Here is a 461373-nt window from a genome sequence, read left to right on the forward strand (position 1 = left end):
TCCCGGCGAGGGTGTGATCCGGGAAGGCGATCCCGGCCATTCGATCTTCGCCGTGGTGAGCGGCAGCCTAATGGTCGTTAAGGTGGCCGAGCGCCACGAACCCTACACGGGGCTGTACTGGGACACCATCGCCACCCTCGGGCCCGGCGCCTGGTTCGGGGAGGCGAGCCTGCTCACCGGAGCACCCCGCAACGCCACCGTGGTGGCCCAGACCGCCTGCGAAATCCTGGAAGTTCCCAAGATCGCCTTCGAGGCTTCGCTTAAGCGCGAGCCGGAGCTGGTGCATCGGCTCGTGGACCTCATGGAATCCCGGGCCAGGGAATCCGGCGATCCCGCCACGCCTTCCCGGAAATCGCTGCTGCGGGAGATCTGGCTCAAACAAATCAAGACCTGGTTCAGCCTGGAATAGCCACGGCGATTACAATCACCCAGGGAGGAAGCCATGGAAATTCCAGAAGAGCTGCGCGGCCTCGTGGATGAATTGGGTGAAGCCTTGGTCAGCGCCATGGTGCTGGATGACCGTTGCCGGGACCTGACCACCCGTATCCAGGCAGCCGGATTCGATCTTTCCCTCTCGCTCGAAGCCATGGTGACCCGGCATTCCACCGAGGACCATGAAGACGGCCATCGGCCCCTTGCGCCGGAGTTCACGGCGGGCTTTTCGCCCGAAGACAAAGCCCTGCTGCGGAACCTCCGGATCACGTTGGATTGATGGCGACCCCCAGCCTGGCACCCACGCTCCGGGCCTGGGACGCTCCTGCGCCTGAGCTTCCCATCGCCCAGGCGCTCCCCACCGAAATGGACCGAAAAGAGCTTCGGGCCTGGCTGGCGGTTTTGGGCGAACCCGCTTTCCGGGGCGATCAAGTCTTCGAGGGGCTGCACCGCCACCGCTTCGCAAGCTGGAACCAGTTCACGAGTCTGTCCACCGCCCTGCGGGCGAAACTGGAATCAGCCGCGCAGCTTCAGTGGCCTGAAATCACTGAGTCCATCGACAGCGAGGACGGCTCCACGAAACACGTTTTCCGCCTGTCCGATGGCAGACAGGTGGAGGGCGTCCACATGCCCTTGGCAAAGCGCCGGACACTCTGCCTGTCCAGCCAGGTGGGCTGCGCCATGGGGTGCACCTTCTGCGCTACCGGGCTCATGGGCATCGTGCGAAACCTTTCCGCCGGGGAAATCGTCGGCCAAGTGGTGGCCATGCTCACCGCCCACCACCACTCTGGCGATGAACCGGTGAACCTGGTGTTCATGGGCATGGGCGAGCCCCTGCACAACCTGGAAAACGTGATGAAAGCCTTCCGGATCCTCACGGATGCGGGAGGACTGGGCCTTTCGCCCCGGCGCATCACGGTTTCCACATCGGGCCTCGCGAGCGGCATTGAACGCATGGCCGCCTACGCGAAACGGCCGAGGCTGGCCTTGAGCTTGAATGCCACCACGGACGAGTACCGCTCGCGGATCATGCCGGTGAACCGCGCGTGGAATCTCGCCGCGCTGGCCGAGGTGTTGGCGCGGTTTCCGCTCGAGAAGCGGGAACGGATCACGTTGGAATACGTGCTTCTGAGCGGCGTGACCGACAGCCTGGAGGATGGCCGCCGGCTGGCCCGCTTCGCCCAGGGCTTCCCCTCCAAAATCAATTTGATTCCGTTCAACCCGCACGAAGGTTCAGGCTTCGAACCGCCCTCGGAAGAACGCATCGGCCAGCTCTGCCAGATCCTGTCCAAAGCCGGGCTCACGGTCAGCGTCCGCCGCTCAAGGGGACAGGATGTGGCAGGGGCCTGCGGACAGTTGATCCGGAAGCGCGGGGATTCCTAACGGGGCCTAGCGGCTTTCGACCGCGAGTTTCTGTTTCAGCAGGCGCAGCGCTTCGTGGACTTCGGCGTTGCCGGGCTCGAGTTGCAGGGTGCGTTCGAACATCTCCACGGCTTCCACCGGCCGGCCCAGGGATTGCAGGAACATCCCTGCGTTCATGTAGGCGGGAGCGAACTTGGGATTCAGCTTCATGGCCACCTGGGCCATCTGGAAGGCTCCCTCGTAATCCCCTTTCTGCGCCAGCACCACGGAAGCATTGGAGTGGAAACGCGGGTTCCTGGGATCGAGCTTGGACGCGGTTTCATAGATTTCCAGCGCCTCATCCAAGCGGCCAAGGGACTGCAGCGCGATGCCCAAATGCGTGGAAACCGTTTCATGGGTGTAGCCCGTGGCCCAGGCCTGGCGGAAGAGCGCCACGGCATTGGCCGTGTCGCCACGATCCAGCGCGATGCTGCCCAGGGCATAGAGCGAGAAGGGATTCCCGGGTTCGGCCATCAATACTTTTTGATAGAGCAGTTCCGCTTGTTGCAGGCTCCCTGCTTTCTGGAGTTTATACGCGGCATCCAAGGTCCTGAGGGTGTTCGGATCCTTGCTGGCCGGCCGGGGGGAGGCATTGCGAGGAGCGGGTTTTTTAGCGGCCATGCGGACTCTCCTGGGCATTGAGCCCAACCCTCCACTTTAGCGTGAAGGCGCACCTAGCCCAAGTGCCCAATGTGCCAACCGGCCTTGCGGACACTTGGTTCCGGCCTTGGAATTGGCCGATTCCTCCGGCTCAATGAAAAGCCCCCGCCGAAACGGGGGCTTTTCATCATTTTATATTACGAACAGGTTGATCAATTAGTGAGGATCAACATCAGCCGCGGGGCCGCCAGGAGCAATGGGGGCGTAAACCGGAGCTGTGGCGCCGTAGTTCACCACGAAGACTCCAGATACGCAATCCGCCCAGGCCATGGGGAAGCGGGTGGCGAAGGGCTCCTTGGCAAGATCAAAGCCCTTGCTGTCCGGACCTTCGTTGCCGTTCATCCAGAGGTTGCGGACTTTCACCGCAAAGGCCTGGTTTCCGCTGAGGATCGTGGCCGTATTGAGGGGGCTCGTGGGGACCAAGGCCCTGAAACTGGGCAGGTTCAGGGTCTGGATGGCCCCGATGCCGCCCTTGTGGCCCATGGTGATCTTGTGGACCGGATAGGCCTCGGCAACACCGTTCATGCGGTAAATCGTGACTTCATATCCGCTGGGATTCCGCAGGTCGTTCACGGCGGGCTGCCAGGTGAGCTGAATGTTCGAGTCGCCGTGGATACGGTAATCCGATGCGGGAACCGAGGGGGCATTCCCGCTTGCCAGCTTGTAGCTGGGGATGCCGCCAAGAGGCGTGCCGAAGGTCAGACCCGTGCCCGCAGGATTCGGATCGGCGGTGCCGTTGAAGATGTCCAGCTTGGTGCCGATGACGGTGCTGCCTGTGGCCGTGTTGATCTTCATGTCATTGATGGCCAACTGGCGGACCGGCGTGACCACCGGGATCGCGTTGGTCAGCAGCGCATCACCCTTGGGCGCGATGATGCCCGTGGAAACCACAACCTTCTGAACAGCGGTGCCCGCAACATTGCCGCCGGCTGGGTGCATCAACTTGGCGATGAAGTTGTGCTTGAGCTCGACCACTTCCTGGTACCCGGAGGGCAGGAAGCTGGATGTGTAGCTCAGCAGGACCTCGGGGAAGTCGGCCGTGGCTGCATCCGCGTGGGTCAGGTTGTTCCACCACTGCGCCAGCACCGGGGCGCCGGGCTCGATGCCCGCCTCGCCCAGGAGCGAGTTGCCGTAGGCGTCCGTGCCGCGATTCTGGATGGCATACACGATCAGGCTGTTGGAAACGATGCCGTCGAAGGTGGGCGCGGTGGCCGTGTCGAAGGTGCCGAGGGTGTTGTCGGAACCAGTGGTGGCCATGGCTGGATCCACCAGGCGCGCCCTGGGGGCATTGCCATACTGGGCGGGCGCGGCGACCAGGGACCGGAGTTGTTCGAACTGGGTGATGTTCCAGCCCGTCATGCCGATGCCGCTGTTGATGGACTGGTTCACGCCGCCGAGCTGGGTGCCGATTTCCGAGAAGGAGATCTGGGACTGGGTGTCCGTCAGGCCGTAGGAGCCGCCCTGCAACATGTCGAAAGAAGGCGCTGCGGTATGGCCGCCCACAGCCAATGTCGTGGAAACGCCGCCGCTGAGGTAGGAACCCGCGTAGGTGCCATAGGCATCCACGATGGTGGGATCCTGCTTCATCCACAGGAAGAAGCTGTTATCGCCTGTCCCAGTGTCGATGAGGGCGGGGTTTACATTCTCATCATTGAAGTTGTTGACGGGAGTGATCCGGCTGCCTACCTGGGAATTCAGTCCCATGAAATCGCTTACCCGCGCTTGCGCCCAGACCTGGGCATCGGGAAGGATGGCCTGTTGGCCTGCCGCGCCATTGATTCCCTGGTAGCTGATGCCGGTATCCACGTACCCGCGGATCGCCGCGAAGGGGATATCGGTGTAGCCCGATCCGCCCGCTGGCGTGGTGAGGGTGTTCAACAGGTTGAAGTGGCCATTCGTCAACGCCGGGACCCACAAGGAGTTGGTGACCGCCTGGATGGGTTGGCTCGGGGCCGCTGTCACACCTGTGCCCGTGAAGGTGAGGCCGGTGGACTGGGCAAAACCCAGCTTCCAGAAGTTGGTGGCATCCGATTCAGAGGTGCCGATGTAGTTCCCCGTGAAGAAGAACCGCGCGCGGCCGCTCATGTTGGGCGTGGCCACCTGCATAACATCGGTGGTGCCCCAGGTATTGGCGCTGCCCGAGGCCGGGTAGCCGGCGGCCGAGTTGGTCACGAGAGTAGGCCAAGTGAAGCTCAGGCGCAGGTAGGCGTTAGCCCCGGAAACGGCGTTGTTGTCGATGTTGCTGCTATCCGTGGCATCTGCAAGGAAAACCGGACGTCCAGCAAGCACACGCTGGACGTTCACTTCGCTCTGGGCGCAACCCGACACCCATGCGAACGGCAGGCCGCGAACATAAGCGGAATTGAGGCTGTGGTTGATCGAGTGCTGGCGATCAATGGTTCCCGGATGGGGCAGGTCCATATAACGAGGCGCATCAAATCCGTCATAGCCACCACCGCTGGCATGATTCTGGTCGCCGGCGTAGGGATAGTCGCTCTCGGTGACATTGAAGAGATACGGGGAATTGGAGGGAATGACGCGCGCGTCGGCTTCGTTGTTGGAGTATGGCTCGGCCGGAATGGAAATGGTGATCGGGGCGGCATTGGAACCCACGAACTGCGTGTAGGTGTTGGCCGCGCCGGAGCCCGTGCCCACCACCGCCGCCGCCTTGGAAGCCGCATTGAAGAGGCTGTTCAGGGGGTTGCCGGGAGACAGGAACAGCGTGGCATTGGAACCCGCACCTGCGTTGGTGTTCAAGCCGTCCAGCGTATGCCAGTTGCCCGCCGTCAGCAGGGAACCCGTGCCCCACTGCCCCGGAGCGAAATAGCCGCCCGCGTAGCTGCCGTAGCCCGACGCCGGGGCGCCGGACACGGTGGGATTGGCCCGGCCGAACAGGTTGGAACCGTAGGTCGACGTCCCGCTGCTGGTCAGGGCTTCCGCATTGCCCGCCGCCGCGCTCACGCCGATGGGCAGGTAGTTGAACGTGTAGCGCGGAGCGCGAGTGGTCGCCACATCGGAGTAGCTTGAGACAAAATTGCCGCTGGTATTGAACGCGCCGTAAGGCGCAGCCCAGCCTTCATCGGATCCATCATCCAACCGGAAGCGGAAGCGGCTGTTGAAGAACTTCACCGTGCCAAAGATCGGGAAGATGTTCACCGCGGCGGTGTTCGACAGCGTGTACTGGTCCTCCACCTTCAACGGGAAGTTGTAGGCGTTCGGCTGGCCGGTGAAGCAATAGAGGTAGCGGCCCAACTGGTACTGGATCCGGATCGGCGCCCAGGCCACGGTGTAGGTCGCGGGGCTCGGCACCGCGCCCAGCCACGGATTGTAGAAGCCGTTCGGAATCGTTCCGGAGGTCAGCACCGCGGGTAGTTCCCGGTCGTGTCGAAGGTCGGGTAGTTCCCCACCGTCAGCACGCCGATGCCGTTCACCGTGTTGTACGGCGCGCTTCCGAAGAACACCTGGATCGCGTCCTGGTGCCCATGGAATCCGTTCGTGTTCGGATCCCCGATGGTGGTGTCCGTACTCGCCGCTCCCGGCGTGTTGATGGCCCAGATCCACTTGCTCGGCGTTCCCGGCGTGCTCGTGTCGCTCGCCACGGGCTCCTGGATCGCAGGACGGCCCACGTTCGGCACCACTGCCGTTCCCGCGCCCACATTCACGCCCGCCGTGATGGCCGGCACGTTGATCGTCGTCAACGCTCCGATGTAGGGCTGGTGGTTCGGCTGCACCTTGATGGTCAGTGTCGTCTCGTTGAACTGGCCCGGCGTCGCCGTCGTCCCGATCAACTGCTGCGCCACCACTGTGAACGACCAGTTCGCCGGATCATGCGTCGGCGTCCCGTCCACGGAGCCCGTCAGCGCGTCCGTGTTGATGCCCGTGTTCAGCACCGTTCCGACCGACCCGGGGTTCCCCAGGTTGCGGCCCGGACGCCACACGATCTCGCCCGGATTCCGCACCACGCCCGTTCCGGACGTGTCCGCGGCCGGCCCCGGCACTACATAGGGATACCGCCCGCCCGCCGGCGACGCATTCGAATCCGTCGTCGCCACGTACGGCGAGCCGAAACGGAACACCGAATTCGTCTTCACGCTGTACACCACCACGTCGTTCTCGGCGTCCGTCGCCGTCACGCCCGCGCGCCACCCCTTGATCGAGCTGCTCGGATCCGCGTAGTACTCCCGGTCCGCCGCATTCGTGTCCAGGAAATTGAAGAAACTATAGCCCGTGATCTTCTGACGCAGGTTCGAAGGATCGTGGAACTGCACGTTCGTCACGGTCTCCGTGTACGTCTGCGTCGTGAAGTTCGGCTTCGTGTCCGACACGATGTTGATCTGCAGCGTCTTCGTGTCCGACAGCCCGCCCGCGTCCGTCACCTTCACCGTGATCGTCCGCACCGCGAAATCCGATCCCGTCGCGAAATTCGAACTCCACGTCAACACGCCGCCCGACGTCAGCGAGAAGCCCGCCGGCGCGCTCACCAACGACCACGTCAGGGGATCCCCCGCCGTGTCCGATGCGCTGAACTGGTACGGCGGCACGCTCGAATTCACCGGAATGCCATGGTTCTGCGGCACTCCCGGAATCGACGTGCTCGTGATGATCGGAGCCGTGTTCCCGCTGAAGTACGTCGCCGTCACCGCGCGCTCCGAAGGATCGCTCCCCCCGAACGCCACCACGTCGCTCGCCACCACCGTGAATCCCACCGTCACCGACGTCTTGCCCACCGGCACTGACAGGTTCGGGAACGACACCACGCCCGCCGCGATCGGGGGCAGTCCGCCGGTCCACGTCGAAGGCACCGCCACCGGCGATCCCGCGTTGTCCACGATCGACACCGAACCCGCCTTCACCGCGTAGGTCACCGTATCCGTATCAGGATCCACCGCCGATGCCGCGTACGTGAACGTCCCCGGCACCGCAGCCCCGTTCCCGATCGTCTGGATGCTGTTCCCGCTCGAGAACACCGGCGCCCGGTTCGGAATCACATTCACCGTCACCGAACCCGAAGGCGACGTGTTGTTGTGCGTGTCCTTGGCCACCACCGACAGCGTCACGTTCACCGGAGCCCCGCCGAAGGCCGGCGCGCTGGGCTTGTAGGTCAGAACGCTGCCCGTGATGCTCACATCGGCATTGGCCGTCGACAGCGAATACGTGATCGCATCGCCCTCGGGATCCACCGAAGAAAGGTTGTACGTGTACTGGTGCTTGGTCACCGCCGAGGTCGGGCCCGTGGTGATCAACGGAGCGCTGGGGCTCGCATTGGTTGCCACCGCCGGAGCCGAAGAGGACGATCCGCCGCAGCCGATCATCACCAGCGAAAACGCCGTGAGTGCCGAAATGCCTAGCGCATTCCGAAGTGAAGTTTGGTTCATAGAACCTCCACAGAGAGAGTTGGACCGGAACTGAAACCGGACATATTGATGCAGTTAAGCAAAAAGCACTCCATAAGGATACGGAGCCCATATAGATTCCTGAAGTATCGGAGATACCACTCATCTGGGCAAGAACAAATCGTATTATCTGTAGTTTTGAAATTAATTTTGTTATTAATCACATTATTGAATATATTTTATTAATGATTTCCGGTTTGTGTGAATTTGATTGTTATGCGATCCCATACGGAGATTGATGACCGCCCAGATGAGGCCGCTGAGATGACAGCCCGCGTCAGCCTACCGGCCGAAATCAAAAAAGCCCCCGCCGAGGCGGGGGCTTTTGGGGTTTGGAGTGGCCCGATGAAACTGGCCGCTCAGTCCTAAGGCCTGTAGGCCGATGGATCAGGGAAGCGTGATCAGTGATCCGCCGCCAACCGGCACAATGGGCGCATAGGCTGGGCCAGTGGTGCCGTAGTTCACCACAAAGACGCCGGACAGGCAGTCCGCCCAGGCCATGGGATAACGCATGGCGAAGGGTTCCTTGGCCATGTCGAAGCCCTTGCCGTCGGGACCTTCGTTGCCGTTCATCCACACGTTCCGCACCTTCAGCGCCATGGGGAAACTACCCGATGAAACCAGCGGCAACAAGGAGCGGAGGCTGGGCATGTTGAGGGTCTGGATGGCGCCGATGCCTCCCTTATGGCCCATGTAGACGGTATGCATGGGTACGAACTGGCTGATGCTGTTCTGGAGGTAGAAGGTCACGATGTAGCCGCTGGGGTTGCGCAGGTCATTGACGCCCGGCTGCCAGGTGATCTGGATATTGGAATCCCCGTGCAGACGGTTGTCCGATCCCCGGCCGTTGCCATCCACCAGCTTGTAGCTGGGAATGCCGCCCTGCGGCGTGCCGAAATTCAGGCCATTGGCCGTTGCGGGATCCGCCGTCCCGTTGAAGATGTCCAGCTTCGTGCCGATGGCCGTCGTGCCCGTGGCCGTGTTGATCTTCATGTCGTTGATGGCCAGCTGGCGGACCGGCGTGACCACCGGGATCGCATTGTCCAACAGCGCATGGCCCTTGGGCGCGATGATGCCCGTGGACAGCACGACCTTTTGGACGTTGGCGCCGGGAGCGTTGGGGCTCATCAGCTTGCCAATGAAGTTGTGCTTCAGCTCCACCACTTCCTGGTAGCTCGACGGCAGGAAGCTGGAGGTATAGCTCAGCAAGACCTCGGGGAAGTCGGCTGTTGCTGCATCCGCGTGGGTCAGGTTGTTCCACCACTGCGCCAGCACCGGCGCGCCGGGCTCGATGCCCGCCTCGCCCAGGAGCGAGTTGCCGTAGGCATCCGTGCCGCGGGCCTGGAGCGCGTACACGATCAGGCTGTTGCTCGTGATGCCATCGAAGGTGGCGATGGTGGCGTTATCGAAGGTCGCCATCGTATTGTCCGTACCCGTGGCCACAATGGCCGGATCCACCAGGCGCGCCCGGGGGGCGTTGCCGTACTGGGCAGGCGCCGCCACCAGGGAACGGAGTTGTTCGAATTGCGTGATGTTCCAGCCCGTCATGCCGATGCCGCTGTTGATGGCCTGGTTCAGGCCGCCGAGCTGGGTGCCGATCTCCGAGAAGGAAATCTGCGACTGGGTGTCCGTCAAGCCTGCGCCCATGGTGAAACTCGGCGCGGCGGTATGGCCGCCCACCGCGAGCACCGCGGAGGCCCCGCCATTGAGGTAGGAGCCCGCGTAGGTTCCGTAGGCATCCACAATGGTCGGATCCTGCTTCATCCACAGGAAGAACGCGCTGTCATTGGACCCCGTGTCCAGCAAGGCCGGGTTCACATTCTTGTCGTCGCCAACATTCGCCAGACCAAACAAGGTCTGAGGGAGGTTGTTCGTGTTGGACGCAACGGACAACCCTGAGTAGTACCGCGTGAAATCAGCGAAATGGGTCTGGGCGTCGGGTGTAGCTGTGAGATTGTTAGCCGAAGCAGCCAGATACCCACGGATGCCGCTGAAGGGCAGATCCGTGTAGCCCGAGCCGCCTGCCGGCGTGGTGAGCGTGTTCAGCAGGTTGAAGTGGCCATTGGCTTCCGCCGGCACCCACAGGGAGTTGGTCACCGTGTGGATGGGCTGGCTGGGGGCGACCGTGGCTCCCGTGGCCGTGAAGGTCAGGCCCGTGGCCTGGGCGTAGCCCAGCTTCCAATGGTTGGTGGCATCCGATTCGGAGGTGCCGATGTAGTTCCCCGTGAAGAAGAACCGCGCGCGCCCGCCCATATTGGGCGTGGCCACCTGCATGACGTCCGTGAGGCCCCAGGTGTTGGCGCTGCCCGTGGCCGGATAGCCCGAGGCGGTATTGGTCACCAGGGTCGGCCAGGTGAAGCTTAGCCGCAGGCGCGAGGTGGGCGCGACCGTGGCCAGCTGGTCCACGTCAACCGCACCCGCCGTGGTGGTTCCACTGTAGAAGACGGGACGGCCCGCCAGCACGCGCTGGGCGTTCACTTCGCTCTGTGCGCATCCATAAGCCCAGTGGTAGGGCAACGCGAATTGAGCAACGGTAATAAAGCCACCAATGCCACCGCCGGCAAAGGCATACAGGTCGGCATCCATGCCGCCCTGGTGGGGGAAGTCGGGGTAGCGCGGCGCATCGAAGCCGTCATTGCCCGGGACGGCCGCCGGAACGCTGCCCACGCTGCCGTAGGCATAGGTCAACCCCGTAGCGTTGAAGAGGTACGGCGAGTTGGAGGGAATGACGCGGGCGTCCGCCTCGTTGTTGGAGTAAGGATCAGCCGCAATCGCCACCGAGATCGGAGCCGCGGAGGAACCCACGAACTGCGTGTAGGTGTTGGCCGCGCCGGAGCCCGTGCCCACCACCGCCGCAGCCTTGGGGGCCGCGTTGAAGAGGGTGTTCAGGGGATTGCCGGGAGAGGTGAACCAGATGCCCAAGGAACCAGGACCCGAGTTAGCATCCAAGCCGTCCAGCGTATGCCAGTTGCCGGCCGTCAGCAGGGAACCCGTGCCCCACTGCCCCGGAGCGAAATAGCCGCCCGCGTAGCTGCCGTAGCCCGACGCCGGGGCGCCGGATACGGTGGGGTTGGCCCGGCCGAACAGGTTCGAACCGTAGGTCGACGTCCCGCTGCTGGTCAGGGCTTCCGCATTGCCCGCCGCCGCGCTCACGCCGATGGGCAGGTAGTTGAACGTGTAGCGCGGAAGGTCCGTGGCGAGCGCGTAGTCCGTGTTGTAGTTGCCGCTGGTGGTGAAATTACCCCTGCGGGCCGCGTAGGATTCATCGGATCCGTCATCCAGGCGGAAGCGGAAGCGGCTGTTGAAGAACTTCACCGTCCCGAAGATCGGGAAGATGTTCACCGCGGCGGTGTTCGACAGCGTGTACTGGTCTTCCACCTTCAGCGGGAAGTTGTAGGCGTTCGGGGTTCCCGTGAAGCAATAGAGGTAGCGGCCCAGCTGGTACTGGATCCGGATCGGCGCCCAGGCCACGGTGTAGGTCGCGGGGCTCGGCACCGCGCCCAGCCACGGATTGTAGAAGCCGTTCGGAATCGTTCCGGAGGTCAGCACCGCGGGGTAGTTCCCGGTCGTGTCGAAGGTCGGGTAGTTCCCCACCGTCAGCACGCCGATGCCGTTCACCGTGTTGTACGGCGCGCTTCCGAAGAACACCTGGATCGCGTCCTGGTGCCCATGGAATCCGTTCGTGTTCGGATCCCCGATGGTGGTGTCCGTACTCGCCGCTCCCGGCGTGTTGATGGCCCAGATCCACTTGCTCGGCGTTCCCGGCGTGCTCGTGTCGCTCGCCACGGGCTCCTGGATCGCAGGACGGCCCACGTTCGGCACCACTGCCGTTCCCGCGCCCACATTCACGCCCGCCGTGATGGCCGGCACGTTGATCGTCGTCAACGCTCCGATGTAGGGCTGGTGGTTCGGCTGCACCTTGATGGTCAGCGTCGTCTCGTTGAACTGGCCCGGCGTCGCCGTCGTCCCGATCAACTGCTGCGCCACCACCGTGAACGACCAGTTCGCCGGATCATGCGTCGGCGTTCCGTCCACGGAGCCCGTCAGCGCGTCCGTGTTGATGCCCGTGTTCAGCACCGTTCCGACCGACCCGGGGTTCCCCAGGTTGCGGCCCGGACGCCACACGATCTCGCCCGGATTCCGCACCACGCCCGTTCCGGACGTGTCCGCGGTCGGCCCCGGCACCACATAGGGATACCGCCCGCCCGCCGGCGACGCATTCGAATCCGTCGTCGCCACGTACGGCGAGCCGAACCGGAACACCGAATTCGTCTTCACGCTGTACACCACCACGTCGTTCTCGGCGTCCGTCGCCGTCACGCCCGCGCGCCACCCCTTGATCGAGCTGCTCGGATCCGCGTAGTACTCCCGGTCCGCCGCATTCGTGTCCAGGAAATTGAAGAAACTATAGCCCGTGATCTTCTGACGCAGGTTCGAAGGATCGTGGAACTGCACGTTCGTCACGGTCTCCGTGTACGTCTGCGTCGTGAAGTTCGGCTTCGTGTCCGACACGATGTTGATCTGCAGCGTCTTCGTGTCCGACAGCCCGCCCGCGTCCGTCACCTTCACCGTGATCGTCCGCACCGCGAAATCCGATCCCGTCGCGAAATTCGAACTCCACGTCAACACGCCGGCCGACGTCAGCGAGAAGCCCGCCGGCGCGCTCACCAACGACCACGTCAGGGGATCCCCGCCGTGTCCGATGCGCTGAACTGGTACGGCGGCACGCTCGAATTCACCGGAATGCCATGGTTCTGCGGCACTCCCGGAATCGACGTGCTCGTGATGATCGGAGCCGTGTTCCCGCTGAAGTACGTCGCCGTCACCGCACGCTCCGAAGGATCACTCCCCCCGAACGCCACCACGTCGCTCGCCACCACCGTGAATCCCACCGTCACCGACGTCTTGCCCACCGGCACCGACAGGTTCGGGAACGACACCACGCCCGCCGCGATCGGGGGCAGTCCGCCGGTCCAGGTCGAAGGCACCGCCACCGGCGATCCCGCGTTGTCCACGATCGACACCGACCCCGCCTTCACCGCGTAGGTCACCGTATCCGTATCAGGATCCACCGCCGACGCCGCGTACGTGAACGTCCCCGGCACCGCGGCTCCATTCCCGATCGTCTGGATGCTGTTCCCGCTCGAGAACACCGGCGCCCGGTTCGGAATCACATTCACCGTCACCGAACCCGAAGGCGACGTGTTGTTGTGCGTGTCCTTGGCCACCACCGACAGCGTCACGTTCACCGGAGCCCCGCCGAAGGCCGGCGCGCTGGGCTTGTAGGTCAGAACGCTGCCCGTGATGCTCACATCGGCATTGGCCGTCGACAGCGAATACGTGATCGCATCGCCCTCGGGATCCACCGACGAAAGGTTGTACGTGTACTGGTGCTTGGTCACCGCCGAGGTCGGGCCCGTGGTGATCAACGGAGCGCTGGGGCTCGCATTGGTTGCCACCGCCGGAGCCGAAGAGGACGATCCGCCGCAGCCGATCATCACCAGCGAAAACGCCGTGAGTGCCGAAATGCCTAGCGCATTCCGAAGGGAAGATTGGTTCATGGAACCTCCACAGAGAGAGTTAGACCGGAACTGAAACCGGACATATTGATGCAGTTAAGCAAAAAGCACTCCATAAAGGATATGGAGCCCATATAGACCTGCTCAGTATATAAGGACCTCCTTGCCTTTCGGCAAGAATAAATCTCAAGTTCCGAGAGATTGAATGCAGGATATTGGTATGATGAAATGATAATTTGTTTATTATCAATATCTAAAAATTTATTCATGCCTCCCCAACCGCCGCCGAACAAAGCCCGTGTTCCAGGGGTGGCGGGCATACCTGAATAAAACAAACCCCCGCCGAAGCGGGGGTTTATGGTTAAAAACTTATTACAGTAGACTTAAAAAGTGAGTCCTTGCTCCACAGGCGCTACGACCGGAGGAGGAAGAAGGCTCTTGCCGGGAGGCAGCGGTGTCGCGGTGGTGTAATCCACCACGAAGACGCCGGACAGGCAGTCGGCCCAAGCCATGGGGAAGCGGCTGGCATTGGGTTCCTTGGCCATGTCGAAGGAATGGCCGGCTGCGCCCTCGGTTCCATCCATCCAGATGTTGCGGACCTTGACGGCGTAGGGGCGGATGCCCGCATCAGGCGTCATATCCCACAGATCCGGGAAGTTCAGGGTCTGGATGGCGCCGATACCGCCCCGGTGGCCCATGCGGATGATGTGGCGTGGGGTGGCAAGGGTGCCGGCGCCGCTGGTGTTCACGGTGTACAACGTCACTTCGTAGCCAGAGGGCTGGCGAAGATCATTGACGGCGGGCTGGAAGGTCAACTGCAGGGTGGAATTGCCGTGCAGGCGGTAGTCGCTGGCCGGAAGGGCGTTCCCGTTGAACAACTTGTAGCTGGGAATGCCGCCGGCGGGAACGCCGTAGTTGGCGCCATTGGCGCTCAGCTCGGCGGTGCCGTTGAAGATATCCAGCTTGGTGCCCACGGACGTGGTGCCCGTGGCCGTGTTGATCTTCAGGTCGTTGATGGCCAGCTGGCGGACCGGCGTGACCACCGGGATCGCGTTGGTCAGCAGGGAGTTGCCATTGGGCGCGATGATGCCTGTGGAGAGCACAACCTTCTGTACGCCTGTGGTCGTGGCTGCGGGTGCGGCGAGCTTGCCGATGAAGTTGTGCTTCAGCTCGACCACTTCGGTGAACTCGCCAACCGGCAGGAAGCTGGAGGTGTAGTTCGTCATGACACCCGGGAAGCTCGCGGCATCGATATCCGCGTGGCCCGTGTTCCACCACTGAGCCAGCACCGGCGAGCTGGGTTCGATGCCCGCCTCGCCCAGGATGCCGCGGTTGCGCACTGCGTACACGACCAGGCTGTTGCTGGTGATGCCGTCGAAGGTGCCGATGGTGGCGTTGTCAAAGGTCGCAACCGTGTTGTCGGAGCCCGTGGAAACCATGGCGGGATCCACCAAGCGGGCCCGGGGGGCCTGGCCATACTGGGCAGGCGCCGCAACCAGGGAGCGGAGCTGTTCGAACTGGGTGATGGCCCAGCCGGTCATGCTGATGCCGCTGTTGATGGCCTGGTTCACGCCACCCAACTGGGTGCCGATCTCCGAGAAGGAGATCTGGGCCTGGGTGTCGGTGAGGCCGATAGCAGGCATCGAGAAGGCGGTTGCCTTGGTGTGGCCACCCACTGCCAGTGTGCCGGTGGAACCGTCCGAGTTCAGGTAGGAACCGGCGAAGGTGCCATAGGCATCGACATCGGGAGCTTCCTGCTTCATCCACAGGAAGAAGGTCCGGTCACCAATGCTGGTATCCAGCAAGGCCGGATTCGAGAAGGCCTCGGGGAGATAGCCCGTGGTGGTGACACCTGAATACCAATTGGCCGTCGTGATGGCGCTGTAGACCCCGGTGGTGCTCCGTGCCCAGATCTTGGTGTCGGGCAGTGCGCTCATGGAAGTAAGCAAGGTGGGGCTAAGGTAGCCGTGGGCGCCCGCGAAGGGGAGATCCGTGTAACCGGAACCACCCGCGGGTGTGGAGAAGGTGTTCAGCAGGTTGAAGTGGCCATCGGCGGCGGCGGGCACCCACAAGGAATTGGTGACCACTTGGATGGGCTGGCTAAGGGACGCCGTCACACCGCGGCTGTAACCCGTGGTGGTTGCAAGGCCGGTGGCGCTGGCGAAGCCAACCTTCCAGAAGTTGGCGGGATCGGTCTCGGAGACGCCGACATAGTTGCCCGTGAAGAAGAAGCGCGCACGGCCGCTGATGTTGGGCGTGGCAACCTGCATGATGTCCGTGGTGCCCCAGGTGTTCGCGCTGCCGGCGGCTGGGAAGGAACCGGCAGTGTTGGTCACCAGGGTCGGCCAGGTGAAGCTCAGGCGCAGCGTTGCGCCCGGAACGGTCATCGCATTGGCCATGTTGTCGACGCCGATGCCGCCGAAGGGGCCGGCGGCGTGCTGGAAGTTGCTGAAGAACATCGGGCGGCCCGGCAGAACGGCCTGGACGTTCACCTCACTCTGTGCGCAACCATAGATCTGCTCGCGGGGGTAGAGCTGCGCGCGGCCGAAATTGTCCGTCGGCTGGTTCGGCATGTCGGGAATGCGCGCAACGGTGAATCCATCGGTGCCGTTGCCGCCGAAGTATTCATTGACCCAAAGCAGGGAGAACAGGTACGGGGAATTGGAAGGAATCTTGCGAGCATCCGCTTCGTTGTCCGCGTAGGGACCGCTCACGGTCACAGGCACTCCCACGGGAGCAGTGGAAGAACCCGTGAACTGGGTGTAGGTCTTTGTCGCACCCGCCAGCGTTCCGGGAACGGCGGCGGCGTTGGAGGCCGTATTGAAGAGGGGGTTCAGAGGATTGCCCGTGCTGAACGGCCAGTCGCCACTCGTGCTGTTCGCGTCCAGGGTGTGCCAGTTGCCCGCGGTGAAATCACCGGTCGGGTCGTTCGGCACGATGTAGCCGCCCGCGGCGCTACCGAAACCGGAAGCAGGGGCCCCCACTGGAGCGGTTGGTTGGCCGAAGAGCTTGGAACCGTAGGTGCTGACACCAGGAGCCAGGATCTCAGCGTTGCCCGCGCCTGCACTCACACCTAAAGGCAGGTAGGCGAAGGTGTAAGTGTAAGTATCCGTCCAGTAGTTGCCGGCTGCGGCAAATTCACCGCGCGGGGCCTCATAGCCATCATTACCGTCGTCCAAACGCAGGCGATAGCGGCTGTTGAAGAGCTTCACCGTGCCGAAGATCGGGAAGATGCTCACTTCGTTGGTGCTGGACAGCGTGTACTGGTCCTCCACCTTCAGCGGGAAATTGTAGCCGTTGGTGATGCCATAGGCGCAGGCCAGGTAGCGGCCCAACTGGTACTGGATCCGGATCGGCGCCCAGGCCACGGTGTAGGTCGCGGGGCTCGGCACCGCGCCCAGCCACGGATTGTAGAAGCCGTTCGGAATCGTCCCGGTCGTATCCACCGCGGGGTAGTTCCCCGTCGTGTCGAAGGTCGGGTAGTTGCCGGCCGTGGCCGACAATACGCCGATGCCGTTCGCGGTGTTGAACGGCGCGCTTCCGAAGAACACCTGGATCGCGTCCTGGTGCCCGTGGAATCCGTTCGTGTTCGGATCCGCGATCACCGTGTCCGCGCCCGCCGTTCCCGGCGTCCCGATCGTCCAGATCCACTTGCTCGGCGTTCCCGGCGTGCTCGTGTCGCTCGCCACGGGCTCCTGGATCGCAGGACGGCCCACGTTCGGCACCACTGCCGTTCCCGCGCCCGTGTTCACGCCCGCCGTGATGGTCGGCACGTTGATCGTCGTCAGGGCTCCGATCGAAGGCTGGTGGTTCGGCTGCACCTTGATGGTCAGCGTCGTCTCGTTGAACTGGCCCGGCGTCGCCGTCGTCCCGATCAACTGCTGCGCCACCACCGTGAACGACCAGTTCGCCGGATCATGCGTCGGCGTCCCGTCCACGGAGCCCGTCAGCGCGTCCGTGTTGATGCCCGTGTTCAGCACCGTTCCGACCGACCCGGGGTTCCCCAGGTTGCGGCCCGGACGCCACACGATCTCGCCCGGATTCCGCACCACGCCCGTTCCGGACGTGTCCGCGGCCGGCCCCGGCACCACATAGGGATACCGCCCGCCCGCCGGCGACGCATTCGAATCCGTCGTCGCCACGTACGGCGAGCCGAACCGGAACACCGAATTCGTCTTCACGCTGTACACCACCACGTCGTTCTCGGCGTCCGTCGCCGTCACGCCCGCGCGCCAACCCTTGATCGAGCTGCTCGGATCCGCGTAGTACTCCCGGTCCGCCGCATTCGTGTCCAGGAAATTGAAGAAACTGTATCCCGTGATCTTCTGACGCAGGTTCGAAGGATCGTGGAACTGCACGTTCGTCACGGTCTCCGTGTACGTCTGCGTCGTGAAGTTCGGCTTCGTGTCCGACACGATGTTGATCTGCAGCGTCTTCGTGTCCGACAGCCCGCCCGCGTCCGTCACCTTCACCGTGATCGTCCGCACCGCGAAATCCGATCCCGTCGCGAAATTCGAACTCCACGTCAACACGCCGCCCGACGTCAGCGAGAAGCCCGCCGGCGCGCTCACCAACGACCACGTCAGGGGATCCCCGCCGTGTCCGATGCGCTGAACTGGTACGGCGGCACGCTCGAATTCACCGGAATGCCATGGTTCTGCGGCACTCCCGGAATCGACGTGCTCGTGATGATCGGAGCCGTGTTCCCGCTGAAGTACGTCGCGGTCACTGCGCGCTCTGAAGGATCGCTCCCCCCGAACGCCACCACGTCGCTCGCCACCACCGTGAATCCCACCGTCACCGACGTCTTGCCCACCGGCACCGACAGGTTCGGGAACGACACCACGCCCGCCGCGATCGGGGGCAGTCCGCCGGTCCAGGTCGAAGGCACCGCCACCGGCGATCCCGCGTTGTCCACGATCGACACCGAACCCGCCTTCACCGCGTAGGTCACCGTATCCGTATCAGGATCTACCGCCGACGCCGCGTACGTGAACGTCCCCGGCACCGCAGCCCCGTTCCCGATCGTCTGGATGCTGTTCCCGCTCGAGAACACCGGCGCCCGGTTCGGAATCACATTCACCGTCACCGAACCCGAAGGCGACGTGTTGTTGTGCGTGTCCTTGGCCACCACCGACAGCGTCACGTTCACCGGAGCCCCGCCGAAGGCCGGCGCGCTGGGCTTGTAGGTCAGAACGCTGCCCGTGATGCTCACATCGGCATTGGCCGTCGACAGCGAATACGTGATCGCATCGCCCTCGGGATCCACCGAAGAAAGGTTGTACGTGTACTGGTGCTTGGTCACCGCCGAGGTCGGGCCCGTGGTGATCAACGGAGCGCTGGGGCTCGCATTGGTTGCCACCGCCGGAGCCGACGATGACGACCCGCCGCAGCCGATCATCACCAGCGAAAACGCCGTGAGAGCCGAAATGCCTAACGCATTCCGAAGTGAAGTTTGGTTCATGGAACCTCCATAAAAAGAGTTAGGCCGGAAATGAAACCGGACGGATTGAAACATTGAACTGAAGCACCAAAGCGAAATCGACTCCATGCGAACACGGAAACCTAATAGCCTACTTTAAGTATTAAGAGCATCTTGCCCTCTGGGCAAGAACAAATCGCGCAATGTTCACTGGTTTACAAGTTGTCGATTCATCTGTTGAATTCATTACGTTTATTATATTATCTCTTCCGATTCCAACGAGGGCCCAGGCTAAGAGTCGACTTATCACAAAAAGAGCGGGGACAGCCGTATTGTCTGGATATAAAAAAGCCCCCGCCGAAGCGGGGGCTCATTTGTGATCTTTTTTCAGTGATCAGCGATCAATTGGACGCGCTGTTCCTGACGCTGGCAGGTCCCTTGCCCGGAGAGGCGGGACGCATTCCCTTTTGGAATGGAGAGGGAAGCTCGGTACCCATCACACCCTGGGGAGGCGCAATCGGCGTCGCGGAGGTGAAGTCCACCACGAAAACGCCAGACAGGCAGTCCGCCCAAGCCATGGGGAAGCGGCTGGCATTGGGTTCCTTGGCCATGTCGAAGGAATGGCCGGCGGCGCCTTCCGTTCCATCCATCCATATGTTACGGACCTTGATGGCGTAGGGCTGGATGCCAAAATCAGGGGTCCAGTCCCAAAGGTTCGGGAAGTTCAGGGTCTGGATGGCGCCGATGCCGCCCCTGTGGCCCATGCGGATCACATGGACAGGAACCGCAACCGACGGACCACCGAACGCGTAGACCGAATAGAGGGTCACTTCGTAGCCGGAGGGCTGGCGAAGATCATTGACGGCGGGCTGGAAGGTCAATTGCAGGGTGGAATTGCCGTGCAGACGATAATCGCTGGCCGGAAGGGCGTTCCCGTTGAACAACTTGTAGCTGGGAATGCCGCCTGCGGGAACGCCGTAGGTCGCGCCATTGGCGCTCAGCTCGGCGGTGCCGTTGAAGATGTCCAGCTTGGTGCCCACGGACGTGGTGCCCGTGGCCGTGTTGATCTTCAGGTCATTGATAGCCAACTGGCGGACCGGCGTGACCACCGGGATCGCGTTGGTCAGCAGGGAGTTGCCATTGGGCGCGATGATGCCCGTGGAGAGAATGACCTTCTGAACTTCGGTGGTGGTGGCATCAGGCGCGGCGAGCTTGCCGATGAAGTTGTGCTTGAGCTCGACGACTTCGGTGAACTCGCCGGCCGGCAGGAAGCTGGAGGTGTAGTTCGTCATGACGCCCGGGAAGCTGGCGGTATCGATATCCGCATGGCCCGTGTTCCACCACTGAGCCAGCACCGGCGAGCTGGCCTCGATGCCCGCCTCGCCCAGGATCCCGCGGTTGCGCACCGCGTACACGATCAGGCTGTTGCTGGTGATGCCGTCGAAAGTGCCAATGGTGGCGTTGTCAAAGGTCGCCACCGTGTTGTCGGAGCCCGTGGGAACCATGGCGGGATCCACCAGGCGGGCCCGGGGGGCCTGGCCGTACTGGGCGGGGGCCGCAACCAGGGAACGGAGCTGTTCGAACTGGGTGATGGCCCAGCCGGTCATGCTGATGCCGCTGTTGATGGCCTGGTTCACGCCGCCGAGCTGGGTGCCGATCTCCGAGAAGGAGATCTGGGACTGGGTGTCCGTCAGGCCGGTGGAGCCCATGGTGAAGGCAGTGGCGGTGGTGTGGCCACCAACGGCCAGTGTGCCGGTGGAACCGTCCGCGTTCAGGTAGGAACCGGCGAAGGTGCCATAGGCATCGACATCGGGAGCTTCCTGCTTCATCCACAGGAAGAAGGCGCGGTCGCCAGTTGCTGTATCGATCCTGGCCGGATTCATCCAGCGATCAGGGTCGTACCCGGTGTTGGTGACGTTACCCCAGAACCAAGCCCAAGGACCCATGACAAAGGCGCTCATATTCCAAGTTGGCATCTGAGCCCAAATTGGAGTGTCAGCCAGGGCGCTCATGGTGGGGATGATGAAACCGCCCTGAAGGTAGCCGTGGACGCCGGCGAAGGGGATGTCCGTGTAGCCGGAGCCACCCGCTGGTGTGGAGAAGGTGTTCAACAGGTTGAAGTGGCCATTGGTGGCCGCCGGGACCCACAGCGAATCAGTGGGCACATGGATGGGCTGGCTGAGGGCCGAGTCCACACCCTGGCTGAAGCCCGTGGTGGTGGTCAGGCCGGTGGCGCTGGCGAAGCCAACCTTCCAGAAGTTGAGGGGGTCGGTCTCGGAGGCGCCGACATAGTTGCCTGTGAAGAAGAAGCGGCCGCGGCCACCGATATTGGGGGTAGCCACCTGCATGACGTCGGTGGTTCCCCAGGTGTTGGCGGTGCCAGCGGCAGGGAAGGAACCGGCGGTGTTGGTCACCAGGGTCGGCCAGGTGAAGCTCAGGCGGAGCATGGAACCCAGCACGACGCTGTTGGCGAATCCATCCACGCCAAAGGCGCCGGAACTATAAGCGCTCATGTAGGCCGGACGACCCGGCAGAACGGCCTGGACATTCACCTCGCTCTGCGCGCAGCCATAGCTCTGCTCACGTGGAAGCGTCTGTACTGGGCCATAGACCGGCTGGTTCGGGAGGTCGTAATAACGCGGGGCGGTAAATCCATCGTTGCCCGCGCCGCCGTAAGGAATGGTCGTTTGAACCAAGGAGAAGTGGTATGGGGAATTGGAAGGAATCTTGCGCGCATCCGCTTCGTTGTTCGCGTAGGGGCCGCTCACGGTCACCGACACGCCCGTGGGCGCGGTGGAAGAACCCGTGAATTGCGTATAGGTCAGCGTGGCCCCGGCCAAAGTTCCCGGCACCGCGGCGGCGTTGGCCGCAGGATTGAAGAGCGGGTTCAGCGGGTTGCCCGTCGAGAGCGGGAAGAAAGCTCCCGTGTTGACAGCATCCAGGGTATGCCAGTTGCCTGCGGTGGGACCGCCAGTATTGGGGGCGGTGTAGCCGCCGGCCGCAGTGCCGTAACCGGAAGCAGGGGATCCCACAGGAGAGTTGGCTTGGCCGAAGAGCTTCGAGCCATAGGTGCTGACACCCGCAGCCAGGATCTCGGCGTTGCCCGCGCCCGCGCTCACGCCGATGGGCAGGTAGGCGAAGGTGTAGGCACCGGAGGTGGTGCGGTAGTTGCCGGCCGCGGTGAAATTGCCGCGGGGCAGCTCGTAGCCGTCGGTCCCATCATCCTCCAGGAAACGGAAGCGGCTGTTGAAGAGCTTCACCGTGCCGAAGATCGGGAAGATGCTCACTTCGTTGGTGCTGGACAGCGTGTACTGGTCCTCCACCTTCAGCGGGAAATTGTAGCCGTTGGTGATGCCATAGGCGCAGGCCAGGTAGCGGCCCAGCTGGTACTGGATCCGGATCGGAGCCCAGGCCACCGTGTAGGTCGCGGGACTCGGGACCGCGCCCAGCCACGGATTGTAGAAGCCGTTCGGGATCGTCCCGGTCGTATCCACCGCAGGGTAGTTCCCCGTCGTGTCGAAGGTCGGGTAGTTGCCGGCCGTGGCCGACAATACGCCGATGCCGTTCGCGGTGTTGAACGGCGCGCTTCCGAAGAACACCTGGATCGCGTCCTGGTGCCCATGGAATCCGTTCGTGTTCGGATCCGCGATCACCGTGTCCGCACCCGCCGTTCCCGGCGTCCCGATCGTCCAGATCCACTTGCTCGGCGTTCCCGGCGTGCTCGTGTCGCTCGCCACGGGCTCCTGGATCGCAGGACGGCCCACGTTCGGCACCACTGCCGTTCCCGCGCCCGTGTTCACGCCCGCCGTGATGGTCGGCACGTTGATCGTCGTCAGGGCTCCGATCGAAGGCTGGTGGTTCGGCTGCACCTTGATGGTCAGCGTCGTCTCGTTGAACTGGCCCGGCGTCGCCGTCGTCCCGATCAACTGCTGCGCCACCACCGTGAACGACCAGTTCGCCGGATCATGCGTCGGCGTCCCGTCCACGGAGCCCGTCAGCGCGTCCGTGTTGATGCCCGTGTTCAGCACCGCTCCGTTCGTCCCGGGGTTCCCCAGGTTGCGGCCCGGACGCCACACGATCTCGCCCGGATTCCGCACCACGCCCGTTCCGGACGTGTCCGCGGCCGGCCCCGGCACCACATAGGGATACCGCCCGCCCGCCGGCGACGCATTCGAATCCGTCGTCGCCACATACGGCGAGCCGAACCGGAACACCGAATTCGTCTTCACGCTGTACACCACCACGTCGTTCTCGGCGTCCGTCGCCGTCACGCCCGCGCGCCACCCCTTGATCGAGCTGCTCGGATCCGCGTAGTACTCCCGGTCCGCCGCATTCGTGTCCAGGAAATTGAAGAAACTGTATCCCGTGATCTTCTGACGCAGGTTCGAAGGATCGTGGAACTGCACGTTCGTCACGGTCTCCGTGTACGTCTGCGTCGTGAAGTTCGGCTTCGTGTCCGACACGATGTTGATCTGCAGCGTCTTCGTGTCCGACAGCCCGCCCGCGTCCGTCACCTTCACCGTGATCGTCCGCACCGCGAAATCCGATCCCGTCGCGAAATTCGAACTCCACGTCAACACGCCGCCCGACGTCAGCGAGAAGCCCGCCGGCGCGCTCACCAACGACCACGTCAGGGGATCCCCCGCCGTGTCCGATGCGCTGAACTGGTACGGCGGCACGCCTGAATTCACCGGAATGCCATGGTTCTGCGGCACTCCCGGAATCGACGTGCTCGTGATGATCGGAGCCGTGTTCCCGCTGAAGTACGTCGCGGTCACTGCGCGCTCTGAAGGATCGCTCCCCCGAACGCCACCACGTCGCTCGCCACCACCGTGAATCCCACCGTCACCGACGTCTTGCCCACCGGCACCGACAGGTTCGGGAACGACACCACGCCCGCCGCGATCGGGGGCAGTCCGCCGGTCCACGTCGAAGGCACCGCCACCGGCGATCCCGCGTTGTCCACGATCGACACCGAACCCGCCTTCACCGCGTAGGTCACCGTATCCGTATCAGGATCCACCGCCGATGCCGCGTACGTGAACGTCCCCGGCACCGCAGCCCCGTTCCCGATCGTCTGGATGCTGTTCCCGCTCGAGAACACCGGCGCCCGGTTCGGAATCACATTCACCGTCACCGAACCCGAAGGCGACGTGTTGTTGTGCGTCCTTGGCCACCACCGACAGCGTCACGTTCACCGGAGCCCCGCCGAAGGCCGGCGCGCTGGGCTTGTAGGTCAGAACGCTGCCCGTGATGCTCACATCGGCATTGGCCGTCGACAGCGAATACGTGATCGCATCGCCCTCGGGATCCACCGACGAAAGGTTGTACGTGTACTGGTGCTTGGTCACCGCCGAGGTCGGGCCCGTGGTGATCAACGGAGCGCTGGGGCTCGCATTGGTTGCCACCGCCGGAGCCGAAGAGGACGATCCGCCGCAGCCGATCATCACCAGCGAAAACGCCGTGAGTGCCGAAATGCCTAACGCATTCCGAAGTTTCGGATTGGGGTTGCTCATAGAGCCTCCTGGTTGAAGGGATTTTGGGAAGGGGTTATTGGAGATAGATAAAACCGAGGAAAGACGACACTAGATCAACTCTAGAGAAAAACCAAAATCCGAGCCCAGGTCAATGTTATTTTTACCTAATAGAAAAAGTTGATACCCGCATGAATGCTTATGCGGCACCGCTGAGAACGTGTTTCCAGGAATTCATAAGTCACTTTGACGGGAACCTCAAGGAGCATTATGACATTTAGCCCCCTCAATCAGGAACAGGCCATTCAATCTAAATGGTTCAAAAATGGCGCCTTCCGTATTTCTGCCACAGATGCTGAAGTGAAACAGCCCTATTATGTTTTAGTGATGTTGCCCTATCCAAGCGGCCGGATTCATATGGGGCACGTCCGGAATTACACCCTTGGGGACGTGGCCGCTCGATTTCAACGGATGAGGGGCAAGGCGGTGATGCACCCCCTTGGCTGGGATTCCTTCGGCCTGCCTGCGGAGAACGCCGCCATCAAGAATGGAATCCACCCGGCGATCTGGACCCGGCAGAACATCGCCGACATGAAAGCCCAGATCCAGAAGATCGGTATCAGCTATGACTGGGACCGGGAAATCGCCAGCTATCTGCCGGAGTACTACCGATGGAACCAGTGGCTGTTCCTGCAGATGTGGAAGCGCGGCGACGTGTTCCGCGCCATGCGAAACGTCAACTGGTGCGAAGCTCTCGGCACGGTGCTGGCCAACGAACAGGTGGTGGACGGCAAGGACGAGCGCACCGGGCATCCGGTCGTCCAGAAATCCCTGGAACAGTATTTCTTCGCCATCACCAAATACGCCGATGAGCTGCTGGCAGGCCTCGACAAGCTGGACTGGCCGGACAATGTCAAGGCCATGCAGCGGCATTGGATCGGGAAGAGCGAAGGCGCCAGATTGCGTTTCGATGTGGCGGAACACGGGCAGGTCGAGGTTTTCACAACGCGCCTGGACACGCTTTACGGCGTCAGCTTCCTGGCCCTTTCCACCGACCACCCGCTCATCGAATCCCAGGCGGTCGAGGACGCCGGCCTGCGGGCCTTCTGCGCGCGGATCAAAGGGCAGAGCCGGGAAGAGCGGCTGGTGGCGGATGTCAAGGAGGGCCACCGCACGAAACTCCACGCGGTGCATCCGTTCACGGGTGAATTGGTTCCGGTGTTCGCCGCGAACTACGTGCTGATGGATTACGGCACCGGCGCGGTGATGGGCGTCCCAGCCCACGATGAGCGCGACCACGAATTTGCGCGGAAATACGGACTTCCGATCCCCCAGGTCATCGAAGCGATCGGGAGCGCAGGTCCATGGGAGCCTGGCATCCTGATCAATAGCGGTGAATTCAACGGCCTTAGAAGCGAGGATGCAACAGCGGCCATGATCGCCAAACTGGGCGGCCGCGCGGAAGGAGCGGTCACCTTCAAGTTGAAGGATTGGGGCCTTTCCCGGCAACGCTACTGGGGCACGCCCATCCCCACCGTCCACTGCCCTGACCATGGGGTCCAACCGGTCCCGGAAGACGAGCTGCCGGTGCGGCTTCCCGAGGATGTGGAATTCATCGGCCACGGGCCTTCGCCCCTGACGACGTCGAAATCGTTTCTTGATGCCAAGTGCCCGGTCTGCGGCGGCGCAGCGCGGAGGGAAACCGACACCATGGACACCTTCGTGGATTCCAGCTGGTATTTCCTGCGCTACCTGGACCCTAAGAATGAGCGCCTGCCCTTCGAGAGGGCCGCCGTGGATCCCTGGATGCCCGTGGACCTCTACATTGGCGGCATCGAGCACGCGACCATGCACCTGATCTATGCGCGCTACTTCCACAAAGTCCTGCGGGATCTGGGCATGGTGGGCTGCGATGAGCCGTTCCAGAAGCTCATCTGCCAGGGGATGGTGCTGAAGGACGGTTTCAAGATGTCCAAGTCCAAGGGCAACGTGGTGGATCCGGACGATGTGCTGGCGCGCTACGGCGCCGATGCGCTGCGCCTCTTCATGATCTTCGCCGCGCCCATCGAAAAGGAACTGGACTGGACCGGTTTCGATGGCATCGAAGGTTCCACGCGGTTCCTCAAACGTGTGGCGCGCCTGGTGGATGACCACACCATCGATACGGAGCCTTTACCCGCCAAGGATCTGTTGACCCGCGAGGAAAAGGATCTGATGCACAAGCTGCACCTGACGATCCACCGCATCACCGAGGATCTAGCGGTGCGCCATCAGTTCAACACCGTCGTGTCGGGCCTCATGGAATTGATCAACGCCATCAGCGACCTGCCCCTCAGTTCGCCGCACCGCGGCCAGGTGATGCAGCACGCCCTGGACGCCTTTGTCCGGATGTTGTCGCCGGTGGCGCCCCACCTCGCGGAGCAACTGTTCGAGCAGCTCGGCGGTTCGGGTTTCGTGATGCATGCCCCATGGCCCGAGGCTTCCGCTGGATGGATGCAGGCGGACGAAATCCTGGTGGTGGTCCAGGTCAATGGCAAGGTCCGCGGCCGGGTCACCCTGCCCGCCAGCGCCACGGAGGAAGAACGCCGCGGGGCGGCCATGGCTTGCTCAGAAGTGCGTCCGCACCTCGACGGGAAGGAAATCCTCAAGGTGGTCCTGCCGCCGAATGGCAAGCTGGTGAACATCGTCGTCAAGGGTTGAGCCGTCAGTGATTTAAAGCCGGAATGACAGGAGAATGCATGCCTGATGCCATGAAATTAGTCGAATGCGTCCCCAACTTCTCCGAAGGCCGGGACCTCGCCAAGATCAAACAGATCACCGACGCCATCGAGTCGGTCCCAGGCGTGGAGCTCAAGGACGTGGATCCCGGCGCGGCCACGAACCGCACCGTCGTGACGTTCGTGGGGGATCCGGAGGCAGCCTTGGAAGCCGCTTTCCAGGCCATCAAGACCGCGTCGCATGCCATCGACATGAGCGCCCACCACGGCGCCCACCCCCGCATGGGCGCCACGGACGTATGCCCCTTCGTGCCCGTTTCGGGCCTCACGCTGGGCGATTGCGCGGAACTGGCCGCGCGGCTGGGAGAGCGTGTGGGCCGTGAACTGGGCATTCCCGTCTACCTCTATGAATCCGCCGCCAGATCCGAGGAGCGCAGGAACCTTGCGGTGGTCCGAAAGGGTGAGTACGAAGCGCTGCCCCAGAAGCTGAAGGATCCGGCCTGGGCGCCGGATTTCGGTCCCGCCGAATTCAACCCCAGGACCGGCGCCACCATCATCGGCGCGCGGGAATTCCTGATCGCCTTCAACATCACCCTCAACAGCCGCGTCAAGGACCACGCGACGGACCTGGCCTTCGAACTGCGCGAGAAGGGCCGCGTCGCGCGCCGGAACCAGACCAGCGCCTACTACTCCAGCGGCGAGGTGCTGTTCTACCAGAAAGGCCATTTCCCCTGCGGCAACTGCGATCACGACGCCCTGGACTTCGAAGCTCTCGAAACCCACTGCCGGCAGGTGCACAGCTACGAGCTGCGCCATTTGCTGATGCTCAATGACATCGACACCGGCTCAACCGAGGCTGTCGAAGCCCTTCCTGGCAAGAAAGCCTATCGGGCAGGCTATTTCACGGAGTGCAAGGCCATCGGATGGGTGGTCCAGGAATATGGCCGCGCCCAGCTTTCCATCAACCTGACCGATTACCACGCCACACCGCCGCATACGGTGCTGGACGCCACGCGGAAACTGGCCCTGGATCGGGGTCTCGTGGTTACCGGCAGCGAAATCGTGGGTCTGGTCCCCTTTCAAGCGCTCCACCAAGCTGGGCAGCACTACCTGAGCGCCATGGGCAAATCGCCCTATGTGCCAGTCGAAGATGTCCTGAAAATGGCCATTTTCTCCATGGGGCTCTCGGATGTATCGCCCTTCGACATCGAGAAGAAAGTGATCGGCCTGCCGAAGAGATTCGGCCAGGGCCTGATGGCCATGTCCGCGGCCGCCTTCACCGAGGAAGTCAGCCGCGACACGCCGGCCCCCGGCGGCGGCTCCATCGCGGCATTCGCTGGATCCTTGGGGGCCGCGCTGGCCTCCATGGTGGCCAATCTCACCCAGGGAAAGGCCCCCAGCAGGGCGATCGACCGTGAACTCCTGGACATCGCCAAAGATGCCCAGAAAGTGAAGGATGCCTTGATCCTGGCCGTGGATGAGGACACCAACGCTTTCAATGGCTACATGGAAGCACTGCGCCTGCCGAAAACCACGGACGCTGAAAAGAAAGCCCGCGGCGCGGCCATGCAGGCCGGATTGAAGGAGGCCGTGGCCGTGCCTTTGGGCACCGCGGAACTCAGCCTGGAAGCGATGAAACTCGCGGACCGGGTGGCCCAGGCGGGCAACCCCAATTCGCTGACCGATGCCCTGGTTGGCTGCGCCGCCGCCTACACGGGCGTCCGCGGGGGGCTCTGGAACGTGATGATCAATTTGAAGGACATCAAGGATGGCCCCTTCGTGGATGGGATGAGGAACCGCTGCGCCTTGATCCTGGCAGAAGCTAAAGCATTGATGGCCAAGGTTGGAGATGAAGGTGATGCAAGGCTCGACAGCATGATCGAGGCCAAACGGAAGTGACGGTGCGGCCAGCTCAGATGACCGGTCCCCAACGAGGCCTCGTCCAGCCGGGAGTTAAGTCCTAGAATGAAAAGTTCGGAGAAACCATGTCCCACACAGCGATCCGCCAACTGACCCCCGTGGTCGATTCAATTCTCGATCTGGTGGGCCACACGCCCATGCTGCGTTTAAAGCGTTTCTGCCCCGAACGGGAGGTCTTCGCCAAGCTTGAATACCTGAATCCAGGGGGCAGCGTGAAGGACCGCATCGGCGTCGGCATGATCACGGCCGCTGAGGCAGCCGGCCTGATCAAACCTGGCGTCTCCACCATCATCGAACCCACCGCGGGCAACACCGGCGTGGGTCTGGCGATCGCCGCGAAGGCCCTGGGCTACAAATGCATCCTCTGCGTCCCCACGAAGTACAGCCGCGAAAAGATGATGCTCATGAAGGCCCTGGGCGCAGAGCTGGTGCTTATTCCGAAGGAGCAAGGCATGAAAGGCGCCATCGCCAAGTGCGCGGAGCTCGCCGCGGCGATCCCCGATGCATACGTGCCCCAGCAATTCGAGAACCCCAGCAACCCGAACACCCACTACCGCACAACCGCTGAAGAGATCTGGGAACAGCTGGAAGGCCGCGTGGATGCAGTGGTCATCGGCGCGGGCAGCGGCGGCACGTTCACGGGCACCGTGCGGCGGCTGAAGGAATTGAATCCGAGGATCCTCGCTGTCTGCGTGCAGCCCGTTGGCTCCATTTTCTGCGGCGCTCCTTTATCCGAGTGGGCCGTGGAGGGCATCGGCAACGGTTTCATACCCGGGAGCCTGGATCTCAAGCTCGCGGACAGGATCCTGGATGTGGCGGACGCCGACAGCCTTGCGACCGCGCGGGAACTCATCGCGAAGGAAGGCTGCCTGGTGGGCGCCAGCTCTGGCGCCAACGCCTGGGCGGCGCGCAAAACAGCCTTGGACCTCCCGGCCGGGAGCCGCATCGTCACGCTGTTCCCCGATGGCGCCGAGCGCTACATGAGCAAGCAACCAGTGGCGGAACTGGACCTTCCGTGAGCGAATTGAATGTCTCCAAGGCTCTTCTGGATGCAGGCGCCGTGCGCCTTTCACCCAAGGCTCCGTTCACCTGGGCCAGCGGCCTGAAGTCGCCGATCTATTGCGACAACCGCCAACTGCTGGGCCATCCGGGATTGCGAGGCGCCATCGCGGATGCGCTGGCGGTGCGGACCGCCAAGCTCTCCCCGACCCTGGTGGCCGGAACCAGCACCGCCGGAATTCCCTGGGCGGTCCTGGTCGCCGACCGCCTGAACCTGCCCATGGCGTATGTCCGCCCGGAGCCCAAGAAGCATGGCATGGGCCGCCAGGTGGAAGGTCCCCACGCCGATGGCCACCGCGTGGCGCTCATCGAGGATCTGATCTCCACCGGCGGGTCCAGCCTGCATTGCGTGGCGGCGCTGCAACGTGAAGATGCCGTCGTGGTCCAGGTCTTGGCGCTCTTCAGCTACGGGCTTCCCCAGGCCGAGGAGGCCTTCCTCAAGGCCGGCGTGGATCTGCAGGTGCTTTCGACTTTTGAAGCGCTTTCACAGGAAGCCGCGGTGAACGGACTCCTGGATTCCGAAGATGCCGCCGCCCTCCTGGAGTGGCGCCGCGATACCGTTGCCTGGAGCAAGAGACACGAATAATCGGATGCGGCCCGCCTGGCCATCGCCATGGCGCACTGGAACCTGCGGCGGAATACGGGAGGAACCGAGTGAAAATCTATACCCGCACTGGAGATGAAGGCATGACAGGGCTTTTCGGCGGCAGCCGGGTCACGAAAAGCCACCATCGCATCCGGGCCTACGGCACCCTCGATGAACTCAACAGCGTCATTGGCCTGCTGTGCCTGCACGTGAGCGAGAAGGCCACAGCGCGCGAGGCCCTGCGGCGGATCCAACATGACCTGTTCGTCCTGGGCGCCATCCTGGCCACGCCCAGCAGCCACCTCGATCGACTCGGGGAAAAAATGACCACGCCGACCTGGAAGGTGTCCGAAATCGAGGCGGACATCGACCGTCTGACCCAGCTCGCCCCGCCCATGAAACACTTCGTCTTGCCCGGCGGAACCCTGCCTGGCGCCTATGCCCACCTGGCCCGGACGGTCTGCCGCCGCGCCGAACGCGATGCGGTGGCGCTGGGCAATGAAGAGGGCCTGCCCCCTGGAGTGCTCGTCTACCTCAACCGGCTCAGCGATTGGCTCTTCGCCCTGGCCCGCGCCGAAAACGCTTTGGCGGGCGTGGCAGATGTGGAGTGGATACCGGGCTGACCCCGGTCAGGAAGAGGCACCGGCCGTTTCGTCACCATTCTCCTTCCAGAGGCGCTTCTCCGCGATGCGCATCCAGTTCTCCGTGGCCAGCACACCTTCCCCATGGTTGATGCGCCGGAAGTGGGATCTCAGGTGCTTCAAGGTGCGCGGGATGGCCGGGGCGAAATGCGCCTTCCTGCGCTTCATGAGCTGATATCCGAAGGTGCCCAGGGCCTTGAAATTACGCTGGAGGGCCGAGAGGTTCAGTTCTTCCCAGAGCGTGGCATCCGACCATCCCAGTTCTTCCCTCACATGGCGCAGCAGGAGTCCGCCCGCTTCCTTGGACCAGTCCCAGTAGCCGTCGAAAAGGATGGAAGCCAGGTCGTAGGTCGCGGCTCCCCGCCGGGCGTCCTGGAAGTCGATCGCCACGAGATGATCGCCCTGCACCATCAGGTTTCGGACGTGGAAATCTCGGTGGGCCAGGAACTGCGCCCGAGGCGCGAGGTTTTCATGGATCTCCAGCATGAGCCGGTCGAGCCAGCGCGGCGGATCCTTCCGCAGGAATTCCTGGAAAAAATTCGCCTGGCAGTAGCCCCATTCGAATTCCAGCTTCTCTTCATCGAAAGAGCGGGCCATGAAAAAGCTGTTGGGCGGCGCGCCGACGGTGAGCGGTCCCAAGAGCGTGGCCAGGAGCCAGCCTGCGCGGTCCGCCCAGACCCTTTCTTCTTCGGGATGCTGGGAGAGCCTCTGCTCGAGCGACACATCGCCCAGGTCCTCGACGAGCAGCACCCGTTCTTCGTCCCAGGTCTGGATGATGGTGGGAATCCGCATCACCGGGTCGAGATAGGCGTGCATGGCACGGAATTCATAGTAGGCGGGGTCGTTCCTTCCGGGCTCATCGAGAGGGTAGAGCACCACCAGCGCCGTGCCCAATTGGGGATGCGCCACGCGCACATACTGGCGCGCGCCCGCATCCCCGCTCAAGGGGCGGGGATGCGTGCAAGCCCATCGTTCCAGGGCGCGGGGGAGGCGGGGGTCCATCACTAGAGTCCTAGCTTAAGCCAAGACGCACCTGCCGACCCGATTCCTCGAACCAGAGGGCGTCCCTGTCCACCATGGCCGGGTGCGGCCGGGCGCCGGGGCCCAGCACGCAATGCTGCAATCGTCCCTGGGGCACCGCGTCCGGATGGACATAGCACCCGGGAATGCGGCCTTCCTGGCCGGGCGCCAATTCCTGGGCCGCCACCAGCAGCGCCTCCGGGGTGCCGATCTCCCGCCATGTGAACGGCGGGACGACCACGCCGCCATGGTGGGCCAGCCTGGGAACCAGGTCGTGGGTGTCGGAGGGTCCTTCCGGCAACAGCGCCAGCGCTCTTGAAGACCACAAACTCGCGCCGGTGAAAAGAAAGGGTCCTTGAGCCGCCACGGACCGGACGGTCTTGCCCTTGGCAAGTACACGGCCTGCTTCATCCACCCACACCTGGGTCCAGGGCCCGCCGGGATGGGGGAACAGCAGCCAACTCAGGTCCGCGCCGCTCCGCCGATGGGCATCCCGGAAGGCCTCCCAGGGAACCTCGGCCAGCGCATCACCATTCCATACGGCAAGCGGATCGGCGGCCCTTCCTCGAACGTGGAGCAGGCCCCCCGCGGAACCCATCAGCAGGGGTTCCCGGAATATCTCGAGCCCCGGGAAACCGGCCATCGAACGTTCCAGTTTTTCTGGGTGCAGGTGGGCATTGCAGGCCAGATGCTCCAGTCCTGCGCTACGCATGGATTCCGCGCCCCACCCCAGCAGGGGTTTCCCTTGGAGGGTCCACGCGGGCTTGGGGAGGACGGCGGACAGCGGGCCCATGCGGGTCCCCAGTCCGGCGGCCAGGATGAAGCCATCAATCGTGGCGGGGTTCGGCATGGCCTTCCGTTCCTCCGTCGGCCCGTCCTCCCTTTAAGGGTTTAAGGAGGAACTGGCTGGGGGCCAGGCCCCGCATCGCCAGCACACGGATGCGCCAGCCATGGATCTTCAGCTCGTCGCCCACCCTGAGGACCCGGCCCAGCTGCTCCTGGAAATAGCCCCCGAGGCTGATGGAGCCTTCCTCGACCGCGAGGTCCAGGCCGAGGTGGTCCACCAATTGCTCGAGGGACACCAGCCCCTGAGCCAGCCAGGCGCCGCTGCGCGTCTTCCTCAGCTGGATGGTTTCAAGATCGAATTCGTCCTGGATCTCGCCGACCAGTTCCTCCAACACGTCTTCCAGGGTCACCAGGCCGTCCACTCCGCCATGCTCGTTCACCATCAGGGCGAGGTGCTGCTTCTGCTGCTGGAATTCGAGCAGCAGGTCCTGGATGAGCTTCATCTCCGGAACCAGGAAAGCCGGCCGCGCGAAGTCCCGGATGTCCACCTCGCCGCCGCGCTCGTGCAGCGCCCAGAGGAGCTCCTTCAGGTGCACGATCCCGACCACCTGGTCGAGGTCGCCGTCCACAAGGGGAATGCGGGTGTGGGGCGAACTGCGGGCCAGGACCAGGTTCTCTTCAAGGCTGTGGTTCAGATCGAAACACACGACCTGGGTCCGGGGGATGGCGATTTCCTTGATGGTGCGTCTTGAAAATCCGAAGAGGTTGTCGATGAGCTCGACCTTGGAAAGGCCTAATTGCCCGCTTTCCTGGCTGCGCTCGAGCATGCGCCTCAGCTCTTCTTCAGAAGGCAGGTTCGCATCTCCTGGTTCGTCGGTGAGCTTCATGCCGAGGAGCCACACCACGGCGCGGCTCAGCTTCTGCAATATCCAGGTGAAAGGTTTGACGATGCTGGACCAGAGCAACAGGGGCGCTGCGGTGCGCAGGGCCCAGGTGGTGGCCTGACGGATGGCGATGCCGCGGGGCACCAGCTCCGCAAGCACCACCTGCATCACCGTGATGAGCAGGAAGCCGGAAACGCTGCCCAGCAGCCACCCGACGCGGGGCCAAGGGAAGGCCGCGCCGAAAAGGCCGTGGAACCATCGCACCATGGCCTCTTCGCCCGTGGCGCCCACAGCGATGGTCAGCAGGGTGATGGCCACCTGGATGCTGCTGAGGTGGCGGCCGAGTTCGTGGTGGACCTTCAGCGCCAGGGAGGCCCGGGGGTCGCTCTTCTCAATGGCCTCGAGCTGGGTCGGCCGCACCCGCACCGCCGAAAACTCGGCCAGCACGAAAAAGGCGGTGAGCCCAATGAGGATGGGCGTGATGACAAGGGCGCCGCCGGTCATCGGATCATCAGCGCCGGCCTACGGCCGGCATAGAGGCTCCGGCTCTGCGAGCGCAGCGAGCAGGAGGGCGCCTTGCGCCCGATAGCTGGAGGGGCCGTAACGCAGTGGCCAGAAAAGCGCTGGCCACGTTTTGGTGACCCCTGCGTCGGCCTGCGGCCGACATAGAGGCTCCAGCTCTGCAGGCGCAGCGAGCAGGAGGGGGGCGGGGCCCGGGGGGAGGGGGCGCAGTGGCCAGAAAAGCGCTGGCCACGTTTTGGTGACCCCTGCGTCGGCCTGCGGCCGACATAAGGGGCCGTAACGCAGTGGCCAGAAAAGCGCTGGCCACTCCGCAACGGCCCCTAATCATCCCTGGGCCAGATCCGCTCCCTTGCGCATTTTGTCGGCGGCTTCGGCCAGCATCGTGGCAAGGGATTGCAACCGTTCCTGGCGTTCAGCCAGTTGTCCCTGGAGAACCTGCTTGTCCCGTTCAAGGGTTTCCTGGACCTGCTGGACGCTGGCCACCGTAGCCTTGAGGGCCTCGATCTTGTCATCTTTCTGCTGGGCCTGCTCCTGGAGTTTGCCCACCTGCGCTTCGATCTCGGCGGATTTCGTCCCCCAGGCGGCTTGGGCCTGCTCAAATCCGGTTTGAATCTCCTGCTTCGCGGTTTCCAGGCTGGCGAGGGCCGCTTCCTTGGCCTTCAATTCATCACGGCTTGCCTGCACGTCCGCATCCAGCGCAGAAACTTTGGCATTCAGGGATTCGATTTCCTTGTCCTTGGCGGCGACCCGGTTGCCCAGCTCGACCAGTTCGCGGCCCTGGCCGCGGACGGTCACCTCCAGGGCAGGGAGTTCGCTCAGCGCGACCTTGAGTTTGGATTCTGCCTCGGCGAAGGCCTCGAGGGTGGTCTTGTGCTTGGATTCCAGTTCCGCATGGGTGGAGGAAAGCAATTCGAGTTCCTTGGCCTTGGCGGCAAGGCCCTCGTTCAGGGCGGACTCAAGTTCCTGGATCCGGCTCGCGTGGGTTTCCAGCTTTCCTTTGAAATCATCTCGTTCCGCCTCGACGGCAGCCATGGCCTCCAGCTTTGTCTGATCGTCCAGGGACTGCTGCTGGAGATGGTCCTTCTCCTTCATCAAGGTCATGATCCGGGTGGTCTTTTCGGCCATCTGGTTGTTCAAGGCCTCAACCTGCAGCAACAATTCCGTGCGCTCGCCCATGGCGCCGCGCAGCTGGGTTTTGAGGCTGTCCGCATTTTCCTCTTTCGGCGTTTCCTCCAGCTTCTTTAGCGCCGCTTCGGTATCGGCCAACCGCTGTTTGAGGGTTTCGGCTTCCGCTTGGCGGCGTTCCAGATCCTCCATGTTCTGGGTCACGGAATCGTGGCTGTGCCGGAGCTGGTCGAACTCCGCCTGCAGGCGGCGCAATTCCGCATCCTTGAATTCCACGGTCGATTCGAGCCCGCTGACCTGGGCTTCCAAGGCTGCCACCCTGCCCTGGCTCATGGCGAGGCTGGCATTGTCCTGGCTCGTAGGAGCCGCCATCTGCGCCTGGATCATTGCCATCGGAATGGCCATGGTCTGGCTGGTGGGGGGTTCGGGGACCGTCGGCCGCTCCACTTCGGAAACAATGTCGGACTTCAGCCCATCCAGCCAGTCCTCGCCGAGATCGGAATCCGCCAGGTCGCCCAAGGGATTGTCCGGGTCCACGCTCCGCATTGGGACGAAAGGATTGAGGGAAGCGACCAGCGCGCTTGGGGCGATGGGTTTTTGGAGGTAGAGATCCGCCTTGCCTTTAAGGCTCTGGTGGCGCCGGTATTCCTCCTCGGTGGCTTTGGCGCTGATGAGCGCGACTTTGACATCCGCGAGCCCCGGATTCTTCCGGATGGCCGTGCAGAGCGCATAACCCTTGTTATCAGATACCTCCACGCAGATGAGAACCGCTGCGTAGGCGCCGCTTTCCAATTTCCCGATCACCCCGTCGGGGCTGGAAGCCACTTCGGTCTCGAAGGCAGCTTCCAGACTGACCTGCTGCTCCTTCAAGAAGGCGCGGTCGCTGTCCACGATCAGAAGGCGCTGACCCATGGTGGGATCCTCAGGTTGTGAGCTTCCAACTGTAACCGAAGCGGGGAAAGCCGTTGTAACGAAATGCGCAGCGGTGCAATCCACCGGGCGAACCGTCCCGCGAAATAGCATGCGCCACCGGGTGGCTGCCCGGCGGCGCATGGATTAATTCGTTATTGAGGCGCCGTCAGCGCGGGAGGATGGCGACGGTCCCCTTGCCCGGACCCGAAGGGCCTTGAATCAACAGCAGCATCGCCTTCCCGTTGGCCTTGGCGGCCTCGGCATTGAATTCCTGGACGCTTGAAACGCTCCGCGTGCCCACCGCATTGATGACGATTCCAGCGGAAAGCCCTTTCTCGGCCGCGTCTGAACGCGCGGCCACGAAGGTCACCACCACGCCCCTGCGGTCCTCGGCAATGGCAAAGGCCTGCCGATTCACCGGCGTGAGGTTTTCCACCGTGAAGCCGTAGATTTTTTCGGAATTGAACGTCTTTCCCTCTTTCGAATCGCCCTGGGAGGACCCGTCCTTCTCTTCCTCCGGCTGGTCCGGGGAGCCAAGGTTTTTCCGGTCCCCCAGCGTGACCAGGAGATCCCTCGTTTTCCGGTCCCGCACCAGGGAGAGCTTCACCACATCACCGGCCTTATGGGCCGCAATGGTTTCCACCAATTCATTCGGCCGAGAGATGGCCTTGCCATCCACCGCCGTGATGACATCCAGCCGCTGGACACCAGCTTTCTCCGCGGCTTGTCCCTTGGTGACATCGCTCACCACCACGCCTTCTTTCACGCCCAACGCCTCCTGGAATCCTTTTTCCAGCTCAGCGGGCTGCAAGCCGAGGAACCCGCGGCTCACCGCGCGGCCCGCGCGCAGATCCTTCAGCGCCCGCTGGATCATGGTGGAGGGCACCGCAAAGCCGATGTTCTGCCCGTCAGCCCGGATCATGGTGTTGATGCCGATGATTTCGCCGCGCAGATTTAAGAGCGGCCCACCCGAGTTGCCACGATTGATGGCGGCATCGGTTTGCAGGAAGGAGCTGATCCCGGTGGTCACGGTGCGCCCCTTGGCGCTGATGATACCTGCCGTGACCGTGTGGTCCAAACCCAGCGGATTGCCGATGGCCACGACCCATTCCCCGATCCGCATGGCATCGGAATCGCCAAGTTTTGCGAAGGGAAGGTGGCTGGCTTCGATCTTCACCAGGGCGATATCCAGTTCTTTGTCCCGCCCCAGCACCTTGGCCTTGTAGGACTTGCCATCAGAGGTTTTCACCTCCAACGTATTGTCCAAGGCACCGCGAAAGCCTTCGATCACGTGGTTGTTCGTCAGGATCTCGCCATCCGCCGAGATCAGGACTCCGCTGCCGCCGCTTTCCGCCCTTCGTTCATCCTCCTGCTGCCCTCTCGGTCCGGGCCGAGGCTGCCCTTGGCCGTGGCCAGGCCCGAAAAAGAAATTGAAAAAGTCATCCCCACCCCCAAAGGGGTCCACCATGCGCGGCGACTTCACAAAACTCGTGCTGGTGATGGCCACCACGGTGGGGTTCAACTTGCCCGCCACTTCCGCCACGGGCGGCAGGTGGTCCAGACCGGTGGGATTCACCGTCACCGGGCGCTCCTCCTGGGCGGTGGCCACCCAGCGGTGGCTGAGGCCCATGCCCACGCCCATGCAGGCGGCCGCGAAGGTCGAAAGCAACAGGACCTGTTTGACTTGGCGATTCATTTAATAACTCCCTGGTTCAAAGCCCGCTAGGGCAACTCTCTTGGGTGGCGGCAGCCTACGGAAAGTTTCGTCGACCCCGTCGCCGCCCCACCCTGGCATTTTCCCACCTGTCGAGCTAATCTGAAAGGTCCACGGCGGCTGTAGCTCAGTTGGTTAGAGTGCTGGATTGTGATTCCAGATGTCGTGGGTTCAAGTCCCATCAGCCGCCCCATTAACCCCGCGAAGCGGGGTTTTTTTGTGGGGCGGCTGATGGGACTTGAATCACAGAAGTCTTAGGCCGCGTTTTGGAGGCTGGAGGGCGCGCGAGCGACCGCAGGCCGGAAGCGGTCTTAGACTTCGTGCGGCGGGCACCGAAGTCCCATCAGCCGCCCCATTAGCCCCGCGCAGCGGGTTTTTGTGCCTGAACTCCGCGTGTGGTTCGCTGCAGAAAGGTACTTTGGGGGCTCTTAAATTATTATCGAGATCCCATTGACAGCGCCCGAATAGGGTTTAATTTGGCAAAACTAGACCGATTGGTCTAGCCTGAAAACAACCACCCCACAAGGAGGAACGAGCATGCGTGTAGCGAAAGACAACGTGGACGTCAGGATGGAGATCCCAGGTGCCGTGATCCGCCAGCGAATGGATTTCGGCGACGTGACCGGATTCGACAAGATCAGCGGTGAGTATTTCACGCTCGCGGCGGGCGTCGATACCACCCCGCTCTTCCAGGGCTTGGATGGCAACCTCTGCCAGTGTCCCCACTGGGGCTTCGTCTTGCGCGGCCAGCTGACGACGACCGATGCGAAGGGCACGCGGGAGACCGTGAATGCGAACGACCTGTTCCACTGGCCGCCGGGGCACAACGTCAAAGTCGACGCTGACGCGGAAATCGTCATGTTCAGTCCCCAGCGTGAGCACAGCCACGTGATCAATCACATGATCGAGATGGTCAAGGGCTAGCTCTTTCCCGGGACCAAGGGCCTGGGGGAAAATAAGCAGATGACGCATCCAACCAAGCAGCGATTGCTCGATGTGGGGATAGCCATGCTCCTGAAGCATGGCTACCACGACCTGGGCATCCAGGCCCTGCTCACGGCATCAAGTACTCCGAAGGGTTCTTTTTACCATCATTTCATGGACAAAGAGGACTTCGCGCTGCAAGTCATCGACCAGTACATGCAAGGCGCGCATGCAGGTCTTGACGTTTGCCTCGGAGACATGGAAAGTCCCCCGCTCGATCGGGTGCGCCGCTTCTTCGAGTTGACACAGCAGAACTACCTGAAGGAGGGTTACATGGGCTGCCTGCTGGGCGGGCTCGGGCAGGAATTGTCGGGCGTGAGCGATGTGTTCCGGCACAAGATCGAGGCATGCTTTTCTGAAATCGCCAAGCGGATCGCTGTTTGCCTGGAAGAAGCTCGGATGAGAGGCGACATCCCAGCCGCTTCCGATACACGGCACATGGCAAGTTTGCTGGTGGACTGCTGGGAGGGGGCGGCACTTCGTAGCCGACTGCGGGGCAATGCCGCGCCGCTGACCGCCATGCTCGACTTCTATTTCCAGTCGGCAATCATTCGCTGACTTACCGCCAGCCTTGAGCGAAGCGAGCAGGCGGTCCCCCGGAGTGCATTGCTCCTACATCCCGACTTTGAACTCCACCGTGGCCATCTCCATGTCCCACCACAACGTGAGCGAACCGCCCGCTTGGGTCATGTTCACGAAGCCAATGGTGAACTGGTCGAAGGAGACCGGCGACTTGGCCAACTTCATGGGTGTCTTCACCAGATCGAACTTGGGATCGTAGTTGTCCGAGCCCCAGGTCGCTGATTTGTCCTTGGGGTCGTACTTTTGGAGGTGCGGCTGGGTGGACAGGATGAAATTCCAGGCGCCTTCTTTCAGCTCGATGAAGAGGCTGTACTCGCCCGCCGGGACCGTCTTCCCGCCAATGACCAGAGGCGCTTCGGTTTTGAATCGGGTGGTCTGGTTGGCTCCTGCCCGCCAGACGGGAGAACCCGAATTGACCTTTTTCCCATACTCCGCGCCGCTGCCGAAAATCCCCTGCCTTCCCCTCAGGATCGGCCGTGAGTAGGTGACCGTGATCCACTTGCCATCCTTGTAGCGCGGTTCAGCGCCTGGCTTTTCTGCCACCCACTTTCCGGAAACCTGGGTCGCGGCGGTCCCGGCGGGACTGGGCTGCACGCGGGGTGCCGGAGCTGGGGTTGCCGCGGGAGTTGGAGTGGGTGGAGCCTGCTGCGCGAAACCCGCACAGGCCATCGCGAATCCAGCTGCCAGCGCTAGAGCTTTCTTTTTCATGTGACCTCCTTATTCATGGAACGGTGAAAATGCCATCCAGCCTGGCCTCCAGAAGTTGCCTGTCCGGCTGGATCCGGTCCCCATCATCCACCAGAAACCGGAATTTCATCCCTCTTGGGTCTGAAAAGATTGAACAGGAGCGAGAAGCCCACCACCAGCACGCAGCCCACGACGTTGTACCAAAGGAAGGATAGTCGAGTGAAGAAGAAGCATGCCAGTACGCCGATTTCAGCGATCAATGCCGCGTAGAACGCCGCACCTCCCTTGACTCCTTTGAAGTAGAAGGCCACCAGGAAGATGCCCAGGATCGTGCCATAGAAAAGGGATCCCAGGATGTTGACGGCCTCGACCAGGGTTCCCAGGCGGCTGGCATATTCGGCAAAGGCGATGGCGAAGCAGCCCCAACCGAAGGTCGCGAGCCGTCCCACCCAGACTTCCTTCTTTCCGCCGCTTCCTCCGAATAGCCGCCGATAGACATCCACGACCGTCGTCGCGCCCAGGGCATTGATCTCGGCGGACATGGAGGACATGGACGCCGCGAAGACCGCCGCCAGGACCAGCCCGATCAGCCCCGCCGGAAGGCTGTGCAGGACATAGGACAGGAAGACGTAGTTCGTGTCGTTGGGATTGGCCGATGGATCCGCCCGCTTGATCACCTTGATGGCGTCGGTGCGGATGGACGCAGCCTGGGCTTGGGCCGCGTCCAACTCCCGGCGGGATGCCTCCACCCGGGCCGGATCCCCTCCATGGCGGGCTTCCAGAAAGGCCTGGACCTTCAGCGTTCGGTCCTGGCAGGCCTGGCGATAGGCGGATTCCGCATCACGGTAGGCGCCTGCTTCGGGGCCGGCCAGGACTTTAGTGACAGCCGCAGGATTGAAGAACACCGGCGGAGCCACGAACTGGTAGTACACGAAAACCAGCGCACCCAGCAGCAGGATGAGGAATTGCATGGGCACCTTGAAAAGCCCATTGGCCAGCAGGCCCATCCGGCTCTGGGTCACCGAACTGCCGGTGAGGTAACGCTGCACCTGGGATTGGTCGGTGCCGAAGTAGGAGAGCGCCAGGAAGAAACCTCCAATCAGGCCCGACCACAGGTTGTAGCGGTTGGTCAAATCGAAGGAGAAATCGATGGTGTTGAGGCGCCCGGCGCTCCCGGCCACGTGGAGGGCATCCCCGAAGGTGACCCCTGGAGGCAATTGCCGGATCACCATCACGCCGGCGACCAGCATCCCGACCGTGATGATGAGCATCTGGTAGCTCTGGGCCCAGGACACGGCGCGGGTGCCGCCGGTCACGGTGTAGATCATCACGAGCACACCCACCAGCACGATGTTGACGTGGATGTTCCAGCCCAGCAGCACCGACAGCACCAGGGCCGGCGCGAAGACCGTCAGCCCCACCGCCAGGCCCCGCTGGATCAGGAACAGCGTGGCGGCCAGGGTGCGGGTTTTCAGATCGAAGCGCCCTTCCAAGTATTCGTAGGCGGTGTACACCTTGAGGCGGTGGAAGATGGGCACCACGGTGATGGAAAGCACGACCATGGCCAGCGGCAGGCCCAGGTAGAACTGGATGAAGCGCATGCCATCGGCATAGGCCTGGCCCGGCGTGGACAGGAAGGTGATGGCGCTGGCCTGGGTGGCCATGATGGAAAGGCAGATGGTGAACCAGCGCGCATCCCGATTGGACAGGATGTAGCCCTCGGAATCCTTGCTGCCACGCCCCTTCCATAACCCGTACAGAACGATGAAGGCCAGCGAGGTGCCCAGGATCGCCCAGTCCAGGCGGCTCAAGAAAACACCCGCTCGAAGAGATAGAACAGCAGGATGCAAAGCGCCAGTTCGATCAGCACCAGGGCATAAAGACGGCTCCAGCGCCCGAGTACCGGCGGAGCCTCATCGAGGGGAGGCTTCTCCGCCTCAATCATGGTTCGAGCCCAGGGCGAGGAGGTTCGTGAACAGCCGATAGGCTCCCGGGACGCCTTCCGGAAGCTGGCGGAAAAAGGCCAGACCGGTGTACACGAAATGCCCCTTACCGTGGTCGGCCACCAGCAGGGCGCCTTCCAGCGGCTTTTCCCCGGGATCGCCCATGGCCAGGATCGGCGTGTACTTCGGGTCCCAGCTTTCGGCGAAATACAAGCCCCGTTCCTGCACCCAGCCTTGGAAGTCCTCCGCCGTGATCTTGTTCGGCACATTCAGCACCGGGTGGCCCGGAACCAGGAATTTCACAGGCGCGGATTCATCCGTGACGCGATCCCGTCCGATTTTGAATGGGAAGGGGCCGATGGAATCCGTCGTCAATCCGGCATTGGTGCCCGGGAAGGCCCCGTTCACATTGTAGAGGACGATTTCAGTGCCGCCCTTGGCCACATAGTCCAGCAACCGGGCATTGAGCTGAGCCAGACGCGGCCGGGTGTTGAAGGCGCGGATCCCGACCACGATGGCGTGGTACCGGGAGAGATCAGCGGTGCCAAGGGCCTCGTCCGACAACAGATCCACCTCGAAACCCAGCGGGCGGAGGCGTTGGGGGATCTCATCCCCCGCGCCCATGATGTAGCCGATGCGATGGCCGTCGTGGCGCAGATCCAATTTGACGAGCCGGGCCGACGCACCCGGGAAGAGGGTCTGAAGGGGTATGTGGGGGTAGTCGATCACCACGCGCCCGCGGGCTGGCTGGATCCGCCCGCCGATTTCCAAAGCCACCTTCAGCTCCCCGGTCTGGGGCGCCTCCGGCGCCGATATCCGCGCGCTGGCTTTGAGCTCGTCCAAGGGTTTGGCGAGGGTGAAGGGGATCTCCGCGGGCTCAACCCGCCATCCGGCGGGCGCCTGCAGCAGGATCCTGCCCGCCACCTGGGACCTTCCCGCGACGATGGATAGGCTGATCTCCCGCGCGTTCCGGTCACCCATGACCTGCACCTGATCCGCGAGGTTCACCATGGCTGCGGGCATGATCACCAGAGGCTGATGGATCTCACCCAGCACCGGGTCCCGGAATCGGTATTGGACGGGCACCGTGAGGTCGAAAGGCACGCCCTCCGCGAACAATCGGAAGGTCACGGACAGGGCGGGCGGTCCCTCCGGCAAGCCGGCCAGTTGGTGGGACCCCGCGGCGTGCAAAGCGGAGTGCCTTCCGTCCCCGAGCCAGTAGGGCTGCGTGCAGGGCGCACCGTCTGGAATCGTGAGGGTAAAAGTTTCCTTCACGGCCTGGTTGATGGGAAGCAGCCGTGGCCGGTCCCGGGTCTCCAAGGATGGATGCACCGCGAAGCCGCGTAGCATGACGGGGGTTCCCGCCCGGGCGAGGACGGAGGCCACCACGGTGATTTTGTCTAGGGGCGCCACGGCCTGGCGGTCGGCGAGGGCTTCCACCCAGATTCCCGCCGCGCACCGGATGGCTTCCAGAAGCTCGATTCGTTTGACCTCCACCCACGGATCGGGTTGGAGCCGGTCCATGGCCGCCAAGGCCTGGAGCAGCATCGGAAGGATCTTCGCGGGTTGTTCAGGCAGAAAGGACCGCCTCGCCTGGGCCAACAGCTCGCCCACTTCGTCGCCGCCGGCGACGCGCCGCCAGGACAGCTCCACATCCTCGAAGAGATCGAGCCTGGCCGGTTTGCCGGCAGTTATTTCGAAGTACTGCAGGCTGGATCCCCGCTGCGCCACGGCGCCGAACCCCTGGCTGCGGTGCATGCTTCGGCCCTCGGCCGCCAGCTCGGCGTAGGACATCCCGAGCAGCGGGTCGAAGGCGCCGATATCCACGGACAAAGCGCTGGCCGGCAGGGGAGCCCCCTGCTCGAACTGCGGCCGGAAACTGTTCCAGGCGATGCGGGTGGCCTGCCAGGGCTTCACGAACTTCAACTGTTCGGGAAAGCGCTCCGGATCGGCCGCCGCCTTGAAGGCTTCCTGGGCCAGGACCGCAGAGGACAGGTGGTGGCCATGGCCTCCGGCCGTGGGCGTAAAGCGGGTGATGATGACATCCGGGCGGAAATTGCGGACCACCCACACCACATCCGCAAGCACGGCTTCATGCCCCCAGGCTTCAAGGGTTTCTTTCGACGTCTTCGAGTACCCGAAATCCACGGCGCGGGTGAAAAATTGCTCGGCGCCATCCACCCGGCGGGCCGCCAGGAGTTCCTGGGTGCGGATGGCCGCCAAGGAATCCCCCAGCTCGGGGCCGATCAGATCCTGGCCTCCCCCTCCCCTCGTCATGGAGAGGTAGGCGGACCGGAGCTTCCGGCCTTTGGAAAAATAGGCCAGGGCAGACGTATTCTCATCATCGGGGTGGGCTGCGATGTACAGCACGCTTCCCAGCACCTGGAGCTTGTCCAGGGCCAGTTGCAGCTCTGCGGCATCCTTCGCGGGGGAGGCTGCCCAGGCCCCGCCCCCAAAACCAAGCAGGGCCAGGAGGAAGGCGATGGTCCAAGTTTTACGGCAGTCACGGCTCAGGGTCATGGGCATCCCGGGATCGAATCAAGCAGTCATTATTAAGATTTGCTTAAAATGGAACCACGAGATCATCTCTTTTGGATGCAGATTTACCAAAAGGAGCAGTGCATTTGTTCTTCAACTCCGGGCCCAAGCCTCCGCCCCCAGTCTCCTTCTTCCCCTGGATCGAGGACGAATACACGGTCGGCATCCCAAGATTCGACCGGGCCCACCAGCGATTGGCCGCTCGGATCAATGATCTCCACGAGGCGATGGTCGTCCGGAGAGACCGGACGCTCTCCATGGCCGTATTCGCCAAGCTCATCCAGGAAACCCGGAACCATTTTGTGGATGAGGAATCCATCCTCACCCAGTTCAATTTCCCCGACACGGAGACCCACTTCGCGGAGCATTCGGATCTGATCCAGGAAGCCACGGAGTTTCTGAGGCACTACGAATCCGGCAATCTTAGCGCCCTGGTTTTATTGAATTCCTTGAAAGGGTGGTTGATCAACCACATCAAGAATTCAGACCGCAAGTACACCAGCTTCCTGCGCCGCCAGCGCTGGTCCGGCTAGGGGCCGGACCGCCGTCCTCATGGCCAGATCGTTCAGCGCGGCGGCTTAGGCGGCCTCCGCCCGGTCACTTGACCTGCAGGCTCTCGATGTATTTCGAGAGATTGGACACGCGCATGTGGACCGCGGCCTCCTGCCGGTTGTTCAGGTTGAGGAATACAGGTCCCCACACGGGCATGTCCTGGAGGCCATGGGTCCTGGCCCCCACCTCGCCCCGGATGATCTGGGACACATGCACCGACGGGAAGGCGCCCTTGTTCTGCTTCGAAAGGGTGGTCAGATCAGGCACGGGAATCTTCAGGTGCTCCGCGACCGGACCGTTTCCCAGGCCCTTGGATCCGTGGCAGCTGGCGCAGTAGGCTATGTACATCTCGGCCCCGGAGGCTGGCGATGTGTAGCGGGCGGGGACTTTTTTGACTTCGGATTTCTGGGCCGTGGCCGGGAGCGCCAGCGCGGCTGCGAGGATGAGTAGGGCGGCATGTTTGGACATGGCGTTCTCCTTTGGATTTGGTGAGAAAGACAGCTCTCCCGCCCCTGCGGGATTGGGCCGGAAAAAAGGGCGACCGGATCCGTTCAGGGTCCGGCGATAGGAGCGACAGCCAACCCGGGAAGTCCCCGGACAAACCTTCGGCTCCAACTTGGGTCCGCCTGGCCATTTTGGCCAGTGATCAACCGCACAGATCAGGCGGAAATGTTGCCTGACTTCAGGTAAGCCACGCGGACCGACCAGCGCGGCCATCTCCGCCAACAGACGCAACCTACCCACGACAATCCGGGAAGAGATCCTATTTACCCTGTGATGCTCGCCACAATTGTCTGCCCACCCAACTTTCGTGACTGCGGCCCAGGCGCCCAGGCTTCATTCTGGTGAGATCAGGAGTGCACAAATGCCCACAGGTTCATCGGCGGAAATCGAAGCGGTGCTTCCATCTCAAAGTTGGCACCTCACCCACGAAGAAGCTCAACAACGCCTCACCCATCTCGCCGAAGCCCTGGTGGCGGGCGATTGGAACGCCGTGGATGAGGGCTCCCGCTGGATCTATGAAGTGCTCCGCCCCCACAACGAAGCCGAGGAACGGGAACTCTTCCCGATCCTTGCGGAGATAGGGGCCGATGCCCTGTACGACAGGCTCCAGGAAGACCACCGCCTGATGTGGGACATGACGCTCCAGCTCCTGATCCAGATCGTCGACGGCCAGGTGGCCCATGCGGACCAGGCCGTCCTCTTAGGGCAGCGGCTCGTGGACCTGATCCGCGACCATATCGAGGCCGAGGAGCACCTGATGTTGCCCCTCCTGAAAGGCAAATCGCTGTACTGGTCCGATGATGAAACCGCCGAGGGCTATCTGATCCTGGAGAAAAAGCTGGTGGCTCCGGAGACCTGGTCCTTCATCGTGCAGGCGCCCATGGTGGCCCGCGGTCGGAAACCCGGCCAATTCTTCATGGTGGCGCCCTTCCCCGAGAGCGAGCGCATCCCCCTCACCCTGGCCGGCGGCGATGCCCGGCGCGGCTACATCCACTTCATCATGGTGGAGGTCGGCGCCACCACCAAGGCCATGGGCCGCCTCAGCGCGGGAGACCGCCTTTACGCCGTGGCGGGCCCCATGGGCAAGCCCACCGAACTGATGGAAGAAGGCACCATCATTCTGATGGCCGGGGGCTACGGATCCGCCGCCATCCTGCCGGCCGCGGAGCTGCTCCACACCGAAGGCAGGCGGGTCATCACGATCCTCGGCGGCCGCACCGAGGAACGGGTGCTGCTGGCGGAGGAGCTGGGGGCGGTCAGCTCCGAATTGATCATCACCACCGACGACGGCACCCTGGGCCGAAAGGGCCTGGTCACTGATGTCTTGAAGGAAATCATCGAACGTGAGCCCATCGCGGAAGTCGTTGCCGTGGGTCCCATGCCCATGATGCGGGCCGTATCGGATCTCACCAGACCCAAGGGAATCTTCACCCTGGTGAGCCTCAACGCGCTCATGGTGGACGGCACCGGCATGTGCGGCGGATGCCGCGTCTCCGTGGGCGGCGAGACCAAATTCGCCTGCTTCGACGGTCCAGATTTCGACGGCCACAAAGTGGACTTCGAGATGCTGCGCAATCGGCAGAGCTGGTACAAGGATGCCGAGCAGACCGTCTGCGATCCGGAAGAATGCAAGATCGGCCGCAGGCCGGCCAGCGGTCCCGTGGATTACGAGTCCATGCTGAACGAACCGGTGACGGAACTGGATTGGCGGAATCTGGATCTCCGGACCATCAAACCCAGCCAGAAGATGAAAATCCCGCGCCAGGAGATGGCCTGCCAGCCGCCCGAGATGCGCGTGTGCAACTTTGATGAAGTAAGCCTTGGTCTGAGCGCTGAGCAGGCGCAGCTCGAAGCCGCCCGCTGCATCATGTGCAAGCATCCCGCCTGCATTGAAGGCTGCCCCGTCAGCATCAACATCCCCGCCTTCCTTCAGGAGATCGTCAACGGCTCGCCCCAGGACGCAGCGCGGATCATCAAGGAATCCTCAAGCCTGGGCTCCGTCTGCGGCCGCGTGTGCCCCCAGGAGAAGCAGTGCGAGATCAAGTGCGTGGTGGGCATCAAGGGCAAGCCAGTTTCCATCGGGCGCCTGGAGCGCTTCGCGGCGGATTCCATGCTGGGTTCCGACGAGCTGCCGCCGGTCGAACCGCCCACCGGCAAGAAAGTCGCGGTGGTCGGCGCGGGCCCCTCGGGCCTGACGGTCGCCGGAGAACTGGCCAAGAAAGGCCACCAGGTCACGGTCTATGACGCCTTCCACAAACCCGGCGGCGTGCTGCTCTACGGCATCCCCGAATTCCGCCTGCCCAATGCCATCGTGGACCAGGAAGTGGGAACGCTGCGGCGCATCGGTGTGAAATTCGTCATGAACACGCTGGTGGGACGAAGCATTACCCTCTCCGAACTGCGGGACGAGAACGATGCCGTGTTCATGGGCACCGGCGCGGGGCTGCCCAGCATGATGGGCATCCCGGGCGAGGAGTTCAAAGGGGTGTACACCGCCAATGAATTTCTGACCCGCATCAACCTGATGCGCGCGGACCTGTTCCCCACCCACACCACGCCCGTCACCGTGGGCAAGGACGTGATCATCGTCGGCTGCGGCAACACCGCCATGGATGCGGCCCGAGCCGCCCGGCGCATGGGCGCGGAGCATGTCCATGTCGTGTACCGCCGCACCATCAAGGAATCCACCGCCCGGGTGGAGGAACTGGAACATGCGCAGGAAGAAGGCATCGAATTCCACTGGCTCACCACGCCGGTGCAGCTCACCGGCGATGATAAAGGCTGGCTCACCCACGCGGTCTGCGCCGTCATGGAGCTCACGGAGCCCGGTCCTGACGGGCGCCGCGGTGTAAAAATGACCGATGAGCGCATCACCATTCCCTGCGACACGTTGATTGTCGCCTTGGGCTTCGCGGTGAACCCTCTGCTGGCACGCACCGAAACCGGTCTGCGCACCCTCAAGGGCGGCGTTGTGGTGGTGGACGAAATGACTGGTGAAACCACCGTTCCAGGTGTCTATGCCGGCGGCGATGTCATCACCGGCGGCGCCACGGTGATCCTAGCCATGGGCCAGGGCCGCCGCGCCGCCGCCGCCATCCACGAAAGAATCATGGCGGTTTGAAGGGGACTAGGCCTTGGCTTGGGCCAGGTAGCGGCGAAGGGCTTTCTCGGTCTCCGGCCGGACCATGCCTGCCTGCCTAGCCATGGCGAGCGCCTCCTCGGCTTCCATATTCAAGTCCAGAACCATATAGGCACAAGCCGCCGCTGCCGCCCGGTTGCCGTTGCTGCAATGGATCAAGACCCTGGAATCCTTGGGCAGATCCTTCCGCACCATGCGGAACAGGTCGAAATCATCCTTGGTTGGAGCCCGGCCCATGGCCACGCGGCAGTAACTGATGCCGGACTCGCTGAATGAGGAGCATTCGGCCTGCGCGTCAAAGCCGGCCTCGCCGTCCTCGCGAAGATTGAAGACATGGGTGATTTTCGCCGCTTTCATTTCCTCGATGACCGCGGTCGTCATGGGCCCATTCAGGACAAATGTCCCAGGGCTGACCTCCACCGCCCCTGAAATGCCAGTACTGGGAGCCGCCACCACGATGGCTGGAATCAGAAGGAGGTTGTACATAGGCACCTCCGCGCTTTGTCGCGGGTTTCATACAACCCCGACATGTATAAACATCGGTCCCAGGCGGAAATTTGATAGAGGACCCGCCAGGGAATTGCCCAATGTCACAAACCGCGGTTGTTCGGCTACCCCTCTGCCCGGGCCATCAGCAGCTTCCGCGTGTAGGGAATCAATCCTCCAGCATCCATGATGCCTTTGCGGGCGGCCGGGAGCTTCACCTGGTCGAAGGCCCGGCCGGTGGTCATATTGAGCACCCGATCTTCGGTGATCTGCAGGTCGTCGCCTTCGCTGGCTTCGATACCAGGGCAAAGCACCACCTTCAGGCCCAGGTTGATGCTGTTCTGCAGGAAGATGCGCGCGATGGACTTTGCCACCACGGCCACCTCATAGCCCTTCAGGGTCGAGCAGGCCTGCTCGCGGCTGGACCCGCAACCGAAGTTTTCGCCGCCGACGATGATGCTGCCCGCAGGAAACTCTTTGGCTCGCAGGCAGGCATTGAAATCCGTCCGGTCGGCGAAAGCGAACTGCGGCGTTTCCGAGGGCAGCACCGTGGCCATGTAGCGACCCGGGTAGATGTCGTCGGTGCTGATGTCATTTTCGAGCTTGATGATGACCTTGGCCATGGGGGCTCCTGGTTCGCGGTTTCAGTTTTTTCTCGGGTCGGTGATGACACCCGTGATGGCCGAGGCGGCCGCAACGCTGGGGCTGCACAGATAGACCTGGGATTTCGGATTGCCCATGCGGCCCTTGAAATTGCGGTTGGTGGTGCTGAGGGCGGTCTCGCCATCCCCCAGCGCCCCTTCGTGGACGCCCAGGCAGGGACCGCAGCCGGAATTCATCACCACGGCCCCGGCCTTCATGAAATCGTGCAGATAGCCCTTGTCGAGGGCCTGCGCGAAGATTTTTCCCGAAGCCGGGAACACCAGCATCCGCGTGCCCTCAGCCACCTTCTTACCCCGGAGGATATCGGCGGCGGCGGCCAGATCGTCCAGGCGCCCGTTGGTGCAGCTGCCGATGACGATCTGCTGGATCTTGGTTCCAGCCACGTCAAGGACCGGTTTCACGTTGTCCACCGTGTGGGGGCAGGCGATTTGCGGCTCCAGCCGGGACACATCAATTTCAACGACGCGTTCATATACAGCATCGGCATCGGGAACCACGCAGGGAATGGCTTCCAGCACGCCGGATTCATCCCGCAGGTAGCGCACGGTTTCTTCATCCCCCGGAACGATGCCGGAGGTCGCGCCCGCCTCCACGCTCATGTTGCAGATGGCGATGCGGCCGCTGGTGCCCATCTTCCGGATGGTCTCGCCGTGGAATTCCAGCACCTTGTAGTTGGCGCCCTGGGCGGTGAGGGTGCCGATGAGGTTCAGGATCAAGTCCTTAGGCCCCACGAACGGGGGGAATTCACCGGTCACCACCACTTTGATGGTCGCCGGGACCTCGATGTTCACCGCATACCCCAGACTCCACACGGAAGCCATTTCGGTCGCGCCGATGCCGAAGCTGAAAGCCCCCAGGGCGCCGTGGGTCGTGGTGTGGGAATCGGTGCCCACCACCACAAAGCCGGGACGCACGTAGCCGTACTCCGGGAGGATCTGATGGCAGATGCCGCCCACGTCGCCGCGGATGTCGTGGAATTTCGCGATGCCGTTGGCCGCCACGAACCCGCGGATTTTCTTCTGGTTCGTGGCCGTCTTGGGAGATTCAGCCGGAACCCGGTGGTCGAAGATGATGGCGATGCGCGAGGGATCCCAGATTTTGGGCTCCAGGCCGGTGCCCTCGAACACTTCCTGGAATTGGTTGATCACCAGCGCAGCGTTCTCGTGGGACATGGCGAGATCCACTTTCGGTTCCACCACGTCCCCGACGCTGACGGTAGCCAGTCCCGCGGCGCGGGCGAGAATTTTTTCGACGACGGTCATGCCCATGTCGGCTCCTGTCAGATCACGCCCTTGTCCCTCAATTCCGCTTGCTCGGTTCCAGAGATGCCGAAGGCCGAGTAGATCTCCGCATTGTGTTCCCCCAGGGTCGGCGGCGGGGTTTCCACGGTTCCCGGCGTTTTCCCGAACTGCGCCGTGAGGCCGAAGACTTCGACTTCGCCGAATCCTTCCAATGGAATTTTCCTCAATACTTCCCGGTGGCCCATCTGCGGCTGGCGCAGGGCCTGTTCCAGGCTCAGGATTTCACCGCTCGGAACATCCCTGGCATTGAGCGCCGCCACCCAAGCGGCTGTGGACTTGGCCGCCAGCTTTTCTTCCAGAAGCGGTGTGAGCAGCTTCCGATTCCGCTTGCGCGTGTCCCGCTCCTGGAAGCGGGGGTCGCCCATCAGCTCGGGGCAGCCCAGCACGTCGCAAACCGCCTCCCACTGCTCCTGCTTGTTGGCGGCGATATTGATGTGGCCATCCAGGGTCCTGAAGGTGCCGCTGGGGGCGGCGGTGAAGTTGTCGTTCCCCATGAGGGCGGGCTGCTGCTGGCCGATCAGCAGATTGGCCGCCACCCAGCCCATGAGGGGCATGATGCTGTCCAGCAGGGCGATGTCGATGAACTGGCCCTCGCCTGTGCGCTCCCGGTGGAACAGCGCGGCCATTACCGCGAAGGCCGCGTTCAGCCCGCCCACGGTGTCACAGACTGGAAAACCGGCGCGCAGGGGGTTCAGGCGCTCATCGCCGTTCACCGACATTTCACCGGACAGGCCTTGGATGATCTGGTCGTAGGCGGGTTTCAACGCATCGGGCCCGGTCTGCCCGAAGCCTGAAATGGCGCAATAGATCAGCTTGGGATTGAGCGCGGAAAGCACCTCGTAGCCGATCCCCAGACGGTCCATGACGCCAGGCCTGAAATTTTCCACCACCACATCCGCATCCTTGGCCATCCGCAGGAAGATCGCTTTGCCCTCGGCGGATTTGGTGTTCAGCGTGATGGATTTCTTGTTGCAGTTCTGCGCGATGAAACTGGTTCCCATCAGTTTCTTGTTCAACTCCGGCAGGATCCCCAGGCAGCGCGCGAGATCGCCGCCCTTGGGGTTTTCGACCTTGATGACCTGGGCGCCGAGCAGGGCCAGGTGCAAGGTCGTGAAAGGTCCCGAAAGCACATTGGTGAGGTCCAGGACCTTGATGCCTTCCAGGATTTTCGGGCTCATCCCCGCTCCCCGGCCAAGGGCCCGGTCTTGTAGACGCAGCCCGGCAGGTCCCGCCCGAAGAAAGCCGCGACATCCCGCGCCAGGCCGATCAGGGTTTCCAGGTTGATATCAGGACATAGTCCCATCCGCTGTAGGCCATGCACCAGATCCTCGGTGGCCACGTTTCCCGCGGCCACTTTGGTGAAGGGGCAGCCTCCGAGGCCGCCGAAACTCGTCTCGATCGAGGTGGCGCCGGCGTCCATGGCCGCATAGACATTGGCCATCCCAAGGCCGTAGGTGTTGTGGATGTGGGCGGTGATCTCGACACCGGAATCCATCCCGAGGATCCGCTGGATGTACCCGGATACCTGCGTTGGATGGGCGTGCCCGGCGGTATCGGCGAGGCTGATGGCTTTCAGTCCCGCAGCCAGGTATTCCTCCACGATGCGCATCACGCGCCCCTCCGTGACCAGGCCTTCAAAACCGCAGCCGAAGGCGCTCTGGACGCTGACCTGCACTTTCTTCCCGGCCGCTTTCGCCTCCAGCGCCATGGCGACAATGCGGCTCGTGGCATCGTCGCTGGACATGCCTGTGTTCTTGCGGCTGTGGGTCTCCGATGCGGAAACGCCCATGCAGAACATCTCCACGCCGCAGCCCAAGCCTCGTTCCAGACCTTTTTCGTTGAGCACCAATCCAGATAGGATCGTGCCTGGGTGGCGCTTCCGGCCGGACAGGCTGCGGAACAGCTCATCCGTGTCCGCCATCTGGGGCACTTTTCCCGGATGCATGAAGGAGCCCACCTGGATGATGTCGAGGCCCGAATCCATCAGCCGTCCCAGCCATTCGAGCTTGATTTCTGTCGGGACGACCAGCTTTTCGACCTGAAGCCCGTCGCGGGGGCCGACTTCGTGGATGAGGATCCTGTTCATAGCTTTTTCGCGATGGCTTCGCCCATTTCGAGCGTGGTGGCGCTGCCGCCCATGTCGTAGGTGCGCACTTTCCCTTCGAGGATGACTGCGGCCACAGCGGCTTCGAGCTTCGCGCCTTTTTGGGTCTCCCCCAGCCAATCCAGCATCATCTTCGCGGCCAGGATGGTGGCGATGGGGTTCACTTTGTACTGGCCCGCGTATTTCGGCGCGCTGCCATGGCTGGGTTCGAAGACGGCCAGTTTGTCGCCGATGTTCCCCGAACAGCCGAAGCCGAGCCCGCCGACCATCTGGGCGGCGAGATCGCTCACGATGTCGCCGAACAGGTTGGTGGCCACCATGACGCCGTAGTTCTTTGGGTTCTTCAGCATCCACATGGTGATGGCATCCACGTTGGCGTCGTCCATCTGGATGCCGGGATAGTCCTTCGCGATGCGCTTGCCGGTCTCCAGGAACATGCCTTCGGTGGCGCGCACGACGTTGGCTTTGTGGATGACCGTGACCTTCGGGTAGCCGAATTGCTTCGCATATTCGAAAGCCGCGCGGATGATCCGGTCGCAGCCCTTCTGGGTGTTGATCTTGCAGGTGATGGCGAACTCATTGCCGGGAATATCCGCGAAATGGGCAAAGGGCTTGCTCAACGATTTCAGCAATGTCTTCAGTTCGTCCGGAACCGGGCTGAATTCCACGCCGGAGTAGAGATCCTCGGTGTTCTCGCGGAAGATCACCATGTCGATGCCTTCCTTGAAGTTCAACGCATTGCCCGGATAGGCCTTGCAGGGCCGCAGGCAGGTGTAGAGATCGAACATCTGCCGCATGCGGACGATGGGGCTGCGGTAGACGAAGCCCTTGCCCTTGAGGCCGGGCACCAGCTCGGCTTCGGCATCCTTCACGGGTTTCGAGGTGATGGCCCCGAACATGGCGGCATCGCTGGCTTTCAACAGATCGATGGTCCGCTGGGGAAAGGATTCCCCTTCCGTCCGCCAGTACTCCCAACCAATGTCTCCATGGGTATAGGCGGCATCGAACTTCAGCGCATCCAGGCAGATCCTGGCCGCCTCCATGACCTCGACACCGACGCCATCCCCGGGCAACCATGCGATCTTGAACTGGCTCATCCGGATCTCCTGGTTGTTCAATGCCCGCCGCAGGGCTGCGAATAAGTCAGGCAGACGGACCAGCCATCAGTTTCCACCTTGCCCCGGGTGGAGAAGAATTCCATCAACTGGTCGAAATCGAATCTGCCCCCATGGCAATTGCAGTAGACCGCGTCGGGGCCGAAGGTCTCAGCGGCGGCGCTCCGGAGGGTGTCGATGGTGGCGGCCCCGCCCAACTCTAAAAGCAGGTTCAGGACGTCATGGCCGAGTACCGCCTGCGCTGCCGTATCTTGCATTCCTTCGTGCATGGCATCCCCCATGGCCTTTCCTGGCCCCGGTCACCGCTTGATGAAGAGTTCCAGGATCCGTTCCTTGGGCAAGGCGCCCTTGGCGAGTTCCGCCTGCCTTTCCTTCACCATGGACTCGTAGGTGGGCGGCGGATCAGGATTCCGGTACAGCACGCCGGTATGGAGTTTCTGTCCGTAATATTGAGCGATATCCATGGCCTTCATGCGATCGGACGGATCATGGCCGATGGAGTCCAGGGGCTCCATGATGGCCTTCAGGCCCTTGATCTGCTGGCATTCCTCGCCGTAGGTCACACAGGGCGATTGAAGGTTGACGAAGGCGAAGCCAGGGAAACGGATGGCTTCCTCGATGATGGCGGCCATGCCGGGCAGATCCGCCGGCGAGCCCTGGGCCACGAAGTTCGCACCGTATCCGAGCACGTACTGCAGCGGATTCACCGGCTCTTCGAGGCTGCCGTACTTCGAGGTGCAGGAGATGCGGCCCTTGGGAGAGGTCGGGGAAAGCTGCCCCTTGGTCAGCCCGTAGATCTGGTTGTCCATCACGATGTAGGTGATGTCCATGTTGCGGCGGACCAGGTGCGCGACGTGGCCCCCGCCGATGGAAAAGCCGTCCCCGTCCCCGCCCGCCGCGAGCACCAGCAGGTCCGGATTGGCAAGCTTGATGCCCTGCGCGATGGGCAGGGCGCGGCCGTGCACCGAATTGAATCCGTAGGCGGTCGTGTAGCCCGGAATGCGGCTGGAACAGCCGATACCGGACACGAAGGCCGTCTCGTGGGGAGCGCGGCCGATGGCCGCTAGGGCCCGGTAGATCGCCTGGACCACGCTGAAATCGCCGCATCCGGGACACCAGATGGGTTTCAGGTCGCTCTTGTAGTCCTTGGGCAGGTAGATGTTTTCGGGCGTCGCTGCAGCAGTCGTTTCGCTCATGTTCGACCTCACTCCTGGGGCTGAAGGTTGCCTGCCTGGCTGCGCTGCAGCTCGGCGAGGAGACGGTGCAGGACCGCGACGACCTCGCGGGGCCGGAAGGGATTGGCGCCGCTCCGGGCCATGGATTCGACACCCTTCGGAAGATCCACGTACATCCGCAGGACGCGGTAGAACTGCCCGAGGTGGGACTGCTCCACCACCAGGCCGCGCTGCACGGACGCGAAGAAATTCCGGTAGACGCCTTCCGCGACCGGATAGACGAGGTAGGGGACCAGCAGCTTCACATTCAGGCCCTCTTCCCGGGCGATGGAGACCGCCTCCGAGCAGACCCCGGCGATGCTCCCCCAGGCCACCAGGGCCAAGGGCGCGTCGGGATCGCCTTCGATGTTGAAAAGATCCCGGCGGTTGTGCAGGGGATCGAATTTCCGGATCCGTTTCTCGTTCATGCGCTGGTGCACCTCGCCGCTGGCGGTGGGGGCGCCGCTGGCGTTGTGCTCGATGCCCGAGGCCAGGTAGGTTCCACCCAGCATTCCCGGATGGCTGATGGGGCTGATGCCCGATTCGGTGATCTTGAAACGGTGGTAGTCCTGCAGCTCCGTATGGCTGGGTTTCAGTCGGTCCACGATGCGGAATTGCGCGGTATCGATGGGATCGAGCGTCTCTTTGCGCTGGGCGATCTCCTGGTCGGAAAGGATCAGGACCGGTGTCTGGAACTCTTCAGCAAGATTGAAGGCTTCCACCGTGACGCGGAAGGTGTCGGCCACGCAGGTGGGGGCCAGAACCGGCCGCACCACATCGCCATGGGCCGAGAAGGCCGCGGCGAAGAGGTCGGACTGCTCGGGCTTGGTGGGCATCCCGGTGGATGGGCCGCCCCGCTGGACATCCACGACGACCAGTGGAAGTTCCGCGATGCTGGCCAGGCCCATCATCTCCGTCTTCAATGAAAGACCGGGACCGGACGTGGCGGTCATGGATTTCTTCCCCGCGAAGGACGCGCCGATGGCTGCGCCGACGCCCGCGATCTCGTCTTCGGCCTGGAGCACGGCCCCGCCGTATTTCCAGACATGTTCCGTGAAGAACTGCATGATTTCCGTGGAGGGCGTGATGGGATAGCCGCTGAAGAACTGGCACCCCGCGAAAATCGCCGCCGCGGCGCACATGTCGTTGCCATCGGTCATGAGCTTGCCCGACACGGCGCCTTTGGAGAGGGCGATGGTCATGGGTGCGACCAGAGGATGTTCCTGCGCGAATTTGATGCCCTCGTTGAAGGCGCGCTCGTTGGCCAGCAGCACGTCTTCGCCCTTGCTGGCGAGCTTCTTGCGGAAACCCTTCAGGACGGCTTCCCTGCCGATGCCGAACCAGCCGGCGATGAGGCCCAGCACCACCGTGTTTTTCGCGCGCTCGGTGCCGGCGGTGGTTTTGGCCATTTCCGCAATGGGAACCGGGATCACCTGAAGCGGCGTCACCCCCTGCAGGGGGATCTTCTCCGGCTCCACCTTGGTGGCCGCTTCGTAGATCACCACCGTGGAGCCGCTGACGGGCAGTTCGCCGCCGAATTTGAGGAAATCCTCCCAATTCAACGCCACGGCCACATCCAGATCCCCTCCGGGATTCAGCAGATGCTCGGTCGAAATGCGCACCCGGCAGGACGACTCGCCGCCGCGGATCTGGGACCCGAAGCTCTTGGTCATCATCCCGTGGTAGCCCTCCGCCGCGGCGGCGGAAAGCAGGGACTCGCCCGCGGAAACGATGCCGTCGCCGCCCGAGCCGGCCATACCAAACACGAGGTCTTTGCGCATGGGTGCCTCTTGAGGAGGAATGTAGGGTTTCTGGCCGAACCACAACCTCCCCGTGCGGCAGCTCGGGCAGGGCGTCCAATCCACCCTAGCCCCGAACTGCTGTAGTTTTCGTCACACCTTGCCGCGATCCCGCTTGCCGTGGCCAGGCCTGGTCACTTTGCCTTGTGCGCGTGGACCAAAGGCAGCAGCGAAGCATCGCCCTTGACATGGCATTTCTTGCAAAAGGCCAGGCCCGGGAGGATGAGCCCCGCCTTCACCGCCGCGGCCCGGTCCTTCATCACGGAGATGGACTTGTAGTCGGCGCCATTGCCGTGGCAGCCCTCGCAATCGAGCCCCTTGCCCTTGTGCTTGGATTGATTCCAGGACGCATATTGGACCTTGTGGCACATCATGCACTTCTCGGCGCCCAGCTTCGCGTGGGGCGAGGCCGCAGGCGTCTCGGTGCCTTTGCTGGGTTCGACCGGAGTGGCGGCGGCAGGAGGCGTTGCGGGCGGCTTGGAGGGCGCTGCGACGGGTGCGGGCGCGGACTCCTTGGCCACAACGGGGACCGGCGGCGCGGCGACCGGCTTGGCGGGCTCGGCTGAGGCAGTTCCCATCGGCGTCTTGGGAGCGGTTTTGGCTGCTGGAACGGCAGCGGGTCCAGTGGCCGGCGCGGATTCCTTCGCGGGCGGTGCGACGGCGGCCGGCGCTGCGCTTGGCGGAGGCGGAGCCGTGGGTTCTTGGGGAGCTTGGGGGGCCGGGGGCGGCTTGGTGGTGCCGCAGCCGAGGGTGGCCAGGCTGATCCAACCCGAGATCACTGAGACAAGCATGATGGAACGGCGCACTTGAGCCTCCCGGAAGTCCGGTCCGAGCATAGTCCCATGCGGGTGATGAGGCCAAATGCTTAAAACCCGCGGGCCCGGTTCTATCCCAGCGCTTCCAGGAGCTTTTCCCTTCGCGCATCGAAATAGGCCTCGAACGTCGGCAGCAGGTGTCGGTAGACCAGGGCGCAGGTAGATAGCAGGAGGGCCATCACCGGCAGCAGGAGGCCGGGCGCCTTCCACGCGCAGAGCATGAAGGTGCCGCCGAAGAAGCCGAAATTCACGATGCCCATTCCGATGCCGATAAACACCACCGGCATGGGCATCGTCCCGCTTTTCAGGCTGTCCCTGGGCATGGCCCTGGGCAGCCAGGAAGAAGTCCAGTGGCCCAGGCCCATCTGCACGAAAAAGAGGCAGCCGCCCAGGCACAGCGCGGCCAGCAGTTCGATCGGCGAAGGCCGCATCAGCAGGGCGACGAGCAGGAGCAGCAGCCCAGCCTGCAAGCCCTGGTACATGGCCAGTCCGCCGAGTTTCCCCAGCAGGATGTCTCGGGCGCGGATGGGCAGGAGCAGCAGGGACTTCACCCCATGGCCGTCGAGTCCGAACTGGTTGTACTGCATCTGGTTCCCGGCCAGGGCAAGGTAGGCGAAGGCGCCCGGAATGGCCCACATGGCCTGGCCGCGGATCTGCGAGAAGGGCCCCTTCAGGAGCACCACGGTCATCAACGGCATCAACAGGCCGAAACGGCCAAGATGGCTGCCCATCAAGGTTTTCCAATGCAATTTCGCGACACCTGCCGCGGGGCTTTGGAAACTCCAGAGTTTTTCCGCTCCCTGCGGCGAAGCCTTCACCGCCAGCGCCTGGGGATCCGCTTCCCGTTCCATTTGCCGGGCTTGCAGCGCCAGCGCGATCAGCAGCAACAGGATGGGCGTGAGCTGGTGCAGCAGCGCGGGGAGCCAGGCGCCCTGAAGGGTATCGCTGAGGCTTCGGGCCGCGTGGGTGCTGGGCAGCATGCCCAGGCCGGCGAGGACCACCTGGCCCGCCTGCTTTACTAGGGCGATGCGTTCGGGTGTGAGGACCGTGCCCAGGTGCGCGCCTGGATTGGGCGCCGAATACTTGGGGAGCATGGACGCCATCACAGACAGCATCCAGACGAAAACCCCGAAGACCACCAGCGCGAGCTTCATCCGCTTCATCAGAGCAGCCGCGAGGCTCCCCACGAAATGCTGGATGAGCAGCATCCACAGCAAGGTCTGGAGCCAGAGCAGCAGCGCGATGGGAAGCAGGGCCGGATGCGCGGCGGAGAGGCCCAGGAACATCGCCAGCGCACTGAGGCCCGCCAGGGTCGGCCACGGGTCGCCGATGCCCGCCACCAATTCAGCGGCGAAAATCTGCCGCAGCGACAGCGGGTAGACGCGGTAGCTCTCCCACTGGAGCGCTTTGGTGCCGCCCATGATTCCGCTAATGGCTCCTACCATGGCCGCGCCGAGGGCCAACACCGCGCCAAGAATCAGCGGCGCGCGGGTGGAATCAAAGTGAGCGCCGAGCGCGTAACCCGCCACAGCGGAGATCCCCATGGCCGGCAAGCCCCCGAACAGCACCACCAGGCCCATCATTACCAGCATGGCCCATCGGCCGCTTTTGCCCATCTCCTTGGCAGAGCGGTTCCAGGTGGCCTGGAAGTGGGCGGCGAGGACGGCGCGGAAGGGCGAGACAAATCCTAGAGCCATGACAGCTCGCCTGTCTGCGCGCCGCCGACGAGTTCCACGAAAAGGCTTTCCAGGCTCTCGCCGTTGGCCCTTCCCCGGATCTCATCGAGCGTGCCGTACCCCTTGAGCCTGCCTTCATCGAGGATCGCGATGAGGGGGCAGAGCTTCTCCACCACGTCCAGGATGTGGGTGGTGAGGATCAAGGTCACGCCGCGCTGCTGCAGGGTCAGCAGGATGTCCTTGATGGTGCGGCTGGTGACCGCGTCGATGCCCTCGAAGGGCTCGTCCAGGAACAGGATCCGCGGCCCATGGATGAGCGCTGCGCAGAGCGCGATTTTCTTCTTCATGCCGAAGCTGTATTCCGCCACCAGCGTGCCTGGGGCCGGCGCGAGATCCAGCTTCCCGAAGAGCTCCTCGCGCCGCGCATCGATGGTGGCCTCATCCAACCCATACATGCGCCCCACGAACCGCAGATACTGCGGCCCGCTCAAGTATTCCAGCAAGGCCATGTCCTCGGGCATGACGCCGATCTGCCGTTTCACGGAAATGGGATCGGCTTCGAGCTCCATGCCCAGGACGCGGACGCTGCCCGAGGTGGGCTTGAGCAATCCCGTCACCATCTTCAGGGTGGTGCTCTTTCCCGCGCCGTTGCGCCCCAGCAATCCTAAAAAAGTCCCAGCCTCGAGCGAGAAGGACAGATCGTCCACGGCGGTCAACTCGCCAAACTTCTTGGTCAAATGGATGAGTTCCAAAGCAAGGCTCATGGGCGCTTTCGGATGGGTCTACTAGATGATGCCTTCGTTTCACGCCCTCTATTGCGCAGGGCCTCCCGCAACAGGAATTCGATCTGCCCGTTGAGGGAGCGCAGCTCCTCGTCGGCCATGCGTTGCAGGGCCGCGAGCAGCTCCGGGTCCATCCGGAGCAAGAAAGCTTTCCGTTCAGCCACAGGGTCAGTTGTAGAGCGTGCCGGCGTTCACCACAGGCTGGACCGCCCGCTCGCCGCACAGCACCACCAGCAGGTTGGACACCATCGCGGCTTTGCGCTCTTCATCAAGATGCACCGCGCCGTGTTCGTCCAGCCGCGCCAGCGCCATTTCCACCATGCCCACCGCGCCCTCCACAATGAGCTTGCGGGCGGCGATGATGGCACCGGCCTGCTGGCGTTGCAGCATAGCCTGGGCGATCTCCGGCGCATAGGCCAGGTGGCTGATGCGCGCGTCCATGATCTCCACGCCAGCCTGGTTCAGCACCGCCTGGACTTCATCCTTCAAGTGGCCCGCCACGGCTTCGGTGTGGCCCCGAAGGGAGATCTTCTGGTCATCGTGCTGGTCGTAGGGAAAGCGCATGGCCAGATTCCGCAAGGCCGCCTCGCTCTGCACCTGCACGAATTTCTCGTAGTCCTGGACCTGGAAGCTGGCCTCGGCGGTATCCACCACCTTCCAGACGATGATGGCCGCGATCTCCACGGGGTTGCCGTCCAGATCGTTCACCTTGAGCTTTTGGCTCTCGAAGCTGCGGACCTTGGTGCTGACTTTGCGCTTGGTCAGGAAGGGATTGGCCCAGGCCATGCCCTCGCGGCGCACGGTTCCCCTGTAGTCGCCGAAGAGCTGCAACACCGCAGCCTCGTTGGGATTCACAATGAAGAGCCCGGATAGCGTGAAGATCGCTGAAATCAGGCAGACGGCCCCAGCGACCGCGAGCAGCGGCATCCCTGTGTTCGCAGCAGCGATGATGCAGGCGGGGACGGCGAGTACCAGGGCGATGCCCAGCACCAGCATGGGCAGGCCGACCAAGGCCGGATAGGAACGTTCTTGATACATGGGGTCCTCCAAGAGCGATCAATATGATATCATTTTGATTGCTTGTCAAGGAGCTCCGCCAGGTTCACTGATCCTGAGCAGCTGCCGGTCATGGGCGCGGGAGAGCAACGCCAGCGAGACCGCGGCGCCGATCCCGGCGCAGGCCATGTCCCACTGCGTGTCCCATGCATCCCCTTGGGTACCCAGGAAGGCATCCGCCGCGCTCCCGGTCCATACCGCGGTCTGCCACTCCAGCAGTTCGTAGGCCGCCGAGAGGCCCAGGACCATGAGCAGCAGCACGAAGACGGACCAGGGCCCGGTCTTCAGCACACCCTTGCGGAAGAGCACTTCTCGAAAGAGCAGGACTGGAACGAAACCCTGCATGAGGTGGCCGAGACGGTCATAGGGATTGCGCGCCAGGTGCATGGCCTTCTGCGCCCAGAAGCCCGCGGGGACTTCCGCATAGGTCCAATGCCCGCCGACCATCAGCACCACTGCATGCAGCGCCAATAGAACACAGAGCAGGATGGTGAGAGGGAAGCGCCGCCAGGCGAGGATGATCGCGGGGACACCCAGAACCACCGGAAAATTCTCCATGAACCAGGTGAACCGATCTGCCTTGGGTGCGATCCCGAGCAGGATAAAAACCGTGGCTACGAATGCAAGATTGATGGTGGGCAGAGCGGTGCGGAGGCTCGACATTCCTGAAGGGTAGTGGATCCCGAATCAGATGCGAAGAGGCAGGGCCGAGGATCAACCCTCCTTGATTCCGCTCACGGTTTGGAAGTAGTGCGCAAAGGCAGCCATGCCGCCCCCGGCCTGCTCCCAGTCGTAGTTCTCGTTGGGGGCGTGGTACCCATGCTCAGGGAGGCTCAGGCCCAGGAAGAAGACCTGGCAGCCCAGGATGTCCTCCATGGTCTTCACGGCGCCGATGCTGCCGCCTTCGCGGGTGAATGTGCAGGGCGCGCCGAACGCGAACTGGTAGGCATCCCGGATGGCCTCGGCGTAGGGGCCAGTGACGTGGCCCTTGAAGGGGGCGAGGCCGTGCTCTTCATGCACGACTACATCAGGATTGTGCTTCTTCACGAATTTCTTGATGCGGTCCATGGTCTTGTGCTCGTCCATGTCCGGTACGAGACGGCAGCTCAGCTTGACTTCGGCCCGGGGCGGCACGGCGCTCTTGATGCCGGGCCCCGTGTAGCCGCCCACCACGCCGTGGACTTCCATGGTGGGCCTTCCCCACACGCGCTTGAGGATCCCGATGGGATCCATGGTGCGCAGGCCCTTGATCATGTGGTCCTTCATGAAGGTCTCGGTCGTGAAGCCGCTGGCGGCCCAGCCCGCGAGCTCCTTCTTCGAAGGCTTGGCCACTTCCTTGTAGAAGCCGGGGATCTTCACCTTGCCGGTGTCGCCATCCATCATCTTGCTCACCAGTTCGATGAGCTCCGCGAGCGGATTGCGCGCGGCGCCGCCCACCACGCCGCTGTGCAGGTCGTGGTCCGCGGTTTCCAGGGTCAGCAGGAATCCTTTGAGGCCCCGGAGCCCCGCCGGGGTGCTGGGCTTGCCACGGGTGAGCCAGACCGTGTCGCTCACGACGATAGCATCGGTCCTGAACCGGTCCTTGTGCTTGTCCAGCCCGCTGGCGAAGTTCGGCGAACCGATTTCTTCTTCCAGCTCCCATAGGAAGTGGATGTTCAAGGGAACGCCCGCCTTTTTCGCGGCCAGGGCGCCGAACAGGGCCGTCACCGCTGGGCCTTTGTCATCGGTGCTGCCGCGGCCGCGGTAGGTGTCTCCGTCCACGACGAAATTGAATGGTTCGGCAGTCCACTCTGGTTCGTTGGCGGGTTGCACGTCCATGTGGTTGTAGACGGTGATGGTGGAGCACTCGGGGTCATCCCCGAGCCACCCGTGGATGAAAGGATTGCCATCGGTCTCCAGGATTTCGGCCTGGCCGCCGTGGCGTTCGAACAGGTTCCGGGCGGCCTCGGCGCAGCGGCGCACATCGCCCGCGCGGGTCGGATCGGCGCTGATGGAGGGAATCTCGACGAGCAGGCGCAACTCCGCCTCGAACGCTTCGCGGTGTTCGGCGGCAAAGGCCGCGAGGGCTTCACGGGTCAGCAGGTCGGGGTTCATGGGAGCTCCTGTTGCGGAACCTCTACCTTAAGCCGCTGCACCCAATTCACCAAGCCGTCCGGCCCATCGGGCCGGGCCAAGCTAAACTGGTGGATTCCCGGAGTCTCCATGGACCGTTTTGGCAGTTCCCGTCTGCGCATCGTGTGGGCCTGCGTGTTTCTGCTGCTCACGGGCCTAGTGCTCGCCGGCATCCGCTCGGACGGAACGAACCTCCTGGTCTTCGGCGGGATCCTGCCCAAGGGCGATGAAACCATCAACACTTACGCCACTGCCAATCTCGGCGTGCTGGTGTATTGGATCGTGCCATCCGTGATCCTCATGGGCGGGTTCATGGGCGTGGCGGGCGCCCTGGGCGCTTCGACGTTCGGGGAGCGGATCAAGGGCCTGTTCATCGCCACGGGCCTGGCTTTCCTCCATGGCCTGTTCCTGAGCCAGGTCGCGCTCCTCCCCTTCTGGGCGGCGGCCTGGAAGCTGCTCGGCACACCCTTCCCCGCGGCCCTGCTCCAGGCCGATCTGCTGGGCCTGCTCCTGGGCCTGCAACTGCTCCTCTGGTCCGCGATCCTGATGCGCCTCCTGCAGAGCAACGCGGGGCTGGCCGTGCTGCTGGCGCTGCTTTTGAAGGAGATCGGAACGAAACTCGTCTACGTGGTGGATTTCGGGGAGCAGATGGGATTCAGCGCCGCGGGGGTGAAAGCCGTCGGCGCGATCGTCAGCCTCCTGCCTTCGGGCCAGCTCCCCAGCGATCCCTTCGCGCCGTCAGCCCTGCCCCTTTCCATCGGCGGCCCCCTGGTGCTCGCGGCGCTGCTCTGCGCCATTCCGGCCCGGAAAGGCAAGAAGACTTGAGGATTCCGGCGGCTTCCCTGCTGTGGATCCTCGCTGCGTCGAACGTGATGGGCGACTCCCAGGCCCCGGCGGGTGCCACGGATTCCACGCAGCTCAAGCAGCGCCTGGCGGCCCTGCAATCCCGCATGGCCCAGGTGGATCAGCAGGTGGAATCGCTGAAGAAACGGCGGAAAGGCGTGATGGTCGAGCTGCAGGGCATCTCGTTGCAGCGAGACCGGGTGCGGGCCCAGCTTGATGGCGCCAGGCTCAAACAGGACCAGGCCCAGCTGGAAGCGCAGCAGATCACCTCGGACCAGGCCAAGATCCGCACTGAAATCGACCGGTTGCGCAAGGACCTCCGCAAGCAGATCCGCCTCATCCAGGCCCGGGGAGAACTGGGCGACCTGGCCTTCCTGCCCGATGCCTCCGGGTTCGAATCCTACCTCACGCAGACCCGCCACCTGTCCTGGTGGCGGCTGCAGGAACGCAAGCGCATCAACCAGATCCAGCGGCTGCAAGGGGATCTCGCCCAGCGGGAGAATGAATTGAAGGCCGTGCTCGCCCGCCTCGCCTCCGAACAGCAGGAAGCGGCCCAGTTTCAAGGGGGGCTGACCCTGAGCGAGGAAAAGCTCCAGTCCTTCCTGGGCGCGCTGCAGCAGGATGAACAGGCCCAAAAGCAGGTGCAGGCGGAGCTGGCGGAGGAAGCCATCCAGCTGGAGCGAATGCTCAGCGGCCTGATCGGGAAATCCAAGGCCGAAACCTTCGAGGCCCCCGTGAGCTTCACGAGCCTGCGCGGCGATCTGCCGGGTCCCGTGGAGGGCACCCTGGCCCAAGGATTCGGGGAACACCTGCATCCCCGCTTCCACACCAAGACCTTCCAGAGCGGGCTGCTCATCGAGGCCTACATCGGCTCGCGCGTGGCGGCCGTGGCCGACGGCAAGGTGATCCTGGCCGAGCCCTACCAGAGCTACGGCCCCATCGTCATCGTGGACCACGGCAACGGCTGGTACACCCTTTACACGCACCTGCAGGCCACCGCCGTATCCAAGGGCCAGACCCTCCGCCAGGGCGACACGGTGGGAACCGTCGGCGAGACCCTGGACGGACCGCGCCTGGGCTTCGAGATCCGCTACCAGACCAAGCCCGAGGACCCGAACAAGTGGCTGAAGAAGAAGTATCGGTGACCGGGGCGGTGGGTTATCAGCTATCGGCTATCAGCTATCAGCTATCAGCTATCAGCAAATTGGATGCGCCTTCGGCGCGTCATCTTTAGCTCATAGCTCATGGCTCATAGCTCATAGCTCTTAACTCACTGCACCGCGTTGCCGGCGTTGAACAACGGCACGTAGACGGCCAGCAGGAGGCCCAGCACCGTCACGCCCATGAAGAGGATGAGGATGGGGCCGATGAGGCTGGTCACGGCGGTGGTTGCCTTCTCGACTTCCTGGTCGAAGAAGTCCGCCACATGGTTGAGCATCTCTGGGAGGGCGGAAGCGCTTTCGCCGACCCGGCACATTTCCACCGCGAGAGGATCCAGCAGCTTCGCCTGGTCCAGGGCCAGATGCAGGCTGGAGCCGGCGCGGACCTGCTCGGCGACGATGTTGAGCCGCAGCTTCATGCGCTCCGAGGCGGTGGTCTTCTGGATGACCTCGATGGACTGCAGCACGGGCATGCCGCCTGCGATCAGGACTCCCAGGGTGCGCGAGAACACCGAAGAGTGGTACATGCGGTAGAGGGTGCCCATGCGCGGGATCGAGAGCAGGATCCGCTCGTTGACCCGGCGGCCCGCATCGGTGCTGACCATCCAGCGGATGACAAAGATCAGCACCACCAGCAGGATGGCCTGGATCCAGACCGTGGACCGCATGAATTCGCCCATGCCCAGCAGGATTCTGGTGGCGGCGGGCATCTCGATCTTGCCCCCCTTGTAGATCTCGTTGAAGCGCGGCAGCACCACATTGAACAGGATCATCAGGCTCGAGAAAAGCACCACCACCAGGAAGGCCGGATAGATCAGGGCTTCGGTGATGCGGCGGCGGCTGGTCTGCGCGAATTTCTGGAAGGAAAGCCAGCGGGAGATCACTTCGGGAAGGGTGCCGCTGCGCTCGCCCGCCACCACGTTGGCGCGGTACACCGCCGGGAAGGTTCCGGTCTGCTCCAGGGCCTCGGAGAAGGCCATGCCCTCCTTGACCAGCTCCACCACCCGCTCCAGGCTGCTCCGGAGCAAGGCATCCTTGCCATGGCCCTTCAGCAGCTCGAGGGATTGCAGGAGCGGGATGCCCGCCTTCAGCAGGGCCAGGAATTCCTGGTTGAAGAGGATGAGCGTCTCGGCCTTGAGTTGCCTGGTGCTCCTGAAGGTGCTGGAGGATTTGGCGATCTCGATGGGGAAGCCGCCTTCGGACATCACGCGGGCGCGCACGTCTTCGGTGGATGCGGCTTCGAAATCCTTGGTCAGGATGTCGCCGTTGGGGGTAGTCAATTTCACCGTGAAACGCATGGGCCTCGCTCGCTTGAATGCATGAACTCTCTCAAGAATACCCACATGCCAGGTCCCTTCCGCAGAATGCGGCAACGGGGCAGAATCAAGATTTCCTCGTCTGCCAATTGGAGTCCCTGTGGCGCATTGCGGCAAAGCCGTTCCGGCCCTGTTTGTCCCCTGTTTGACAGGGGCCCTGACGACACCCCTGCTCCTTGCCCAGGCGCCCATCCAGGTGGGGGTGCCCGAACCCATGCTGCTCGATTTGAGGGATGCGGACGCGCGCACTCTGGTTCCCGTGGATGCTCGCGATCCCGCCCAGGTGGAATCAGCCGGCAGGGCCTGGCTCTCCCGCATCGAACCGTTCCGTGGCGCCCCCTCGATCCGGATCCTGCTGCCGAGGACAGGGCCGCGGCTGCCGCTGCTGCTGGCCGCAAGCCAGGCGCTTCGCGCCCAGGACCCCGTCAAAAAGCTGTTCATCGCCTTCGACGCGGAAGGCCCGTCGCTGGTGGACGAAACCGCCTGGGGCGCCGTGGACGGAGGTGCCCTCCTGGGATCGGAATTAGGCGGCAATCCCGGGCTCTGGAGGGATCGTCTGGCCAAGGCCCAGGAAAGCTTCCCGGGACGTCCCTGGTTCCTTTGGCTTCCTGCGGACCCTGGGGCCGAGGCATCCACGATCCTGGGGGACGGAGGCCACATCATCGTGCCCCGCGGCGGTCCTGCGGCCCGGCTCGCCGCGGTACTGCCTCCGGAGTTCACCGAAGTGGAAGGGGGCAACGGAGACCTGATGCTGCGCAAGCGTGGGGGCCAGGGGGCCCGGCGCTGGCGATTCCTCAATGGGGAATGGGCTTCGGCGGAATTGCCCAAGGAGCGCACGGAGGTGGCGGTGTCGGCGGCGGATGCCTACGACGTGGGCGCCCTCCTGGCGAAGATGAGGGCGGAGCAATTGCGAAGCCGGGCCGCGCAGCGCAGCCTCAAGGCCAGGCTGGATGTGGATCTGCACATGCAAGGCACGCGGAGCATGGGCGCGGACCTGGGTTTCACCTTCAAATACTTCGAACGCGCGGGAGAAACGCCGGAACTGCTGCAGGAGCAGGTGCGTTTCAACGGGGTGACGGCCAACCTCAAAGGCGAGGTGCAACTGCCCATCGTTGAAAGCCGCACCAGCCTCGCGGCTCCGGTGGCGCTGAGCCTCACGGAGCGTTACCGGTACCGGGATGGCGGGCCCGAGGGGCCGAATCTCCGCAACATCCGTTTCGACCCCGTGGACCAGGACGCCACGCTGTTCCGCGGCGAGGTAGTCGTGGAGGAAAGCACCGGCCGCGTCATCGAGGAGCGGAGCGAGCGCGCCAATCTGCCAGGCACCGTGAAATCCGAGCGGCGCATCCTGAGCTACGGCGAAGCCGCGCCTGGCGTCTGGCGCGTCCTGAGGACCCAGACCTTCGAACGCTGGGTGAGTCCTGGGGGCGTGGCCCAGGTCCAGCGCAAGCTCGTCCTCACCAACCTGGACATCAATGGCCCGGGCTTCGATGCGGAGCGCGAAGCGGCCCGCAGGTCCACGCAGACCATGCTGAAGGAGAGCCCCGAAGGCATCCGCTATTTCACGCGGCAGGCCGATGGCACCCGGAAGATGGAGGAAAAGCCCCGCAGCTCCGGCCGCGCCATCGCCGGCGTCATCGTGGTGGACCCCGGCCTCAAGCCGCCGGTCCTGCCCCTGGCGGGCCTGGTCTACTACGATTTCAACGCCTTCGACCGCGGCATCCAGATCAACGCGCTTACCGCCCTGCTCTTCAACACCGCCGCGGTGGCCATTCCCCGCCTGCCCGGCGGCTTCAACCTGAATCTGGATTCAACGGCGCTCCTCTATCCCGCGGGCGAGCGGCCGGTCATCAACGGCAAGCTCTCGGGCAAGGACGAGGTGGCCCGCCGCTTCGCCACGCTCAATCTGAATCTGGGCCACGATCTGGGGAAAGGCTTCCGCTTCGAGGCCATGGCCCGGTTCGAATACGACCGCTACTCGGAGACCAGCGATGATGGGGCCAGGACTCCCGGATTCGCGCTGCCCCCATCGGGCCTCACCAAAGAGCTCCGGGGCGAGTTGGGCTGGCTTTACCGGGGTTTCCAAATCCAGGGTTTCTACGGAAAGGGACAGCGCCCGGAAGGCGTTTACGGCACTCCCGATGATCCGCAATCAGTCCCCGATGAAGGCCGTTTCACTAGGTGGGGCGGGAACGTCGGCTATGACCATCAACTCGGAAACGGCCTCTGGCTGCACGGCAGCGGCGGCCTGGTCGGCGGCCGGGGCTTCGACCGCTTCATGGCCTTGAATTTCAACGGCATCGTCAGCGGGATGCGCAGCAATTCCATCACGGCCGACCGCATCGCCTACGCCCGCCTGGGGGCCGTGCTCCCTGCGGGACCCAATCTGCGTCTTTCGGTCTTCCTGGACCACGGCCGGGCCCGCAGCCTGGACGACCAGAAGACCTACGGCCTTACCGGCCTCGGCATCGCCGGCGACCTGCCCGGCTTCTGGTGGTTCACCGCCCTGCGCCTGAACCTGGGCATCGGCCTGAAAAGCGATATCGAAGGCGTGAAGACCGTGAACGGCTTCATCGCGCTGCTGCGCGTGTTCTGATCCGTTTCAGAAGCGATTACTTCCTGGCTTCGGGCTTGTTCCAGGTCTCCTGAAAAAGACACGGTAGATGAATCGGGAAGGTCTCTTGACACCCGCTACCGTTGCAGGTTCAAAGGTGCATGCGGTAGCGAAGCGCAGAACTTCCGGAGCGAAGAAGGCAAGCGCATGGCCGGGCAACGGCCTGGCAGCCTTCACCTCACCCTTGGTCCCGATGAGGATCTGAACCCGGACCGAACCCCAAAATTGCCGCTCGCGGGCTTCGCCGGGATAGCGCAGCACACTACGCTGTTTTTCTTGGACTTCATCCATGGACAGTTCGATGAGATTCTGGCGCGTCACACCCCATTCAGCCAGGCAAGCATCTGGAGCTTTCCAAAAAGCATCTTCGCTTGTGCCTTCGCAGAACATTCCTTGAAAGCGGGGCGAGACTTTCCAATAGGCTGGGATTGGTTCCAACGATTTTTGAAGGGTTGCCAGTCCCTCTGACCACCGTTTCTTGGAGTCCAGGACCGAAGCGAAAAGCTGCCAATCTGCTGGCTCCCCGTAACAAAGCAACCAGTCCACTCCCAGCCAGAATGGCGCTTCGTCCCAGGGGTCGGTCTCCTTGGAGAGGATGGCCCCTTGCTTAAAGCAGGGCAGAATCCAAGACCGGTCTTCAGCAACCAGTTGGGGAGCCATCAGCGCGTACAGGTCTGTGGAGATCGCTCGCGGGGCCGCCTTCAACCGAGAGCGCAAGATTGTCCAGCATGGGGCGTTCGAGGCAATGTATTGCCCGTTCTCGAGTTCCGCCTCCACTTGGTCGCCGTTGGTGGACTGGATTGCATTGGTACCGCTCAACTCCCTTATCATTTTTTCGCCAGCCATTCGCAGGACCAAGTGAAAGGGATTTGGCTCTCCCGAGAGATAGCTGGCATTCGCTTCCACGAGCCGCGAGGCCGCAAATCCCTTGATTTTCATGTCCGATGACTTCAGCAATCCGACCAGCATTCCTCTATAGGGTTCCATGGCAGCTGTGTAGTCCTGCTTCGCCTTAGGGCCCAAGACAAACTTGATGAACAGGTCCGGGTCAACAATGTCTGGGTACCTTGCTTTTAGCTGGCTGGGTGTGGGAATGGTCTGAGGATCGAGGCTCTCAGCATTGCGACGCAGGAGGAACTCGAATGTCTTGCCCCAAGACAGCGCTTCCTTCCCGGAGCGAAAAACGCTGGGTTCAGATTTGAAGGGGGCCCGAAACAAGAAGATGGCCGGAAGCTCCTGGATACCTTGTTTTTCGATAAGCCGTTGGGTGTCCTGGCTACCCGGCTCCAGAATGCAGAGTTCCATATCACTACGAACCTTGGCGCCCTCTAGGGAATCCAGGAAGTCCATCACCTGCTTCCTCCCCGTTGTGTCCGAGGCGATCACTACGCACAAAGAGCGGTGTCGCGACTTGGCAGCCTTCCGGGCCTCTTTGAGATCCGAATGCAAATGGGCCAAGGCCGGGGGCTGGGCTTGAGTGGGTGGCAGGAATAAGAGCATGAATCACCAATTGAAAGTTCGATTGTGGCCAGGGTGAAGGATTTTTCCTATACACATCAACTGGTGCAAACCATGCCAATCGCACTGCCCTCACCGCCCTGATCACCAAAGCTGGCTTACATATGCTCAGACCTAAGAACGAATGTTGAAGCCGGTACCAATAGCAATTTTGGCCACAGATAGGATCAGCGGCCACAGGCACCGAATTTGACGGACCTTACGCGTAGAACCCGCGGTAGTGCATGGCCTGGCTCACGCGGTCCAGCGCGAGGATGTAGGCGCCGAGGCGGGGGTTCGTCTTGTACTTGTCCGTGGTGGCGAAGACGGAGTGGAAGGCGTGGGTCATGTACTCCACCAGCCGCTCGTTCACTTCCCGCTCGCGCCAGTAGAAGCCGAGGCGGTTCTGCACCCATTCGAAATAGGAGACCGTCACGCCGCCGGCGTTGGCCAGGATGTCCGGCACCACCAGAATGCCATTCTCCAGGAGGATGGGATCCGCTTCGGGCGTCGTGGGGCCGTTGGCGCCCTCCACCACGATCTTGGCGCGGATCTGCGCGGCGTTTTCCTGGGTGATCTGGTTTTCCATGGCGGCGGGCACCAGGATGTCCACCGGCAAGGTCAGCAGTTCTGCGCGGTCCATGGCCTCGCCGCCCTTGAAGCCGGCCACGGATTTGGTTTCGGCGACGTGCTTGACCAGCGCGTGGATGTCCAGGCCCCGGTCGTTCTTGATGGCGCCGTTGAGGTCGCTGACGGCGACGATGCGCGCGCCAGCCTCGTGCAGCAGCCGCGCGCTCTGGGATCCCACATTGCCGAACCCTTGCACTGCGACCCTGGCGCCGGTGAGGGGCTTGCCCAGGCGCTGCATGGCTTCCCGCGCCACGATGAGCACGCCGCGCCCCGTGGCCTCGTTGCGGCCCAGGGAGCCGCCGAGCCCCACAGGTTTGCCCGTCACGACGGCGTTTTCGGTACGCCGCACGTGCATGGAATAGGTGTCCATCACCCAGGCCATGGTCTGCGCATCGGTGCCCATGTCGGGAGCGGGCACGTCGCGGTCCGGCCCGATGACATCCATGATCTCGGCGACGTAGCGCCGCGTGAGGCGCTCCAGTTCCGCCTTGCTCAGTTTTTTCGGGTCGCAGATGATGCCGCCTTTGCCACCGCCGAAGGGCACGTCCACCACGGCGCATTTCCAGGTCATCCAGGCGGCCAGGGCCTTCACCTCGTCCAGGTTCACGCCCAGGTCGTAGCGGATGCCTCCCTTGGCCGGCCCGCGCGCGATGTTGTGCTGGACTCTATAGCCGGTGAAGACCTCCCAGCGACCATCGTCCATGCAGACCGGCAGGCTCACGATCATGGAGCGGGTGGGCGCCATGAACACCTGGAACAAGGTGTCGCCCAGGCCGTAAATCTGGGCCGCAGCGCGGAGCCGCGCCTGCATAGCCTCGAAAGGATTGTGGCTATGGATGTCTGACATGGAATTCTCCAACATTGATGGATGGACTAGTTGGCGGACGAGGATTCCGCGGGCAGTTCCAGCTCCGCGCCCTCTTTCCAAAGCCCTTCGAGGTTGTAGTGCCGGCGGGTCTCCTCGTCCATGACATGGATGATGAAATCGCCGAAGTCCAGCAGGATCCAGGTGCCGGTCTGCTCGCCTTCCCGCGAGATCACCCGGGTCCCCTTCGCTCGGAGCTGCGCCTCCACTTCATCGGCGATGGCGCGGTTCTGCCGGTCGCTGCCGCCGCTCATGAAGGCGAAGGTGTCCGTGAAACTCGCCAAGCCCGACACGTCCAAGAGTCGGATTTGAAAAGCCTTCTTGGACCGGGCAGCTTCCACCACAGTCAAAAGGCGATCCGTCAATGTCATCCAAGGCTCCCGTGCGTTAATTACCATAATAGTTTTCGGTGTCGATGGCAGCCATTACTTGCGGTTGCAGCCCTTCGACCGCCGTGGTCCGGTCCGGCCGGTCGCCCAGCCGCTGCCGCAGGGCGGAGGATGCATAGGGCAGTTCCGTGCCCGGCAGCCAGACGATTTCGCCGGGAGCGCCGGACCAGCGCTGCCTCTCGCGGTCTTTCAAGGTGTCCGGCAGCGCGCCTGGGAAACCCGGCCTGGGCGCGACCGCCACGGAGGCCAGCCCCATGATCCGGGCGAAGCGACGCCATTCCGGCAGCCCCGGCAATTGATCGCTGCCCAGCACAAGAATCCATTCGCCCTCAGGCTCGCGTGCGGACAGGGCCTCCAATGTATCCACGCAATAGCTCGTGCCGCCGCGTTCCAGCTCGGCCATCTCGATTCCAACGGCGCCCGGAAAGCCCTCCAGCGCGGCTCTCAGCAGGGCCAGGCGGGCGCCGGCATCGGGCCCCTCGACTTCAGGCTTGTGGGGTGAGACGGCGGTAGGCACAAATCGAAGCTGATCCAGGTCAAGGCATTGAAGCGCCAGCTCGGCAAGTTTCAGGTGCCCCAGGTGGGGAGGATTGAAGGCGCCACCCAGGAGTCCGATCCGCATCAGCCCACGGACTCTTTGGGCAGGACGGCGAGTGCGGCGCCGAGCTTGAACACCAGGGGCCTCAAGCCTTCGCCGGTGACGCCTGAAATCACGATGGGCTCCTGGCCCCGGGCGCGGCAAAGCGCTTCGAAACGCGCCAAGCGGTCCTCGTCCTGCAATGCGTCCAGTTTGGTGCCCACCAGCCATCTTGGCTTCTGGAAAAGCACTTCTGAAAAAGCGTTCAACTCGCCTTCAATGACTCGGATGGAATCCTCAGGCTCGCTCATGGGATCCGTGAGGTCCACGAGATGCAGCAGCATCCGAGTGCGCTCCACGTGGCGCAGGAACTGGATGCCGAGCCCCGCGCCCTTCGATGCGCCCTCGATCAGGCCCGGAATGTCGGCGATGACGAAACTGACCAGTTCGTCCACCTCCACCACGCCCAGCTGGGGTTCCAGCGTGGTGAACGGGTAGTTGGCGATCTTGGGCCGCGCGGCGCTGATGCGGCTTACGAGGGTGCTCTTGCCCGCATTTGGAAAGCCCGCCAGGCCCACATCCGCGATCATCTTCAGTTCGAGAGCCAGCGTGCGGGACTCGCCCTCCTCGCCCGGCTGGTGGTGCATGGGCACACGGTTGGTGCTGCTCTTGAAATTGTTGTTGCCGAGACCCCCGCGGCCGCCCCGGGCCACGCAGATGCGATCTTCAGGACTCAGCACCTCCGCCAGAACCTCGCCGCTGTCCGCATCCTTCAAGACCGTTCCCAGAGGCACGTCCAGGATGACGTCCACGCCGTCCCTGCCCTGGCGCCGGCCGCCCTCGCCGCTGGCCCCGCGTTCCGCCACGTATTCCCGCACGCTCCGGTAGAGGTTCAGGGTATTGAGGGACGGGTTCGCCACCACGAAGACCGAGCCTCCGCGTCCTCCATCCCCCCCGTCGGGGCCGCCCTTCTCCGCGAATTTCTCCCGTCTGAAGTGCGTGGACCCCGCCCCGCCGTGGCCGGCTTCAACCTTGAGCTGGACTTGATCTAGAAACATGGCGCCAGTCTTTGAAAAGCGAAAAAATGCGCGCGATCAAGAACTTGATCGCGCGCTGAGGATTTGATCACTGGACCGCGGAGGGCGGCTCCGGCTTCGTGGCCATCAATCCGTCAATCCATCAATCCTCGATGGGATCCACATGGATGAAACGGCCGTGCTGGCCGCGGTCCTGGAAGCGGACTTTGCCTTCGATGGTGGCGAAGATCGTGTGGTCCACGCCGATGCCCACCCCTTTGCCGGGATGGAACTGGGTGCCGCGCTGGCGCACGATGATGGCGCCCGCGGTGGCGAGCTGGCCGCCGAAGAGCTTGGTGCCGAGGCGCTGGGAATGGGAATCACGGCCGTTGCGGGAAGAGCCGACGCCTTTTTTATGTGCCATGGAAATACCTCGTGATCAATCTGCGGGACTTGAGACTTAGGACTTGAGACTTGAGACTTGAGACTTTTAGGCCTTGATGCCCTTGATGCGGACTTCGGTGAAGCCCTGGCGGTGGCCCTGGGTGCGCTGGTAGGTGGTGGTGCGCTTCTTCTTGAAGATGATCACCTTCTTGGCGCGGTCATGGCGGATCACCTCGGCCTCGACGGTGGCGCCCTTTACGGTGGGCTGGCCCACGGTGATCGAATCGCCCATCGCCACCAGCAGGACCTTGTCGAAGCTGACGGCCTGCTTGGGTTCCTTCTCCAGCAATTCCACGCGGAGGACATCGCCCTCGGCCACGCGGTATTGCTTGCCACCGGTCTGGATGACTGCGTACATGAAAACCTCGAAATATGACTGGCTTGCGGGCGGCGATCCGTCGGATGCACTTGTTGAGCCCGGTACCTAGCAGGTCAACCAGAATGCCAAAGAATGGCTGATGGGGCAAGGGAAAATCTGGTTCGCCACACCCGATTGGGTTGCTTGGAACCGCCCAGATGGGATGATGGCCCCATGGCAAACGACTTCCAGAACTTTCTCCAGCAGCTCGAAGCCAGGGGGGAATTGCAGCGGATCGCAGTGGAAGTGGATCCCTACCTCGAGATGGGCGCCATCGCCGACCGCGTTTCAAAGCAACCCGGCGGCGGCAAGGCGCTGCTCTTCGAGAACCCCAAGGGCCATGCCATGCCCGTGGTGATGAATGCGTACGGCTCCACCATGCGCATGGCCGTGGCCCTCGGAGTCGAAAAGGAGGCCCGCGGCCTGGACGCCATCGCGGACCGGATTGAAAAACTGATCCAGGAGGCCATGCCCAAGCCGGGGCTCGGGTTTTTCGACAAGCTTGCGAAGCTCCCCATGCTCGCCGAAGTGGGCAATTGGATGCCGAAGACCGTCCGCAAGGGAATCTGCCAGGAAATCGTCTGGCAGGGAGCAGAGGTGCAGCTTTCCAAGCTACCCGTGCTCACCACCTGGCCTGAAGACGGCGGCCCTTTCATCACCCTGGGCTTGAGCCACACCCGCAACAAGGAGACGGGCCATCGCAACATGGGCCTCTACCGCCTGCAGGTGTTCGATGACCGGACCCTGGGCTTCCACACCCAGCTTCATCACGATGGCGCCCGGAACCGCCACGGGTACGACGACACGGAAAAAATGCCGGTGGCCGTGAGCTTCGGCGGCGACCCGAACCTGACCTACTGCGCCACCGCGCCCTTGCCGCCTTTCCTCTCCGAGCTGATGTTCGCGGGGTTTCTGCGGGGAAGCGGCATCGAGATGGTGAAGTGCATCACCAATGATCTGGAAGTCCCTGCGGATTCCGAGATCGTCATCGAAGGTTACGTGAATCCCCGCGAACTGCGCAACGAAGGCCCTTTTGGCGACCACACGGGCTACTACTCCCTGGCGGACGATTATCCCGTGCTGCACGTGGAAGCCATCACCATGCGCAGGAACGCCGTCTACCCCGCCACGATTGTGGGCCGCCCGCCCCAGGAAGACGCCTACCTGGGATTGGCCACCGAGCGCATCTTCCTGCCTCTGCTGCGCATGGTCCTGCCCGAGATCCGCGATATGCATCTGCCTGCTGCCGGCGGCTTCCACAATCTGGTGATCGTCTCGCTGAAAAAGGAGTATCCCGGCCACGCGCAAAAGGTCATGAGCGCCATCTGGGGCACGGGCCAGATCATGTTCAGCAAGTGCGTGGTGGTGGTGGACGAGGACATCGACCCCCACGATATGAATGAAATCCTGTTCCGCATCACCAGCAACGTGGATCCCCGCCGGGACCTGCTCTTCACCGAGGGGCCGCTGGATGTGCTGGACCATTCCTCGGACCGCTTCGCCTTCGGCAGCAAGGTGGGCATCGATGCCACGCGCAAGAACAAATCCTTCGATGACTTCAAACGCGAATGGCCGAAAGATCTGGTTTTCCCCGCCGAAATCTTGGAGAAGATCACCGCGCGCTGGAAAGACTACGGGCTATGAGAAAAGGCCCCTTGCGGGGCCTTTTGCTGGTGCCACCTGGATCAGAAGCGGTACAAGGCCGCCACCTGCACGGCGCCGGCGGTCCGGTCCTCGTTTCCCTGCTGGAATTTCGTGGCCACGTACCGGGCTTCCACGCCAAAGGTGGGATTGAAGTTGAATCCCATCCCGGCGGCCGCGCCCGCCTTGCTGCTGGTGCTGGTGGAGCGCTCGCTCACGGTGGTGCCAGCAACCTGCACGGCGAAGTCGTACTCGGCCTTCCATCGGTGCCAGGCGAGGCCGGCGGTGAGGTAGAAGCCGCCTTCCTTTCCCCCGAAATCGTAAATGTAATCAAGGCCGAGGGAGGCGTCGCTGACTTTGGACTTTCCTGAAGCAGAGCTGCCAAAGCCGATATCCGCGAAGGCGCTGTTCTCCGGGTAGACCACGTAGTCCAAGCGGGGCCGCAGCCGATGGCCGTCCCCGAAATCGATGGTCATGTGGGCGCCGCCCCCGAAGCCTACTTTGCTGTCGGCGGCCTCCTTCAAGTCCCCCATGGGGACGTTCCCGTGGATCTGGAGGCCATAGCGCACCTCCTGGGCCCGGAGCGCCGAGGCGGCGCCAGAAAGGGCCAACAAACCGCAAAATATCCGCATGGAAGAGGGCGTCATGGCTGCTCCAAAGATCAAGGCCGCATCAGACGGCCGTTCTCTAAGGAATGGCCGAAATCCAGCAAGAGTTCAAATAAAAAACGCCCCGCAGGGCGGGGCGTTCAGCGCAGAAGAGAAATTGCCTAGATGGCCGCGTGGTGCTGGCGCTCCTTGAGGCGCCCGGCCTTGCCGAGCTTGGCGCGCAGGAAGTAGAGCTTGGCGCGGCGGACTTTGCCGCTGCGGACCACTTCGAGCTTGTCGACGGTGGGGCTGTTCAACGGGAAGACGCGCTCGACGCCCACTCCGCCGGAGATCTTTCGCACCGTGAAGCTGGTGCGCATGCCGCCGCCTTTGATCCCGATGACGAGTCCCTGGAAGATCTGGATGCGCTCTTTCTCGCCTTCCTTCACCTTCACGTGGACCTTCACCGTATCGCCCGGGGCGATCTTCGGGAGGTCTTTCCGGACCAAGCCTGCTTCGAGTTTGTCGATGATGTTCATGGATGCTCCAAAGGGCTCAGCGGTCCAGTTCCTTCTTGGAATCAGCGGACATGAGACACGAAAGCTCCGCGTTGCGGAGTCCACCAGTGTATCGAAACCCATGGGGAATGAAAGCCCTAATTGGTCCAATTCCCCTTCCAACCCTTGGGTTTGGGCTGGTCCCAGGTTTCGGGATGCTCCACTTGCCACGCGCACCACTGCTCTGCCCGGCCCAGGTGTCCCAAGCGTTCCGCGATGTAATGGCTCCAAAGGTCCGGCCTCAGCGCCTTGGTCCGCGCCATGGCTTCGCGCAAGCGCCAAAGGCGGATGGCTTCGTGGTTGCCGCCCTGCAGGATTGCCGGGACCTCCCGCCCCTCGAATTCCGCGGGCCGCGTGAAATGCGGGTGGTCCAGAAGGCCCTGGGCGAAGCTGTCTTCCGAGGCGGATCCATCGTTTCCCAGGACTCCAGGCAGCCAGCGGCAGACGGCATCAATGAGGAACAGCGCGGGGAGTTCGCCGCCGCTGAGCACCGCTTCCCCGATGCGCAGTTCCTCATCCACGTAGAGGTCCACCGCCCGTTGATCCAAGCCTTCAAACCGGGTGCACACCAGGATCAATTGATCGAATCGGGTCAATTCGAGCACCTTCGAATGGTCCAGGGACGGCGCCGCCGGGCTGAAGTGGATGACCCGGCTCGAAGCCCGGCGCGGCACCGAGGCGAGGGTGTCCCGCAGCACGTCCGGGCGAAGCACCATCCCCGGCCCGCCCCCGAAAGGCGCTGAATCCACGTGCCCGAAGGTGTTGCCGGAATAGGGCCGATAGCTATGGGTATGCAGCTCATGGCCCAGGTCCCGGAAGGCCCGGCCCGTCACCCCGAGCCGGGCCAATTCGAAACATTCAGGGAGGAGGGTGAGGGCGTCGATGAGCATCAGCCAAGCCTGCCCGCGATCCAATGCCAGATGCCCTGGATGGCTTGGATGGCCTCCCGGATGAAGAAGGCGAAATAGATGGTGGCGAACAGGGAGCCGCCGAGTCCAAGCCACAGCAGGAAGAGCCACTCCTCCACGAGGGCCAACCCGAGCAGCACGAGGCTGATGGCGGGGAGCACGTTGGCCATGGGCAAGGGCAGCGGCAGGAGGGCCAGGAAGGCTGTCCACGCCACGGCGAGGCCAAGCAGCCTCTGGTTCGGTCGACGGCGGGGGGCTGTACGCTTGCCCAAACGGAGCATTCCAGCCTCGACCTTGGCCAGGAACTCCTTGATCCGGCCTCGTCTCATTTCATGCTTCTGGGCCCATCTCGGCAGCCAGGGGTGGGGCGATCCCCAGGCCATCTGGAGGCCGATGCCCAGGGTCGCGAAAGAGATCCCATTGGCCACCCCCGGGATGAAGGTCACCAGGGCCAGCAGGAGCAGCGTGAGGCCATAGACTTGTTCGCCCGCCTGGTCCAGCAATTCGCCGATGGAAACCGTACCGTCTTCCTGGAGAAGGCGATCCAGGGCCTGGAAGAGGGGGCTGCGGCCGTCCACGGATCCAGTGTGTGTCATTGCTCCTCTGGATCGGACCAGGATTCGCCATCCTCCAACTCGGGTTTCGCGGGAACCCGATAACTCTCGGAGCTCCAGGCGCCCAGATCCAGGGTGCGACAGCGTTCAGAGCAGAATGGCTTCCAGGCGTTGCCCTCCCAGGCGGTGGGTTTCCGGCACAGAGGACAGGGGCGGAGCGTCGTCATGGCGTTCAGTTTAGCCGGGACTGAAAAGCCAAAGATTTTTGCCTGATCTGTGATCAAACCTTCGTCCCTGGTCGGGGTTTTTATGACCACGGATTGATGTCTGAAGGTCGATCGTTGAGTGAACACAAAAAATAATTGAACGAAAACAATTTATAAAATATGCATCAATTATTGAAGATTTCGTTGACAATTTTCTTGCTTTTCTTAGACTGGTTGCTACGGGTGCTGGCACCCGCCGTCCAATCATCCAAAAGGAGAACCCATGGGAAAGATCATTGGCATTGACCTAGGCACCACCAATAGCTGCGTCGCCGTGATGGAGGGCGGGATGCCCAAAGTCATCCCGAACGCCGAGGGCTCCCAGACCACGCCCAGCACGGTTGGCTACAACCCCAAGACCACCGAGCGGCTGGTGGGCGCCGCGGCCAAACGGCAGGCTGTGGCCCAGCCCAAAAACACGGTCTACTCCATCAAGCGGTTCATGGGCCTGCCCTACGCCGATTCCGACAAGGAACAGAAACTCGTGCCCTACGACGTGGAGCGCACCGACAAGGGCGCCTGCGCGGTCAACATCATGGGCAAGCACTTGAGCCCCGAGGAAATCAGCGCGGTCATCCTCGGCAAGATGAAGGAGAGCGCCGAGGCCTACCTGGGCGAAAAGGTCACGCAGGCCGTCATCACGGTGCCCGCCTACTTCAATGACGCCCAGCGCCAGGCCACCAAGGACGCCGGCGCCATCGCGGGCCTCGAAGTCATGCGCATCATCAACGAGCCCACCGCCGCAGCCCTGGCCTATGGCATGGACAAGAAGAAGGACGGCACCATCGCCGTCTTCGATTTCGGCGGCGGCACCTTCGATATCTCGATCCTCGAAGTGAGCGAGGGCGTCGTCGAAGTGAAATCCACCAACGGCGACACCCACCTGGGTGGCGACAACGTGGACCAGGTGGTCATGGATTGGCTGGTGGAGGAGTTCCAGAAGGCCGAAGGCATCGATCTGCGCAAACAGCCCGACGCCATGCAGCGGCTGAAGGAAGCTGCCGAAAAAGCCAAAGTGGAGCTTTCCGCCACCACGCAGACCGACATCTCCCTGCCCTATATCACCGCGGATGCCTCCGGTCCCAAGCACCTGACCCAGACCCTCACCCGGTCCCGGTTCGAGGCCATGATCGAGCCCATCCTGCAGAAGCTCCGACCCCCCTGCGAGAACGCCATCAAGGATGCGAAACTCCGCCACCACGAAATTGACGAAGTCATCCTGGTGGGCGGTTCCACCCGCACGCCGAAGGTGCAGGAACTCGTGAAGTCCGTCTTCGGCAAGGAACCCAACAAGAGCGTGAATCCCGACGAGGTGGTGGCGCTCGGCGCCGCGGTCCAGGGCGGCGTGCTGGCGGGCGACGTCAAAGGCGTACTGCTGCTCGACGTGACGCCGCTCAGCCTTGGCATCAATGCCAACGGCGGCCAGATGAGCGTGATCATCCAGCGCAACACCACGATCCCCACCAAGAAATCCGAGATCTACACCACCGCCGTGGACAACCAGCCCGGCGTGGACATCGAGGTGTTCCAGGGCGAGCGTCCGCTGGTCGAAGGCAATAAGCTCCTGGGCCATTTCCACCTGGGCGGCCTGCCCCCGGCGCCCCGTGGCATGCCCCAGATCGAAGTGGTCTTCGACATCGACGCCAATGGCATCGTGCACGTCACCGCCAAGGACAAGGCCACCGGCAAGGACGCCAGCATCACGTTGACCGGCAGCACCGGCCTGTCCAAGGACGACATTGAAGCCAAGGTCAAGGAAGCCGAGGCCCACAAGGCCGAAGACGAAGAGCGGAAGAAGCTGCTCGAAGACAAGAACACGCTGGATCAAACCGTCTACCAGGTGGAAAAACTGCTCAAGGAAAGCGGCGACAAGCTCCCCGATGCCGACAAGAAGGAAGTCGAGGATTCCGTGGCCGAAGCGAAGGCCGCCCTCAGCAGCCTGGATGCCGCCCGCATCAAGAAGGCCCTCGACGATCTCAACGCCAAGTCCCACAAGATGGCCGAGCACCTCTACCAGCAGGGCGCGCCGGCGCCGGGCCAGGCTCCATCGGCAGAGGAGCCGAAAAAGGAAGACAACGTCATCGATGCTGAAGTCGTCAACTAGGCGCAGTTGCGTCTTCTGCCGACCCTCCGCCGGCGCGATGGAGGATGCTCCGAGGCGGGCCGGAGAACAGCTTCACCGATGAATCCAGAAGAGGCCGGAGCCCATCCGGCCTCTCTCTTTGGACACCTATAACCTGAGTGCCCAACACGCAAATCATGCTAGCGTGAAGCCATGGCCCATCCCGATTACTATGCGCTGCTTGGGATTTCCAAGAATGCCTCGACCGAGGAGATCAAGAAGGCGTATCGGAAGCTCGCGCGGAAATTCCACCCGGATCTGAATCCCAACAACCAGGAGGCCGAGGCCAAGTTCAAGGACTTGACCGCGGCCAACGACGTGTTGTCCGATCCCGAAAAGCGCCGCAATTACGATCAGTTCGGGGATCCGAGCGGGATGCCTTCCGGCGCGGGTTTCAGCCCGGGGGCCGGGTCCCAATCCTTTGATTTCGGGAACATGTTCGGCGATCTGTTCGGAGGCGGGGACCGCCGCCAGCCAGGCCCCATGAAGGGCGAAAGCCTTTCGCACACCGTGCGCATTCCCTTCAAGGATGCCTTCGCCGGCACCAAGGTCAGCTTGAATCTCCATCGTACGGAGACCTGCAAAACCTGCCACGGCAGCGGCGAGAGCGGCGGCTCGAAAAGCACCTGCCCGGCCTGCGGCGGCCGGGGACACTTCGAACAGGGTTCAGGTTTTTTCAAGACCCGCCAAGCCTGTCCGGAATGCGGCGGCACCGGTAAAAAGGCGCCAGCCTGCCCCGCCTGCGAAGGCCGGGGCCGCAATCCGAAGCATGAATCGGTGACCGTGGCCATCCCGGCGGGTGTAGAAGACGGGACCCGCCTGCGGGTGAAAGGAAAAGGGGAGGCGGGCCGGCGAGGAGGCGGCCCCGGCGACTTCTTCCTGGAAGTGCAGGTGGATTCCGATCCCCATTTCGAACGGCGCGGCGCCAACCTGTACTTGCGCCTGCCCATCAGCTTCAGCGAAGCGGCCCTGGGAGCCAAGGTGGAGATCCCCACGCCTGAATCCACCGCCACGATCAAAGTCCCGCCGGGCACCCAGAGCGGCGGGAAGCTGCGGCTCAAGGGCCGCGGGATGCCCATCCCCAACAGCGACCAGCGCGGCGACCTCATCGCGGAAATCCAGGTGGTCACGCCGGACATCCATGATGAGCGCAGCAAGGAACTGCTCCGGGAGCTGGGCGAAATCAACGATGGCGCGATCCGCGCAAAGCCCTGGAGAACCTGATGCGCCGTGATCCGAAGCAAGGCGTGTACATGATCGGCGTCGTCGCCGCGCGCTACAACATCCATCCCCAGACCCTGCGGCTCTACGAGCGGGAGGGACTGCTCCGTCCGAGCCGGACGGAAGGCAAGACCCGGCTCTACAGCGATGAGAACCTGGAGCGGCTGGAATTCATCCTGAGCCTGGTCCGCGACCTGGGCGTGAACCTCGCAGGCGTGGAGGTGGTGCTCGACCTGCGGAGCCGCATGCAGCAGATGCAGGATGAAATGAGCGGCGCCCTTGAATCCATGAAGCAGCGGATGCGCGAAGCCGGACTCGATCCCGGCGAATTCCGGGCGCCGTCTAAATCCACTGGGCTGGTCAAGCTGTCGCACCAGGGGCTCGTCAAGCGCTGACAATCGCCGATCGAAATTTGCGACGCTCATCTTGTATGCTGGAATCTCCCCGTCAGGAATCCCTGTGCCCATTCGGCATCTCGAAGAGCGCGCGCTCGACAAATATTTTGATTCGATCCGCCACCTGCCCCTGCTCACGGCACAGGAAGAGCGGATCTACGGGCACATGTGGCAGGACGAACGCAATGCCGAAGGCCTCCGGAAGCTGGTGGAAGGCAATCTCCGTTTCGTGGTGAAGGAGGCCCGGAAATTCGAAGGCATGGGCCTCGACCTGCTGGACCTCATCAGCGAAGGCAACCTCGGCCTCATCGAAGCCGCCAAGCGGTTCGATCCGATGCGCGAGAACAAGTTCCTGACCTATGCATCGTGGTGGGTGCGCCAGGCCATCTTCCACGCGCTGGCCGAGCACGGCACCAAGATCCGCCTGCCCCAGAAGGTCGCCGGCCACCTGGTGCAGCTCAACCGACATACCGGCAAGCTGGCCCAATCCCTCGGACGCCAGCCCACGGTGGCGGAGATATCCGAAGCGAGCCATTTCTCGGCGGAGGAAGTGACCCGGCTCCAGGTGCTGCAGCAGACTACGAACACCATCTCCACCGAACAAGGCATGGGCGACACGGACCTCACGGTCGGCGACAGCCTCGAGCAGGAGGTCCAACCCAGCGCCATGCGGTCCCTGGACCACGAGGCCTTCCTGTCGCAGCTGCAGAAGTGCCTGGACAGCCTTTCCGAGAAAGAGCGGCGGATCCTGAGCCTCCACTTCGGGCTCAACAACCATGAGCCCATGACGCTGGAGCAGATCGGCCGCAGCTTTGTTCCGCCCATCTCGAGGGAGCGGGTGCGCCAGATCGAAGAACGGGCCTTCAATAAGATCCGCGAGCGGAGGCGGGAAGTGCTGGGCGATTTCCTGCGGGGGGAACTGCCGTGAAGCCGGATCCCGCTTGCCCCAAGTGCGGCGGCAAGGGCTTCATCCTGGACCGCGATCCCATGAAGCCGGCCATCGCCTGCGGATGCGCGGATGCCGCAGCCTCCCCGGGAAGCGATCTGGGTATTCCCGAACGCTATGCGTCCTCCACGTTTGAAAATTTCTGGGAGTGGTGGAAGGACCGCCATCCCCGCGTGTCGGTGCTGTTGAGCCTCGGCAAAGCCCAGGAACTCCTGGAACATCCCGCAGGCCGGGAATCGCTCGGATCGGAACTCGTCTCCAAGCTGGACCACATCGTCCACAAGTGCGGATTGCAGAGCCAGCAAGGCGGCGAAAAATCCTCCGACACCACCTGGAAGACCATCCGCCCGGCCCAGGAGCCTTCCGGCTTCCAGCCCTTCCAGGCCTGGGCCCAGAAGGACCGCACCAATACGGATCTCTGGTGGATCGACGGCCCCTCCGGCAGCGGCCGGTCCAGCCTGGCATCCGCGGCCCTGCGCGCCTGGTGCGAGCGCACCGGTAGACCCGGCCTCTTTGTCTCGGTGCGGACCTTCAGCCAGGAATTGAAGGACACCTATTACGATGTGCGCAGCTTCCAGAACCAGGGCTTCCAATCCGAACGGGACCGCATGGCGCCCTTGCTGGACGCGCCCTGCCTGGTGCTGGATGATCTCGACCGCCTGGACACCGACCTCCGCGTGGCCAGGGCCGCGGCCCAGTTGCTGGATTTCCGCTACGCGGCCCAGCGGCCCACAATCATCACCGCATCCCGCTGGGCCGAGACCCTGGAGAATGATGACGGTTATGCGCTCGGCCGCCTCAATGATCCAAGCCTGCTGCGGCGCCTGGGCCAAAGCCATCGCGTGCTGCTGCAGCCCACCCTGGACCGCCTCCTGAGCCACCTGTGAGCCGCGCGAGGAACCGATGCTGAACCGCCTGCTGCGCGCCCTGCTGCGGCTGCATCTAGCGCACCCCAGGCGCATCGTGGCCTTCGCGGCCCTGCTCACGGCGGTCCTGGGCTGGGGCGCGTTGCGGGTCGAACGGCGCCTGGACCTCATGAGCCTGCTGCCCACCAGCCACCCCATCGTCCGCGCCAGCCTCGAAGCCGGCGTGGGCCAGCAGGAATTGCTGTGGCTCGTGGCCGAAGGCGATTCGACGACCATCGAGGCCCGCGGTGAGTGGGCGGAAAACCTGGTGGGCCGCCTGCTCGATCAAGGCACGCTTCCGCTCAATGGCCTCAGCGGCGAGGGCCGCCTCTCGGGGCCGCAGCCGGTTCCAGGCCCCCAGGGCGTATCGCTCTGGCCGCCGCTGCTGGCCGCCGGGAGCCTCCTGGATGGCGATGCAGCCGTGGGCCGCCTGATCACCGAACAGATGTATGCGCTGGCGCCCGCGCTCCTTGGCGATCGCCTGGCGCCGCTCAGGAATCCAGCCGAAGTGGAACGGCGGTTGAAGGAGACCGCTGCTACCTTGGCGTCCCCGAATCCGATCCAGGCCCGGTTCGCGCAACTGGACCCCTTGAACCTCCGGAACCTGGTTCCCCCTGACCAGGAATCCATGCTCCGCGCCACCTCGGCCGGCAAGAATTTTCCCCTCCGCATGAAGACCGGCTACCTGGAAACCAAGGATGACCGCTATGTCCTGGTGCCGCTCGTGGTGGATTTCCCCAGCGCCGATGCCAAGGCCACGGGGCGCATCATCCGCTGGTTGGGGGATGGCGCCAAGGATGGGCTGCCCTCCCGCGCCTCGCTCGGCACGGTCGAGGCGGCGCTGGCGGCGCACGGCGGCCGCGCCTTTCCCCTGCAGATCACGGGCGCCCATGCGGTGGCCTTCTGGGAATCCCAACGGCTCACCAAGGAAATCCTGCTCAGCCTCTCGCTCAGTTTTCTGCTCATCGGGATCGTCTATTGGATCGGCTTCCGGACTCTCTCGGGGTTCGGCTACGTGGTGGGCCCGCTGCTGGTCGGAATGGTGTGGGCCCTGGGCCTGGTCGGATGGTCCCTGGGCGAAATGAACATGATGAGCGCCGGATTCGGCGCCGTGCTGCTGGGCATCGGCGACGATGTGGGGATCCTGCTCTTCAGCCGCTACCGGGATGAACGCCGCGCAGGGCGGAGGAAGCAGGCCGCGTTGCGCTCGGCCATGCTGAGCACCGGCCCCGGTGTGGTGGTGGGCTGTGTGGCCACCGCGCTCGCCTTCCTTTCCGCCATCGTGACGCCTTTCCCGGGCTTCCGCGACCTCGGCATCACCGCCGGGCTCGGCCTGTTGGCCTGCCTCTTCGCCAGTTTCCTTCTGCTGCCTCAACTGCTGTTGGCTTTGGACAAGGGCCGCGGCACCTTCGCCCAGACCTCGGCCCCGGTAGTCCCGCAATCCCGGATCGCTCCCTGGAAACCCTGGCTGGCCCTGGGCCTGCTGGCCTTCGCGCTGCTCGGAACCCACCGCCTGCGCTGGGAGGAAGATCTTCGCCGCTTCCGGATCGGAGGCAATCCAGCCCTCGCACTGCAGGAAAAACTCGGGAAAGTGCTGGGTTCCAGCCTTCAGCCCCTCGCCTTGCAGCTCGCTTTGGACGATGCGGCGCAGTTGCCAAGGAGGTGGAACCGCGTGGCAGAGCAGGTGCGGAGCGAAGGCATGCCGCTGCCCGCCTGGGAGCAGGCCGCTCCCGGACTGAGGCTCGTGCTGTCATCGGAAACCTGGCGCCACCGCACCCTGAATGCCGCCTCTGCCGCGGGCCTTGATCCCACGGCCCTGGAGCATCCCCTGGCGGCCCTCAGCCGCAGCCTGGTGGATCCACTCGCGGTGCCTGCGTCCTTGCAACAGCTCTTCCCGCCCACCCAAAAGGCCGTGCTCCCCCAACGCTGGACCCTGGCCGGGATGCTGAAATCCAAAACGCCCGCGGCCGATATCCCAACCGTCACCATTCCCATCCGGCTGCCGGAGGAAGCCCAACTCCGGATCGCGCCATTGTTGGAAGGCGATGGCGCGCGGCTGGTGGGCACACGCCCGCTCTTCTCCGCCATCAAGGATGTGGCCCGGCAGTCCACCCGCGACTGCGCGGCCGTAGGCCTCGCGCTGGTGCTTTGCATCGTGGCCTTTTTCGGCCGCCGCTGGCGCTTCGTGGCGCTGGCCCTGGTGCCCATCGCGGCCGGCCAGATCGGCCTGCTGGGCATCCTCGCCTGGACGAACGAGCCCTTCAGCTTCCTGTCGCTCATGGCCATCCCCATCTCGCTTGGAGTCAGCGTGGACACGGCCCTGAACCTGCTGCACCGGGCCCGCCTGGAATCAGGCGCCGCTGCGAAAGTGGCCAGGGTGAACGCGGTTTGCGCAGGCACCACACTGGCGGGATTCGGAGGCCTCATCTTCAGCAGCTACCGCGGCCTCCGGAGCCTGGGCATCGCCTGCGTCGGGGGTGTGGCCCTCGCCTTGCTCATCACCCAATGGGTGCTGCCCTGGCTGCTGGAGAAGTGGCCCCTGCAAAAGGAACGGCTTTGAATCCGCTGAAGGCTGGCCTGGACGCCCGGCTGGCGGCGGGTCCAGTTCCCGCGGCCGAGGTGATGGCCTTGGCCCTCTATCATCCGCAGCACGGGTACTACCGCCGGGCGGTCGGACCCTGGGGGTTCGAAGGCAAGGACTACTACACCGCGCTTGACCTGGGCCCCTTGCTGGGACAAGCGCTGGCGTTGCGCCTGGAGCAGGCCTGGGAACGGCTTGGCCGCCCCCCGGAATTCACGGTGCTGGAACCTGGCGCGGGCCGTGGCTGGCTGGGCAGGGACATTCTCGACGCGGCCACGGGGCCCTTCGCGGCTTCGCTGCGGTACATCCATCGCGATGACAACCAGGCGGCCCGGACAGCCGCGGCAGAGGCGTTGGCGCCTTTTCTCGCCACGGGCCGCGCGGCGTTCATGGCTGAAGCGGAATGCCTCAAACCCTTCCATGGCGCGGTCCTCAGCAACGAGTTGTTCGATGCCCTCCCCGCGCAGCCCTGGCGCTGGGACGGAACCCGCTGGGTCCGGGAAGTGCTCACGCAGAACGGGCCGGAATGGCACGCCCACGAAGAGCCCGCCAGCGCCGCCTGGTTCGAATCCCAGGGAGATGGGCTCGAGCCAGGTGATGGAAATGTGTGGTGCGAAGCGCTTCCCCAGGTGGCCTCGGCCCTTGCGGCGGGTCTGCGGGCGGGGCTGTTCATCACCATCGACTATGGCGACCGGGCCTCCCATTTGCTGGCCAAGGGCGCAGATCTCCGCCGTTTCAAGGGCCATGCGGTGGATGGCAGGTGGTGGGAGGGCCTCGGCGAGTGCGACCTCACCGCGGACGTCGATTTCACAAGGCTCTCAAGGATCCTCGATGAGCTCGGGCTGACGGAGGTCGCCCACGAATCCCTGAGCCGCTGGATCCGCGCCCACGCGCCTCTCGCGCAATGGGAGGCTCAATGGCAGGAGCTGGCGGCTCCCGCCCGGATCAAGCGCATGGAGAACCTGCTGCAGCTCACCATGCCCGGCATGATGGGGGAGCGGTTCCGCGTGCTCGAAGCCTGGCGGCCGGAGGATCCGCGGCGCTAGAGCGTGGCCTTCTCCCGCAGGCTTGAACTCCAATGTCCTGTGAGGCCGGAAAGGTCCGCGGCCAAAAGCGCCTCTTCCGGATGCTGCTTCGCGTGGCGGAAGGCGTTCAACACCCTTGCCACGGACCATCCGGGATTCGGGCGTTCCAGCAGCGCCAAGCCATCGCCTGCCTGCACCTGCCCCTCTTGCAGAACGCGCAGATACCACCCGCCCCTCGCGGTTTCCCAGACTAGAAGCACCACGTCATTCCGCTGGAACCGCCGTGCCAGCGTGGCGCAGGGTTGGCGCGGGTGGGAGATTTGCACGACCGCTCCGCCAGGCTTCCCGATGGCGAACACATCCCCGATGCAGGCCTCCTGGTCCGTAAGGCCCGCCAGCAGGAAATTTTCTCCGAAGGCGCCGGGATCCGCATCGAGGCCAGAGGCCTGCCAGAGCGGGTAGTGTTCCGACGCATAGGCCAGCACCGCCTGGTCCGGCCCGCCATGGTGGCGTGTGTCCGCAACTTCATCGCCGGCCAGGCCCAGGCGGGTGAGCTGCCGCGGACACGCGACCGGCGTTTTGAAAATGGCCGAACGCCAAGGGCGCCACGGGCCGCCGAGAGGATCCTCCGCGCCCATGGAGCCGCTGGCGTCCAGATTCATCGCTTTCCCCACCCGGATCTGGACCAGGTCCGCTGCGGGCCCCTGCATGGGTCTATTTCTTCTTGGTTGGCGTTGCCTGGCCGGGGGCCAGCTTCTTGCCCAGGTTCTCCATGTAGAGCTGGAGGATGCGGCCGCTCTCCAGATCCACGGTCGTCTGCTTGGCCAAGTAGGCCTGGCCTTCCTTGGAGGAGAAGAACTTGTTGAGGGCCTTCACGTCGCCGAGAGAATAGTAGTGGTCGTAGACATGGACCAGCAGGTTGCCCACCACGTTGGGCGTGGCCCCTTTTTCCAATTCATCGAACACCCTCGGATCCACCTTCGGGTTGGCCTTTTTCGTTTCCGCCAGGCTTTGTTTGATGGCGTCGACGTTCTTGGCCACGACGCCGGTGGTGTTCAACAACTTCGCGATGGCCTCGCCCTTGGCCTTGTCGACGACTTTTTCGGTGGGGGCGGGTTTCGGGGCGGCGGCGGATTTGGCGGTGGCCTGCTTGGTGTCGGCGGAAAGGCCGGCCGCGGAGAACAGAGCCGCGGCGGCAAGGGCAGTGGCGCAAAGGGATTTAACAGACATTCCTGAACTCCTTGAGAGGTGAAGTGAATTTAACCCAACCGATGATTGTCCCACCAAGCCTGGCCTTCCGCCACATCAGAGGCGATCTGGGCCCGCAGGGTTTCGATGCTGCCGAAGCGCCGCTCGCCGCGGATGCGGTGCAGGAAGCGCAGTTCCATGGAAGCGCCGTACAGGTCCCCATCGAACCCGGGCAGGTAGGTTTCCACCGAAAGGACCTGCCCGGAGAAAGTGGGCTTCTCGCCAATGTTCGTCAAACCCAGGCGGGGAGATTCCCAGTACCGGCTCCGCACTTCGACCACGTAGACACCGAAGGCCGGCAGTTGTTCTTGTTCCCAGCGCAGGTTCGCCGTGGGATACCCGAGATGGCGGCCCCGCCGCTCTCCTTCGATGACGATTCCCGTCAGGGCATAGGGATGGCCGAGCAGCACCGCCGCCTGGGCCACATCCCCGGCATTCAACGCCTGGCGGATGCGCGTGCTGGACAGGCGCCCGCCATCGGGAGCTTTGAGGGCATGGGCGAAGACCGTGCAGCGGGCCTGCCTGCCCCAGGCCTCCAGCGTATGGAAATCCCCCGCGCGGTTCCGCCCAAAGGCGAAGGCGCGGCCCACATGCAGTTCCACTGGGGACAAGGCGCGTTTGATCTCATGCAGGAAGGCGCTGGGGCTCAATTCGGAGAAGGACCGGGAAAAAGGCACCACCCAGGCCAGGTCCATGCCGGCGGCGGCGAATTCGGCGAGACGCTGCTGGAGGGTCATGAGCAGCAGAGGCTTGCGTTCCGGCGCCACCACGACCGTGGGATGGGGGTCGAAGGTGACGACGGCGGCGGGCAGCTTCTGCTCCCTCGCCCGGGAAGCGGCATGTTCCAGCAATTCGCGGTGGCCCCGATGGACGCCATCGAAATTCCCGAGCGTCACCACATGCGGACCCGCCGCGGGCGCAGCTTCCAGCTTGTGGTGCCAGACCTCCATCACTCTCCTTCTTCGGAGACGGCGGGCCAGGCCAAGCTGATCGCCACACTCAGGACCAGAACCGCGAGGATCACCAGGAGCGAGACCATCGTCGGGATTTTGATCCACTCGGCGATGCACATTTTGACGCCCACGAAAGCCAGGATGACCGCAAGCCCCGTCTTGAGCCGGTGGAAGCGGTCCATCATCTTCGCCAGCAGGAAGTACAGGCTCCTAAGGCCCAGGATGGCAAATACGTTCGAGGTGTAGACGACGAAGGGATCGCGCGTGACGGCCAGCACGGCGGGAATGGAATCCACGGCGAACACCACGTCGGTGATCTCCACGCTCAGGAGCACCAGGAGCATGGGCGTGGCGAAACGGCGGCCCTCCTTGAAGGTGAAGAAGTGTTCAAGGCCCCCCTTCTCATCAAAGGGAATCATCCGCTTGAACAACCGCACCGCCGGGTGCTCGGAAGGATCCCGCTCCTCATCCTCGGTGACCAGCATCTTGATCCCGGTGAACACCAGGAAGCCGCCAAAGACGTAGATCATCCATTCGAACCGGTGCAGGAGCGCGGTTCCCGCCAGGATCATGCCCGCGCGCATCAACAGCGCGCCCAGCACGCCCCAGAAGAGGACCCGGTGTTGATGCCTCAATTCCACCCGGAAACTGGCAAAAATCAGCACGAAGACAAACAGGTTGTCCACGCTCAGGGACTTCTCCAGCAGATAGGCCGTGAGCCATTCCAGGCCCTCCTGGGGGCCCTTCGCCTTGAATATCAGCAGGTTGAAGACCAGGGCCAGCGTGATCCAGACGCTGCTCCAGACCGCGGCCTCCTTCACGCTTGGGGCATGGACCTTCCGGTTGAACACCCCCAGATCCAATGCGAGCATCGCGAACACGAAAACATGGAATCCCAGCCAAGCCCACCAAGGTGCCGCATTTAATAAGATTTCGACCAAGAATCCTCCCATTCCAGTCTACAGGCCTTGAGAATGGGGTATGAGCTTGCCGCGGCTGATCGTCTCCACTCCGGGCCCCAATCACGAAGGCCGGCTGCTAGTCCTGGCTCCCGACCAGGCTCGGCATCTGCATGCGCTCCGGATGAAGCCCGGGGCCGCCTTGGAGCTGTTGCTGGAGGATGGCCCCTGGCAGGCGGATCTCACGGGAATAGCCCGGGATGCGGCCCAGGTCCGGCTCATATCGCCCCTGCAGGAAGTCCGGGAAGCGCCGGTCGACATCCATGCCTGCCTGCCCATCACGACCCACCTGGCCACCTGGGAGGATTGGCTGCCCCCGCTCGTGGAGCTGGGCGCGACGCACATCCACCCCATCATTTACGCCCGGAGCGAATTCGATGCCCGCCGGACGCTGGGCAAGGCGGAGCGGTGGTCCCGGCTTATTTCCTCTGCGGTGGAACAGAGCCATCGGAGCCGGATTCCCAAGTTGTTTCCCGCGCAACCCTTCGAGTTCCTGCTGGAATGCAACATTCCCCAACGCTGGGTCGCTTATGAAGCCGCCACGGACACCGCCAATCCGGCCCTGGGCCTGGAGGCCCTGGCCTTCACCTGCGGACCCGAAGGCGGGATCGCCGATCGGGAAATCGCGGCGCTGAGAGGCGCCGGTTGGCAGCCTGTCTGCCTGGGGCGCAGCATCCTCCGGGCGGCCACCGCCCCCATCGCCATGCTAGGCGCCATCCAATTCCAGTTGAACCGCTAGGCGCCGAAAAAGCGGAGCGCGAAGCAAGAGCCGCAGGCTCCCTCATCGGAACCTAGTCAGGCCATTCAGCCCTTCACCACGACCCAGATTCCCACGGCGATGAAGGCTCCGCCCGCGATGTAGCGGATCAGGTGCTCGGGAACCACGCGGAACAGGGCCTCCCCCACGGTGACGCCGATGGCCGTGGCGACGATGAGGGCGGCGCTGGCGGCCAGGAAGACCGTGAGCATCGCGCCGCTCTTGGCGGTGGCGGTCATGGCCGCAAGCTGGGTCTTGTCCCCCAGCTCCGCCAAAAAAACCGTCGCGAAGGTGGACCAGAATAGCGATCGCGTCATAGGGCCTCCGCGACCATGTTAAATCAGAAACGGCGCGCGACTGACCCAGCGCGGCAGTCTTTCAGACGCCCAATGACAGCTCAGGAGGCGACCAGGGCCTTCAATTCGTCGTTTCCGTATTCAGACGCGCAACTCACCACGATGGCGCAATGTCCGGGCTGGCTGGGGGGGAGCTCCACATGCCCATGGAAGATGCCCTCGTCGTCGGTCTTGCCATTGAGCAGCGGCGCGGCTTTCTTTAGGCTCGAGATGAGCCGGATGGCCACGTCGGCGCCACGCACGGGATTCTGGCTGTTGGTCAGGCGGGCGCGCATCTGAACGTCGAAGAGCTTGCCGAAGACCGGCGCCAGGGGTTTCTCGAGCACCAGTTCCAGGGTGTCCACCTCGCCCTCCTGCTGCAGGAACTCGAGGATGGCCTGGTCGAGGCTGCGCTCATTGAAGACCTGCTGCTCCTGGAGATCAGGCGGCGTGCTGTCGTACTTGCCGTTCTTGATATCCCGGATGATGGCTTTGTGCTGCTCGTCCATCCGGAGCTGGATCGCGGCATCGGATACCGGGGGATTGGCCAGCATGTCTTCGTAGGAAGACCTGTAGCTGTCGAGGATCTCGCCGCCCACATAGATCAGGGTTTCAATCTTCGGATTGGAGAATCCTTTATCCTCGGTCTGGATATGGTAGATCCGATTGCCGTGCCGGACGTCGGTGTTGTAGCCAGTGATCATTCCGTTGAGCCTATGCGCGAATTCAATGGGAAACCGGGGCCGGTTCCAGGGTGTGGGTATGAGCGGTGCCGTTGACTGGAACTAACGTGGCAATTTCTCGGCCAACTCCGGCATCAACTCCCATGCTATCTCACGAAGGGCCTGATCACCCAGCCTGGCCACCACGGCTTTTGCCAAGGCATCCATCAAGACTGGATCTGACATGAGCACTTGCACCAGGGCGCCCGCATCGCGCGGGAGTTCCCCGCCGGAAGCTGCGACAGGGAGCCCGGGCGTGGGCATGGCGATGGCGGGAGCGGGCATTGGAACCGCGGTGGGGCCAGGCGCAGGCTCAGACACGGCTGGGAGGGCATAGGCGGAAACAGACGGGAAGGCCGAATCCTCATGGAATTCAGCCTGCGGCAAGGCCTCCTCGAACACGGGTTGCGCAGGCCTTTCGTAATCCGGCATCTCGGTGGCGATGGTTTCGAAATCCGGTGCCTCGCCAAGATCTGCCAACGCATGCGCAGGGATGTCCTCGGAGAGGACTTCATGGGGGGGGAAGCCTGGCGCCTCGGGTGCACGAGCGGCGATGGCCTGGGCGTAGGTCGCCAAGCCCGGGATGGCCAACGTGTCCTCTTCAAGCATTTCGTCCGTGAAAGCAGGGGCTTGGGCCGCCAGGGGAGGTTCCGCATGAAGGCCGGCTCCGGCTTCGTCCACCGCGGGGAGTTCCCCGGCTGGGGGCGCCTGGAAGTCCATCTCGGCCTCCCCAACTTCGGGCAGGGTCGGAGCCGCTTCGCTGGGCAGGTCCTTGAGAGCCTCCAGGTCCAGCTCCTCCAAGTCCAAGGTCGCGTCCATGGCGCCCACCGGAGGCGTGGGCGCTTCGTGTTCGACCTGCGCCATGGCTTCGGCCGCGGCCTGGGCTTGCAGGAAATCCGGAGAGCCGGGTTCGAGCGGCGCATCTTCGAACCAGAAATCCTCAGGCGTGAGGAGCAGCAGATCATCCTGCTCGTCAGGGCCGCTTTCGACATCGTCGAATGCTGCCACGCCTCGCTGGACCTCCGGCGGCGGAGGGCCGTCTACCACGCCCCGGAACTCCGGCAGGCTTTTTATTTTTGTGCCCGGCACGGTGGAGAAAGGCGAGAGGACGGTGGGGTCCGCTTCGGCTTCAGCTGGTTCCGCAAGGGTCACGGGCGTGGCGAGCAGGTGCTGGACCCGCTCGGCCAATTCACGCAACTCGATCGGTTTTTTGATGAAACCCTGGATCGGCGCATGCTTGAGTTTTTCTGGATCCACCGTGTCCAGCACCCCCGCCATCATCGCGATGGGGATGTAGGCGGAATCCGGATGCTTGCGCATCCGCGACAGCAATTCCCAGCCATCCATCACGGGCATCGCCGTATCCAGCAAGGCCACATCGAACCGTTCGCCGGAATCCAGCAACATCAATGCTTCGCTGGCCGAACCCACGCAATATAATTCAATGGAACTCGAGCCGAGAAGCGTTTCCGCGATCTTGTGAATGCTGGGGTTGTCGTCCACAAGGAGAAGGCGGGGCATGGTTTCCTCGGGCGGATCACTGCATGAGTTACTGCGATCACGCTACCAGAATCAAGGGGAAGTCTGTGAATGAATTAGGGGGCGCTGCGAAATAACCAGCGCCTTCCCGGCCCGCCGATCCACCGCCTTGACTGGGTCCGGGACCGGAGAGATCGCAGACCCTTTTGCCGGACCGCACGCGCGCCCGGGCCACCCCAGCAGCGGCCTGATTTCAATCCGCGGCCCCCTTGAGTTTGCGCAACCGCTCGGTGCCCACCAGATGCACCAGCAGAATGCGGTCCCCCACCCACACCCAAGCCACGCCCTCCAATTCCCGCAGCGCCACCTGCGGCCCATGGGGAAGCCAGCCACGGACAGAAGCGCGCAGGTTCGAAGCCGCCCGCCACTCGGCCCGGTAGGCGCCGGTCAAGGAGCCCCGCTGACGTTCCCTGGGCAGTGGCGATCCACCCTCGTTCCAGCGCAAATCCCAGGCGGTCAGGGCCCCCTGGGCCTCATCCTTCCGCCACAACCAGGCGGCATCGTAGGCCGGCCAGGGCGCAAGATCCTCTGGGACCACCTGCCATTCCGAGGCTCCCACCTCGCTGCGGGACCGCACGGCACCGTCGGGGGAGGGCGTCACGAGCCCCATCCACCGGGGCGGCTGGGCGGACAGGATGCCAGGGCCGCTGGCATCCCGGCGCCAAACGCCATCCCGCAGCCGCCATAGGGTCCAGACACTTTCGGTCGAGACCCACAGGCGGTCCCGCCGAGGCATCCACACCTGGCTGCCCAGATGCCAGGGGAGGAGCAATTTGGGGCCCGGCAAATCCTTTCCGTCATCCCAGAGCTGTTCAAGCCGCACGGCCAATCCGCGGGGCGCCCCCGGCAGGCCATCCTCATTCCAGGGAGCCAAGCTGGAATCGGGCCAATCCCCCTCCACCGGAAGGCTGGTGAGCAACAACCGAGGGGCCTGGGAGGGATCGGGCAGCCCCAGCAATACCGCCTTCCCGTCCCAGCTGAAGCGGCTCCAGGGGCCGCTTTCCACCGCCCAGAGAACCCGGCCTTCGGGCACTTCCAGGAGCCTTGTCTGGAAGTGCCCGCGGCCAAGGCTGAGGGTCACCAGCAGCCGATTGTGCTTGCCTGGGTCCATGCGTGCGGAGGCCAAAGGCGCGTCGAACCGGTAATGGCGCCATTCCAGACCATGCCACAACGCCACTTCGCTCCGCCCGGCGGGTCCATTGAGCGCCACGGCTTGATCGGACAGAAAGGGCGAGGCAGGCTCCCAAGCGGTTCCGAAACCGCCTTCGGGAGGCCAGGATTCCCATTGATCCGGATCTTGCGCCGCCGTGAAGCGCGGAGCCCATCCATCTTCCAGACGCAGGTCCGCGATGGCCTCGAAGCTGTCCAGATTCAAGCTGAGCACCGCCGAATCCGGAGCCACCCCGCCTTCCCGCGGGGGCTTGAATGCCTGGACCACCGCCACCAGCAAAAGCATGCCGGCGATGAATAGCGTGGCAATGAGGTAGCGTTTCTGTGGCACCGATGACAGATTAACGGGATGGCACAGAGCAACCCGTTAGAAACCGAAGTGAAACTGCGCATTCCCTCCGCAGAAGCCCTGGGTCCCCTGCTGGCCGCCTTGAGTTTCACCCCGCTGGAACCCATGCAGGACGAGGAAAGCGTCCTCTGGGACCGGGATGGGGAACTCTTCGCCCAAGGCAGCGCCTTGCGCCTTCGCCGCTACGCCGGCAAGTCGCTGCTCACCTGGAAGGGGCCGCAGCAGCCGGACCCAGAGCTGAAGATCCGTCCTGAGATCCAGACGGTGGTAGTGGATCACGAAGCCATGGAAGGCCTCCTTTCGGCCCTGGGATATACCCCGGTGCTGCGAATGATCAAGCGCCGGGCGACTTTCAAGCGGGAAGAACTCGAAGCCTGTCTGGATGAAACCTCCTTCGGCAGCTATCTGGAACTGGAAGGCGATCCCCGGGCCATCCGGCTGGCCATGGAGCATCTGGGCCTGGATGCCTCCCACATCGAGCCCCGAAGCTACGCCGCGCTGTTTAAGGAACAGGGCCTCGCCTAAGCAAGGCCAGTGTTGTGTCGAATATGTCGTCTTACTAAATGATGGAATTCCATCTCGCGCCGCCGGTGATCCGGAGGCCACATAGGCCTCCAGACTCTACAAACCGGGTCTCGATTTATTCAGGCAGATGCGGGACCGTCTCTCCGGGCTTGCCAACCCAGGCGTAGAAGCTCGGAAGGGCCAGGAGGGTGAACAACGTGGAAGTGATCAGGCCTCCAACCATCACGATGGCGAGGGGCCGTTCCAACTCGCTGCCGCCGATGCCGAAGAGCATGGGCATCAGGCCGAGGATGGCAGCGCCTGCGGTCATGAGCTTGGGGCGCACCCGGCCGATGGAGGCTTCCCGGATGGCCTCGGCGAAGGGCATGCCTTCGGCCATCAAGTTTTTGGCCTGGATGATGAGCACCAGGCTGTTCTGCACAGCCACGCCGAAAAGCCCGATCACGCCGACGATGGAACTGATGTTCCAGGTCTCGCCCGCCAACCACAGGGCGATCAGCCCGCCTGCGAAAGCGTTCGGCAGTGTGGCGACCACCGCCAGCACTTCCCGCCAGCGTCCCAAAGCCAAGTAAAGGAGCCCCACCACCAGGACCAGGGCGACGGCGATGGCCACGCTCATCCTCCGCTCCGTTTCCCGGGCTTCCTCGATCTGGCCGCCGATCTTGACGACGGTGCCCTTGGGCAGTGACATCTCCGCCATGGCCTTCTCGACGCGGGCAGCGGTGCCACCCAGATCCCCCTTGGTCCTGATGTTGATGGCGAGGCGGCGCTGGGCGGCTTCCCGACGGATGAGGCTGGGGGTTGTCGTTTCGTCGAACCGCGCGACCTGACCCAGTTCCACGATGCGGCCGTCCTCCAGAACGATGGGCAGCCGTTTGAGCTTTTCAGGACTCACGCGGCCATCGTTGGGGAAGCGCAGGATCCGATCAATGCGTTGAGGCCCGTCGAAGCGGGAGTCCACCTCCAGTCCCTGGAGGCTGGCTTTCAAAGTCTGGGCCACCATGGTGCGCGGCACATTGAGCCGCCGTAGCGCATCCTCGTCCGGCACGATGCGCCACTTGGGCAGAGGGCCGCTGTCATCCGGGCTCACGGAGGCAACTCCGTCGACCTTGCTAAGGTGTTCCTGGATCTCCGGGAGTTTGGCCTGGAGGGCATCCAAATCCGGATTGAAGAGCTTCACCTGAATATCCGCAGGTGTGCCACCCGTGCTTTCTGACAACCGCATCTGCATGGGTGTGGTCAGCTCGACGGAATAGGGAAGGTCCTCGATGGCTTCCGTCACATCCCGTTCGACGGCCTTCGTCCCCCGCTTGCCGTCCAGCACCACCAAAACGTCGCTGATGGTGTGGGGCATGGGGTCCTCGGTCAGCTCGGCACGGCCGGTGCGGCGGTATACCGAAGCAACCCCAGGCACCTTGGCTAGTTTTTCTTCCAATTGGATATTCGCTTCGTCCACGGAGGCCAAGCTCGTTTCTGCGGGCAGGCGGGAATTGAGCATCAACGCTCCCTCATCCAGCTTGGGGAGGAAGTTACTGCCAAGATTGAAAGCCAATACCAGGCTTGGGATGGTGATGGCCAAGGCGATCAATTGGACCATGGCCCCATGGCGCATGGCCCATTCCAGGCGGGGTTTGTAGAACCGCTTGATGGCCACAACGAAGCGCGGCTCCTCCAGCGATATACCAGGCGGCAGGAACCGCTCCACCAGGGCCGGGACCAGGGTGAAGCTGAGGATCAGGCTGAGGGTCATGGCCGAAGCCACGGCCACGGCCAAAGGCGCATAGAGGCGGCCCGCCAGGCCACCGATGGCCAGCAGTGGAATGAACACCGCCAAAATCACCAGTACCGCCGTGAGGATGGGGACGCCCACTTCGGCGGCGGCCCGGATCAGGGCCACGCGCCGGGGTTCGATGTGTTCCTTGTGTTGGTGCAGCCGGTGGGCGAGATTCTCCACCATGATCACGGCGGCATCTACCAAAAGTCCTACCGAGATGGCGAGCCCGCCCAAAGTCATGGCATTGAGGCCCATGCCCATTGCCTTCAGGGGAATTGCCGCACCGAAAGTGGCAAGGGGCAGTACGGCAATGACCAGTAGCGCTCCACGGAAGTTTCCCAGCAGTAGAACAAGCACTGCGGCCACGAACAACCCGCCCAGGAGCAGCGCCATGGTGACGCCGTTGAGAGCGCTCGTGACAAGGGCGCCCTGGTCGTACATAAGGGTGAGAGACATGCCTTCAGGTAGTCCTTTGCGGAGTTCTTCCAGGGCCTTGCGGACTTCGACGGCCGTGCCCAACACGTCTGCCGTAGGCTGCTTCACCACGCGCAGGCTTACGTCCTCATGGCCTTCATGACGGGCCAGGCCGCGCCGGAAGGCGGGACCTTCCCGCACGTCGGCCACATCGCCGAGCTGCACCATGCCGCGGTGGGCTCGGAGGGGGAGGTGACGGATGTCTTCGGTGGTAGCCGCGAGGCTGCCCACGGTCATGAACCAGCCTTTGTCCTGGATTTCCATGACGCCTGCGGCCGTGTCCTGGGCGCTGCCTTTCATGGCATCCGCCACCTGATCTAGGCTGACCCCCTGAAGTCGCATCCGCTCGGGATCGAGGGTGACTTGTAGCTGGCGTTCTTCACCTCCCAGGCGTTCCACCCGGGCCACGCCCGGCACAGCCTGGAGTCGCGGGACCAGGACTTTTTCGGTGAGGTCCCGCAAACGCATGAGATCTACCGAAGGTCCCTCCAGCACGATTTCCTGGATCTCCTGGAGACGCCCCGCAGCGCTGGACATCAGGGGTGGTCGGGTCCCTTCAGGGAAATTGCCGACGATGCCTGACAGGCGTTCGGCCACAAGCTGACGCGCCCGCCAAGGGTCGGTGTCACCCTCGAAAGCCACCACCACCTGGACAACTTCGGCCTGAATGGTAGTGACCACACGCTTGACGCCCGGAAGGCCGCCCACGGCCTGTTCCACGGGCTGGGCGACCGTGAGTTCCAATTCCGTAGCTGCCCGGCCTGGACTTTGGATGAGCAGATTCAGAGACGGCAAAGTGAGATCAGGAAACAGGTCCCGCTTCAGGTTCAAGAAGGTCGCGATGCCCGCGACCAACCATACCAAGGCCAGCGCAAACACCCAACCCTTGCGGGGCAGCAGCCAGTCGAACCAGCGGCGGATGAGGGTCCGGTGCTGAGGTGTATAGACGGCGTAGGGATCGTGCGCCATGTGCGGATCAAGAGGGATTTCCTCATCGTTCGGCAAGTTGGGCTCAGTGGTCATGGTCCTCACCTCCGCTCTTGCGCTTGATTTGGAGTGATTTCAAGAGGTAGGCCCCTTCGCCCACCACGGTCTCGCCGGTCTTCACGCCCTCCAGCACCATCACGTCGCCGCCGAGTTCCACACCGCGTTTGACGGGACGGAATACAGCCTCTTCACCCTCCTTCACAAAGACGCCCCAGGTTCCTTCCACTTGCTGCAAGGCGCTTTGAGGCAGCACGATGGCCTTGGTGAGAGGCACATGCACTTCGAGCGGTGTGCCGGGAATGGGTAAGGGACCTCCCGACAGCCGGAGGCGATAGCTCAGCCGCCGGGTGTCTCCCGTCAGCGCTGCGGGCATTCCTTCCAGCCGGGCTTTCCAGTGGTGTCCATCGGCCCGCCGGACCTCTGTGATCGTTCCTGGAGACCAGTTCTGGGGTGCCGGAAGGGTCAGTTCCAGACGCGCCAAGGAAGCGGCACCAGATTGAAAACCACCCAGTTCCTGGCCCGCTTCAACGCCCTGGCTGAGCTGCACTTTGTAAACAGCAACGGTTCCGGCACTGGGAGCTTTCATCGTGAACGTGGCTCCAGCAGACTCGGGGCGCAGGCCCCGGGCCTCCAGGGCCAGACGGGAAGCTTCCTCGTCAGCCTGGGCCGTCGCGGCCTCGCTACGGGCCGCCTCCAAGTCGCGGCGGGAACCGGCCTGGGCCTCGAACAAGCGCTGCTCACGCGCCAACTCAGCTTCAGCCCTTTGCTGTTTGGCTTTCGCGGCAAGCCAATCACCCTTCAGTCGCGCCAGTTCTGGGCTCTGGAGGGTGAGCAGGGCCACGCCGGAACCCACATGTTTTCCAGGCGGGACCAAGATCGCCGAGATGATGCCCTTTACGGGTGTGGTGAGCATGGCCTGGGCGGATTCATCTCCGATGGCCTCCGCGGGATACCACGCACCCTCCGCTTTGGGCTCGGGTACCTGCATGAAGTGCAGGCCGCGAACAGATTTCAGCGGCAAACGATTCAAGTCCTCGTTCGCGATCGTCTGTGCGGGAGGCTCAGCGGTTGGCGCAGCTGCTTCCTTCTTGGGATCGCAGGCAGTGAAGGCGATAAGCGCAAGGCTCAAGGCAGAAATTCGAAGCAAATTGTTCATGGGTTGTTCCCATCGGTGAGGGCCTGGAGTTCGGCGGTAAGAAGATGGGCGGCGTGCAGGCGGCGTAGCGAGGCCACCTGGGCTTCCAAGAGCTGGCGGCGGATGGGCAGCGCTTCAGAAGGCCGCTCCTTCCCTTCGCTAAGACGCATGCCCACGGCGCGGAGCGCGGTATCGAAGGATGCGAAGGGCGTTGGCGCGGATGTGTTCACAAGCCGGGTCAGAGCCGATTGGAAACGCGCATCCAGCTCAATCCTGGCAATCTCCAGTTCCTGTTTGGCCGCGGAGAGATTGGCCTCGGTTTCCCGATGGATCGCCCGTGTCTCCCCGGGTCTCGGGAAGCGGTAGGCGAAGCCCAGCTTGGTAATGCGCTCCTCGCCTTCCCGGCTGGTGCTGCCACGCAGGCTCCACCGGCTCGTAGACAAAGCCTCCTGCTGGCGAAGGGTTTGCTCCTCCAGCTCCAACCTCGCGTCGATGGCGCGTCGAAGCGAGCTGCGATCGAACCGGGCTGGTAGATCCTGGGCAGGCAAGAAGACGGGATCTCCGGAATCTGCCAGAGGAACCGGCGCAGCAGGCACGGCTGAAACCGTGCGCAGGTTCGCCCATGCCTGCAGGCGATTCCGCCGGGCCTCATCCAAATCTAATTGAGCCTTCAGCGCCTCTCCTTCGACAAGGCTGACTTGGAAGGCTGGATCAGCCCCAGCCTCCAGCCGGACCCTCGCAGCTTGAAGCCAGGTCTGCACGGTGGTGAGGTCCGCCTCGCGCAGCACCAGCAAGCGTTCCGCGAGCCAGGCCTCCAGGTAGGCTTGGCGCAAGCGGAACCGGGCCTCGATGCGGGCGGACTCCCGCAGCGCGGGATCTGCTTTACCGAGTGCTTTCTCCAGGCGCCGTTGGGTGCTCTGGGATAGAAAAAGTGGCAGGTCGATTTCCACTGTGCGGTCGGTTGTGGTTGGGGTCAGCGGCGAACTGCGCGGACCCGCGGAGAATCCAATGGATGGACCCTCCCGCAGCAGTCCGCTGGATCCACGGAGCTGTCGCTCCCGGCCAGCCAGCAGTGCTTCAGTTCGAAGCTGTTCAGGGCTGGTTCGCGCGCGCTGAAGAATTTCATCATATGAAAGGGGTGCAGATGCCTGCGCAACCAACACGCAGGGCAAGGCCCCCAGGAAAAGGATTCTCATTCAGACCTCGGAAGAAGGACGGATAGCCAGGCAGGGCTAGGCCCGGCGACGCTCGAATTCAGCGGTTCCTCACGCCTTCGGCGGGTCCTTCTCTGGCTCGATGTTGAGGCTGATCAACGCAGGCGCCTGCTCATGTTCATAACGGTTCCGCGGAAGCGGATCGGGTGGCGGCGGTGTCGGGGTGGTAGGAAGGGGCGCCACCGAGCAGCCATCGGAGCAAAGGAGCTGGCAGATTTGAACACACTCGGTGTTGCCGTCTTCACAGCGGTCGAGACCCGCCGCACCCACGTAGAATGCGGTGAGCACCAGGAATAGAGCCGCGATCCAGCGCCTCAACGAGCCCTCCCGGGGCGGTGGCTTTGGGTCGCATGGTGCAGGCACAGGCCGTAGAACATGGATTTGCCGATGCAATTGTAGACGATGTGGTAGTGGACATTGTTTTCAAGCGGGACCTTCAGAGCACAGGCTGGAATGCCTTGGCGCGACATGGGGGGCCCTTTCAATACACGAGCAGTGTAACGGTCTTGCACAATGTCCCAGGCCAAGGTCTTCGAAAGCCTGAGAATGGGCTGTCGTGGCTCAGAAATGCTTGGATTCCAAGATGACAAGGGACTCTGACCGAGAAACTCAGGCCCGGTTCACAGGCCCGTTCCATAAAATCCTCGAACTAGCGACGCAGAAGACACTCCGCCTTCACAGGCAACTCGGATGCTTAGGTTCCAGAGGTGTACCCATGGACCCCGCTCCGCTCGAAATCCAATCGCCCCGCTACGTAGTCCGTCCCCTGGAAAGCGAAGATTTCTGGCATCTGCGCCGCCTCGAAGGCGAAATCTGGGGCGGGGATGCCACCGGCCAGCTCTGTCCTTATTACCTGCGGCTCTGCACGGAACTCTACCCCGAGTGGTGCTTCATCGCGCTGGATGGCGACCGGCCTGTGGGGTATGTGCTGAACTTTCCGAATGGCAAGGTGGCCTACTGCGCCACGCTTGCGGTGCATCCCGACTACCAGAAGGGCAAGGTCAACTACCTGCTGATCCGCGCCATGCTGGGCAAACTTTTTCAGGAAGAGATGAGCGAGTGCCGCTTCCTGGTGGAACCGGAGAACCGGGATGCCCGCAGCGTCCACAACGCCCTTGGCGCCCGCGTCGTGCGCGAAGTGGACGACTACTACCAACGGGGGGACCGCCGCCTCTGGTCCGCCATCACCAAGGCGGATCTCGACCGCGCCCGGGCCCGGTACACCCGGTTGCGGCTGGTGTCGTGAGCTCTGGCCAGAGCCTGCCCGTCACCGGCTGGAAGTACCCATACCTGCCGGCCGAACCGGATGCACCCAGGGGAGCCTGGCATCCCCGGACACTCTGGGCCTGGGGAACGGCGCTCGCCGCCACCGGCTACATCCTGCCCAGGCTCGGCAGGGCCCAGGAACCCGCCCAGGCGCTGAGCCGCTGGTCGCGGAACCTGTTGCGCGCGCTCCAGGTGGAAGTGGAATTATCCGCGCCGGTTCCGGAAGGAGCCCAGCTCTGGGTGGCCAACCACCTCAGCTGGCTGGATCCGGCGGTGCTCATGGCCCAACGGTCCATGGGAACCCTGGCCAAGGCCGAGGTCGCCGCCTATCCCCTGCTGGGCCGCCATGCGCGCCGCGCGGGCCTGCTGTTTGTGGATCGGGAGGACCCGGGATCCCGTGCCGCCGCTCTGCTTGAACTTGTCCGCCATTGGCGGGCGGGCGCGCCCTTCCTGCTCTTCCCCGAAGGCACCACCACCAGCGGAAAGAGGCTGGCTCCGTTCTATGAAGGCGGTTTGAGGGCCGCTTTCCGCTTGGGGCTCACTGTGCTGCCCATGCGCCTGGACAGCCCCGACCCCCATTACCCTTGGATCGGCGAAGCCTCCCTGGCCCCGCACCTCCAGGCCCTCTGCCGTTCACGGCGGACCCGGGTGAGGCTCCGGCCGGGCCCAGTGATGACCGCCACCGGCGATGAAGAGGCCTGGCTGCGGTCCCTCCGGTCGCATCTTGAGCCGCCCCCGCATTGAGGTATCTGCGCCCATGACCCCTGATTTGCTGCTCCAAGGCCTCCGCACGGGCCTTACTCCCTTCCTCGGCCTGCCCCTCCAGCTCGAGCCTTCGGAGGTTCCGGGCGTGGTGCTCGGCGCGCCCTTCGATGGCGGAGTGCTCAACCGCCCCGGCGCGCGCCTGGGCCCGTGGGCGCTGCGCGCCGCGAGTCTGGGCATGGGAAGGCTGCCCATGCCCCTGCGGCTCCAGGGCAGCGGTTCGGATGAGGTTGCCCGGGGCTTCGCAGCCCTGGATTGGGTGGACGGCGGCAACATCCCCACCCGGCCCTTCGGCATCGAGGAGGCGCTCACGGCCGTGCAGGAAACCGTGACGGCGTGGATCGGCCTGGGTGCACGGACACTCATGCTGGGCGGCGACCACCTGATGACCCTGGGCGCCCTGCGGGCTCATTGGCGGAAGCACGGAAAACTGGGCCTGCTCCACTTCGACGCCCATCCGGACGCGGGAAACGGCGAGGCCTGGGGCACCGTCCACCACCACGGGACTTGGGTCCGGGCCGCCATCGAAGAAGGCCTGGTAGACCCCCGGCGCACGGTGCAGATCGGCCTGCGGGCTCCACGTTTCGAGAGCGAGGAACTGGCCTTCCTCGCCAACGCCGGCGTGCGGATGTGGACGCCCTGGGATCTCCGCGATGGCCGCCTGGCGGCGCAGCTGCAGGGCGACATCGCCCGGGTGGCCCAAGGGCCGGCTTACGTGTCCTTGGATCTCGATGTGCTCGATCCCGCCCATTGCCCGGCGGTGGCGGAACCCGTTCCGGGCGGCCTGAGCGTGGTGGAGCTCATCGCGCTGCTGCAGCCCATCCACCGCTGGCCCGCCCCCTGGGTGGGGGCCGACGTGATGGAGCTGGCGCCGACCCTGGGGGGCGCCGGGGACAGCGCGCGGGTGGCTGCCCACCTCGCGTTACAGCTATTTCCCTGAACCGTCCCGCGGAAATCCAGGAACCTTCACGGGGCTTTCACACCTGGAAACCATCCTGGTGGTCATGAACCGAGCGAGGTGTTCCATGCCCATCAGCAACTGGATGTTCCTCCTGCAGCGCCAGTCCGGGGCCAACGAACCCATCACCTGGAATGAGATGGTGGTCGGCTATGATTTCGGCCTCCTGAAACCCGCGGACATCCAGTCCTGGGTCCAAAGCCACGGCTTCCGCGGCGAGGCCTGCGAGCGGCTCGTGGGCCTGGAGGGCGGAGGCCTGGACCGTTTTGAGGAAACGCTTTGGGAGGCCTGCCGCGAATGCACCGGCAAGCTGCCGCGTCCCGGCGGCACGCGCTGGTCCGCGGCCCAGGACCGCTGGCGGCTGGCCCTCATCCGGGACGCCCTGCAGGCGGACCTCACGAGCGAGGCGCTGGCGATCATCCTCGAAAACATCTGGGAGCGCGTGGGCTGCCCCGAGGACATGGTCGGCCTTTGGCACGCCGGCGCGCCCTGGGAAAAACGCAAGGCCACCGTGGACTATGAAGCGCTGCACGATTTCCTGCGCAAGCGGCAGAAGGACGACGGGGATCTGGTTCCGGCCTAGGCCTTTCGCCCACAGTCAAGCTATCAGCCAACAGCTATGAGCCATGAGCCATGAGCCATGAGCCAACATGAATGAGCAAAGCTGATAGCTGATAGCTGAAAGCTGAAAGCTGATAGCCCACTAGGCCTTCAAGGCGCGATCCAGGTCCTCGATGAGATCGCGGACATCCTCGACGCCCACGCTCAGGCGCAACAGGGAATCGGTGATGCCGAGCCTGGCGCGGTCGCCTTCCGGGACGCTGCCGTGGGTCATGGACACGGGATGGCAGATCAGGCTCTCCACGCCGCCCAGGGATTCCGCGAGCGCAAAAATCTTGAAGGCCGCGGCCATCCGGCGCGTGCGTTCGGCATCGCCGGTGTCGAAGCTGACGATGCCCGAAAAACCGGACATCTGGCGCTTGGCGAGTCCATGCTGGGGATGCGATTCCAGGCCCGGGTAGTAGACCGCCTTCAAATCCTTGCGCGCTTCCAGCCAGCGTGCGATCTCAAGCGCGTTGGCGTTGTGGCGTTCCATGCGCAGGTGCAGGGTCTTGGTGCCCCGCAGGATGAGCCAGCTTTCCATGGGCGAGAGGATGGCGCCCGCCGCGTTCTGGATGAAATGCAGCCGCTCGCTCAGTTCACGCGAATTCGTGACCGCCACGCCGCCGATGCTGTCGCTATGCCCATTCAAGTATTTGGTCGTGGAATGGAAGACGAGGTCGGCGCCGAAATCCAGGGGCCGCTGGTTGAAGGGGGTGGCGAAGGTGTTGTCCACGGCCAACAGCGCCGAGGTGCCCAGCTCCTTGAGCAGGCCCCGCACCGCCGCGATATCCGTGATCCCCAGCATCGGATTGGTGGGCGTCTCCAGCATCACGAGTTTCGTGTTGGGCCGGATGGCCCCGCGCAGCGCCTTCAAATCCGAGGTATCCACCTGGGTGTAGGCCAGCCCGAAGCGGGCCATGACCTTGTCCACCAGGCGGAAGGTGCCGCCGTAGACGTTGTCGCCGAGCACCAGATGGTCGCCGCTGGAGAGCAGTTCCAGGATGGCCTGGGTCGCGGCCAGGCCCGACGCGAAGGCGACGCCGAAGTCCGCCCCTTCCAAAGCGGCCAGGTTGCCTTCCACCGCATCCCGGGTGGGGTTGCGGGTGCGGGCGTACTCGAAGCCGCGGTGCTGGTTCAGGCCTTCCTGGATGTAGGTCGATGTGAAATAGACCGGCGTCATGATGGCGCCGCTGTAGGGATCCGGCTGCTGGCCCGCGTGGATGCAGGTGGTGGCGAAGCGCTGCGTGGTGGTCATGAAAATCCCTGGGCCGGACATCGGCCAAAGCTCTAGCATAGAACCCATGCGCCCGATCGCCCTTACGGCTTTGACACTTTGTAGCCTCCTGGGCTGCAAGCAGGGCAGCCCCGAGGACCAGGTGCGGGAAGCCTTCGCCTCCACGGTCGAAGCCCTGGAGAAGAGCGACGCGGGCGCGGCCTCGGACATGCTGTCCCAGGATTTCCAGGGCCCTGAAGGCATGGACCGCGGCGCGGCGCGGCTCTATCTGATGGGCGTGTTCCGGCATCAGAAAGTGGGCGTGGCCGTGCTGGCCAACAAGGTGCAGATCAACCGGGACGGGGCTACGCAGGCGGTGGAGCTGGTGCTCACGGCCAAAGGCGGCGGCCTGATTCCCGAGGACATGGGGCGGCGGAGTTTTGTCATCCGATGGAGAAAGATTGGGAGCCACTGGAAGATCCGGAGCGTCGAATCCATGGGGCCGAATCCATAAATCGGAAAGTTTGGCGGCTACTCGCCTGAATTGAAATCGTGCCCCGCGGCCTTCATGCGTTCCGCGAGCGGCCGGGGAATGCGATGGGCGCGGGCCTCTTCCTTCATCATCATCCGGAACCGCGGATAGGCGTTGAAAGCCCGCGGGTTGACGCCGCTGGCCTTGGCCTTGTGCAGGAGCGCGGCCATTTCGCCATACTGGCCCATGTGGTAGAGCGCCACCAGATCCAGCGCGTAGGCCCTGGCATTCTGGGGATCCTTCCGCTGCATCATTTGAAAAAGCTGATGGGCCCTCTGGGGATGGCTCTCGACGTCTCCGGATGCCTCGTTGATGCCCGCTGTTCCGCCGCTCTCCTGCACGGGTTGGGGCCGCTCTGGACTCATGGGAGGTTCAGGCGCCTTTTCGGCGTCGAAAGGGAGCGGCCTGGGAAGGATCCTGTCCTTCGGCTCCACCGGAATCGCCTTGGGGACCTCGATCTTTGGAGCCGGCGTCCTGGGGGGCACCGCCGCCGGACTCATCGCGCTGCCGGCCGGGTTGGCCTGGGCGAGGGAGGTTGGAGGATTCGCCGGTTCCCGCAGCCAGAACCAGGCTCCGGCAGCCGCGAGACCCGCGGCGACGATGAGCCCCGCTGCCCAGATCCCAGCGTTGGATGGGGTCTTGGTGGCGGGCCGGGCCGCGGCGACCGGGGACGATGTCGCCGTCCTGGCGCTGTTCGCCGCCACCGTGGGTGCCGCCTGGGCCTCCCGGCTGGAGGACTTCATCGACGCGGTGGTGCCCATGGCCACGCCTCCCAGCCAGTGCGGATCCTTGGCCGAGCGCAGGGCCGCGGACATGACCTCCGCCCGCTGGTAGCGCAGGCTGGGATCCTTCTCGAGGGCCTGGTCGAGGATGCTCTGCACCGCTGGGCTGATGCCATGGAGATGGGCGGGATCCATGGGTTTTGGTTGTTCGTGGACGATGCGGTAGAGCACCGTGGCGGTGGTGTCGCCGAGGAAGGGCCGTTCCCCGGCCAGGGCTTCATAGAGGATCACGCCGCACGCGAAGATGTCCGCCCGCGGATCGGGTATGCCTGACGAGATGTATTCCGGCGCCATGTAGCCGAAGGTTCCGAGGATCGTTCCGGAGCCCGTCATGTCCGACCCCGCGATGCGCGCGATGCCGAAATCCATGACCTTCACGAAGGGCCGCCCCTGGTGCCAGTCCACGCGGATGTTGGAGGGCTTGATGTCGCGGTGCATGACGCCCCGGGCGTGGGCGTAGGCCAGCCCATCGCAGATCTGCGCCACGATCTCCAGGATCTGCGGCCGGGTCAGGCTGTGGTCCAGCAGCAGCGTTTGCAGATCCTGGCCCGGCACATATTCCATGGCCAGGAAAAGCGTTCCGTCGTCTTCCCCGAATTCATGCACCGTGACCAGGTTCGGATGGTTCAAGGTCCCCGCCGCCCTGGCCTCGCGGTAGAAGCGTTCGCGGGCTTCCTCTCCCGTGGCGATCTGGGGGCGGATGGTCTTGATGGCCACCTCCCGGCCGATGATCGGATCCCGCCCCAGGAAAACCTCGCCCATGGCCCCTTCGCCCAAGCGACGCTGGATTTCAAACTTGCCGATGCGGGTTCTCATGGGTTCTCGATCTTGGGATAGACGCCCCAGCATAGCCGAGGGTTGACCGGACCTTTCGGATTATCAGCCGGTGGCGGCGGAGCGATCCCCTCTCCTCGTTCCAAGACTCAAGGCCCTTGGCGTTAAGGTTTGGGTTCCAGGTCCAGCAGCCAGGTTTCATCCTGCACAGGGATGCCCAGTTCCTGGGCCTTGGCGAGCTTCGAACCGGCCTTCTCCCCGGCGACCAGCAACGTGGTTTTCGCGCTGACGGAGCCGGTGACCTTGGCGCCGAGCTGTTTGAGAAGGGCCTCCGCGGCTTCGCGGCTGAGGGTCGGCAGCGTGCCCGTGACCACGGCCACCTGCCCTTTCAACGGCAGCGCGCTCAGATCCCTTGGCACCGGAGGCGCCGGATGGATGCCCATGGCCTGGAGGTGGGAGGGCAGGTCAGGGTGCAGGGCCGCGAAGGCCCGGATGGCCGAGGCCACCTTCGGGCCCACCTCCTCCACCGCCTGAAGCCGCTCCTCGGTGGCGGACCAAAGGCCTTCTAGGCTTGGATGGGCTTCGGCCAGCAATTCGGACGTCTTCGCCCCCACGAAGGGAATGCCCAGGGCATGGATCCAGCGGGACAAAGGCCTGGTGCGCGCGGTTTTCAGGGCCTCGATGAAGTTCTGTCCGGATTTCTCAGCCATGCGATCCAGGCCCGCGACGAAAGGCAGGCCTTCACCCTCGAAGCCCAAGATGGTGAAGGCATCCCAGGGTTGCGCGAAGCGGCCGGAGGCCACCAGTTGTTCCGCCATGGCATCGCCCAGGCCCTCGATGTCCAAGGCGCTGCGGCCTCCCAGGTGCAGCAGGCGCGCTTCGAGTTTCGCGGGGCATTCGGGATTGAGGCAACGAATGGCCACTTCGCCTTCGTCATCCTTGCCCACTTCACCGCCGCACATGGGGCAGCATTCTGGAATGGCCGACGGCGGCAGTGAACCTGCATCCTGGCCGGGCACCACCGCCACGACTTTCGGAATCACGTCGCCGCCTTTTTCGATGAAGACCCTCATCCCGGGCCGCAACCCGAGGCGCTCCACCTCGTCCGCGTTATGCAGGGTGGCCCGCCGGACCGTGGAACCCGCCACGAAGACCGGCTCCAGTTCCGCCACGGGCGTGAGCTTGCCCGTGCGCCCCACTTGCCAGGTGATGGCCACCACCAGGGTCGTCGCCTGCGTGGCCGGGTACTTGTACGCGATGGCCCAGCGGGGAACGCGATCGGTGTTGCCGAGCCGCTGCTGGAGCGCGGCATCACGGACCTTGATCACCACGCCGTCCGTGTCGAAAGGCAGCCGCAAACGGGCTTCCGCCTGTTCCTGGATGAACGCCAGCACGGCCTCCAGATCCCCTTCGACCTTCCCGGGCATGGCGGTGAAGCCCCATTCCGCAAGCTGGCGCATCGCGGCGCAATGATCCTCGGCGCCCAGCCATTGCCAGGGCAGGAACTGCAACCTCCGCTTCGCCACGATGCGGCTGTCCAGCAGCTTCATGGTCCCGCTGGCCGCGTTCCGGGGATTCGCGAAGCGCGCCTCGCCGGCAAGATCCCGCTCCGCGTTGATTTCCGCCCAGCGGCGCCGAGAAAGGAAAACCTCGCCTCGCACCTCGACCAGGTCCGGGGCCTCGGGCGCGAGGCGGAGAGGAATGTCGGCGATGGCGCGCGCGTTGGCCGTGACGTTTTCCCCGACTTCGCCATCGCCCCGGGTCAGGGCCTCCACCAGCGCACGGTCCTCGTAGTGCAGGCTCAGGGAAAGGCCATCCACTTTCAGTTCCGCGGCGAAATCCAGGTGCGTGTCCGGCGGAAGCAGCCGCTGCATCCGGGCGGACCAATCTTGAAGCTCGGCTTCGGCGTAGGCATTGTCCAGGCTGAGCATGGGTGTGCGATGCCGGATTTTTTCGAAGCTCTCCACGGGCGGCGCCCCGACCCGGAGCGTCGGACTGTTGGGATCCGCCCATTCCGGATGGTCCGTTTCAAGTCCTCGCAGTTCCCGCTCGAGCGCGTCGTACTCCGCATCCGAGATGGCCGGCGCATCCTGGACGTAATAGCGCCGGCGGTGCTCCAGCACCTGATCGGCGAGTTGCTTCATGCGGGCGCGGAGATCCATGCACCTAGGCTAGCGGGCTGCGGCCATCCGCCATAGCTCCCGATGCGGCCTTGAAATCGGTATTCTTGGAAATGGAGTTCCGATGATCCAAACCCCGCTCACACCCGAAGCCAAAGCCGCCCTGGAAGCCGGAATCAAGGAATTCCCGTTCTGGTACCACCGCATCGAGCTGGCGGAGGGCGTGGTGACCCCCGGCTGGGCGCCCCTGGAGGCCAAGGCCTACCAGTTGCCAGATCGCCTGGATGGATTGCGGGTCCTGGATGTCGGCGCCTGGGACGGCTACTGGAGCTTCGAGGCGCTGCGGAGGGGCGCGCGGGAGGTCGTGGCCATCGATGATTTCTCCGACTTCCTCGGAAAACTTGAGACCCGCCAGCGGAAAGGCTGGGAGACCTTCGATTTTTGCCGGGAGGCCCTTGGCTACGGCGAGGACCGCTGCAAGCGCATCGAGATGAGCGTCTACGACGTGACCGAGGATAAGCTCGGCCGCTTCGACGTGGTCTTCTGCTTCGGCACGCTGTACCACCTGCGGCACCCCCTGCTGGCCCTGGATCGCCTGGGGGCGGTCTGCGACCGCGAAATCTATATCGAAAGCGCCATCTGCGACGACTACAGCCCCCACCAGGGCGGTTTCGGCCGCGGCTACGCCGGCCACATGGTGATGGAGTTCTACCCGAAGAAGGAATACGGCAACAACGAGACGAACTGGTGGGCGCCTTCCCTCAACTGTCTGGCTTCCATGGTCTACGCAGCGGGTTTTCACAAGGTGGAGTATTGGAAATTGATTCCCAGGGCCGGCCAGCTCGCCTATTGCCGCGGCTTCTCCAAGGGGACCAAACAGGAGCCGGAGGCGTAGTTCAGCCCTTCTCCCGGCATTTCTCCCGCCAGATCCGTCGGAGCAGCGCCTCCAATTCCCTGGCCAGTCCAGCACCATCGCAGAGGCTGGAGGCCGCCATGGCAACCCTCAAGCCCTCCCGCATCCGGTTGCGGCGCGGCTCATCCACCGCCAATTCCAGGGCGATGCGCTGGTAGGACTGTTCATCCGCAGCCACCAGCTCGCCGTGCCCCACGGCGTTCAGCAGGCTCACGCCCACCCGGCCCGCGTGCCGGGAGCCTTCCAGCGTGACCACCGGGACTCCCATCCAGAGGGCCTCGCAGGTCGTGGTGGTGCCCGCGTAGGGGAACGGGTCCAGGGCGATATCGACCTCCTGGTAGGGCAGGAGCGGCGATCCCTCGAAACTCCAGCCCCTCAGATCCAGCCGCTCCGAGTCGATCCCATGGCGCCCGAAACGCTCGCACAGCCCTTCGCGCACGCTGCCGTCCGCCAGGGTATGGGACTTGAGCAGAAGGCGGGAGCCGGCGCAGTCGCGCAGTATCGAGGCCCAGAGGGCCACTACGCGGTCGTTCGCCTTGGCGAGGTTGTTGAAACTGCCGAAGGTGATGAATCCATTTTTATCCGCCGGAGAGGGACCTGGCGCTGGGGCATCCGGAGGGGGCGCATAGGCCAGGAAGGTCCGGCCCAGCCGCAGGAGCGGCTCGGTGCCATGGGCTTCGGAACCAGCGGGGTCGGTGAGGGTGTCCACGATGCGGCCATCGAAGCAATCCATGCCGGTCGTGGCGGGGTAGCCGAGATAGCTGAGCTGGATCGGCGCCGGCCTCACGGCGAAAACGGGCAGCCGATTGGAGGCGCTGTGGCCCGCTAGGTCGAGGGCCGCATGGATGCCATCCGCGCGGATCATTTCAGCGACCGCCGCGTGGGACTTGCCCGTCACATCGCGCCACTCATCGCAAAGCTGCTTCAGCCGCTCCGTGTCCCCATCGGGCTTCAGCGTGTCGCTGTAGCCGAAGACCCGCACCTGTCCACGATCAAGGTTGCGCAGGAGGCCTTCCAGGAAGAAGGCGCAGGAGTGCCGCCGGAAGTCCGGCGACAGGAAGGCGACCTTCAGCCGCGCGTCCGGATCCTTCCCGGCGAATGCGGGACCCGGCCGCGTGGGCGCGAAACGGCGCACCCATTCCCGGTGGGCGGCCACGAGATCCCGGACTTCCAACGCTGGGTCGAAAAGCCGGGCGTACAGCAGATACTCCTGGGCCACCGGGTCGTTGGGCGTGAGCGCCACCGCCCGCTCCAGCAAGGGCATCGCTTCCCCGGGCCGTCCCGTAGCCAGGGCCGATTCCCCCAGGGCCATCCAGGCGTCGCGGTTGCTGGGCTCCACCTGGGCCACGAACTCGAAGTGGGCTTTCGCTTCCTGGAGCCGCCCCTCGTGGCGCAGCAGCTGGCCGAGTTTGAGGCGGCCCGGGATGAACGCTGGATGGGCCCGGGCGACGGGCTCCAAGGCCTCCACGGCTTCGCGCAGGCGCCCCGCCAGGCCGAGGGCGTGGGCCAGGTTGATCGCGAAGCCGGGATTCAGGGGACGAAGTTCAAGGGAGCGCGCGAGCAGCGGCAGCCCCTCCTCCAGCCGCCCGGATCCGCTCAGCAGCATCCCCAGCAGATGAAGCGCGTCGCTGTGCTCCGGTTCCCGTTCCAGCAGGGCGCGGCACTCCGCTTCGGCCGCGACGGATTGGCTCCCTGCGCTGAAACGCAAGGCCGCATCGAAGGAGCCTCCCCCGGCGCTCATCGGGAATTCGCGCAGGCTTCGACCCAGGCGCTCCGGATCAGGGCTTCGAATTTGCGCGCGAAGCCTTTGCGATCGCAGAGGCTCGACTCCACCAGCCGGGCCCGCAGGGAGGCGCGCAGATCCGCGAGGCGCGTGGCATCCATCGCAAGCTCCAGAGCGATGCGGACGTAGGCGTCCTCGTCCGAGGCGATGAGACGGGCCAGGCCCACCTGGTTCAGGAGGCTCGCGCCGACGCGGGCCGCGTGGCGGTCCCCGGCCAGCGTGACCACCGGGACGCCCATCCACATGGCTTCGCAGGTGGTGGTGGTGCCGTTGTAGGGAACCGGGTCCAGCGCGATGTCCACGTCGCCATAGCGTTCGAGGTGGAATTCCGGGCTGCTGTCCCATCCTCTGAGGTCCAGCCGGTCCGGCGGGATCCCCGCTTCGGCGGCCCGCTTCCGGGTCAGCGCTTGGACGCCGGGATCCGCCAGCTGGTGGGCCTTCAGCAGGAGCCGAGCTTCGGGCGCGGCTGCCAGGACCCGTCCCCAGAGCCTCAAGGTCCGGCCGTTCTGCTTGTGCAGCGCATTGAAACTGCCGAAGGTGGTGAACCCCTTGCGGACCGAGGGCGGCGCCGCGGGTTTGGGCGCGGTGATCAACGGCTTATAGGCCAGGAAACCGCCGGGGAGGCGCACCAGGGGCTCCGTGTGGTGCGCCTCGGAGCCAGGCGGATCGGCCCATTCATCGGTGATGCGGCCATCAAAACAGGTGAGTCCGGTCGTATTGGGATAACCCAGCCAGGTGAACTGCACGGGGGCGGGGCGGTTCACGAACACCGGCAGGCGGTTGCGGGCGCTGTGGCCCGATAGATCGATCAGGACATCCACGGCCTCCCGGCGGATCAGCGCTTCGGATTCTCCGAGCGACCGGGCCCCCAGCTCATGCCAGGCCCCCGCGCCCCGCTTCAACCCCTCGGTCACCAGATCCTTTTCCGAACCCGTGGAGAACACCCACAACTCGAAGGCTTCCCGGTCCAGGTGCTCGAACAGGCATTCATAGAAATACCAGCAGGAGTGCCGGTGGAAATCGCCTGACACCAAGCCCACGCGCAATTTCCGGCCGGGGACCGGATCAGTGATCGGCGCCCGGGCTTCAGCGGTTTCCACCCCGAATTCCCGGCCATAGGCTTTGTGGGCCTCGAACAGTGCATCCGGGCTCCAGTCCTCCAGATCGTTGAGGGCGAAGAGATAGTTGCTGTGGGTTTCCCATTGCCCGGTGTGCAGGGCCTTGGCTTGGGCGAGCACCTTGGCGGCCTCGGAGGCCAGGCCCATCGCCTTCAACAGGTTGCCGTAATTGTTGAGGGTGAGGATGTCCGTGGCGTCGCGGGCCAGCGCCTTCTCATAGTGGAGTTTGGCCTCGGTGAACCGTGCCTGGCGGTAGCGCATGAGCGCCAGGGATTGATGGGCGCCCTTGGAGGTCGGGTCCAGGACCAAAGCTCCTTTCAAGGCGGTCTCTGCATCCTCCCGGCGGCCCAGTCCCACCAGCTCGTCGCCCAGCCCTTCCAGCATCCGAGCGAACTCCGCCGCACCCGCGGGACGCAGCGCCGCGGCCCGGCGCAACGCCTCCTGCGCGCCCAGGGCATCGCGTTGCCGGATGAGGGCCTGGCCGAGGTTCAGGTGAGCGGCCAGCAGGCCTGGCGCCACTTCCGAGGCCCGGCGGAAGCAGGGGATGGCTGCATCGAGCTGATTCGATGAAGCCAGGATCAGCCCAAGGTTGTTCCAGGCTTCTCCGCTGCCCGGAAAACGCTGCGTAGCCTCCCGTAGAAGCGCCATGGCGCGCTGGGGATCGTCTCCATGGAGCTGGGCCAGGCCGAGGTAGGCCTGGGGATGGGGAGCACCGAGCTGGATGCAGGCCTCCATCTGCTCCCGGGCCTCCGCCTGCCTGCCTGCTTCCTGGAACAGGGCGCCGAGCTGGAGTTTCAGGGCGGCCATCGTGGGCGCGGTCCCCACCGCCCGGCTGAGGAATTCGACCGCCTTGGGCAGGCTCCCCAATTCGCGGTGGACCAGGGCGCTGAGCTGCAAGGCTTCGGTGTGGCCGGGGTCGATCTCGAGGACCTGGGCGGCGGCGGCCAGCGCATCGGCGAACCTGCGGCCCTCGAAGGCCGTCCTCGCCGCATTCCAGAAGGTTGATGGATCGATCGCCATGGGATCAGCCCACCGTCCCGCAGCGTTCCACCCAGGCGGAGCGCAGCGCCCTTCCAAATTTGTCCGCGAAGGCCGGCCCGTCGCAAAGGGGAGAGCCCATCATCCGCGCGCGAAGGCTGCCCCGCAGCGCCTTCAGGCGCTCTCCATCCCCGCCGAGCAGCACGGCCCTCTCCACGTACTCCGATTCAGAGGCAGCGATGCATTCCCGGAGCCCCACCTGGTTCAGAAGGCTCGAGCCCACCCGCGCCGAATGGCGATCGCCCTCCAGGGTGATGACCGGCACGCCCATCCACATGGCTTCGCAGGTGGTGGTGGTGCCGTTGTAAGGAAAGGGATCCAGCGCGATGTCGATCTGGCCGTAAAGGCTCAGGTGCTCGCGGTCGCCCTCGACCCAGGAGGAGAGCATCAGCCTTTCCTCCGGCAATCCGGCATCCAGGAGGCGCTGCACCACCAGCCGCTTCGCGGCTTCATCCCCGAACGCCCAAGTCTTGAGGTAAAGCCTGGCTTCCGGCACGCGCCGCATCACCTCCGCCCACACCCGCAGCGTGGAATCACTGAGCTTTGCCAGAGCATTGAAGCATCCGAAGGTCGGGTAGCCCCTCCTTGCCATGGGCGTTTCCGCGATCTCCGGCGACTCGGAGGGTGGCTGGTAGCAGAGGAACCCTCCCGGCAGCCGCACGACCTTCTCCGAGTGCCAGGTGGTGCCTTCCTCGGGATCGGCCCAGGCATCGCTGATCCGCAAATCCATGCGCGAGAGGCCGGTGGTGTTCGGGTAGCCCAACCAGGTCACTTGCAGCGGCGCGGGCTTGAACGCGAAAGCCCCGAGCCGGTTCCCGCCGGTATGTCCTCCCAGGTCCACCAGGATGTCGACGCCATCCCGCCGGATCAGCTCCGCCAGCGGCTTGTCCTCCAGATCCTTCACGTCCCTCCAAAGGTCCACTAGGCCGCGGAACCGGTCCGTCACCGCGTCCTCCACCTCCACCGATGCGTAGGCGACGGCTTCCATGGCCTTCCGGTCATAGTGGCTGAGCAGCGGTTCCAGGAAGAACGCGCAGGAGTGGCGATGGAAATTCGCGGAGACGAATCCAACGCGGAGCCGCTTTTCCGGGTCCCGCACGGGGAGTTCCGCCAATGGCTCCGTAGGCGCTTCGTGGACCGCCGACCAGGTCCGATGGGCCTCCGCGATCATCTCGTTGGAAGGTCCATCCGGGAAATGGAGTCCGTAGATGTAATTGCTGCGCATCAGGGCTGAATCAGGTTCGAGCTCGACCGCCCGCTTCACCCTCGGGAGCGCTTCATCCAACCGTCCCAAGTCCTTGAGCAGCCGCGCGTGGTTGTTCAAAGTGGGTGGATCCGGCCTGAGCCGCTCAGCCTGTTCGAAGACCGCCAGGGCTTCCTGGATGCGCCATTCCCAGCGCAGCAGCGTCCCCAGGTTATGCAGGGCCGCGCTGTGCGCGGGATCCAGATCCACCGCGCGCTGGAAGGCTGAAATGGCTTCCGCGGGATGGCCCATGCGCCGGTTGATCTCGCCCAGGTTGAAGTGGGCCCCGGCGTCCCCGGGCAGAAGCGCGGCCGCCTTCTGGAAATGCCATCGGGCCTCGGCCGTCCGGTTCGCGCTGTCCAGCAGGGCGCCCAGGCGCGCGTGGGCATCCGCAAGATCGGGGGACTGGGCCAGGGCCTTCCGGAGGTGATCCACTGCCGTGGCGCCCTCGTTGCGATCATAGGCCATCAGGCCCAAAAAGTAGTGGGCCTCGAAATTCATCGGCTCCTGTTCGAGCACGGCTTCGAAGGCGCGCCTCGCGGCTTCGGCCTCACCCGTCTCCCGCAGCATCAGCGCCCTGTGGAGCAGGGGAACCGGCGAGCCGGGGTTCAGCGCTATGGCTTTGCCGATCCACTCGAGCGCCTCCTCCAGCTGGCCTGATCCATGAAGGATCACGCTTCCGAGATGCCAGGCCTCGCCATGTCCCGGAATGGCTTCCACCACCGCCCGGCAATGGGCCAGGGCGCCCGCCCCATCGCCGTTGAAATAGTCTTGCTGGGCCGAGGCCCACCGGATTTCTGGACCCTGCACCTTCACCTCGACTTGGCCTGGTGGTGGATGTTCATGATGATGCCCAGGGCCAGGAAGAAGGCCAAGGTGCTGGAGCCGCCGTAGGTGAAGAAGGGCAAGGGAATGCCCGTGGTGGGAAGGGCACCGCTCACCATGCCGATGTTGATCAGGATATGGAAGCCGAAGATCCCCGCCGCCCCCACGCAGAAATAGGTTCCGATCGCCGTGGTCGCCTCCCCCGCGATGGCGAGGATCCGGTGCAGGAGCACGCCGAACAGCGCAAGCGCGATCAGGATGCCGACGAACCCCCGTTCCTCGGCCCACACGGAGAACACGAAATCCGTGGTCTTCACGGGAAGGAAGTTCAACTGGGTCTGGGAGCCGCTCATGAAGCCCTTGCCCCACAGCCCCCCGGCGCCGATGGCGATGCGGCTCTGGTTCACCTGGTAGCCCTTCCCTTTCAAGTCGCGGGAAGGATCGATGAAGGTGAGGATGCGCTCCTTCTGGTAGGTCTTCAGCTTATAGTTCCAGACCACCGTGGAGAGCAGCGTGAAGCCCAGGACCCCCGCCACGACCCATCTCCAGCGGATTCCCCGCAGAAGGGGGAAGAGCAGGAGGATCGGCGAATAGGTCATCGCCACGCCCAGATCTGGCTGCTTGAGCACCAGGAACATGGGGAAGAACAACAGTCCCGCGGCCCCCACCAGATCCCAGTTCGTGAGGCCCTCCGGCGACTTGGTGCCCAGCCGGTGGGCCACGAAGAGCAGGACGATCCACTTCACGAATTCGGACGGTTGGAGGCTGATGCCGCCCCAGGTCAGCCAGCTCTTCGAACCGGAAACCGTATGCCCGATGACCAGCACCACGAGCAGGCCCAGAAGGCCCGTGATGTAGATGGACAAACTGCTTTGCGCCAGGCGCCGGTAGTCGAAGCGCGATAACAGCAGCATCGCCAGCAGGCCCAGTCCGTTCCAAACGCTCTGCCGGAGCCACAAAGCCTGGTGCGCTGTGCCCTTCCCGGCGGAGTAGAGGGTGAGCGTGCCGAGGGTGCTGAGGACCAGCACCAGGAACAGCAGGACCGGATCCAGGTTCCGGGTGGATTTGTTCAATGCGCCCGGCGTCATCGGCAGGTTCATCACCGGGCACCGTCCGCTTGGGGCTTGGGCGGGGCGGCCGGCTCCTGGTCCTGCTCGGCCTCATCGCTTTGGGGTTCTTCAAAAGCGTCCGGCAGTTTTCCGCCGGGAGGCGGCAGCGGTTTCTTCAAGCGGTCGAGGAACCAGTACTGGCACAATTTCCGGGCGATGGGCGCGGCGGCATCGGCGCCAAACCCAGCGTTCTCCACGACGACCGCCCAGGCGATCTGCGGATTCTCGCGCGGCGCGTAGCCGGCGAACAGCGCATTGTCCCGGAACTGCTTGGCCAGGGTCCGATAGTGCGCCTTGTCCACGAAGGTCGTGACCTGGCTGGTCCCGGTCTTGCCGCACATGGTGACGCCCGGAAGGGCTGATTTGTGGGCGGTGCCGCTGCGCACCACTTCATACAGGCCTTCATCCAGGACGGCCCAGACCTTCGGATCCAGCCCCGCGTCCCTCGGCTTCTGGGGAGGGATGATCTTCATCTGCCCCGATTCGTCGCGCTGGCCGTAGAGCAGGTGCGGCGTGAGCACCTTCCCCTTGGCGCCGAGCATCGCGTAGAAGCGCGCCAGCGCGATGGGCGTGACGCCATTCTGGCCCTGGCCGATGGCCACGCTGATGGTTTCGCCGGCGTACCACTTCTTTTCCTTGCGCCCGTGCCTGGCCTTCCAGTCGCGGCTGGGAATGCGCGAAGGCAGCTCATTGGGGAGGTCCACCTGGGTGAGCTCCGTAAGCCCGTATTTGGCGGCGGTCGCGTGGATTTCATCCACGTCCAGCCGCGCTCCCAGCTCATAGAAATAGACATCGCAGCTCCGGGCGATGGCCTGCACCAGATTCAGGGTCCCGTGGACGCCGTCGCACCGGAATTCGCGGCCGTAGTAGGTCTTCCTGCCATGGCAGGTGAACGTGGATTCCGGAGAGATGATGCCCTTTTCCAGGGCGCAAAGCGCGATCAGCAATTTGTAGGTGGAACCCGGCGGATAAAGCCCCTGGGTGGCCCGGTCGAGCATGGGCTGGGTGGGGTTGCGCACGTACAGGTCCACGTCCTCCTGGCTCATGTGGCCCAGGAATGCGTTGGGATCGAAGGACGGGCTGGAGTAGAGCGCGAGGATGCCGCCATCCCGCAGATCGATCACCACGCCCGCGCCCCGCTCTTCGCCAAAGGCATCCTGCATGGTCTTTTGGAGCCCTGAGTCCAACGTGAGATACACGCTTTGGCCCGGTGTGGAATTCTCCAGCCCGTAGAGCGCGACTTCGCGGCCGAGGTGGTCCACCAGGCTCTTCCGCTGGCCATCCTGGCCCTTCAGCAGATCGTTCCGGGCAGCTTCGAATCCGCTGCGGCCGACGATCTCGCCCAATTGGTAGCGGCCCGGCTCCTTCGACATGAGCTGTGGATTCACCTCGCCCACGTAGCCGAGCACGTGGGCGGCCAGCTCGTCGCCCTGGTACACCCGCCGCGGCGCCACTTCGATGCTGAGAAAAGGAAACCGGGCCCGCAGGTTCTCCGCCCTCGCCAGGCCGGAGTCATCCAGGTTGTCCTGCACGATCAGGGAGCGTTTCATCCCGGCGCTCCGCGCCATCTGCACCCGCCGAGCCAATTGGGCCGGGTCCTGCTCCAGCGCCTGGGCCAGGGATTCCACCTGCGAGGCTTCCTTCGGGAGGTCCTCCTGCTGGATCACCAGGTGCAAGGCCCTGCGGTTGTCCACGAGGCGATGCCCGTTCCGGTCGAAGATGATGCCCCGCGGCGCGGGCGTGGTGCGCACCTTCACCGCCTGGCTCAGGGCCAGCTGCTGCAATTCGCTCCGCCTCACCACCTGCAGCCATGCGTAGACCAGGCCGAGGCCCAGCACCATCAGCCATGCGGCGGCCTGGAGCGTGGCGAGCCGTTTGCGCAGGAGGTTGCGTTGGCGGAGGTCCACGGCTACCTCAGATAGGCGGTGGGTTTGAGCCGCCAGGCCAACATCGCCCACAGGGGCGACGTGAGCAAGGCCCAGAGCCAGCCCCGGCCCCAGGCGTGGGGTCCGGAGGCCAGAGCGGTCGCAAGATGCAGCAGCAGCGCGTGCAGCAGGGTGAATCCGGCCAGCCTCGCCCACCAGATCAGGCGCCGGTCCGCGGGCCAGAACCGGTTCAGGAAAAACACGACCAGAGTGGCGGTCAGGTCCACCCAGGCGGCGGCGCCGGGGTGGGGCACCATGCGCAGGGTGCCCTCGGCGACCCAGCCCGCGGCCACCGCCCAGAGTCCCGCCACCAGGGGCAGCGGTTCCAAAGGCGCAAGGCCCAGCACCAGCGCCACATGGAAAACCGCCTGGAGCGACGGCCATGGCGCCGCGAAAAAGATGCCGACCAACGCCAAGAGGCAGACCAGCGAGGATCGGACCCTGGATGGAGCATTGCGGGCGGTCATTGCGGCCCCTTTCCAGGACCGGCCTGCGGCGCCGCGGGAGGACCCACCTCGATCGGGGGCTTGGGCGGCAGCACCAGCAGCAGGTGCAGCCGGTCCAAGGGCGCCGAAAGGGCCACTTCCACCTTCAATTCGCTATCCCGCGGCCGCACCTGGCTCACGAAGCCGACCAGGAGCCCTCGCGGGAACACCCGGTCCAGGCCGGAGGTGTACACCGCTTCACCCGGCTGGACGCCTTCCTGGCTGCTGATGTAGCGGATCTCGGCTTTGCCGGGGCCCGTGCCTTGCAACACCCCGGTGGCGCGGCTCCGCGCCAGCATCACGCCCGTGGAGGCATTGTAGGCATCCAAGGGAAGCACGCTCGCCTGCCGGCGGCCGACGCTCCAGATCCGCCCCACCACCCCTTCGGGGACGATGACGCCTTGGTCGGGCTGGAGGCCGGGTTCGGGGCCCTGATCGATCACCAGTCCTCCGAAGGGCGTGTTCCGGGTGTTGGCGATGACCCTGGCGGCCCGGGCTTCCAGGGGCAGCTCCTGCTTGAGCCCCAGGAGCCGGATGGCCTCTTCAGCCTCGGCGCGGCGGGGGGCTTCCCTGGCTTCCTGGAGTTCGAAGGAGGCCACCCTGCTCCTGAGGTTGGCGATTTCTCCCTGGGCGATTCCGAGATTCCGGACTTTTTCGTCCTTGGCCTCGCGGCGGGCCTCCCATTTGGCGGAAGCCCTTAGCACCGGCCCCGAAACCAGGTCCAGCGCTTTCGAGATGCCCAGGCCGGGCCAGCGCCCGCTCATCACCCAAAGCCCGTGCCCGAGCCAGAGCAGGCCCAGGATCCAAGCCTGCCAGCCCGCGGAGCGCCATCCGCCTCGGGTGGTGGCCATCAGTCGAGGATCTGAATGCGCCTCAGGAAGGGGATGTCCTCAAGCAGCATGGCGGTGCCACGCACCACCGCGGTCTGCGGATCCTCCGACCGATAGCACGGGAGATGGGTTTCCTTGCGGAGCCGGTCATCCATGCCCTGGATCTTGGAGCCGCCGCCGGTGATGCAGATGCCGCGCTCGATGAGATCCGCCGCCAACTGGGGCGGGGTTTCATTGAGCGCCTTGCGCACCAGATCGATGATGGCGTTGATGGGTTCCGAGAGGGCTTCGCGGATTTCCGAATCATTCAGCGTCAAGGTCTTGGGCAGGCCCTCGAACTGGTCCCGGCCGCTGATCTCCATGGTGCGGACCTGTTCGGAAGGGTAGGCCGAGCCCAGCTCCCACTTCACCCGCTCCGCGCTGGTTTCGGAAATCAGCACGTTGTACTTCTCGCGGATGAACTTGATGATCGCCTCGTCCATTTCGTCCCCGGCCACGGTGATCGAGTCCGAGAACACCTTGCCGTTGTAGGAGATCACCGCGACATCGGTGGTCCCGCCGCCGATATCCACGATCATGCAGCCACGTTTTTCATTGATGGACAGGCCTGCCCCGATGGCCGCCACCATGGTCTGGTCCACCAGGAAGACCTCGCCGGCCTTGGCGTCGTAGCAGACCTGCTTCACCGCGCGGCGCGCCACCTGGTGGGCCCTGGGCGGCACGCTCACGACAATGCGCGTGCGGGCCAGCCCCTTGTTGGGGCGGGCCTTCAGGATGAACATGGCCAGCATCTTCTCGGCGGCGTCCACCTCGAAAATCATGCCGTCCTTCATGGGGCGGACGGTTTTCACCCCCTGGGGGGCCCGGCCCAGGAGCTGCTTGGCCTCGTCGCCCACGGCTTCCACATCCCCCGTCTGGGTGTTGATGGCCACGATGGAGGGTTCATAGACGACGATGCGTCCCGCTTGTTTGGTGTGGATCAGAACCGAAGCCGTGCCCAGGTCGATCGCAAGGTCGGACGTGAACAGATTGGACCAGAATCCGGCTGATAAAATGGACGCCACAGCTCAACTCCAAAGGAACCCCTTAGGATGCCATGGAGGCTAGGCGCTTCCTAGTAAAAGCCTCAAAACACTCAGGCTTTCGCGGCTTCCAGGAGTTCCCGGATGAGGAGGTCCGTGTCCAGGCGTTGCGGAAGCTCCTTGTGGTAGCCCCGGACCCAGCGTTTCCCTCCCACCAGGAAATACGGGATTCCGCGTTTGCCAGTGCCCGCCTCCAACCGCTCGGCGGCGCCTTCCTCTGATTCGATGTCCACCTTTGGGATTTGGAGGCCCTGCTCCGCCAGCCACCTGTCCAGGCGGCGGCAGTCGCCGCACCAGGGGGCCGAGTAGATTTGCAGGTCCAGTCCTGCGAGGGGGGAGGCATTAACCATGGGTCGATCCTATATGCTCAATTGGCTATAAAAGCATGTTTTTGGAAATTCCGCAATACCTTTCGTGCGCCAAGGCATCCATTGGAGCCGTCCGGGCTCAAGGCTGCGTCGGACCGACGCGGACTTGTGGCCAGCTCGCATGCGTAAGCGGCATAAATCAATCGTCTTAGATTCTGTCAGCCGGTTTCGAACGGACCACTGCGTCCGGCGTCGGCCATTGCGGCGCCCGCGTTCCTCCCTCAATCTAGAACATTCGCGGAGAAAACACATGAAGCAGGCGACCTCGAGCAGCAAAGCCATCCCACAGCACCTGGCCCCTTTCGCTCTTGCCCCCATCCTGGCGCTGGCCCTTGGCTGCGGAATCGGTTCCCGCGATTCCAGCCCCGTGGTGGCGAATGTGGCTGGGCAGAAGATCACCCAAAAGGAATTCGAAGGGATTGTCCGCGCCTTGGCCCCTAAGCAATCGGACGCCGACATGCTGCTCACGGATCCCAAATTGAAGGAACGCCGCAATCAGTGGGTCGGCAGCCTGGCCGAACAGAGGGCCTTGATCGAGCTGGGCAGGCTGGAAGGCCTGGACAAGGATGTGAAGGTCCGCCTCCAGGCGGAATCGGCCATGGCCGATGTCTACAAGCGCGCCCTTATCGAAAAACGTGCGGCGGCCACCGCCGCGCCGGAAGCGGAACTGCGCAAGATCTACGATGAGGCGGTCGCTAAGCAGAAGGCGGCGGGCGGCACCCAGCCACTCCCGCCCTTCGAGGCCGTGCAGGCGGAGCTCACCCAAGCCTGGCAGCAAAAACAGCAGGCCCAGGCCCAGGAAAGGTTGGTCAAGGATATGAAGGAGCGTGTGCCAGTGTCCTACGGCGAGGGGTACCAACCCAACCAGATGGGCGGGAACTGACAGGCGCTTCCGCCAGATGGAAAGGATCCTCGAAAGGGGGCCTTTCCATCCGGTATTTGGGGATGGAATTTCGGCGAGCAGGCAGTCTTGAAGGAGTCCAAACTGACGCTGCCTGCCTGCAGTGGATCCCCATGATGAGCAAGTCCCTCGAAATGCCCCGCCAAGTCCAGGGACCAGCTGCCTCCGGGCAGGCCCGGCGTACCGGCCGGCGATCCCGATGAGCTCGATCCAAGGATGGTACGCCCGCCTGGAACAAGCCTGGGGCGGGTCCATCCGCCGCAGGCTGGTGTGGTCCTTTTCGCTGGTTTCCATGGCCATCATCCTCGGCAGCGGCCTGCTCCTGTATTCGTTGCAGAGGGATTTCCTTTACGCCCAGGGCAACAGAAGCGCCATCGACCTGGCGCGGACCCTCTCCTTCAGCGGCGCCTCATGGGTGCTGGCGAACGATTCAGCGGGTTTGCAGGAGGTGTTGAAGGGCGCCTCGGAGGCCACAGACCTCAAGTTCGCCATCGTGCTCTCGCCGCAGGGCGAAATCCTGGCCTCCACCAGACCGGCCTACATCGGCCAGTTCTTCAGCGATGCGCCCAGCCAGCGTCTGCTGGGATTGCCTCCGAAACCTCAAATCCTCCTGGACCAGTCCGATCTGATCGATGTGGCCGTGCCCATCCAATCCGGCGATCGCCACATCGGCTGGGTGCGGGTGGAGCTGACCCGGGACACCGCAAATGCCAATTTGCGCCGGAATGCCGCTGTCGGCGCCGGCATCGCAACATGCCTCCTGCTGATGATCGCAGTCATCGCCACGAAGTTGGCGCGCGGCTTGACAACCGGGCTCCACCGCTTGGCGCGGGTCGCGGACGATGCGGAGCATGGGCGCGCGTTCCAGCGCGAGGATACCGAGCGTGCGGACGAAATCGGAGTGCTCGCGCGCCATCTGTACCGGTCCCTGGATTCGATCGACGAGGAGAAACGAGCGAAGATCGAGAGCGAGACGCGCTTCCGCAGGCTCGTGCAGGTCGCCCCGATTCCGCTGGCCTACCTTTCGAAAAGCGGTGTGATCGAACATTTCAATGACCGGTTCGCAACGCTTTTCGGCTACACGCACGAGGATATCCCGACCATCGAAGCCTGGTGGCGGCACGCCTACCCCGACGAAGCCTATCGCCAGTGGGTCATCGCCACCTGGAGCGCAGCGGTCCAAGCCGCTTCGGAGTCCGGCCAGGACATCCAGCCTAGCGAGTACCGGGTGGCCCGCAAGAATGGCGAAGTCCGGATCATGGAGATTTCGGGCGTCCTGCTCGGAGACGACGTGCTGGCGACGTTCATCGATCTGACTGCCCGCAAACAGGCCGAAGAGGCGCTGCGCGCCTCATTGCGGGAAAAGGAATCCCTGCTCAAAGAAGTCCACCACCGGGTGAAGAACAATCTGCAGGTGATCACCAGCCTGCTGCGCCTCGAAGCGGGACGGAGCACCCAGCCCGATACGAAATCCGTTCTCAAGGACATGCAGAACCGCATCCGGTCCATGGCCTTGTTGCACGAATCCCTGTACCGCGCTGAGAACCTGGAGCAGGTGAACCTTCCCGACTACATCACTCAAGTCACCACCCATCTTTACCGATCGATGGCTGTGGAGCGCGGGAAAATCCAGCTTCATCTGGATCTGGCTCCGATGAGCATCGCGCTCGAACAAGCGGTCCCCTGCGGCCTCCTGGTCAATGAATTGGTCTCCAATTGCCTGAAGCACGGGTTCCCCGATGGCCGCTCCGGAGAAATCCGCATCGAGCTCCAGGCCGGAAGCGGCGGACCGCAGGTCCGGCTGCGGGTAAGCGACACCGGCGTGGGCCTGCCGCCAGATTTTGAAGAAAAACGCGCCTGCTCGCTGGGCATGCAACTGGTGGCGGATCTGGCCAGGCAGCTGAAGGGCCAGCTCGAAATCGGCGGCGGCCCTGGTGTCGGCGCCGTCTTCGAAGTGGCCTTCACCCCGAAAGGATGGACCGGCATCGAGAATTGAACGCCACAAGCAGGAGGAAGTCAGTGCGGCAATTTCCCGGTTTGGATGAATGGCCGGAATTCGGACTATTTGGAGCCGATGCGAGGCGAGCCCCGGTTTCAACCGCATTGCTTTTGAAATAACCAAGTCATTTTATCGCAACGGTTTATTCGTTAACGGCTCATAATCACGCATCAGCCTTCCTCCCTACCGCCTGCCCCCAGGTGCTCCCATGAGCAAGCCCCGGATTCTCATCGTTGAAGACGAGCCCTTCGTCGCCCGGGATATCCGCAAGCAGCTTGAGGAACTGGGCTATGATCCTGTGGCCGATACGCCGCGGGCCGAGGACGCCATCACGCTGGCCGAGCGATTGAGGCCTGATCTGGTGCTGATGGACATCCGCCTCGAAGGAGAGATGGACGGCATTGCCGCCGCGCAGGTCATCCACGAGCGCTTCAACCGCCCGGTGGTGTTCCTGACGGCCTACGCGAGCGAAGAGACGCTGGACCGCGCCAAGAAGAGCAATCCTTTCGGGTACATCATCAAGCCATTCGAGGAGCGTGAACTGCGCACGGTCATCGAGATGGCCCTTTACAAGCATCGGGCTGAAACCTTGCTGCGGGAGGGCCGGGAGGAACAGGCCGCCATCCTACGCACGGCCCTGGACGGCTTCTGGCTGGTGGACCTGCAGGGCCGCATCATGGATGTCAATGAAGCCTGCTGCCGCATGCTTGGGTACACCCGCGATGAAATGCTGGGGAAAACCATCGCCGATTTCGAAGCGGATGAATCCGCAGAGGAAATCGCGGAGATGATCGGACGGATCGCCCAAACCGGATCGGCCTTGCTGGTGCGGAGGCACCGCTGCAAGGACGGGCGTCTGATCCATGTTGAATTGAGCATCACCCAACTTCCGGGCGTGGCCGGTAGGTTTTCCGCGTTTCTAAGGGACATCACCGAACGCAGGAAGTCGGAGGATGAACTCCGGATCGCGACCCAGCGCATCACCCTGGCCACCGACGCCGCTTCGATCGGCGTCTGGGATTGGGATATCCTGGCCGACCAGTGGTACGCGACGCCCAACTATTACACGATGCTGGGCTATGAACCGGAAACCGGATTCGGCGACCGGAGCGTCTGGATCGAGCGCCTCCATCCCGACGACAGGGAGGCCGTGGTCGGGAAGATCAGCGAGATGCTGGCCGGAAGCGGCAAGCCTTACCAGTACGAGGCACGCATCCGCCATGCTGATGGCTCCTACCGCTGGGTCCAGGTCATCGGGCGCGTCGTTGAGAAAAGCCCCCAAGGCCAGGCGATCCGCATGCTCGGCGTGCGGATGGACATTTCCGAGCAGAAGCGCGCGGAACAAGCCCTGCGGGAGAACGAGGACCGCTACCGCGACCTGGTGGACAACAGCCCGGAACTGATCTCCACGTACGACCTCGATGGGAATTTCATCTCCGTGAACGACACGACCGTCCGCCTCACCGGCTATTCCCGCGAAACCCTTTTGAAGATGAACCTGGGGGATCTGCTGGTGCCCGGAACGCGGCACCTGTTCCCTGAATACCTGCGGACCATCCGGGAGTTCGGAAAAGCCGACGGGATCATGCAAATCCAAACCATCAAGGGCGAGCGACGGTTTTGGGAATACACCACCACCATGCGGACCGAGGGTGTGGTCGAGCCCATCGTGCGGGGCCTAGCGCTGGACATCACCGAGCGCAGGCAGGCGGAAAAGGCGTTACGGGCGAGTGAATCCCAGCTCCAGGTGATCCTGGAATCCACGGGCGACGGGATCCTGGCCGTAGACCTCAAGGGCAAGGTCCTCAAGACAAACCAGCGCTTCGCCCAGCTCTGGCAGATCCCGCAAGTTCTCCTGGAGGGCGGCGACGACCGGGCCCTGCTGGACCACGTGCTGGCCCAATTGTCCGATCCGGATGCGTTCCTGAAGAAGGTGCATTCGCTTTATGCCTCGGATGCCGCGGACCTGGACCTGATCCAATTCAAGGACGGCCGTTGTTTCGAGCGGTTCTCATCGCCCATGCTGGATGGCCCGACCGTCACCGGCCGGGTCTGGTCCTTCCGCGACATCACGGAGCGCAGGCGGGCGGAAGAGCGGCTTCGCCTCTCCGATCAGACCTACCGGGGGATCCTGGATAGCGTCACCGAAGCGGTCTATATACAGGACGAGAACGGAGTGTTCCTGGATGTGAATCTGGCCGTGGAAAAAATGTACGGCTATGCCAAGGAGGAATTCCTCGGGCGGGCTCCTGAATTCCTGTCGGCCCCCGGAAAAAACGACCTCTCCAAGATCGGCAACCATATCGGCAAAGCGTTCGCTGGCGAACCGCAAACCTTCGAGTTTTGGGGACTGCGCAAGGACGGAGCCGTCTTCCCGAAGGATGTGAGCGTCTCGCTCGGGCAGTACTTCGGGGAAAAGGTGATCATCGCCGTCGCGCGGGACATCACTGAGCGCAAGCAGGCAGAACGGGAGCTGGTTGAAAGCCATGAACGCTTCGAATTGGCGAACCGCGCCACCTTCGACGTCATCTGGGACTGGGACCTGGACGCCCATTCCATTTGGCGGAATGACAATTTCGAAAAATTGTTCGGCTACTCGAGGGAGGAAGTGGAGACGGACTACGGATCCGTGGACGACCTCATCCATCCCGAGGACTTGGACAGCGTGCGGGCGGGCATCCAGGTGGCCCTGGAAAACAGGGCGAGCGAATTCTGGGCGGACCAATACCGCCTCCGGCGGAAGGACGGCAGCTACGCCTTTGTCGAGGATCAGGGCTTCATCACCCGGGATGCGGATGGCCGGGCGGTCCGGATGCTGGGCGCCATGCAGGACATTTCCGAGCGGAAGCAGGCGGAAAGGGCCCTCCGCGAGAACGAAGAAAAGTTGCGGCTGATCATCGAGCACAGCAAGCAGCTCTACTATTCGCATCGGCCCGACAACGTGATGACCTATGTCAGCCCCCAGGTCCGGGAGTTCTTTGACGCCGGCCCGGAGGACACCTTCCGGCCGTGGACTGATTTCATGACGGACAATCCAGTCAACGCCATCGGTGTGGGGATTTCAAACAAGGCCGTGGAGACGGGCGTGGCCCAGGGCCCCTATGAACTGGAGCTGGTGACGCCCCGCGGGCGGACGATCTGGGTCCAGGTGAATGAATCACCGGTGGTCGAGCATGGCAAAACGGTCGCGATGGTCGGGGCGCTCACGGACATCACGGAGAGCAAGCGCGCCCACGACCAGTTGCGGCTGCAGGGCGGCGCGCTGGAGGCCGCGGCCAATGCGATCCTCATCACCGACCGGCAGGGCCTGATCCAATGGACCAATCCAGCTTTCTCCGCCCTCACTGGATATAGCGCCGCCGAAGCCATCGGTAGGGAACCTGGAGACCTGGTCAAGTCCGGCAAGCACGATGACACCTTCTATAAGGCCCTGTGGGACACAATCCTGGGCGGGAAGGTCTGGCGGGGAGAACTGATCAACAAACGCAAGGACGGCAGCCTCTACATCGGGGAAAAGATCATCACTCCCTTGAAAAACGAGGCCGGCGAGATCACGAACTTCATCGCCGTGGAACAGGACATCTCCGAGCGCAAAAAGGCCGAGGCCAGCCTGCGGCTGCAGGGGGGCGCGCTGGAAGCCGCGGCCAACGCCATCGTCATCACCGACCGCGAAGGCGTGATCCAATGGGCCAATGCGGCCTTCACCACCTTCACCGGCTACACCGTGGCCGAGGCCGTCGGCAGGCTGCCCGCAGACCTGATCAAGTCCGGAAAACATGACCGGGCCTTTTACAAGGCCATGTGGGACACCCTCATCCTTGGCGAAGTCTGGCGGGGCGAAGTCATCAATAAACGCAAAAACGGCAGCCTCTACACCGAGGAAATGACCATCACGCCCCTGAAGGACGACAAGGGCGAAATCACCCACTTCGTGGCCGTCAAGCAGGACATCACCGCCCGGAAGCAGGCCGAACTGGAGCGCCAGGCCACCGAAGCCCGCGTCCGCGAACAGGCTTCCCTGCTGGACAAGGCCCACGACGCCATTAGCGTGCGGGACATGGGCCACCGGATCCTGTTCTGGAACAAAGGCGCTGAGCGGCTGTATGGATGGAACTCCGAGGAACTGATCGGCCGGTCGACCGTGGATCTTTTCTATGACGATCCCGCCGCCTTCCACCAGGCCAACGCCATGCTGCTCCACGACGGCGAATGGAGCGGCCGGATCCAGCACCGGCGCAAGGATGGCAACCTTCTGACCGTCGAAGGCCATTGGACCCTGGTCCGGGACGAACTGGACCAACCCCGATCCGTCCTCGCCATCAACACCGACATCACCGAGCGGGTGGAGGCCGAGCAGGAGCTGTACCAGTACACCGAACGGTTGAAGGCTCTGCGGGAAATCGACGCGGCGCTGCTCGGCGCGCGCTCCACCCCGGAGCTGACGCGGAGCGCGCTGAGCCGGCTCAGGCATATCGTGCCCTTCGAGCGGGCCTCAGTGGTGCTGTTCGATCAGGGGCTCGCCCAGGGCACCATCATCGCGGTGGATCAGGACAATCCCTGGCTGCCCCTTGCCGGCGAGGTCCGGCCCATCGGCGATTTCCACGATCTGAAGGATCTGCTTTCGGCGCCCTTCCTCGACTTGAGGGATTTGAGCGATATCCACGGCTGCGCCATGGAGGAGCTGATGCTCTCCCAGGGCCTGCGCAATCTGGTCTACGTCCCCATGGAAAGCGAGGGCGCCGTCATGGGCTTCGTGGCCCTGTCCACCACCACTCCCGGAAGCCTGACACCCCAGCATGCGGAAATCGCCCTGGACATGACCGACCAGCTCGTGGTGGCCATCCAGCATACGCGGCTGAAGGAGGAACTCGAACGCTCCAACCAGCAGCTCGAATCCAAGGTGGACCAACGCACGGCCGACCTGCTCACCACCGTGGCCACCATGAAGGTCCTGGAAGGGGAGCTGAGGAAGCAGGAAGCCGAGGCCCGGGCCGCCAGCGAGGCGAAATCCAGGTTCCTGGCCTCCATGAGCCATGAGCTCCGCACGCCGCTCATCGGCGTGACCGGCATGCTGGAGATCCTCACCCAAAGCGGGCTCAGCGCCGAGCAGCGCCAAGTGGCGGCCATCATCCACGAATCGTCCGAAAGCCTGCTGCAGATCATCGGCGACATCCTCGATTTCTCGAAGATCGAAGCCAACAAACTGGATCTGGCCGTCCAAACCTTCTCGTTGCGGGCCCTGGTAAATTCCGTATCCCAGACCTTCAGTTCCGCCATTTCCACGAAGGGGTTGAAGTTCATCGTGGAAGTGGACCCGAGGATCGCCCAGGCCCATGTGGGCGATATGCACCGCCTCCGGCAGATCCTGAACAATTTCATGAGCAACGCGGTGAGATTCACCGAACGGGGTTCCATCACGCTGAGGGTGTGGCGGCTCGATCGGCGGGATGGCGCCGAATTCGTGGCTTTGCAAGTGCAGGACACGGGCATCGGCATATCCCAGGAGACCCAGGCGCACCTCTTCGAGCCCTTCACCCAGGCCGAAGCCAGCACCACGCGGCGCTTCGGAGGAACGGGCCTGGGCCTGGCCATTTCAAGGCGGCTGGCAGATCTCATGGGCGGTAGCCTGGACATGCAAAGCGCTTTGGAACAAGGCACCACCCTGACGCTATCGGTGGAACTCCCCCTCGGCGACGAACGGGATATCGTGAACCCAAGCGCGCCGGACGAAGCCAAGGCCGTGCCCGCTCGGCCCGCGCCAAGCACGGAGGAGGCCGAGCGGGAAGGCAGCCTGATCCTGATGGCCGAGGACCATCCCACCAACCGGATCGTGCTCACCCAGCAGGTGAACCGGGCGGGCTATGCGCTGGAAATCGCCGTGGACGGCCAGGAAGCTTTCGAGAAATGGCAGAGCGGACGCTATGCCCTGCTCCTCACCGACCTGCACATGCCCCGCATGGACGGATACCAACTGACCAAGGCCGTGCGAGACCTGGAGCAGGCCCACGGAAGGCCCCGAACGCCAATCCTGGCCCTCACCGCCAATGCCCTGCGCGGCGAGGCGGAGCGCTGCGTCGAGCTGGGCATGGACGACTACCTGGTCAAGCCCGTGACCATTCCTTTGCTGGCATCCAAGCTGCGCGAATGGCTGCCCCATGTGAAGGTTGGCCTGGCTCCGGAACCCCCTGGAAAATCAGCACCGCCTCCACCCGGGGTAGCGGATTGGGTGCCCCCCGGGCTGGACGCCAAGACCCTGCTGGACCTATGCCGCGGCGATGACACCGCGGCGCGGGAGATCCTGGAAAAATTCATCTCGGCCACCAAAACCGATCTGTTGGCGCTGGAACAGGGACTGCGGCAGAAAGACAATCCCTGCATCGTGCGCCAATCCCACCGCATCAAGGGTTCCGCCGCCATGATCGGCGCCCGCGATATCGCAGGCAGGGCCGAAAGGCTGGAACTCTACGCCCAGACCAAGGCCCCCGCATGGGAAGCGATCGAGGAACAGATCTCGGGCCTGCAAACGGCCTTGGCCCGGCTGGAGGGCCCTGCGGAATAGTTTTCCCGGCTCAGGCGGCGCCCTACCACCTTCCGCCGCCGACGCTCGCGAACCGCGCGTTCACGGCATTGTTGAACATGGAACCGAAGGTGTAGCTGATGCCGATGCTCGCGAAGTAGGTATAGGAAGTCTGCAACTGCTTCAGGCGGAGGAGGATCTCTTCATCGGTCGCGCCCTGAGCGGAAAGGGACACCTGGTTTTTCACGCGGGAATAGATTCCGGTGAGATTCAGGGAAAAGCCCTTCCCCAGGCGCACGGTCATCGTGTTCGAAAGCGCCACGCTGTGCTTGGACCAGTCGTCAAGGTAGGCGGATCCCGTCAGGGACGTGGTGACGGTGCCCCAGGGCTGGTTCAGGCTGAGGGTCGCCGCCAGGGAGTTGTCCCACAGGGTCTCTGAGGTCTTCCGGTAGATGGTCTCCTCGATGTACCGGTTCCTTCCCGCGCCGATCTGGTAGAGGAACGTGAATTGGCGCTGGGTGGACTGGGCGTATTTCCAGACATTGAACTCCACCGCCGCCGCGCCGCGGACCGCAGATTCAAGGTTGGACAGGTTCGAGCGGTCCGCGGAGGCGATCAGCCCCCAGGTCCAGTGATCGGACAAGCCATGGGCCCACAACAGGTTCGCCGCGTATGACTCGGTATTGGTGCGGAGGGTTTCATCCGAAAGCACATAGCGCGACGCATTCCAATTCCCGCTGGAATTGAACCGGAAAAGCTCGTTTTCGGTGACCCGGCTCGCACTGAGGTTCACCGAGGTGGTGGAGGCCGAATACTGGGTTTCCCCGTTGAAGAACCCATTCAGACCGACCTGGTAGACCCAGGCATTCCACGGATCTTTGGCGCCTTGGATCGGCGGAGCCAGGCTGGAACCACCCTTCACCACGACACCCATCCGCTCCGGCCCGGGCCGGCGCGCCAGGTACCGGGCCAGCCCCAAGGTCAAGTGATCCGCGAGTCCGCGGCGGATCTCATCCGAGGTGGCCGTTCCCGGAGCGTGATAGCTGGTCTCGTCTCCGATTCCTTGAAAGGCTCCCCGGCCGATGAAGCGCAGTGTGTGCGCGGTCCCCCCGGCCAGGTTCCGCTGCACGGTCAGGATCAGGTGCACCTCCGCGTCCTTGGGGTCGCGCACCCAATCCACCCAGGGGATCTCGGACTTCAAGAAAACCTCGTCCACCGTCGCCTGCTGGACATCCAGGAAAAGGCGGATCAGTTGAGGGGCGGGCGTCTCCGCTCGCGGCGCGACGGGCCCCTGCGCCAACCCTAGCCGCGGAATCATTCCTAGAAGAGCCCAGGATACGCTGCGTAATCGAACCATGGCGACGTCCTTAGTCAATGACACAGGCAGATTGAAGGGACACCCAAACAGAAAGGCCGGCCGAATTCCCCGAAGGCCTGCATGCGCAGCAGTCGGCGGCTCCCTAGGACTCAGGGGCCTGCCACATTTGGATCCAATCCGGCAGCTGGTGGCCAGGCATGGGACGCGCGATGAAAAAGCCCTGGGCCTGCTCGCACCCCAGGGACTTCAGCAAATCCCACTCGCCGCGGGTTTCGACGCCCTCCGCCACGGTCTTCAATTTGAGTTTCTGGGCCAGGTCCAGGCTGGTCTCGATGATCGTCCGGTGCCGGGGCTGGGTGGGAGAATCCTTCACGAAGGATTGATCGATCTTCAGCTCCGTGAAGGGCACGTTGCTGAGCTGTTGCAGCGAGGAGTATCCGGTCCCGAAATCATCGATGGACAGCCCGAATCCCTTCATGCGCAGCCGGGCCAGCACATTCAGCACCTTGGCGACATCGGTCATCACTTCGGTTTCGGTCACCTCCAGGATGATCTGCTTGGGATCGCAATCGGATTCCGTGACCAGGTCATGCAGCCGGTCCGCAATGCTCACGTCTGCAAGGCAAAGCATCGAGACGTTCACCGAGGCCGTGAGGGCGTAGCCCCGCTCAGCCCAGGCTTTCAGGTATTTGCAGGTCTGGGACAGCAAAGCCTCGGTCAAGGGGGTCACCAGGCCCTCAAGCTCCATCTGATGGATGAAATACAGCGGCGACACGACGCCGTTCCCCGGCCGGAACCAGCGCACCAGCGCCTCCACGCCCTGTACCTCGCCCGTCGAGAAGGATACTTTGGGCTGGAAGAAGGCGATGAACTCCCTTTCCTTCAGTCCGCGCTTCAGATCCTCCGAGTTGAATTCGGTGCGGGTGACGTAGGCCTCCCGGATGATTTCCTTCGGCTGGTAGTTGGCGATGCATTTCGTGAGCTCATCGCGGTTGAGGGGTTTGGAGATCACGCCCAGCACCTGCAAGCCATAGGCTTTGGCCATGGTCTCCACGGTGTTCAGGATGGAGACCTCCATGGCGCTGATCACGGCGACGGCCTGGGCCAATTGGCCTTCGGCCACATGGCTGATGAATTCAACCCCATCCATTTCCGGCATGTTCAGGTCGCACAAGATGATGTCCACGGGATCGCCCCGCTCAGCCAGCAAGGCCAGGGCTTCGCGTCCATTCGCCGCCTCCAGCAGTTCCCCTGCCCCCAGATCCTTCAACAGTTGAAGCGTCATCCAGCGTTGGAAATCCTGGTCCTCCACAACCATGATCTTGCGATGGCTCAAATCCATGTCCCCGCCTCCACTGGCCTTCCGGCACTTGGAAAAACACTAGGCCCAACTCCACCCAGCCGCAACAGTAGAGGAAGGAGCCATCAGCCGCCGCCGCTTCCTAGAAGTGCGCGTTTCAGCGATGACCGGGAGTGGAGAAGATTCGTTCCACCGGGCCAAGACTATTCGAAGCCGAGGCCGTCCCGGACCGGGATGGGATGTCCTGCAGGTCCACGACCGCGAAAAATCCATTCTTTGGAATTCGTCCAATAAATAGATTCAAAATCGAGGAACGGGCCGCCTCCAATGTTCCAACATGCAATTTCAGATCAATCGCTAATATTAATAATAAAACACTTAATAAATAACACCGATTCGATTCGGCCTGATTTCAGAACTGGCACCGTTGATGCCCTAGACCTGTGGAATCAAGTTTCTGGTTCCACCTAGGGAGGATCCCATGAGCAAGTACGCCGTTCTTATTCCCGCTGCCCTCGTGATGTTTGCCTCCCCCACGCAAGCGAGCAATCCAGCCGTTCCGCAGGCTCCGAAGCTGATGGTGAAATCGAGCATCGGACGCATCGCCTGGTCGGCCCAGGGTTCCTACTACGTGAAGATCTCAGGATGCGTGGGCGAATTTTCCACCTCCGGTTCCATCACGCTGCCGGCCGGCACCTATTGCGTGGCCGCCGTCGGCGCGCAGAACCGCCAGGCTTGCAAGACGGTGGTGGTCTACTGATCCAGTCCACCGTCTCCGAGGCTGCTGGTCCGGTACATTCTCAGACCTCCGCGGTCCCACGCATGGATTCCATCCGCAGCCGCCAGCTTTTGGCCCATTCCGGGACTTGATGCCCCGGGATGGGCCTGCTGATGAAGAAGCCCTGGGCTTCATCCCATCCGAACTTTTTCACCATCTCCCAGTCGTCGCGGGTTTCGATCCGTTCCGCTACGGTCCGTAGATTGAGCTTCCGCGCCAATTCAAGATTCGTCTCGACCAGCGTGCGGTTCCATTCATGCTTCTGGGCTTCCCGCATCGCAGCCTGGTCGATCTTCAAGCCGGTGAACGGCAGGTTGCTCAACCGGTTCGGCTCCGTGAACCCGCCCCCGAAGCAGTCCATGGAGAGGCCGAACCCCTTGAGCCGGAGCCGGGCGAGGACTTTCAGCACCGGCGCCAGGTCGGATCCCAACCCCGTCTCGATGATCTCGAAGATGATCTGGCGGGGTTCGCAGCCCTGGGCCCGGACCAGGTCATCCAGGCGGTCGGCCAAGGGAAGCTCCGACAAGGAGAGGGTGGAGACATTGAGCGCCGCGCTCAAGGCCAGCCCGCGTTCGTTCCAGGCCTTCAAGTGCGCGCAGGCCTGGAGCAGCATCGTCTCAAGGAGCTCCGCCATCAACCCGGCCCGTTCGATGGCCGGGAGGAAATCCTGGGGCAGCAGGACTCCGTGGGAAGGGCGGAACCAACGGCCCAGGACTTCTACTCCAACCAGGTCCCCCGTGGACAGGGAGACCTTGGGCTGGAACAGGGGGATGAATTCCCCGTGTTCCAGGCCGGACTTCAGATCCTCAGGCGCGGCCTCGGCTACCGGCGGCACGAAACCGTTGACGGTTCCCGGCTGGTTGAACCGGGACAAGCAGGCCGAGAGCTGTTCATGGGTCAAGGGCTTGTGGATCGCGCCGAGAACCTGCATGCGATAGGCCCTCGCCATGGTTTCCACCGTGTGGAGGATCGCGGGCTCCAGGCCGCTCACGACGATCACCGCTGTGGCCAGATGGTTCAGGGCCACATGGCTGATGAATTCCACGCCATCCATCTCGGGCATGTCCAGGTCGCACAAGATCAGGTCCACAGGCCGGTCGAGGACCAGGAGCTGGTTCAAGGCATCGCGGCCGTTCTCAGCTTCCATGGCGCCCTGGATCCCCAGGTCTCCCAGGCATCGGAGCGCCAGTTGACGCTGGAATTCGTGATCCTCGACCACCAATGCCGTCAGTCCACCGAAGTCCATCGTTCAGCCTCCTGACCCCATTCAGGCCGGTCCCGCCTGCAACCTACTGTAGTCGAGCCCGCCGGGCCGTTGCGGCAAAATAACTGGGCCATCCGCGCAGCGTTCAAGCAGAAGGGGCCTTGCTGAAACACCTGAACCGCACAGGCGCATTAGCATGGCCCCAAAACCCCCAAGCGCCGTCCAGCGGCCTGGGGGATCGTGGAAGCGGATGGAATCGTGGCGTGCAATTTGGTCCCTCCGATCAGCGGTGCACAGCCACCTGGCACGCCACGCCCACCTCTCTTCCCGTGATCTTGTTGAACAAGGCTTTGATCTGCTGGCCAAGATCCCTGAGACCCTGGCTATCCGGAGCCTTGGCCGCTTTTGCCTTTGCCGGAGTGGGAGCGGCATCCAAGCGCTTCAACAATTTATGGTTGGGTGAAAGCTCCCGGGCCTTTTGAAAGAGCACAGCGGCGCGGACCTGCATTCCCGCGGCCTGGAAATGCTGGGCAAGCCGAAGCAGGATTTCAACATTCCTCGGTTCCAGGTTCAGCGCCGCTTCATAGCACTTGATCACGGCCCGGCGGTCGCTCCCGTTCGATTCAAAAATTTTGGCCTTGAAGAGGTGGTAATCCACCCTGTTCGGATCTTGGCGGATCGCGAATTGAATGAGGCCCGTAGCCCGCTCCACGTCCAGATGCTGAAAAGCTTCCACGGCATCCAGATACCAATCCTCCGGAGTCCGTCCTGATGGGCTCAATGCCAGGCTTGTGCTTTCCACGGGAAGCCACCTTTCTTGTTGCCGCCACGAGGCGGTGGAGATTCGGGGTTCCTCATCCGCCGCGGTCCCTTACAGAAAAGCGATCGCGGAGAACGGGTTGGCCGAAATGCAAGGCCGAGAGAAAACAGCAGGCTTCGTACCAATTGGATGGACACGCGCAACTGTTTAATTAGAGATATGTTGTTAAACAATTGCCGATGCCCGGTTCTCGTGGTATTCCAGGAATCGAAATCCGGATTCCACAATATGGATGCCTCGACCCTCATGCAGCTTGGCTGGCTCGTCATCGTCTTCGGACCACCGTTGCGTCCCGCCTGGGCCGGCCGCCGCGGCCGTCCATGAAGGCCCCCGCCCCACCGCAGCTTCCGCCTTCACGGAATCCCATGGTTTTGCCTCCGCGCCCATTCGTGTTGTCATGGTCGGGGGGGTCATGACCGCCGGGAAAATCCTTGTCGTCGAGAGCAATCCAGCGAATCCGCTGACCCGGAAGACCCAGGCGCTGGGCTTCGAGGTCCACCAGGTCAGTCGGTTGATCGCCGCGGAGTCCGCCTACGTCCTCGACCAACCCGGGCTCGTGCTCATCGACCAGGATCTTCAGGACGGACAAGCCCTCAGCTTCGTCGCCCGGATCCGCGAGCTGGATAGGCAGGTGCCGATCGTCCTGCTCCTGGACGCGGTTTCCATCGATGAGACGGCCCAGGCCGCCCGCGCCGGCGCCGACAAATTCCTGAGCAAGCCTGTGGATCCTGGCGTGTTGGGGATCGTCATCGCCAAGGCCCTGGAGCTCGGGGAGGAAAGGCGGCGCAAATCCGCCAAGGATGGAAAAGCTTCGGCGTCTGTCAGCCCCTTCTTCGGATCGAGCCGCGCGATCAGCCGGCTTGAACAGCAGGTGAAACGCGTCCTGGCCCTGGATCGTCCGGTGCTCATCCAGGGTGAGACCGGGGTCGGCAAGAGCATGCTTGCCCGGTGGATCCACAGCCACGGGCCGAGGAGCGAACGGGCCTTCGTGGAATTGAATTGCGCGGGCCTTAGCAAGGAACTCCTCGAGAGCGACCTGTTCGGGCATGAGAAGGGCTCCTTCACCGGCGCCGCTGGATCCAAGCCCGGGATGATGGAAGTCGCGAATCTGGGCACGCTCTTCCTGGACGAGATCGGCGACATGGACCTGGCGGTCCAGCCGAAGATCCTGAAAGCGGTGGAAGAGCAGACCTACAGGCGGGTGGGCGGCACCCAGGACAAGTCCGTGGACCTCCGGCTCATCGGCGCCAGCCACCGCGACCTGGGCCAGCTCGTGGCGGAAGGCAAGTTCCGCAGCGATCTGTTCTACCGCGTCGCGGGGCTCCCGATCCTCGTCCCCCCGCTGCGGGAGCGGCAGGAGGACATCGCCCTCCTGGCGGCCTACTTCATGGAGAAATCCGCCCTGGAGTGGGGATGCGGAGAGCTGGAGCTTTCCCCCGCGGCGGTCGCGATGCTGGAAAAACACCCCTGGAATGGCAATATCCGCGAGTTGAAGAACGCCGTCGAGAGGGCCGTCATCTACCGGCAGGACGCAGTCCTGCAGCCTCTGGATTTCGAGTTGGGCGCGGGCGAGCCCGTGGATCCCGCGAACCCCGGCACCAAGCTCACGCTGGCGGAGGTGGAGGAGCAGCATATCCGCAAGGTGCTCGAGGCCTGCGACGGAAGGGTGGACGAGGCCGCCCGTTGGCTCGACATCTCCCGGAGTTCGCTGTATCAGAGGATCCGGCGGCAAGGAAGCCTAGAGGACCAATCCTGACGGCTGTGCGCCATCCCGGGACGGAATTCCTCACCTAGCCGCTCCCGCGGCTGGCTCGGCCGCCCGCTGTCTAGGGCCGCCTCCGGCCTCCGAACCGCGGCCCAAGACTGCTGGGATTCAATTCCGTCTCCGCCAACCAGAAAAAGGCCCCGAAAAGCGGGGCCTTTTTCTGGTTGGTGCCTGGAGACGGAATTGAACCGCCGACACATGGATTTTCAATCCATTGCTCTACCAACTGAGCTACCCAGGCAGGATGAATCAGGCTACCAGAGGGGCGCTGGATTTCAAGTGGGAAGTCCGGCGGGGATGAGGCAAACTGAAGGTTTGGAGGCCGGCATCATGGCGACGCCGAAGGCGAAAGAAATTCAGGTCCAGAAACCCGCGCAGAGCCTTGCCCATTTTCAAAAAAAGATGGCCCAAGGACAGGATTTGCAGACGGGCATGCTCAAACCATTGCTCATCGGCGCAAGCACGGTGGTGCTGCTCGTGGCGGGTTTTTTCGGCTTCAACTCATGGCGGGACAGCAAGCTGGAGGCCTTCGAATCCAACCTGGCGGAGATCACCCAGGGCTTTGATGGCGCTGGACCGGCGCCGCTTGGCGTCGATCAGATCGAAAAGACCATGCGGGACCGATTGCCCAAATTGGAAGCCCTAACCAAGACGGCACCGGGTTCGCGCAAGGCTTCCGCGGAAGGCCTGCTGGCCGCCTGGAAATTTTCCCTGGACGGCAAGGGTTCTGCCGCCGCCGCGGCTCCCGCCAAAGCACCTTGGGCCCGCATCGCACAGGCCGAGCGGGCCATCGCGCTTGGCCAGGGTCAGGAGGCCCTCGCGCTGTTGTCCCCCTTGCGTAAAAGCGCCTCCCCCAACGAAGACTGGGCGAACCTCTACTGGAACACCCTGGTGGAAGCGGACCGCCTGGCGGGAAACCGGGACCAGGCCTGGAAGGACTTCGCGGAATACAAAAACCGCTTCAAGGACCGCGCCGTCACGGTGCTGATGGAACGCACCCTGCAAGGGATTTGATTGGAAATCCTGTAAGCTGGACTGTTGCCAAGAGGGCGACATAAGGGGCCGGCCATGGAATCCATGCGGATGTACGATTTGATCCACGCTAAAAAATCAGGCCGTGCCCTGAGTGCGGATCAAATTGCCTTCTGGGTCAAGGGTGTCACCGACGGCATCATCCCCGACGAACAGAGCTCCGCCTTGCTCATGGCCATCTGCTGGCGGGGCATGAATACCGAGGAAACCCTGGCCCTCACATTGAACATGCGCGATTCCGGGCATCGCGCGGACCTTTCCTCGGTGCCCGGCATCAAGGTGGATAAGCACAGCACCGGCGGCGTGGGCGACAAGACCACGCTGATCCTGGGGCCCATCGTGGCCGCTTGCGGACTCAAATGCGCCATGTTCAGCGGACGGGGACTTGGGCACACCGGCGGCACCGTGGATAAGTTCGCCGCCATCCCCGGCATGAAAGTGGAGTTGGCCGAAGCAGAATTCATCGCGAGCCTGGCCCAGCTGGGCTTTGTCAATTCCGCCCCCACGGGCGATTTCTGCCCCGCGGACCGGAAGCTCTACGCCCTGCGGGACGTGACGGCCACCGTGGAATCCATCCCTTTGATCACCGCCAGCATCATGTCGAAGAAGCTGGCCGGCGGGGCCGATGCGCTGGTCCTGGATGTGAAATGCGGGAGCGGTGCCTTCATGGCCACCCTGGACGATGCGAGGATCCTCGCCCGCAGCATGGTGGACGTGGGCAAAGCCCACGGCATGAAGATCAAGGCCCTCATCACCCGCATGGATGAGCCCCTGGGCTGGGCCATCGGCAATGCCCTCGAAGTCATGGAATCCGTCGAAATCCTTCGCGGACAGCACGGTGACTCGGTCCTGGCCCTGGAAAGCTTCAGGCTGGCTGCGGAAATGCTGTTGCTGGGGGGCCTCGCGAGCAACCTGGATTCGGCCTCGGCGAAGGTCCAAAAAGTCGTGGCCGACGGCTCGGCCTTCGACCTGCTCAAACGATTTGTGGCCCTGCACGGGGGGGACGCATCCTCCCTGGACGATTTCAGCCGCCTGCCCCAGGCGGGGCAACGGGTCGAGATCAAGGCCACCCAGGCGGGTTACGTCCATTCCATTGATAGCCGGTCCTTGGGCATTCTGGCGATGGAGCTGGGCGCCGGCCGCAAGAGCAAGGATGATGTGCTGGACTTCGGCGTAGGCCTCCGGGTGCATGTGCATACCGGGGACCGTGTTACCCCAGGTCAGACGCTGCTCACCTTATATAAGCAGATGGAACGCCCCCAGCCCACGATCCCGGACTGGATTTCCATCGGCTCAGAAAAACCGGATCACGTCGATTGGCTGCTGGAGACCGCGGAGTGAAATTCAGTCTGAGGGGTTTTCCTGGACAAGGACTGGAGCCTCGGGCACTATGGGGCTGGCTCTTCAGGCAGAATCGTTCCCAATGATACGGTTTACCTCGGAAGACGATATAGGTCGCCTCACGGGAGGCACTTGGTGCTTCAGAAAGTAGATAGGTTCCCCAAAAAGGAGGCCTGGAAAACTTTTACTTGCCTGAACGTCATCCGAAGGTCATAACAGTGGTGCTAGCTTTGGACTCATCTTGATCTTTTCCAATGGTGTTGTTTCGCTTTCTTGGTGTGACGATGCCGTAAATTCTCCCTTCACCCTTCGGCCGGTTCCTGGCCAAAGCTGTTCCTTCTTACCTTCCACTGCGGTTCTCACCGCACAACTTGAGGAGTTCGTTTATGAATCGAACCATATCCCGTTTGGGTTTGACTGGCTTGGCCCTCGTGGCCGGTGCGACAGTCATGTATGCCCAGGAAACGGGCACCCTGGTGGTGACCGTCAAGGATCAAGCAGGAAAGCCCGTAGAGGGCGCCACGCTCAGCGCCTCCAGCCCCACCCAGATCGGTGGCGCGCGCGTTGTTAAAACTGATGCGCAGGGCCGTGCGCGCTTCGGCCTCCTCTATCCCGGCGATTTCACGGTGCAGGTGAGCGCTAGCGGCTTCAATGCCGCCACCATGCGAAACCTCCGTGTGGGCATTTCGAGCACCGCCACCGCCGAAGTGAAGCTGGCCCCCATCAGCCAGGTCGTCGTCGAAGTGGTCTCCTCCTCGGCCGCTGTGGACCCCGTCGCCGCCACCACCGCGACCCGTCTGGGCCTCGATACCGTGGACAGCCTCCCCACAGCCCGTACCTACACCGATTACATCAAGCTGGTCCCCGGCGTCATCGCCTCGCCTGATTCGGGTCGGGATCCCGTGGTGGCAGGCTCCGTCGGCCGCGACAACACGGGCGTCGGCGGCGCCAAGAACAACACCTACATCTTGGACGGCATGGACTCCACCGACCCCTACACCGGGAAGGCCGGCCAGAAATTCAACTCCGAGATCATCCAGGAGCAGGAAATCAAGACCGGCGGCATCACCGCTGAAGTGGCCGCCCGCGGCGGCGGTCTGGTCTCGAACGTGGTGACCAAGTCCGGATCCAATAACTGGTCTGGATCCCTGAACTACTACTTCCAGAACGCCAGCCTGAGATCCTCGAACAAACCTCACGTTAAAACCGTGGTGCGGGATTTCTCGACCTATGATGCGGCTTTCACCTTTGGCGGCCCCATCATCAAGGACCGCCTCTGGTTCTTCTCCTCGGTCCAGCTCATCAACCAAGAGACCAAAGGTGACTACAACCCAACCGCTGTCACCACCCCCACCGCCAAGAATACGAAGTCGGACACAGTGGCATCCTTCTTCAAGTTGACCTGGGCGCCCACCGCCTCGGATCAGGTGGAGCTGTCCTACAATGGCGATCCCACCAAGGACAAGAGCGTGGGATCAGCCTCCAGCATCCCTTCCTTCGATTTCGACCGTGAAACGGGCGGATCGCGTTTTGCCATCAAGTATGACCGGGACTTCGGTTCAGTCTTCCACCTCACCGCCAAGGCCTACAAGACCGAGAACAAGACTGATATCACCCCTGCCAGCGCCGCCCGCAGGGTCGACCTAATCTTCCCGGATGATGGCGCCGCCTACGGCGTCCGAAGCGCGGATGAAGTTCCCAACTACGATAAACAATTCGGCGGCATCGGCTGGTACACCAACACCACCCGGTCCAAGGAAGGCTTTGATATCGACGGTAGCTGGCTCATGACCAACATGGCCGGTGAACATGCCTTCAAGGTCGGCATCTCCATGTTCACGGAAGGGCGCAAACAGAAGCTCAACAACGGCTACGGCGGCGATTACGAGAACCTCGTCTTTGGCGCAGGCCACCATCCTACCCTGGGCGATGTGGAAAACGACTTCACCGGCGCTTCCTGGGCGGATGGCTATGCCCCGGATTCCGTCCTCGGACCCGGTTATGATGCCCACACCCTTCCCGCAGACCTGATGGCCTACCTCACCTCCCTGCCCGGCGCCGATGGCGCGGAGAAGGTCCGTAACATTCCGATGATCACACCGGATCCCCTTGGACCCGCCGGTTCCTACCTCCAGTACCGGATCCAGGGCCTCCGCACAGGCACCGCCACCGTCAAGCGCAAGGCCCAGGAAGCCTTCCTCCAGGATGTCTGGTCCATCAATTCCCATTGGTCCACCACCCTGGGCGTCCGGTTCAACAAGGACAGCTACTACGCCGATGACGGCGCCAAGCTGCACACCACCGAGTTGAACGTCGCCCCGCGCGTCGCCATCACCTATACCCCGTCCGGCACCACCAAGCTCTTCGCGACCTACGGCCGGTACTTCGAGCCCATCAAGCTGGACATGGTCAACTTCGCCGGCTCCTTCGCCAACGCCCGCACCGAGCAGCTCTGGGTGGGCGGAAGCCTGAACCGCTGGGTGGATGTTCGTCAGCGCGGCGGCCGGGAGACCGTCGACGCCATGATGGCCCCCACCCTCCAGAGCCCCTACACCGATGAAGCCCGCCTTGGCTTCGAAAAGGACCTGGGCAAGGGCTGGGCCTTTGAAGCCACCTACACGCACCGCAAGGATATGCGGATCGTGGAAGATTTCGACATGCTCTACACCAATTCCGCGACGGTGCCCAATGCCGGTGGTCTCACGCCGGCTCGTCTTTCTGCGGTGCTAGGTAATACGCCCGCCTACTGGGAAGCCTACCTGCGCACCCTGGCCATTCCTTTGAGCCATTTCGGATTCACAGTGGCGCCTTCCAACGTGAACTACGTCCTCGCGAACCTTCCTGGCGGCCAGCGTGAATTCCACATCATCGACCTCACCCTCCGCCGCAACTTCACCAATGGGTGGCAGGGCATGTTCTCCACCACCTTCACCAATGCCAACGGCAACTCCCTGTCCAGCGGCGACGCGGACTTCCAGGGTGATTCGGTTCGTGTGGATCCCCGCACTCCCTGGATGAATGGCACCCTCATCGGCTCCATCGACCACCAGTTCAAGGGCTACCTGTCCTACACCATCCAGGACGGCACCTTCAAGGGCCTGAACTTCGGCGCCACGGGCGTCTACCTCAGCGGGCAGCACTACACCCGCGGTCTTGGCGCCTACGGCCGCATTCTCCAGGGACCCTTCATCAGCGATTTCGATCCGGCCCCCGGCACGCGCGTCGGCCCCGCCTACGCCAACCTCGACATGCGCGTCAAGTACGAGTGGAAGTTCGCGACCAAGTACAAAGCTGAAGTCTTCGTTGATATCTTCAACTTGACTAACCGGCAGGCCACGACTGCCCTTGAAGAATCTTCCAATGGCGTCAGCGGCTACCGTTTCGGTGAGCCCATCGCTTGGCAGGCGCCTCGCCGCTTCTACCTCGGCGCGCGCATCAGCTTCTAGAACGTTTGCAAGCGCACGAAAAAAGGGGGAGCTTCGGCTCCCCCTTTTTCATCCGCCTTGGCCAGCTCACAAGCCGAGCATTTCCTTCAACCGTGGCGTGACGCTGCGGCTGACTTCCAGGTCCTGCCCCTCGGCTACGCGGACGCTGGCACGGCCGCCTTCCAGGGGCTTGAGGCCCAGGACGGCTTCGGGGCGGAGCAGCAGGTGGCGCTGGATGCGCAAGAGGCCCGCGGCGGGGAAGGCAGCTTCCACTTCCGCCAGGCTGGTCCAGGTGGTGCGGTGGCGCTGGCCCGCGGCCACGGCGTAAACCACTTCCTCCTCCACCTCGAAGTGCGTGGTTTTGCGCAGATCCAGGAAGACCACGCCCTCGCCGGCCTTGACCGGGAACCGCGTGTTGCCAGGCAGGAGCTGTTGCAGTTCGCCGCCGCTGCGCCGGGGCACGCGGCCTTCGCGCAGGCGGACCAGCGCGCGCTCCAGCCGGTCGGCGGCGATGGGTTTCAGGATGTAGTCGATGGCGGCGGTATCGAAGGCCCGCACGGCATGTTCGCTGTATGCGGTGACGAAGACCACGGGCAGCGGCACAGGGATTTCGGCGACCACTTCAAGTCCCGTGGCCCCCGGCATCTGGATATCCAGGAACAGCGCGTCCAGCGCGGGCGCGGTCTTCAGCCACTCCAGCAGGGCCAGGCCATCCGGCAGTTCCGCCAGCACCTCGCATCCGGCTTCCTTGAGCAGCCTGGAAAGGCGCGACCGCGCCAATGGTTCATCGTCCGCCAAGGCGACCTTCAGCCCGTTCATTGAGATACCCCCAAAGCTTTTGCGTTCACACGGAACCCGGCGCGGGTGTAGCCACCCTCGGATTCCAGGAAAACCGAATTCATGCCGGGAAAATGGAGCTTCAAGCGCTCCGTCAAATTTTCAAGTCCCACGCCCTGGCGCCCCGGGCGTCCGGGTTTGGCTTCCATCTCGCCTTGGTTGTCCACGCGCACTTCCACTTCTCCGAGCACCAGCCGGGCCACGATGTACACGGTGGTGGTGCCCACCCGCTGGGACAGGCCGTGCTTGATGGCATTCTCCACGAGCGGCTGCAGCACCAGCGGCGGCACCATCAGGCCGTTCAGTTCGTCATCCCATTCCCAGATCACGTGCAGGCGGTCCCCGAGCCGGAGTTTTTCCACCGCCAGGAAGCGCTCCACCAACCGGGCCTCCTCCTTCAAGGGCACCCACTGGAGCCGCCCGTTGTCCAGCACCATGCGGTAGAGCTCCGCCAGGTCAAGCAAGCCCTGCTCGGCGGCGGCGGGATCCTGCCGCACCAGTTCCGCCAGTCCATTCAACGCGTTGAACAGCACATGCGGCGATAGTTGATGCTGGAGGGCCCGGTCCTGGGCGGATTTGGACTGGGCATCCGCCAGGCGCCGCTCTTCCTCCTGCACATCCCCCATGGCGATGAAATAGCCCACCAGGGTCATGAGGGGGATCAGCATCGCCGCGTTCCAGGCCGCGGCGGTCCAGAACGCCGATTGGCTCACCGGTTTGCTCATCGCGATGACCGGAATATCCATTTCCACAAAGAGCAGCGCGGCGATGCTGTTGGCCAGCAGGGATTGGAATGCGCCGCGGAAGAGCCCCGCCCGGGGCCGCTCGTCGCCGGTGTAGCGCCAAGCCAGGGGCGCGATCCAGGCAAATCCGATGGAGACGAAGATGGGCACCAGCGCGGCGCCCACAAGCGTCACGGGGTGGTTCATCCCTTCTTTCCAAAAAATGAAAAACCGGATGAAGATGAAGGGGGTGGCGAAGGCGAGAATGGTCAGCCAGCCAAAAGACCGGCCCATTTTCGCCCACAGGATGGTTTCCAGGCCGCTCTTCCTCACAGCCGCCGCCCCATCCACCGCCCTTGGTCCTGCATCCGTTCCCCGCTGGAAATCCAGACTTCACCATACCCAAGGGGGAACACAACTGGCGCCTCCGCCGCTCAATGGATCTGGCGGCCCGCCCATCGGCGATAATGGGCTCTGGAGCGGCCATGACTTTTTTCAATCGACTCTTTGGACCCAAGCAAGCACCTGCCCTGGAACCGGACTTCGATGCCTCCGTGGCCCAACGCCTGGCGGCCGCGGGCAAGGATCCCAACCGGGTGGAGGCCACCCCGGCCGAATTGCTTGAGATGCCGCAAAAGCCAACCTTGGCGGACTTCAAGGGGATGGTGCGCCTGGAGCTGACCCTGGACGAGGCCGGCAAGGTGGTAGCAGTGCAGATGGATGGTGCGCCCTTCGTCCACGTCTCGGCCCTGGAGACCTGGGCGGAGCGGTGGACCTTCAGCCCTGCGAAGATGGAGGGCAAGGCCCATCCCTGCCGGATGGTTTTCGAAGTGACCTGGTCCTGAGGGCTCCCATGAAACGATTCCTGTTCCCACTCGCCGCCGTGTCTTTGGTCGCCGCGCCGCCTCCCGAAAGGAAGAAATCCATGTCCCTGTTTGAATTGACCGTCCACACCCTGGATGGCAAACCCGAGTCCCTGGCGAAGTTCAAAGGCAAGGCCGTCCTGGCGGTGAATGTTGCCTCTGAATGCGGTTACACCCCTCAATACGAAGGCCTGCAAAAGCTGTTTGCCGAGTACAAGGATCGGGGGCTGGTGGTGCTGGGCTTCCCCTGCAACCAGTTCGGCGGCCAGGAACCTGGCAGCGCCGCGCAGATCCAGGCCTTCTGCTCGACCAAATTCCATGTGAGCTTTCCCCTGTTCGAGAAGCTCGATGTGAAGGGCCCGAATCAGGCGCCCATCTACGCCTTCCTGACCGCCAAGCACGGCGAACCCGCCTGGAATTTCCATAAATACCTCGTCGGGAAAGATGGCCAGGTCATCGCCGCCTTCAAAAGCGGTGTGGCGCCGGATAGCACCGAACTGCGCGGTGCCATCGAGGCCGCACTGAAATAGATCGGCATGGCTCCTGCTTTTTGGGATTGGACCTTCTTCGGGGAAGAACATGAAACTGCGCTGGATCGCCCTTGGCCTTGCCGTACCCTTGCTCGCCCAAAGCCCTGAACCGGGCTTGCGGGACGCTTCACCCTGGAGCCTCGGCTTCGGCCTCCACATGGGTTTCCCTTCAGGCGAGCTGGCCAAGGCGGTGAATAACCACACGGGCTACGGCATCGCGGTGCATTTTCCCATCCACGTCGGCGGCGGCCTGGTTCTGAGGCCCCAACTCGAGGGCACCGGCTACCGCGTCACCCGCTACGACACCCTGGCCTGGCTGTTCAACTACGATGACCGAGAGGTGCTGCGCACCTATCGGGCCGGTGTGGATATGTTGATCCACTTCACAGGCAACCCACACAAGACCGGCCCGTATCTCATCGGCGGCGTCGCCATGCAGAATTCCTCCTACGATTGGCTCGAGCAGAACGCCGAGGGGGACAGCATCACCACGGCAACGCGCCTCTCCATGTGGGGTCCAGCCTGGACCGTGGGGGCCGGAATGCAGGTCAGCCCGCATGTCGCCGCGGAACTGCGCTACTACCGCTTCGATTATCAAGAACCTGGGACCCTACTGAATTCCGTGGCCACCAAGCAGTCCGGCCAAAGCATCTTGATGGGGCTTGTGGTCCGGTATTGATCCCCAACCCGGGGACGATCTCCACTCGGGGATTATCCCGGGGATTATTTGGATCCGGCGCGCGCCCCCGCGGTGGTGGCCCGGCCGGAGGTCCCTTGATGGTGGCTGGCGCCTGGCCTGTTGAAAGCTACAACGCCAGCAACTTCAAGGGTTGCAAAACACTTTTCCGGCCAGGTTCAACCTTTTGCCAATCCTTCGCTTCAAACCTGCTTGCAAACTGGCACGGCCAGTGACTCTATCCATCAAGCAATCCAACCACCCCGCCGCCCAGCCGGCCACCCCAAGGAGAACCACCATGAGTTTCACGGCCAAACGCCTGGCCATGATCGTGGCCGCCACCTTCATCGGCGCGGCTGCGCTCCCGGCCCAGGAAACCGCCACTCCCAAGCGCGAGGCCCAGGTTGAACGCCGGGCGGACCGTCAGCAGAAACGGATCGCCAAGGGGGTGAAAACTGGCCAATTGACGCCCAGGGAAGCGGCCCATTTGGAAAAGCGGGAAGCCAAGCTCGGCAGGGATATCGCCAGGGCCGAAGCTGATGGCAAGATCACCAAAAAAGAACAGGCGAAGCTGAACGCGGAGGAGAACAGAGACTCCCGCAAGGTGTTCCGCAAGAAGCACAACGCGCGCACCCAGAACTAGCTCCGCAGCGAAACGCGGGAGGTCACCCCCCTTCCTCCCGCCCGGGCGGGGCAGCGCGGCCGCTTCCCCGCCCTTTTTCTATTTCCATTTCATCCAGGAGGTCCCATGCGATCCCTTCTGCTCTTGGCTTTCGCCGCGCTCGCGGCGCCCTCCCTGTCCGCCCACGGCTGGCGCCATCAAGGGTGAAGCAGCTGCGGCCTCGGCACGGGCGGGAAGGCTATGGCTTTCTGCCTTCGTCCAGCGCCAGCACCCTGCCGTCCAGCTTCTCCGAAGGCGTGATGCCCAGGGCATGGGCCAGAGTCGGCGCGATATCCACCGTCCGCACGGGCTCCATGACCGCCTTCGGCTTCCACGGTCCCATGAAGATGATCGGGACGCGCCGGTCATAGTCCCAGGGACTGCCATGGTTGGCCACCCAGGTGGGGTCATGGAAGATCGCCAATGGCTTGAAGGCCACCAGCACATCGCCGCTGCGGCCCGCCATGAAACTGTGTTTGAGGCGCGCCAGAAGGCTTGAATGCCGCGGATTGCCAAGTTCCGGTTCCCGGAACTGTTCCAGGGCTTCGGAGGTGGCGGATTCGGCCACTTCCGGCTGGGTCTTCAACTGCGCCTGGAGGGCCTCCAGCACCTGGGTCCGCGCCAACCCAGCGGACCTGATGGCCGCGTCGTCCAGATAGATCTGGTTCGGAACGCTGGAGACCCGCACCAGGTCCGCTCCAGCTTTCAGCCGCTCCCGCAGGGCCGCATTGAGCCTGACGTACCAGGCCCGCGGTTCCGGAAGCCGTTCGGCGGGCAGGCCATCATCTTTCAACCCTTCCGGCAGATCCATCCCTCCGTGGTCCGAACTGAGCACCACCCAGGTGTCCGGGATCCGGTGGCGGAGCCAGGCGAGGAACTTGCCGAGATCGCGATCCAGCCGATGGATCTGATCCCACATTTCCACGCCGCCGGTGCCATAGCTATGCCCGATGTAATCCGTCGCAGAAAGGCTCAGGGTGAATAGATCCGTGCCAGGTCCGCGCCCTACCTGCTCCCGTTCCACGAGGACCCTCGCGGCTTCAAGCGTCACCTGGTCGAAAAAAGGCGATCGCCGGAAGCGTCCGGCGAAGCCCTTGTCCAGGGGCATCCCAATGCCCTGGACCAGCCTGGGAAGGCCGTTGCGCACGACCACTCCCCCCGGCAGCGTCCACGCGGCGGTGCGGGCGCCGCCATGCCAGGGCCCGACGGCAGTCCAGGTCCAATCATCGAGGATGAACCGCTCCTGAAGGCTGGCGTTGAAAGAGACGAGCCATTGGGGCTGCTTTTCCGCATAGGCCGTCGAGGTGTTGAACCCCGTCGTGCCTTCGAACCAGAACACGCCGTTGGGGTTGCGGCCCGCCATCAGCACCGCTCCGCGATCCTTCCCGGAAAGGGAAAACGTCCGGCTGCCCTTCACCTGGGTTTGAAGCCAGTCCCCGAGGCTGGTGCCGATGAACCGGGACGGGGAAGCCCCGGCCTTTTCAAGCTGGCCGATGGGGTGGACTTTTTCGTCCTGGACGCAATAGACCGTACGGCCCAAACCTCGGTCGTACCAATGGTTCTCAATGATCCCGGTGTGCCCAGGGAAACGCCCGCTCAGGAGCACCGAATGGCCTGGCCCCGTCTCCGTAAAAGCATGGTCGTGGTAGGCCTCCGTGAAGACCACACCCTGCTTTTTCAGCAGGCCCAGGCCTCCCGGCAGCCCATTGACATGGCGCTGGAACAGGTCGGCGCTGAATTGATCCACGCTGATGACGAGCAGGAGCTTGGGGCGACGGGCCGCCTTTGGCGCCGCCGGGGCGAAGGTCGCCGCGGCCAGCGCGCAAGCCAACATCAGGCGGGACGGTCTCGGCATGGGCACCTCACCTTCCAGGATGCCCCGGTCGGCAAGGCTTGGGAAATCTCCTTCCGGTGAAATCGGTGCACACTTGAAGGAGGTCCCGGAGGCGCCATGCTCAGGCGAGCCCTCAAACTTCTGCGTCGCGCCGTGCCCTGCGCGATGGCAACGCTGTTCGCCCTTGCCTTCACGGCTGCGCCGGCGCTGCGCGCGGACTGCCGCCCCAAGCGCGTGGCGCCCTCGGCCATTCCGGCCCAGGCCTGGAGCACGCTGGCCTACGTGCGCGCCCATCGCACGGCCCCGCCCGGATTCCAGGGCGGGCGCTATTTCGGCAACTATGGGCGCGATGGCGAAACGAAGCTGCCGGTGGAGGCCAACGGACGGCGCATCTCGTACCAGGAATGGGATGTGCGCCCGAAGCGGGAGCGCCAGAGCCGCGGCCCCGAGCGCATCGTCACAGGGGACGATAACCGCGCCTGGTACACCGCGGACCACTACTGCACATTCACCGAAATGAAGTGAGGACGCCATGAATTGGGAATTCCTGCTGGAGACCGATGAGCCCCACGTCCACGTGGTCGCCGGGAGCGCTGAACGCTTGTGCGCGGCGGTCATGGGCATGGAAGACCTGCGCCAGCAGGGCCTCGAAACCCGTTGGCTGCGGGCCTCCAAGATGCGCACGCCCAGCGCCCTGTTCGACGAATTCGCTGCCGCGCTGCAGTTTCCTCCCTACTTCGGCGAGAACTGGGATGCCCTGGACGAATGCCTGAACGATCTCGAATGGCTCGAGGGCAGTGGCGCCGCCCTCTTCATCCTGGACGCGGATCAGCTCCTCCAGGACGCGCCGCCGGAGGATGGCCGCGTCCTTTTCGAGATCCTGCAGGAGGCCGAATCGAACCTGCCCTTCCACATCGTGATGCAGACCCAGGACACCACCACGGTCCTGGAAGGCCTCCTGGCCCTGGGCGTGGAATCGAGGCTGCTGCAACCGCTGGAGTGATCAGCTCTGCCGTTCCATGAAGGCGTCCAGCGATTTGCGCGCTTCCCGGCGGACCTTGTTCTGGATGAGCGGCGACCAGCCCAGCACCACACCTGGGATGCCCAGGGCCTGCCGGGTCCAGGCATAGAAATTGAAGCGGTCGCGGTGGGCCAGGATCAGGCCATCCAGGAACCCGAACTGCGCGTCGATCCTGTTGTGAACTTTGCGCCCGGTCTTGGTGAAGGTGTATACGGCCTCCCAATGGGCGCTGCCGGAACCGTCGTCGGCCTCCACCTTGTCGAAGGTGACCGCCAGGTCCTTGCTGCGGCCGTTCAGCATCCGCCACATGGCGCAGACCTCGTCGTGGTTCAGCCGTCCGAAGACTGGATCCATGAACATGCAGTCCGGGTGGTAGCAGGCCGCCATCGTCTCTGCATCCCTGGCGGCGAAGGCAGTGTAGAAGCGGGTGATGAGGTCAGCGTGGGGATTGGTGGTCATGACTACTGTTCCTCTTCCATTCGCCGAAGTGCTTCTATATCCGCTAAGTCTTGCAGACGCCCAGTTGCTGCTTTGTTTGCGATGCACTGCCAATGCGTGCGCGCCGATGACAAGGTATTCAGCGCCCGCGCCATTCAATGTGGCAAACAGATCTCTGAAGTCGGGGTTCACCGCCATGGGGAGCCGTCCAAGCGAGGTATTCCAGGGTTAGATCCCACACGGCCTCCAACCTTTGATCGACGGTCGTATTACGCCAGAATTCTCGATCAAACGCGCCATCATCCTCATGGAGGCCAATGACCCGTGAAGCACCGCGCTGACGTTGTTGACGGGGATCCATGGATAAAGTGTGTCACTTCCCCACCACCCCCGCCAGCGGGCTGCTGGCTGAGGCATAGAGCCGCTTGGCCATCCGCCCGGCTTCGAAGGCGAGCCTTCCCGCCTGCACGGCATGGTCCATGGCGGAGGCCATCTTCACGGGATCCGTGGCTTCGGCCACGGCGGTGTTGAGCAGCACCGCGTCGGCGCCCAGCTCCATGGCGAGCGTCGCGTCGCTGGCGGTGCCCACGCCGGCATCCACGATCATGGGCAGGCCGTAGGGCTCCAGGACTTCCTTCACGAGCATCAAGGTCATGGGGTTCTGCACGCCCAGCCCGGAGCCGATGGCGCTTCCCAAAGGCATCACGGCGGCGCAGCCGGCATCGGCCAGCTTCTTGGCGAGGATGGGATCGGCGATGACGTAGGGCAGCACCACGAAGCCTTCCTTCACCAGAACCTGTGCGGCCTTGAGGGTTTCTTCATTGTCCGGGTACAGGGATTTGGGATCGCCGATGACTTCCAGCTTGATCCAATCGGTCTGGAGGGCTTCCCGCGCAAGGCGGGCCACGCGCAGGGCATCCTCGGTGGTGTAGCACCCGGCGGTGTTGGGCAGCAGCGCCAGCGATTTCGGTATCCAGTTGAGGATGTTCTCCTCGCCCTTGGCGTTGAGATCGAAGCGCCGCACCGCGAGGGTCACCATCTCCGTTCCGGAGGCTTCGTAGCAAGCCTTCATGGTGGCGAAGTCCTTGTACTTGCCCGTGCCCAGGATCAGGCGGTTGGTGAAGGCGCGGCCGTGGATGGTGAGCATGGATACCTCAAAATCCAGTCTACCGTGGGCGCCAGGCTGTCGGCTGTGGGCTCTCGACCCTTAACTCTCGACCCTCGACTCTCGACTTTTCAACTTTTCAACTATTAGACTCCCCCCCCGCCAGTCCACACTATTGCGCGGATCACCACCATCACCCGCGAGGTGCCCATGAACCGCCCCGTCATCATCATCCCCGGCTACCAGAATTCGGGACCGGGCCACTGGCAGAGCCTTTGGGAATCCAATGTGCGGGGCGCCATCCGCGTGGAGATGCCCAATTGGGATTTCCCGCGCAAGGAGGAATGGGTCGAAGCTTTGGATGCGACCCTCGGCACCGCCTGGCAGGAAACCGAAACCCCCGCGGTGCTGGTGGGACACTCCATCGGCTGCCTGACCATCCTCCACTGGGCGGCGGACCCTTTCTTCGCGGCCCGCTGGCCCGTGAAGGCCGCGCTGCTGGTGGCGCCGGCGGACGTGGAGCGGAAGGACTGCCCCGAGGTGCTGCGCTCCTTCGGCCCCATCCCCATGGGCCACCTGCCCTTCCCCAGCCGCGTGGTGGCCTCCAGCGACGATCCGCTTCTCTCCCTGGAGCGCGCCAAACGCTTCGCCGAAAGCTGGGGATCCACCTTCACGGATGTGGGCAATTGCGGACACATCAACACCGCCTCGGGCTTCGGTGAATGGCCGAGGGGCGAAGCCATGCTGCAGGAACTGATGTAATCCATTCATCAGCGGCCTACAGCCATTCATCCAGCGAATCGCCGAACCCGGCCATGGGAGCGGGGTCTTAACAAAGCTTCATGCCCTGGGATCGAGTCCCTGGGCCTATTTTTGCATTTACCTGCATCGCAGTCTCATCATGCCCGGTAGACCGATCCCAGAGGTGCCCCATGGCGACCTTCGACACCCAGAAAACCTCGTGGACCCTTGAGGATGCGCTGCATTTCGGGCGCCGAGCGGGGTTCGGCCTGAAGCCTGAAGCGGCAGCGCAGGTGGTTTCCAGCCCCGTGGCTTCGACGGTGGATGCCTGGGTGGATGGCGCCGCCAGCGAAACGGCCTTCACCGGGGCGTTGCCGCTGGCCAACGTGGTGGATTATCCAGGCTATGGCAACGAGCCGGACCAGTGGGCCCCGCACCCCTTCAACCTGCGCCTGGAACACCCCGCGAACCTCACGGAAGCCCAGAGCTATTGGGCCTGGCGCATGCAGTATTCGCCCAACCCCTTCCAGGAAAAGCTGGCGCTGTTCTGGCACCAGCACTTCGCCACCGGGGCCAAGAAGGTGGACAACATTCCGCTGATGCTGAAGCAGATCCAGCTATTCCGGGACCTCGGGCGGGGCGCGTTCGGCGATCTGCTGCTGGCCATCAGCCAGGATCCGGCCATGATGATCTGGCTCGATACGATCCAGAACAAAGTCGAAAAGCCCGGGGACGTGCCCAACGAAAATTACGCCCGGGAAATCCTGGAGCTGTATTCGCTGGGCATCGACAACGGGTACAACCAGAAGGACATCACCGAGCTTGCCAAGGCCATGACCGGCTGGGATTACCTCGGCCGGGACTTCCCGGTGGCGGACAACCCCTATTACTTCAACGACGCGGAATTCATCGTTTACCACGGGCAGGCCAATCCCTACCCGGATCATCCCTGGCTGCAGGGGTACACAAGCCTGCCCAACCAGCGCCTGAGCGGGACCTTCACGCTATTCGGCGTGACCATGGACCTTGGAGCCGGAAGCCGGTTCGGAGCTGACGCAATCCAGCTCATCCTGACGCAGCGCGCCCAGGCCTGCGCCACGTTCCTGGCCCAGCGCCTGCTGCGCTTCTTCCTGAGTCCGGAGCTACCCGCCAGCGCCGTCAATGATTTCCGGGATGTGATCCTGGCCAACCATTTCCACATCGGCAAGAGCCTGAAGGCGCTTTTCAAGTCCGCCTACTTCTACGACCCCGCGCACCGCTTCGCGCTGGTGGAAGGCCCCGTGGCCTGGACCGTGCGCGCGGCGCGCCTGCTCTCCCCGGACCTGGCTGCGGCGCTCCTGCCGCATCAGCAGAATCCCGCCAATCTGCCCCGTTTCGCGGCCTGGGCGGGTTTCGTGAACTGGGACACATCCGGGTTCTTCAACATGGGCCAGGATCTGCTGAACCCGAAGGGGCCCAACGGCTGGAAGGAGCACGTCGCCTGGCTCAACAGCGACACCTACCGGCACCGCACCCGCACGGCCTACGCCCTGGCTGTGAAGGAGGGCCGCGGCGAGGATCACCTGCACGTGGAACGGTTCCTGTTCGACACGGACTACCGCGAGTGGTTCCCCACCGCGCCCGCTTCCGCCCTCGAAGCCTTCAACCGCTTGGCGGCCCTCCTGCAGCCCGCGCCCATACCCGCGGGATTGAGGGACGCGTGGCTTGGCCTGATGTGGACCAAGCCCTTCGCCTGGGACGGCAGCGCCGACACCGAAGCAGCCGTGCGGCGCCTGGCCTTCCTCATCCTCTGCTCGCCCCAGGCCCAACAGCATTAGGCGCATTAGGAGCCATCATGTCCAACCGGCGCGAATTCCTTCAAACCCTTGCGGCGGGCGGCGCGGTCGCCTCCGGCCTCGCCTGCGGCGGGGGCGGAACCAAGCAGAACGCCACCGATAACGGCGGCGGCCCGCCACCCCCGCCGCCGCCCTCGGCGCCCACCTCGCCGATCCTGGTGATCGTCACCGCCGAAGGGGGCATGGACCTCCTGGACACGCTGGTGCCCATCAACGGCGCCAACGCGGGCGCGTACCAGAGCCACCGGCCCTCGTTGAAAGTGAACCCGGCGGACACCACCGACATCGGATCGAACCTCGGCTTGAACAAGGCCTTCGCGGGCATGGCCGCCCTGCACCAGCAGGGCCGGGTGGCCTGGCTGCCCGGCATCGGGATGCCGAACCCGACCCTGTCGCATTTCCTAGCGGCGGATCTCTGGTCCCAGGGCTCCGCCATCCCCGGAGGCAACGGCTGGCTGGGCCGCTATGCGGATCTGGCGTTCCAGAAAGGGGGCGACCCGCTGCGCGGCATCAGCACCGACGGCCTGCCCCTCGCGGTCCAGGGAGCGGACCGGAATTTCGTCAACATCTCCAGCCCCGACACCTACCGCTTCCCAGCGACCCGTTCGGAATGGGGCTCCGTGGAGGACCCAAGCCCGTTGCGCCTGGGTTTCAGCGATGGCTTTTCCTTGAGCGGGGCATCGGCCTCCTCAGGCCTGAAGGCCGCCCTGGATTCCGGCCATCTCTACGACCAGGCCCAGTCCCTGTTTTCGAGCCTGCTCGGAACCAGCCGCCGCACGCCCAGCGTGCCCTACCCTGGCGATGCGAATTATCCCGATGCGACGCTACGCAACGACTACTTCCATCTGTCCTCGCAATTGAAATTCATCGCGGAGATGATCGCCAAAGATCTGCCTTCCCAGGTCTTCGTCACGGCCACCGGAGGCTTCGACACCCACAGCAACCACGCCCGGGACTTCCCGCTCCTGCTGAACGAAATGGGCGCCTCGCTGAACGCTTTCTACGCCGATCTCGCCAGCATCAGCACCTCGAAGGGCAATGCCCAGGACCGCGTGGTCATCATGGGCTGGAGCGAGTTCGGGCGCCGCGTCCGGGAGAACAACGGCGGCCTGGACCACGGCACCGCAGGGCTGGGCTATGTCATCGGCAAGGCCGTGAAAGGCGGCCTTTATTCCAACTACCCCGATCTGGGCAACCTGGATGACAACGGGAATCTCAAATTCACGACCGATTTCAGGAGCCTCTATGCCACCTTGCTCGACAGGTGGATGGGCGTGAGCAGCCGAACCGTGCTGGGCGCGAGCTACCCGAACCTCGGCTTCCTGTGAAATGCGCAATGGCCCTTGAGTCCGGCGCCCGGACCTGAGAGGCTGGAGGCTCCGATGGAGGAGCGGTCCCCATCAGTAGCGCGGCGGAGGAGTTGCATCCTGTGATGCCCCGCGAAAGGGGAGGATCGCCGAAGGGCAAGCGCCGCAACAGCGTGAACCCTGGACGCATGGGCTAAAACCCTGCGGCTGTCATGGCGGTCCCCCGCCGTGAAGCGCCAGATGGAATGCGGGCTTTGACTCTGCCAACGGGCAGTGTTGGGCATCTCGTTTCGGTGGCACCATCATTATCCCGGTCCTTCCGGTAGCCGATGCCCCAGATGAACAAGGCCAACCCAAAGAAAGCCCCCGCCGCTTCTGGTCCCCTCTGGATGCAGTACTGGCTGTTGCGGCTTTGCGAGCTGGATTCCACGTCCGGGCGTGAAGACGCGCTGCTGCCCTCGCTCCACCAGCTGCTGCAGGAGATGGGCGCGGAAGTGTACGAGCAGCCCGTGGCGCAAGGGCGCACGAACGTCCTGGCGCTGTGGGGAAGGCCCCGCGTCCTGTTCTCCACGCACCTCGACACGGTGCCGCCGTTCATCCCGCCCCGGAAGCAGGTGAATGCCATCTATGGCCGCGGCACCTGCGACGCCAAGGGCCAGATCATGGCCCAACTCGAAGCCATCCGGCAGATGCTGAGGGAGGGCATCACGGGCTTCGCCTGGCTGGGCGTGGTGGGCGAGGAGACCGACAGCATCGGCGCCGCCGCGGCCCTGGGCCTCTCGGACCGGGTGCGGGATTGCCGGGCCCTCATCAACGGCGAGCCCACGGACCTGAAGCTCGCGACGGGCCAGCGCGGCGTGTCGCATCTTCGCCTGGTGTGCAAGGGGAAGGCCGCCCACAGCGGCTCGCCAGAGCTGGGGCTGGATGCCAACTGGATGCTCATCGACTGGCTCCAGCGCGTGCGGGAACTGCCCAGGCCCCAGGACCCGGATCTCGGGCCGGAAGTCTGGAACCTGGGCCGTCTCGAAGGCGGGCAGGCCATCAACTCCGTTTCCGACCATGCGGAGGCCCACGTGCTGGTGCGCACGCTGCCCCATTCCATCTTCGCCCTGCAGGCCGGCGACCTGAAGCCCGAGAACGGGGACATCGAGGTGCTGCTGTCGGAGCCGGCGGACCGCTATCCGGCGCTGCCAGGCTTCGACCATGCCCCCATGCCCTTCGGCAGCGATGTGCCCCGGCTCCGGGAGCTCATTCCCGACCGCACGGCGGTGCTCGCGGGCCCCGGATCGATTTCCCTGGCCCACGCGGAAAATGAGCACATCACACTGGCGGCTCTGGCTTTGGGCGTAGACCTGAACAAGCGGTTGGCTGTTCATTTCCTGAAGGACTGACCCATGACCCAGTACATCAAGATTCCCGTCACTGTGCTTGGCGCCACCGGCGTGGTGGGCCAGCGCTTCGTGCGGCGCCTGGCCAACCATCCGCTCTTCATCATCCAGCACCTGGCCGCCAGCGAGCGGAGTTCAGGCAAGCGCTACCGCGAGGCCTGCGCCTGGCGGCTGGATGGGGAGCCCTATGGGGGCCTGTCGGAACACATCCTGGTGGACGGGGACACGGACCACGCCATGTCGCCCATCGTGTTCAGCGCTCTGGATACGGGACCCGCCAACGACCTGGAGCCGAAATTCGCTGAAAAAGGCGCCCTGGTCTTCTCCAATGCCTCGGCCTTCCGCATGGCCAAGGAAGTCCCCCTGCTGGTGCCGGAGGTGAATCCCGACCACCTGAGGCTGATCGAACTGCAGCACCGCCACCACGGCTGGAAGGGGGCCATCCTCTGCAATCCCAACTGCACGGCCACGGTGCTGGTCATGGCCCTCGCGCCGCTGCACCAGGCCTTCGGCGTCGAACAAGTCTTCATGACCTCCATGCAGGCGGTGAGCGGCGCGGGCTATCCCGGCGTGGCCAGCCTCGACATCCTGGGCAATGTGGTGCCCTTCATCCGCAATGAGGAAGAAAAAATCGAAGAGGAGATCCCCAAGATGCTCGGCCATTTCGCCCCGGAGGGCGTGGAAATGGCCGCCATCGCCGTGTCTGCGCTGTGCCACCGGGTGCCCGTGCTGGAGGGCCACACCGAAGCTGTGAGCGTGAAACTAAAAGGCAGCCCCACGCCCGCCCAGGTGCGCGAAGTGCTGCGCGCCTGGAGGCCCGAACCGCAGCAGCTTGGCCTGCCCTCCGCGCCCCCTGTGCCCATCCGTATCCATGATGCTGAGGACCGGCCCCAGGTGCGCCGGGATGTGGAATGCGATGGCGGCATGAGCGTGCACGTGGGCCGCATCCGGAACTGCCCGCTGCTGGGCATCAAGTTCTCCCTCATGGGCCACAACACGGAGCGGGGCGCCGCCGGCGGCAGCGTCCTCAACGCCGAATTGGCCCACGCCAAAGGCCTGCTGTGACACACCCGGTCCCGCCCACCAGCGTGGTGATGAAATTCGGCGGCAGCAGTGTCGCCGATGCGGCCTGCATGCGGCAGGCCGCGGGCCTCGTCCGGGATGCCCTTCCCGGAGCCCCGCTGGTGGTGCTTTCCGCCATGGGCAAGACCACAAACGCGCTGTTCACCGCCGCCACGGATGCGGAGCGGGGCGATCTGCCCGCCGCGCTGGACCGATTGAAGGAACTCATCCAGAACCACCGCCGGGCCGCCGAAAACCTGTTCGACGAAGCGGTGCCCGAAGTTCTGGACCAGGCGCTCACCGATGCCTTCGGCCAGATCGAACTGCTGCTCCGCGGCGTGGCGCTCCTGCGCGAGCTGAGCCCCCGGAGCCAGGATGCCATCGCCTCCTTCGGAGAACAGCTCTCCACGCGAATTTTCGAAGCCTTCCTGCGGCACCAGGGTGTGGAGGCGGCTTGGGTCGACGCCCGAACGGTCATGAGGACCGACGGCACCTTCGGCGAGGGCCAGCCGGACGCCGCGGCCATCCGGGGACTGGCCAGGGTCCATCTGGCGCCGCTCCTCGGCCCGGGTCGGGCCGTGGTCACGCAGGGCTACATCGGAGCCACGGAGGAGGGCCTCACCACCACGCTGGGGCGCGGTGGCAGCGACTATTCCGCGGCCCTGTTCGGCGCGGCCCTGCGGGCCGCCGAGGTGCAGATCTGGACGGATGTGGAGGGCGTCCTCACCTGCGATCCGCGCATCGTGCCCGGTGCGCTCCCCATCCCGGAACTCAGTTTCGCGGAAGCCGCGGAACTGGCGGCCTTCGGAGCCAAGGTGCTCCATCCCGCCACCATCCAGCCGGCGGTGGAAGCCCGGATCCCCGTCACCGTGCGCCACACCCAGAAACCGAAGGGCCGCTTCACGACCATCACCGGCGAGGTCCACACGGGCCGCTCGGTCACAGCGCTGGCCAGCCGCGGTCCCATCACGGTGCTGACGGTGAGCAGTTCCCGGATGCTCGCCCAGAGCGGCTTCCTGGCGCGGCTCTTCGAGGTCTTCGGCCGCCTGAACATCAGCGTGGATCTGGTGGCCACGGCGGAAATCAGCGTGTCGCTGACTGTTGAATCGGACGCGCCGCTGAAGGCGCTCATCAAGGAGCTGTCCTCCTTCGCCACCATCCAGGTCGCCGAAGACCGGGCCATCGTGGCCGTGGTGGGCGAACGCTTGAAACACACGGCTGGACTGGGTTCCCGACTTTTCGGCGCCCTGGCGGACATCAATATCGAGATGATCTCGATGGGGGCCAACGAGATCAACCTGAGCATCGTCATCCAGCGCGAAAAGGTGGATGAAACCCTGCGCCGGCTCCACGCGGCGCTGATCGAATCCAAGGACGACGGGAGGGGGGCCGCATGAAGATCGGTGTGTTCGGGAGAGGCCGCCTGGGATCGGCCATCGCGGAATTGGCCGGGCCGGACCTGGCCTGGTGCATCGGGCGGAATGAAATCCCCCTGGACGATGTGGATGTCGCCATCGACGCCAGTTCCGGCGCCGCGGTTTCCCCGCACCTGGACTGGTGCCTCGAACAGGGCGCGGATTTCCTGATCGGCACCACCGGATGGGAAATCCCCAATCTGTCCGATCGCATCGGCCAGAAAATCGCGGTCCTCACCGCGCCGAATTTTTCGCTGACCGTCGCGCTCTACGCGCGGTTGAGCCTGATCCTCGCGCGCTTCGCGGCCCAGGACGAAAGCAAGGATCCCTACCTGGTGGAACACCACCACGCACGGAAGCACGATGCCCCCAGCGGCACCGCGAAGCTGCTGGCGGCCACGCTCATGAAGGGCTGTCCGCGCAAGACCGAATGGGCCATCCCGGCCGCTGGCCAGGACGTCAAGCCGTTCCAGCTCAACGTCTCCAGCATCCGCGCGGGCTACACCTACAGCTCCCATATCGTGGGCCTGGACTCGCCCGGGGAAGTGCTCGAGCTGCATCATTCGGCCCGGTCCGCCATGCCCTATGCCGAAGGCGCGCTCCAGGCCGCCCGGTGGATCCGGGGTCGGAAAGGCGTGTTCACCATGGCCGAAGTCGCCAAGGAATTGCTAGATCCGCTGTTTCTGGAGGTGAATCCATGAGCGCGATTTTCAAAGGACTCGGGGTGGCGCTGGCCACGCCCTTCACCCCCGGCGGCGCCGTGGACCTGCCGGCCTTCAAACGCCTGGTGAAGCATGTGGTCCATGGGGGCGTGGACTTCCTGGTGGTGCTGGGCTCCACCGGCGAGGCAGCCACCCTGAACGATTCGGAACGGGACGCGTTGATCATCGCCTGCCGCGACATGGCCAACGGAAAACCGGTGGTGGTGGGCGCGGGCAGCAGCTCCACGGCCCAGGCGGCGGGGTGGTGCGCCCGGGCCCAGAACCTTGGCGCCGACGGCGTCCTGGTGGTCACCCCGCCCTACAACAAGCCCACGGCCTCAGGCCTGGTCGCCCACTACCAGGCCGCAGCCGACGCCGCGCCGGGCCTGCCGATCATCGTCTACAACGTGCCCGGCCGCACAGGACAAAACCTGGTGCCTTCGACCCTGGCGCTGCTTTGGGAAAACCCGCAGGTGGTCGCAGTGAAAGAATCCAGCGGCAACCTCGGGCAGATTGTCGAAGAGATCAGCAGCCTTCCGCCAGGAAAGACACTGTTGTCGGGCGATGACAATCTGGCGCTGCCCAGCATCGCCGCGGGCGCCAAGGGCTTGATCTCCGTGCTCGGAAACCTGCTGCCCCGGGAGACCAAGGCCCTGGTCGATGCAGCGCTGGCCGGCGACCTGGAGGAGGCCCAAGCCCATCAGACCCGGCTGCTGCCGCTCATCAATGCGCTGTTCGCGGAGAGCAATCCCATCCCGTTGAAGGCGGGCCTCAAGCTCCTGGGCATGGGCGGGGACATGCTGCGCCTGCCCCTCACGCCGCCTGAAGCCTCCACACGCCAGCGCCTCGCCGAAGCGCTCTGCCTCGCGGCCGAGGGCACCCTTCCGGGAATATCGTTATGAATCTTGACGATCTGAAAAGCTTCTACAGCCAAAGCGCGGATGCCATCGCTTCGGATCCGCGCCGGCCTGAAGCCCACGAAGGCCTGCTGGCGGCGTTGGAATCCGGATCGCTGCGCGCCGCGGAGCCGGACGGGAAGGGTGGCTGGCGCGTCAACGCCTGGGTGAAGCAGGCCATCCTGTCCGGCTTCCGGAATTCTTCCATGCAGGATCTTTCGGTGCCGGGCTTCGCCTTCTTCGACAAGGGCGCCTACCCGGCCCGGAGCTTCACTCTGGAAGATGGTGTGCGCATCGTGCCCGGCGGCAGCACCCTGCGCCGCGGGGCCTTCATTGCGAAAGGCGTGGTGGTGATGCCCCCGGCCTACGTGAACGTGGGCGCCTATGTGGATGAAGGCACGCTGGTGGACAGCCACGCGCTCGTGGGCTCCTGCGCCCAGGTGGGCAAGCGCGTCCACGTGAGCGCCGCGGCTCAAGTAGGCGGCGTGCTGGAACCCGCCGGCGCCAGCCCTGTGATCATCGAGGATGATGTCTTCGTGGGCGGCCTGGTGGGCCTGTTCGAAGGCATCCATGTGCGGGCCCGCGCCGTACTGGCCAGCGGCGTCATCATCACCGGCTCCACTACTATTTACGATTTGATAAAGGGCAGGGAATGGCGCAAGGAAGTCCCCGAAGGCGCCGTGGTGGTGCAGGGTTCCAGGCCCGCCAGCGGCGGCTTTGCCAAGGAAAATGGCCTTCAGGTCTCAGCGCCCATGATCGTGAAATACCGTGACGCGCGAACCGATGCCGCTACGACCCTCGAAGACGCATTGCGATGAGCCGCGCGACAGGCGACGATCAAGTCATGCTGCAGCCCGCCCTCCGCCTCGCCCAACTCAAGCCGTCGCCCATCCGCATGCTCAGCGAAGGCGCAGCGCCCTCGGTCATCCCCCTGGGCCTCGGGGAACCCACCTGGGATATGCCGGCTGCCGGATTGAAGGCCCTGAGGGAGACCTCCGGCCCCTGCCCCTACGGCCCCAATTTCGGCCTGCCGGAACTGCGCGACGCCGTGGCCAAGTTCCACGGCGCCACCCGGGATGAAGTGCTCATCACCTGCGGCAGCGAAGGCGCCCTCTTCTCCCTGTTCCTCGCCTTCCTCAATCCAGGCGACGAGGTCCTGGTGCCGGATCCGTTCTTCCCGGCCTACACCTCGCTGGCCCACCTGGCCGGGGCCGAAGCCGTGTTCTACCCGTTGGATGCCTCGGACCGGTTCCGCCTGAAAGCGGACCCCGTCATTGCGGCACTCCGCTCCAATCCAAACATCAAGGCGGTGGTGGTGAATTCGCCCTCGAACCCCACCGGCGGCGCCACCACGCCGGATGAACTGCGGCGCATCGCGGAGGCCTGCGAAGCCCGCCGTGTAATGCTCGTGAGCGACGAGGTGTACCTGGATCTCCACTTCGGGACGCGACCGCCGAGCTTGCGCGATGTCTCCGGCTATGCTCTGGTCATCACCTCCGTAAGCAAGGCCTGGGGCTCGCCGGGCCTCCGCGTGGGCTGGATCCTGGGCGACCCTGGCTGGCTTGGCCCCGCCCGCACCGTGCACGGATACGCCGTCACCGGCGCCACGCATCCGGCCCAGCGCGCAGCGCAGGCGCTGGTGGAGGATTCCCAGAACATATTCATCGCCGCCCAGCACGAGATCCGCGTGCGCTGGGAGGCGCTGCGGGCCGCCCTGAACACCCATTTAGGCCAGGACGCCGCGCCGCCGGATGGGGCGTTCTATCACTGGATGGAGCTACCCGACGCCGCCCTGGCCGATCCATGGGCCTTCTGCATCCGCCTGCGTGACGAGGGCGGTGTCGTGCTGGTGCCGGGTTCCACCTTCGGGGAGCAGGGAAAGCGCTTCGCACGCTTGAGTTTCGCCGCGTCTCCCGAGCAGATCACCGAGGGAGTCAGGCGCATGGCGCCCTTCTGGAAGGCCTGATGAGCCTCTTCCCCTTCGCTGACGACGCCTGCTCTGCCCTCGCGGAAGCCCACGGGACGCCCCTCTTCGCCTACCACGGCCCCACCGCCGGGGCCCAGTTCAAGCGCCTTCGCGCAGCCTTGCCGGAAAACGTCCGCCTGGCCTACGCGGTGAAGGCCAACCCCCATCCGGAATTGCTGCAACAGTTCGCGGCCCTGGGCGCCAGCTTCGACTGCGCCTCGATCGGGGAATTGCGCCGCGTGAAGGAATTGTCCTTGCCACCTGGACGCATCTTTTTCGCAGGCCCTGGGAAACGCCGAGAAGAACTGGAGCTCGCGCTAAAGATGAAAGTGCGGATCCAGGCCGAAGGCTGGGAGGATCTGGCCCGCCTTGATGAAATAAGCGGAACAGAATTAGCCGTGAATCTGCGTGTCCACCCCTCGACCGGCGCCGAGGAGGGCAACCGCATCATCGGCGGCGTCGGGCCTTCGGCCTTTGGGGTCGATGAAGAACAACTGCCTGGCATTCTTGAACGAGCGAAAGCCTTGAGCCATGTCCGCATCCGCGGTCTCCACGTGTTCGCCGCCAGCAATCAGCGTGATGTGCGGAAACTGCTCGCCACGCACCGCATGGTGCTGGAGATGGCCGCCCGCTTGCATCGCGAACACGGACTGGATCTCGAACAGATCGATCTCGGCGGCGGCCTGGGCGTGGCCTACTCGGCCGATCAACCGGAGCTGGATGTGGAGGCGCTGGGCCGGGGCCTCAGCCAATTGCAGCGCGAACATTCCTGGTTCAAGGGCGAACTGATCCTGGAACCTGGCCGTTTCCTCGCAGCGCCCTGCGGCCTCTACCTGGCCCGCGTGGTCCGCATCAAGGAAAGCCGCGGCACGCGCTTCGCGATTCTCGAAGGCGGCATCAACCACCTGCTGCGGCCGCTCCTCACGGGCGAATCCTTTCCCGTGCGGGCGGTGGGGAAGTCGGGGCCAATGGCGCGTACCACGTTGGCGGGCCCGCTCTGCACCAGCCTGGATCGCGTGGGTGAAGCGGACCTGCCAGCGGACCTCGCTCCCGGCGATCTCCTGGCTTTCGGCCGCACCGGCGCCTACGGATTCAGCGAGGGCATGACCCACTTCCTGAGCCATCCAGTCCCACCGGAGATCTGGGTGGCGTGATCGGGCTCTGGGGTGCTCTCGACCCGCGCTCAGTGGTTTTCTGACGGCCTACAGCCGGATGACCTTGGTGGCGAGCAGCAGCAGGAACACCAGCAGCAGAAGCATGGGCAAGAACAGCAGTCCGCACAGCGCCAGCGCCACCACGGCCATGCCCCGGCCCTCCCGGGCGCCCGCGTGCCGTAGGGATCGCAGCGAGGCGATACCAAGCAGAAGCGAGGTCAGCCACGCTGCCAAAGGCCGGATCCACTGGGCGGCCAAGTCGAATCCACCATGGCCGAAACGGCCTGAGACCACCATCAGAAGCGCCAGGAGCGGAGCGCTCAGGATGAATGCGAGGGCCATCTGGCCGAGGCTGCGGCCCCGCAATGCCTCGTCGCCCCCATCGGACCATTCGCCTCTCATGGCTTCGGTAGGCCGGCGCAAGGCATCCCAGGCCGCTGCCAGCAGCGGATGTCCGCCGACCAGCGCTCCGAAGCCCAGCAGGAAGGGCCCCAGGAACCCAAGCCCGCCCAGCATCGCCAGGACCGCGGCGGCAGCGTCGAAGGTGCCGCCGCTCTGCTCCTCGCGGGAGGCCATGAGCAGAATCAGGGGCACGGCGGCGATGAAGGGCGCTACCAGCGGGTCGAGGCGCAGGTAGGCGTAGCCGAGCCCGCCGAGCTCCGCATGCCGGAAACGAAGGACCAGCCCGATGGCCACGTGCGCGAGCCAGATCACCAGGGACGCCATGAAGGCGGCACGCCTCAGCGGCCCTGGATTTTCATCCTGCTGGCCCTTCAAACCCAGCAGGATGGCCCCGCCGCCCAGGACCCAAAACACGGCCGTGAAGCCCCAGGAAAGGACCGCGGCTCCCGGGCCGAGCAGCCGCATGGCCGGGCCGAACACCAGGCCCGATGCCACGGGCCAGACCAGCGCCGCCCAAAACAACAGATGCGCGTGCCCCAGCGGGATCCAAGGCGAAGGCCCTTCCGCTTCCTGGGCAGCCGTGGTTGAAGGTGTTTCGGGTTCGGGAGGCATGGAAAAGTCTATCGCTTCGCCGAAGTCCTCGAACCGCTCCTACAGAAGAGAAATGGATTTCTACTCCAGCTTCAGGCGATAGCCAACCCCCGGCTCGGTGATGAGATGCTTGGGCCTCGCGGAGTCCTCCTCCAGCTTCTGCCGGAGTTGCGCCATGTAGACGCGGAGGTAGTGGGGCTGGGCCCCCGCAGAGGCGCCCCAGACTTCCTTCAGCAGCATGTGATGGGTGAGCACCTTGCCAGCGTGCCGGATCAGTGTGGTGAGCAGCTTGTATTCGTTGGGTGTGAGATGGACTTCAACGCCCTCCACCCGCACTTCGCGTTTCGCCAGGTCCACCCGCCAGCGTCCCAGCTCGAAAATCGGATCCTCCGCTTCCCCGCGGCGCTGGGTGTGGCGCAGCGCCACGCGGATGCGCGCCAGCAGCTCGCCGACGCCGAAAGGTTTCGTCAGGTAATCATCCGCTCCGGCATCCAGAGCCTTCACTTTGTCCTCTTCCTGCCCCCGGGCCGAGATGACGAGGATGGGGCGGTCCGTCCACCCGCGCAGGCGCCGGGTCAGTTCCAGGCCGTCCAAGTCTGGCAGCCCCAGGTCTGTGAGGATGACATCGGGCTGATGAAGCGTGGCCAGACGCATGCCCTCCTCGGCGGTGGCGGCTTCCAACATCCGGTAGCCGTGGCTTTGCAGCGAGGCCCTCAAGAACCGCAGCATCTGGGGTTCGTCCTCCACCACCAGGAGCGTGATTTCTCCGGTCATGCCACCTCCGAGGGTGGACTTGGGGGGACACCTTCCAACGGCAGGCTCACGAGGATCTGCGCGCCGCCCATGGGCCGGTTGGCCGCCTGGATGCGGCCCCCATGGGCCTGGACGATGCCCCGGCAGATGGCGAGGCCGAGTCCGGCTCCGGGGGCGCTGGTGCCCGGAAGCCGCACGAGCTTCTCGAAGATGCGTTCTTCATGGCCCTCGGGGATGCCCGGCCCATTGTCCTGCACCACCAAGGTGAGGTTGCGCTCCGTGGCCCAGGCTTTGATGGTGATGGGCCGGTCCGCTGGCGAAAACTTGACGGCATTCTCCACCAGATTGATGACGACCTGTTCGAAGAGCACTGGATCCAACGGCACGAGCGGCAGATCAGGCGGCAGTTCCACGCGGACATCCCGGTTGAGGATCTGGGATTCGATGCGGTTCAAAGCCGCGCCGACCACCTCTTCCATGGGAGTCCATTCCTTGCGCACCGCCAAGGCACCGGATTCCAACCGCGTCAGGTCCAACAGATTCGTGACCAGGCGATGGAGGCGATGGGCTTCCTCCTGGATGGTCTGCAGCATCTCCCGCCGGGTTCCCTCGGCCATCTGCGCAGACTCATCCAGCAAGGCGGATGCCGCGCCAGTGATAGTGCCCAGCGGCGTGCGGAGGTCATGGCTCACAGAACTGAGCAAGGCATTGCGCATCTGCTCGCGTTCCATCTGGACCTGGGTCCGGCTGCGCTGCTCAGACAGCTGCGTCCGCTCCAGCGCCAAGGCGGTTTGGTTGGCGAAGGCCTCCATCAGATGCTTCTGGCCAGGCTCCAATAAGGCTACGGAACCCTCCGGCTGGATGCCCAACACCCCGATGGGACCTCCGGCACCCAGCATGGGCAGGTACATGGCCTTGGCGCCTGGGAGCGTGTCGGTCCCGAGCCCCGCAGGTTCGCCGTGTTCGAACACCCAGCGGGCGACGCCCAGTTCCTGGTCATGGATGGGGTAGGCCGGTTCGAGTTCGGAAGGCTTGAGCCGCCCGTCGTCATCCGGCAGCAGCACCACGACCTTGCTGTGGAATTGCGAGGCAAGGTTGCGGATGGCGGAAGCCACGAGCGGCGCTGAATCCGCGCCTCTGGCCAGTTCCCGGCTCAAGCGGTACAAAGCCTGGGTGCGTTCTTCCCGGCTGCGGGCCAGGATCGCCTGCTCCCGGATCTGCGCGGTGAGATTGCCGATGACCAGGCCCACCGAAAGCATCACTCCAAAGGTGCCCAGATGCCGGAAATCCGAGACAGTGAAAGTGAGGTAGGGCGGCACGAAGAAAAAGTCGAAGGCTAAAACGCTGAGCAACGACGCAGTGAGCGATGGCCCGCGGCCGAAGCGCACGGCCACCACCACGATGCCCAGCAGGTACACCATGACCACGTCTTCCAGATTCACGAGCCGGAAGATCAGGTGGGAAATCCCCGAGGAGAGGGCCACGGCCGCCGCCGCCCATAGGTAATGGTGGAAGGGGCTGTGTTCACGCGGGCGGAGGCTGGGTTTCGCCGCATCGCCGCTGGATTCCCCGGTGATGACATAGACATCGATGTCCCCGCTGCCTCTCACCAGCTCGTCCACCAGGGAACCCGTCAACAACTCCAGCCAACGGGACCGGGTGGGCTTGCCCACCACGATCTTGGTGACATTCCGGGAGCGGGCCAGGTTGAGGATGTCCTCGGCGAGCGCCTGGCCGCCCTGCAACACGACGGTTTCGGCCCCCAACCGCTCGGCGAGCCTCAGGTTTTCGTCGATCCGCGCGCGGTCCTGGTCGCCATAACGCACATGCCGGGTGGTCTCCACGTAGACCGCCATCCACTCGGCGCCGCCAAGCGCCTCCGCCATGCGGCGGGTGGCGCGCACCACCCGCCGGGACATTTCGTTGGGTCCCACGCAGACCAGCAGGCGGTCGCCTGCGGCCCAGGTCTTGACGATGCCCTCGGACGCCATGTAGCGGCGCATCTCCGCATCCACGCGATCCGCCGTCCGGCGCAGGGCCAGCTCCCGGAGGGCCAGCAGGTTGCCCTTGCGGAAGAAGCGGTCCAGCGCGGCCCGCGCCTGGTCCGGCACATAGACCTTGCCCTCCTTCAGGCGCTGCTGCAGCTCTTCGGGCTGGAGGTCCACTAGCTCGACCTCGTCCGCCCGTTCCAGCACCGTGTCCGGCACGGATTCGCGCACGATGATGCCCGTGATCTGGGCCACCACGTCCCGCAGGCTTTCCATATGCTGCACGTTGATGGTGGTATAGACGTCGATTCCCGCATCCAGCAGGTCCATGACGTCCTGCCACCGCTTATCGTGGAGGGCGCCCATGATGTTCGTGTGGGCCAGCTCATCCATGAGGATGAGCCCCGGACGGCGCTTCAAGGCGGCATCGAGGTCGAATTCAGGATAGAAAACACCCCGGTACGCGAGGTCCCGCTTGGGGATTTCCTCCAGGCCTTCCGCCAGGGCGGCGGTCTCGGAGCGCCCGTGGGTCTCCACCACGCCGATGACCACATCCACGCCTTCCGCCTGCAACACGCGGGCTTCCGTCAGCATGGCGTAGGTCTTCCCCACCCCCGGCGCAGCGCCAAAGAAGACTTTCAGCTGCGCTCGCTGCTTCCTCGCTTCCTCGTCCTGCACCTGGCGGAGCAGCGCATCGGGATCGGGGCGTTGGACATCCATGGGGATAGCTTATTCCCCGGATCCGGGCACGGTCCTTAAAAGCTTCTGCATCCGAAGGAAGTGGAGCTCGTCGAGAAAACCATCCAAGGTCTGCCGAGGGCCGATGGGCCCATGCGGCCTCCTTCGTCCAGCGCAGCGGGGGGTCAACGCAATCCATCCAAATCCATGTTCAGCTTCAGAACATTCACACGGACGTCCCCCAACACCCCGAACTGAGGTTGTTCCGTGTGGGCCGCCACCAAAGCTTGCACTCGGGATTGATCAAGCGCGCGGGCCTTGGCCACGCGATGAATCTGGTACGCGGCGGCGGCGGGGCTTATGTGGGGATCCAGACCACTTCCGGAGGCCGTCACCAGATCCACGGGCACCAAACCCTGCTGTTCTGGATCGGCCGCCTTCAAAGCTGCGATGCGTTCTTCCACGGCTTTCTTCAGACCGGGATTGCTTGGCGCCAGGTTGCTGCCGCCGCTGTTGCCGCCGTTGTAGGGCAGCGGCTTGCCATCGGGACCTGAGGTGGATGAAGGACGCCCCCAGAAATGGCCGGGATCCGTGAAGGATTGGCCGATGAGTTCGGAACCGATCACCTTGTTGTCTTTGTGAACAAGGCTCCCGGCGGCCTGCCGGGGAAAGACGACCTTGGCCAGGCCCGCGACGAGGGCGGGATAGGCGAGGCCCGTGAGCACGCTGAGCGCGGCGAAGGAGACAAGCGCGGGGCGGAGTTGGAGGTTCATGGGAGCTCCTTAGATCAAGTGCGTTGCGACGAGCAGCCAATCGATGGCCTTGATGCCCGCGAAGGGCACCACCAGGCCGCCCAATCCATAGATCAGCAGATTGCGCTTGAGCAGTTGAGCCGCGCCCACGGCGCGGTACTTCACGCCTCGCAGGGCCAGGGGGATGAGCACCACGATGATGAGGGCATTGAAGATCACCGCCGAGAGGATAGCGCTCTCCGGACTGTGGAGCCCCATGATGTTCAGCGCTCCAAGGGCCGGGTAAGTGGCGGCGAAGGCCGCGGGCAGGATCGCGAAATACTTGGCGACGTCGTTGCTGATGCTGAACGTCGTCAGGCTGCCCCGGGTCATCAGCAACTGCTTGCCGATTTCTACGATCTCGATGAGTTTGGTGGGATTGGAGTCCAGGTCCACCATGTTTCCGGCCTCTTTGGCAGCCTGGGTGCCGGAGTTCATGGCCACGGCCACGTCGGCCTGGGCCAAGGCTGGCGCGTCATTCGTGCCGTCTCCGGTCATGGCGACGAGTCGCCCGCCCGCCTGGTATTCGCGGATGAGCTTGAGCTTGTCTTCGGGCGTAGCCTGGGCCAGGAAGTCATCCACGCCTGCTTCGGCGGCGATGGCCGCGGCGGTGAGCGGATTGTCGCCGGTGATCATCACGGTCTTGATGCCCATGCTGCGCAGCTCGGCGAAACGCTCCTTGATGCCGCCCTTCACGATGTCCTTGAGATGAATGACGCCCAACGGGTGGGGACCTTCCGCCACGGCCAGGGGCGTGCCCCCGGCTTTGGAGATGGCGTCCACGGCCTCCCTCAATTCCTTGGGAAAGCGCCCGCCTTTGGACTCCACAAATGTCTCGATGGACGAAGCGGCGCCTTTCCGGATTTCCCGCGCGCCCAGGTTCACGCCGCTCATGCGGGTCTGGGCGGTGAAGGGCACGAAATGGGCGTCCAGCGCGTGGATGTCGCGTTCGCGAAGGCCGTACTTCTCCTTGGCCAGCACGACGATGCTGCGGCCTTCCGGCGTCTCGTCAGCTAACGAAGAGAGCTGCGCCGCATCCGCCAGCGCTTCGGCACTCACGCCATTGGCCGGGATGAATGCCACGGCTTCCCGGTTGCCCAGCGTGATGGTCCCGGTCTTGTCGAGCAGGAGGACGTCCACATCTCCGGCGGCTTCCACCGCGCGGCCCGAAGTGGCGATGACATTGGCCTGGATCATGCGGTCCATGCCCGCGATGCCGATGGCGGAAAGCAGGCCGCCGATGGTGGTGGGGATGAGGCAGACCAGCAGCGCCACCAGCACGGTGAGTGTCACCGGTGCCCCTTGGCCCGCCGCTTTCACGCTGAAGATCGAATAGGGCAGCAGTGTGGCTGTGGCCAGAAGGAAGACGATGGTGAGGCCGGCCAGCAGGATGTCCAGGGCGATCTCGTTGGGCGTTTTCTGACGCTTGGCGCCCTCCACCATGGCGATCATGCGATCCAGAAAGGTCTCGCCTGGATTGGTGGTGATCCGCACCACCAGCCAGTCCGAAAGCACCACGGTGCCTCCGGTGACGGCGCTGCGGTCGCCGCCGGATTCCCGGATGACCGGTGCGCTCTCCCCGGTGATGGCGCTCTCATTCACGGACGCCACGCCTTCGATGACTTCGCCATCGCCGGGAATCTGGTCGCCAGCTTCCACCAGGACGATGTCGCCCAGCCGCAAGGACGAGGCCGCCACCAATTCCGCGTGTCCGTTCTTATCAGTGTCCTGGAGCTTCTTGGCCTGCACGTCCTTCCTGGATTTTCGCAGGCTATCCGCCTGGGCCTTGCCCCGGCCCTCGGCCATGGCTTCGGCGAAATTGGCGAACAGGAGCGTGAACCAGAGCCACAGCGCGATGGCCAGGATGAAGGTGGGGCGGGCCTCTCCATGTCCACTAAGGGATTGAATCCACAGACCCGTTGTGGCGGCGCTACAGACCCAAACCGTGAACATCACGGGGTTGCGGAGCTGGTGCAGGGGATTCAATTTCCGGAAAGCGTCGCCCACCGCGCGGCGCACGATGCGGGGTTCGAAAAGGGGGCGGGCTTGGCTGTCCTGCCGGGAGTGGGACGTCATCGGATATCTCCGTGAAACGACAAATGTTCAGCAATGGGCCCCAGCGCCAAGGCCGGCAGGTAGGTGAGCGCGCCCACCAGCAGCACCACGCTGACCAGCACGCCCACGAAAAGCGGTGTGTGCGTGGGCAGTGTGCCCAAGCTTTCGGGCGTGTATTTCTTGCGTCCCAGGGAACCCGCGATGGCGAGCACCGGGAAGATCACACCGAAACGCCCCACGATCATGGCCAGCGCCAGGCCGTAGTTGTAGAAGGGGATGTTGACACTAAGGCCGCCGAAGGCGCTGCCGTTGTTCTGGGTGGCGCTGCTGAAGGCATAGAGGATCTGCGAGAAGCCATGGGGCCCGGGATTCGAGATGGAGGCGGTGGCCACGGGCAGAAGCACCGCAACGGCCGTCCCGATGAGGATCGCCGCGGAGGGCAGGAGGATGGCGATGGAGGCCATCTTCATCTCGAAAGCTTCGATCTTCTTCCCCAGGTACTCAGGCGTGCGCCCCACCATGAGGCCGCCGATGAAGACACCCACCAGGGCGAACATCAGCATGCCGTACAGGCCCGAGCCCACGCCGCCGAAGACGACCTCGCCCAGCTCCATCAACCAAAGCGGAACCAAACCGCCCAAGGGCGTGAAGGAATCGTGCCATCCATTGATCGCCCCGCAGGAAGCAGAGGTCGTGATGGTGGCGAAAAGGCTGGTGGCCCCGGTGCCGAAGCGGATTTCCTTCCCCTCCATGTTGCCCCCGCCCTGCTGGATGGAAACAATCTGGTCCACCGGCAAGGCCTTCAAGCCCGGGTTGCCATTGGCTTCAGCCCAGGTGGTGACCGCCAGAGCGCCCACAAAGATGACGGTCATGGCGGCGAGAATCGCCCAGCCCTGGCGCTTGTCCTTCACCATCCGGCCGAAGGTGAAACAAAGGGCCGCCGGGATCACAAATATGGCGAGCATGTGGATCAGGTTGCTGAAGGCGGTCGGGTTCTCGAAGGGGTGGGCGGAATTCGCATTGAAGAAGCCGCCACCGTTGGTGCCAAGCATCTTGATGGCCACCTGGGAAGCGGCCGGTCCCATGGCGATGATCTGCCCTGAGGCGGTGCGCACGTAGGCCGAGAAGTTCTGGATGGCACCCTGGGAAACCAACAGGAGGGCGATGACCAGGCTCAGGGGCAGGAGCACGTAGAGCGTGCTGCGGATCAGGTCCGCCCAGGCATTGCCGATGCCATCCGCCGTGCGCCGGACCAGGCCCCGGATCAGCGCCACCAGCACCGCGATGGCGGTAGCCGCCGATAGAAAGTTCTGCACCGTGAGGCCCAGCATCTGGGTGAGGTAGCTCATGGCGGTCTCGCCGCCATAGGCCTGCCAATTGGTGTTGGTGGCAAAGCTCACCGCGGTGTTCAAGGCCAGGTCCGTGGGCACCTTGACCATGGCTTCGGGGTTCAGCACCGGAAGCGCCTGGATTTTTTGCAGCAGGAAGACGGCCGCGATGCCCAGCAGGTTGAACAGGGCGATGGCCCAGGCATAGCTTTTCCAGCCCATGTCCTCCTGCCCGGTGATGCCCATGAGGCGGTAGAAACCCCGCTCCACGGGGCCCAGCACGGGATGGAGGAAGGTGCGCTCCCCTTCCATGACCTTGGCGATGAATGGCCCCAAAGGAACGGCCAAGGCCAAGAGCAAAACCAGAAAGAGGATGTTTTGGATCCAGGCGTGGGTCATTGGAACTTCTCCGGCTTTAGGAGCGCAAAGATCAGGTAGCCCAGCAGGGCCAGCGTCAGGATGGCTGCGATCAGCATCGTGGTGGACATGCCTACTCCTGGGGAAAGAATTGAATGAATATCCAGATGGCCAGCGGAAGCCAGGTCAGGGCGAGCATCACCAGCACATCCCCCCGGCTACATTTCTCTTTCCACATCCGCAGAGCGGTCCTGCAGCCAACCCAAGCCACCAAGAGGCCAAAAGGGAGGTAGATAGGAAGAGAAGGGTGCATGGCATCACGCAGGCCTAAAACTTGACGAGCAGGGCGAAGGTCAAGCGGCTTTCGAGCTTGCGGAGATCCGGCGCCCAATCCTGCACCATCGAACCCGGAGCCCCCTGGTTGCCGCCGGGAGGCGTCACGCCGCCAGAGCCCGCGAAGTAAGGCACGTTCGCCCCGCGGCGGTTGAACTCGCCCCGGAAGGTGATCCACTGGTTCGGCATGTAGTCGTAGGTCGCTGACCAGTCCCAGGCGTGGTAGGGATCGCCAGGATTGGCCGTGAAGTAGGGCGTCCCGGAGGCGGCGGTGGCGCCGTTGATGGGCGGCACCAGCACGAGGTAGCGGCCGGGATTGGTGATGGCGCCGCCGCCAAGGGTGACGGCATGGCGGTCGTGAGCGAACCAGAAGCGGTTGTAGAACATCCAACCTGCAAAATACTGTTTCGGCTCTGTTGCCGTGCCCGAGCGGCTCACGCCGCCACCCTGTTCATCCCCCAGATCGAAGGTGAAGGAGGTGGCCATCTTGGAAAGGAAGTGGTCGGGTTTGTCCCAGTACTTCACCTCGATGCTGTTGTCCGTGTGGCGGCGGGTGCGCTTCTGGTTGCCAAGGGTGTCGGCACCGATGAAGTAGTTGTTCGAGATGACCCGGACATTGCCATTCGGGGACCAGGTGAAGTTGCCGCCGATGCCCGGCGTGTTGTTGAACATGTTGTAGGACTGCCAGCCGTTGGTGACCCACAACTCGAACTTCAGTTTGTCGGTGGGGAAGACCTGGAGCCGCAGGCCGTTGAAGAACCAGGGTGTGTTCGAAGAAACATAGGAAGGCTGGTAGGCCCAGTTGTCGAAGTTGTAATAACTGAACAGGCCGACATAGGACATGAAAATGCCCGCATCGAGGTTGATGCCATTCATCACATCCCAGTGGTACCCGCCATAGGCTTCGGAGATGTAGCGGTAGGCGTTGTCGGTCTGCCACTGTCCCTTGGTGGGACTCGCGTCGTTGCGGGGCGTCATGGTGGAGTAGAGGCCGAACTGGGTCATGATGCGGCCGCGGACGTTCTCCCAATGGAAATCACCGCCGATGCCCAGCTGTTGGACATGGATCTCGTTGGTGCGGCCCAGCTCGCTGGAGCCCACCAGAGTGTGGTCCTTGGGATGGTTGAAGTCGTAGACATAGTTCACATCGGCCCGGAATTCGCCGGTGAAGTATTTCGTGTCGAGGATCGCCTCCTTCTGGCGGCCGCCACCGTTGAGCCAGGTGAAGTCCGCGAAGGCGAAGGGTGCCGGTGCCACGGATGGAGGCGGGAGCGCCACTGCTGGGCCTGCGGGATCGGTCCCTTGAGCCCAGATGATTCCCGGCATCAACAATGCCATTCCCAGGATCGTATTTCGACGCATTCCGTCCTCCAAGCCCCATTCGGGCCAGGGATCAGACTGTGGCGGTTCCGATCAGGACGGCGTCAAGACAGGGCAAGCGGACATCAAGATTTCATCAGGATTCCAGCGCCTCCCATTCATGGAGGCTGGCCATTCCCCTGGGGAAAACTTGATCCAAGGCACTGACGGTTGCGGTCAATCTTGCTCCAGGCTCAATCCGGACTCCAGTCCAAGGAGGCACGGAGCCAACAGGTCCACAGTCTAGCGGTACTTCGCACGTTCACACAGGAGGAGTTCCCATGCCACGTTCAGCCGATGCCATCTCTGCGGTCTCCGGAATCCGTTCAGGCCAGCGGGTCTTCGTCCATGGCGGCTGCGCGACGCCCCTGGTGCTGCTGAATGCGCTGTTGGAGCGGGCTCCCGAAGTGCGCAACGTGGAACTCATGCATCTGCACACCGCCGGACCGGGGGCTCCAGCCGAAGATCGCTACACGGATTCCTTTCGCGTCACCAATTTGTTCGTGGGCCACAACATGCGGGGAAAGGTGGGCAGCGAACGCATCGATTACCTGCCCTGCTTCCTTTCAGAGATCCCGGCGCTGTTCCGGTCCGGCCGACGCACTCCCGATGTCGCCCTGCTCCACGTGAGCCCGCCGGATGCGCACGGATACTGTTCCTTGGGCACATCTGTCGACGTGGCGCGGGCCGCATCGGAAACCGCCAAGGTGATCATCGCCCAGGTCAATCCGCGGATGCCGCGGGTCCATGGGGACGGTTTCATCCACATCGACCGGATCCACCATTGGGTCGACGTGGATGAGGAAATCCCGGAGTCGCCGGCCACGCCCTTGACTGACATCGAATTGGCCATCGGACGGCATGCCAGTTCGCTCATCGAGGACGGCGCCACACTCCAGATGGGGATCGGCGCGGTGCCCGACGCCGTGCTCGCGGCCCTGCACCACCACAAGCATCTGGGGATCCACACCGAGATGTGGAGCGAGGGCGCCTTCGCCCTGATCCAATCCGGCGCCGTGGACAACAGCATGAAAAAGATCCACCCCGGAAAGATCGTGGGCGGTTTCGTCATGGGATCGCGGGCGCTCTTCGATTTCATCGACGACAACCCCGCCGCGGTGCTGTTGGATATCGCCTACATCAACAACCCGACCAACATCGCCCGCAACCAGAAGGCCACCGCCATCAATTCAGCGGTCGAGATCGACCTCACGGGCCAGGTCTGCGCCGACTCCATCGGCAGCCGCATCATCTCGGGCGTCGGCGGCCAGATGGATTTCATCCGCGGCGCCTCCCTGTCTGTGGGCGGCAAGCCCATCATCGCCCTCTCCAGCCGCACCCTGAAGGGGATGCCCCGCATCGTCCCGCAGCTCAAATCCGGCGCCGGCGTCGTGACCACCCGGGCCCATGTCCACTACATCGTGACGGAATACGGTGTGGCGGATCTCGCGGGCAAGACGTTGCACGAAAGGGCCAAGGCGCTCATCAAGCTGGCGCATCCCGATGATCGGGAGGCTCTTGAAATCGCCAGGCGGGAGCTCTGGCAGTAGCGATCAAATGCACTGCCCGGCATCCACCCTGATCACTTCGCCCGTGATCATCCGGGCTGCATCGGAAAGCAGGAACAGCACCGCATGGGCGATATCTTCGGGCTCGGCCAGCCCGGGTAGCACGCATTCATCCATGGCCTGTTCGCGCATCTCTTCCGGAAGCGCCAAAGCCATGGCGGTCAAGACCATGCCCGGCGCCACCGCGTTGACCGTGATCCCTTTCGGCCCGAATTCCCGGGCCCAGGTCTTGGTCAAGCCGATGAGTCCTGCCTTGGAGGCACTGTAGTTCGCCTGGCCGAATTTCCCCCGGATTCCGTTGATGGAACTGATGTTGACGATGCGGCCGTACCGTGCCCGCACCATTCCGGGCGCCAGGGCCCGCACCAGGTTGAAGGCTCCCGTCAGGTTCACCGAGAGCACCGAGGCCCATTCCTCATCGCTCATCTTGAGGGTGCTGCGGTCTCGGGTGATGCCCGCGTTGTTGACAAGCAGATTGACGGGCTCGGAAATCTGCCCGGCAGCCTTGGCCACTGCCATGGGATCGGTGATATCCACCGAATGGAACCGGCTCGGGGGTTTCAGCGCCTGTCCCCCGGCGGAAACGTCAAACACATGCACATGGGCACCTTGCGCAATCAGGGCGCGGGTGATGGCCAGCCCGATCCCGCTGGCGCCTCCGGTGACCACCGCGACCCGTCCATCCAGGTTTAGAAAACGAGACATTGGTCACTCAATGAGGTCCCTCGATTCAAGCGGGTTGATGGCATGTTACTACAGGTAAACATCATCGCTCATCGCTCATCGGTCTAGGCATCGGGGGAAGGGAAAGGCAATGTCCGAACTGGCTATTCGCTCGCTCCGCATGGATGACCTGGACCGTGTTTCCGGAATCGAGAACCGCATCGGCGGACATCCCCGGAAGGGCTTCCTGGAAAAACGGTTTTCCGCCGCCACCAGGAGCCCCGACGGCTTCATCGCCTGCGGAGCGATGGATCACGGAAACTTGGCGGGCTACGCCTTCGCCCGAATCCAGACCGGGGAATTCGGAAGCCGGGATGCGGCTGCGGTCCTGGACGTCATCGGCGTGGATTCCGGGGCCCAAAGGCATGGGATCGGCAAGGCCCTGATGCGTGAAATCGAAGCGCGGCTATCTGAAAAAAAAGTAGGCGTGCTCAAGACCCAGGTGAACTGGTCCGACCATCCCATGGTCATGTTCTTTTCTTCCGCCGGTTTCCACCTGTCTTCCCACCAGGTTATCGAGCGCGACACGTCGCCTCTGGAGGAGAAGCTGAGTGAACCGGCCCAAGGCCAACGCCGGGGGTCGGAGGATCCGAACGATCTATCCCGGGACCGCTTTTTGATCCGTTCCCTTGAGGAGGCGGATCTGTCGGAGGTCGTCCGCATCGACCACAGCCTCACGGGCCGGGACCGTTCGGCCTACTTTTCCGCCAAGATCCAGGAGATGCTGAACGAATCAGGGATCCGGATCTCCCTGGTAGCCGAAGAGGATGGGGTCCTCACGGGCTACGTCATGGCGAGCGTCGATTTCGGTGAATTCGGCAAGGTGGACAAAGCGGCGGTGATCGATGCCATCGGCGTCCACTCGGCCTACGCGGGATCGGGCATCGGACATGCGCTCCTCTCCCAGTTGCTGCTGAACCTCTCGACCCTCCAGGTCGAATACGTGCGGACCCAGGTGTCGCCGGAGGACTTCGAGCTGAACCGTTTCCTCCACGCCTGCGGTTTCCACCAATCCCAACGGCTGGTCCTGACCAAGCCCCTAACCCACTGACCAATGGATCGGGACCTCCGCTGGCGGGGCCTCGAACGCGAAACACGGAGACACCATGGCCACCACCAAAGAGATCGCCGCCAGAACGGCCCCCGCCACCTTGAATGACCACAATCTGGTCGCAACCAAGGTCGAGGACCTTTGCGGCGGCCTGGTTCAGTACGAAAAACGCCCCGCCAGGCGCCGTGACGGTTCCCCTGCCGAAGGGCTCTTCAACGCCTGGATCATCCTGAACAATCCGAAGCAATTCAATTCCTACACCACGGACATGGTCAAGGCCCTGATCCTGGCCTTCCGCCGGGCCTCCGTGGACCGGGAAGTCAATGCGGTGGTGTTCACCGGCGTGGGCGACAAGGCCTTCTGCACCGGCGGCAACACCAAGGAATATGCGGAATACTACGCGGGCAACCCGCAGGAATACCGGCAGTACATGCGGCTGTTCAACGACATGGTCTCCAGCATCCTGGGCTGCGACAAGCCCGTGATCTGCCGGGTCAACGGCATGCGCATCGGCGGCGGCCAGGAGATCGGCATGGCCTGCGACTTCACCCTCGCCCAGGATCTTGCCAATTTCGGACAGGCCGGCCCCAAGCACGGCTCCGCGGCCATCGGCGGCGCGACGGATTTCCTGCCGGTCATGATCGGCTGCGAGCAGGCCATGGTGTCCGGCACGCTCTGCGAGCCCTTTTCGGCCCACAAGGCCGCGCGCCTCGGCATCGTCTCCGGCCTGGTCCCGGCCCTGAAAGTGGATGGCCGCTTCCTGGCCAACCCCACCGTGACCACCGACCGCATGATCGATGAATTCGGCCGGATCGTGCATGGCGAGTTCAAGACCGGCGAAGACCTGAAAGCCGGGCAAGCCACCATCAAGGGCGGCCAGATCGATCTCAGCCTGCTGGATGAGAAGGTCGAGGAATTGTGCGGCAAACTGCTCGAAACCTTCCCGGAATGCATGACCAAGAGCCTGGAGGAACTGCGCAAGCCCAAACTGGACGCCTGGAACCGCAACAAGGAGAATTCCCGCGCCTGGCTGGCCCTCAACATGATGAACGAGGCCCGCGCCGGCTTCCGCGCCTTCAACGAGGGCACCAAGGAAACGGGCCGCGAGATCGATTTCGTCGCGCTGCGCCAGGGCCTGGCCAAGGGCATTCCCTGGACCGAGGAACTGATCGAAAGCCTGATGCCCGCTGTCCAGGAGCGGGAGCAATGAGCCATCGCTCCGTCCACGACCTCGTCGCCTTCTGCCAGGCGATCTTCGACGACCTCGACTTTACCCGTGCCCGCGAGTGGAAGGCCGCCCAGCCAGGACGCGGCGTCATCGGGTACATGCCGGTCTACGTCCCCCGCGAAATCATCCATGCGGCAGGGATGCTGGCCCTCGGAATCCTGGGCGGGGGCTCGGATCTGGAAGTGATCCACGGCGACGCCTATTACCAGAGCTACATCTGCCGCATTCCAAGGTCCACTCTCGAATTGGCGGTCACAGGGCGGCTCGACTTCGTGGACGGCATGATGTTCCCGTCCACCTGCGATGTCATCCGCAACATGAGCGGCATCTGGAAGCTCATGTTCAAGGACAAATACGTACGCTACTTCGACGTTCCGCAGAACTTCAAGGATGAGGTCGGCGGCGTCTTCTACGAGAACGAGCTGCGGGAACTGAAGGAAGGCCTTGAGCGGATCTCGGGGCGGAAAATCACCGATGAACAGCTCAACCATTCCATCGCTATCTACAACGAGAACCGCGCCTGGGTGAACAAGGTCTACGACTATCGATCCGCATTCCCCTGGAAGGCGCCTTCCGCAGAAGTCTACCTATTGATGCGGGCGGGCATGGTGTTGCCGCCGGAAGAGCACACGCTGCTGATGCAGGAATACATCGCCGCCGCCGAAGCCGAGAACCGGCCCATGCGGGACAACTGCCGCGTGGTCCTGACGGGCGGCTTCTGCGAACAGCCGCCGCTTCCCTTGATCAAGTCGCTGGAAATCTCCGGCTGCTACATCGTGGACGACGACTTCATGCTGGTGAACCGCTGGATCCAGGGGGATGTGGAAACCACCGGCGACCCGCTGCGGAACCTTTCCAGGGCCTTCCTCCACCATTCCGGCCAGACCGCCGCGAAGTACGAACCCGACATGGACGTGAAGGGCAAGTACCTGCTCGACATCATCCGCAAGCGCAGTGCCGACGGCGTCATCTTCTCCGCGGCGAGCTTCTGCGATCCCGCGCTGCTGGACCAGCCGATGATGATCAGCCGCGTCGAAGCCAAAGGAATCCCCTACATCACCCTGCAGTACGCGGAGAATTCCGGCCAGATGCAGCCCATCCGGGAACAGTCCGGCACCTTCGCGGATTCCATCAAACTCTGGAGTGGCGTATGAGCGGAGCCGAAGTCACCAAGTCGAATTCCCAGCTCATCCAGAAGGCGATGATCAGCCGGAACTACGACCGCATCACCAGCGGCGAGTGCAAGGTGTCGTCAACCTTCGTGCCGGGCAACCTCAACGAGCTGCTCATGTGCTTCGACATCGCGAACAATCTGCCTGAGATCAACGCGATCCAGAACGCCATGCGCAAGAAATCCGGCGACATGATCCAGGAGGCCGAGCGCTCGGGCCATTCCGAGGATGTCTGCACCTACGTGAAGGCGGACATCGGCATGATGGCCAAGGGCAACATCGCGCCCAACGGCAAGCCTTTCCGTGATCCGGACATGCTGCTGTTGAGCTATTCCGGCTGCTTCACGTTCATGAAGTGGTTCGAGCTGCTGCGCGAGCAGTACAAATGCCCGACGGTGATGCTGCACGTCCCCTACGCCGCGGACGGCCAGCCCACCCAGAACATGCGCGACTACATCGTCAAGCAACTGAAGGATGAAGTCATCCCGACGATGGAGAAGGTCTCCGGCATCAAGTTCGATATCGACCGGCTGCGCGAATACCTGCGCAAATCTGCCCAAGCCGAGAACAATCTCGTCTGGATGCTGGAGCAGTCCAAACGCAGGCCATCGCCCATCGATTGTTATTTCGGCGGCGTGTACTACATGGGGCCGATCTTCACGGCCTTCCGCGGCACCGATGAAGCCATCCAGTACTACGACCTGCTGCGCCTGGAGATCGAAGAGCGCATCGCCAAAGGCCTTTGCGCCCAGACCCTGGACGGGGACATGCCCGAAGAAAAATACCGCCTGGTGGTGGAAGGTCCGCCCAATTGGACCTCGTTCCGGGAGTTCTGGCAGATGTTCGCCGAGGCCGGCGCCGTGGTGGTGGCCAGCTCCTATACCAAGGTCGGAGGCGTCTACGATTACGACGGCTTCCGCCATGATCCGGACCACCCGCTGGAAAGCCTCGCGGACTACTGCCTGGGCGTCTACACCAACCGCAATCTCCCGACCCGGGTGGACATGCTGGCCCGCAACCTCAAGGAATACGATGCCGACGGCCTGCTGATCAACTCCATCAAGAGCTGCAACAGCTTTTCCGCGGGCCAGTTGGTGATGCTCCGCGAGATCGAGAAACTCACCGGCAAACCAGGCGCCTTCATCGAGACCGATCTGGTGGATCCCCGCTATTTTTCCGCGGCCAACGTCAAGAACCGGCTCGAGAGCTATTTCCAGATGATCGACCAGAAGCGCCGGGCTGGAGGCTTCATCACCGGCAACGCCGCCGCCAGCGCGTAAAGGAAATTCATGCGAACGTTCATCGGCATCGATCTGGGCTCCACCACCACCAAGGCGCTGGTCCTGGACGAGAACCAGAAAATCCTCGGCCGGGGCATCACGAATTCCCGATCCAACTACGATGTGGCCGCTTCGGTTTCCAAACAGGAAGCCAAGATCGGCGCGCGTTTCACCCTGTTCCACCAGGCCTTGGGGGATGACGGCAGTGTCGATGTGCTGCTGGCGAACCTGGAGCGCAATTTCAGGCTGGAGCAGTTCCTCGCGGAGCTGGTCCAACTGGAAACCTCCTGCGACATGTATCTCGACCATCCCCGCTTCGCAGACACCAAGAATGCCCTACGGGAGGCCCTGGCAGCGGTATTCCGGCAGATCGAACTCGAAGCCCCGGCGATCTATGCGCCCGGCGCCAACCGCAAATCGGATTTCTTCCGCGACATCGCCGGCTCGCGCTTTATGAGCCTCTCCGAAAAGGTGAGCAAGGAATCGGGCGTCAGTTTCGACGCCCTGCTGAACATCTACGACAAGTCCATCCTCGATATCGAGGCCATGGTCTCCACCGATGAGATGGTGGCCAAGCAATTGCTGAACGGCCTGTCCAGGGCCTACCGCGACATGGGCGGCGTGAACGTCAGCGAGGCCGAGGCCATGGTCACGCTTCAGAAAGTGCTGGCCCTGGAACTCGAAGAAACCTACGTGGTCGGAACGGGCTACGGCCGGGTCCGGCTTCCGTTCCCCAAGGAGCACATCCGATCAGAGATCCTATGCCACGGCCTTGGCGCCCACATGATGTTCCCCGGCACGCGCACGGTCCTGGATATCGGTGGCCAGGACACCAAGGGCATTCAGGTGGATGAGCACGGCATCGTCACGAATTTCCAGATGAACGACCGCTGCGCCGCCGGATGCGGGCGCTACCTGGGCTACATCGCCGACGAGATGAAGATCGGATTGCACGAGCTTGGGCCCATCGCCATGACCGCCACCAAGACCACGCGCATCAATTCCACCTGCACCGTATTCGCCGGGGCGGAACTGCGCGATCGCCTTTCCCTGGGCGAAAAACGGCCCGACATCCTGGCGGGACTGCACCGGGCGATCATGCTGCGCGCCATGTCCATCATCGCCCGTTCGGGCGGCGTGACCGACCAGTTCACCTTCACCGGAGGCGTCGCCAAGAACGAGGCCGCGGTCAAGGAACTCCGGCAGCTGATCAAGGAGAACTACGGGGAAAAGACCATCAACATCAGCGCCGAATCCATCTACACCGGCGCCCTGGGTGGAGCGAGCTTCGCCCACCGTTCTGTGAACAACTGACGGGAGATCGGGACCATGACCACAGCCATTGGAGTGGACGTCGGATCCGGCGTCATCAAGACCGTCCTTTTCCGTTCCGAAGGCGAGGAAAGTGCATCTTACGAATGGCTGGCGCGCTGGGACGCCCGCATCCGCCAGCGGGATTCCTTCAAGCTCGTCGAGGAATCCATCCAAGATGTTCTGGAGAAATCAGGTTTGAAGCGGAGCGATGTGGATTACGTGGCCACCACCGGCGAAGGCGAAAGCTTCCAGGGAGCCACCGGCCATTTCTATTCCATGACCACCCACGCCCGCGGAGCCCTCCACCTTAATCCCGAGGCCCGCGCGGTGCTCGACATCGGCGCGCTGCACGGCCGGGCCATCTGCATGGATGAACGGGGCAAGGTGCTCAACTACCGCATGACCAGCCAATGCGCGTCGGGCTCGGGCCAGTTCCTGGAAAACATCTCCCGCTACCTCGGCATCGCCCAGGATGAGATCCCGGGGCTGTCGCTTTCTTCCAGCAATCCTGAGAAGGTCAGCAGCATCTGCGCCGTGCTCGCGGAAACCGATGTCATCAACATGGTGTCCCGTTCGATCCCGCCCGCCGACATCCTGCGCGGCATCCACGAATCCATGGCCGACCGCCTGCTCAAGCTGCTCAAGTCCATCGACGCCAAGGAGGGTGTGGTGATGATGACCGGCGGACTGGCGCTGGATGCTGGCCTGGTCAAAGCCATGCAGGACGGGATGGAAAAGCAGAAGATGTCCACCCGCATCGATTCCCATCCCGATTCCCTGTTCGCGGGCGCCATCGGCGCGGCCCTGTGGGGGATCTTTAGGCATCGGCGCTTGAAAGCCCGAGGGCTGCTGCCTCAGGGGTCGTTTGTCTCATGACTTCGCCAAAGGATTATCCTTATGGCTTGCGGGGGAAGACATGAACCGCGCAACGGGCATGGGGTGGTGCCGGGCGGAAGTCTGGTGTGGGGGCCCGTGGGGCGGGGCGGGCTTTTGGGGGCGGTCGGCGCGCCCCTAAAGCCGGGGGGGGGGGCCCTGCGGGGGGGGGGGGGTGGCCTCCGCGGCCCCGCCAGCGCCTTCGGGCCCTTCGCGGGATTAGCATCTCGATGGACCAGCAATCCCCACGCAATGGATCCCAGGTGAAGAAGATCCTCCGGCTCTGGGTCAACGGGAAGCCCCGGGAAGACGCGGTGGCCGAGAACGCGCTGCTCCTCGACTACCTGCGCGACACCCTGGGCCTGACCGGCACCAAGCAGGGCTGCGACGGCGGCGAATGCGGCGCCTGCACCGTGCTGGTGGACAGCCAGCCGCGCCTGGCCTGCAGCACCCTCGCCCACAGCCTGGCGGGCCGCAGGATCGAGACCGTCGAAAGCCTGAGCCATGAAGGCAATCTGTCGCACCTGCAGCGAGCCTTCCACGAACACCTGGGCACCCAGTGCGGCTTCTGCACGCCGGGCATGATCATGGCGGCCGAAGCCCTGTTGCGCACCAACCCGCACCCAGATCGCACGGCCATCCGCGCCGCGCTGGCTGGCAATCTCTGCCGCTGCACCGGCTACGTCAAGATCATCGAATCGGTGGAAGCCGCAGCCCAGGAGCAGTCGGTATGACCGCCCCGCGTGGCGTCGGCGCCCGCCTGCCCTTCGTGGACGGTATCGAAAAGGTGACCGGCGCGGCCCGCTACACCGCCGACCTGCCCTCGATGGGCGCCTTGGTCGGCATGATCCTCCGCAGCCCCTATGCCCACGCCGAACTGCTCGATGTGGATATTTCCGAGGCATTGAAGTTGCCGGGCGTTCGGGCCGTGGTCACCGGCGCGGATTGCGATCTGCCCTACGGCGTGATTCCCATCGCGCAAAACGAGTTTCCCCTGGCCCGGGGCCGCGTCCGCTACTACGGCGATCCGGTGGCTGCCGTCGCCGCCGTGGATGAAGCAACCGCACGCGAAGCGCTATCCCGAATCAAACTCCGTGTCCGGGAACTCCCCGCCTATTTCAGTTCCGCCGATGCGCGCCAACCCGGCACCATCCTCCTGCACGACACCAAGCCCGGCAACATCGAACGGGAAGTCCATAACGAGTTTGGTGATACGGATGCAGGTTTCGCCTCTGCGGTCCTCGTTCGTGAAGAGAACTACGAATGCGCCGAAGTCCATCACGCCATGATGGAGCCCGACGCGGCGCTGGCCGTCTTTGATGCTGAACGTGGCCACCTGACGCTTTACTCCGTGTCACAGGTGCCCTACTACGTTCATCTGACGCTGGCCCGGTGCCTGAAGATGGAGATGGCGCACATCCGCGTCATCAAGCCCTTCGTCGGCGGCGGTTTCGGCCATCGCACCGAGGTCCTGAACTTCGAGGTGATCTGCGCCCTGCTCGCCCGTGCCGCCCGCGGAACGGTGCGCCTGGTGCTCAGCCGGGAGGAGACTTTCCTCACGCACCGGGGCCGTCCCGAAAGCCAGATCCGCATGAAACTCGGCCTGGCCAAGGATGGCCGCATCACCGCCTGCCAGGCCGAAGTCATCCAGCGGGGCGGCGCCTACGGCGGGTACGGATTGGTGACGATCCTCTATTCGGGCGCCCTGCTCCACGGCCTCTACGACCTCCCGGCCGTCAAGTACGACGGCTACCGCGTCTACACCAACACACCGCCCTGCGGCGCCATGCGCGGCCACGGCACCGTGAACATCCGCTTCGCCTTCGAATCGCTGCTCGATTCCATGGCCAAGGAACTTGGTCTGGACTCTTTCGAAGTGCGGAGGCGCAACCTGCTGGAAGCGCCGACAGAAACGATCAACGGCCTGAAGGTGCTGTCCTACGGCTTGCCGGAATGCCTGGATTGGGTCGAGAAAGCCAGCGGTTGGCGTGAACGTCGCGGGCAATTGGACCAAAAAGGTCCCATCCGCCGCGGCCTAGGCATGGGTTGTTCGCATTTCGTGAGCGGGTCGGCCAAACCGGTGCATTGGTCCGGCGAACCCCACGCGGTGATCATCCTGAAGCTCGATTTCGATGCGAGCGTCACCATCCTCACCGGCGCCGCGGACATCGGACAGGGCTCGTCCACGATCCTCATGCAGATCGTCGCCGAAGTCCTGGGCCTCGGCTACGACCGTCTGCGCATCGTCGCCAACGATTCCGCCATCACACCCAAGGACAACGGCTCCTATTCCTCGCGCGTCACCTTCATGGTCGGCAACGCGGCATTGGATGCAGCAGAGAATCTCAAACGCCTGCTGGTGACGGCCGCAGCCAGACGCCTCAAGGTGAGCGTCGCTGAGATCGAATGGCTGGGCGAGGCCGCCATCGTCGCCGCGGACCCTGAACGGCGCATCTCCTTCACCGAGGTCGTCGAGGAAGCCCTGGTCGGAACCGGCACGCTCCTGATCAAGGGCACCTTCACCTGCCCACCGGAATTCCAGGGCGGCAAGCATCGCGGCGGCGCGGTGGGCTCGACCATGGGTTTCTCGTACACGGCCCAAGTAGTCGAGGTGAGCGTCGATATGGACCTGGGCAAGGTGGCGGTCGAGAAGGTCTGGGCAGCCATCGATTGCGGCTTAGCCATCAATCCCATGTCGGTGGAAGGTCAGGTCCAGGGCGCCATCTGGATGGGCATGGGCCAGGCGATTTCCGAAGAAACGGTCTACGAGCAGGGCCGCCATCAGGCCGCGAATCTCCTGGATTACCGCGTGCCCACCATCGTGGAATCGCCAGATATCGACGTTCATATCGTGGAAAGCCTCGACCCGAACGGCCCTTTTGGCGCCAAGGAGGCGAGCGAAGGGCCCTTGTCCGGCTTCCCCTCGGCGCTGGCGGCGGCAGTGGAAGATGCCATCGGCATCCGCTTTACAGCGCTACCGATCACGCAGATGCGCGTGTTCGACGCGCTCCAGAAGAAGCCTCGAACCACTCCGCCAGAATCAGTTTCAACTGCCTCGGCCAGAGGAGACACCTGATGGCCGCCCTGCCTGATTTCCAATTGCTTCATCCGGCCACGGCCTCCGATGCGATCCGCATGCGCGCCCTGCACCCCGGCAGCCGCTACCTCGCTGGCGGCACGGATCTCCTGCCGAACATGCGGCGGGGCCTGGTGGCGACGGAAGTCGTGATTGACCTCGGCGGTGTGGACGAACTCACCGATTTGCGCGAAGAAGCTGGGGCGCTTTACATCGGCGCTGGCGTCACGCTAGCGGTTCTCGCCGCCAACAGGACGGTCCAGGACCGGCTGCCGGCGCTGGCCCAGGCCGCTTCCGGCGTCGCGGGCCCGACCCACCGGGTATCGGCGACGTTGGGTGGCAACCTCTGCCTTGAAACGCGCTGCCGCTTCTACAACCAGAGCGAATCCTGGCGGGAGGCGAACGATTTCTGCCTGAAGCTGGGCAGCGACACCTGCCGCGTCGCAACGAAATCCCCGCGCTGCTACGCGGCCTTCAGCGGCGATCTCGCGCCGGCCTTGATGGCGCTCGACGCCAACGTGGAACTCCTGGGCCCCCTGGGCACCCGGGTGCTGCCCGTGGCGGAGTTCTACCGCGATGACGGTCTGGCCTGGCTGGCCCTGGCGCCCGATGAATTGCTCGTCGCGGTGCGCGTGCCGTTGACGGGTGGCTGGCGCAGCGCCTACGAAAAAGTCCGCGTGCGGGGTTCCATGGATTTCCCCTTGGCCGGCGTGGCCGTGGCCCTGCGGCGGGATGGCGATGCCATCGCCGATCTGCGCATCGCCCTGACCGGCGTGTCCTCGCGCCCGGAACTCATCCACGGACTGGAATCCCTTGCGGGCCAAACGCTGGATGAAACCGCCCTGGCCATCATCACCCGCCAGATCAAGCTCGGCACCAAGGCCATGGAGACGACCCTCGTCGACGTCCCCTTCCGCCGCCGCATCACGCCCGTGCTGGCGAAAAGGCTGGTGGAGCGGCTGTGGTCGGAGGATGACGGCAATTAGAACCAACGAACCGCCCCTGCTCCTTAATCTCTTTCCAATTTCATTTCACCCAGGTGAAAGCCATCGCCGCGTTCAATAAAAACGGACCGCCTTCTTCGGCGGTCCGTTCCTCTTGATGTTGGTTGATTCAAATGCTTGGATCGCCGGACGCTACTGCCCGAAGGCGGACAGGAAACGGCTGACGTAGACCGCGTAGGTGCCGCGGGTGATCTTCTTGCTGGGCTCCAGCTTGGCGTGGATGGTGGGCTGGAGGTCGAAGGGTCCTTGGGTGGAATAGAAGGTGGCGTTCAGGATGTTGAGATCCAGCGCCAACTGGGCGTAACCGCGAAGATCGGAGGGAACGTCCGAGGAATCTTCCACGGCGATGCGCTGCGTCCCATACCGCACCGTGAGGTCGGCGCCAGCCCCGGCCTTGGCATTGGATTCCAGCCCCAGGCTCTGGACAAGGGAATAGGCGATGTCGAGGCGGCTGACGGAACCACCGGGATTGAAGCTGCTGCCGCTGGTCCGCATGACTCCCTGCTGGAGATAGCTGAGGTCGCGCAGGGAGGCGCCACGGGCTGCGACGGCTTCGGCAAATGGCCTCGTAGCGGCCGAGACGTCCGAGAAGGTCGAACCGCCATTCAAGGGCAGGCTCTGGCGGACGGCGGACCCCATGGTGAGGTAATTGGCCAGCTCGGCGCGGCAGAGCAACTGGTCCGGCTTGAAGTACCCGGTGGAATAGCCATCCATCAGCCGCTCGCCAACGCAGACCTTGATGGCGGCTTCGGCCGGGTGCCCGGACACATCGGCCAGGCCCGTGATGGCCCCGACTTTCTTGAAGCGGATGGTGCCATCCACCGTTGCGGGAAGCGCAGCTCCATTCGTCGGATTGGCTTCGTCGTACCGGAGGCCGCGGATCTCGGCGGTCCAGACGCCGGGAATGGGCGAGGTCACGGATACGCTCCGGCCGCCGCCGATGGCGAAGAGGAGGTCGATGCCGGAGGACGTTTCAGTGCCATCCGGAGCGATGAGGACCAGGTTGATGCCGCTGGGGCTCGCCCCGAACAGGGCGGAGGAATCCACCTTCACCACCAGTTCCGTGTATCCGGGCGCGACGGGGAAGGTATGGCGGTTTGAAGACGTCAGCTCGGTCGGATCGTAGTCAAGCGTGAACGTGGAACTAGTGACATTGAGCGCCGCGTTGGAATTGAAGGTGCGCGCCTGGTTCACGGTCTTGCCATAGCTTGCGGAAGCACGGTAGGCGCGGTCCACGGCGGCATAGGCATTCACGTATCCCGCGCCCGCCTCCCAGGCTTCGCGTCCCGGCATGTTGGTGGCGGTCTGCTGGAGGATCTGCTTGACCTCGGCCGGGCTGAGGCGGGGGTTGGCTTCCAGCAGGAGGGCGACGATGCCCGACGTATGCGGAGTGGCCATGGAAGTGCCGCTCATGTGGGCGTAGTAGGGAACTTCGCTCGGAGCCAGGAAGGTCGCATCCTGCTCCGCGGAAAGGCTCGACACCGGGGCGATGGCCCGGGTCGAGATGATGTCCACGCCGGGCGCGGTGATCGTCGGGCGATCTTCCCAGGTCCAGGAACGTTCATCGGGCGTGCTGAAGGTGCCTCCCTTGCCTTTTGTGCCCCTGGAGGAGAAGTCCGCGAGCTTGCCGTCCTTGGTGCCTGCGGCAACCGAGATCACCCAGGGGGCTTTGGCGTAGGGATTGTGGGTGTCCTCGCCAGGGCCGTCATTCCCGGCCGCGAATGTCACCACGATGCCCCGGTCGTAGGCCTTCAGGCTGGCCACGTTCACCGGGTTGTCCGGATCGAATTCGCCGCTGGAACCCCAGGAATTCGAGATGACGCGGATGTTGTACTGGAACTGCTTCACAAGGGCATAGTTGAAGCCGCCGATGCTATCCAGGACCAGCAGCGCGGCACCGCTGCCGTAGCCGAGCAGATTCGCGCCGGGGGCGACGCCCGCGAACTTGCCGTTGGCTGCGGAGCCATCGCCGCCCACGGAACCCGCGCAATGCGTTCCATGGCCCGAATTGGTATCGGTGTTGGGAACGCCCTCGATGTAGGTCACGGGCAGCATGCCGTCCAGGTTGTTCAGGTTCGTGCTGCCCAGCGTGTTCTGGACCAGATGGGCGCCGAACTTCAGGTCCGGGTGCGTGCCATCGACTCCGCTGTCGTTGATGAGGACGCCGATTCCGCGCCCGCTCACCGGAAGCCCATTGTTCCGCGCGGTCATGGTCGCATCCGTCCGAACCTTCACGGCGCCGGTGAGCCGGGTCGCGTCCACATTCATGAAGGTCAGCTTCTCATTCAGCCAGATCGAGCGGACGCCAGCGAGCTGGGCGAGGGCCTGGGCCTGGGCCGGGGTGGCCAGCACGCCCATGATGGGGAGCTCCGAGAAGGTCACGCCCTGCCCGATGCCAAGGCTGCGCACGGCGTCGAGCTGGGTCTGTCCGATGGTGTCGCCTTGGAAGGTGACCACGAGGGTGATCTTGTCGGCGGGGGACAAGCTCGCGAGGGTGCTCTGCACATTCGGGCCGAGTTTGGCCGGAGCGGCGACCAGCGCTACTGCGAGCAGGCTCAGGGCAAGGGGTCTCGCCGAGCGGATCAGGGATTGAAGTGGCGAGTGGCCTTGAAGCGGCATCATGCCTCCTAGGGATGAAATGGGTGGGGACTCCGGCGCGGCTCCTCCTCCGGTCCAGACCACAGGATCTGGATCGGTTCCCGTTGACACCGCGGGGCGCAGGAAGGAGTCGAGACAAAGATCGGGGGAAAACTCATCAAAGGTATTGCCCCGCCGAACCGCCCGAAATGAGGGGAACTCCTCAGGAGCGCACGGGACGATTCCCCAGGTCTGCGCCTGGAACCCGTTCCGAGGTCCCCTTCGGACATGCGGGGATCACCGGGCGCTCAGGCGTCTTCGGTGGATGCAGCCTTTCGCCCTCCGGGCCGGAAATCCTCCGATGGCCGCGATCTTGTTGCCGGAAATCAGAAGAGCAGCCCGCGCTGGGCCGCGTAGCGCACCAGTTCGGCGGTGTTGTGGACTCCCAGTTTCTGCATGACCCGGGTGCGGTGGTTCTCCGCGGTCTTCGGGCTGATGTCCAGCAGGCTTGCGATCTCTTTGGTGGAGTGGCCCTCGGTGACCAGGTGGAGCACTTCCCGCTCCCTCGGGGTCAAGGAACCCAGCCCTTCCTCTCCGGGCTTCGGGCTTCGGTACACCTCGGCGAGCGCCTTGGCGGCGTGGGGATCAAAACAGACCTCTCCCCGCGCCAACTTGCGGACCGCGTTCAGCAATTCTGAGGCTGCCGTGTCCTTGACCAGGTAGCCGGAGGCTCCGGCCCGCACGACCGGAAGCACGAATTCCTCCTCCTTGTGCATGGTGAGCACGAGGATCCGGATCCGGGGCGATTCCTTGTGGATCCGCCGCACGGCTTCCAGGCCGCTCAGCCTGGGCATGCTGAGATCCATCACCACCACGTCCGGGACGAGCTCCAGCGCTCGATCAACCGCCTCCTGGCCATCGGACGCCTCGGCGATGATGCGGCAATCGCCCCCTGCCATGAGCAGGCTGACCAATCCCTGCCGCACGATGGTGTGGTCGTCCGCGACGAGGACACGGATCGGGCTCATCGGGTCTCGTCCTCGGGCGCATTCGCCACGGCTTCGCCTTCCAGCGGAAGCCGCACTTCGATCCGGGTGCCCTTGCCCGGGGCCGTCCGGACCGAAAGCCTCCCGCCGGAAATCTCGACCCGGTCCCTGATGTTGCCCAGGCCGGACCCCTTCGGGTCTTTGCCGCTGGCCATGACCACCGAGGAATCGAAGCCCGTCCCCTGGTCCTCCACACGCAAGTGGACCCAGGCGCCACGCCGGAATACCTCGACCTCGATGGCTCCCTTGTCTCCGATTCCCGAATGCTTGACGGCGTTCGTCAGCGCTTCCTGGACGACCCGGAAGATCACGGTCTCCAGTTCGGGTTCCAGCCGATCTTCGAGCCCAGGACAGGAAACCTGGATCTGAATGCCAGTGCGCTCGGCGAGCGTCCGCCCCATCCATCGGAGGGCAGGCTCGAGCCCCAGGTCATCCAGGATCCTGGGCCTCAGGAGATGGGACAGCTCCCGGGCCTCTTCCAAGGCGCGGGCGGCGAAACCCAGGGTCTCGCTGATTTTGGGAACAAGCTTCGAATGGGAAGCCAGCGCCTCTCTTTCCAAAACCTCAAGCTGGATTTTCAGCGCAGTGAGATTTTGCCCCAGCCCGTCGTGCAGTTCCCGGGCGATGCGCTTGCGCTCCTCTTCCTGGACCGCCCAGATCGCCTTGGCCAGCCGCCTGATCCGGCGCTCCCCGGCCGCCAATTCCCGGAATAGCCGCGCGTTCTCCTGCGCGACCTGCTCCACCCGCCGTGTGACTTCATCCATGGAATCCGGTTTCTGGGCTTCACTCACGGTTGGGCTCCGGGGCGGCCGACGAAGGTCGCGCCATGTTTTCCAGTTTGCGCGCCTCTGGGGTCCGGCCGAAGGAGGCGAGCTGAGCTTCGTTCAGATCCTCGCGCACTTTCGCGTAGAGAACCTGCGCCTGGCCAAGAGCCTGAGCCGACTCCTTCCGGTTGCCCCGGCGTTCAAGAATCCTGGCCAGAAGGAGATGCAGCCGGAATGCCCCACCGTAGGCGCCCGCCGAAGCAAGCACTCTCAAGCCGCTTCGGAGGCTTGCTTCGGCGGCGGCCGGGTCATTCCGGGCCAACTCGACTCCCGCCAGGGCCTCGGAGCATCGCAATCGAAGCAGCAGCTCCCCCAAGCGGTCCGCCTCCTGGCGCACGGTCCGGAGCTCCCGAAGCGCCCCCGCCAGATCGCCCCCGGCTGCCATAGCCTTTCCATTGCCGAGGCGGGCCGCCAGGGCCCGGTTGGTCCCATGGGCGGCTTCCGCTTCCTGGATCGCCCCGGTGAAGGCCGCCTTGGCCTCCCGGGCGCGGCCGCCTTGGAGCCGCATCTCCCCGCGGACAATCAGGAGGGTGGCCTTCTGCTCATGGTTCATCCTGGGTCCGAGCCTTCGTTCGGTCTCCGAAAGCAGCGCTTCGGCTTCCGGCAGCATCCCCAACTCCACAAGGGCGCCGGCCTTCAGCAGGGAGAACTCCGCGACTCCACGCTCATCGCGCAGCTTTTCGAGCACGCCCAGGGCCTGGTCGAACGACCTGACCGCCGCTCCATACCTGCCCTGGCACTGCTCCGCGAGTCCCAGGTAGCCCTGGGACATCGCGATGGCGCTCTTGGAATCCTCGTTCCGGCTCTCCCCGAGCGCTTCGACGAAGGATTTCACGGCGCCGTCCCAGGGTCCCTGGGCCAGTTGGACGAGGCCGATGCTCTGCGTGACCAGCATGCCGCCGGTGTGGTCCCCGCCGGCCCGGTAGAGGCGCAAGGCCTCCTGGAAATAGACCAGGGCATTCCCGTAATCCGCCAGCAGGTAATAGGCATATCCGACATTGTTGTGGCTCTTCGCGAGGGATCTCTGGTCCCCGAGCGTGCGACGGACCTGGAGCGCGGCGCGGTAATGGGTCAAGGCTTCTGAATAGCGGCCCTGCTCCTCCTCCAGGCTGCCGAAGGCGTCCTGGAGTTCGGCGATTCCAGACCGGTTTCCGATCTCCTCCAGAATCAAAAGCGCGGAGCGAAGGCTGGCGAGGGCCATTTTGTATTCCCCGCGGATCATGCGGACGGTCGCGAGATTCTTCAGGCTCGTGGCCGTGCCCCGTGCATCTCCGATGCGTTTGCGCAGCGCGGCGGCCTTCTCGTAGTTTTCGATGGCGAGATCCAGGTCGCCCATCTGCTGGTAGGCCACGCCGAAGGCATTGAAGATATCGGCCTGCCCTTGCTCATTGCGGAGCTTGCTCTGGATGACCAGGGCCCGGACCAGGTAGTCCTCCACCGCGCGCCTGGGATCGCCCGCCATGACGGTGTACTTGGCCAGATGGAACCAGGCCCGCGGGTGGTTGGGGTCCGCCTTCAGGACCTCCTGGAGCGTGGTGGCCGCAGGCCCCATTTTTCCTTGGTCGGCGAAGGCCTGGGCCAGGGCGATCCGGCCTTCCATGTCATTGGGATACTGGCGGACCAGTTCTTGAAGGACCTTGCTCGCACCTTCCGGGTCTCCTACCAGCATCGCCTTGCGCGCTTTCGCCTCGAACGCGATCCGTCCCGAGTCCGTCCCGAGCGTCGCCACCGCACGCTGGGCTGCTTCCAGCGCCTTGTCGTCGAGGCCCTGGCTTTCATAGGCCTCCGTCAGCCTGACCCAGGCGGCGGTGAAGGACGGCGCTTCGGCGGCGGCCTTCTCAAGCAAAGGAGTCGCAAGCAGGGAATCGCCCCTGAGGAGCTGGGCCACGCCGGCGGAATAGTTCTGAAGGGCCGCGGCCGGAACTTGGGGCTGCCTGGCGGCCCTCCTGGGAGCGGCCACTTCGAGGCCGCGGCGGATCTCCGCGCTCAGGGAGGCTACCAGCCCGGTCAATCCGTCCGTGCCTTTGGATTCTGCCTGGGCGCTGACCGTCCGGGTTCCGGCCGCATCGGCGCCCGGAACCGTGAGGCTCAGATCCACGCGGAGCCGTCCATCCAGAATCCTGATGCGCCCGCTGATGAGGCGATCCGCGTCCAGCAGTTCCCCCAGTTGTTTCAGCTCCCGGGGACCCAGGGAATTGGGCTGGAGCTGCAGATCGTCGATGGTCCTGAACACGCGCATGCTGTCCACCACGCCCAAGGCCGGATTCTCCGCCAAGGAGGCCGAGACCAGTTCGGGAACGCCCCGGGCGGTCCAGGCCAAGTCAGATTGGTTCGTCTCTTCCACAAACGGGAGGACCGCCACATTCATCCGCTGCGAGGCTGCCGCTGCGCCGGACCTGGATCGGTAGGCAAGGACTCCGGCCCATCCCACCGCCAAACCCGCTGCCACGGAAGCCCCCAGAAGGATTTTTTTCGCGAGGGATCTTTTCGCTGCGGGCCGGCCTAGATCCTCCAGCAGGGCCTGAGCGCTCGGGTAGCGCCGGTTCCGGTTCCGTTCGAGGCAGCGGGAGATGATCGCCTGGACCTGGCGCGGCGCTTCGAAGCCGACCTCCTTGAGCGTCCTCGGGCTGCCCGTGATCCGCTGTCCGATCGTTTCCGAATAGGTTCCTCCCGGGAAGGGCAGGTGGCCGCTGAGCATCTCGAAGTAGATGATGCCGAGCGCGAATAGGTCGCTCCGCGCGTCCACCGCTTCTCCCCTCGCCTGCTCCGGGGAGAGGTAGTCGGGTGTGCCCATGATGGGACCACGGCGGTCCGGATCGGCGAGGCCTGGTCCCACCGAACCAAGGGACTGCGCGATTCCGAAATCCGTGATGAACGCCTCGCCCGATTCATTCACCAGGATGTTCGCGGGCTTGAGGTCCTGGTGGAGCACACCCTTGTGGTGCGCTTCCCCCACCGCTCCGGCGAGCTGTTTGAAAATCGCCGTCGCCCTGCTCAATTCGATCGGCCCGTCCTGTTCAAGGATTTCCCGAAGGGACCGGCCCGGCACGTAATCCATGGTGATGAATGCGATTCCTTCATGCACGCCGATATCGTGGATCCGCACCACATTCCGGTGGGTGACCTGCCGGGCGAGGACCAGCTCGTTCCTGAACCGCTCCAGCAGGCGAGGGTCCGCGGCTGATTCCGGGCGCATGGTCTTGAGGGCGATTTCGATATCAAGCTCTTCGTCCTTGGCCCGGAAGACGACCCCCATTCCCCCGATGCCCAGCATCCCGAGGATGCGGTACCGGCCTGCGAGGAGGGTTCCCTGGGGCAGTACGCGCAAGGCGTCCGTGCTCGTCCGGGTCTCGCCCGGCCTGGACGGATCCCCGGCGGGACCGGCCTGCCTCGGACTGCCTTCATCCATCATGGGCGGCCCTTCCCCCAAAACGCCTGGACCATTTCGTGCCACGCATTTTTCAAGATATGCCTTCCCTCGCCTGCCGCATCGTTTTGCGCCGGTCCATAGGATGCCTCCATCCGCGCGCAGGAATCAGAAAGCTCCTGGTGGATGGCCGCCGCATCCGCCTCACCCGCCTTCGCATGTTCGGCCAGGCTTCCCATCAAGCCATGGATCTCGTGATTCAAGCGCGCCGCCCAGAGCGCGATCGCGGCTTGAGACACCACGACTTCAAGCAGCTCGACATCGAAGTCCGTGAAGGTGGCCCCGGATTTGGGACTGTCCGCATAGACCACTCCGATGACCCGGCCGAAGACCTTGAGCGGCACGCAGACCACGGTCTGGATCGAGCCGGCCACGATGCTCGCCCGGTCCTTGAGGAACTCATCGGATTGGACGTCTGAGACCACCACGGAAACGGCCAGGTCCATGGCCCGTTCCACCGCTCCCAGGCTGCCCGAAAAGCTGGCGGAATCCAGGTCCGAGGCTGATATGCCTGACGCCTGGGCCAATTCGAGGCCGCCCTCCGGACCCAGGAGCAGAATGAATCCCCGCTCCGTGCCGCTCGCCGCGATGGCGGACGCCATCAAGGACTGTAGAAGGGCATCCAACCCATCAGCGGGATTCAGGCTCTCGGCCCACCGCACGGAAGTCTGCCAGCGCAGCGACTGCTCGGCGTTCCGGGCGCCCTCGGCGGCCTTCCCCACCGCATCGAACTTGCCGACCACCCCTCCAAAGCTCAACCAGGCCGATTCTCCTTCCCGGGCCGCCAGGATGGCCTGGGCATTCTGCAGGGCCTTGGCTCCGTTGAGCAGCGTCCCGTTTTTACTGCCTAGTTCATCGAGAACCCACCCTGCCGCCCCATGCGCGATGCGGGCATGGCGGCGGGAGATCCGGTCATCCTCCACCACCAGCTCGCACTCGGGATCCCGCCCCAGGACGTAGGCCTTCTGGTCATCCAGAAAAAAAACCTTGGCGGGTTGGAACGGAAGATGGACGGTCAGGCGGGCGGGCATCCCTCAAACCCGCGGCCCCATTCAACCCACCTTGAGGTTGAGGCTGAAGGTCAACGTGCTCGCGGCGGACCGGAGCAGCCCCGCAACATTCACCAGATTGCTGTTGGCGCGCCAGACGTCTGGAATATCGGTGCCGCTATGCCCGGCCACCATGTCCATGAAATCGCGGATCTTCTGTTTCGAAGTGGCGATGCTCCCCGAAGCGTAGGCTGTCCGGGCCTCCGTGAGGCGGTTCCGCAGGACCGAGAGCACGGCGGGGTCGATGGCCTGGGCGTTCCAGTCCAGGATCGCCTGGAGGTCATTGAACTTTTGGTTGATCACGGAATCCAGGTTGCGGAGGTCGGTCAGGATCAGGAATTCGGAAAAAGTTCCGCCCGCGCCGCGGACCCGGTAGCTCCCGGGGGCCGTGGCCTCCGTGATGTCATTGAAGGTCCCTCCGTCGGGAGCCTTGAAAAGGCGCAAGGGCGTGGTGGCCGAGTAGGGAAGATTCTCGGTGTGCAGACTGATGGAATAGACGCCATGGAAGGCGAGGGTGCTGGTTCCCGTCGGCGAGACGCGGAGCAGGACTGGAAAGGCGGAAGGAAGGGAGACCAATCCACTGCCGGGCAACCGGCCCTGGGTCGCGAGCAGATCAGGATTGGCCAGCGTCGCCGACAGCCCCAGGGTATTCAGGTCGAGGCCCGTGGGCTGTTCGAAGGTCAGACTGAGGTCGGCACTGAGGCCGCCCGGCAACTGGATTTGGGCCGTCACGACGTTGCCGGAGATGGCCGGATTGATGATGCCCTGGCCCCTGGCCGCGATCGGGCACAAGGACAGGACCACCAAGAATGAGGTCAATCGGATTGGCCATCGCACCGTCGCCCCCCGCGTACCTTGATAACTATACGCCCTAAAGGTAGGCCTGAATCACTCTGAGAACAGATGCAGCTTGACCGAATTGTTCAGCACCGCTCGATGATCAGCGCAATGCCTTGGCCCACACCGATGCACATGGTGCAAAGCGCATAGCGGCCATTCGTGCGTTGCAATTGATGGACCGCGGTGGTGACCAGGCGCGCGCCGGTCATCCCCAGTGGATGGCCCAGGGCGATGGCGCCGCCGTTGGGATTGACCCGGTCATCGCCGGACGCCAGCCCCAGTTCCCGCATGCAGGCGATCCCCTGGGCGGCGAAGGCCTCGTTCAGCTCGATGACATCCATCTGATCGAGGGCGAGGCCCGCCAGCGCCAGCGCCTTGCGGGTAGCCGGCACCGGAGCCATGCCCATGATGCGCGGAGCCACGCCGGCCACGGCCATGGCCACGATGCGGGCCTTGGGCACCAGGCCTTGGGTTCGCGCCGAGGACTCGGATGCGATCAAGAGCGCGCAGGATCCATCGTTCAGCCCCGAGGAATTCCCGGCCGTGACCGAGCCCCCGGCCCGGGCGAAGGGCTTCAGCTTGGCCAGCCCTTCCAGCGTTGATTCCGGGCGCGGATGTTCATCCCGTTCCACCACCCGGGCGGGGCCGCTCCGATCCGGGACCAGGATGGGAACGATCTCCTGGGCGAAGATGCCCGCTGCGGCCGCACGCGCCACACGCTGCTGGCTGTCCAACGCGAAGGCATCCTGGTCTTCGCGCGAGACTTTGAACTGCTCCGCCACGTTTTCGGCGGTCTCGCCCATGGAGTCGGTGCCGTACCGCTCCTTCATGAGGCGGTTGACGAAGCGCCAGCCGATGGTGGTATCGAACATGGCGACATTCCGGTCGAAGGGGGCCGCGCTCTTGCTCATGACGTAGGGCGCCCGGGACATGCTCTCGACGCCGCCTGCGATGATCAGCTCCGCTTCGCCCGCCTTGATGGCGCGTGCCGCGGTGCCGATGGCGTCCATGCCGGAACCGCAAAGCCGGTTGAAGGTCACGCCCGGCACTTCGACGGGAAGGCCCGAAAGCAGCCCAGCCATCCTCGCCACGTTGCGGTTGTCCTCGCCCGCCTGGTTGGCGCAGCCGAACATCACGTCGTCCACCTGTCCCCAATCCACGGAAGGATTCCGTTCCATCAAAGCCTGGATGGGGCGGGCCGCCAGGTCATCGGTCCGGATCCCGGAGAGCCCGCCTCCGTAGGCACCGATGGGCGTGCGCACGGCATCGCAGATGAAGGCATCCGGCATCGGGCGCACCTCACACTCCCGGGGCCATGCGCAGCACGGCGATCTCGTCGCCGTTATGCACCGGATAGGCCTTTTCGTTCGCCATGACCACCGTGCCGCCCACGGCCATGATCAGGGACGTGTCGGAGAGCTGCTTGGCGGCCAGGGGAAACCGCTTTTTCAGGGCAAGCCGCAGTTCTGCGACGGTGCCCACTGGATGGTCCAGGATGATGGCGCCCCCGGAGACGCCCGGGATGCCTTCGGGCAGGGTGACTTTGACCATGAACCCCGTGGTCACGGCGGCGAGGCTGCGATGCCGTTCCAGGGAAGGGAAATCCGGAGCCGTTCAGGCCCAGGAAGGCGTCATAGCCATCCTTCAACGCCTCAAACTTGGCTTTGTCCATCCGCTCCCCGGCGAAGGGCCCTTCGGGAACCTTCTCGTCGATCCACTGGTCCAGCAGCGTTCCATCCCGCTCGACCAGGCTGAGGCGGGAATTGATGAGGCGCTCCATCCCCGAGATGTTCAGGCCGACTTCCTCCAGTTCCTTGGTGGAGAAGTCCTCCTGGGTCAATTCCTTCATCTGGAGGGCGAAGTCGTCCAATCCGGCGGGGGCTGCGGCATGGGTCTGCCTCGCGGCGAACCGGCACATCCCCACCGCATCCCCGATGGCGCCGGTCCCTCCGCCATCCTGGGCCGCCTTGGAGAAGCCCAGCGCGAAGCCTTCCAGGATGCTTTCGTCATGGGGATCGGATTGGAACAGCGCGTCCATGGCCGTCCGGTATTGGAGCGCTGCTTCGGGATACTTGCCGCGTTCCACCGCCTGGGTCGAATCCGCGATGACATCGCCAAAGCCTTCCCGCCGGGCCGCCATGAAGAGCAGCTTCTCCACGGTTTCGAAATTCCCCGGGCTCAATTCCAGCCCCCCGGTGTCCGCCTTGGTGAGGATGCCCTGCCGGTAGAGTTCCATGGCCCAAGCGATGGCGCCCCCGGTGCTGGCCGGGTCCAGGCCGAGATCATTGAGGAGGTTGTCCAGTCGGGAGATCTGGTCCGGGTCCTGGAGGCCGACCATCGGGCCCAGCCCCGCGGCCGGTGCGAGGTCGGCCTCCTGATGCTGGTCGAGGGGCCTCCGCTGCTCCCTGGGATCCAGATTGTTGCAGCGGATCGGGCAATGCCGGCAGCCTTCCAGCCCGGAGTGGTACCCCGCCAAGTGCTCCGCGTCCAGGCGGTCGGTCCACGGCGTCGCATGGCTGCTCCACTGGGCAGCCGCGGAGAGCACGGGCACGGGCTCGCGCCCCAGGACCACCACTGCCTTGAGTTTCAGCCCGCCCATCTTGGCGCCGGTGCCGCCCCGGGCGTACATGGTGCTGGTCCCGCCCATGATCGCGGAACAGAGAACCTGGTTTTCGCCGGCGCGGGTGATGCGGGCCATGGCCATGTCTGTGCGTTCGGAGCAGGAGAAATCCTTCTCGATGACCTGGGTGAAATCGGCGTTGTCCATCCCCAGGTAGAGCGCCGCGTCATGGAACCGGACGCCGTCCGTGGACAATTCCAGCAAGGTCCAGGCGGAGGCCTGGCCGTAGAGCACCAGGTGCTCGTAGCCCTGCATCTTCAGGAAAGCCGGGAAGGCGTCCACGCAATTGCTGTCCAGGATGGCGTGGGTATCGGGGGACACGCTGGCCACATGGCCGCGCGCGGTGCTGGGCGCCGGTTCGGTGAGGATTCCGCTGCCGAAGATCAGGGGAACTTGCGGGTCCAGGGCCTCCCGGCCCTCCAGGAGCAGGTTGTAGAGGAGGTACATGTTCCCTCCCCGGTTGGAGAGGAAGGTCCGGAAGACTTCCTTGGGCAGGAACTTGGAGAAGGATTTGCGGCGCTCCAGATCCACGAACAATACTGCGCCCTGGGTCGGGTACTGGGGTGTGTCGAACATCCGGGCCGACAGGCTCGCGACCCGGGTCCTGATGTCGATTTCCACCTTCTCCAGTCCGTTCCCCTTGCCCTTCGATTCCATGGCCTTGACCAGGCCCCGGATCATGGTGTTGTAGGGCGTGGGCACCTCGGCCTGGGCGCCGTACTCCGCGATCTTGCCATTGATGAAATCCACCTCGGTGCGCCTTCCGGCTTCGATGTCCTGGAGCATGGAAGGCTTGTGGTGGCCGGCACTCTTGATGTAGTCGATGCAGTACGGGTAGAAGCCCGAACCCAGGGCGTATTCGTTGGCCCTGGCCACGGCGACACCTTCTTTAATGAGGGCGCCCACCAGATGGAACAGAATCGGATCCTCGATGAGTTCGGCCATGGTCTTGCCCGTCACGGCGCAGATGGGATTCATGCAGCCGTTCAGGATGGCCTTGCGCCAGACCAGATCGCGGATCTCCTCGGAGTGCAGGGTGTCCATGCCGCATTCCGTGAAGACTTTGCAGATGGCGATGGCGGCGTCGCGCGAGCGGGGATCCAGCTCCTGGATGTGGTGCGGCCGGATGTGGAAGCCGATCCGGACCCGGCCCGGTTCGATGGGGACGCAGCCCAGATTCACCACGCCCCGCATGACGGGCCGGTTCCCCAGTTGCTGGGCGAGCAGGATTTCGGTGTCGATGCCGTTCTGCCAACTGATGACGTAGGGCCCGCCGGTCCTGCTCTTGGAATCGGCGAAACCCCGGAGCGCGGAAGCCACCGCCGGAAGGGCGATGGCTTTGACGGCCACCACGATCACATCGGGCGGATCATTAAGCAGATCCTCGATCCGGGTGGTGATCCGCGAAACCTTGGCCTGGAGCGTGTCGGTGCCTTCGATGATGATGCCCGGATCCAGGGCCGGTTCCAGGAGCTTCAGGTCGATGTCGCACAGGGTGACGTCGTAGCCCCCCTTGGCCAGGAAGGCCGCCACGATGCTGCCCACCGGGCCGGCGCCGATGACCGCGAATTTTTTAGGCTCGAAGGTCGCATTCCCCATGGCCCGCTCCTTATTGCTTGGTGCGTGAAGCGCGGATTTATTTGGCGGGGTACTCGTAGAAGCCCCTGCCGGTCTTGCGGCCCAGGTAGCCCGCCTTCACCATGTTCCGGAGCAGCCCCGGAGGCGCGAAGCGGGGTTCCTTGGTGGCCTCGAAGAAGATGTCCCCCACGAACTGGGAGATCTCGACGCCCGTGAAATCCATCAGCTCGAAGGGCCCCATGGGCATGCCCGCGCCCAGCTTCATGGCCGTGTCGATGTCATCGCGAGAGGCCACCCCCTGCTCCAGCAGCCGGACGGCGTCGAGCATATAGGGCACCAGAAGCCGGTTCAGGACGAAGCCCGGCGTGTCTTTGCAGGTGATGGAGGTCTTGCCGAGCTGCTTCGCCATCTCCAAGGCCGTGTCGACCGTAGCCTTGTCTGTCTGCAAAGCGGGGATGACTTCCACCAGCTTCATCATCGGGACCGGATTGAAGAAATGCATTCCGATGAACTGGCCTGGGCGCTTCACCAGCGAGGCCATTTCGGTGATGGAAAGCGAGGACGTGTTGCTCGCGTAGATCACGTCCTCCCGGGAAATGGCGTCCAATTTCTGATAGAAGTCCTTCTTGACCTCCAGGTTCTCGAAGATCGCCTCGAAAACGAAAGGCACATCCTTGAGCGATTCGAGGTCGGTGGAGAAACTGATCCGCGCCAGCGTCTCCTTCATCTCCGCTTCGGTGATCTTTTCCTTGGCGAGCATCCGCTCCAGGCTCTTGGTGATGGTCTTCAGGGCCCTGTCCCAGGCCGTCGCGCTCACGTCCACGGCCCTGACCTGGAAGCCCGCCTGGGCGGCGACCTGCATGATCCCCACGCCCATGCTGCCGGTGCCCGCGACGCCAACTGCCTTGATGTCTCCGCTGTTCATTGCATCCTCCACTTGGGTTGAAATTGGTTCATTTATTCGTGAAATTCGGCTTCCGCTTCTCCGCGAAGGCCTTGAGGCCCTCTTTGGCGTCGCGGGTCTTGAGGTTTTCAAGTCCGTGCTTGCGTTCGATCTCCAGGGCCTGCTCCATGGGCAGTTCAAGTCCATCCTGGACCGAGGCCTTGATGAAACCGAGGGCCTTGCCTGCCCCGGATGCCAGCGCCGTCGCGAATTCCATGACCTCGGCGGAAAAGGTCTCCGCATCCAGGACCCGGTCCACGAGGCCGATCTCCAAGGCTTCCTCCGGTCCCAGGACCCTTCCGCGCAGCAGGATGTCCAGCGCCTTGGAAAGGCCCACCAATCGCGGCAGCCGCTGGGTTCCCCCCGCGCCCGGAACGATGCCCAGGCCCGCTTCCGGCAGGCCGATGAGCGCCTTCCCCCGCGTCATGAAGCGGTAGTCGCAGGCCAGGGCCAATTCGCAGCCCCCGCCCAGCGCGTGGCCGTTGATGGCCGCGATCACGACCTTCTTCATGCGCGGAAGCATGGAATAGGCCTCCTGCAACAGCTTTGAAAAGGCCTCGGATTCAACGAGGTCCATGGCGGCCATTTCCTTGATGTCCGCCCCGGCGATGAACGCCTTGTCCAAGGCGCTGGTGATGACCACCACTGTCACCTCCTCCATGCGCTCCACCTCGCCGAAGGCCCCGAAAAGCTCTTCGCCGAAGGCCCGGTTGAGGGCGTTCGTGGAGGGCCGGTGCAGGCTCAGCTTCAGGACCCGGCCCATGGTTTCCATGGTGATGAATTGATAGTCCACGGATTCACCCGACCTTGAGAATGAGGGAGGCCGCCGTATCGCCCGCGGCGCAGCCCGAGAAGAGCAGGTAGCCGCCCCCCTTGAGGGCAAGTTCCTCGATCCCCTCGATGACGAGGCGGGCGCCGGTGGGGGCCTGGGGATGGCCGAAGATCAGGGAGGACCCGAAGTTGTTCATGGCATTCGCATCCAGCCCCAGCGCCTTGGCCATGGCCAGGTCATTGGACGCGAAGGGGTTGTGGGTCTTGATGGCGCCGATATCCGCGACTTTGAGACCAGCCTTTTGGAGGGCCATCTGGGCCGATGGCGCCACCGCGGCGCCCATGAAGCCCTTCTTGGTCCGGGCAAAGCCGAAGGAAAGGATCTGGATTTCCAGATTCGGATCCGCGCTCAGTTCCTGGGCTTTTTCACGGGTGGTCACGGCGATGCCGCAGTTGCCATCGGCGGGATAGGTCTGGGTGCCATAGGTGTGGACGCCATCGGGGAGGACCGGCTTGAGCGCAGCAAGTCCCTCCGCGGTGCTCGGAAAGACGCCTTCATCCGCTTCGACCGTGATGATCTTCTTTTTGGAAACCTGGATTTCGACTGGAAACAGGTAGCGCTTCTGGAATTCCCGGTCCTTGGCCAGGGCCATCTGGTATTGCTCCTGCCGCCGGAGGGTCAGGGCATCGCATTCGTCCCGGGTCAGCGCGAATTCCTTCGCCACGTTCTCGGCGGTCTGGATCATGGCCCCGCCCGCCCAGGGATCCAGGCCAAAGTTGTCCATGACCCAGTCCTCGGCGATGACCTGGCCGCCGGGTCCGTTGGGATTCGGCCAGGTGGCGTGGGGACCGTTGGAGCAGCGGTCCGCCAGCAGGCACCAGCTGTGGTCGAACATCTCGGTCTCAAGACCCATGCCCGCTTGGTAGATGGTGAAGGCCGAGGTGGAGCAGGCCTGGTTGATGAGGACGCCCGGCGCCTCCGTGGCGCCCATGAGCGCTGCCGCCCAGGGGCCGCTGTAGAACCACTGCTTCTGATAGACGGTGCTGCCCACCAGGACGTATTGGATCTCAAGGGGATTCCAGCCCTTCGATTCGAAAAAGCGCTTGGAGGTCCTGGCCCCCAGCTGGATGGAATGCTCATTGGCCAGGCTGCCCTGCCAGCGCGCGAAGGGCGTGCTGTAGTAGCCGCGGTAGGGGATGAAGGCTTTGGTTAACATGGGTGGTCCTGGATTAATGGTTCAAGTGAAATAGATTGCATTTTTAGATCCTTATTCTTCCGTCCACTGCAAAAACCCCCTTCTCGAACGCCATGACCGGGTTCAGGTCCATCTCGCGGATCATCGGAAAATCGGTGACCAATTGCGAGACCCGCTGGATGAGTTCGATGACCGCCCGCTTGTCCACGCCCTTTTCGCCGCGCAGCCCGTCCAGCAGGGCCGAGGCCTTGATGGACCCGAGCATCTCCGCGGCTTCCACGCGGGTGACGGGCGCGATCTTGAAGCTGACATCCTTCAGGACTTCGACATAGATGCCGCCGAGGCCGAACATCACCAGGTGCCCCAGCCCCCGCGAAGCGCTGGCGCCGAGGATCAGCTCCCGTCCGCCCGGAAGGAATTTCTGGACAAGGAAGTTCAGGGTCCTGGAACCGCCCAGGCGCGCCTGCATATCCGCCACCGCCGCGCGCACCGCCTCGGCGTCCCGGAGGTTGATGGCCACGCCTCCCGCATCGCTCTTGTGGTCCAGATCCGCCGAATCCACTTTGACCACCACGGGATACCCGATCATCTTCGCCGCCGCCGCGGCCTGGTCCGCGCCAGCCACCACCTGCCACGGGGCCACGGGAATGCCATAGGCTTCGAAGATCGTATAGACCTCGGTTGCGGATAGGACCGTGCGGCCAGCCTGCTCCGCCTGCTGGAGGATCGACGCGGCTTTGGGAGCCTCGATGCCGGAAAAGGCTTCGGGTTCGCCGATCCGGCGCCGCTGGATCCGGCCGAACTTGGCGAGGGCCGCCAGGGCTTTGGCCGCGGCGGTGGGATTCGCATAGCAGGGAATCCCGCCCTCTTTCAGGATGCGCAGGGTTTCCCGGTAGCGCTCCTGGGTGAGATCCGTCATGAAATTGCAGATGATGGGCTTGCGGCCCAACGCCCCCACCGCCGCGATCTCCCGGGCCACCGCATGGGTATCCGTGAACGGGGCGGTGACGAAATTGATGAAGATGCTGTCGACCAGTTCCTCGTCCAGCAGGATGTCCAGGGCCGCGCGGAACTGCTCTCCTCCGGCCGTGGCCACCACGTCGATGGGATTCTCCAGGGCCGCTTCGGGGAGCTGGGTCTCCCGCAGTCTCCGGATGGTTTTTTCGGAAAACTTGGGCACGTCCATGCCCGAGGCCCCGAACACGTCCGTGGCGATGACGGCGGGACCGCCGGTGTTCGTGATGATGCCCACGCGGTTCCCGGCGGGAATGGGTTGCGTGGCGAAGGCCATGGCCGCCCGCACCATCTCCTCCTCGTCATGGAAGGACAGGATGCCCGTCTTTTCAAAGATCAGCTCCGTGGCGATGTCCACGCCCGCCAGGGATCCCGTGTGGGAGGAAGCCGCCTTGGCGCCCTGCTCGGTGCGGGCCGCCTTCATGGCCAGCACCGGTTTCCGGGCCGCGACTTCCCGCGCCACCTGCAGGAATTCCTTCGGGTCCGCAAAGCCCTCCGTGTAGAGGATGATGGCCCGGCACCCGTCATCCTTTTCCCAATAGCGGAGGATTTCCGGAATGGAGATGTCGCTCGCATTGCCATTGGAAGCGTACATGCGCAGGCCGACGCCCAGGTCGAAGAGCGCCTGCATGATCACGGCGCCCACGCCCCCGCTGAGGGCCACCACCGAAATGGCACCGGGCTCCGGGAAGGTGAAGGTGAAATTGCAGTAGGCCTTCAAGGCCGGATCGGTGTTGATGATGCCTTGGCAGTTGGGGCCGAAAATCCGCACACCGTATTTTTTTGCATTGGCCAGGAAGGCTTCCTGGAGCAGGGCGCCCTCGGGCCCGAGTTCGCTGAACCCTGCGGAATTGATCACCGCGGCCCCGATCCCCTTCTGTCCGCACTCTTCGATGATCTGAGGCACCATTTTCGAAGGGATGATGATGTGGGCCAGATCCACGTCGCCAGGGACTTCCGCAAGGGATTTATAGGCCTTGAGGCCGCGGATCTCCGGCGCGCTCGGATGGATGGGATAGATCTTCCCCTGGTAGCCGAACGTTTGAAGGTTCTTGATGATCACGTTGCCGATGGACAGTTCCTTGGTGCTGGCGCCGACGATGGCCACGGCCCGGGGCTTGAAGAGGGTGTCCAGCATCTTATTTCCCCTCCACGATCTGCTCGATGAAGGCCTCGATGTTCGTCTTGGTCTGTTCATCTGAAATGCAACGCAGATCGTTCAGATCGCCGGACAGGACGAGGCTGGGAACACCGGTCGCCGTCTCCAGGCGCTTGGGCAGTCCATAGTGGCTGTTGGAGTTGTTCGGGCAGGTCTTCGCGTCGTGGTAGATGATCCCGTCGATGCGGAATTCCTCGATCATCCGCTTCATGTACCTTTCCTTGTATTCATCGGAGCGCACGATGAACAGCTCCAGGTAGGCCTGGGCCATGCTCCGGAATGGATCCTTCTCGTCAAAGGCCGGAAAGATCCAGCTGCTGCAATAGGTGGATGCCACCACGTTGGCTTTGAGTTGGAGGAAATGCTCGGAATGCTGCCGGAGTCGCCCCCACACCGGCATCCCGTCCCAATAAAGACGGACCTTCTCGCCTTCGACGGCTCCCGCCCCATCCTTGACGTTCTGCTGGAGTTCGGCCAGAAGGACTTTGTAGTAGTCCACGGCCACTTGCGTTCCCCTCAGCACAACGGCGGGACCCATGTGGATGGTGCCGTCGAAGAAGGTCAGCGGAGCCGGAATGGCCTTGGCCGTTTCCAGGACCTGCTTCCAGAGTTCCGTGCACTCGCGGGAAAGGGCCACGGTTTCCCGCAGCCGGTCCAGATCCAATTTATTTCCCGAAACCGCTTCGAGCTGCGGCACCAGGGCCTGGATTTGCCGGGACACATCCTCGATGGGCGCATCGCCGACATCGTTGAGATTGCGGGGGGACTTGATGCCGATTGCGGGAATCCCCAATTCCCGCGAATACCAGCCGAACCAGTCCTGCACGTCCCGGCATTGGTTGGTGCTGTAGACCAGCACATCCGGCTTGGGCACCGACTGGATTCCGGGATAGGCCTTGGACAAGGGCGTGACGCCCTTCAGGTAGGCGCCGATATCGGCGGTCAGGTAGGAGCAGATATCCGGGGAGTAGCCGATGGCATTGGCTTCGGGGATCAGGTCCGTGGCCATGCGCGTGGCGCCCAGCAGGGCGCCGTGGTTCTCCGGGAAGTGGACGGCGAAGCCCAAGGCCCGAAGCACTTCCGCCGGTCCGACGCTGGTGCACCAGGCGACCTTCTGCTTGCCCGTGGTGGCAGCCTCATTGACCCCATAGAAATAATCCGACATGACCTTGTTCATCAGGTCGCCGGCCTCGATCTTCTTCCGCTTGACCGTTGGCTTGGTTTGCTCGATCACAGCATTTCTCCCTCGGAATTCGGGTCCGCGCTACCGGCTTCGCCTTTTTCGTTGATGGCGTAGATGGCGGCGCCCATGGCCCCCGCCAATTGCGGATAGTCCGGACGCAGCACCGGGCGGCCGAGCATCTCTTCGGCCATCTCCACGATGTAGGCGTTGTGGGCCACCACGCCGCCGGTCATGACGACTTTTTCGGTGGGCTGGTCCATCTCCAGGACCCGCTTGATCACCGAATAGAACAGTCCTTTGACGATATCGGTCACGTTCTTCCCGTTGCGGATGTTTTCCAGGACTTCCGTAGCGGAGAAGACCGTGCAGTAGCTGCCGAGTTTCACCATTTCCTTGGACGCCCGCGCCAGGCCGTCCATATCCTCGAGCGGGACGTCCAGCCGGTAGGACATCTCTTCGAGAAAAGCCCCGGTTCCGGCTGCGCATTTGCGGTTCATCTTGAAGCTGCTGCGGCGCCCGTTCTGGTCCAGCTTGACGATCTTGTTGTCCTGGCCGCCGATGTCGATGAGGGTGATGACTCCCTGGCTGTCATGCCGGCACCAGTTGGCCAGGCAGCCGATCTCGGTCTTGTTTTCCGTGGTGACGAAGCTGACGTTGGCCTTGCCGTAGCCCGTGGAGACGGCGTTGACGATGTCGGCGCGCGTGGCTCCGGCCATCTCCAACGAAGCGTCCAGGCAGATCCCCGCGGTGACCGAAAAATCGGTTCCGGATTTTTTCACCGCATGGCCAAGCAGCCGCCGATCGGCATCCAGAACCGCCACCTTGGTCCTGGATGACCCGATATCGAGACCGACATAGACAGGCTTGGACATGCTCTCCTCGTTAACTTTTCAACTCTTCAACTCTTCAACTCTTCAACTCCCATCGGTCTTCCCACACCGCCGCCCGTTTGCCAATGAAGGCAGCCAGCCCCTCCACCGCATCGTGGCTGGCCATCAGCCCTTCGAGATACAAGCGCTCGACCGCAGCCAGCTTCGTGCGGATGCGCTCGTTGACGCCGGTCCTGGCGGCGCGGACGGCGAAGCGCAGGGAGCTGGCGCTACGGCCCGCCAGGTGTTCATCGAAGTAGGCCAGGGCGGCCTGCTCGGGATCTTCCGCCAGCACATCCACCAGACCCATGCGATGGGCCTCCTCGGCGCCGATGCTGCGTCCCGAAAACAGCAGATCCTCCGCATGGGCCTGGCCGATGCGCTCCGGCAGCAGGCAGGAAGCCGCCGGCGCGAAGACCGCCAGCTTGATTTCGGGTTGGCCCAGCGAGGTGACGGGCGCGGCGAACATCAGATGCCCGGCCGCTGCGACCTCCAGCCCGCCGCCCAGGCATTGGCCCTTCACCGCCACCATGAACGGCACGGGACATTCGAGGATCTGAAGGATCAGGGCGTGGAGCTGCCGGAGCATCGCGGCGCAAGATTCCGGCAAGTGTTCCTCCACGCTGGCGCCAAAGCTGAAATGCGGACCTTCGGCATCCAGGAGCACCGCGCGGAGATGGGGGTTCGGCAGGTGTTCGGTGAGCGCGCCTTGCAGCGCGCCGATCATGGCGGCATCCACGATGTTCGCCTTGGGGCGGGCCAGGCGCAGGCGCAACAGGCAATCGTCTTTCTCCAGCCAGATATTAAGAGGACCTTCACTCATGGGCGGCCCCCGGGGACAAGAATGGCCCGCCCACACAGCTTGTGGGCATGGGCAGCCGCAAACACCTCGTTGATCCCGCTCAAGGGATGGCGTTCGATGAAGGGGGCGAGATTGATCCTTCCATCGAGCACGAGATCCAGGGCCTGGGGATACAACTCGGCCAGGCACCCCCAGTTCCCCAAGGCCCGGGCGTGGAAGGCCATCAGATTGGAGAGGCGCAGTTCGATCTTGTCCATGGTGAACCCCACCACCGAGAGGGTCGCGCCATGGTTCAGCAGGCCGTAGGCGGTTTCCTGGCCGGCGGCGGTCCCGGAACATTCGAAAATCTTCCATTGCGTGTCGGGCAGCTCGTTCTTCTTTGCGAATTCCTGGATCGCTTTTTTCAGGTCGCGGCCCTGCAGGCTCCGGACATTGAAGGTCTGCGCAGCTCCGTGTTTGGCGATCTGGTCCAGCTTCTCCTGATCCACATCGAGCGCGACCACGGTGGCGCCGAAGGCATGCGCGATCTGCACCGCGTAGCCGCCCACCCCGCCGACGCCCACCACGACCGCGAAATCACCGGGCTTGACCCCGGCCTGCGTGACCGCTTGGAACGGGGTGGTCACCGCGTCGGCCACCACGGACACATCCGCAAGTTGCAGGCCGACGGCTGCGAGGCGTGTTTCGTCCACGGGGCACAGCCCCCGCGCCGGAACGCAAATATGGCTGGCAAAGCCCCCCTGGATGTCGTTGCCCGGCATCCGCTGGCTGCGGCAGATGGTGCCGTGGCCCGATTGGCATAAGGCGCATTCTCCGCACGGGATCACCGCCGGGACGATCACGGCCTTGCCCAGCCATGCCTCGGCGCCGGCGCCCACAGCCACGACGCGCCCGCTGATCTCGTGGCCGAGGGCCAGCGGCAGTTCGTGGTTCACCCGCACGCCGTCGTAGAAAAATCCAAGATCCGTATGACAGACGCCGCAACCGGCGATCTCGATCACCACTTCCCCGCCCTGCGGAGGGAAAGGATCGAAAACGGTCTTCCGCAACGGCTCGCCGGGGGCAGCCATCATCCAGCGGTGCGGTGCTTCGATTGGATCGCTCAATGGGCATCTCCCAGCGTTCGCGGTTAAGTTCGTGCTATTTCATGTAATTAGATGTCCGAACCCGAGACCTACCCGAAGTCAAAAATATCGATTGAAACAAGGCTTTATAATTGAAAATAAATTCAATGATTCATATGTATCATAAGCTTTTAATGAATATCTAAAATTGGTATTATGAACAATACCGCAATCCCTTTTAGGTGTCAACGTTGGATCGCATTATTAAGTCTCAAAAAGGATAAGATGTGATATCCGTCATAAGCTTTTCCCTGGAGGCCCTCCCATGATCTTCCGCTGCCAGAAACTGATCCGCTTCGCCCACTGCGATCCAGCCGGGATCGTCTTCTATCCGCGGTACATCGAGCTGTGTGTCGAGGCGGTCGAAGACTGGTTCAACCAGGGGCTCGGGATCAGCTTCTGGGCCCTCCACGAGGAGCACCGGCTCGGAATCCCGGCCGTCCACCTGGACGTCAACTTCATTTCGCCCAGCCGCCACGGCGACTCGCTGGATTTCCTGCTTTCGGTCGCCCGCATCGGCAAAAGCTCCATGACCCTCGATGTGATCGTGGAATGCGAGGGCCAAAGGCGGTTCCGGGAGCAGATCGTGGTGGTGATGGTTTCCCTGGATACCATGCGCTCCGTGCCAATAACCGAGGCTTGGCGTCTTAAATTCTCGGCTTTCATGGAACATGAGCGGATTTAAACCGATTCTAAGGACTTAATCTCTAGTGGTTCACATAATTATTTTGAAATACTGATTGGTGCGGACCGACCCCTGGGGCTTGGCATGGACTTCCGATTCGAGATCAGCAAGCGATTGTCCAGGGAACACGAGGACGTGGCGGCGCTGCTGGCCCGTCTGGAGGCCTTCCTGCGGACCTCTGGCATCGACCGCCAACCCGATTGGCGGGACGCGGAGGCCCGGCGGATCATGGGCGACTTGAGGGGAGCGCTCCGCACTGAAATCCCCAATCATTTCGCCATCGAGGAACAGGAATTGTTCCCGGTCTATGCCGAGGCGGGCGGCGCGGACATGGTCGAGCTCCTGCTGGCGGACCATCAGGTCATCCTCGATCTGGCCGCGGAGATCAGGCCGATGGTGGAGAAAATCCTCGGCTCCCCGGAGGGCCTGGACCAGGCCGAGTGGGAGATCTTCCGGGCCCGGTGCGCTGTCTTCGTGACCGAGCTGGGCTCCCATGCGGAGAAGGAGGAATTCGGCTTCATCCCAGAAGTGGACGAACTGCTGGACCCGGCCGCGGCCAGGCATATTTTCGATCGCTACCTTCAGATGTAGCAGAGCCCGCGGCTGGTCATCAGCCCATCATCAGTCCAGCGCCTTCAGCCCTTCCAGCGCGGCTTCCATGCGCGTGAAGACCGGGAGCCCGCCCGCCGCGAGGGCCTTGCGCATGGGATCGTAGGCAGCACCCGCGTCCACCACCAAAGCCACGGCCTTGCCCAGCCGCTCCGCCTGAGTTTTCAGGTCCTGGGCGAAAGCCGTGGCTTTTTTTGCATCCTCCAGCTCCAGTTTGCGGGTGAAGGGCACCAGGCCCACCACCACAACTCTGGCCTCGCTTTGCAGCATCAGCTCCAGAATGGCGCGATAGGCGGCCTCGTCGGCCATGGGCGTGATGTCCAAGGGCAGTTGCGCCGACACCAGGTTCTCCAGCTTATGGTCCCGCAGGATTTCACGGAGAGACTGGACCTCAGCTCCACTCAAGACGGCCGGTGGAAAGGCGCCGCCCATCAGGTCTCCGGCGGCCACGCTTTCGAAACCTGCATTGGTGAGCACCGCCACGGGGCCTGGCTTCAAACCGGGGAAAGAGCCCAGCCACGCCAGCCCCGCGTCGAAGGCCGCGATGGTGGGCGCGATCCTGGCGCCCGCCCGGGTGAGCAGCGCCTGCTCCAGATCCCGATCCCCGGCCAGAGCCCCGGTGTGGCTGGCGGCGGCCGCCAGCCCCGCCTCGGTGCGGCCCGCCCGGTAGATCCACAGGGGCCGGCCCGCCGCCTTCATGCGGGCGGCGATGAAGGCGGTGGCTTCCAGATCTCCGGGCGCGAAGCCTTCCACATAGGCCGCCACCGACCGGATTTCCGGATCGGCTTCCAGGGCCTGGAGCAGGTCCGGCAGGCGCAGATCCAACTGGTTTCCCAGGGCGACCGCCAGGGCCAGCGGCAATTGCGGCGTTCCGGATAGCCGGCTCAACAGAAAGGCCCCGCTTTGGCTCAGAAGCGCCAGGGATCCGCCGCCCGGCGGCGGGGTCCATTTGTCCGCGGGGATGAAGGTAGTGTTGATTCCCTCAACCGGCACCACATGTCCCAGGAAGTTCGGACCGAGCAGGGCCGGGGTCCACCGGCCTTCGCGCCGGGCCTCATTCAGAGCTTCCATGAGCCGTCCGCCCAAACCGTCGGTGTCCGCGCCATCGCCCAATCCCCCGGCCACAAGCGCCACCACCGATGCGCCGCCGCCCTGCGAGATGAGCGCTTCCACGGACTCCACCGCCGAAGCGGCGGGCAGGGCCAGCACCAGGAGATCCACGGGCGCCTTCAGCAAGGCCCCGGCATCCGGCAGGCAGGGGAGATCCAAAAATCGCGTTTCGCCGGGGCGCAGGATGAGGAGATCGCCTTCGGGCAGCCGGGCCTTCCGCAAATTCTCGATGATGATGCGGCCCGCGCCATCGGGTTTGCCGGAGACACCGGCCACGGCGATGCGCTTGGGGGCTTTCAGAGCCTCCAGGAAATCCCGGGGCGGAGATGGCCGCGCGGATCTGGGCGCAGCGCCCCGGCCCACACCGTCCAGGGGGCGCGGATCGCCGCTCAGGTCCAGGGCCACGGGATTGAGTTCGAGCAGGTCCAGACCTTCCGACTCCGCCAATTCGGCGGCCGTCCAGAGCCCTTCAAGGAAAGCCAGGAGTTGGGGACGGGTGGTGAGGGGTTTGGTGCCCCGAAGCGTCCCCAGCCAGACCTGGCCCAACAGATGCGCTTCCAGCTCCCGCAGGGCCGACTGCGGATCCACGAAGGCCATGGGCCAACGCAGGGGCGGAGCCAGGGCGCCCAGAGCATCTGCCTGCATGCCCCCGAGGCCGAGCACCAAAGTCCAACCGCCCTCGCCCTTGGTCAGGGCCGCGAAACCTTCGGCGGGCAAACCTGGCGACGAGGCCATCTGGATGCGTTCGCACACCAGAGCCCCGATCCAGGGATAGCCTTCGGCCTCCACCCGGATCCGCATCTCCTCCCAGGCCGAGGCCAGGGCATCGCTCTCGAACCGGAGGAACCGCACGGCGCCCAGCTCGCTCTTGTGCCACAGACCTTCCGCGATGCCCTTCACCACCACGGATTCTCCAGGCGCGAAGGGAAGGTGTTTCCCCAACCACCCATGCCGGGGGGGATGCAGACCCGCCCTGGCCAGCAGGCCATAACAGGCTCCCTCGTGAAGGAAGCCCGTGCCGCAAGCCGCTGTGTTCATGCGGGGATCGGAGCTGCGTGCCGCAGGCCCGCGGCGAAGGCCGCCTCGTTCAGCGGCAGGAGGGCCGGCTTGTCCTTCAGCACCATGCGGATGGTGGAAAGGAAGGTCTCCGCTGGAAAGAGTTGGGTCACGGCCTGGATGGCGCCGAGCGCCACGATGTTCTTCACCATGGGCCGTTCCAGCCCGAGGGCCAGTTGGGTGAGCGGCACACCGACCATCCGGATGCCGGGGGCCATGGGCGGCAGGGATGAAACATCCTCGATGACGGTGGAATCATAGATGATCACGCCGCCTGCGCGCACGGTAGGCGCGAACTTCGTCAGGCTGGGCATATTGAAGGCCACCAGGACCATCGGATCGGGCGCTGCGGGATTCAACACTTCGTGCTCGGCGATGTGCACATCTGCGTAGGAAGTGCCGCCGCGGCTTTCCGGGCCATAGCTCGGAATGTTGGTCGCGTCGAAACCTTCATTGATGGCGGTTCGGGCCAGCAGCAGGGCGGCGGTCTGCGCGCCGTCGCCACCGGACCCCGCCAGCTTGAAGCTGATGTCCTGGCCGCCCAGGTGAAGCGGAAAACCCTTGGCGTGGCGCGTGGGCGCATCCTTGCTGGCGCCCACGAGCGCCAGGACCTTATCTGGGTCGAAACTGGGAGTCTGGGCCGCATCCCACCAGGGCTCCACCACGGTGTCCTTTTTGACGCCGAGCGGGAACACGGGCTCCATGCACTCCTTGACCCACTTTTCGGTTTCCTCTGGAGTCATCTTCAGATGGGTGGGGCACTCCGAAAGGACTTCGATGAAGGCATAACCCCTGCCTTCGGCCTGGATGCGCAGCGCTTTCTCGATCGCCTTCCGGGCCTTGATCCGGTTCTTCGCATCATAGAGCGCCACGCGCTCCACGTAGACAGGACCATCCAACTGGGCGATCAGTTCCGCCATCCTCAGGGGCATGCCCATGCCCTGGGTGCGTCCTTCGGGACTGGTGCTGGTCTTCTGTCCCATGAGCGTGGTGGGGGCCAGTTGCCCGCCGGTCATGCCGTAGATGGCGTTGTTGATGAAGATGACCGTGATGGGAATGCCCATCTGGGCCGTGGAGACGGTTTCCGCCAGGCCGATGGAGGCCAGGTCGCCGTCGCCCTGGTAGCTGATGACGATGCTGTTGGGATTGGCGCGCTTGTGGCCGATGGCCACGGCGGGAGCCCGGCCATGGGCGGCCTGGGTGTTGCCCACATCGAAGTAGTAGTAGGCGAAGACCGAGCAGCCCACCGGACTCACCAGCACGGTCCGATCCTGGATGCCCAGGGTTTCGATGACCTCGGCGAGATCGCGGTGGACCAGCCCATGGCCGCAGCCGGGGCAGTAGTGGGTGGTGCGGCCCTTGAGGCCCTCGCCGTGGGAATGGCGTTCGAAATGACCGTAGATGACGCTCATGCCTTCACCTCTTCCATCATCCGGGCATCCTTGATGAGCTGGTGGTCCTTCTGGATCCTGGCCTCGATCTCCACCTGCTCCGGCAGCTTGCCGCCATAGCGCTGCACGGACGAGATGGGCGGATGGTCCAGTTCGGCCTTGCTGAGGGCGAGGCGAAGCTCGTCCTGCAATTGTCCGGGGCTGGCCTCCACGACGATGACCCGCTTCGCATGGGACAGCAGCGGCTTGAACGCGTCGATGGGGAAGGGCCACAGGGTGATGGGGCGGAACAACCCGGCCTTCACGCCCTGTTCGCGCATGGCTTCCACCGCGCCCTTGGCCATGCGGGCCGGCGTGTTGCAGGCCACCACGATGATCTCCGCATCGTCGCAGCGGTACAGCTCGGCCAGCTGTTCCTTCGCTTCGATCTCCGCGTATTTTTCATTCAGGTGGATGTTGTGGGCCTCGAGGTCCACTTCGGTAATGAGGATGGAGCTGATGAGGTTGCGGCGATGTTCCCTGTCGCCCCATACCGCCCAGGCCGGCAGGCCCGGCTGGGTCAGGGTGTCGGGCAGCCGCACCACGCCGGTCATCTGGCCCAGGTAGCCGTCGCCCAGGATCACCACCGGATTGCGGTACCGGAAGCTCAGCTCGAAGGCGAGGCGGGTCAGATCCAGCATTTCCTGGGGTGTCGACGGCGCCAGCACGATGCCATGGGTATTCCCATGGCCGAGGCCGCGGCAGGCCAGCTTGATGTCGGCCTGTTCCGGCGCGATGTTCCCGAGTCCGGGGCCGCCCCGCATGATGTTGATGAACACGCCAGGGAGCTCGGCGCCGATCATGTAGCTGATGCCTTCCAGCATCAAGCTGAAGCCGGGGCTGCTGGTGAAGGTCGCGCAGGGCAATCCGGCACCCGCGCAGCCGTACATCATGTTCACCGCTGCGACCTCGCTGACGGCTTGCACGAAGGCGCCATCGAGCTTGGGCAGGATCTTGGCCATGAGCTCGGCGCCTTCGGTGGACGGGGTGATGGGATAGCCGAAGACGTGGCGGCAGCCCGCCAGCAGCGCGCCGATGGCGGACGCGTAGGTGCCCTTCAGCATCAGGGGTTCGCGGGCCGAAATCGGCACTTCGACCCCCGGGTGGTCCACGGGCTCCTGGAGATGCGCAGCCCTGGGGCCGAACAAGGCCGCCGGATCCTCCAACTCGAACTCCGCGCTGCCGACTTCATCCGAAGGCTGCGGCCTCAGGCCGTAGGGTTCCGGACAGGCCTGGATGCAGAGCTGGCAACCGTTGCAGTTTTCCAGATTTAGCACCACCGGGATCATCCCCGTTCCAGGATGGACATGCTGCCCCTGGGTGATGCAGTCCTTGGCGCAGGCGTCGATGCACCGCAGGCAGCCCTTGCAATATTCAGCTTCCAAGAGGGGTTTGGGTCGAGTCGTTGTGGGCGTCGCCATGGCGGTTCTCCCTTGCTCCTCAAGGGTCAGGCTTTGGGTCTGTGCAGGGAGTCACAAAGCCTTATAGGTCCAGCGTTGGCGCCGTCATAGCTCCGTCATGGCCCCACTTGGGCGCCGCTTTCCGGACACAGGAAATCCTGTTCTAGCGGCCCAAGGCCACAAAGGTGGCCACCAGGTCATGGCAGTGCTCGCAGGTGTCCTGGGGGTACATGCAGGGGAATCCATCCACACCGATGCCAGGGCAGTTCTCGTGATGGGCCGTGAGCGTCAACAGCTCGATGCAGGACCGGGCCAGCGCTTCCTGCCGCTCCGGCGGCAAGCCACGCAGCGCATCCAGCAGGAGGGCTTCATGGGGCACCAGCATCTCAACCTCCCAATAGAGTGACCCAAGGATGGGTCGGGATCCTTGTGCCCGGCGTCACGAAGCTGCAGTGCTCGGCGCCGGACCGGAAACCCCAAGATCGATGGATCATTGGAGGATGAGCATAACCCCCTTCGACCCCGTTCTGGCCGCGCGATTCAGGGCCTTGGCCCTGGAGGCGTTGAAGCGTCCGGCTTCGCCGTTCAGCGAATTGCCGGATCCCCTGGTGGTGGTGGATCCCTTCCGGCAATGCCTGGGCCTCCTGAAGGAAGGCGGGTTGCGCGCCATGTTCAGGATCTCCACCGCAGCCAACGGTCTAGGCTGCGAAGAGGATTCTTTCCGCACGCCCGCAGGCTGGCACTCGATCCATGGGCGCTTCGGTGAAGGCGCCGAGCCGGGCACGGTCTTCCGGAGCCGGGTTCCCACGGGCGACGTGTGGCGTGGAAATGCCCGTGATGAAGATCTCATCCTCACCCGGGTGCTCACACTGGAGGGTCTGGAACCGGGTGTGAACCAGGGGCCGGGGCGGGATTCCCGGGACCGCTTCATCTACATGCACGGCACCAATCAGGAGGGCCTGCTGGGACAACCGGTTTCCCACGGCTGCATCCGCCTCTCGAACCGGGACGTGGCGGAGCTTTTCGATCTGCTCCGGGTTGGCGATGCCCTGGTGGTGGCGGACCAGGATCTCTCGGAGGAAATGGGCCTGGGCCGACTGCATTTCGCGGGTGTGGCCGGAAGCGGCATGAGCGCCCTCGCGCAGTTCGTGGCGATGAAGGGCGGCCGGGCCAGCGGCAGCGACCGGGCTTTCGACCGGGACCAGCAGGAAAACACCCGCCGGAAGCTCGAATCCCTCGGCGTGCGAGTGCATCCCCAAGACGGCAGCGGCCTGGAAGGCGATTGCGCCGCGCTGGTGGTCTCCACCGCCGTGGAGGATAAGGTGCCGGACATGGCCGCCGCCCGCGCGCTGGGCGTGCCCGTGCTGCACCGCTCGGAACTGCTGGCCCATTTCACCGCTGCCCACCGCACCGTGGCGATCACCGGCACCAGCGGCAAGTCCACAACCACCGCCATGGTGTTCGAGCTGCTCCGGGGCGCGGGCCGGGATCCCAGCGTGATCACCGGCGGAGATCTCCGCGTCCTGCAGGCCGAAGGCCTGATCGGCAATGCCTGGGCGGGAAAGTCCGATCTCCTGGTCATCGAAGCCGATGAAAGCGATGGCAGCGTGGTGAGCTACCGCCCCGAATTGGGCGTGGTGCTGAACCTCCAGAAGGACCACAAGGACGAGGCCGTGGTGGCCGGGATGTTCCGGGAATTCGCGCGCAACGTCCACGGAGCCCTGGTGCTGGGCGAGGCCGGCAATCTTTCGGAATTCCGCGCGGGGGCCACGGTCTTCGGTTTCGGCCCTGGGGTCCAGGTGCGGGCGGAACAGGTGGAGCATGGCCCCGAAATGTCCCGGTTCACGATCGAAGGCGTAGCCTTCGAGTTGAATCTTCCGGGCCGGCACAACGTGGAAAATGCGTTGGCCGCCCTCGCCGCCTGCCGCGCGCTCGGCGTCCCCCTGGGCGACATGGTGGCGCCGCTGCGCGATTTCAAGGGGGTCGGCCGGCGTTTCCAGGTCCTGGGGGAGGCCGGAGGGGTCACGGTGGTGGACGATTTCGGCCACAACCCCGCCAAGATCGCCGCATCCTTGCGCACGGCGCATCTGCGGGGCGGGCGGATCCTGGCGGTCTTCCAGCCCCACGGCTTCGGCCCCTTGCGCTTCCTCCGCGCTGACCTGGTCGCGACCTTCGCGGTGGAATTGCATTCCGGCGACCGGCTCTGGATGCTGGAGGCCTTCTACGCCGGAGGCACCACCATCAGGGACATCTCCAGCGCGGATCTCGTGGCGGACTTGCAGGCGAAAGGATGCGCCGCGGCGTTTGCGGAAAGCCGCGAGGCCTTGGTGGAAGCATTGATAGGCGAGGCGCGCAACGGAGACCTGGTGCTCATCATGGGCGCCCGGGATCCCAGCCTCACGGAGTTGGCGAACACCATTCTGGCTAGGCTCTGACGATCGATGCGAACTCAAGTCTCATCGGGTTCCACGAACAGGTGCTGGATCTGGGGAAAACGGGTTTTCAGGCGGACTTCCAGCGCGTTGATCGCTTCCACCAGGGCATGGCCGCTGGGCTGGTCTTTGAACCGCACCTGCAGGGCGACCATGAGCCGCCCGCTGCCGATGACCACGGCGATGAGGTTCAGGGTGGCTTCGACTTCCTGGTCCTCGTTCACCGCGCCGCGGATGGCGGCGCGAAGACCCAGGGGCGGCGCCTCGTTCATGAGCAGGCTGGTCACCTCGGTGCCCACGAAAAGCGCCACCGCCACGAGAAGCAATCCGATGAGGAGGCTGCCGATGCCATCCCACACCGGGTTGCCCGTGGCCAGGGTGAGCAGCACGGAACCGAGCGCCAGGCCCAGGCCCGCGAGCGCCGCGGCATCCTCGGCGAGCACCACGATCAGCTCGGTGGCGCTGCTTTCCTGCATGTAGCGCCACAGGGACTTCCGGCCGCGCTCCGCTTTGGCCGCCTGGAGCGCCCCCCGCATGGAAATGCCTTCGAGCGCCAGCGCGAAGACCAGCAGGCCGATGGCCCAGCCAAGATCATGGGGCACTTCGGGATGCCGGATCTTGTGGATGCCCTCAACAATTGAATACACGCCGCCCACGGAGAAAAGCAGCAGTGCCACCAGGAAGCTGGCTATGAAGGCGGCCTGCCCTTGGCCCAGGGGATGCTTGGCGGTGGCCGGTTTCTGGCCCTTCTTCATGCCGATGAACAGCAGGAGCTGGTTGCCGCAGTCGGCCACGCTGTGGATGGCCTCCGTGAGCATGGCGCTGGAATGGGTCAGGCCGAACACCACGAATTTGGAGATGGCGATGCCGAGGTTCGCGGCCAGGGACAGGGTGAGGGCTTTGGAGGAATTGGCGCTCATGGTTTCGGGTAGATGCGCAACGCGCCAAGGAGGCCGCCCAGGAGGTAGAGCGATCCCGTCACCAGCCTCGTGCCTTCGCCTTTTTCCCTCAGCCGGTCCGCCAGCTGCGGGATGTCGAGGACGGGCAGCTCTTCGCCGAACACCGAACGAAGCTGCTCCGCGTTCGCCCAGCGATCCCCGTGGCCCACGATGCCGGTCAGGGAACGGGGCGCCATCCGCTGCAATTGCGCTTTCATGGCCGACAGATCCTTATCTTTCATGGCGCCGAAGTAGAGGGCGGGCCGCACGCCGCAGGTGACGGCGTGATCGGCCAGCACCTTGGCGCCATCGGGGTTGTGGGCGCCATCCATCCAGACGTCTTCGAGGCCGGGGACCTTCCAAAGACGGCCTGGCCATTGGGTTTCCTCGATGCCTTTCCACAGCGCCGCATCCGGAATGGGAAACCCCAGGCAGCGGAGGTGGCGCATGACTTCGAGGGCGGTGGCCAGGTTCTTCACCTGGTGCGCCCCGGCAAGGTTCAGGCGATGGCCGTTCACCACGGAATGGTCCCAGGCGATGGACGAAGGCGACAGGGCGGGCGCCGGAAAGATGGCGGGACGGCACTCCATCAGCGGCCAGAGCCAATCGGATTCCAGATCCTGGCCCACCACCAGGGTGTGGCCGTCCCGCGCGATCCGGAGCTTTTCCCGGGCGATGGCCTCAAGGGTGGCGCCCAGGTATTGCTGATGTTCCAGGCCCACGTTGGTGAGCACCGAAACCATGGGCTCGCAGGCATTGGTGGCGTCCCACCGGCCGCCCAAGCCCACTTCCACGATGGCCAGCTCCACGCCGGTCATGCGGAAAGCCGAGAAGGCCGCGACGGTCATCATCTCGAAATAGGTGGCTTCCACGCCTTCATCGCGTTCGGCTTCGAAGGCCTCGTTCAGCAGCAGATCCAAGGCGCCCGCGCCGATGTGGTGGCCATCGATCCAGATCCGCTCCAGGGGGGAGACCAGGTGCGGCGAGGTGTACCAGCCCACCACGCTGCCCGCGGACCTCATCGCATTCGCCAGGAGCGCGCCGACGCTGCCCTTGCCGTTGGTCCCGGCGATCAGGACGATGGGGTAGCTGCGGTCGGGGCGTCCTAAGGCATTCAGCAGGGCATTCGTGTTGCCAAGGCCCTTCTTGATGCCCCAGTGGCTGCGCTTGTCCAGCCGCTCGAGGTGGGGCCAGTCCGCGGCCCGCCGCCAGTGGGCGTCATCGGGACCCTGGCGCCCTGGTTCCACGCGCTCTGGTTCCGGGAGTTCCGGTTCCGGGCTGGAATCGGCGTTCAGGCGCCGGTCGGGAGCATCCATGAGAGACATGAGGCCACAAACTCCTTGAGTTGATCCCGTGAAACGACCTTGTCCACCATGCCGTGGGCCTGCAGGAACTCAGAGCGCTGGAACCCTTCCGGCAGGCTCTGCTTGATGGTCTGCTCGATGACCCGGGGGCCGGCGAATCCGATCAGGGCCTTGGGCTCGGCGATGTTCAGGTCTCCGAGCATGGCGTAGCTCGCCGACACGCCGCCGGTGGTGGGATCCGTGAGGATGGAGAAATAAGGAAGGCCCGCTTTGTCCAGCTTGGCGAGGGCCGCGCTGACCTTCGCCATCTGCATCAGGGACAACGTTCCTTCCTGCATGCGCGCGCCGCCGGAGCAGCTGACGATGATGTAGGCGCATTTTTTCGCGAGGGCGCGCTCCGCGCCAAGCTTCAGTTTCTCGCCCACCACGCTGCCCATGGAAGCCGCCAGGAAATCGAAATTCATGACGCCCATCACCACGGGATGGCCGGAAATCGTCCCTTCCACGATCACGACCGCGTCTTCGGTCTGGCCCGCGGCCTCCAGCTTCTTGAGCTGGTCGGCGTAGGCCTTCGAGGCCACAAAATTCAGCGGATCGGCGGAACGCAGCTCCGAGAAGAGCCTTGTCCAACCTTCGTCCATGAGGTTCGCCAGCCGTTCCTCAACGCCAATGCGGAAGTGGTATCCGCACTTGGGGCAGACATTGTGGGTGTTCACCAGCTCGGCGCGGTAGATGAGCTCCCGGCAGTTGTCGCACTTGATCCAGAGGCCCTCGGGCACCCGGACGGTCTTGGCCTCCACAGCGGTCTTTTGTTGGCGTTTCTTGATGAACCAGGACATGACCCGACCTCGACTGTGGCTGATGCGGCTACTTCTTCCGCGGCCCTTGTTTCATGGCTTCGAACAGCCTGTCCAGCTCGCTTTCGCTGCCGTAGTGGAGCAGGACGACGCCGCCTTTGCCCTTGGCCTTGATCTCGACCTTCGTGGACCAGGCCAGGGTCAGCTCCTCCGCGGCGGCCTTGATGAAGACCGTGTTCGGGTGCTTCTTCCGGCCCTTGGGGCTGGTTTTCTTCTCGAGGTGCTGGAGCTTGGATTCCAGAGCCCGGACGCTGAGCTGTTCCTGGATGACGACCTGGGCCATCTGCTCCATGAACGCTGGATCCGGCAGGCCCATCAGCACTTTCGCGTGGCCCGTGGTGATCTTGCCCACGGCCACGAACTCCTGGATGGCCGAAGGCAGGCGGAGCAGGCGGAGCGTGTTGGCCACCTGGGAACGGCTCTTGGCGACGCGGTCGGCCACCTGCTCCTGGGTCAGCCTCAGGTGCTCTCCGAGCTGCCAGAAGGCCTTGGCCTCTTCAATAGGGTTGAGTTCCTGCCGCTGGATGTTTTCGACCAGGGCGAACTCCAGCAGCCGGTCATCCGGGACTTCCTTCAGAACCACCGGCACCATGGGGATGCCGGCCTTGCGGGCCGCCCTCCACCGGCGTTCGCCCGCGATGATCTCGAACTTCTCGCCGACCTTGCGGGCGATGATGGGCTGGACCATGCCGTGCATCTTGAGGCTGGCGGCCAGCTCGTCCAGGGACGCTTCGTCGAAATGCGTGCGGGGCTGCTGGCGGTTGGGGAACAGGGAACCCACCGGCACTTCCCTTTGGGGGGCGTCATCCGCCGCATGCTGGCTCATCAAGGACGTAAGCCCCCGCCCCAGAGCCTGGCGCTTGAGGTTCATTCCGCCTCCCTATTCAAGGCTGGGCTTGGTGTCGCGAGTTCGAGGCCCAGCCACTCCCGGGCGAGATTCAGGTAGGCCTGGGCCCCTTTGGATTTGAGGTCGTAGAAGGCCACGGGCTTGCCGTGGCTGGGGGCCTCCGCCAGGCGGATGTTGCGCGGAATCGTGGTGCCGAAAACTTTGCCGGGAAAGGCCTGGCGCACTTCATTGGCCACGGCGGAACCCAGATTGGTGCGCTCCTCGGCCATGGTCAGCAGGATGCCGCCGAGCTCCAGGTTCGGGTTCGGCCCCGCCTGGATCCGCCGGATGGTCTCCATCAGTTCGGCGAGTCCATCCATCGCCAGGAATTCGCAGGGCATGGGAATGATGACTTCGTCGGCGGCCGTGAGCGCATTGAGCGTGATCATGCCGAGGGCCGGAGGGGAATCGATCAGGATGAAATCGAAATTCTCGATCACCGGCTCCAGGGCCCTGCGGAGCTCCTGCAGCTGGGGCAGCTCGAAGAGCTCGAATTCCAGTTGGGCGAGATCCTTGCCCGCCGGGATCACCTGGAGCATGGAGACTTCGGTGTGGAGGGTCAGCCCTTTGGCGGGCGCGCCTTTCATGAGCGCGTAGGATCCGGCCCGGTGGTCGGGCTTGGGGAATCCGAGGCCCGTGGTGCTGTGGCCCTGCGGATCGTAATCCACCAGCAACACCAGCTTTTCCATCATCGCCAGAGAAGCCGCGAGATTGATGGCGGTCGTGGTCTTGCCGACGCCGCCTTTCTGATTGGCCAATACGACGATGCGCGCAGTCATCCTAGGCTCCGCCCCGGAGGCCCAGAGGGGCAGCAGAGCGCTGAATGACTTCTCGGATCACGGGCATCCTCGGGTGTGGAACACGCCAGGATAGCACGTTCCACGCCGGTGCCGGACCGGCGGGGAGCAAGGTTTCAAGCTAAGAGCGTGTTTTAAAATTCCCCCGTCCCTTCGGGCTGGGGCGGTGGGGGGGAATTATAAAACACGCTCTAGGCCCAGCGAGGCGTCGGGCGCCACCGTGGCGATGATGCGCACCCGCCCGGTGAGCCAAAGTTCCCGCCAGGATCCGTCCGCCATGAGCACCACGGATACTTCCACCGGATCCACGCCTCTGGGTTGCAGCCGCCACGACGGACGGCCGGTCCGCTGGGCCATCCAGGCCGCAGCCACCGCGCACCCGGTTCCGCAGCAGAGCGTCTCGCCCTCGACTCCCCGCTCCCAGGACCTGATGCGCGCGGTCCCCGGGCCGGTGGGCTGGAGGATGTTCACGTTGACGCCTTCGGGAAAAGCCGGGTGATGCCGCAGCGGCGGCGCGAACATGGCCAGGTCCACCGAGTCCACGTCTTCCACTTCGACGACCAGTTGGGGATTCCCGACGAGCCCGAAGGCCGCGGGTCCCTGGAGCTGGACCGGCAGCGCCCTGAGGCCGGACTCCGGGCCCTCGGGCATGCGGATGCCGATGTGGAGGTCCGGTCCGTCGGCGCTCCGGCGCAAGCGGATCGATTCGCCACTGGAGATGGCCTCCACGGATTCCGCCGCAGGCGCTCCTGGAAGCGCCAGGGCCGCGCGGCTTCCGTTGGAGCAAAAAGAAAAGGCGCCATCCGTGTCCCAATGGTCCATCCGCCATGGCTTTCCAGGTTCCACCGCATGGAGCCGGAAGAGTCCGTCGAGCCCAAGCCCCGAGCCCCTGGCGCAGAGGATCCTGGCCCACCTTGGGCCGTCGAAGGATGCGGGCAGGTCGCGAGCCCACGCGAAGGCGAAGACATTGCCCGAGGCGGCCGCGAGGGTCAGCAAAGCGCCATTCCTACCGCTTCCCGCCATGGTCCCGGAAGGTGTAGACCGTCTCGCCGGGTTTGGCGTAGCCACGCTGCCGCGCGAGGGATTCCATCAGCTCCGGATCCTTGTCCAGCAGCCGCTTGACCTCCAGCGCCAGCTCCCGGTTCTTCCGGTTCAGGTCCATGAGCATCTGCTGCTGCCTTTGGAACTCCTGCTGGCGCTTATGGAGGGCCGGCAATCCGTAGGGAGACCAGAGGATCGCCACCGACAGGAATCCCGAGATGCCTAGGACGGCCATGATGACCCTGGACTCCAGCAGCGAGTTGGCGTTCATCGCAGCCTGGCTCCGAAGGCCTCCTTGCCGGCGTAGCGGGCCGCCGCGCCCAGCTCCCATTCGATCTGGAGCAGGCGGTTGTATTTGGCCACGCGGTCCGTCCGGGTCGGCGCGCCTGTCTTGATCTGCCCTGCCCCGGTGGCGACGGCCAGGTCCGCGATGAAGGTATCCTCGGTCTCGCCGCTGCGGTGGCTGATGATCGCGCGGTAGCCCGCTTTGTGGGCCATGTCCACGGCCCTCAGGGTCTCGGTGACGGTGCCGATCTGGTTCAGTTTGATGAGGATGGCGTTGGCGATGCCCTGCTCGATCCCATCCGCGAAGATCGCCGGATTGGTGACGAACACATCGTCGCCCACCAACTGGGTTTTCGCGCCCAGTTTGTCCGTGAGGTCCTTCCAGCCCTTCCAGTCGTCCTCGCTCATCCCGTCCTCGATGGTGAGGATCGGATGGCGCTTCACCAGTCCAGCGAAGTAGTCCACCAATTGGGCCGAGGACTTCTTGGCGCCTTCGAGGTGATAACCGTCCTTTTGGTGGAACTCCGAGGCCGCCACGTCCAAACCGAGGTAGAGATCCTTGCCGGGCTTGAATCCGGCCTTTTTAATCGCTTCTTCGATCAGATCCAAGGCGTTTTCGTTGCTCTCAAGGTTCGGGGCGAAGCCGCCTTCGTCGCCGACGCCGGTGGAAAGCTTCCGGGCCTTCAGGACCGCCTTCAGGGAATGGTAGACCTCCGCCCCCCATCTCAGGGCCTCCGCGAAGGTGCTGGCACCCACGGGCAGCACCATGAACTCCTGGATGTCCATGTTGTTGTCGGCATGGGCCCCGCCATTCAGGATGTTCATCTGGGGAACCGGCAGCGACCGGGCCGAGGCTCCGCCCAGGTAGCGGTAAAGGGGCTGGCCGGTGGCCTTCGCCGCGGCGTCCGCCAATGCCATGGACACGGCGAGAATCGCATTGGCTCCCAGTTCCGCCTTGTTCTCGGTGCCATCGAGATCGCACAGGAGTTCGTCCAGTTCCGCCTGCTGGAGCCCGTCCAGGCCTTCGAGGGCCTCGTTGATTTCGGTGTTGATGGCCTGGACGGCTCCCAGCACGCCCTTCCCCTGGTAGCGCTTTTTATCGCCGTCCCGCTTTTCCAGGGCTTCGCGGGTGCCCGTGGAAGCGCCCGAAGGGACCATGGCCTGGCCAAGGAAAGACGGCCCCGCGCTGCTCTTCAGCTCCACCCGGGCGAGGACCGTGGGGTTCCCCCGGCTATCCAGGACTTCCAAGGCCGAGACACGCTCGATGAGATTCATATCAACCACCAATTCAAGAGACCGAGCGTGAGGCCCGCTCGAAAGTGGGCCATCACGCTCGGTCGGTTAGGGTCTAAAAAAGCCCCGTTACTTCTTTGCGGCCTTCTTCGGCGCGGCCTTCTTGGCGGCCGGCTTCTTGGCGGCGGCCTTCTTCGGCGCGGCCTTCTTGGCGGCCGGCTTCTTGGCGGCGGCCTTCTTCGGCGCGGCCTTCTTGGCGGCCGGCTTCTTGGCGGCGGCCTTCTTCGGCGCTGCCTTCTTCTTCGGGGCTGCCTTCTTGGCGGCGGCTTTCTTCGGCGCTGCCTTCTTCTTCGGGGCTGCCTTCTTGGCGGCGGCTTTCTTCGGGGCTGCCTTCTTGGCGGCGGCTTTCTTCGGCGCGGCCTTCTTCACGGCGGCCTTCTTCGGGGCTGCCTTCTTGGCGGCGGCTTTCTTCGGCGCGGCCTTCTTCGGCGCGGCCTTCTTGGCGGCCGGTTTCTTGGCGGCGGCCTTCTTCGGCGCGGCCTTCTTGGCGGCTGGCTTCTTCGCTGCAGCAGCGGGCGCAGCTGGCATGCCAGCGGTCATGGGTTCGGTTTGTGCCATTTTTGGCTCCTTAGGGCCCTTGCGGGCAAGGTTTGAGGTGGAGCTTGGTGATGTTGCTTTGAGTGTAGGCAATTTTGCGGATTGCGCACCCTTCTCTTTGATTTTTATTTCAGAATCTTTTTTCGCGGCCGCCGCGGGCGCTTCGGCCGCCTTCGCTTTCGGCTTCGACGGTTTCTTCGTAGACTCAACGCCAGCAAGGATCTGCGCGAGCCGCTTACCCGGATAGAACTCGTCGAGAAGCGCGTCGCCGATGATCACGCCATGGACGCCCATGGCCTCGAGTTGTTTGATCTGGGCGAGCGTGCCGACCCCGCATTCGATCATCCGGAGGCATTTTTTCGCCGGCACTTTCTTGATCAGGGCGATGGCGGCATCCCAGGAGGGCTCCCAGGTGTCGAGATTCCGGCCCACAACGCAGATGAGGTCGGCGCCCGCTTCTATGGCCTTCTGGAGTTCCTTCTCGCTGCTCACTTCGACCACCACGTCGAGCGATTTCAACGCCGCCAGCTTCAAAAGCGCCTGCATCCGCTCGACCGTGAGGAGGGCGGCGACGAGGCTGATGGCATCGGCGCCGAGGATCTTGCTCTCCTCCACCTGGTACTCCTCCAGGATGAAGTCGCGGCGGAGCAGGGGATTCTTCACCTGCCCCCGGACCTCCGATAGATGCTTGTCCTCGCCGAAATAGAGGAAGCGGTCCGTGGCGACCGAGACCGCGCGCGCGCCATTGTCGACCAAGCTCTTCGCGTGGGTGGCCGCGCGGTAGGTTTCGCGGACCTGCCCGCGCAGCGGATTGCCGCCTGCGACTTCGGCGATCACGGTGATTCCAGGCTGGCTCAATTCTTCTTTCAGGGAGTGGTGTCCCCGGTATGCTTCCTTCACCGCCGCAGGTCCCCGTTGCTTCTTGATCTCGACATCGAGGGCCTTGAAGATGGCGATTTTCCTTAGCATTCTCCTGCCCCCATGATCGCTGACCCTGTTGCACCTGGCATCCATACTCCGGATAAAAAATCAGATGATCCGAACGCGAAATGATTGGCCTGCTGAAATTCAATCAAAGCATCGATTCCTTTCGGGTCAACTAAAATATCAATCATTTCAAACTAATCTTGAGTCCGCGGTGGCATTCGCGCAACCCTTCAATGTGATTTTCCGCTGTCCGTAAACCCGCTGCTGGAGCCGAAATGCAGATCCTAGTGCTCGACCATCCACTCGCGCATCACAAGCTCGCGCTCCTGCGGGACCGGCGCACGCCCGTGATCCACTTCCGTTCCCTCACTGAGGAACTGGGGCTCCTGCTGGCTGTGGAGGCCACGCGGAACCTGGCCACCGAAACCGCGGAGGTGGAAACCCCGCTCGAGAAGACGAGCGGCCGGATGCTCGCCAACCACGACCCGGCCCTCGTGCCGGTGCTCCGGGCGGGGCTCGGGTTGGTTCCACCATTTCTAAAGTTGCTGCCCACCGCCAAGGTCGGGCACATCGGCATGTACCGGGACCACGCGACGCTCAAGCCCGTGCCCTACTACCGGAACTTTCCGCCCATGCTCGAGTCCCGCGCGGTCTACCTGCTGGATCCCATGCTGGCGACCGGAGGCAGCGCCTCCGAGGCCATCCAGGAAGTGAAGGATGCCGGCGCGAAGAACATCACCCTGGTCGCCGTCATCGCAGCTCCCGAAGGCCTCGCGAGGCTGGAGAAGGACCACCCGGACCTCCGCGTCGTGGTCGGCGCCGTGGACCGGGGACTCAACGAGCACGGGTACATCCTTCCGGGCCTGGGCGATTCCGGCGACCGGACCTATGGGACGATCTAAGGATTCTTGGCCGGATCCCACCACGTCATCAGGCGTTGCATGAACCCCGGCTTCGGCTTCGGGGCCTCGGGCTCTTCATCCGCGGCCGTCATGTCGACCTCGTGCGGAACGGGGAGCAGCGGATTCAGCTCGATGGCTTTCCGGTAATTCTGCGCGGCTTCCCGTTTGAAGCCTTTGCGATGGTACAGCTCGCCCATGAGCGCGAAGGGCTCGCCCGCCTTGGGCCTCAGTTGGTTGGCGGCGTGCAAGGCGTCCATGGCCCGCACGAGCCAAGCCGGGTTGGCCATCCGGAGCCTTCCCAGCAGCAGCCATGAATCGTAGGCGACCGCCCCCCCGGGATCCAGCTTCACGGACTCCTCCAGCAGCCGCACCGTTTCGCTGGTGCGGTCCTGGATCAGCAGGTACTTCGCCCGCTTGTAGAGTTTCAACGCGGTCTGCTCGGGACTGAGGTTTTCTTCCGGGGGTTCAGGGACGCTTGCCCCTTCGCTCGGAGCAGCTTCGGCCTTCATGCTCGGAGCAGGAACAGCCGCGGGTGGCGGGAATTCGATGCGGAATGGTTTTTCGGCGGGCTTCGCTTCGGCCTTCGCGACTGGTTCAGGCGCGGGAACCCGCGGGGCAGGCGCGGCTTGTGCCGGCGCGGCGAGCCGCGGGGGCGGCGCGGGGGACGCCGGGGGCAGGACCGGCATCATCGGCGGCGTGATGGGCTGGTTGGGCTTCCGGGGCCTCGCGGGAGACGGCATCTCTCCTTTGGACAAGTTCAACCCGGAGAGCGCCCAAAGGGCCACGATGAGACGCGCCGTCTCCTCCTCCTCCATGCCCGTGAGGGAGGCCAGGGTTTCAAAACCCAAGGGCTCCTTGCCGAGGAAGGTCAGCACGTAGGCCATCTGGGGCGTGAGCGGAAGATCCTTCAAGGTATCCAACAACTCCGGCGGGGCCTCCCACCGCCAGTCAGGAGAGGATCGGAACAGGTCGCAGACATCGGAAAGCGTCGCCAGATCCTGGAAGGTTTCCCAGACGATGCGCCTGTAGTCGATGGGGAAGTAGAGATCGAGGTCGAGATGCCCGCCCAATGGGGCGTCATTCCACTTCATCTCCAGGATGGGATGCTCCATGGCGTTGAGCAGGATCTGGCGCATCAGCGTGTAGAGATGCTCGTCGCGCTCCTTTTCGTTCAGCAGCCCCCATTTCACCAACCGGTCTCCGAACCGGATCCCTGATTTGTCCGCCAGCAATTCCTGGAGCGCATCCCAGTCCAGCACGCCCTGGCGGATGAGGTAGTTCCCGAACTGTTCCCCCGCGACTTCGCTCTTCAGATAGACGAGGTTGCCGTTGACCCAATACAAAAAGCGGATGCCGTCGCTCTGATCGAGCACCAACACCCCGTCCTGGGCTTCCTGGCGGAGGCTTCCCATGAGCGCCGGCAGGAATTGGCGGGTGCGGGCTTCCGTCATGATTCCTCCGGGTTGGTGGAAAAAATCTTTGCACAACCTGGGCGTAAATTGCCTAAAAAGAACTGGTCTTTACCTGGGCCTCCATTTAGGAACGTCTTATGCTTGGTGTGCAACATGGCAATGAGCCTTAAGGGGGAATGGATCATGTTTGAAAAACTTGGCAAGTTTCACATCAAAAAGGTTTTGGGCCAAGGGGCCATGGGGGAAGTTTACCTTGGCGAGGATCCATCCATCGGCCGCGAAGTCGCCATCAAAACCATCCTTCCGAGCGCTGCCCAAGGGGAAGAGGCCAATGAGCGGTTCGCCCGCGAAGCCAAGGCCGCCGGCGCTCTGAACCACCCGAACCTGGTGACCATCTATGAATTCGGCGAGGACCAGGGCGTGATGTACATCGCCATGGAACTGGTGCCGGGCCACGACCTGCAGGAATTGCTGCTGGATCAATCCCTGTCGCGGACCGAGGTGCTGGAAGTCCTCGCCCAGGTTTGCGACGGATTGGATTTCGCCCACCGCCAGGGCATCGTGCACCGCGATATCAAGCCGACGAACATCCGCGTCCAGCGCGACGGCAAGAAATTGCGGGCGAAGGTGATGGATTTCGGTGTGGCGCGCGTTGCGAATTCCGACATGACGGCCACGGGAATGGTCATGGGCACCGTGAGCTACATGGCTCCGGAGTACATCCGCAGCGGCAAACCGGACCCCCGGAGCGACCTCTTCGCCGTGGGCGTCATGCTCTACGAGGCCCTGAGCGGACGCAAACCCTTCAGCGGCGACACCACCCCGACCATCCTCTATAAAATCGTCAACGAGCCGCCGGAACCCATCGACCTGAGCATGCTGCAAGGCATCAGCCCCCTCGTCCGGAGCGTGCTCGACCAGGGCCTCTCCAAGGATCCGGAGACCCGGTACCAGACCGGTGAAGCTTTCGCCAAGGCGCTCCGCGCCGTGAAAGATCCGACCTGGCAGGGCGTGGTCCCCGAAGCCACTGCGGTGCTGCCAAGCGGTGCCCTGGCCGCTCCCGTTTCCGTCTCTGCGAGCCCCACAGCCGTGCTCCCGACGGGTTCCGCGCTGCCCCCGACCGAAGTCATGGCGGCCGGGCCCGTCACGCCACCTGCCCTGCCCTCGCGGCCAAGTCCGCACACTCCGGCCAAATCGGGATCCGGCGCCCTGGTGGCCGTCCTCGTGGCGGGGGCCGTGGTGGTGGCTCTTCTGGGAGGAGGCGGATTCTTTGGATGGCGCTGGTGGCAGGCAAGGCAGGGCCAGTCCAACCCGACCACCGCCGCCCAGGATGCGGGTTCACCGGATCTCAGCGCAACGGCGGCTTCGGGTGCGAACCCAACCCCTGACGGCAATCCGATCATGCCCGTTTCTCCCGAATCCAAAGCCGTTGCGAATGACCAAGCTGGACGGATGGCTGCGGGGGTCAAGGCCCCCCAGCAGCCGCAATCCCCCCTGAAGCCCGGAGAACCCTTCCAGCCCGCCACGCGTTCGGAACCCGCGCAGCAGGCCCCCAGTGAAGTTGTTCCCAGCGGGCCCTTCTCACCGGAACGCCTGAGCACCCTGAGCGCCGCGGAGCACATGAGCCTGAGCAATTCCACCATGAGCGAAGCCACCGCCATGGCGAACAGCAATCCCGTCAAGGCCCTGGAAGGCCTACGCAATGCGATAGCGGCGAACCCCTACAATTCCCGGGCCTATGGCTGGGCCCTGGTCATCTCGTACAAGACCGGGCGCTATGGAGAAATGAAGACCTTCTACCGCCAAGCGAAAAGCAAGGGGATTTCCATGTCCCAACTCGAAGGCGGCAACGCCCAGTTGAAGACGATCCTCGACAACGAGGCCTTCAACCACCGCATCCCCGGAGGACTTGAGGGCAACGAATGAAGCGGTCGAAGGGGCCGCAGGACCATGTCCGGAAGGATGTGGAAGCCTCGCTTCAATACCGGTTCCGCGACCCCAGCCTGCTGGACCTGGCCCTGACCCATGGTTCCGCGGGCCGGGGCTTGGACAACCAGCGGTTGGAATACCTGGGCGATGCGTTGATGAATTTTTGCGTGGCGCGCCTCATCTACCAGGAGCAGCCCGATTGGCCCGAAGGTGCCATGTCGAAGTTGCGGGGCCTGCTGGTCTGCACGGACGCCTTGCATGATTGGGCCCAGGAGCTGGGCCTCGCATTGACCACAGGGGTCCGGGCGCCCAGGCAGCCGGGCGCGTTGAGAAAACCCCTGGCTGATGCCGTCGAAGCCCTGCTGGCCGCCGTCTACCTGGATGCGGAAGATTCAAAAAACGGGGGGCTGGATGCGGTGATGGCCCTCGTCGCGCGCCGGCATCTGGAGGCCATCCGCTCGGCGCAGCCCGGAATGTGGGAGCATCGCGACAGCAAGACGACCTTGCAGGAAAAGGCCGCAGCCATGGGCTTTCAGGCCCCCAGCTATGAACAGATCTCCAGGTCGGGGCCCGACCACCAGCCCACCTTCAGAGTGCGGGCCTCTGTCGGTGAACTCCAAGCGGAGGCCAACGCGGGCAGCCTTAAACAGGCGGAGATACTCGCCGCAAGGGAACTCGTGGAGCAACTGGACCGAGCCGCGTCCGGGGAAGCCTCCTGATAGGATTTAACCGCCCTCGCTTGCCAAGCGTGAGGATTGTTGGGTAAATGGCCAAGGCTCCGGGGTAAACTCCAAGCGGGCCTAGACGCTGCGAGGAACGACTCCGTGAAGGTTTTCCCAACTCTCAACCTCCAACAGGGCCGCGTGGTACCCACCTTGGGCGCACACCCGCACGACATCGCGCCGATGGATCTCGTGGCGAGCTTGCTGGGGCACGGACTCTCCCGCCTGGCGCTTGTGGATGTGGACGCCGCCCACAACACGGGCAACAACCGCGAACTCATCGGGCGCATCCTGAAGGCCTGCTCGACCCCGGCCTCCCCCGTCTGCGTGCAAGTGGCGGGCGGCATCCGGAGTTCCGACCAGGCCCAGTTCTTCGTGGACCAGGGGGCGTCCTGGCTGGTGGTGGGCACGATCCTGCACAAGAGCCCCTTGATGGTCGAGAGCCTGGTGGCCCGTTTCCAGCGCCACCTCACCGCCGCCATCGATGCCCGGGGCGGCGAAGTGCATTGTTCCGGCTGGGTGGACCAGGCAGGCCTCCAGGCCCACAGCCTCGCCGCGAAGATACGGGCCTATGGTTTCAAGCGGCTTCTCTTCGTGGATATCCCTTCGGATGCCAGCGCCAGCCCGGATTTCGAGACCGCCAGACAGCTCGGGGAATCCACCAAGCTGCCGGTGCTGATGGGCGGCAGCATCCTCACCCGGGAGCACCTCCAGCAGGCTGCCGCTTTGGGCGGACTCAACGGCGTGCTAGTGGATGCGTTGCTGTTTCTAGAAGATGCCCGGCTGCTGGACCACCTCCCGTCGGGCATGTGCTTAGATGAGCACTGAGCCCCAGGAGGAGCTGTCATTCCTGAACCTGCTCTCCAGGCAGGAGCAGTTGCATTTCCGGAATCTCGCGCTCATCCGCCCTCAGCTGCCCACCGACAAGCAGTTGCAGCTCATCGAAGGCTTGGCGCGGAACTTGTCGACCCCGCGCTTGTTGACCCTGATCGCGCGGACGCCGCACTGGCTCATCCACGGACCGATCCTTCAGGCCCTGGCCGAAAACGAACACACGCCCGAGGCGATCCGGCGCGACCTTGAGATGGCGGTCTCGCTCTTCGACATGATGCGGGAGCTGGACCAGGCGCCCGCCTCCGAGAAAGAAGAGCGGTCCGAAACCGTCAAGACCATCTACCAGCAGCTCCGGCCCGACCTGAAGCCCATCGTGAAGGCCCAGGCCAAGCAGATGGCCAGGCAGGTCCACTCGACGGGCACCACAGCGGAGCTGCCGCCGCTCCCCAGCGCGGAGCAGGATTGGGAAGCCCTCATGGCTCCGCCGCAGGAGCCCGCCCAGGCCGAGGCGTTCCGCCCGCCCGCGCTTCCAAAATCGGAAATGCTGTTGCGCGCGGCCAGCACGCATCAAGTGGAGGAGCTGTGCACCCTGCTGACGGATCCGGACCCCGAGATCCGCTCCTCCGCGCTGCACAACCCCATCGTCACCGAGGAGATCCTCGCCTCCTCCCTGCAGCAATGCCAGGTCCAGGAATTCTTCGATGAAGTCTATGCGGAGGCCCGATGGTATTTCCGGGATGCCGTCCGCAGCGCCATCCGCCACGCGCCTTCCAGCCCCAGCGACCTCTGCCGCAAGCTCGGGATTTCCGAACACCTGCTCTACAGGCTGGACCAGGGTTCCCACGGCCGCGCCGACATCCACCGCATCGTGAGCCTGTTCACCCAGTTGGATGAATCCGAATACCAGTACGTCACCCTGTGGGCCAAGCGGTCCGCCCCCAACATGCTCCGGGTCGTGAAGTATTTCTACGACCGGCTGCAGCGGCGCCGGTCCAGCCAGGCGAGCGGCTTCACAGCCCCCCTGGCCGAAGGCCGCTGGACCTCGCTCGAGGACCGGGTCTTCTCGGCGAACCAGGCCACGGCGCCGGAGCAGTTGCTGAGCGCCCTGGTCGATCCAGATTTCAGCGTCTTTCTCGTGGTGCTCGAAAATCCCGGGCTGTCCCCGAAGGAACTGCTGGCCTCCATCCCTTCCCTGGACCAACTGCGCGGGGAGCGGCTGGCCAACCACCATACCTGGGGACAGAACCCGGCGGTCCAGGAAGCCCTGGTCCACAACACCCATCTTTCGGAACACACGGCCCTGCGCCTGCTCGCCAATCTCCAGACCCCCCGCGCCCTGCTGGACGTGCTGAGGGATCCGCGCATCCCGCACATGGAGGTCAAGAGCCAGGCCCAGGCCACCCTCCGGGCCATGTACCTCGCCATGGACATCTCCCACCGCATCATCGCGCTGCGCTCCACGGGTGGAGAGCTTATCCGGTACCTGCCCGCTGAAATCCTCCAGGATGAAGCCACGCTGACCCAACTCGTGTCGGACCGGCAGCTGGATCCGAGCATCCTGCTGCGTCTGGCCCGGAACAAGCAGACGCCGCGCAATGTGCTGGCCATCATCGCCCAACACCCCATCATGATGGCCCACCCGCCGATCATGTCCGAACTCCTGCTGAATCCGAAGACCCCGAGGGACTCGGCCATCCGGATCTGGAGCCTCCTGTCGGAGAGCGAGCAGCAACAGTTGCTCAAGAGCCCCCACCTGCCCGCCACGCTCCGGAACCTGGCCTAAGCAGTTGGGCCAACCGGCCGTAACCCAAACCACTGGAGTTGAAGATGCGTATGGGGAGAGCAGCGGGAGGCGCCTTAAAGACCTGGATCGGCTTGACCGTCGCAGCCATGGTGCTGGTCGTGGTTCCCGGTTGCAGGGCCAAAGGCTCCAAGGCTCCATCCTGGCTGCAATCGGCGCCTGTGGGTTGCTCCATGGCCATCTCGGGCCAGGTCGGCTGGCTGCTTGAGAATCCTGATTTCCAATCGGCCATCACGCGCATCCCCGTGGCCGAGCAGACGCTGGATCTCTTCCTGAAAAAGGCCAAGATCCATCCTGAAGGTGAAACCGGACGCATCACGCTCTTCCTGTTCGATATTCCCAAAGGCAAGACGAACCCAGAGGATATGGCTGCGGATTTCCTGCTTCAGTTCGACGGGTTCAAGGATCCTCGCGCCTTGCAGATGGCCCTCGCCGAGTCCTTCCCGCCTGAAGGCAGCTTGATCCTGGATAAAAAGGACTGCCCCCTGTTCGTGATGATGGATATCAACAAGGTGAAGATCCGCGCCTTGGTGGACCCCCAGGAACGTATCGTCGTGGGGGACCTGCGGGCTCTGGGCCGGCGGGCCGCCCAGGGCACGCTATCCCAAGGGCCCAAAGCCGCCCATGCCCTGGGTGCCGGAGAATGGATCGACGCCACCGCCCCCATCGCCGGTTACGTGAATCCCGATGCGCTCATGGCCGGGGTCGGCGGCAAATTGCCTGGCGAACTGACCAAAGAATTCCCCAAAGGCCTGGAGTCCCTGGTCTGGAGCGTGACCCCCGCCAAAAACGCCGAAGATCCCAAGGGGATACATCGATTGGAACTGGCCATCGGAGGTTCGCCCGAAGGCATCAACCAGGCCTCGCATTGGGTCCAGCGCCTGGTGGCCGCCGCGAGCCAATTGGGAGCCCAGCAACAACTGGCGCCGGTATTGATGCAGGAAAAAACCCGTGTCGGCGTCCGGTACAGCGCCTCCAACGAGCAAATCAAGGCGATTCTCGGGAGCTTCGGCCAATCATGGGTTTCCATGGACTCCAAGAGGAAACCTCCCAAAGCATGAGATCCGCGCCCTCCGCAGCAAACCTGGAACCGCCGGCCAGTCCAGAATTCTGGATGGCCCGCCTGAAGGCGGGCCACGAAGAGGCCTTGGCCCACCTCATGACTCGTTTTGAAAAACCGGTATTCGCCTTCATCTACCGTCGCCTGGGCGGGGAAACCGGAGTGGTCCAGGAGCTCACCCAGGAGGTATTTCTCAAATGCCTCCAGCATTGCCAGCGTTTCGAGGAGGGCCGTCCCGTGGCGGCATGGATTTTTACATTGGCGGCTAATGCGGCGACCGACCATCTGCGTAAAAGAGGTAGGGAGGTGGCCCCCCCTGAGTTCTTTGACGCACCCGACCCGCATCAGCCTTCACCCTGGATGCAAGTCGACCAGGGCCGGAAGCTAGGGGCTTTGCAGGAAGCCATCGACGGCCTGACGCCCCGACAGAAGGCCATGATCCTGGCCTACTACGTCCACGAACACCCGGTGAAACGCATCGCTGAAGACCTCGGCTGTGCCGAGGGCACCGTGAAGGCCACTTTGTTCCAAAGTCTCGCCAAACTCCGCAAGATCCTTACTCCATCCTTCCAGGATGTGCCCCATGAAGCCTGAACTCGACCCAAAAAACCTCCAAGACGCCGCAGCGTTCGACCTGCTGATGCAGCCGGAGGCCTGGCCCGACGATCCCGCCGCCCAAGCGGAATTCGCCGAACTGCTGGAACTCCACCTGGCGCTGCAAGCCCACAGGCACGCCATCGACCAGGACCTGAAACCCCGGCACACGGCGGGCTCCTGGTGGCTGGCAGCCGCAGCCGCCGCGGCGGTGCTGCTCCCTTCACTCTATGCCGTGAAACACGTGCAGACCCTCAACGAGCGGAGCCGCAACGTCGCCCGCATCGACCAGGAAGCCAGCAAGCGGGCCCAGGACCGTCTCTGGGCCGGCTTCTTCCAGCAGACGTCCGACCTGCTCAAGAATTTCGAGAAACATCCCGAGCTTTGCGCCCTGGACAAGGAAAACCGCGAAAGGGAGCGCGAGGCGGCGGTTTCCCTGCTGCTGGCGAGCCACCAACTGGCCTCCCAGGGCGCGCCCGTGCCCGAGGCAGAAGCCATCCGCACGGATCTCCACGCCTGGCTTTCGGAGCTGGCTCTGGAGGATGGCTGCCTGAACCCCGAACGGGCGAGTGAACTCCGCCGCTGGGCCAAGGCCAACAATCTTGAAGGCCAGGCCGAGCGCATGGGCAAGCTGCTCCGCAAGGAGACGGCCTGATGTTTCCATGCTTCCTGTGGGTGGTGGAACCGCCGGCGCCAGCGGCGCCCATGGTCCTGGCCGCGCCCGCCAAGGATGGTCCCGCCGACCTGCTTTTCCGGCAGGCCAAGAACCTCCGCTACGGACAGCGCTGGTATGAGGCTGCGGCCGTCTACCGCCAGATCCTCCGGGAGCATCCGACCTACTCGCGGCTTCCGGAGGTACGCTTCTGGCTTGCCTCCACGCTCGAATCAGACCAGCGCTGGGACAGCGCCGCGGATGCCTACACAGAATTCCTGGACCTCCATCCGGACCAGAAGCTGCTGGGCCGCGAGGCCAAGCTCAATCGCATCCACTGCTGGGGCCTTCGCCAGGGCCAGAGCCTACAAGCGACGCCTGGGCTCATCTCCGCCCTGGGCGATCCTTCCGATGAAATCCAGGTGGCCGCGGCCCTGCAACTCTCCAAGAAGGGCGATCAGCGCGCGGTGGAAGCCTTGCAGAAGGGCCTGAGGACCGCATCCTGTTCGGAGCCCTGCCGCCTCGCCCTGCTGGGGATGGGCGTGGAACCAAAGACGGCGGCATCCGCTTCGAATGGACGCTACCTCGTGCTGCGCATCCAGGAAAAGGGAAAGCCCGACGCCGTGACGATCCGGCTGGCCATGGGCCTCGCCAAGGCGGTGGCTGGCTACATGAGCGACGCCCAAATCCAGCAGGCGAGGCATAAGGGCATCGATCCGGACCGGTTGATGGATATGGCGCTGAACGCTCCCAAGGGCACGGTCCTGCTGTCCGTGGATGACAAGGACAGCAGCATCACCATCCTCACCGAGTAGCCCTGCCGCCCATCATCTCGGCAATGAGGAAGGCCATCTCCAGGCTCTGGGTCTGGTTGAGCCTCGGGTCGCATCCGGTTTCGTAGGCCCGGTGGAGGTCCACTTCCGAGAGCTGTTGGCTGCCGCCCAGGCATTCCGTCACTTCCTGCCCGGTGAGCTCGAAATGCACCGCGCCGAGGTTGGAACCCAGCTCGCGATGGATCTCCAGGGATTGGCGCAGCTCCGAAAGGATCTGCTCGAAGTCCCGCGTCTTGAGCCCGCGCGCGGTCACCAGGCCGTTGCCATGCATGGGATCGCAGCTCCACAGCACCGGGTGGCCGGAAGCCTGCACGGTCCGGATGAGCCCCGGCAGCGCATCGCACACGCGATCCGCGCCCAGCCGCGGTATGAGCACCAGGCGTCCCGCCTCCTTCCCGGGATCCAGCGCGGCCAGCAGCCCGCGGACTTCGCCGCCGGAGGCGCCCGGTCCGAGTTTGACGCCGATGGGATTCCGGATGCCCCGCAAGTACTCGATGTGCGCGCCATCCAGGGCGCGGGTCCGCTCGCCCACCCACAGCATGTGCGCACCCAGATTGTAGTGGTCTCCACCACCTGGAGCCCCGCACGTCAGAGCCTCTTCGTAGGGGAGGAGCAGGGCCTCGTGGCTGGTGAAGAATTCCCCGGTCCGCAGGTAGGTGCCTTTGGTCCCGGCAATGGCATCGATGAAGTCGATGGACTCCCTCACCTGTTCCAGGATGCGGGGGTAGGCTTCGATGCTCCTGGTCGAGCCCGGCAGCTCCCAGCGCTCGGGGTGGTGCAGATCGGCGAAGCCCCCCACCACGAGCGCCCGCAGGTGATTCAGCGTGGCGGAGGCGTGGAAGTACGCTTCCACCATGCGCCGCGGATCCGGACGCCGTGCGGCTTCCGTGGCTTCCGCAGAATTGATGAGGTCCCCCCGGTAGCTTGGAAGCTCCACCCCATCCACCAGCTCCGAATCCTTCGAGCGCGGTTTGGCGTATTGGCCCGCGATGCGGCCCACCTGGAACACCGAACGGCGGCCGCCGTGGGTGATGACCACGGACATCTGGAGGAGGATGCGCAGCTTGTCGGAGATGGCGGCCGGAGTGCAATCCGCGAATTGCTCCGCGCAATCCCCGCCCTGCAGCATGAAGCGCTTGCCGGCCCCCGCTTCCGCGATCTGGCAGCGGAGGTCTTCCACTTCCTCGGGCACCACCAGGGGCGGCAGGCGGCGAAGCTGGCGCAGGTTCGCCTCAAGCAATTCCTCATCTTGATAGCGAGGCTGTTGCGCAGCGGCTTTGCGCCGCCAACTGCCCGGTGTCCAGGCCGAGGGCCTGGAGCCGGTTTCGGGAAGAGATGCGATGGCTTGCATGGATGCTCCTGAAAAGGAAAACCCCCGATCCGCTGGAAGCGAATCGGGGGTTCAGGTCTGGTTCTGATCTGGGTTAGTTCAGGCCTCCTCCGACTCGCGCCAAGGTGCGAAAGCCAAAGCAATAAAAGGAGGTCCGGAGGTTGTTCATGGGTCCTGCTGCGCCTGATGCGTTCATCCACCATGCCTGAAACGGCCTTCGGGATCAAGGTGGCCGCCCGCACGGGTCCGGTCCCGATAAGCTAGGGGTTCATGTCCGTCTTCCGCCGGTTCTTCAAGGACCACCTGCTGAAATACCTGCCCCTGAACCTCGGGGGCTTCCTGCTGCTCATGCTGGCCGGACTCTGCCAGGTCCTGCTCATCCAGACCTTGAACTTCGTTTTCAAGGACAACCTGCAGATGGGGGGGGCGCCGGGATTGAGTTCCATGGCGAAGATGGCCGAGTTCAAGGCCTGGCTCATGTCCTTGATGCCCCAAGGCTCGATGCTCCAGCACAGCACCTACTTCGTCCCGGCCCTGCTCGTGTCCATCTTCGTGCTGAAGGGCGCCTTCAGCTACAGCGGCACGCTGCTCATGGTCCGCAGCGGGATCAAGGCCACCCAGGCGCTGCGGGAGCGCCTCTTCGCCCATTTCATGCGCATGGAGCCGGCCTTCTTCCAGAAGCACCCGGTGGGGGAACTGCTCACGCGCAGCATCGCCGATGTGGGCGCGGTCCAAAGCATCGCCAGCAACCAGATGGCCGAGGCCATGCGGGAGATCACCATCGCGGCGGGCATGTTCGCCTACCTGCTCTACATGAATTGGAAGCTGACCTTGCTGCTCCTCGTCGCGGGGCCCCTGGTGGTGCTGCCCGTGAAGAACCTGAGCCGGCGCATCCGGCGCGTGAACCACCGCAACCAGGAAGCTTCCAGCCGCCTCCTCCAGCGCCTCAAGGAAGTCTTTTCCAACATCCGCGTCGTGCTGGGATTCGCACGGGAGCCCTATGAACTGGACCGTTTCCGCCTTCAAAACGAGGAGCTCTACCGCCTGGGGATGAAGAGCGCGCGGGCCTCGGCCCTCAGCACGCCCATCATGGAGATCGTCGGAGGCTGCCTGCTCGCGGGGCTGGTGCTCTACGCCGCGAAGGGCATCCAGGCCGGAACCCTCAATGGCGCGGACTTCTTCACCTACCTGCTGGCGGTCTACGCGCTCTACGATCCCCTGCGCCGCCTCACGAAGCTCAACAACGACGCGCAGGTGGCCAGCGCCAGCCTGGACCGCGTCTATTCCATGCTGGACCGGGAACCCCAACTGCCCAGGGCCGCGGATCCCAAGCCCATCCCTGCCCAACCGCAGCGGCTTGCCTTCGAAGAGGTGGGCTTCTCCTACGACGGGAAGCACCAGGTGCTGCGCAGCATCACCCTGGAGGTGAACCGGGGGGAGACCGTGGCGCTGGTGGGCGGCAGCGGGGGCGGCAAGACCACGCTGGTGAACCTGGTGCCGCGTTTCTTCGATCCCACCTCCGGGCGGATCACCTTGGACGGCACGGACATCCGTGAGTTCGATGTCCGCGCCCTGCGCCAAATCATCGGCTTCGTGAACCAGGAGACCCTGCTCTTCATGGACACGGTCCACGACAACATCGCCTATGGCAAAAGCGCCGATCGCAAGGCCGTGGAAGCCGCCGCGAAGAAAGCCCATGCCCACGATTTCATTTCAATGCTGCCCAAGGGCTATGACACCTCCCTGGCGGAAACCGGCTCAAGCCTGAGCGGCGGCCAGCGCCAGCGCATCGCCATCGCCCGGGCCCTGCTCCAGGACCCGCCCATCCTCATTCTGGACGAGGCCACCTCCGCGCTCGACACCGAGAGCGAGCGGGCGGTGCAGGATGCGCTCGAAGCGCTCATGCAGGACCGCACCACCCTGGTGATCGCGCACCGCCTGAGCACCATCCAGAAAGCCACGCGCATCGTGGTTCTGAAAGCGGGCCACGTCGCCGAGACCGGCACCCATGGCGAGCTGCTCCTCCTGGGGGGCGAATACGCACGGCTGCATGGAATGCAGTTCCACGAATGAAACGTTCAGACTTCCATTTCGATCTGCCGGAGGAACTCATCGCCCAGCATCCGGCGCCGGAACGGGATGGCGCGCGCCTGCTGGTGGTGGATGCCCGGACGCGGACCCTCTCGCACAGCGCGATCCGGGACTTGCGGGAACTCATTCCCGCCGGATCGGTCCTGGTGCCTAACGATGTGAAGGTGCGCCATGCGCGGCTGATCCTGCGGCGCAAGGGTGGGGGAGCCGGTGAAGCCCTTCTGTTGCAGGCCTTCGGCGACGGCTCGTTCGAAGCCATGGTGCGGCCTGGCGCGCGGCTGAAACCCGGCGCCATCGTGAAGGTGGTCTCGCCGGCCGATGGCGCGGAGCAGGCTGAATTGCACATCGGCGACACTCTGGATGAAGGCCTTCGAAGAGTCCACGTGGTGCGGGATGGGCACCTGCTGGACTGGGACGCGGTCGACCGCATCGGCCGCCTTCCCCTGCCGCCCTACATCACGCACCTGGCCGATGAAACGGACGAGAGCCGCTACCAGACGGCGTTCCATGCGAGCCAGGGTGAAGCCGTGGCGGCCCCCACGGCAGGGCTGCACTTCACCCAGGCCCTGATCGCCGCGCTGAAATCGAAGGGTTGCGATTGGATGCCCGTGAGGCTCCACGTGGGGCTCGGCACCTTCCGCCCCATGACCGTCGGAGACATCGAGGACCATCCCATGCATGAGGAGCGCTTCGAGATCCCTGGATCCACGTCTTCGGCGCTGACTCCAATATTGAAAGACCGCAGCCGGCCCCTGGTTTGCATCGGCACCACCAGCCTGCGGACCCTGGAAGCGGCGTGGGACGGCCACGGGCTCAAGGCCTCGGGCGCCACGCGGATTTTCATCAAGCCTGGGTACAGGCTCCGCACCGCGGACCATCTGCTCACCAATTTCCACCTGCCGGAAAGCACGCTCTTCGTGCTGGTTGCCGCGCTGCTGGGGTTGGACTTCGCCAAAGCGGCCTATGCGGAGGCCGTGGCCCGGAGGTACCGGTTTTTCAGCTACGGCGACGCCATGCTCATTTTAAATGCGCGCCGTCCTGACTACCCCCCGATCGAACAGGACATCTAGTCCTGTCCTCCCCCCCCAACCTCCCCCGGGGGCGGGGTTCGGGGGGGGGGGCGGGGGGGGGGGGGCCCCCCTTTTTGTGTGGGGGGGGGGGGCCTGATCCCATGGGATGAAGCGCCGACTCTATAAATATTCGATGAACTGGTGGACCACGGGAATCTTGTGCCGCTTGCCTTTGGATGCCTGCAGGACAGAGGTGACGGACATGCCCAGGCACCAGAGCAGCCAGATGGGGAGCAGCACCCGCAGGGCGAGGATTCCGAAGATCGGGAACAGTCCAGAGAACACGAGCGCAAGGCCGATGATGATCTCCGTGAGGGCCAGCAGCACGCCCTGCCGGGCGTTCCAGAGCATCTCCTCGTCTTCGCGGTTGCGCAGGTAGGGGACGAAGGCCCATGGCCCGGCGTAGCAAAGTATGAGATCCCTCAGGCGTTCGCCCTCGTAGAGCGGACCTTGTGCTTCCAGCTGCACGAAAACCTCCCCTTGGAGATTATGCCGCCGTTCAAAAATCGCCAAGCCGTCAAAAGGGCCTTGAGAACCCTTCGCAAAGATTTCTAAACCTTTCGGCGGCTCGTGGGTCCATCCATGAACCTGCCCTTGCCCTGCCCGTTCTCCTCCAAGATCCTGGGACTGACATCGAGGATCCATGCGCCCGCACCGTTTCATCTATCCAATTCTGGCGTTGCTCTCCGGCTGCGGCGGCGGCGGTTCCAGCAGCGGCGGGGGGACCACGCCGCCCCCTTCCAACCAGGTCTGTCCCATGCCCGCGGTTATCCCAGCGCCCAAATTCAGCGCCGACATCCTGCCGGCCCTTCAATCCTCGTGCGGATCCGCGACGAGCACCTGCCACGGCACCGGGGTCCTGCGCATCGTTTTTTCACCCAACCGCACCGCCACAGAGATCTACTCGGATCTGACCAATCCCAATGCGGGCCGGGCCCCGGCAGGCTGGGTCGAAATCAAGCCCGGCGACCCAGCCCATTCCTGGCTCATTGAGAAAATATCCCCCGCGGACGGCAGCAAGCCCCGGGATTCGTCCGGCCAGGTTTCGGGCGATGTGATGCCGCTGGGTTCTGTGCTCTGCGCCAATTCCATCGCCAACATCCGCGCCTGGGTCCAGGCCGGCGCCCCTAACAATTAGCTCCATCCCACCCCTTCCCGCCAAGGAGGACCCATGGCCACGTTTGATGCCCAACAAGGTTCATGGGCCGCGCCGGATGTGATGCATTTCGCGCGGCGCGCGGGTTTTGGTGTGACGCCGGAAGCGGCGGCCACCCTGGCTGCGCAACCGATCGGCGCCACCATCGACGCGTGGATCGACCAGAACGCGGATATGGCCGCGTTCAATGCCGCGCTGCCCAAGGCCGACGTCATCAACGACCCCGTCCGGGGCGCGATACCGGCGGATCCGGCCCCGCACCCATTCCGCCTGGAAGGTTGGCGGAGGCAGAGCGGCATTCCCAACGCCCAGAGCCATTTCGCCTGGCGGATGCAGTTCAACCCGAATCCCCTCCAGGAAAAACTGGCCCTTTTTTTCCATCAGCTCTTCGCGACAGGCGCTGAAAAAGTCGACAACACCGCCTTCACGGTGAAACAGATCGATCTGTTCCGCGCCATGGGCACCGCCAAGTTCGGAGACCTGCTCCTGGCGGTGAGCAAGGATCCGGCGATGATGATCTGGCTGGACACGGTGCTGAACCGCGTGCGGCCCGGCTCGATCGACATTCCCAATGAGAACTACGCCCGGGAGATCCTGGAGCTGTATTCCCTGGGCGTCGACAACGGCTATAACCAGCAGGACATCACGAACCTCGCCAAGGCGCTGTCTGGCTGGACCTACACGCCGCTGGACCTCCAGCCGGATCCCAACAACCCCCAGCTCCTGCGCCCCAACGATGCGGCCTTCCGCGTGAACACAAACGTCCACGCGACGGGCTCGGTGGCTTTCCTCGGCACGACCTTCGACATCGGGGCTCCCAGCAATTTCGGGGATGCCTGCGTCGCCGCCATCCTCACCCAGCGGGGCACCAACTGCGCGGCCTTCCTCGCCAAGCGTCTGCTCACCTTCTTCGTGAATCCGAATGCCAGCTCCGCGGCGCTTTCGGATCTCCAGTCCCTGATTTTGGCCCAGGATTTCGACCTGAAGGCCATTCTCAAGCTCCTGTTCAAATCAGCGTATTTCTTCGATGCCGGCAATCGCTACAACCTCTATGAGGGGCCTGTGGCTTGGACCGTCCGGATGAGCCGCATGCTCTGCCCAGGCCTCGCCGCGGCCGTCGTCCCCACCCTTCCCAGCTTCCCCGCGTGGCGGGCCGTGGTCCCGTTCTTCGAAAATGCCGGCCAGGCTGTGCTGGATCCCGCCGGCCCCAACGGCTGGGCCGAACATGCGGGGTGGATCAACAGCAACACGGCCCGCTACCGCGGAAAGCTCGCGGCCTCCCTGGCCCTGGGGGAAATCCTGTTCGGCAGCCAGATGATCTTCCCCTCCACCGTGGCGAGCTGGTTCCCCGCCGCGCCCGCCTCGCCCCAGGCCGTCTACGACCGCTTGGCGGCCCTGCTCCAACCCGCGCCCGTCCCGGCCCCGGTGCAGGCCAACTGGCTGAACGGGCTCTGGACCTCGGGCTTCACCTGGGACAGCTCCGCCGCCACGCAGGCCAAGGTGCGGGAGCTGGCCTTCTTGATCCTGTGCTCTCCTCACGCCCAATTGCACTGATCGCCAACCGGAGGGGTCCATGTCTTCACGCCGTCAATTCATCCAGACCACCCTGGCCGGGAGCGCAGCCCTGGCGGGCTTCACCGCCTGCAGCGGCGGCAGCAGCACTTCCTCGGACACCGGCGGGGGACCTCCGCCTCCTCCGCCGCCGCCTGCCATCGCAGGCCCCATCCTGGTGCTGGTGCAGATCCAGGGGGGCAACGATTGGCTCAGCATGACCCCGCCCACCAGCGGAGCCAACGCGGGCGCCTATGCCACCAACCGCCCGGCCCTCGCCATACCCGCCAGCAATCTCACGGACCTCGGCAGCGGCATCGGCTTGATCAAGGACTGCACCGGATTTGATCTGGTGCACGCCGCGGGCAAGATCGCCTGGATTCCCGGTGTCGGGATGCCCAATCCCAATCTCTCGCACTTCACCGCCACGGACTACTGGGGGCAGGGCGCCGCGGTTCCGGACGGCACGGGTTGGCTGGGACGCTGGGGGGATGCTGCCTTCGCCGCCACGGATGTCCTGCGCGGCATCACCACGACCTCGGACATCATTCTGATGAACCATGGCCGGAAGCGGGATTTCGTGGCCATCACGACTTCCGCGGGCTTCAACTATCCGACCTACCTGCGCAGCGGCGCCCAGGTGCCGGATTCCAATTTCCTGAAGAGCGGCTACGCCTTCAGCCTGAACAATCCCGGAACGGCCATCGATGTCTCCACCGCCGCCTCCGAGGGCAAGCTCTTCTACGACGCGGCCAGCCAGTTCAGCACTGCGATCGCCACCCGCACGCCTTCGGTGCCCTATCCCGGCGACGCAGGCTACGCCATCGCGAATGTCAGCAGCCAGCTCAGCACCCAGTTGAAACTGGTGGCCCAGATGATCGCCAGCGGCATTCCCGGCCAGGTCTACACGGTCCGCCTCGGGGGCTTCGACACCCATAGCAACCAGGCGAACGACTATCCACGCCTCATGCGGGCCCTGGGCGGCAGCATCAAGGCCTTCTACGACGACCTGGCCAGCATCAACACGACCGTGAACAGCCAGGCCGTGAAGGCCCAGGACCGCGTCATGGTCGTGGGCTGGAGCGAATTCGGGCGCCGCATCAAGGAGAACAACGGCGGCACGGACCATGGCACTGCCATCCTGGCCTTCGCGTTGGGCAACATGGTGAAGGGCGGATTCTACGGCCAGGGCTATCCGGATCTCACCAAGCCCGACGCCAACGGGAACATGGTGTTCACCACGGATTTCCGCAGCGTCTACGCCACCATCCTGGAGCGGTTCCTGGGCTACAGCGATAGCAAGGGGATCCTGGGTTCCACCTATTCAACCTTGGGATTCCTGTAGTCCTAGTCCTTCTCCATGAAATCCAGATCCCGGCCATGGGTGTCCTCGAGGCCTGAAAGACTGAACGCCGCCAGGGCGAAGCAGACCAGCCCCACGACCCAGGCCGCGCCGAGCAGTCCGAGCGGAGCCTTCAGCATCAGGAAACCGCTGGTGATGAGCACCACCGAGCCCCGGAGGAAATTGGGCACCGTTGTGGCGACGGTGGCCCGCAGGTTGGTGCCGAACTGCTCCGCGGCGATGGTGACGTAGACCGCCCAGTAGCCCGCCGCCAGCCCCATATAGGCCATCAGGACGTACATCCAGAAGGTGCTGAAGCCGCGGCTCAGGAGAAACACCGCCACGCCCACGAAGGCCGCGGACATGAAGATGCCGACCACCTTGGTGCGGCTGCCCCAGGCCTGGCTCAGGAAGCCCGAGACCAGGCTGCCGACCGTGACGCCGCTGTAGCAGCAGGCGATGGCCACGCCAGGATCCAGTTTTCCCGCCACGCGCAGGCTGGGTCCGAATTCCGGCGAGAAGATGATCAGGATGCCCATGATGAACCACAGGGGCAGGCCGATGAGGATGCACCGCAAGTAGCGTCCAAAGCGGCTCCAGGCCGTGAACAGACTTAAGAAATCCCCCCGTTTCACCGAAATGCCTTCGGACTTCTGGAACATCAGGCTCTCGCGCATGCCCAGCCTCAGGCAAAGCAGCAGGATCCCAAGGCCGCCGCCCGCCAGATAGGCATGCTGCCAATTCAGGTAACGCCCCACCAAGGCCGCGGTCACGGTGCCGAAGACACCCACCGATGCCACCACCGCCGTGCCGTAGCCGCGCAATTCCTTGGGCAGGACTTCGGAAACCAGTGTGACGGCCGCGCCCAGCTCGCCGGCAAGGCCGAGTCCCGCCATGAACCGCCAGAAGGCGTAGCTGGGAATGCCCGTCACAAAGGCGTTGGCGATATTCGCGACCGAGTACAGCGCGATGCTGCCGAAGAGCGTGGACAGGCGGCCCTTGCGATCCCCCAGCACGCCCCAGAAAATGCCGCCCAGCAGCATGCCCGCCATCTGGGCGTTCAGCAGGAAAGCGCCCATGGTGATCTGGGCTTCGCCCGGCGCGATGCCAAGGGCCGTCAGGCTGGGCTGGCGCACGATGGGAAACAGCAACAGATCGAACATGTCCACGAAGTAGCCGAGGGCCGCGACGAACACAGTCAGGTTGAAGATGCTTCGAATGGGTGGGCGGCTCATTGGGACAAGGTAGCCGATTGGACGAGGCAAAGAAACGTGCGGGATGCCAACCTTGATGAACCTGTTTTTTTTCCTACACGCCCTAAGAGCGTGTCTTAACATTCCCCCGCGCCGCGCTGGGAGCGCCGGGCGAGCAGGGCAAGGCAGCCGACCACGGCGTATTGGCCATACGCCACGGGAGGGTAACGCAGCCCAGCGAAGCCCGCCGCCCCAGCCCGAAGGGACGGGGCCAGCCGCGCGCATCGCGGCGTCACGGGCCTTGAGCGTATGACCGATACGCCGCTGCGGCCCCTTCCTTGCGCTGCATCGCGGCTGACCTCCGTCGCGGCACGGGGGAATGTTAAGACACGCTCTAGCGCTTGGTCGCCAACAGCACCGCTGTCACCAGAACCAGGCCCACGAAGGCCAGGCGAAGGGAGGAGCCATCCATGCGCGTGGCGCCCCGAGCGCCCACGTAGGCCCCCGCCGCGAAACCCAATCCCACCCCGCCCATGAGCGCCCAAGGAAAACCCGCTTGGGCCTGGGCGTAGATCAGCACGCCCGGCAGGCCGATGGGCGGCAGCATCACCGCAAGGCTCGTGACCTGGGCCTCGGTTTGGGAAAACCCGAGCCACCATACCAGAAGCGGAATCATGACGATGCCGCCGCCGATGCCCAGCAGGCCCGAGGCCATGCCGCCCGCGAATCCGATGGCCAGGCCCGGAACCCAGTACTCCGTGGTGGGGCGGTCCATGGCGCCCGCCCGGCCTGCGCCGCCGCTTCGCTGCGTGAGCATCCGGAGGGCCACCAGGAGCAGGAAGAGGACGAAGCCCCAGCGCATGGGCCGCTCAGGGATGGCATTGGCAAGCCAGCTCCCGGCCAAAACACCGAACAGGAACCCGAGGATGAGCATCCCGACCAGCGACCATAGAATCCGCACGCCGCTGCGGTGATAGTGCAGCACCGCCGGAAACCCGATGGGCAGCAGCATCACCGAAAGCGTCACTCCTTGAGCCCGATGCTGGTCCAGGCCCAGCGCCAGCGCCAGCAGGGGCACCAGCACGATCCCGCCGCCGATCCCGAAAAGCCCCGATAGCGCGCCTCCGGCCAGGCCCGCCCCCAGCCCCGCCAGAACCTGCGTCCCTGGGCTCACCGAGCGCCCGGGCCGCTGAGCGGAAGGATGGGATGCTGCGGGTCGAAGGTAAGGCCGCGTCTCTCTCCGCCCTGTTCAACCGTGATGAAATTCTGCTGGCGCCGGCTCCGCTCGAAGAGCACTTCATTCCGCAGCTTCCAACCTCCAGGATCCGCGATCGACGCGCCGGGCTCCCGCTCCGCTTCCATGTCGAGAACGATTTCCTCGACGCCGATCTCCTGGCCCACGACCTTGAAACACACCGCCTTCCCCGCAGGCGGCACCATTTCCAGCCGTCCTTTGAAGTAGGCATTTAGCAGCCCCGGATCATAGCCCCCATCCTTCATTTCCAGATGGCCACCCCGGAAAGCTTCCAGGGCCGGATGCAGGTTGTGCACGGAGATGCGCAGGCGTAAGCGGGCTTGGCCTTCGGCCAGCGCGAGCGTTCCGTAGCTGATGGGGAAGACGTGGGCCGGAAGCGCCGCCGGCGCCAGGCTGGCAAGCACCAGGACGGTCCGTCGAAACAATGGCCGCATGGTCCTCCCGGGCAATCTACTTGTCGCCCATTTTGCCTGCATCCTTGGCAGCGGATTTCTTGGATTCCGCCGCCCGCTGCTGCATCGGGTTGGGGGGATTGGGTGGGTTCTTGATGAGGTTGAGCGGCAGAGGGGTTCCGATGGCGCGCGGGAAGCTGTTGTTGTTCGGATCCACGTCCGGCAATTCATGGAGCGGGTCCAGTTCCACCGATACCAACCGTTTGTCCGTAATGACCAGCTTCGCGAAGCGCTCTTCATTCTGCAGCCAGGCCTGGACCGGAATCCGCAGCATTTCGCTGCTCCCGTCGGCATAGCTCAGCCTGGCCAAGATGGGCATCGGGAACTTGCCTGCATTCCGGAAGGAGATGCGGTAGAGGGTCTGCTTGAAATCCAGCGCCTCCCGTTCCTCCGGTTTCAGGCCCTTCAGCATGGCTTCCAGCTTCTGCTGATCGCCCGCGCCCACCGCATAGGGATCGAAGCTCCCATTGCTGTAGAAGTCCTGAAGACCCAGGCGTTTTTCTTCCCCCCCAGCGGGGATGGATTCCTTGTCGTGGATCCTTGAGATGTTCGCGTCCTTTTTCGCGTCCTCTTCTTTCGCCCGCTGCTTCTGCTTGGCGGGATCCAGATCGGAAACATGGAAGGCTTCGACATTTTCTACCGCCAGGTCCGGCGCCAGGGTCGTGTAGAACCAGCCCCGCCAGAACCAGTCCAGATCCATTCCGGAAGCGTCGCCCATGGTGCGGAAGAAATCCGCGGGCTGGGGCCGCTTGAACCGCCAGCGGCGGGCGTATTCCTTGAAGGCGAAATCGAACAGGTCACGGCCCATCAGGGTTTCACGGAGCATGTCCAGGCCAGCCGCGGGCTTGGCATAGGCATTGAGCCCGCCATGCCGCACCGCTTCGCTCTGGGTCATGATGGGCGTCGCGTCCGGGAACTTGAGATAGTCCGCGATGCGCTGCTGCTGGCCCGTGGCGCCGGGGAAGGCCGGATCCCATTCCCGTTCCGCGAGGTGCTGCAGGAACGTGTTGAAGCCCTCATCCATCCAGGTCCACTGGCGCTCGTCCACGTTCACGATCATCGGGAAGAAGTTGTGGCCCACTTCGTGGATGATGACGCCCACCAGGCCGAGTTTCGTGCGTTGGCTGTAGGTCCCGTCCTTTTCGGGCCGGGGTCCGTTGAAGCAGAGCATCGGATATTCCATGCCCCCGCCGCCGCCCAGGCCCAGGCAGCTCGCCGCCGCCGGATAGGGGTAGTCGAAGGTATAGCGGCCGTAGACTCGCAGCGTGTGGGCCACCGCGGCGGTGCTGTACTTGTCCCAGAGGGGCATCCCCTCCCGGGTGTAGCCGCTCTGCGCGATGACCACGCGGTCGTTGATCTTCACGCACTGGGCGTCCCAGATCAGACGCTTGCAGGCGTTCCAGGCGAAATCGCGGACGTTCGCCGCCTTGAAGCGCCACGTCAGGTCGCCGGTTCCGGATGGCCTGGATTCGGGTTTCCCGGCTTCCTCGGGCGATGCGACCATGACCGGGCTGTCGCTGCGCCGGGCTTTCTCCAGGCGGTCCCGTTGGGACGCGGTGAGCACCTCGTTGGGATTCTGCAGCTCGCCGGTGGCCAACATCACGAAGTCGTGGGGAAGCGTGATCTCCACATCCCAATCGCCGAACTCCAGCGTGAATTCGCCCTGGCCCAGGTACTGCTCCAGCTGCCAGCCTGAATCATCCGTGTAGGCCGCGGCCCTGGGCTGCCATTGGGCGATGTTGTAGAGCCGCGCGCCATCCTCAAGCTGTTCGAACCCGCTGCGGCCGCGCGCCGCCTTGTAGTTGTTCACCGTGTAGTCCCAGCCCATGGACAGCTTCACGGATTCGCCGGGCTTGAGCGGCTGCGGAAGATCCACGCGCATCATCGTGTCGTTGATGGTCCTGCGGAGCGGCGCGCCGGCCGCATCTTTCACGAACAGGATCCGGAAGCCATCGGGCCGGTCCTTCCGCGTGATGGCATCGAAACTCGAAAAGGAAAGGCCTTTGCCGGCGTCCCCGGCCAGGGCCCCCAGGTCCGAGGCGCTGCGGCTGTTGCGTCCGACGCTTCCGGCCTTCTGGATGTTCTGGTCCAGTTGGAACCAGAGGTAGCGCAGCTCATCCGGGGAATCATTGTGGTAGGTGATGTCCTGGGTGCCGCTGATTTTCTGCGCGGCGTCATCCAGGGCGGCCCTGATCTTGTAATCCACGCGCTGCTGCCAGTACCTGTGTCCGGGGGCGCCGCTGGCAGCGCGGTAGACATTGGGCGTCGGCAGCGCCTCGAGCTTGCGGAAGAAGCTTTCGTTGGTCTTCGAGGCATTAGCCGGTTGCTGCGGGGTTTGGGCCGCCAGGCAGAGCGCCAAGACGGAAAAGAACTGGGCCGGGATACGCATGGGGCCTCGCCGAAAAGTTGTCCATCGTAACACGAGGGCTTTGCCCAGGACAGATCGCTGGCCGCGTGTTCCAATGGAGGATTGCGCCGCTACGGCTCCCGGGTGATTGCCAAATCCATGCAAATCCAGCTTTCCGATGATGTCTACCTTGATAGCCGACGCGCCATCTGGCTGCCCCGCCAGGGGACCCTGGTCCTCTCGGATTTTTTCCTGGGCCTTGGCGCCGCCCGCCGCAAACGTCCGGACGCCATGCCGTTCGGGGGCCAGCAGGACCTCTGGGAGCGGCTCTTCGGCCTGCTCGATGATCTGCAGCCCAAGCGCGTGGCTCTGCTGGGCGACGTGAAACCCAACCAGGGCACCCTGGAAGGGGAGGAAGCCGAGGAACTCCGGCTCGCGTTCCGGAAGATCGCCAAGCAGGGCCGCGAAGTCGTCCAGGTGGTCGGCCATCCCGAGCGAGCCTGGGGCCCGGCCATGGAGGGCACGGGCGTTCAGCCCGCCGAAACCTACCGGGTAGGCCCGCACACGCTCATGCACCGCCGCCGCATCTTCGTCTACCCGCGCCACGACCAGCCCGGCGGTTTCTGGATCAATGGCGGAGTCCATCCCCTGTTCGCCGTGCCCATGGACACGGTGGACAACCAGGCCATCTGGCATCGCCACCCCGCCTTCCTCTACACCGGTTTCGCGCTCATCATGCCGCCCTTTGTGGGCTATGCCCAAGGCTGGGAAGTCATGCAGCCGGAGCGCCTGCCCCGGCAGGCCAGGGCCTGGAAGGTACTCAGCGAGCACATCAGCCCGCTGGACATCACCGCCCTGCCCCCTTCTCCCGAAGGCATTCGGACGCTGCACCGCCCCGTCAAAGGAAAGCATCGGGAAGCCGTGAAGGGCGAGCAGGGCTCCTAGGATCCGGCTTTTATTTGGGTTTCCGCCTGGATTTCGCCGGAGCCTTTTCCCGGGGAATGCTGGCGCCCCCCACAACGGGCGTGCCGTCATCGAGCTTCAGATCCCAGCCGATGCGGTCGCCCTTTTTCAAGCCGAGGCGCTTGATGGTGCCCGCCGCGAATTCGATGAAATGGCGCGCGGGCACCGTTCCCCCGTAGGCTGGGCAGCCGTCTCGGCGGGCGGGCGGACAGGGCGGCACTTTTTCTGCCATCTCAACCACATGGCCGTCCACCGAGATCCACACGACGTCCAGGGCGATGAGGCAATTCTTCATGATGATCCTGCGGACGCCGTCTTCGTCAAAAACGAAAATCATGCAGCGGTCCTTGGCCAGGAATTGACGAAACATGAGGCCCTTCTGCTGCTCCTGGGGCGTGGCGGCGATTTCCGCCATGAAGCGATGGCCCTTCGCCGCCACGGTGCCGCCGCCCGCGCCGTGGGCTGCGATTGAACCAATGGTGCCCAGGAGGACGGGTCGCATGAATCGGCGCATCAAGACTCCAAGCTCTTTCACCATCCTAATCCCTGCCGTTTCATGAAAAAGTGATTTCGAAATGCACTAGAATTCGACTCTATGCGAATCCTGAAGCCCCGGTGGACCCTCCTTTTCCTCCTTCCCCAACTTATCCACGGCGCCTCAGCCAAGGCCCAGGGATTCCAGGGCGCGCGGGCCTTTGACCACGTGAAGCGGGTGGTGGACCTGGGGCCCCGTCCTCCGGCTTCCCCGGCGCTGGAGGATTGCCGCCGGTACATCAGGAGCCAGGTGGCGGCCCTGGGGCTCAAGGCCGAGGACCGCCCATTCCAGGCAGGGACGCCGCTGGGAAGCGCTCCCATGTCGAACATCGTCGTCCGGCTGCCCGGCAAGGTCCCCGGCAAGATCGTGGTGGGCGGGCACTACGACACCAAGCGCATGGGGTTCCGCTTCGTGGGGGCCAATGACGGCGGTTCGAGCACCGGCTTTCTCCTCGAGCTGCTGAGGGCAGTGAAGAACCGTCCGCGCCGGCTTGGCCTCGAAGTGGTTTTCTTCGATGGCGAGGAGTCCATCGTGGCCTGGCAAGGTTCCGATCACACCTATGGCAGCCGGGAATATGTGGCGGCCGCCAGACGGGATGGCACCCTGAAAGATATCCGGGCGATGGTTCTGGTGGACATGATCGGAGACAAGGCCTTGGGCATCCGCCGCGAGGAGGCCTCGACCCGCTGGCTCACCGACCTGGTGTGGTCCTCGGCGAAACGCCTGGGCCACGGCAAGATCTTCCAGGATGAATCCACGTCGATCGCAGACGACCACATCCCCTTCATCGATGCGGGCATTCCTGCGGTGGACATCATCGACCTGGACTACCCCGCCTGGCATACCGCCGAAGATACCCTCGATCAGGTGAGCCCGAAAAGCCTCCAGATCGTGGGGGATGTCCTGCTGGATGCTTTGCCGAAGATCGAACAGCGCCTCCTTCGCAAGTGATGATTCAACGATTTGCTGGACGTTGATGGATCGATTGAAAATGGATCTTGATCCATCGCGTCATGAGGCATAGCCTTGAACACTTGAATCAAGGATGGTCTTTGAAGCCTCATTCTCTATCAGTGCTCTGCCTTGTCGGCTGTGCTTCCCTGGTGGCGGGCCAGGGTAGCAATCACGCGCCCTTGCGGGCGGTCCGGACCACGGAACCCATCCACCTGGACGGGAAACTGGAGGAACCCGTTTGGGCATCCGCCCCCGCAGCCAGCGGCTTCACGGAGACCTGGCCCGTCTACGGCAGCCCTGCCAAGGTGCCCACAGACGTGAAGATCCTTTACGACGACCGCTTTCTCTATGTGGGCGCGAGGATGCGCCATATCGCAGGGCAAGGGCCGGTGGTCCGCCGCATCCATCGCCGGGACCAGGACAGCGCCAGCGACTGGTTCACGGTGTACATCGACAGCCTGCACGACCGCCGCACGGCCTTCGCCTTCGGCGTGAACGCTTCGAACGTCCAATCGGACTCCGTCTATTTCAGCGACACCAATTCCGACCGGTCCTGGGATGGGGTGTGGGAGAGCGAAGTCCTGGTCGATGCGGAGGGTTGGACCGCCGAGCTCAAGATCCCGCTGGCCCTGCTGCGCATCCAGCCCAGCGGTCCGGGCGGATCCCAGATCTGGGGCGTCAATTTTTCGCGGAGCGACCAGGGCACGGTCCGCCAGTTCAGCAATTGGCAGGTGCCGCCGCGAGGAGAGAACGCCTTCGTCAGCCGCTTCCCGGATCTCACGGGAATCGAAGGCATCCGTCCCCAGCTCCGCCGGGAATTCATTCCCTATTTGAGCGCCCAGCGGAAATTCGAGACCGCCCAGGGATTCGACGACCGGAAATTCGAAGGCCGCGCCGGCCTCGACGCCCATTGGGGCTTGAGCACCCAATCGCAATTGGATCTCACCGTGCGGCCCGATTTCGGCCAGGTGGAGGTGGACCAGGCGGTGCTGAACCTCAGCACCGTGGAGACCTTCTTCCCGGAAAAGCGGGCTTTCTTTCTAGAGGGCGCCGAGATCTTCCACACCATGGGCGGGCAGCTTTTCTACAGCCGCCGCATCGGGAAAGCCGCGCCATCAGCGGACCTCGGCGCCGGGGAAACCCTGGTAGACCAGCCCCTGGCCACGGACATCACCGCCGCCGCCAAGTACACAACGAAAATCGACGGCATCAACCTCGGCCTGCTCGGAGCCAGCGTGGAACCCACCCGCGCCAGGTTCCTGGATGCAGACGGGAGGAGCCGGAAACGCGAGATTTCGCCGCTGACGAATTACGGTGTGGCGCGGCTCCAGAAAAAAACCTGGATGAGGCCGGCAGTTTCGTCGGCGGTTTCATGTCCTACGCCCACGAAGCCGGTCCTTCAGGACGCGGGGCTGTGGTCGGGGCCGTGGACGGTTCCCTGAAATCCAAGGACCGCAGCGAGGTTCTCGATTTCGCCCTGGTCCGCAGCGCGGCTGGTCCGGATGGAGAGAAAGCCTCCGGCTGGTATGGCTATCTGCGCGCCGTCAAGACCTGGTCCAACGGATGGCATGTGGGGGTCCAATCCTTCAATGCGGGCCGCGATTTCGATCCGAACGACCTCGGCTATTTCTCCGAAGCGGACAACAAGCGCTTCTTCTGGAGCGCCTCGCACCAATGGGACCGGACCTGGGGACCCTTGCGCAATTGGCAGGTTTTCATGGAGGAGGGCTACGACACCGACCAGGCCGGGCAAAAGGTCCACCACCACCTCTACGCCAGCGGCCGCACGGACTTCACGAATTTCTGGGCCGTATGGGCAGGGCTGGGACGCAATTTCCAGATCCAGGACAATCGCGAATTGCGCACCTTCGGCCAACCCCATCGCCAATATCTGCAACGCCCGGGCACCACCTTTGCGAATGCCGGGTTCGACACGGCGGGAAACAAACCCTGGTATGTGCGGATGGAAGTGAACCGCGAGTGGTTCCCAGGCGGTCCGAGCACGGACACGAACTTGTTCCAGAACATCAAGCTCGGAGCCCAGATGGAATTGCAGTTGCAGACCGCATTCGCGCGCAGCGAGGGCGAATTGCGCTGGCTCGAAACACTTCCAGTCGATGGAGCCGGTGGATATGCCGGGTCCCCGGTGGTGGGCCTGCGGCGGTTGAGCCAATTCAACCAGACCCTGCGCCTGGCCTACGCCTTCACGCCCCGGCTCACGGTGCAGCTCTTCAGCCAATGGCTGGCGGTCGCCTGGAATTTCAGGGACCTCCAGGCCTACCTGGACGACCACCGGCTCCAGCCGGTCGCGGTGTCCGATGCCACCGCTTTCAGCTACCGGCTCTGGAATGTGAATCTCATCACCCGGTGGGAATTCCGTCCGGGCTCGACCGTCTACCTGGTCTACACCCACGGCGCCACGACGGATGGCCTCCTGAACGACCACGCGAGCCTCAGCCCCCGCGCGGACCTGGCCCAGCTAAGACACCTGCCGTCGGACGACGCCGTGCAGATCAAATTCAGCTGGCTGTTCCGCTGAGCCGTAATTCAATAATCATTTTTTCTTTTCCAACGGCAAGAACGGCATAAGCGCCCCTAATGAACTACCCAGAAAAGCACTGGGTAGTTCTTAATGGTCGCTAATAGCGATGCCTTCCATCCCGCTCACCTCGTGGGCATTGAAGCTGCTGCGCACCAGCGGGCCCGCGTAGACGGTCTTGAAGCCGATCGCCTTGGCTTTGCGCCCCAGTTCGGCGAATTCGTCCGGGGGCACGTACCGTTTCACCGGGAGCTGGAAGCGGGTGGGGCGCAGGTATTGGCCGAGCGTGAGGATGTCCACGCCGCTGGCGGCCAGGGCTTCGAACACCTCCAGGAGCTCGCCTTCGGTTTCGCCCAGCCCCAGCATGAGTCCGCTCTTGGTGCGGAAGCTGCTGCCGAAAAGGGCGGACCCGAGGCGCTTGGCCTCCCGCAGCACGGCGAGGCTGCGGTCGAATCGGCCTGCAGGGCGCACCTCTTTGTAAAGGCTTGGCACGGTTTCCGTGTTGTGGTTGAAGACCACCGGACCCGCGGCGACGACTTTCGCCACGGCCTCTGGATCGCCCATGAAATCCGGCGTCAGGACTTCCACAAGGGTGCTGGGGCAGCGGCGGCGGATGGCGGAGACCGTGGCGGCGAAATGCGTGGCCCCACCGTCCGGCAGATCATCCCGGTTGACGCTGGTGAGCACCGCATAGCGGAGGCCCAAGGCTTCTACCCGCGACGCGGTTTCCTCGGGCTCGCGCGGGTCCAGCAGCTCCGGCTTGCCGTTCCGGATGTCGCAGAATCCACAAGCCCGGGTACAGATGCCGCCCATGAGCAGGAAGGTCGCCGTGCCATGGCTAAAACAGTGGGCCCGGTTGGGACATCGGGCCTCTTCGCAGACCGTGTTCAGGCCGCTGTCCCGCAGTCCCACCTTCATCGCATGCAATTCACGCAGATTCACCCGTTCCCGGGCGATCCACTCAGGCAAGCGCACATGGCCGTTCAGTGCCTCGCGGCCGGTTCGTTTGGGAAAGCGGGGCATGGGTGTTCAGACCTCCGTTCCCAAGATTAACGGAAACCCGAGATGGCCCCTTTCCGACGCAGGCTGTTGAGCAGGTCCAGGACTTCGTCCACCTCCAGACCCGTGGTGGAGGCCGCTTCGCGAACCGATTCGCCGTCGAGGCAACGGGCCAGGAAGGCCGAGGCGTGGGGGCTCAGCTCCGAATAGCCGAAATCGCCGTCCGCATCGCGGTAGCCCATGAGGAACGCTTCGCCTTCCGGAGGTTCCGGCGTTTCCTTGGTGGCCTCGTGCACCCGGTAGGCATAGGCGAGGTTCCGCGCCGCGCCATCGAAGACCACGCAGGAATCCGCCGTGGGCGCATCCTGGAGGTCCCCTTCGGGGGCTTCGTCCGGCCAGCGCAGGATCTCCACTTCGATGTACTCGAAGTGGGCGAGCTGGAGCAGGAAGGGCCACCGCTCCAGGCCCCAGCCGCTGTCGGCGAGCCAACCCACGAAGGCCGGGCTCACATCGCGGTAGTAGGGGCTCTGGATGGTCCGGCTGGCGAGGAAGGCATCCAGGCACTGGTCCCATTCATCCGCCTCCCCGAGCAGCGCGTGGAGGATGGGGAAGCAGTCCGGCAACGGATCTTCAAGGGCGTTGCGGGCGAGGTCGCGGTAGGTGAGGAGGCGGGCCTTGAAGGTCTCGAGCGCCGACTGGTCGGCCTGTCCGAGGCCGCGGGCCGCGCCGAAGGACCGGGGATCGGCTGTGAAGGATTCGGCGCCATCCGCATCCAGGATCAAATCCGCCATGCAGCGCAGAAGATCCCGGGTCGGGGCGGTCTGTTCAGCCATGACGGACCCCCACCACCGGCGCGAGGGCTTCGTCATAGGCCTTCTGCAAGGACGCCCGCTCCGCCAGCAGGACCTCCAGCTCCGGAATCTCGTTATCCCGTTCCAGCAGCACCGGCACAGGCCGGCCGATGCGCGGAAGCACCCATTGCATCAGCTCGATGACGGGGTCCACCACCGGCGCGCCGTGGGTGTCGATGATGAGCTGCTCCTCCTCGAACCAGGTGTGCCCGGCGATGTGCATCTGCTGGACGCGGTCCAGGGGCATCCCCTCGAGCCATTCCTTCGGATCGAAGCCATGGTTGCGGCTGTTGACGTAGACATTGTTGATATCCAGCAGCCAGCCGCAATCCGCCCCTTCGAGCACCTCCAGGAGGAATTGCTTTTCAGTCATTTCCGGCGCGCCCAGGCAGGCGTAATAGCTGACGTTCTCGAACAGGAAGGGCACCGGCAGTTCCGCTTGGACGCGCTTGGCCCGCTCCACCGTGTGCTTCGCCGCATCCCGGGTGAAGGGCATGGGCAGCAGTTCATGGGTGGTGGCGCCGCCGAAGCTGGTCCAACACAGGTGTTCGGAATGCCAGGGGGAGCGCGTCGCCTTCAGGAATCCCGTCAGGTTATCCAGCACATCCCGGTCCCAGGCGTCGAAGCCACCGATGGACATGGAAAGCCCGTGGGTGATGACCGGATCGCGCTCCAGGATTTTCATGACCTGGCGGTACCGGCTCCCGCCCTGGCCCACGACGTTTTCCGGGGCGATTTCCCAAAAAGGAACCGGGGTGGATTCAAGGGCGGCCACCTGGGCCAGATGGGGCCTCCGAAGACCGACGCCGACCCCAGTAAATGGATTCATTTCAAGACCTTGTATGAAAGGAGGGGGGAGACCGCGCCTCCCCCCTCCGTTATCAAGCGTTATTTACCTAGTTCTTGGAGCCGCAGGAGCCCTTGCCGCAGGAGGCGTCCTTCTTATCCTTGGAGGCCTTCATACCCTTCTTGTCCTTGCCGCACTTGCCGTCCTTCATATCCTTGCCGCACTTGTGTTCCTTGCCGCACTTGCCGTCCTTCATGTCCTTGCCGCACTTGTGGTCCTTCATGTCCTTGGCGTCTTTTTTCTTATCGGCGCCACAGCTGGCCTCTTTGCCGTCCTTCTTGTCGGCGCCGCAGCCCAGTTCCAGAAGGGCCTTCTCCGACTTCACCGAGGTGGAAGCGGCGGTGGCGCGAGGGGCGGCGGAGATGGCCACGACGGCGCCGGCGGCGAACATGGTGGCCAGGGTGGTGAGCTTGCGATTCATGGATTGCTCCTTGCGGCGAGGCCGCGGGGGACTTCCCGAAAAGGGAGTCCGGGGTTGAATGGGGGCCACTGAGGTAGTGGGCGACGTAACCTAGGGTGCGAAGTCGGAACCAAATGTGACGAAGATCACTTGAGAATTCAGGTGAGGTTCCCCGCAGTCGGATGAAAGGAGGGTGACTGATGCCCCGGAACCCTTCATAATCCTGGTTTCCCTGGTCGGAGACTGGGGAAGGACTGGGGTTCCGGGGGAATGGAATATTCGGATACCGGAAGGCGGACCTCGGATCTCCTGTTTGGACGCTTCCCCCATGGTTTGATGAAGTTCGCATTGGTTTTCCGAATTCTTGATTTGATGGTTTTCGCCGGGCTCCACCCGGCGTTCTGACAGGCCGCCCATGTTCAATTTCCGCCGCGTACTCCTTGGCCGACGACTTGCCAGCGAGGAATCCCACCACACCAGGATCAGCAACCCCATCGCCCTCGCGGTGTTCAGCTCGGACGCCTTGTCGTCGGTGGCCTATGCCACCCAGGAGATCATGGCTTCCCTGTCCATGGCCCTTCATCACGGCGCCGGCGCCGCCGTAGCGGTGGGAGTGGCCGGGCACGCGATCTTCGGCTTGTCCATCCCGGTTTCTTTGGGGATTGTGGGCCTGCTCATCATCCTTGCGATCAGCTACCGCCAGACCATCAAGGCGTATCCCGGCGGGGGGGGAGCCTACATCGTCGCCAAGGAAAACCTGGGTGAGATGCCGGCGCTCGTCGCGGGTTCATCGCTTTTGGTGGACTACATCCTCACCGTGGCGGTGTCCGTCTCCTCGGGCGTCGCCGCCATCACGGCCGCCCTGCCGCATCTTGCCGGCCATAACGTCGCGCTGACCCTCCTTGCGATCACCTTCATCGCCATCATGAATTTGAGGGGCATCAAGGAGAGCGGCGCGCTCTTCGCGGTTCCAACCTACGGGTTCATTTTCTGCATGTTGACGATGCTCGGCATCGGCATCTTCCGCTGGGTCGCTGGGTCCCAGATCACGCCCCACGAGGTTCAAACCGCAGCGCAGCAGGGATCGGGCATCGCCGGATTGGCCCTGGTATGGGTCTTCATGCGCGCCTTTTCAGCCGGTTGCACCGCGCTCACGGGGGTGGAGGCCATTTCCAATGGCGTTCCCGCTTTCCGGGAGCCCGCCGCGGAAAACGCATCCCGCACCATGGTCTGGATGGTGGGGCTTCTGCTCACGATGTTCCTCGGGATCACCTTGCTTGCGAACCATTACGGCGTGGTCTACCAGCACAATGTCGACCCGACCGTGGTCCAGGAGACCCTGCTCTCCAAATTGGCCGTCCAGATCCTGGGCACCGGCGGCCAGGTGAACGGCATGGCCAAGGCCTTCTATTACGCGGTGCAAGGTTTCACCTTCGCAATCTTGGTCGTGGCCGCCAATACCTCCTACGCGGATTTCCCGCGCTTGGCCGCCCTGATGGCCAAGGATGGCTTCGTCCCCCGCCAGTTCTCAAGCCAGGGCGACCGCCTCGTCTTCTCCAACGGCATTCTGATCCTCACGATCGTGGCGGGAATCCTCGTCTGGGGCTTCCACGCCAACACCGACGTCCTGTTGCCCCTTTATGCCGCTGGGGTGTTCATCGGCTTCACCCTCAGCCAGGCGGGGATGGTGCGCCATTGGATGAAGGTGAGAGGACGGCATTGGCAGGGGAAAGCCCTGGTCAACGGCCTGGGCACCATCGCGACGGGCATCGTCCTGGCGGACATCCTGATCACCAAGTACCGGGGCGCGGGCATCGTTGTGATCCTGGTCGCGGGCATGGTGGTGCTCTTCTACAACATCCACCGCCACTACATCCGGGTGCGCAGCAAGCTGGCTTCCAGCCGGACCGACATGATCTACCCCCACAAGCACCGCGTCCTGGTGCTGGTGTCCGGAATCCACCATGGCGTGATCCACGCCCTGTCCTACGCCCGCTCCATCGCGGACTACAGCGAGATCGAAGCCGTCACGGTGGATTTCCCGGACGCGCAGGGGCGGGACAGCCAGGCGCTCGAAAAGCTCAAATCCGATTGGCCGAGCTATTGCGAAGGGGTTCCCTTGAGGTCCATCCGAAGCCCCTACCGCAAGATCGTGGAGCCCATCCTGGATGAGATCGACCGCATGCGCCGGGCGGAGCCGGAGTACATCTTCACGGTGATCATCCCTGAATTCGTGACGGGCACCTGGTGGGAAAACCTGCTGCACAACCAGACGGCCCTGCGGATCAAGACTTCCCTGCTGAGCAGATCCAAAGTCATCGTCATCTCGGTGCCCTACCACCTCGATCCGGTCCTGGACTGAACCCAGCCCTCCGCAACGCGTCAACCCAGCCGTGACAGCGGCTTCAGGAAGATCTCCTGGCCCGTGAGCAGTTCCGCCAAAGTCCGGTGGTTGGGCGTGAGCACCATGCAGAGGAAGGACAGCGGGAAGGCCAGCACCGAGAAGAGGTGGAAGAGGGAGAAAGCCAGTCTCCGTTCAGGTTGTTCCGAGGCCAGCAGCAGGCCCATGGGCACCATGAACAGCGATTGGCCCGCGAGCACCATGGGGACCAGCACCATCGCCCAGGAAAAGGCCAGGTGGAGGCAGGAGAGATAAGGCCAGAACTCTGCGTAGCAGCGCGCCATGGGCGCTCCCAGTTGCCAGCTCACCACCAGGGCCAGCAGCGCGTTGGCGATGAACAGGGCCGCGGCTTCGCTGATTTCAAGCTTGGCCAGGGACCAGAAACTGGAATCCGTGACTTCGGCCTCGGGTTCCAAGGCTTCGGACAGGGGAAGCCGCAGGGCCGGCCCCGCCCCCCCAACCGGCAGACCCCGTTCTTCCATTGGGACCGGAGCCACCCGGCCCAAGGCTGGAGACACGATGCCTTGATGGGGAGTGTTGGGGGCCGATGAGGACGATGGGAATTGTTTTGGGGGGCCCGCTTTGGCTTGAAAGGCGGTTGCCTGGAAGAGCAGGGGACGGGGAAGCGTTTGTCCCCCCAAATTCAAACCACAGACCGGACACTCCACGCCGAGCGGAGAGAGGCGATGCCCACAGCTCGGACAGGTCTTGCGGGGGCGGGTTGATTTCAGATCAGGAGTCATGAGGGCCGTTGCGGGAAAACAACTGGATCATTGTGGGAGTGGCGCGGCTCAAAGCGCCCGAACAGAATGATCCGGACCGGTTATCCGCACCCTTCAGCCCAGGAAGGCGATCCAGCCCGGGCGCTCATCCTTGGGCTGGGCGGGGATTTTTTCGAGAAGCTTGAGGCGGCCCTGCCAAGCGGGATCGGTCGGGTTCAGGGCCCGGCCTTTGCGCAGCGCATCCTTGGCCTCGCTCCATCGTTCCCTGGAAGCCTGGATCTGGGCCAGGATCAGGTAGAGCCGCGAAGCCCTCTGCATCAGATCGCCATCATCGGGCTTCAGCCTTAGCAGCGCATCGATATCGGCCTCGGCTGATTCCAGATCCCCCTGGGTGAGGTGCTTCTGGTAGTCCGCAAGGGTCGCCGCCCTCGGGGTGCCCTCGCTCAGGGCCAGGCGCGCCCGGTCCACAAGCTGGGCCGCGGAGAGATCGCTGGGGTTGAGGCGTAGGAATTCCTTGGCGCGGTGGTAGGCCCTCACGGGGTCGTCCCCGATGACCAGCTCAGCCTCGGTCTTGATGCTCGCCGGCTTCTCCGAGAGGTCTGGAGCCTCGTTGCCCCTGGAAACCTGGGCCAAGGCCGCGCTGGCGAAAGCGGCGCGGTCCGAGGCGAGTTTGGCATCCATCCGGCGCTGGCGAAGCACAAATCCGGCTGCAACGAGCACAAGCACCAGACCGGCCACGCCACCCAAAACGCCCTTGGACGTCATCCAGGGATAATCCCGGGTCAGGTCCGTGAGGGCCCTGGGCAGCGCCAGTCCGCTGCGGGCGGGTTTGCCCGGTGCTGTCACCGCCGCCGGGGGCATGACGACCCCACTATCCCTGCTGGCACCTGCTTCGGGTTCGGATTCCGGAGGCTTCTCGGCGATCAGGGTTTTCACCTGTTCCAGGCCGCGTAAAGCCCGTTCATGCTGGGGTTCCTGGGACAGCACGATTTCAAATGCGAATTCCGCCTGCTCCAGCCTGCCGAGACGCATCAGCCGCTCGCCCTGCCGGCATTTCTGTTCCAGGGCGTCGGCATCCAAGGGTTTCCCCGGGGCTTTGATCGAGAAGCTGCCGGTGGCACGGCCCACATCCGGATGGGAGATGGCGCTGGTGTCCTTCTGGGCCATGGAGAGATAGGCCCGGGCGTCTTCGTTGTCGGGATCGAGGGCCAGCATTTCGCGCCAGCGCGCCATGGCTCCGTCCGTATTCCCTTTGTCATAGAGCTCCAGGCCCTCCTGGAGCAGGGAAAAGAGACGGCCTTCCAAAATGCCTTCCCCGGTGTCCTCGGAAGCGAGTTCCTGCATGGGGGCCGGGGTGGGCTCAGCCACCACAGGCGCGTGGGCGGGCTCGGCGGCGCGCCGTGCCAATTCCTGCCTCGCGCTGGCCACATATTCCAGGGCCAGGCGATGATTCGGTTCGACCCTGAGAATCTCTTCCCACCTGGCGAGGGCATCTTCGACCTGGTCCATATCGAACAGCGTGCAACCCTGGCGGATCAGCAAATCGATATCGATGTCTTCGGCGGGCGCCACGGTCGCCGGAGCCACTGATTCCGGGGGCGGCTGAGGAGCGCTGAGAACGGGCGGCGCGGGTTGTGGGGGCGGCGCAGGGGGTGGGGCCGGAGCGGGTGCCGGTGGGGGGGGCGTGGCCCCTCTCGGGGCTCCCCCCGAGGAGGCGATATCGTCCAGATCCACGGGCCCCTGGTTCTGGACCGCCAGGACGACCGGATCCCCAGCTTTCTGGCGTTCATCCAGCCAGTGCTTGACGTGGACCAGGCACGCCCGCGCACCCGCATGGGTGGGGTTCTTGCGGAGGACCGCTTGCCAGATCTGCCCAGCGGCGATGACCTCTCCAGCCTGGAAGAGATCCTGGGCACGCTGTAAGTGGCTGGCAAACGGATCCTGGGTGTCGGACATGGCCTATTCGAGGGAGAACTGGTCTTCGGGTCGGATGAGCAGCATGAAGGTGCTCTTGCCGCAGGTGAATTCCTGGCGATCCATGAGTTGAACGGTGCCTTGAATGGTTTGCCCATCAACGAACGTGCCATTGGTGCTTTCCAGGTCCGTCAACCAGGCCGTCCCATCGTTATGGATGGCCAGGGATGCGTGCTGCCTGGAGGTTTCGGGATCGTGGGTGATGATTTCGCCCTGGTCGCGTCCGATGACGAGGCTCGGCCTGTCTATGACGCGCACCGTCGAAGCCAGGGGGCCCGTGAGGAAGGCCAGGCTGAATTTGATCCCCTTGGGCATGACGCCGGCATGGATGCCGTCGAGCATGCTCTGCCTGTCCCGGCGGGCGGTCGAATGCGCGGTGGTGGAGGGTGAATCGATCTGGGGGGGTGGCGGCGGGGGAGGCGGGGGAGGCGGAGGGACGTCATCCTGCCGGATGGTCTGGTAGGAACTCGGGTTGGGAACCAGGCCGGGGGGAAGGTCAAAAGGATCCACCGGGGGTGGGGTGAAGGCTTGGGTCCTCTGGACCACCGGGGACCCAGGCGCCGCTGGAACCTCCACAAAGACCTGATCGAAGAGCGCTTCGGAATCCGTGTCTACGGGGGGCTGGGCGGGGTTGAAGACCTCGAACACGTGGCTGCACTTGGGGCAGCGGAAGCGTTTGCTCAACGCGCCTTGGAAACGGGCCTCGTCGTATTGAAAGCGGGCCGAGCAGGATGGACAAACCACGATCATGGGATTCCTCAGTGTGCTGATTCCCCTAGTGTAGATTTATTTCTTCCTTGTCGCGAAAAAGCTGAACTCGGATTTGAGAGAAACACCTCCGGGCAGCTTGAAACCCGTGACGCCTGGGGGCAAAGGCTGGTTTGTCTGGAGGGCGCCCAATTCCAACTGCCAGGTGTCGCCGCTCCGCTCCACCCACTGGAGCTGGCGGGGCAGGTTGGAGTCCTGGTCCACCCAGATGTACAAGCTTTGCATCCTCTTTTTCATGCCCAGCGTCCTGGGCGTGAGCATCAGGAAATAGGTGCCCGCCACCTCCTTGGACTGGCCAAGCCCGATTTGGAAATACTCGCCGAGATAGGAAAGTTTTTGACCAAGGCCCAGGAATTTCCGATTGGAGTTCTTGATGACCCCAATTTTCACGAATTGCGCCTCCTTGGAGCCAGGGCTGTAGGAGATCAGCGCCTTCGGCGTGAGATGAAGGACCAGGTCCTCTGGCGCGGAAAAAATGAAATGGGCGAACTCCGAGCCCTGGAGATACAGGGTGCCCTTGGTGACCGTGGGCGTTTTCAACATGGAGCGCCGGATCGTCAGCGTGAAAGGCGCCTGCAACGTGTCGACCTTGGCCTGGGCCGCGTCGAACCGCTCCACCAGCTCCTTGAGAGGCGCCGCGGCCTGGCCAGCCACGGGCACGGCCGCAACGAGCGCTATACAGGTGATCAGAAAGTTCATCAGCTTCATGGGAAATCCTTGCGGGTTGCTTCTCTCGGTCGGGAGGAGGGGAGATGGACTCAGCGGCTTCGCCGCCCTCAATGGAATGCCGCCAGGACCGGTGGTAGTTCCGGCCGGAGCGGCTCCCGCTGGTGGGCAAGGTGCAGCGAGGCCTGCCATCCCCGCAACACTTCAGCGGCCACCACGCGCACCAGTTCCGGATCGTTGTTCTGTTCGCTAAGGTGGGCCATCACCACCGTGCGCAATCTGGGCGAGAGGACGGAGGCCAGCAGTTCGGCCATGGACACATTGCTCAGATGCCCCACGCGGCTGAGGATGCGCGCCTTCAGCAGCGGCGGGTAACCGCCCTCGCGCAGCATATCCACATCATGGTTGGCCTCCAGCACCAGCAGGTCCAGATCACGGCAGTGGTCCGCCACCAGGGCCGTCGGATTGCCCAGGTCCGTGACGACCGCCGCGTTGCACCCATCCACCTCCACCCGATAAGCCACGGGGTCCGTGGCGTCGTGGGGAAGGGTGAAGGGATGCACCCTCCAACCGCACCAGTCCAGCGCGAAGCCTGCCCGCAGCGGGATCCAGCGATTGCCTGGAATGTCGATCCCATGGATCCGCTCCACCGCCAGCTTGGTTTCGGGAGTGGCCAGGAAAACCCAATTGGTGTTGCGCAGGATCACCCCCACCGCGCCGATGTGGTCCGAATGTTCATGGGTGAGGGCCACAGCCCTGATGGTCCGAGGGTCCAGCCCCAGGGACTCCATGCGCACCCGCACCTGCTTGAGCGAGAGGCCCGCATCGATGAGCAGCGTGCGTTCACCATCGCTGAAGGCATGGCAGTTGCCCTTGGAACCCGATGCCAGCGCCGCGTAATGCATGGTCCAGGATAGCCCTTCAGGGCGCTCCCGCGCGATGATGGCCCATGGATTCCACCCTCCGCGCCTCCATCCTCGCCGACCTTGATCTCCACGTGCGCCACCGGGTGGCCATGTTCAAGGACATGGATTACGGGACCGACGCGGGCCGCGACGCCATGGCCGCGGCGTTCCGGGATCGCCTGCGCACCTGGCTGAGCACCGGCGAGGTCCGGGGTGTGGTGGCCGAAGCCGGTGGCCAGGCGGTCGCGGGCGCCTTGCTGCAGCTCAAAGAATCCCTGCCCAATCCCCTGAGTCCCCAGGCCGTGCGCGGCTACCTGTTCAACGTCTACACCGATCCCGCCTTCCGGGGCCAGGGCCTGGCCAGGAAACTGACCCTGGCCCTGCTAGACGTGGCCAAGGCCCAGGGCATCGGCATGGTCGAACTCCACGCCAGCAAACATGCCGAAGCCCTGTACCGCTCCATGGGCTTCGAACCCACGCCGGAATTCAGGCTCATCCTGGATGAGGGGATCCAGAAGCCCGGGCAGTGGAAGGAACGGCGTTAGAGCGTGTTTTAAAATTCCCCCGCGCCGCGCTGGGAGCGCCGGGCGAGCGGGGCAAGGCAGCCGACCACGGCGTATCGCCTATACGCCACGGGAGGGTAACGCAGCCCCGCGAAGCCCGCCGCCCCAGCCCGAAGGGACGGGGTCAGCCGCGCGCATCGCGGCGTCACGGGCCTTGAGCGTATGACCGATACGCCACTGCGGCCCCTTCCTTGCGCTGCATCGCGGCTGACCTCCGTCGCGGCACGGAGGAATTTTAAAACACGCTCTTAGCTCAGGCGCGAGGGGAGGGGGTCCAGAGGGCAAGGCCCAGGATGGCCAGGCTGCACAGCAAGGCACAGGGAAGGCTGGCCTCAAGACCGAAGGAGCCCCCGGTAAGCCATTCCGGACGGCCCTCGAAAACCGGGGTCACCCAGCCATGGGTGTCCATGGTTCCGCTCACGCCAAAGCCCAACAGGCTGCCCTGAGCCCAATTCCAGCCCAGATGGATGCCCATCGGCAAGGCCAGGCGCTGGGTCTTCAAGTAGGCGAGCCCCAGGAGGAGTCCGGCCAGAAAAATATTGAGCATCGCCCAGAGCCTGACGGAACCGCCCATCCCCGGATTGTCCCAATGGGCGTAGGCGAACCAGAGGCCCATGAGCGGCAGCGCAATCCAGGTCCCGGTGCCCTTCATCAACCGCTGGAACAGGTACCCGCGGAACAGCAGCTCCTCGTTGACGGCCACCGCCAGGTACAGCCAGGCACCGGCTGCCAGTTCGCCGAAATGCGCGCCGCCGCTCCGTTGCCAATGGAAGCCGTGGACCGCGAAGATGAGGCCGGCCACCAGCAGCATCAGGAGCAGGCCCCCGATCGTGCCCAGCGCGAAATCGCCGCCCCAGCGCAAGGTTGGTTTCAGTCCCGCCACCGGCAATGGCTGCCGCTCCAACCGGAGACAGAAGGCCGTGGGGACCAGGACAGCCAGGGCCATGCCCCACTCAAAACCCAATACCTTCCATAGGCCGAGCAGGCCCAGAAGCATCATGCAGAGGTAGAGAAGGATCCCGAAGCCCAGAATCTTCCATCCATTCCGGACCGAACCGCTGGCGTCGAGAAAGGCCCCCTTGACCACGACCTAATGGCCCGCTTCGGCGAAGGCCCGGGCGACTTCCAGGTAGACCTTTTCTTCCCCGGGTTTCAGGATGCAGGCCCTCGAAAACCAGGCGGCCGCCTCTTTGCGGTGGCCGCCCGCCAGGAAGGCCCGGCCGAATTCGATGAAGCGGCGCCAATCCCCCCCATCCAAGGCGGCGGCGATTTGAGCGTAGCGGTTGGCTTCACCGGCGAGACCCGCTTCCGCCAGATCGATGGCGATGAGGCCCATGACCTCGCGGTTTCCGGGATCCCGGCTGGCCGCGAGGTCGTAGGTCGCCAGGGCTTCCTTCCGCTGGCCCTGCTTCAATTGCGCAAATCCCATCAGCCTCAGGACCTTCCCGTCCTTCGGTTCCAGCGTCGTGGCGATCAAGAAGGCCTCATCAGCGGATTTGCTGTCCCCGCCCGCCAGAAAGTAGCGCCCGCATTCCGCCAGGAGCTTGGCGTCCCGCGGCTTCAGGCTCCGGGCCTGCCCGGCACAGGCCTTGAGAATCGCTTTGCGGTCCCCCATGAAGAAGGATTCGCTGAAGGGCGTCTGGGCAGCCAGCGCAGAGGCGGCGAACAAGAGGGTCGGAATCGTGATCCTGCGGATCATGGGGCCTCCGGGAAAGGGGTTAGTTTAAGGGCCGTTGCCGATGAACGCGGTATAAATTTGAATGGCCGATTCCACCCAGCATCTGCTCCAGCGGGCCTTCGCGCACCACCAGGCCGGACGGCACTCCGAGGCCGAGCCCCTCTACCGCGAAATCCTCAGCCGGAATCCCGGGGACCCCAATGCGCTCCATCTGCTGGGCGTCCTGGCCCAGGAGGCGGGACGCAACGAGGAGGCCGTGGACCTCATCAAGAGAGCCATCCAGGCCTTTCCTTTCGGGCCGGCCTTCCACAACAACCTGGCCAACGCCCTGAAAGCGCTGGGCCGCCTGGAAGAAGCGCGGATCGCCTATCTGGAGGCCCTGCGGCTCCAGCCCGACTACACCGAGGCCCAGAGCAGCCTTGGCCTTGTGCTCCATGCCCTCAAGCGCTGGGATGAAGCCGTGGCGGTCTTTTCCGCCGCCCTCCGGCAGCGGCCGAACCACCCGACCGTGCTAAACAATCTTGGCGTGAGCCTGAACCTCATGGGGCGCTTGGAGGAAGCAGCCGCTGCTTTCCGGCAATCCCTCGCCGCGCACCCTGACCAGCCCGAAACCCACAACAACCTGGGCAATGTCCTGTACGAACTGGGAGACGTCGAAGGCGCCATGGCCCATAGCCGCCAGGCGCTTGAATTGAGGCCCGGCTACACCGGCGCCCACAGCACGCTCCTGCTCCGGTTGAATTACGAGCCGGACCTCGGATCCCAGGAGCTCTTCGAGGCCCATAAGGAGTGGTCGCGGGTCCACGAAACGCCTCATCTCGCGCGGACCCGGGATTTCCATGTGGACCTGGCGCCCGGACGGCCCCTGCGTGTGGGCTACGTCTCCCCGGATTTCCGCCGCCACTCCGTGGCGGCTTTCTTCGAGCCCCTGTTGGCGGCCCATGACCGGACCCGGGTGGAGGTCCACTGCTATTCCCAGGTGGCCCATCCGGACGACATCACCCGCCGCCTGTGCTCCCTGTCGGACCATTGGTTGAAGGTCGTCGGCTTGAGCGATGATGCGCTGGCCGAAGTCATCCAGCAGGACCGCATCGACGTCCTGGTGGACCTCGCGGGCCACACGGCGAACAACCGGCTGCCCCTGTTCGCCCGGCGCCCGGCGCCGGTCCAGGTGACCTGGCTTGGATATCCCAACACGACGGGCATGCAGGCCTTCAGCGCGCGGTTCACGGATGAGGTTGCGGACCCCCAGGGCGCCGAGGCCCTCCACTCCGAGCCGCTCTTCCGCCTGCCCCGCGGCTTCCTCTGCTACGGCCCCCCGAGCGGGGCCCCGCCCGTGGCGCCCCTCCCCGCGCACCGCCAGGGCCACTTCACCTTCGGCTCCTTCAACAGCCTGCTGAAGGTGAATCCAGGCGTCATCACGGCCTGGGCGGAGATCCTGAAGCGGACGCCGGGCAGCAAGCTGGTCTTGAAGGGCATGCTGCAGCGCGACGGGGCCAACCGCCAGCGGTTCGAACGGGCTTTCGCAGAGATTGGGATCGACCCCGACCGCCTTGAACTCGCGCCCGCAGTCCCGGAATTCCGGGATCATCTCGCCACCTACAACCAAGTGGATCTGGCCCTGGATCCCTTCCCCTACAACGGCACCACCACCACCTGCGAAGCCCTTTGGATGGGCGTGCCGACGCTCACCCTGCGGGGCGACCGCCATGCCGGTCGGGTCGGCGCCAGCATCCTCACTCGCGTTGGACTCGAATCCTTCATCGCCGAAGATCTGGATTCCTATATCCAATCAGCCGTGGCCTGGACCGGCCGCCTGGGTGAACTCGCTGGCATCCGCGCGGGCCTTCGGGAACGCATGGCGGCCTCGGATCTCTGCGATGCCCGCGGTTTTGCCGCGCAGGTGGAAAACGCCTTCGAGGCCTTGTGGAAACAGTGGGAAAACGTCCGAGATCAGCGCTCCGCGCCCCCATCGGCATAGATCAGGGCCAGCTCGTTCCACATGCGCTCTTCCTTGGGTTTGCCCTCGACGGTATGCATGGCCCATTCAGCGGCCAAGTCCAACTTTCCGTTGCGCACCGCGGCACGGGTGAACTCGGCACAGTTCTGCCAGTCCTTGGGGTCCAGGATCCAGGCGCGCTTCATGAGTTCCACGGCCTTCTCCGTCATCCCCGCATCCAGGAGGTTCACCGCGGCTTTGGAAAAAGCGTTCTTCGCTTTGGGATCCATGACCACCATCTTGTCCAGGGCGGCCACGGCTTCCGGTTTGAACCCGTTCTTCAACCAGGCAAAGGCGATCAGGCGGTGGGTCTCGCCATCCTTGGGATCGTCGATCAGGGCCGCCACAAAGGCGCCTTCAGCCTTGGGGCGGTCGCCACTCGCCAGGTAGGCGCGGCCGTACTCCGCCAGCAGCCGGCTGTCCTTAGGCTGAATGGCCCGGGCGCGGTCTGCGCATCCGGCCATTACGGCGCGGGGATCGCCCTTGAAGAAAGCCTGGTCCACACCGGCAGGAGCCTGGGCGAGGAGAGGCGCCGCAATCAGAAGGAGGGTCGGAAATCGCATGGTGGCTCCGGAATCGTGGGTCCAGCTCAAAGAGGAATGTTTCCGTGTTTCTTGGGCGGTGTCGCGTCTCGTTTTGTGTCGAGCAGGGCCAAGGCCCTGACCAGTTTCTTGCGGGTTTCGCGGGGCAGGATGACCTCGTCCACGAAGCCGAATTCCGCGGCGATATAAGGATTGGCGAATTTCTCGTTGTAGTCGGCGATGAGCTCCGCCCGCTTGGCCACCGGGTCCGCCGCGCCCGCCACGGCTTTGCCGTGGAGGACGTTCACCGCTCCTTCGGCGCCCATGACCGCGATTTCCGCGGTGGGATAGGCATAGTTGAAATCCGTGCGGATGTGCTTGGAGGCCATGACGCAATAGGCGCCGCCGTAGGCTTTGCGGGTGATGATGGTGATTTTAGGGACCGTGGCTTCGCAGAACGCGAAGAGCAGTTTCGCGCCATGGCGGATGATGCCGCCATGCTCCTGGTTCACGCCGGGCAGGAAACCGGGAACATCCTCGAAGGTGATGATGGGGATATTGAAGGCGTCGCAGAAGCGCACGAACCGCGCGCCCTTCTCGGAGGCCGAGATGTCCAGCACACCCGCCAGGAAGGCCGGCTGGTTGGCCACGATGCCCACGCTGCGGCCTTCGATGCGGGCGAAACCCACGACGATGTTGGGCGCGAAAGCCTCGTGCACCTCGAAAAAAGCCGCGTCGTCCACGATGCCCTTGATGATGAGCCGGATGTCGTAGGGCTTGCTGGCGTCGTCCGGAACGATGCTGTCCAGGTCTGGGTTCTCCAGCGACTGCGGCGTCCGCGGCGCCTTTCGGGGAGCTTCGCCCAGGTTATTGCTGGGCAGGAAGGAAAGCAGTTCGCGCGTGTGCGCAAGCGCCGCCAGGTCGCTTGCTTGAACAAAATGCGCGACCCCGCTGCGCGCGCTGTGGGTGGTGGCGCCGCCCAACTCTTCCTTGGTCACTTCCTCGTGGGTGACGGCCTTGATGACATCGGGGCCCGTCACGAACATGTAGCTCGTACCGCGGACCATGGTGATGAAATCCGTGATGGCGGGGCTATAGACCGCGCCCCCGGCGCAGGGTCCCATGATGAGCGAGATCTGCGGCACCACCCCGCTGGCGAGCGTGTTCCGCAAGAAAATATCCGCATAGCCGCCCAGGGATACGACACCTTCCTGGATGCGGGCGCCACCGCTGTCGTTGAGGCCGATGACCGGACAGCCGATCTTCATGGCCAGGTCCATCACCTTGCAGATCTTCTTGGCGTAGCCCTCGGACAGCGACCCCCCGAAAACCGTGAAATCCTGGGCGAAGATCGCCACGGGGCGGCCATCCACCCGTCCGAAGCCCGTGATCACGCCATCCCCGGGAATCTTTTCCAGATCCGGCGTGCGATGCACCATCAGCGCATCCATCTCCTCGAAGGAGCCTTCATCAAGGAAGGCCGCAATGCGTTCCCGGGCCGTGAGCTTGCCGCCCTCGTGCTGTTTGGAAACCCGGGCTTCGCCCCCACCCGCCAGCGCCGCAGCGTGCTTGGCCTTGAGGGTCTCTATCTTTTTTTCCAGGGACACGAGGGCTCCATCCGAAATGGAATGACAAGGCGGCCACTTAGGCAGAATCGAAGCCCAGTTTACGCTTGTATCCCCTGACCTACCTCAGTGTTTGCTGGACTAGAAACCGGGCGAACTTGTCGGACCACTTCTCCACCTTGTCTTCGAGATTGGACATGAAGGTTGCACTCACCACGCGGTGATGGACAGCCATGAGCAGCTCATGGGTCTTGGCATCCACCACCTTCATGTCCCAGGTCAACGTGGCGCTGCCGGCGCCGTATCCGACCATGAATTTGGCGGCCTTGCTGCCCGCATTGCAGTCCACAACCCGGCCAATCAATTCCAGGTCTCCCTCAGTCCGGCTGACCTTGGCCTTGCCTTCAAACGCGCCCGACAAAGCTCCGCGGATCTGACTGGGCATCGCGTCGGTCAGAGCCATGGCCTTGGAATTGTCCTTGCCATCCCGGCCCTTTTCCAGCATCACCGGGTCATCCCAGTTCTTGAAGGCGATGGTGCGGCCTGATAATTTCGTGCCCGGTTTGATCCAGTAGAAATCGATATCTTCACCCTTGGCAAAGGCAACCTTCTCCCCAAACCACGCCATCTGGAGCAATCCCTTGTCCAGGGTTTCGGTGATCGTTGGCTTTGGGGCTGCAATCACGGGGGCCACGGGTGCCGATTCGACCGTAGGATTCGCAACCTGCGGAGCGGCCGATTCGGCTTTGGGGCTTTCCTGGGCCGCCAGGCCAAAGGAAACCAAAGCCACGAGTGCGACGGTTAAACGCATGAAAACTCCTAATTAGAAAGTGAAGGTGCGGTGAATTTGGTCGGAAGGATCAGGACTTCGGCCTCACGCGCACCGCGTCCGCGGGCAACGGCTCGCCGCCCACCACGTGGAAATGCAGGTGGAAGACGGACTGGCTGGCGTCCTTGCCGGTGTTGACGATGATGCGGAACCCGGAAGCCGCGATGCCCGCTTCCCGCGCCACCTTGGCGCAGGCCGTGAGCAGGGCGCTGCGGGTCTCCATGGGGAGCTGCTCCAGCTCTGTGAGGTTGGAAACATGCTGCTTGGGGATCACCAGCAGGTGCACCTTCGCCCGGGGCTTGATGTCCCAGAAAGCCAGCACGCGGTCATCCTCGAACACCTTTTTCGAGGGCGCCTTGTCCGCGATGATCTTGCAGAAAATGCAATCGGGATGAGCGCGGTGTTCCGGATGCGCATCCACCCAGGAGGGAACCGCGGCGGTGGCGGCCGAAGGCTGGGGGGGCGCCTGGACGCCCTGGGCCAATAAGGGAAAGGCAAAGAAAAGAGGAAGAAGCAGGCCCTGTTTCATCGTCCACCCTTCTTCCAGTCCGCCAGGAAGTTCTCGATTCCCTGGTCCGTCAGGGGATGGCGAAGCATTTGGTCGAAGACCTTGGGCGGGATGGTGGCGATGTGCGCGCCCGCCAGGGCCGCGTCCGTGACGTGGCGGGGTCCCCGGATGGAAGCCGCGAGCACCTGGGTTTCCAGTCCGTAATTGTCGAAGATCTGCACCAGATCCTCGATCAGCTCCATGCCCACATGGTTGATGTCGTCGAGGCGCCCCACGAAGGGCGACACCATCGTCGCGCCGGCCTTGGCGGCCATCAGACCCTGGGTGGCGCTGAAGCACAGGGTCACGTTGGTATGGATGCCCTCCTGCTTGAAGGCGTGGCAGGCCTTGAGGCCCTCAGCGGTGAGCGGAACCTTCACCACCACGTTCTTGTGGATCTTGGCGAGCTTGCGGCCCTCCTTGATCATCCCCGGTGCATCCGTGGCGATCACTTCCGCCGAGATGGGCCCGTCCACGATGCCGCAAATCTCCTGGATGATCGCCTCAAAGGGCTTGCCGCTCTCCTTGGCGATGAGGCTCGGATTCGTGGTCACCCCGTCCAGGATTCCCAACTCATTGATGCGCTTGATGTCAGCGATGCTGGCGGTATCGACGAAAAATTTCATGAAAACTCCAGGGAACTCCGCGACGGGATCTTTTATTCTCTCAGGGCCTGCGCCAAGCTCAAAGGAATGGAGTTCGCCATGCCTCAAACCGAAATCACGGTCCTCGACAAAGGCTTTGTCCGGCTGGTGGATGCCATGGGCTCGGACCTGTCGGTGGTCAACGCGGCGCGGGTGAGTTTCGGCAAACGCAAGGACACCCTGGATGAGGGCGACAAGAAGCTCATCAAGTACCTGGCCACCCACGAACACACATCGCCCTTCCGCCACGCCTATATGCAGTTCCATGTGAAGGCGCCGATCTTCGTGTTCCGCCAGTGGATGAAACACCAGGTGGGCTGCGCCTGGAACGAGGTCTCGGGCCGCTATGTGGAATTCGCGGATGACGAGTTCTTCGTGCCCGCGAGCTTCCGGCAGCAGGCCAAGGTGAACAAGCAGGGCAGCGAGGGCGAGATCGAGGATGGCAATCGCGCTCCCGCCAAGCAGGCTTACCTGGAGGCCTGCCAAGGCAGCGTGGCCCAATACAAAAAGCTGCTGAGCCTGGGCGTCTGCCGGGAGCAGGCCCGCTGCGTGCTGCCTCTGGGGCTCTACTCGGAGGTCTACTGGACCACGAGCCTCCAGGCGGTGGCGCACTTCATCCGCCTGCGCACCGAAAGCCACGCCCAGTGGGAGATCCAGCAGTACGCCCACGCCGTGCGGACCCTCATCGAGGACCGCTTCTCCGCCAGCCTTGATGCGCTGCTGGATTTGGACGAGGAGTGATTCCGACCATGCGCCCGCTCCTGGATCCTTCGCTTTTCGACCTGGACGCCGAACGCCTCTGGGTCATGCACTGCTCCGAGGGGCCCGTGCCCATGGCTTCGCTTGAAGCGGTCCAGGCCTTTCTGCCCAAGGAATCCCGTCCCTGGAAGCTGCGCTGGGCCGAGGATTTCCAGGGCATCCCGGAAGCCACCAAGCGGGAAGCCGCGCAGCTCATCGGCGCGGGACCGGACGATATCAGCCTGACGGCCACGACCTCTTCCGGTCTGCAGATCATTGCCCAAGGTTTTCCCTGGAAAGCCGGCGATGAGGTGCTGGCGCCCCTGGGCGAGTTCCCTTCCAACGCCTGGCCCTGGATGGCGCTCGCGCCAAGGGGTGTCGGCTTCTGCGAGGTGCCGCTCTGGGCCGGGCACCAATCAGGACCGGAAGCCTGGAATTCGACCCCGCCTCCTCCAGAGGCCGATGCGGAAACGCGCTTATTGGACGCGATCACCGACCGCACCCGGATCCTCGCCTTGAGCTGGGTGCGCTTCCAGGATGGCTTGAAGCTCGACCTGCCCTGGTTGGGCAGCGCCTGCCGGGAACGCGGCGTGCACCTGGTGGTGGATGGCATCCAGGGCGCCGGCACGCACCGGCCCGACCTCACGGGGGTCAGCGCCTTCGCCACGGGCGGCCACAAAGGACTTCTGGCCCCGCAGGGATTGGGCTTCCTTTGGACCGAGGCGAAGTTCCGGGCGCTGCTGGCGCCCTCGGGCACCTGGCTCTCAGTGGAAGACGGCACCAATTTCACGCGGCCGTCCACGGATTTCAACCGCGACTGGCTGGCGGATGGCCGCCGCCTGGAGGCGGGGGGTCCTTCACTGCTGGGCTGCGTGGCGCTGAACGCGTCGTTGGCCTGCCTCAACGGTGCTGCTGCCGGCGCCATCGAAACCTACGTTCAAAGCTTGCAAGATTCGCTGCTGGAGTCCATTTCCGGCAATTCCATCTGGGGCGCTGAAGCCAAACGGCTCCGGGGATTGCGGAGCGAGGATCGCCTGGGCCCAGTGCTGTCCTTCCACCATCAAGGCCGCGGGCCGGAATTCCTGAACGCCCTGCTCCAGAAGGGGTTCGACCGGGGCATCTACGCTTCGGTGCGCGAGGGCTACCTGCGCGTCGCCTTCCATGGCATGCATTCCCAGGCGGATGTGGCTCGGGTGGCGGCCTGGATCACGGACTGAACCAGCAGGGGAGTTCAGGGTCCTTTCCGGGCACAGGTGCTGAAACCGAAAACCGTATACAGGGGGCACGATCCGACCAGCCCGGTGAGAAGCGGGATGAGGCCGAAATACCCCAGCGGCGACTTGGGCCCAAAGAACACCAGGGATAATCCGGCCAGCCCCAGGATCACGCGGAGGATGCGCTCGGCTGGATGTTCGTTGGTGGGCAGGATTCTGCTCAGCATGGGATCCTCCTCGATGGATCAGAAGCGCCTCGGGCTGGCTATCTTTCCAGCACTTTCCGGGCGACATTCATCAATTGCGTGACGAAGGCTTCGCTGGGTTCCAGGAACTCCGCGCCGATCATCAGGTAGCCGGGCCTCGCGGACTGTCCCCGCAGCGACGAGAAGGCGATGCGAGCCCGCGCGGGTGGCGCAGGCAGATTCCCGTCCTCCCACCGGAAATACTCCAGGGAATGCCCCGGCTCGAAAAGGAAATGCTGGGCGTAGCGCTCCTCCACCCAGGCTCCGAAGCCCCCAGCTCCGATGGTGATGATCTCCACGCCCTCCACCCACATGCCTTCGGCCATGAACCGGGCCTTTAGGGAGCCCGGCAGCTTCAGGCGGTCAAACCGCCGGGGGTCTTGGACAGCCGACATAGGGAGGACCCAGAAAGGGTGATGAGGTTGGCCTAGCCTACCCGCCTCCCCTGGAAACTCCAGGCCAAATCATCAGGAATGCCTGGTCCGTTCGGGGTTGGAGATGGTCGAGGAGGAGGATACTAAATTTTTTACCTGTACCGATAAATTTTTTGACACCTGCGTCTGGAGTCCTAGAATAAGGATCCCTAGTCGTGGATGCGAGCCCGCCGGTTCCCGTCCACGAAACACTTCATTCCTTCCCGGGAGCCGGAGCCATGGAATTCGAGCTCAACGGCCAGTCCAAAACCTGCGATGCGCCTGTGGACATGAGCCTGCTCACCTACCTGCGGGAAGTGGAAGGCATCATCAGCCCCAAGGATGGCTGTTCCAGCGAAGGCATCTGTGGATGCTGCACGGTCCTGGTGGACCAGGTCGCCCGGCTGAGCTGCCGGATGAAGCTGAAGGACGTCGCCGGCAAGCGGGTGACCACCCTGGAAGGCATTTCTTCTGCAGAAAAGGATGCCTTCGCGGATGCCTTCGTGCTCAAGGGTGGCGTCCAGTGCGGTTTCTGCACACCCGGCATCGTCATGAAGGCCAAGGCCATGCTCGACAAGAATCCCAATCCCACACGCCAGGAGATCACCGACGGACTGACGGGGAATCTCTGCCGGTGCACGGGCTACAAGAAGGTGGTGGATTCCATCGAATGCGCAGCCGCTGCCCTGCGCGAAGGCAGGCCGGTGGCGCCCGCCGAAGGGGTGGGCAGGGTTGGTTCCCGGCTCGGGAAGTACACCGGCCGGGAGTCCGTGCTCGGGGAGCGCGTGTTCGTGGCGGACATGAAAGAGCCCGGCATGATCTATGGCGCCCTTCGGTTCTCGGATCATCCAAGAGCCAGGGTGCTGCGCATCGATATCTCCGAAGCGCTGGAAGTGCCGGGCATCGTGCGGATCCTCACGGCCAAAGAGGTCTCCGGAAAACGCATCGTCGGGATGATCTTCAAGGATTGGCCCGTGATGGTGGCCGAAGGCGAGACCACCCGCTACATCGGGGACGTGCTGGCCGCCGTGGCCGCCTCCACCGAAGAAGCGGCCCGCGAAGCCGTCGCCCGCATCAAGGTGCAGTACGAGGTGCTAGGGCCCGTCACGGACATCTTCGCCGCCCTGAAGCCCGACGCCCCCCAGATCACCGAGACAGGAAATGTCCTTTCCGTTTCCGAGGTCCAGTTCGGCGATGCCGAAGCAGCCTTGAAGACATCGGCCTTCGTGACCCGCCACCGCTTCGCCACCCAGCGCATCGAGCACGCTTTTCTGGAGATGGAAGCCACCCTCGCCCTGCCCTGGGAGAAGGACGGCCACCGCGGCGTCAAGGTCTACGACTGCGGCCAGGGCGTCTACGAGGACCGCAAGCAGCTGGCGGACCTGCTGGATCTGCCGGAGCGCCTGGTGAACGTGGTGCAAGTCCAGAACGGCGGCGGTTTCGGCGGCAAGGAGGACATGACCACCCAGGGCCATGCCGCGCTGCTTTGCTGGCACACGAATCTGCCGGTGATGGTGCGCCTGACCCGGGCCGAATCCCTCCGCATGCATCCCAAACGGCATCCCATCGTCATGGAATACGCCCTGGGCTGCGACGAGAATGGCAAGCTCACCGCTTTGACAGCCACCATGCACTCGGACTCGGGCGCCTACGCCAGCGTCGGCATGAAGGTCATCGAACGCGCCGTCGCCCATTCCGCCGGAGCCTACACGGTGCCGAACGTCCATGTGATCGGAACGGCGGTCATCACCAACAACGTGCCCTGCGGCGCCATGCGGGGCTTCGGCGCCAACCAATCCTGCTTCGCCATGGAATCCTGCATGGACGAGCTTTGCAAGATGGGCGGCTTCGACCGCTGGCAATTCCGCTGGGACAACGCCCTGGTGGAAGGCAAGGCCACCGCCACCGGCCAGATCCTGCGCTCCGGCGTCGGCGTCCGGGCCTGTCTGGAGGCCCTGAAGGATCGTTTCTACGCCGCCGACTGCGCAGGGCTCGCCGCTGGCATCAAGAACACGGGCATCGGCTGCGGCATGCCCGATTACGGCAAGGCCAAGATCGTCATCGAAGCCGCGGACCGCGTGGTGGTCCACCACGGCTGGTGCGAGATGGGCCAAGGCGTCTACACCATGGCCATCCAAACGCTCGTCGAAGAGACCGGCATCGATCCGGCTTTCATCGAAGTCCGGGTGGAGACCGACGAGGAGGCTGGCGCCGGCATGACCACCGCCTCCCGCGGCACCTCGCTGGTGGGGAATTCCGTACGCGAGGCCAGCAGGGATCTCAAGCGCGATCTGGCCGCCGGCAAGACGCTCGAGAGAGCTTGGTGGGCCGAGAGTACAGGGGCGAGTGGGTCTGCGACTGGACCACCAAGGTCGGGCACGAGCCGCCGCCCGGAAAAGACGTGGTGACCCACTATTCCTATGGCTTCGCAGCCCAGCTTGTGGAACTGGACGAGACCGGGAAAATTACCCGCGTCACCGCCGCCCACGACGCCGGGAAAATCATGAATCCCACCCTTTTCGAGGGGCAGATCGAAGGTTCGCTCCACATGGGCCTCGGCTACGCATTGACCGAGGATTTTCCTTTCAAGGATGGTTGGCCCATTTCATTCAAGATGGCGGATCTTGGCATCCTCCGGGCTCGCGACATGCCGATCATGGATGTCATCGGCGTCGAGGTTCCCGACGAACACGGTCCCTACGGCGCGAAAGGCGTGGGCGAGATCGGGCTGGTGCCCACCGCCGCCGCCGTGGCCAATGCGCTCTGCGTCTTCGACGGCCTGCGCCGCACCACGTTGCCCATGCGCGAGATGAAAGCACTTGGGAAGAAGCCCAAGGCGCCGAAATAAATTGTTCTGACCCAGTTACCCGGAGACCCCCATGACCAACCCGAACACCCGACTGGATACAAGCCTGGATACCCATGTGGCCGAGCTTGCCGCCAAATACCGGCAGCTCGCCGCAGAGATGCTTCGCGAAGTCATCCGGATCCCCGCCGACTATGTGGGGAAACCCGAGGACGCGGGCGGCGACGCGCGATGCGGATTGTCCAACCACGAATTCCCGCGCATTGAATACCTGCGAAAAAAGATCATCGAGATCAAAGCCGTGCGTAAACCCGAAGATGTCGGCTTCGATGATTTTGGCAACCTGGTGTGGGTGGTCGAGGATCCCAACGATGGCATTCCCGCCGGACAGAAAAAGATCGTCTACCTCGATGGGCACACCGACACGGTGAAAGCGCTGCGTCCCCAGTGGCTCGACAAGATCGGCGGCGGCGTGGACGCCTACAACGGCCTGGTGGATCCCGCCAAGCTGGACAAGACCTTCCTCAAGAAGGAGCTGGGCTGGCTGCCGCCCGATTCCGAATGGGAGCACCTGCTCTTCGGCCGTGGTTCCGCGGACCAGCTGGGCGGCGTCATCGCCGAAGCCGTGGCTACGAAAATCCTGCTGGAACTGGCACCCGAAGGCTCCCTCCGGGGCGTCATCGTGCGCGCCTACGCCACCGTGGCCGAAGAGGACAACGATGGCGGCGGCCCCATGTTCATCACCAGCAAGGTGCTGCCGGGCGCTCGGCCCGAGCTGATCCCCGACGTGGTGATCCTCACCGAAGGCACCGGCTGCTCGAAAAAGGGTGCGCTAGGGATCTACCGCGGCCAGCGCGGCCGCATGCAGATCGAAGTCACGGTGACGGGCCGCTCCTGCCATGGTTCGATGCCTTGGGAAGGCTTGAATCCGCTGGAGTACAGCGGCGCGATCCTCAACGAAGCCGCGGAGAAATACGAGCAGCGCGTCGGCTTTCTCGACAATGAATTCCTTGGACATGGAACGCGCACCGCGTCCTGGGCCCGCCTCGACACGCCCAGCGATTGCGCGGTGCCGGACCGCTTCGTCTTCCGGTTCGACCGCCGCTTGACGGTGGGCGAGACTCCGGACAAATCGGTGCAGGATGTCGAGGATCTGGCTGCCGTGGGAGCGGCGCGTGCCGCAGGTCTGAAGGTCGAAATCAATGTCCCGATCTACGATCAGCCCACCTGGAAAGGATTCGTCCTCAACAACCCGCAGGTCTATCTCGGGTGGGTGACCCCCGAAGAGCATCCCGCGATCCAGGCCGCGGTGAGCACCTACAGATCCGTCATCAGCCCGCATGTGAAGGGCCAACGCGGCGAGGGGGGAACCATCCAAGCCGAGCCCAGGGTCGAGCGTTGGATCTTCTCCACCGACGGCGTCGGCTTCCCGGTGCCGAAAGATGACACCTCCATTCCGGTGAACGCGGCGAAGCAGTGGGTGGTTTCCGGCGCCTACAAGCACCCGGCGATGTTCGGCCTCGGCCCCGGCATCGAACAGAACACCCACAAGATCGGCGAGTGTGTGGATCTCCGGGAGCTGCAACATTCCATCGCATTCCTAGCGCGCTTCCCGAGCGTGTTCGCGGGCCAACCGTGTGAATTCGGACTCAATCAATGAAGAAATGAAATCACCGCCAAGACGCCAAGGCCGCCAAGAAAATACAACTCATGCACATTCTCCGGATTGATACCAAGTGAGAGCTCCCTGCTACGCATATCCGCACATGCTTTTCTTGGCGCCCTTGGCGTCTTGGCGGTGAATCTTTTTTAGCAACAAATTGGTAATACCCAACATCCCTCTGGAGCCAGACACCATGGAAAAGGCCTTCCGCACGGCGCCGCTGGGGCTGCTGGCCCGCTGGATTTTCAGCGAGCTCCAGCGCAGCGAGAGCGTGCTGGGCATTCCCAAGCAGAATTTCCAGGTGCCTGGCCCGAGGCTGGTGTCGCAGCTCTTCGGCCGCACTCTGGCCGCGCCGCTAGGTGTCGCCGCCGGTCCCCACAGCCAGCTTTCCCAGAACATCGTCGCCAGCTGGCTGTGCGGAGCGCGCTTCATCGAGCTGAAAACCGTCCAGATCCTGGATGAAATCGCGGTGAGCAAGCCCTGCATCGATGCCGCGGACGAAACCTACAACTGCGAGTGGTCCCAGGAGCTGAAACTTGAGCAGTCCTTCGACGAGTACCTGAACGGCTGGGTGCTGGTGCATGCGCTGGCGCACCGCCTGGGCCTCCCGAAACCCGGCATGCTCTTCAACATGAGCGTGGGCTACAACCTGGAGGGCATCCAGCACGAGCGGGTGCAGCGCTTCATCGCCTCCATGCGCGACGCGAGCGAATTCCTTCCCGCGGCCATCGAAACCGTGGCGAAGGTCTATCCCGGCGTCCGCGATATCGAGATTCCGCACCAGCTTTCCAACCACATCACGCTTTCGACGATGCACGGCTGCCCTCCGGCGGAGATCGAGCGCATCGGTAGGCACCTGCTCCTGGATCTCGGCGTCGAAACCTGGGTGAAGCTCAATCCGACCTTGTTGGGTCCGGCGCGATTGCGCGGCTTGCTCAACCAGACCCTTGGCTTCGCGATCGAAGTTCCCGATGCGGCCTTCGAGCACGACCCGGTTTTCGAAGATGCGATCGAGATGCTCAAGAATCTCGCTCAAGTGGCCACCGACTGCGGCCGGAGTTTCGGCATCAAGCTCTCCAACACCCTGGAAGTGGCGAACAAGAGGCCCATCTTTCCGCCCAACGAAAAAATGATGTACCTGTCCGGCAGAGCCTTGCACCCGCTGACGTTGAAGCTGGCCGAAATGGTCACGAACGAGTTGGACGGCGTGGTTCCCATCAGTTTCTGCGGCGGGGCCGACGCCCACAATTTCGCCGATCTGGTGGCGGATGGCTTGTCGCCCATCACGGTCTGCACGGACCTTCTGAAACCTGGTGGTTTCGCGCGCCTGCAACAATATCTGGTCAATCTCGAAGGGGCCATGACGCGCGTCGGCGCGAACAACCTTGACGCCTTCGTGCACGCAAGTTCCGGAGGCAAGGGCGCGCGCTTCAACCTGTCCCATCACGCCGCCGCCGTAGCCATAGATCCGCGCTACGCCCGCAGCGAACGACCGCTCACCTTCAAGGGCGACCGGCCGTTGGGGCACTTCGATTGCATCGCGGCGCCTTGCCAGGACGCCTGCCCCACCCATCAGAACATCCCGGATTACCTGTGGCACGTCGCCCATGGCAATCCCTCCGAAGCGATGGACGTCATCCTCCGCACCAACCCCCAGCCCGGCATCACCGGCAGCGTCTGCGACCGCCCCTGCATCGAACGCTGTGTCCGCAATTTCTACGACGGCCCCGTCGCCATCCGGGAAATCAAGCGCTTCGCCTTCGAGCATGGTGAGGTTCCGGTCGAGAAATGCGGACCGAATCTCGGCGTGAAGGTGGCTATCATCGGCGCGGGCCCCGCAGGCCTTTCGGCGGCCTACTACCTGGCCAAGATGGGCTTCGATGCGGAGGTCTTCGAAGCGAAAACCGAACTGGGCGGCATGGTGAGCGGCGTCATTCCGGGCTACCGCCTGACCACATCGGCGATCGAAGGCGACCTTGAACGCCTCCGCCAGTTGGGTGTTCGGTTCCATATGGGAACAGCCATCGGCCGGGATCTGCCCTTCGAGGAACTACGCGGGGGTTATCCCTATGTCTTCCTCAGCATTGGCGCCCAAAAGGGCAAACGGCTGGACATCCCGGGAGAGAATGCACCCGCCGTCATGGATGCGCTCGATTTCCTGGACAAGGTGCGGGCTGAAGAACCCATGGATTTGGGAAAGCGGATCTTGATCATCGGGGCCGGGAATTCTGCCATGGACGCGGTCCGGTCAGCCCGGCGCCTGGTGAAGGATGCCGAGGTGTCCCTAGTCTACCGGCGCACCCGGGCGCAGATGCCCGCGGACGCAGAGGAAGTCCACGACTGCATCAAGGAGAACATCGGCCTGCGCGATCTACTCGCACCTGCGCGTGTACTTACCGAGAACGGCAAAGTCGTAGGCCTGGCCTGCACGCGCATGAAGCTCGGCGAGCCAGATGCTTCGGGTCGCCCACGGCCGGTGCCCATGCATGCTCCCGGTCATCCCGAGAGCGAAGAGATACTGCCTGCCGACACCATCATCCCGGCCATCGGGCAGGAACCTGTTCTGGATTTCTTGGATGGACTCGAGCTGAAACGCAACCGCGACAACTCCTTCACGGTGGATCCGGAAACCTGCGAAACCAGCGTGCCAGGCCTCTTCGCGGGCGGAGATGTCGTGCGCGGCGCGGCCTCGATCATCAAGGCCATCGCCGATGGACGGGCGGTCGCCTTGGCCATCGGCCGGCGCCATGGCCTGGAGCCAGTGCCCGAACCACTGCTCGATAAACATGTGCCGACCAGCGCCTTGATGGAGAAAAAAGGACGCCTGGATGCACCCCAACTGGTGCCCGTGCTGCCCGTCACCGAGCGCGGTGGTTTCGCTGAGGTCGCCCAAACATTCAGTCCCGCGGCTGCCCAGTTGGAAGCCAGCCGCTGCCTGGACTGCGATGATGTCTGCAGCCTCTGTGTGACTGTGTGCCCCAACCGCGCGAATCTCGCCTACGGAATGGCGCCGCTCAAGGTGAAGTGGCCTTCCCTGGTCGTCCGAAATGGCCAGCCCGTGGCGGAAGGAAGCAAGTCCTTTGCGATCGATCAGGAGGTCCAGATCATCAATATCGCCGACTTCTGCAATGAGTGCGGCAATTGCACGACCTTCTGCCCGACCTCGGGCGCGCCTTACAAGGACAAGCCGCGCTTCTGGATCGACCGAGAGGGATTCGAGGAAGCCAAGGACGATCGATTCCGCATGGAACAACCTGGCGAAGGGCTGCGGATCGAGGCCCGGCTTCACGGTTCGACGCATTGGCTGGAACGCCAAAAGAATGTGATCGAGCACCGCACGACAGAATGGATCGCCTGCTTCAAACGCGATTCTTTTGAATTCCTGGGCATCGAACTGCTTGGTCCGCTTGGCGAAGGAAGGATCCTGGATCTTTCACCCTGCGCGACCCTCATCGCGCTTCTCAATGCTGAATCGGTGCTTCCCGTTGATGAGATCCAACCAGTGGAAACACGGCCATGACTTCCTTCCTCTATCGCTGCACGGACTGCGACCGCGAATATGCGCGGGAATCCGTACGCTACCTCTGCCCCGAATGCGGAAAGATCTACAAACCCGGCATTCCGTTGGTGGGTGTGCTGGAAGTGGTGTTCGACTACGCGGCGATCCGAGAAGGATTCGACCGCCTAGATCCCGATTGGCAGCTCTTCTGCGCGGTGGAGCAGGTATTCCATCCACCCCTGGCCGTGGGCAACACGCCTTTGGCGGAGGTGGCGCGTCTGGGCACGGAACTAGGTCTATCCCATCTCTGGGTGAAGAATGATGGTTTGAATCCCAGCGGCAGCCTGAAGGACCGCGCCTCCTTCCTGGTGGCCGCTGAAGCGACGCGCATCGGGGAGCATCGCATCGTGGCCGCTTCCACGGGCAATGCAGCCTCGGCCCTGGCGGCGGTATGCGCCTCCGCGGGTCTGGAGGCCCTAATCTTCGTTCCCGAAAAAGCCCCCAAGGCCAAGCTCGTGCAGATGGTGCTCGCGGGCGCGAAGGTGGTGCCGGTGAAGGGCACCTATGATGATGCTTTCCGACTGAGCCTGGAGTACACCGCCCAGCGCGGGGGCCTTAACCGCAACACGGCCTACCATCCCCTCACCCTGGAAGGAAAGAAGACCGCGGGTCTGGAGATCTGGGCCCAGCTGGGCTTCCAGGTGCCCGACGCGATTCTCGTCTCCGTGGGGGATGGCGTCATCCTCGGCGGCGTCCACAAAGCCTTCGTAGACCTCCAGCGGGCAGGGCTCATCCAGAACCTTCCACGGCTCATCGGCGTGCAGGCGGAAAGGTCCGATGCCATCCACCGCTATGTTCAGACCGGAATCTATTCCGACGCGCCGGATCCATCCACCCGGGCTGATTCCATTTCCGTCGTCTGCCCGAGCAACGCCCATGGCGCCCGTAGATCCATCCTGGAAAGCAAGGGCCTCACGCTCACCGTCAGCGACGATGAAATCCTGCAGGCCCAAGCGCAGCTCTTGAGCCGCACGGGCATCTTCACGGAGCCCGCCGGCGCCACGGCCCTGGCGGGACTGGTCAAGCTCCAGGCCGGTCCCGACCGCCTGGATGCCAGCGCTCGCGTGGTGATACTCGCCACCGGACACGGGCTGAAGGATGTGGAGGCGCCTCTGTCCCGGGTGTCGATCCCCGCAGCCATCGAACCGATGTTGGAAGCCGTGGACGTATGAGAACGCTCATCCGAAACGGTCGCGTGGCTTTCGAGGATCGCCTTGAGGACTCGGATCTGCTTTTGGAGAATGGCCGTATCGCTGCCATCGGCCGGAACCTTGGCAGCGCCGATCGAGTGGTGGATGCGGGCGGTTGCTACGTGCTGCCCGGCTTCATTGATTTCCACACGCACGTGGGCGACCGCATCGGCGACTTCGAGCTGGCGGATGACTACGAATCCGGCACGCGCATCGGGATCCTGAACGGCATCACCACGCTGTGCACCTTTGTGACCCAGGGATCGGATGGATCGCAAGAATCCCTGCGTCAGGCCCTCCAGCGCGCCCACGCTCGCGCCAAGGGACACTGCCATTCCGATGTGGCCTGGCACCTCACGCCGACCACCTTCGAGCGTGAGGATTGGCATGATCTGGAGAGCCTCGTCTGGGCGGGGTACCGCACCCTGAAGTTCTACACGACTTACAGAAACGCGGGACTTTTCACGGATCAGGCGCGTCTCGAAGAGCTTTTCCAACGTCTCGGGCCCACCGGCGCGCGCTTTCTCGTGCACTGCGAGGACGACGAGTTGATGGCCGCGGTGGATACCTCGATGCTCGATCTGTCTCGCGCGTCGAGCCACGCGCGCCTGCGACCCGAAAAAGCTGAAATCCGCACCGTGGATGCGCTCATCACGCTGGCGGCCCGCTGCGACGTCTCCCTGCACGTGGTCCATGTATCCACCGTGTCCGCCGCGATGCGCATCAAGGGCGCCCATGACCACCAGGACCTCACGTGTGAAACCTGCCCCCAGTATCTTTGGCTGGATGACAGCTGGCTGGATCGCGCCGACGGCCATCGTTGGATCTGCTCGCCGCCGCTGAGGGGTGACCGCCTGCATTTTCGGCGGCTGGCACGCGCTGGTGTTTTCGATCTCATCGCCACGGACCACTGCGCCTTTTGCTGCGCGGACAAGGACGCCTGGGACGGTAAGGACATCCGCACGGTGGCCAATGGACTCGGCGGCCTTGGCGCTTTGGCCCACCTTGCGTGGAAGCTCTGGGAGGACGAGCCTGATCGCGCCGCCCAGGAGCTGGCGTTGCGCCTGGCGCTGAACCCTGCGGCCCGTCTGGGCATGTCCCACCGCAAGGGTTCCCTGCACGTGGGCCTGGATGCCGATGTGGTGATCCTGGACCCCAAGGGTCCCGAGCGGCCCATCCGTTCCTCTTCCGCCGACACCTTCGAGGCCTACCCGGGGTTCACGTCTACCCTGGCCTTCCGGCATGTGTTCCTCAGGGGCGAATCCCTCGTCGAGGGCGGCGAGCTGACGCACGCCGACCGACCGCTAGGACAGGCGCTGCAAGGTCCGGCCTGAGGCCACCCTTCTTGAATCGATATCCACTACACAGGAGCAACCCATGCCCTCCCCCGCCATCCACGAACACCTGGCCGCCTTCCGGGCCCTCAAGACCGATCTCTTCCAGAAGGACTTCCTGCTGACCTGGGAGCATCCCACCGAAGAGATCCAAGCCATCCTCACCCTGGCGGAAATCCTCAAGCGGCTGCATCAGGAGGGCTTCTCCTACCGCGCCTTCGACACGGGCCTGGCCATCTCGATCTTCCGGGACAACTCCACCCGCACGCGTTTCTCCTTCGCGTCCGCCGCCAGCGCCATGGGCTTCTCGCTCTCCGACCTGGACGAGGAGAAGAGCCAGGTGGCCCACGGCGAGACCGTGCGCGAAACCGCCAACATGATCAGTTTCCTCACTGAAGTCATCGGCATCCGCGACGACATGTTCCTGGGAGAAGGCAACTCCTACATGCGCGAAGTGGGCGAGGCACTCACCGACGGCGCCGAACAGGGCGTGCTGCACCGCCGCCCCAGCCTCATCAACCTGCAGTGCGATATCGACCACCCCACCCAATCCCTGGCGGATCTGGCCTGGCTAAAGAAACACTTCGGCAGCCTGGAGAATCTCAAAGGCAAGAAGATCGCCATGTCCTGGGCCTACAGCCCGAGTTACGGCAAGCCGCTGTCCGTGCCCCAGGGCATCATCGGCCTGATGACACGCTTCGGCATGGACGTAAGCCTGGCCCATCCCGAGGGTTATGGGCTGATCCCGGAAGTCGTGGAAATCGCAAAGAAGAATGCGGCGGAAAGCGGCGGCAGCTTCGAAACCGTGAACAGCATGGAGGCAGCATTCAAGGGTGCCCACATCGTCTATCCCAAGTCCTGGGCGCCTTTCCACGTCATGCAGCAGCGCACGAAATTGCTGAAATCCTCCGACAGGGAAGGCCTGAAGTCCCTGGAGAAGGAGTGCCTAACCAATAACGCCAAGTTCAAGCACTGGGAATGCGACCGCGCCAAGATGGATCTCACCCATGACAAGCAAGCGCTCTACATGCACTGCCTGCCCGCGGACATCACCGACGTGAGTTGCGACGCGGGCGAAGTCTCCAAGGAAGTCTTCGACCAGTACCGCATTCCGACCTACCACGAAGCCGCCTACAAGCCCTTCGTCATCAGCGCGCTGATGTTCCTCACGCGCCTGAAGGATCCCGGCGCCAAGCTCGAAACCATCGTTAGGCGCGCCAAGCGACTGAGTCTTTAGGGAGTATGGACATGTCTCGAATCGTGAAATCCATCAACGCCGAAGTCATCCAGCGCACGGCCAAGCGGTGCCGTGATCTCGGCGTCGTGATCCCAACCTTCAAGCAGATGCGGGATCCAGCTTCCATCCCAGACGCGATCAAAGCGAAGCTCGTGGGCGTCGGGCTGTGGGATGTGAACCCCGTCAATCTTTTCCGCATCACCTGGAAGAACGACCCTGAGACCGGCCTGTTCGCGGGCCCCAATTTCCTGGAGATCCCGCCCGAAATCACAGGCGTGAAAGCGCGCATCATCGGGTTGGTGGGGAAGTATTTCCCGACCGGCGCACACAAGGTGGGCGCGGCTTTCGCGTGCCTCGTGCCGCGCCTGGTGAGCGGCGAATTCGACCCCGAAAAACATAAAGCCGTCTGGCCCAGCACAGGGAACTACTGCCGGGGCGGCGCCTTCGACAGCGCCATCCTGGGCTGCACCGCCGTGGCCATCCTGCCGGAAAACATGTCGAAGGAGCGCTTCACCTGGCTCGCCGAGATCGGCGCCGAAGTCATCGCCACACCGGGCTGCGAATCCAACGTGAAGGAGATCTACGACAAGTGCTGGGAGCTGAAGAAGGACCCCATCCACGTGGTCTTCAACCAGTTCGAGGAATTCGGAAATCCCATTTGGCACTACAACGTGACTGGGCCTGCCATGGAAGAAGTCTTCCGCGGCCTGGCGACACCGAAAACCCGGTTCACAGCCTATGTGAGCGCCACGGGCAGCGCGGGCACCATCGGCGCGGGCGACTATTTGAAGACCAAATTCCCGGGCCTGAAGGTCATCGCCACCGAGGCCCTCCAATGCCCGACGCTGCTCATGAACGGTTTCGGCGATCACCGCATCGAAGGCATCGGCGACAAGCACGTACCCTGGGTCCACAACGTCCGCAACACCGACGCCGTGGCCGCCATCGACGACGAGGACTGCATGCGCATCCTGCGGCTTTTCAATGAACCTGCGGGCCAGGCCTTCCTTGCCACCCTGGGCGTGAGCGCCACGAAGATCGAGAAGCTCGGCCTGCTGGGCATCAGCGGCATCTGCAACCTGCTGGCCGCCATCAAGGCCGCGAAGTACTGGGAGCTGGACGAGAACGACGTGGTATTCACGATCTTCACAGATTCCGTGGAAATGTACCGCTCCCGTCTCGAAGAACTCACCGCCGAGCGCGGCGCCTTCACGGCCATCGAGGCCGCCAAGACCCAGACGGGCAGCCTGGAACGGCAGGCCGTGGATCACTTCAAGGAATTGACCTACACGGACCGCAAGGCCATCCACAACCTGAAGTACTACACCTGGGTGGAGCAGCAGGGAAAGACCTACGAAGAGATCTGCGCCCAGTGGGATCCCGAGTATTGGCGCCAACTCTTCGAAGAGGAGGCCGCAGAATTCGATAGGCTGATCGAAGGATTCAACAAGGAAGTCGGCTTATCCTGATCCGCCCACCCACGGAAATCCCATGTCCCGCATCCTGATCCAGAACGGAACGCTGCTCACCTTTGGGCGCCCTTGCCGCGTGCTCGAAGGGATGGCGCTTTTGATCGAGGATGACCGCATCGCGCGGATCGCGCCTGTCGCAACCATTCCGGGTCCCTTCGACCGCGTACTGGATGCGAAGGGCAAGGTCGTGATGCCCGGCTTCGTGAACGCCCACATGCATTTCTATTCCACGTTGGTGCGCGGCCTCGGCAAAGCCGCGCCGAGCCACGACTTCCAGGAAGTGCTCACCAATCTCTGGTGGCGGCTGGACCGCCGCTTGACCCTGGACGATGTGGAAGTCAGCGCCCAGATCATCCTGCTGGACGCGATCCGAAAGGGCACAACGACGCTGGTGGACCATCACGCCAGTCCAGGCTCCGTCATCGGTTCCCTGGATCGCATCGCCAAAGCCGTGAAGGCTTCGGGCCTGCGCGCCTGCCTCTGCTACGAAGTCTCCGACCGCGACGGCCAGGTCGTGACCGACCAGGGCCTGGAAGAGAATGTCGCCTTCGCCAAAACCTGTGCGGGAGCAGAGGATCCTCAACTCCGGGCGCTCTTCGGCCTGCATGCGGCCTTCACGCTTTCAGATGCCACACTGGATCGCGCCGCGGTTCTGGGCCACGATCTCGGCATCGGTTTCCATGTGCATGTGGCCGAGGCCGCCTCGGATGTGGCCATCAACTTGGAGAAGTATGGCGCGAGTCCGGTTGCGCGCCTTGCGGCCCACGGAATACTTGGGAGAACCAGCATCGCGGCCCATGCCGTCCATGTGGATGAGGCGGACATGGCGACGCTGGCCCGCACGGACACCTTCGTGGCCCACAATCCCCAGTCCAACCTCAACAATGCCGTGGGCATCGCCAATGTGCTGGAATTGGTCCAGCGCGGTGTCCGCGTGGGGCTAGGCACCGACGCCATGACCATCAACATGCTGGAGGAATTGCGCGTGGGACTTTGGGCCCAGCACCTGCGCCAGGACAATCCCAGCAGCGGGTTCATGGAGCTGACGGACACCCTTTTCGTCCGCAATCCCGAACTGGCCACTCAGTTGTGGGGTTTTCCCCTGGGCACTCTGGAAGAAGGCGCCGCCGCCGATGTGATCCTCGTGGATTACGATCCACCAACCCCTTTGAACGACGCCACAGCGCTGGGCCACCTCGTTTTCGGCATTTCCCAGGCCACCGTGGACACGACCATCTGCGGCGGGCGAATCCTGATGGAAGGCAGACGACTGCAGATCGACCTCGAAGAAACCACCGTGATTGCCCGGAGTCGTGACCTGGCGCGCGATTTGTGGGAGCGATTCTGACCCCCCCCGGAGATCAAGGTTGGCTGCCTGGAGCCTGGTTAACAACCTTTACGGTCAGCCACTGATTCGACTGAGTTGCTCAACCAAGGCTTTGGCAACTTCTTCACCGGTGTAATTGCCATTATTGCCATTGATGGACACCAGGATTTTCCCCGAAGCCACCTCAATGAGCTGCAGGCTGAAACCCGACAAGAAGGTTCCCACTCCGTTCGTCTTTACCTGACACAAATAGGCTGTTTGGTACTTCCGTGTTATCTCCTGTTCTTTTTGCTGGTCTTTGTTGGCCGCTTCGCCCGTGGGCTGCGTGACCATGAGCGTCCTGATCGCACCGCTGAAGGGTTGATACCCCGCCCTCAGCAATTCCGAGCTGATGGCGTGCTCAACACCTGCGGGGTCCGGTCCCAGGTGAATCAGGGTGATGCCGCTGTTCTTGGGGATTCGGGCCTGGATCGTCGCAACGGATCTGATCTGGGTGCAGCCCAACGACACTAACGCACTCGCGAGGATGATGGTTCGATGCATGGGCTCTCCGCCAGAAAGGTCCTGCAGGTGGCAGTTGGGGCACCTGTAGGAAGGGTTTCCCCAGTCCTAATCAATTTACATGCCGTTCGAGTTCAGCCAGTTCTGGCCAGCTTCTAGGGGTTCAACCGCTTCGGGTGGTCCCCAATGTTGCAGAAGACCCGTGTCCATTTCCCACAGCCGGAGTGGCACGTTACATCACAGAAGAAATCAAGCACGAGCAAGGCCGCTGGATTCCCCTAGGCCTTCCCCGACCTTTGCACATGCAGCGCCCCCGGCTGCTTGGGCAGCCAGTGATCCACAAAGAGGGGCTGGGCGACCTTGTCGGCGGCCTTGAGGCGCTTGAGGGTGCCGGATTGGTCCCGGGCCGCCAGGACGATGGCGAAGGCGTGGGAGAGGGTGGCGAAGGAGGTGAGGCTGAAGCTGAAGAGGAGATCCTCGCTGGGAACGGGGATGAGGATGTCCGCATGGTGGGCCAGTGGCGAATCCTTGCGGTCGGAAAAAGCAAGCACCCGGACTCCGTTCTCCTTGGCGAAGCTGGCGGCGTCCACGGTTTCGCGGCTGTAGGGCGAAAAGCTGATGACCACCAGCAGATCCTTGGGGCCGAGATTGGCGACCTGGTTGGAGAAGTCCGAAGGGAGCGCCGCGATGCAGGGCACGCCGGCCTGGGTGAGGTAGAACGCGAAGATCAGGCCCATGACGTGGCCCACGCCCCGGCCCAGGATCACCCGGTGGTCCGCTTCCCCAGCAGCAGGCGGGCGGCGGATTCCAGCATGGAGGGATCCACCGCCTGGATCAGCCTTGCCAGGTGTTCTCCGTCCCGGCGGACGACGCCTCCGAGCGTCCCGAGCATGTCCTGGGGGACATCGAGCTGCTCCAGCTCCGCTTCAACGGAACGGGTGCTGCAGGCTTCGCGCAGCGCGTCCCGGAAGTCACTGAAGCCCTTGTAGCCCAGGCGCCTGGCGAACCGGATGACGGTTCCCACGCTCACGTGGGCGCGCTCGGCCATGGTTTCAATGCCCCAAAGCGCGCCCAGCAACGGGTCTGCCATCAGGACATCGGCGATGGCGCGCTGGGCCTGGGGCAGATCCTTATAACTTTCCGCCAGGCGGACCTGGATGGCGGGCGGATCGGGTTTGGTGGACATGGTGTTGGAAAAATAGATTACCACCGTCGGTATGTTTTTTGTCTGGTTACCCCCTAACCCCAGCCCCAAAGCCCCCCCGGCGCGGGGGCGGGGGGGAGAAGGGGGGGGGGGAGGAGCGGGGGCAGAACTCGGCCGCGGCCCGCCCGGGGGTGGGGTTTGGGGGGGGGGCGGGGGCCCCCGGGGCGGGGGGGGGGGGCCCGCGGCCCCCCCCCGGGGGGGGGGGGGGGGGGGGGGGGGGGGGGGGCGGCCCGTGCGCCCCCGGGGGGGGGGGGGGGGGGGGGGGGGGGGGGGGGGGGGGGGGGGGGGGGGGGGGGGGGGGGGGGGGGGCGGGGGGGGGCGGGGGGGGGGGGGGGGGGGGGCGGGCGGGCGGGAGCGTGGCGGTCGGGTTTTTTGACAACCGCTGTGCACTCCCGGGTTTACTGCCGCCGGAACCGCTCGGCCATTTCCTCCAGCAGTTGCCCCAGGACATTGGCCGCTACCTTCCGCCGATAGCTAGCGGTGCTGCGGATGTCGTCGATGGGCCGGATATCTTCCATCAGGGCCTGCTTGGCCCCGGCGATGAACCGCTCGTGGAATGCGTCGATGGATTGGCCCTGGATCAACATCTCCGTGGTCAGGGCCCGCATCGGCACCGGGGCCACGCTCCCCAGGCCCAGGCGGAATTCCGCCACGCGGCCCGCTTCCGCCCGCGCATAGGCGGCCAGGCAGACCTTGGAAATGGCCTGGGCCTTCCGCGTGCCCACCTTGCGGAAGAAATGGAAAGTGTCGCCGGCGGGCCGATGGACGCGGATCCGCGTGATGAGCTCTTCGGGCAGCATCGCGGTCTGCTTGTAGCCCGTATGGAAACTTTCATAGGGCACCCAGCGGGAGCCGGCGAGGGATTGGAGCTGGACCTCGGCGCCATAGGCCAGGAGGCTGGGTGGCGTATCGGCGGCGGGGCTCCCGTTAGCGATGTTGCCCGCGAGCGTGCCGCGGTTCTGGATGGCCATGGCCCCGGTCACCCAGGCGCTTTGCACCAGGTTGGGGAATTCGGCCCGGAGCACGGGATGGTTGCGGATCTCCGCATAGGTCGTGAGGGCCCCCAAGGTGAGGCTGTCCGGAGCGACCTCGATGCCCTGGAGTTCTTCAAGGCCCCACAGGTTCAGGAACCGCGTGAAGGGCAGCGTTCCAGCCGCGAAGGGAACCATCAGGTCCGTGCCGCCCGCGAGGGGGCGCCAGCTTCCTTTCTCGGCGAACAGGATCTCCAGGGCGCCGGCCAGGGAGGCCGGCGTTTGGACCGTGCAGCTAGGAGCCTGGCCCCTCATGGCCGGGATTCCTTGGCCACTTCGACGGCTCGCTCCGCGGCCTGGGCCACGGCATCCACGATCTTCCCGTAGCCCGTGCAGCGGCAGAGATTCCCCGCCAGGCCATCGCGGATCTGCGCCTCGTCGGGATGCGGGCAGCGCCGCAGCAGATCCACGGCGGCCATGACCATGCCCGGCGTGCAGATGCCGCACTGGGCCCCGCCGCAGTGGAGAAACGACTCCTGCACCCCATGAAGCTGTTCTTCGGAGGCGACCCCTTCGATGGTGCGCAGGTCTGCGCCTTCGGCCTGCACCGCGGGCACCAGGCAGCTGTTCACCAGCTGGCCGTCCAGGATCACCGAGCAGGCCCCGCACTCGCCTTCGCCGCAACCTTCCTTGGTTCCGGTCAGGCCGAGGTCCTCACGGATCACATCCAGGAGCCGCGCCATGGGCCAGACTTCGACGGCGCGCGCGGTTCCGTTGACCTGGAGGGATAACTTCGTTTTTTCAGACATTGGCAGGCTCGATGAGGTCCATCAATCGTTCGGGCGTCAGGGGAATCTCCCGTGGAGCCGTGGTGCCCAGCGCGTCCTGCACCGCATTGAGCAGGGCTGGGGCGGGGCCGTCCATGGGCAGCTCGCCCAGGCCCTTGGCGCCGCCCGGGCCGTTCGGGTAGGGATTCTCCTCGAAGTACACGCGGATGCGGGGAATGTCCATGCTGGTGGCCATGATGTAGTTGGTCATCTGGCCATTGGCCATCCGGCCCCGGTCCCACACCACCTGTTCCGAAAGGCCGTAGCCGATGCCCTGGGCCACGCCGCCCTCGATCTGGCCTTCCGCCAAGGTCGGATTGAGCACCCGTCCCACTTCCTGCACGGCCACGAAATCAACGACCTGGACCTCGAAGGTGCGGGTGTCCACGGCCACTTCGGCCGCATAGCAGGCCCAGGCGAAGGTCGTGTAGGCGTCGCCCTTGTAGAGCTGGTCGTCCCAGACGATCTGCGGAGGCGTGTTGTACTGGGAATAGGCCTTCAAATGACCATTTTTTGCGATGTATTGTTTTACGGCGCTCGAAAAGCCTCCGCCATCATAGGGCGCCTTGAGGAAGCCCGATTGGATCAGGGTCTGGCGCAGGCCGATGGCGGCCTCCTGCACCAGCTTGCCCACCACCATGGTCGTCCGGGAAGCGACCGTGGGCCCGCTGTCGGGCACCAGGGCCGTGTCCGGCCGCACCACCTCCACGAGCTCCAGCGGCACCTTCAGGACTTCCGCCACCACCTGGCTGAGGATCGTGTTGGCCCCCTGCCCCATCTCCGTGGAGGCCGCCAGCACATGGATCTTGCCATCCGCCCGGCCCTCCACGCCGGCGATGGAGGCCAGGTAGGATTCCCCGGACCCCGTGAACCCGCAGCCGTGCATGAAGGTCGCGAACCCCAGGCCCTTCTTGATGGGGCTCGAACCCGCATTGTGGATTTTGCAATTCTCTTTTTTCGTCGAGTAATCCAGCTTTTCCAGGGCACGATCGAGAAGCGCCGGGAGATCGATGTTCTCCTTGATGATCTGTCCGGTGGCCGTGGCGTCGCCCATCCTGAGCAGATTCTTTTTCCGGAGCGCGACAGGATCCAGGCCCAGTTGGGCCGCCGCCACATCCATGTGCCGCTCGATGGCGAACAGGCTCTGGGGCGCGCCGAAACCGCGGAAAGCGCCATGGGGTGGCGTGTTGGTGGCCGCGGCCCGGGCCCGGATGCGGGTGTTGGGGCAGCGGTAGGGCCCGCCCGCATGGATGGCGCCGCGGCTCAGCACCACCGGCGACAGGGTCAGGTAGGCGCCGCCATCCAGAGCGAAATCAATATCGAGCGCCAACAGATGGCCCTCGGCATCAAAGGCGCTGCGGATGCGCGTGCGGGAGGGGTGGCGCTTCGTGGTTGCCACCATGTCCTCTTCGCGGTCATAGACGATCTTCACGGGCCGCCCGCCCGCCTTCAGGGACAGCAGCGCCGCGTGGCCCGCGATCAGGCTCGGATAGTCCTCCTTGCCGCCGAAGCCGCCCCCGGTCTCCATCTGGATGACGCGGATCCTGTCGTCGGGCAGATTGAAGAGCGCCTTCAGGGCCGTGTGGACGTAATAGGGACATTGCAGCGAGCCCCAGACCGTCACGCCCTCCTCGGCATCGGCCACCGCGATGGCGCCATTCGGCTCGATGTAGAGCTGCTCCTGGGAGCCGGTTTTGTATTCGCCTTCGACGATGTGCGCGGCCCCGGCCCAGACGGAATCCACGTCCCCTTTTTCGATCAGGATCTTCTTGAACAGGTTGTCCTGGCCCCAGACCACCTCTTTGCAGGCCAGGGATTCTTCGAGGTCGAACAGCGGCGGCAGGGGTTCGATGTCCAGCCGCACCGCGGCGCGGGCCTTTTCCAGCAGGTAGCGGTCCGCGTGGGCCAGCAGCACCACCGGCTCTTCCGGATGGTTGATGCGGTCCAGCGCCAGGAATGGCTGGTCGCGCTCGATGAGGGCAACATTAAGTTCCCCGGGCACATCCTTGGCCGTGACGATGATGAATTCATCCCAGGGAATGCCTTCTCCGAATTCGATGCCCTTGAGGATTCCCCTGGGCACCGAGGAGCGCACGGTCACGCCATAAAGCAGGTTTTCCATGCGCACATCATCCGTGTACTGGGCCTCGCCGGTGACCTTGGCCCGGCCCTCCTTGCGGATTCTCGAATGGCCGATGTGGAGCGATGGGTTCATACCGGTTCCCTGCTTAGCCTTGAAAAGCTAGCAGGGATGCGGCTTTAGAACAATCTCCAATCTCGCGCTGCGTCAGGGTCTTTCCTGGGGGGAAAAAAAACCGAAAAATTTTTTTGGGGCCCCGGGGGGTTCGGGGGGTTTTCCCCCCCCCTCAACGGCGCTGTCCCTCACCGCCGCGGATCCACCACGATGGCGGGCTGGACCGTGGGGCAGCCGAACACGCAGAGCCCGCAGCCGGTGCAATAGTCCTCGATCACTTCCGGATGGGGAATGCTGCCATCTTCCGTATCGAGAATGCGGATGGCCACGCCGGGATAGGGGCAGCGGTCCACGCAAGTGCGGCAAGCCTGGATGTCCTGGCCTTCGCGTTCGTAGGTCAAACACAGGTCTTGCTTGATCCGGGCGGTGCCCAGGCGTACGGCCCGTGGCCCGTCCAGGACTTCGCCATCCTTCGTGGTGCGGACAGGCCAGATCAGCGCCTTGGCGGTTTCGGGGCAGGCTTTGACGCAGGGCAGATCGGTGCAGAGGAAGCAGGGCATCGACCGGGGATCGATGTAGGGTGCGTTGAGCCCCAGGCCCATGTTGGAGCCGCCCTTGATGATGGAATCCTGGGGACAGGCAGGAATGCAGTCACCGCAGCGGGTGCAGGCGGTCAGGAAAGCGAATTCGTCCAGAGCCCCCGGCGGGCGCAACACCTTGGGGCTGGCCTTGGTGATGGCCTCCTCCACCTGCTCCGCCATGAACCCGGCCATGAGGGTGCCCAGCGACTTGAAGAAATCGCCGCGCCCTTGGGGTTGATCGAGTTTCTTGGCCATCAGGGGAATAGGATCACAGGCCCAGCAGCCTGAGCGTGGGCCGCAGGGTACCCCACAGGATGGGGTCGAAGCCGAGGGTGAGCATGCCCTGGTTCGCATCGGGAGAAAGGCTGAGGTGGGCGAGGAGGTTGATGCTGACCGCCACATCCCGCGACGTGGGCGGCTGGTCCACCCAGGCCACACCCTCCGGCGGCGCCTTCGGGGCGAGCCGCTTGCCTTCGGCGGCCCGCAGGTTCAGCACCAGCAGGTCCCCGTGGAAGGTCGGCGTCCGCACCTCCACCAGGTTTCCCCTGGGAGTCTGGGGCACCAGTTCGAAGGCCGCGCGGTAGCCCAGGGTGTGGGTGTCCGGTTCCTCCCCCCGGATGACGGCGGCGGTCTGCTCCATGAGGCCCCCCAGCCCCAGATCGCCCAGATGCGCGATGGACCGGAGATGGGTGCCGGAGACTTCTCCGATGCCGTCCACGAGCTGGGGTAATCGCGCCAGCACCTGTTCCAGCGCGGACCGTCCGCGGAAGCGCAGGGTGCCGACGGGCCAGTCTCCCGTCAGGGGCATGGGTTCGCCGGATTCCTTGGGATCCGCTTCCGGGCGCAAATCCAGGATCCTTCCGGGATACCCCGCGAACAGGTCCTGGGCCACCGGGGTGTCCGCCAGGATGACCACGTCCAGATCCTGGATCAGCGCGGGTTCAGGCGCGAAGACGACCAGATCCCCCTCTTCATCCTGCTTGGTCATGGGCCCGGTGGAGAGCGGCAGCACCGAACAGTCCTGGGGTTCCAGCGCGGCCACAAGTTCCCGCCCCAACAGCGTCTGGGCGCCAATCACGGCAATTTTAAGCATGGGTGATCCTCTAAACGCGAATTTCGGCGGTTGTGGTCTTCACGTGGCCGCTCAGCGCGGTGTTCACATCGGTAGCCAGGAAGGCCCGGACCTGCTCTCCGGCGCGTCCAGTGAAGCGGAGAGGATCCAACAGGGACGCCAGTTCGCCTTCGTCCATCCCCCACGAGGAATCCGCGGCAAGGAGCCGCAGCAATTCGTTGCCCTTCCCTTCCTGTTTGATGCGGCGGCCGGCTTCCAGGGCGGCCAGGCGGAACCGCTCGTGCAGATCCTGGCGGTCGCCGCCACGCTTGACGGCCTCCATGAGCAGCAATTCCGCGGCCATGAAGGGCAACTCCTGGTTCAGCCGCGCTTCGATCATCTTCGGATAGACCACCAATCCGGAGGCAACATTCAGATAGAGCACTAAAATAGAATCCACGGCCAGCAATCCTTGAGAAATCGTCAGACGCCGGTGGGCGCTGTCGTCCAGGGTGCGTTCCATCCACTGGCTGGCGCTGGTCTGGTAGGTGGAGGGCATCAGGCCCAGCACGAACCGGGAAAGGCTGTTGATGCGCTCGCTGCGCATGGGATTGCGTTTGTAAGGCATGGCGCTGGAGCCGATCTGGTTCTTCTCGAAGGGCTCCTCGACCTCCTTGAGGTGCTGGAGCAGGCGCAGATCGCAGCCGAATTTGCCCGCGGAGGCCGCGAGGCCGCAGAGCACCTGGCCGATGCGGTCCTCCAGTTTCCGCGTGGCCGTCTGGCCGCTCACGGGGATGGCCTTGAAGCCGGCCTTCCCGCAGAAGCGCTCCTCCAGCGCATCCACTTTCCCGCCATCGCCCTCGAACAATTCCAGGAAGCTCGCCTGGGTGCCCGTGGTGCCCTTGACGCCGCGGATGGGCGTGGTGGCGATGAGATGGTCCAGGTCTTCCAGGTCCAGCAGCAGATCCTGGAGCCACAGGCAGGCCCGCTTGCCCACGGTGGTGGGCTGGGCCGGCTGGAAATGCGTGAAGCCCAGGGTCGGCTGGTCCTTCCATGCATCCGCGAAGGCCGACAGGGCCGCGATGACATCCAGCAAGCGCTTGCGCAGGAGCTGCAATGCCTCGTGGCAGATCAACAAGTCGCCATTATCGGTCACAAAACAACTGGTGGCGCCCAAATGGATGATGGGCCGGGCCTTGGGCGCCTGTTCGCCCCAGGCGTGGATGGCCGCCATGACATCGTGGCGTAGGGCGGCTTCATGCCGGGCGATGGCATCCAGGTCCACCTGGTCCCGAGTCGCGCGCAGCTCGGCGACCTGTTCGGGCAGGATCGGCAGGCCCAGCTCCATTTCGCTCTCGGCCAGCGCGATCCAGAGCCGCCTCCAGACCCGCTGCCGGTAGAGCGGCGAGAGCAGGCGCACCATGGCCTTGCTGGCGTAGCGCTGGGCCAGGGGATGTTCGAACCGCTCCAGTTCCGGGGCTTCGCTGGGAGGAAGGAAGGGCTCGTCCATGTCCCCAGTTTGGCAGATCAGGCGGAACCCGACTCCGGCATCAGTCCGGTGGGCGGGGTGCCCGTATCCAGGAGGTGGGATCCCAGGGTGGAAATCCCTGGCCAGCCGCGGGCCTGGGACTTCATGCCCTCCAGCTCGGCCGCGAACGCCTGGGCCCAGGCCTCGATGTCCCATGGCCGTTCCCTGGGATCCACGGCCAGCGCCGACGAAAAGGCCGCCTCGACTTGGGCGGGAACGCCGGGCAGCAGTTCGCGCAGGGCCACATGCTCCCCGCGCGTGATGAGCGAAAAGATGTCCGCCACCGCCGTGGGAGAGATGAGCCGGCAGCCCGTGAGAGCCTCGTAGCCATTGGCCGCGAAGGCATAGACGTCGCTCCGGGCATCCAGGGTCTGCCCCCGGACCTGTTCCGGGGACATGTAGTGGGGCGTCCCCACCAACATGCCGGTCTGCGTGACCCCTCCCTCCGCCGCCAGGGGTTTGGCCAATCCGAAATCCAGGATCTTCGTCTGGAAGATATTCCGCTGGTGGGCCGTGCCGCCCGGCACTGGCTCTTCGGGAACCAGGAAGATGTTCGCGGGCTTGAGATCCCGGTGCACCACCCCGGTCCGATGGACCGCCGCCAGGCCCGCGGCGCCCTGGCGCAGGAGGCGGGCCACCTGGATGGGCGTTCCTGGGCCATGGCGGGCGATGAGGGTCCCGAGGTCCACCCCCTTCAACAGCTCCATGACCATGTAGGCCGATCCATCCTCCAGCTCCCCCGAATCAAAAATGGAGATGACGCTGGGATGCACGATGCCCGCCAAAGCTTGGGCCTCCTGCTTGAACCTGGCATGGATTTCGGCCATTCCATAGAGTTCGGGCTTGATGAGCTTCAGGGCCACGTCGCGGCCTAGCCGCAGATCCTTCGCCTCGAAAACGAGGCCCATGCCGCCCTCGCCCAGCAGCCGGGCGAGCTGGTAGCGGTCCTGGATCACGAAGGGCAGGATCCGGGGCGATTCCAGGGGCTCCGCATCCCACCCGCACCGCTGGACCGATTCGTCATAGCAGCGCCCGCAGCGGGGACAGGTCTGGAGCAGGGCCAGGCCCTTCTCCCGCAGTTTCTCCCGGGTCTGGGCCTGGTGCTGGCGGGCAGCACTGAGGCTCCGGCGGGTCTTCTGCAATTCCAGCACCGCGCCGAGCTGCGCCGCCACGACCCCCACCAGGCGCCGTTCCGCATCCCCCCACCGGAAGGGACCCGACAGCACCATTCCGCCGAGCAGTTCCCCGCTGGGCCCCTTCACGGGTATGGAGAGCTCACGGCGCCGGTCCTCGGACACCGCGAGCGCCTGTTTCCGCCGGTCCTGGGCGGGATTCAAGTAGGGCTGCGCCTGCAGTTCGCGCAGGGTCGGGATCCGTGTGCCGCTTTCGCCGAGCGACCGCAGTTCCTCGCCCTGCACCGTGAGGATGCCGATGCCGGTGGCGCCGATGGTTTGCGCCAGTTCTCCGGCGATGGCCTGGGACCAGCTGATGAGGTCCCGCTGGGCCAGGCTGGTGCTTTCCATGAGCCGGGAAATCTGCAGGTTCTGGGCTTCGATCTGGTCCTTGGCGGCCTCGATTTCCGCCGTGCGCAGGCGGACCTTCGCCTCCAGCTCCTCGGTCTTCCGCAACAGCCTCCGCAGGCGGGTCTGGACCGCGATCCACACCGCGCCCGCGAGCAGCGCGGCATAGATCGCATAAGCCCAAACTGTACGCCAGGGCGCTGGACGGATGCTGAAGGCCATATCCATCGGACCCGCCAGACGACCCTGATAGTCCCTGGCCCACACGCGGAAGACATAGCTGCCCGCCCCGAGCCCCGGAAATTCCCGGTGGGGATCCTGGGCCCAGCCCGAGGGGGCCTCCTCCAGGCCCATGAGCTGGGTCTGGTACCGGGTTTCCGAAGATCGGAAGTAGCTGAGCAGCGAATAGGCGAATTCCAACCGCCGCTCCCGGTGCCCGAGCCGGATGCCCGCCGACAGATCCCGGATCTGCCCGTTCACCTGCACCCGGTCCAGGATCAGGCGCGGGGTCGCCATCCCCGGCAGCTCCTGCCGCGGATCGAATACCGCCGCGCCCCGGATGCTGCCGCCCCAGATCCGGCCGTACCGATCCTTCATGGAGGCGCCGCCGTTGAATTCATTGCTGGGCAGACCGCTGTCCGTGGTGAAGGTCTCCACGCGGAAGGCCTCCGGGGGCCCGCTGATCCGGGCCACCCCGCGATTCGTGAAGGCGTAGAGCCTGGCCTGGGCGTCTTCCTGCAACTGGTAAATCGTGTTGTTGGGCAGGGCCGGGACCGTGTGGTCGGCCAGGAGGTGCCAGGCGGGCTTTTCCGCGTCCGGATCCAGCCACACCAGGCCGCCGCCTTCGGTGCCCGCCCAGAGGAAATGCCGCCCGCCCCACCGGGTTTCGCACAGGCTCATCACCGTGTTGTTCGGCAAGCCATCTTGGGTGGTGTAGTTCGTGACCTTCCCGTCCCTGATTCTTGCCAGTCCGCCGCTTTCCGTGCCGATCCACAGCGTCCGCCGGCCCGCGCTATCGCTGGTTTCCAGGGCGCTGTGGAGCTGGTTGGTGGACAGCCCCTGGGACGTGGTGACCGCCTCCCACCGGTTTGCGGTCCTGCGCCAGAGTCCGCTGCTTCCTGAAATGACCCACAACACCCGGTTTCCTGCGGAATCCCGGGTTTCACGTAGCTGCCGGATGTTCGTGTGGCGGAGCTGCGGCGGCACCGTAGCGCCACGCCACCGGCCCTGCCGGAACTCCGCCAGGCCTTCGCCTTGGGTCCCAGCATAAAGCACCGATTGGCCGTCCTCCGCCTTCCATTCCAGGAGGCTGAAAACCGTGTCATCCGGCAGCCCGTCCGCCTTGGCATAGAACCGGACGCGGCCGGATTCCACGCGCGCCACGCCGCTGCCCCTCGTCCCCAGCCAAAGGGATTCCCCAAGGCCCCGCCCCCCCGTGAGCGCCATCCCGTAGATGCTGGAGCCCGCCAACGCGCCGCCATTTCCGATGCTTTGCCACTGGCCGAACTGCTGGTGCACGAGCCCCGCATCGGTCCCTATCCACAGGGCCTCCGTTCCTCCCGGTCCTGTCATGGGGAGCAGGCTCCAGATGACGGCACTGGGGAGGCCGTCCTTGGTGGTCAGGACCCGCCACCCATGGCCATCCAGCCGGGCGAGCCCCTTGCCTCCCGTGCCGACCCACAGCACCGAAGCACCGTCCGCAGCAAGCGTCTGGGCCAGCGCCTGAATGGATCTCCCCTGCAAATCCGGGGGGAGTGGCATGGTTTCCCAAGCCTGGCCGTCGCTTCCGGTGCTTCTGAACAAGCCGCTGCCGGTGCCCGCCAGCAACTCCCCGGTCTTCAGGCGCAGCAGGGCCTGCACATTCCGGCCGGGAAGCACAGTACGGATCACGCGATCCCGTTCCACCAACGCCAGGCCTTGGCTTGTGCCCACCCATAAGGCGCCGCCTTCCGCGCTTGCAAGGCTTGAAATACTTGTGGATGGGAGCCCGATCTCAGACCCCAGCAATTTCCAGGTGCGGCCATCGAATTTCCCCAGGCCCTGCCCGGAGGTGGCGGCCCACATCAAGCCGTGGCTGGGATGCAGGGCGTTGACGCGGGTTCCGGCCCTGCCCATGGGCCCCTCGGGGCGCTCCCATTTCTCGGCTTTCAGGCGGGCCACGCCGCCGTCCTGGCGGCCGAACCAGAGGCTGGCGTCGTTCCCTAAAGCAATGCAGCGGATGAAGTTGGAAATGTTTCGATCCGGCATCGAAGCCGTCATCCAGGTGTGTCCATCGAACATGGCGGCGCCATCCTGGGTCGCGGCCCAGAGCCGGCCCCGGGCATCCAGGGTCAGGCCCATGGCCGAGTTCTGAGGAAGGCCTTCGCGACTCGTGGTGATCTGAAAATCAGGCGCAGCCCAATATGCGGGGTCCTGGGGCGCGGACGCGGACCACCCTGAAGGCATCGCTCCAATAATCAACAGCGCGAGCACCCGGCTGAAGGCTGGCCCCGTCATTGGAAACAGGCGCATCCCGGCCGGATTGTTCCACATGGAACAGCGTCCCGGAGCAGACAAGGCTGAGGTCCATGCCGATCGCAATCTGTGCCACTCCCCAGGGAAATCATTCATCGGACAGGGGCCCGCAGGATTGCGATCGAGCCCAGGCAGTCCTTGAATTCAATGAACCTCAAATCCAACACCCATGCCAGAATTCCATCATGGAGGAGACCGTGTACGAAGTGCTTCAGCAAGGTGATCCCGCTGTTTTTTCGGCATTGCATGATGAAATCGACCGCCAGCGCCATCACCTTGAACTTATCGCGTCTGAGAATTATGCGTCCGTCGCGGTGATGCAGGCCATGGGCAGCCATTTCACCAACAAATATGCCGAAGGATACCCTGGTCGGCGCTATTACGGCGGCTGCGCCAACGTCGACGTGATCGAGAACCTGGCCCGGGACCGCGCGAAAGAGCTCTTTGGCGCCGAACATGCCAACGTGCAGCCCCACAGCGGCGCCCAGGCCAACATGGCGGTCTATTTCGCCATGCTGAAACCCGGCGACACCGTGCTTGGACTGGATCTGGCCCATGGCGGTCACCTGACCCACGGCCACCCCCTCAACAGCAGCGGTGTGCTGTATAAGTTCGTGGGCTACCACGTGCGCAAGGATGACGAATGCGTGGACATGGACGAGGTCCGGCGGCTCGCCCTGGAACACCAGCCCAGGATGATCGTGGTGGGTGCGTCGGCCTATCCCCGGATCTTCGACTTCCCTGCCTTCCGCGCCATCGCCGACGAAGTCGGCGCCCTGGTGATGGTGGACATGGCGCATATCGCGGGCCTGGTCGCCACGGGCCACCACCCGAGCCCCGTCCCCCACGCGGACTTCGTCACCACCACCACCCACAAAACCCTGCGCGGCCCCCGCGGCGGCCTGGTCCTGTGCAAGGAACAGTACGCCAAGGACCTGGACCGGGCGGTCTTTCCGGGCATCCAAGGGGGGCCGCTCATGCACGTCATCGCAGCCAAGGCCGTGGCCTTCGCTGAAGCGTTGCGTCCTGAATTCAAGGCCTACAGCGGCCAGGTCGTCACGAATGCCAGGGCCCTGGCCAAGGGTCTCCAGGAGAAGGGCTGGCGGATCGTCAGCGGCGGAACCGACAACCACCTGATGCTGGTGGATGTTTTCGCCCAAGGGATCCTGGGCAACGAAGCCGAAAAAGTCCTCGACCGTGCCGGCCTGACGGTAAACAAGAACGGGATCCCCTTCGACCCGAACCCCCCCCTGAAACCCTCCGGCATCCGCCTGGGCTCGCCCGCGCTCACCTCCCGTGGCATGAAAGAAGCCGAAATGGCCCAGATCGCCATCTGGATCGACCGCGCCCTGCGCCACAAAGACGATGAAACCGCGATCCTGGATCTTCAGGCAGAAGTCTTCGCCCTTGGGGCGCGCTTTCCTATTCCCGAGTGAGCTGGGGCTTTTTCATTCCCCCAGGGCCCTGACGGCCACGAAAACCCCCTGCACTACCTGGGCCATCCGGGGGTAGTCGAGCTTGTCCGGAGTGTCCAGGGCTGTGTGATACCGCGGGTTCCGGTAGAAGGCCGTATCCGTGATCATCACGGCCGGGAAACCTTCTTTCCAATAACTCGCGTGGTCCGAAAAATCCACGCCCGTCAAACTGGACGGGGCGTTCATGGACCACACCGGAAGGGGCGAGGTGGACTGCATGGCGGCCTTCACCCACCGGACCAGCGCTCCCTGCCCGATCCCGCCGATGACGGCGATGAAATCCCCTTTGCCCGGATACACCAGGTCCAGGCCCGGAACCGGGTACCGCTGGCTTCCTTCCTCCTGGCTGAAGGTCCCAATCATTTCGAGGCAGATCATGGCCTTCACCGGTGTCTTGCGCGAGGCGAGCCCCTGCGCGTGGTGGACGCTGCCCATATGCCTGGTCCTGAAGAAGGGCGGTTCCTCCAGAGTGTAGGCCACGAGCTCCACCGGGTCTTTCGGGGGGGTCTGGCCCAGCAGGTTCGCCAGCCCGAGGAGGCCCGCCACTCCGCTGGCGTTATCATCGGCGCCCGGATTCGGGCCGCAGGCATCGTAGTGGGCTCCCACCACCACCAGCCGCCCTTGTTCGGGGCCGAAGCGCGCGACCACATTCCGGTAAGTCCGTCCCTGGACCTGATACACCTGCTCGGAAACCCGCCCACCCGCGGACGCCATCCTCCCCTTGATCCAGGTGGCAATGTCATCCAGCCGCTCGGGGTGACGGTGGTCTCGCGGGGGGGCAGTGGTCGAGAGCAGGCGCACATCGGCCTCCAGCTCTGCTGGATCGACAACGCCAACCACCCCCGCTGCCCGGCGGGATAGCGTCGGCTGTACCAAATAGAGCACCGGGAGGCCAAACACCATCACCGTACCCAGGGCAGCCATGCCTTTCCGGTTGAAGAAGAACCGCTTCGGGGCGGTCTCGATGGTTGGTGAAGGCCCTTGGTCGTCCAACATCCAGCTATGGTGGCAGAATTGCCTCCATGGAATCCGATGGCCTCTTCGTCTATGGCTCTCTTCGGGAGGGCGGGCCAAACCATGCCTGGTTGAGGCGCACGAATCCCATTGGACAGACCCGGGGCTTTGCGCCCGGACGCCTTTTTCATTTACCGGGTTCCGGCTGGGCCGCGATGATTCCCGGCGTCATTCCCGAAGCTCTGCCGCCAGGGCTGGGCTGGGTCGTCGGGGAATTCATCGGTTATGAAGACGAGGGGGACCTGGAATCGGCCCTGGACGATCTGGACCAGCTCGAGGGCCTCGCCGAAGGCCGCTTCGAGCGCAGGCTGGTCCCGGTCCTGCTGGAGAGCGGACTGACCTATGCCGCCTGGGCCTACGTGTTCCCCGTGGATCGTTCATCCCGGCTGGAACGCGAAGGCGTTGAACTGCTGGATGGGGACTGGAGCGGCTATCTGTGATGGAAAAGGGCCGCGGATGCGGCCCTTTCGTTACAGTTCCAGCTTCGGTTGCTGTCCGCTCTCATCGGGGCCGGGGTTGGCCAGTTCCGCATCCATCACCAGGTCCTCTTCCTCGTCGAAGGCCATGGCGCTGGCTTCGATCTTGGCGATGCCGACCACCTTGTCCTGGTCGGAACCGAGATTCAGGAGCTTGACGCCCTGGGCGGCCCGGCCGGTCTTGCGGACCTCGTCGATGAGGAACTTGATGACCATGCCCTCCTGGCTGATCAGGAGGCAGCCTTCGCCGAACTTGACGAGCTTGAAGCCCACCACGGGTCCATTGCGGACCCCGGCCCGGATATTGATGACGCCCGTGCCCCCTCGGCCCTGGAGCCGGTAGTCCTGCAGGAGCGAGCGTTTCCCGTAGCCCTTCTCGGTGACCGTGAGCAGCATGCCGTGGTCGGCGGTGCTTTCGTCGGCGATGACCCCTTCCGGCAGGTCCGGCAGGGAATCGGCCACTTCCATGTCCACGATGCGGTCCCCGGAGCCGAGGCGCATTCCGCGAACCCCCGTGGCCACGCGTCCCACGGCGCGGATATCCTCTTCCGCAAACCGGATGGCCTTGCCCTGGGCCGTGGCCAATAAAATTTGCTGGTCGCCGCTGGAACGCCGAACCGCCACGAGACTGTTCCCGTCCTCGATGTTCAGCGCGATGAGTCCGTTGGCGCGGATGTTGCTGTAAAGGCTTAGAGATGTTCGCTTTACGGTCCCGTCGCTCGTCGCGAATACGAGATGTTCTCCCACGGGGAATTCGCGCAGGGCCATCAAGGTCACCACGTTTTCGCCGTCCTTCAGGCTGATGAGGTTCTTGATGTGCTTGCCGCGGGTGTTGGCCGCGGCCTCCGGAAGGTCGTAGACCTTGAGGGCATAGACGTAGCCGCGGTCCGTGAAGGCCATCAGGGTGTCGTGGGCCTTGGTCAGGAAGAGCTGTTCGACGAAATCCTCGTCCTTGGTCTTCATGCCCAGCTTGCCTTTGCCGCCCCGTTTCTGGCGGCGGTAGGCCACCAGGTCCGTGCGCTTGATGTACCCGGCCTTCGACATGGTGACGACCATCGGATCATCGGGGACCACGTCCTCCATGCGGATGTTGCCGGAGTACCCCACGATTTCGGTGCGCCGATCCTCCCCGAACTGGTCCATCACGGCCTTCAGCTCGTCCTTGATGACGCCCAGGAGCAGGGCCTCGTCCGCCAGGATGGCTTTGAGGTGCTTGATGGTTTTTTCGAGCTCGGCCAGCTCATCCAGGATTTTTTCGCGTTCCAGGCCCGTGAGGCGTTGGAGGCGCATGTCCAGAATGGCCTGGGACTGGATGGCGCTGAGCCGGAGGGCGGGATTCTTCTTGAGTTCGGTCGCGGTGGCGAACTTGCCTTCCATGAGGCCCTGTTTCGCTTCTTCCGGAGTCTTGGCGGCCCGGACCAGCTTGATGACCGCGTCCAGGTGGTCCAGGGCGATCTTGAGGCCCAGCAGGACGTGGTGGCGATCCTCGGCCTTCTTCAACTGGAACATGGTGCGGCGGGTGACGACCTCGCGGCGGAAGCCCAGGAATTCCTGGAGGATTTCCTTGAGGGTGCAGACCCGGGGCTGGCCGTTGACGATGGTCAGCATGGTGATGGGGAAGGAATTCTGAAGCTGGGTCAACTGGTAGAGCTGGTTCAGGACGATGTCCGAAGGCTCGTTCTTCTTCAGTTCCACCACCAGGCGGATGCCTTCGCGGTCGCTCTCGTCCCGGAGATCGCTGATGCCGTCGATCTTCTTGTCCCGCACGAGCTCCGCGATCTTCTCCGTGAGGGTGGCCTTGTTCACCTGGTAGGGCAGCTCCGTAAAGACCAACTGCTCCCGGTCGCCCGCGCGCTTGATCTGCTCCACGTGTCCCTTGGCCCGCACCACGCAGCGTCCGCGGCCGGTGCGATAGGCATCCACAACGCCCTCGGTGCCCAGCATGAGCCCGCCGCCAGGGAAATCCGGACCCTTGACGTGGGTCATGATGATGTCCATTCCGATGCTGGGGTCCTCAATGAGGGCGATCAGGGCCGAGCAGCACTCCCTCAGGTTGTGAGGCGGGATGGAGGTGGCCATGCCCACGGCGATGCCCTGGGAGCCATTGATGAGCAGATTGGGAAAGCGGGTTGGGAGGACCAGCGGCTCGACTTCGGAACCGTCGTAGTTCGGGCCGAAATCCACGGTGTCCTGGTCGATGTCCTCCATCATGGCGCTGCCGATGCGGCTCAGGCGCGCCTCGGTATAACGCATCGCCGCGGGCCGGTCGCCGTCGATGGAGCCGAAATTCCCCTGGCCGTCCACCAGCATGTGCCGGAGGCTGAAGGGTTGCGCCATGCGCACCAAGGTGTCGTAGGCCGGAACGTCGCCGTGGGGGTGGAATTTACCGATGACGTCGCCGACCGTGCGGGCGGATTTGCGGTAGGCCCGGTTCCACTCGTTGTTGGCGGCCTTCATGGCGTAGAGCACGCGGCGGTGGACGGGTTTGAGGCCGTCCCTCACATCCGGAAGCGCCCGGCCCACGATCACGCTCATGGCGTAATCGAGGTAGGATTTCCGCATTTCTTTTTCGATTTCGATGGTTTCAGATCGGGTCATGGGCTACTCGTGTTCTACGTGGAACAGTGCGCGCTGCTCGGGTGGTTTCCAGGGCTACCGCCTTCGGAAAGCCATTCGTGGCGGCGAATTAAATATCAATGTTTTCAGCTAAAAGCGCATTTGATTCGATAAAGCGGCGGCGGGGTTCCACCGCATCGCCCATCAGGACGGTGAACATTTCGTCCGCCAGCACCGCATCGTCCACCCGCACCTGGAGCATGGTCCGCCGGGTGGGATCCATGGTGGTCTCCCAGAGCTGCTCGGGGTTCATTTCGCCCAACCCTTTGTAGCGTTGGATCATCAGGCCTCGCTTGCCTTCCTCCAGAACCATGGAAAGCATGGCCTCGGGACTGGCGAAGCTCATCTCCTTGGCCATTTTCGAGGTGGCGCCGCCTTCGTTGGAGTCGCCGGTCTCGCCGGAGTCCGCTTCCTCTTTCACCACGGCCTTCGTCCCCGCCTTTTCGGGCTTGGCCTCCTTGACGCGCAGCAGCTTCAGATCGCCCCCGGTGAAGGCGCTGAGTTCTTCATGAAGGGCCTTGAGCCTCCGGAATTCGCCCCACAGGGCCACCTGGCTGTCCAACCAAAGGGCGATGGGGCGGTTCAGGTGCATCCGGGTGATGCGGATGCGGTGGGCGGCTGGAATGGCCGCCTGCGGCGCTTCCTCCTCAAAATCGAGACCAGCGGCCTCCCCCTCTCCGTCTCCGGAATCCTCGGGCTCCGCTTTTTTGGCGCGGCCTTCGGCGCCCGGCGCTTTCTCCGGGGCGGCCTCGACGGCCTCGGTGGATTCAACTTCTGTGCGGCCAAGGCCCGCCTTCTCCACCGCGAGGGCCATCTCCTTGACCGCCTCGGCGGTGTCGAAGCGCTCATCGTCCAGCAACCCGAAGGCCAGGAGGCCATCCACCAGGGGCCGGGCGTAGCCGCGGCGGTCCAGCTTGGCGTAGAGCTGCTGGACCTCGCCCCACTTCTTCATTTCCCGGACCAGCGCGGCGCCCTTGTGCTCGCTCCCGTCCGGCAGGGTGAGGCTCCAGCCATCCAGGGCCTTCTGGAACAGGAACTCCTCCAGGGCCCTTTCGTCCTTGAGGTACTTCTCGGTCTTGCCCTTTTTCACCTTGTAAAGAGGTGGCTGGGCGATGTACAAATGCCCTCGTTCGACGATTTCCGGCATCTGGCGGTAGAAAAAGGTGAGCAGCAGCGTGCGGATGTGGGATCCGTCCACGTCGGCGTCGGTCATCAGGACGATCTTGTGGTACCTCAGATTGGCGACCTTGAACTCATCCCTGCCGATGCCCGTGCCCAGGGCCTGGATCAGGATGCGAAGCTCCTGGTGGCTCAGGATCTTGTCGAAGCGGGCTTTCTCCACGTTCAGGACCTTGCCCTTCAGGGGCAGGATGGCCTGGTTGGCGCGGTTGCGGCCCTGCTTGGCTGATCCGCCGGCGGAATCGCCCTCCACGAGGTAGATCTCGGAGAGCGCCGGATCCTTTTCCTGGCAATCGGCCAGCTTGCCCGGCAGTCCGCCGCCATCCAGGGCGCCTTTGCGCCGGGTGAGGTCGCGGGCCTTGCGGGCGGCTTCCCGGGCCCGGGCGGCCTCGATGGCTTTTTCAAGGATCGCCCGGGCTTCCCGCGGGTTTTCTTCGAAGAAGCTCGTGAGCTTTTCGTAGACGATGGTCTGGACGATGCCCTTGACCTCGGAGCTGACCAGCTTGTCCTTGGTCTGGCTGCTGAATTTGGGGTCCGGCACCTTGGCCGACAGCACCGCGGTCAGGCCCTCGCGGACATCCTCGCCCGACAGGGTGACCTTCGCGGATTTCAGCAGGTTGTTGGCTTCGGCGTAGGTGTTGATGACGCGCGTCATGGCGGCGCGGAACCCCTCCAGGTGCGCGCCTCCGTCCCTATTCCGGATGTTATTGGTGAAACAGTAGAGGGTCTCCTGGTAGGAGTCGTTCCACTGCAGGGCCACCTCGACGGTGGTGCCGTTCTTGATGTCTTCGATGTGGATGGGGGGCTTGTGCAGGACCGTCTTGTTGCGGTTGAGGTGCTCCACGAAGGCGTCGATCCCGCCGGCGTTCATGAAGTCGTGGGAATCGCCCGTCCGCTCGTCCGTGATGCGGATGTGCACGCCCTTGTTGAGGTAGCTCAGCTCGCGGAGGCGCTGGCTCAGCACCTCGAAGGTGAAGTCCAGCACGTTGTTGAAGATTTCGGGATCCGGCATGAACCGCACGCGGGTGCCGCGCTTGGTGGTTGCCGCGCCCTTGGCCAGGGGCTTGTCCGCGTGGCCCTGGGTGAAGGTCATGCTGTATTCTTTTCCGCCCTTCCAGATCGTGAGCCAGAGCTTGGAGCTGAGCGCGTTCACGCAGGAAACGCCCACGCCGTGGAGCCCGCCCGAGACCTTGTAGGCGTTCTTGCCGTCGGTGTTCATGTTGTCGAACTTCCCGCCCGCATGGAGCACGGTCATGATCACTTCGGCGGCGGACCGGTTCTCTTCCTTGTGGAGATCCACCGGAATGCCTCGGCCGTTGTCCTCCACGGAGCAGCTGCCGTCGGTGTGGATGATCACGTCCACCCGGGTGCAGTAGCCCGCGAGGGCCTCGTCGATGGAATTGTCCACGACCTCGTAGACCATCTGGTGGAGGCCGCTGCCGTCGTCGGTGTCCCCGATGTACATGCCGGGCCGCTTGCGGACGGCCTCGAGGTCCCGGAGGACTGTGATGTTGTCGGCGGTGTAGGTGGCTTCAGATTCCTGGGCGCGCGCTGTTAGAACTTCTTCAGACATCAAGACTCACTTTTATTGGACATGGGGAAAGGGCGCTGGCGGATCGGTTAAACGCTGGCCGGGCTGGCGAAACGGACGGGCATCAGGATGTAGCGGAAACTCAAGTCCTCGAGGCTAGGGCTCATGAAAATGCCCTGGCCCACCTCGTCCTTGAACTGGTAGACGACTTCCTCGCCCGGCAGGCGGTCCAGCAGTTCCGTCAGGTAGTCGATGTTGAAGGCGAGTTCGAAGGGCGCCTCTTCCCCCGAGAAGCTCAGCGTGCCCTGGTTCACGCCTTCGTCGGGGTGCTGGAACACCACCTTCAGGTTCGGGAATTCGAAAAAGAGCCGGACGTTCTTGTTGTAGTCGTCCTTCTTGAGGCCCGCGATGCGCAGGGTGCGCAGGAAATCCTCCCGGTCCAGGATGACGCGTTTCGGGAGTTCCGCGGGAAGCACCTTCTCGTAGGCCGGATAATTGCCGGTCACGAGCCGGGTGGACATTTTGAGCCCGGGCTGGGCCATGAAAAGGCTGGTGCCGTCCCACTGGAGTTCGATCTCGCCCTCCTGGGAAGGGAACGAATGCAGCAGGTCCAGGGCCCGCTTGGGGACGATCAGGCGCACATCCGCGGCGAGCCCCGTCGGATGCTGGATTTCGGCCACCGCAAGGCGGAAGCCGTCCGTGGAGACCACGCGGACAAAGGTCTTCCCCAGGTGAAGCAGGATCGCCAACAGGGTCGGCTTGGTGGCGTCGCGGCTTCCCGCCAGTGACCCGAGCTGGATCGCCTGCTTGAGCAGGGCCAAGGGCAGCCGCACGGTCGGCAAGGTTTCGCCAGGCGCAGGGAGTTCAGGAAAACCCTCGCCGGGCTGGAGGTTGTGTTCCGAGTTGTAGCCCTTGGTGCGGAGCCATAGGCGGTTCGTGTTGTCGGGCCACTCCAAAGTCAGAACGCCGTCTGGATAGGCCCTCACGGTCTCGATGAACTTCTTTCCGGGAATGGCGACTACCACCTCGCCTGCGCCTTCGACAGGGAGCGTGGCATCAAAGGCGAGTTCCATGTCCGTGGCCCGCAGCGCCATCTCCCCGTGCTTGAGCTGGAGGAGCACGTGCTGGAGGATGGGAAGCGTGACCCGACGGTCCAAGGCGTGCTTCAGAATGCCCAAGGCTCGATCCAAACGATCCTTCGAGACTTGGATTTGAATGCTCATGGTCCACCCAAGAATGATGATGATGAGTAAGAAAAGAATCGGCGGAAGCGATTCCGCAAACCCTTAGTCTACCTGGAAATCGGCCGTCGTGGACCCTGTGGAAAACCCGCGGGAAGCCGGTTCAGTGCACAAAGCGGCCGAAGGAAAGCGGGCACCGCCCCGGCGCCGCGCCGGGAAACCCGCAAGGTCGGCAGGCCGGGCTTGGCAGGGTTGCGGGAAACGCACGTAGGCCTTCTTGAAATCAATGGATGCTGTTCAGCAGGGAGTGGACGGTCTTGTGGAAATCGGGATCTTTCCCCATGCGCTGCTTCACGGAATCAATGGCGTTCATCACCGTGCTGTGGTGCATGTTGTTGAAGGACCGCCCGATGTCCGCGAAGGAGGCCGCCGTGAGCTCGCGCGCGAGGTACATGGCCACCTGCCTGGGAATCAGGACGTTCTGCTGGCGGGACTTCTTCTTCATCAGATCCGCGAAAGAAAGATTGAAGGTTTCGGCCGTCATCCTGTAGACCCGCTCCATGGGCACCGCGGAACCGGGCTCCTGGCCGCTCTGACCCTGGAAGGCGCTCATGGCGACCTCGAGGTTGGGCGCTACCTTCAGAAAATCACTCTGGAAGATGACCCGGTTCAGCAGGCCCTCCAGATCGCGGACGCTGCCCTTGGCCTTGTGGGCGATGAAAGCGAGCACATCTTCCGGAACGTCCGGAAAATCCGCAAAGAAATCCTCCTCGAGCTTCTTTTTGAGGATGGCGATCCGGGTCTCGAAATCCGGGGGCTGGATATCCGCGGTGAGCCCCCACTTGCATCGGGTGATCAGCCGCTCGTGCAGGCCTTCCAACTTCTGCGGCGCGTTGTCGGAGGTGATGATGATCTGTTTTCCGTGCTGGAGCAGGTACTCCAGGATGTAGAACACCTCTTCCTGCGTGCGCTCCATGCTGCGGAGCGTCTGGACGTCGTCCAGCAGCAGCACGTCGTTGGCCTGGTATTTCCTCCGGAGGGGTTCGGTGTTGCGGTTCTTGATGGCGGAGGTCACCTCGTGGAAGAACACATCCACCTTCAGGTAGGCGATGGCCAGGTGGGGATGCCGCGTCCGCAGGGCCTGTCCGATTCCGATCATGAGGTGGGTCTTGCCCAGCCCAGCCCCGCCGTAGAGGAACAACGGGTTCATGTTGAACGAGGCGTTCGCCTTCCCGTGGTTGTCCACCACGGCCTTGGCCGCCGAAAAGGCGAGCTGGTTTCCGGGACCGACCACAAAGCGGTCCAGGGTGTACCGGTGGAAAAGCGGCGGGAAAGGGGACTGGGCCTCGACCGCCGGATGTTCGCCGGAAGGGGCGCTGGCGCTCGGTTTGGCCGCGGCGGACTTCTTCACGGCCGCGGCCACGGTGAACATCAGCTTGAGGTGGGAGAGCCCCGCCTGGCCCAGGGCGTCGTGGAATTCTTCGGCAAGCTGCTGTTCGATCCAGATCCGGTTCGAGGGATTGGGGACCTGGACCCACAGGACGTCGCCCTCCAGGCGCTGGGGCACGCAGGGTTCCACCCATTCCTGGAAGCTGGCTGACGATAGGCGCTCCCGCAACCCCGAACAGAGGGCCTCCCACAAGGACTCATGCTGGTTGGACACCATAACCCACCGACAAGAAAGCGCGCCCATTCCACCACGAAGCGATGGAGCGGCCTTCGCAGGCCAACGAATCATTTGAGCGGCGTGGTTACTCTAGCACCGCCCTAAATCCAGAGAAAAACTCATTGAGAATCCGCGCGTTTCCCAATAGACTCGAAGGTTCGCCCATGGCCCTGTCTGGGCCGTGAGCCATAAGGGTGGATTATGAAGCGCACATTTCAGCCAAACAACCGACGCCGTGCGAAGACCCACGGATTCTTGTCCCGCATGAAGACGAAGAACGGCCGGATGGTGTTGAAGCGCCGCCGGGCGAAGGGCCGCCACGTCCTCGCGCTTGGGGGGGGGGGGGGGCCCGGGGGGGGGGGGGGGGGGGGGTTTTGTGGGGCCCTTCTGGCGGAGCGCCACCGATGATGATCAACCTGTTTCACCGCAACGGCTTAACCGCGCCACCGCTGGCGGCATGCACATAGCGCAGCGCTTCCGCATCGTCCGCCACTCGGACCACGCGCTGCCTGCTCCGGCCGCTGCGCGGCCGCTCGCGGCCCAAACCGCGCCGAAGGCGCCTGGATCTCCACCAGCATTGGATATCAGGGCCTGGCGCGCCGCCTGCCCCTCCGCATCGCAAGCGGCCATGCCCTCGCTTCTGGTCCACGCTCCCCGGCGGACGGGGATGGCAGTGGAGCGCAACCGCTTCAAGCGGCGCACGCGCATGGCGTTCTTGAAGGTCCTGCGGGCGAACCCGGCGCTCGATCTATCCTCCTGGGTCATCTGGGTCCGCCCGGCCAAAGGATCCGCCCTCGGCTGCCGCATCGACTACGTCGCCATCGAAGGCCAGCTCCAGCTGGCCCTTTCACGGTTGGGATAACGCTTCATGAAAAACCGAAACCTAGTGATCTTCGTGGTTCTGAGCATGGGCCTGTTGTTGGGCTATAGCTACTTGGTCGGGATGCTCTATCCGCCCAAACCCAACGCCCATGCGCCGGTCCCGCCCGCCGCCGCGACTCCGGCACCCGCCGCGGCCGCAGCGCCAGTGTCCGCCGCTACCCCGCAAGCCGCACCGGCAACCCCGCAACCCCCGCCGGCAGCCCTGAACGCGGCCACCCACACGGTGAAGACCTCCCAGTTGAGCCTGGTCTGGCGCATTGAAGATGGGGCCCTGGTCCAGGCCACCTGGAACGACGGCACCCGGTTTTTCAACGAGGCCGAGAAAAATGAGAAGGGCGAAGAGATCTCCAAGGCCTTCCCGGGCATCGGCGGCGTGCTCCACACCCAGTTCCAACAGGTGGTCGAGGAGCGCACCCCCAATGGGCTGAAGGTCCACTTCCAGAACGCGGAAGGGGACCACCTCGTCTACGCCATTCCCGACAAAGGCTACGCCATCGAGGTGGGCTGGACCACCAAGCGGGGCACCCACCTGGATCTCATCCACAGGCCCACCAACGAAAAAGAGGCCCAATCCCTGGGCCGGGTCTTCACCCTCCAGGAAAAGGGAATCACGGCGGTGGCCTGGGCCGATGTCCTGAAAGACCCCTTCTTCAGCTTTCTCGGATTCAAGCGCAAGGAAATGCCTCCGGCCGCGAGCCTCGTTGGAATGGACGCCGGCCTCGACCAGGGCGCCACGGCCCAGCGCATCCACTACTTCGCGGCCCTTTGGGACGTGAGCCCGCACACGACCGAGCGCGATGACCGGGGCTACCACCTGGCCCCGGACAAGAACGGCAACCTGACGGCCAGGCTCTACCTGGGGCCCAAGGAAACCAGCCAGTTGGCGGCCTTCGGAGCGCCCTTCACCCAGGTCGTGGATTTCGGGTTCTTCGGGGCCGTCGCCAAGGTGTTCTTCCTGGTGCTCTTCTGGATCCACCGCTTCGTGCCCAACTGGGGCTGGTCGATCATCCTCTTCACGCTGTTGCTGAGGCTCCTGCTCTGGCCCTTGAACACCAAGAGCACCATGAACATGCTCCGCATGAAGGACTTCGAGCCGCACCAGAAGGCCCTGCAGGCCAAGTACGAGAAGTTCGGCGGCGATATGACCAAGAAAGCCGAGATGCAGAAGGAGCTCATGGCGCTCTACAAGAAGAACAACCACAACCCCATGGGCGGTTGTCTGCCGGCCATCGTGCAGATGCCGGTGTTCTTCGCGCTGTGGTCGATGCTGAACGCGGTCTATGAGCTGCGCCATGCCCCCTGGCTGGGTTGGATCACGGATCTCTCCGCCAAGGATCCCCACTACGTCCTGCCGGTGCTGCTGGGCGTGTCCATGCTGGCCCAGCAGGCGGTGACACCTGCGGTGGGGGACCCGGCCCAGCGGAAAATGATGCTCTTCCTGATGCCCGCGATGATGACCTTCTTCTTCATCTCGATGCCCTCGGGGCTGTGCCTCTACTACTTCGTGTTCAACATCGTGGGATTGGCCCAGACTTGGTGGCTGAGACGGAACTACGTGGGCCAAGAGATAACGGTCTAGGAGGCTCCATGCGTAAATCCAACCTCCCCCTCGAAGCGGTTCCCGAAAAGGTGGTCCACTGGGCCGGCCAGCTTGGGCTCAAGGTGGAAGCGACCTTCGAGCCCTCGGGCGACGAGGCCCTGTTTCCCAACCGCATCCTTGTGAAGGGCGAGGACGCCACGTGGCTGGCGGCCAACAAGGGCGCGGGCGTCGATTCGATGCAGTTCCTCCTCCACGAGGCCCAGGGGGAACGGGAGGACTCCCGGCTCGCCTACCTGGACCCCCAGGGGACACGGCTGTTCCGCATGAAAGAGCTCAAGGCCATGGCCGCCTTTGCCGCCGACAAGGCCAAGGAGCAGGGCAGCTTCACCCTTTCGGGCCTCACCCCGAGAGAGCGGCGCTGGGTCCACCTGACCATCTCCCAGGTGCCGGGCCTCAGCACCGAAAGCGAGGGCATCGGCCACATCAAGACGCTGAAGGTCTTTCGTAGCGCCTGATGCCACAACCCATCTGCGCGCCCGCCACCCCCCTGTTTCCCGGCGCGGTGGCCGTGGTGAGGGTTTCGGGGGAGAACCTCGCAGCGCTGCTGGAACCCCTGGTGAAACTGCCATCCGCGCGCACCGCCGCGCTTCGCAGCCTGGCCTGGGATGGCTATCGCGAACAGGCCTTGGTGATCCACTTCCCCGGCCCCGCGAGCTACACCGGCGAAGACGTGGTCGAATTCCAGCTCCACGGAAATCCGCTCCTGGTGCGGCGTTTTCTCGGCCACCTGGGCCGGCTTGGGATCCGGCTGGCAGAACCCGGGGAATTCACGCGCCGCGCCCTGCTCAACGGTAAGCAGAACCTGCTGGAGGTCGAGGCCCTGCGCGACCTGATCAGCGCCGCCACCGACCAGCAGCTCCGCCAGGCCCAAGGCCGCCAAGGCGCGCTGCCGGCCTGGATCACCGAAGCCAAAGCCCGCATCTCGCCCTGGATGGCCCGGGCCGAGGCCGTCGTGGATTACGGGGAAGAAGAGGGGATCATCCTTGATCACGAGAGTCTAAAGACTGATTTTATTGCTCTTTTAAAAGTGTTCCATGTGGAACAGCACCGGTCGGAAGCCGCCCGCTGGCTGAGGGATGGCATCAGGGTGGCCCTCGTGGGTCGGCCCAATGCCGGGAAGAGCACGCTCTTCAACGCTATGGCCAGCGAGGATCGGGCGATCGTCACGGAGATTCCTGGGACCACAAGGGATGTGCTGGAGGTCCGCACCGAATGGGCGGGCCTGCCCCTGGCCTTGTTCGACACCGCTGGACTGCGGGAGACGGCCGAAACCGTGGAGCGCTTGGGCGTGGAGCGGGTGCGGGCCGTACTGGAGCAATCGGACCTGATCCTGCACCTGATGCCTGTCACGGATGCCGAGACCGATGCGGGGATCCTGGCCCGGCTGGCTCCTTTTCAAGGGAAGGTGCTCCCGGTGCGCACCATGGGCGACCTGTCCCCGGCGAAACCAGAGGGGCCACTGGTCATCTCGGCCCTCCAGGGGGACCTGGCGGCTCTGCAGGAGGCCCTGCGGGAGCGCTTCCTGGGAGATCTCAGCCCCGACGCCTGTCTGGGCGCCATGGCCACCGGACGCCAGCGGGAGATCTTGGGAGAGTTGATCGCCCAGTCGGAGCTGCTGCTCCAACTGGAGCCCGGATGCCCGCCGGAATTGCCCGCCTCGGCCCTGCAGGGGATGTGGGGGCTGCTGGCGGCGCTCACGGGGGAGGACCGGGCGGAATCGGCCCTGGACCAGGTCTTCAGCGGGTTCTGCCTGGGGAAGTGAAACGGGAGAACGGGTGCCGCCCCCTTCGGGAGCATAATTCAAGTTCGGAGTGGTCCATGAAGCCCGGTTTTGAAGTGGTCATCGGTTTGGAGATCCATGTCCAGCTGTTGACCCGGTCCAAAATGTTCTGCGCCTGCCGGAATGAATACGGCGGTGCGCCCAATTCACACACCTGCCCGGTCTGCCTGGCCCTGCCGGGAGCCCTGCCGGTCCTCAACCGGGAGGCCGTGCGCATGGCCGTGGCCCTTGGCCTGGCGCTGGATGCGCGCATCCAGCCGGAATCCGTTTTCTATCGCAAGCAGTACTTCTATCCGGACCTTCCCAAGGGCTACCAGATCACCCAGGGGCCCGTGGCGGTGGTCGAGGAAGGCCGCATCACCATTCCCGGGGATCCGGAAGTCCGGGGCAGCGCGGCCCCGGTGGGAATCCGGATCGAGCGCGCGCACCTCGAGGAGGATGCGGGCAAGAGCAGCCACGAGCTGTCGGACAAGGCCACCTACATCGACCTGAACCGGGCGGGCGTACCCCTGCTGGAAATTGTCGGGGGCCCGGATCTGCGCTCCGCGAACGAGGCCTATGATTACTTGAAGGCGCTGCACCGGCTGGTGGTGTTCCTGGGCATCTGCGACGGAAACATGGAGGAAGGGTCGTTCCGCTGCGATGCGAACGTGAGCGTGCGCCGGGCGGGCGACCCGGCCTTCGGCACTCGCGTGGAGGTGAAAAACCTCAATTCGTTCCGCAACGTGAAGCTGGCCATCGAGCACGAAACCTCGCGCCACATCGACCTGATTGAAAAAGGCGAAGCCTTCACCCAGGAGACCCGGGGCTGGGATGCGGACAAGGGCGAAACCAAGTCCCAGCGGTCGAAGGAAGCGGCCATGGACTACCGCTTCTTCCCGGAGCCGGACCTGCCGGTGCTGGCCATCACCGACGAAGAAATCGAAGCGGTGAGACGAACGCTGCCCGAGCTTCCGGAAGCGCGGCGGGACCGCCTGGCGCGCGACCACGGCCTCACCGAGTACGAAGCGGGGATGCTGCTCCAGAGCCGGGCCTTCGCGGATTATTTCGAATCCGTGGCCAGGGAGGCGAATGGCAAGCAGGCCGCGAACTGGATGCTCGGGGAAGTGAGCCGCATGCTCAACGACACTGGCCGGAACATCGGGACGCTGGGGCTGGAGACGGCGCATCTGGCGGAGCTCATCCGGCTTGTGGAGTCGGGGACCATCAACCTGAACACGGCGAAGGAGGCCGTGTTCCCCTCGGTGCTGAGGGGCGAGGGGTCGCCCAGCCAGATCGTCGATAAACAAGGACTGGCCCAGATTTCGGACCAGAGTGCCATCGAGGCACTGGTGCAGGAGGTCATCAGGGCCCATCCTGGACAACTGGCCCAGTTCAAGGCCGGCAACGAAAAACTGAAAGGTTTCTTTGTGGGTCAGGTCATGAAGGCCGGCAAAGGCAAGGTCAACCCGCAGTTGGTCAACGAAACCCTGGAGGCCGCGCTTGGCAAGTGAGTTGAACCACCCCGAAGACGCGCCTGAAGCAGGTCTGCCGCAAGCCCCCGAACCAGAACCCGAGGAACCGGAGGTATTGGAGGTCCACCCCACGGACAGCTTCCACCGGATTATTTTCGGCCAGGTCGAAGAGCCGCTGTTCCCGGCCCCAAGCACCCCCAGCGAAACCCCCGAGGACGACCTGACGCGGGCTGCGCTCAACGATCCCGCCGCGAGCACCGTCGATATCCACGACACAGGCCCGACACTCTGGCGGTTTGTCGTGCTGGTTGTCCTGGTGGTGGCGGCCCTGGCCATCGTGTTCTGGAAGCGCTAACGCGACTATGCTGGAGAGCCGAGGTTAGCCATGTCCGAAAACGCCTGGGGACCTACCACCACCGCGATCCACGCGGGCAAGCAGCACAATCCGACCCGGGCCGTGACCACGCCGATCTTCCAGACCTCGGTCTTCCAGTTGCTGGACAACGCCGAGGGCGCCGAATTCTCCGCCAGCATCGAGCCGCCGAACTTCTACACGCGCTGGGGCAATCCCAATTTCAGCGAGGTCGAAGCCGTCCTCGCGTCCCTGGAGGGCACCGACCGCGCCCTGGTGACCAGCTCCGGCATGAGCGCCTTTTCCACCCTGCTTGAAGCCTTGCTGAAGGGCGGGGACCACCTCATTGCGCCGGCGGCCATCTATCTCGGCACCGAACAGCTCATGAAGCGCTGGGAAGCCCGGCGGGGGCTCCGGATCACCTGGATCGAAAACACGCTGGACCTCGGGGAGTGGGAAGCGGCCATCCGTCCGGAAACGGCCATGATCTGGGTCGAGACGCCCTCCAACCCGACCCTCGCCATCACCGATCTGGCGGGCGTCGCGGCGTTGGCGCAGAAGCGGGGCGTCCGCACCGTCGCGGACAACACCTTCGCGAGCCCCGTCCTCACCAGGCCCTGCGCTCTGGGCATCGATATCAGCGTGAGCAGCGCCACCAAATACCTCGGGGGGCACTCGGATCTCACCGCCGGGGTCATCGCGGGCAAGGACGCCGATATGGTGGCCTGTTGGCAGGTGGCCAAGCTGCAGGGCCCGACCCTGGACCCCATGGCGGCCTGGCTGCTGCACCGAGGCCTCAAGACCCTCCCCTTGAGGATGCGGCGGGCTTCGGACAATGCCCAAAGCCTGGCCCAGTGGCTGCTTTGGCAGAATGCCGTGGCCCGGGTGGATTATCCGGGCCTGCCCAGCCATCCCGGCCACCTGGTCGCCAAGCAGCAGATGGAGGGCGGCTTTGGCGCCATGCTGGGCTTCGAGCTGCGGGGTGGATTGGACGCGGGCAGGCGCTTTTGCGAATCCCTGGAAGTCATCACCCGGGGCGTCTCCCTGGGCGGCGTGGAAAGCCTGATCCAGCACCCGGCCTCCATGAGCCATCTGCGCACCGCCCCCGAGGTGAAGGCGCGGCTGGGCATCACCGACGGCCTGCTTCGCTTTTCGGTCGGAATCGAGGACCAGCCGGATCTCCTCGCGGATCTGGAACGGGGATTCCAGGCCATCGGATTGAAATGATGCGGCTGTTCATCAATGGGGCGGAAAAACAGGCTCCCGCCTTGTCCACCGTTGCCGAGCTTAGCGACTGGCTCCAGCTCCCCGCCTTCGGCACCGCCGTCGAATTGAATGGCGAAGTCATCCGGCGGGCCGAGCACCCGACCACCGCGTTGAAAGACGGCGATCGGCTGGAGGTGGTGCGCCTGGTGGGCGGGGGCTGAACGGCGCCCCCGCGATTCAATTCACCGACAGGGTGTACCCGAAGGTCCCAGTTGCAGTGGTGTTGCCCGCCCTGACCCGCACGGCATAGACTCCTGCGGGCAGGTTGCCGGAATTGAAGGACCTCGTGCCGCCGGAGCCACCGATGCTGTCGGCCCACACGCCGCCGGGTCCGATGACTTCCACCCAGAAATCCTGCCCGCCTGTGGGCGTCATGGTGATGGTGCGCGAACCGGCGGAGGGCTGGGTGAACCGCCAGGCCTGGCTCTGATTCCGGTCATAGTAGATGCCCGAGCTGGGGGCGTAGGTTTGCAGGTTGCCCGTCACGGTGAAGGGAAAGGCGCGCGTCTGCCACAGGGCGTTGCCCGTGAAATAAGCTGGCGTGGGCTCGGGGATGTTCTCCAAGGCGAGTTGGGACACAGCCGAGGACCAGGCACCGCCGGAGACACGGCTTTTCACGCCCAACAGATAGCTGGGGTAGCAGGCGAGGGTCGCATTGTTGAATTCGCCGGTGCCATCGGCCAGGGTGGTGTTGGACCGGACAGCCTGCCAGAGGGTGGTGAGCGCGGTGGTGTCGCCGGCCAGGGAATTCTTCCAGATACCCCAGAGGGTGGTGGCCACGGAGCCGCGCGTGAATTCCGAACGATGGGCGCTGGCCACCTGGTCGTGGCGGGTGAGATCAAAGGCTTCCACCTGCTGGGAGCCGTTCCCGTCCAGGTAGCTGTCAAGCAGCATGGAATTGTTGCGCACCGCTCCCGCCAGGAAATCACAGAACCCGCCCACAAAACCGACCGTGCTCTCGCTCTGGAAGTAGCGGCTCACATAGGTATTGTCGTTGTCCCGGCGCAGCAAGGAGAAGCTGCTGGAGCCATCGGATTTTGAGCTGTAATCGGCAAATAGCATGTGGGCGCTGACTTCCTGGATCACGCCGTCATCCCACTCATCCGTTTCACTGAAGGCTGGCCCCCCCTGCAGGCCGTTCAGGCTTTGGGTGAAGACGGCGCGGCCCGAGCTGGTGACCACCTGGGAACCGTTCTTGAGCACGTAGGGGTAGCCGCGCTGCTGGTGGACGGGGTTGGAGTTGGTGGACCAGTAGGTGAAGAGGCTGGGCAGCCGGAGGCTCGGCTCCAGGCCCTTGAGCGCCAGGCCCTGGGCCAGCATCTGGTCGTTGATGTTGAAGGCACCGGCGATGCGGCTGGAGGCGGTGGCGGTGAGCGTGAGGGTGCCGTCGGAATTGGCGGTGACATTGCTGCTGGCCACGGACCATTCGTCATTCACGGTGAATCCGGCCGTGGTGTCGAAGGGCTGGTTGATGACGCCGCCGCGCATGAAGAAATCGTTGGTGCCCGAGCCGCCGGGGACTTCGTATTCCGCATAGACCGTGGCGTAAAGCTGGGTGCCGGGAGGGACATCCACATAGGCCGTGCCATCGGTTCCCAGGTAGCCCGAAGCGAGCAGGGTATCGCCGCTGACCTGCCTCACTTCCGCATAGGAGTGACGGATGGGCAGGGTGGTGGTGGAGCCGAATCCCGAGGAGGTCAAGGTCCGCTTCTCGAACTGGCCGAGGATGGTGACCCTGACGGTGCCGCCGGAGCCGCCATCGTCGGAAACGGTGGTGCAGCCTACCAAGAACACGAGGGGAATCGCAAAGAGCCAAGTGCGCCAATTCAACAGGCTCATGGGGACCTCCAGGTAGATTCAGAACGGGATGGGTAAGGATGGGTGCGTCGAGTTCGAGGATTAGTTCAATTGCCGTGCCAAAGCGATTCAGGGGGTGAGGATGTCCCAGGTTCCCGCCTGTCCGTCCGCGGTCCACGGAATGCCTGCCAGAGGCTTCCAATCCGTGATTCCATCCAGGTTAATGGTGACACCGCCGATGGGTTTAGTCGAACGGAACAGGTGGATGTTGTCTACAAGCCCGGCCTCGAGAAAAGCCTGGGCGGTCCTGGCTCCACCCTCCACCAGCACCCGGCCGACCCCCCGGGAGGACAGCTCGTGCAACAGATGTCGCAAACTGCATCCAGACCCCGAAGGGGACGGGGGCACGTGCAGATCCTCCACGCCGCGCAGGGGAGCAGCCTCCCCCACCAGGATCCGAAGCGCGGGCTGGCCGGGATAGGGCCGCCAGACCTTTTTTTCGGAGCCCAATCTGCCGCCGGGGTCCAGCACCACACGGTAGAACCGACGATGGGCGGCCAGGGGTTCGGGCCAGCGGTCCGTGAGCTGGGGATCATCCTGCTCGATGGTCCCCCGTCCCACCAGGATCGCGTCCGAAGCGCGCCGGAGCGCGTGAGCCAGGGATTGGATCGCGGGGGGGGTCACGGAAGTCGTCACGCCCGCAGGACCCAGGCCGCCATCGGAGCCCAGGGCCAACTTGAGGGAGACCCAGGGAAGCCCGGTCTGGATGAACTTGAAAAAAGGCGCGTGGAAGCGGGAGCAGGCCTCCAGGAGCACCCCCTCCGTCACCTCGCGGCCCGCCGCCCGGAGGATGGCGATGCCGCCGCCATCCACGCGCGGATTCGGATCCCGGACGCCGACCACGATCCTGCTGACTCCCGCCTGGAGGAGCGCATCCGTGCAGGGTGGCGTGCGGCCGTGGTGGCAGCAGGGTTCGAGGGTGACAAAGGCGGTGGCGCCCGTCACGTCATTGCCCCTGGCCTCGGCATCCATCAGGGCGATGATCTCACCATGGGGATCCCCAGCCCGGGAATGGGCCCCCTGCCCGATGATGCGCCCCTCCTTCACGAGCAGACAGCCTACGGGCGGATTGGGACTGGAAAGACCCACCCCCTTCTGGGCCTCCTTGAGGGCCAGCGCCATGAAGCGTTCATCGCCGCTCAGGAGGGCCGGGTCAGGAAAGGGACCGCCGCAGGCAAGGTCCCAAGCCAGGGCCGCATCCAGCTCAGGCATCTAACAGCCCGTCCACAAAAGCCTCGGCGTTGAAGGGAATCAGGTCGTCCACCCCCTCGCCCACGCCCACGAAGGCGATGGGGAGCTTCAGGCGCTCCAGGATGGGCACCACCACGCCGCCCTTGGCGCTGCCATCCAGTTTCGTGAGCACCAGGTCCGTGACCCCCGCGGCCAGCTTGAAAGCCTCGGCCTGGTGGATGCCGTTCTGGCCGGTGGTGGCGTCCAGCACCAGCAGCACCCGGTGTGGCGCGTCGGGAATGACCTTCTGGAGGCTACGGCGGATCTTGTCGAGTTCCTTCATGAGATGGTCCTTGGTGTGCAAGCGTCCGGCGGTGTCGATGAGTACCCAATGGGTGCCCTTGGCCTTGGCGCTGGTGGCTCCGTCGAAGGCGATGGCCGCGGGGTCGCCGCCCATCTGGTTGCGGATCACCGGCACGCCCGCCCGCTGCCCCCAGAGTTCCAACTGATCAATGGCGGCGGCGCGGAAGGTATCGCCGGCCACCACGAGGACCTCCTCGCCCCTGCCCTTCAGGTGGGCGGCGAGCTTGCCGAGCGTGGTGGTCTTGCCGACGCCATTGACGCCCACCAGGAGCACGACCTGGGTGCAGGGCGCCTCGAAGGGCCGGAGCGGCTGCTGGTGGATGATCTTGAGCAGCTCGTCCTTGAGCACAGCCTTGGGGTCGATTTCACCGCTTCGCTTCATTTCGAAACGCAGGCGGAGCATGAGCCGCTCCACCGCGTGCACACCCAGATCCGCCTGCAGCAGCAGGTCTTCCAGCTCCAGCAACTGGTCCTCGTCCAGCTTCCGGAGCCCGAGCAGGTGCCCCAGGGGCCGCAGCACCACTTCCTGGGTGCGCTTGAGCCCCTGCCGGAACTTATCGATCAGACCAGTGAAAAGAGCCACGAGAACCTCGGATCTGAAATTGTACCGAAGCCAAGATTAGACCGGGATCACCGCCCTATCTGGACTTGGCGCCGTGGCGCGCGGCTTTGAGATAACGCTCGGCTTGGCGCAGGTTCTCCAGTAGATCCGGATCTCCCGGACGGGAGGCCAGAGCGAACCGGAAATCCTCCACGCTTTCTTGGAATTGCTTCAGTTCGAAATTCGTCCGGCCACGGTTGTAGTGGGCCTCGGGGAGCGTTGGGTCCAGCGCGAGGGACTGGTTCAGCACCTCCAGGGCTTCGCGAAAGGCCGCCCGCTCGTTGAGACAGCGGCCCAGGTTAGACCAGGCGAAGGATTGCTTGGGGTCCGCTTTGAGCGCTTCCCGCAGGGTCGATTCCGCATCTTCGAATTTCTTTTGTTGGGCAAGCGCCTCACCCTTCCAGGCGAGGGCCTCCGCATCACCGGGTTTCAGGGCCAGCAGCGCATCCGCACAGGCCTGTTCGCTCAACCAGTCTGGGACAAGCCGGGCTTCGGAGCAGGCCGAGCGGTAACTGGCCATGGAGCCCAATTTCCCATTCTCCCGATGAGCGGCCAAGGCTTCCGGGTGGCGCTCCAGACGGCTGAGGGCATTGGCGCGGAGGAGCCTCTCCAGACCGGCCTTCGGACCACTCTTGGCCTCGATCTGCGGTATGGCGGCCTCACAGACTTCCAGCATGCGTTCCCATCGCTGCGCTTTCTGCAAGGCCTTCAGCCAATAGGTCAGAAAGAATCCGCGATCCCTGGGAGCGAGGGATTCGAACAGATCGGCCAGTTCGTTCCATTTCTGTGCTTTTTCAAGAGCCTCCGCCTTGGCCTGGATGGCCTGGGGAGAAAGGGGCTGCTGCTGAGTTGGCGGGGTTTGAAGGGCGAAGGGGATCATGCAGTTCCTATCAACTGGCTTGGTTGATGGCCCCGAACGATTCCAACGCGCCAAGCCACGATGAAGTCGGCAAACAGGTGGAGGCATCAGGGGTTGCCGGTGGATGTTCCACGTAGAACCACCAAGTTAATTAATCAAACAAATATATATAATGCCTTTAAAATCAACCATTTGATAAACAACAAAATACGCGTCTTATTTTTTCCTATTGTTCTTTTTGATGCCGATCTTGGCTTTCTTCCGCTGTTCTGGCCGCACCCAGCCCACCAGGGCCTTTTCGAACACCTCTTCGACGTGGCTCACGGGATGGAAGCGCAGTTGCTTGCGGACTTCCGGCTCGATGTCCTCCAGATCCTTGAGATTGGGTTTGGGAATGATGATGTCCCGGAGCCCAAGGCGCAGGGCCGCGAGGCTTTTCTCCTTCAAGCCGCCGATGGCCAAGGCTTCGCCGCGCAGATCGATTTCGCCGGTCATGGCGAAGGTGTTGCGGATGGGAATGCCTTTGAGGGCGGACAGCAGCACCGTCGCCATGGCGAGGCCCGCGCTGGGGCCGTCTTTGGGGATGGCGCCTTCGGGGAAATGGATGTGCAGGTCCCGTTTCTGGAACAGCTCCGGATCGATCTCGAAGGCCTCGCTCCGGCTCCGGATGTAGCTCAAAGCGGCCTGGGCGCTCTCTTTCATGACATCTCCGAGCTGGCCGGTGAGGATGAGACCGCCCTTTCCGGGCATGGAGAGGCCTTCCACGAAGAGGACTTCCCCGCCGGTGCTGGTCCAGGCGAGGCCGGTCACCACGCCGATGCGCGGCGCCTTGAGGCGCTCGTCCGGAAGGATCTTGATGGGCCCCAACAGCTCCTGGATGTTTTTTTCGGTGAGGGTGATTTTTGATTTGAAGCTCTCATCCGCCACGCTGCGCGCGACCTTCCGGCACACGGCGCCGATCTCGCGCTCCAACTGGCGAAGGCCCGCCTCCCGGGTGTAGCCGGTCACCAGGGAGGTGAGTCCCGCCTTGGTGAAAACCAACTGCTTCACGGTGATCCCGTGCTTCTCCAACTGCTTGGGGATGAGGTGCCGCACGGCGATGCCGAGCTTTTCCTCCAGCGTGTAGCTCGACAGGTGGATGATTTCCATGCGGTCCCGGAAAGCCGGCTGGATGGGGTCCAGCTCATTGGCGTTGGCGAGGAAGAGCACCTGGGAAAGGTCCAGCGGCACGTTCAGGTAGTGGTCCCGGAAGGTATGGTTCTGCTCCGGATCCAGGACTTCCAGCAGGGCCGCGGAGGGGTCGCCGCGCATGTCGCGCCCGATCTTGTCCACCTCGTCCAGCATGATCACGGGGTTCATGGATTTCACCTGGTGCAGGGCCTGGATGATCCGGCCCGGCATGGCGCCCACATAGGTCCGGCGGTGGCCGCGGATCTCGCTCTCGTCATGCACGCCGCCCAGGGAGATGCGCGCGTACTTCCTTCCGAGGGCCTTGGCGATGCTGCGTCCCAGCGAGGTCTTCCCGACGCCCGGCGGGCCCACCAGGCAGAGGATCGTCCCCTTCAGGTTGGGGTTCAATTTCCGCACCGCGAGGAATTCCAGCAGCCGCTCCTTGATTTTTTTCAGGCCGTAGTGGTCCTCGTCGAGAACCTCCGCGGCCTTGGCCAGGTCCAGGCTTTCCACATCCCGGAGGCCCCAGGGCAGCTCCGTCATCCACTCCAGGTAGGTGCGTGTGACCGCGGTTTCGCTGCTGTCGGGATGCATCCGTTCGAGCTTCTTCAACTGCCGCTCGATCTCCGTCATGACCTCCTCGGGGACCACGAGCTTGGCCAGCTTGTCCCGGAAGGCCTGGATCTCCTCGGCCAGCTCGGAGCCTTCGCCCAGCTCCTGCTGGATGGCCTTCAATTGCTGGCGGAGGTAATACTCGCGCTGGCCCTTATCGATCTCGCCCTTGGCTTCCAGGGTGATCTTCTGCTGGACCTCCAGCAGCTCGATCTCGCGCATCAGCAGCTCGTTCACGCGCTTGAGGCGGGGCAGCGGGTCCGTGATCTCCAGGACCTCCTGCAACTGCCGGGGCTTCATTTCCAGATTAGAGGCCACCAGATCCGAGAGGCGCCCAGGGTTCTCCAGGTTGGAAGCGATGATGAGGACTTCCTGGGGCATGGTCTTGCCCAGGGACACGGCCTTTTCGAGGGTCTGCTTGACCGAGCGCATGAGCGCGTCGGATTCCACCGTGGGCGCCACACCTTCGGGCTCCGTGACGGGCTCCACGCGCGCCTTCAGCAGCTCCTCGGTCTCCGTGAAGTATTCCACGCGCACGCGCTGGATGCCCTGCACCAGGGCCCGGATGCGGCCGTCGGGCAGCTTCAGCACGCGCATGATGAGCGCCGCGGTCCCGATGCGGTAGAGATCATCGGGCCCCGGATTGTCCATCTCCACCTGCTTCTGGGAGAGCAGCAGCACCATCCGGCTCTCGACCAGGGCGGTGTTGACGGCCCTCAGGGATTTCTCGCGGCTGACGCTCAGGGGCTGGATGACGAAGGGATAGACCACCACATCGCGCAGCGGTAGGACCGGCAGCACCTCCGGGATGCGCGGGGTCTCTTCGATCTGCAAGAGCTGGGAACCATTTTCCTCGGCCATGACTACCTCTGCCTACAGGATAGCGGTCCCACGGCCGGGCCAGTCTCGTCACTTGGCCTTGGTCCTCCTGGGCGGCGGTTCATCGCTTGGAAACAGCGGCAGTTCCTGGCCCGAGGGCAGGGGCGCGGGACGCGGTTTCGGTGGGAGCTCCGGATAGGATCCGGGCTTGGCATCGCGGTGCATCAGGGCTTCTTCGAGGGCCCGCACAAAATCAGGCAGATCCTTGAAGTCCCGGTAGACGCTCGCGAAGCGGACGTAGGCGACGGAATCGAGATGCTTGAGGGCATCCATCACCAGCTCGCCCAGTTCCCGGCTGGGCAGCTCGCGGTCGGGTCTTTCCAGGAGCCGGGCCTGGATGTCGCTGGCCGCTTCCTCGAGCCTTTCGATGGAGACCGGCCTTTTCTGGCAGGCGATGCTCAGGCCCCGAAGCAGTTTGTTCCGGTCGAAGGCCTCCCGCCGCCCGTCCTTCTTCACCACCAGGAGCGGGAACTCCTCCACGCGCTCATAGCTGGTGAAACGGCGCCCGCAGGCCAGGCATTCCCGGCGGCGGCGGATGGCATCGCCCTCTCGCGATTCGCGGGAATCCACGACCTTGTCTTCGGAATGTGCGCAAAACGGGCAACGCATCCACAAGGGTATCCGCTTAGAGCGTGTCTTAAAATTCCCCCGCGCCGCGCTGGGAGCGCCGGGCGAGCGGGGCAAGGCAGCCGACCACGGCGTATCGCCTATACGCCACGGGAGGGTAACGCAGTCCCGCGAAGCCCGCCGCCCCAGCCGCGAAGGAGGGCAGGGGCCAGCCGCGCGCATCGCGGCGTCACGGGCCTTGAGCGTATGATCTATACGCCGCTGCGGCCCCTTCCTTGCGCTGCATCGCGGCTGACCTCCGTCGCGGCACGGGGGAATTTTAAGACACGCTCTTAGCTGGCGTCCCAGATGCGCCGCAGGGAATCCGGCAGGGTCATGGGATCGAAGGGCTTAGCCAACACATCCATGGCCCCGCAAGCCCTCAGCTGGGCGATCTCATGGGGCTGCACCTTGGCCGTCAGGAAGACGGCGGGGATCCCGGCCAGGGAGGGGATCTCCCGGAGTTTGGCCAGGGTCGTGGGCCCGTCCATGCCTGGCATCATCACGTCCAAGAGGAACAGATCCGGAAGGAATGCCGGGGCCTTCTCGATGGCTTCGGGGCCGGATCCGCACACTTCGACCGTGAAGCCGCCCACCGCGGTGAGGCTGAGCTGGGCCACGGTCCGGATGTCCAGGTCATCGTCCACCATGAGGATCCGCCGCAGGCCGCCCATGGACTTCCCTCAGTGCTCGCGGAGCAGGGATTGAACCACCCGCTGGATGTCGAGGTTGCTCGCGCTGGATTTGTGGAGCGTGCGGGAGACCTCGTCGGCCAGCGTGGATTCGCCCTCTTCGCCCGAGAAGAAGAGGATCGGGAGCGTGGGGCCGCCGGCGGCGTGGACGTCGGGGATGAGATCGGCCCCGCGGCCGTCCGGCAGGTGGCTGTCGAGGATCACCAGATCCACCGGCGTGGACAGCAGGATCTTCCGGGCTGCGAGGAGGGTGGGCGCGTGGAGCAGCGTCGTGCTGCCCTCGAGCACCGCGTAAAGCACGCGATGGACATCCAGGTCGTCCTCCACGTGGAGCACCGTGGGGCGGGCGTGGGGGGTCTCGAGGGTGGCCAGCGCCTGGGCCACCCGGAAGGGGTCGAGGGGTTTCTGCATCCATTCGAGGACGTGGAGGGCGGGCACGCCGGGGCTCTCCTTGCCGGCTTCGGCGGCGGAGGAAGCCACCAGCACCGGGAGATTCTGCGTATCCGGCCGCTGGCGCAGCTCCTCCAGCAGTTTGAGGCCATGCTGGTCGGGCAGCAGCAGATCCAGGGTCATGGCGTGGTAGGCGTGCTGGTCCAGAAGCGCTTTGGCCTCGGCCGCTGTGGCCGCCTTGTGGACCTCGAAGCCCTCCTTCATCAGGACCGCCTCCAGCAGCCTCGCCGTCAGCGGATCGTCCTCCACCACCAGGACCAGGGGTTTCGCCGATGGGGCGGGCGCCGCCTCCGGCCGCGCCGCCGGCAAGTCCACCCAGAAGACTGTCGAGCCCGGCACTGAGGTGAATCCGATCTGCCCGCCCATGCCCCGCACCAGCGCATGGGCGATGCTCAGGCCCAGGCCGGTGCCTCCGTTCTGCCGCGTGTCCAGGGGTCCGGTCTGGGCGAACTTGTGGAAAATGGCGCCCTGGAAGGCCTCGGGGATGCCCGGCCCCTGGTTTTCCACCTCGATGCGCCACCACGGTTCCCTGGCCTCCACCCGCAATCTCACCGCCGTGCCCTTGGGCGAATACTTGATGGCGTTGGCAAGGAGATTCAGCAGCACCTGCACGATGCGCTCTGGGTCTCCCAGTACCCAGGCATCCGCCGGCAGGGTGTCCACCGCCACCCCGGTGCCCATGGACTGCGCATAGGCGTGCACCGAGTCCATGGCGCGGAGCGCCGCGATGCCCAGTTCGCAGGGCTGGAGGTTGAAGCTCATCTTGCCGCTCTCGACCTTGTCCAGATCCAGGATGTCGTCCACGAGCCGCGCCAGCCGCTCCGCATTTGTCTGGGCGATGGCGACCAGGTCCACGGCCCGGGGCGGAAGTTCGCCGAGGGCCTTGCCGGCCAGCAATCCCAGCGAACCGCGGATCGAGGTGAGGGGCGTGCGCAGCTCATGGCTGACGATGGACACGAATTCCTGCTTCATGCGCTCCGCCGCCATGCGCTCGCTGACATTGCGGGTATTGATGACCGTGTCCACCAGATTTCCCTGGTCGTCCTTGAGCGCCGCGCCACGGCTCTCCAGCCAGACCTCATGGCCGTCCTTGTGAAGGGCCCGGTAGGTGAAGAGGTCTGGTCCGGCGCCGGTGGTAAGGCCCTTGAAAAAGCGCCCCAGGCCTTCCCGGTCCTGGACATGCACGAAATCCGTGGCGGGCCGGCCCAGGGCCTCTTCCAGGGCGAAGCCCAGCTCCCGCTGGAAGGCGGGCGTGAGGAAGTGGAACCGGCCGGACTCGTCGCAGCAGGCGGTGAATTCAGTGCTGGAATCCGTGACCATCCGATAGCGGGCCTCGGTGCGCCGCAGCTCCTCCTGGGTCTGGGCGAGGGAGGCCTGGTTCAATTCCAGCTCCGCCCAGGCCGCCAGGTCCCGCAACTGCTGCCGGTCGGTTTCGGCGAAGCCGCGGGGCTCCGGGGAGATCAGACAGAGCGTTCCGAGGTTTTGCCCACCGGGGCCCGCCAGGGGAAATCCCGCGTAGAAGCGGATATGCGGGGGGCCGAGCACCAGCGGGTTGTCGGCGAAGCGGGGATCCTTCAGGGCATCCGGCACCACCAGCGTTTCGGTGCCCAGGATGGCGTGGCCGCAGAAGGAAATGTCCCGGCTGATCTCGCGGGCCTCCAGGCCATGGTTCGATTTGAACCATAGGCGCCCATCATCCACCAGGGTCACCAGGGCGATGGGAACCCCGAACAGGCGGGCGGCGGTGCGCGTGATGCGGTCGAAGCGTTCCTCGGGTTCCGTGTCCGCCGGGGCGAGGCTCCGCAGCGCCTGCAGGCGGCGGGCCTCATCGAAAGGCGTGGCGGGAATGAGCATGGGGCAATGATCCACCCCCACTCTAGCTCCGCCGCTGGAGGAAGCGCTAAAAAAGAAGGGACAGGGGCCTTCAGAGCGTGTTTTAAAATTCCCCCGTGCCGCGACGGAGGTCAGCCGCGATGCAGCGCAAGGAAAGGGCCGCAGCGGCGTATCGATCATACGCACAAGGCCCGTGACACCGCGGTGCGCGCGGCTGGCCCCGTCCCTCCCATGTATCGAAGGCCGCACCGCGGCCTTCTCCCGCGGCAAAGCCGCGGACACGGGCCCCTGGCTGGGGCGGCGGGCTTCGCGGGGCTGCGTTACCCTCCCGTGGCATATAGGTGATATGCCGTGGTCGGCTGCCTTCTTGGTATCGGCTCCGCCGATACGCAAGACAAACTGATATCTGCCCTGCTCGCCCGGCGCTCCCAGCGCGGCGCGGGGGAATTTTAAAACGCGCTCTTAACCCTCGACGACCACGGGGGCCATCACCACCTTCGACTTGATGCTGTTGGCCACGAAGCAGTATTTGTGGGCCTTCTCGAAGAGTTCCACCACCTTGTCCACGCTGGTGCCCGGTGCGACCCGGATGGTGGGGCTCAGATGGATTTCGGTGACGCTGGTGGTCTTTTCCACCGTGTCCAGCACGGACACCGCGCGATCTTCGTATCCCCTGACCTCGATCCTCACCTTCGCGCAGAGGGCCAAGAAAGTGAGCATGTGGCAGGTGGCGAGGGCTGAGCCGAGGAGGTCCTCCGGATTCCAGCGCGTTGCATTGCCCGCGTATTCCGGCGCGCTGCTCACAGGGATGGCGGTCTTGCCCGCGGCTTCGGCCGCCGCGTCGCGGGAGTAGGGATCCACCAGGGTGTTGCCGGTCCAGGTGAGCGTCAGGGGATAGTGGTGGGCCATTTCAAGCACTCCATAAACGAGCATTGTCGCAGATGATGGTGGGGTGTCCCGCCTGCCCCTTCCCGACCCCATCCAGAACCTGTGGCGCCGCCTGATGGCGCACTCCGGCCACCGGCTGGGGCTGCCCCTGCGGGAAGGAAATGCGATGAGCCTGCTGGACAGCGGCAGCGCCATTCTAGCCGCCACCAAGGCGCTCATCCGGGGCGCCCGGCGCTCCATTTGTTTCGAGATATACATCTGGGCCGATGACGCCGTAGGGCGGGAAATCGCCGCGCTCCTCGTGGAAGCCCGAAACCGGGGTGTGGAGGTGCGCGGCATCGTGGATGACCTTGGCTCCTGGGGGAGCGAGGCGCTGTTTTCGACCCTGGACCAGGCGGGCATCCCCCTGCTCCGCTTCCACCCGGTGGCGCCCTGGCGGCGGTTCCGGATCATGAACCGGCGGAACCACCGCAAACTCCTGATCAGCGATGGGCGGGAGGCCGTCGTGGGGAGCGCCAACTGGGGCCTCGATTATGACCAGGAAGCCAACCCCGACGCCTTTCTGGATGAAGGGGCGGTGCTGCGGGGGCCCATCGTGGAGGACCTAGGCGAGGACTTCGACAGGGTGTGGCGGCGCGCTGGTGGCGGCAGGTCAGAGAGGCCGGATGGAGACGATGCCGGGATCTGGCAGGGCCCTTGGATCGAGCCGGTCACCGTCCAACTGGTCACCAGCGCGGGGCGAAGGGGCACCCGGGCGATCCGCCAGCATTTGCGGCTCCTGGTCTCCCTCGCGCGGAAAGAACTGCTCATCGCCAACGCCTACTTCGTGCCGGGCCTGCGATTGAGCAGGCTGCTGTGCCACGCGGCCAAACGGGGCGTGGCCGTCCAGATCCTGGTGCCACGCCACAGCGACAGCGGCTTCGTGCAGGCCGCGGGCCGCGCATCCTACGGGAAACTGCTGGCATCCGGCGTGCGCATCTTCGAGCGCCGGGGCCGGATGCTGCATTCGAAAGCCGGTGTCTTCGATGATGGCCTGGCGCTGATCGGCAGCGGCAACCTGGATCCGCGCAGCTTCCGCTTGAACCTGGAATTGAACCTGGCTATCCATGATCCAGGGGTGGCCAGGGACCTGCGGCGAATCCTCGAAACCTACCAGTCCGACAGTGTGGAGATCCAGGCCGAGGCATGGGCGCGGCGCCCCTGGTGGCGCCGCGCGTACGAACACCTCGCCTACCAGTTCCGGTGGCTGCTCTGATGGGCCGCGCTGGTCCGCCGCCCCATGAGACCCCGGACCCGGTATCCCGGCGGCGGAGCGGACACCGTACAATCGAGCCATGACCCCCGTGCGCCCCGTGTCCTATGAATCCTACCTCCGTGTGCCGGAGCTTCTGGCCGCCCAAGTTCCGCTTTCCAGCCCCGAGTCACACGACGAACTGCAGTTCATCATCGTCCACCAGGTCTACGAACTCTGGTTCAAGCTGCTGCTCCACGAGGTGAAATCCGTCATCGCCTTCCTCCAGGCGGACCAGGCCGGGGAGGCGCTCTGGCTGCTCCGCCGCAGCATCGAGATCGGGCGCGTGCTCATCCAGCAGATCCACGTCATGGAGACCATGAGCCCCGCCAAATTCCTGGAATTCAGGGATTTCCTCAAGCCCGCCTCGGGACTGCAGAGCGCCCAGTTCCGGGCCCTGGAATTCATGAGCGGCCTCAAAGACCCACGCTACCTGGAGCTCTACCCCGGCTCGCCGGAATCCCGCCGCCTGCTGGAGGATGCGCTCGCGGCCCCCACCCTTTGGGACGCCTTCTGCGATCTGCTCCTGCTCCGGGGCTTCGAAGCGGGGGACCACGAGGCGCAGATCCAGGCGTTGGTGCAGGTCTATACCAGGCCCGAACACCTCGACCTGCAACTGCTGGCCGAAGCGTTCATCGAATTCGATGAGGGTTTCCGGGTCTGGCGGACCCGGCACTACCTCATGGCGGAACGCATGATCGGCTTCAAACCCGGCACCGGCGTGGCCCACACGGAGATGATGAAAACGGCCGGCCAATCCGCGGATAGCCTGCCACGAGGGGAAGGCGGCCCTTCCTTCCAGGATCCCGGCGTGCAATACCTGAAAGGAAGAGCGGACAAGCGCTTCTTCCCCGCCCTGTGGGAGGTCCGCGGCCACCTTGGCGGGGGCGGGTATGGAGCGTGAGCTGACGGGGAAGCACGCCCTCGTCACCGGCGCCAGCGCAGGCATCGGGCGGGCTTGTGCCCTGGCCCTCGCGGCACGGGGCGCCGCCGTCACGGTGCTGGCCCGCAGCGCCGAAAAGCTGGCTTCCCTTCGTGTGGAGCTTTCCGCCGCAGGAGCTCCCGAGGCCCATGTCCTGGTGGCGGACCTGGAAGACCGCGAGAGCCTGAGGCTGCGCGTGGAGGCCCATCTTGCATCCGCCGGTCCGGTCCACATCGTGGTCAACAACGCCGGCGGCCCTCCGGGGGGGCCCATCCTGGAGGCCACCGAGGCGGAGTTCGTCCAGGCCTTCGGGCGGCTGCTCATGGCGCCCCATCTTCTCGTGAAGCTGTTGCTGCCGGGCATGGCGGAAGCGGGCTACGGCCGCATCGTGAACATCATCTCCACCAGCGTGCGGGAACCCCTCCCGAACCTCGGCGTCTCCAACACCATCCGCGCCGCCACCGCGGCCTGGGCCAAGACCCTCGCAAAGGAGCTGCCCCCGGGCATCACCATCAACAATGTCCTGCCCGGAGCCACGGCCACGGAACGCCTGGAGGCCATCGAGCTGGCGGTGGCGGTCAAAACAGGAAAGAGCCTCGAGGCGGTCAGGGCGGACATGGTGCGGATCATCCCCGAAGGCCGAGTGGCGGACCCGGGAGAAACCGCCGCCCTCGTGGCTTTCCTGGCCTCGCCCCAAGCCGGCTACATCCGCGGGCAGAGCATCGCCGTGGACGGCGGACGCATGAATTCACTCTGAGGTCGGGTGCCGGATGATGAAATTCGACCTCTTCTTTTCCATCTCGCAAACCCCGGTGGACGGCCACAAGCCGAGCGAAGCCGACATGTTCCGGAACTTCTTCGCCCAGGTCGAAGCGGGCGATGCCCTTGGTTACGGTGTGGCCTGGGTGGCGGAGAGCCATTACAGTTCCGAGGCGCAGAAGCGGCATCGCAAACCGGTGGTGCCCCACTGGGAAGGGGAAGTGGGGCTCAATGCGGACATCCTGCAACTGGCAGCGCGGGTTTTCCAACGCACCCGGCGCATCGAAGTGGGTTCTGCCGTGATGAACATCGTCTGCAACGGCGGCCCCCTCGCCCACGCCGAGCGCGTGGCCACCTTCGCCAGCCACCACGGCCTCGATCCGGACGAACGGCGCCGCCTGCATTTGGGTTTTTCCGCCGGGCGCTTCGATTTCATGAACCGGGTGACGGGCGTGGACGCCCGCCACGCATGGGAGGAAGCCGCCTGGCCCCAGGTGAAGAACCGGCTCTTCTGGGAAGCCACGGAAATCTTCCTCCGCCTGCTGCGGGGCGAAACGCTCGCCAGCGTGGATATCCCGGAATACGCGATCGCCCGGGCTGATTTCCGCAGCGACGAGGAATGGAATAGGGTCCGGGATCTCGCCGGAATCAGCGGCGCCGCGATTCCCCTGCCCCGCCGATGGAGCTTCGAGGCCACCAGGATCATTCCCTGCGATTGGCGCCGGGATCTCGTGCAGCCCGTGATCGGCAGCCACGATCCGAAACTCCAGGAATTCGCCAACACGTTCAGTCCGGTCCAGGTCTTCAACCTCAGCATCACCCAGCCCGGGATCATCGAAGACACCCACCGCCGCATGGCCGCCGCCTACCACGCAGGCGGCGGCCCCTGGCGCCGGGATTACATGCCCCGCACGGTATTCGTGTTCCTCGACGCCGAGCCGGGAAAGAGCCCCGAAGCCCAGCGGAAAGCCGCCCAGGACCACGCCCGCGCGGCCCTGGGTGCCTATTGGAGCGCGCTCGACGGCACCCTGGATCCCAAAAAAGTGGAAGGCGCCGCGGACAATGCCCTCATTGGAAACCCCCAGGACGTGGCCGAGCAGATCCTCGCCCGCTTCCACCCCGAAGACCGCCTCATGCTCTGGTTCGATTTCTTCGACCACGACTGCGGCCGGGTGATCCGCGGCATGGAGGCCTTCATGAAGGAAGTGGTTCCTCGATTGAGAAAAAATTGAGCGGGCTCCTCATAAAGGCACGCTGGCCGCGAAAACCACGAATAATGGATGCACCAACCCTTATGCTTCGTGTCCTCCGCGTCCTTTCGTGCCTTCGTGGTGATGTTTTTTTATGACCGCCCACTATCCCACCAGCCCTCTCGGCGAAAAGATTCCCGGCATCCCCACCGGCCGGGAGGTCGACTGGCAGCCGCTGGTGGACTACCGGCGCTTCGATGTGTCGGAAACCACGATCCACGGGGCCGTGGCGTGGGTATCGGGAGACCGGGTCGTCCACAGTTTCGGGGGCGATGTGCTGTGCTATGGCCGCAGCATGATGAAACCGCTGATGGTCAAGGTCTTCGCCAAGGAACTGGAGAGCTGCGCCTGGGAGCAGAAGGCCATCAGCGTGGCCAGCCACAACGGCGACACGGAGCACGTGGCCGCGGCCATGTCGCTGCTGCCGGAATCCGAGCGGCCCCTCATGCTCACGCCCCTGGACGTGCCGCTCATCCAGTTCGGCCGCCAGGTGCGGAGGCCCCGCCGCTGGTACCACTGCTGCTCCGGCGAACATGCGGCGATCCTTCTCGGGTGCCGCCGCAAGGGTTGGAACCGCGCCGGCTACATGCTCCCCCAGCACCCATTTTTCCTGGCCTACCTGGAGCAGCTTCGCCGCTTCCTGGGCAGCGGGTGGGAACCGCTCCGCACCGCCAAGGATGGCTGCGGACTGCCCACCGTGAGCAACACCGTCACGGAGCTGGCGAAGCTCTATTCCGGCCTCGCCCGGACCCGCGGCGAGGACTGGATCTGGGAAGCCATGGTGCGCCACCCGGATCTGATCGGCGGCTTCAACCGGCTGGATTCCACCATCCTCAAGGCTTGCGGTGGAGCGGTCATCGCCAAGGAGGGGGCGGATGGGCTCCTGGGCATGTCCATCGTCCACGCGGACTACCCCGAAGGGCTTGGCGTGGTCGTCAAGATCGCCCACGGGTGGAACCCCCAAGCCACCTGGTATGTGGCCCGCGCCATCCTGGGGGTGCTGGGTTTCTCGCTCCGCAACCCCTACGGCCTGCGCCGCCAGAAGGCCTTCCTCGTTCCGGGCATCGTGCCGGAGCGGTATCTGGCCCGGCTGGAACAGATCCCCACCTGGGACGACTGGGATCCGGATCAGGACCGGTGGTACTACGATTGGCACGACTTCGCCGGGGAGGACCGCGCATGAGCGTCCGACGCCTCCCGAATTTCATCGCAGGAAGCTTCCAGGATCCCGCAGAGGGGCTGTGGCTCGAGGACGTGGCGCCCTCCACCGGCCAGGTCATCGCCATGGCGGCGCGCAGCCAGGCCCAGGATGTGGACGCGGCCGTCGCGGCGGCCGGCGCGGCGCAGCGGAGCTGGGGGCGCACGCCGGCCGGGGAGCGGGCCGAACTCCTGGAAGCGCTTGCGGCGCGGGTGGAGGCCAACCTCGATGGCTTCGCCGAAGCCGAGGCCCTGGACGCGGGAAAACCGATCCAATTGGCGCGTTCCCTGGACATCCCCCGGGCCATTTCCAATCTGCGCTTCTTCGCGCGGGAAGTGCGCCAGCGGCACGAGGAAGCCTTCCCGGCCCCGGACGCCCTGCATTACGTCCACCGCACGCCGGTGGGCGTGTGCGCCCTCATCACACCCTGGAACCTGCCCCTCTACCTGCTCACCTGGAAGCTCGCTCCGGCGCTCGCCATGGGCAACACGGTGGTGGCGAAACCCAGCGAACTCACCCCCCTCAGCGCCCACCTGCTCCTGGAAGAATTGCAGGCCCTGGGGCCGCCCGCTGGCATCGTGAACCTCGTCCACGGATTGGGACCCGAGGCCGGCGCCGCTCTGGCGGGCCATTCCGGCGTCAAGGCGATCTCCTTCACCGGCGGCACCGCGAGCGGCGCGAAGGTGGCGGAAACAGCCGCCCCCATGTTCAAGAAACTCAGTTTGGAATTGGGCGGAAAAAACCCCAGCATCGTCTTCGCGGACTGCGATTTCGAGGCCGCCGTGGAAGGCGTCGCCCGGGCCGCTTTCCAGAACACGGGGCAGATCTGCCTGTGCGGCTCCAGGATTCTCGTGGAGCGTTCCATCCACGAGCGGTTCGTGGACGCCCTGGTGCGCGAGGCCGCGAACTGGGCTCCGGCCGATCCCTCGGACCCCGCCACCAAAGGGGGCGCGCTCATCTCGGCCGGCCACCGCGAAAAGGTCGAGGGCTACCTTCGCCTGGCGGTGGCGGAAGGCGGCACGATCCGGTGCGGGGGGAAACGTCCGGCCCTGCCCGGCGCGCTGTCCGGCGGCTTCTTCCTGGAGCCGGCCATCGTCACCGGGCTGGCCTCCACCTGCCGGACGGCCACAGAGGAGATTTTCGGTCCCGTGGCCACGGTCCATCCCTTCGATTCCGAAGACGAGGCCCTGGAGATGGCCAATGGCGTCCGCTACGGCCTGGCCGCCAATATCTGGACGAAGGACCTCGCCCGGGCCCATCGCGTCGCCCAGAGCCTGGAGGCAGGTCTGGTCTGGATCAACACCTGGCTCCTGCGGGACCTGCGCGTCCCCTTCGGCGGCGTCAAGGACAGCGGCGTGGGCCGCGAAGGCGGAAGGTGGAGCCTCGAATTCTTCAGCGAAATCAAAACCATCACCGTGAAGTTGAGCCCGGAAACCCGATGAACCGCCCGGACGCCCAGACGCCGAGAAACCAGGAATGCTTTTCTTGGCGCCTGGGCGTTTTGGCGGCGAGGCTTTTTTGGACGGCCCCATGAGCATCGTCGCGGGCGTGCTGGCGCCCCATCCGCCCCATCTGGTCTATGCGGAGAACCCGCCCCAGAACGAGCCGCGCTCCGAGGGCGGCTGGGAAGTGCTGCGCTGGGGCTATGAACGGCTGCGCAAGAAACTGGCGGAGACGGATTACGACGTCCTGGTGGTCCACAGCCCCCACTGGAAGACCCGCACGGGCAATCATCTGCTGGCAGTGCCCCGCCTTTCGGGCAGGAGCGTGGACCCGATCTTCCCCAATCTCTTCCGCTACGCGTTCGACCTGCGCGTGGACGTGGAACTGGCGAGGGCCATCCATGCGGAAGGGCGGGCCCGCAACCTCGAAATGCAGCTCATGGAGAACCCGGATTTCCGCGTGGACTACGGGACCATCATCAGCTGCCACCTCGTGGATCCAGCCTGGAAGAAGCCCATCGTGGCGATCTCCAGCAGTTCGGCGGCCTTCGATTTCAGTAACGAGGTGGGCCAGGACGAAATGGCCCGGCTGGGCGAGGCCACGCGCAGGGCGCTTGAAAAAACGGGCCGGCGGGCCGTGCTGCTGGCCAGTTGCAGCCTGAGCCACCGGCACTTCACCACGGAGAGCGAACTGCCCGAGGACATGAGCCGCGAGCACATCACACACCACGGGCAGTACCTCTGGGACATGCGAGTCCTCCAGCTCATGAAGGAAGGCCGGAGCCGCGAGCTCATGGACATCCTTCCGGACTTCACGGAGCAGGCCATCAGCGAAACCAAGGACGGCAGCCTTTCCTGGCTGCTGGCCGCCCTGGACTACCCCAGCTACGCCGCGGAGGTCTACGCCTACGGCAGCGTCATCGGCACCGGCAACGCGGTGGTGGGGTGGCACCCATGAATGAGGCTCACCACGAAGGCACAAATACCTCGAAAGCCACAAAGGGGAATCTGGATGCAATCGTCGAGGACCGGATCATTCTCGAACTCAAAGCTGTGGACGTCCTCCACCCCATCCATGAAGCCCAGCTATTAACCTATCTGCGCTTGTCGGGACTCCGCCTCGGATTCCTTGTCAATTTCAACGCCCCCACTTTCAAGGAAGCTCTTCGAAGAAGAATCCTTTGATCTATTTTCGTGGCCTTCCTTTTATTGGTGCCTTCGTGGTGAGTTTTTAAATGATCCTCAACGGCTACATTGTTCCCGGCAAACCCCTGCCCCTCCTGGCCCCTGAGAAGTGCCCCGCCTGGGCCGGACTCAGGCTCGGCTTCGAGGCGGCCCGGGACGAGATCCAGGCCAGCGGCGCGGACCTGATCCTGCTCTATTCGACCCAGTGGTCCAACGTGATCGGCCACCAGATCCAGGCGGATCCGAACCCCGAATGGGTGCATGTGGACCAGGACTGGCACGCCTTCGGCACCATGCCCTATTCATTCCGCATGGACGCGGCCTTCGCGAAAGCCTACGAGCGCTGCGCCCAGGCCCGGGGCCTGCACGCCCGCACCGTGGACTACCGGGCCTTCCCCATCGACAGCGGCGTGATCCAGGCCCTGCAGCTCTTGAACCCAGGCAACGCCATCCCCGCCTGCGTCGTGGGGTGCAACATGTACGCGGATCGGGCCGAGACCATCGTGCTCGGAAAAGCGGCCCTGGATGCCATCCAGGCGACGGGCAGGAAGGCCGTCGCGGTGGCCGTCACCTCGCTCAGCAACCGCGTCTTCCCCCGCTTGATCGAGCCGGAAGACGACCGCATCTACAGCGCCAAGGATGACGAGTGGAACCGCAAGCTCCTGGAAATGCTGGAGGACGGGCGGGTGGAGGATGTCTCGCAGGTCATCCGGGAATTCAGCCTCCAGGCCCACGGGGACCAGAAGGGACGCGCCTTCTGGTGGCTCTCGGCGCTGCTCGGCCAGCACAACGGCTACGCGGGAAAGGTCCACGCCTACGGCCCCATCTGGGGAAGCGGAGCGGCGGTCGTCTCCCTCAGGCCCGCGCCGGAACGCAACCTGAACCGCGAATTCGACGAGGGCGACGTGGAGATGTTCAGCGGGGAGCGCGGGGTGCTTGCGGGCAGCAGGACCGGACCCCCGGCGCCGGGCCCGTCCCCGGCCTCCGGATCCGAGGCCATCCATGCGTCCGCGCAAAGCGCCCCGAAACCGGTGGGCGCCTATCCCCACGCCCGGCGCGAGGGGGGCTTCATCTTCGTGAGCGGCATCGGCCCCCGGCAGCCGGAGACCGATGAAATTCCCGGCGGGCCCGTGCGCGACCCATCGGGGCAGCCCCTGGACTACGATGCCGCCGCCCAGACCCGGGCGGTGATCGAGAACATCAAGGCGATCCTCGAAGAAGCCGGTTCGCGCCTCGAGGATGTGGTGGATTGCCAGTGCTTCCTCATCGACATGGGCCGGGATTTCGCGGCCTTCAACGCCGTCTACACGGAATACTTCCAGGCCATCCAGGCGACCCGCACCACGGTGGAGGTGCGGGCCCTGCCCACCCCCATCGCCGTGGAGCTGAAGGTCATCGCCAGGGTCCGGGGATTGGAATCCGCGTGATGCCTCCTGTCACCAGCCCACCTGGCGGCCCTTGTTCTCCTCCTCCAGCCATTTCTGGAGCGGCTTGAAGTACTCCACCATGGCGCGGGTGCTCAGGCGTTCGCCGGTGGCTTCCTTCAGCACCTTGCGCCAATCCTCGGTGGCGCCTTTTTCAAGCACGCCTTTCAGGAAGACGCCCACATCCTTGCGCCCGGCGTAGTTGCAGCTGCGCGGATCCTGGCGCAGGATCTTCCGCGCGATGTGGTCGTGCATCTGGAACTTGAAGACCGTCGCCAGGCCGTAGCTGTAGTAGTAGGCGGGGTTGTCGTTGATGTGGGTCTTGGTCGCGGCGTCGCACCACTCCTCGCCCCGCGGGCTGGGCGGCTTCACGCCCTGCAGCTCGGCCACCAGCCGCCACCACTCCGTGTTCATCTTCTCCTCGGGCATCCCCTTGGCGTAGAACTCCGCCTCCCACTCGGGCATGGTGCCGCAGGCCCAGAACATGAACGGGATGGCGACTTCCAGGGCATCGTTCAGCAGCACCTTCATCTCGTCGGACTTGTAGTCCTTGGGCAGCACGCCGGTTTCCTTCATGTAGGGCACCTGCCGCGTGGCGAAGGCGATGAGCTCGCCGACCCCCTCGTGGAAGAAAGGCGCCGCGCCGTCCCGCAGCAGGGGCGGCACCTTGGGATTCGTATAGCTCATGAAGTAGTAGCCATGCCCGAGCTCGTGGTGGGCGGTCTGGAACCACTCGAAATTGGGCTCGATGCTCTGCAGGCTGCGGACGTCCTTTTCCAGGTCCAGGTGCCAGCAGCTCGCGTGCTGGTTCTTCTTGCGGGGGTCGCCTGCCTTCACTGGATAGAGGTCCGACTTTTCCCAGAAGGTCTGGGGCAGCGGCTGGAAGCCGAGTCCCGTGTAGAAATCCTCGGCGGTGTGGATGATCCATTCCGGTTTCCGGCCCAGGAAGTAGGGGTCGAAGTCCGCGGCGTCCACGAAGCCTGTCCAGTTCTGGCTCCAGCGGTTGTTGATCCAATGGGCCGGAATGGCCTTGGGCACGGGCTGGCCGTACTTCTTGGCCATTTCGTATTTCACCCAGGTGTGCAATTGGAGATAGAGCGGCATGAGCTCCTTGCGGCTGGCGCGGCAGAGCTTCAACATCTCGCCCGTGGTCATGCCGTACTTGGCCACCTGCAGGCTGAAGTAGTCGTCATAGCCCAGCTCCTTGGCCACGCCGTTCCGCAGCCCGCGGAGCTTCACGAGGCCCGGCTTCAGGGGCGGGCCGATCTCCTTGCTGGCCTCCCAGGCCTGCTTCCGGGCTTCCAGATCCTTGCTCTTGAAGAGCACGTCGTCCAGGGCGTTGGCGGTGGCCGGCTTGCCGCCCAGCTTGAACTGGAACCCGTTCATGGCGCTGGCCTGGGCGGTCTCCGCGGCGATGCGGGCCTCCACGAGCTTGGGATTGGTCATGGGGCCCTCGGCGGCGTACAGCAGCACCCGCACCAGTTCCCGCACGGTCAGGTCATCCAGCTCCTTTTTGTGCTTGAGCAGCTCCTTGGCTTCGGTGATCACCGCCGGGTTGCCGGTGAAGGCCGCGAAGGCCTTGCCCGCGGTTTCAGCCGAGGCATCATGGGCCGGGCTGACATCCGTGCTGGCGGCCCACTGGGCCTCGCTGGTGACCTTGTAGAGTGCCTTGTAGCCTTCGTTCACGAGGCCCAGGAAGCGGTCGGCCCGCTGCTGGATCAGCGATTTGATGGGGGTCTCGACAGGGATCACGGCCTTGCTCTTCTTGGCTTCGGTCTGGGCGGGAAGCGGAAGCATCAGGGGTAGGCCGAGGATGAGGGCGGGCAGCAGGCGCACGGGGACTCCATAGGGAACCCTTGATTGTGCCGCGATCCGGGGGCGTCGTGCACTAGCAGGGCAGTTTCAGCGTGAAGGTGGTGCCGAAGCCCACCTGGCTGTTGACGCTGATGCGGCCCTTGTGGCCGGCCACGATGCGCTGCACGATGGCGAGCCCGAGGCCCACGCCCTCCTTGGAATCCTGGGCGCGGATCTGGCGGAAGGGATCGAACACGAAGGGCAGCTCTTCGGCCGGGATGCCGCGGCCGGTGTCCGTGATGGTGACGCGCAGCCAGCGCAGCCCTGCCTCCACGCCGGCCCCGTGGTCCACGGTGGCCTCCAGCCTCACGGCGCCGCCCCTGGGGGTGAACTTGAAGGCATTGGTGAGCAGGTTGGTGAGCGCCCGCTCCAGTTTGGTCGCGTCGCCGGTGATGTCGGGGAGGTCCAAGGCGATCTGGACCTGGAAGGCCAGGCCCGCGTCCACCGCCAGGGGGCGGTGGGAAGATGCGAGCTGGTCGAGCCAGGGCATGGCCGCGAAGGTCGTGAACTCGAAGGGCATCTGGCCGCTTTCGCTGCGGTAGACCTCCAGCATTTCCCCGAGCAGCGTCTGGATCTTCGCGAAGGCGGTGGTGGCCTGGGGATGGATGGCGGTGAACAGCGAGGCGTCGTCCTTGGCGGCCCCCAGCGCGATGCCCACCACGGTCATGGGCGAGCGGATGTCGTGCACCAGCATTGCCGTGAAATTGGCCTTGAGCATGTTCATCTCGCGCAGTTTGAGGTTCGCATCTTGCAGGTTCTCGTTCTGCACCTTCAGGGCTTTTTCCAGGCGCACCATGCGGACCTGGTGGTTCACCCGGGCGATGACTTCTTCGGCGTGGAAGGGCTTGGACACGTAATCCCGGCCGCCGACCTGGAAGGCCTTCACCTTGTCGAGGGGATCGTCCAGGGCGCTGATGAAGATGACCGGGATGTCGGCCAGCGCTGGATCCTGCTGCATGGCGGCGCAGGCCTCGTAGCCGCTCATGCCGGGCATGGTGATGTCCATCATCACCAGCTCCGGCGGGCTGCGCCGCGCAGCGTCCAGGGCCATGCGGCCCGAAGGCACCGCGCGCACACGGAACTTGTGCTCCCGCAGCAGCCCCGCCAGCAGGTCGAGGTTCGCCGGACTGTCGTCCACGATGAGGATGTCGCTAAGGGGCACTAGCATCGGGGGACTCCAGGTCTAACGCAGAGAGCAGTTCTTCAAGCCGGTAGGCCTTGATCATCTGCCGGAGCTGCTGGGCCAAGGCCGCGTCCTCCACTCGTTCCGCCAGGACCAGGGCCTCGGGCGTGTCGCCGGAGGCCACGGCCTCGCGGAAGGCGGCGCGCCACTCCGGCTCAAGCCGTGCCAGCCCCTCGAGCGGCGGGCCCGCGGAAGCAGACGGGGTGGGGCTCTCCGCCCGGCGGAGGAACCGCACGCCCAGGTAGGTGGTGAGCATCTCGAAAAGGGCCGATTCCCGGAAGGGCTTGCCGAGGAAATCATCGAACCCGTGCTGCTGCACCGAGGCCTTGTCTAGATCGAACACCGAGGCCGAAATGGCGATCACGGGCGTGCGGGCCAGGCCTTGGGAAGCCTCCAACTCCCTCAGCCTCGCGATGGCCTCGAAGCCGTCCATCCCAGGCATCCTCAGGTCCATCCAGACGAAATCGGGGCGCTGCTGCGCGAAGACCTCCAGGGCCTGCCGGCCTTCATTGGCGGTATGGACCGCGAAGCCCACGGATCCGAAGAGCTGGGTCAGCAAATCGCGGTTCTCCTCGCGGTCGTCCACCACCAGCAGTACGAAGGGCTTCTGGCCCGGCTCCATGCCCAGCACCTCGCCCTTGCCCTCCAGCTCCATGGCCTGTTCCGCTTCCGGCAGGGCCACCTGGAAGGAAAAGGTGCTGCCGACGTCCAGGCGGCTTTCGGCCGTCAGATCGCCGCCCATGAGCCGGACCAGGGCCCGGGAAATGTGCAGGCCCAGGCCCGTGCCCTCGGCGGCCCGCTGGTTGGTCTCCGCCTGGAAGAATTGCTCGAAGAGCCGCTTCAGATCCGCTTCGGAGATGCCCGGCCCTGTGTCCCGCACCTCGAAGGTGGCCAGGCCCGCGTGGTAGGCGGCGCGCAGGGCCACGAAACCCGAATCCGTGAACTTGACGGCGTTGCCGATGAGGTTCACCAGCACCTGCCGCAGCTTGCCCTCGTCCCCCACCAGGTAGTCCGGGAAGCCGGGCTCCACATCCAATTCGAAGCCGATGCCCTTGCCGCTGGCCCGCAGTTCGAACAGGGCCCTCAGCGCATGGAAGAACTGGGCGGTGGAGAAGGGCGCGGGCCGCAGGGCCAGGCCGCCGGACTCGATCTTGGAGATGGAGAGCACGTCGTTGATGAGCGAGAGCAGGTGCTCCCCCGCATGCAGGATGTGGCGGAGCTGGTCCTGGTCCTTGGTGGTGCGGTCGGGGTTGCGGTGCATGAGCTGGGCATAGCCGATGATGGCGTTCAGGGGCGTGCGCAGCTCGTGGCTCATGTTCGACAGGAAGGCGCTCTTGGCCCGGTTGGCGGCCTGGGCCTTGGCCTCGGATTCCCGGAGCATCCGGGCGTCCTTGGCGAGAGCCAACATGGCCTGGCGCAATCGATCGATGCCGCGGTTCAGCTCCGATGCCATGTCGGCGAATTCGTCCCGGCCCTCCAGCATCACGATGTGCTTCAGGTCGCCGTCGGCGGCGGCGCGCATGCCCGCCACGATCTGATTGATCTTCCAGCCCAGGTCCTTGGCGATGAGGCGGCCCAGGATCAGGGCCAGCAGGAAGCCCGCCAGGATGATGGAGATGGCCACGGCCTGGGCCCGCTTCACGCGCTGGGTCGAGGCTTGGACCTGGTCCCGGCCCGCCATCTCCTGCTGGCGGGAGAGCTGGTTGAGCTGCTCGACGATGGAATCCCGCACGGGCACCAGGCTCTGGTCCAGGAAACGGTCCAGGCGCGGCAGATCCTCGGAGTAGAAGAGCACCTCCAGGTAGTCGAGCAGCGGCTCCGCCTGGGCCATGAGCCGCTCCGTCTCCTGCACCCGGGCCTCTTGTTCGGCCACCTGGAAGCTGGAGTGGTAGGCGGCCCAGTCCCGTTTGATGTTGGCTCTGGCCTGCCGGACTTTCTGGAGGCCCTGTTCCGGTGGCAGCGCCCCGCCGCGCACCAGCCGCGCGGTGTTGGCGATGTCCAGCACGTAGGCATCCGAGACCAGCTTCAACTGCCGGATGGGCACCATCCGGTTCTCGAAAAGCTGGATGATCTCCTGCCCATCTTCGCGGACGGCATTCACCTGCCAGAGGCTCACGCAGGCCAGCAAGGCCGCCCCCAAGCCGAAGGCCAGCGAAAGCTTGGTGGAAATGCGCAGTCGGCTGAGGAAGGAACCCATGAGGTCTCGAAGGTGGTAACCCTTTCTAGGCCTCGAACGTGTGAAAGGCAAGGGGATTTGGATGTGCCGCAGTTTCCACTGCCAGGTTGCGTTTAAAAAAAATCAAGAAACCACGGATAAACACGGATTAACACAGATGAGAATTCATATGATCAAGATGGAATGTCGCAATCTTGTTGATCCCGTCCAGGAATCGCTTCGCGGGGCGCTCAGCGTCAGCGGGCCGGCGCGGGACCCAGGCGAGGGCCACCTGAATTTCATCCGCGAAGCTGGCCCATGCCGAATCCGTGTTAATCCGTGTTCATCTGTGGTTCCAGGCTTTTAAATGCCAACAGATTAAAGCCGGGGTGTGCACGCATCATTGGCTACCGAGAAACCAGATATTCGCCTGTTCGAGCCGGATCGAGCAGAATTCTAGAATCGTGCGCAACCGTCTCCGTTCTCTCGCTCTTGGGCTCGTCGCCTTATTTGTTGGTCTTGGCTTTCCGCTTCATGCCCAAGGCCTCCGCATCGCCGCGGCCTCGGACCTGCGCTGGGCCTTGGAGGAAGTCAGCACGACCTTCCAGCGGGAGCACCCCGGCAAGGTCGCCATCACCTATGGATCCTCCGGGAATTTTCACTCCCAATTGATGAACAAGGCGCCCTTCGATCTCTTCCTGTCGGCAGACGTCAACTACCCCAAGGACCTGGTGGAACGGGGCCTGGGCGTGAGGGATTCGCTCTTCGTCTACGGCATCGGCCGCGTGGTGCTTTGGGTGCCCAAGGCTTCGCCCATCGCCGTGGAGAGCCTTGGTTTCGCGGCCCTGTCGCAACCATCTGCGAAGAAGATCGCCCTGGCCAATCCCAAGCACGCGCCCTATGGCCGCGCGGCGGAAGCGGCACTGAAGAAGGCGGGACTGTTGGATGGACTTCGAGGCAAGCTGGTGCTGGGCGAGAACATTTCGCAAACCGCGCAGTTCGTCCAGTCCGGCGCCGCGGACATCGGCTTCATCGCCCTGTCGCTGGTGATCGCGGGACCCATGAAGGACCAGGGCCGCTGGTGGCTGGTTCCCGCCGAAGACCACCCCACCATCGAACAGGGCGGCGTGATCCTGGCCTGGGCCGAAGACCCGGCCTATGCGCGGGCCTTCAGGGAATTCCTGATGAGCCCCCAAGGCACCGCGATCATGAAGAAGTACGGCTTCAGTGCCGGGGGCCAATGATGGATTGGCAAGCCCTCGCCCTCAGCCTGAAGCTCTCCCTCGCCACCATGCTGGTGCTGGTGGTCCTCGGGATGCCGATGGCGTATTGGTTGGCGTTTTCCAAGCGAAGATGGAAGCCCGTGATCGAAGCCATCGTGGCGTTACCGCTGGTGCTGCCGCCGACGGTGCTGGGCTTCTACGTGCTCATCGCGCTGGGGCCATCGAGCCCTCTAGGTGCGCTCTGCGAGCGGATCTTCGGCCATCGCCTGCCCTTCACGTTTTCGGGATTGCTGGTGGCGTCGGTGCTCTACAGCCTGCCCTTCGCGGTGCAGCCCTTCAGCGCGGCCTTCGCGTCGGTGGACTCCCGCATCCTGGAAGCCTCCGCCTGTTCCGGCGCGGGAAAAATGAAGACCTTCTTCCGGCTGGTGCTGCCGCTCTCCTGGGCGGGCGTGCTGACGGGCCTGGTGCTCAGCTTCGCGCATACCTTGGGCGAATTCGGCGTGGTGCTGATGGTGGGCGGCAACATTCCGGGCGCCACGCGCACCGTCTCCATCGCCATCTACGACCAGGTGCAATCCCTGGATTACACCGCGGCCATGCGCACCTCGGGCCTGCTGCTGGGCATCTCGTTCGTGGTGCTGGTGCTGACCTACAGCCTGCGCAAAGTCAGGCTCTTCCCATGAGCCGAATCTTGGACTGCGCCTTCGAGCGCAGCTTCGCGAATGGCCCGGTGATCAAGGCGGCCTTCACGCTGTCTATGGATGAACCCAAGGTCACGGTGCTGTTCGGGCCTTCGGGTTCGGGCAAGACCACGCTGCTGCGCTGCCTCGCGGGTCTGGAGCGGCCCGACAAAGGGTACATCCGCATGGATGGCGATGCCTGGTGCGATGCAACCTCCGGCCTGCATTTGCCACCGCAGAAGCGCGCTTTGGGGTTCGTATTCCAGGACGGCGCGCTGTTTCCCCACCTGAGCGCCGAAGGCAATCTGGCCTATCCGCTGGCGGGCATCTCGCGCCTGGAGCGCGCCCTCCGCGTGCAGGCCATGGTGGAGCTGCTGGGCCTCGGCGGGCTGGAACACCGCCGGCCCGGCGAGCTCTCCGGCGGCCAGCGGCAGCGGGTGGCCCTGGGCCGCGCGCTCATCCGGCGGCCGCGCCTGGTGCTGCTGGACGAACCCCTCTCGGCCCTGGACCGCCCGGCGCGGGAGGCCCTGCGGAACGATCTGCGCCGCGTGTTCCGCGAGATGGCGATCCCCGTGCTGCTGGTGACCCACGACCGGGACGAAGCCATCCTCCTGGGGGATCAGATGCTGATGATGCAGGATGGCGAGATTCAGCAGGAGGGCCCGCCCGCGGACGTCTTCACGCGGCCGCGCACACCCGCCCTGGCCGAAGCCCTGGGCATCGGCACCGTGGTGAAGGCGCGGGTGCTGGGCCGCGAAGGCGGCCTGGTGCGCCTGCTGGCGGGCACCGCGGAGCTGCTGGCGCCGGATCCCTCCGGCTATCCCCTCGGGGAATGGGTCCACGCCTGCATCCGTGGCGAAGGCGTCGCCGTGGAGCGGGATATCCACGCGGATTCCTCCCCCCGCAACCGCCTCCGCGCGACCATCACCGGCATGGAACCCAAGGGCCCCCTGGTGCGCCTGCACCTGGATTGCGGCTTCCCCCTGGAAGCTCTCGTCACCACCTGGGCCTGCGAAGATCTGGCCCTGAAAGAAGGCGACACCGTCCTCGCCATGATCAAGGCCACGGCGATCCATTTGATTCCGGTGATGTAGGCCGATTTCCTGCCAATGAAAGCAGCTTCGGGGCTAGGCGCCCGAAGGAATAATTTCTCAGGCTTCTTGCGTACTATTGTAATTGTGATACATTAATTGTCGGAGGGCTTCATGCGGCTTGTCTGGGGACAACGCAACCTGGAGAAGATTCAAGCCCACGGCCTGTCTTCGGATGAGGTCGAATCCGCTTTTGATGCCCAGGATTGGGCCACCAGTGCAAGCGACAAACCTTATCGATTTGTGGGTGAGGGCACGACTTCCTCAGACCGCTTGATCCGAGTCATTTTCGCTGAAACAGATGATGGGCCTTATCCGATAACAGCCTTTCCCATTCGCATTCGCCAAAGGAGGACCCCATGACCACGCGAAAACGCCCCACACCGGCCGACCTCGAAGCCAATTTCGAGAAAGAATCCGCCTGGGCTGAAAAGAACTACGGCCCTCAAGTTATGGGCCGCCTCACCCGGCCTGGCCGCCCACCCAAGGGTGTTTCCATCGAACCCACCCAACCGCACTCTCTAAGGGTGCAGGACAGTGTTTGGCAGTCCCTCACCAGCAAGGCGAAAGCTGCTGGGATTTCGGTCAACCAGGCCGCTCAGCTTGCTCTGATCGAATGGGCTAAAAAGTGAACCGACAAAGCCGCCTCGTGACGATCTACCGGCCTGGAGCCCAAGGGCCCGCTGGTGCGCCTGCACCTGGACTGCGGCTTCCCCCTCGAAGCCCTCGTCACCACCTGGGCCTGCGAGGATTTGGCCTTGAAAGAAGGCGACTCCGTCCTCGCCATGATCAAGGCCACGGCGATCCATCTCATCCCGGTGATGTAGGCCGATGTTCAGATGCCGAGCGCATAATTCTGGGCTAGGCGCGTGACCAATCTCCCCGGAGGCGTACGATGGCACTAGATAATCAGATCAATCGCTATCTCGAATCGATACCAGAGCCTAAGCAGTCCGACATGCGGAGGATCCATGGCGCCATTCTGGAGATGAATCCAGGTTGCAAACTCTGGTTTCTCGACGGCAAAGACGAAAGCGGCAAGGTCGTGTCCAACCCAAGCATAGGTTATGGCACGCTGAGCAAAAAATACGCTGATGGGAAAATCAAAGAATTTTATCAAACAGGTATTAGCGCGAACTCAGCGGGTCTGTCGGTCTACGTCATGGGGATTGACGACAAGAAGTATTTGCAAGAAAAGTACGCGCACGCGATCGGAAAGGCTAGCATCACGGGGTACTGCATCAAGTTCAAGGCGCTCAAGGATATTGACTTGGAAATTCTAAAGGGTGCGATCCAAGATGGTATGGAACGAACCCGCGCCTAACCCTCCGCTCGCCTCGGATCCAGCCGCAAGCGGCCAGGTCCTTGCGTCCGGGCAACCCCTTCTCCCGCTCTCTGCCAATCGCTTCAGCCGCGGATGGTCCGGTTAGCTTCATTCGTTTGACGCCACAATCCACCTTTGGTTTTCGCTCGTAGCCAGGAGAATCGCCATGTCCAAGCTTCGTGTAGAAAGTTTCACCATCTCACTCGACGGGTTCGGCGCTGGCCCAGACCAAGACATCAACAACCCACTCGGCGTGGGCGGCACCTCGCTTCATGGCTGGGCCCTCTCCACACGAACATTTCAGAAGAACTTGTTCGGTAGCGATGGCGGAGGAACGGGCATTGATGAAGACTTTGCCGCTCGAGGCTTTCAGAACATCGGGGCTTGGATTCTCGGCAGGAACATGTTCGGGCCGGTTCGCGGGCCTTGGCCTGATGAGAGCTGGCGGGGCTGGTGGGGCGAGAACCCGGTCTATCACGTCCCGGTGTTCGTGCTGACCAACCACCCACGCGCACCGCTGGTCATGGAAGGGGGAACGACCTTCCACTTCGTTACGGAAGGCATTGCCGCCGCCCTGGCGCAGGCTCGCGAAGCTGCCCAAGGCAAGGATGTCCGTCTTGGCGGCGGCGTGAACGTCATTCAACAGTATCTTCGCCAGCGCCTGATCGACGAGTTGCACATCGCCATTGCGCCTGTCCTGCTTGGCGCTGGTGAAAGACTCTTTGAAGGAACCAACCTTCCTGCCTTGGGCTACGCCTGTACCCGCCACGAAAGCTCGCCACTCGCCACCCATGTGGTTCTTACCCGGCAGTGATCACGGTGGCGCCTAACCACTCGTTCAACCCGGGCCCAACCGTGTGCGACTGCCTTCATGCTTTCAACCTTCGGCTCTCGATTGGGCCGGTTAACGTTGTTCGTCAGGCGGGCGGTCTTCGGCCGATCATGTCCAGCGCAGCGCCCACGTAGCAACAGGAACACAGCCGATTTCATGAGTAAGCAGAACAAGCCGATGCAGATCACTCCTTTTACGATCCGTGTTCCAGATGAGGTTCTATCCGACCTCAGGACGCGCATTCAACACACGCGCTGGCCTGGTCAGGCGCCCGGCGCTGCGTGGGCGCAGGGGACCGACCTCGCGTACCTGAAGCGCCTGCTTGGCTACTGGGCCGACGGTTTCGATTGGCGGGCGCAGGAGCGTCGGCTGAACTCGTTCAAGCACTTTCGCGCTGAGCTTGGCGGGATCCACATTCACTTCGTCCACGAACGGGCACGGGAGGGGAATGGCATCCCTTTGATCCTGACCCATGGATGGCCCAGCTCCTTTCTCGAACTCCTGCCGCTGGTGCCCCTCTTGACCGACCCGAAAGCCCACGGCATCGACGGTCCGGCCTTCGACCTCGTCATTCCCTCGCTGCCGGGGTACGGCTTCTCGGAACGGCCGGCCCAGGCAAATTACGGCACCGTTGCCAGGCTGTGGCATGAGCTCATGCACGGACTCGGCTATGCGCGATATGGGGCCGGAGGCGGAGATTTCGGTGCGGGAGTCGCCACCTACATGGCCATCGAGAATCCGGCGCCCATGATCGGCATCCATCTGACCACGATGGAACTCTGGCCGCCAACAGGCGAAGGGACGCGGCCATTGACCGAAGCCGAAAGCAATTACGTTGCCCACGTGCGCCAATGGGATGAGGTCGAGCGGGGCTATTCCGCCATCCAGTCGACGCGGCCCCAAACACTCGGCTATGCGCTGAACGATTCACCTGCCGGGCTCGCGGCTTGGATTCTTGAAAAGTGGCGCGCATGGAGCGACTCCGGCGGCGACCTCGATAGGCACTTTTCACAGGATTTTCTCCTCACGATGCTCACGCTCTACTGGGTCACGGAGACCATCACCCCCTCGATGCGTGACTACTTCGACAACCGGTGGTTTGGCGCGGACATTCAATCTGGCGATCGTGTGCAGGTACCCGCGGGCTTTGCCAACTTCGACAACAACCATGTGTCCGAGGGAAGCCCGCCGCGGGAATGGGCGGAGCGACTGTACGACGTTCGCCGGTGGACCTCCATGCCGAGCGGCGGGCATTTCGCTGCCGCCGAAGAGCCCGAGCGCCTTGCCCGCGACATCGCAGCCTTCTTTGCGGAGATCTGATTTCGCGCGCGGAGACCCTGGAAGCCCCTGTCGCGACCAAGGCCTGCGAGGATCTGGCCCTACAAGAAGGCGACTCCGCCCTCGCCATGATCAAGGCCACGGCGATACATCTTATTCCGGTGATGTAGGTGGATATTCAGAAGCCAAGCGCATAGTTCTAGGTTAGGCCCCGCTTACATGCTTATTGGATTGGTAAGGGGCTGGGCGGCTACAACCGTCCACCCCTCAGAAACCACCGTTCGGGAAATTCTGTCGTCGCCTGCTCCAAGACGGTGTTTCATGAGGAGATTTCCATCCCGTCATGCTGAAGATATTCGGCTCTCGGTTGCTCTTATTCACTTTCAATGTTAGGTAACAACAGGAGAATCAACCATGGAATACAGAGTCGTACCGTTCGCAGCTTCAATCACACAGAATGACGGCGCTGGCAAAGCAGCCGCCCAGCTTCAGTCACTGATAACTCAGCATGCGGAAGAACGATGGGAATACGTTCGACTCGAAAGCGTCGAGACGAACATCGCAGGCAGTAGCGGGTGTTTCGGGTTTGGCGCCTCGCCTTCACGAACTGTTTCAGTCTCCATGATTGTGTTCCGTAGATGAAGTTCCTCTTAATCGGCGCCATCAGAATTTACTGGCTAATATGGCCAGAAAAGAAGCGCCGTACGTGTGTTTATAGCGAGAGCTGTTCACGATATGTCTTTCGCTTGACCAATAGTTTTGGCCTTCTAACTGGCCTCAGGGCGCTTCGGCAACGCTTCCGATCTTGCCGCCCAGGGTATGAATTCTGTATGGTCAATGGTTCAATGCATATTCGACTAGTTGACGGAACGGTGATTACTATGTCCGAGGCTTCAGAATGCACAACCAGTGATGTTCTAGGCTATTGCGAGGATATTGAAAAACATCTCAATACGCAATTGCCTAACCTCTCATGCAACCCGAACCAATCGTTGGTATCTTCCGTCATGTTGTAAACAGACGGCTCACGTTCGGGCCGGTCAGCTTTATTCGTTAGGCATCAAAAGGATTTCGCGTATAATTTGAAAGAAAAAAACATTTCATTTAATTGCTATGTAAAGGAGTAATTAATCTTGACCATAAAACCCGCAGTCTCAATATCTAAACTAATTTTTTCCAGTGGAGATAGCTTTAAGTTAAATGCAAACGAAAAAATTATCCTCGTGGGACCAAATAATAGCGGAAAATCCCAGTCACTACGCGAAATATTGACCATTTGTCAAAGCGGGAAAAAAGAACGAACGACAGTAGTAACAGATATTGAAATCGAAAAAGTAGGTACCTCTGATGACCTCAAGCAGTTTCTCGAAGAAAATGCAGAATATGTAATGACTAATTATCGATACAAGAACTGGCAATTACCAGAACAGCATACTCTATTTTGGGGCAAAGAATATCTCGTACATGGGCTTGCTGCAGGATTTATTAAAAATATCAATGCGAATGATCGTCTGACCATTTGCAATCAGCAGCTCAGTATTTCACCTGGTGATCAAAAATCAACGCCTCAACATATTCTCTACGATGACGAAGTGTTGATGAAAAAAATAAGTTGCCTTTTTAGGCGTGCTTTTGGAAGGGATCTAATGTTTGATTTTCGAGGAGGAAATCGCCTTCCAATTCATGTCGGTGACCTCCCAAGGATTGAAGGAGCAGTTGATCGGGTTGGCGACTCATATGTCCAAGCAGTTCGATTTAACCCGCTTCTAGATAAACAAGGTGACGGGATAAAAAGTTATGCAGGTATCCTTTTCGAGGCAATTGTCACTGATCTTGATATCACATTGATTGATGAGCCTGAAGCCTTCCTGCATCCGCCGCAAATGCGAAAATTGGGCGAGACACTATCATCTGAGGTAAGAGGACAACTGATTGTTGCTACACATAGCAGTGATATTCTTCGTGGTTTTCTAGAGGGAACACGTGGAAATGTTCGAATTCTTAGGATTCAAAGACAACACGATAAAAATATTGTTTCAGAGGCCTCTGCTGAAATTGTGAAAGAACTTTGGGAAAAACCTGACTTACGTTATTCGAACGCGTTGGAAGGAATATTCCACGAACAAACCATTATTTGTGAAGATGACAGTGATTGTAGGTTAATTAATTCCATAGCAGATCATTTGGCAATTAATTCAGATGATCAGTGGCAAGATACTGACGTCTCCCCATAGAACTGGGCCAAGGATAATGTGAGTCCTCCCCCTTTGGAGGACCCTTTGAGAACGAGTAGATACAGCGAGGAGCAGATCATCCTGGCTTTGAAGCAGCATGAGGCTGGGAGGACGACGGCAGAGATCTGCCGGAAGCTTGGCGTGAGCGAACAGACCTTCTATCGGTGGAAGGCCAAGTACGGCGGCATGGACGTAGCCGATGCAAAGAAGCTGAAGGTTCTTGAGGATGAGAACCGGAAGTTGAAGCAACTGGTTGGGGAGCTGACGCTCGACAATCAGGGGTTGAGGCACCTGCTCATAAAAAAATTCTGAGGCCCGGGGATCGCAGGAAGGCCGTTCAGTATTTACGGACGGATCTTCAGATGAGCGAGCGCCGGGCCTGCCGGGTAATTCAGATGGGGCGATCCAGCTATCAGTACCGGTCCCGACGGAGGGACTGGCCCGAGCTGCGCCAGCGGCTACTGGAACTGGCGGCGGAGCGGAAGCGGTTCGGCTGCGAACGGCTGCACCTGCTGCTCCGGCGGGAGGGGTTTCTGGTGAACCACAAACGGACGTACCGCCTCTACAGGGAAGAAGGACTCTCGGTGAGGAAACGGATTCGAAAGCGGCTGAAAGGATGCCCAAGGAAGGAACTGCAGCACCCGTCCAGGCCGAATGAGCAATGGGCCATGGACTTCACCTCCGACGCCCTGGCGGATGGCCGGGTGTTGAGGACGCTGAATGTCATCGACACATTCACCCGCGAGTGCCTGGCCATCGAAGTGGATACCAGCCTGCCGAGCCTGCGAGTGGCTCGGGTCCTGGATCAAATCATCCACGAGCGGGGAAAGCCAGAGGTGATGGTCACGGACAACGGACCCGAGTTTGTCAGCCGGGTGCTCGACCAATGGTGCTACCAGAGGAAGATCCGACACCACTTCATCCAGCCGGGAAAGCCAATGCAGAACGGCACCTGCGAAAGCTTCAACGGGCGGTTCCGCGACGAGTGCCTGAACGAACATTGGTTTCAAAGCCTCCAGGAAACCCGCCGCATCACCGAGGCCTGGCGACACGACTACAATCACCTCAGACCCCACGGCCCCCTCGGCGGACTTACCCCTGCCGAAGCCGCGCGCCGCTGGGATTCGCTCCGGTCGCCTACGGCTCCCTCCGCAAATCCCAGCGAGATCCTTTTCAACCCTGAACTCCCACTATCAGTGGCCCTGAGCTAGGGGAGACGTCAATACCGCTTATGTCCCAACTGGTGGCAAACACGGAATTCCAAAAATTGCTAAAGTACTGCGCCAGATTGGTGTTCCAGTGAAAGCCGTTTTTGACATTGATTTCCTTTCTGAACGGTCACTGGTTCAGTCTTCAGTGGAAGCATTCGGCGGGAGTTGGACCGATATTGATCCTATGTGGACACGGGTTGATGCGGCAGTAAGAGGCGGCAATAAACCGAAGACCATTCCACAGATCAAGGCTGAGATTATTTCTGTGCTTGGCAGCTCAAATGATGACGACCTTCCTAAAGGAGATATTATTGAACTAATGAAGCAAGGCAAACCATGGTGTGAGGTTAAACAATACGGTGTGAGGGCGATACCTAAAGGGGATGCACAGCGCGATTTTAGTTTACTAAGAACGGCATTAGAAAATTTAGGAATATACTTAGTTCCTGTCGGAGAGATTGAAAATTTTTGTCCAGAAATTGGTTCGCATGGACCAAAGTTTGTAACTAAACTACTTTCTTCTATTTCATTGAATGATGAGCGGCTTACTGAACTTCGTGAATTTGTAGAAAGAGTTCACCGAGGCCGCATAATAAATGAAGGAGCTCCCGCGCTGCCTGAATGTTTTAACAGCAACAAGGTCCCAAAAGTTTAAGCCCAAAAAGGCATTGCAGCGGACAACCTACTAAATTCAACGTTAGGTCTCAGCATTAACGTTTTTCCCTTTTAGGTGCCGGCACCTTCCGGGCCCCCACCGTCACGAGAGCTTGGTCTTGTCGCGCGCCGCCAGCACCGTCTGCTGGATGGCCGTCACCACCAGGTCCGGCTGATCCTGGTGGATGAAATGGCCAGAGTGTTCGGCGATCATGTGCTTCACGTTGTGTGATCGGCTGGCCAGATCCGCTTGCCACGCCATCCAGGTGGTTTCCATGGCCCTGCGTTCCGGGGTGGGATTCGGCTCCCCGCTGCGGGTCAAGACAACCAGCGGCTTGTCGCCCAGGTGCAGGTTTGCGGCGCGAACTTGGGCGGCGCTGACCGGCAAGGAGGCGAACTCCTTCGCCATGGCGACCAGGGTTCCCGTGTGGGAATAGATCCTCGAGCTTTCCTGCTCGATTTCGGGCACAAAGCCGGGGCCCGCCTCGCTGGCATTGCGAAGATTGGCCCGATCATTCAGACCGTTAAGGAGCCGGACTACGCCCAGCGATCCCACCACCCGGACGAGGGTGGACATGGTAAAGGCTTTCGGAACAAATTCCTTGCGGCTGGCCATGTCTGCGTGGGAAGAATCCACCAGCACCAGGCCCGCCACCTCGTCCGGGTACCGCATGGCGTAAAGCTGCGCGTGGAGCCCGCCCAGGGAGTGCCCCACCAGCACGTACGGCGCCTTAACGCCAGCCTTGCCCAGCAGGGTGTGCAACTCCTGGACAATCTGCGCGCTGCTGTGGGGCTCGGGGCTGGCTTCGCTCCAGCCCATGCCCGCGCGATCGTAGCTGACCACCTGCGTGAATTTCGCCAACTCCGGCTGGACCTTGTACCAATCCAGCACCCCGCCGCCGTTCGCAGCCACCAGCACCACCGGAATCGCACCGGCACCGGAACTGTGTAGGTGCAACTTATATCCGCCCACATCCACGAGTTTTCCGGGCGCCGGGTAATCGTGGGCGTCGCGACGTTGGCCCAATGCCTGATACGCCGCACCGACGGCGATCAACGTGACGAACAGGCCGATCACTCCAATAAAAGTTCGCCGGGTCCATCGCCGCAGCCATCCGGATTGGGGCCGCGCGACCGGGGTGGAGGGGGGTTCCGGTGAACGCATGATCAAACCTTTCGATGAATATAAAAACGGATACTGAGGTATTTACATTTCTGGCTTCGGTCGGTTTAGCGCACCCGCCCCGAACCACCGCAACGGGAGAAGTGTTGCGTCATGCCATGCATAAACCGCCGTGCGTTACCTGCGGATACCCATGGCATGGCCCGTTTTCATCCCGGAGGGATCCCGTGAACGACCTCAAACCCCCACGCACTGAAGAATTCAAGCTCGAAGGCGGCAAAGTCCTGGAGAAGGTGAAAGAGCTCATCCATGCCGGGAACGTGCGCCGCATCATCCTGAAAAACGAGGAAGGCAAGGTGTACATGGAGATTCCCCTGACCTGGGGCCTCGTCGGCGTAGCCCTGTTGCCCATCTTCGCCGCCGTGGGCGCGCTCGCCGCGGTGGCCACCCGAATGGTCATCGTTGTGGAAAAAGTGGAGGAGTGATCGCGATTCCCGCAAGGCCGTTGATGTTAGGTCTGTTAACCTTCCTCGATAGTCCCTCGTCCCGGAAATTCCAGAGGAAGGATCCATGTTGAAAATTGAGCAGAAGAAGATGTCCAACAGACATACATTTACCTTTGGCCAAGACACAATAAATTTTCACTATCTCGATAAAACGGGGTCTGGTGATGCTGATATTCCATACTCTGAGTTCCCCAAAAAGCACTCGATAGCAATCGAACAAAATCAATGGTTGAAGAATGTTGGATATTTATGGTGTGCGCTCGGAATCATTCAAATTGGTTATTCTTTATATGCTAATAATACAATTAGGGGTACAGGTTTTTGGCTCATGATTGGACTTGCTTGCATTGTTTTATCTCGACTAACGAAAGTTTCCTACACGGTTTATAAAGCTGAAAGCGGTAGTGTTTTTATAATTCAAGATGGGAAAAAACACGATCAAATAATTAATGAAATATTTAAACGCAAAAAACAATATTTATTATCACATTACGGCGAAATTGATCACGATACCTCGCTGCAAAACGAAATCAATAAATTTCATTGGCTTGTTGACGAGGGGGTTCTTACGTCAGAAGAAGCTAGTCAGCGCATTAGTGAAGCTGAGGTTGTTTACTACAAGGAAACACCTCCTCCTATGTCGCTGAATTAATGTCTAGCCCTGTTCAAGCAACCTCGTATGCGTTGGGCTGTTTAACCATTTTCAGCAGGTTTTCAGAAGGGGGCTCCTTCTTCACACCAGTCCATTGAAGCCACATCACACATGGAGCGAATAAGTTGATGACCACCCCCGACAACCTCCGGAAACACCTTGCAGCGCTGCTCAACTGGCAGGATGCCCACGTGGATTTCGATACGGCGGTGAAGGGCCTGCCTCCGCGCCTGCGGGGCGTGCAGCCGCAGGGGCTGCCCTATTCGGCGTGGCAACTGCTGGAACATCTGCGGCTGGGGCAGCGGGACATCCTAGATTTCTGCGTGGATCCCGCCTATCGCGCCCCGAAGTGGCCCGAAGCCTACTGGCCCAAGTCGCCCGTACCGCCCACGCCCAAGGCCTGGCAGCAGAGCATCGCCGCAGTGCGGGCCGACCGCCGGAGCCTCGAAAAACTGCTGGCCGATCCGGCCCTCGACCTCTTCGCCAAGATCCCGCACGGCGAGGGCCAGACCTACCTCCGCGAATTCCTGCTGGTGGCGGATCACAACGCGTTCCATGTGGGCCAGCTCATCATCCTGCGCCGTCTCCTGGGCGCCTGGAAATAAGGCTGGGCGAGCCGCCTAACCCGTTGTCCAACCCGGGCGTAACTGGGCGTATCTTCCGCCACACTGTCGTGATTTGGATCAAGACCGGGCTGGTTGACCTTCCTCGTTGGGTCCAAGGTGCGAACTGCAACACATCCGGGAGACATTGGTGAAGCCACGAAGCAGCGTTGTCACACGGGCCGCCCTCGCGCTTTCGTCGTGGCTGCTCGTCTTGCCCCTGATGGTGCTTCCTCTGCTTGGCCAGACGCCCGGAGCGGACTATGCGGCGCCAGTCATCATCGGCGATGGGTGGGAAAGCGCGGAGCTGTCGAAATCCGGTTTTGACGCGGCGAAATTGCGCGCGCTGCTCGCGAGCCGGATGAACGCCGAGAACAACCTGCATGGCGTGATCATCGAACGCCACGGCCGCCTGGTCGCGGAGTTATACCGCCGGGGCAAGGACCGGTCGGTCTACTCCCCCATCGCCCGCAACCGGGAGTTTGGGCCAACCACGTTGCACGACACGCGCTCCGTGGGGAAAAGCGTCGTCAGCCTGCTTCTGGGTATCGCCAAGCAACAGGGCAAGCTCGGCGAGCTGGCGGCCCCGGCGCTGGCCTACTATCCGGAATACGCGGATCTGGCGGCACCCGAACGCAAGGCCATAACCCTGGAGCACCTGCTGACCATGAGCAGCGGGCTCGACTGGAGCGAGGGCGGCAATGGCCCCGATTGCGAGCATCGCCTGTACTGGAAATGGTCGCCCACCCGCTATGTGCTCGGCCGTCCCATCGCGGCCCCGCCCGGCAGCGTGTGGAATTACAACAGCGGCGGCACGGCGGTTCTGGCGGACATCCTGGCCCGGGCCACCAAAACTCCCTTGAAAGAATTCGCGCGCCAATTCCTGTTCGAGCCGCTGGGCATCAGCGATTGGGAATGGGTGGCGGATCTGCACGGCCGACCCATGGCGTTCACCGGGCTGCGCATGCGCCCGCGCGATATGGCCAAGCTCGGCCGCCTGGTGCTGGATCATGGACGCTGGCGAGGACGGCAGATCGTTCCGGCGGAGTGGATCGCAGCCTCGCTGCAACCGCGAATCAGCACGGGCATCGCCGATTTTCACTACGGCTACCAGTGGTGGCTGGGCAACGTGGCATGGCAAGGCCGGAGCCTCGCCTGGAGCGCCGCCTTCGGCAATGGCGGCCAGCGCCTGTTCGTGGTGCCGGAGCTGGATCTGACGGTCGTGATCACCGCCGGCGCCTATGGCGATCCGCAAGCCGCGCCTCGCGTGAACGCGCTCTTCAAGGACATTGTGGCCACGCTGCAGCCGTGAACGATTTTAAGGGGGCTGGCGTGAAATCCTCTGCGCCCCGATCCAGCGTTCAAACCGGACTTGACGGTGCCTGGCGATCCGCGAGCAGGGCAGAGATCGTGCGGCAGATGCCGGGTGGATCGAAGGCGCCGCGGTTGTCGAGCTGCGCCGCCCAGGGCAGGTCGACCTGGGCCGCGAGGGCATTGATCCGCTGGATCTGGTCGTCGGAGACCGGGATGTGGATGGACGTGTCCCGGGTGCGGATGCGCTCAAGGCACTGGTCTGGCCGCGCCAGGACGCGGACGAGGAGGACCTGTCCCAGGCCGGAAGCCTCGTCGAGGAACCCGGGGAGATGGGTCGAGGCACCGGTGGATTCGATGCACACGGCCTCGTGAAGCGACAGGGCCTCCTTCACACTCGCCAGCACGGAAGCCAGGCCCCGCGGCTCGAAGTCGGGGTGGGAGGCGCCGAGCTCGGCCCGCACCCGCAGGAAGAGCGGCTCGACCCGGAGGAAGTGCAGTCCAAGCTCCGTGGCGAGGAGCTGGCCGATGGTGGATTTGCCCGCGCCCTTGGGGCCGACGAGGATGACGATTTTCTTCATGGAAGCGTCCGAGATGGGCCGATGCGGAGCCGCGTTCAAGTATGAACGACGCTCACCCCAGCCCCAGCCGCGCCTTGAGTTTGGGCGTGGCGCCGCGGCTGGATTCCAGCTCCACGCCGCCGGGCAGGGTCACGAGCATCCGCCCATTGGTGGCGGCGCGGAGGCCCAGCACGGCTTCGGGGCGCACCAGGAGATGGCGGTGCAGGCGCAGGAGACCGCAACCCGCGAAGGCCTGCTCCACTTCGCCGAGGCTTTTCCAGGTGGTCTCGAAGCGCTGGGCGCTCGCCCCAGGCGACGCGGCGAAGGCGAACACCACTTCGTCCACCACCTCGAAGTGGGTGGTGCGCGCCAGATCCAGGAAGACAACGCCGCCGCCAGCCTTCACGGGGTAGCGCGTGCCCTTCGGAGCGGAGGCCGGTGGCGGGTCCAGGGCCTTGCGGGAACGGAGGCGGTCCAGGCACTTGGCGATGCGGGCGGACGTGGCGGGCTTCAGCAGGTAGTCCACGGCGGCCTCCTCGAAGGCCTCCACCGCGTGCTCGCCGTGGGCGGTGACGAAGACCACCGGCAGGCCGGGCCCAATGCGCGAAGCCACCTCGAGTCCGCTGGCGCCGGGCATGCGGATGTCCAGGAAGAGCGCGTCCAGGGACGGCCCGTCCGCCAGCCACTCCAGCAGCGAAGCGCCGTCGCCGAAGGCGGCCGCCACTTCGCATCCGGCCTCTTCCAAGAGGCGCACGAGGCGTCGCTGATTGAGCGGCTCGTCCTCGGCCACCGCCACGCGAAACGGCGTCATGGGTGGGCTCCCAGAGGCAGGCGCAGCTCGGCGTAGGTCCAGCCGTTTTCGCTGCGGAAGATGAGCGATGCCGCCGGATCCAGCAGGACCAGCCTCGCTTTCAGGTTGGCGAGGCCCGTGCCGTCCAGGGCGGAAGCGTCGAAGGGAAGCCCGGTGTTGGCGATGGTGATGCGGAGCGCGCCCGCAGCCTCGCGCGCGGCCTCCAACCGAAGTTCTCCGCCTTCGGCCAGGGGCGCGATGCCGTGCTTCACCGCGTTTTCAACGAGTGGCTGCACTAGCAGGGGCGGCAGTTCGAGATCATCCAGGTCCAGGGGCCAATTCCAGACCACCTTCAACCGCGGGCCCAGGCGCAGATCCTCCAGCGCCAGGAGGTCTTGCAGCAGGATGCGCTCCTCGCCCAGGCGGACCCGCGGCTGCTGGCCGTAGCGGGTGAGGCGCCGGTAGAGATCCGAAAGGCCCACCAGGGCTTCTTCCGCGCGCACGGGATCCTCCCGCACCAGCTCCGCCAACGCGCTCAGGGCGTTGTGCAGCACGTGGGGATCCAGTTGCGCCTGGAGCGCGCGGGCCTGGGCGGCGCGGGTTTCTTCCAGGAGCGATTGCCGCGTGGCTTCGGCGTCAGCCCGCTCCCGGTCCGCGGCGTCCCCTTCGGCGATGAGCCAGCCCACCATGAACGCGAAGGGCAGGTTCACGCCCACCAGCAGCAGCTCGCGCGGGATGTGCAGGAAGGCCGGGCGGATGAGCGCGACCATCGGCGCGGGCTGCGCGGAGTTGAGGACATTCCGGAGCCCGTGCATGAGCAGCGCCACCGCGCCGAGCCAGAAGACATTCCACACCAGCGACTGCAACGCGCCCCGGGCGAAGGCCGGACGGATGCGGCCGTCGCCGGTCCAGAGCCAGGGCAGCGGCGCCAGCGCGTAGTAGCCTGCCAGCAGCAAGGAAGCCAGCACGAAAATCTGGGGCTGGAAGCCGATGAAGGGCGCGCCCAGCACGACCCGCAGCAGCAGCAGCAGGCCCAGGAACAGCAGCAGCACGCCCCACCGCTGGGGCCGGAAGCGGCCCCCGGTGAGACGGAGGAGAGCGCTGCGCTGCACGGATCAGCCGCGGCGGCGCTTCAAGGTCTTGCTCTTGCCCGAACCGCTGGTGGCGGTGGCGGTGCCACTGGCGCTATCGGTCTCCACGGAGCCCGAGCCCGTCTTGCCGTTGGGCCCCGTGGCGCTGCCGCTGGCTTCCACGCCGGAGCCGGTCTTGGTGGCCGTGCCGCTGGCGCTCGCGGTCTTGCCCTTGGGTCCGGTGGCGGTGCCCTGCCCCGAAACCGTGTCGCCGGATTTCGTGGCGCTGCCGGAGCCGCTGACGGTGCGGCCCTTGAAACCCGTGGCGCTGCCTTCGCCGCTCACGGAACCTGGCTTCACCACCGCGGTGCCCGAGGCCGTGGCGGTCCTGCCCTTGGCGGTGGTGGCGGTGCCGCTGGCACTGTACTTGTTGCCCTTCTGGGTGACGCTGCCTGAAGCGGACCCGCCCTTGGGGCCGCTCTTGGAGCTGCTTTTGGTCTGGGCGCCCAGGGGGAGGACCAAGAGGGCCAGGGCGAGGATGGTGAGGTTGCGCGAGCTCATGGGAGCCTCCTGAAGGATGAAGCCTCCGTTCCACCATAGGCGGGTTGGCCCGGTGGCGAGAACGGAAGGTGGATGTGATGGGGAGGTGGCAGGCCCTTCTCGGTATCGGCCCTGCCGATACGCGAGACGAATTGACTTTTCCCGGAATCAGTTCTCATCGCCCGAACGCGAAGGTCCGCAGGCCGTCCATGCGGGCGCGGCCTTCCGAGAGCAGGGACTTGAGCTGGGCCTGCTGTCCGGCGGTGAGGACGCTGCGGCCATCCAGCGTGATGGCGCGGGTCTCCAGCATCAATTGGAAGAAGGTCTCGGAAGTCTGGGCATGGAGGGCGCGCAGGGAATCCTCGGTGGTGGCGGGATCCAGGGCCGCGTCCACTTCCGCCCGGCGGGCATCGCGGAAGGCGGCGCTCTTCACCATCAGCGCGTCCTTGTGCTGCGCGAAGATGCCGAGCAGGGCGGTCCGTTGGGCGTCGCTGAATTCCAGTTGGCGCAGGACCGTCGCGAGGCGGGGAGGGGCGGGCATCGGCTGGGCCGAAAGGCCGAGCCCGGCAGTGACGAGCAGGGTGGGAAGGATAGTGGGTTTCATGGTGTTCTCCTTGGAATGGGCGGCTCACCTGAACCGTCCACCATGAGAACGCCCAGCCCGGGACACCGTTCACGTCCCGCGCGCAATCGCCTCCGGATGCGGCTGGATTGCGCCGCGGGAAGGTTGAATTGCGGATGGCAGGTGTGGTGGCCGTGCTTCGCTACCTAGGCTTCCACCACCAGCGCCGCCAGCCGTTTGGGCGCCACCGCTCGGTAGCTCTCCAGGATCCAGGCCCGCAGCAGATCCACGGGCACGGCCATGCCCTTCTCGAAGCGGCAGGTCACCCAGTCCGCGCGGCCCAGGCCATAGCCCGTGGGCGAAGCGCCAGGCAGGGATAGGGCGAGGGGCGCCGAGGATGGCAGTTTCACGGTGAACGAGAGAATATCGGTCTCTTCGGCCCTGCCTAAAAAGACAAAGATTTTCCCCCGTACCTTCACCACGGACTCGCCCCAGGGGAAGTGCTCCTCGGCTTCAGGCAAAGAGAGTGCGAGCGCGCGAAGGGATTTCGCAATCGCTCGATGGGAGGCTTGGGCGCGGGCCATGGCCCTGATGTTTTCGCCCAGCGCAGCACGGGTTTGCGGGCGGCGGTGGTTTCATCCATGCGTCGCAAGGGCGCGGTGACCGGGGCCTGGTGCAGCAGGTCGGGATTCTCCTGGGCTTCCTTGGCGATCGTTTTCATGGCGTGGATGAAGGCGTCCAGCTCTTCCTTGGATTCGCTTTCGGTGGGCTCGATCATCAAGGAACCGTGCACGATGGTGGGGAAATAGATGGTGGGCGGGTGGAAGCCGTAGTCGATGAGCCGTTTCGCGATGTCCAGGGTGGTCACATCGTTTTTAGTCTGATGGGCATCGTTGAACACCACTTCGTGCATGGTGGCGGTCTTGATCGGCAGATTGTAGGTGCCTTCGAGTTCCTTGCGGATGTAGTTGGCGTTCACGATGGCGCGCAGCGTGGCGTCGCGCAGTCCGTCGCCGCCGTGGCTCAGGCAGTAGGTCAGCGCCCGCACCAGCATTCCGAAATTGCCGAAGTAGGTGTGGACCTTGCCGATGCTCTGGGGGCGGTCCCAATTCCAGCGGTAGGTGTGGTGGGGCACTTCGCCTTCGCCCACTTTCACGGTGTCGCGCACCACCACGGGCTTGGGCAGGAAGGGTTCCAGCGCCGCGGTGCAGAGCACCGGACCCGCGCCGGGACCGCCGCCGCCGTGGGGCGTGGACATGGTCTTGTGCAGGTTCATGTGCATCACGTCGATGCCGAAATCCCCGGGCCGGGCCACGCCCACCAGGGCGTTCATGTTGGCGCCGTCCATGTAGACCAGGCCGCCGACTTCGTGGATGCGCTTGCAGATTTCATCAATGCGGTGCTCGAAGATCCCCAGCGTGTTGGGGTTCGTGACCATGAGGCCCGCGATGTCTTCCTTGTGTTCGGCGATGACCGAGAGGAGGCCCTTCTTCGCGCGGCCCGTGACCGCATCGGTGATGTCTTCGAAGGACACGGTGCCATCCGCGGCGGAAGCCACGTCCACCACGTCGTAGCCCGCCATGGCCGCCGTCGCGGGGTTCGTGCCGTGGGCCGAATCCGGGATCAGGATCACGCGGCGCTTGCCGCCGCGGCTCACGTGGTAGGCGCGGATGAGCATCACGCCGGTCAATTCGCCCGCGGCGCCTGCGCTGGGCTGCAGTGTCACGGCGGCCAGTCCGGTGATCTCCTTCAGCCACTCCTGCAGGGTGTGGATCAGCGCGAGATTGCCCTGCACGAACGCATCGGGCGCCATGGGATGGGATTCCGCGAAGCCGGGGATGGCGGCGGTCTTCTCGTTGAGCCGCGGGTTGTGTTTCATGGTGCAGGAACCCAAGGGGTACATCCCCTGGTCCAGGCCGTAGTTCCACAGCGACAGCTTGGTGAAGTGGCGGATCACATCCGGCTCGCTGCACGAAGGCAGCGCGTCGAAGCTCCCGCGTTTGAGATGCGCGGGGCGGGTGTCCTTGGCGGCGGGCACGTCCAGCTTGGGCAGGTCGAGGCCCACCTTGCCCGGCACCGAGCGGTCGAAGATGAGGGGTTCGCGGGATCGGAGTGACATTTTAGGTTCCTTGCAGTTGAAAAAGGCGACTACGCGGAGGGGAGCAGAGAGGCGGAGGGAAGCGGAGAAAAGCAGAAATTGTGTGGGGGTGAACTGGGGTATTGGAGTTGAGCGAAGGTGTTTTTCTCAGCTACCCTCCGCACCTCCGCTACCCTCCGCGTGGTGTTTTTATCTATCCGACAACCGACGCAACCCGCGCCAGCACTTCGATCAGGTGTTCGATCTGCGTCCGCGTGTTGAGTTCCGTGGCGCACCAGAGCACACAGTTCTTGTGGCCGTAGGGCGTGAGGTCCAGGCCCGGCAGGATGCCCTCGGCTTCAAGGGCTTCGTTCATGGTCTTCAGGTCGCCGGTGTGGCGCAGGACGAACTCGTTGAAGTACGGCGCTTCGAAGGGCACATCCCAATCGGGGAGTTCCAGCAGTCGCTCCCGCAGGTACTGGGCCTTGGCGACGTTCTGTTCCGCGAGGCCCTTCAGGCCTTCGGGGCCCGCCAGTTGCAGGAAGATGTTGGCCCGCAGGGCGATCAGCCCTTGGTTCGAGCAGATGTTGCTGGTGGCCTTGTCGCGGCGGATGTGCTGCTCCCGCGCCGTGAGCGTGAGCACGTAGCCCGTGCGGCCGTCCAGATCCTGCGTCTGGCCCACCACACGGCCGGGGATCTCGCGCTTGAAGGCATCCTTCACCGCCAGGAAACCCAAGTAGGGTCCGCCGAAATTGGTGGCGTTGCCGAAGCTCATGGCCTCGCCGCAGGCCATGTCCGCGCCGACTTTGCCTGGCGCCTGCAGCCAGCCGAAAGCCATGGCTTCTTGGGTCACGCTGACGAGCAGCGCGCCTTTCGCGTGAGCCAGATCCGAAAGCACCTTGAGGTCTTCCACGGCCCCCAGGAAATTCGGGTAGCCCACGAGCACCGCCGCCACGGTTTCATCGAGCTTGGCGGCCAGATCCACGGGGTCGGTGACGCCGTCCTTCAGGGCGACCTCCACCAGCTTCAATTCCTCGTGGGCCGCGAATCCGGCGCGGATCACCGCCAGGTAATGGGGGTGCAGCCCGGAGCTCACCAGCACCTTGGCGCGCTTCTTCTGCACGCGCACGGCCATGAGCGCCGCTTCCAGGCAGCTCGTGCCGCCGTCGTAGAGGCTGGCGTTGGTCATGTCCAGGCCCGTGAGATCGCAAATGAGGGTCTGGTATTCGAAGATGTGCTGCAGGGTTCCTTGAGAAATCTCGGGCTGGTAGGGCGTGTAGGCCGTGAACCACTCCTGCCGCGAGATCTGGTGGTCGATGGCGCTCGGGATGAAATGGGCGTAGGCTCCGGCGCCCAGGAAGCTGGCGGCGAAGCGGGTGTTGAGCCCCGCCAGGCGCTCCATTTCGCGCAGGACCTCCAGCTCGCTCGAGGTGGCGGGCAGGTCCAGGGCCCGGTGCAATTTCAAATGGTCAGGCACGCCCGTGAGCAGGTCTTCGGCGCGGTTGGCGCCGATGGCATCGAGCAGGGCGCGGTCTTCCGCGGCGGCGGTGGGCAGGTAGCGCATAAAGCATCCCCAAGTGGCCTGAGCCGTTGCGACCAAATAGCTTGGTCATGACGATGGTGGACCGGCAAAAGGGGCCGTAACAAAACAACCGGAACAGCGCGGGTTGTCTTCCAGCGGCTTCTCAAGCCAGACTCCAGTATCGCCTGGACGGGTGCTTTTTCCGATTCCAAAACCTGGGCGGAGATCACAATCCGCCTGTAAACCGCCTGTTTTCCTACTTGAGAACCCCGGTCTGGGCGGTCATGAGTTGCAGGCAGCCCGCGAGACCCAGGTCCAGCAGGGCCGTGGCTTCCTGCTTGGTGAAGCTGCGGCTCTCGCCGGTGCTCTGGAACTCCACCAGCTCCAAGTCGAGGCCCGCCATGGGCCGCGCCGCCACCAGGTTGCAATCCACGGCCGCGAGATGGTCCTCCTCGTACTCCAGATCCAGCGCCTGGCCCCGGCGGCCTTCGCCGCTTTCCACGATGCCCACGCTCACCGCCGACACCTGCCGCACCAAGGCCGCGTTGACCCGGCCTTCCCCAACGCGACAGCCAGGGCTACCCAGGCGCCTGTGATGGCCGCGCAGCGGGTGCCGCCATCGGCGTTGAGCACGTCGCAATCCAGCGTGATCTGGCGCTCGCCCAGGGCCTTCAGATCCACCGCCTGCCGCAGCGAGCGGCCGATGAGGCGCTGGATCTCCACGGTGCGGCCCTGCTGCTTGCCCCGGGCCGCCTCGCGGTCCGTGCGCGTGTGGGTCGAACGCGGCAGCATCCCGTACTCCGCCGTGATCCACCCGGCGCCCTTGCCCTTCATCCAGCCAGGGACTTTTTCTTCCAGGCTGGCGGAGCAGAGCACATGGGTATTTCCGAGTTTTACCAGGCAGGAACCATCCGCATGGACCTGGGTGCCCAGTTCAAAGGAGAGCGGGCGGAGTTGATCGGGGAGTCGCATGAATACCCTTAAGAGATTTTCCAGAATGACTATGTTTCGATCTTCTCCACCCGTTTTTGATGCCTTCCCCCTTCAAAAGAAGTTTCCAAAAAGGTTTTAAGGTAATATTCTGCCTTCAGCGGATCCGTTAGCCGCTGGCCAAAAGCGATGGCGTTCGCGTCATTGTGCTGCCTGGCCAGCGCGGCGTGCTCGGGGGAAGTCACCAGCGCGCAGCGGACACCCACGTGGCGATTGGCCGCGATGCTGATGCCGATCCCGGAACCGCAGACCAACACGAGGCGTTCCCACTCATGACGTTTTTCCGCAGCGCGATGCGCGAAGTCCGGGTAGTCCACGGACGCGAGGCCATCCGTCCCGTAGTCCAGGGCTTCATGGCCGTTGGCCAGCGCCCAGGCCTTGAGCCGTTCCTTGAGTTCAAACCCCGCGTGGTCCGATGCGAATCCGATTTTCATGAAGGTCTCCAGCCAGCACCACCAGCCTACCGCCTACCGCGCCCGGTCCCCAGCCCACGGCCCGGCCGCCAGGGGCCCGCATGAGCCCGATCCTCCAGTACCGTCCGGCGGACCGCGGCTTCCTCATCTGCCTGCCCCGGGAAGCGGACCAGGCCGATTGGCTGAGGACGCTCCGGTCCCTGCCGGGCAACCTGCAGGGGAAGGAAAGGCTCACGCCCGCCAAGGCCCAGCTCTTCCTGCCGGATTCCTCCATCATGGAATTGCACACGGTGCCCCTCCGCTGGCAGCGGGCCTATCCCTGGCTCTCCTCGCTGCCGCCGGATCCGGAGCTGCTGGGCGGAAGCCTGGCCTTCTGGGTGAGCGCCCTGAGGCTGCTGCAATCGTTGATCATCCGCGGCGCCATCCTGCCGACCCTCGACACTGATTCGCAGCCCTGGCGCGCCCACTGGGGCACCAGCTTCACAAGTCCTTCGGACCGCGAGGCCTTCGACGCCTTAACGCGCGCCATGCCTGCGTCGGCCCTGGCCTTTCCGGAAGGCGATGAATGGGTGTTCACCAAGGGCCTGCAATTGGGTTGCCTGGATTCCTTCGAAGTGGACGACGACCTGGCCATGCCGCCCAGCGCCGAGGATGTCCTGCGGGCCTTCCTGGAAGACGGCGCGGATTTCCTGGTGCGCTTCGTGGCAGGCACCCTGCGGCCCGGCGAGGATCCCCGGCTCGGCCTGATCCACCGCCTGCGCGGCCACAAGCGGGACCGCCTGCCCTGGGACGAGCGGCTCATGGTGGCGCTGTCTCATCCCATGAATGAATTTCCCACCACCGGCGTCACGGAGCGCACCATCGGCGAGCAGTTGGCGCAATGGGGCGAGAGCGCGCAGACCCAGTGGATCCGGCCCAGCCTGCAGCTTGAGGCGCCGCCGGTGCCCAAGCAGGAGGCCATCCAGGAGGCGGACCGCCTGTCCGAAGAAGGCTGGACCCTCAAGGTCGGCCTGGAAACATCCGATGGCCACGCCCTCAGCGTCGACCGGCTTTGGGACGCGGCCCTTTCGGCGGAACCGGACGTGTTGCAGGCCCGCCAGGTGCTGTTGCGCGGATTGGCGCGGGCCATGCCGTTCTTCCCGCCGCTGCAGGGCACCCTGGCCGGGCAGCGTCCGGTGGATCTCAAACTTCTGCCCACCGAAGCCTGGCTCTTCCTGACCAAGGGCGCCAAGCAGCTCAAGGAAGCGGGATTCCTGGTGGAAATTCCGGAAGAGCTGGCGGAGTTCGGCGGCGCGCGGCGCCTGCGCGCCAAGGTCCGCCTGGGTGCCCGGGACATGGCCGCCACCGGGCCCGGCGAACATATGGATCCCTATGCTCCGCCTGGACTCGACACGGCCGTGAGCGCCGACTGGTCCCTGATGCTGGGCAGCGACGCCCTCAGCATCGAGGACTTCGCCCAGATGGCGAGCCTCAAGCATCCGCTGGTGGCCTGGAAGGGCAAGTGGGTGGCCCTGGATCCGGAGACCCTGCAGCAGATCACCACCGTCATCCAAGCCAGCCGGGGCACCGGGTTCGAGCGCATGACCCGCGGCGAAGCCCTGGCCGCCGCGTTGACGGGGACCGCCCACATCAAGGGCATCAGCGAAGCCATCGAAGTGGAAGTGGCGGGGGATTTCGGCGCGGCCCTGAACGAATTGAAAGTGCTGCCGGACCGGCCCATCCGCCAGCCGGAAAGTTTCCACGGCGAGTTGCGGCCCTACCAGGTCCGCGGCCTGGCGTGGCTCGAAGGGTTGTCGCGGCTGGGCCTCGGCGGCATCCTCGCCGACGACATGGGCCTCGGCAAGACCATCCAGATGATCGCCTTGCTGCTGCACCGCCAGCACCAGAATCCGAAGGCCGGATTGCCGACGCTGCTGGTCTGCCCCACCTCCCTGCTGGGCAACTGGGAGCGGGAGCTGGAGCGCTTCGGCCCCACTCTGCCGGTCTTCGTGCACCACGGCAACAACCGCGACGAACTGCCGAGGGCCTTCAAGCCCCACACGGTGGTGCTCACCACCTACGGCGTGGCGCGCCGCGAGGAAGAAGTCTTCGCGCCGCGCACCTGGGGCATCGTGGTGGTCGACGAGGCCCAGGCCATCAAGAATGCGGGCAGCGCCCAGGCCAAGGCCATCCGCAAGCTGCGCGGCCATTGCCGCCTGGCGCTCACGGGCACGCCCATCGAGAACCGCCTCTCGGAACTGTGGTCCATCCTGGCCTTCACGCTGCCCGGCTACCTGGGCAATGAATCGAGCTTCAAGGACCTTTTCGCCACGCCCATCGAGAAATACCGCGACCCCGAAGCCGCGGGGAACCTGCGGGCCCGCATCGCGCCGTTCATCCTGCGCCGCCTCAAGACCGATCGCAGCATCATCCAGGACTTGCCGGACAAGCAGGAGATGAAGGTCTACACGCAGCTCACCAAGGAACAGGCTCTGCTCTACCAGGCCCGCGTGGAGCAGATGGAGCAGGACCTGGATTCCGCCAAGACCGGCATCGAACGCCGCGGCCGCATCCTGGCGCTGCTCACGCACCTGAAGCAGATCTGCAACCATCCCTCGCAGTTCCTCAAGGCCCAGGGGCCCTACAAGGCCCGCAGCGGCAAGCTGGACCGCCTCACGGAAATGCTCGAAGAGGTCATCGAGAGCGGCGACAAGGCCATCGTGTTCACCCAGTTCAAGGAGATGGGGGACCGCCTGCAGATCCATCTCCAGGATGTGCTGGGCTTCGAGCCGCCCTTCCTGCACGGCGGCACCAGCCGCACCGAACGGGATGAACTGGTCCGCACCTTCCAAGAGGACCCGTTGGCGCCGCCGGTGTTCCTGCTGTCGCTCAAGGCCGGTGGCGTGGGTCTGAACCTCACCGCGGCCACGCACGTGTTCCACTTCGACCGCTGGTGGAACCCCGCCGTGGAGGACCAGGCCACGGACCGCACCTACCGCATCGGCCAGACGCGCAACGTGCAGGTCCACAAACTGGTGACCATGGGCACCCTGGAAGAGAAGATCGACGCCATGCTGGAGAGCAAGCGCGACTTGGCGGACCGCGTGGTGGGCAGCGGAGAGGGCTGGCTCACGGAGCTGGACGACGAGGCCCTGCGCCGCCTCGTGAGCCTCGATCCCAACGTGGAGATCATGGAGGGAGAGGGCAACGGCAATGGCAATGGCCATGGCAATGGGAATGGCAACGGATTGAACGCCAAGGACTTGGTGCGCCGGGTGACCGCGGATTCAGTGCAGGAGCCCATGGCCGAGCCCTACCGGGAACCATCTGAGACGGTGGTTTCAAACCCGGATGAAAAAAATCCGAACGGGGAATCGGTTGCCGAAAACGACGACGAAGGCGACGAGGTCATCATTCTCGACCAGCAGAAGCCTGCCCTCGGAGCGCCGGAGGAAGCGGCGCTGGCCAAGCCCGCCAAACCCGCCAAACCGCGCGTCGCCAGGACTCCGCGCGCTCCCGCCAAACGCAGCGGGGTGATCTCGTGATGCATCCCGCGAACCGGTTCGGAACGACCTGGTGGGGACGGCTCTGGATCCGTGGCCTTGAACAATTGAGCGACGACTATGAGAACCGCCTCCCGCGGGGCCTGAAATACGCCGAAGAGGGGGCCGTGTCCCACTTCACGGTGAGCCCCGGCCTGATCGAAGCCCGCGTCCACGGCCGCAAGACCTACACCGTGACGTTGGGGCTTCCCGCCCTCACGCAAACCCAATGGGAGCGGGCCTTCCAGCGCCTCAGCCAGGAGAGCCGCTTCGTGGCGTCGCTGCTGGCGGGGGAGATGCCCCAGGGCCTCGACGAAACCTTCCGCGAATCCGGCGCCAGCCTCTATCCACGGGTGCCCAAGGAACTGCAGACCCATTGCGATTGCCCGGACTGGGCCAACCCCTGCAAGCACGTGGCGGCCGTCTGCTACGTGATGGCCGAGGCCCTGGACCGGGATCCCTGGCTGCTCTTCGATCTGCGCGGCAAGACCCGGGCCGATGTGCTCGAGGCCCTGCAAGCCCTCGTGGACCAGGCCACGCCAGAGACCCCCAAGAAGCGGGGCCGGCCGAAAAAGGAGACCTCGGTTCCGGGACTGCTCAAGCACCACGAGGCTTCAGTGGATCCGTGGCGGCGGGTGGCTCCTGAGGCCTTCGACGCGCTTCCGGCGGACCTTCCGCACATCGTCATCCCGCGCTCCATCCCTCCGGATCCGGACGTGTTCTCGCAGCTCGGACCCCTGCCCCACGCCCGCATCGAAGCGAGCCTGTGCCTGGCCGCTCTGCTGCACCGCACGGCCCAATGGACGCAGAAGCAGATCGAGGAAGGCACCACCGAGCTGGAGGACCAGGGGCACGAAGATGCCGTGGCCTCGCCTTTCGACAGCCCCTCCGCGCTCACCGCCTCGCCCACCCGGCCCTGGCGGGCGAAGAAGCGGCGCCGGAAGGGGTAGGCTTTTCCAGAGGAGCACCCATGCAGACCATCTCGACACCCGCCGCGCCAGCCGCCATCGGGCCCTACAGCCAGGGGCAGATCTCGGGCGGATTCCTTTTCAGCGCGGGCCAGATCCCACTGATCCCGGAAACCATGGACATGGTGACCGGTCCCATCGAGGACCAGACCCGGCGCGTGCTGCAGAATCTGGACGCGGTGCTGGCGGCCGCGGGGACCTCGTGGCCGCGGGTGGTGAAGACCACCGTGTTCCTCACGGACCTGGCGGATTTCGCCGCCTTCAACGCCGTGTACGGCGGGCATCTCGGCGATGCCAAGCCCGCGCGCAGCACCGTGCAGGTGGCCGCCCTGCCCAAGGGCGCCAAGGTCGAGATCGAGCTGATCGCCGAAGTCTGAGGGTGCGCAAGGCGGCGCGGCCAGCGGCCGCCGCGTGGTCGAATCTCACTCCTCTTCGGTTTCGCCGATGCTTTCATCCACATCCTTCCACCGGGCCTGGGCGTGGTAGGCCGGGTCTTCGAGCTTCTGGAGGAACGCGGTCATGCGCGGACCCCAGGTGGACGCCTCCACGGCGCCTGCGGGCGCATGCGGCAACAGATCCTTCGGGGCTTCCTCCAGGCAAAGCTGGGTGAGGATCAGGCTCTGCTGGTAGTTTTCGCCCACGGGCATGAGATTGGCCGCCAGGGTATCCAGGATGTCGGCCAAAGCTTCGTCCTCGACGGTTTCGGACAGGGGTTCCAGAAGGTCCACCACCTGGTGCCGGGCCAGGGCCAGCTTGAGGAACAGCCGCTGCAATTCGTTGGCCTTGGCGCCCTTCGCGAGGGCGTGGGCGGCGTCCTCCAGGTGGGGATGGAGTTTCTTGAAGAGGAGGGAGAGGGCGGTTTCAGCGGGAGTCATGATGATGAAAGCCTATCGTGAGGATCGAAAACTGCGAGAATCCCCTTATGGGTCTTCCCTTGCTGGATGAGTCGAAACTGCAGCAGCTCCTCGATCTGGACGAGGGGAACACGTTGCTGCTGGGGGAGATGGCCGCGTTGTTCAAGGCTGAAACGCCCCGGCGGCTGGCGGCGATCCGGACAGGTCTGGAAACCGGAAACGCTTCGGTGGTCATGGAAGCGGCCCATGCTTTGAAAGGCGCCTCGGGGCTGATGGGGGCGCAGATCGTCTTCGCCCTGGCCCGGGAGCTGGAGATGAAAGCCAAAGCGGGTGACTTGCCCTCCGGGGAGGTCGCCTTCGAGGCGTGGACCAGGTTGGACGAAGCGGTCCTGAAGGCCCAGGAAGCCATCGATTATTTCCTCTCAAAGATCACACCCTGAGTTAATGTTTTCAGTGCAGCCCTTCAAAGGTCACGAGGCTTCTATGTCGGATATCCAGGTGGTTCCAGAGCGGACCACCATTCTTTCGGTGGATGACCAGGCGCTCGTCCGGTTGGCCCTCTCCCGGATCCTGGAAAAGAAGGGGTTCCGATGCCTGGAGGCCGAGGATTTCGACCAGGCCATGGAGCGGCTGGACAGCAATTCGGTGGATCTCGTATTGTGCGACTTGCACATGCCGGGCCGCAGCGGCTTGGATCTGGTGGCCGCGCTGGCGGACCGGATTCCGGATCTGGCCATCGTGATGGTGAGTTCGGCCGATGACACGGACCTGGCGCTGGAGTGCCTCGAAAAAGGCGCCTATGGATATGTGCTCAAGCCCTTCAAGGCGCGCGAGATCCTGATCCAGGTGAACGGGGCCCTGCGCCGCCGCATGCTGGAACTGGACTACCGGGACCGGGAACGGGTGCTGGCCCAGAAGGTGCGGGAACAGACGGCCGAAATCCGGGAGTCCAGGGACGAGATTTCCTTCAGGCTGCTGGCGGCCTCGGAGCAGCGGGATACGGAAACCGGCTCCCACATCCGGCGCATCGGCCTTTATGCGGCCGCCATCGCCCGCCTTCTGGATTGGAACGAGGAAGCGGTGGATTGCATCCGCGCCGCGGCCCCCATGCACGACATCGGCAAGATCGGCGTGCCGGACCGCATCCTCCAGAAGCCCGGAGCCCTCACGGAGCAGGAATGGGTCCTCATGAAGGACCACACCGTGATCGGCGCCAAGATCCTGCAGGGTTCATCGGTGCCCTTCATCCGGATGGGGGCTCAGATCGCGGTCTGCCACCACGAGAAATGGGACGGCAGCGGCTACCCGGAGGGCCTTCATTCCACGCAGATCCCCATCGAGGCGCGCATCACCGCGCTGGTGGATGTGTACGATGCCCTGAGCCAGAGGCGCTGCTACAAGGAAGCCTGGCCCGAAGAGAAGGTGATCAGCTTCATGGCCGAGCGCCGGGGCACCCACCTGGATCCGGAGCTCATCGACCTGTTCCTGCTGCACCTCGACATCTTCCGCGGAATCCGGGAAAGCCATCCCGACGAAAACCAGTCGGTCCCAGGGCAGGAGTTCCCCCACCCGCTCTAGGCAACCCGGGGAGATCAAGCCTTGTCCCGGACCGCGGACCAGGCCTGGCGCGAGGCCAGGGCTTCGGCCCGGGACAGCCTGGGCCTGAACTCCCGGTCCACGGGCAGCGCGGTCCGCATCTCGCCGGGCCCCTCCCACCATCCGATGCCGAGGCCCGCGAGCATGGCGGCGCCCAGCGCGGTGGCTTCGAGCAGCTTCGGCCGCACCAGCGTGACCCCGGACAGGTCCGCCTGGAGCTGCAGCAGCAGGTTGTTGGCGGAGGCGCCGCCATCCACCCGCAGTTCCTTCAAGGGTCCGCCCAATTCGGCCGCCATGGCCTCCAGGATGTCGCACTGGCTGTGGGCGATGGCTTCCAGGGCCGCGCGGGCGATGTGCGCCCTGGTGGTGCCGCGCGTGATCCCCGCCATGAGGCCCCGCGCTCCGGGCCGCCAGTGGGGCGCGCCGAGGCCCGCGAGGGCCGGGACGATGGCGAGGCCGCCGCTGTCGGATACCGAGGCCGCCAGCGCTTCGACATCGGCGGCCGTGGCGATGATGCCCAGGCCATCGCGGAGCCACTGGATGAGCGCCCCGGCCACGTAGGTTCCGCCTTCCAGTGCGTAGGCCGGACCTGAGCCCAGGTCCCAGGCCACGGTGCCGAGGAGTCCGCGCTGGCTCGCCACGGGTACGGAGCCGGTGTTCATCAGCACAAAGCTGCCGGTGCCGTAGGTGATCTTCGCCTGGCCCGCATCGAAGCAGCCCTGGCCGAAGAGGGCGGCCTGCTGGTCTCCGGCGATGCCCGCGATGGGAACGCCGTCCGGGAGCGGCGAGGCGCGGCGGATGCGCGCACAGACCCCCGCGCTGGGCACCACGCGGGGCAGCACGACGCCTTCCACGCCGAAGAGGGCGATGAGCTCGCCGGACCACATCCCGCCATGGATATCGAACAACTGGGTGCGGCTCGCGTTGCTGGCGTCCGTCAGATGTTCACCGCTGAGCCGGTGGATCAGGAAACTGTCCGAGGTTCCGAAGGCCAGGCGCCGGCCGGGGTGCCGGGCTTTCAGCCAGGCGAGCTTGGTGGCTGAAAAATAGGGGTCCACAGGCAGGCCCGTCAGCTCGCGCACCCGAGGCTCCTGGGCCTTCATTTCCGCGCAGGTGCCGGAAGTGCGGCGGTCCTGCCAGACGATGGCGGGGCCGAGGCTTTGGCCTGATTCCGCATCCCAGATGAAGGTCGTCTCGCGCTGGTTGGTGATGCCGAGGGCGGCGATGCGGGCCGGGTCGAGGCCCTCCAGGGCGCGGCCGATGGCCTCCTGCACCGAGGCCCAGATCTCCTCGGGATCATGCTCGACCCACCCCGGTTGCGGAAAATGCTGCGGGAACTCCACCGTCGCGCGCCCGTGCAGGCAGAGCTCCCGGTCCAGCACCAGGGCGGTGCTGCCAGTGGTGCCCTGGTCCAGGGCCAGGATCAGGTCCGGCATGGTGGAATCACTTTAGACCCGGAGCAAGCGATTGCGCGGGTCATTTGGTATCAGCCATGAGCTGTCAGCTATGGGCCATCAGCTTTGAGGTCAAAACTGATAGCTCATAGCCCATAGCTCATGGCTCATGGCTCTTAACCCGCAGCCCCTAGAACACCTTCACGCCGAGCGCGCCTTCCGGGGGCTTCGAATCGCTGATCTGGATGCGACCCGAAGGGTCGGTCCACTGGTAAATCGGTGTTTTTTTGGCGGTGGCCACTTGCTCCATGGTGGGAACAATTTTTTCATCCACCTCGAACCCCCCGCGGCCCTTGTTCAGCAAGGCCATGGCCCCGGCGGCCTTGGGATCAGCCTGCACCAGCCGCCGCTGCCAGAGGTCCATGACCTTCGGCACATAGGCGCGGGTCTCGCTGAAGGGGGGGATTCCGCGGTACCGGTCCACGGCCTTTTCGCCCGCGTTGTAGGCGGCGATCACCCTGGCGCCGTCGCCGCGGAAATAGTCCATGAGCCACTTCAGGTATTTCGTGCCGCCGATGATGTTCTGGCGGGGATCGAAAGGATTGGTGACCCCGAAGCGGAGCGCCGTGGCGGGCATGAGCTGCATCAGCCCGAGCGCCCCCGCGCGGCTGCGGGCCCGGTCGTAGAAGGCGCTTTCCGCCTGGATGATGGCCCGGGCCAGCCAGGGATCCACGCCGTTGGCCGTGGCGATCTCGTCCACCATGGCCAGCAGTTCCGGGCTCCGCAGCACGCGGCCCATCTCGATCTTGGTGATGGCGAGCTGGATGTGGGCGACACCCACATGTTTCAAGGTGAGCCCGCGGCCTTCCACGGCGCCCGGGGGCAGGTTGTTGATGATCAGATGCCCGTTCTTGTCGGTGTAGGTGTAGACATAGGCCTGCGGGGCCGCGGAAGCGCGCCGGCGGGGCTTGGGCTTGGCCGTATCGGCCGCGCCGGCCGCGAGAAGGGCCGGGATCAGCAGGCACATCGACGCTGTCTTCATCCTGATCAGTATACGTTCTCCGGAGCCAAGGTTCAGAGAGCCGCCAGGAAGGCCTCGACCTCGGGCCACCCGCGGGTGATCGGAAAGGGGGGGAGCGCCGCCCGGACCTGGGCGGCGTAGCGCTTCCCATAGCGGTCCTCGTGGGGCAGCAGGAGCCTTGGATCCAGGATGCAGACCACGCCGCGGTCCTGCTTGGTGCGGATCAGCCGGCCGATGCCCTGTTTCAGCTTCAGGGTCATGGAGGGCACCTGGATGCCGATGAAACCCAGGCCCTGGCGTTGGGTGTCGGCCTCGCGGATGCGCGCCTGCAGCACCGGATCGTCCGGGGGGGCGAAGGGCAGGCTCGTGACGATGACGAGGCTCAGCGCCTCCCCGGGCATGTCCACGCCCTGCCAGAAGCTCGCAAGGCCCAGCAGCGCCGCGTTGGGGGTTTTCTGGAAGCGCTCCATCAGCAGGCTGCGGGAAAGCCCCTCGCCCTGGGTGAAGAAGGTGACGTCTGGCAAAGCCGCTTCCAGCCTCGGTTTGAAGGCCGCGAGCATGCGGCGGCTGGTGAACAGGACCAGCGCCCTGCCTCGGGAAGCGCGCAGCAGCCGCTCCATGGCGGAAAGGCTGGTCTCCACCCAGGCGGGTTCTCCCACGCCGTCCCGGGCGGCGCGCCGTTCAGGCAGGCCGGGCGGAACGAAGAGCAATCCCTGGGTTTCGAAATCGAAGGGGCTCTCCACCAGTTCGGCGCGGGCCCCCTCCTCATCCGTGAGCCCGAGGCGCAGCTTCAGGCCGTTGAAGCCGCGGCCGTCCCGCAAGGTGGCCGAGGTCATCAGCACGGTGTCGAAGCCGCACCTCAGATGCTGGTGGAAGAAGGGCCGGACATCCACCGGATTAGCTTTGAAGACGAAGCTGTGGGGTCCTTCGCGGCTCAGCGTGGAGACCCAGCCCTCGGGCTGGGCGAAGATCTGCTCCATGCGCCGGAAAGCCAGGCCCACCCGCTCGGACAGCTTGCGCCAACTCAGCGCTTCAGGATTCGCATCCGCGGCCCGCGAGGCGAGCCGCCGGGCCTCCTGCCAGGCGGCTTGGCCCGCGGAGATCCAGGCCACCACGGCATCCGCGAGCTCCTTCAGGGGCAGCCGCGGATCATCGAAGCCGAAGGTGCCGCTGCCGGGCGGAAGCCATGAAAGCACCTGCTGCCAGGCGTCCTCCCAGGGCGTGAGGAGGGTTTCCAGGGCCGCGCCTTCGGGCTCCTTTCCGGCCTCGTCGGCCAAGTCCCGGAAGAGCATCGTCATGGCGCGGTTGGACCATTGCTCCGCGCAGCTTTCCGTGAGCTGCTCCTCGATGTCATGGGCCTCGTCCAGGATGAGCACCGGCGCATCCGGCAGCACCTGGCCGAAGGCCGACTCGCGGAGCACGCGGTCCGCCAGCAGCAGGGCGTGGTTGACGATCACGATGTCGGCGCCGGCCACCTCCTGGCGCAGCACGGTGAGGTGGCAGTCCTCGAAATGGGGGCACTGCTTGCCGGTGCAGCGCTCCGAGCGCGCATTGAGCTTGTCCCACAGCTCCGAGTCACCTTCGCCGAAACGGCCGAGCTCCTCGCGGTCGCCGAATTCGGTCCCCTGGGCCCAGCGTCCCAGCGCCAGCCACAGCCCGTGGTCCGCCACGGTCATCTCCGCTGGCGGATGCGCTTCCAGTTGTTCCCATGCGGCCTTGCAAAGGTAGTTGCTGCGGCCCTTGGCGACGACGGCCTTGATGGGGCGGCCCAGGATGCCGCTGGCCCGGGGCACATCTTCTTCCAGCAATTGCCGCTGCAACTGCTTGGTGCGCGTGGCCACCAGGACGGGACGCTGTTCCGCCGCCAGGGCCGGAATCAGGTAGCCCAGGGATTTTCCGGTGCCGGTGCCGGCCTCGATGGCCTGCAGCACCGCGTCCGGACGGGTTTCAGCATCCGAGCCCGCATCCCGCCAGGCTTTCTTGATGCCTGCGCCCTCCTCGATGGCATCCCAGACCAGTTCCGCCATGCGCGCCTGGCCGGGCCGCTCCTCGGCCCCGGGGAAACAGGCATAGAGCCGTCCGTCCGGAGGCGCGAAGTATCGATCCATGCGGTGGGCCATGGCTCCAGTGTGGCCGAAGCCGCCCTTCCAGGCTGGACCTTGCTGTAAAAGGAGGCCGCGGCCCCAGACGGGGGCAACGGGAAGATTTCACAACATTTCATTGGCGGTGGCGGAACCCCGGGCGGGATGGTGGACGTCAAACCCCCGTTCATTCACACAACTCGACCTTTCAGAGAAGGAGTTGCCCATGGCGACCAGAAGCCCATTTGCCCTTTCCATCCTCGCCGCGATCCTGGCGGTCGGCCCCCTGGCCGCGGGCGGCGCCGGGGACACCAAGGCGGAACGCATCCAGGCGGCACGCGCCAGCGAAGGCGTCGAAGACCGGACCGAGCCGGGCTCCGGCCTGCGCCTGGCGAGGAAGCACCCAGCGATGCCCGGCGAGCTGCTCGTGCAGTTCAGGATCGGCGCCACCGCCCAGACCAAGGCGGAAGCCATGCTCCCGATTCGCGGCCGTTCCCTGGAGGCGATCCGGCTGGCGGACAACCGGCTGGCTTCCATGGCGGCGGGCGTGCCGCTGGCGAATGTGCGGGGCGACCTGGAGCGCGTGAGCATTCCCGAAGGCCTCAGCTTCGACGAGGCCATCCGCGTGTTGAAAACGCATCCGGATGTGGAATTCGCGCAACCCAACTGGATCTACCAAGCCCTTGCGACCCCCAATGATCCGCGGTACGGCGCGGGCAACCTCTGGGGCCTCTACGGCCCCGCCACGAGCCCGTCCAACGCCTACGGCCTCAACGCCCTCGCAGCCTGGAACGCCGGGTTCATCGGCTCTCGGAACGTCTACATTGCCGTCATTGACGAAGGCGTCCAGTTCAACCACCCCGACCTCGCGGACAACGTCTGGACCAATCCCTTCGAGACCGCCGGAGACGGCATCGACAACGACGGCAACGGCTTCATCGACGACGTCCACGGCTACGACTTCGGCAACAACGACGCCACCGTGTACGACGGCCCCGCCAGCGGCTCCACCAGCACCGACCAGCACGGCACCCATGTGGCCGGCACCATCGGCGCAACGGGCAACAACGGCGTCGGCAGCGTGGGTGTCTGCTGGCAGGTCTCCATCATCAGCTGCAAGTTCCTCCTGGCCAACGGCGGCACCGGCGCCGACATGATCCGCGCCATCGACTACGTCATCGACCTCAAGACGCGCCACGGGCTCGACATCGTCGCCACCAACAACTCCTACGGCGGCGATCCCTTCGCCCAGGCGGAGCTGGACGCCATCTCCCGCCTGGCCCAGGCCAATATCCTCTACTGCGCCGCGGCCGGCAACGACTCGGCCAACAACGACACCTCGCCCCACTATCCGAGCAACTACGACACCACCGCCCAGGCCGGTTGGAACAACATCATCGCCGTGGCCTCCATCACCAGCACCGGCGGCCTCTCTAGCTTCTCCGACTACGGCGCCACCACCGTCCACCTTGGCGCGCCGGGCTCATCCATCTCCTCCACGTCTCCGGCCAACACCTACGCCACCCTCAGCGGAACGTCCATGGCCACGCCCCATGTCACGGGCGCCGCGGCCCTGATCGCTGCGGCCACGGGGAAGCGGGGGAATGCGCTCCGGCAGGCCATCCTGGATAACGTCAAGCCCCTGGCGAGCCTCAACGGCAGGACCACCACCGGCGGACGCCTGGACCTGAGCTTCCTGGGCGCCACCGCTTCCGCGCCGATCATCACAAGCCAGCCCGCCAACGCCGCCGTGAATGCCGGCGCCACGGCGACCTTCACCGTCGCGGTTTCCGGCACCGCGCCCTTCACCTACCAATGGCGGAAGAACGCGGTGAACATTTCCGGCGCCACCGCCGCCAGCTACACGACCCCCGCCACCACCAGCAGCGATAACGGCGCCACCTTCAGCGTGGTCGTCACCAACAGCGTCGGCAGCGCCACCTCCACCAACGCGACGCTGACCGTGAACGCCGCCACCGCCCCCGTCATCACCACCCAGCCCGCCAGCAAGTCGGTCACCGCAGGCGCCACGGCCACCTTCACCGTGGGGGCCTCCGGCACCGCGCCCTTCACCTACCAGTGGCGGAAGAACGGCGCCGCCATCGCGGGCGCCACCGCCGCGAGCTACACCACCCCCGCCACCACCCTCGCCGACAGCGGCGCCACCTTCAGCGCGGTGGTGAGCAACAGCGTGGGCAGCGCGACCTCCGGCAACGCGACCCTCACCGTAACCAGCGCGCCGCCCAGCACGACCTTCACGGAAATCGAACCCAATAACACCATCGCCGCCGCCAACGCCGTGGCCGCCAGCTACACGGCCATCAAGGGCAACCACGCCGCCACGGGCAACCCGGACTTCTTCGCGCTGACCCTTCTGGCAGGCCAGAAGCTCAGCATCAACATGACGGGCCCCACCGGCGTGGATTGGGATCTTGCCCTGAAGAACAGCGCGGGCACGAACCTCGCGAGCAGCACCGGCGGCACGGCTACGGAGAGCCTCAGCTACACGAACACCGGCGCCGCGGCGATGACGGTCTACACCAACGTGTACGTCTACAGCGGCACCAGCGCCACGCCCTACAACCTGGCCCTGGGCTATGTGACGCCTCCGCCCAGCGTGACCTTCAATGAGGCCGAGGCCAACAACAGCATCGCCGCCGCCAACGCGGTGCCCGACAACGCCACCAAGGTCGTGGGCTACATCGGTTCCACCACGGACAACGACTACTTCGCGGTGAACGTGGGCGCCAGCAAGACGCTCAACGTGAAAATGACCGGACCCACGGGCACCACCTACGACTACGACCTGTACTTCTACAACGCGGCGGGCACGCAGCTTGCCAGCGGAACCGGCAGCACCACCACCGAGAACGTGAGCTGGACCAATGGTGCCAGCGCCACGACGGTCTACGTCGCGGTGAAGCGCTACAAAGGCAGCAGCACCACCACTCCCTACAACCTGGCCATCACCCGCTGATTCCAGCAGGACCCCTGCACAGCCTACCCGGCGCAGGCCACGTCTGCGCCGGCAGGCCGGAACCCCGTCCATTTCCCTCTCAACCCCAATGGAGCATGCATGAACCGGCTCACCCCTCTGACCCTTCTTCTTTCGCTGGGCATCAGCCTGATGTCGGCGGACCTTCCCGCAGGCAACCGGCGCCTGTCCGAGAAAAGCTCCGGTTCCAGCCGTCCCCCCTTGATCGATCGCGCGGATCTGCGCCACCGGGCGGAGGAGGAATGGTCCGGCGGTGCTTGGACGCCGGAATACCAACGGTTCGTGATGGGCGTGGCCGCCCAGGAGCGCGAGCGCCACGAGGATCTCCGCTATGGTTCCCGCGCCGCTTCCCTCGCAGCGCCGGGGACGCTCTGGACCAACCTCGGGCCCGCCAACGCGTCCTTCATTAAGAACGGAAGCGTCACGCTGAATGTCGTGGATAGCGGCCGTCTTCGGACCATCATCGTCCACCCCTCCAACGCCTCCATCATCTACGTCGCCACCTCCGGCGGCGGCGTGTGGAAGACCACCAACGGCGGGACTTCCTGGACGCCCATCACCGACTCCCTGGGCGCCCTGTCCAATGGGGCCCTGGCCATGGATCCGAACGCGCCGGAGACCCTCTTCCTGGCGCTGGGCGATCCCTTCGACGGCACAGGCCTCGGCTTCGTCAAGTCGACGGATGGCGGCACCAGCTGGTCCACCCCGGTCATGATCGGCGATTCCACCAAGTCCATGGACCTGGTGGTGAGCCCAATCGATTCCCAGCTCCTGCTCGCGGGCACCAATAAGGGCGTCATGCGCTCCACCGACGGCGGCGCCACCTGGACCAACACCACGCCGGCGCTGGGCATCACCACCGGCGACCCTATCTGCTGGGACATCGCCTGGACCGGCGGTTCGAATTTCGTGGCCAGCTTCAGCGACCGCTTGGGCAGCTACACCAACACCGGCCAGGTCTGGTACACCTCCGACGGCGGCGCCACCTGGACCAAGTCCACGGGCATGGCCTTCTCCGCCGGACTCTGGCGCATCTCCCTGGCCGCGGCGGCCTCCAACCTCTCGACCATGTACGCCATGGCCTCCAAGCCCTTGGCGAGCGGCGCCATCGAAACCGCCGACATCTTCAAGTCGCTGGACGGCGGGCACAGCTGGACGCCCCTCAACATCGCCAGCAAGGAGCACACCAACGGCGCGGCCGGAGGCTGGGCCGAGCTCTTCGCGCCCGCCTGGGCGAAGACCAACAGTCCGGGCACGGTGCTGGGAGGCCAGGGCTTTTACAACCATGCCATCGCCATCGATCCTGCGGATCCCAACCGGGCCTACTTCAGCGGCCAGCTCTACACCACCATGACCACCGACGGCGGCAGCACCTGGAAGCGCGCCACCGACTGGATGGCCCAGGCCAGCACGCCCTATGTCCACGCGGATTCCCATTGCACGGCCTGGGGCCCGGATGGCTCGCTCTACATCGGTTCCGACGGCGGCATCTTCAAGTCCACGGACAAGGGAACCACCTGGACGGACCAGCTCAACAAGGGCATCGTTTCCCATCTGCTCTACTCGGTGGGTTCGAGCCTGGCCAACCGGAATGCGATCATCGGCGGCCTCCAGGACAACGGCACCCGCGTCCGCTCCGCCGCCACGGCCACCTTCAACGCGACCATCGGCGGCGATGGTTTCGGATCCATGATCCACGCGAAGAACGCGAGCCTGATGCTGGGCTCCATCTATTACGCGGACGCCTACAAATCCACAGATGGCGGCGCAAATTTCACCGAGAGCATCACCGGCATCACCGGTGCGAAGGATGGCGCCAAGGCGAATTTCTGGACGCGCTTCTACGCCTTCCCCGGCGATACGACCGGCAACACCGTCTTCACCTTCACCAACGCCTCGATCTTCAAGTCCACGGATTTCGGAAGCAACTGGTCGGGACTGGGCACCGGTGGTTTCCCTGCTAATTGGGTGATCCGCAACATGGCCTGCCACGCCACCAACAGCCAGGTCTACGGCACCGCGGGCACCGTGGGCACCGGGGTCACCGATCCGAGGGTGTTCCTCACCCAGAACGCTGGCTCCACCTGGAACCAGGTGGGCACCTGGCCTTCGGGCACGGCCTTCTCGTACATCTGGATCGACACCAACAACATCAACACGGTCTATGTGGCCGCGGTCACCTCCAGCGCCACCGCAAACCACCTGTGGAAATCCTCGAACTTCGGCGGCACCTGGACCGCCATCGACGGCAACGGCTTCCCCTTCGGCATCCCCGTCAACGTCATCCAGAATGATCCGGGCGATTCCAACACCCTGTACGCCGGGACCAACCTGGGCGTGTACAAGTCCACGGATGGCGGCACGTCCTGGAGCCGCTTCGGCACCGGCCTGCCCCTGGTGAACGTCAAGGAGTTCTACCTCGCTCCGGATTCGAGCCTCATGCGCGCCGCCACCTTCGGCCGCGGCTTCTGGGAACTGTCCACCGGAACACCGGCCGAGACCGTCACCGCCTCCATCACCAGCCCGGCCTCGAACGTGACGATCGCCACCGGCGCCTCGGTGAACTTCACGGGCAGCGCCACCTCCGACAAGGCCGGCGCCACGTTCACCTACTCCTGGAACTTCGGGGACGGCAGCCCCGCCGCCTCCGGTGCGACCACCAGCCACACCTTCACCAACACCGGCACCGCCAATGTGACCCGCACTGTGACCCTGTCGGCCACCAGCAATGGCGGCGCCTCGGCTTCCGCCCAGCGCCTGGTGACGGTCCAGCCGGCTCCCACCGCGCCGACGATCACCGGCCAGCCCCAGAACGCAAGCGTGGCCGCCGGGGCCACTGCCACCTTCAGCGTCACCGCTACGGGTTCCGCGCCCCTTTCCTACCAGTGGAGGAAAAACGCCGCCAATATCGCCGGGGCCACTTCCGCCAGTTACACGACGCCTGCCACGACGACCGCCGACAACGGCGCAGCCTTCTCCGTGGTCGTCTCCAACAGCGCGGGCAGCGCGACCAGCGCCAATGCCACCCTGACCGTGACGGCACCCGTCGTCGCTGTTTCCATCACCCCCGCCACGGCGACCATCGACACCGGCGCCACCCAGCAATTCACGGCCAGCGTGACCGGGTCCGCCAATACCGCCGTGACCTGGACCGCGACCGGCGGCACGGTCAGCGCCACCGGCCTCTACACGGCCCCCGCCTCGGCCGGCACCTATACGGTCACGGCCACGAGCGCGGCCGACACCACGAAGTCCGCCAACGCCACGGTCACGGTGAACCCCGTTACGGCCGGGACTTTCAATGAGGTCGAGCCCAACAACACCATCGCGGCCGCCAATGCCGTCGGCGCCAGCTACACCGCCATCAAGGGCACCCACGCGGCGACGGGCAACCCGGACTTCTTCGCCCTGACCCTCGCGCCGAGCCAGAAGCTCACCATCGCCATGACCGGCCCCGCCGGCGTGGACTGGGATCTGGCGCTGAAGAACAGCGCGGGCACGAACCTCGCGAGCAGCACCGGTTCCACCGCCACGGAGAACCTCACCTACACGAACACCGGCGCCGCGGCGGTGACGGTCTACGCCAACGTGTACGTCTACAGCGGCACCAGCGCCACGCCCTACAACCTGGCCCCGACCTACTTCACCCCGCCGCCGCCTGTGATTTTCAATGAGACCGAGGCCAACAACAGCATCGCCACCGCCAACCCGGCGCCCGACAATGCCACGAAGATCGTCGGCTACATCGGCAGCTCCACGGACAACGACTACTTCAAGGTGAATGTCGGCGCTGGCAAGAAACTGACGATCGCCATGACCGGCCCGACGGGAACGGCCTACGACTACGACCTCTACTTCTACAACGCGGCGGGGACGCAGTTGGCCAAGGGCACGGGCAGCACCACCACCGAGAACGTGAGCTGGACCAATGGGGCCACCCCCACGGCGGTCTACGTCGCCGTGAAACGCTACAAGGGCAGCAGCACCACGATCCCCTACAACCTGAACATCACCCGCTGATTCCTGCGGAATGATCGATTAACAACCACAAAGCTGCCTCGGTATGCGAATCTCCTCCATCGGCTTGCCGGCGGAGGAGATTTTTGTATGAAGCCTGAGAATCGACTCTGGAACGGTCCGGTCCTGGTCCTTTGGACCACACTCGCCGTGGGGGCCATGGTCGCCGCCATCTGGGGGGCGTTCCATGGGGCGGAGCCCCAGGCCTTGCGGGCCATCATCCGGGCCACGGCCCGGACCTCCCTCGCCCTCTACGCCCTTGGTTTCGCCGCAGGGCCGCTCGGCACGCTGGTTCCTGGCTCATTTTCGAAATATCTGCTGAAAAACCGCCGTTATCTGGGTCTCTCCTTCGGAATCTCCCACCTCTATCATTTGGCCGCCATCCTGCTCCTGGTCCTCCACGGAGCCTCCGGCAATCTGGGCGGGCTGGCCGCCATCCTCCCGGGAGGATTCCTCTACCTCTGGATTTTCTTCATGATGGCCACCTCCAACGACCAGGCCGTCCGATGGCTGGGGGCGCGGCGCTGGAAGCGCCTCCACCGGGTGGGGACGTACTTGATCTTTTTGGGATTCCTCAAGGGTTTCGGGCTCCCCGTGGCGCAGGACCCCCTTGCCTACGGGCCCTTTTTCGCCCTGCTGCTCGGGCTCCTCGGGCTCCGGTTCGCGGCCTGGCGAGCCTCGCGGAACCGGGCCGAGCCAGTACCGGGGTGATCCCTCGCAGGAGGCCATCCACGGGCTGCAATCATTCGCCGAGGCAGAGCCCCACGCGATGCCCCCAACCCACGCCGGTGGCGCGGAAACCGCCGGGAACGGCCTCGATGGCATCGGCGGGGCTGGGCAGGGCGTCCCATCCCAGTGCCACGGCAAGCTGGCGGTGGGCCTGGTCATAGCCCAGGGACCAGGCCGCCCGGTCGCTTTCGACCCGCAGACGCCAGATGCCGGCATCCGTGTCCACCCGCAGGCCCCGCACCGCCGCGCCAAAGGCCTTGGCCAGATCCGCGGCCTTCCAGATCCGGATCCAGGGCCGGGCCGGGCCGTTGATATGGCGGGCGCAGGCCTGGATCGTCGTGTCGCCCTGCCCCCACACCGCGTGCGGGGAGAGCGGCGCGCCGCCGCAGTGGGCGGTCCAGAGGGCGGGGCCAGGGCGCGCGGCGGCTGCACCCACAGCAACCCAATCGGCATCCGGCAGGCCATTGAGCGCATCGACCGTGTCGACGGCCTCCTCCTGCGGATGCACGGCCCGCCGCGGCGTCACCCAGGCAACCCTCGGCCCGCGCCCCAGGAACCAGGCGCAATGGGTGCTGTCGCAGACTTCGGCGCCGCTGTGCCGCGGGCCCTGGGCCAGGAAGCGCAGCACGGCGGCCCCCAGCTCGATGCGGCGCGCCGGGGCGGCGTGGGGCAGCTCCGCGGCCAGCACCCCGGACACATATTCCCGCACCGCGACCGTGGCGGTGAGGCTCACACCGCCCTTGGAGGTGCGTCCGCAAACGAGGCTGCCCTCCAGGCGCCGCGCCAGCCCGGTGGCGGGATCGCGCAGTTCCAGGAGGCCCGGGCCGATGCGGTCCCCCGCGCGGAGGCTCCGCGCCGCGCCAGGTCCCAGGTAGCCCCGGACGGCGGGAATGGGCGCGGCGCCAAGGTTGCGGACTTCGAGCTGCTGCGCGCCGAGGAGATCCAGGATGCGCACGCGGACGCTGGGCATTCCTGCCGAAGCCGCTGCGGGCGGCTCCCGCTTGGGTGGCGGAGGGACCACCGCTGCCGAGGCGGTCCGGGCGGCCTGCCAGGGACGCCAACGGGCCAGGGCCGGAGCCAGGGCCGCCGCGGCTTGGCGGCCGGTGCCCGGTTCCAGGCGGGCGAGGATGGCCCACCCGGCATCATCCGTGGCCACCAGGAGGCCCGTGGTGCGGGTGGGATCGACGTCCGGGCTCGGCACGGTTCCAGTCTTGGCCCACCAGCCCCGCTGGCCTAGGGCCCCGGCTGTGCCCTTCAGCGCGGCCTCCCTTAGGCCTGCCAGCACCTGGGCGCGAACGGGCTCGCCCACCGGCCAGGGCTCGCGCGCCAGGCGGCCGTAGGCTTCCAGCAGGTCCCTGGGGGCGATGGTCGGGGCGCCTTCGGGTCCCACCAGACCGATGGCGAGGTCCGGGGACAGCGGCAGGGATGAGAAGCCCTCGGCGTGGAAGGTGCTTTCGAGGATCTGCGGGGGCGTGTCTTTCGCCAGGGCCCGAAAGTAGGCATTGCAGGACACCGCCAAGGCGCGGACCAGACCCAGATCGCCATGGCCGGAGGGGAGCCAGCAGGCGGATGCGGAACCGCAGCGGTAGCGGGGCGGGGCGGCCGCGGGATGGGCGGCCGCCCAGGCCTTCGCCACAAAGGGTTTCTGGAGGGAGCCCACGGCGAGGGGCGCCGCGGTGGCCCCGGGGCCAGGGACCCATCGCCCCTGTTCGAGCGTCCAGGTGGTGAGGCGGGGGGATTGCGCGGCAAGAATAGCGGGGAGCAGGAAGATCCACCCCGGGCCGAACTTCATTTCACTTCGCCCTCGAAGACGATCCGCTCGGTCCAGCCGGTGGCGGTCTTGCGCCGTTCGACGCTGAGGGCCGTGGTCTTTGGCATCCAGCCCAGGAGGCCGAGGATGCGGTCAGACAAGGGGCGCACCTGCTCGGGGCGGGAGGGGCCTTCCACCTTCTCCCAACGGACCCCTTCGGCCCGCGCAGCCGCCAGATCCACCCGGCCCCAGCGCACGAGGGCGGCATCGCGCTTTGGGGTGGGCACAGACTCCAGATCCTTGGCCGAGGCAGCCACCCAGAGGATGCCCCCGGTGCGGCGCAGGGCCAGCACCGGCAGAGCCGGTCCCACGCGGATCTCCTGGCCTTCGGGCGTTTTCACGACCGTGGCGCGGCCCGTCCGGCGCGCGGTGGTGGTCCGGCAAAGCTCGACGAACTCCGCGTCGAGGAGCTCAGGCCAGGGGAAGGCCATGCGGCGCGCGCCATCCTTGGTGACGAGGAAGCCCCAGGAGGGGATGGCCTGCTTCGCCGACAAAGCTTTCCAGGCCGCCAGATCGCCCTCCTCGAAGGCCGGGGCCCCCGGAGCCACGCGGGGGCGGGTGAAGTTCAGCATGTAGCGGTCCTCGCCGCCCTGGGCCGTGGCCGGAGGCAACGACGAGAGAGCGGGCACGGGTTTCTCCGCCAGCACGGGAATCGGTTCCAGCAGGGCGCGGCGGAAGGCCGGCCAGAAGGCGGTGCCTTCGCTCTCCCAGCCCGAGGCCGCGGCAGCGGTGCCTTCGAACGTGAACACGCCGCCCCTGGGCTCGGTGGAGCCTTCGCGGACTTCCACCAGGTGGTTTCCCTCCATCCGGAGCGCCGCGCGGATGCGGCCGGTCTCGGGACCTTCGGGCCACAGGAATTCCCGGCGGAAATAGCGGTCCTTCCGCAGGGCATCCAGATCCAGCTCCATCGAGATGAGGCCGGGAAGGGGCGGCTGCAGGCCGCGGCCCGCCTGCGCCGCGTCGAGGGCGAGCTTCAGGGCGCGTTCGCTGGTGGCCAGGATGAGGCGGTCGCCGAGGCGGGCCCACGCGAGGCCCGCCCGGCGGTCTGGATCGCTGTCCTTGTCGGCGGTGCCCGGGGCGACGAGCGCGTAGGACGCGCCACCGTAGGTGCGCTTGGATCCCGCCGGCAGCGGGACCGGCAACTGCGCCAAGGGCGTCTCGATCACCATCACGGCCTCCAGGTGCCCCGCCTCCAACAGGGCGAGGCCGATGGCGCGCGGTCTCAGCTTCTGGATCTCGTCCCAGGTCCAGGGCAGATCCTTGGAAAGGCGCAGCCACTGGTCCTCCAGCTTGGAGCCCACCTGGGTTTTGCGGAATGCCGCCACCACCGGGTCCTCGTTGCCGGAGGATCCGGTGAGGAAGTCCCGGCAAGCCCCATGCAGGGCGGTATCGAAGGCGGCCGCATCGGGGATGACGACCCGCACCGGGGCGTTGGGCAGCGGCAGGGGCGGCTCCGAGGCAGCGAGCAGGGAAGCCAAGAGCAGGGGGAGGAGGGACGGACGCGGAATCATCGGACTCCCTCCACCTTGAGCAGGTTGGCGAGCATGGGCCAGTTGAGGTCCCTGGGTTTGATGGGCGCGGGGTGCCCGTTCACGAGCCGGAAGGCCTCGGAGCCCCGGGATGCGTCCGGTGTGAGTTCCGCCCGCAGGGCTTTGCCTGCGGCTGCATTCCGGTCCGCGAGGACGCCCGCGATGGCGCGGCCCCTGGCTTCGTCGCCGGAGCGGTGGGCGATGCGGGCCAGATCCGCCAGGGCCAGGTTCATGTCCGCCGATTTCAGGCGGCGTTCCGTGGCGAGGCGGAGGAATTCCTCCGGGCCCAGGTTGGCAAGCGCCCTCTGCGCGGCGCGCGGCGATGAGGCGAGCAGGCCGCGGGCCGCGCGCAACCGCATCAGGCTGCCGTCGCCATCCACCGAGAGGCCGCTGTGGGAGCGGGCCATGGAGCTGCACAGCGCCACCCGCCCGGCGGTTTCCTCGTCCAGGGGGGCGAGGCTGCGGAGCGCCGAGCGTGCGGACAGGATGTCGTTGGGACGGGCCTTGAGGTGGGCCAGCAGGGCCGGGTCGGATTTGGCATTCCAGACCTGGTGCGCGGCGAGCCAGGCCGCGGGGGCCTTTTCCTGCGGCGCGTTCTGGGCGCCGAGGCGGCGCCATTCCTCGAAGGCGAGGACCTCCTCACGCTCGCTCCAGAGCGCGCGCCGGCGGGATTCCACCAATAGACGGGAGGCTTCGCCGTTCTGTTTCAGGCGGGCCAGGATCGCGGCCCGGGCGTGGGCCTGGCCGTAGGTGAAGGCGCGGGGCCAGCGGGCCAGCCATTTGGGTGTTTCTGCGGGCAGGGCGCCGGCCAGGGCTTCGCTGATCTGGCCCAATTGCCCGGGCTGCACCTCGCCCCGGAACCAGGCCGCGTCCAGTTCACGGCCCAGGGCCTCGGCATCCGCCGGGGGGACCAGCGTGAAGGCGAACTTCCAGGCGGCGGTGGAAACGGCGCCCTCGTCCCGGCGCTCCTTCAGGAGTTTGCGGAAGCGCTCTTCCACGGGCGCGGCTTTCTTCGCGTCCTTGAAGGGCGCGAGCCAGGTCTGCAGCCGTTTCACCAGGGCGTCGGGGGCCGAATAGTCCTCGGTTGGGCGAAGGGTTTCGCTACTGGATTCGTCCTCCTCGCCCTGGGCTTCGAAAGCCGGGACTTCGCGGAACGCATAGCTCAGGCCTTGGCCCTTGCGCAGCCCCGCCAGCATGTCGTCCACGAGCGCATGGGCCTGATCGGTTTCGCCCCGGGCCAGCCTCAGGCGCACCGCCAGCAAGGCGTACACGTCGTCCCCGGAGACCTGTTCCAGCAGCGGGAAGATCTTCGGCTTCGCCACGGCAGGAAGGAGGGCTTCATCGAGCGCGTCGAGCGCCGCGGGGCGCTCCGCCGCGGGCTGCCGCTGCAGCCAATCGCCCGCGTGGGCGTAGGCGGGTCCAAGCTTCGCGAGCCCGCGGCGGGGCACGGAAGCGCTGTCCGCGGTCCAGAGTTCCCGGAGCCAGGCCCGGACCTGCGCTGCGCTGAGCTGGGTTTCCCGGCTCCTCCAGCGGCTGGCCAGGGCGGCGCGGAAGCCCACCTCGTCGGCCGTAAAGAACTGCGCGGCGCTTTCGGGCCTGCGGTCCCGGAGGAAGGCCAGGAAGGCCGGCCCCACGGGTTTGCCGGGCTCCATCAATTCCATGGGATTGGGCAATCCCCAATCCTCCGCATGGGTGGCGAGCCAGCGGAACTGTTCTTCATTGAGCTTCGCCTGGCCCAGGCGCACATAGGCGCGGAAAGCGGCGAGGGCCTTGGCCTTCTGCCCTGCGGCCACCATCATGCCCACGCGGCCCTCCAGCCAGGTCCGGTCCGCCTCGGGGCCGGGATGCTCGGCTTCCAATTCCAGCGCGAGCGGGAGGTCCCCCATCGCCTGCGCCATGCGCAGGGCCAAGAGGGCCCGCGAAGTCTCGGCACCCCGCTGGGGCACGGCGAAGGGCAGGTAGGGCGCCGTGTGGTCGCCCTGGCGATAGCGGGCCAGGGCCTCCAGCACGTACCAGGCCTCGCCGGGGCGGTCGCCCCAGAGGGCGCCCGGGGTGCGGCCTTCGTCGGCGCCTTGGCCGATGATGCGGTCGTCGCCAACCTCAAGGAGGTCGCCCTTGGCATTGGTGCGGACCTTGAATTCGGCCCAGGTCCAGCGGGCATCGCGGCCCAGGACCTCACCCACGGTCTGGGGTCCGCGGAGCTTCACGATCAGGGGATCCACCGCGGAGCCAGGCTTGTTCTGCAACAACCGCTCCACGGCGCCGGTCACGCGTTCGGTCAGGCGGCGGCGGGCCGCCAGCACGGGATCCGAAGGCATCGGCGGCTCCCAGAAACGGAACCAGGCGGTGCGGGAATCGGGACTGAGCATGGACACCAGGATCGGCGCGTTCCAGTTCCGCGCCGAGAGCACCCAGAAGCGATCCCAGGTGCGCCGGTCGCTTAGGATCTGGTCCAGTTCGCGCACCTTCTCAGGCTTGGTGGAAGCCGCCCGCGCCCAGGCCTGGAGGGCGGCCGGATCGTCCAGCCACCACGCCCACCAGAGGCGGGGGTTCTGGGCGTTGAGCTCGGTCTGGTTCCGGACCGCCGCCAGCAGCTCCTGCCACCGGGGCTCCATGAAGGCCAGCAGTTCCTCGGGCCGATCCCGGCGCACCAGGTCCCGGGCCCAGAGTCCGGAGAGGTCCGGTTCGTGGAAGTAGGGGAACGTTTCATTGTGTTCGGTCTTGTGCTGCACCATGTCGGCGCCCACGGACAGGGCGTAGGCCAAGGGCGGTGCCGCCTGCCAGGGGCCCTGGCGTTGGGCGAGCAGGCGCAGGGCCAAGGCGGCGCGCACGCCGGGTTCCAGGCCCGAGCCGCTGGCCATGGGCCACCAGCGCCGCAGCGCCGCGTTGTCGGGTTGCGGCGCGTTGGCCGGGAAGATGGCGCGGATGAGGAAGGCGCGCATCTCCTCCTTCTGCTCCGGCCGTCCGCTGCGTTCCAGGACGGAAGCGGCGGTGGAGAAGAACCGGTCCTCCGAAGAAGGCATGGTCACGAAGCGTTGGAACTGGTTGGTGAGGAGGGCGATCTCGCACTGGCGGTTGAGCGATAGCTTGCTGCCGGCCAGAGCGCGGATGTCGCCCTTCGCGGAGTAGAGGCCGAGGGCCAGGTCCGGCAATCCGTATTCGAAGAGGCGGGAGGCCGCGCGGGCGCGGCGCTGGTCCAGTTCCTCTCCGGCACCCTCGCGGGATGCGCTCTCCTTCTTGAAGGTGGCAAGGGCCGCTTGTTCGATGGCCAGGGCCAGGCGGCCTTCGCCGGCGCGGGCGTACAATTCGCCGCGCCACCGGGCCACGCTTTCATCCGCAGGGCGCGGCCGGTTCCAGCCTTCCAGGTAGTCCGCGGCCTCCTTGATGCGGTCCGCCCGGACGAGCAGATCCACGGCCTCCTGCCAGAGGTTCTCCTTTTCTGGCCGCACGGCCACGGCCATCTTCGCCGCCTCGATGGCGCCCTCCACCTCATGGAAGGCTCGCCGGATGTCGCGCACCGCCACCGCCCAGCGGACGTCCCGGGGACTGCGTTCCCGCTGCTTTTCGAAGAAGGCGAGCAGGTCCTTGCCCTTGCCGGCCGCTTGGGCCGAGCGGCCCGCTGCCTGCAGCCAATCCCGTTCTGTGCGCCGGTTCAGGGCTTCGATCCAAAGGCCGGGCGTGGGTGCGAGAGCCTTCTCGAGGTCCGCGGCGCGGGCCAGCTCGTAGTAGAGGTTCGCGTGCAGCTCGGGCTTCAATTTCAGGGCTTCGGCCTTGGCGAGGGGATAGGGATCCCAGGCCGGATTCTCTTTGAATGCCAGGCGCGCCTGCAGGTGGATGGCGCCGAGGCGCCGGCCTTCGTCCAGGTTCTCCTGGGCCAGGAGCAGGGTCACGGCGCGGCGGGCCTGGGCCAGGTCCGAGGCGGCGAGGGACTCCGTGGTGAGGCGTTCGAGGAAGCCCTCTTTGTGGCCGGTGGCGGCGCGGGGCAGGACTTCTTCGAGGACCGCCCGGGCCTCCTTGCTCCTGTCGGCCCGGTTCAGGAAGGCCAGGCGGTCCTCCAGCAGGCCGAGGCTCCAGGGGTGCCGGGCGGTGATGCGCGTCCATTCCTGCGCGGCCGCGGCGGGGCCCTTGGCGCGCTCCACGTAGGCCGCTCGTTCAGCCTCCGCTTTCAGTTTCACGGAGCCTTCCGGCAGGGCATTGATGCGCGCGTCGAGGGCCGTCCACACGGCGTCGGCATCCGCCACGCGGCCGTTGTCGGCGAGGTAGCGGGCCCTGGCGGTCTCCAGGCGGATGCGGTCTTCTTCGCCCGCGGCCAGCTTGGCCCGGCGCGCCATGATCACGTCGCGGTAGGCGACGATGCGCTCCTGCTTCCACCGGGCTTCGATGAGGCCGCGGCTCCAGGACTCCACGGCATCCAGGAATTCGCGGGCACCAGCCTGGCCGGCCATCTCGCGGCTCTTCTCCAGGAGCACATCGCCAAGACGCGACACCGCGTCGTGTTCCGCGGGGCGGTTGGCATCGCGCTTGTCGTCTCGAGCCTCCCGGCCTTTCGGATCATTAGGCATATCCATGCTGTCCATCCAGTCGTCGGCGTCGTAGGCCAGGCCTGGATCCGGTGTTTCCATGGTGGCCATGGGCAGGAAAGCGGCGAGCGCGTGCTCGTCCTCGGCGACGCCCGGACGGAGGTCCTTGATGCGCTTCTCCACGCGGCGGTAGACCCGTTCCCGGGATATCAACTGGATCAGGCGGCGCAGGGAGCGCTGGTCCCGCTCGTACCAGGAGAAGTAGCCGTCGCCGCTCTCCGGGCGCAGCGCGTCCAGGTACTCCCGGATGGCGCCATCCAGATCCTTCACATTCTCCCGCAGCACGCCGGTTTCGAAGGCGAAGAAGCGCGGCCGGCCGATGGCCTTGCGGCCTTCCTCCACCACGGCGAGCGCTTCCTTGTCGTGGTTGTAGTCCCAGAGCAGCGTGGCCAGCTCGGAGATCCGCGCGGGATTCCGCGTGTCGCGTCCCAGCACGTTCTTCCAGATCTCCATGGCGGCCTGGGACTGGCCGCGGTCCTCTTCCATCTCGCCCAGCTCGGTCCAGAGGGGCGCGGGATCCAGCAGGGCCGGAGCCGCGCGCTCCACCAGCGCGCGCGCCACGGCGCCGTGGGATGTCTCCAGTCCGTTCAGGCTGCGGTGCAGCGAAAGCACGCGGTGGGCCAGATCCCCATCGCCGGGATAGCTCGCCGCGAGCCGGTCGGCGGCGCCTGCGGCACGTTCAAATTTGGACAGCCGGGCCCAACCTTCGAAGAGCAGCAGCTCCTCGACGGGGTTGCGATCCGTGCGGCTCTCCAAAGCCATGAGCTTGGATTCGAGCGTGCTGTGGTGCATGGCATCGGCGAACCAGGATTCCCGCTGGCCCGCGTCGACGAAGAGAATGGCCCAGCGGCGCTCTTCCTTGAGCGCGTCCGGGATCACGACGGGCGCCGTGCTGTGGGCGGTCCAGTCCGTTTTTTTCTGGTCCGTCTGCCATTGGCTTGCGGTCACCAGGCGCCCCGCTTCATGGAACACCGCCGGGCTATGGGGGAAGCGCTCCAGGGCCTTGTACCGGACCCAGTCCGCCCACTGCACCATGCGCACATGGCTGCCCATGGGCGGCTGGTCCGCGATTTCCATGCGCACACCGCTGGCGGCGTCGGCCCGCGCGAACAACTCGGTGCCCCGGAACTTGGCGGTCACCTCTGCGGCGAGGCGGCGCAGCTCGGCGTTGCGGCTGCGCCGGGCATACCATCGGGCCGACCGGGCCCAGATGCCCGTGCCATCGAAGCGTTTGATGGCCTGCTCGTAGCGGGGGCCGAGCTCGTCGTCGAGGTTCCAGCCCTCCAGCCGCGAAGCCAGGTCCAGCCAGAGGTTTTCGGCGTCCGGCATGCGGTCCATCTCGCCGAGGATCAGGCCCAGGGACGCCTGATGGCTTTTGTCCTGGTCCTCCAGGCGGGCGATGGCTTCTTCCAGCAGGCCGCCGTAGATCTGGGGGGCATGGACCGACCGCGCGCGCGTCCAGGGGCGGGCGTGCTCGTTTTCAGCGGTGGAGGTCTCGCCGTCCTGGAGTTCGCCTTCGCTCGAACTGTCGTCCGCCGATTCCCCATGGTGATCATCATTTCCGATGCTTGCCGTAGGTTTCGATCCGTCCGCGGCGGAGTGCCGGAGGCGGGCTTTGTAGAGCCGCACTTCCTCCCCGAGCGGGACTTTCACCTGGCGGGCGGCCAGCAGGGCCACGCGCCGGGCGCCATCCAAGACGCCAGGGGCCGGGGCGGGCGAGGCGGTTTCGACCTGGCTCAGCAGATTCAGGGCCGCGCGGCCTTCGCCCCGCTGCACGTGGCGCTCCATGATGGCGACCCTGAGTGCGGGCAAGTCCGGGTGACTGGGCGCGCGGCGGGCCAGCACGTCCGCGAGGGCGCGGGCGGTGGCGAAGGTGCGGTCGGGCAGGGATTCGTTCTCGAGGTGGGCGAGGGCTTCATTCCAATCGCCTCCGGTGAGCAGGAAAGAAAGGCCGCCGGTCCAGAAGCCCGGCGTGCGGTCCAGGCTCGCCACCCACTTGTAGTGCTCGTCGTTGTAGCTGCCCCAGGCGATGGGGCGTCCGCCAGCCTTCAAGGCGAGTTTCGCCAGGGCGGCGAGATCCGAAACCTGCTCGTCCTGCGTACCCATGTGGGCGGCGGCGAGGGTTGCCCGGAAGGCCTCCGGAGCCGCGTCGATTTCCCCATGGAGGCGCGCGGTGAGCAGGTATTCCTGGCGCCCGAAGCCTTTCTCGTGGCGGCGCTCCACCTGCCGCAGCAATTCCGCCGCGGCATCGCCGCGGCCCTGGCCCTGGTGGTAGGTGGCCAGGCGGACCAGCGCCCCGGCGTCGAAGCGGGCGTCCAGCGTGGCGCGCCAGCCCTCCGGCGCGCTGGACGCGCCTGCATCCACCCGCTTGGCGTAGGCCTGCCGCACATCCATGGACCAGGGTTGCGGGATGGCGGCGTCCAGCACCTGGAAGGCGCCCTTCAGATCCTTGTGGTCCGCGAGGAGGTCCGAGCGCAGCAGGAGGCGGCGTTCGGCGTCCAGGGCCTTGGAAGCGGCGAGGGCCTGGTCCGCCTCCGCCAACCGTCCGGCCTTTTCGAGGGCGCGGAGCCAGGCTTCCAGGGAAGGTCCATCGTCCGGGAACATCTGCGACTGAGCCTTGCGCAGGGCAAGGGTGTCGGCGAAATCCGGGTGCCGTTCCGACCAGGCGATGCGTTCCCGGGACAGGGCCATTTTCTTGTCGGAGGAAAGGCCCGGGAGGGCGCGTTCCGCGGCGCGGAAGGCGGCCGCCATTTCCAGATGGGCCGCGGCCCAGCGGGAGGTTTCCGCCCAGGCCTCGGCTCCGGCCGCAGGAGCAGCGGCACCCTCGGCTTCGGACCACCTCTCCATGGCGGCCAAGGCCCCTGCGCGGTCGCCGAGGGCGAGCTTCGCTTCGGCCAGGTGGCGCAGGGCTGCGGCCTCCTTGCGCCCTTCCAGCAACCGAGCCAGTTCCGGCGTGGGGGTCGGGTAGTGGACCTGGTGGCCATCCACGGTGGTGAAGCGCGTGGCCACGGAGTAGATCCAATCGGCGGGAGTCATGTCCGCCCAAGGCAGGCGCGTGGCGCCCATGGCCCCGATGGCGAGCAGGAAGAAGATCGCGGGATGGCGTTTCATGGTTTCACCTCCAGCGACACGCGGGCGAAGCCGCGGTTCTTGGCGCCATCCACCGCTTCGAAGATGATCTCCCGGGAGCCCGGCGGGCCTTCGGGCACCCGCATCAGGCCGATGGAACACTTCGCGGCCGGATCCCAGCGCAGGGGCACCGGCGCGCCGTCCCCGAGGCGGGCGCTGAGGAAGACCACGTCCTCGTCGGTGTGGGCCTTGATCTGCACCACGTCGCCGGGGCGGGCGTTGCTTGGCAATCCGGGCCGGATTTCCGGCGCCTTGCCGTCCAGGATGAAATGCTTGGTCTCGGAAATGCGGGCGCCGCTGGAATCGTGGAGCAGGATGCGCACGGCGTAGCGGCCATCGCGGAAGCCTTCGGGCACGAGGAAGCGGCCCTCCCAGACGGTGGTCCCGGGGCGGCGCGTCAGATCGAGCTTCAGGCCGAAGGGGAAGAGCGCCGTGGCGGCGCGGGTGCCCTCGTCGCATTCCACGCGCAGCACCGGGTCGCCGGGCTGGATGCGCCGGGGGCGCAGCAGCGAGCGCGGCGCCGCCAGGAAGGCCGTGTACGGCGTGATGAATTTGTAGCGCTTGGAGAGGGCGATGATCTCCTCGATCCACTCGCGCTTCTCGCCTTCGGCCTCGATGCGCGCCAGGAGGTCGTCCACCCGGGCGCGGGCCCAGCGCCGCGGCAGATCGCGGGCATCCAGCGCTTTTTCGGGCAGGGCCGTGTCCAGGGACGCGGATCCGCCGGGCATCAGGTTCGACGCCAATGTGAAGCGCAGCTTCGGCTGGGGCGCGGCGTAGCGTCCCACCCAGCCCGACAGGCTGCCGGCCGCCATGGGCTGCACGAGCACCGGGTAGATGTGGCGCAGCTTCGGCTCGCCGCCGCTGGTCTTGAAGGGCGCTTCTTCGTCTTCGCCGGCCAGTGCTTTTTCCTCTGCCTTCTCGGCCGGAGCCAGCAGGCGCCGGAAGAAGAGATCCGTCTCGATCTCCGTGGCGGTGGGGCTCAGCACCTGCTGCGAAGCGGCGCGCAGGGCCTCGCCCGCCTCGCCGGTGGTCACGGCGGTGAAGACAGGGATGGACCCGGCCGCGGCTTCCAGCGCCTTGGAACTGAAGGGCCCCTGTCCGCTGGTGAGCACCAGGATGCGGCCCTTGTTCCCGAGCGCCTTCCGCGCCGCCTGGAGAGCCGCGGGCAGGTTGGCGCCGGGGCCGAGGGAGCGGGAGCGCAGCGTGTTGAGCTCGCCCTCGATCTCGGCTGCGGTGCCGTGCTTCAGCGCCGGAGTGGGCGCAGGTTTCCGGTCGTAGGGAATGAGGGCGAACTGGTCCGTCGGCCTCAGATCGTGCAGGGTCCGCACGAGATGCCCATAGGCGGTTTCCAACCCCGCCCAGCGATGGCCCAGGGAGGTGTCGAACAGGATGGCCAGGGTCTGGGCCGGCCGCTTGGATTCGGGGCTCGGAGCTTTGCCGCCGGAGGTTTTACGGGGCGCGCCCGCCGCCGGTGTGACTTCCAGGAGGAAGAAGCCATCCTTCTCCGGGGGGATTTCCGAAGGGCGTTCCCAGGGCGCGAGGGCGAGACCATCCGGCAGCAGCCCCTCCGGGTTCCGGAAGGCGGAGAGGCGCAGGCGCTCGGTGTTCTTTGGCCTGATGCGGAAGGCCAGATCGCGGCCCAGCTTCACGTCGCGGCCGGTGAATTCCGCGCCCTCGGCGCTGGCTTTCAGGGGCAGGCCTGAGGGCATGGCTTCGAAAACGCCATCCTCCAGCTTCACTCTCACGGTGATGTTGCGGGCCGTGGGCGCTTCGCCGTCCGGGGGGCGCAGCACGAGCCGGAATTCGCTGACGCCGTCGATGAAGGGCACCTCCTCCTGGAATTGCAGCTCAAGTCGTTTCGTGGCCATGGGCGGAATGGGAGAGACCGTGACGGAGAAGAGCGCTCCGCCGGAGGGGCGCGCGCCGGCTCCGCTCTGTCCCGGGTCCGCATCCTCTTCATCACCTTGCTGGAGCAGGCCCGGATCGATCCGCTGCTGGGCCAGCTCGCGGTAGATGGCGCGGGCCCGCTGCTTCTCCAGGATCACGCCCGGGATGCGCTGCAGGCCGTCCCAGACGGCGAAGTCGCCTACCGCCGCGCTGGGGGGCAGGGCGAAGCGGTAGGTGCCTTCCTGCACCGCGTAGGTGTGGTTCTCGAAGACCTGCCGCACGTTCACCCGCGCGTAGCCCCGGGCGATGCCGATGTCGATGGCCATCTCCCGCAGCGAAAGCACGGAGGCGTCAGGACGCCCGGAGCTGGTGGGGACCAGGAGCCCCGCCTGGGCGCGCAGGTGCGTCGCGCCGACGGCGAGGAACAGAAGGACGGAAGCGCGGACAGCGAAGCGCATATCAGTTTGATTCCTCAGGAAGGGGGAGAGGCAATCGGACCAGACCTTCGACGGTCCCGACGAAAAGGGCATCCTTGCCCGGCATGATGGCGGTGACGTGGCTTGAAGGTAGCGGAACTTTCAACGGAGCGAAACGGCTTCCATCGGCGCTGAGGCGCCAGAGTCCGCGGCCGTCCGTGCCCAGGTAGAGCCGCCCGCCGGCCTCCACCAGGCAGCCCGTGTTCACCTTCAAATCGCCCGTTTCCGGAAAGGCCTCGAAGACGCCAGGACCCCCCGGGGCGCTGCGCGCTGTGACGCGCCGGGCGATGCCGCCGCCGTAGGTGCCCACGTAGAGATCCGCGCCGTGGTGGGCCAGGGCGGTGACCCAGGGATGGGGCAGCTTTCCGTCCCCGGAGGTGGTGCGCCAGGCGACCCTGGAACCTGAAATCGCGCCGAGTCCCGACGGGGTTCCGACGAAGAGGAGGTCCGATTCGCCAGGGCCCTGGGCCAGGGCGAGGGCCTGGTTGCCGGGCAGGCCGTGGAAGGCCGACAGCAGCCGCGATCCCGGCAGCAGCACGCCCTGGCCGAAGCCCATGGCCACGCCATCCCGGGTGGAAGCCAAGGAAAAGGCGGCGCCCGCATCGAGAGGTTCCACGGGCTTGAGCTGGTTTCCCGAAAGCCTCGCGACGCCTCTCAGGCTGGCCACATGCATCATTCCCCCGGCCGACAGCAGGGCATTGACGCCCCAAGCGGCGGAGCCCGGCACGGCATTCCAAGTCCACGGCTGTCCATCCGGTGTGCCCTTTGCCGCACTGCCCGGCGAGCCGAGGACGACCCCGCCGTTGAAGAGTCCGGCCACCAGCCGTCCATCCTGCATGGCCAGGGCGTTCACATGGCAGGGGCCCGGCGGCAGGGCGGCCGGGCGGGGCCGGGCGAGGGTCCATCCGCTGCTCCCGCGCCGGAAGAGCCCCGCCTCTGTGTCGGCGAAAAGCACGCCATCGAAGGCGAGGACTTTCTTCACGGCTGAGGACAGCAGTTCCTCCGAGGGGCGGCCGGAGGCTTCGAAACGCAGCAGGCGGCCTTCGCAGACCGCGAAGAGCTGGGCTCCGAATGCGGCGAAGGAGCTGGCTTCCTCCGCGCCGGAAACCGGCAGCAGCGGGCCTTCCAGGGGCCCGCGGGCCAGGCCCTTCGGCGTGAGGACCACCAGCTCCTTGCCCACCACCGCGATGCCGTCGATCCAGGGATCCGGCGAGGGAACCGCGGTGGCTTGCGCGCCGCTGAGCCGCCGCAGCCCCTGTTCTCCGCCCGCGAACAGCGAGCCGCCCGGGCCCGCTGCGATGCTCCGCACGGGCGTCCCGTCCAGGCGCTCCAGGACAACCGCGCCCCACGCGGCGCGGAAGAGCCCTTCCTGGGCGCCGATGAGCAGTTCGCCCCCTTGGGTTTCCCGCAGATCGCGCACATGGAGGGTGCCGAAACCCGTGCGGGCTTCTTCCCAGGTCTTGTCCCGGCGCAGGAAGAGCCCGCCCGCCGCCAACCCCGCCACTGGCCGGCCCCGCCACAAGGCGAGGGCCGAGACGCTGAGCGTGGGCAGACCCGCGGTGATGTCGCCGCTGCCGTCCATGACGCCGAAGGCCCCGGCGGTGATGAGTCCGTCGGGGGAGAGTCCCGCGGCCGAGACTTCGCCTCCGCCCCAGCGTTCCACGCGCAGGGTCGGCACCGGAAGGGGCGCGAATTGCAGCGGCTGGAGATTCCGGGCCGGCGCATCCAGGGCCTGGCGCACCTGGCGGGAGATCCGCCACCACGCGATGCCTCCGCCGAGGAGCAGGATGAGCGCGGCTGCGCCCGCCAGGATGAAACGCTTCCGTGCTGTGGAGATGGCCATGGGGAAAACGTACCGGGAAAATTCGGGGAGGGACATGTCTGAATGCTGAAAACACCACCATGCGCCGAGAAGGAGCGGGTGGAGAGGCGGGGCCGCTCCGTGGCAGCACCTACGAAGATAGCCATCCGGGCCGCCGATCGAGGCGGTCCTTCCCAAACGCGGGAAGCCGTGGCCAGAAGGCGCGTTCCGCCTGTCCCAGGGGCCGGGATGGCTGGACGAAGGCCTTCTGGAAAAGGCCGATGCGCCCTAATCCCGCGCTCTGGGGATGTAGGTCCTGGCGGGATCGAGCCGGGAGGCGTAGCGGCTGTTCCAGAGCTGTTCGAAAATCTGATCCCCCTGCGCCGCGAGGCCCGCATCCCGGAGGATCAGCTCCACGTTCCGCGAATCCTCGAAGTAGTCCTCGCTCCAATTGCTCGTGCCCAGCCAGAGCAGGCCCCCGTCCACGGTCATGTACTTGCTGTGGATGACCCGGGCGAAGGGGATGTGCCCCTTTCCGGAATCCGGGATGGAGGCGACGCGCACCTCGATGTTCGGGATGAGGCCGAGGGACTTCAGGTGCTCCACGGCGGGCGAGGACAGATTCCAATCCGAGACCAGGAGCTGGACGGCCACCCCCCGGACCGCGGCGGCGCGCAGCGCGTTGTCGAGGGCGGGCCAGAAGCGGGTCTTGCCGGAGACCGGGGAATAGGTGAGGAGCTGGACGCGGACCCGGGTTTTCGCTTGGTCCAGAAGATCGATCAAGGAGGGCAGGGCGGCCCGGATGGAAGGCGGCGTGAGGCCCGGCGGACTGGCCACGAGTTCCAGCGCGGGCGGCGGCGAGGTTGCGATGCCCTTGGGCGGCAACGGCAGCTTGCGGGTCTTGCAGAATTCCCAGTCGATTTCGAAGATCTGCCGCAGGGGCGCCAGGAGCGACGGAGTCCGGAATCGCAGTCCGGTCTCGTGGATGTGCTGCAACGAACGCCAATCCAGGTTCTGGCTCCCGACGAAGGCCTCCTCGCCGTCCACGATGAAATATTTGGCGTGGAGGATTCCCCGCTTCCCTTCCCCGAAGTCGAAGACTCGCAGCTCGGCCCCCGGAATGGCGCGCAGCCGGGCCACCGAGGGCGGGTCCCCGGCCAGCAGCAGGGCGGAGAGCATGATGCGCACCTTCACGCCACGGGCTCCGGCCATCTCCAGTTCCTTGAGCACAGGCTCCAGGAAGCTGCTCGGCGCGTTGGAAACATAGAATTCCGCCAGGTCGATGCTGCGCTTGGCCCCGCGGATCATGTCCGGCCACACGTCCTTGGCGAAGGGCAGGTCCGCCTGCGCGAGGCCGGTCCCCTCGGGGATGGACTGCACGAGCCGGGGGACCTGAGCGCCCAAGGTCGCAGCCAGGAGCAAGGCCAGAAATGGGATGCGGCGGGTGGGCATGGCGACCTCTCGGGCTGGGCGAGGATAGGAACCGAAGCGGATTTCTATCTCGAAGATGATACGGCCGAGATGCAGAGGCCACGGAGAAAGCCGGAGTCATCCGGTCACACCCACCAACAGCCGGCCTCCTTTTCCATCCTCCTGGGCCGCGCGGGCGTCTTTGGTTTTTTCCATGCGGAGATAGATGTTCCAGTCCGCCCTTGCTTCCCGCTTCCACTGGCGTTGTTGCCGGCGGAACAACTCGGGATGGGCACGGCTCAAGATGAGCGCCCGGTCCACGGCCCCACACTCGAATCCAGGATCAAAGGCCAGGGTCTCGATGGCCCGGACACCCTCATGCAGACTCGGAAAGGGAAATTCCAATCCCAGCAACCGGGCCACCAGCAGGCGCAGGGGTTCCGGGACTGGGCTATGGCCCCGTTTCAAGGCCGGCACGCCCTCCTGGAGCAGGGTCCGGAAACCGGGGGGAGAAGCCAAGGTCAGGGCCGCCAGCGCGAGGGTGCCGAGCTGGAAGAGGTCCCGGCGCCCGGGATCATCCGCAGCCAAACCCAGGAAAGGCAGCATGGCCATTCTGGCCTCTGGCATTTTGGATATGCCTTCTGCCAGGAAAGGGGCCATGGGCGCGTCCAGGAGATGCGCGCAGCCATCGAAGCCCAACCACACCATGTGAGGATTGAGCACGCCGAAGCCCACCCGGATCTGGTCCAGGAAGCGGATGCCTGTGGCGACCCGCTGGAGCACGGCCAGGACGAAGCGAGGCGGCATGGGCCTCCGCGCGCGTGTGGCTGCGCGGATGGCTGCGGCGAGGGTGAGCCCCGGCGAGAAATCACAGGACAGGAGGGGCTCCTGCGAATCGTCGATCCGCCACCGCTGCCCGCAGGACCACTCGCGGGGCAGATCGTGGATCACCCAGTTCGCCTTGTGCAGGCGTTTGTCGAAGCCCTGGTCCCGAAGCACCTCGCCGTTATAAAGGCGCACGAGGGCGTGCCGGTCATAGGCCTCCTCCTTGAGCTTCACCGCTCTGTGCAGGCTGCCGAACGGATCGAGCGCCACCCGCTCGATGAGGATGTGGTGTCCGATGCGCCTCGCCTGATCCATGATGATGTCCCCGAAGAGCAGTCTGCGGGCGGGCCTGTGATGTCAGCGTGAATCCTCCGCACAGCTTTGGTGACCGGCGGATGCATCCGACGGAGAGTATGAGAATGGGTCAGGGAGTGGGCATGTTTTAACTTGGTGGGCAAAACCCAATAGCCCTAGCGGTCCTAGTTGCGTCGATTCCTCACCCTAGAACCGAGATGGCCGCCACCCTTCAATATAGCGTTCAGCCAATTTCAAGGCCTTCAATGTGCGTGGGTGTAACGCAAGGGAATCCCATGAAGATGCGCCTGATTTGACCCGTTCGACCAAAGTTTTTTCCCCAAGCAAGTTGCCTAGTTCCTCCCAAGGAAGCGCGCTAAATATTTCAACTTGAACGGAACCAAGTGACTGCCTTGCTCCATCCGACATACCTGTTCGAAGGAGCTGGAACAAGAACCCATCATCAAGTGCAAAGTCCTGCACCCGGGCATGGAGCGCTATATTGCTTGCCGTGGCGTTAATAATAAGGCGATAGAGCTGGGGCTCTTGACTAAGCCGGAGTGAGTCTGAATTTTGAATTTCCAGGTAGATGCCATTCAGCAATTCTTCTGCTTTTAGCTCTGTGATGAACTTAGATTCTCGCGCCACTATCACTAGGGTCCACTTGCCGGAAATCCAAAGCAATGTCGGGAGTGTGTTTTGGATGAGTTTAGTTCGTTCTTCATCATCGACCACACACTTCAGCAATCTATAGATCACTCGATTGAGCGCTTGATCACCAGTGCCACCGAAGAAACTTGTCTTGTCCTCACGTAAGCGATGGGCTTGGTCAAGTAGAGCGCATAAGGCTGGTTGGACCTGATCGGGTTGGAAATTGAGCTCGTAGGCCTCCATTCGCCTAAACAAGATCTCCATCCGTTGATCGTCCATTTCAGTCAACAGTGCCGAGACGGCCTCATGGTTCTTCATGGTCGATACGGCTTTCTCGACAAACTCGGTCTCGATCTCGCCCTCGGGCAGTGTGTGCTGCAGATAAGTCAAAAATACTTCTGCAAGAGCTACTCGTCGATTCAGCGCCCATTCTGTCTTATTCCGTGAAGCGAGCAATCGTACTTGAAGATGTCCCTCAGCGGCTGCTGGGAAAAGGAGTCCCACCATTTCTTCCACCCACTCCCGGTGCTCCTCATCTGATTTTGGAATAGCCTGTATTGATTTCGCATCGCTAGAGTCAGCGGTTGCCTTCTCTATCGTGGCGCTTGTTAATGCATCCTTAGCTTCTCGAAGACTCGCAAACACCTTCGGTCTCAGCACCCGGACAGCTTCAAGTGACAACAAGTCTGCAAGAGCCACTTCACGCCCAATTGAGCCCAGGGTGACGTCCAGTGCATTACCAAACCGGTTGATGTCTCGTGGAGTACTCATCAATGGCCGAACTACCAGGGCCCAAAGGTTTGACCATGCGTTCTGGTCAAGCTCCCTAACCGAGGCTCCTTGGATCGCTTCATCCATCACTTGGAAACACATTTGATCGAGGTCCGTGGGCCTCGCAATAGGAACATCGTGCGCGATTTGAACGATCTTTTGCAGATATGCGCGGCCGGATTCAACATTCTCTCCCAACAATCCAGCCACTCTATCCGCGTCGAAAGCAAGGACGTAGACCAGATTTGGGAAATCTCCCACGAGCCGAACGAGGCGGACAATATCTTTCACTTCCTCTTTACTCATTCGGTCTAAATCGTCAATAAATACAACCACCTTTCGATCAAGGTTTTGGAACTGATCCCGCAAGCTCCTCCGCAGCTCATCCAGACTTTTCGGGGTTCCCAGTTTCTTTAGGACCCAGCGAGCTGCTGAAACAAGAACCTTCGCGAGACCTGTATATGGGTCAATCGCAGGGACATTTGAAAGTAGGGAAGAGAGAGACCCTGCGTATGTATCGAGTGCCTGACAGAGCGATTGGAGCCGCTCCTCTTTACCTCCGGACAGCTCCAATGACAGTTCTCGGAAATACCGGGAGAGTAGTTGATCGGTTCCCGAAAACAACCATGGATTGAAGCGAACCAATGTGACCTTCTCGTGGAGGTGTTCAGAAATCAGATTCAATAGGGACGATTTTCCACATCCCCAGGGCCCTTGAATGCTGATGACGAAACTTGCCTCCCTGGAAGCTCCAAGAATTTGCTTAGCAATGTGCTCCCCGATTCGAACTCGGCCCAATCGATCTTGGCTAGAAGACTCGATTGGGTGGTCGCTGTTTATCGTCACTCGTGCTCCTCATGTGACAGTTTGCGATTCCAATGACACACACCGGGGTTCTATATCAGTTCTCAGGTGTGAATTTATAAACTGTAGGCGCAATATCTTGCCCAACAATGGCGCAGATGGAGAATTCTCAGTTCAAAACAGGATTTCAAACCATTCCAGGATTTGGAGATACAGTTCAAACTCCATTCTTAACGTTCAATCTAGTCCCGACACCCTTGTTGCAACTTGCTACGAAAAATTTCGTTGAAACCTACGATAAACTTCGTACACATTGTTTCGTAGGCAATCCTGGAGCATCCCATGTCCTTGGCGAACGACCAGCCCCTTCGGCCCGCGAAACCCACGGACGGCGAACTGGCCATCCTCACGGTGCTCTGGCAGTTGGGGCCGTCGACGGTCCGGCAGATCTTCGATGTGCTGAGCGAGAGCAGGGACCTGGGCTACACCACGGTGCTGAAGATGCTGCAGATCATGACCGACAAGGGCCTGGTGACCCGCAATGAGACGGAGCGCACCCATGTGTACACGGAGCGCTATTCGGAATCGGACACGCAGTCCCACCTGGTGAAGGACCTCGCGGACCGGGCTTTCGGGGGGTCGGCCCTGAAGCTGGTGATGTCGGCCCTGGCCTCCAAGCGGGCTAGCCGCAAGGAACTCGCGGAAATCCGTCGTCTGCTCGATGAAGCCGGAGGTGGGAAATGACTGCGCTTTTCCAGAATGGCCTCTTCCAGAATCTCTGGTCCCAGGCCCTGGCCTGGACCCTGCTCAACTTCCTGTGGGAGGGCGCGGTGCTCGGCTTCGTGGCCTGGGCGGGCCTCCGCCTGCTCCGGCGCCGCAGCGCCAACACCCGCTACCTGTGGGGCTGCGTCTGCCTGGGCCTGATGCTCGCCTCCGCCGCCGGAACCTTCATCCTGCTGCGCCCCCTGTTCCAGACCGCCGCACCGGCCGCGGCCGCAACCCTGGATTCGCAGCTCCTCCGCGCCGCGATGCAGGACGCCCCCTGGCCGCTCCGGGCCCGGCTGGCCTTCGCGCCGTACCTGCCTTGGGCCCTGGCCGTGTGGAGCCTCGGCGTGGTGCTGCTCACGCTGCGCCTGGCGGGCGCCTGGCTCTGGCTCCAGCGCTTGCGCTACCGCAGCGTCGAACCCGCCGGGGCCGAATTCCAGATGCAGCTCAACACGCTCATCCGCCGCCTCCACGTGGATCGCGCGGTGGGACTCTTCAAGTCCGCCCTGGTGGAAGCCCCGCTGGTGATCGGATGGCTGCGGCCCGCCATCCTGGTGCCCGCCGCGGCGCTTGCCGGCCTGGCGCCCGACGCCCTGGAGGCGGTCCTCGCGCACGAATTGGCCCACATCCGCCGCCACGACTACCTGGTGAACCTGCTGCAATCGGCGGCGGAGATCCTGTTCTTCTACCATCCAGCGGTGTGGTGGCTGTCTGCCGAGATCCGCTTGGAACGCGAAAACGCCTGCGACGACGTGGCCGTCTCAAGCTGCGGCGACGCCCTGCTCTATGCCCGCTCCCTCGCCCGGCTGGAGGAACTGCGCGGTTCCATGCCCAGCCCCAAACTCGCTCTCGCATCCAACGGAGGTTCCCTCATGAATCGCATCCACCGCCTTCTCCTGCCGCCCCTGCCGCCGTCGAACACGGCCAAGGCGGGGCTCATCGCGGCCCTGGCCTTCAGCCTGCTGGGGGCCACCAGCTACAAGATCGCCCAGACGCCCGCGCCGAAACCCGAGGAATCCAAATCCCAGAAAATCTCCAAGGTGGTCGTGCGCACCGCGGACGGCGACAAGAAGGTGAACATGAACGTGAACATGGACGGGGATGTGCGCCTCGATCTCGAATCCAAGGAGCTCGTGAAGCTGGGGCCCGGCGGTTCCATCGAATTGAAGGTCCGTGAAGGCGGCAAGCTCAAGAAATTCACGGCGCGCAAGGATGCCAAAGGGGAAGTGCGCGAATGGACCGTGGATGGCAAGGCCGCGCCCATGACACCCGAGGATGAAGCCTGGCTGAAGCAGCACCTGAAGGAATTGAAGCGGCAGGAAGGCCAGGCGCCGGAGCACCGCGCCCGGAAAATCATCATCAAGCGGCACGGGGATTCGGAGGTCGTCAATATCGAGGGTCTTGACGAACTCGAAGGGCTGGCGGAATTCGATTGGGTGGGTGAGCTGGGTGATCATCCGGACGGCCCGGAAGCGGAGCGGATGCGGCACGAGCACATGAAGAAGATCGTCATCGATTCCAAACGCATGGCCAAGGATGCCGAGGGCCAGGCCAAGGAGGCGGAACGGATGGCCAGGCATGCGGCCCAGCGCGCCAAGGAGATCCGCATCATCGTGAAGAAAAACAAGGAAATGGCCGAGCACATGGGGCAGCTCGGCGAAGAGATGAGGAAGAAGGTCCGGGTGTTCGTCGATACCGATGACATCGAGCTTCCAGAACTCGATGTGGATGTGGCGCCGCGGGCTGACGGCAGCTTGCCGCGCGCCCCGCGGGTGAAGGTGCTGCGGTTCGGTGGAAAGGACGGCGTCGATTCCCGGAACCTCGAAATCGAGATCCTGAAAAAGCAGATCGAACACATGAAGGACCGGCTGGAACGGTTGCAGAAGGGTGAAGCGGCCCCCCGGATCGCGCCCATGCATCCATTGCGGCCGATGCCGCCCATGCCGCCGCCCCCGCCGTCTGACGCGCCGCCGCCACCACCCGCGCCACCTGCGCCGCTGCCTCCCACGCCACCGGAAGCGCCTGCGCCTGGCGGTGCCATCTAGCCCACCTCTGACGAGGGACAAGACCGGCGCCGTATCGCAAGGTCTTTGCGTTACGGCGCCTTTTGCTCTGCCGCCACCTGCTTCATCGGGCGGCGCTTCGTCCGCGCCCCTAGAAGGCGGAGACCCGGAAGGTTTCCGCCGCGGCCTCGCTGAAGGGGCCGGAACCGTAGGACGCGCGGACCTTGCCGCCGGCCATGAGCAGCACCTTGGCGAAGTGGTCCGGGTGCCACTTGAAATAGGCGAGCAGTTCGGCGCCGCCCTTGTGGACCTGCACGATGGAATCCCAGGCCGTGTGCGACACGCGGGCCTTCATGGCCCTGGCCGTGCCCGACATGGCCTCGGCCGGAATGTAGATGGGCGTGATGGGCACGCTGATGAAATCGATGCCCTGCTCGGTGAAGAAGCGCTTCCAGGCCGCCACGTCATGCCGCGCCTCATGGTCGAATCCGAAGATGAGGGCCACAGAGGTTGCAGGCAGATCCTCCGGAATGCGGAACGCGCGCCCCGAGAGCGTGGTGCCGAGGAGGGAAGGGATCGTATCCATGACTACATGTTCCTCCGGTATTGTCCGCCCACTTCATAGAGCGCGCTGCTGATCTGGCCCAGGCTGCACGTCTTCACGGTCTCCAACAGCTCCTCGAAGAGATTGCCATTCTCGACGGCCACCTGTTTCAGGCGGGCCAGCGCTTGGGGGGCCTTGGCCTGGTTGCGTTCCTGGAAGGCGGCGAGGTTCCGGATCTGCTGCTGCTTTTCCTCGTCGGTGGAGCGGATCAATTCGGTGGAACCCATTTCAGCGGCTTGGGGATTCAGGAAGGTGTTCACGCCGATGATGGGCAGTTCGCCTGAGTGCTTCAGCTGCTCGTAGTGCATGGATTCTTCCTGGATCTTGCCGCGCTGGTACATGGTTTCCATGGCGCCCAGCACGCCGCCGCGGTCGCTGATGCGGCGGAATTCCGCCAGCACGGCCTCCTCCACCAGGTCCGTGAGCTGGTCGATGATGAAGGCGCCTTGCAGGGGATTCTCATTATTCGTCAGGCCCAGCTCCCGGTTGATGATGAGCTGGATGGCCATGGCGCGCCGCACCGACGCTTCGGTCGGCGTGGTGATCGCCTCGTCATAGGCGTTCGTGTGCAGCGAATTGCAGTTGTCGGAGATGGCGTAGAGGGCCTGCAGCGTGGTGCGGATGTCGTTGAAATCGATCTCCTGGGCGTGGAGCGAGCGGCCGGAGGTCTGGATGTGGTACTTCAGCTTCTGGCTGCGCTCGTTGGCGTGGTATTTCTCGCGCATGGCGGCGGCCCAGATGCGCCGCGCCACGCGGCCGATGACGCTGTATTCCGCGTCCAGGCCGTTGCTGAAGAAGAAGGAAAGGTTCGGGGCGAAATCATCGATGAGCATGCCGCGGGACAGGTAGTACTCCACGAAGGTGAAGCCGTTGGCCAGCGTGAAGGCGAGCTGCGAAATGGGATTGGCGCCCGCTTCGGCGATGTGGTAGCCGCTGATGGAAACGCTGTAGAAATTCCGCACTTTTTCGGTGATGAAGCATTGCTGGATGTCGCCCATGACCTGAAGCGCGAATTCGGCGCTGAAGATGCAGGTGTTCTGCGCCTGGTCTTCTTTCAGGATGTCCGCCTGCACGGTGCCGCGCACGGTCTGCAGGGCTTCGGCGCGGAGCGCGGCGTAGACGTCCGCGGGCAGGACCTCATCGGCGGTGGCGCCCAGCAAGGCCAGCCCCAGCCCGGTGTTCCCGGCGGGGAGGGCGTCCGCATAGGTGGGACGGGAAAGGCCCCTGGCCTGGTAGAGCGCGTCGATTTTCGTTTGAGCCGCCTCCATCTGGCCGTGTTCCTGCAGCCACTTTTCAGCCCGCTGGTCGATGGCGGCGTTCATGAAGAAAGCCAGCAGGATGGGCGCGGGACCGTTGATGGTCATGCTCACGCTGGTGGCGGGAGCGAGCAGGTCGAAGCCGCTGTACAGTTTTTTCGCGTCGTCCAGGGTGCAGATGGAGACGCCGCTGTTGCCGACCTTTCCGTAGATGTCGGGGCGGATATGCGGATCTTCGCCGTAGAGCGTGACGCTGTCGAAGGCGGTGCTGAGCCGCGCCGCAGGCTGGCCCTTGCTCACGTAGTGGAAGCGCTTGTTGGTGCGTTCAGGCGTGCCCTCGCCCGCGAACATGCGGGTGGGGTCTTCCCCGGTGCGCTTGTACTCGAAGACGCCCGCGGTGAAGGGAAAGCGGCCGGGGATGTTCTCCAGCAACTGCCACTGGAGCAGGTCGCCCCAGCTTCTTGAGTCCGGCAGCGCGATCTTGGGGACTTTGGTGCCGCTCAGGGACTCGGTGTAGTTCCCGATGCAGATCTCCCGGCCGCGGACCACGTAGGTGTTCTCGTCATCGGTGAAGGTCTGGCGGGTCCGCTCCCAGTCGGCGAGCAGCTTCCGGCAGCCGTTGTTCAGTTCGCTCAAATGTTCCTGGTACCGCTGGCGCAGCAGCAGGATGGCGTCGCCGTTCAGGCCTTCCACAGCCTCCACGAGCTGCACGGAATCATAGAACTCCGCCATGGCCGGAACATGGTCGCCCAGCGTGAGCAACGTCGAGTACAGGCCATAGGCGGTCTCCGCGCAATCCGCCTGCTTGGCCGCCCAGCGCTTGTAGCCCTGCACCGTGTCGGCGATCTCGGCCAGGTAGCGCGCTCTTTCGCCGGGAATGATGGCGCGCTTGGCGACGGACTCCGCTGTGGCCGCCAGGCTGGAGGTCCAGCCGACGCCGGTCTTGGCGGCGATGGCCTTGATGATGTTGACGTAGGCCCAGTTGGTGCCCGGATCGTTGAACTGGCTGGCGATGGTGGCGTAGACCGGCAGGGTTTCGGCATCCGCATCGAATGATTTCCGCGCGCGCTGGAACTGCTTGCGCACATCGCGCAGGGCGTCCTCGGCGCCGCGCTTGTCGGCCTTGTTCAGGACCACCACATCGGCGAAGTCGATCATGTCGATCTTTTCGAGCTGGGTGGCCGCGCCGTATTCCGGGGTCATCACGTACATGGAGACATCCACCAGGTCCGTGATTTCCGAATCGCTCTGCCCGATGCCGGCGGTCTCGACGATGACGAGATCGAAGCCCGCGGCCATGGCTTCCTGGATGGCCGCCGCCAGCGCGTGGGAGGTGGCCTTGTGGGCGCTGCGGGTGGCCAGGCTGCGCATGAAGACCCTGGCCCGGAAATCCGGGTGGAAGATCGCATTCATGCGGATGCGGTCGCCCAGCAGCGCGCCGCCGGTCTTGCGCTTGGTGGGATCCACGCTGAGGATGGCGACTTCCTTTTCGGGAAAGTCCGCCAGGAACCGGCGCACCAGCTCGTCCGTGAGGGAGGACTTGCCTGCGCCGCCGGTGCCTGTGATGCCCAGGACGGGAACGCTCTTGGCCGGGGCCGGGCTGGCGGGCGCGGAGCCGTCGCTCAGTTCGATTTCGGTGATCTTGCGGGCCAGGGGCAGGGCGGCGCTCCGCCCGCGCGGATCGAAATCCGAGCGCTGCAGCATGTCGTTGATCATCCCCTGCAGGCCCATGAGGCGGCCATCCTCGGGGCTGTAGATCCGGGCGACGCCGAAGGCTTCCAGCTCGGCGATCTCGGACGGCACGATGACGCCGCCGCCGCCGCCGAAGACCTGCACATGGCCCGCGCCCGCTTCCTTCAGCAATTCCACCATGTACTTGAAATATTCCACGTGGCCGCCCTGGTAGCTGCTGATGGCGATGCCCTGGGCATCCTCCTGCAAGGCGGTGTCCACCACGTCCTGCACGCTGCGGTTGTGGCCCAGATGGATGACTTCGGCTCCGCTGGCCTGCAGGATCCGCCGCATGATGTTGATGCTGGCGTCGTGCCCGTCGAAGAGGCTGGCGGCCGTGACGAACCGGATCTTGTGGACGGGCCGGTAGACGCCGTCGGGGCCGACGGCCCCCCGGCTTTCCTTGGCTGCGGCTATGGCGGCGGACATTTCGCACCTCAGCTTCCTAGTGTAACTGCGCTGCGGTTGGGAGCTTCCGGCCGGATCAGGGCATCATTACCTTTTAGGGGCGGAGCCGCGATGCGATGGAATCTGGTACAACGGACGGGACGCCGGGCAGGTCGGCTGCTGCTCGCATCCGCGCCTTTGCTCTGGGCGGCCCAGGCTCCCGAAGGCAAGATCACCACGCGGGAAGCGGTGGCCATCCAGAAGGCCAGGAAGGGCGCCAGGCCCCGGCCCGTGGCGCCGCGCCCCCCCCTGCTTCCCGCGGAGCAGAACGCCGCCAGGCTCTTCAGGAACGCGAAGCAGTCCGTGGTCTACATCACGAGCATCGTGCTGGCGGCCAACCCGAAGATGGAGGACGCCCCGGCGGGGACCGGCACCGGCTTCGTGTGGGACGACCAGGGCCACGTGGTCACGAACCAGCACGTGGTCAACACCGACGCGGTCAAGGGCCAGGGCCCCACGGACGAGGCCGACGCCCTGAACGTGACCCTCGCCGACGGCAAGACCTACAAGGCCCAGGTCATCGGCCGCAGCCTCAGCTACGATATCGCCGTGCTGCAGGTCTTCGCGCCGCTGGACCGGCTGAAACCGCTGCCGCTCGGCAAATCCACCGAATTGCTGGTGGGCCAGACCGCCTACGCCATCGGCAATCCCTACGGTCTGGACCATACCCTCACCAGCGGCATCGTCTCGGCCCTGAACCGTGAAATCTCCTCGAGCCTCGGCAACGCCATCCGGGGCGTCATCCAAACCGACGCGGCCATCAACCCCGGCAATTCCGGAGGGCCGCTGCTGGACAGCGCGGGCCGCCTGATCGGCATGAACACTTCGGTCATCGGCCCCGGGAACCGCGCCGGCATCGGCTTTGCCATTCCCGTGGACACCCTCAACCGCGTGGTGCCCCTGCTCATCGCCCGGGGCCAGCTGGAGCCCGTGTACCTGGGATTCACGGCCCTCATTCCGGCCTACGCGCGCGCGCTGGGCGTCACCCAAGGCGTCATGGTCAGCGATGTGGAGGCCGGCAGTCCCGCGGCCCAGGCCGGGCTTCGGCCCCTCCGGCTAGACCGGGAGGGCCATGTGGTGGCCGCCGGAGACATCCTTTTAACCTACCAGGGCACGCCCATCCAGAACGGCGTGCAGCTCTTCGACCTGCTCGAGGTGGAGCCGCCGAAAGGCCCGGTGGTGTTTGACGTCATGCGGGACGGGAAGGTGGGCAAGGTCACGCTGGTTGTGGAACCGCCCAAGGCGCTGAAACACTGAATCCCCCTGAGGATCCAGCGCTGGCTTCAGCTTTCAGCGGGTTTCCGGGGCATCGCCTTTTTTGGGATCGCCAACCGGAGGCTTGGGCGCATCGGCCGGGGCCTTGGGCGGAAGCCAGGAAAGCGGAATCTGCAGGGGCGCGTCCAGGCCGCTGCACGTGACGAAGAGCATGCCCTTGGACTCCAGATCGGCGGAGCACCGGAGCTGGAGTTCGTGGGATTTCGCGGCCTCAACAGGCAGCGCGCCGCAGGTGAAGAGCTCCTTCCCCTGCCCATCCTTGGGGCCCTCGATGCGGGCTTCCAGGATCCGGAAGGGTTTGCCGTCCCTGGACTTCAACTCGAGCTTGAAGTCGCGGACTTTCGGCTCGTCCCACACCACGCGGCTGGGGACCGGGAGGATGGGAAGCTTGAGCCGCCACGCGAGCGTGAGATCGAAGGCCGGCTGCTGCGGCGCGTTGGTGGAGACCTTCAGCAGCTCAAGGCCCGCCTGCATCCCGGGTTTCAATTTGGAGGGGCGGAGCGTCAACTGGAGCGCGGCCTTCGGGCCGGTGGCGGCGACTTCGGATTCCAGGTAGTCCGGCAGCTTGCTCTCCAGGCGGATTTCGGCCAGGCCGCCGCCCTCGCGGGTGAAGGTGTAGGAGAGCAGCGGGCTCTCGTGGGGAGCCACCTCGCCGAAACTCTTGTTGGCCGCGTCCACGGCCATCTCCGGGCGCACCATCATGTCCCAGCGCAGGATGTAGCGGGGCTGGGAGGGATCGTCGGGCTCCAGGCGGACGGCCCGCCGCTGGTAGGCGAGGAAATCAGAAGGATCCGAGGTCACTTCGATTTTCCGCGATTCGCCGGGCTGCCAGGCCTTCTGGAAAGGCTCCAGGGGAACCCGGACGCCCGGCGCCGTATCCAGCACGCGGAACGTGATGGGCTTGTCGCTGGTGTTCTTCAGCACCCAGGCCAGGGTGCGGACTTCCTTGGGGCCGACGCTGCCCAGGTGCTGGACGGAATCCGGTGTCACCGCGAAACGGAATTTCGGCGCCGGCTTCGCTGGAGGCGCTCCTTCGGCCTTCTGGGCCGGAGCGGCCTTGGCCGGGAGCTGGGCCGGAGCGGCGAGTGAGATCAGGAAGAGGGAGATGAGCATAGGGATAGTGTGCCTTGTCGAGTCTGCCGGGTTCCTGCCAAGCCTTCCCGGACCTTGTTAATTGTTGTTAAGACACCGGAATTCACAAGCATTTCACGGAGAGTGGCGATTCAATAATGCAACCTTTTCCTTTCAATCATCCTTTGGAGGTTAGCAGTGAACATCATTGCGCGTTCCCGCCTTGTGTCCTTGCTGGTGCTGGGACTTGCCCTGCCCCTGGCGTCCCAGACGCCCAAGAAGGTGCTCTTCGACCACACCCGCCATGAGGAGGCCGGCACTTCGGCGGAATGGGTGATCTGCACCGCGAGCGAACCCAATCCGGCGCCGGCGAACCCGACCAGCGAGACCAGCTGGAACGGCGGAATCAGCGCCTGGGGATTCGACCTGTTCAAGGCCGGGTACGCGGTGCAAAGCCTGCCGCCCACCGGCCGCGTGACCTATGGAGATCCCACCAACGCGCAGGATCTCTCCAACTACCAGGTCTACATCATCCCCGAGCCCTACCTGCGATTTTCCGCCACCGAGAAGCAGGCCATCCTCTCCTACGTCCAGAATGGCGGCGGGCTCTTCCTCGTCGGCAACCACATCGGCGCGGCCCGCTACAGCGGCACCGGAGGCACCGATGCCTACACGGTCTTCAACGACCTGGTGAACGTGGGCGGGGTCAATCCCTACGGCTTCACCTTCGTTCCGGGCCACGGGCCCGGAGACACGCGGGCCAACACCACCAGCACCGCCTTCAGCGCGGCCACGGATGCGGGCACCCAGGCCATCGTCCACGGGGCCTTCGGCGGCCTGTCGCTGATGGACTTCCACAGCTACGCCTATGTCTCCTACAACACGGCGCAGAATCCTTCCGTGAAGGAGATCCTGCATACGCAGGTGAGCGGCGACACAGGCTCCTTCATCGTCACCTGCAATGTCGGTGCGGGCCGCGTCGTCGCCATCAGCGACAGCGCTCCGGCGGATGACGGCACCACCACCACGGGCGGCAAGGCCCTCCACAACAGCTACACCATCAACAGCAACAAGGCCTTCTTCCTGAACTCCTGCGCCTACCTGGCGGGCGGCGGCGCGAACCGCCCGCCGGCCGTTTCCATCCTCTCGCCCAGCGCGAACGTCAGCATCAATGTCGGCGGTTCCGTCTCCTTCCAGGGCAGCGCCTCGGATCCGGATGGCGACCCGCTCAACTACGCCTGGGCCTTCGGCGATGGCGCCACCGCGGCCGTGCAGGGTCCCATCAGCCACACCTACAACACCGCGGGCACCTACACCGCGACCTTCACGGCGACGGACACGCAGGCGGCCTCCGGTTCCGCGACGCGGACCATCACCGCGAGCCCCAACGCCCCGACGGCCTTCACCATCACTGCCAGCGCGGGCGCCAACGGCACCATCAGCCCCTCCGGCGCCGTGGCCGTGAACAGCGGCGCCAGCCAGTCCTTCTCCATCGCCCCGAATGCCGGGTATGCCGTGGGCGCCGTGAGCGTGGATGGCGTCAGCCAGGGAGCCCTCGCTTCCTACACCTTCAGCAACGTGCTGGCCAACCACACCATCGCCGCCACGTTCACCCCCGCTTCGGCCGGAACCAGCTTCACCGAGGGTTTCAACACCGGCACCAAGGGCGCCTACGCCACCGGCAATGTGACGTTCACCTCCGGGACCTGGACCCTGGCCGATGCCCTGCTCGGCAATACCACCAGCGACCGCAAGACCGGCTCCCAGAGCGTCCGCGTGCGCAACAGCGGCAAGCTGACCATGCAGTTCAACTGGGCCACCGGCGCCAAGACCGTGTCGGTCAAGCACGCCAAGTACGGCAGCGATGCGAATTCCACCTGGGGCCTTTGGTATTCCACCAACAGCGGCGGTACCTGGACCCAAGCCGGCACAGCGGTGACGACGTCCTCCACCACGCTTCAGACCGCCACCTTCACCTTGAACATCTCCGGGGCGATCCGCTTCGAGATCCGCAAGACCGACGGCACCACGCGCCGCGTGAATTTCGATGATTTCCAGGTGGCCGGGTACTGATCCGGTCCCCATCAACAAAAAGGCCCCGGGAATCCGGGGCCTTTTTGTTGATGCGAAAGTGCTAGCGGTTGATCGCCTTGAAGGCGTTCACGACAGCGGTGTACTCGGGCGAACCGGAAGCGTAGCCCAGGGACGTGGCGGCGCTCAGGCAGGCGGTCTTGGCGCCGGCGTAGGTGGTGCTGGAGGTCATGTAGTCGCGGAGGGCCCGGTACACGATCTTGGCGGCCTTGTCGTTGCCGATGCCGGTCATGCCGCCGGGCAGGTAGGAACTGGCGTAGTTGCCCGTGCCGGTGCCCTGGCTGAGGAAGTAGAAGCAGCGGTTCATGGGGCCGGAGCTGTAGTGCACGTCGAGGTTCTTGAGGGTCTTGGACCAGGCGTCCTTGCTGGCGCCATCCAGGCTGGGCTTGTACATGTAGCGCAGCGGATGGTTGAAGGCGGGAGTGGCGAGCTGCTCGCCGATGGTCCAGTTGCCGCCGGTGGCGGGGATGGTGCTGCCCGTGGAGCCGCGGTAGAACTCGGCCATGGTGCCGAAGATGTCGGACATGGATTCGTTCAGGCCGCCGGACTCGCCGCGGTACGTGAGGTTGGCTTCGCGGGAGGTCACGCCGTGGGTCATTTCGTGGCCGGCCACGTCCAGGGCCGTGAGGGTCAGGAAGCTGCTGCCGTCGCCGTAGGTCATGCAGAAGCAGGTGTCAGACCAGAACGCGTTGTCGTAGTTGTTGGAGTAGTGCACGCGGCTGTAGGTGGCCTTTCCGGTGTTGTCGATGCCGTTCCGGAGGAAGACGTTCTTGTACATGTCCCAGGTCACGGCCACGCCGTAGTGGGCGTCCACGCCTGCGGTCTGGCCGTTGGCGGCGGTGGTGGAAGAGCCCTCCACGTAGTTGGCGCCATCGCCCCAGGTGTTGTCAGCGTCGGTGTAGAGGGTACCGGTCCCGCTGGTGGCATGGTTCAGGTTGTAGGTGCGCACGCCAGCGCCGCGGGTGGTGTCGTAGAGCTCATAGCCCGTGCCGGTGTTGTTGGTGGCGAGGGCGACATTGCCGCTGAACTGGGAATTGCCCGACCCGGTGGCGCCCGCGGTGTGCAGCGTGCTCCAGCTTTCCAGGATTTCGCCGCTGTGGGCATCCACGAAATAGTCCGTGTGGCTGGTTTCCGCGGCTCCGTTTTCCAGCTCGGCGTGGACGTGGTAGACCAGCGCCATGCGGGTCACGGTGCGGGTCCGCTCGCTATCGACGCTCATCTGGCGCACGGGGATTTCCCGCTCGATCTGCGCGAAGACCAGTTCGGCCGTGGGGGCCGCGGCATAGGCGCCGCTGGGCGCCAGGGACAGGTGCGCCGCGGCCAGGGCCTCCTGGGCGCCGATGGAGGGCGTGGGGTTGCGGTTGATGCCGCGGATCAGGGCATCCGTCACTTCGCGGACGGCGCCGTCCTGCATGTGCACGATGGCTTCGCCGCCGAACACCCGGACGCCCTGGTAGTACTGGTCCACACGGATGTGGTCGCCGCCCAGCTCATCCTGGTTGACGCGGCGGGTTGCGAAATCATGGGACGTATCCAAACCGAGATCGAAAACGCGGGCCTGCAGGTACTGCTGGGCATGGCCGCTGATGGGACTGGCCTGGCGGGCCGCCTCCTGGGCGCAGAGCGCGGAGGCGATTCCGGCCGAGGCGATGAGACGAAGGGCGAGGGAAGTTCGCATGGGTACCTCGAAAGGGGACGCGTGTCCCGGGGTAAAAAAAAACCAGAGGCGAAAGCCATCTGGAGAGAAAAGCAAATTGAAAGAACGGGTGAAGTGGGTAAAGCCTACCGGGGGTATACCCAACCCGAATGGTTAAGAATTGTTAATTTTTATAAAACTGATTTTCAATTGACCAAGAATTCTAGGGTTCTGGAGCCAACGGGTGGACTCCCGAGATTGGCATATGAATGTAAGGTTTTTAAAAGGCCACACCCACGCCGAAGGTCCACATCCGGTCGAACTCTTGGCCGGCGCCCTGGGCGCCCAGGTAGGTGGCAAAATCTGCCACCGAGCCGAGCTTCACCGGGTTGTCCTTGGTGATGGGCTGCTGGTAGCTGGCGGCCACATAAGGATGAATGGCCGGGAAGGGCAGGCGCCACCGGGCCCCCACCCGAAGCCAGGTCCGGGCGAGGTTCTGGTCCCTGGAAAACCCCGAGGTGGAGAACTTGTAATTCTGGAAGCGCTCGATCAGCCCGAATTCACCCGCGAGGCCCGTGAAGGGGATCCAGAACTGGACATTCAGGCCTACCCCGAGACCCGATTGTTTCAGCGTGGAGGACTGTTGAGTCGAGCCTTGGACCACCTGGCCATCCGCTTGCCACTGGGCCAGCTCAAGGCCGCCTTCCAGCCGGGCCACAGGACCGAAGGCCCAGAGCCGCCGGCTCAGGGTGGCGATGCCGCCCCGGCCCGTGTCGAGGTCCCCGGAAGCCAGTTGGGCGGTCCCGGAGATCAAGGTCTGGGGGAGGCTCTGCCCCTTCGGAAAGGGAACTTCCACCCGTGCGTCCCACTGCGCGGCGAGGGGCGCTGCAGCGGAGACCAGGGCGAGTTTAAGGAATCGGCTCATGAGGGTCACTTCCATTTGATGGAACAGCCCATGGAAGGATGTTGGGGTTCCGGCACAGGCAGGCCTGAGAGCAATGCCTCCATGGCCATCCGAAGTTCCTGGCGGGAGACGCGGGCCTCGTCCTGCCAGTGGTCGTCCAGCCTCCCGCGGTAGCGTAGGGCGCGATCCTGGCCGTAGAGGAAGAAATCCGGTGTGCAGACCGCGCCGAAAGCCCTGGCCACTGCCTGGGACTCATCGCGCAGGTAGGGAAAGACGAATCCCCGCATCCGGGCGCGGGAGCGCATGGCATCGAAGCTGTCCTCCGGGTAGGCCTCCGCGTCGTTGGGATTGATGCCCACCACATCGCAGCGCCCGGCGAAAGCTATGGCCAGCGCGTTGAGGCGGCCGTCCACGGCCTGCACGTAGGGGCAATGGTTGCACATGACCGCCACCAACAGGGCCTGCGCGCGGAAGTCATCCCGATGCCAGGTCTTTCCATCCACCCCAGGCAATGCGAAGTCCGGACAAGGGCTCCCCAGGGGCGCCATGGTGGATTCAAGCAGGGACATGGAACCTCCGGAATCATCTCCAGGACGTTGTTGAGGGACGATGCAATTGTCGATGGGTGGTGGAAGATTGTCGATGGAGGACTCCCGGCGGCATTGGCTCTCCAAGGAAAATCCCCGCCTGGAAATCGAAATCCAGAATTGGGGGTTCGATTCCGGCCGGGCCACGCTAGGCTCTAAGGAAATCGGAAACCGGAATTCAGATGACCGCATTGAGTCGACTCCACTGGTCCACCCTGGGCGAGTCCAGCGAAGGGTTGGAAAACGCCTGGGCGGCTGCCTGGGAAGTCAGCGTGGATCGAGGCGCCGTTCCCGCGCTGCCGCCCCGGGACACGGATCTGTGGGCCATCAGCGCGTCCAGCCTCGAACCCGCCGCTGCGCTACTGCGCCTGATGAGCGAGGTCGGCGCCCTGCCCATCCTCCTGCTCCGGAGCCCCGCAGCGCCGCCATTAGGTCCGACAGCCCTGGCGGCCTGGGGTCGGTTGGGCTCGGTGCGGTGGGGCCTGCTGGACGCCGAAATCCCCCAGGGAGGCCTGCGGCCCTTGAGCAGCGCCCCGGTCCCGTTCACGGCCACCCAGGCCCTGGCGCTGGGGCTGGTGGGTTTCAGCCCTGCCATGGCGGCGGTGGTGGCGCGGGCAAGGTCGGCGGCGGCCACCCGGGCGACGGTCCTGCTCAGCGGTGAAAGCGGCAGCGGCAAGGAAGTCATCGCCCGGGCCATCCATCAACTGAGCGAAGACCGCGAGCAGCCCTTCGTGGCCGTCCATTGCGGCGCCATCCCCGAAAACCTCGTGGAATCGGAGCTCTTCGGGTACAACAAGGGCGCCTTCACCGATGCCCGCAAGGACACCCCGGGCAAATTCCGCGAAGCCAACGGAGGCACGCTCTTCCTCGACGAGGTGGGCACCATGCCACTCTCGGCCCAGGTCCGCCTGCTGCGGGTCCTCCAGGAACGGGAGGTCCAGCCCCTGGGCGGAGGGCCGCCGGTCAAGGTGGATGTGCGCGTGGTGGTCGCCACCAATTCGGATCTCTGGGGGAAGGTCCAGGACGGCAGTTTCCGGGAGGACCTCTTCTACCGTCTGGAGGTGGTGCCCATCCGGATGCCGGCCCTGCGCGAGCGCCGCGAGGAGGTTCCCTTCCTGGCCCAGCATTTCCTCAACCGGAAGGCCCGGGAGCACGGCCTCTACCCCAAGGCCTTGCATCCATCGGTGGATCCGCTGCTCATGGCCATGCCTTGGCCGGGCAACGTGCGCCAGCTTGAAAACGCCATCGAACGGGCGGTGATCCTCGCCGGAACCCGCCCGGTCCTGACCCGGCAGGATTTCAATTTCCTGATGGACCGGTTGATGGAGGGCGAAATTCTGGTGGAGGAACCGCTCTCTCGGGCGGCGGACGGACCCCAGGCGGAAAGCCAGGCCATCCCTGGGCCCGAACCCGCGGGGTACCTGGACATCCCCCCGGATGGCCTGGACCTGAACCACGTGGTTTCCGAGGTAGAGCGGAACCTGATGCTGCAGAGCCTCGCCATCACCCGCGGCAACAAGAAAAGGGCCGCCGAGCTGCTGGGCCTGAAACGCACCACCTTTCTGGAAAAGATGAAAAGGCTTGAGTTGGATGACGATTTGCCCGAGGCAGCCGATGGGGAAGCTGAGGGGTGATGGGGTTCAAACTGACCCTGAAGTGGCTTTTATGTCCTAATGCCTGGAAAAGTTTCAAGGGAATAAAAAAAACTTGCCCAGGTGAATTCTTCGTGAAAAGATCTCACAAACATTTCTTTCTCTCCTTTTGAAACGAGGCATATCCGATCGACATGTATAATTGTTGATGTTGCAATTAAAGCACTTATGAAATTCCGTTCATTCCCTGCTCGCCTTTCTCCCACCCAACCCTTCCTGGAGGCATAAATGCTTAGGAATTCCCTTAATCTTGGCCGAGTAGCCGCGCTACTGGCACTCAGTGGATCCATCCTTTTGGCTGATGGAGCCCAGACAGGCACGGTAGCGGGCACCGTCAAGGACCCAAGCGGGGCTGTCCTTGCGGGAGTAAAACTCCAGATGCGGGGGGAAAACCTGCAGGGCGTCCGGACCACCACCACGAATGCCAAAGGCGACTACCGTTTCCTATTGTTGCCTCCTGGCCGCTATTCCCTGACGGCGGAACTCGATGGCTACAACACTGTCCGCGTCGATCTCACCGCTTCCGTGAACCTTGCCACCACCTTGAACATCCCCATGGGCAAGATTGGAACCCAGGTGATCGAGGTGACCGCAAGCGCGACCACCATCGAACAGGGCACCACCACGGGCAATGCTACGGTCACCAAGGAACTTGTGGATCGTCTGCCGGTAGGCCGCACTTACCAGGGTGCCATGCAGCTCACCCCTGGCGTCACGGGCGGAGCCAATCCCAACGTGCTGGGCGGCCAATCAAGCGAGAACATCTACCTCATCGATGGTGTGGATACGACCGATCCCACAACTGGTACCTTCGGCCTGAACCTCGCTGAAGATTCCATCCAGGAAGTCCAGGTTCTCACGACGGGCATCAGCGCTGAATTTGGCCGTTTCAACGGGGCCGTGTCGAACGTCGTGACGAAGTCGGGCACCAACACCTTTGAGGGAATCCTCCGATACAACTTCAACAATATCGCGTGGAACGCTTTGACCCCCGCAGGGCAGAAATTGGTGTCGGGGCAGTTTGTTGACAATGACAATTCGACAAAAAAGCCAGAAAGCAATCTGGTGAAGACGCCCTATATCACCATCGGCGGACCCATCTTCAAGGATCGGCTCTGGTACTTCGCCTCGTTCCAGATCCCCTCGACCAGTGCCCTGCAGGCCACCACCCCCGGTCCCTTGGGCGGTGGCGGCATCCCCTTCGACCGCACCTTCAAGGCTGATCCTTTCTGGTACTCGGCGAAAGTGACCTGGGCCATCAACAACGACCACACCGTTGCGTTCCAGAGGACCCAGGATCCGGCCATCATCAACCGGGTCAACTACGGCTCCACCACCTTCCTCGACACGACCACCATCCAGACCCAGGGCGGAAGTTTCAATTCGCTCACCTATCGGGGCATCCTGAGCCCGACGCTCACCCTTGAAGGCAAACTGGCCCAGCAGACGAGCGAACTCACCGTGAAGGGCGAAGGCGGCAGCAAGCACGCCTTCTATGATCAGGCTAACGGCTACCGCCAATATGAGAACGGTCCCTTCGAGGGTTACACCAAGCGGCCCAGGACCCAGGGCAATTTATCCCTCACCTGGTTCCCCCAGTGGATGGGCTCCCACGAAGTCCGTTTCGGTGTCGACTACCAGAAGACCGACAGCAAGAACAAGTTCGGCAGTATCGGTAACCAGGATGTGTACTTCAGCGGCTTCACGGGGAATGTCGCAGTTCAAGGCCCCAATGGTTTGAACTACAACATGGATCCGGAAGCTGACTATCTGGAAGTCTGGACCCCCCTCCTCGAGAGCAAAACCGAGAACAAGTACACCGCTTTCTATATCAATGATCGCTGGGCGGTGAACAAACATTGGGGTCTCAATATCGGCCTGCGCCGGGAATCGCTCACCGGCAACAACGACATTGGCCAGAACATCTGGAGCTACTCGAACATCGCGCCCAGGCTAGGTGTGACCTATGACCCCACGGGCGATGGCACCACCACCTTTGGCGTGACTTTCGGACGCTATTTCTACAGCCCCATCCAGGACGGCCTGGATGCGCAGAACAAGTTGGCCCAAGGCTACGACGATTACATGTACGTCAGCGGTGACCCGCATCTGCGCTCGAGCTTCAGCTCCACCTCGGTCTATACCTACAATCCAACCAGTGATCCGGGTCTTCGCTTCTCCAGCGACTTGAAGGGACCCCGCACCGATGAAACGACCCTGGTGTTGAAGCATGCCGCCTCGTCGCGCCTCTCCTTCCAGGCGGTCGGCGTCTACAAGGAATTCCATGATCAATTGGCCACGAGAACCTACTACGAACCAACCACCAACATCCGCGTGAGGCTGCTCGAGAACGCCGCCAACGCCAAGCGCCGCTATTCCGGCCTGTTGTTGAGCAGCGAGTACACCGGCGAGAAGTACTACATCTACGCGAACGCGACCCTCTCCCGCCTGTTCGGCAACATCGACCAGACCGGCCAGGGCGGGTCTTTCAATGTTTTGACTTCCGGGACTTACGCGCCTACCTACAACACCAATAACGCAGAGGGGCTGCTGTCTTCGGATAGGACCTTGGTGGTGAAGCTGTTCGCCACCCGCAAGTTCACCTGGAACAAGTTCTATCTTGACAACGGGTTCCGCGTCCAGTTCAACAGCGGCGCGCCCTACCAGTTGACCTACAGCCGCTCGAATTCCGCGGCTCCGAGCTATGTCACCCCTGGGGACAAGACCTTATCCGTCATTTTCGGTGGCGTCCGGAACACCAATCGGTTCAACGACAACTACAATGTCGATTACACCGCCACGTTCGGTTATGACTTCACCAAGCGGTACAAGGTGTTTGTGCGGGCCGACATCACCAACGTCTTCAACCGCCAGGAACAGGTGAGCTGGAACACGACCGTGAGCTACAGCAACACCACCGGCGTCCTTTCCACCGGCTCGCTCTTCGGCCATCCCACCAGCATCAACAATTACGTTGCTGCCCGGACGCTCCTGTTCAGCCTCGGATTGAAATTCTGATCCAAGCCGAATTTCCATAAAACGAGGAGGGGATAGAACCCCTCCTCGTTTTTAAAACTCAATATTTGGCGGAATGACGGATCCGATAGTCCCTTGTAAATGAACCGCGATACTGAAAATTAACAAAAATTAACCACCGGCATTCCATCGGACCCCTGATTCTTGAATGAATCCGACTGCAGAGGTCCCATGCGAATGCACCGTTCCTGTCTCTCTCTTCTGGCCACGCTGCTCATCGGTTCGGCGCTCCCGGCGCAATCGCCGGCGCCTGTGAAAGGCGCGAGGATCCCCCATCCCGACCATAGCGAATTCGAGGCCCTGCTGAAGGTGCCTTTCGTGGGGGACCAGGGCGGCGACGCGCGGGTGTTCACGCTGCACTTCAGCTTCCCGGATGCGGAAGACCTGGCGGTGGCCGCGTGGCGCGTGGAGCTGACGGACAGCCGCGGCATCATCCTCCGCGCATGGCGGGGCGAGGCGCCCATGGCGAATGCCAAGGCGACCGTCCGCGTGCCCTGGGATGGCCTGGACCGCCGCGGCCGCGTCCTTCCGGCCGGGCACTACAAAGTGCGCATGATGGCGAGCTCGATGACCCAGCTGGAATTCCGCAAGGCCTTGCAGCCCGACCAGGCCAGCCGGGTCGAGCACCACTTGGCCAACGCCAGCGAGAATGTGGAAGACCAGACCTTCGACATCCAGGTCGGCAGGCCCGCGCGGCCCTCCATGCCGGCCTTCCGGGCCCTGCCCGTGAGCGCCGCCGGAGACACAGCCTTGGCCGCGGCCTCGAAGCAGGGCGCGCCGTTCGAGGCATCGCGGCCCGCGCTGGGCGGCCTGCCCTACACCATCTATTTCGGCAATCTGCATAGCCAGACCAACCACAGCGACGGCGGCGGCGAGATCAGCACCTGCTCGGGCGCGCATGCCCCCCAGAGCGGCACCTATGGACCCGCCCAGGCCTTCCAGTTCGCCTTGAACCAGGGCCTGGACGTGCTGATGTGCTCCGAGCACAACCACATGTACGACGGCTCCACGGGCACCAACACCGCCGCAGATCCCCTCACGGCCCACAACCTGTACCAGTCCGGTTTGTCCGCCGCATCCACCTTCAATGCCGCGAACCCCGGCTTCCTGGGCATCTACGGCCTGGAATGGGGCGTCATCAGCAATGGCGGCCATTTGAACATCCTGAACGCGGATGGCGTCCTCAACTGGGAGTCCAATGGCTCCGGCCAGCTCATCGGCGACTACAACACGCCCAAGAACGACTATGCGGGGCTCTACACGCTGATGAGGACCAAGGGCTGGGTGGGCCAGTTCAACCATCCTTCGCTCTCAAGCCAGTTCATCGTGGGCGGAACGGCCCTGGGCTACACGGCTGATGGCGACGAGGCCATGGCCCTCTGCGAAGTGCTCAACACTTCGGCCTTCTCCACCAACCTCACCGAAACCGAGACCGGCCACAGCAGTTGGGAGCAGACCTTCAACGCGCTCCTGGCCTACGGCTACCATCTGGCGCCCAGCACCGACCAGGACAACCACTGCGCCAACTGGGGCGCCAGCTCCACCAACCGGACGGGCGTGTTGATTCCCACCGGGACGCCCCTCACCATGGCGAGCTTCATGGATGCGGTCAAGGCCCGGCGCGTCTACGCCACCATGGACAAGAACGCGCAGCTCATCCTCACGGCCAATGGCCATGTCATGGGCGAGCGGTTCGTCAACAGCGGCTCCCTGACCCTGACCGCGAACTATTCCAGCGCCAACGGCCACACGGTCTCCCAGGTGCAGATCTTCGAAGGCGTCCCGGGCAGCGGCGTCGCCGTGAGCCAGACCTCCAACACGGCGGTCACCACCATCACTCCGGCCAATGGCGAACATTTCTATTACGCCAAGATCACCCAGGACAACGGCGACCTGATGTGGTCGGCACCAGTGTGGGTGACCCAGGGCGGAACCCCCGCCAACACCGTCACGGCCACCATCTCCAGCCCCACGGGCAATCTGACGGTCGCCTCGGGCACCGCGGTGAATTTCGCGGGCAGCGCCACCAGCAGCGCGGGAAACCCGCTCACCTATTCATGGAACTTCGGCGATGGCGGCACCGCCGCAGGAGCGGCGGCCAGCCACACCTTCACCAACAGCGGCGCGAGTCCGGCCGCCAGCACGGTGACCTTCACCGCCAACGACGGAACAGCCACGGGGACCGCGACCCGCGTGATCACCGTGAACCCGGCCGCCGGGGCGAACACCGCGCCGACCATTTCCGCCATCGGAAACCAGGCCACCGCGCAGGACACACCGACGGCGCCCATTTCGTTCACCATCGGCGACGCGGAAACCGCCGCCACCTCCTTGTCCGTGGCGGGCAGCTCCTCCAATGCGGCACTGCTTCCAAACGCGAATATCACCTTCGGCGGAACGGGTTCGGCCCGCACCTTGACCCTGACTCCCGCGGCCGGCCAGAGCGGCACAGCCGTGGTCACCGTGACCGTGACGGATGGCGGCGGCCTCGCCGCCAGCGCCTCGTTCACGCTCACCGTGAATCCCGCGGGCGGCGCCGGCAGCCTCCTCATCAGCCAGTACTACGAGGGCCTGAGCAACGACAAGTGGATCGAGATCACCAATGTCGGTAGCGCCGTGATGAACCTGGCCTCGCCGGCCCGTTACCTGGCCCTTTACGCGAACACCGCCGCGGACGCGCCTTCCGGCCTCGCTCCCAGCAGCTCCCTCGCCCTCACGGGCAGCCTGGCGCCGGGCGCCAGCCTACTCTTCAAGAACAGCGCCTCGGCCAATCCCACCTATGCCACAGGAACCGCCAGCGGCGTCATCAATTTCAACGGGGACGACCTGGTGATTTTGAGCGCCAGCAACGGCACCGCCGCCTGGGCGGACCGCCTGGATGTCGTGGGGAATGGCACGGCCTGGGGCACGGACAAGTCCTTCGCGCGGATCGCCACGGTCGGCGGTGGAAACCCGACCTACACGCCTGCGGAATGGACCCCGTTGACGCTGGCCGCCGTGAACGGCGCCGCCACCGGGACCACCGAACGGCTGGGCACCCACATCTTCGGATCCGCCCCTGCGGACACCCAGGCTCCCACCGTCAGCGCCACCGAGATCGGCACCAGCGGCACGATCACCTTCAATGCCACCGCTACGGATAACGTCGGCGTCACAAAGGTCGAGTTCTACGTGGATGGCGTGCTGAAGGGCACGGACACCGCATCGCCCTATTCCATGACGCTGGACTCCACCACCTTGACCAACGCAGCGCATTCGCTGACCGCCAAGGCCTATGACGCCGCCAGCAACATCGGCACGAGCACGGCCGTGAGCTTCACCATCAGCAATGCCGTGCCCGATACCCAGGCTCCCACCGTCAGCGCCACCGAGACCGGCACCAGCGGCACGATCACCTTCAATGCCACGGCCACGGACAATGTCGGCGTCACGAAGGTCGAGTTCTACGTGGATGGCGTGCTGAAGGGCACGGACACCGCATCGCCCTATTCCATGACCCTGGACTCCACCACGTTGACCAACGCAGCACATTCGCTCACCGCCAAGGCCTATGACGCCGCCAGCAACATCGGCACGAGTACGGCCGTGAGCTTCACCATCAGCAATGCCGTGCCCGATACCCAGGCTCCCACCGTCAGCGCAACCGAGACCGGCACCAGCGGCACCATCACCTTCAATGCCACGGCCACGGACAATGTCGGCGTCACGAAGGTCGAGTTCTACGTGGATGGCGTACTGAAGGGCACGGACACCGCATCGCCCTATTCCATGACCCTGGACTCCACCACGTTGACCAACGCAGCGCATTCGCTGACAGCCAAGGCCTATGACGCCGCCAGCAACATCGGCACGAGCACGGCCGTGAGCTTCACCATCAACAATTCCGTATCCACCACCTTTAATGAAGTGGAGGCCAACAACACCCAGGCCACCGCCAACGCAGTGGGTGCCACCATCACGAAGATCGTCGGCTACTTCCCATCCACGACCGACAACAACGACTACTTCAACGTCACCTTGCTGGCGGGCCGCACGCTCATCGTGGACATGACCGGTCCCACGGCATCCGCCCAGGACTACGATCTGTACCTGCTGAGCAGCACCGGCACGCAGCTGGCGTCCTCCACTGGCAGCAGCACCACCGAGCACGTGAGCTACAAGAACACCAATGCGACCGCGTCGAAGGTCATCACGATCCGCGTGAACCGCTACGCCAGTTCCAGCAGCGTCACACCCTACACGCTGACCATGAGCCGGTGACGGCATCCGGCTCCGGGTTTCAAGATCTAGTCTCAAGTCCTAAGTCTCAAGTCATTTTGAGGCGCCTCGGCGTACCACAATTGAATGCGGCCAAAGGCCGCCTCCATATTGAGACTTGAGACTTGGGACTTGGGCCTACAGCCCTCCGCCCCGCCTCACGCTTTTGGATATACGCGCAGCGCCTTCCACTGCTTGAGCATCACCTTTCCCGGCTCGAAACCCCGGGGTTTGCTCACATCGGCTACGCGGCAGAGGTGCACTTCCACCTTGCCGCCGTCCCTGGCCTTGCTATGGAAGGCCGCCAGTTCCGCGGCCCGCTCCAACACCTCCCGGGGGGCATCGCCCAGCTTGTCGGGATTACGGATGATGACGTGGCTGCCGGGCACGCCTGCCACATGCAACCACCAGTCCAAAGGCGCTGCGACCTTGAAGGTGAGGCGGTCGTTGTCCGCATCGCCTTTGCCGATGAGCACTTCGAATCCGTCGATGACCACGGAGCGGAAGGCCAGGCCTTTGCCGTCGGCGCGCCGGTTCGGCTGCTTGTCCTCGCGTTTGGGTAGTTGATTCATGGGCGTCTTGTTTTTGGGTTTTTCGGTTGGAGGCGCTGCGCCTAGATCGAGGGCCTTCAATTGTCGCAGCCGCTCGGCTTCCAGTTGCGCGACCTTTGCCAGTCCACGTTCCGCGCGCTTGGCCGCGGAGTACCACCGCTGGGCAGCGGCTTCGGCGTTCAATCCAGGAGGCAGGTCCAGCGTACTGCCGTCCAGCAGCTCCACGTGCCCCGGAGCGCCCTTCAAGCGATACAGCTCGGCCGAGAGGCGGGAGGCTTTGGACTTGGATCCGAGGGAAGCCCGATGGCGTTCAAGGTCCCGTTTCAGTGCCTCGCCCAGCCGATCAAGCCGGGCTCGCTCCGACACAAGCCGGCGGTCCACGGCGACCTTCGCAGGATTCAGCAGCAGGTGTTCCGCCTGGGCCAGGGACCAGGCGTGGTGGCGCGCCGCCAGATCGCCTTCGCCATCGAGAATTTCATCCAGGGCGCCCGAGAGGGCCAACTCCAGGCGGTCCGGGAAGGCGTCCTTCCACCTCAGCAGGGGCGGAGGATCGTGGTCGGGCACGGGCGCCACGGCCGGAAACGGCGAGCCCATGCCGATCCGGACCGCATTCAGATCCAACCCATCGAGCCGGAGCCCGGCGCGGCCGGGGATGGCCTGAAAGGCAAGGCGCATGCCCTCGATGCGGCCGGTGAGCACGCGCCGCCGGAAATCCAGTCCCAGCCACCGCTCCCGGGGATCGCCATGGACGGCTTCGAGCCGCGCGCCTTTCAATTCCAGACCCCAGCGCCGGGACAGCTCCACCTTGGCTTCGGCTTTGAGAATCCGGCAGGCCTCGTCGCCCTCCCGCACGAGCCACAGCCGGGGCCCCGGGTGCAGCAGGAAGACCCAGGTCCACCCGCGTCCGGAACCTTTGGATGGGCTGAAGACCATCAGCAGGGCCCGGTGCGACACATGCACCGCGTCCACGGATGCGCCCAGGGCCAGCCGGTGGCGGGCGAGGGCGAGGAGCAGCGGCGCATCCATGGTTCCAAGGTGGCACACCTGGGCCCTGCGGGCCATGCGGCTGTCCCGTGCGGCCTACCGCTCTGCCACACTGGACCTTCTTCTCGGATCCTCCATGCTGTTCGTCCGCACGCTCCGCAGCTTCCGCGCGTGGGGGATTTTCCTCCCCCTGCTGGCGGTGCTGTCGGGGGTGCCTCCGCTGAGGGCCCAGACGCCTTCGACCATCCCCCGCCGGGCATCGAAGCCCTGGATGCGGGATGGCGCTACCACGCGGGCGATGATGCCGCCTGGGCCCGGCCCGACTTGAACGACCAGGGGTGGATCGAGCTACCGAGCCTGCGGAAAGTGCGGAGCCCCACACCTTCGGGGCCCGTGTGGTTCCGCCGCCGGGTCCAGCTGCCCCGGGGGGCGAGGGGGCAGGAATGGGGGCTGGCTTTCGGCCGGGCCTTCGCGAGCGCCGAGGTCTACGCGGACGGCCGTTTGGTGGGCAGTTCCGGCAGTCTGGGACCGCCTCCCGAAGGGCCTCCTGTTTCAGACCTGAAAGCCTTCGCCATACCGCTGGCGCCTGCGGGGAATACCCTCAGCCTGGCCATCCGCACCGACTTGCCGCCGGAGTACGCGGAAATGGAGGGCGGCCGCGGAACGGCTCTGGGCCGGGTGGTCTGGGTCGGCCCTTCGGCGCTGGTGCAGGCCTTTGCGGCCCAGACCAATGCCCTTGCGGAGGCCGCCTCCGCGCGCGCAGACCTCAGCCACTGGGTGCTGATGATCAGCTTCGTAATGATGGGCCTCTTCCACCTGCAGCTATTCTCGAGGCGGAAGGATGCCCGCTACTACCTTTGGTTCGGCCTGGTGGCCATTTCCATGGGCCTGCGGGAAAGCGCCCTGACGGATTGGGCCATCGGCCCCTTCGGCCATCCCCGCATCACCTTCTGGGCCTCCTGGTTCTTCCTGCTCAGCAGCAGCCCGCCCTTCATCGAATTCCTCTGGCCCTTCCTGGGCCACCCCATTCCGCGCTGGCTGCGGGTCTACCAGGCCTCCTTCATCATCCCGGCCCTGGCGCTTTTCCTGCCGGTGGACCTGGCCCTCCAGGTCATCCGGACCATCGGGCCCTACTGGGGCCTGCCCGGCCTGCTGCTGGGCGCGTGGCTCGTGGCGCAAGGCGCCTGGAAAGGCCGCGCGGAGGCCCGCACCATCGCGTTCGGCATGGCGATGGTCATCCTCGGCGGACTCTATGAACTGGCCTACTGGGTGGGCTGGTGGCCCTATGTCGGCACCCTTTCCGTGGGATTCATGGCCTTCCTCGGCAGCATGGCCGTATCCGTTTCCAACCGCTATGCCCGCGCCCACGCGGAGACCGAAGCCCTGAACCGCACCCTGGAGCAACGCGTCCTGGACCGCACCGCGGAACTGGAGGATGCCCAGGCGCGCGTGCACCGCCTCACCGAAAGCTCGCGCCAGGCCATGCGCGATCCGGGCGCCTGGTCCGAGGCCATGGCCAATGAGCTCGCGCAATCGCTGGATGCTGCCTCCGTCGAGGTTTGGCGGATGGAAGACGGCGGACTTTCGAAGCTGACGGTCCACACGGGCGAGGCGCCGGATCTCCGGACGCTTGAACTGGGGCTCCACCAGCCGCCCGCATTCCCGGAAGGCCGGGAAGTGGTCCTGCCTGTGTCAGGCATGAGCGGGGATCTCCGCGCGGCGGTGATGGTGAGAGGCAAGCAGGGCCCCTGGAGCGAACCGGAAAAGCGGCTGCTCGAGACCTTCGCCAACCAGTTGGGCGGGGCGCTGGAATTATCGCGGATGCGCTCGGAGGTGGAGGCGGCCACCCAGCGCAGGACCGCCACGAGGCAGGCGCTCCTGGAGCAGGGGTCGGGGCTGCTCCAGGTCTGTCCCCAATGCCGGCGCTGCTTCGACCACAACCTGACCATCTGCGCCGCGGACGGCTCGGTGCTGGATTCCACGCGCATCTTCCCCTACCGGATCGCTTCGCGCTACCGCCTGACCCGGTTGCTCGGCGAAGGAGCCATGGGCCTGGTCTTCGAGGTGGAAGATGAGCGGCTGCAGAGGCGGGTGGCCCTCAAAGCCATCAAGCCCGAGCATTTCAACAGCCCCGAAAAACGCATCCGGTTCGAACAGGAGGCCCGGGCCCTGGCGCAGATCCACCACCCGGGCGTCATCGCCATCTACGACAGCGGCGAACTGGAGGACGGCACCATCTACCTGGTCATGGAGAGGCTGAAGGGCGCGACCCTGCGCAGCCTGCTGGACACCTTCGGTCCCGGCACGCCGGCTCAAGTAGGGAGCATGCTGCTGCAGTGCGCCGACGCGCTGGACGCGGCCCACAAGTCCGGGCTGATCCACCGGGATATCAAGCCCGACAACATCTTCGCCGCGGCCTCGCCCGATGGCCTGCGTTTCAAACTGCTGGATTTCGGCCTGGCCAAGGAAATGGCGGTGGACAGCACCCTCACCCAAACGGGCGTGGTCATCGGCACGCCGCTGTACATGTCGCCGGAGCAGATCCGGGACGAACCGATGGATGCGCGGAGCGACCTCTACGCGCTCGCGGTGGTGGGCTACGAGGCGCTCGCCGGGCAACGCCTGGTGCAATCCAAATCGCTGCCGGACATCCTGGTGGAAGTGGCCCACAAGGCGCCAAAACCATTGCGGGACCTGGTTCCCGGCCTGCCGCCGAAAATTTGCGCGGCCTTCGACCAGGCCCTGGCCAAGCATCCTTGGCAGCGGCCCGACAGCGTCCTGGCCTGGGCGGAGCAAATGGCGAAACGCCTGCTTCTCGTGCGGCTGGACCGCAAGGGCTGGCCTGAAAACCTTGAAGACACACCATCATCGGGATTCACGTCCTCGGGACATAGGCCACCTTCCAACGAGGGCTTGACCTACATTCCTGATGGCGATGAAACCAGGCTCATGGACGAGCGGCCAATGGCCAAAGGAATGGGTTCAGCCGGAGGAGAGGCCTAGTGCGCATCCTGGATATCTCGCCTCTCATTTCGGAACGCATCGCCGTGTGGCCCGGAGACGTTCCGTTTTCCCGGGCGGTGGGCAGCGCCATGGCGCGGGGCGACAACCTGGATCTCAGTTCCATCGCCGCCACGCTGCACCTGGGCGCCCACGCGGATGCGCCCTCCCATTACCTCCGCGATGGGCTGGGCATCTCTGATGTCGAGCTTCCCCCCTACCTCGGCCCTTGCCAGGTGGTGCGGGTCTCCCTGCCGCGGGGAGCTCGCATCCTGCCAGGGGACATCGGCGAGATCCTCGCGCCGCGCGTGCTCTTCCGCACACAGTCCTTTCCCGATCCCAGCCGTTTCAACACGGATTTCAACAGCCTCTCGCCGGAGCTGATCGAGCGCCTCCATGGCCAAGGCTGCGTATTGGTGGGCCTTGATACGCCGTCGGTGGATCCCTTTGATTCGACCGCCCTGGAAAGCCACGCCGCCCTGGCCCGCACGGGCATGCGCAATCTGGAAGGCCTCGTGCTGGACCAGGTGGATCCCGGGCTCTACACGCTCATCGCCCTGCCCTTGAAGCTGGAGGGCGCCGACGCATCGCCAGTGCGTGCCATTCTGATGGCGGATCTGGGATGATGTCTCCACGATCCCGGAGCAACCGATGACTGACCAACCTGACGGCTCCGACCTTGCAGAGCGCGTGAAGAAGCTCGAAGACCAGGTGGCCTGGCTCACGGCCCAGGCGCAAGCGGCGGCCCTGGCCGCGCCTGCCGCCGTGGGCGCTCCGCCGCGGCCCGTGCCGCGCCCCGGTCCGCCCCCCAGGCCGCCGAGGCTGCCGAAGCCTCCCACCGAAACCAATCCGATGCTCTGGATCGGTGGCATCGGCGCGGGCATCCTCCTGCTGGGCGTGATCTTCTTCCTGGGGTGGACCATCCAGCAGGGCTATCTGGGTCCAGGACCGCGGCTGCTCCTCGGATTGGCGGCGGGCAGCGCCATGACCTTCGGCGCCGCGATGATGATCGTGAAGGGCACCCGCAAGCTGGGCGTCTGCGTGCTGGCGGCGGGTCTCGGCACCTTGCTGCTCACGCTCTACTACGGCACCAGCACCGATCCCAAGTTGCTTTCCTCAAGCCTCGGATTCGCAGGCATCGGCCTCGCGATCATGTTCGGCGGGGGCCTCGCGGCCAAGGCGGAATCCGGCGGCGCCCTCGTGGTGACATTGATCATCGCCTTCTGGGCGCCCATCGCCTTCAGCGAGGGGGGCCACCACGAGGTGGCGCTCACCCTCTACCTGGGGGTGCTCATGGCCGCCGCCCTCGCCGTGCCCTACCTCGCCAAGGTCGGCGCCCGGTGGGGCGTGGCGCGCTGGGTGGCCGTCACGGGCCTGTGGATCCTGCTGGCGGCGGCCTCGCTGAGCACGGATCCGGAGGATGCCTTCACGATGCTCCTGCTGCTGGGCTTCCATGCCCTGCTGTCGGCGCTTTGGATCTGGCTTCCGGGCCAGGGGGAGGCGAAGCCCCGCACGCCGACGATCCTCTGGTTCCTGGTTTCCCTCAGCCTGACGAGCCTGGCCTGGGCGCTGTGGAAAAAATTGGCCTGGACGCCGGAGTGGTTCGCGGGGCCCGCGCTGCTGTTTGCCGCCGTGAACCTCGGCATGGTCAAGCCGCTCCGGGCGCGGCTCGGTTCAAAACAGGCGGATCTGGGCCTGCTGGTGCTGGCCGCGGGCCATCTGGCCTTGGCGGTCCCCATCGCCATGCACTGGAAATGGGTCGGACCGATGTGGGGCGCCTTCGCGCTGGGCCTCGCCTGGGCCGCGGGCCGGGCCGAGGGGATGGAGGATTGGGAGGAATCGGAAATCGCTTCGTTGCGGCGCCTGGCCTTCGGCATGGCGGTGCTGGCTTCCATCCGGTGGCTCGTGGGCAGCGTGGATGTGTGGGAGCACACCTTCTCCTACCGCTATTCCGGCAACCTGGCCTCAGGCATGCCGGTGCTCAACGGCGTCTTCGCCGAAGGCCTGCTGGTTTCCGCCGCCTGGCTGCTGATGGCGCGGCGCAAGGGGGCCATGGCGGTGCTCGCCTTCCTGGCGCTGGAATTCACGGCGAACCTGACGCTGGCCCTGGAAGCCGCGCGCATCGTCCATGCGGTCCAGGCGAGCGGCCTCCCCACCTATGCGGACTACGGAGGACGCTATCTGGAAACCCGGGGCGCCTCCATCGCGGTCACCCTCGTCTGGGCGCTCAGCGGCGCGATGCAATGGCTGCGCAGCTTCGCGGCGGAGGACCAAGGCGTGCGGCGCGCCCTCGCCGTGGGAGGCTACGTCTGGCTGGCCATCGCGAGCCTCAAATTGCTGGGCGTGGATACGAGCCAGGCCAGCGCCGGCGTGCGCGCCCTGGCCTTTCTCGCTGTGGGCGGCATCTTTTTGACCGTGGCCTTGCTGGCGAACAAGATGAAACGGCGGCCCGGGGAGGCAGCATGAACAGGACCGCCTTGGTGTTCTTAGCTGCGCTGCTGCTCGGCTGCGCTGCTGAGGACCGTTCCCGCGTGCAGCGCCGCCCCCTCGAGCTGGCCCCCCAGAATGGCTGGGCCCGGGTCCGGCTGGATGGCGAAGCGCAGCGGAACCGGCAGGGATTGTGGATCGGCGACGCCGAGGGCAATTCCATCCCGTTCCTCCTGGAGCGCGAAGGCCTGTGGGCGCCGCAGGTGCTGGAGACGGCCCACTACCTGGCGGGCAAGGATGCGAAGGGCTACCCCACCGCCGAGTTCGCGCTGGTTTTCCCGAACGGCTGGCAGGTGCGGGAGCGCGAACACCTGCGCCTCGATCTGGACCTCGAAGGCAAATCCCCCTGGGTGGCCCGCGTGGACATCTCCCGGCGCATGGAAAACGGCGGCTACCTGACCCTGGAACGGGCCTCGCCCTTTTTCGTCTACGACCTTGCCAACGACCGCCACACCTCGCAGATCACGCTGCCCTGGGATGCGGAGCGCTACCGCGTGACCCTGGTGCCCACCCAGGGTCACGCGCCGAGCCTCCGGGGCCTGCGCGTCACCGCGAGCACCTGGCCCGAACAACTGGACGCCGACGAAGTGGTCGAACCCCAGCGCATGAAGGAAGCCTTGGCTCCTTCTGGCGAATCCTGGCGCTTGAGCCTGCCCGCCGCGGAGCGCGTGGTGGGGGCGGACGTGCTGCTGAAGGCCCCGGTGGCGCCGGTCCACGTGAGGGTGGATGCGGAAGAAAAGGACGCGAACGGCTCGAGGCATCCATCGCTCAGGCCCATGGGCGGCGGCACTGTGTGGAACCTCCCGGCGCTGCAGACCCGCGCCACCCGCGTGGCGCTGGACCCCACCATCTCGGATCGGATGCGCCTCCAACTGCCGGAAAACACGACGCTCGAATCCGTGAAATTGCTGATCCGCCACGAGGCCCTGCTCTTCCCGGCGGAAGCCTCCAAACCCTACTACCTGCACTTCGGCGGCCGCGCGAAGCAGGCGCCGGGCAACTTGGGGGCTTTGCCGCCGAGCCGAGCGGTCTACAGCCGGAATCCGCTGAAGTTGATGGCCGCCGAGGCGGACCCCCATGGCCTTGGCATCATCCTCGACAAGGGCGACCAGACGCGGCCCTGGCTGGCCTGGGTGGTGGGCCTCGTGGTGCTGGTGCTTGGTTTCGCCGCCTTCAAATTGCTGCGGAGCGGCGAGGCGTGAGGCGCGGCGGTTGCCTGGTCAACTGGATTCCGCCATCATCCGCGGAGCTGGCTTCAACTGCACCAGCGCGATGCCCGCCAGGATCACGATCAGTCCCAGGCCCATCCGCAAACCGAAGGGCTCGTGCAGGAACAGGCTTCCCAGCAGCAGCGCCACCACGGGGTTGATGTAGGTGTAGGTGCCCATCTTGGCGGGGCTCCAGACGCGCGCCAGGTAGATGTAGGCGGTGAAGGCGAGCAGGGAGCCGAAGAGGGCGAGATAGCCCACTGCCAAGGCCGCCTTGAGCGTGAGGCCGTGGTGCAGGTAGCCGCCGCTCAAAGGCGCGGCCGCATGTCCGATGACAGCCGCGGTCAGCATCTGCACGCCGACCTGCTTCAGATAGGCGCTGCCCTGGATGTGGTGCTTTCCGTGGAGCGTCCCGAAGGACCAGATCATGGTGGCCAAGAGCAGCGCGCCCACCCCTCCGAGGTGGATCCGGCCCGCCAGGGGATTCGCCAGCACGCCCACCCCGACGAGCCCGATCAGCAGGCCGGTCCAGGCGCGCGGGCCCATGCGCTCGCCGCTGAAAAGGGCCAGGAACACCGGCACCATGGCGCAGATGATGGCGGCCATTCCGCTGCTGACCTTCAATTCGGCCCAGCTCACTAGGGCATTGGAACCCGCCAGGAGCAGGGCTCCCACGAGCAGCAGATGGGGCCAGTCCTCCTTCCGCAGGGACGGTTCCCGGCGCAGGAAACCCAGGCCCAGCGCCAGGATCCCGCCCACCGTGAAGCGCGCCGCCACCATGCCGTAGGGCGTGAAGGATTCCAGGCCCAGGGCGATGGCGAAATAGGTGGAACCCCACACGATGGCGCAGGTGAGATAGGCGAGCAGAGGCATTGTGGTGATTCCTTCACATCTTCGATTCGTTGATGCCGGGGCGGGCGCTGGCGCGTTCCACCTTGGCGACGCGCAGGGAAAAGGCCGCGTACCATTTTTCTTTCCCGAGACGCTGGGCCATGGCGTGTTCGATGTGGTTCTTCCAGGTTTTGATGGCCTCCTCGTCTGTCCAGTAGCTCACGGTGATGCCCAGGCCGCTGGCCTCCCGCACGCTCTCCACGCCGAGGAAGCCCGCCTGCTGGGCCGCCAGTTCGACCATGCGGTCCGCCATGCGGCCGTATCCCTCGTCGCCTTCCGTCCGCAGGCTCGTGAAGATCGCGGCGTAGTAGGGCGGTTCGGGCGTGTTCGCGATGAGCGGGTGCAAGGGGCTCATTTGCGCTTGGCCTTTTTGACGGGGGTTTCGTTCGGGAAGGGGCTCGGCCCGGGCTTTTCGAAATGGGTCTGGAGCACCACGGTGGTGCGCGTCGTGACCTGGGGGCCCAGGGCCCGGATGCTGCGCAGGCGCTCGCTCATGCCTAGGGGCGTGTCGGCCACCACCTTGAGCAGCAGGCAGTCTTCGCCCGCCACGGTGTGGGCTTCCAGGACGTCCCGTTCCTTCTCCAGGGCCTGCCAGAGCGCCAGCTCCAGGGCTTCATCGTTGTTGGCGCGGTAGCGCACGGCCACAAAGGCGACGACGGGTTTCAGCACCGAGGCGGGGCTCACCAGGGCGGCGTAGCCTTCGAGGATGCCGCTCTCCTCCAGCCGCTTCACGCGGTCGATGACCGTGGGGCGGCTCACCCCGAGGCGTTCCGCCAGCTCCGCGTGGCTGATGCGGCCCTCGGCTTGGAGCGTCGCCACCAGGCGGCGGTTCAGGTCGTCTTCCATAGGGTGTTTGAACACGGCTGCCCCCCAATTTCCAAGATGATCCGGATGAACATAAATGCAACCAATATAAGTTATGTATTTACATAATGTAAACGTTTAACTCGCGCATGACCGGGACCCAGGCCCTTGGCAGGATTCCAGTCGGCAGGCGCCCAATCGGCGCCGTCTGCCCAGCCGGCTCCCGCGCTACCCTAGGAGCTGAGCACGCCGGAGCGACCATGGACTTCACCCAGCCCTGTACCGAGAACAGCTTCTTCCTCATCGCCGGGCCCTGCGTCATCGAATCCAGGGAGCACACGCATTTCATGTCGGCGCAGCTGCGGGACATCGCCGAGGAGCGGGGCATCCCCTTCATCTACAAAAGCAGCTTCGACAAGGCCAACCGCACGTCCAAGGACAGCTACCGCGGCGTCGAGATGGAACAGGGCCTGGACATCCTCGCGGAAGTCCGGCAGAAACTCGGGGTGCCCGTGCTCACGGACGTGCACGAGAGCCATCAGTGTGCGCCGGTGGCGGACGCCGTGGATGTGCTGCAGATTCCGGCCTTTCTCTGCCGGCAGACGGACCTGCTGGTGGCCGCGGCCAGGACGGGCCGCACCGTGAACCTGAAGAAGGGCCAGTTCCTGGCGCCCTGGGATTTGAAGAATGCGGTGGACAAGATGCGGAGCGTCGACGGCCACGGCGATCTCTGGGTCACCGAGCGCGGAAGCACCTTCGGCTACGGCAACCTGGTGGTGGATTTCCAGAGCTTCCCCCACCTCCGCAGGACCGGCTGCCCGGTGGTCTTCGACGCGACCCATAGCGTCCAGAAGCCCGGCGCCCTGGGCGACAAGACCGGCGGCGCCCGGGAGATGATCCCCACCCTCGCCCGGGCCGCGGCCACGGCGGTGGACGGCTTCTTTTTCGAGGTCCATGATTGTCCCGAAAAGGCCTTCAGCGACGGTCCCAACGCCATGCCGCTCGAAGACTTCGGCCCCCTGCTGGACCAGTTGCTCGCCATCTGGAGAGTGAGCAGGAACGCGGCTTTGGCGGATCGGGCGGGGAAGGGTTGAATTCAGAGAAATTGTTTAGGCGTCCGTTGCCACCCTGCGCTCACAGCCCCCTCAGCCGCCCCCGCCGGGCCCGCTCTTCTTCGATTCCGGCGTCCTCCTCGGCGGCCTCATCCTCCATGGCGCTCACGGTGACCGGCCGGCCTTCCAGGTTCCAGGTGAGGCCGTCCTCTTCGAAGAAGACGTTCCGGGCCTCGTCCCACCGGCCCTTCATGGTCTCCTCGCCGTTGAAGAACAAGGCGTCTTTCCGCTCCGGGAAGTCCGCCAGCCAGAGCGGATCCTGGTCCCCCCGCACCTTGATTTGAAGGACCAGCCAGGGCTCCCCGCGTTCCGCCATGGTCTGCACGGCCTCCATCATGACCAGGGGCGGCGTGGTCGGCTGGCCCCGCAGGCTGTCCAGGTCGTTGATACGCTTCATGCGCCACATGGAACACCTTATATATTTGTGATTAATTTGACAAAATGTAAAAAATAAATCAACCAGATGAACAGCTCATTCGACGCCCGCCGCGTAGGTCAGATTCAGCAGCGCCATGGCGCGGGTGACCTTGCCGATGCTGTTCTTGGTGGTGTCGGTGTAGTGGATGCCACGGGCGTCCAGGGCTTCGTAATCGAAATTCCCCTGCCCGCTCAGATCGAAGCACAGCGTGCCGTCCTTGATCCATTCGGTCCGGATCTGGAACCCCGGCGCCGGCACCGCGCTGACGATGACATCGGCCAGTTGGATGAACCGCTCCAGGTGCTGAGGGTTCGTGTTCTGGTGGCAGAGGATCGGCGTGGCCTTCAGGTTCGCCACCATGGCGGTGAGGGGGCGGCCGATGCGCAGGGAGTCGTTGATGACGAGCACCGTTTTCCCGCTCAAGTAGGTATCCCCAAAACCGCGCTTGAGTGTCTTCACCATGGCGCGGGCTGTGCATGGCGTCATGCAGCGGTGGTCCGTGCCGTCCATGCGCTTGCGGTACTTGTTCAGGTAGCCGATGTTCGTGGCGTGCAGGCCCTCGATGTCCTTCTCGGGATCCACCAGGTCCATCACCTCGTCATCCTTGATGTCCGCGTAGCGCAGGGGATAGAAGATGAAGATGCCCTGGGTCTTGTCGTCCTGGTTGAGCCGGGCCACGGTCTTCACCAGCTCCATGCCGCTGGCCACCCCGATGTCTTTGGCGTCGATGCCCAGGTCCTCGCAGTCCTTCATCAGCCATTTGTGGTAGACGACGCAGCCCATGTCGTCGCAGCCGAGGATCACGCCGAGTCCGGGCGAAAATCCCAGTTTCTTGATGTTCTGCCTGATGATCTGGCGGTAGTGGAGGGAGGTTTCCTGGCAGTCCAATTTCCCGGTGAGCAGCAATGACATCGACACCTCGCCTTCCATTCTAGACGGTCGGAGCCCGGCACGCGCGCACCCCGGGGGTTTCCGCTCGGGCCGCCAAGCTCCCCACGTCCGGCCCGAGCGGGTCGCATCAAGAGCTGTTCGGCCCCAGCGGAAATCCGATGATAATTCCGTGACGGGCCCCCATCCGGGATAGCCGGGGAGAATCCATGCGAACCACGCTTCATTACCTCGCCTTCGCCATCGCCTGCACCTCGCTGCCCGCCCAGGCGGCGGCGCAGCCCAAACCCGCGCCTAAAAAGGAGTCCTCCGTGACCATCCAAGCCAGCGGCACTTTCGACGTGAAGCTCGCGCCCCTGCCGGGCGAGGCCGCTTCGGATCCAGGCCTGGGACGCATGTCCATCGACAAGCGGTTCCATGGCGACCTCGAAGCGTCCAGCCTGGGGCAGATGCTGATGGCCGGCACGGAGGTGAAGGGCTCCGCGGGGTATGTGGCCCTCGAGAAAGTGAGCGGGAAATTGCACGGCCGCAGCGGCACCTTCATCCTGCAGCACAGCGGGACCATGACGCGCGGCGCGGGCCAATTGACGGTGACGGTGGTGCCCGATTCGGGCACCGGCGAACTGAAGGGCCTTGCGGGAAAGCTGACCATCGATATCCGGGACGGCCAGCACTTCTATGGCTTCGAGTACACCTTGGCGCCAGCACCGTGATCGGCGGTCCCCGGGGCCGGGGAGCGGAATCAGAGACCAGCCATCGCTAGACTGGATCCATGCGATGGACCAAGCCGAAGCTGAAGACGCTGCAGGACGACCTGGCGCGGGCCTATCCCGACGCCAAGTGCGCGCTGGACCACCGCGATCCCTTCCAGCTCGTGGTGGCGACGGTGCTCAGCGCCCAGTGCACGGATTCGAGGGTGAATGTCACCACCCCCGGACTCTTCGCGCGCTATCCCGACCCAGAAAGCCTTGCGAAGGCAAAACCCGCGGAGTTGGAGTCCCTGATCCGCAGCACGGGCTTCTACCACAACAAGGCGAAGAACCTGCTCGGCCTCGCCAACGCGCTTCTGGCGCGGCATTCCGGGAAGGTGCCGAAAGATGCCGCGGAACTCGCGGCCCTGCCCGGCGTCGGCCAGAAAACTGCCAATGTGGTGCTTGCCAACGCCTTCGGCGTCCCGGCCCTGGCGGTGGATACGCATATCTTCCGGGTGGCCCGCCGCCTGGGGCTTTCCGCCGCAAGGACGCCTGAAAAGGTCGAGGTGGATCTCTGCCGCCTCTTTCCGCGCGAGGACTGGATCGAGCTGCACCACCAGCTCATCTTCCATGGCCGCCGCTGCTGCGAGGCCCGCAAACCCGACTGCGGGAACTGCCCCGCGCTGCGGCTCTGCGACGTGGGGCAGGGGAAGGCGGTGGATCCGCATTCGGGCTCAACCTTAACGGTCCGGGTCATGGGGAAGGAGGCGAAGCAGTCGGCGCCCGCCCTCGACCCTCGACCCTCGACCCTCGACGCTTCGCCGAAGCGCATCATCTCGCTCGTGCCGAGCGTCACGGAGCTGCTGGTGCAGTGGGGATTGGCGTCGCGGCTGGTGGGCCGCACCCGCTACTGCATCGCGCCGAAATGGATCCGCGCCACGGTGCCGGACGTGGGCGGCACCAAGGATCCGGATTTCAAGCGCATCGCGGAGCTAAAGCCGGACCTGGTGATCCTGGAAAAGGACGAGAACCTGGAATCCGCGGCGGACGCGCTCACGGGCCTCGGCCTTCCATGGCTGGCCCTCGAAATCCGCACCCTGGAGGATTGCATGGCCGCTTGGCTCCTGCTGGGCCGGCGGCTCGGCGCGGCGGCGCAGGCGAAGGCCCGTGCCGCGGATTTGAAGGCGCTGCTCGGACGACGCCAGGCAGGGGGTCCGCGGGCGCTCACGCTCATCTGGAAGGAGCCCTGGATTTCCGCCGGACCGGACACCTACCTCGGGGATCTGGTGCGCTGCGCTGGATTCACTCCCATCGGACCGGAACGCTATCCACGTCTGGCGGACCAGGATCTGGATGCGCTGGAAGCGGAGGTGGTCCTGCTTCCTTCGGAGCCCTACCGGTTCACCCAACGGCACGCGGCGGAGCTGCGGAAACGCTTCCCCGGCGCGAAGGTCCACCTGGTGGATGGCCAGGCCATGACCTGGTACCTGAGCCGCACGGAACTTGGGCTTGAGTGCCTGCGGGCTCTGCTGTGATCCTGGTGGTTCGCTCGTCGTGAGGTTCCCATGGTGTGTTTCGTCCAACCTCCTGCCCAGACGGCCCCGCCTGCGGCACCGGCCTCTCCGGCGGGATCCGCCCAGGCTGCCGAGGCGGTCCTGAACGAGGTCAGGACCCGGATGAAGGCGGTGCAGGAGGCCTTCACGCTCCATATTTCCTTCGGGAAACCCCGGGCGAGCTTCGACCCGCACCTCGGGCCGATGATGGACTCCTTCGAGACCCGCCTCCAGGCTGAAAAACGCCCCGAGGTGCGGCATGCGCTCCTGGTGGCGAAGCTCTACATGGCCCCCCGGGCCGGCGTCAAAGTCACGCCGGAGCTGAGGCAGGCGGTGGTGGCGGAGCTGCCGCCGACTTCCCCCGCCTGGTCCCTGGAACCCCGGCTGCTGCTTTCGGCGGTGGGAGCCATGACGGATGAGAAGGCCGCGGACGCCTACCTGGCCCAGGCCCGGGAGCATCATGCGGACCCGGGCGTGCGTGGCCCCTTGATCTATGCCCAGTTCGAGGAGGGGTTCTTCCGGAAGGACGAAGCCCAATGGAAATCGGCGCTCGAAAAGCTCGACAAAGCTTACGCCAAGGAACCCTATGCCAGGGAGGCCCACCGGACCGTGGACTTCGCGGCGAAAACCGCCATCGGCATCACTGCGCCGGCCTTCAGCATCAAGAGCCTTGAAGACCCGAAGACGATCTTCACGAATGGATCGTTCGCGGGCAAATACCTGCTCCTGGATTTCTGGGCCACCTGGTGCGGACCCTGCCGCGGCGAGATGCCGCAGCTTCATGCCGCCTTTGCGAAATACAAAGACAAGGGCCTGCGTGTGCTGAGCCTGAGCTTCGATCAGAAGCCCGAGGACATCGCGCCCTATCGCGCGGATCTGAGCCACGCCATGCCCTGGAACCATGCTTTCGTGGAAGAGGGATTCCGCAGCCCCCTGGCCGAAGCCTACGGTGTGCGCGGCATTCCCAAGCCCATCCTGGTGGGCCCCGACGGCAGGATCCTCGCCACCGAAAGCGATCTGCGCGGCGCCAATCTGGACAAGACATTGGAGAAGCACCTGGGCAAGCCCTGAACGGAGTTTGGACCATTGAGTTGGAGACATGCCATGAACCTGAGATCCCTGTTGATTCCTGCTCTCGCATCCTTGGCCTTGGGGGCTGGCGATGCCCGGGATTCGGGCTTGATTCCCAAGGCGGAACGGCGCGATGTATCCGAGTTCGGATTTAGCAATGGATCCAAGAACCGGCTGCTTTCGGAGTATCGCGGCAAGGTGGTGGTTGTGGATTTTTGGACCACTTGGTGCCCGCCCTGCCGCCGTTCCCTGCCGGAGTTGGCGAACCTCCAGCAGCAAGAGGCCAAGTTTCCCATCGCGATCATCCCCGTCAACATGGATGAGGATGGCTGGCCCGTGATGCAGGCGTTCCTGATGAAGAACAACCGCGCCCTGCCCGGATTCCGCGCCTTCCGCGCTGGTGTCGGAAAACATGGTCCAAATGTGCTTGGCCCCGTGGAGGCCTTTCCCACCACCTTCATCGTCGACGCAGATGGCAAGCTGGCTTGGTGGTGGAGCGGTTACGGCGACGGAATCGTGAGGGAACGGGCGAACCGGGTGCTCAGCGAACTACCCACGAAGCCGTGAACCGAGAGCGGGGGGCAGGCGAGACCTTCGTTCGCCTTCGGACCGCATCCCACGGACCACCGCCTCAGCGTTGTAGCCAGTCCAGCATCGCCGCGGCTTTCTGGAATCCCAGGCTGCGCTTCTTCTCCTGGCCGTTTTCATCCAGCAGGAGGACCGTCGGGTAGCTGCCGATCTTGAGGGCCACCGCCAGGTCCGGGCGCGCCTTGTCGGTGTCGATGCGGACGGGGATGGCATTCTCGGCGATCCATTTCCGCACGGCGGGGTCTGGCCAGGTCTTCTCATCCAGTTCGTGGCACTGCGCGCACCACTCCGCATAGATATCCACCAGCACGATCTTGTGCTCGGCCTTGGCCCTGGCCAGCGCCGCTTCCAGATCCTGCTGGATCCAGGCCGGCGCGTTGGATTCTGATTTCGCCGCGCCAAGGCTGGGAAGCAACTGGACCTGCGTGAAGGCCTCCATGGCGCGGATCCCCAGCAGCACGCCGAGCGCCAGGGAAAGGAATCCGAGGGCCTTGAACACGTTCTGGACCAGCCCGGCGACGGTTTCAAAGGCGCCCAGCACCGCCGCGCCGACCAGGGCCACGAGGCTCCACATGGCCAGGTTCGCCCACTCCGGAACGATGTAGCGCAGGCTCCACACGGCGAAGGCTAGCACCACGAGGCCCATGATCTGTTTCAAACGCGTGAGCCAGTCGCCGCTCTTGGGCAGCGCCGCGCTGAAGGTGCCCACCACCACGAAGAGCACGCCCATGCCAAGCGCGAAGACAAAAAGCTGGATTGCGCCTGAAACCACATCCCCCTTTTCGGCGATTTTAAGCAAAACGGCACCGATCACTGGTCCGACACAGGGCGCGGAGATCGGCCCCAGTACCAGTCCCATGACAAAGGCGCCCGCAAGGCCTTTGCGCTGTCCATCACCCTGAAGGCGGGCTTGCAATGTTGCTGGAAGACGAATTTCAAAAGCCCCGAAAAGCGATATGGCCAGCACTACGAAGAGAACTGCCACAGGCACGAGGAAGGCGGGCTTTTGGGCGGCTGCGCCAAAGGCCGCGCCTGTGCTCGCAGCGATGACACCAAGCGTGGTGTAGGTGACAGCCATCCCGAGCACCAGCATCAGACTGAGCATGAGGCCTTTGAGTTTGCCCCCGCCTTTCGCGCCGATGATGACCATGGTGATGGGAATCATCGGAAAAACACAGGGCGTCAGACTCGCGGCCATGCCCGCCAAAAACACGGCGATCAGGGTCCAGAAAAGCCCCGGGTTCCCTCCAGAATCGGGCTTGGGGGCCGCAGGTGGTGGCGCCGGAACCGCCGGGCTCGTTTCCGCATTGGCCGGGGTTGGACCGGGTTTTGCGATGGGCTCCGAAACAGCCTTCAACGCCGGGATATCCGATGCCTTCACCTTCAATGTCTGGGTCGTGGGCGGGAAGCAGACGCCGCCCTCGCCTTCGGTGCAAGGCTGGTACCGGACCAGCAGCTCCACGGTGCCGCCGAGGCCTGAACCTTTAACGGGGATGGCCACGCTGCCGTGCCACACGCCGTCGCCGAGCTCGTCCTTGTCCACGGTGGGAGGCATCGGGCCCACGTCGAGGCTTCCCGGTGCGCCCGGCGCCAGCTTGATTCCCATGAAGGCCGCTTTGAGATGCGCGCCTTCGGGCACCGTGACCACAACCTTGCCGCTCCGGAGCCCCACCCCGATGTCCTTCACGGGATCGAAATTCTTCAGGCCCTGGGCAAAGGCTCCGACGGAGCACAGGGCGCAAGCCAGGACGAAGGGCCAGGATTTTAGTTTCATCTGCGCTCCTGGATTCTAGGATGCCCGAAGCGGGGCGATCGTCTCACCGCTATGCTTGCGAAATGGATCTTTCCAGCCTCCAGTCTGCCTATCCTTGGTTCAATCCGCTGCTGGCCCGCTTCCGGGCACATCTGGACGCGGAGGCATCCCCCCGCGACGCAGCCCACGATCTTTCCCACAGTCTTCGCGTGGCGCGCATGGCCCACCGTATTTGCGAGGCCGAAAGGGCCGACGGGGACGTGGCCGTGGCGGCCGCGCTGCTCCACGACCTGGTGTGGGTGCCCAAGAACCACGAGGAGTCCAGGCGCACCGCCGAAATGAGCGCCGAATTGGCTCCAGGGCTGTGTTCAGGCCTGGTTTTGATCGGGGATAAATCCGGCCGCATCGCGGAGTGCATCCTGACCCATAGTTTTTCGGGCGGGGGCGTGGCGGCGGATC

368 protein-coding genes, 2 tRNA genes and 7 pseudogenes (2 of these 377 only partly in view) are annotated in these 461373 nt (G+C 64.3%); 165 read left to right on the forward strand and 212 right to left on the reverse strand.

Annotation, left to right across the window (positions count from 1 at the left end; translation table 11 throughout):
- The 3 genes from IPQ13_08220 to rlmN all read left to right on the forward strand — a co-directional run.
- Window positions 1-409: the 3' end of a mechanosensitive ion channel gene (locus IPQ13_08220; GenBank protein ID MBL0210877.1), read on the forward strand. It extends 1001 nt beyond the left edge of the window; the window shows 409 of its 1410 coding nt (coding positions 1002-1410); its start codon lies off the left edge, out of view; it ends in the stop codon at window positions 407-409.
- Between the two features lie 33 nt (window positions 410-442).
- A complete protein-coding gene (locus IPQ13_08225) occupies window positions 443-712 on the forward strand; it encodes a hypothetical protein (protein ID MBL0210878.1) in 270 nt (89 codons plus the stop codon).
- An 86-nt stretch (window positions 713-798) separates the two neighbouring features.
- Entirely contained in the window at window positions 799-1815 is a 1017-nt protein-coding gene (rlmN, locus tag IPQ13_08230; GenBank protein MBL0210879.1) for a 23S rRNA (adenine(2503)-C(2))-methyltransferase RlmN, read from the forward strand.
- A gap of 6 nt (window positions 1816-1821) precedes the next feature.
- On the opposite strand, the gene IPQ13_08235 is transcribed toward rlmN, so the two are convergent.
- From IPQ13_08235 to IPQ13_08280, 10 genes are all read right to left on the reverse strand, one after another.
- Window positions 1822-2454 carry a tetratricopeptide repeat protein gene (locus IPQ13_08235; GenBank protein MBL0210880.1) on the reverse strand — a complete coding sequence of 211 codons (633 nt, stop codon included), beginning with the start codon at window positions 2452-2454 and terminating at the stop codon, window positions 1822-1824.
- A 195-nt stretch (window positions 2455-2649) separates the two neighbouring features.
- The gene (locus IPQ13_08240; protein ID MBL0210881.1) at window positions 2650-5856 is read right to left on the reverse strand and encodes a hypothetical protein; all 3207 of its coding nucleotides are present in this window, start codon (window positions 5854-5856) and stop codon (window positions 2650-2652) included.
- Window positions 5850-7868: a hypothetical protein gene (locus IPQ13_08245; GenBank protein ID MBL0210882.1), complete on the reverse strand. Its 2019-nt coding sequence runs from the start codon at window positions 7866-7868 to the stop codon at window positions 5850-5852. The genes IPQ13_08240 and IPQ13_08245 overlap by 7 nt, the downstream gene beginning before the upstream one ends.
- A gap of 405 nt (window positions 7869-8273) precedes the next feature.
- Window positions 8274-12554 (reverse strand): hypothetical protein, encoded by a 4281-nt coding sequence (locus IPQ13_08250; GenBank protein MBL0210883.1) that lies wholly within the window; start codon window positions 12552-12554, stop codon window positions 8274-8276.
- 11 nt (window positions 12555-12565) lie between these two features.
- Window positions 12566-13447, reverse strand: a complete 882-nt coding sequence (locus IPQ13_08255; GenBank protein MBL0210884.1) for a hypothetical protein — start codon at window positions 13445-13447, stop codon at window positions 12566-12568.
- Between the two features lie 341 nt (window positions 13448-13788).
- Window positions 13789-17976, reverse strand: coding sequence for a hypothetical protein (locus IPQ13_08260; protein ID MBL0210885.1), 4188 nt, complete (start codon window positions 17974-17976; stop codon window positions 13789-13791).
- A gap of 11 nt (window positions 17977-17987) precedes the next feature.
- Window positions 17988-18869, reverse strand: a complete 882-nt coding sequence (locus IPQ13_08265) for a hypothetical protein (protein MBL0210886.1) — start codon at window positions 18867-18869, stop codon at window positions 17988-17990.
- A 359-nt stretch (window positions 18870-19228) separates the two neighbouring features.
- Entirely contained in the window at window positions 19229-23605 is a 4377-nt protein-coding gene (locus IPQ13_08270; protein MBL0210887.1) for a hypothetical protein, read from the reverse strand.
- Window positions 23602-23850, reverse strand: coding sequence for a hypothetical protein (locus IPQ13_08275; protein ID MBL0210888.1), 249 nt, complete (start codon window positions 23848-23850; stop codon window positions 23602-23604). The genes IPQ13_08270 and IPQ13_08275 overlap by 4 nt, the downstream gene beginning before the upstream one ends.
- Window positions 23840-24343 (reverse strand): hypothetical protein, encoded by a 504-nt coding sequence (locus tag IPQ13_08280; GenBank protein ID MBL0210889.1) that lies wholly within the window; start codon window positions 24341-24343, stop codon window positions 23840-23842. The genes IPQ13_08275 and IPQ13_08280 overlap by 11 nt, the downstream gene beginning before the upstream one ends.
- Window positions 24344-24571: 228 nt before the next feature.
- Here IPQ13_08280 and IPQ13_08285 point away from each other — a divergent pair, with 228 nt between their 5' ends.
- The 5 genes from IPQ13_08285 to IPQ13_08305 all read left to right on the forward strand — a co-directional run bounded on the left by IPQ13_08285 (window position 24572) and on the right by IPQ13_08305 (window position 31206).
- Entirely contained in the window at window positions 24572-27001 is a 2430-nt protein-coding gene (locus tag IPQ13_08285; GenBank protein ID MBL0210890.1) for a leucine--tRNA ligase, read from the forward strand.
- 50 nt (window positions 27002-27051) lie between these two features.
- Window positions 27052-28917: a glutamate formimidoyltransferase gene (gene ftcD / locus IPQ13_08290; GenBank protein MBL0210891.1), complete on the forward strand. Its 1866-nt coding sequence runs from the start codon at window positions 27052-27054 to the stop codon at window positions 28915-28917.
- Between the two features lie 86 nt (window positions 28918-29003).
- Window positions 29004-29957, forward strand: a complete 954-nt coding sequence (locus IPQ13_08295) for a cysteine synthase family protein (protein ID MBL0210892.1) — start codon at window positions 29004-29006, stop codon at window positions 29955-29957.
- On the forward strand, window positions 29954-30583 hold the full coding sequence (gene pyrE / locus IPQ13_08300; GenBank protein ID MBL0210893.1) for an orotate phosphoribosyltransferase: 630 nt from the start codon (window positions 29954-29956) through the stop codon (window positions 30581-30583). The genes IPQ13_08295 and pyrE overlap by 4 nt, the downstream gene beginning before the upstream one ends.
- A 68-nt stretch (window positions 30584-30651) precedes the next feature.
- Complete coding sequence (locus tag IPQ13_08305) at window positions 30652-31206, forward strand: cob(I)yrinic acid a,c-diamide adenosyltransferase (protein ID MBL0210894.1); 555 nt, start codon at window positions 30652-30654, stop codon at window positions 31204-31206.
- A 6-nt stretch (window positions 31207-31212) separates the two neighbouring features.
- Here the strand turns inward: IPQ13_08305 and IPQ13_08310 are convergent, their stop codons facing one another.
- From IPQ13_08310 to IPQ13_08330, 5 genes are all read right to left on the reverse strand, one after another.
- A complete protein-coding gene (locus IPQ13_08310) occupies window positions 31213-32226 on the reverse strand; it encodes a phosphotransferase (GenBank protein MBL0210895.1) in 1014 nt (337 codons plus the stop codon).
- Window positions 32227-32236: 10 nt separating this feature from the next.
- On the reverse strand, window positions 32237-33094 hold the full coding sequence (locus IPQ13_08315) for an NTP transferase domain-containing protein (GenBank protein MBL0210896.1): 858 nt from the start codon (window positions 33092-33094) through the stop codon (window positions 32237-32239).
- Complete coding sequence (locus tag IPQ13_08320; protein MBL0210897.1) at window positions 33072-34418, reverse strand: HlyC/CorC family transporter; 1347 nt, start codon at window positions 34416-34418, stop codon at window positions 33072-33074. Before IPQ13_08320 ends, IPQ13_08315 begins: the two co-directional genes overlap by 23 nt.
- Window positions 34419-34760: 342 nt before the next feature.
- The gene (locus tag IPQ13_08325) at window positions 34761-36473 is read right to left on the reverse strand and encodes a response regulator (GenBank protein ID MBL0210898.1); all 1713 of its coding nucleotides are present in this window, start codon (window positions 36471-36473) and stop codon (window positions 34761-34763) included.
- Between the two features lie 166 nt (window positions 36474-36639).
- Window positions 36640-38169 carry a trypsin-like peptidase domain-containing protein gene (locus tag IPQ13_08330; GenBank protein ID MBL0210899.1) on the reverse strand — a complete coding sequence of 510 codons (1530 nt, stop codon included), beginning with the start codon at window positions 38167-38169 and terminating at the stop codon, window positions 36640-36642.
- A gap of 134 nt (window positions 38170-38303) precedes the next feature.
- Here IPQ13_08330 and IPQ13_08335 point away from each other — a divergent pair.
- The 3 genes from IPQ13_08335 (at window position 38304) to IPQ13_08345 (ending at window position 39729) form a co-directional block, all read left to right on the forward strand.
- A tRNA-His gene (locus IPQ13_08335) sits at window positions 38304-38380 on the forward strand.
- Between the two features lie 344 nt (window positions 38381-38724).
- Window positions 38725-39111, forward strand: a complete 387-nt coding sequence (locus tag IPQ13_08340; protein MBL0210900.1) for a cupin domain-containing protein — start codon at window positions 38725-38727, stop codon at window positions 39109-39111.
- A gap of 39 nt (window positions 39112-39150) precedes the next feature.
- Window positions 39151-39729, forward strand: coding sequence for a TetR family transcriptional regulator C-terminal domain-containing protein (locus IPQ13_08345; protein ID MBL0210901.1), 579 nt, complete (start codon window positions 39151-39153; stop codon window positions 39727-39729).
- A gap of 54 nt (window positions 39730-39783) precedes the next feature.
- On the opposite strand, the gene IPQ13_08350 is transcribed toward IPQ13_08345, so the two are convergent.
- The 4 genes from IPQ13_08350 to IPQ13_08365 form a co-directional block, all read right to left on the reverse strand.
- Window positions 39784-40461 carry a DUF2911 domain-containing protein gene (locus IPQ13_08350; protein MBL0210902.1) on the reverse strand — a complete coding sequence of 226 codons (678 nt, stop codon included), beginning with the start codon at window positions 40459-40461 and terminating at the stop codon, window positions 39784-39786.
- An 83-nt stretch (window positions 40462-40544) separates the two neighbouring features.
- Window positions 40545-42251 (reverse strand): sodium:solute symporter, encoded by a 1707-nt coding sequence (locus IPQ13_08355; GenBank protein ID MBL0210903.1) that lies wholly within the window; start codon window positions 42249-42251, stop codon window positions 40545-40547.
- Entirely contained in the window at window positions 42248-42385 is a 138-nt protein-coding gene (locus tag IPQ13_08360; GenBank protein ID MBL0210904.1) for a hypothetical protein, read from the reverse strand. Before IPQ13_08360 ends, IPQ13_08355 begins: the two co-directional genes overlap by 4 nt.
- A complete protein-coding gene (locus tag IPQ13_08365; GenBank protein MBL0210905.1) occupies window positions 42378-44909 on the reverse strand; it encodes a PIG-L family deacetylase in 2532 nt (843 codons plus the stop codon). The genes IPQ13_08360 and IPQ13_08365 overlap by 8 nt, the downstream gene beginning before the upstream one ends.
- A gap of 92 nt (window positions 44910-45001) precedes the next feature.
- Here IPQ13_08365 and IPQ13_08370 point away from each other — a divergent pair, with 92 nt between their 5' ends.
- Entirely contained in the window at window positions 45002-45454 is a 453-nt protein-coding gene (locus IPQ13_08370) for a hemerythrin family protein (protein MBL0210906.1), read from the forward strand.
- Between the two features lie 64 nt (window positions 45455-45518).
- On the opposite strand, the gene IPQ13_08375 is transcribed toward IPQ13_08370, so the two are convergent.
- On the reverse strand, window positions 45519-45941 hold the full coding sequence (locus IPQ13_08375) for a c-type cytochrome (protein ID MBL0210907.1): 423 nt from the start codon (window positions 45939-45941) through the stop codon (window positions 45519-45521).
- 397 nt (window positions 45942-46338) lie between these two features.
- Here IPQ13_08375 and gltA point away from each other — a divergent pair, with 397 nt between their 5' ends.
- Window positions 46339-49098 (forward strand): NADPH-dependent glutamate synthase, encoded by a 2760-nt coding sequence (gltA, locus tag IPQ13_08380; GenBank protein MBL0210908.1) that lies wholly within the window; start codon window positions 46339-46341, stop codon window positions 49096-49098.
- A 6-nt stretch (window positions 49099-49104) separates the two neighbouring features.
- On the opposite strand, the gene IPQ13_08385 is transcribed toward gltA, so the two are convergent.
- The 16 genes from IPQ13_08385 to IPQ13_08460 form a co-directional block, all read right to left on the reverse strand.
- Window positions 49105-49602, reverse strand: coding sequence for a dual specificity protein phosphatase family protein (locus IPQ13_08385; protein MBL0210909.1), 498 nt, complete (start codon window positions 49600-49602; stop codon window positions 49105-49107).
- Window positions 49603-49727: 125 nt separating this feature from the next.
- Window positions 49728-50225, reverse strand: coding sequence for a 3-isopropylmalate dehydratase (locus IPQ13_08390; protein MBL0210910.1), 498 nt, complete (start codon window positions 50223-50225; stop codon window positions 49728-49730).
- A 21-nt stretch (window positions 50226-50246) separates the two neighbouring features.
- Window positions 50247-51533, reverse strand: coding sequence for a 3-isopropylmalate dehydratase large subunit (locus IPQ13_08395; protein MBL0210911.1), 1287 nt, complete (start codon window positions 51531-51533; stop codon window positions 50247-50249).
- 11 nt (window positions 51534-51544) lie between these two features.
- The gene (locus IPQ13_08400) at window positions 51545-52744 is read right to left on the reverse strand and encodes a CoA transferase (GenBank protein MBL0210912.1); all 1200 of its coding nucleotides are present in this window, start codon (window positions 52742-52744) and stop codon (window positions 51545-51547) included.
- Window positions 52741-53652 (reverse strand): hydroxymethylglutaryl-CoA lyase, encoded by a 912-nt coding sequence (locus tag IPQ13_08405; protein MBL0210913.1) that lies wholly within the window; start codon window positions 53650-53652, stop codon window positions 52741-52743. The genes IPQ13_08400 and IPQ13_08405 overlap by 4 nt, the downstream gene beginning before the upstream one ends.
- Complete coding sequence (locus IPQ13_08410; protein MBL0210914.1) at window positions 53649-54767, reverse strand: isocitrate/isopropylmalate dehydrogenase family protein; 1119 nt, start codon at window positions 54765-54767, stop codon at window positions 53649-53651. Before IPQ13_08410 ends, IPQ13_08405 begins: the two co-directional genes overlap by 4 nt.
- 17 nt (window positions 54768-54784) lie before the next feature.
- Entirely contained in the window at window positions 54785-55054 is a 270-nt protein-coding gene (locus tag IPQ13_08415) for a DUF2492 family protein (protein MBL0210915.1), read from the reverse strand.
- Between the two features lie 30 nt (window positions 55055-55084).
- Entirely contained in the window at window positions 55085-55981 is an 897-nt protein-coding gene (locus IPQ13_08420; protein MBL0210916.1) for a 2-oxoacid:ferredoxin oxidoreductase subunit beta, read from the reverse strand.
- Window positions 55982-55989: 8 nt separating this feature from the next.
- Window positions 55990-57780 (reverse strand): 2-oxoacid:acceptor oxidoreductase subunit alpha, encoded by a 1791-nt coding sequence (locus tag IPQ13_08425; protein ID MBL0210917.1) that lies wholly within the window; start codon window positions 57778-57780, stop codon window positions 55990-55992.
- 152 nt (window positions 57781-57932) lie between these two features.
- Window positions 57933-58604 (reverse strand): hypothetical protein, encoded by a 672-nt coding sequence (locus IPQ13_08430; protein MBL0210918.1) that lies wholly within the window; start codon window positions 58602-58604, stop codon window positions 57933-57935.
- A gap of 80 nt (window positions 58605-58684) precedes the next feature.
- Entirely contained in the window at window positions 58685-60310 is a 1626-nt protein-coding gene (locus IPQ13_08435) for a hypothetical protein (GenBank protein ID MBL0210919.1), read from the reverse strand.
- The gene (locus tag IPQ13_08440) at window positions 60301-61053 is read right to left on the reverse strand and encodes an ABC transporter ATP-binding protein (GenBank protein MBL0210920.1); all 753 of its coding nucleotides are present in this window, start codon (window positions 61051-61053) and stop codon (window positions 60301-60303) included. Before IPQ13_08440 ends, IPQ13_08435 begins: the two co-directional genes overlap by 10 nt.
- The gene (locus tag IPQ13_08445; protein ID MBL0210921.1) at window positions 61050-61235 is read right to left on the reverse strand and encodes a hypothetical protein; all 186 of its coding nucleotides are present in this window, start codon (window positions 61233-61235) and stop codon (window positions 61050-61052) included. The genes IPQ13_08440 and IPQ13_08445 overlap by 4 nt, the downstream gene beginning before the upstream one ends.
- A gap of 4 nt (window positions 61236-61239) precedes the next feature.
- Complete coding sequence (locus IPQ13_08450) at window positions 61240-62109, reverse strand: SPFH domain-containing protein (protein MBL0210922.1); 870 nt, start codon at window positions 62107-62109, stop codon at window positions 61240-61242.
- Window positions 62110-62154: 45 nt separating this feature from the next.
- Window positions 62155-62790 (reverse strand): DUF2238 domain-containing protein, encoded by a 636-nt coding sequence (locus IPQ13_08455; GenBank protein ID MBL0210923.1) that lies wholly within the window; start codon window positions 62788-62790, stop codon window positions 62155-62157.
- 51 nt (window positions 62791-62841) lie between these two features.
- On the reverse strand, window positions 62842-64221 hold the full coding sequence (locus IPQ13_08460; GenBank protein MBL0210924.1) for a M20/M25/M40 family metallo-hydrolase: 1380 nt from the start codon (window positions 64219-64221) through the stop codon (window positions 62842-62844).
- A gap of 108 nt (window positions 64222-64329) precedes the next feature.
- Between IPQ13_08460 and IPQ13_08465 the strand changes: the two genes are divergently transcribed.
- Window positions 64330-65064, forward strand: coding sequence for a hypothetical protein (locus IPQ13_08465; GenBank protein MBL0210925.1), 735 nt, complete (start codon window positions 64330-64332; stop codon window positions 65062-65064).
- Window positions 65061-66227, forward strand: a complete 1167-nt coding sequence (locus IPQ13_08470; GenBank protein ID MBL0210926.1) for a peptidoglycan DD-metalloendopeptidase family protein — start codon at window positions 65061-65063, stop codon at window positions 66225-66227. The genes IPQ13_08465 and IPQ13_08470 overlap by 4 nt, the downstream gene beginning before the upstream one ends.
- 125 nt (window positions 66228-66352) lie before the next feature.
- Here the strand turns inward: IPQ13_08470 and IPQ13_08475 are convergent, their stop codons facing one another.
- Entirely contained in the window at window positions 66353-67540 is a 1188-nt protein-coding gene (locus tag IPQ13_08475) for a type II secretion system F family protein (GenBank protein MBL0210927.1), read from the reverse strand.
- 118 nt (window positions 67541-67658) lie between these two features.
- On the opposite strand from IPQ13_08475, the gene IPQ13_08480 reads away from it, so the two are divergent.
- Window positions 67659-70154 (forward strand): hypothetical protein, encoded by a 2496-nt coding sequence (locus tag IPQ13_08480; protein ID MBL0210928.1) that lies wholly within the window; start codon window positions 67659-67661, stop codon window positions 70152-70154.
- A 6-nt stretch (window positions 70155-70160) separates the two neighbouring features.
- On the opposite strand, the gene IPQ13_08485 is transcribed toward IPQ13_08480, so the two are convergent.
- The 7 genes from IPQ13_08485 to rplU form a co-directional block, all read right to left on the reverse strand.
- On the reverse strand, window positions 70161-71522 hold the full coding sequence (locus tag IPQ13_08485) for a hypothetical protein (protein MBL0210929.1): 1362 nt from the start codon (window positions 71520-71522) through the stop codon (window positions 70161-70163).
- A 367-nt stretch (window positions 71523-71889) separates the two neighbouring features.
- Window positions 71890-73146 (reverse strand): Glu/Leu/Phe/Val dehydrogenase, encoded by a 1257-nt coding sequence (locus IPQ13_08490; GenBank protein MBL0210930.1) that lies wholly within the window; start codon window positions 73144-73146, stop codon window positions 71890-71892.
- Window positions 73147-73172: 26 nt separating this feature from the next.
- Window positions 73173-73535 (reverse strand): ribosome silencing factor, encoded by a 363-nt coding sequence (gene rsfS, locus IPQ13_08495; GenBank protein MBL0210931.1) that lies wholly within the window; start codon window positions 73533-73535, stop codon window positions 73173-73175.
- A 16-nt stretch (window positions 73536-73551) separates the two neighbouring features.
- Entirely contained in the window at window positions 73552-74175 is a 624-nt protein-coding gene (gene nadD / locus IPQ13_08500; protein ID MBL0210932.1) for a nicotinate (nicotinamide) nucleotide adenylyltransferase, read from the reverse strand.
- Window positions 74175-75188, reverse strand: coding sequence for a GTPase ObgE (gene obgE / locus IPQ13_08505; protein MBL0210933.1), 1014 nt, complete (start codon window positions 75186-75188; stop codon window positions 74175-74177). Before obgE ends, nadD begins: the two co-directional genes overlap by 1 nt.
- A 121-nt stretch (window positions 75189-75309) precedes the next feature.
- Complete coding sequence (gene rpmA / locus IPQ13_08510) at window positions 75310-75570, reverse strand: 50S ribosomal protein L27 (GenBank protein ID MBL0210934.1); 261 nt, start codon at window positions 75568-75570, stop codon at window positions 75310-75312.
- A gap of 66 nt (window positions 75571-75636) precedes the next feature.
- Window positions 75637-75948 (reverse strand): 50S ribosomal protein L21, encoded by a 312-nt coding sequence (rplU, locus tag IPQ13_08515; GenBank protein MBL0210935.1) that lies wholly within the window; start codon window positions 75946-75948, stop codon window positions 75637-75639.
- 174 nt (window positions 75949-76122) lie between these two features.
- On the opposite strand from rplU, the gene IPQ13_08520 reads away from it, so the two are divergent.
- Entirely contained in the window at window positions 76123-77592 is a 1470-nt protein-coding gene (locus tag IPQ13_08520) for a menaquinone biosynthesis decarboxylase (GenBank protein ID MBL0210936.1), read from the forward strand.
- 41 nt (window positions 77593-77633) lie between these two features.
- Here the strand turns inward: IPQ13_08520 and IPQ13_08525 are convergent, their stop codons facing one another.
- The 5 genes from IPQ13_08525 to IPQ13_08545 form a co-directional block, all read right to left on the reverse strand.
- On the reverse strand, window positions 77634-78236 hold the full coding sequence (locus tag IPQ13_08525) for an outer membrane beta-barrel protein (GenBank protein ID MBL0210937.1): 603 nt from the start codon (window positions 78234-78236) through the stop codon (window positions 77634-77636).
- A 122-nt stretch (window positions 78237-78358) separates the two neighbouring features.
- A complete protein-coding gene (rplS, locus tag IPQ13_08530; GenBank protein ID MBL0210938.1) occupies window positions 78359-78715 on the reverse strand; it encodes a 50S ribosomal protein L19 in 357 nt (118 codons plus the stop codon).
- 116 nt (window positions 78716-78831) lie between these two features.
- Entirely contained in the window at window positions 78832-79623 is a 792-nt protein-coding gene (gene trmD, locus IPQ13_08535) for a tRNA (guanosine(37)-N1)-methyltransferase TrmD (protein ID MBL0210939.1), read from the reverse strand.
- On the reverse strand, window positions 79623-80237 hold the full coding sequence (locus IPQ13_08540; protein MBL0210940.1) for an exopolysaccharide biosynthesis protein: 615 nt from the start codon (window positions 80235-80237) through the stop codon (window positions 79623-79625). The genes trmD and IPQ13_08540 overlap by 1 nt, the downstream gene beginning before the upstream one ends.
- Entirely contained in the window at window positions 80234-80422 is a 189-nt protein-coding gene (locus IPQ13_08545) for a DNA gyrase inhibitor YacG (protein ID MBL0210941.1), read from the reverse strand. Before IPQ13_08545 ends, IPQ13_08540 begins: the two co-directional genes overlap by 4 nt.
- Before the next feature lie 262 nt (window positions 80423-80684).
- Here IPQ13_08545 and dnaK point away from each other — a divergent pair, with 262 nt between their 5' ends.
- The 7 genes from dnaK to IPQ13_08580 all read left to right on the forward strand — a co-directional run bounded on the left by dnaK (window position 80685) and on the right by IPQ13_08580 (window position 89677).
- Window positions 80685-82565 carry a molecular chaperone DnaK gene (gene dnaK / locus IPQ13_08550; GenBank protein MBL0210942.1) on the forward strand — a complete coding sequence of 627 codons (1881 nt, stop codon included), beginning with the start codon at window positions 80685-80687 and terminating at the stop codon, window positions 82563-82565.
- 171 nt (window positions 82566-82736) lie between these two features.
- Window positions 82737-83807: a J domain-containing protein gene (locus tag IPQ13_08555; protein MBL0210943.1), complete on the forward strand. Its 1071-nt coding sequence runs from the start codon at window positions 82737-82739 to the stop codon at window positions 83805-83807.
- Window positions 83807-84199, forward strand: a complete 393-nt coding sequence (locus IPQ13_08560; protein MBL0210944.1) for a helix-turn-helix transcriptional regulator — start codon at window positions 83807-83809, stop codon at window positions 84197-84199. Before IPQ13_08555 ends, IPQ13_08560 begins: the two co-directional genes overlap by 1 nt.
- Before the next feature lie 64 nt (window positions 84200-84263).
- Window positions 84264-85127 (forward strand): RNA polymerase sigma factor RpoD/SigA, encoded by an 864-nt coding sequence (locus tag IPQ13_08565; GenBank protein MBL0210945.1) that lies wholly within the window; start codon window positions 84264-84266, stop codon window positions 85125-85127.
- A complete protein-coding gene (locus IPQ13_08570) occupies window positions 85124-86032 on the forward strand; it encodes a hypothetical protein (GenBank protein ID MBL0210946.1) in 909 nt (302 codons plus the stop codon). The genes IPQ13_08565 and IPQ13_08570 overlap by 4 nt, the downstream gene beginning before the upstream one ends.
- 16 nt (window positions 86033-86048) lie before the next feature.
- Complete coding sequence (locus IPQ13_08575; GenBank protein MBL0210947.1) at window positions 86049-88610, forward strand: MMPL family transporter; 2562 nt, start codon at window positions 86049-86051, stop codon at window positions 88608-88610.
- Window positions 88583-89677: an SAM-dependent methyltransferase gene (locus IPQ13_08580; protein MBL0210948.1), complete on the forward strand. Its 1095-nt coding sequence runs from the start codon at window positions 88583-88585 to the stop codon at window positions 89675-89677. Before IPQ13_08575 ends, IPQ13_08580 begins: the two co-directional genes overlap by 28 nt.
- Here the strand turns inward: IPQ13_08580 and IPQ13_08585 are convergent.
- From IPQ13_08585 to IPQ13_08600, 4 genes are read right to left on the reverse strand one after another with little or no spacing between them, the layout of a single operon-like run.
- Window positions 89674-90366 (reverse strand): MOSC domain-containing protein, encoded by a 693-nt coding sequence (locus IPQ13_08585; GenBank protein ID MBL0210949.1) that lies wholly within the window; start codon window positions 90364-90366, stop codon window positions 89674-89676. The genes IPQ13_08580 and IPQ13_08585 overlap by 4 nt on opposite strands.
- Before the next feature lie 4 nt (window positions 90367-90370).
- A complete protein-coding gene (locus tag IPQ13_08590; GenBank protein MBL0210950.1) occupies window positions 90371-90886 on the reverse strand; it encodes a DUF2059 domain-containing protein in 516 nt (171 codons plus the stop codon).
- 29 nt (window positions 90887-90915) lie between these two features.
- Window positions 90916-91854, reverse strand: a complete 939-nt coding sequence (locus IPQ13_08595; GenBank protein ID MBL0210951.1) for a bifunctional riboflavin kinase/FAD synthetase — start codon at window positions 91852-91854, stop codon at window positions 90916-90918.
- Entirely contained in the window at window positions 91854-92810 is a 957-nt protein-coding gene (locus IPQ13_08600) for a TerC family protein (protein ID MBL0210952.1), read from the reverse strand. The genes IPQ13_08595 and IPQ13_08600 overlap by 1 nt, the downstream gene beginning before the upstream one ends.
- Before the next feature lie 28 nt (window positions 92811-92838).
- Here IPQ13_08600 and IPQ13_08605 point away from each other — a divergent pair, with 28 nt between their 5' ends.
- A complete protein-coding gene (locus tag IPQ13_08605; GenBank protein MBL0210953.1) occupies window positions 92839-93555 on the forward strand; it encodes a 16S rRNA (uracil(1498)-N(3))-methyltransferase in 717 nt (238 codons plus the stop codon).
- Window positions 93556-93620: 65 nt separating this feature from the next.
- On the opposite strand, the gene IPQ13_08610 is transcribed toward IPQ13_08605, so the two are convergent.
- The 4 genes from IPQ13_08610 to IPQ13_08625 form a co-directional block, all read right to left on the reverse strand.
- On the reverse strand, window positions 93621-93890 hold the full coding sequence (locus tag IPQ13_08610; GenBank protein ID MBL0210954.1) for a TMEM165/GDT1 family protein: 270 nt from the start codon (window positions 93888-93890) through the stop codon (window positions 93621-93623).
- 80 nt (window positions 93891-93970) lie between these two features.
- Window positions 93971-94612 carry a hypothetical protein gene (locus tag IPQ13_08615; GenBank protein ID MBL0210955.1) on the reverse strand — a complete coding sequence of 214 codons (642 nt, stop codon included), beginning with the start codon at window positions 94610-94612 and terminating at the stop codon, window positions 93971-93973.
- Between the two features lie 81 nt (window positions 94613-94693).
- Window positions 94694-96151, reverse strand: a complete 1458-nt coding sequence (locus tag IPQ13_08620; protein MBL0210956.1) for a response regulator — start codon at window positions 96149-96151, stop codon at window positions 94694-94696.
- A gap of 211 nt (window positions 96152-96362) precedes the next feature.
- A complete protein-coding gene (locus IPQ13_08625) occupies window positions 96363-97670 on the reverse strand; it encodes a hypothetical protein (protein ID MBL0210957.1) in 1308 nt (435 codons plus the stop codon).
- A 48-nt stretch (window positions 97671-97718) separates the two neighbouring features.
- On the opposite strand from IPQ13_08625, the gene IPQ13_08630 reads away from it, so the two are divergent.
- Window positions 97719-98213, forward strand: a complete 495-nt coding sequence (locus tag IPQ13_08630) for a class IV adenylate cyclase (GenBank protein ID MBL0210958.1) — start codon at window positions 97719-97721, stop codon at window positions 98211-98213.
- A 115-nt stretch (window positions 98214-98328) separates the two neighbouring features.
- On the opposite strand, the gene IPQ13_08635 is transcribed toward IPQ13_08630, so the two are convergent.
- The 5 genes from IPQ13_08635 to IPQ13_08655 form a co-directional block, all read right to left on the reverse strand.
- Complete coding sequence (locus IPQ13_08635; GenBank protein MBL0210959.1) at window positions 98329-101484, reverse strand: efflux RND transporter permease subunit; 3156 nt, start codon at window positions 101482-101484, stop codon at window positions 98329-98331.
- Window positions 101474-102604 (reverse strand): efflux RND transporter periplasmic adaptor subunit, encoded by a 1131-nt coding sequence (locus tag IPQ13_08640; GenBank protein MBL0210960.1) that lies wholly within the window; start codon window positions 102602-102604, stop codon window positions 101474-101476. Before IPQ13_08640 ends, IPQ13_08635 begins: the two co-directional genes overlap by 11 nt.
- Window positions 102601-103779 (reverse strand): TolC family protein, encoded by a 1179-nt coding sequence (locus IPQ13_08645; GenBank protein MBL0210961.1) that lies wholly within the window; start codon window positions 103777-103779, stop codon window positions 102601-102603. Before IPQ13_08645 ends, IPQ13_08640 begins: the two co-directional genes overlap by 4 nt.
- A gap of 69 nt (window positions 103780-103848) precedes the next feature.
- Window positions 103849-104115, reverse strand: coding sequence for a hypothetical protein (locus IPQ13_08650; GenBank protein ID MBL0210962.1), 267 nt, complete (start codon window positions 104113-104115; stop codon window positions 103849-103851).
- A complete protein-coding gene (locus IPQ13_08655) occupies window positions 104112-104267 on the reverse strand; it encodes a hypothetical protein (protein ID MBL0210963.1) in 156 nt (51 codons plus the stop codon). The genes IPQ13_08650 and IPQ13_08655 overlap by 4 nt, the downstream gene beginning before the upstream one ends.
- Window positions 104268-104512: 245 nt before the next feature.
- Between IPQ13_08655 and IPQ13_08660 the strand changes: the two genes are divergently transcribed.
- From IPQ13_08660 to IPQ13_08675, 4 genes are all read left to right on the forward strand, one after another.
- Complete coding sequence (locus IPQ13_08660; protein MBL0210964.1) at window positions 104513-105043, forward strand: GNAT family N-acetyltransferase; 531 nt, start codon at window positions 104513-104515, stop codon at window positions 105041-105043.
- The gene (locus IPQ13_08665; protein ID MBL0210965.1) at window positions 105040-105807 is read left to right on the forward strand and encodes a 1-acyl-sn-glycerol-3-phosphate acyltransferase; all 768 of its coding nucleotides are present in this window, start codon (window positions 105040-105042) and stop codon (window positions 105805-105807) included. The genes IPQ13_08660 and IPQ13_08665 overlap by 4 nt, the downstream gene beginning before the upstream one ends.
- Before the next feature lie 13 nt (window positions 105808-105820).
- A complete protein-coding gene (locus IPQ13_08670; protein MBL0210966.1) occupies window positions 105821-106765 on the forward strand; it encodes an arginase family protein in 945 nt (314 codons plus the stop codon).
- A gap of 85 nt (window positions 106766-106850) precedes the next feature.
- The gene (locus tag IPQ13_08675) at window positions 106851-107366 is read left to right on the forward strand and encodes a hypothetical protein (GenBank protein ID MBL0210967.1); all 516 of its coding nucleotides are present in this window, start codon (window positions 106851-106853) and stop codon (window positions 107364-107366) included.
- A gap of 120 nt (window positions 107367-107486) precedes the next feature.
- Here IPQ13_08675 and IPQ13_08680 read toward each other — a convergent pair whose 3' ends face one another.
- Window positions 107487-108641 carry a PLP-dependent transferase gene (locus tag IPQ13_08680; protein ID MBL0210968.1) on the reverse strand — a complete coding sequence of 385 codons (1155 nt, stop codon included), beginning with the start codon at window positions 108639-108641 and terminating at the stop codon, window positions 107487-107489.
- A gap of 46 nt (window positions 108642-108687) precedes the next feature.
- On the opposite strand from IPQ13_08680, the gene IPQ13_08685 reads away from it, so the two are divergent.
- Window positions 108688-109113, forward strand: coding sequence for a nuclear transport factor 2 family protein (locus tag IPQ13_08685; protein MBL0210969.1), 426 nt, complete (start codon window positions 108688-108690; stop codon window positions 109111-109113).
- 17 nt (window positions 109114-109130) lie between these two features.
- Here IPQ13_08685 and IPQ13_08690 read toward each other — a convergent pair whose 3' ends face one another.
- Together IPQ13_08690 and ligA are read right to left on the reverse strand one after the other, a co-directional pair.
- The gene (locus IPQ13_08690; GenBank protein ID MBL0210970.1) at window positions 109131-110729 is read right to left on the reverse strand and encodes a protein kinase; all 1599 of its coding nucleotides are present in this window, start codon (window positions 110727-110729) and stop codon (window positions 109131-109133) included.
- Between the two features lie 122 nt (window positions 110730-110851).
- Complete coding sequence (gene ligA / locus IPQ13_08695) at window positions 110852-112831, reverse strand: NAD-dependent DNA ligase LigA (GenBank protein MBL0210971.1); 1980 nt, start codon at window positions 112829-112831, stop codon at window positions 110852-110854.
- Window positions 112832-112931: 100 nt separating this feature from the next.
- On the opposite strand from ligA, the gene IPQ13_08700 reads away from it, so the two are divergent.
- Window positions 112932-113702: a DUF1698 domain-containing protein gene (locus IPQ13_08700; protein ID MBL0210972.1), complete on the forward strand. Its 771-nt coding sequence runs from the start codon at window positions 112932-112934 to the stop codon at window positions 113700-113702.
- Between the two features lies 1 nt (window position 113703).
- Here IPQ13_08700 and IPQ13_08705 read toward each other — a convergent pair whose 3' ends face one another.
- From IPQ13_08705 to IPQ13_08745, 9 genes are all read right to left on the reverse strand, one after another.
- Window positions 113704-115461 (reverse strand): tetratricopeptide repeat protein, encoded by a 1758-nt coding sequence (locus IPQ13_08705; protein ID MBL0210973.1) that lies wholly within the window; start codon window positions 115459-115461, stop codon window positions 113704-113706.
- Window positions 115458-117641, reverse strand: a complete 2184-nt coding sequence (locus IPQ13_08710) for a tetratricopeptide repeat protein (protein MBL0210974.1) — start codon at window positions 117639-117641, stop codon at window positions 115458-115460. Before IPQ13_08710 ends, IPQ13_08705 begins: the two co-directional genes overlap by 4 nt.
- A gap of 4 nt (window positions 117642-117645) precedes the next feature.
- Window positions 117646-119712: a tetratricopeptide repeat protein gene (locus IPQ13_08715; GenBank protein ID MBL0210975.1), complete on the reverse strand. Its 2067-nt coding sequence runs from the start codon at window positions 119710-119712 to the stop codon at window positions 117646-117648.
- Window positions 119713-119714: 2 nt separating this feature from the next.
- Window positions 119715-120827: a rod shape-determining protein RodA gene (rodA, locus tag IPQ13_08720; GenBank protein ID MBL0210976.1), complete on the reverse strand. Its 1113-nt coding sequence runs from the start codon at window positions 120825-120827 to the stop codon at window positions 119715-119717.
- Window positions 120827-122743, reverse strand: coding sequence for a penicillin-binding protein 2 (mrdA, locus tag IPQ13_08725; protein MBL0210977.1), 1917 nt, complete (start codon window positions 122741-122743; stop codon window positions 120827-120829). Before mrdA ends, rodA begins: the two co-directional genes overlap by 1 nt.
- A gap of 2 nt (window positions 122744-122745) precedes the next feature.
- Window positions 122746-123228, reverse strand: coding sequence for a hypothetical protein (locus IPQ13_08730; GenBank protein ID MBL0210978.1), 483 nt, complete (start codon window positions 123226-123228; stop codon window positions 122746-122748).
- Complete coding sequence (locus tag IPQ13_08735; protein MBL0210979.1) at window positions 123225-124097, reverse strand: rod shape-determining protein MreC; 873 nt, start codon at window positions 124095-124097, stop codon at window positions 123225-123227. Before IPQ13_08735 ends, IPQ13_08730 begins: the two co-directional genes overlap by 4 nt.
- Complete coding sequence (locus IPQ13_08740; GenBank protein ID MBL0210980.1) at window positions 124097-125104, reverse strand: rod shape-determining protein; 1008 nt, start codon at window positions 125102-125104, stop codon at window positions 124097-124099. The genes IPQ13_08735 and IPQ13_08740 overlap by 1 nt, the downstream gene beginning before the upstream one ends.
- Window positions 125105-125211: 107 nt before the next feature.
- Window positions 125212-125508 (reverse strand): glutaredoxin family protein, encoded by a 297-nt coding sequence (locus tag IPQ13_08745; protein MBL0210981.1) that lies wholly within the window; start codon window positions 125506-125508, stop codon window positions 125212-125214.
- A gap of 268 nt (window positions 125509-125776) precedes the next feature.
- Between IPQ13_08745 and IPQ13_08750 the strand changes: the two genes are divergently transcribed.
- The 3 genes from IPQ13_08750 to IPQ13_08760 all read left to right on the forward strand — a co-directional run bounded on the left by IPQ13_08750 (window position 125777) and on the right by IPQ13_08760 (window position 134985).
- Window positions 125777-126409, forward strand: a complete 633-nt coding sequence (locus tag IPQ13_08750) for a hypothetical protein (GenBank protein MBL0210982.1) — start codon at window positions 125777-125779, stop codon at window positions 126407-126409.
- Between the two features lie 217 nt (window positions 126410-126626).
- The gene (locus IPQ13_08755) at window positions 126627-128423 is read left to right on the forward strand and encodes a PAS domain S-box protein (GenBank protein MBL0210983.1); all 1797 of its coding nucleotides are present in this window, start codon (window positions 126627-126629) and stop codon (window positions 128421-128423) included.
- Between the two features lie 211 nt (window positions 128424-128634).
- Window positions 128635-134985 carry a PAS domain S-box protein gene (locus tag IPQ13_08760; GenBank protein MBL0210984.1) on the forward strand — a complete coding sequence of 2117 codons (6351 nt, stop codon included), beginning with the start codon at window positions 128635-128637 and terminating at the stop codon, window positions 134983-134985.
- 22 nt (window positions 134986-135007) lie between these two features.
- Here IPQ13_08760 and IPQ13_08765 read toward each other — a convergent pair whose 3' ends face one another.
- Together IPQ13_08765 and IPQ13_08770 are read right to left on the reverse strand one after the other, a co-directional pair.
- On the reverse strand, window positions 135008-136261 hold the full coding sequence (locus IPQ13_08765; GenBank protein MBL0210985.1) for a hypothetical protein: 1254 nt from the start codon (window positions 136259-136261) through the stop codon (window positions 135008-135010).
- A 142-nt stretch (window positions 136262-136403) separates the two neighbouring features.
- Complete coding sequence (locus IPQ13_08770) at window positions 136404-137603, reverse strand: EAL domain-containing response regulator (protein MBL0210986.1); 1200 nt, start codon at window positions 137601-137603, stop codon at window positions 136404-136406.
- Window positions 137604-138042: 439 nt separating this feature from the next.
- On the opposite strand from IPQ13_08770, the gene IPQ13_08775 reads away from it, so the two are divergent.
- Window positions 138043-138321 carry a hypothetical protein gene (locus IPQ13_08775; protein MBL0210987.1) on the forward strand — a complete coding sequence of 93 codons (279 nt, stop codon included), beginning with the start codon at window positions 138043-138045 and terminating at the stop codon, window positions 138319-138321.
- 40 nt (window positions 138322-138361) lie between these two features.
- Here IPQ13_08775 and IPQ13_08780 read toward each other — a convergent pair whose 3' ends face one another.
- Together IPQ13_08780 and IPQ13_08785 are read right to left on the reverse strand one after the other, a co-directional pair.
- The gene (locus IPQ13_08780; GenBank protein MBL0210988.1) at window positions 138362-139585 is read right to left on the reverse strand and encodes an EAL domain-containing response regulator; all 1224 of its coding nucleotides are present in this window, start codon (window positions 139583-139585) and stop codon (window positions 138362-138364) included.
- A gap of 241 nt (window positions 139586-139826) precedes the next feature.
- On the reverse strand, window positions 139827-140345 hold the full coding sequence (locus IPQ13_08785) for a hypothetical protein (GenBank protein MBL0210989.1): 519 nt from the start codon (window positions 140343-140345) through the stop codon (window positions 139827-139829).
- Between the two features lie 430 nt (window positions 140346-140775).
- On the opposite strand from IPQ13_08785, the gene IPQ13_08790 reads away from it, so the two are divergent.
- On the forward strand, window positions 140776-142119 hold the full coding sequence (locus IPQ13_08790) for a sigma-54-dependent Fis family transcriptional regulator (GenBank protein MBL0210990.1): 1344 nt from the start codon (window positions 140776-140778) through the stop codon (window positions 142117-142119).
- Between the two features lie 174 nt (window positions 142120-142293).
- Here the strand turns inward: IPQ13_08790 and IPQ13_08795 are convergent.
- Window positions 142294-142369: transfer RNA gene (locus IPQ13_08795), tRNA-Phe, on the reverse strand.
- 89 nt (window positions 142370-142458) lie between these two features.
- Here IPQ13_08795 and IPQ13_08800 point away from each other — a divergent pair.
- From IPQ13_08800 to IPQ13_08810, 3 genes are all read left to right on the forward strand, one after another.
- Window positions 142459-143142: a hypothetical protein gene (locus IPQ13_08800; GenBank protein ID MBL0210991.1), complete on the forward strand. Its 684-nt coding sequence runs from the start codon at window positions 142459-142461 to the stop codon at window positions 143140-143142.
- A gap of 54 nt (window positions 143143-143196) precedes the next feature.
- Complete coding sequence (locus IPQ13_08805) at window positions 143197-144501, forward strand: thymidine phosphorylase (protein ID MBL0210992.1); 1305 nt, start codon at window positions 143197-143199, stop codon at window positions 144499-144501.
- Window positions 144502-144887: 386 nt separating this feature from the next.
- Window positions 144888-147947, forward strand: a complete 3060-nt coding sequence (locus IPQ13_08810; protein ID MBL0210993.1) for a TonB-dependent receptor — start codon at window positions 144888-144890, stop codon at window positions 147945-147947.
- 66 nt (window positions 147948-148013) lie between these two features.
- Here IPQ13_08810 and IPQ13_08815 read toward each other — a convergent pair whose 3' ends face one another.
- Both IPQ13_08815 and IPQ13_08820 read right to left on the reverse strand, forming a co-directional pair.
- Window positions 148014-148745, reverse strand: coding sequence for a response regulator transcription factor (locus tag IPQ13_08815; protein ID MBL0210994.1), 732 nt, complete (start codon window positions 148743-148745; stop codon window positions 148014-148016).
- Window positions 148742-149692, reverse strand: a complete 951-nt coding sequence (locus IPQ13_08820) for a histidine kinase (protein ID MBL0210995.1) — start codon at window positions 149690-149692, stop codon at window positions 148742-148744. The genes IPQ13_08815 and IPQ13_08820 overlap by 4 nt, the downstream gene beginning before the upstream one ends.
- Window positions 149693-149970: 278 nt before the next feature.
- Here IPQ13_08820 and IPQ13_08825 point away from each other — a divergent pair, with 278 nt between their 5' ends.
- The 4 genes from IPQ13_08825 to IPQ13_08840 all read left to right on the forward strand — a co-directional run bounded on the left by IPQ13_08825 (window position 149971) and on the right by IPQ13_08840 (window position 152197).
- Window positions 149971-150330 carry a hypothetical protein gene (locus IPQ13_08825; GenBank protein ID MBL0210996.1) on the forward strand — a complete coding sequence of 120 codons (360 nt, stop codon included), beginning with the start codon at window positions 149971-149973 and terminating at the stop codon, window positions 150328-150330.
- A gap of 80 nt (window positions 150331-150410) precedes the next feature.
- On the forward strand, window positions 150411-150878 hold the full coding sequence (locus IPQ13_08830; GenBank protein MBL0210997.1) for a glutathione peroxidase: 468 nt from the start codon (window positions 150411-150413) through the stop codon (window positions 150876-150878).
- Between the two features lie 49 nt (window positions 150879-150927).
- Window positions 150928-151557 carry a hypothetical protein gene (locus IPQ13_08835; GenBank protein MBL0210998.1) on the forward strand — a complete coding sequence of 210 codons (630 nt, stop codon included), beginning with the start codon at window positions 150928-150930 and terminating at the stop codon, window positions 151555-151557.
- Between the two features lie 295 nt (window positions 151558-151852).
- Entirely contained in the window at window positions 151853-152197 is a 345-nt protein-coding gene (locus IPQ13_08840) for a hypothetical protein (GenBank protein ID MBL0210999.1), read from the forward strand.
- Window positions 152198-152414: 217 nt separating this feature from the next.
- Here the strand turns inward: IPQ13_08840 and IPQ13_08845 are convergent, their stop codons facing one another.
- Entirely contained in the window at window positions 152415-154070 is a 1656-nt protein-coding gene (locus tag IPQ13_08845; protein MBL0211000.1) for an alkaline phosphatase family protein, read from the reverse strand.
- A 96-nt stretch (window positions 154071-154166) separates the two neighbouring features.
- On the opposite strand from IPQ13_08845, the gene IPQ13_08850 reads away from it, so the two are divergent.
- Together IPQ13_08850 and IPQ13_08855 are read left to right on the forward strand one after the other, a co-directional pair.
- A complete protein-coding gene (locus tag IPQ13_08850; protein ID MBL0211001.1) occupies window positions 154167-154574 on the forward strand; it encodes a ribonuclease in 408 nt (135 codons plus the stop codon).
- 7 nt (window positions 154575-154581) lie between these two features.
- Complete coding sequence (locus IPQ13_08855) at window positions 154582-155052, forward strand: barstar family protein (protein ID MBL0211002.1); 471 nt, start codon at window positions 154582-154584, stop codon at window positions 155050-155052.
- Here IPQ13_08855 and IPQ13_08860 read toward each other — a convergent pair whose 3' ends face one another.
- Window positions 155053-155529 carry a nuclear transport factor 2 family protein gene (locus tag IPQ13_08860; protein MBL0211003.1) on the reverse strand — a complete coding sequence of 159 codons (477 nt, stop codon included), beginning with the start codon at window positions 155527-155529 and terminating at the stop codon, window positions 155053-155055. It abuts the gene before it with no gap.
- A 352-nt stretch (window positions 155530-155881) separates the two neighbouring features.
- The gene (locus IPQ13_08865) at window positions 155882-156655 is read right to left on the reverse strand and encodes a thiazole synthase (GenBank protein ID MBL0211004.1); all 774 of its coding nucleotides are present in this window, start codon (window positions 156653-156655) and stop codon (window positions 155882-155884) included.
- A gap of 168 nt (window positions 156656-156823) precedes the next feature.
- On the opposite strand from IPQ13_08865, the gene IPQ13_08870 reads away from it, so the two are divergent.
- The 11 genes from IPQ13_08870 (at window position 156824) to IPQ13_08920 (ending at window position 169078) form a co-directional block, all read left to right on the forward strand.
- The gene (locus IPQ13_08870) at window positions 156824-157375 is read left to right on the forward strand and encodes an alpha/beta hydrolase (GenBank protein MBL0211005.1); all 552 of its coding nucleotides are present in this window, start codon (window positions 156824-156826) and stop codon (window positions 157373-157375) included.
- A gap of 170 nt (window positions 157376-157545) precedes the next feature.
- A complete protein-coding gene (locus IPQ13_08875; protein ID MBL0211006.1) occupies window positions 157546-159171 on the forward strand; it encodes a DUF1800 family protein in 1626 nt (541 codons plus the stop codon).
- A gap of 17 nt (window positions 159172-159188) precedes the next feature.
- Window positions 159189-160517 (forward strand): DUF1501 domain-containing protein, encoded by a 1329-nt coding sequence (locus tag IPQ13_08880; GenBank protein ID MBL0211007.1) that lies wholly within the window; start codon window positions 159189-159191, stop codon window positions 160515-160517.
- A 317-nt stretch (window positions 160518-160834) separates the two neighbouring features.
- Entirely contained in the window at window positions 160835-161887 is a 1053-nt protein-coding gene (locus IPQ13_08885; protein ID MBL0211008.1) for a M20/M25/M40 family metallo-hydrolase, read from the forward strand.
- A gap of 3 nt (window positions 161888-161890) precedes the next feature.
- Window positions 161891-162949, forward strand: coding sequence for an aspartate-semialdehyde dehydrogenase (gene asd, locus IPQ13_08890; GenBank protein ID MBL0211009.1), 1059 nt, complete (start codon window positions 161891-161893; stop codon window positions 162947-162949).
- Window positions 162950-162978: 29 nt separating this feature from the next.
- Complete coding sequence (gene lysC / locus IPQ13_08895; GenBank protein ID MBL0211010.1) at window positions 162979-164343, forward strand: lysine-sensitive aspartokinase 3; 1365 nt, start codon at window positions 162979-162981, stop codon at window positions 164341-164343.
- Window positions 164340-165062: a hypothetical protein gene (locus tag IPQ13_08900; GenBank protein ID MBL0211011.1), complete on the forward strand. Its 723-nt coding sequence runs from the start codon at window positions 164340-164342 to the stop codon at window positions 165060-165062. Before lysC ends, IPQ13_08900 begins: the two co-directional genes overlap by 4 nt.
- Window positions 165059-165964, forward strand: a complete 906-nt coding sequence (locus IPQ13_08905; GenBank protein ID MBL0211012.1) for a 4-hydroxy-tetrahydrodipicolinate synthase — start codon at window positions 165059-165061, stop codon at window positions 165962-165964. The genes IPQ13_08900 and IPQ13_08905 overlap by 4 nt, the downstream gene beginning before the upstream one ends.
- Window positions 165961-166776: a 2,3,4,5-tetrahydropyridine-2,6-dicarboxylate N-succinyltransferase gene (locus IPQ13_08910; GenBank protein ID MBL0211013.1), complete on the forward strand. Its 816-nt coding sequence runs from the start codon at window positions 165961-165963 to the stop codon at window positions 166774-166776. Before IPQ13_08905 ends, IPQ13_08910 begins: the two co-directional genes overlap by 4 nt.
- Window positions 166777-166802: 26 nt before the next feature.
- On the forward strand, window positions 166803-167924 hold the full coding sequence (locus IPQ13_08915) for a pyridoxal phosphate-dependent aminotransferase (GenBank protein MBL0211014.1): 1122 nt from the start codon (window positions 166803-166805) through the stop codon (window positions 167922-167924).
- Window positions 167924-169078: an alanine racemase gene (locus IPQ13_08920; protein MBL0211015.1), complete on the forward strand. Its 1155-nt coding sequence runs from the start codon at window positions 167924-167926 to the stop codon at window positions 169076-169078. The genes IPQ13_08915 and IPQ13_08920 overlap by 1 nt, the downstream gene beginning before the upstream one ends.
- A gap of 48 nt (window positions 169079-169126) precedes the next feature.
- Here IPQ13_08920 and IPQ13_08925 read toward each other — a convergent pair whose 3' ends face one another.
- The 8 genes from IPQ13_08925 to IPQ13_08960 form a co-directional block, all read right to left on the reverse strand.
- Window positions 169127-170092: a hypothetical protein gene (locus IPQ13_08925; protein MBL0211016.1), complete on the reverse strand. Its 966-nt coding sequence runs from the start codon at window positions 170090-170092 to the stop codon at window positions 169127-169129.
- A 60-nt stretch (window positions 170093-170152) separates the two neighbouring features.
- Window positions 170153-170833, reverse strand: coding sequence for a response regulator (locus tag IPQ13_08930; protein MBL0211017.1), 681 nt, complete (start codon window positions 170831-170833; stop codon window positions 170153-170155).
- Window positions 170834-170841: 8 nt separating this feature from the next.
- Window positions 170842-173532, reverse strand: coding sequence for a sensor histidine kinase KdpD (locus IPQ13_08935; protein MBL0211018.1), 2691 nt, complete (start codon window positions 173530-173532; stop codon window positions 170842-170844).
- A 143-nt stretch (window positions 173533-173675) separates the two neighbouring features.
- Window positions 173676-174263 carry a potassium-transporting ATPase subunit KdpC gene (kdpC, locus tag IPQ13_08940; protein ID MBL0211019.1) on the reverse strand — a complete coding sequence of 196 codons (588 nt, stop codon included), beginning with the start codon at window positions 174261-174263 and terminating at the stop codon, window positions 173676-173678.
- A 9-nt stretch (window positions 174264-174272) separates the two neighbouring features.
- Window positions 174273-176357 carry a potassium-transporting ATPase subunit KdpB gene (gene kdpB / locus IPQ13_08945; protein ID MBL0211020.1) on the reverse strand — a complete coding sequence of 695 codons (2085 nt, stop codon included), beginning with the start codon at window positions 176355-176357 and terminating at the stop codon, window positions 174273-174275.
- The gene (gene kdpA / locus IPQ13_08950; protein MBL0211021.1) at window positions 176354-178063 is read right to left on the reverse strand and encodes a potassium-transporting ATPase subunit KdpA; all 1710 of its coding nucleotides are present in this window, start codon (window positions 178061-178063) and stop codon (window positions 176354-176356) included. Before kdpA ends, kdpB begins: the two co-directional genes overlap by 4 nt.
- Window positions 178060-178152, reverse strand: a complete 93-nt coding sequence (gene kdpF, locus IPQ13_08955) for a K(+)-transporting ATPase subunit F (protein ID MBL0211022.1) — start codon at window positions 178150-178152, stop codon at window positions 178060-178062. The genes kdpA and kdpF overlap by 4 nt, the downstream gene beginning before the upstream one ends.
- A gap of 196 nt (window positions 178153-178348) precedes the next feature.
- Complete coding sequence (locus IPQ13_08960) at window positions 178349-179692, reverse strand: porin (protein MBL0211023.1); 1344 nt, start codon at window positions 179690-179692, stop codon at window positions 178349-178351.
- Between the two features lie 302 nt (window positions 179693-179994).
- Between IPQ13_08960 and IPQ13_08965 the strand changes: the two genes are divergently transcribed.
- The gene (locus tag IPQ13_08965) at window positions 179995-181263 is read left to right on the forward strand and encodes an acetyl-CoA hydrolase/transferase family protein (GenBank protein MBL0211024.1); all 1269 of its coding nucleotides are present in this window, start codon (window positions 179995-179997) and stop codon (window positions 181261-181263) included.
- Between the two features lie 3 nt (window positions 181264-181266).
- On the opposite strand, the gene fabG is transcribed toward IPQ13_08965, so the two are convergent.
- The gene (gene fabG, locus IPQ13_08970) at window positions 181267-181986 is read right to left on the reverse strand and encodes a 3-oxoacyl-ACP reductase FabG (GenBank protein MBL0211025.1); all 720 of its coding nucleotides are present in this window, start codon (window positions 181984-181986) and stop codon (window positions 181267-181269) included.
- 109 nt (window positions 181987-182095) lie between these two features.
- Here fabG and IPQ13_08975 point away from each other — a divergent pair, with 109 nt between their 5' ends.
- From IPQ13_08975 to hcrB, 9 genes are all read left to right on the forward strand, one after another.
- Entirely contained in the window at window positions 182096-183055 is a 960-nt protein-coding gene (locus IPQ13_08975) for a GNAT family N-acetyltransferase (protein ID MBL0211026.1), read from the forward strand.
- Window positions 183056-183110: 55 nt separating this feature from the next.
- Complete coding sequence (oah, locus tag IPQ13_08980) at window positions 183111-184265, forward strand: 6-oxocyclohex-1-ene-1-carbonyl-CoA hydratase (GenBank protein MBL0211027.1); 1155 nt, start codon at window positions 183111-183113, stop codon at window positions 184263-184265.
- Window positions 184262-185437 carry a benzoyl-CoA reductase subunit C gene (bcrC, locus tag IPQ13_08985; GenBank protein MBL0211028.1) on the forward strand — a complete coding sequence of 392 codons (1176 nt, stop codon included), beginning with the start codon at window positions 184262-184264 and terminating at the stop codon, window positions 185435-185437. Before oah ends, bcrC begins: the two co-directional genes overlap by 4 nt.
- Window positions 185434-186735, forward strand: coding sequence for a benzoyl-CoA reductase subunit B (bcrB, locus tag IPQ13_08990; protein MBL0211029.1), 1302 nt, complete (start codon window positions 185434-185436; stop codon window positions 186733-186735). The genes bcrC and bcrB overlap by 4 nt, the downstream gene beginning before the upstream one ends.
- 9 nt (window positions 186736-186744) lie before the next feature.
- A complete protein-coding gene (gene bcrA / locus IPQ13_08995; GenBank protein ID MBL0211030.1) occupies window positions 186745-188049 on the forward strand; it encodes a benzoyl-CoA reductase subunit A in 1305 nt (434 codons plus the stop codon).
- A 15-nt stretch (window positions 188050-188064) separates the two neighbouring features.
- A complete protein-coding gene (bcrD, locus tag IPQ13_09000) occupies window positions 188065-188925 on the forward strand; it encodes a benzoyl-CoA reductase subunit D (protein MBL0211031.1) in 861 nt (286 codons plus the stop codon).
- 260 nt (window positions 188926-189185) lie between these two features.
- Complete coding sequence (gene hcrC, locus IPQ13_09005) at window positions 189186-189656, forward strand: 4-hydroxybenzoyl-CoA reductase subunit gamma (protein MBL0211032.1); 471 nt, start codon at window positions 189186-189188, stop codon at window positions 189654-189656.
- The gene (gene hcrA / locus IPQ13_09010; protein MBL0211033.1) at window positions 189653-191998 is read left to right on the forward strand and encodes a 4-hydroxybenzoyl-CoA reductase subunit alpha; all 2346 of its coding nucleotides are present in this window, start codon (window positions 189653-189655) and stop codon (window positions 191996-191998) included. Before hcrC ends, hcrA begins: the two co-directional genes overlap by 4 nt.
- Window positions 191998-192984, forward strand: coding sequence for a 4-hydroxybenzoyl-CoA reductase subunit beta (hcrB, locus tag IPQ13_09015; GenBank protein ID MBL0211034.1), 987 nt, complete (start codon window positions 191998-192000; stop codon window positions 192982-192984). The genes hcrA and hcrB overlap by 1 nt, the downstream gene beginning before the upstream one ends.
- Before the next feature lie 150 nt (window positions 192985-193134).
- Here the strand turns inward: hcrB and IPQ13_09020 are convergent, their stop codons facing one another.
- From IPQ13_09020 to had, 17 genes and pseudogenes are all read right to left on the reverse strand, one after another.
- Window positions 193135-195621 carry a S8 family serine peptidase gene (locus IPQ13_09020; GenBank protein MBL0211035.1) on the reverse strand — a complete coding sequence of 829 codons (2487 nt, stop codon included), beginning with the start codon at window positions 195619-195621 and terminating at the stop codon, window positions 193135-193137.
- Between the two features lie 344 nt (window positions 195622-195965).
- Complete coding sequence (locus IPQ13_09025) at window positions 195966-196607, reverse strand: response regulator transcription factor (GenBank protein ID MBL0211036.1); 642 nt, start codon at window positions 196605-196607, stop codon at window positions 195966-195968.
- Complete coding sequence (locus tag IPQ13_09030) at window positions 196604-197416, reverse strand: sensor histidine kinase (GenBank protein MBL0211037.1); 813 nt, start codon at window positions 197414-197416, stop codon at window positions 196604-196606. Before IPQ13_09030 ends, IPQ13_09025 begins: the two co-directional genes overlap by 4 nt.
- Window positions 197409-200861 carry a tetratricopeptide repeat protein gene (locus IPQ13_09035; protein MBL0211038.1) on the reverse strand — a complete coding sequence of 1151 codons (3453 nt, stop codon included), beginning with the start codon at window positions 200859-200861 and terminating at the stop codon, window positions 197409-197411. The genes IPQ13_09030 and IPQ13_09035 overlap by 8 nt, the downstream gene beginning before the upstream one ends.
- Window positions 200858-201907: a GAF domain-containing protein gene (locus tag IPQ13_09040; GenBank protein ID MBL0211039.1), complete on the reverse strand. Its 1050-nt coding sequence runs from the start codon at window positions 201905-201907 to the stop codon at window positions 200858-200860. The genes IPQ13_09035 and IPQ13_09040 overlap by 4 nt, the downstream gene beginning before the upstream one ends.
- Window positions 201908-201928: 21 nt before the next feature.
- Window positions 201929-202717, reverse strand: a complete 789-nt coding sequence (locus tag IPQ13_09045; protein MBL0211040.1) for a hypothetical protein — start codon at window positions 202715-202717, stop codon at window positions 201929-201931.
- Between the two features lie 131 nt (window positions 202718-202848).
- Window positions 202849-204054, reverse strand: a complete 1206-nt coding sequence (gene pcaF, locus IPQ13_09050; protein MBL0211041.1) for a 3-oxoadipyl-CoA thiolase — start codon at window positions 204052-204054, stop codon at window positions 202849-202851.
- A 10-nt stretch (window positions 204055-204064) separates the two neighbouring features.
- A pseudogene (locus IPQ13_09055) lies at window positions 204065-206000 on the reverse strand (aldehyde ferredoxin oxidoreductase).
- 30 nt (window positions 206001-206030) lie between these two features.
- A pseudogene (locus tag IPQ13_09060) lies at window positions 206031-206984 on the reverse strand (2-dehydropantoate 2-reductase).
- A 37-nt stretch (window positions 206985-207021) separates the two neighbouring features.
- Window positions 207022-207888 (reverse strand): 3-hydroxyacyl-CoA dehydrogenase family protein, encoded by an 867-nt coding sequence (locus tag IPQ13_09065; GenBank protein ID MBL0211042.1) that lies wholly within the window; start codon window positions 207886-207888, stop codon window positions 207022-207024.
- Window positions 207889-207916: 28 nt separating this feature from the next.
- Complete coding sequence (locus IPQ13_09070; protein ID MBL0211043.1) at window positions 207917-208699, reverse strand: enoyl-CoA hydratase/isomerase family protein; 783 nt, start codon at window positions 208697-208699, stop codon at window positions 207917-207919.
- Between the two features lie 4 nt (window positions 208700-208703).
- Window positions 208704-209894 (reverse strand): thiolase family protein, encoded by a 1191-nt coding sequence (locus IPQ13_09075; GenBank protein MBL0211044.1) that lies wholly within the window; start codon window positions 209892-209894, stop codon window positions 208704-208706.
- A gap of 43 nt (window positions 209895-209937) precedes the next feature.
- Entirely contained in the window at window positions 209938-212025 is a 2088-nt protein-coding gene (locus IPQ13_09080; GenBank protein MBL0211045.1) for an acetate--CoA ligase family protein, read from the reverse strand.
- Between the two features lies 1 nt (window position 212026).
- On the reverse strand, window positions 212027-213280 hold the full coding sequence (locus IPQ13_09085; protein MBL0211046.1) for a 2-hydroxyacyl-CoA dehydratase: 1254 nt from the start codon (window positions 213278-213280) through the stop codon (window positions 212027-212029).
- Window positions 213277-214101, reverse strand: coding sequence for an ATPase (locus tag IPQ13_09090; protein MBL0211047.1), 825 nt, complete (start codon window positions 214099-214101; stop codon window positions 213277-213279). The genes IPQ13_09085 and IPQ13_09090 overlap by 4 nt, the downstream gene beginning before the upstream one ends.
- A gap of 34 nt (window positions 214102-214135) precedes the next feature.
- Window positions 214136-214921, reverse strand: coding sequence for a cyclohexa-1,5-dienecarbonyl-CoA hydratase (locus IPQ13_09095; GenBank protein MBL0211048.1), 786 nt, complete (start codon window positions 214919-214921; stop codon window positions 214136-214138).
- Window positions 214918-215973: a 6-hydroxycyclohex-1-ene-1-carbonyl-CoA dehydrogenase gene (gene had / locus IPQ13_09100; protein MBL0211049.1), complete on the reverse strand. Its 1056-nt coding sequence runs from the start codon at window positions 215971-215973 to the stop codon at window positions 214918-214920. Before had ends, IPQ13_09095 begins: the two co-directional genes overlap by 4 nt.
- A 316-nt stretch (window positions 215974-216289) precedes the next feature.
- Here had and IPQ13_09105 point away from each other — a divergent pair, with 316 nt between their 5' ends.
- Window positions 216290-216709 (forward strand): acyl-CoA thioesterase, encoded by a 420-nt coding sequence (locus IPQ13_09105; protein MBL0211050.1) that lies wholly within the window; start codon window positions 216290-216292, stop codon window positions 216707-216709.
- Window positions 216710-216793: 84 nt separating this feature from the next.
- A complete protein-coding gene (locus IPQ13_09110) occupies window positions 216794-217300 on the forward strand; it encodes a hemerythrin domain-containing protein (protein ID MBL0211051.1) in 507 nt (168 codons plus the stop codon).
- 30 nt (window positions 217301-217330) lie between these two features.
- On the opposite strand, the gene IPQ13_09115 is transcribed toward IPQ13_09110, so the two are convergent.
- The 4 genes from IPQ13_09115 to IPQ13_09130 form a co-directional block, all read right to left on the reverse strand.
- Complete coding sequence (locus IPQ13_09115; GenBank protein MBL0211052.1) at window positions 217331-219466, reverse strand: CoA-binding protein; 2136 nt, start codon at window positions 219464-219466, stop codon at window positions 217331-217333.
- Window positions 219463-220896, reverse strand: a complete 1434-nt coding sequence (locus IPQ13_09120; protein MBL0211053.1) for a 2-oxoacid:acceptor oxidoreductase family protein — start codon at window positions 220894-220896, stop codon at window positions 219463-219465. Before IPQ13_09120 ends, IPQ13_09115 begins: the two co-directional genes overlap by 4 nt.
- On the reverse strand, window positions 220893-222335 hold the full coding sequence (vorB, locus tag IPQ13_09125; protein ID MBL0211054.1) for a 3-methyl-2-oxobutanoate dehydrogenase subunit VorB: 1443 nt from the start codon (window positions 222333-222335) through the stop codon (window positions 220893-220895). The genes IPQ13_09120 and vorB overlap by 4 nt, the downstream gene beginning before the upstream one ends.
- A gap of 142 nt (window positions 222336-222477) precedes the next feature.
- Window positions 222478-222699 carry a hypothetical protein gene (locus IPQ13_09130; protein MBL0211055.1) on the reverse strand — a complete coding sequence of 74 codons (222 nt, stop codon included), beginning with the start codon at window positions 222697-222699 and terminating at the stop codon, window positions 222478-222480.
- 115 nt (window positions 222700-222814) lie between these two features.
- On the opposite strand from IPQ13_09130, the gene IPQ13_09135 reads away from it, so the two are divergent.
- Entirely contained in the window at window positions 222815-224749 is a 1935-nt protein-coding gene (locus tag IPQ13_09135; protein MBL0211056.1) for a L,D-transpeptidase family protein, read from the forward strand.
- A gap of 14 nt (window positions 224750-224763) precedes the next feature.
- Here IPQ13_09135 and IPQ13_09140 read toward each other — a convergent pair whose 3' ends face one another.
- The 9 genes from IPQ13_09140 to IPQ13_09180 all read right to left on the reverse strand — a co-directional run bounded on the left by IPQ13_09140 (window position 224764) and on the right by IPQ13_09180 (window position 233653).
- A complete protein-coding gene (locus tag IPQ13_09140; GenBank protein ID MBL0211057.1) occupies window positions 224764-225666 on the reverse strand; it encodes a cation diffusion facilitator family transporter in 903 nt (300 codons plus the stop codon).
- A complete protein-coding gene (locus tag IPQ13_09145) occupies window positions 225663-227009 on the reverse strand; it encodes a hypothetical protein (GenBank protein MBL0211058.1) in 1347 nt (448 codons plus the stop codon). The genes IPQ13_09140 and IPQ13_09145 overlap by 4 nt, the downstream gene beginning before the upstream one ends.
- Window positions 226976-227827, reverse strand: a complete 852-nt coding sequence (locus IPQ13_09150) for an acetyl-CoA carboxylase carboxyltransferase subunit beta (GenBank protein ID MBL0211059.1) — start codon at window positions 227825-227827, stop codon at window positions 226976-226978. Before IPQ13_09150 ends, IPQ13_09145 begins: the two co-directional genes overlap by 34 nt.
- Before the next feature lie 28 nt (window positions 227828-227855).
- The gene (locus tag IPQ13_09155; protein ID MBL0211060.1) at window positions 227856-228716 is read right to left on the reverse strand and encodes a ParB/RepB/Spo0J family partition protein; all 861 of its coding nucleotides are present in this window, start codon (window positions 228714-228716) and stop codon (window positions 227856-227858) included.
- Window positions 228713-229510 carry a ParA family protein gene (locus tag IPQ13_09160; protein MBL0211061.1) on the reverse strand — a complete coding sequence of 266 codons (798 nt, stop codon included), beginning with the start codon at window positions 229508-229510 and terminating at the stop codon, window positions 228713-228715. Before IPQ13_09160 ends, IPQ13_09155 begins: the two co-directional genes overlap by 4 nt.
- 195 nt (window positions 229511-229705) lie before the next feature.
- Complete coding sequence (locus tag IPQ13_09165; GenBank protein ID MBL0211062.1) at window positions 229706-230524, reverse strand: hypothetical protein; 819 nt, start codon at window positions 230522-230524, stop codon at window positions 229706-229708.
- A 10-nt stretch (window positions 230525-230534) separates the two neighbouring features.
- Window positions 230535-230840 carry a septum formation initiator family protein gene (locus tag IPQ13_09170; GenBank protein MBL0211063.1) on the reverse strand — a complete coding sequence of 102 codons (306 nt, stop codon included), beginning with the start codon at window positions 230838-230840 and terminating at the stop codon, window positions 230535-230537.
- Complete coding sequence (gene eno / locus IPQ13_09175; GenBank protein ID MBL0211064.1) at window positions 230837-232129, reverse strand: phosphopyruvate hydratase; 1293 nt, start codon at window positions 232127-232129, stop codon at window positions 230837-230839. The genes IPQ13_09170 and eno overlap by 4 nt, the downstream gene beginning before the upstream one ends.
- 87 nt (window positions 232130-232216) lie before the next feature.
- Entirely contained in the window at window positions 232217-233653 is a 1437-nt protein-coding gene (locus tag IPQ13_09180; GenBank protein MBL0211065.1) for a histone H1-like repetitive region-containing protein, read from the reverse strand.
- A 233-nt stretch (window positions 233654-233886) separates the two neighbouring features.
- On the opposite strand from IPQ13_09180, the gene upp reads away from it, so the two are divergent.
- Window positions 233887-234513, forward strand: coding sequence for a uracil phosphoribosyltransferase (gene upp, locus IPQ13_09185; protein MBL0211066.1), 627 nt, complete (start codon window positions 233887-233889; stop codon window positions 234511-234513).
- Here upp and IPQ13_09190 read toward each other — a convergent pair.
- Entirely contained in the window at window positions 234510-235964 is a 1455-nt protein-coding gene (locus IPQ13_09190) for a hypothetical protein (protein MBL0211067.1), read from the reverse strand. The two genes, upp and IPQ13_09190, sit on opposite strands and share 4 nt — an antisense overlap.
- Window positions 235965-236162: 198 nt before the next feature.
- Here IPQ13_09190 and IPQ13_09195 point away from each other — a divergent pair, with 198 nt between their 5' ends.
- The 8 genes from IPQ13_09195 to IPQ13_09230 all read left to right on the forward strand — a co-directional run bounded on the left by IPQ13_09195 (window position 236163) and on the right by IPQ13_09230 (window position 244332).
- On the forward strand, window positions 236163-237851 hold the full coding sequence (locus IPQ13_09195) for a protein kinase (GenBank protein ID MBL0211068.1): 1689 nt from the start codon (window positions 236163-236165) through the stop codon (window positions 237849-237851).
- Window positions 237848-238573, forward strand: a complete 726-nt coding sequence (gene rnc / locus IPQ13_09200) for a ribonuclease III (protein ID MBL0211069.1) — start codon at window positions 237848-237850, stop codon at window positions 238571-238573. The genes IPQ13_09195 and rnc overlap by 4 nt, the downstream gene beginning before the upstream one ends.
- 105 nt (window positions 238574-238678) lie before the next feature.
- A complete protein-coding gene (locus tag IPQ13_09205) occupies window positions 238679-239404 on the forward strand; it encodes a hypothetical protein (protein MBL0211070.1) in 726 nt (241 codons plus the stop codon).
- Window positions 239394-241193 (forward strand): hypothetical protein, encoded by a 1800-nt coding sequence (locus IPQ13_09210; GenBank protein ID MBL0211071.1) that lies wholly within the window; start codon window positions 239394-239396, stop codon window positions 241191-241193. Before IPQ13_09205 ends, IPQ13_09210 begins: the two co-directional genes overlap by 11 nt.
- 44 nt (window positions 241194-241237) lie before the next feature.
- Complete coding sequence (locus tag IPQ13_09215; protein ID MBL0211072.1) at window positions 241238-242272, forward strand: hypothetical protein; 1035 nt, start codon at window positions 241238-241240, stop codon at window positions 242270-242272.
- A gap of 53 nt (window positions 242273-242325) precedes the next feature.
- Window positions 242326-242865, forward strand: coding sequence for a sigma-70 family RNA polymerase sigma factor (locus tag IPQ13_09220; GenBank protein ID MBL0211073.1), 540 nt, complete (start codon window positions 242326-242328; stop codon window positions 242863-242865).
- Entirely contained in the window at window positions 242855-243520 is a 666-nt protein-coding gene (locus IPQ13_09225; protein MBL0211074.1) for a hypothetical protein, read from the forward strand. Before IPQ13_09220 ends, IPQ13_09225 begins: the two co-directional genes overlap by 11 nt.
- Complete coding sequence (locus tag IPQ13_09230) at window positions 243520-244332, forward strand: tetratricopeptide repeat protein (protein ID MBL0211075.1); 813 nt, start codon at window positions 243520-243522, stop codon at window positions 244330-244332. Before IPQ13_09225 ends, IPQ13_09230 begins: the two co-directional genes overlap by 1 nt.
- On the opposite strand, the gene IPQ13_09235 is transcribed toward IPQ13_09230, so the two are convergent.
- Entirely contained in the window at window positions 244322-245701 is a 1380-nt protein-coding gene (locus IPQ13_09235) for a 3-deoxy-7-phosphoheptulonate synthase (GenBank protein ID MBL0211076.1), read from the reverse strand. The genes IPQ13_09230 and IPQ13_09235 overlap by 11 nt on opposite strands.
- A gap of 249 nt (window positions 245702-245950) precedes the next feature.
- On the opposite strand from IPQ13_09235, the gene IPQ13_09240 reads away from it, so the two are divergent.
- A complete protein-coding gene (locus IPQ13_09240) occupies window positions 245951-247753 on the forward strand; it encodes an ATP-binding cassette domain-containing protein (GenBank protein ID MBL0211077.1) in 1803 nt (600 codons plus the stop codon).
- On the forward strand, window positions 247750-248841 hold the full coding sequence (queA, locus tag IPQ13_09245) for a tRNA preQ1(34) S-adenosylmethionine ribosyltransferase-isomerase QueA (GenBank protein MBL0211078.1): 1092 nt from the start codon (window positions 247750-247752) through the stop codon (window positions 248839-248841). Before IPQ13_09240 ends, queA begins: the two co-directional genes overlap by 4 nt.
- A gap of 120 nt (window positions 248842-248961) precedes the next feature.
- Here queA and IPQ13_09250 read toward each other — a convergent pair whose 3' ends face one another.
- Window positions 248962-249309, reverse strand: a complete 348-nt coding sequence (locus IPQ13_09250) for a hypothetical protein (GenBank protein ID MBL0211079.1) — start codon at window positions 249307-249309, stop codon at window positions 248962-248964.
- A 175-nt stretch (window positions 249310-249484) separates the two neighbouring features.
- On the opposite strand from IPQ13_09250, the gene IPQ13_09255 reads away from it, so the two are divergent.
- Genes IPQ13_09255 through IPQ13_09265 form a run of 3 tightly spaced genes read left to right on the forward strand, consistent with a single transcriptional unit; the run spans window position 249485 to window position 252893 of the window.
- A complete protein-coding gene (locus IPQ13_09255; GenBank protein MBL0211080.1) occupies window positions 249485-249979 on the forward strand; it encodes a hypothetical protein in 495 nt (164 codons plus the stop codon).
- A 33-nt stretch (window positions 249980-250012) separates the two neighbouring features.
- Window positions 250013-251551: a DUF1800 family protein gene (locus IPQ13_09260; protein MBL0211081.1), complete on the forward strand. Its 1539-nt coding sequence runs from the start codon at window positions 250013-250015 to the stop codon at window positions 251549-251551.
- Window positions 251552-251570: 19 nt separating this feature from the next.
- Window positions 251571-252893, forward strand: a complete 1323-nt coding sequence (locus IPQ13_09265; GenBank protein MBL0211082.1) for a DUF1501 domain-containing protein — start codon at window positions 251571-251573, stop codon at window positions 252891-252893.
- Window positions 252894-252895: 2 nt separating this feature from the next.
- Here the strand turns inward: IPQ13_09265 and IPQ13_09270 are convergent, their stop codons facing one another.
- From IPQ13_09270 to IPQ13_09285, 4 genes are all read right to left on the reverse strand, one after another.
- Entirely contained in the window at window positions 252896-254125 is a 1230-nt protein-coding gene (locus tag IPQ13_09270; protein ID MBL0211083.1) for an MFS transporter, read from the reverse strand.
- A 352-nt stretch (window positions 254126-254477) separates the two neighbouring features.
- Window positions 254478-255257 (reverse strand): sulfite exporter TauE/SafE family protein, encoded by a 780-nt coding sequence (locus tag IPQ13_09275; protein MBL0211084.1) that lies wholly within the window; start codon window positions 255255-255257, stop codon window positions 254478-254480.
- Complete coding sequence (locus IPQ13_09280; GenBank protein MBL0211085.1) at window positions 255254-255772, reverse strand: hypothetical protein; 519 nt, start codon at window positions 255770-255772, stop codon at window positions 255254-255256. Before IPQ13_09280 ends, IPQ13_09275 begins: the two co-directional genes overlap by 4 nt.
- Window positions 255773-255788: 16 nt before the next feature.
- Window positions 255789-258179, reverse strand: coding sequence for a M1 family metallopeptidase (locus IPQ13_09285; GenBank protein ID MBL0211086.1), 2391 nt, complete (start codon window positions 258177-258179; stop codon window positions 255789-255791).
- An 81-nt stretch (window positions 258180-258260) separates the two neighbouring features.
- Here IPQ13_09285 and IPQ13_09290 point away from each other — a divergent pair, with 81 nt between their 5' ends.
- Window positions 258261-259082, forward strand: a complete 822-nt coding sequence (locus IPQ13_09290) for a hypothetical protein (protein ID MBL0211087.1) — start codon at window positions 258261-258263, stop codon at window positions 259080-259082.
- 10 nt (window positions 259083-259092) lie between these two features.
- Here the strand turns inward: IPQ13_09290 and IPQ13_09295 are convergent, their stop codons facing one another.
- Window positions 259093-259614, reverse strand: a complete 522-nt coding sequence (locus tag IPQ13_09295; GenBank protein MBL0211088.1) for a DUF192 domain-containing protein — start codon at window positions 259612-259614, stop codon at window positions 259093-259095.
- A gap of 81 nt (window positions 259615-259695) precedes the next feature.
- Here IPQ13_09295 and IPQ13_09300 point away from each other — a divergent pair, with 81 nt between their 5' ends.
- The 3 genes from IPQ13_09300 to IPQ13_09310 all read left to right on the forward strand — a co-directional run bounded on the left by IPQ13_09300 (window position 259696) and on the right by IPQ13_09310 (window position 263128).
- Window positions 259696-260586, forward strand: coding sequence for a Zn-dependent exopeptidase M28 (locus IPQ13_09300; GenBank protein MBL0211089.1), 891 nt, complete (start codon window positions 259696-259698; stop codon window positions 260584-260586).
- Window positions 260587-260687: 101 nt separating this feature from the next.
- Window positions 260688-262031: a carbohydrate binding family 9 domain-containing protein gene (locus tag IPQ13_09305; protein MBL0211090.1), complete on the forward strand. Its 1344-nt coding sequence runs from the start codon at window positions 260688-260690 to the stop codon at window positions 262029-262031.
- Window positions 261962-263128 (forward strand): hypothetical protein, encoded by a 1167-nt coding sequence (locus tag IPQ13_09310; protein MBL0211091.1) that lies wholly within the window; start codon window positions 261962-261964, stop codon window positions 263126-263128. The genes IPQ13_09305 and IPQ13_09310 overlap by 70 nt, the downstream gene beginning before the upstream one ends.
- A gap of 90 nt (window positions 263129-263218) precedes the next feature.
- On the opposite strand, the gene lipA is transcribed toward IPQ13_09310, so the two are convergent.
- From lipA to IPQ13_09330, 4 genes are all read right to left on the reverse strand, one after another.
- Window positions 263219-264151 carry a lipoyl synthase gene (gene lipA, locus IPQ13_09315; protein MBL0211092.1) on the reverse strand — a complete coding sequence of 311 codons (933 nt, stop codon included), beginning with the start codon at window positions 264149-264151 and terminating at the stop codon, window positions 263219-263221.
- A gap of 26 nt (window positions 264152-264177) precedes the next feature.
- Window positions 264178-264960: a putative DNA-binding domain-containing protein gene (locus IPQ13_09320; GenBank protein ID MBL0211093.1), complete on the reverse strand. Its 783-nt coding sequence runs from the start codon at window positions 264958-264960 to the stop codon at window positions 264178-264180.
- A complete protein-coding gene (locus tag IPQ13_09325) occupies window positions 264953-265807 on the reverse strand; it encodes a DUF692 domain-containing protein (protein MBL0211094.1) in 855 nt (284 codons plus the stop codon). Before IPQ13_09325 ends, IPQ13_09320 begins: the two co-directional genes overlap by 8 nt.
- Window positions 265808-265874: 67 nt before the next feature.
- Complete coding sequence (locus IPQ13_09330; protein MBL0211095.1) at window positions 265875-266246, reverse strand: hypothetical protein; 372 nt, start codon at window positions 266244-266246, stop codon at window positions 265875-265877.
- 394 nt (window positions 266247-266640) lie between these two features.
- On the opposite strand from IPQ13_09330, the gene IPQ13_09335 reads away from it, so the two are divergent.
- Window positions 266641-268587, forward strand: coding sequence for an APC family permease (locus IPQ13_09335; GenBank protein MBL0211096.1), 1947 nt, complete (start codon window positions 266641-266643; stop codon window positions 268585-268587).
- Between the two features lie 20 nt (window positions 268588-268607).
- Here IPQ13_09335 and IPQ13_09340 read toward each other — a convergent pair whose 3' ends face one another.
- The 5 genes from IPQ13_09340 to IPQ13_09360 form a co-directional block, all read right to left on the reverse strand.
- Window positions 268608-269144 carry a hypothetical protein gene (locus IPQ13_09340; GenBank protein ID MBL0211097.1) on the reverse strand — a complete coding sequence of 179 codons (537 nt, stop codon included), beginning with the start codon at window positions 269142-269144 and terminating at the stop codon, window positions 268608-268610.
- Window positions 269145-269462: 318 nt separating this feature from the next.
- Window positions 269463-271304, reverse strand: coding sequence for a tetratricopeptide repeat protein (locus IPQ13_09345; GenBank protein ID MBL0211098.1), 1842 nt, complete (start codon window positions 271302-271304; stop codon window positions 269463-269465).
- A gap of 3 nt (window positions 271305-271307) precedes the next feature.
- Window positions 271308-272072, reverse strand: a complete 765-nt coding sequence (locus tag IPQ13_09350) for a zinc-ribbon domain-containing protein (protein MBL0211099.1) — start codon at window positions 272070-272072, stop codon at window positions 271308-271310.
- 36 nt (window positions 272073-272108) lie between these two features.
- Window positions 272109-272798, reverse strand: coding sequence for an outer membrane lipoprotein carrier protein LolA (locus IPQ13_09355; protein MBL0211100.1), 690 nt, complete (start codon window positions 272796-272798; stop codon window positions 272109-272111).
- A 68-nt stretch (window positions 272799-272866) separates the two neighbouring features.
- Window positions 272867-273661: an MBL fold metallo-hydrolase gene (locus tag IPQ13_09360; protein MBL0211101.1), complete on the reverse strand. Its 795-nt coding sequence runs from the start codon at window positions 273659-273661 to the stop codon at window positions 272867-272869.
- A 44-nt stretch (window positions 273662-273705) separates the two neighbouring features.
- Here IPQ13_09360 and IPQ13_09365 point away from each other — a divergent pair, with 44 nt between their 5' ends.
- A complete protein-coding gene (locus IPQ13_09365) occupies window positions 273706-274206 on the forward strand; it encodes a GNAT family N-acetyltransferase (GenBank protein MBL0211102.1) in 501 nt (166 codons plus the stop codon).
- A 271-nt stretch (window positions 274207-274477) separates the two neighbouring features.
- On the opposite strand, the gene IPQ13_09370 is transcribed toward IPQ13_09365, so the two are convergent.
- Both IPQ13_09370 and IPQ13_09375 read right to left on the reverse strand, forming a co-directional pair.
- Window positions 274478-275311, reverse strand: a complete 834-nt coding sequence (locus IPQ13_09370) for a CPBP family intramembrane metalloprotease (GenBank protein ID MBL0211103.1) — start codon at window positions 275309-275311, stop codon at window positions 274478-274480.
- Between the two features lie 3 nt (window positions 275312-275314).
- A complete protein-coding gene (locus tag IPQ13_09375; protein ID MBL0211104.1) occupies window positions 275315-275923 on the reverse strand; it encodes a hypothetical protein in 609 nt (202 codons plus the stop codon).
- Window positions 275924-275984: 61 nt separating this feature from the next.
- Here IPQ13_09375 and IPQ13_09380 point away from each other — a divergent pair, with 61 nt between their 5' ends.
- Window positions 275985-277883 carry a tetratricopeptide repeat protein gene (locus tag IPQ13_09380; protein ID MBL0211105.1) on the forward strand — a complete coding sequence of 633 codons (1899 nt, stop codon included), beginning with the start codon at window positions 275985-275987 and terminating at the stop codon, window positions 277881-277883.
- Here IPQ13_09380 and IPQ13_09385 read toward each other — a convergent pair.
- The 5 genes from IPQ13_09385 to fsa all read right to left on the reverse strand — a co-directional run bounded on the left by IPQ13_09385 (window position 277856) and on the right by fsa (window position 281989).
- Window positions 277856-278464: a hypothetical protein gene (locus tag IPQ13_09385; protein ID MBL0211106.1), complete on the reverse strand. Its 609-nt coding sequence runs from the start codon at window positions 278462-278464 to the stop codon at window positions 277856-277858. The genes IPQ13_09380 and IPQ13_09385 overlap by 28 nt on opposite strands.
- Before the next feature lie 26 nt (window positions 278465-278490).
- Window positions 278491-280023: an acyl-CoA carboxylase subunit beta gene (locus IPQ13_09390; protein ID MBL0211107.1), complete on the reverse strand. Its 1533-nt coding sequence runs from the start codon at window positions 280021-280023 to the stop codon at window positions 278491-278493.
- A gap of 85 nt (window positions 280024-280108) precedes the next feature.
- Entirely contained in the window at window positions 280109-280798 is a 690-nt protein-coding gene (locus IPQ13_09395) for a DUF4410 domain-containing protein (GenBank protein MBL0211108.1), read from the reverse strand.
- A 49-nt stretch (window positions 280799-280847) separates the two neighbouring features.
- Window positions 280848-281345, reverse strand: coding sequence for a histidine triad nucleotide-binding protein (locus tag IPQ13_09400; GenBank protein ID MBL0211109.1), 498 nt, complete (start codon window positions 281343-281345; stop codon window positions 280848-280850).
- Entirely contained in the window at window positions 281342-281989 is a 648-nt protein-coding gene (gene fsa, locus IPQ13_09405) for a fructose-6-phosphate aldolase (protein MBL0211110.1), read from the reverse strand. Before fsa ends, IPQ13_09400 begins: the two co-directional genes overlap by 4 nt.
- A 78-nt stretch (window positions 281990-282067) precedes the next feature.
- Here fsa and thyX point away from each other — a divergent pair, with 78 nt between their 5' ends.
- Together thyX and IPQ13_09415 are read left to right on the forward strand one after the other, a co-directional pair.
- Window positions 282068-282748: an FAD-dependent thymidylate synthase gene (gene thyX, locus IPQ13_09410; protein ID MBL0211111.1), complete on the forward strand. Its 681-nt coding sequence runs from the start codon at window positions 282068-282070 to the stop codon at window positions 282746-282748.
- An 8-nt stretch (window positions 282749-282756) separates the two neighbouring features.
- Complete coding sequence (locus IPQ13_09415) at window positions 282757-283962, forward strand: aminotransferase class V-fold PLP-dependent enzyme (GenBank protein MBL0211112.1); 1206 nt, start codon at window positions 282757-282759, stop codon at window positions 283960-283962.
- A 14-nt stretch (window positions 283963-283976) separates the two neighbouring features.
- Here the strand turns inward: IPQ13_09415 and IPQ13_09420 are convergent, their stop codons facing one another.
- Window positions 283977-284186, reverse strand: coding sequence for a DUF2892 domain-containing protein (locus IPQ13_09420; protein ID MBL0211113.1), 210 nt, complete (start codon window positions 284184-284186; stop codon window positions 283977-283979).
- 38 nt (window positions 284187-284224) lie between these two features.
- On the reverse strand, window positions 284225-284599 hold the full coding sequence (locus tag IPQ13_09425; protein MBL0211114.1) for a hypothetical protein: 375 nt from the start codon (window positions 284597-284599) through the stop codon (window positions 284225-284227).
- A 257-nt stretch (window positions 284600-284856) separates the two neighbouring features.
- Between IPQ13_09425 and IPQ13_09430 the strand changes: the two genes are divergently transcribed.
- The 9 genes from IPQ13_09430 (at window position 284857) to ssnA (ending at window position 299226) form a co-directional block, all read left to right on the forward strand.
- A complete protein-coding gene (locus IPQ13_09430; protein MBL0211115.1) occupies window positions 284857-287025 on the forward strand; it encodes a molybdopterin-dependent oxidoreductase in 2169 nt (722 codons plus the stop codon).
- Window positions 286941-287465, forward strand: a complete 525-nt coding sequence (locus IPQ13_09435; protein MBL0211116.1) for a molybdopterin-dependent oxidoreductase — start codon at window positions 286941-286943, stop codon at window positions 287463-287465. The genes IPQ13_09430 and IPQ13_09435 overlap by 85 nt, the downstream gene beginning before the upstream one ends.
- Before the next feature lie 31 nt (window positions 287466-287496).
- The gene (locus tag IPQ13_09440; protein ID MBL0211117.1) at window positions 287497-289083 is read left to right on the forward strand and encodes a M20/M25/M40 family metallo-hydrolase; all 1587 of its coding nucleotides are present in this window, start codon (window positions 287497-287499) and stop codon (window positions 289081-289083) included.
- 196 nt (window positions 289084-289279) lie between these two features.
- Window positions 289280-292606: a putative selenate reductase subunit YgfK gene (ygfK, locus tag IPQ13_09445; protein ID MBL0211118.1), complete on the forward strand. Its 3327-nt coding sequence runs from the start codon at window positions 289280-289282 to the stop codon at window positions 292604-292606.
- Entirely contained in the window at window positions 292603-293817 is a 1215-nt protein-coding gene (gene thrC / locus IPQ13_09450) for a threonine synthase (GenBank protein ID MBL0211119.1), read from the forward strand. Before ygfK ends, thrC begins: the two co-directional genes overlap by 4 nt.
- The gene (locus tag IPQ13_09455) at window positions 293814-295169 is read left to right on the forward strand and encodes an amidohydrolase family protein (GenBank protein ID MBL0211120.1); all 1356 of its coding nucleotides are present in this window, start codon (window positions 293814-293816) and stop codon (window positions 295167-295169) included. Before thrC ends, IPQ13_09455 begins: the two co-directional genes overlap by 4 nt.
- A gap of 43 nt (window positions 295170-295212) precedes the next feature.
- The gene (gene ygeW, locus IPQ13_09460) at window positions 295213-296406 is read left to right on the forward strand and encodes a knotted carbamoyltransferase YgeW (GenBank protein ID MBL0211121.1); all 1194 of its coding nucleotides are present in this window, start codon (window positions 295213-295215) and stop codon (window positions 296404-296406) included.
- An 11-nt stretch (window positions 296407-296417) separates the two neighbouring features.
- Window positions 296418-297875, forward strand: a complete 1458-nt coding sequence (locus IPQ13_09465; GenBank protein MBL0211122.1) for a pyridoxal-phosphate dependent enzyme — start codon at window positions 296418-296420, stop codon at window positions 297873-297875.
- Between the two features lie 22 nt (window positions 297876-297897).
- The gene (gene ssnA / locus IPQ13_09470; protein MBL0211123.1) at window positions 297898-299226 is read left to right on the forward strand and encodes a putative aminohydrolase SsnA; all 1329 of its coding nucleotides are present in this window, start codon (window positions 297898-297900) and stop codon (window positions 299224-299226) included.
- 54 nt (window positions 299227-299280) lie between these two features.
- Here the strand turns inward: ssnA and IPQ13_09475 are convergent, their stop codons facing one another.
- From IPQ13_09475 to IPQ13_09520, 10 genes are all read right to left on the reverse strand, one after another.
- On the reverse strand, window positions 299281-299748 hold the full coding sequence (locus IPQ13_09475; protein MBL0211124.1) for a hypothetical protein: 468 nt from the start codon (window positions 299746-299748) through the stop codon (window positions 299281-299283).
- A gap of 236 nt (window positions 299749-299984) precedes the next feature.
- Complete coding sequence (locus tag IPQ13_09480; GenBank protein ID MBL0211125.1) at window positions 299985-300473, reverse strand: MurR/RpiR family transcriptional regulator; 489 nt, start codon at window positions 300471-300473, stop codon at window positions 299985-299987.
- On the reverse strand, window positions 300470-301300 hold the full coding sequence (locus tag IPQ13_09485; protein ID MBL0211126.1) for a MurR/RpiR family transcriptional regulator: 831 nt from the start codon (window positions 301298-301300) through the stop codon (window positions 300470-300472). The genes IPQ13_09480 and IPQ13_09485 overlap by 4 nt, the downstream gene beginning before the upstream one ends.
- Window positions 301301-301308: 8 nt before the next feature.
- The gene (locus IPQ13_09490; protein ID MBL0211127.1) at window positions 301309-302196 is read right to left on the reverse strand and encodes a xanthine dehydrogenase family protein subunit M; all 888 of its coding nucleotides are present in this window, start codon (window positions 302194-302196) and stop codon (window positions 301309-301311) included.
- Window positions 302193-302690, reverse strand: coding sequence for a (2Fe-2S)-binding protein (locus IPQ13_09495; GenBank protein ID MBL0211128.1), 498 nt, complete (start codon window positions 302688-302690; stop codon window positions 302193-302195). Before IPQ13_09495 ends, IPQ13_09490 begins: the two co-directional genes overlap by 4 nt.
- Window positions 302683-304923 (reverse strand): xanthine dehydrogenase family protein, encoded by a 2241-nt coding sequence (locus IPQ13_09500; protein MBL0211129.1) that lies wholly within the window; start codon window positions 304921-304923, stop codon window positions 302683-302685. Before IPQ13_09500 ends, IPQ13_09495 begins: the two co-directional genes overlap by 8 nt.
- 167 nt (window positions 304924-305090) lie before the next feature.
- The gene (locus IPQ13_09505; protein ID MBL0211130.1) at window positions 305091-305738 is read right to left on the reverse strand and encodes a 4Fe-4S dicluster domain-containing protein; all 648 of its coding nucleotides are present in this window, start codon (window positions 305736-305738) and stop codon (window positions 305091-305093) included.
- Between the two features lie 13 nt (window positions 305739-305751).
- Complete coding sequence (locus IPQ13_09510; protein ID MBL0211131.1) at window positions 305752-306576, reverse strand: hypothetical protein; 825 nt, start codon at window positions 306574-306576, stop codon at window positions 305752-305754.
- Window positions 306577-306586: 10 nt separating this feature from the next.
- Window positions 306587-308044: an adenylosuccinate lyase gene (locus IPQ13_09515; GenBank protein MBL0211132.1), complete on the reverse strand. Its 1458-nt coding sequence runs from the start codon at window positions 308042-308044 to the stop codon at window positions 306587-306589.
- A 17-nt stretch (window positions 308045-308061) separates the two neighbouring features.
- Window positions 308062-312093, reverse strand: coding sequence for a protein kinase (locus IPQ13_09520; GenBank protein MBL0211133.1), 4032 nt, complete (start codon window positions 312091-312093; stop codon window positions 308062-308064).
- Between the two features lie 188 nt (window positions 312094-312281).
- Here IPQ13_09520 and IPQ13_09525 point away from each other — a divergent pair, with 188 nt between their 5' ends.
- Window positions 312282-313532, forward strand: a complete 1251-nt coding sequence (locus tag IPQ13_09525; GenBank protein MBL0211134.1) for a serine hydroxymethyltransferase — start codon at window positions 312282-312284, stop codon at window positions 313530-313532.
- Between the two features lie 12 nt (window positions 313533-313544).
- Here IPQ13_09525 and IPQ13_09530 read toward each other — a convergent pair whose 3' ends face one another.
- Window positions 313545-314495, reverse strand: a complete 951-nt coding sequence (locus IPQ13_09530; protein MBL0211135.1) for a M28 family peptidase — start codon at window positions 314493-314495, stop codon at window positions 313545-313547.
- 98 nt (window positions 314496-314593) lie between these two features.
- On the opposite strand from IPQ13_09530, the gene IPQ13_09535 reads away from it, so the two are divergent.
- Window positions 314594-315025, forward strand: coding sequence for a gamma-glutamylcyclotransferase (locus IPQ13_09535; protein MBL0211136.1), 432 nt, complete (start codon window positions 314594-314596; stop codon window positions 315023-315025).
- Between the two features lie 30 nt (window positions 315026-315055).
- Here the strand turns inward: IPQ13_09535 and gyrA are convergent, their stop codons facing one another.
- From gyrA to dnaA, 4 genes are all read right to left on the reverse strand, one after another.
- Window positions 315056-317659: a DNA gyrase subunit A gene (gyrA, locus tag IPQ13_09540; protein ID MBL0211137.1), complete on the reverse strand. Its 2604-nt coding sequence runs from the start codon at window positions 317657-317659 to the stop codon at window positions 315056-315058.
- Window positions 317660-317747: 88 nt separating this feature from the next.
- Window positions 317748-320429 (reverse strand): DNA topoisomerase (ATP-hydrolyzing) subunit B, encoded by a 2682-nt coding sequence (gene gyrB / locus IPQ13_09545; protein ID MBL0211138.1) that lies wholly within the window; start codon window positions 320427-320429, stop codon window positions 317748-317750.
- A gap of 47 nt (window positions 320430-320476) precedes the next feature.
- A complete protein-coding gene (gene dnaN, locus IPQ13_09550; GenBank protein ID MBL0211139.1) occupies window positions 320477-321610 on the reverse strand; it encodes a DNA polymerase III subunit beta in 1134 nt (377 codons plus the stop codon).
- Between the two features lie 241 nt (window positions 321611-321851).
- Window positions 321852-323231, reverse strand: coding sequence for a chromosomal replication initiator protein DnaA (gene dnaA / locus IPQ13_09555; GenBank protein ID MBL0211140.1), 1380 nt, complete (start codon window positions 323229-323231; stop codon window positions 321852-321854).
- Between the two features lie 204 nt (window positions 323232-323435).
- Here dnaA and rpmH point away from each other — a divergent pair.
- From rpmH to thiS, 9 genes and pseudogenes are all read left to right on the forward strand, one after another.
- Window positions 323436-323567 (forward strand): annotated as a pseudogene (gene rpmH, locus IPQ13_09560) (50S ribosomal protein L34).
- Between the two features lie 124 nt (window positions 323568-323691).
- Window positions 323692-324096 (forward strand): ribonuclease P protein component, encoded by a 405-nt coding sequence (locus tag IPQ13_09565; protein MBL0211141.1) that lies wholly within the window; start codon window positions 323692-323694, stop codon window positions 324094-324096.
- Between the two features lie 6 nt (window positions 324097-324102).
- Window positions 324103-325695, forward strand: a complete 1593-nt coding sequence (locus tag IPQ13_09570; GenBank protein MBL0211142.1) for a YidC/Oxa1 family insertase periplasmic-domain containing protein — start codon at window positions 324103-324105, stop codon at window positions 325693-325695.
- Between the two features lie 8 nt (window positions 325696-325703).
- Window positions 325704-326171, forward strand: coding sequence for a hypothetical protein (locus IPQ13_09575; GenBank protein MBL0211143.1), 468 nt, complete (start codon window positions 325704-325706; stop codon window positions 326169-326171).
- Window positions 326171-327478, forward strand: a complete 1308-nt coding sequence (gene mnmE, locus IPQ13_09580) for a tRNA uridine-5-carboxymethylaminomethyl(34) synthesis GTPase MnmE (GenBank protein MBL0211144.1) — start codon at window positions 326171-326173, stop codon at window positions 327476-327478. Before IPQ13_09575 ends, mnmE begins: the two co-directional genes overlap by 1 nt.
- 56 nt (window positions 327479-327534) lie before the next feature.
- Complete coding sequence (gene gatB, locus IPQ13_09585; protein MBL0211145.1) at window positions 327535-328989, forward strand: Asp-tRNA(Asn)/Glu-tRNA(Gln) amidotransferase subunit GatB; 1455 nt, start codon at window positions 327535-327537, stop codon at window positions 328987-328989.
- The gene (locus IPQ13_09590; protein MBL0211146.1) at window positions 328979-329305 is read left to right on the forward strand and encodes a hypothetical protein; all 327 of its coding nucleotides are present in this window, start codon (window positions 328979-328981) and stop codon (window positions 329303-329305) included. Before gatB ends, IPQ13_09590 begins: the two co-directional genes overlap by 11 nt.
- A gap of 30 nt (window positions 329306-329335) precedes the next feature.
- Complete coding sequence (locus tag IPQ13_09595) at window positions 329336-330529, forward strand: PLP-dependent transferase (GenBank protein ID MBL0211147.1); 1194 nt, start codon at window positions 329336-329338, stop codon at window positions 330527-330529.
- On the forward strand, window positions 330529-330729 hold the full coding sequence (thiS, locus tag IPQ13_09600) for a sulfur carrier protein ThiS (GenBank protein ID MBL0211148.1): 201 nt from the start codon (window positions 330529-330531) through the stop codon (window positions 330727-330729). The genes IPQ13_09595 and thiS overlap by 1 nt, the downstream gene beginning before the upstream one ends.
- A 16-nt stretch (window positions 330730-330745) precedes the next feature.
- On the opposite strand, the gene IPQ13_09605 is transcribed toward thiS, so the two are convergent.
- From IPQ13_09605 to IPQ13_09645, 9 genes are all read right to left on the reverse strand, one after another.
- Window positions 330746-332407, reverse strand: coding sequence for a hypothetical protein (locus tag IPQ13_09605; protein ID MBL0211149.1), 1662 nt, complete (start codon window positions 332405-332407; stop codon window positions 330746-330748).
- An 87-nt stretch (window positions 332408-332494) separates the two neighbouring features.
- Complete coding sequence (gene ribD, locus IPQ13_09610) at window positions 332495-333637, reverse strand: bifunctional diaminohydroxyphosphoribosylaminopyrimidine deaminase/5-amino-6-(5-phosphoribosylamino)uracil reductase RibD (GenBank protein MBL0211150.1); 1143 nt, start codon at window positions 333635-333637, stop codon at window positions 332495-332497.
- On the reverse strand, window positions 333630-334541 hold the full coding sequence (gene ftsY / locus IPQ13_09615; GenBank protein MBL0211151.1) for a signal recognition particle-docking protein FtsY: 912 nt from the start codon (window positions 334539-334541) through the stop codon (window positions 333630-333632). Before ftsY ends, ribD begins: the two co-directional genes overlap by 8 nt.
- Before the next feature lie 55 nt (window positions 334542-334596).
- A complete protein-coding gene (locus IPQ13_09620) occupies window positions 334597-335439 on the reverse strand; it encodes a tetratricopeptide repeat protein (protein MBL0211152.1) in 843 nt (280 codons plus the stop codon).
- A 195-nt stretch (window positions 335440-335634) separates the two neighbouring features.
- Entirely contained in the window at window positions 335635-338061 is a 2427-nt protein-coding gene (gene lon, locus IPQ13_09625) for an endopeptidase La (protein MBL0211153.1), read from the reverse strand.
- Window positions 338062-338109: 48 nt separating this feature from the next.
- The gene (nrdR, locus tag IPQ13_09630; protein MBL0211154.1) at window positions 338110-338688 is read right to left on the reverse strand and encodes a transcriptional repressor NrdR; all 579 of its coding nucleotides are present in this window, start codon (window positions 338686-338688) and stop codon (window positions 338110-338112) included.
- Window positions 338689-338978: 290 nt separating this feature from the next.
- Window positions 338979-339359, reverse strand: coding sequence for a response regulator (locus IPQ13_09635; GenBank protein ID MBL0211155.1), 381 nt, complete (start codon window positions 339357-339359; stop codon window positions 338979-338981).
- A gap of 9 nt (window positions 339360-339368) precedes the next feature.
- Window positions 339369-341681 carry a response regulator gene (locus IPQ13_09640; protein ID MBL0211156.1) on the reverse strand — a complete coding sequence of 771 codons (2313 nt, stop codon included), beginning with the start codon at window positions 341679-341681 and terminating at the stop codon, window positions 339369-339371.
- Window positions 341682-342122: 441 nt separating this feature from the next.
- A complete protein-coding gene (locus IPQ13_09645) occupies window positions 342123-342569 on the reverse strand; it encodes an OsmC family protein (protein ID MBL0211157.1) in 447 nt (148 codons plus the stop codon).
- A 43-nt stretch (window positions 342570-342612) separates the two neighbouring features.
- Here IPQ13_09645 and IPQ13_09650 point away from each other — a divergent pair, with 43 nt between their 5' ends.
- The 9 genes from IPQ13_09650 (at window position 342613) to IPQ13_09690 (ending at window position 352022) form a co-directional block, all read left to right on the forward strand.
- Window positions 342613-343803 (forward strand): hypothetical protein, encoded by a 1191-nt coding sequence (locus tag IPQ13_09650; GenBank protein ID MBL0211158.1) that lies wholly within the window; start codon window positions 342613-342615, stop codon window positions 343801-343803.
- Between the two features lie 79 nt (window positions 343804-343882).
- Window positions 343883-344743 (forward strand): tryptophan 2,3-dioxygenase, encoded by an 861-nt coding sequence (locus IPQ13_09655; GenBank protein MBL0211159.1) that lies wholly within the window; start codon window positions 343883-343885, stop codon window positions 344741-344743.
- Window positions 344733-345518, forward strand: coding sequence for an SDR family oxidoreductase (locus IPQ13_09660; GenBank protein ID MBL0211160.1), 786 nt, complete (start codon window positions 344733-344735; stop codon window positions 345516-345518). Before IPQ13_09655 ends, IPQ13_09660 begins: the two co-directional genes overlap by 11 nt.
- A 16-nt stretch (window positions 345519-345534) precedes the next feature.
- Window positions 345535-346752 carry an LLM class flavin-dependent oxidoreductase gene (locus tag IPQ13_09665; GenBank protein MBL0211161.1) on the forward strand — a complete coding sequence of 406 codons (1218 nt, stop codon included), beginning with the start codon at window positions 345535-345537 and terminating at the stop codon, window positions 346750-346752.
- A gap of 112 nt (window positions 346753-346864) precedes the next feature.
- Window positions 346865-347953, forward strand: a complete 1089-nt coding sequence (locus IPQ13_09670; protein ID MBL0211162.1) for an asparaginase — start codon at window positions 346865-346867, stop codon at window positions 347951-347953.
- Window positions 347950-349410 (forward strand): aldehyde dehydrogenase, encoded by a 1461-nt coding sequence (locus IPQ13_09675; GenBank protein ID MBL0211163.1) that lies wholly within the window; start codon window positions 347950-347952, stop codon window positions 349408-349410. The genes IPQ13_09670 and IPQ13_09675 overlap by 4 nt, the downstream gene beginning before the upstream one ends.
- 88 nt (window positions 349411-349498) lie before the next feature.
- Entirely contained in the window at window positions 349499-350368 is an 870-nt protein-coding gene (locus tag IPQ13_09680) for a tRNA U-34 5-methylaminomethyl-2-thiouridine biosynthesis protein (protein MBL0211164.1), read from the forward strand.
- Window positions 350365-350595, forward strand: coding sequence for a GxxExxY protein (locus IPQ13_09685; GenBank protein MBL0211165.1), 231 nt, complete (start codon window positions 350365-350367; stop codon window positions 350593-350595). The genes IPQ13_09680 and IPQ13_09685 overlap by 4 nt, the downstream gene beginning before the upstream one ends.
- A 50-nt stretch (window positions 350596-350645) precedes the next feature.
- Window positions 350646-352022, forward strand: a complete 1377-nt coding sequence (locus IPQ13_09690) for a hypothetical protein (protein MBL0211166.1) — start codon at window positions 350646-350648, stop codon at window positions 352020-352022.
- Between the two features lie 9 nt (window positions 352023-352031).
- On the opposite strand, the gene IPQ13_09695 is transcribed toward IPQ13_09690, so the two are convergent.
- From IPQ13_09695 to IPQ13_09705, 3 genes are read right to left on the reverse strand one after another with little or no spacing between them, the layout of a single operon-like run.
- Window positions 352032-353855, reverse strand: a complete 1824-nt coding sequence (locus IPQ13_09695) for a M2 family metallopeptidase (GenBank protein MBL0211167.1) — start codon at window positions 353853-353855, stop codon at window positions 352032-352034.
- A gap of 52 nt (window positions 353856-353907) precedes the next feature.
- Window positions 353908-355041 (reverse strand): hybrid sensor histidine kinase/response regulator, encoded by a 1134-nt coding sequence (locus IPQ13_09700; GenBank protein MBL0211168.1) that lies wholly within the window; start codon window positions 355039-355041, stop codon window positions 353908-353910.
- Window positions 355025-357253, reverse strand: coding sequence for a response regulator (locus IPQ13_09705; protein MBL0211169.1), 2229 nt, complete (start codon window positions 357251-357253; stop codon window positions 355025-355027). The genes IPQ13_09700 and IPQ13_09705 overlap by 17 nt, the downstream gene beginning before the upstream one ends.
- Window positions 357254-357675: 422 nt before the next feature.
- Between IPQ13_09705 and modA the strand changes: the two genes are divergently transcribed.
- From modA to IPQ13_09765, 12 genes and pseudogenes are all read left to right on the forward strand, one after another.
- On the forward strand, window positions 357676-358455 hold the full coding sequence (gene modA, locus IPQ13_09710) for a molybdate ABC transporter substrate-binding protein (GenBank protein MBL0211170.1): 780 nt from the start codon (window positions 357676-357678) through the stop codon (window positions 358453-358455).
- Window positions 358455-359117, forward strand: coding sequence for a molybdate ABC transporter permease subunit (gene modB, locus IPQ13_09715; GenBank protein ID MBL0211171.1), 663 nt, complete (start codon window positions 358455-358457; stop codon window positions 359115-359117). The genes modA and modB overlap by 1 nt, the downstream gene beginning before the upstream one ends.
- Window positions 359114-360208 carry an ABC transporter ATP-binding protein gene (locus IPQ13_09720; GenBank protein ID MBL0211172.1) on the forward strand — a complete coding sequence of 365 codons (1095 nt, stop codon included), beginning with the start codon at window positions 359114-359116 and terminating at the stop codon, window positions 360206-360208. The genes modB and IPQ13_09720 overlap by 4 nt, the downstream gene beginning before the upstream one ends.
- Window positions 360209-360564: 356 nt before the next feature.
- Window positions 360565-360837, forward strand: coding sequence for a hypothetical protein (locus IPQ13_09725; GenBank protein MBL0211173.1), 273 nt, complete (start codon window positions 360565-360567; stop codon window positions 360835-360837).
- A 33-nt stretch (window positions 360838-360870) separates the two neighbouring features.
- Window positions 360871-361032 carry a TOBE domain-containing protein gene (locus IPQ13_09730; protein ID MBL0211174.1) on the forward strand — a complete coding sequence of 54 codons (162 nt, stop codon included), beginning with the start codon at window positions 360871-360873 and terminating at the stop codon, window positions 361030-361032.
- Window positions 361033-361100: 68 nt separating this feature from the next.
- On the forward strand, window positions 361101-361529 hold the full coding sequence (locus tag IPQ13_09735) for a DUF1801 domain-containing protein (protein MBL0211175.1): 429 nt from the start codon (window positions 361101-361103) through the stop codon (window positions 361527-361529).
- A 166-nt stretch (window positions 361530-361695) separates the two neighbouring features.
- Complete coding sequence (locus IPQ13_09740; protein ID MBL0211176.1) at window positions 361696-362343, forward strand: dihydrofolate reductase family protein; 648 nt, start codon at window positions 361696-361698, stop codon at window positions 362341-362343.
- Between the two features lie 195 nt (window positions 362344-362538).
- Complete coding sequence (locus IPQ13_09745; GenBank protein ID MBL0211177.1) at window positions 362539-363681, forward strand: epoxide hydrolase; 1143 nt, start codon at window positions 362539-362541, stop codon at window positions 363679-363681.
- Between the two features lie 596 nt (window positions 363682-364277).
- Window positions 364278-364655, forward strand: a complete 378-nt coding sequence (yidD, locus tag IPQ13_09750; protein MBL0211178.1) for a membrane protein insertion efficiency factor YidD — start codon at window positions 364278-364280, stop codon at window positions 364653-364655.
- Window positions 364656-364772: 117 nt separating this feature from the next.
- Window positions 364773-365873: an AAA family ATPase gene (locus IPQ13_09755; GenBank protein MBL0211179.1), complete on the forward strand. Its 1101-nt coding sequence runs from the start codon at window positions 364773-364775 to the stop codon at window positions 365871-365873.
- Window positions 365874-365918: 45 nt separating this feature from the next.
- Window positions 365919-366985, forward strand: a pseudogene (locus IPQ13_09760) (IS3 family transposase).
- A gap of 187 nt (window positions 366986-367172) precedes the next feature.
- Window positions 367173-367739 (forward strand): hypothetical protein, encoded by a 567-nt coding sequence (locus IPQ13_09765; GenBank protein MBL0211180.1) that lies wholly within the window; start codon window positions 367173-367175, stop codon window positions 367737-367739.
- Between the two features lie 102 nt (window positions 367740-367841).
- Here IPQ13_09765 and IPQ13_09770 read toward each other — a convergent pair whose 3' ends face one another.
- Entirely contained in the window at window positions 367842-368903 is a 1062-nt protein-coding gene (locus tag IPQ13_09770; protein MBL0211181.1) for an alpha/beta hydrolase, read from the reverse strand.
- A gap of 116 nt (window positions 368904-369019) precedes the next feature.
- On the opposite strand from IPQ13_09770, the gene IPQ13_09775 reads away from it, so the two are divergent.
- The 4 genes from IPQ13_09775 (at window position 369020) to IPQ13_09790 (ending at window position 371933) form a co-directional block, all read left to right on the forward strand.
- Window positions 369020-369346: a DUF4342 domain-containing protein gene (locus IPQ13_09775; GenBank protein MBL0211182.1), complete on the forward strand. Its 327-nt coding sequence runs from the start codon at window positions 369020-369022 to the stop codon at window positions 369344-369346.
- 88 nt (window positions 369347-369434) lie between these two features.
- A complete protein-coding gene (locus IPQ13_09780) occupies window positions 369435-370019 on the forward strand; it encodes a hypothetical protein (protein MBL0211183.1) in 585 nt (194 codons plus the stop codon).
- Between the two features lie 128 nt (window positions 370020-370147).
- Window positions 370148-370624, forward strand: a complete 477-nt coding sequence (locus IPQ13_09785; protein MBL0211184.1) for a DinB family protein — start codon at window positions 370148-370150, stop codon at window positions 370622-370624.
- 220 nt (window positions 370625-370844) lie between these two features.
- The gene (locus tag IPQ13_09790) at window positions 370845-371933 is read left to right on the forward strand and encodes a serine hydrolase (GenBank protein MBL0211185.1); all 1089 of its coding nucleotides are present in this window, start codon (window positions 370845-370847) and stop codon (window positions 371931-371933) included.
- A gap of 49 nt (window positions 371934-371982) precedes the next feature.
- On the opposite strand, the gene IPQ13_09795 is transcribed toward IPQ13_09790, so the two are convergent.
- The 10 genes and pseudogenes from IPQ13_09795 to IPQ13_09840 all read right to left on the reverse strand — a co-directional run bounded on the left by IPQ13_09795 (window position 371983) and on the right by IPQ13_09840 (window position 380477).
- Window positions 371983-372513 (reverse strand): AAA family ATPase, encoded by a 531-nt coding sequence (locus IPQ13_09795; GenBank protein ID MBL0211186.1) that lies wholly within the window; start codon window positions 372511-372513, stop codon window positions 371983-371985.
- Between the two features lie 52 nt (window positions 372514-372565).
- A complete protein-coding gene (locus IPQ13_09800) occupies window positions 372566-373303 on the reverse strand; it encodes a response regulator transcription factor (protein ID MBL0211187.1) in 738 nt (245 codons plus the stop codon).
- The gene (locus tag IPQ13_09805) at window positions 373300-374394 is read right to left on the reverse strand and encodes a histidine kinase (protein MBL0211188.1); all 1095 of its coding nucleotides are present in this window, start codon (window positions 374392-374394) and stop codon (window positions 373300-373302) included. The genes IPQ13_09800 and IPQ13_09805 overlap by 4 nt, the downstream gene beginning before the upstream one ends.
- A 3-nt stretch (window positions 374395-374397) precedes the next feature.
- Window positions 374398-374913, reverse strand: coding sequence for a hypothetical protein (locus IPQ13_09810; GenBank protein ID MBL0211189.1), 516 nt, complete (start codon window positions 374911-374913; stop codon window positions 374398-374400).
- Window positions 374914-375067: 154 nt separating this feature from the next.
- Entirely contained in the window at window positions 375068-375496 is a 429-nt protein-coding gene (locus tag IPQ13_09815; protein MBL0211190.1) for a Spy/CpxP family protein refolding chaperone, read from the reverse strand.
- A gap of 164 nt (window positions 375497-375660) precedes the next feature.
- Window positions 375661-376038: an MmcQ/YjbR family DNA-binding protein gene (locus IPQ13_09820; GenBank protein ID MBL0211191.1), complete on the reverse strand. Its 378-nt coding sequence runs from the start codon at window positions 376036-376038 to the stop codon at window positions 375661-375663.
- Window positions 375930-377573: an aminomethyl-transferring glycine dehydrogenase subunit GcvPB gene (gene gcvPB / locus IPQ13_09825; GenBank protein MBL0211192.1), complete on the reverse strand. Its 1644-nt coding sequence runs from the start codon at window positions 377571-377573 to the stop codon at window positions 375930-375932. The genes IPQ13_09820 and gcvPB overlap by 109 nt, the downstream gene beginning before the upstream one ends.
- A gap of 172 nt (window positions 377574-377745) precedes the next feature.
- Window positions 377746-379095, reverse strand: coding sequence for an aminomethyl-transferring glycine dehydrogenase subunit GcvPA (gene gcvPA, locus IPQ13_09830; GenBank protein MBL0211193.1), 1350 nt, complete (start codon window positions 379093-379095; stop codon window positions 377746-377748).
- A gap of 214 nt (window positions 379096-379309) precedes the next feature.
- Window positions 379310-380025, reverse strand: a pseudogene (gene rph, locus IPQ13_09835) (ribonuclease PH).
- Window positions 380026-380054: 29 nt separating this feature from the next.
- Complete coding sequence (locus IPQ13_09840) at window positions 380055-380477, reverse strand: RpiB/LacA/LacB family sugar-phosphate isomerase (GenBank protein ID MBL0211194.1); 423 nt, start codon at window positions 380475-380477, stop codon at window positions 380055-380057.
- Window positions 380478-380557: 80 nt separating this feature from the next.
- Between IPQ13_09840 and IPQ13_09845 the strand changes: the two genes are divergently transcribed.
- From IPQ13_09845 to IPQ13_09855, 3 genes are read left to right on the forward strand one after another with little or no spacing between them, the layout of a single operon-like run.
- On the forward strand, window positions 380558-383980 hold the full coding sequence (locus IPQ13_09845) for a DEAD/DEAH box helicase (protein ID MBL0211195.1): 3423 nt from the start codon (window positions 380558-380560) through the stop codon (window positions 383978-383980).
- On the forward strand, window positions 383980-384927 hold the full coding sequence (locus tag IPQ13_09850) for an SWIM zinc finger family protein (protein MBL0211196.1): 948 nt from the start codon (window positions 383980-383982) through the stop codon (window positions 384925-384927). Before IPQ13_09845 ends, IPQ13_09850 begins: the two co-directional genes overlap by 1 nt.
- A gap of 20 nt (window positions 384928-384947) precedes the next feature.
- Window positions 384948-385322 (forward strand): RidA family protein, encoded by a 375-nt coding sequence (locus IPQ13_09855; GenBank protein ID MBL0211197.1) that lies wholly within the window; start codon window positions 384948-384950, stop codon window positions 385320-385322.
- A 45-nt stretch (window positions 385323-385367) separates the two neighbouring features.
- On the opposite strand, the gene IPQ13_09860 is transcribed toward IPQ13_09855, so the two are convergent.
- On the reverse strand, window positions 385368-385820 hold the full coding sequence (locus tag IPQ13_09860) for a hypothetical protein (GenBank protein ID MBL0211198.1): 453 nt from the start codon (window positions 385818-385820) through the stop codon (window positions 385368-385370).
- Between the two features lie 47 nt (window positions 385821-385867).
- On the opposite strand from IPQ13_09860, the gene IPQ13_09865 reads away from it, so the two are divergent.
- Complete coding sequence (locus tag IPQ13_09865; GenBank protein ID MBL0211199.1) at window positions 385868-386239, forward strand: Hpt domain-containing protein; 372 nt, start codon at window positions 385868-385870, stop codon at window positions 386237-386239.
- Window positions 386240-386282: 43 nt separating this feature from the next.
- On the forward strand, window positions 386283-387377 hold the full coding sequence (locus IPQ13_09870) for a response regulator (protein ID MBL0211200.1): 1095 nt from the start codon (window positions 386283-386285) through the stop codon (window positions 387375-387377).
- A gap of 14 nt (window positions 387378-387391) precedes the next feature.
- Here the strand turns inward: IPQ13_09870 and IPQ13_09875 are convergent, their stop codons facing one another.
- The 3 genes from IPQ13_09875 to IPQ13_09885 all read right to left on the reverse strand — a co-directional run bounded on the left by IPQ13_09875 (window position 387392) and on the right by IPQ13_09885 (window position 391930).
- On the reverse strand, window positions 387392-388831 hold the full coding sequence (locus IPQ13_09875) for a glycerol kinase (protein ID MBL0211201.1): 1440 nt from the start codon (window positions 388829-388831) through the stop codon (window positions 387392-387394).
- Window positions 388832-388979: 148 nt separating this feature from the next.
- On the reverse strand, window positions 388980-389831 hold the full coding sequence (locus IPQ13_09880; GenBank protein MBL0211202.1) for a lytic transglycosylase domain-containing protein: 852 nt from the start codon (window positions 389829-389831) through the stop codon (window positions 388980-388982).
- 32 nt (window positions 389832-389863) lie between these two features.
- Entirely contained in the window at window positions 389864-391930 is a 2067-nt protein-coding gene (locus IPQ13_09885) for an ATP-dependent DNA helicase (GenBank protein ID MBL0211203.1), read from the reverse strand.
- Between the two features lie 187 nt (window positions 391931-392117).
- Between IPQ13_09885 and IPQ13_09890 the strand changes: the two genes are divergently transcribed.
- From IPQ13_09890 to IPQ13_09900, 3 genes are all read left to right on the forward strand, one after another.
- A complete protein-coding gene (locus IPQ13_09890) occupies window positions 392118-394868 on the forward strand; it encodes a S8 family serine peptidase (protein MBL0211204.1) in 2751 nt (916 codons plus the stop codon).
- Window positions 394869-394967: 99 nt separating this feature from the next.
- Window positions 394968-398906 (forward strand): PKD domain-containing protein, encoded by a 3939-nt coding sequence (locus IPQ13_09895; GenBank protein ID MBL0211205.1) that lies wholly within the window; start codon window positions 394968-394970, stop codon window positions 398904-398906.
- A gap of 87 nt (window positions 398907-398993) precedes the next feature.
- Entirely contained in the window at window positions 398994-399614 is a 621-nt protein-coding gene (locus IPQ13_09900) for a hypothetical protein (GenBank protein MBL0211206.1), read from the forward strand.
- 31 nt (window positions 399615-399645) lie between these two features.
- On the opposite strand, the gene IPQ13_09905 is transcribed toward IPQ13_09900, so the two are convergent.
- The 8 genes from IPQ13_09905 to IPQ13_09940 form a co-directional block, all read right to left on the reverse strand.
- Window positions 399646-401424: a hypothetical protein gene (locus tag IPQ13_09905; protein ID MBL0211207.1), complete on the reverse strand. Its 1779-nt coding sequence runs from the start codon at window positions 401422-401424 to the stop codon at window positions 399646-399648.
- On the reverse strand, window positions 401421-402953 hold the full coding sequence (locus IPQ13_09910; protein MBL0211208.1) for a hypothetical protein: 1533 nt from the start codon (window positions 402951-402953) through the stop codon (window positions 401421-401423). Before IPQ13_09910 ends, IPQ13_09905 begins: the two co-directional genes overlap by 4 nt.
- Complete coding sequence (locus IPQ13_09915; GenBank protein ID MBL0211209.1) at window positions 402950-410662, reverse strand: hypothetical protein; 7713 nt, start codon at window positions 410660-410662, stop codon at window positions 402950-402952. The genes IPQ13_09910 and IPQ13_09915 overlap by 4 nt, the downstream gene beginning before the upstream one ends.
- Window positions 410659-413025, reverse strand: a complete 2367-nt coding sequence (locus IPQ13_09920; protein ID MBL0211210.1) for a hypothetical protein — start codon at window positions 413023-413025, stop codon at window positions 410659-410661. The genes IPQ13_09915 and IPQ13_09920 overlap by 4 nt, the downstream gene beginning before the upstream one ends.
- Window position 413026: 1 nt before the next feature.
- The gene (locus IPQ13_09925; GenBank protein ID MBL0211211.1) at window positions 413027-414922 is read right to left on the reverse strand and encodes a hypothetical protein; all 1896 of its coding nucleotides are present in this window, start codon (window positions 414920-414922) and stop codon (window positions 413027-413029) included.
- A gap of 210 nt (window positions 414923-415132) precedes the next feature.
- Window positions 415133-416296, reverse strand: coding sequence for a phospholipase (locus IPQ13_09930; GenBank protein MBL0211212.1), 1164 nt, complete (start codon window positions 416294-416296; stop codon window positions 415133-415135).
- A gap of 96 nt (window positions 416297-416392) precedes the next feature.
- Window positions 416393-417394, reverse strand: a complete 1002-nt coding sequence (locus IPQ13_09935; GenBank protein ID MBL0211213.1) for a hypothetical protein — start codon at window positions 417392-417394, stop codon at window positions 416393-416395.
- A gap of 186 nt (window positions 417395-417580) precedes the next feature.
- On the reverse strand, window positions 417581-419641 hold the full coding sequence (locus tag IPQ13_09940) for an AAA family ATPase (GenBank protein MBL0211214.1): 2061 nt from the start codon (window positions 419639-419641) through the stop codon (window positions 417581-417583).
- 300 nt (window positions 419642-419941) lie between these two features.
- Between IPQ13_09940 and IPQ13_09945 the strand changes: the two genes are divergently transcribed.
- Together IPQ13_09945 and IPQ13_09950 are read left to right on the forward strand one after the other, a co-directional pair.
- A complete protein-coding gene (locus IPQ13_09945; protein ID MBL0211215.1) occupies window positions 419942-420343 on the forward strand; it encodes a BlaI/MecI/CopY family transcriptional regulator in 402 nt (133 codons plus the stop codon).
- Window positions 420340-422409, forward strand: coding sequence for a M56 family metallopeptidase (locus tag IPQ13_09950; protein MBL0211216.1), 2070 nt, complete (start codon window positions 420340-420342; stop codon window positions 422407-422409). Before IPQ13_09945 ends, IPQ13_09950 begins: the two co-directional genes overlap by 4 nt.
- A gap of 109 nt (window positions 422410-422518) precedes the next feature.
- Here the strand turns inward: IPQ13_09950 and IPQ13_09955 are convergent, their stop codons facing one another.
- On the reverse strand, window positions 422519-422953 hold the full coding sequence (locus tag IPQ13_09955; GenBank protein MBL0211217.1) for a hypothetical protein: 435 nt from the start codon (window positions 422951-422953) through the stop codon (window positions 422519-422521).
- Window positions 422954-422955: 2 nt separating this feature from the next.
- Complete coding sequence (locus tag IPQ13_09960) at window positions 422956-426387, reverse strand: cobalamin-dependent protein (GenBank protein MBL0211218.1); 3432 nt, start codon at window positions 426385-426387, stop codon at window positions 422956-422958.
- A 90-nt stretch (window positions 426388-426477) separates the two neighbouring features.
- On the opposite strand from IPQ13_09960, the gene IPQ13_09965 reads away from it, so the two are divergent.
- A complete protein-coding gene (locus IPQ13_09965; GenBank protein MBL0211219.1) occupies window positions 426478-427662 on the forward strand; it encodes a trypsin-like peptidase domain-containing protein in 1185 nt (394 codons plus the stop codon).
- A gap of 33 nt (window positions 427663-427695) precedes the next feature.
- Here the strand turns inward: IPQ13_09965 and IPQ13_09970 are convergent, their stop codons facing one another.
- A complete protein-coding gene (locus IPQ13_09970; protein MBL0211220.1) occupies window positions 427696-428793 on the reverse strand; it encodes a hypothetical protein in 1098 nt (365 codons plus the stop codon).
- A gap of 156 nt (window positions 428794-428949) precedes the next feature.
- Between IPQ13_09970 and IPQ13_09975 the strand changes: the two genes are divergently transcribed.
- On the forward strand, window positions 428950-430824 hold the full coding sequence (locus IPQ13_09975) for a PKD domain-containing protein (GenBank protein ID MBL0211221.1): 1875 nt from the start codon (window positions 428950-428952) through the stop codon (window positions 430822-430824).
- Between the two features lie 61 nt (window positions 430825-430885).
- Here the strand turns inward: IPQ13_09975 and IPQ13_09980 are convergent, their stop codons facing one another.
- The 3 genes from IPQ13_09980 to IPQ13_09990 all read right to left on the reverse strand — a co-directional run bounded on the left by IPQ13_09980 (window position 430886) and on the right by IPQ13_09990 (window position 433951).
- Window positions 430886-432520 carry a M4 family metallopeptidase gene (locus IPQ13_09980; protein ID MBL0211222.1) on the reverse strand — a complete coding sequence of 545 codons (1635 nt, stop codon included), beginning with the start codon at window positions 432518-432520 and terminating at the stop codon, window positions 430886-430888.
- 238 nt (window positions 432521-432758) lie between these two features.
- Window positions 432759-433403, reverse strand: a complete 645-nt coding sequence (locus IPQ13_09985) for a hypothetical protein (GenBank protein ID MBL0211223.1) — start codon at window positions 433401-433403, stop codon at window positions 432759-432761.
- A 5-nt stretch (window positions 433404-433408) separates the two neighbouring features.
- The gene (locus tag IPQ13_09990; GenBank protein MBL0211224.1) at window positions 433409-433951 is read right to left on the reverse strand and encodes a thioredoxin family protein; all 543 of its coding nucleotides are present in this window, start codon (window positions 433949-433951) and stop codon (window positions 433409-433411) included.
- A 200-nt stretch (window positions 433952-434151) separates the two neighbouring features.
- On the opposite strand from IPQ13_09990, the gene IPQ13_09995 reads away from it, so the two are divergent.
- The 5 genes and pseudogenes from IPQ13_09995 (at window position 434152) to IPQ13_10015 (ending at window position 442917) form a co-directional block, all read left to right on the forward strand.
- Complete coding sequence (locus IPQ13_09995) at window positions 434152-435603, forward strand: sigma-54-dependent Fis family transcriptional regulator (GenBank protein ID MBL0211225.1); 1452 nt, start codon at window positions 434152-434154, stop codon at window positions 435601-435603.
- Between the two features lie 312 nt (window positions 435604-435915).
- Complete coding sequence (locus IPQ13_10000; protein ID MBL0211226.1) at window positions 435916-438639, forward strand: TonB-dependent receptor; 2724 nt, start codon at window positions 435916-435918, stop codon at window positions 438637-438639.
- 195 nt (window positions 438640-438834) lie between these two features.
- Window positions 438835-440652, forward strand: a pseudogene (locus IPQ13_10005) (CehA/McbA family metallohydrolase).
- Window positions 440653-440802: 150 nt separating this feature from the next.
- Window positions 440803-441144 (forward strand): annotated as a pseudogene (locus tag IPQ13_10010) (hypothetical protein).
- A 132-nt stretch (window positions 441145-441276) separates the two neighbouring features.
- Window positions 441277-442917: a pre-peptidase C-terminal domain-containing protein gene (locus IPQ13_10015; protein MBL0211227.1), complete on the forward strand. Its 1641-nt coding sequence runs from the start codon at window positions 441277-441279 to the stop codon at window positions 442915-442917.
- 155 nt (window positions 442918-443072) lie between these two features.
- On the opposite strand, the gene IPQ13_10020 is transcribed toward IPQ13_10015, so the two are convergent.
- Complete coding sequence (locus tag IPQ13_10020) at window positions 443073-444527, reverse strand: DUF814 domain-containing protein (GenBank protein ID MBL0211228.1); 1455 nt, start codon at window positions 444525-444527, stop codon at window positions 443073-443075.
- A gap of 93 nt (window positions 444528-444620) precedes the next feature.
- Here IPQ13_10020 and IPQ13_10025 point away from each other — a divergent pair, with 93 nt between their 5' ends.
- The 4 genes from IPQ13_10025 to IPQ13_10040 are packed head-to-tail and all read left to right on the forward strand — an operon-like array spanning window position 444621 to window position 451138.
- Window positions 444621-447452 carry a protein kinase gene (locus IPQ13_10025; GenBank protein ID MBL0211229.1) on the forward strand — a complete coding sequence of 944 codons (2832 nt, stop codon included), beginning with the start codon at window positions 444621-444623 and terminating at the stop codon, window positions 447450-447452.
- Complete coding sequence (locus IPQ13_10030; protein MBL0211230.1) at window positions 447452-448075, forward strand: cyclase family protein; 624 nt, start codon at window positions 447452-447454, stop codon at window positions 448073-448075. The genes IPQ13_10025 and IPQ13_10030 overlap by 1 nt, the downstream gene beginning before the upstream one ends.
- 25 nt (window positions 448076-448100) lie before the next feature.
- Window positions 448101-449915 carry a DUF2339 domain-containing protein gene (locus IPQ13_10035; GenBank protein MBL0211231.1) on the forward strand — a complete coding sequence of 605 codons (1815 nt, stop codon included), beginning with the start codon at window positions 448101-448103 and terminating at the stop codon, window positions 449913-449915.
- Window positions 449912-451138, forward strand: a complete 1227-nt coding sequence (locus IPQ13_10040; protein MBL0211232.1) for a DUF3999 family protein — start codon at window positions 449912-449914, stop codon at window positions 451136-451138. The genes IPQ13_10035 and IPQ13_10040 overlap by 4 nt, the downstream gene beginning before the upstream one ends.
- Before the next feature lie 18 nt (window positions 451139-451156).
- On the opposite strand, the gene IPQ13_10045 is transcribed toward IPQ13_10040, so the two are convergent.
- The 3 genes from IPQ13_10045 to IPQ13_10055 are packed head-to-tail and all read right to left on the reverse strand — an operon-like array spanning window position 451157 to window position 452896.
- The gene (locus tag IPQ13_10045) at window positions 451157-452017 is read right to left on the reverse strand and encodes an EamA family transporter (protein MBL0211233.1); all 861 of its coding nucleotides are present in this window, start codon (window positions 452015-452017) and stop codon (window positions 451157-451159) included.
- Window positions 452018-452030: 13 nt separating this feature from the next.
- Complete coding sequence (locus IPQ13_10050; protein ID MBL0211234.1) at window positions 452031-452390, reverse strand: antibiotic biosynthesis monooxygenase; 360 nt, start codon at window positions 452388-452390, stop codon at window positions 452031-452033.
- Window positions 452387-452896: an Lrp/AsnC family transcriptional regulator gene (locus IPQ13_10055; protein ID MBL0211235.1), complete on the reverse strand. Its 510-nt coding sequence runs from the start codon at window positions 452894-452896 to the stop codon at window positions 452387-452389. The genes IPQ13_10050 and IPQ13_10055 overlap by 4 nt, the downstream gene beginning before the upstream one ends.
- A 203-nt stretch (window positions 452897-453099) precedes the next feature.
- Here IPQ13_10055 and kdsA point away from each other — a divergent pair, with 203 nt between their 5' ends.
- Complete coding sequence (kdsA, locus tag IPQ13_10060) at window positions 453100-453933, forward strand: 3-deoxy-8-phosphooctulonate synthase (GenBank protein MBL0211236.1); 834 nt, start codon at window positions 453100-453102, stop codon at window positions 453931-453933.
- A gap of 40 nt (window positions 453934-453973) precedes the next feature.
- Here the strand turns inward: kdsA and IPQ13_10065 are convergent, their stop codons facing one another.
- Both IPQ13_10065 and IPQ13_10070 read right to left on the reverse strand, forming a co-directional pair.
- Entirely contained in the window at window positions 453974-454348 is a 375-nt protein-coding gene (locus IPQ13_10065; protein ID MBL0211237.1) for a hypothetical protein, read from the reverse strand.
- A 75-nt stretch (window positions 454349-454423) separates the two neighbouring features.
- Entirely contained in the window at window positions 454424-455287 is an 864-nt protein-coding gene (locus IPQ13_10070) for a bifunctional 5,10-methylenetetrahydrofolate dehydrogenase/5,10-methenyltetrahydrofolate cyclohydrolase (GenBank protein MBL0211238.1), read from the reverse strand.
- A 281-nt stretch (window positions 455288-455568) separates the two neighbouring features.
- On the opposite strand from IPQ13_10070, the gene IPQ13_10075 reads away from it, so the two are divergent.
- Genes IPQ13_10075 through IPQ13_10090 form a run of 4 tightly spaced genes read left to right on the forward strand, consistent with a single transcriptional unit; the run spans window position 455569 to window position 459140 of the window.
- Window positions 455569-455970, forward strand: coding sequence for a DUF3224 domain-containing protein (locus IPQ13_10075; GenBank protein MBL0211239.1), 402 nt, complete (start codon window positions 455569-455571; stop codon window positions 455968-455970).
- A gap of 59 nt (window positions 455971-456029) precedes the next feature.
- On the forward strand, window positions 456030-457484 hold the full coding sequence (gene nth / locus IPQ13_10080) for an endonuclease III (protein ID MBL0211240.1): 1455 nt from the start codon (window positions 456030-456032) through the stop codon (window positions 457482-457484).
- Between the two features lie 30 nt (window positions 457485-457514).
- Window positions 457515-458573 (forward strand): TlpA family protein disulfide reductase, encoded by a 1059-nt coding sequence (locus IPQ13_10085; GenBank protein MBL0211241.1) that lies wholly within the window; start codon window positions 457515-457517, stop codon window positions 458571-458573.
- Window positions 458574-458606: 33 nt separating this feature from the next.
- Window positions 458607-459140 carry a TlpA family protein disulfide reductase gene (locus IPQ13_10090; GenBank protein ID MBL0211242.1) on the forward strand — a complete coding sequence of 178 codons (534 nt, stop codon included), beginning with the start codon at window positions 458607-458609 and terminating at the stop codon, window positions 459138-459140.
- 64 nt (window positions 459141-459204) lie between these two features.
- Here IPQ13_10090 and dsbD read toward each other — a convergent pair whose 3' ends face one another.
- Window positions 459205-460935, reverse strand: a complete 1731-nt coding sequence (gene dsbD / locus IPQ13_10095) for a protein-disulfide reductase DsbD (GenBank protein ID MBL0211243.1) — start codon at window positions 460933-460935, stop codon at window positions 459205-459207.
- A 62-nt stretch (window positions 460936-460997) separates the two neighbouring features.
- On the opposite strand from dsbD, the gene IPQ13_10100 reads away from it, so the two are divergent.
- A protein-coding gene (locus tag IPQ13_10100) for an HD domain-containing protein (protein MBL0211244.1) crosses the window boundary here: on the forward strand, window positions 460998-461373 show its 5' portion. It continues 290 nt past the right edge of the window; the window shows 376 of its 666 coding nt (coding positions 1-376); the start codon lies at window positions 460998-461000; its stop codon lies beyond the right edge, outside the window.

Source organism: Holophagaceae bacterium, from assembly GCA_016720465.1.
Classification (GTDB): domain Bacteria; phylum Acidobacteriota; class Holophagae; order Holophagales; family Holophagaceae; genus JANXPB01.

Bases quoted from the DNA above. Each gene is read 5' to 3' on its own strand.
- IPQ13_08735 (MBL0210979.1), bottom strand. From the start codon at position 124,097: ATGGCCACCACCCGAGGCGGATGGCGCTCCGCGGGCTGGCAGGCTTGG.
- IPQ13_08520 (MBL0210936.1), top strand. From the start codon at position 76,123: ATGGCAAACGACTTCCAGAACTTTCTCCAGCAGCTCGAAGCCAGGGGG.
- IPQ13_09970 (MBL0211220.1), bottom strand. From the start codon at position 428,793: ATGCTCATCTCCCTCTTCCTGATCTCACTCGCCGCTCCGGCCCAGCTC.
- IPQ13_09270 (MBL0211083.1), bottom strand. From the start codon at position 254,125: ATGAGCCGCCCACCCATTCGAAGCATCTTCAACCTGACTGTGTTCGTC.
- IPQ13_08880 (MBL0211007.1), top strand. From the start codon at position 159,189: ATGTCCAACCGGCGCGAATTCCTTCAAACCCTTGCGGCGGGCGGCGCG.
- vorB (MBL0211054.1), bottom strand. From the start codon at position 222,335: ATGGCGACGCCCACAACGACTCGACCCAAACCCCTCTTGGAAGCTGAA.
- IPQ13_08685 (MBL0210969.1), top strand. From the start codon at position 108,688: ATGCGCCCGATCGCCCTTACGGCTTTGACACTTTGTAGCCTCCTGGGC.
- IPQ13_08620 (MBL0210956.1), bottom strand. From the start codon at position 96,151: ATGCCCCGCCTTCTCCTTGTGGACGACAACCCCAGCATTCACAAGATC.
- IPQ13_08590 (MBL0210950.1), bottom strand. From the start codon at position 90,886: ATGTCTGTTAAATCCCTTTGCGCCACTGCCCTTGCCGCCGCGGCTCTG.
- IPQ13_08910 (MBL0211013.1), top strand. From the start codon at position 165,961: ATGAATCTTGACGATCTGAAAAGCTTCTACAGCCAAAGCGCGGATGCC.
- IPQ13_09665 (MBL0211161.1), top strand. From the start codon at position 345,535: ATGAAATTCGACCTCTTCTTTTCCATCTCGCAAACCCCGGTGGACGGC.
- dnaN (MBL0211139.1), bottom strand. From the start codon at position 321,610: ATGAGCATTCAAATCCAAGTCTCGAAGGATCGTTTGGATCGAGCCTTG.
- hcrA (MBL0211033.1), top strand. From the start codon at position 189,653: ATGACCGCCCCGCGTGGCGTCGGCGCCCGCCTGCCCTTCGTGGACGGT.
- gcvPA (MBL0211193.1), bottom strand. From the start codon at position 379,095: ATGCGCTACCTGCCCACCGCCGCCGCGGAAGACCGCGCCCTGCTCGAT.
- IPQ13_08675 (MBL0210967.1), top strand. From the start codon at position 106,851: ATGCCCATCAGCAACTGGATGTTCCTCCTGCAGCGCCAGTCCGGGGCC.
- IPQ13_09240 (MBL0211077.1), top strand. From the start codon at position 245,951: ATGTCCGTCTTCCGCCGGTTCTTCAAGGACCACCTGCTGAAATACCTG.
- IPQ13_09875 (MBL0211201.1), bottom strand. From the start codon at position 388,831: ATGCCGGACCTGATCCTGGCCCTGGACCAGGGCACCACTGGCAGCACC.
- rnc (MBL0211069.1), top strand. From the start codon at position 237,848: ATGAAGCGGTCGAAGGGGCCGCAGGACCATGTCCGGAAGGATGTGGAA.
- IPQ13_09335 (MBL0211096.1), top strand. From the start codon at position 266,641: ATGTTCAATTTCCGCCGCGTACTCCTTGGCCGACGACTTGCCAGCGAG.
- IPQ13_08680 (MBL0210968.1), bottom strand. From the start codon at position 108,641: ATGACCACCACGCAGCGCTTCGCCACCACCTGCATCCACGCGGGCCAG.
- fsa (MBL0211110.1), bottom strand. From the start codon at position 281,989: ATGAAATTTTTCGTCGATACCGCCAGCATCGCTGACATCAAGCGCATC.
- obgE (MBL0210933.1), bottom strand. From the start codon at position 75,188: ATGTTTCTAGATCAAGTCCAGCTCAAGGTTGAAGCCGGCCACGGCGGG.
- IPQ13_09785 (MBL0211184.1), top strand. From the start codon at position 370,148: ATGACCACCCCCGACAACCTCCGGAAACACCTTGCAGCGCTGCTCAAC.
- gyrB (MBL0211138.1), bottom strand. From the start codon at position 320,429: ATGTCTGAAGAAGTTCTAACAGCGCGCGCCCAGGAATCTGAAGCCACC.
- IPQ13_08410 (MBL0210914.1), bottom strand. From the start codon at position 54,767: ATGAGCCAGTTCAAGATCGCATGGTTGCCCGGGGATGGCGTCGGTGTC.
- dnaK (MBL0210942.1), top strand. From the start codon at position 80,685: ATGGGAAAGATCATTGGCATTGACCTAGGCACCACCAATAGCTGCGTC.
- IPQ13_09135 (MBL0211056.1), top strand. From the start codon at position 222,815: ATGAGCATAACCCCCTTCGACCCCGTTCTGGCCGCGCGATTCAGGGCC.
- IPQ13_09675 (MBL0211163.1), top strand. From the start codon at position 347,950: ATGAGCGTCCGACGCCTCCCGAATTTCATCGCAGGAAGCTTCCAGGAT.
- IPQ13_08405 (MBL0210913.1), bottom strand. From the start codon at position 53,652: ATGAACAGGATCCTCATCCACGAAGTCGGCCCCCGCGACGGGCTTCAG.
- IPQ13_09725 (MBL0211173.1), top strand. From the start codon at position 360,565: ATGACCACGCGAAAACGCCCCACACCGGCCGACCTCGAAGCCAATTTC.
- IPQ13_08555 (MBL0210943.1), top strand. From the start codon at position 82,737: ATGGCCCATCCCGATTACTATGCGCTGCTTGGGATTTCCAAGAATGCC.
- IPQ13_09375 (MBL0211104.1), bottom strand. From the start codon at position 275,923: ATGATCCGCAGGATCACGATTCCGACCCTCTTGTTCGCCGCCTCTGCG.
- IPQ13_09745 (MBL0211177.1), top strand. From the start codon at position 362,539: ATGCAGATCACTCCTTTTACGATCCGTGTTCCAGATGAGGTTCTATCC.
- kdsA (MBL0211236.1), top strand. From the start codon at position 453,100: ATGGACTTCACCCAGCCCTGTACCGAGAACAGCTTCTTCCTCATCGCC.
- IPQ13_08325 (MBL0210898.1), bottom strand. From the start codon at position 36,473: ATGGGTCAGCGCCTTCTGATCGTGGACAGCGACCGCGCCTTCTTGAAG.
- IPQ13_08385 (MBL0210909.1), bottom strand. From the start codon at position 49,602: ATGTACAACCTCCTTCTGATTCCAGCCATCGTGGTGGCGGCTCCCAGT.
- IPQ13_09420 (MBL0211113.1), bottom strand. From the start codon at position 284,186: ATGCTGAGCAGAATCCTGCCCACCAACGAACATCCAGCCGAGCGCATC.
- queA (MBL0211078.1), top strand. From the start codon at position 247,750: ATGAAACGTTCAGACTTCCATTTCGATCTGCCGGAGGAACTCATCGCC.
- IPQ13_08855 (MBL0211002.1), top strand. From the start codon at position 154,582: ATGAATTGGGAATTCCTGCTGGAGACCGATGAGCCCCACGTCCACGTG.
- IPQ13_08660 (MBL0210964.1), top strand. From the start codon at position 104,513: ATGGACCCCGCTCCGCTCGAAATCCAATCGCCCCGCTACGTAGTCCGT.
- IPQ13_09720 (MBL0211172.1), top strand. From the start codon at position 359,114: ATGAGCCGAATCTTGGACTGCGCCTTCGAGCGCAGCTTCGCGAATGGC.
- IPQ13_08390 (MBL0210910.1), bottom strand. From the start codon at position 50,225: ATGGCCAAGGTCATCATCAAGCTCGAAAATGACATCAGCACCGACGAC.
- IPQ13_08320 (MBL0210897.1), bottom strand. From the start codon at position 34,418: ATGACCGGCGGCGCCCTTGTCATCACGCCCATCCTCATTGGGCTCACC.
- IPQ13_08830 (MBL0210997.1), top strand. From the start codon at position 150,411: ATGTCCCTGTTTGAATTGACCGTCCACACCCTGGATGGCAAACCCGAG.
- IPQ13_09465 (MBL0211122.1), top strand. From the start codon at position 296,418: ATGTCTCGAATCGTGAAATCCATCAACGCCGAAGTCATCCAGCGCACG.
- mnmE (MBL0211144.1), top strand. From the start codon at position 326,171: ATGCCACAACCCATCTGCGCGCCCGCCACCCCCCTGTTTCCCGGCGCG.
- IPQ13_09595 (MBL0211147.1), top strand. From the start codon at position 329,336: ATGTCCGAAAACGCCTGGGGACCTACCACCACCGCGATCCACGCGGGC.
- IPQ13_09680 (MBL0211164.1), top strand. From the start codon at position 349,499: ATGAGCATCGTCGCGGGCGTGCTGGCGCCCCATCCGCCCCATCTGGTC.
- rlmN (MBL0210879.1), top strand. From the start codon at position 799: ATGGACCGAAAAGAGCTTCGGGCCTGGCTGGCGGTTTTGGGCGAACCC.
- IPQ13_09040 (MBL0211039.1), bottom strand. From the start codon at position 201,907: ATGCCCGCCCGCCTGACCGTCCATCTTCCGTTCCAACCCGCCAAGGTT.
- IPQ13_09915 (MBL0211209.1), bottom strand. From the start codon at position 410,662: ATGAAACGCCATCCCGCGATCTTCTTCCTGCTCGCCATCGGGGCCATG.
- IPQ13_08420 (MBL0210916.1), bottom strand. From the start codon at position 55,981: ATGAGCGAAACGACTGCTGCAGCGACGCCCGAAAACATCTACCTGCCC.
- IPQ13_09330 (MBL0211095.1), bottom strand. From the start codon at position 266,246: ATGAATCGCAAGCTCACCACCCTGGCCACCATGTTCGCCGCCGGCGCC.
- IPQ13_09265 (MBL0211082.1), top strand. From the start codon at position 251,571: ATGTCTTCACGCCGTCAATTCATCCAGACCACCCTGGCCGGGAGCGCA.
- upp (MBL0211066.1), top strand. From the start codon at position 233,887: ATGCAGATCCTAGTGCTCGACCATCCACTCGCGCATCACAAGCTCGCG.
- IPQ13_09280 (MBL0211085.1), bottom strand. From the start codon at position 255,772: ATGCGGCCATTGTTTCGACGGACCGTCCTGGTGCTTGCCAGCCTGGCG.
- IPQ13_08860 (MBL0211003.1), bottom strand. From the start codon at position 155,529: ATGACCACCAATCCCCACGCTGACCTCATCACCCGCTTCTACACTGCC.
- bcrC (MBL0211028.1), top strand. From the start codon at position 184,262: ATGAGCCATCGCTCCGTCCACGACCTCGTCGCCTTCTGCCAGGCGATC.
- IPQ13_08885 (MBL0211008.1), top strand. From the start codon at position 160,835: ATGAACAAGGCCAACCCAAAGAAAGCCCCCGCCGCTTCTGGTCCCCTC.
- IPQ13_09880 (MBL0211202.1), bottom strand. From the start codon at position 389,831: ATGAAGACAGCGTCGATGTGCCTGCTGATCCCGGCCCTTCTCGCGGCC.
- IPQ13_09770 (MBL0211181.1), bottom strand. From the start codon at position 368,903: ATGCGTTCACCGGAACCCCCCTCCACCCCGGTCGCGCGGCCCCAATCC.
- dsbD (MBL0211243.1), bottom strand. From the start codon at position 460,935: ATGAAACTAAAATCCTGGCCCTTCGTCCTGGCTTGCGCCCTGTGCTCC.
- IPQ13_08670 (MBL0210966.1), top strand. From the start codon at position 105,821: ATGACCCCTGATTTGCTGCTCCAAGGCCTCCGCACGGGCCTTACTCCC.
- IPQ13_09565 (MBL0211141.1), top strand. From the start codon at position 323,692: ATGCACATAGCGCAGCGCTTCCGCATCGTCCGCCACTCGGACCACGCG.
- IPQ13_08750 (MBL0210982.1), top strand. From the start codon at position 125,777: ATGAAGCAGGCGACCTCGAGCAGCAAAGCCATCCCACAGCACCTGGCC.
- IPQ13_08315 (MBL0210896.1), bottom strand. From the start codon at position 33,094: ATGCCGAACCCCGCCACGATTGATGGCTTCATCCTGGCCGCCGGACTG.
- IPQ13_08545 (MBL0210941.1), bottom strand. From the start codon at position 80,422: ATGACGACGCTCCGCCCCTGTCCTCTGTGCCGGAAACCCACCGCCTGG.
- IPQ13_10040 (MBL0211232.1), top strand. From the start codon at position 449,912: ATGAACAGGACCGCCTTGGTGTTCTTAGCTGCGCTGCTGCTCGGCTGC.
- IPQ13_09815 (MBL0211190.1), bottom strand. From the start codon at position 375,496: ATGAAACCCACTATCCTTCCCACCCTGCTCGTCACTGCCGGGCTCGGC.
- IPQ13_08865 (MBL0211004.1), bottom strand. From the start codon at position 156,655: ATGCTCACCATCCACGGCCGCGCCTTCACCAACCGCCTGATCCTGGGC.
- IPQ13_08450 (MBL0210922.1), bottom strand. From the start codon at position 62,109: ATGTATCAAGAACGTTCCTATCCGGCCTTGGTCGGCCTGCCCATGCTG.
- IPQ13_08845 (MBL0211000.1), bottom strand. From the start codon at position 154,070: ATGCCGAGACCGTCCCGCCTGATGTTGGCTTGCGCGCTGGCCGCGGCG.
- nth (MBL0211240.1), top strand. From the start codon at position 456,030: ATGCGATGGACCAAGCCGAAGCTGAAGACGCTGCAGGACGACCTGGCG.
- IPQ13_08755 (MBL0210983.1), top strand. From the start codon at position 126,627: ATGAGCTCGATCCAAGGATGGTACGCCCGCCTGGAACAAGCCTGGGGC.
- IPQ13_09670 (MBL0211162.1), top strand. From the start codon at position 346,865: ATGACCGCCCACTATCCCACCAGCCCTCTCGGCGAAAAGATTCCCGGC.
- IPQ13_08285 (MBL0210890.1), top strand. From the start codon at position 24,572: ATGACATTTAGCCCCCTCAATCAGGAACAGGCCATTCAATCTAAATGG.
- IPQ13_09295 (MBL0211088.1), bottom strand. From the start codon at position 259,614: ATGCGCCGATTCATGCGACCCGTCCTCCTGGGCACCATTGGTTCAATC.
- IPQ13_08765 (MBL0210985.1), bottom strand. From the start codon at position 136,261: ATGATTCCGCGGCTAGGGTTGGCGCAGGGGCCCGTCGCGCCGCGAGCG.
- IPQ13_08775 (MBL0210987.1), top strand. From the start codon at position 138,043: ATGAGCAAGTACGCCGTTCTTATTCCCGCTGCCCTCGTGATGTTTGCC.
- IPQ13_09570 (MBL0211142.1), top strand. From the start codon at position 324,103: ATGAAAAACCGAAACCTAGTGATCTTCGTGGTTCTGAGCATGGGCCTG.
- IPQ13_09300 (MBL0211089.1), top strand. From the start codon at position 259,696: ATGCGAATCCTGAAGCCCCGGTGGACCCTCCTTTTCCTCCTTCCCCAA.
- ligA (MBL0210971.1), bottom strand. From the start codon at position 112,831: ATGAAGCAACTCGCCGATCAGGTGCTGGAGCACCGCCGGCGCTATTAC.
- IPQ13_08805 (MBL0210992.1), top strand. From the start codon at position 143,197: ATGGAATCCATGCGGATGTACGATTTGATCCACGCTAAAAAATCAGGC.
- IPQ13_08690 (MBL0210970.1), bottom strand. From the start codon at position 110,729: ATGAGAACCCGCATCGGCAAGTTTGAAATCCAGCGTCGCTTGGGCGAA.
- IPQ13_09920 (MBL0211210.1), bottom strand. From the start codon at position 413,025: ATGCGCTTCGCTGTCCGCGCTTCCGTCCTTCTGTTCCTCGCCGTCGGC.
- IPQ13_09925 (MBL0211211.1), bottom strand. From the start codon at position 414,922: ATGTCCCTCCCCGAATTTTCCCGGTACGTTTTCCCCATGGCCATCTCC.
- IPQ13_08905 (MBL0211012.1), top strand. From the start codon at position 165,059: ATGAGCGCGATTTTCAAAGGACTCGGGGTGGCGCTGGCCACGCCCTTC.
- yidD (MBL0211178.1), top strand. From the start codon at position 364,278: ATGAAGTTCCTCTTAATCGGCGCCATCAGAATTTACTGGCTAATATGG.
- IPQ13_09810 (MBL0211189.1), bottom strand. From the start codon at position 374,913: ATGAGCTCGCGCAACCTCACCATCCTCGCCCTGGCCCTCTTGGTCCTC.
- IPQ13_08705 (MBL0210973.1), bottom strand. From the start codon at position 115,461: ATGAGCGCCGGGGGAGGCTCCTTCGATGCGGCCTTGCGTTTCAGCGCA.
- IPQ13_09890 (MBL0211204.1), top strand. From the start codon at position 392,118: ATGGCGACCAGAAGCCCATTTGCCCTTTCCATCCTCGCCGCGATCCTG.
- IPQ13_09210 (MBL0211071.1), top strand. From the start codon at position 239,394: ATGAGCACTGAGCCCCAGGAGGAGCTGTCATTCCTGAACCTGCTCTCC.
- IPQ13_09395 (MBL0211108.1), bottom strand. From the start codon at position 280,798: ATGCGTTTAACCGTCGCACTCGTGGCTTTGGTTTCCTTTGGCCTGGCG.
- IPQ13_09320 (MBL0211093.1), bottom strand. From the start codon at position 264,960: ATGGCTGAACAGACCGCCCCGACCCGGGATCTTCTGCGCTGCATGGCG.
- IPQ13_08365 (MBL0210905.1), bottom strand. From the start codon at position 44,909: ATGCCCATGACCCTGAGCCGTGACTGCCGTAAAACTTGGACCATCGCC.
- IPQ13_09195 (MBL0211068.1), top strand. From the start codon at position 236,163: ATGGGGGAAGTTTACCTTGGCGAGGATCCATCCATCGGCCGCGAAGTC.
- IPQ13_09230 (MBL0211075.1), top strand. From the start codon at position 243,520: ATGTTTCCATGCTTCCTGTGGGTGGTGGAACCGCCGGCGCCAGCGGCG.
- IPQ13_08245 (MBL0210882.1), bottom strand. From the start codon at position 7,868: ATGAACCAAACTTCACTTCGGAATGCGCTAGGCATTTCGGCACTCACG.
- eno (MBL0211064.1), bottom strand. From the start codon at position 232,129: ATGAATCTCATCGAGCGTGTCTCGGCCTTGGAAGTCCTGGATAGCCGG.
- IPQ13_08915 (MBL0211014.1), top strand. From the start codon at position 166,803: ATGCTGCAGCCCGCCCTCCGCCTCGCCCAACTCAAGCCGTCGCCCATC.
- bcrB (MBL0211029.1), top strand. From the start codon at position 185,434: ATGAGCGGAGCCGAAGTCACCAAGTCGAATTCCCAGCTCATCCAGAAG.
- kdpC (MBL0211019.1), bottom strand. From the start codon at position 174,263: ATGAACCTCCAACTCCGCCCCGCGCTTGTCTCCTTCGCCGCGCTCAGC.
- IPQ13_08925 (MBL0211016.1), bottom strand. From the start codon at position 170,092: ATGCCTCCCGAACCCGAAACACCTTCAACCACGGCTGCCCAGGAAGCG.
- IPQ13_09455 (MBL0211120.1), top strand. From the start codon at position 293,814: ATGAGAACGCTCATCCGAAACGGTCGCGTGGCTTTCGAGGATCGCCTT.
- IPQ13_08615 (MBL0210955.1), bottom strand. From the start codon at position 94,612: ATGATCACTGGCTACAACACCGACGTCCGGCACGGCAATCGGATCTAC.
- IPQ13_09365 (MBL0211102.1), top strand. From the start codon at position 273,706: ATGGATTCCACCCTCCGCGCCTCCATCCTCGCCGACCTTGATCTCCAC.
- IPQ13_08455 (MBL0210923.1), bottom strand. From the start codon at position 62,790: ATGTCGAGCCTCCGCACCGCTCTGCCCACCATCAATCTTGCATTCGTA.
- IPQ13_09380 (MBL0211105.1), top strand. From the start codon at position 275,985: ATGGCCGATTCCACCCAGCATCTGCTCCAGCGGGCCTTCGCGCACCAC.
- IPQ13_09980 (MBL0211222.1), bottom strand. From the start codon at position 432,520: ATGCGAACTTCCCTCGCCCTTCGTCTCATCGCCTCGGCCGGAATCGCC.
- IPQ13_09740 (MBL0211176.1), top strand. From the start codon at position 361,696: ATGTCCAAGCTTCGTGTAGAAAGTTTCACCATCTCACTCGACGGGTTC.
- IPQ13_09660 (MBL0211160.1), top strand. From the start codon at position 344,733: ATGGAGCGTGAGCTGACGGGGAAGCACGCCCTCGTCACCGGCGCCAGC.
- IPQ13_08700 (MBL0210972.1), top strand. From the start codon at position 112,932: ATGATCCAAACCCCGCTCACACCCGAAGCCAAAGCCGCCCTGGAAGCC.
- IPQ13_08875 (MBL0211006.1), top strand. From the start codon at position 157,546: ATGGCGACCTTCGACACCCAGAAAACCTCGTGGACCCTTGAGGATGCG.
- IPQ13_09950 (MBL0211216.1), top strand. From the start codon at position 420,340: ATGACTGCGCTTTTCCAGAATGGCCTCTTCCAGAATCTCTGGTCCCAG.
- IPQ13_10020 (MBL0211228.1), bottom strand. From the start codon at position 444,527: ATGGCCCGCAGGGCCCAGGTGTGCCACCTTGGAACCATGGATGCGCCG.
- IPQ13_08540 (MBL0210940.1), bottom strand. From the start codon at position 80,237: ATGACACACACTGGATCCGTGGACGGCCGCAGCCCCCTCTTCCAGGCC.
- IPQ13_09090 (MBL0211047.1), bottom strand. From the start codon at position 214,101: ATGTCCAAGCCTGTCTATGTCGGTCTCGATATCGGGTCATCCAGGACC.
- ygeW (MBL0211121.1), top strand. From the start codon at position 295,213: ATGCCCTCCCCCGCCATCCACGAACACCTGGCCGCCTTCCGGGCCCTC.
- IPQ13_08645 (MBL0210961.1), bottom strand. From the start codon at position 103,779: ATGAGAATCCTTTTCCTGGGGGCCTTGCCCTGCGTGTTGGTTGCGCAG.
- rsfS (MBL0210931.1), bottom strand. From the start codon at position 73,535: ATGACATTGACGGATCGCCTTTTGACTGTGGTGGAAGCTGCCCGGTCC.
- IPQ13_09345 (MBL0211098.1), bottom strand. From the start codon at position 271,304: ATGTCCGACACCCAGGATCCGTTTGCCAGCCACTTACAGCGTGCCCAG.
- thiS (MBL0211148.1), top strand. From the start codon at position 330,529: ATGCGGCTGTTCATCAATGGGGCGGAAAAACAGGCTCCCGCCTTGTCC.
- IPQ13_09020 (MBL0211035.1), bottom strand. From the start codon at position 195,621: ATGCCGCTTCAAGGCCACTCGCCACTTCAATCCCTGATCCGCTCGGCG.
- IPQ13_08360 (MBL0210904.1), bottom strand. From the start codon at position 42,385: ATGATTGAGGCGGAGAAGCCTCCCCTCGATGAGGCTCCGCCGGTACTC.
- IPQ13_09530 (MBL0211135.1), bottom strand. From the start codon at position 314,495: ATGGCTGCCCTGGGTACGGTGATGGTGTTTGGCCTCCCGGTGCTCTAT.
- IPQ13_09220 (MBL0211073.1), top strand. From the start codon at position 242,326: ATGGCCCGCCTGAAGGCGGGCCACGAAGAGGCCTTGGCCCACCTCATG.
- gcvPB (MBL0211192.1), bottom strand. From the start codon at position 377,573: ATGTCACTCCGATCCCGCGAACCCCTCATCTTCGACCGCTCGGTGCCG.
- IPQ13_09795 (MBL0211186.1), bottom strand. From the start codon at position 372,513: ATGAAGAAAATCGTCATCCTCGTCGGCCCCAAGGGCGCGGGCAAATCC.
- IPQ13_08585 (MBL0210949.1), bottom strand. From the start codon at position 90,366: ATGCAGGGGCCCGCAGCGGACCTGGTCCAGATCCGGGTGGGGAAAGCG.
- modB (MBL0211171.1), top strand. From the start codon at position 358,455: ATGGATTGGCAAGCCCTCGCCCTCAGCCTGAAGCTCTCCCTCGCCACC.
- IPQ13_09775 (MBL0211182.1), top strand. From the start codon at position 369,020: ATGCATAAACCGCCGTGCGTTACCTGCGGATACCCATGGCATGGCCCG.
- IPQ13_09155 (MBL0211060.1), bottom strand. From the start codon at position 228,716: ATGAACCTCAAGCGCCAGGCTCTGGGGCGGGGGCTTACGTCCTTGATG.
- IPQ13_09855 (MBL0211197.1), top strand. From the start codon at position 384,948: ATGCAGACCATCTCGACACCCGCCGCGCCAGCCGCCATCGGGCCCTAC.
- IPQ13_08560 (MBL0210944.1), top strand. From the start codon at position 83,807: ATGCGCCGTGATCCGAAGCAAGGCGTGTACATGATCGGCGTCGTCGCC.
- IPQ13_09885 (MBL0211203.1), bottom strand. From the start codon at position 391,930: ATGGCCCACCGCATGGATCGATACTTCGCGCCTCCGGACGGACGGCTC.
- IPQ13_08820 (MBL0210995.1), bottom strand. From the start codon at position 149,692: ATGAACCACCCCGTGACGCTTGTGGGCGCCGCGCTGGTGCCCATCTTC.
- IPQ13_09235 (MBL0211076.1), bottom strand. From the start codon at position 245,701: ATGCAAGCCATCGCATCTCTTCCCGAAACCGGCTCCAGGCCCTCGGCC.
- IPQ13_08435 (MBL0210919.1), bottom strand. From the start codon at position 60,310: ATGGCTCTAGGATTTGTCTCGCCCTTCCGCGCCGTCCTCGCCGCCCAC.
- IPQ13_08225 (MBL0210878.1), top strand. From the start codon at position 443: ATGGAAATTCCAGAAGAGCTGCGCGGCCTCGTGGATGAATTGGGTGAA.
- IPQ13_10090 (MBL0211242.1), top strand. From the start codon at position 458,607: ATGAACCTGAGATCCCTGTTGATTCCTGCTCTCGCATCCTTGGCCTTG.
- IPQ13_09400 (MBL0211109.1), bottom strand. From the start codon at position 281,345: ATGAAACAGGGCCTGCTTCTTCCTCTTTTCTTTGCCTTTCCCTTATTG.
- had (MBL0211049.1), bottom strand. From the start codon at position 215,973: ATGATGGCTGCCCCCGGCGAGCCGTTGCGGAAGACCGTTTTCGATCCT.
- IPQ13_09850 (MBL0211196.1), top strand. From the start codon at position 383,980: ATGCATCCCGCGAACCGGTTCGGAACGACCTGGTGGGGACGGCTCTGG.
- ssnA (MBL0211123.1), top strand. From the start codon at position 297,898: ATGTCCCGCATCCTGATCCAGAACGGAACGCTGCTCACCTTTGGGCGC.
- IPQ13_08255 (MBL0210884.1), bottom strand. From the start codon at position 13,447: ATGAACCAATCTTCCCTTCGGAATGCGCTAGGCATTTCGGCACTCACG.
- IPQ13_08835 (MBL0210998.1), top strand. From the start codon at position 150,928: ATGAAACTGCGCTGGATCGCCCTTGGCCTTGCCGTACCCTTGCTCGCC.
- nadD (MBL0210932.1), bottom strand. From the start codon at position 74,175: ATGCGGATCGGACTCCTGGGTGGCGCCTTCAATCCTCCCCACCTGGGG.
- IPQ13_09735 (MBL0211175.1), top strand. From the start codon at position 361,101: ATGGCACTAGATAATCAGATCAATCGCTATCTCGAATCGATACCAGAG.
- IPQ13_08460 (MBL0210924.1), bottom strand. From the start codon at position 64,221: ATGAACCCCGACCTGCTGACCCGTGAAGCCCTCGCGGCCTTTGCCGCC.
- IPQ13_08295 (MBL0210892.1), top strand. From the start codon at position 29,004: ATGTCCCACACAGCGATCCGCCAACTGACCCCCGTGGTCGATTCAATT.
- rodA (MBL0210976.1), bottom strand. From the start codon at position 120,827: ATGAACCTGCCGATGACGCCGGGCGCATTGAACAAATCCACCCGGAAC.
- IPQ13_09360 (MBL0211101.1), bottom strand. From the start codon at position 273,661: ATGCATTACGCGGCGCTGGCATCGGGTTCCAAGGGCAACTGCCATGCC.
- IPQ13_09415 (MBL0211112.1), top strand. From the start codon at position 282,757: ATGCGCCCGCTCCTGGATCCTTCGCTTTTCGACCTGGACGCCGAACGC.
- IPQ13_08780 (MBL0210988.1), bottom strand. From the start codon at position 139,585: ATGGACTTCGGTGGACTGACGGCATTGGTGGTCGAGGATCACGAATTC.
- IPQ13_08975 (MBL0211026.1), top strand. From the start codon at position 182,096: ATGTCCGAACTGGCTATTCGCTCGCTCCGCATGGATGACCTGGACCGT.
- gyrA (MBL0211137.1), bottom strand. From the start codon at position 317,659: ATGACCCGATCTGAAACCATCGAAATCGAAAAAGAAATGCGGAAATCC.
- lon (MBL0211153.1), bottom strand. From the start codon at position 338,061: ATGGCCGAGGAAAATGGTTCCCAGCTCTTGCAGATCGAAGAGACCCCG.
- IPQ13_09095 (MBL0211048.1), bottom strand. From the start codon at position 214,921: ATGAGTGAAGGTCCTCTTAATATCTGGCTGGAGAAAGACGATTGCCTG.
- kdpF (MBL0211022.1), bottom strand. From the start codon at position 178,152: ATGTCCACCACGATGCTGATCGCAGCCATCCTGACGCTGGCCCTGCTG.
- trmD (MBL0210939.1), bottom strand. From the start codon at position 79,623: ATGCTCATCGACGCCCTCACCCTCCTCCCTGAATGTTTCGAATTGGCC.
- IPQ13_08770 (MBL0210986.1), bottom strand. From the start codon at position 137,603: ATGGATTTGAGCCATCGCAAGATCATGGTTGTGGAGGACCAGGATTTC.
- IPQ13_09620 (MBL0211152.1), bottom strand. From the start codon at position 335,439: ATGATCCCCTTCGCCCTTCAAACCCCGCCAACTCAGCAGCAGCCCCTT.
- IPQ13_09150 (MBL0211059.1), bottom strand. From the start codon at position 227,827: ATGTCCTGGTTCATCAAGAAACGCCAACAAAAGACCGCTGTGGAGGCC.
- IPQ13_09475 (MBL0211124.1), bottom strand. From the start codon at position 299,748: ATGCATCGAACCATCATCCTCGCGAGTGCGTTAGTGTCGTTGGGCTGC.
- IPQ13_09440 (MBL0211117.1), top strand. From the start codon at position 287,497: ATGACCAACCCGAACACCCGACTGGATACAAGCCTGGATACCCATGTG.
- IPQ13_08640 (MBL0210960.1), bottom strand. From the start codon at position 102,604: ATGAACAATTTGCTTCGAATTTCTGCCTTGAGCCTTGCGCTTATCGCC.
- IPQ13_09025 (MBL0211036.1), bottom strand. From the start codon at position 196,607: ATGAGCCCGATCCGTGTCCTCGTCGCGGACGACCACACCATCGTGCGG.
- IPQ13_08330 (MBL0210899.1), bottom strand. From the start codon at position 38,169: ATGAATCGCCAAGTCAAACAGGTCCTGTTGCTTTCGACCTTCGCGGCC.
- IPQ13_09700 (MBL0211168.1), bottom strand. From the start codon at position 355,041: ATGCTAGTGCCCCTTAGCGACATCCTCATCGTGGACGACAGTCCGGCG.
- ygfK (MBL0211118.1), top strand. From the start codon at position 289,280: ATGGAAAAGGCCTTCCGCACGGCGCCGCTGGGGCTGCTGGCCCGCTGG.
- IPQ13_09035 (MBL0211038.1), bottom strand. From the start codon at position 200,861: ATGATGGATGAAGGCAGTCCGAGGCAGGCCGGTCCCGCCGGGGATCCG.
- IPQ13_09945 (MBL0211215.1), top strand. From the start codon at position 419,942: ATGTCCTTGGCGAACGACCAGCCCCTTCGGCCCGCGAAACCCACGGAC.
- IPQ13_08575 (MBL0210947.1), top strand. From the start codon at position 86,049: ATGCTGAACCGCCTGCTGCGCGCCCTGCTGCGGCTGCATCTAGCGCAC.
- IPQ13_09995 (MBL0211225.1), top strand. From the start codon at position 434,152: ATGACCGCATTGAGTCGACTCCACTGGTCCACCCTGGGCGAGTCCAGC.
- IPQ13_08655 (MBL0210963.1), bottom strand. From the start codon at position 104,267: ATGTCGCGCCAAGGCATTCCAGCCTGTGCTCTGAAGGTCCCGCTTGAA.
- IPQ13_09520 (MBL0211133.1), bottom strand. From the start codon at position 312,093: ATGCGCCTGTTTCCAATGACGGGGCCAGCCTTCAGCCGGGTGCTCGCG.
- IPQ13_09080 (MBL0211045.1), bottom strand. From the start codon at position 212,025: ATGCTGGACACCCTCTTCAAGCCCCGGGCCGTGGCCATCGTCGGCGCC.
- IPQ13_08790 (MBL0210990.1), top strand. From the start codon at position 140,776: ATGACCGCCGGGAAAATCCTTGTCGTCGAGAGCAATCCAGCGAATCCG.
- IPQ13_09355 (MBL0211100.1), bottom strand. From the start codon at position 272,798: ATGAAGCTGATGAACTTTCTGATCACCTGTATAGCGCTCGTTGCGGCC.
- IPQ13_08465 (MBL0210925.1), top strand. From the start codon at position 64,330: ATGGACCGTTTTGGCAGTTCCCGTCTGCGCATCGTGTGGGCCTGCGTG.
- IPQ13_08310 (MBL0210895.1), bottom strand. From the start codon at position 32,226: ATGGACCCCCGCCTCCCCCGCGCCCTGGAACGATGGGCTTGCACGCAT.
- IPQ13_09130 (MBL0211055.1), bottom strand. From the start codon at position 222,699: ATGCTGGTGCCCCATGAAGCCCTCCTGCTGGATGCGCTGCGTGGCTTG.
- IPQ13_08965 (MBL0211024.1), top strand. From the start codon at position 179,995: ATGCCACGTTCAGCCGATGCCATCTCTGCGGTCTCCGGAATCCGTTCA.
- IPQ13_09990 (MBL0211224.1), bottom strand. From the start codon at position 433,951: ATGTCCCTGCTTGAATCCACCATGGCGCCCCTGGGGAGCCCTTGTCCG.
- IPQ13_08415 (MBL0210915.1), bottom strand. From the start codon at position 55,054: ATGCACGAAGGAATGCAAGATACGGCAGCGCAGGCGGTACTCGGCCAT.
- IPQ13_09115 (MBL0211052.1), bottom strand. From the start codon at position 219,466: ATGAACACAGCGGCTTGCGGCACGGGCTTCCTTCACGAGGGAGCCTGT.
- IPQ13_09860 (MBL0211198.1), bottom strand. From the start codon at position 385,820: ATGACTCCCGCTGAAACCGCCCTCTCCCTCCTCTTCAAGAAACTCCAT.
- nrdR (MBL0211154.1), bottom strand. From the start codon at position 338,688: ATGCGTTGCCCGTTTTGCGCACATTCCGAAGACAAGGTCGTGGATTCC.
- IPQ13_09285 (MBL0211086.1), bottom strand. From the start codon at position 258,179: ATGCGTATCCCGGCCCAGTTCTTTTCCGTCTTGGCGCTCTGCCTGGCG.
- IPQ13_09190 (MBL0211067.1), bottom strand. From the start codon at position 235,964: ATGACGGAAGCCCGCACCCGCCAATTCCTGCCGGCGCTCATGGGAAGC.
- lysC (MBL0211010.1), top strand. From the start codon at position 162,979: ATGAAATTCGGCGGCAGCAGTGTCGCCGATGCGGCCTGCATGCGGCAG.
- thrC (MBL0211119.1), top strand. From the start codon at position 292,603: ATGACTTCCTTCCTCTATCGCTGCACGGACTGCGACCGCGAATATGCG.
- IPQ13_10050 (MBL0211234.1), bottom strand. From the start codon at position 452,390: ATGAGCCCCTTGCACCCGCTCATCGCGAACACGCCCGAACCGCCCTAC.
- IPQ13_09870 (MBL0211200.1), top strand. From the start codon at position 386,283: ATGTCGGATATCCAGGTGGTTCCAGAGCGGACCACCATTCTTTCGGTG.
- IPQ13_08870 (MBL0211005.1), top strand. From the start codon at position 156,824: ATGAACCGCCCCGTCATCATCATCCCCGGCTACCAGAATTCGGGACCG.
- hcrB (MBL0211034.1), top strand. From the start codon at position 191,998: ATGGCCGCCCTGCCTGATTTCCAATTGCTTCATCCGGCCACGGCCTCC.
- IPQ13_08960 (MBL0211023.1), bottom strand. From the start codon at position 179,692: ATGGCATTGTTGATGCCGGGAATCATCTGGGCTCAAGGGACCGATCCC.
- IPQ13_08710 (MBL0210974.1), bottom strand. From the start codon at position 117,641: ATGGCGATCGATCCATCAACCTTCTGGAATGCGGCGAGGACGGCCTTC.
- IPQ13_08525 (MBL0210937.1), bottom strand. From the start codon at position 78,236: ATGACGCCCTCTTCCATGCGGATATTTTGCGGTTTGTTGGCCCTTTCT.
- IPQ13_08920 (MBL0211015.1), top strand. From the start codon at position 167,924: ATGAGCCTCTTCCCCTTCGCTGACGACGCCTGCTCTGCCCTCGCGGAA.
- IPQ13_10065 (MBL0211237.1), bottom strand. From the start codon at position 454,348: ATGAAGCGTATCAACGACCTGGACAGCCTGCGGGGCCAGCCGACCACG.
- IPQ13_09325 (MBL0211094.1), bottom strand. From the start codon at position 265,807: ATGAATCCATTTACTGGGGTCGGCGTCGGTCTTCGGAGGCCCCATCTG.
- IPQ13_09170 (MBL0211063.1), bottom strand. From the start codon at position 230,840: ATGAACGCCAACTCGCTGCTGGAGTCCAGGGTCATCATGGCCGTCCTA.
- ribD (MBL0211150.1), bottom strand. From the start codon at position 333,637: ATGCCTGAGCTGGATGCGGCCCTGGCTTGGGACCTTGCCTGCGGCGGT.
- IPQ13_09260 (MBL0211081.1), top strand. From the start codon at position 250,013: ATGGCCACGTTTGATGCCCAACAAGGTTCATGGGCCGCGCCGGATGTG.
- IPQ13_08395 (MBL0210911.1), bottom strand. From the start codon at position 51,533: ATGGGCATGACCGTCGTCGAAAAAATTCTCGCCCGCGCCGCGGGACTG.
- bcrA (MBL0211030.1), top strand. From the start codon at position 186,745: ATGCGAACGTTCATCGGCATCGATCTGGGCTCCACCACCACCAAGGCG.
- IPQ13_08760 (MBL0210984.1), top strand. From the start codon at position 128,635: ATGAGCAAGCCCCGGATTCTCATCGTTGAAGACGAGCCCTTCGTCGCC.
- IPQ13_09930 (MBL0211212.1), bottom strand. From the start codon at position 416,296: ATGCCCACCCGCCGCATCCCATTTCTGGCCTTGCTCCTGGCTGCGACC.
- IPQ13_09510 (MBL0211131.1), bottom strand. From the start codon at position 306,576: ATGCTTAAAATTGCCGTGATTGGCGCCCAGACGCTGTTGGGGCGGGAA.
- lipA (MBL0211092.1), bottom strand. From the start codon at position 264,151: ATGCCCCGCTTTCCCAAACGAACCGGCCGCGAGGCACTGAACGGCCAT.
- IPQ13_09525 (MBL0211134.1), top strand. From the start codon at position 312,282: ATGGAGGAGACCGTGTACGAAGTGCTTCAGCAAGGTGATCCCGCTGTT.
- IPQ13_09800 (MBL0211187.1), bottom strand. From the start codon at position 373,303: ATGACGCCGTTTCGCGTGGCGGTGGCCGAGGACGAGCCGCTCAATCAG.
- IPQ13_08935 (MBL0211018.1), bottom strand. From the start codon at position 173,532: ATGGATGTCCAACGCCCCGATCCCGATGCGCTGCTCCGCCAGGTGCAG.
- IPQ13_09350 (MBL0211099.1), bottom strand. From the start codon at position 272,072: ATGATCGTGGTTTGTCCATCCTGCTCGGCCCGCTTTCAATACGACGAG.
- IPQ13_08730 (MBL0210978.1), bottom strand. From the start codon at position 123,228: ATGACCGCCCGCAATGCTCCATCCAGGGTCCGATCCTCGCTGGTCTGC.
- IPQ13_08815 (MBL0210994.1), bottom strand. From the start codon at position 148,745: ATGAACGGGCTGAAGGTCGCCTTGGCGGACGATGAACCATTGGCGCGG.
- IPQ13_08485 (MBL0210929.1), bottom strand. From the start codon at position 71,522: ATGGACTTCCTGGATTCCCTAGAGGGCGCCAAGGTTCGTAGTGATATG.
- IPQ13_09500 (MBL0211129.1), bottom strand. From the start codon at position 304,923: ATGAACCCATCGCTCCACATCGGCCATTCGAGAATCCGCAAGGAGGGC.
- IPQ13_08350 (MBL0210902.1), bottom strand. From the start codon at position 40,461: ATGAAAAAGAAAGCTCTAGCGCTGGCAGCTGGATTCGCGATGGCCTGT.
- IPQ13_09505 (MBL0211130.1), bottom strand. From the start codon at position 305,738: ATGGCCAAGAAACTCGATCAACCCCAAGGGCGCGGCGATTTCTTCAAG.
- IPQ13_09690 (MBL0211166.1), top strand. From the start codon at position 350,646: ATGATCCTCAACGGCTACATTGTTCCCGGCAAACCCCTGCCCCTCCTG.
- IPQ13_09955 (MBL0211217.1), bottom strand. From the start codon at position 422,953: ATGGATACGATCCCTTCCCTCCTCGGCACCACGCTCTCGGGGCGCGCG.
- IPQ13_08610 (MBL0210954.1), bottom strand. From the start codon at position 93,890: ATGACGCGATCGCTATTCTGGTCCACCTTCGCGACGGTTTTTTTGGCG.
- fabG (MBL0211025.1), bottom strand. From the start codon at position 181,986: ATGTCTCGTTTTCTAAACCTGGATGGACGGGTCGCGGTGGTCACCGGA.
- IPQ13_09065 (MBL0211042.1), bottom strand. From the start codon at position 207,888: ATGAACAGCGGAGACATCAAGGCAGTTGGCGTCGCGGGCACCGGCAGC.
- IPQ13_08400 (MBL0210912.1), bottom strand. From the start codon at position 52,744: ATGAGCCCGAAAATCCTGGAAGGCATCAAGGTCCTGGACCTCACCAAT.
- IPQ13_09075 (MBL0211044.1), bottom strand. From the start codon at position 209,894: ATGTTAACCAAAGCCTTCATCCCCTACCGCGGCTACTACAGCACGCCC.
- IPQ13_09605 (MBL0211149.1), bottom strand. From the start codon at position 332,407: ATGAGCCTGTTGAATTGGCGCACTTGGCTCTTTGCGATTCCCCTCGTG.
- IPQ13_09935 (MBL0211213.1), bottom strand. From the start codon at position 417,394: ATGGATCAGGCGAGGCGCATCGGACACCACATCCTCATCGAGCGGGTG.
- kdpB (MBL0211020.1), bottom strand. From the start codon at position 176,357: ATGACGTCCCACTCCCGGCAGGACAGCCAAGCCCGCCCCCTTTTCGAA.
- kdpA (MBL0211021.1), bottom strand. From the start codon at position 178,063: ATGACCCACGCCTGGATCCAAAACATCCTCTTTCTGGTTTTGCTCTTG.
- IPQ13_08265 (MBL0210886.1), bottom strand. From the start codon at position 18,869: ATGAACCAAACTTCACTTCGGAATGCGTTAGGCATTTCGGCTCTCACG.
- IPQ13_09430 (MBL0211115.1), top strand. From the start codon at position 284,857: ATGGAATTCGAGCTCAACGGCCAGTCCAAAACCTGCGATGCGCCTGTG.
- IPQ13_09905 (MBL0211207.1), bottom strand. From the start codon at position 401,424: ATGAAGTTCGGCCCGGGGTGGATCTTCCTGCTCCCCGCTATTCTTGCC.
- IPQ13_08595 (MBL0210951.1), bottom strand. From the start codon at position 91,854: ATGGAGGTCTGGCACCACAAGCTGGAAGCTGCGCCCGCGGCGGGTCCG.
- IPQ13_09790 (MBL0211185.1), top strand. From the start codon at position 370,845: ATGGTGCTTCCTCTGCTTGGCCAGACGCCCGGAGCGGACTATGCGGCG.
- gltA (MBL0210908.1), top strand. From the start codon at position 46,339: ATGCCCACAGGTTCATCGGCGGAAATCGAAGCGGTGCTTCCATCTCAA.
- rplS (MBL0210938.1), bottom strand. From the start codon at position 78,715: ATGAACATCATCGACAAACTCGAAGCAGGCTTGGTCCGGAAAGACCTC.
- IPQ13_09655 (MBL0211159.1), top strand. From the start codon at position 343,883: ATGACCCCCGTGCGCCCCGTGTCCTATGAATCCTACCTCCGTGTGCCG.
- IPQ13_08600 (MBL0210952.1), bottom strand. From the start codon at position 92,810: ATGGGAGGATTCTTGGTCGAAATCTTATTAAATGCGGCACCTTGGTGG.
- IPQ13_08425 (MBL0210917.1), bottom strand. From the start codon at position 57,780: ATGCGCAAAGACCTCGTGTTTGGTATGGCCGGCTCGGGCGGCGACGGC.
- IPQ13_09820 (MBL0211191.1), bottom strand. From the start codon at position 376,038: ATGGCCCGCGCCCAAGCCTCCCATCGAGCGATTGCGAAATCCCTTCGC.
- IPQ13_09180 (MBL0211065.1), bottom strand. From the start codon at position 233,653: ATGCTAAGGAAAATCGCCATCTTCAAGGCCCTCGATGTCGAGATCAAG.
- IPQ13_08340 (MBL0210900.1), top strand. From the start codon at position 38,725: ATGCGTGTAGCGAAAGACAACGTGGACGTCAGGATGGAGATCCCAGGT.
- IPQ13_09385 (MBL0211106.1), bottom strand. From the start codon at position 278,464: ATGCGATTTCCGACCCTCCTTCTGATTGCGGCGCCTCTCCTCGCCCAG.
- IPQ13_10015 (MBL0211227.1), top strand. From the start codon at position 441,277: ATGAACCTGGCCTCGCCGGCCCGTTACCTGGCCCTTTACGCGAACACC.
- bcrD (MBL0211031.1), top strand. From the start codon at position 188,065: ATGACCACAGCCATTGGAGTGGACGTCGGATCCGGCGTCATCAAGACC.
- IPQ13_08810 (MBL0210993.1), top strand. From the start codon at position 144,888: ATGAATCGAACCATATCCCGTTTGGGTTTGACTGGCTTGGCCCTCGTG.
- IPQ13_09985 (MBL0211223.1), bottom strand. From the start codon at position 433,403: ATGAGCCGATTCCTTAAACTCGCCCTGGTCTCCGCTGCAGCGCCCCTC.
- IPQ13_09900 (MBL0211206.1), top strand. From the start codon at position 398,994: ATGAAGCCTGAGAATCGACTCTGGAACGGTCCGGTCCTGGTCCTTTGG.
- IPQ13_08280 (MBL0210889.1), bottom strand. From the start codon at position 24,343: ATGAGCAACCCCAATCCGAAACTTCGGAATGCGTTAGGCATTTCGGCA.
- IPQ13_09635 (MBL0211155.1), bottom strand. From the start codon at position 339,359: ATGGGCGGCCTGCGGCGGATCCTCATGGTGGACGATGACCTGGACATC.
- rpmA (MBL0210934.1), bottom strand. From the start codon at position 75,570: ATGGCACATAAAAAAGGCGTCGGCTCTTCCCGCAACGGCCGTGATTCC.
- IPQ13_09425 (MBL0211114.1), bottom strand. From the start codon at position 284,599: ATGTCGGCTGTCCAAGACCCCCGGCGGTTTGACCGCCTGAAGCTGCCG.
- oah (MBL0211027.1), top strand. From the start codon at position 183,111: ATGGCCACCACCAAAGAGATCGCCGCCAGAACGGCCCCCGCCACCTTG.
- IPQ13_08375 (MBL0210907.1), bottom strand. From the start codon at position 45,941: ATGTCCAAACATGCCGCCCTACTCATCCTCGCAGCCGCGCTGGCGCTC.
- IPQ13_09965 (MBL0211219.1), top strand. From the start codon at position 426,478: ATGCGATGGAATCTGGTACAACGGACGGGACGCCGGGCAGGTCGGCTG.
- IPQ13_10045 (MBL0211233.1), bottom strand. From the start codon at position 452,017: ATGCCTCTGCTCGCCTATCTCACCTGCGCCATCGTGTGGGGTTCCACC.
- IPQ13_09645 (MBL0211157.1), bottom strand. From the start codon at position 342,569: ATGGCCCACCACTATCCCCTGACGCTCACCTGGACCGGCAACACCCTG.
- IPQ13_09120 (MBL0211053.1), bottom strand. From the start codon at position 220,896: ATGAGCGTCATCTACGGTCATTTCGAACGCCATTCCCACGGCGAGGGC.
- IPQ13_09495 (MBL0211128.1), bottom strand. From the start codon at position 302,690: ATGTCTGAAAAAACGAAGTTATCCCTCCAGGTCAACGGAACCGCGCGC.
- IPQ13_08800 (MBL0210991.1), top strand. From the start codon at position 142,459: ATGGCGACGCCGAAGGCGAAAGAAATTCAGGTCCAGAAACCCGCGCAG.
- IPQ13_09105 (MBL0211050.1), top strand. From the start codon at position 216,290: ATGATCTTCCGCTGCCAGAAACTGATCCGCTTCGCCCACTGCGATCCA.
- IPQ13_08440 (MBL0210920.1), bottom strand. From the start codon at position 61,053: ATGAGCCTTGCTTTGGAACTCATCCATTTGACCAAGAAGTTTGGCGAG.
- IPQ13_09685 (MBL0211165.1), top strand. From the start codon at position 350,365: ATGAATGAGGCTCACCACGAAGGCACAAATACCTCGAAAGCCACAAAG.
- IPQ13_09215 (MBL0211072.1), top strand. From the start codon at position 241,238: ATGCGTATGGGGAGAGCAGCGGGAGGCGCCTTAAAGACCTGGATCGGC.
- IPQ13_10035 (MBL0211231.1), top strand. From the start codon at position 448,101: ATGACTGACCAACCTGACGGCTCCGACCTTGCAGAGCGCGTGAAGAAG.
- IPQ13_09515 (MBL0211132.1), bottom strand. From the start codon at position 308,044: ATGGACGAGCCCTTCCTTCCTCCCAGCGAAGCCCCGGAACTGGAGCGG.
- IPQ13_09310 (MBL0211091.1), top strand. From the start codon at position 261,962: ATGTCCTACGCCCACGAAGCCGGTCCTTCAGGACGCGGGGCTGTGGTC.
- IPQ13_08235 (MBL0210880.1), bottom strand. From the start codon at position 2,454: ATGGCCGCTAAAAAACCCGCTCCTCGCAATGCCTCCCCCCGGCCGGCC.
- IPQ13_09575 (MBL0211143.1), top strand. From the start codon at position 325,704: ATGCGTAAATCCAACCTCCCCCTCGAAGCGGTTCCCGAAAAGGTGGTC.
- IPQ13_09145 (MBL0211058.1), bottom strand. From the start codon at position 227,009: ATGTCTCTCATGGATGCTCCCGACCGGCGCCTGAACGCCGATTCCAGC.
- IPQ13_09960 (MBL0211218.1), bottom strand. From the start codon at position 426,387: ATGTCCGCCGCCATAGCCGCAGCCAAGGAAAGCCGGGGGGCCGTCGGC.
- asd (MBL0211009.1), top strand. From the start codon at position 161,891: ATGACCCAGTACATCAAGATTCCCGTCACTGTGCTTGGCGCCACCGGC.
- IPQ13_09225 (MBL0211074.1), top strand. From the start codon at position 242,855: ATGAAGCCTGAACTCGACCCAAAAAACCTCCAAGACGCCGCAGCGTTC.
- IPQ13_08605 (MBL0210953.1), top strand. From the start codon at position 92,839: ATGAGCTTGCCGCGGCTGATCGTCTCCACTCCGGGCCCCAATCACGAA.
- IPQ13_09705 (MBL0211169.1), bottom strand. From the start codon at position 357,253: ATGGGTTCCTTCCTCAGCCGACTGCGCATTTCCACCAAGCTTTCGCTG.
- IPQ13_08900 (MBL0211011.1), top strand. From the start codon at position 164,340: ATGAAGATCGGTGTGTTCGGGAGAGGCCGCCTGGGATCGGCCATCGCG.
- IPQ13_09140 (MBL0211057.1), bottom strand. From the start codon at position 225,666: ATGAGCGCCAATTCCTCCAAAGCCCTCACCCTGTCCCTGGCCGCGAAC.
- IPQ13_10085 (MBL0211241.1), top strand. From the start codon at position 457,515: ATGGTGTGTTTCGTCCAACCTCCTGCCCAGACGGCCCCGCCTGCGGCA.
- IPQ13_09255 (MBL0211080.1), top strand. From the start codon at position 249,485: ATGCGCCCGCACCGTTTCATCTATCCAATTCTGGCGTTGCTCTCCGGC.
- IPQ13_09640 (MBL0211156.1), bottom strand. From the start codon at position 341,681: ATGCTCATTCCCGCCACGCCTTTCGATGAGGCCCGCCGCCTGCAGGCG.
- IPQ13_08745 (MBL0210981.1), bottom strand. From the start codon at position 125,508: ATGGTTAATGCCTCCCCCCTCGCAGGACTGGACCTGCAAATCTACTCG.
- IPQ13_09160 (MBL0211061.1), bottom strand. From the start codon at position 229,510: ATGACTGCGCGCATCGTCGTATTGGCCAATCAGAAAGGCGGCGTCGGC.
- IPQ13_09840 (MBL0211194.1), bottom strand. From the start codon at position 380,477: ATGAAAATCGGATTCGCATCGGACCACGCGGGGTTTGAACTCAAGGAA.
- IPQ13_08825 (MBL0210996.1), top strand. From the start codon at position 149,971: ATGACTTTTTTCAATCGACTCTTTGGACCCAAGCAAGCACCTGCCCTG.
- thyX (MBL0211111.1), top strand. From the start codon at position 282,068: ATGCCTCAAACCGAAATCACGGTCCTCGACAAAGGCTTTGTCCGGCTG.
- IPQ13_09535 (MBL0211136.1), top strand. From the start codon at position 314,594: ATGGAATCCGATGGCCTCTTCGTCTATGGCTCTCTTCGGGAGGGCGGG.
- IPQ13_09845 (MBL0211195.1), top strand. From the start codon at position 380,558: ATGAGCCCGATCCTCCAGTACCGTCCGGCGGACCGCGGCTTCCTCATC.
- pcaF (MBL0211041.1), bottom strand. From the start codon at position 204,054: ATGCCGGATGCCTTCATCTGCGATGCCGTGCGCACGCCCATCGGTGCC.
- IPQ13_09910 (MBL0211208.1), bottom strand. From the start codon at position 402,953: ATGATTCCGCGTCCGTCCCTCCTCCCCCTGCTCTTGGCTTCCCTGCTC.
- IPQ13_08850 (MBL0211001.1), top strand. From the start codon at position 154,167: ATGCTCAGGCGAGCCCTCAAACTTCTGCGTCGCGCCGTGCCCTGCGCG.
- gatB (MBL0211145.1), top strand. From the start codon at position 327,535: ATGAAGCCCGGTTTTGAAGTGGTCATCGGTTTGGAGATCCATGTCCAG.
- IPQ13_08635 (MBL0210959.1), bottom strand. From the start codon at position 101,484: ATGACCACTGAGCCCAACTTGCCGAACGATGAGGAAATCCCTCTTGAT.
- IPQ13_08475 (MBL0210927.1), bottom strand. From the start codon at position 67,540: ATGCGTTTCACGGTGAAATTGACTACCCCCAACGGCGACATCCTGACC.
- IPQ13_08840 (MBL0210999.1), top strand. From the start codon at position 151,853: ATGAGTTTCACGGCCAAACGCCTGGCCATGATCGTGGCCGCCACCTTC.
- IPQ13_09895 (MBL0211205.1), top strand. From the start codon at position 394,968: ATGAACCGGCTCACCCCTCTGACCCTTCTTCTTTCGCTGGGCATCAGC.
- IPQ13_09865 (MBL0211199.1), top strand. From the start codon at position 385,868: ATGGGTCTTCCCTTGCTGGATGAGTCGAAACTGCAGCAGCTCCTCGAT.
- IPQ13_08345 (MBL0210901.1), top strand. From the start codon at position 39,151: ATGACGCATCCAACCAAGCAGCGATTGCTCGATGTGGGGATAGCCATG.
- IPQ13_08490 (MBL0210930.1), bottom strand. From the start codon at position 73,146: ATGTCAGACATCCATAGCCACAATCCTTTCGAGGCTATGCAGGCGCGG.
- ftcD (MBL0210891.1), top strand. From the start codon at position 27,052: ATGAAATTAGTCGAATGCGTCCCCAACTTCTCCGAAGGCCGGGACCTC.
- rplU (MBL0210935.1), bottom strand. From the start codon at position 75,948: ATGTACGCAGTCATCCAGACCGGTGGCAAGCAATACCGCGTGGCCGAG.
- IPQ13_09490 (MBL0211127.1), bottom strand. From the start codon at position 302,196: ATGAGGGGCCAGGCTCCTAGCTGCACGGTCCAAACGCCGGCCTCCCTG.
- IPQ13_09110 (MBL0211051.1), top strand. From the start codon at position 216,794: ATGGACTTCCGATTCGAGATCAGCAAGCGATTGTCCAGGGAACACGAG.